The 461,373-nt window shown below is 52.9% G+C and carries 462 protein-coding genes, 8 tRNA genes, 5 pseudogenes, 5 riboswitches and 1 other annotated feature (2 of these 481 running past the window's edge); of the genes and pseudogenes, 100 read left to right on the top strand and 375 right to left on the bottom strand.

All coding sequences use genetic code 11. The features are described from left to right. The 4 genes from MKY74_RS10630 to MKY74_RS10615 all read right to left on the bottom strand — a co-directional run. A protein-coding gene (locus MKY74_RS10630) for a response regulator (protein WP_076170509.1) crosses the window boundary here: on the bottom strand, positions 1-302 show its 5' portion. 85 nt of this gene lie to the left of the window's left edge; only the first 302 of its 387 coding nucleotides appear in the window; it begins with the start codon at positions 300-302; its stop codon lies off the left edge, out of view. 114 nt (positions 303-416) lie between these two features. Then, on the bottom strand, positions 417-1,097 hold the full coding sequence (locus MKY74_RS10625) for a Na-translocating system protein MpsC family protein (RefSeq protein WP_076170510.1): 681 nt from the start codon (positions 1,095-1,097) through the stop codon (positions 417-419). 146 nt (positions 1,098-1,243) lie between these two features. Further along, positions 1,244-2,410, bottom strand: coding sequence for a DUF4349 domain-containing protein (locus MKY74_RS10620; RefSeq protein WP_076170511.1), 1,167 nt, complete (start codon positions 2,408-2,410; stop codon positions 1,244-1,246). A gap of 158 nt (positions 2,411-2,568) precedes the next feature. Then, positions 2,569-3,321 (bottom strand): SDR family NAD(P)-dependent oxidoreductase, encoded by a 753-nt coding sequence (locus MKY74_RS10615; RefSeq protein ID WP_076170512.1) that lies wholly within the window; start codon positions 3,319-3,321, stop codon positions 2,569-2,571. Between the two features lie 284 nt (positions 3,322-3,605). Between MKY74_RS10615 and MKY74_RS10610 the strand changes: the two genes are divergently transcribed. Further along, complete coding sequence (locus tag MKY74_RS10610; protein WP_076170513.1) at positions 3,606-4,280, top strand: TetR/AcrR family transcriptional regulator; 675 nt, start codon at positions 3,606-3,608, stop codon at positions 4,278-4,280. Positions 4,281-4,367: 87 nt separating this feature from the next. Here MKY74_RS10610 and fba read toward each other — a convergent pair whose 3' ends face one another. The 15 genes from fba to MKY74_RS10535 all read right to left on the bottom strand — a co-directional run bounded on the left by fba (position 4,368) and on the right by MKY74_RS10535 (position 21,191). Further along, positions 4,368-5,231 carry a class II fructose-1,6-bisphosphate aldolase gene (gene fba, locus MKY74_RS10605; RefSeq protein ID WP_076170514.1) on the bottom strand — a complete coding sequence of 288 codons (864 nt, stop codon included), beginning with the start codon at positions 5,229-5,231 and terminating at the stop codon, positions 4,368-4,370. Positions 5,232-5,253: 22 nt separating this feature from the next. Beyond that, positions 5,254-6,258: an ROK family protein gene (locus tag MKY74_RS10600; protein ID WP_076170515.1), complete on the bottom strand. Its 1,005-nt coding sequence runs from the start codon at positions 6,256-6,258 to the stop codon at positions 5,254-5,256. A gap of 30 nt (positions 6,259-6,288) precedes the next feature. After that, positions 6,289-7,074, bottom strand: coding sequence for a DeoR/GlpR family DNA-binding transcription regulator (locus MKY74_RS10595; protein ID WP_076170516.1), 786 nt, complete (start codon positions 7,072-7,074; stop codon positions 6,289-6,291). 20 nt (positions 7,075-7,094) lie between these two features. Beyond that, positions 7,095-8,156 carry an SIS domain-containing protein gene (locus MKY74_RS10590; RefSeq protein ID WP_076170517.1) on the bottom strand — a complete coding sequence of 354 codons (1,062 nt, stop codon included), beginning with the start codon at positions 8,154-8,156 and terminating at the stop codon, positions 7,095-7,097. Positions 8,157-8,436: 280 nt separating this feature from the next. After that, positions 8,437-9,393 (bottom strand): ROK family protein, encoded by a 957-nt coding sequence (locus MKY74_RS10585; RefSeq protein WP_432206606.1) that lies wholly within the window; start codon positions 9,391-9,393, stop codon positions 8,437-8,439. Between the two features lie 32 nt (positions 9,394-9,425). Next, positions 9,426-10,130 (bottom strand): copper homeostasis protein CutC, encoded by a 705-nt coding sequence (locus MKY74_RS10580; protein ID WP_076170519.1) that lies wholly within the window; start codon positions 10,128-10,130, stop codon positions 9,426-9,428. After that, a complete protein-coding gene (locus MKY74_RS10575; protein WP_076170520.1) occupies positions 10,127-11,584 on the bottom strand; it encodes a leucyl aminopeptidase family protein in 1,458 nt (485 codons plus the stop codon). The genes MKY74_RS10580 and MKY74_RS10575 overlap by 4 nt, the downstream gene beginning before the upstream one ends. Before the next feature lie 42 nt (positions 11,585-11,626). Beyond that, positions 11,627-13,060 (bottom strand): dipeptidase PepV, encoded by a 1,434-nt coding sequence (pepV, locus tag MKY74_RS10570; protein WP_076170521.1) that lies wholly within the window; start codon positions 13,058-13,060, stop codon positions 11,627-11,629. Beyond that, positions 13,057-14,076 (bottom strand): ABC transporter ATP-binding protein, encoded by a 1,020-nt coding sequence (locus MKY74_RS10565; protein WP_076170522.1) that lies wholly within the window; start codon positions 14,074-14,076, stop codon positions 13,057-13,059. The genes pepV and MKY74_RS10565 overlap by 4 nt, the downstream gene beginning before the upstream one ends. Next, entirely contained in the window at positions 14,073-15,083 is a 1,011-nt protein-coding gene (locus tag MKY74_RS10560; protein ID WP_076170523.1) for an ABC transporter ATP-binding protein, read from the bottom strand. The genes MKY74_RS10565 and MKY74_RS10560 overlap by 4 nt, the downstream gene beginning before the upstream one ends. Positions 15,084-15,095: 12 nt before the next feature. Beyond that, positions 15,096-16,010: an ABC transporter permease gene (locus tag MKY74_RS10555; protein WP_234489443.1), complete on the bottom strand. Its 915-nt coding sequence runs from the start codon at positions 16,008-16,010 to the stop codon at positions 15,096-15,098. A 13-nt stretch (positions 16,011-16,023) separates the two neighbouring features. Then, positions 16,024-16,959, bottom strand: a complete 936-nt coding sequence (locus tag MKY74_RS10550) for an ABC transporter permease (protein ID WP_076170525.1) — start codon at positions 16,957-16,959, stop codon at positions 16,024-16,026. A 124-nt stretch (positions 16,960-17,083) separates the two neighbouring features. After that, positions 17,084-18,733: a peptide ABC transporter substrate-binding protein gene (locus tag MKY74_RS10545; RefSeq protein WP_076170526.1), complete on the bottom strand. Its 1,650-nt coding sequence runs from the start codon at positions 18,731-18,733 to the stop codon at positions 17,084-17,086. A 247-nt stretch (positions 18,734-18,980) separates the two neighbouring features. Then, complete coding sequence (locus tag MKY74_RS10540) at positions 18,981-19,988, bottom strand: asparaginase (protein ID WP_076170527.1); 1,008 nt, start codon at positions 19,986-19,988, stop codon at positions 18,981-18,983. 24 nt (positions 19,989-20,012) lie between these two features. After that, complete coding sequence (locus tag MKY74_RS10535; protein WP_076170528.1) at positions 20,013-21,191, bottom strand: ROK family transcriptional regulator; 1,179 nt, start codon at positions 21,189-21,191, stop codon at positions 20,013-20,015. Positions 21,192-21,675: 484 nt separating this feature from the next. On the opposite strand from MKY74_RS10535, the gene MKY74_RS10530 reads away from it, so the two are divergent. Next, positions 21,676-22,911, top strand: a complete 1,236-nt coding sequence (locus MKY74_RS10530; protein ID WP_076170529.1) for an MFS transporter — start codon at positions 21,676-21,678, stop codon at positions 22,909-22,911. A gap of 155 nt (positions 22,912-23,066) precedes the next feature. On the opposite strand, the gene MKY74_RS10525 is transcribed toward MKY74_RS10530, so the two are convergent. The 8 genes from MKY74_RS10525 to MKY74_RS10490 form a co-directional block, all read right to left on the bottom strand. After that, positions 23,067-24,353 carry a glycoside hydrolase family 30 beta sandwich domain-containing protein gene (locus MKY74_RS10525; RefSeq protein ID WP_076170814.1) on the bottom strand — a complete coding sequence of 429 codons (1,287 nt, stop codon included), beginning with the start codon at positions 24,351-24,353 and terminating at the stop codon, positions 23,067-23,069. Positions 24,354-24,821: 468 nt separating this feature from the next. Next, a complete protein-coding gene (locus MKY74_RS10520; RefSeq protein WP_076170530.1) occupies positions 24,822-25,838 on the bottom strand; it encodes an endo-1,4-beta-xylanase in 1,017 nt (338 codons plus the stop codon). Positions 25,839-25,997: 159 nt separating this feature from the next. Continuing rightward, a complete protein-coding gene (locus tag MKY74_RS10515; protein ID WP_076170816.1) occupies positions 25,998-26,957 on the bottom strand; it encodes a carbohydrate ABC transporter permease in 960 nt (319 codons plus the stop codon). 2 nt (positions 26,958-26,959) lie between these two features. Beyond that, the gene (locus MKY74_RS10510) at positions 26,960-27,919 is read right to left on the bottom strand and encodes an ABC transporter permease (RefSeq protein WP_076170531.1); all 960 of its coding nucleotides are present in this window, start codon (positions 27,917-27,919) and stop codon (positions 26,960-26,962) included. Between the two features lie 90 nt (positions 27,920-28,009). Next, entirely contained in the window at positions 28,010-29,701 is a 1,692-nt protein-coding gene (locus MKY74_RS10505; RefSeq protein WP_076170532.1) for an ABC transporter substrate-binding protein, read from the bottom strand. A gap of 131 nt (positions 29,702-29,832) precedes the next feature. Then, positions 29,833-31,377: a response regulator transcription factor gene (locus MKY74_RS10500; protein ID WP_076170533.1), complete on the bottom strand. Its 1,545-nt coding sequence runs from the start codon at positions 31,375-31,377 to the stop codon at positions 29,833-29,835. Positions 31,378-31,403: 26 nt separating this feature from the next. Continuing rightward, a complete protein-coding gene (locus MKY74_RS10495) occupies positions 31,404-33,206 on the bottom strand; it encodes a sensor histidine kinase (protein WP_076170818.1) in 1,803 nt (600 codons plus the stop codon). A gap of 4 nt (positions 33,207-33,210) precedes the next feature. Further along, positions 33,211-34,773, bottom strand: coding sequence for a response regulator (locus tag MKY74_RS10490; RefSeq protein ID WP_076170534.1), 1,563 nt, complete (start codon positions 34,771-34,773; stop codon positions 33,211-33,213). A gap of 255 nt (positions 34,774-35,028) precedes the next feature. On the opposite strand from MKY74_RS10490, the gene MKY74_RS10485 reads away from it, so the two are divergent. The 5 genes from MKY74_RS10485 (at position 35,029) to MKY74_RS10465 (ending at position 41,032) form a co-directional block, all read left to right on the top strand. Then, positions 35,029-36,792: a sensor histidine kinase gene (locus MKY74_RS10485; protein WP_076170535.1), complete on the top strand. Its 1,764-nt coding sequence runs from the start codon at positions 35,029-35,031 to the stop codon at positions 36,790-36,792. A gap of 2 nt (positions 36,793-36,794) precedes the next feature. Then, positions 36,795-37,589: a response regulator transcription factor gene (locus MKY74_RS10480; RefSeq protein WP_076170536.1), complete on the top strand. Its 795-nt coding sequence runs from the start codon at positions 36,795-36,797 to the stop codon at positions 37,587-37,589. Positions 37,590-37,707: 118 nt separating this feature from the next. After that, positions 37,708-39,045, top strand: a complete 1,338-nt coding sequence (locus tag MKY74_RS10475; RefSeq protein ID WP_076170537.1) for an extracellular solute-binding protein — start codon at positions 37,708-37,710, stop codon at positions 39,043-39,045. 205 nt (positions 39,046-39,250) lie between these two features. Continuing rightward, positions 39,251-40,132, top strand: a complete 882-nt coding sequence (locus tag MKY74_RS10470; RefSeq protein WP_076170538.1) for a carbohydrate ABC transporter permease — start codon at positions 39,251-39,253, stop codon at positions 40,130-40,132. A 54-nt stretch (positions 40,133-40,186) separates the two neighbouring features. Next, positions 40,187-41,032: a carbohydrate ABC transporter permease gene (locus MKY74_RS10465; RefSeq protein WP_397344938.1), complete on the top strand. Its 846-nt coding sequence runs from the start codon at positions 40,187-40,189 to the stop codon at positions 41,030-41,032. A gap of 81 nt (positions 41,033-41,113) precedes the next feature. Here the strand turns inward: MKY74_RS10465 and MKY74_RS10460 are convergent, their stop codons facing one another. The 6 genes from MKY74_RS10460 to thiE form a co-directional block, all read right to left on the bottom strand. Then, positions 41,114-43,996 carry a DUF5704 domain-containing protein gene (locus MKY74_RS10460; RefSeq protein ID WP_144025428.1) on the bottom strand — a complete coding sequence of 961 codons (2,883 nt, stop codon included), beginning with the start codon at positions 43,994-43,996 and terminating at the stop codon, positions 41,114-41,116. A 530-nt stretch (positions 43,997-44,526) separates the two neighbouring features. Further along, the gene (locus tag MKY74_RS10455) at positions 44,527-45,750 is read right to left on the bottom strand and encodes an S-layer homology domain-containing protein (protein WP_076170541.1); all 1,224 of its coding nucleotides are present in this window, start codon (positions 45,748-45,750) and stop codon (positions 44,527-44,529) included. Positions 45,751-46,327: 577 nt separating this feature from the next. Beyond that, positions 46,328-47,473, bottom strand: coding sequence for a glycine oxidase ThiO (gene thiO / locus MKY74_RS10450; protein WP_076170542.1), 1,146 nt, complete (start codon positions 47,471-47,473; stop codon positions 46,328-46,330). A 26-nt stretch (positions 47,474-47,499) separates the two neighbouring features. Then, entirely contained in the window at positions 47,500-48,279 is a 780-nt protein-coding gene (locus tag MKY74_RS10445) for a thiazole synthase (protein WP_076170543.1), read from the bottom strand. An 8-nt stretch (positions 48,280-48,287) separates the two neighbouring features. After that, on the bottom strand, positions 48,288-48,485 hold the full coding sequence (thiS, locus tag MKY74_RS10440; RefSeq protein WP_076170544.1) for a sulfur carrier protein ThiS: 198 nt from the start codon (positions 48,483-48,485) through the stop codon (positions 48,288-48,290). Next, entirely contained in the window at positions 48,469-49,116 is a 648-nt protein-coding gene (gene thiE / locus MKY74_RS10435; RefSeq protein ID WP_076170545.1) for a thiamine phosphate synthase, read from the bottom strand. Before thiE ends, thiS begins: the two co-directional genes overlap by 17 nt. A gap of 143 nt (positions 49,117-49,259) precedes the next feature. Next, positions 49,260-49,369: riboswitch (TPP riboswitch) on the bottom strand. A gap of 238 nt (positions 49,370-49,607) precedes the next feature. Here thiE and yhbH point away from each other — a divergent pair. Then, positions 49,608-50,765, top strand: a complete 1,158-nt coding sequence (yhbH, locus tag MKY74_RS10430; protein WP_076170546.1) for a sporulation protein YhbH — start codon at positions 49,608-49,610, stop codon at positions 50,763-50,765. Between the two features lie 114 nt (positions 50,766-50,879). Here the strand turns inward: yhbH and MKY74_RS10425 are convergent, their stop codons facing one another. From MKY74_RS10425 to MKY74_RS10365, 13 genes are all read right to left on the bottom strand, one after another. Further along, positions 50,880-51,056, bottom strand: a complete 177-nt coding sequence (locus tag MKY74_RS10425; protein WP_167372875.1) for a hypothetical protein — start codon at positions 51,054-51,056, stop codon at positions 50,880-50,882. A 53-nt stretch (positions 51,057-51,109) separates the two neighbouring features. Continuing rightward, on the bottom strand, positions 51,110-51,664 hold the full coding sequence (locus MKY74_RS10420) for an NADAR family protein (RefSeq protein WP_076170547.1): 555 nt from the start codon (positions 51,662-51,664) through the stop codon (positions 51,110-51,112). Between the two features lie 86 nt (positions 51,665-51,750). Then, positions 51,751-52,470, bottom strand: coding sequence for a DUF1266 domain-containing protein (locus MKY74_RS10415; RefSeq protein ID WP_076170548.1), 720 nt, complete (start codon positions 52,468-52,470; stop codon positions 51,751-51,753). A 15-nt stretch (positions 52,471-52,485) separates the two neighbouring features. Then, positions 52,486-53,838 carry a tetratricopeptide repeat protein gene (locus MKY74_RS10410; protein ID WP_076170549.1) on the bottom strand — a complete coding sequence of 451 codons (1,353 nt, stop codon included), beginning with the start codon at positions 53,836-53,838 and terminating at the stop codon, positions 52,486-52,488. Next, the gene (locus tag MKY74_RS10405) at positions 53,835-55,538 is read right to left on the bottom strand and encodes a molecular chaperone HscC (RefSeq protein ID WP_144025422.1); all 1,704 of its coding nucleotides are present in this window, start codon (positions 55,536-55,538) and stop codon (positions 53,835-53,837) included. Before MKY74_RS10405 ends, MKY74_RS10410 begins: the two co-directional genes overlap by 4 nt. A gap of 131 nt (positions 55,539-55,669) precedes the next feature. Beyond that, on the bottom strand, positions 55,670-56,677 hold the full coding sequence (locus tag MKY74_RS10400; RefSeq protein WP_076170551.1) for an AAA family ATPase: 1,008 nt from the start codon (positions 56,675-56,677) through the stop codon (positions 55,670-55,672). Then, on the bottom strand, positions 56,674-57,351 hold the full coding sequence (gene pnuC / locus MKY74_RS10395; RefSeq protein WP_076170820.1) for a nicotinamide riboside transporter PnuC: 678 nt from the start codon (positions 57,349-57,351) through the stop codon (positions 56,674-56,676). Before pnuC ends, MKY74_RS10400 begins: the two co-directional genes overlap by 4 nt. Positions 57,352-57,562: 211 nt before the next feature. After that, positions 57,563-59,290: an ABC transporter substrate-binding protein gene (locus tag MKY74_RS10390; RefSeq protein ID WP_076170552.1), complete on the bottom strand. Its 1,728-nt coding sequence runs from the start codon at positions 59,288-59,290 to the stop codon at positions 57,563-57,565. Positions 59,291-59,790: 500 nt separating this feature from the next. Further along, entirely contained in the window at positions 59,791-61,488 is a 1,698-nt protein-coding gene (locus MKY74_RS10385; RefSeq protein WP_076170553.1) for an ABC transporter substrate-binding protein, read from the bottom strand. 108 nt (positions 61,489-61,596) lie between these two features. After that, positions 61,597-62,496, bottom strand: a complete 900-nt coding sequence (locus tag MKY74_RS10380) for a carbohydrate ABC transporter permease (RefSeq protein WP_076170554.1) — start codon at positions 62,494-62,496, stop codon at positions 61,597-61,599. A 16-nt stretch (positions 62,497-62,512) separates the two neighbouring features. Further along, entirely contained in the window at positions 62,513-63,496 is a 984-nt protein-coding gene (locus tag MKY74_RS10375; protein WP_076170555.1) for an ABC transporter permease, read from the bottom strand. A 243-nt stretch (positions 63,497-63,739) separates the two neighbouring features. Continuing rightward, entirely contained in the window at positions 63,740-65,284 is a 1,545-nt protein-coding gene (locus MKY74_RS10370) for a response regulator transcription factor (protein WP_076170556.1), read from the bottom strand. Then, positions 65,277-67,064, bottom strand: coding sequence for a sensor histidine kinase (locus tag MKY74_RS10365; RefSeq protein WP_076170557.1), 1,788 nt, complete (start codon positions 67,062-67,064; stop codon positions 65,277-65,279). Before MKY74_RS10365 ends, MKY74_RS10370 begins: the two co-directional genes overlap by 8 nt. 264 nt (positions 67,065-67,328) lie before the next feature. Between MKY74_RS10365 and MKY74_RS35710 the strand changes: the two genes are divergently transcribed. The 5 genes and pseudogenes from MKY74_RS35710 (at position 67,329) to MKY74_RS35690 (ending at position 68,628) form a co-directional block, all read left to right on the top strand. Beyond that, entirely contained in the window at positions 67,329-67,556 is a 228-nt protein-coding gene (locus MKY74_RS35710; protein ID WP_445671802.1) for a SpoVR family protein, read from the top strand. Next, the gene (locus MKY74_RS35705) at positions 67,522-67,824 is read left to right on the top strand and encodes a SpoVR family protein (protein WP_445671801.1); all 303 of its coding nucleotides are present in this window, start codon (positions 67,522-67,524) and stop codon (positions 67,822-67,824) included. The genes MKY74_RS35710 and MKY74_RS35705 overlap by 35 nt, the downstream gene beginning before the upstream one ends. Further along, positions 67,710-67,991, top strand: coding sequence for a hypothetical protein (locus MKY74_RS35700; protein WP_445671810.1), 282 nt, complete (start codon positions 67,710-67,712; stop codon positions 67,989-67,991). Before MKY74_RS35705 ends, MKY74_RS35700 begins: the two co-directional genes overlap by 115 nt. A gap of 43 nt (positions 67,992-68,034) precedes the next feature. Then, positions 68,035-68,244: a SpoVR family protein gene (locus MKY74_RS35695; RefSeq protein ID WP_445671800.1), complete on the top strand. Its 210-nt coding sequence runs from the start codon at positions 68,035-68,037 to the stop codon at positions 68,242-68,244. Then, a pseudogene (locus MKY74_RS35690) lies at positions 68,196-68,628 on the top strand (SpoVR family protein). Before MKY74_RS35695 ends, MKY74_RS35690 begins: the two are co-directional and overlap by 49 nt. A gap of 525 nt (positions 68,629-69,153) precedes the next feature. Here MKY74_RS35690 and MKY74_RS10355 read toward each other — a convergent pair. From MKY74_RS10355 to MKY74_RS10345, 3 genes and pseudogenes are all read right to left on the bottom strand, one after another. Then, a pseudogene (locus tag MKY74_RS10355) lies at positions 69,154-69,606 on the bottom strand (hypothetical protein). 2 nt (positions 69,607-69,608) lie between these two features. Continuing rightward, a complete protein-coding gene (locus MKY74_RS10350) occupies positions 69,609-69,875 on the bottom strand; it encodes a MerR family transcriptional regulator (protein ID WP_341012076.1) in 267 nt (88 codons plus the stop codon). After that, positions 69,863-70,105: a MerR family transcriptional regulator gene (locus MKY74_RS10345; protein WP_341012075.1), complete on the bottom strand. Its 243-nt coding sequence runs from the start codon at positions 70,103-70,105 to the stop codon at positions 69,863-69,865. Before MKY74_RS10345 ends, MKY74_RS10350 begins: the two co-directional genes overlap by 13 nt. A gap of 718 nt (positions 70,106-70,823) precedes the next feature. Between MKY74_RS10345 and MKY74_RS10340 the strand changes: the two genes are divergently transcribed. After that, on the top strand, positions 70,824-71,180 hold the full coding sequence (locus MKY74_RS10340) for a hypothetical protein (protein WP_341012074.1): 357 nt from the start codon (positions 70,824-70,826) through the stop codon (positions 71,178-71,180). Positions 71,181-71,336: 156 nt separating this feature from the next. On the opposite strand, the gene MKY74_RS10335 is transcribed toward MKY74_RS10340, so the two are convergent. From MKY74_RS10335 to MKY74_RS10300, 8 genes are all read right to left on the bottom strand, one after another. Continuing rightward, positions 71,337-72,443, bottom strand: a complete 1,107-nt coding sequence (locus MKY74_RS10335; protein ID WP_167372879.1) for a TolB family protein — start codon at positions 72,441-72,443, stop codon at positions 71,337-71,339. Positions 72,444-72,595: 152 nt separating this feature from the next. Next, a complete protein-coding gene (locus MKY74_RS10330) occupies positions 72,596-74,065 on the bottom strand; it encodes a sensor histidine kinase (RefSeq protein WP_076170621.1) in 1,470 nt (489 codons plus the stop codon). After that, positions 74,062-74,760, bottom strand: coding sequence for a response regulator transcription factor (locus MKY74_RS10325; RefSeq protein ID WP_076170622.1), 699 nt, complete (start codon positions 74,758-74,760; stop codon positions 74,062-74,064). The genes MKY74_RS10330 and MKY74_RS10325 overlap by 4 nt, the downstream gene beginning before the upstream one ends. Positions 74,761-74,958: 198 nt before the next feature. Continuing rightward, the gene (locus MKY74_RS10320; protein ID WP_076170623.1) at positions 74,959-75,981 is read right to left on the bottom strand and encodes a LacI family DNA-binding transcriptional regulator; all 1,023 of its coding nucleotides are present in this window, start codon (positions 75,979-75,981) and stop codon (positions 74,959-74,961) included. A gap of 148 nt (positions 75,982-76,129) precedes the next feature. Beyond that, positions 76,130-77,137, bottom strand: a complete 1,008-nt coding sequence (locus MKY74_RS10315) for a globin-coupled sensor protein (RefSeq protein WP_076170624.1) — start codon at positions 77,135-77,137, stop codon at positions 76,130-76,132. Between the two features lie 110 nt (positions 77,138-77,247). Next, the gene (locus MKY74_RS10310) at positions 77,248-77,970 is read right to left on the bottom strand and encodes a MerR family transcriptional regulator (RefSeq protein WP_076170625.1); all 723 of its coding nucleotides are present in this window, start codon (positions 77,968-77,970) and stop codon (positions 77,248-77,250) included. Positions 77,971-78,002: 32 nt separating this feature from the next. After that, positions 78,003-78,890: an Hsp33 family molecular chaperone HslO gene (locus tag MKY74_RS10305; protein WP_076170626.1), complete on the bottom strand. Its 888-nt coding sequence runs from the start codon at positions 78,888-78,890 to the stop codon at positions 78,003-78,005. A 156-nt stretch (positions 78,891-79,046) separates the two neighbouring features. Further along, on the bottom strand, positions 79,047-80,942 hold the full coding sequence (locus MKY74_RS10300; protein WP_076170627.1) for a PrkA family serine protein kinase: 1,896 nt from the start codon (positions 80,940-80,942) through the stop codon (positions 79,047-79,049). A 288-nt stretch (positions 80,943-81,230) separates the two neighbouring features. On the opposite strand from MKY74_RS10300, the gene MKY74_RS10295 reads away from it, so the two are divergent. Next, a complete protein-coding gene (locus MKY74_RS10295) occupies positions 81,231-82,007 on the top strand; it encodes a DUF2161 domain-containing phosphodiesterase (protein WP_076170628.1) in 777 nt (258 codons plus the stop codon). On the opposite strand, the gene MKY74_RS10290 is transcribed toward MKY74_RS10295, so the two are convergent. Further along, positions 82,004-83,227 carry an aminotransferase-like domain-containing protein gene (locus tag MKY74_RS10290; RefSeq protein WP_076170629.1) on the bottom strand — a complete coding sequence of 408 codons (1,224 nt, stop codon included), beginning with the start codon at positions 83,225-83,227 and terminating at the stop codon, positions 82,004-82,006. The two genes, MKY74_RS10295 and MKY74_RS10290, sit on opposite strands and share 4 nt — an antisense overlap. A gap of 97 nt (positions 83,228-83,324) precedes the next feature. After that, positions 83,325-83,981 carry a response regulator transcription factor gene (locus MKY74_RS10285; RefSeq protein ID WP_076170630.1) on the bottom strand — a complete coding sequence of 219 codons (657 nt, stop codon included), beginning with the start codon at positions 83,979-83,981 and terminating at the stop codon, positions 83,325-83,327. Between the two features lie 297 nt (positions 83,982-84,278). Between MKY74_RS10285 and MKY74_RS10280 the strand changes: the two genes are divergently transcribed. Both MKY74_RS10280 and MKY74_RS10275 read left to right on the top strand, forming a co-directional pair. Continuing rightward, the gene (locus MKY74_RS10280; RefSeq protein ID WP_179232120.1) at positions 84,279-84,686 is read left to right on the top strand and encodes a uroporphyrinogen-III C-methyltransferase; all 408 of its coding nucleotides are present in this window, start codon (positions 84,279-84,281) and stop codon (positions 84,684-84,686) included. Beyond that, positions 84,683-85,750, top strand: a complete 1,068-nt coding sequence (locus MKY74_RS10275) for a phosphodiester glycosidase family protein (RefSeq protein WP_076170631.1) — start codon at positions 84,683-84,685, stop codon at positions 85,748-85,750. The genes MKY74_RS10280 and MKY74_RS10275 overlap by 4 nt, the downstream gene beginning before the upstream one ends. Before the next feature lie 351 nt (positions 85,751-86,101). On the opposite strand, the gene MKY74_RS10270 is transcribed toward MKY74_RS10275, so the two are convergent. The 24 genes from MKY74_RS10270 to metA all read right to left on the bottom strand — a co-directional run bounded on the left by MKY74_RS10270 (position 86,102) and on the right by metA (position 115,022). Further along, positions 86,102-86,356: an AbrB/MazE/SpoVT family DNA-binding domain-containing protein gene (locus MKY74_RS10270; RefSeq protein ID WP_076170632.1), complete on the bottom strand. Its 255-nt coding sequence runs from the start codon at positions 86,354-86,356 to the stop codon at positions 86,102-86,104. Positions 86,357-86,559: 203 nt separating this feature from the next. Further along, the gene (gene trmL / locus MKY74_RS10265; RefSeq protein ID WP_076170633.1) at positions 86,560-87,024 is read right to left on the bottom strand and encodes a tRNA (uridine(34)/cytosine(34)/5-carboxymethylaminomethyluridine(34)-2'-O)-methyltransferase TrmL; all 465 of its coding nucleotides are present in this window, start codon (positions 87,022-87,024) and stop codon (positions 86,560-86,562) included. Positions 87,025-87,182: 158 nt separating this feature from the next. Beyond that, the gene (gene serC, locus MKY74_RS10260) at positions 87,183-88,271 is read right to left on the bottom strand and encodes a 3-phosphoserine/phosphohydroxythreonine transaminase (RefSeq protein ID WP_076170634.1); all 1,089 of its coding nucleotides are present in this window, start codon (positions 88,269-88,271) and stop codon (positions 87,183-87,185) included. Positions 88,272-89,439: 1,168 nt separating this feature from the next. Continuing rightward, positions 89,440-90,864 carry a type I glutamate--ammonia ligase gene (gene glnA, locus MKY74_RS10255; RefSeq protein WP_076170635.1) on the bottom strand — a complete coding sequence of 475 codons (1,425 nt, stop codon included), beginning with the start codon at positions 90,862-90,864 and terminating at the stop codon, positions 89,440-89,442. Positions 90,865-91,124: 260 nt separating this feature from the next. Then, entirely contained in the window at positions 91,125-92,183 is a 1,059-nt protein-coding gene (gene aroF, locus MKY74_RS10250) for a 3-deoxy-7-phosphoheptulonate synthase (RefSeq protein ID WP_076170636.1), read from the bottom strand. 338 nt (positions 92,184-92,521) lie between these two features. Next, positions 92,522-93,478, bottom strand: coding sequence for a 4-hydroxy-3-methylbut-2-enyl diphosphate reductase (locus tag MKY74_RS10245; protein WP_076170637.1), 957 nt, complete (start codon positions 93,476-93,478; stop codon positions 92,522-92,524). A 47-nt stretch (positions 93,479-93,525) separates the two neighbouring features. Beyond that, positions 93,526-94,983 (bottom strand): sensor histidine kinase, encoded by a 1,458-nt coding sequence (locus tag MKY74_RS10240; protein ID WP_076170638.1) that lies wholly within the window; start codon positions 94,981-94,983, stop codon positions 93,526-93,528. Positions 94,984-94,986: 3 nt separating this feature from the next. Further along, positions 94,987-95,676, bottom strand: a complete 690-nt coding sequence (locus tag MKY74_RS10235) for a response regulator transcription factor (RefSeq protein WP_076170639.1) — start codon at positions 95,674-95,676, stop codon at positions 94,987-94,989. Positions 95,677-95,820: 144 nt separating this feature from the next. Beyond that, a complete protein-coding gene (locus tag MKY74_RS10230; RefSeq protein ID WP_076170640.1) occupies positions 95,821-97,488 on the bottom strand; it encodes a S1C family serine protease in 1,668 nt (555 codons plus the stop codon). Between the two features lie 135 nt (positions 97,489-97,623). Further along, a complete protein-coding gene (locus tag MKY74_RS10225; protein WP_076170641.1) occupies positions 97,624-98,280 on the bottom strand; it encodes a response regulator in 657 nt (218 codons plus the stop codon). 44 nt (positions 98,281-98,324) lie between these two features. Next, positions 98,325-99,338, bottom strand: coding sequence for a sensor histidine kinase (locus MKY74_RS10220; RefSeq protein ID WP_084203914.1), 1,014 nt, complete (start codon positions 99,336-99,338; stop codon positions 98,325-98,327). 4 nt (positions 99,339-99,342) lie between these two features. Then, a complete protein-coding gene (gene liaF / locus MKY74_RS10215; protein ID WP_076170642.1) occupies positions 99,343-100,449 on the bottom strand; it encodes a cell wall-active antibiotics response protein LiaF in 1,107 nt (368 codons plus the stop codon). A 215-nt stretch (positions 100,450-100,664) separates the two neighbouring features. After that, positions 100,665-100,841 (bottom strand): hypothetical protein, encoded by a 177-nt coding sequence (locus tag MKY74_RS10210; RefSeq protein WP_163878701.1) that lies wholly within the window; start codon positions 100,839-100,841, stop codon positions 100,665-100,667. 197 nt (positions 100,842-101,038) lie between these two features. Beyond that, complete coding sequence (locus MKY74_RS10205) at positions 101,039-101,584, bottom strand: 3D domain-containing protein (protein ID WP_116232664.1); 546 nt, start codon at positions 101,582-101,584, stop codon at positions 101,039-101,041. Between the two features lie 395 nt (positions 101,585-101,979). After that, the gene (gene thrS, locus MKY74_RS10200; protein ID WP_076170643.1) at positions 101,980-103,920 is read right to left on the bottom strand and encodes a threonine--tRNA ligase; all 1,941 of its coding nucleotides are present in this window, start codon (positions 103,918-103,920) and stop codon (positions 101,980-101,982) included. Positions 103,921-104,330: 410 nt separating this feature from the next. Continuing rightward, positions 104,331-105,230, bottom strand: a complete 900-nt coding sequence (locus tag MKY74_RS10195) for a putative sporulation protein YtxC (RefSeq protein ID WP_076170644.1) — start codon at positions 105,228-105,230, stop codon at positions 104,331-104,333. Positions 105,231-105,467: 237 nt separating this feature from the next. Next, complete coding sequence (locus tag MKY74_RS10190) at positions 105,468-107,108, bottom strand: hydantoinase/oxoprolinase family protein (RefSeq protein WP_244169273.1); 1,641 nt, start codon at positions 107,106-107,108, stop codon at positions 105,468-105,470. Then, on the bottom strand, positions 107,101-108,219 hold the full coding sequence (locus MKY74_RS10185; protein WP_076170645.1) for a DUF917 domain-containing protein: 1,119 nt from the start codon (positions 108,217-108,219) through the stop codon (positions 107,101-107,103). The genes MKY74_RS10190 and MKY74_RS10185 overlap by 8 nt, the downstream gene beginning before the upstream one ends. Positions 108,220-108,228: 9 nt before the next feature. Then, the gene (locus MKY74_RS10180) at positions 108,229-109,539 is read right to left on the bottom strand and encodes a cytosine permease (protein WP_144025425.1); all 1,311 of its coding nucleotides are present in this window, start codon (positions 109,537-109,539) and stop codon (positions 108,229-108,231) included. Positions 109,540-109,587: 48 nt separating this feature from the next. Then, positions 109,588-110,169, bottom strand: a complete 582-nt coding sequence (locus MKY74_RS10175) for a TetR/AcrR family transcriptional regulator (protein ID WP_076170646.1) — start codon at positions 110,167-110,169, stop codon at positions 109,588-109,590. Between the two features lie 212 nt (positions 110,170-110,381). Next, positions 110,382-111,515, bottom strand: a complete 1,134-nt coding sequence (mqnC, locus tag MKY74_RS10170; RefSeq protein WP_076170647.1) for a cyclic dehypoxanthinyl futalosine synthase — start codon at positions 111,513-111,515, stop codon at positions 110,382-110,384. Between the two features lie 184 nt (positions 111,516-111,699). Then, positions 111,700-112,881, bottom strand: coding sequence for an aminotransferase class I/II-fold pyridoxal phosphate-dependent enzyme (locus MKY74_RS10165; RefSeq protein WP_076170648.1), 1,182 nt, complete (start codon positions 112,879-112,881; stop codon positions 111,700-111,702). Then, positions 112,878-114,062 carry a PLP-dependent transferase gene (locus MKY74_RS10160; protein WP_076170649.1) on the bottom strand — a complete coding sequence of 395 codons (1,185 nt, stop codon included), beginning with the start codon at positions 114,060-114,062 and terminating at the stop codon, positions 112,878-112,880. Before MKY74_RS10160 ends, MKY74_RS10165 begins: the two co-directional genes overlap by 4 nt. A 24-nt stretch (positions 114,063-114,086) precedes the next feature. After that, positions 114,087-115,022 (bottom strand): homoserine O-acetyltransferase MetA, encoded by a 936-nt coding sequence (metA, locus tag MKY74_RS10155; protein WP_076170650.1) that lies wholly within the window; start codon positions 115,020-115,022, stop codon positions 114,087-114,089. A 122-nt stretch (positions 115,023-115,144) separates the two neighbouring features. Continuing rightward, positions 115,145-115,271, bottom strand: a riboswitch (SAM riboswitch). 424 nt (positions 115,272-115,695) lie between these two features. Here metA and corA point away from each other — a divergent pair. Continuing rightward, positions 115,696-116,631: a magnesium/cobalt transporter CorA gene (gene corA, locus MKY74_RS10150; RefSeq protein ID WP_076170651.1), complete on the top strand. Its 936-nt coding sequence runs from the start codon at positions 115,696-115,698 to the stop codon at positions 116,629-116,631. A 124-nt stretch (positions 116,632-116,755) separates the two neighbouring features. Here corA and MKY74_RS10145 read toward each other — a convergent pair whose 3' ends face one another. From MKY74_RS10145 to MKY74_RS10120, 6 genes are all read right to left on the bottom strand, one after another. Further along, positions 116,756-117,763 (bottom strand): HRDC domain-containing protein, encoded by a 1,008-nt coding sequence (locus MKY74_RS10145; protein WP_076170652.1) that lies wholly within the window; start codon positions 117,761-117,763, stop codon positions 116,756-116,758. Positions 117,764-118,056: 293 nt separating this feature from the next. Further along, on the bottom strand, positions 118,057-119,223 hold the full coding sequence (locus MKY74_RS10140; RefSeq protein ID WP_084203915.1) for an ROK family transcriptional regulator: 1,167 nt from the start codon (positions 119,221-119,223) through the stop codon (positions 118,057-118,059). A gap of 118 nt (positions 119,224-119,341) precedes the next feature. Next, complete coding sequence (locus MKY74_RS10135; protein ID WP_076170654.1) at positions 119,342-120,967, bottom strand: glycoside hydrolase family 43 protein; 1,626 nt, start codon at positions 120,965-120,967, stop codon at positions 119,342-119,344. A 115-nt stretch (positions 120,968-121,082) separates the two neighbouring features. Then, a complete protein-coding gene (locus MKY74_RS10130) occupies positions 121,083-122,549 on the bottom strand; it encodes an MFS transporter (RefSeq protein ID WP_076170656.1) in 1,467 nt (488 codons plus the stop codon). A 722-nt stretch (positions 122,550-123,271) separates the two neighbouring features. Then, positions 123,272-124,153, bottom strand: a complete 882-nt coding sequence (locus MKY74_RS10125; protein WP_076170658.1) for an ROK family protein — start codon at positions 124,151-124,153, stop codon at positions 123,272-123,274. 171 nt (positions 124,154-124,324) lie between these two features. Next, complete coding sequence (locus tag MKY74_RS10120) at positions 124,325-125,185, bottom strand: 5'-3' exonuclease (protein WP_076170854.1); 861 nt, start codon at positions 125,183-125,185, stop codon at positions 124,325-124,327. Between the two features lie 314 nt (positions 125,186-125,499). On the opposite strand from MKY74_RS10120, the gene MKY74_RS10115 reads away from it, so the two are divergent. Both MKY74_RS10115 and MKY74_RS10110 read left to right on the top strand, forming a co-directional pair. Next, positions 125,500-126,561: a Gfo/Idh/MocA family protein gene (locus tag MKY74_RS10115; RefSeq protein ID WP_076170660.1), complete on the top strand. Its 1,062-nt coding sequence runs from the start codon at positions 125,500-125,502 to the stop codon at positions 126,559-126,561. A 24-nt stretch (positions 126,562-126,585) separates the two neighbouring features. Next, entirely contained in the window at positions 126,586-127,428 is an 843-nt protein-coding gene (locus MKY74_RS10110) for a hypothetical protein (RefSeq protein WP_076170662.1), read from the top strand. A gap of 95 nt (positions 127,429-127,523) precedes the next feature. On the opposite strand, the gene MKY74_RS10105 is transcribed toward MKY74_RS10110, so the two are convergent. The 9 genes from MKY74_RS10105 to MKY74_RS10065 all read right to left on the bottom strand — a co-directional run bounded on the left by MKY74_RS10105 (position 127,524) and on the right by MKY74_RS10065 (position 133,197). Continuing rightward, on the bottom strand, positions 127,524-127,883 hold the full coding sequence (locus MKY74_RS10105) for an arsenate reductase family protein (protein ID WP_076170664.1): 360 nt from the start codon (positions 127,881-127,883) through the stop codon (positions 127,524-127,526). A 15-nt stretch (positions 127,884-127,898) separates the two neighbouring features. Beyond that, the gene (locus tag MKY74_RS10100) at positions 127,899-128,915 is read right to left on the bottom strand and encodes an RluA family pseudouridine synthase (protein ID WP_076170666.1); all 1,017 of its coding nucleotides are present in this window, start codon (positions 128,913-128,915) and stop codon (positions 127,899-127,901) included. Then, entirely contained in the window at positions 128,912-129,481 is a 570-nt protein-coding gene (locus MKY74_RS10095; protein WP_076170668.1) for a cob(I)yrinic acid a,c-diamide adenosyltransferase, read from the bottom strand. Before MKY74_RS10095 ends, MKY74_RS10100 begins: the two co-directional genes overlap by 4 nt. A gap of 77 nt (positions 129,482-129,558) precedes the next feature. Further along, positions 129,559-130,101: a hypothetical protein gene (locus MKY74_RS10090; RefSeq protein WP_076170670.1), complete on the bottom strand. Its 543-nt coding sequence runs from the start codon at positions 130,099-130,101 to the stop codon at positions 129,559-129,561. 93 nt (positions 130,102-130,194) lie between these two features. Then, on the bottom strand, positions 130,195-130,458 hold the full coding sequence (locus tag MKY74_RS10085) for an aspartyl-phosphate phosphatase Spo0E family protein (RefSeq protein ID WP_076170672.1): 264 nt from the start codon (positions 130,456-130,458) through the stop codon (positions 130,195-130,197). 114 nt (positions 130,459-130,572) lie between these two features. Next, positions 130,573-131,784 carry an aminotransferase class I/II-fold pyridoxal phosphate-dependent enzyme gene (locus MKY74_RS10080; RefSeq protein WP_076170674.1) on the bottom strand — a complete coding sequence of 404 codons (1,212 nt, stop codon included), beginning with the start codon at positions 131,782-131,784 and terminating at the stop codon, positions 130,573-130,575. 13 nt (positions 131,785-131,797) lie between these two features. Further along, complete coding sequence (locus tag MKY74_RS10075; RefSeq protein WP_076170676.1) at positions 131,798-132,298, bottom strand: Lrp/AsnC family transcriptional regulator; 501 nt, start codon at positions 132,296-132,298, stop codon at positions 131,798-131,800. A 247-nt stretch (positions 132,299-132,545) separates the two neighbouring features. Continuing rightward, positions 132,546-132,938, bottom strand: coding sequence for a spore coat protein (locus tag MKY74_RS10070; RefSeq protein ID WP_076170678.1), 393 nt, complete (start codon positions 132,936-132,938; stop codon positions 132,546-132,548). A 22-nt stretch (positions 132,939-132,960) separates the two neighbouring features. Beyond that, on the bottom strand, positions 132,961-133,197 hold the full coding sequence (locus tag MKY74_RS10065; protein WP_076170680.1) for a hypothetical protein: 237 nt from the start codon (positions 133,195-133,197) through the stop codon (positions 132,961-132,963). Between the two features lie 171 nt (positions 133,198-133,368). Between MKY74_RS10065 and MKY74_RS10060 the strand changes: the two genes are divergently transcribed. Further along, on the top strand, positions 133,369-134,610 hold the full coding sequence (locus tag MKY74_RS10060; RefSeq protein WP_076170682.1) for an NAD(P)/FAD-dependent oxidoreductase: 1,242 nt from the start codon (positions 133,369-133,371) through the stop codon (positions 134,608-134,610). 124 nt (positions 134,611-134,734) lie between these two features. On the opposite strand, the gene MKY74_RS10055 is transcribed toward MKY74_RS10060, so the two are convergent. From MKY74_RS10055 to MKY74_RS10040, 4 genes are all read right to left on the bottom strand, one after another. Then, positions 134,735-135,955 carry an MFS transporter gene (locus MKY74_RS10055; RefSeq protein WP_076170684.1) on the bottom strand — a complete coding sequence of 407 codons (1,221 nt, stop codon included), beginning with the start codon at positions 135,953-135,955 and terminating at the stop codon, positions 134,735-134,737. Between the two features lie 78 nt (positions 135,956-136,033). Next, on the bottom strand, positions 136,034-136,612 hold the full coding sequence (locus tag MKY74_RS10050; RefSeq protein ID WP_084203916.1) for a hypothetical protein: 579 nt from the start codon (positions 136,610-136,612) through the stop codon (positions 136,034-136,036). 103 nt (positions 136,613-136,715) lie between these two features. After that, entirely contained in the window at positions 136,716-137,144 is a 429-nt protein-coding gene (locus MKY74_RS10045; RefSeq protein WP_076170688.1) for a DUF350 domain-containing protein, read from the bottom strand. A gap of 38 nt (positions 137,145-137,182) precedes the next feature. Next, entirely contained in the window at positions 137,183-139,549 is a 2,367-nt protein-coding gene (locus MKY74_RS10040; protein WP_076170690.1) for an endonuclease MutS2, read from the bottom strand. A 159-nt stretch (positions 139,550-139,708) separates the two neighbouring features. Between MKY74_RS10040 and MKY74_RS10035 the strand changes: the two genes are divergently transcribed. Next, positions 139,709-140,062: a phage holin family protein gene (locus MKY74_RS10035; RefSeq protein ID WP_076170692.1), complete on the top strand. Its 354-nt coding sequence runs from the start codon at positions 139,709-139,711 to the stop codon at positions 140,060-140,062. A 50-nt stretch (positions 140,063-140,112) separates the two neighbouring features. On the opposite strand, the gene MKY74_RS10030 is transcribed toward MKY74_RS10035, so the two are convergent. Then, positions 140,113-141,228, bottom strand: coding sequence for a GGDEF domain-containing protein (locus tag MKY74_RS10030; protein WP_076170694.1), 1,116 nt, complete (start codon positions 141,226-141,228; stop codon positions 140,113-140,115). A 254-nt stretch (positions 141,229-141,482) separates the two neighbouring features. Between MKY74_RS10030 and MKY74_RS10025 the strand changes: the two genes are divergently transcribed. Further along, positions 141,483-141,869 carry a cupredoxin domain-containing protein gene (locus tag MKY74_RS10025; RefSeq protein ID WP_076170696.1) on the top strand — a complete coding sequence of 129 codons (387 nt, stop codon included), beginning with the start codon at positions 141,483-141,485 and terminating at the stop codon, positions 141,867-141,869. A gap of 130 nt (positions 141,870-141,999) precedes the next feature. Here the strand turns inward: MKY74_RS10025 and zapA are convergent, their stop codons facing one another. From zapA to abc-f, 4 genes are all read right to left on the bottom strand, one after another. Beyond that, entirely contained in the window at positions 142,000-145,725 is a 3,726-nt protein-coding gene (gene zapA, locus MKY74_RS10020) for a cell division protein ZapA (protein ID WP_341012028.1), read from the bottom strand. 114 nt (positions 145,726-145,839) lie between these two features. After that, a complete protein-coding gene (pheT, locus tag MKY74_RS10015) occupies positions 145,840-148,290 on the bottom strand; it encodes a phenylalanine--tRNA ligase subunit beta (RefSeq protein ID WP_076170701.1) in 2,451 nt (816 codons plus the stop codon). A 41-nt stretch (positions 148,291-148,331) separates the two neighbouring features. After that, complete coding sequence (gene pheS / locus MKY74_RS10010) at positions 148,332-149,366, bottom strand: phenylalanine--tRNA ligase subunit alpha (protein ID WP_076170704.1); 1,035 nt, start codon at positions 149,364-149,366, stop codon at positions 148,332-148,334. 150 nt (positions 149,367-149,516) lie between these two features. Next, positions 149,517-149,806: a binding site (T-box leader), on the bottom strand. A gap of 189 nt (positions 149,807-149,995) precedes the next feature. Further along, positions 149,996-151,837: a ribosomal protection-like ABC-F family protein gene (gene abc-f, locus MKY74_RS10005; RefSeq protein ID WP_076170706.1), complete on the bottom strand. Its 1,842-nt coding sequence runs from the start codon at positions 151,835-151,837 to the stop codon at positions 149,996-149,998. A 600-nt stretch (positions 151,838-152,437) separates the two neighbouring features. Between abc-f and MKY74_RS10000 the strand changes: the two genes are divergently transcribed. The 3 genes from MKY74_RS10000 to MKY74_RS09990 are packed head-to-tail and all read left to right on the top strand — an operon-like array spanning position 152,438 to position 154,837. Beyond that, positions 152,438-152,890, top strand: a complete 453-nt coding sequence (locus tag MKY74_RS10000) for a CcdC protein domain-containing protein (protein ID WP_076170709.1) — start codon at positions 152,438-152,440, stop codon at positions 152,888-152,890. A gap of 46 nt (positions 152,891-152,936) precedes the next feature. Then, complete coding sequence (locus MKY74_RS09995) at positions 152,937-154,157, top strand: sensor histidine kinase (RefSeq protein WP_076170712.1); 1,221 nt, start codon at positions 152,937-152,939, stop codon at positions 154,155-154,157. 8 nt (positions 154,158-154,165) lie between these two features. After that, the gene (locus tag MKY74_RS09990; RefSeq protein ID WP_076170715.1) at positions 154,166-154,837 is read left to right on the top strand and encodes a response regulator; all 672 of its coding nucleotides are present in this window, start codon (positions 154,166-154,168) and stop codon (positions 154,835-154,837) included. Positions 154,838-154,929: 92 nt separating this feature from the next. On the opposite strand, the gene MKY74_RS09985 is transcribed toward MKY74_RS09990, so the two are convergent. From MKY74_RS09985 to xylA, 4 genes are all read right to left on the bottom strand, one after another. Next, positions 154,930-156,963, bottom strand: a complete 2,034-nt coding sequence (locus MKY74_RS09985; RefSeq protein WP_076170717.1) for a beta-galactosidase — start codon at positions 156,961-156,963, stop codon at positions 154,930-154,932. Positions 156,964-157,165: 202 nt separating this feature from the next. Beyond that, a complete protein-coding gene (locus tag MKY74_RS09980; RefSeq protein WP_076170720.1) occupies positions 157,166-159,574 on the bottom strand; it encodes a glycoside hydrolase family 95 protein in 2,409 nt (802 codons plus the stop codon). A 732-nt stretch (positions 159,575-160,306) separates the two neighbouring features. Then, entirely contained in the window at positions 160,307-161,803 is a 1,497-nt protein-coding gene (gene xylB / locus MKY74_RS09975; RefSeq protein ID WP_076170722.1) for a xylulokinase, read from the bottom strand. Between the two features lie 171 nt (positions 161,804-161,974). Beyond that, entirely contained in the window at positions 161,975-163,291 is a 1,317-nt protein-coding gene (gene xylA / locus MKY74_RS09970; RefSeq protein ID WP_076170725.1) for a xylose isomerase, read from the bottom strand. Positions 163,292-163,478: 187 nt separating this feature from the next. On the opposite strand from xylA, the gene MKY74_RS09965 reads away from it, so the two are divergent. Together MKY74_RS09965 and MKY74_RS09960 are read left to right on the top strand one after the other, a co-directional pair. Further along, complete coding sequence (locus MKY74_RS09965; protein ID WP_076170727.1) at positions 163,479-164,642, top strand: ROK family protein; 1,164 nt, start codon at positions 163,479-163,481, stop codon at positions 164,640-164,642. A 223-nt stretch (positions 164,643-164,865) separates the two neighbouring features. Continuing rightward, a complete protein-coding gene (locus MKY74_RS09960) occupies positions 164,866-165,090 on the top strand; it encodes a hypothetical protein (RefSeq protein ID WP_244169275.1) in 225 nt (74 codons plus the stop codon). 413 nt (positions 165,091-165,503) lie between these two features. On the opposite strand, the gene MKY74_RS09955 is transcribed toward MKY74_RS09960, so the two are convergent. From MKY74_RS09955 to MKY74_RS09945, 3 genes are all read right to left on the bottom strand, one after another. After that, positions 165,504-165,577: transfer RNA gene (locus MKY74_RS09955), tRNA-Gly, on the bottom strand. A 65-nt stretch (positions 165,578-165,642) separates the two neighbouring features. Beyond that, a tRNA-Pro gene (locus MKY74_RS09950) sits at positions 165,643-165,716 on the bottom strand. Between the two features lie 74 nt (positions 165,717-165,790). Then, the gene (locus MKY74_RS09945; RefSeq protein ID WP_244169347.1) at positions 165,791-167,848 is read right to left on the bottom strand and encodes a putative bifunctional diguanylate cyclase/phosphodiesterase; all 2,058 of its coding nucleotides are present in this window, start codon (positions 167,846-167,848) and stop codon (positions 165,791-165,793) included. Between the two features lie 255 nt (positions 167,849-168,103). Between MKY74_RS09945 and MKY74_RS09940 the strand changes: the two genes are divergently transcribed. Then, positions 168,104-168,427: a YbjQ family protein gene (locus tag MKY74_RS09940; protein WP_076173227.1), complete on the top strand. Its 324-nt coding sequence runs from the start codon at positions 168,104-168,106 to the stop codon at positions 168,425-168,427. Positions 168,428-168,435: 8 nt separating this feature from the next. After that, positions 168,436-168,678 carry a hypothetical protein gene (locus tag MKY74_RS09935; RefSeq protein WP_076173228.1) on the top strand — a complete coding sequence of 81 codons (243 nt, stop codon included), beginning with the start codon at positions 168,436-168,438 and terminating at the stop codon, positions 168,676-168,678. Between the two features lie 66 nt (positions 168,679-168,744). Here the strand turns inward: MKY74_RS09935 and MKY74_RS09930 are convergent, their stop codons facing one another. The 6 genes from MKY74_RS09930 to leuB all read right to left on the bottom strand — a co-directional run bounded on the left by MKY74_RS09930 (position 168,745) and on the right by leuB (position 175,665). Next, a complete protein-coding gene (locus MKY74_RS09930; protein WP_076173229.1) occupies positions 168,745-169,710 on the bottom strand; it encodes an aldolase catalytic domain-containing protein in 966 nt (321 codons plus the stop codon). A 159-nt stretch (positions 169,711-169,869) separates the two neighbouring features. Beyond that, positions 169,870-171,414 carry a leucyl aminopeptidase gene (locus MKY74_RS09925; protein WP_084204028.1) on the bottom strand — a complete coding sequence of 515 codons (1,545 nt, stop codon included), beginning with the start codon at positions 171,412-171,414 and terminating at the stop codon, positions 169,870-169,872. A 105-nt stretch (positions 171,415-171,519) separates the two neighbouring features. Next, positions 171,520-172,629: an ATP-binding protein gene (locus tag MKY74_RS09920; RefSeq protein ID WP_076173230.1), complete on the bottom strand. Its 1,110-nt coding sequence runs from the start codon at positions 172,627-172,629 to the stop codon at positions 171,520-171,522. Between the two features lie 387 nt (positions 172,630-173,016). After that, positions 173,017-173,424 (bottom strand): hypothetical protein, encoded by a 408-nt coding sequence (locus tag MKY74_RS09915; RefSeq protein ID WP_076173231.1) that lies wholly within the window; start codon positions 173,422-173,424, stop codon positions 173,017-173,019. Positions 173,425-173,742: 318 nt separating this feature from the next. Beyond that, a complete protein-coding gene (locus MKY74_RS09910; RefSeq protein ID WP_076173232.1) occupies positions 173,743-174,291 on the bottom strand; it encodes a peroxiredoxin in 549 nt (182 codons plus the stop codon). A gap of 294 nt (positions 174,292-174,585) precedes the next feature. Continuing rightward, the gene (leuB, locus tag MKY74_RS09905) at positions 174,586-175,665 is read right to left on the bottom strand and encodes a 3-isopropylmalate dehydrogenase (RefSeq protein ID WP_076173233.1); all 1,080 of its coding nucleotides are present in this window, start codon (positions 175,663-175,665) and stop codon (positions 174,586-174,588) included. 252 nt (positions 175,666-175,917) lie between these two features. Between leuB and MKY74_RS09900 the strand changes: the two genes are divergently transcribed. Continuing rightward, a complete protein-coding gene (locus MKY74_RS09900) occupies positions 175,918-176,898 on the top strand; it encodes an aldo/keto reductase (protein WP_076173234.1) in 981 nt (326 codons plus the stop codon). A 95-nt stretch (positions 176,899-176,993) separates the two neighbouring features. On the opposite strand, the gene ilvC is transcribed toward MKY74_RS09900, so the two are convergent. From ilvC to ilvB, 3 genes are all read right to left on the bottom strand, one after another. Next, complete coding sequence (gene ilvC / locus MKY74_RS09895; RefSeq protein WP_076173235.1) at positions 176,994-177,986, bottom strand: ketol-acid reductoisomerase; 993 nt, start codon at positions 177,984-177,986, stop codon at positions 176,994-176,996. A gap of 153 nt (positions 177,987-178,139) precedes the next feature. Then, positions 178,140-178,625 carry an acetolactate synthase small subunit gene (gene ilvN / locus MKY74_RS09890; RefSeq protein WP_076173236.1) on the bottom strand — a complete coding sequence of 162 codons (486 nt, stop codon included), beginning with the start codon at positions 178,623-178,625 and terminating at the stop codon, positions 178,140-178,142. Between the two features lie 2 nt (positions 178,626-178,627). Beyond that, on the bottom strand, positions 178,628-180,370 hold the full coding sequence (gene ilvB / locus MKY74_RS09885; protein WP_076173237.1) for a biosynthetic-type acetolactate synthase large subunit: 1,743 nt from the start codon (positions 180,368-180,370) through the stop codon (positions 178,628-178,630). 588 nt (positions 180,371-180,958) lie between these two features. Here ilvB and MKY74_RS09880 point away from each other — a divergent pair. Then, complete coding sequence (locus MKY74_RS09880) at positions 180,959-181,405, top strand: GNAT family N-acetyltransferase (RefSeq protein WP_076173238.1); 447 nt, start codon at positions 180,959-180,961, stop codon at positions 181,403-181,405. 54 nt (positions 181,406-181,459) lie between these two features. On the opposite strand, the gene MKY74_RS09875 is transcribed toward MKY74_RS09880, so the two are convergent. The 9 genes from MKY74_RS09875 to MKY74_RS09835 form a co-directional block, all read right to left on the bottom strand. Then, positions 181,460-181,783, bottom strand: a complete 324-nt coding sequence (locus MKY74_RS09875; RefSeq protein WP_076173239.1) for a hypothetical protein — start codon at positions 181,781-181,783, stop codon at positions 181,460-181,462. A gap of 245 nt (positions 181,784-182,028) precedes the next feature. Next, on the bottom strand, positions 182,029-182,991 hold the full coding sequence (locus tag MKY74_RS09870) for an ABC transporter permease (RefSeq protein WP_076173240.1): 963 nt from the start codon (positions 182,989-182,991) through the stop codon (positions 182,029-182,031). Position 182,992: 1 nt separating this feature from the next. Further along, a complete protein-coding gene (locus MKY74_RS09865; protein ID WP_076173241.1) occupies positions 182,993-184,072 on the bottom strand; it encodes an ABC transporter permease in 1,080 nt (359 codons plus the stop codon). After that, positions 184,072-185,607: an ABC transporter ATP-binding protein gene (locus MKY74_RS09860; RefSeq protein WP_076173242.1), complete on the bottom strand. Its 1,536-nt coding sequence runs from the start codon at positions 185,605-185,607 to the stop codon at positions 184,072-184,074. The genes MKY74_RS09865 and MKY74_RS09860 overlap by 1 nt, the downstream gene beginning before the upstream one ends. Before the next feature lie 127 nt (positions 185,608-185,734). Further along, complete coding sequence (locus MKY74_RS09855) at positions 185,735-186,772, bottom strand: BMP family ABC transporter substrate-binding protein (RefSeq protein ID WP_076173243.1); 1,038 nt, start codon at positions 186,770-186,772, stop codon at positions 185,735-185,737. 573 nt (positions 186,773-187,345) lie between these two features. Beyond that, on the bottom strand, positions 187,346-187,705 hold the full coding sequence (gene rplT / locus MKY74_RS09850; RefSeq protein ID WP_076173244.1) for a 50S ribosomal protein L20: 360 nt from the start codon (positions 187,703-187,705) through the stop codon (positions 187,346-187,348). A 30-nt stretch (positions 187,706-187,735) separates the two neighbouring features. Further along, positions 187,736-187,936 (bottom strand): 50S ribosomal protein L35, encoded by a 201-nt coding sequence (gene rpmI, locus MKY74_RS09845; protein WP_076173245.1) that lies wholly within the window; start codon positions 187,934-187,936, stop codon positions 187,736-187,738. Between the two features lie 18 nt (positions 187,937-187,954). Further along, positions 187,955-188,452 carry a translation initiation factor IF-3 gene (gene infC / locus MKY74_RS09840; protein WP_076173246.1) on the bottom strand — a complete coding sequence of 166 codons (498 nt, stop codon included), beginning with the start codon at positions 188,450-188,452 and terminating at the stop codon, positions 187,955-187,957. Between the two features lie 270 nt (positions 188,453-188,722). Then, positions 188,723-189,961 (bottom strand): glycosyltransferase family 2 protein, encoded by a 1,239-nt coding sequence (locus MKY74_RS09835; protein WP_076173247.1) that lies wholly within the window; start codon positions 189,959-189,961, stop codon positions 188,723-188,725. Between the two features lie 807 nt (positions 189,962-190,768). On the opposite strand from MKY74_RS09835, the gene MKY74_RS09830 reads away from it, so the two are divergent. Then, a complete protein-coding gene (locus MKY74_RS09830; protein WP_076173248.1) occupies positions 190,769-191,296 on the top strand; it encodes a phosphatase PAP2 family protein in 528 nt (175 codons plus the stop codon). A gap of 51 nt (positions 191,297-191,347) precedes the next feature. After that, positions 191,348-192,481, top strand: coding sequence for an MGDG synthase family glycosyltransferase (locus MKY74_RS09825; RefSeq protein ID WP_076173249.1), 1,134 nt, complete (start codon positions 191,348-191,350; stop codon positions 192,479-192,481). A gap of 22 nt (positions 192,482-192,503) precedes the next feature. Here the strand turns inward: MKY74_RS09825 and trmB are convergent, their stop codons facing one another. Together trmB and MKY74_RS09815 are read right to left on the bottom strand one after the other, a co-directional pair. After that, positions 192,504-193,265 carry a tRNA (guanosine(46)-N7)-methyltransferase TrmB gene (trmB, locus tag MKY74_RS09820; protein WP_076173250.1) on the bottom strand — a complete coding sequence of 254 codons (762 nt, stop codon included), beginning with the start codon at positions 193,263-193,265 and terminating at the stop codon, positions 192,504-192,506. Positions 193,266-193,463: 198 nt separating this feature from the next. Further along, on the bottom strand, positions 193,464-193,661 hold the full coding sequence (locus tag MKY74_RS09815; RefSeq protein WP_076173251.1) for a hypothetical protein: 198 nt from the start codon (positions 193,659-193,661) through the stop codon (positions 193,464-193,466). 380 nt (positions 193,662-194,041) lie between these two features. Here MKY74_RS09815 and MKY74_RS09810 point away from each other — a divergent pair, with 380 nt between their 5' ends. The 4 genes from MKY74_RS09810 to MKY74_RS09795 all read left to right on the top strand — a co-directional run bounded on the left by MKY74_RS09810 (position 194,042) and on the right by MKY74_RS09795 (position 197,759). After that, complete coding sequence (locus tag MKY74_RS09810; protein ID WP_076173252.1) at positions 194,042-194,995, top strand: TIGR01212 family radical SAM protein; 954 nt, start codon at positions 194,042-194,044, stop codon at positions 194,993-194,995. A 1-nt stretch (position 194,996) separates the two neighbouring features. Next, entirely contained in the window at positions 194,997-195,578 is a 582-nt protein-coding gene (locus tag MKY74_RS09805; protein ID WP_076173253.1) for a tRNA (mnm(5)s(2)U34)-methyltransferase, read from the top strand. Between the two features lie 219 nt (positions 195,579-195,797). After that, positions 195,798-196,766 (top strand): type I phosphomannose isomerase catalytic subunit, encoded by a 969-nt coding sequence (locus MKY74_RS09800; protein WP_076173254.1) that lies wholly within the window; start codon positions 195,798-195,800, stop codon positions 196,764-196,766. Between the two features lie 69 nt (positions 196,767-196,835). Then, positions 196,836-197,759, top strand: a complete 924-nt coding sequence (locus MKY74_RS09795; protein ID WP_208629367.1) for an alpha/beta fold hydrolase — start codon at positions 196,836-196,838, stop codon at positions 197,757-197,759. Positions 197,760-197,902: 143 nt separating this feature from the next. Here MKY74_RS09795 and MKY74_RS09790 read toward each other — a convergent pair whose 3' ends face one another. Continuing rightward, on the bottom strand, positions 197,903-199,672 hold the full coding sequence (locus MKY74_RS09790; protein ID WP_076173255.1) for a B12-binding domain-containing radical SAM protein: 1,770 nt from the start codon (positions 199,670-199,672) through the stop codon (positions 197,903-197,905). A gap of 18 nt (positions 199,673-199,690) precedes the next feature. After that, the gene (gene recQ, locus MKY74_RS09785) at positions 199,691-201,547 is read right to left on the bottom strand and encodes a DNA helicase RecQ (RefSeq protein ID WP_076173256.1); all 1,857 of its coding nucleotides are present in this window, start codon (positions 201,545-201,547) and stop codon (positions 199,691-199,693) included. A gap of 318 nt (positions 201,548-201,865) precedes the next feature. On the opposite strand from recQ, the gene MKY74_RS09780 reads away from it, so the two are divergent. Next, positions 201,866-202,117, top strand: a complete 252-nt coding sequence (locus MKY74_RS09780; RefSeq protein WP_076173257.1) for a hypothetical protein — start codon at positions 201,866-201,868, stop codon at positions 202,115-202,117. Between the two features lie 53 nt (positions 202,118-202,170). Here the strand turns inward: MKY74_RS09780 and MKY74_RS09775 are convergent, their stop codons facing one another. Together MKY74_RS09775 and MKY74_RS09770 are read right to left on the bottom strand one after the other, a co-directional pair. Next, positions 202,171-202,710, bottom strand: a complete 540-nt coding sequence (locus MKY74_RS09775; RefSeq protein ID WP_076173258.1) for a hypothetical protein — start codon at positions 202,708-202,710, stop codon at positions 202,171-202,173. Between the two features lie 90 nt (positions 202,711-202,800). Then, positions 202,801-203,097 carry a DUF6509 family protein gene (locus tag MKY74_RS09770; RefSeq protein WP_076173259.1) on the bottom strand — a complete coding sequence of 99 codons (297 nt, stop codon included), beginning with the start codon at positions 203,095-203,097 and terminating at the stop codon, positions 202,801-202,803. Between the two features lie 115 nt (positions 203,098-203,212). Between MKY74_RS09770 and MKY74_RS09765 the strand changes: the two genes are divergently transcribed. Next, entirely contained in the window at positions 203,213-203,485 is a 273-nt protein-coding gene (locus tag MKY74_RS09765) for a SemiSWEET family sugar transporter (protein WP_076173260.1), read from the top strand. 29 nt (positions 203,486-203,514) lie between these two features. On the opposite strand, the gene MKY74_RS09760 is transcribed toward MKY74_RS09765, so the two are convergent. Beyond that, positions 203,515-204,444, bottom strand: coding sequence for an AEC family transporter (locus tag MKY74_RS09760; protein WP_076173261.1), 930 nt, complete (start codon positions 204,442-204,444; stop codon positions 203,515-203,517). A gap of 30 nt (positions 204,445-204,474) precedes the next feature. Further along, positions 204,475-205,095, bottom strand: coding sequence for an NUDIX hydrolase (locus tag MKY74_RS09755; protein ID WP_076173262.1), 621 nt, complete (start codon positions 205,093-205,095; stop codon positions 204,475-204,477). A 137-nt stretch (positions 205,096-205,232) separates the two neighbouring features. On the opposite strand from MKY74_RS09755, the gene MKY74_RS09750 reads away from it, so the two are divergent. Continuing rightward, the gene (locus MKY74_RS09750; RefSeq protein WP_163878816.1) at positions 205,233-205,394 is read left to right on the top strand and encodes a hypothetical protein; all 162 of its coding nucleotides are present in this window, start codon (positions 205,233-205,235) and stop codon (positions 205,392-205,394) included. Between the two features lie 269 nt (positions 205,395-205,663). Here MKY74_RS09750 and odhB read toward each other — a convergent pair whose 3' ends face one another. The 3 genes from odhB to MKY74_RS09735 form a co-directional block, all read right to left on the bottom strand. Beyond that, complete coding sequence (gene odhB, locus MKY74_RS09745) at positions 205,664-206,935, bottom strand: 2-oxoglutarate dehydrogenase complex dihydrolipoyllysine-residue succinyltransferase (protein ID WP_076173263.1); 1,272 nt, start codon at positions 206,933-206,935, stop codon at positions 205,664-205,666. Positions 206,936-206,940: 5 nt separating this feature from the next. Further along, positions 206,941-209,811, bottom strand: a complete 2,871-nt coding sequence (locus tag MKY74_RS09740) for a 2-oxoglutarate dehydrogenase E1 component (RefSeq protein WP_076173264.1) — start codon at positions 209,809-209,811, stop codon at positions 206,941-206,943. A gap of 254 nt (positions 209,812-210,065) precedes the next feature. After that, positions 210,066-210,953 carry a DUF72 domain-containing protein gene (locus MKY74_RS09735; protein ID WP_144025473.1) on the bottom strand — a complete coding sequence of 296 codons (888 nt, stop codon included), beginning with the start codon at positions 210,951-210,953 and terminating at the stop codon, positions 210,066-210,068. A 178-nt stretch (positions 210,954-211,131) separates the two neighbouring features. Here MKY74_RS09735 and MKY74_RS09730 point away from each other — a divergent pair, with 178 nt between their 5' ends. The 3 genes from MKY74_RS09730 (at position 211,132) to MKY74_RS09720 (ending at position 213,882) form a co-directional block, all read left to right on the top strand. After that, entirely contained in the window at positions 211,132-211,869 is a 738-nt protein-coding gene (locus MKY74_RS09730; RefSeq protein ID WP_076173266.1) for a YwaF family protein, read from the top strand. A 144-nt stretch (positions 211,870-212,013) separates the two neighbouring features. Continuing rightward, on the top strand, positions 212,014-212,937 hold the full coding sequence (cysK, locus tag MKY74_RS09725; protein ID WP_076173267.1) for a cysteine synthase A: 924 nt from the start codon (positions 212,014-212,016) through the stop codon (positions 212,935-212,937). A gap of 180 nt (positions 212,938-213,117) precedes the next feature. Continuing rightward, positions 213,118-213,882, top strand: coding sequence for an SDR family oxidoreductase (locus MKY74_RS09720; protein ID WP_076173268.1), 765 nt, complete (start codon positions 213,118-213,120; stop codon positions 213,880-213,882). Between the two features lie 111 nt (positions 213,883-213,993). On the opposite strand, the gene MKY74_RS09715 is transcribed toward MKY74_RS09720, so the two are convergent. The 16 genes from MKY74_RS09715 to MKY74_RS09640 all read right to left on the bottom strand — a co-directional run bounded on the left by MKY74_RS09715 (position 213,994) and on the right by MKY74_RS09640 (position 225,624). Then, on the bottom strand, positions 213,994-214,521 hold the full coding sequence (locus MKY74_RS09715; protein WP_076173269.1) for a hypothetical protein: 528 nt from the start codon (positions 214,519-214,521) through the stop codon (positions 213,994-213,996). Positions 214,522-214,730: 209 nt separating this feature from the next. Further along, on the bottom strand, positions 214,731-215,429 hold the full coding sequence (locus tag MKY74_RS09710) for a YjjG family noncanonical pyrimidine nucleotidase (protein WP_076173270.1): 699 nt from the start codon (positions 215,427-215,429) through the stop codon (positions 214,731-214,733). A 180-nt stretch (positions 215,430-215,609) separates the two neighbouring features. Beyond that, positions 215,610-216,491, bottom strand: coding sequence for a serine/threonine protein kinase (locus MKY74_RS09705; protein ID WP_076173271.1), 882 nt, complete (start codon positions 216,489-216,491; stop codon positions 215,610-215,612). A gap of 15 nt (positions 216,492-216,506) precedes the next feature. Then, a complete protein-coding gene (locus tag MKY74_RS09700; protein WP_076173272.1) occupies positions 216,507-216,794 on the bottom strand; it encodes a hypothetical protein in 288 nt (95 codons plus the stop codon). A 5-nt stretch (positions 216,795-216,799) separates the two neighbouring features. Further along, complete coding sequence (locus MKY74_RS09695; protein WP_076173273.1) at positions 216,800-217,111, bottom strand: hypothetical protein; 312 nt, start codon at positions 217,109-217,111, stop codon at positions 216,800-216,802. Between the two features lie 70 nt (positions 217,112-217,181). Next, positions 217,182-217,988 carry an inositol monophosphatase family protein gene (locus tag MKY74_RS09690; protein ID WP_076173274.1) on the bottom strand — a complete coding sequence of 269 codons (807 nt, stop codon included), beginning with the start codon at positions 217,986-217,988 and terminating at the stop codon, positions 217,182-217,184. Positions 217,989-218,088: 100 nt separating this feature from the next. Next, positions 218,089-218,283 (bottom strand): DUF4177 domain-containing protein, encoded by a 195-nt coding sequence (locus MKY74_RS09685; RefSeq protein WP_076173494.1) that lies wholly within the window; start codon positions 218,281-218,283, stop codon positions 218,089-218,091. Positions 218,284-218,299: 16 nt separating this feature from the next. After that, positions 218,300-218,632, bottom strand: coding sequence for an HIT domain-containing protein (locus MKY74_RS09680; RefSeq protein ID WP_076173495.1), 333 nt, complete (start codon positions 218,630-218,632; stop codon positions 218,300-218,302). Positions 218,633-218,649: 17 nt separating this feature from the next. Continuing rightward, positions 218,650-219,246: an HAD family hydrolase gene (locus tag MKY74_RS09675; protein ID WP_076173275.1), complete on the bottom strand. Its 597-nt coding sequence runs from the start codon at positions 219,244-219,246 to the stop codon at positions 218,650-218,652. 31 nt (positions 219,247-219,277) lie between these two features. Beyond that, a complete protein-coding gene (locus MKY74_RS09670; protein ID WP_076173276.1) occupies positions 219,278-220,183 on the bottom strand; it encodes a sugar phosphate isomerase/epimerase in 906 nt (301 codons plus the stop codon). A gap of 176 nt (positions 220,184-220,359) precedes the next feature. Beyond that, positions 220,360-221,136, bottom strand: coding sequence for an aminoglycoside adenylyltransferase domain-containing protein (locus MKY74_RS09665; RefSeq protein ID WP_076173277.1), 777 nt, complete (start codon positions 221,134-221,136; stop codon positions 220,360-220,362). Positions 221,137-221,197: 61 nt separating this feature from the next. Continuing rightward, a complete protein-coding gene (locus MKY74_RS09660; RefSeq protein WP_076173278.1) occupies positions 221,198-221,593 on the bottom strand; it encodes a VOC family protein in 396 nt (131 codons plus the stop codon). 160 nt (positions 221,594-221,753) lie between these two features. Next, positions 221,754-222,344, bottom strand: coding sequence for a histidine phosphatase family protein (locus MKY74_RS09655; RefSeq protein ID WP_076173496.1), 591 nt, complete (start codon positions 222,342-222,344; stop codon positions 221,754-221,756). Between the two features lie 128 nt (positions 222,345-222,472). Continuing rightward, positions 222,473-223,327, bottom strand: coding sequence for an ABC transporter ATP-binding protein (locus MKY74_RS09650; RefSeq protein ID WP_084204029.1), 855 nt, complete (start codon positions 223,325-223,327; stop codon positions 222,473-222,475). A gap of 290 nt (positions 223,328-223,617) precedes the next feature. Beyond that, positions 223,618-225,099 carry a serine hydrolase domain-containing protein gene (locus MKY74_RS09645; protein ID WP_076173279.1) on the bottom strand — a complete coding sequence of 494 codons (1,482 nt, stop codon included), beginning with the start codon at positions 225,097-225,099 and terminating at the stop codon, positions 223,618-223,620. Positions 225,100-225,117: 18 nt separating this feature from the next. Then, entirely contained in the window at positions 225,118-225,624 is a 507-nt protein-coding gene (locus tag MKY74_RS09640; RefSeq protein WP_076173280.1) for a GNAT family N-acetyltransferase, read from the bottom strand. 157 nt (positions 225,625-225,781) lie between these two features. Between MKY74_RS09640 and MKY74_RS09635 the strand changes: the two genes are divergently transcribed. Further along, positions 225,782-227,242, top strand: coding sequence for a PAS domain-containing sensor histidine kinase (locus MKY74_RS09635; RefSeq protein ID WP_076173281.1), 1,461 nt, complete (start codon positions 225,782-225,784; stop codon positions 227,240-227,242). Between the two features lie 83 nt (positions 227,243-227,325). Here MKY74_RS09635 and MKY74_RS09630 read toward each other — a convergent pair whose 3' ends face one another. From MKY74_RS09630 to MKY74_RS09600, 7 genes are all read right to left on the bottom strand, one after another. Next, entirely contained in the window at positions 227,326-227,742 is a 417-nt protein-coding gene (locus tag MKY74_RS09630) for a GNAT family N-acetyltransferase (protein ID WP_076173282.1), read from the bottom strand. A gap of 209 nt (positions 227,743-227,951) precedes the next feature. Then, the gene (locus tag MKY74_RS09625) at positions 227,952-228,413 is read right to left on the bottom strand and encodes a DinB family protein (RefSeq protein WP_076173283.1); all 462 of its coding nucleotides are present in this window, start codon (positions 228,411-228,413) and stop codon (positions 227,952-227,954) included. Between the two features lies 1 nt (position 228,414). After that, the gene (locus tag MKY74_RS09620; protein ID WP_076173284.1) at positions 228,415-228,969 is read right to left on the bottom strand and encodes a GNAT family N-acetyltransferase; all 555 of its coding nucleotides are present in this window, start codon (positions 228,967-228,969) and stop codon (positions 228,415-228,417) included. A 48-nt stretch (positions 228,970-229,017) separates the two neighbouring features. Further along, positions 229,018-229,596 carry a CDP-diacylglycerol--glycerol-3-phosphate 3-phosphatidyltransferase gene (gene pgsA, locus MKY74_RS09615; protein ID WP_076173285.1) on the bottom strand — a complete coding sequence of 193 codons (579 nt, stop codon included), beginning with the start codon at positions 229,594-229,596 and terminating at the stop codon, positions 229,018-229,020. Then, the gene (locus tag MKY74_RS09610) at positions 229,593-229,940 is read right to left on the bottom strand and encodes a glyoxalase superfamily protein (RefSeq protein ID WP_076173286.1); all 348 of its coding nucleotides are present in this window, start codon (positions 229,938-229,940) and stop codon (positions 229,593-229,595) included. The genes pgsA and MKY74_RS09610 overlap by 4 nt, the downstream gene beginning before the upstream one ends. Before the next feature lie 21 nt (positions 229,941-229,961). After that, the gene (locus MKY74_RS09605) at positions 229,962-230,660 is read right to left on the bottom strand and encodes an HAD family hydrolase (protein ID WP_076173287.1); all 699 of its coding nucleotides are present in this window, start codon (positions 230,658-230,660) and stop codon (positions 229,962-229,964) included. Further along, positions 230,618-231,409, bottom strand: a complete 792-nt coding sequence (locus tag MKY74_RS09600) for a Type 1 glutamine amidotransferase-like domain-containing protein (RefSeq protein ID WP_084204058.1) — start codon at positions 231,407-231,409, stop codon at positions 230,618-230,620. The genes MKY74_RS09605 and MKY74_RS09600 overlap by 43 nt, the downstream gene beginning before the upstream one ends. Positions 231,410-232,347: 938 nt before the next feature. On the opposite strand from MKY74_RS09600, the gene erm reads away from it, so the two are divergent. Next, positions 232,348-233,208 carry a 23S ribosomal RNA methyltransferase Erm gene (gene erm, locus MKY74_RS09595; protein WP_076173289.1) on the top strand — a complete coding sequence of 287 codons (861 nt, stop codon included), beginning with the start codon at positions 232,348-232,350 and terminating at the stop codon, positions 233,206-233,208. 31 nt (positions 233,209-233,239) lie between these two features. Further along, positions 233,240-234,112, top strand: coding sequence for an alpha/beta fold hydrolase (locus MKY74_RS09590; RefSeq protein ID WP_076173290.1), 873 nt, complete (start codon positions 233,240-233,242; stop codon positions 234,110-234,112). A 52-nt stretch (positions 234,113-234,164) separates the two neighbouring features. Here MKY74_RS09590 and MKY74_RS09585 read toward each other — a convergent pair whose 3' ends face one another. The 13 genes from MKY74_RS09585 to MKY74_RS09525 all read right to left on the bottom strand — a co-directional run bounded on the left by MKY74_RS09585 (position 234,165) and on the right by MKY74_RS09525 (position 242,385). After that, the gene (locus tag MKY74_RS09585) at positions 234,165-234,644 is read right to left on the bottom strand and encodes an NUDIX hydrolase (protein WP_076173291.1); all 480 of its coding nucleotides are present in this window, start codon (positions 234,642-234,644) and stop codon (positions 234,165-234,167) included. Continuing rightward, complete coding sequence (locus tag MKY74_RS09580; protein ID WP_084204030.1) at positions 234,641-235,876, bottom strand: aminopeptidase; 1,236 nt, start codon at positions 235,874-235,876, stop codon at positions 234,641-234,643. Before MKY74_RS09580 ends, MKY74_RS09585 begins: the two co-directional genes overlap by 4 nt. A 40-nt stretch (positions 235,877-235,916) precedes the next feature. Next, positions 235,917-236,222 (bottom strand): hypothetical protein, encoded by a 306-nt coding sequence (locus tag MKY74_RS09575; RefSeq protein WP_076173293.1) that lies wholly within the window; start codon positions 236,220-236,222, stop codon positions 235,917-235,919. Positions 236,223-236,256: 34 nt separating this feature from the next. Next, the gene (locus MKY74_RS09570; protein ID WP_076173294.1) at positions 236,257-236,796 is read right to left on the bottom strand and encodes a DUF402 domain-containing protein; all 540 of its coding nucleotides are present in this window, start codon (positions 236,794-236,796) and stop codon (positions 236,257-236,259) included. An 11-nt stretch (positions 236,797-236,807) separates the two neighbouring features. Next, positions 236,808-237,245: a hypothetical protein gene (locus tag MKY74_RS09565; protein ID WP_089545667.1), complete on the bottom strand. Its 438-nt coding sequence runs from the start codon at positions 237,243-237,245 to the stop codon at positions 236,808-236,810. Between the two features lie 75 nt (positions 237,246-237,320). Next, positions 237,321-238,118 (bottom strand): GNAT family N-acetyltransferase, encoded by a 798-nt coding sequence (locus MKY74_RS09560; protein WP_076173296.1) that lies wholly within the window; start codon positions 238,116-238,118, stop codon positions 237,321-237,323. Positions 238,119-238,174: 56 nt separating this feature from the next. Then, entirely contained in the window at positions 238,175-238,618 is a 444-nt protein-coding gene (locus MKY74_RS09555; RefSeq protein ID WP_076173297.1) for a GNAT family N-acetyltransferase, read from the bottom strand. Positions 238,619-238,622: 4 nt separating this feature from the next. Beyond that, on the bottom strand, positions 238,623-239,081 hold the full coding sequence (locus tag MKY74_RS09550; protein WP_076173298.1) for an NUDIX domain-containing protein: 459 nt from the start codon (positions 239,079-239,081) through the stop codon (positions 238,623-238,625). A 27-nt stretch (positions 239,082-239,108) separates the two neighbouring features. After that, positions 239,109-239,627 (bottom strand): GrpB family protein, encoded by a 519-nt coding sequence (locus MKY74_RS09545; protein WP_076173299.1) that lies wholly within the window; start codon positions 239,625-239,627, stop codon positions 239,109-239,111. Positions 239,628-239,671: 44 nt separating this feature from the next. Further along, the gene (locus MKY74_RS09540; protein ID WP_076173300.1) at positions 239,672-239,884 is read right to left on the bottom strand and encodes a DNA-binding protein; all 213 of its coding nucleotides are present in this window, start codon (positions 239,882-239,884) and stop codon (positions 239,672-239,674) included. A gap of 3 nt (positions 239,885-239,887) precedes the next feature. After that, positions 239,888-240,442 carry a hypothetical protein gene (locus tag MKY74_RS09535; protein ID WP_076173301.1) on the bottom strand — a complete coding sequence of 185 codons (555 nt, stop codon included), beginning with the start codon at positions 240,440-240,442 and terminating at the stop codon, positions 239,888-239,890. Positions 240,443-240,638: 196 nt separating this feature from the next. After that, positions 240,639-241,244 (bottom strand): hypothetical protein, encoded by a 606-nt coding sequence (locus MKY74_RS09530; protein ID WP_076173302.1) that lies wholly within the window; start codon positions 241,242-241,244, stop codon positions 240,639-240,641. A gap of 58 nt (positions 241,245-241,302) precedes the next feature. Then, a complete protein-coding gene (locus MKY74_RS09525; protein ID WP_432206618.1) occupies positions 241,303-242,385 on the bottom strand; it encodes a M42 family metallopeptidase in 1,083 nt (360 codons plus the stop codon). A 275-nt stretch (positions 242,386-242,660) separates the two neighbouring features. Here MKY74_RS09525 and fabV point away from each other — a divergent pair, with 275 nt between their 5' ends. Then, positions 242,661-243,854, top strand: coding sequence for an enoyl-ACP reductase FabV (gene fabV / locus MKY74_RS09520; RefSeq protein WP_076173303.1), 1,194 nt, complete (start codon positions 242,661-242,663; stop codon positions 243,852-243,854). Between the two features lie 43 nt (positions 243,855-243,897). Here the strand turns inward: fabV and MKY74_RS09515 are convergent, their stop codons facing one another. Both MKY74_RS09515 and MKY74_RS09510 read right to left on the bottom strand, forming a co-directional pair. Then, positions 243,898-244,752, bottom strand: a complete 855-nt coding sequence (locus tag MKY74_RS09515; protein ID WP_084204032.1) for a GNAT family N-acetyltransferase — start codon at positions 244,750-244,752, stop codon at positions 243,898-243,900. 101 nt (positions 244,753-244,853) lie between these two features. Beyond that, positions 244,854-245,375 (bottom strand): PadR family transcriptional regulator, encoded by a 522-nt coding sequence (locus MKY74_RS09510; RefSeq protein ID WP_076173304.1) that lies wholly within the window; start codon positions 245,373-245,375, stop codon positions 244,854-244,856. 227 nt (positions 245,376-245,602) lie between these two features. Between MKY74_RS09510 and MKY74_RS09505 the strand changes: the two genes are divergently transcribed. Further along, complete coding sequence (locus MKY74_RS09505; RefSeq protein ID WP_076173305.1) at positions 245,603-246,835, top strand: cytochrome P450; 1,233 nt, start codon at positions 245,603-245,605, stop codon at positions 246,833-246,835. 51 nt (positions 246,836-246,886) lie between these two features. Here MKY74_RS09505 and MKY74_RS09500 read toward each other — a convergent pair whose 3' ends face one another. The 3 genes from MKY74_RS09500 to MKY74_RS09490 form a co-directional block, all read right to left on the bottom strand. Next, on the bottom strand, positions 246,887-247,651 hold the full coding sequence (locus MKY74_RS09500) for an AAA family ATPase (RefSeq protein WP_076173306.1): 765 nt from the start codon (positions 247,649-247,651) through the stop codon (positions 246,887-246,889). A 77-nt stretch (positions 247,652-247,728) separates the two neighbouring features. Next, positions 247,729-248,031 (bottom strand): hypothetical protein, encoded by a 303-nt coding sequence (locus MKY74_RS09495; protein WP_084204033.1) that lies wholly within the window; start codon positions 248,029-248,031, stop codon positions 247,729-247,731. Between the two features lie 18 nt (positions 248,032-248,049). Beyond that, a complete protein-coding gene (locus tag MKY74_RS09490; RefSeq protein WP_084204034.1) occupies positions 248,050-248,649 on the bottom strand; it encodes a phosphotransferase family protein in 600 nt (199 codons plus the stop codon). A 248-nt stretch (positions 248,650-248,897) separates the two neighbouring features. Here MKY74_RS09490 and MKY74_RS09485 point away from each other — a divergent pair, with 248 nt between their 5' ends. Together MKY74_RS09485 and MKY74_RS09480 are read left to right on the top strand one after the other, a co-directional pair. Next, positions 248,898-249,746, top strand: a complete 849-nt coding sequence (locus tag MKY74_RS09485; protein WP_244169348.1) for a helix-turn-helix transcriptional regulator — start codon at positions 248,898-248,900, stop codon at positions 249,744-249,746. A gap of 109 nt (positions 249,747-249,855) precedes the next feature. Beyond that, positions 249,856-250,515, top strand: coding sequence for a peroxiredoxin-like family protein (locus MKY74_RS09480; protein WP_076173308.1), 660 nt, complete (start codon positions 249,856-249,858; stop codon positions 250,513-250,515). Positions 250,516-250,599: 84 nt separating this feature from the next. Here MKY74_RS09480 and pdxR read toward each other — a convergent pair whose 3' ends face one another. Further along, positions 250,600-252,021: a MocR-like pyridoxine biosynthesis transcription factor PdxR gene (pdxR, locus tag MKY74_RS09475; protein ID WP_076173309.1), complete on the bottom strand. Its 1,422-nt coding sequence runs from the start codon at positions 252,019-252,021 to the stop codon at positions 250,600-250,602. Between the two features lie 97 nt (positions 252,022-252,118). Here pdxR and MKY74_RS09470 point away from each other — a divergent pair, with 97 nt between their 5' ends. Further along, on the top strand, positions 252,119-253,366 hold the full coding sequence (locus tag MKY74_RS09470; protein WP_244169349.1) for an MFS transporter: 1,248 nt from the start codon (positions 252,119-252,121) through the stop codon (positions 253,364-253,366). Positions 253,367-253,447: 81 nt separating this feature from the next. Here MKY74_RS09470 and MKY74_RS09465 read toward each other — a convergent pair whose 3' ends face one another. Beyond that, the gene (locus MKY74_RS09465; RefSeq protein ID WP_076173310.1) at positions 253,448-253,942 is read right to left on the bottom strand and encodes a cysteine hydrolase family protein; all 495 of its coding nucleotides are present in this window, start codon (positions 253,940-253,942) and stop codon (positions 253,448-253,450) included. Positions 253,943-254,142: 200 nt separating this feature from the next. On the opposite strand from MKY74_RS09465, the gene MKY74_RS09460 reads away from it, so the two are divergent. The 3 genes from MKY74_RS09460 (at position 254,143) to MKY74_RS09450 (ending at position 257,111) form a co-directional block, all read left to right on the top strand. Beyond that, positions 254,143-255,450, top strand: coding sequence for an SPFH domain-containing protein (locus MKY74_RS09460; protein ID WP_076173311.1), 1,308 nt, complete (start codon positions 254,143-254,145; stop codon positions 255,448-255,450). After that, positions 255,407-256,228, top strand: a complete 822-nt coding sequence (locus tag MKY74_RS09455) for a hypothetical protein (protein WP_144025474.1) — start codon at positions 255,407-255,409, stop codon at positions 256,226-256,228. The genes MKY74_RS09460 and MKY74_RS09455 overlap by 44 nt, the downstream gene beginning before the upstream one ends. Before the next feature lie 76 nt (positions 256,229-256,304). Further along, complete coding sequence (locus MKY74_RS09450) at positions 256,305-257,111, top strand: hypothetical protein (RefSeq protein WP_076173313.1); 807 nt, start codon at positions 256,305-256,307, stop codon at positions 257,109-257,111. A 22-nt stretch (positions 257,112-257,133) separates the two neighbouring features. Here MKY74_RS09450 and MKY74_RS09445 read toward each other — a convergent pair whose 3' ends face one another. Further along, on the bottom strand, positions 257,134-258,366 hold the full coding sequence (locus MKY74_RS09445) for an MFS transporter (RefSeq protein WP_076173501.1): 1,233 nt from the start codon (positions 258,364-258,366) through the stop codon (positions 257,134-257,136). 300 nt (positions 258,367-258,666) lie between these two features. Here MKY74_RS09445 and MKY74_RS09440 point away from each other — a divergent pair, with 300 nt between their 5' ends. Beyond that, on the top strand, positions 258,667-259,248 hold the full coding sequence (locus tag MKY74_RS09440) for a TetR/AcrR family transcriptional regulator (protein ID WP_076173314.1): 582 nt from the start codon (positions 258,667-258,669) through the stop codon (positions 259,246-259,248). A gap of 60 nt (positions 259,249-259,308) precedes the next feature. On the opposite strand, the gene MKY74_RS09435 is transcribed toward MKY74_RS09440, so the two are convergent. The 4 genes from MKY74_RS09435 to MKY74_RS09420 all read right to left on the bottom strand — a co-directional run bounded on the left by MKY74_RS09435 (position 259,309) and on the right by MKY74_RS09420 (position 262,650). Continuing rightward, positions 259,309-260,277: a phosphotransferase family protein gene (locus MKY74_RS09435; RefSeq protein WP_076173315.1), complete on the bottom strand. Its 969-nt coding sequence runs from the start codon at positions 260,275-260,277 to the stop codon at positions 259,309-259,311. A 134-nt stretch (positions 260,278-260,411) separates the two neighbouring features. Then, positions 260,412-260,975: a histidine phosphatase family protein gene (locus MKY74_RS09430; RefSeq protein WP_076173316.1), complete on the bottom strand. Its 564-nt coding sequence runs from the start codon at positions 260,973-260,975 to the stop codon at positions 260,412-260,414. A 221-nt stretch (positions 260,976-261,196) separates the two neighbouring features. Next, positions 261,197-261,712 (bottom strand): dihydrofolate reductase family protein, encoded by a 516-nt coding sequence (locus MKY74_RS09425; protein WP_076173317.1) that lies wholly within the window; start codon positions 261,710-261,712, stop codon positions 261,197-261,199. Next, complete coding sequence (locus MKY74_RS09420) at positions 261,709-262,650, bottom strand: alpha/beta fold hydrolase (RefSeq protein ID WP_244169350.1); 942 nt, start codon at positions 262,648-262,650, stop codon at positions 261,709-261,711. The genes MKY74_RS09425 and MKY74_RS09420 overlap by 4 nt, the downstream gene beginning before the upstream one ends. 189 nt (positions 262,651-262,839) lie before the next feature. Here MKY74_RS09420 and MKY74_RS09415 point away from each other — a divergent pair, with 189 nt between their 5' ends. Continuing rightward, positions 262,840-263,187, top strand: a complete 348-nt coding sequence (locus MKY74_RS09415) for a winged helix-turn-helix transcriptional regulator (protein ID WP_076173319.1) — start codon at positions 262,840-262,842, stop codon at positions 263,185-263,187. Between the two features lie 128 nt (positions 263,188-263,315). Here the strand turns inward: MKY74_RS09415 and MKY74_RS35685 are convergent. Next, positions 263,316-263,480: pseudogene (locus MKY74_RS35685) on the bottom strand (class I SAM-dependent methyltransferase); the annotation flags it as partial. A gap of 111 nt (positions 263,481-263,591) precedes the next feature. Continuing rightward, a complete protein-coding gene (locus tag MKY74_RS09410) occupies positions 263,592-264,956 on the bottom strand; it encodes a PD40 domain-containing protein (RefSeq protein WP_076173320.1) in 1,365 nt (454 codons plus the stop codon). A 341-nt stretch (positions 264,957-265,297) separates the two neighbouring features. On the opposite strand from MKY74_RS09410, the gene MKY74_RS09405 reads away from it, so the two are divergent. Then, positions 265,298-266,215 (top strand): aldo/keto reductase, encoded by a 918-nt coding sequence (locus tag MKY74_RS09405; RefSeq protein ID WP_076173321.1) that lies wholly within the window; start codon positions 265,298-265,300, stop codon positions 266,213-266,215. Positions 266,216-266,266: 51 nt separating this feature from the next. On the opposite strand, the gene MKY74_RS09400 is transcribed toward MKY74_RS09405, so the two are convergent. The 5 genes from MKY74_RS09400 to MKY74_RS09380 form a co-directional block, all read right to left on the bottom strand. Further along, positions 266,267-266,743 carry an SRPBCC family protein gene (locus MKY74_RS09400; RefSeq protein ID WP_076173322.1) on the bottom strand — a complete coding sequence of 159 codons (477 nt, stop codon included), beginning with the start codon at positions 266,741-266,743 and terminating at the stop codon, positions 266,267-266,269. A gap of 24 nt (positions 266,744-266,767) precedes the next feature. Then, complete coding sequence (locus tag MKY74_RS09395) at positions 266,768-267,778, bottom strand: serine hydrolase domain-containing protein (RefSeq protein ID WP_076173323.1); 1,011 nt, start codon at positions 267,776-267,778, stop codon at positions 266,768-266,770. A gap of 33 nt (positions 267,779-267,811) precedes the next feature. Beyond that, positions 267,812-268,252 carry a hypothetical protein gene (locus MKY74_RS09390; RefSeq protein ID WP_084204037.1) on the bottom strand — a complete coding sequence of 147 codons (441 nt, stop codon included), beginning with the start codon at positions 268,250-268,252 and terminating at the stop codon, positions 267,812-267,814. Between the two features lie 16 nt (positions 268,253-268,268). Next, positions 268,269-268,724 carry a hypothetical protein gene (locus MKY74_RS09385; protein ID WP_076173324.1) on the bottom strand — a complete coding sequence of 152 codons (456 nt, stop codon included), beginning with the start codon at positions 268,722-268,724 and terminating at the stop codon, positions 268,269-268,271. Positions 268,725-268,811: 87 nt separating this feature from the next. Further along, the gene (locus MKY74_RS09380) at positions 268,812-269,267 is read right to left on the bottom strand and encodes an NUDIX hydrolase (RefSeq protein WP_076173325.1); all 456 of its coding nucleotides are present in this window, start codon (positions 269,265-269,267) and stop codon (positions 268,812-268,814) included. Positions 269,268-269,374: 107 nt separating this feature from the next. Here MKY74_RS09380 and MKY74_RS09375 point away from each other — a divergent pair, with 107 nt between their 5' ends. Beyond that, positions 269,375-269,644, top strand: a complete 270-nt coding sequence (locus MKY74_RS09375) for an excalibur calcium-binding domain-containing protein (RefSeq protein WP_076173326.1) — start codon at positions 269,375-269,377, stop codon at positions 269,642-269,644. A gap of 100 nt (positions 269,645-269,744) precedes the next feature. On the opposite strand, the gene MKY74_RS09370 is transcribed toward MKY74_RS09375, so the two are convergent. The 6 genes and pseudogenes from MKY74_RS09370 to MKY74_RS09345 all read right to left on the bottom strand — a co-directional run bounded on the left by MKY74_RS09370 (position 269,745) and on the right by MKY74_RS09345 (position 272,800). After that, entirely contained in the window at positions 269,745-270,140 is a 396-nt protein-coding gene (locus MKY74_RS09370; protein WP_076173327.1) for a VOC family protein, read from the bottom strand. A gap of 135 nt (positions 270,141-270,275) precedes the next feature. Then, positions 270,276-270,878, bottom strand: coding sequence for a dienelactone hydrolase family protein (locus tag MKY74_RS09365; protein ID WP_076173328.1), 603 nt, complete (start codon positions 270,876-270,878; stop codon positions 270,276-270,278). 48 nt (positions 270,879-270,926) lie between these two features. Next, the gene (locus MKY74_RS09360) at positions 270,927-271,271 is read right to left on the bottom strand and encodes a nuclear transport factor 2 family protein (RefSeq protein ID WP_258875325.1); all 345 of its coding nucleotides are present in this window, start codon (positions 271,269-271,271) and stop codon (positions 270,927-270,929) included. A 24-nt stretch (positions 271,272-271,295) separates the two neighbouring features. After that, positions 271,296-271,838: pseudogene (locus tag MKY74_RS09355) on the bottom strand (O-acetyl-ADP-ribose deacetylase); the annotation flags it as partial. A gap of 97 nt (positions 271,839-271,935) precedes the next feature. Beyond that, entirely contained in the window at positions 271,936-272,373 is a 438-nt protein-coding gene (locus tag MKY74_RS09350) for a GNAT family N-acetyltransferase (protein ID WP_076173329.1), read from the bottom strand. A gap of 217 nt (positions 272,374-272,590) precedes the next feature. Further along, entirely contained in the window at positions 272,591-272,800 is a 210-nt protein-coding gene (locus tag MKY74_RS09345) for a KGG domain-containing protein (RefSeq protein WP_076173330.1), read from the bottom strand. Positions 272,801-273,151: 351 nt separating this feature from the next. Here MKY74_RS09345 and MKY74_RS09340 point away from each other — a divergent pair, with 351 nt between their 5' ends. The 3 genes from MKY74_RS09340 (at position 273,152) to MKY74_RS09330 (ending at position 276,700) form a co-directional block, all read left to right on the top strand. Continuing rightward, positions 273,152-274,327: an AGE family epimerase/isomerase gene (locus MKY74_RS09340; RefSeq protein ID WP_076173331.1), complete on the top strand. Its 1,176-nt coding sequence runs from the start codon at positions 273,152-273,154 to the stop codon at positions 274,325-274,327. Beyond that, on the top strand, positions 274,324-275,505 hold the full coding sequence (locus MKY74_RS09335; protein ID WP_076173332.1) for a glycoside hydrolase family 130 protein: 1,182 nt from the start codon (positions 274,324-274,326) through the stop codon (positions 275,503-275,505). Before MKY74_RS09340 ends, MKY74_RS09335 begins: the two co-directional genes overlap by 4 nt. Positions 275,506-275,683: 178 nt before the next feature. Further along, positions 275,684-276,700, top strand: coding sequence for a substrate-binding domain-containing protein (locus MKY74_RS09330; protein ID WP_076173333.1), 1,017 nt, complete (start codon positions 275,684-275,686; stop codon positions 276,698-276,700). A gap of 53 nt (positions 276,701-276,753) precedes the next feature. Here MKY74_RS09330 and MKY74_RS09325 read toward each other — a convergent pair whose 3' ends face one another. From MKY74_RS09325 to MKY74_RS09015, 65 genes and pseudogenes are all read right to left on the bottom strand, one after another. Beyond that, positions 276,754-277,299, bottom strand: a complete 546-nt coding sequence (locus MKY74_RS09325; protein WP_076173334.1) for a GrpB family protein — start codon at positions 277,297-277,299, stop codon at positions 276,754-276,756. 86 nt (positions 277,300-277,385) lie between these two features. Beyond that, positions 277,386-277,526: a hypothetical protein gene (locus MKY74_RS09320; RefSeq protein ID WP_167372900.1), complete on the bottom strand. Its 141-nt coding sequence runs from the start codon at positions 277,524-277,526 to the stop codon at positions 277,386-277,388. A gap of 18 nt (positions 277,527-277,544) precedes the next feature. Beyond that, on the bottom strand, positions 277,545-278,567 hold the full coding sequence (locus MKY74_RS09315) for a phosphotransferase family protein (protein WP_341011959.1): 1,023 nt from the start codon (positions 278,565-278,567) through the stop codon (positions 277,545-277,547). A 62-nt stretch (positions 278,568-278,629) separates the two neighbouring features. Continuing rightward, positions 278,630-279,202: a GNAT family N-acetyltransferase gene (locus MKY74_RS09310; protein ID WP_084204040.1), complete on the bottom strand. Its 573-nt coding sequence runs from the start codon at positions 279,200-279,202 to the stop codon at positions 278,630-278,632. A gap of 37 nt (positions 279,203-279,239) precedes the next feature. Next, positions 279,240-280,010 carry a nucleotidyltransferase domain-containing protein gene (locus tag MKY74_RS09305; RefSeq protein WP_076173335.1) on the bottom strand — a complete coding sequence of 257 codons (771 nt, stop codon included), beginning with the start codon at positions 280,008-280,010 and terminating at the stop codon, positions 279,240-279,242. A gap of 57 nt (positions 280,011-280,067) precedes the next feature. Beyond that, positions 280,068-280,478, bottom strand: coding sequence for a hypothetical protein (locus tag MKY74_RS09300; protein WP_076173336.1), 411 nt, complete (start codon positions 280,476-280,478; stop codon positions 280,068-280,070). Positions 280,479-280,494: 16 nt separating this feature from the next. Beyond that, a complete protein-coding gene (locus MKY74_RS09295; RefSeq protein ID WP_076173337.1) occupies positions 280,495-280,881 on the bottom strand; it encodes a tautomerase family protein in 387 nt (128 codons plus the stop codon). A 49-nt stretch (positions 280,882-280,930) separates the two neighbouring features. Next, on the bottom strand, positions 280,931-281,863 hold the full coding sequence (cysK, locus tag MKY74_RS09290; protein ID WP_076173338.1) for a cysteine synthase A: 933 nt from the start codon (positions 281,861-281,863) through the stop codon (positions 280,931-280,933). A 136-nt stretch (positions 281,864-281,999) separates the two neighbouring features. Further along, positions 282,000-282,581 (bottom strand): DJ-1/PfpI family protein, encoded by a 582-nt coding sequence (locus MKY74_RS09285; RefSeq protein WP_076173339.1) that lies wholly within the window; start codon positions 282,579-282,581, stop codon positions 282,000-282,002. Positions 282,582-282,647: 66 nt separating this feature from the next. Further along, on the bottom strand, positions 282,648-283,247 hold the full coding sequence (locus MKY74_RS09280; protein ID WP_076173340.1) for a GNAT family N-acetyltransferase: 600 nt from the start codon (positions 283,245-283,247) through the stop codon (positions 282,648-282,650). Between the two features lie 108 nt (positions 283,248-283,355). Further along, positions 283,356-283,922 carry an ATP-binding protein gene (locus tag MKY74_RS09275; protein WP_076173341.1) on the bottom strand — a complete coding sequence of 189 codons (567 nt, stop codon included), beginning with the start codon at positions 283,920-283,922 and terminating at the stop codon, positions 283,356-283,358. Continuing rightward, the gene (locus tag MKY74_RS09270; protein ID WP_076173342.1) at positions 283,919-284,305 is read right to left on the bottom strand and encodes a VOC family protein; all 387 of its coding nucleotides are present in this window, start codon (positions 284,303-284,305) and stop codon (positions 283,919-283,921) included. Before MKY74_RS09270 ends, MKY74_RS09275 begins: the two co-directional genes overlap by 4 nt. Before the next feature lie 43 nt (positions 284,306-284,348). Continuing rightward, positions 284,349-284,804 carry an NUDIX hydrolase gene (locus tag MKY74_RS09265; RefSeq protein ID WP_076173343.1) on the bottom strand — a complete coding sequence of 152 codons (456 nt, stop codon included), beginning with the start codon at positions 284,802-284,804 and terminating at the stop codon, positions 284,349-284,351. A 68-nt stretch (positions 284,805-284,872) separates the two neighbouring features. Beyond that, positions 284,873-285,361 (bottom strand): GNAT family N-acetyltransferase, encoded by a 489-nt coding sequence (locus MKY74_RS09260; protein WP_076173344.1) that lies wholly within the window; start codon positions 285,359-285,361, stop codon positions 284,873-284,875. A 4-nt stretch (positions 285,362-285,365) separates the two neighbouring features. Beyond that, positions 285,366-286,010 (bottom strand): HAD family hydrolase, encoded by a 645-nt coding sequence (locus MKY74_RS09255; protein WP_076173345.1) that lies wholly within the window; start codon positions 286,008-286,010, stop codon positions 285,366-285,368. Between the two features lie 44 nt (positions 286,011-286,054). Beyond that, a complete protein-coding gene (locus MKY74_RS09250) occupies positions 286,055-286,546 on the bottom strand; it encodes an NUDIX domain-containing protein (protein ID WP_076173346.1) in 492 nt (163 codons plus the stop codon). 303 nt (positions 286,547-286,849) lie between these two features. Beyond that, complete coding sequence (gene comI, locus MKY74_RS09245) at positions 286,850-286,945, bottom strand: competence inhibitor ComI (protein ID WP_019419116.1); 96 nt, start codon at positions 286,943-286,945, stop codon at positions 286,850-286,852. Positions 286,946-287,144: 199 nt separating this feature from the next. Further along, on the bottom strand, positions 287,145-287,534 hold the full coding sequence (locus MKY74_RS09240; RefSeq protein ID WP_076173347.1) for a hypothetical protein: 390 nt from the start codon (positions 287,532-287,534) through the stop codon (positions 287,145-287,147). Between the two features lie 103 nt (positions 287,535-287,637). Next, a complete protein-coding gene (locus MKY74_RS09235) occupies positions 287,638-288,156 on the bottom strand; it encodes a GNAT family N-acetyltransferase (protein WP_076173348.1) in 519 nt (172 codons plus the stop codon). Positions 288,157-288,216: 60 nt separating this feature from the next. Beyond that, a complete protein-coding gene (locus MKY74_RS09230) occupies positions 288,217-288,861 on the bottom strand; it encodes an HAD hydrolase-like protein (protein ID WP_076173349.1) in 645 nt (214 codons plus the stop codon). Positions 288,862-288,974: 113 nt separating this feature from the next. Further along, on the bottom strand, positions 288,975-289,775 hold the full coding sequence (locus tag MKY74_RS09225) for an HAD family hydrolase (RefSeq protein ID WP_076173350.1): 801 nt from the start codon (positions 289,773-289,775) through the stop codon (positions 288,975-288,977). A 75-nt stretch (positions 289,776-289,850) separates the two neighbouring features. After that, positions 289,851-290,357, bottom strand: a complete 507-nt coding sequence (locus tag MKY74_RS09220; protein ID WP_244169351.1) for a GNAT family N-acetyltransferase — start codon at positions 290,355-290,357, stop codon at positions 289,851-289,853. Between the two features lie 78 nt (positions 290,358-290,435). Next, complete coding sequence (locus MKY74_RS09215; RefSeq protein WP_076173351.1) at positions 290,436-290,870, bottom strand: GNAT family N-acetyltransferase; 435 nt, start codon at positions 290,868-290,870, stop codon at positions 290,436-290,438. 38 nt (positions 290,871-290,908) lie between these two features. Continuing rightward, positions 290,909-291,343: a VOC family protein gene (locus tag MKY74_RS09210; RefSeq protein WP_076173352.1), complete on the bottom strand. Its 435-nt coding sequence runs from the start codon at positions 291,341-291,343 to the stop codon at positions 290,909-290,911. Positions 291,344-291,440: 97 nt separating this feature from the next. Beyond that, complete coding sequence (locus MKY74_RS09205) at positions 291,441-292,481, bottom strand: NAD(P)-dependent alcohol dehydrogenase (RefSeq protein ID WP_244169352.1); 1,041 nt, start codon at positions 292,479-292,481, stop codon at positions 291,441-291,443. 74 nt (positions 292,482-292,555) lie between these two features. Next, positions 292,556-293,080 carry a DinB family protein gene (locus tag MKY74_RS09200; RefSeq protein ID WP_076173353.1) on the bottom strand — a complete coding sequence of 175 codons (525 nt, stop codon included), beginning with the start codon at positions 293,078-293,080 and terminating at the stop codon, positions 292,556-292,558. Positions 293,081-293,115: 35 nt separating this feature from the next. Further along, complete coding sequence (locus MKY74_RS09195; protein ID WP_076173354.1) at positions 293,116-293,805, bottom strand: class I SAM-dependent methyltransferase; 690 nt, start codon at positions 293,803-293,805, stop codon at positions 293,116-293,118. A 297-nt stretch (positions 293,806-294,102) separates the two neighbouring features. Further along, positions 294,103-294,471 carry a DUF2185 domain-containing protein gene (locus tag MKY74_RS09190; RefSeq protein WP_076173355.1) on the bottom strand — a complete coding sequence of 123 codons (369 nt, stop codon included), beginning with the start codon at positions 294,469-294,471 and terminating at the stop codon, positions 294,103-294,105. Between the two features lie 22 nt (positions 294,472-294,493). Continuing rightward, positions 294,494-294,841, bottom strand: coding sequence for a hypothetical protein (locus MKY74_RS09185; protein ID WP_144025477.1), 348 nt, complete (start codon positions 294,839-294,841; stop codon positions 294,494-294,496). Positions 294,842-294,867: 26 nt separating this feature from the next. After that, a complete protein-coding gene (locus tag MKY74_RS09180; RefSeq protein WP_076173357.1) occupies positions 294,868-295,236 on the bottom strand; it encodes a VOC family protein in 369 nt (122 codons plus the stop codon). Positions 295,237-295,265: 29 nt separating this feature from the next. Continuing rightward, complete coding sequence (locus MKY74_RS09175) at positions 295,266-295,709, bottom strand: VOC family protein (protein ID WP_076173358.1); 444 nt, start codon at positions 295,707-295,709, stop codon at positions 295,266-295,268. A gap of 35 nt (positions 295,710-295,744) precedes the next feature. Continuing rightward, a complete protein-coding gene (locus tag MKY74_RS09170; protein WP_076173359.1) occupies positions 295,745-296,059 on the bottom strand; it encodes a hypothetical protein in 315 nt (104 codons plus the stop codon). 45 nt (positions 296,060-296,104) lie between these two features. Beyond that, positions 296,105-296,233, bottom strand: a pseudogene (locus tag MKY74_RS35680) (DinB family protein); the annotation flags it as partial. Between the two features lie 176 nt (positions 296,234-296,409). After that, the gene (locus MKY74_RS09165; protein WP_076173360.1) at positions 296,410-296,916 is read right to left on the bottom strand and encodes a DUF6886 family protein; all 507 of its coding nucleotides are present in this window, start codon (positions 296,914-296,916) and stop codon (positions 296,410-296,412) included. 13 nt (positions 296,917-296,929) lie between these two features. Continuing rightward, entirely contained in the window at positions 296,930-297,775 is an 846-nt protein-coding gene (locus MKY74_RS09160; RefSeq protein WP_076173361.1) for a hypothetical protein, read from the bottom strand. Next, complete coding sequence (locus MKY74_RS09155; RefSeq protein WP_076173362.1) at positions 297,772-298,479, bottom strand: tetratricopeptide repeat protein; 708 nt, start codon at positions 298,477-298,479, stop codon at positions 297,772-297,774. The genes MKY74_RS09160 and MKY74_RS09155 overlap by 4 nt, the downstream gene beginning before the upstream one ends. Before the next feature lie 107 nt (positions 298,480-298,586). After that, positions 298,587-299,027: a GNAT family N-acetyltransferase gene (locus MKY74_RS09150; protein WP_076173363.1), complete on the bottom strand. Its 441-nt coding sequence runs from the start codon at positions 299,025-299,027 to the stop codon at positions 298,587-298,589. A 41-nt stretch (positions 299,028-299,068) separates the two neighbouring features. Next, on the bottom strand, positions 299,069-299,557 hold the full coding sequence (locus MKY74_RS09145) for a DUF4830 domain-containing protein (RefSeq protein WP_076173364.1): 489 nt from the start codon (positions 299,555-299,557) through the stop codon (positions 299,069-299,071). A gap of 74 nt (positions 299,558-299,631) precedes the next feature. Continuing rightward, positions 299,632-300,156 carry a DNA topology modulation protein gene (locus tag MKY74_RS09140; protein ID WP_076173365.1) on the bottom strand — a complete coding sequence of 175 codons (525 nt, stop codon included), beginning with the start codon at positions 300,154-300,156 and terminating at the stop codon, positions 299,632-299,634. Positions 300,157-300,369: 213 nt separating this feature from the next. After that, the gene (gene comI / locus MKY74_RS09135) at positions 300,370-300,465 is read right to left on the bottom strand and encodes a competence inhibitor ComI (RefSeq protein ID WP_219930283.1); all 96 of its coding nucleotides are present in this window, start codon (positions 300,463-300,465) and stop codon (positions 300,370-300,372) included. A gap of 135 nt (positions 300,466-300,600) precedes the next feature. Then, positions 300,601-301,782, bottom strand: a complete 1,182-nt coding sequence (locus MKY74_RS09130) for an alanyl-tRNA editing protein (protein WP_076173366.1) — start codon at positions 301,780-301,782, stop codon at positions 300,601-300,603. Positions 301,783-301,937: 155 nt separating this feature from the next. Continuing rightward, a complete protein-coding gene (locus tag MKY74_RS09125) occupies positions 301,938-302,477 on the bottom strand; it encodes a GNAT family N-acetyltransferase (RefSeq protein WP_076173367.1) in 540 nt (179 codons plus the stop codon). A gap of 143 nt (positions 302,478-302,620) precedes the next feature. Further along, positions 302,621-303,214, bottom strand: coding sequence for a YdeI/OmpD-associated family protein (locus MKY74_RS09120; protein ID WP_076173368.1), 594 nt, complete (start codon positions 303,212-303,214; stop codon positions 302,621-302,623). Between the two features lie 116 nt (positions 303,215-303,330). Then, on the bottom strand, positions 303,331-303,711 hold the full coding sequence (locus tag MKY74_RS09115) for a retropepsin-like aspartic protease (protein ID WP_076173369.1): 381 nt from the start codon (positions 303,709-303,711) through the stop codon (positions 303,331-303,333). Further along, a complete protein-coding gene (locus tag MKY74_RS09110; RefSeq protein ID WP_076173370.1) occupies positions 303,708-303,953 on the bottom strand; it encodes a hypothetical protein in 246 nt (81 codons plus the stop codon). The genes MKY74_RS09115 and MKY74_RS09110 overlap by 4 nt, the downstream gene beginning before the upstream one ends. A 193-nt stretch (positions 303,954-304,146) precedes the next feature. Next, positions 304,147-304,902: a DUF3600 domain-containing protein gene (locus MKY74_RS09105; RefSeq protein WP_076173371.1), complete on the bottom strand. Its 756-nt coding sequence runs from the start codon at positions 304,900-304,902 to the stop codon at positions 304,147-304,149. After that, on the bottom strand, positions 304,892-305,476 hold the full coding sequence (locus MKY74_RS09100) for a sigma-70 family RNA polymerase sigma factor (protein WP_076173372.1): 585 nt from the start codon (positions 305,474-305,476) through the stop codon (positions 304,892-304,894). The genes MKY74_RS09105 and MKY74_RS09100 overlap by 11 nt, the downstream gene beginning before the upstream one ends. A gap of 186 nt (positions 305,477-305,662) precedes the next feature. Then, positions 305,663-307,204 (bottom strand): hypothetical protein, encoded by a 1,542-nt coding sequence (locus MKY74_RS09095; protein WP_076173373.1) that lies wholly within the window; start codon positions 307,202-307,204, stop codon positions 305,663-305,665. Positions 307,205-307,313: 109 nt separating this feature from the next. Continuing rightward, positions 307,314-307,919 carry a rhomboid family intramembrane serine protease gene (locus MKY74_RS35675; protein ID WP_076173374.1) on the bottom strand — a complete coding sequence of 202 codons (606 nt, stop codon included), beginning with the start codon at positions 307,917-307,919 and terminating at the stop codon, positions 307,314-307,316. 33 nt (positions 307,920-307,952) lie between these two features. Next, positions 307,953-308,537, bottom strand: coding sequence for an NUDIX hydrolase (locus MKY74_RS09090; protein WP_076173375.1), 585 nt, complete (start codon positions 308,535-308,537; stop codon positions 307,953-307,955). A gap of 288 nt (positions 308,538-308,825) precedes the next feature. After that, complete coding sequence (locus MKY74_RS09085) at positions 308,826-309,374, bottom strand: GNAT family N-acetyltransferase (RefSeq protein WP_076173376.1); 549 nt, start codon at positions 309,372-309,374, stop codon at positions 308,826-308,828. Positions 309,375-309,407: 33 nt separating this feature from the next. After that, positions 309,408-309,782, bottom strand: a complete 375-nt coding sequence (locus MKY74_RS09080; protein ID WP_076173377.1) for a VOC family protein — start codon at positions 309,780-309,782, stop codon at positions 309,408-309,410. A 16-nt stretch (positions 309,783-309,798) separates the two neighbouring features. Further along, complete coding sequence (locus MKY74_RS09075; RefSeq protein WP_076173378.1) at positions 309,799-310,293, bottom strand: DinB family protein; 495 nt, start codon at positions 310,291-310,293, stop codon at positions 309,799-309,801. 49 nt (positions 310,294-310,342) lie between these two features. Further along, the gene (locus MKY74_RS09070) at positions 310,343-311,104 is read right to left on the bottom strand and encodes a hypothetical protein (protein ID WP_076173379.1); all 762 of its coding nucleotides are present in this window, start codon (positions 311,102-311,104) and stop codon (positions 310,343-310,345) included. A gap of 26 nt (positions 311,105-311,130) precedes the next feature. Next, on the bottom strand, positions 311,131-311,826 hold the full coding sequence (locus MKY74_RS09065) for a DinB family protein (RefSeq protein WP_076173380.1): 696 nt from the start codon (positions 311,824-311,826) through the stop codon (positions 311,131-311,133). A 78-nt stretch (positions 311,827-311,904) separates the two neighbouring features. Beyond that, positions 311,905-312,489, bottom strand: a complete 585-nt coding sequence (locus tag MKY74_RS09060; protein ID WP_076173381.1) for a DJ-1/PfpI family protein — start codon at positions 312,487-312,489, stop codon at positions 311,905-311,907. Further along, positions 312,489-313,106, bottom strand: coding sequence for a zinc dependent phospholipase C family protein (locus tag MKY74_RS09055; RefSeq protein WP_076173382.1), 618 nt, complete (start codon positions 313,104-313,106; stop codon positions 312,489-312,491). Before MKY74_RS09055 ends, MKY74_RS09060 begins: the two co-directional genes overlap by 1 nt. A 228-nt stretch (positions 313,107-313,334) precedes the next feature. After that, entirely contained in the window at positions 313,335-313,916 is a 582-nt protein-coding gene (locus MKY74_RS09050) for a GNAT family N-acetyltransferase (RefSeq protein WP_076173383.1), read from the bottom strand. A gap of 249 nt (positions 313,917-314,165) precedes the next feature. Beyond that, on the bottom strand, positions 314,166-314,621 hold the full coding sequence (locus tag MKY74_RS09045; RefSeq protein WP_076173384.1) for a GNAT family N-acetyltransferase: 456 nt from the start codon (positions 314,619-314,621) through the stop codon (positions 314,166-314,168). Positions 314,622-314,642: 21 nt separating this feature from the next. Next, positions 314,643-314,942, bottom strand: a complete 300-nt coding sequence (locus MKY74_RS09040; protein ID WP_244169354.1) for a hypothetical protein — start codon at positions 314,940-314,942, stop codon at positions 314,643-314,645. 17 nt (positions 314,943-314,959) lie between these two features. Further along, positions 314,960-315,286 (bottom strand): hypothetical protein, encoded by a 327-nt coding sequence (locus MKY74_RS09035; RefSeq protein WP_244169355.1) that lies wholly within the window; start codon positions 315,284-315,286, stop codon positions 314,960-314,962. A gap of 406 nt (positions 315,287-315,692) precedes the next feature. Beyond that, on the bottom strand, positions 315,693-316,250 hold the full coding sequence (locus tag MKY74_RS09030; RefSeq protein WP_076173385.1) for a GNAT family N-acetyltransferase: 558 nt from the start codon (positions 316,248-316,250) through the stop codon (positions 315,693-315,695). A gap of 82 nt (positions 316,251-316,332) precedes the next feature. After that, the gene (locus MKY74_RS09025; protein ID WP_076173386.1) at positions 316,333-316,836 is read right to left on the bottom strand and encodes a 2,4'-dihydroxyacetophenone dioxygenase family protein; all 504 of its coding nucleotides are present in this window, start codon (positions 316,834-316,836) and stop codon (positions 316,333-316,335) included. Between the two features lie 45 nt (positions 316,837-316,881). Then, the gene (locus tag MKY74_RS09020; RefSeq protein ID WP_076173387.1) at positions 316,882-317,337 is read right to left on the bottom strand and encodes an NUDIX hydrolase; all 456 of its coding nucleotides are present in this window, start codon (positions 317,335-317,337) and stop codon (positions 316,882-316,884) included. Positions 317,338-317,413: 76 nt separating this feature from the next. After that, entirely contained in the window at positions 317,414-318,289 is an 876-nt protein-coding gene (locus tag MKY74_RS09015; protein ID WP_076173388.1) for an alpha/beta fold hydrolase, read from the bottom strand. A gap of 378 nt (positions 318,290-318,667) precedes the next feature. Here MKY74_RS09015 and MKY74_RS09010 point away from each other — a divergent pair, with 378 nt between their 5' ends. Next, positions 318,668-319,132 (top strand): AraC family transcriptional regulator, encoded by a 465-nt coding sequence (locus MKY74_RS09010; protein ID WP_076173389.1) that lies wholly within the window; start codon positions 318,668-318,670, stop codon positions 319,130-319,132. A 42-nt stretch (positions 319,133-319,174) separates the two neighbouring features. Here the strand turns inward: MKY74_RS09010 and MKY74_RS09005 are convergent, their stop codons facing one another. From MKY74_RS09005 to MKY74_RS08990, 4 genes are all read right to left on the bottom strand, one after another. Then, positions 319,175-319,669, bottom strand: coding sequence for an NUDIX domain-containing protein (locus MKY74_RS09005; protein ID WP_076173390.1), 495 nt, complete (start codon positions 319,667-319,669; stop codon positions 319,175-319,177). A gap of 237 nt (positions 319,670-319,906) precedes the next feature. Continuing rightward, complete coding sequence (locus MKY74_RS09000) at positions 319,907-320,359, bottom strand: pentapeptide repeat-containing protein (RefSeq protein ID WP_244169356.1); 453 nt, start codon at positions 320,357-320,359, stop codon at positions 319,907-319,909. A 295-nt stretch (positions 320,360-320,654) separates the two neighbouring features. Continuing rightward, complete coding sequence (locus tag MKY74_RS08995; protein ID WP_076173391.1) at positions 320,655-321,074, bottom strand: GNAT family N-acetyltransferase; 420 nt, start codon at positions 321,072-321,074, stop codon at positions 320,655-320,657. A 231-nt stretch (positions 321,075-321,305) separates the two neighbouring features. Further along, on the bottom strand, positions 321,306-321,869 hold the full coding sequence (locus MKY74_RS08990; RefSeq protein WP_076173392.1) for a GNAT family N-acetyltransferase: 564 nt from the start codon (positions 321,867-321,869) through the stop codon (positions 321,306-321,308). Positions 321,870-322,439: 570 nt separating this feature from the next. Here MKY74_RS08990 and MKY74_RS08985 point away from each other — a divergent pair. Both MKY74_RS08985 and MKY74_RS08980 read left to right on the top strand, forming a co-directional pair. After that, on the top strand, positions 322,440-322,667 hold the full coding sequence (locus MKY74_RS08985; RefSeq protein WP_076173393.1) for a DUF6199 family natural product biosynthesis protein: 228 nt from the start codon (positions 322,440-322,442) through the stop codon (positions 322,665-322,667). Between the two features lie 212 nt (positions 322,668-322,879). Then, a complete protein-coding gene (locus MKY74_RS08980; RefSeq protein WP_076173394.1) occupies positions 322,880-323,080 on the top strand; it encodes a hypothetical protein in 201 nt (66 codons plus the stop codon). A gap of 359 nt (positions 323,081-323,439) precedes the next feature. On the opposite strand, the gene MKY74_RS08975 is transcribed toward MKY74_RS08980, so the two are convergent. The 11 genes from MKY74_RS08975 to MKY74_RS08925 form a co-directional block, all read right to left on the bottom strand. After that, positions 323,440-323,859 (bottom strand): GNAT family N-acetyltransferase, encoded by a 420-nt coding sequence (locus tag MKY74_RS08975; RefSeq protein ID WP_076173395.1) that lies wholly within the window; start codon positions 323,857-323,859, stop codon positions 323,440-323,442. A gap of 23 nt (positions 323,860-323,882) precedes the next feature. After that, positions 323,883-324,131: an alpha/beta hydrolase gene (locus MKY74_RS08970; RefSeq protein WP_341013923.1), complete on the bottom strand. Its 249-nt coding sequence runs from the start codon at positions 324,129-324,131 to the stop codon at positions 323,883-323,885. Next, positions 324,127-324,288, bottom strand: a complete 162-nt coding sequence (locus MKY74_RS08965) for a hypothetical protein (protein WP_163879033.1) — start codon at positions 324,286-324,288, stop codon at positions 324,127-324,129. The genes MKY74_RS08970 and MKY74_RS08965 overlap by 5 nt, the downstream gene beginning before the upstream one ends. A gap of 126 nt (positions 324,289-324,414) precedes the next feature. Beyond that, the gene (locus tag MKY74_RS08960; protein WP_076173396.1) at positions 324,415-324,777 is read right to left on the bottom strand and encodes a VOC family protein; all 363 of its coding nucleotides are present in this window, start codon (positions 324,775-324,777) and stop codon (positions 324,415-324,417) included. A 64-nt stretch (positions 324,778-324,841) separates the two neighbouring features. Beyond that, positions 324,842-325,219 carry a VOC family protein gene (locus tag MKY74_RS08955; protein WP_279628495.1) on the bottom strand — a complete coding sequence of 126 codons (378 nt, stop codon included), beginning with the start codon at positions 325,217-325,219 and terminating at the stop codon, positions 324,842-324,844. Positions 325,220-325,242: 23 nt separating this feature from the next. Then, positions 325,243-325,989 (bottom strand): class I SAM-dependent methyltransferase, encoded by a 747-nt coding sequence (locus MKY74_RS08950; RefSeq protein WP_084204046.1) that lies wholly within the window; start codon positions 325,987-325,989, stop codon positions 325,243-325,245. Between the two features lie 145 nt (positions 325,990-326,134). After that, entirely contained in the window at positions 326,135-326,599 is a 465-nt protein-coding gene (locus tag MKY74_RS08945; RefSeq protein ID WP_076173398.1) for a VOC family protein, read from the bottom strand. A gap of 604 nt (positions 326,600-327,203) precedes the next feature. Then, positions 327,204-328,754, bottom strand: coding sequence for a hydantoinase/oxoprolinase family protein (locus tag MKY74_RS08940; RefSeq protein ID WP_076173399.1), 1,551 nt, complete (start codon positions 328,752-328,754; stop codon positions 327,204-327,206). Next, complete coding sequence (locus tag MKY74_RS08935) at positions 328,747-329,850, bottom strand: DUF917 domain-containing protein (protein ID WP_076173400.1); 1,104 nt, start codon at positions 329,848-329,850, stop codon at positions 328,747-328,749. Before MKY74_RS08935 ends, MKY74_RS08940 begins: the two co-directional genes overlap by 8 nt. Continuing rightward, on the bottom strand, positions 329,851-331,116 hold the full coding sequence (locus MKY74_RS08930; RefSeq protein ID WP_076173401.1) for a cytosine permease: 1,266 nt from the start codon (positions 331,114-331,116) through the stop codon (positions 329,851-329,853). Positions 331,117-331,251: 135 nt separating this feature from the next. Beyond that, positions 331,252-332,781: a PucR family transcriptional regulator gene (locus MKY74_RS08925; protein ID WP_244169358.1), complete on the bottom strand. Its 1,530-nt coding sequence runs from the start codon at positions 332,779-332,781 to the stop codon at positions 331,252-331,254. A 651-nt stretch (positions 332,782-333,432) separates the two neighbouring features. Here MKY74_RS08925 and MKY74_RS08920 point away from each other — a divergent pair. Together MKY74_RS08920 and MKY74_RS08915 are read left to right on the top strand one after the other, a co-directional pair. Continuing rightward, entirely contained in the window at positions 333,433-333,693 is a 261-nt protein-coding gene (locus MKY74_RS08920; RefSeq protein ID WP_076173403.1) for a hypothetical protein, read from the top strand. Then, positions 333,690-334,070, top strand: coding sequence for an aspartyl protease family protein (locus MKY74_RS08915; RefSeq protein ID WP_076173404.1), 381 nt, complete (start codon positions 333,690-333,692; stop codon positions 334,068-334,070). The genes MKY74_RS08920 and MKY74_RS08915 overlap by 4 nt, the downstream gene beginning before the upstream one ends. A 141-nt stretch (positions 334,071-334,211) precedes the next feature. Here MKY74_RS08915 and MKY74_RS08910 read toward each other — a convergent pair whose 3' ends face one another. From MKY74_RS08910 to MKY74_RS08900, 3 genes are all read right to left on the bottom strand, one after another. Further along, a complete protein-coding gene (locus MKY74_RS08910; RefSeq protein ID WP_244169359.1) occupies positions 334,212-334,754 on the bottom strand; it encodes a DinB family protein in 543 nt (180 codons plus the stop codon). 129 nt (positions 334,755-334,883) lie between these two features. Then, the gene (locus MKY74_RS08905) at positions 334,884-335,537 is read right to left on the bottom strand and encodes a lysozyme inhibitor LprI family protein (RefSeq protein ID WP_076173406.1); all 654 of its coding nucleotides are present in this window, start codon (positions 335,535-335,537) and stop codon (positions 334,884-334,886) included. 391 nt (positions 335,538-335,928) lie between these two features. After that, on the bottom strand, positions 335,929-337,500 hold the full coding sequence (locus MKY74_RS08900) for a copper amine oxidase N-terminal domain-containing protein (RefSeq protein WP_076173407.1): 1,572 nt from the start codon (positions 337,498-337,500) through the stop codon (positions 335,929-335,931). A gap of 150 nt (positions 337,501-337,650) precedes the next feature. Here MKY74_RS08900 and MKY74_RS08895 point away from each other — a divergent pair, with 150 nt between their 5' ends. Beyond that, positions 337,651-338,034 carry a winged helix-turn-helix transcriptional regulator gene (locus tag MKY74_RS08895; protein WP_084204047.1) on the top strand — a complete coding sequence of 128 codons (384 nt, stop codon included), beginning with the start codon at positions 337,651-337,653 and terminating at the stop codon, positions 338,032-338,034. Positions 338,035-338,154: 120 nt separating this feature from the next. Here the strand turns inward: MKY74_RS08895 and MKY74_RS08890 are convergent, their stop codons facing one another. Beyond that, on the bottom strand, positions 338,155-338,661 hold the full coding sequence (locus MKY74_RS08890) for a GNAT family N-acetyltransferase (protein ID WP_076173408.1): 507 nt from the start codon (positions 338,659-338,661) through the stop codon (positions 338,155-338,157). Between the two features lie 98 nt (positions 338,662-338,759). Beyond that, positions 338,760-339,605 (bottom strand): SDR family oxidoreductase, encoded by an 846-nt coding sequence (locus MKY74_RS08885; RefSeq protein ID WP_076173509.1) that lies wholly within the window; start codon positions 339,603-339,605, stop codon positions 338,760-338,762. A 323-nt stretch (positions 339,606-339,928) separates the two neighbouring features. On the opposite strand from MKY74_RS08885, the gene MKY74_RS08880 reads away from it, so the two are divergent. Beyond that, positions 339,929-340,702, top strand: a complete 774-nt coding sequence (locus tag MKY74_RS08880) for an MBL fold metallo-hydrolase (RefSeq protein ID WP_084204048.1) — start codon at positions 339,929-339,931, stop codon at positions 340,700-340,702. A gap of 162 nt (positions 340,703-340,864) precedes the next feature. Continuing rightward, positions 340,865-341,956, top strand: a complete 1,092-nt coding sequence (locus MKY74_RS08875; protein ID WP_076173409.1) for a M24 family metallopeptidase — start codon at positions 340,865-340,867, stop codon at positions 341,954-341,956. Between the two features lie 123 nt (positions 341,957-342,079). Here the strand turns inward: MKY74_RS08875 and MKY74_RS08870 are convergent, their stop codons facing one another. The 14 genes from MKY74_RS08870 to cobD all read right to left on the bottom strand — a co-directional run bounded on the left by MKY74_RS08870 (position 342,080) and on the right by cobD (position 357,906). Beyond that, positions 342,080-342,763 (bottom strand): queuosine precursor transporter, encoded by a 684-nt coding sequence (locus MKY74_RS08870; RefSeq protein ID WP_076173410.1) that lies wholly within the window; start codon positions 342,761-342,763, stop codon positions 342,080-342,082. A gap of 298 nt (positions 342,764-343,061) precedes the next feature. Beyond that, positions 343,062-344,144, bottom strand: a complete 1,083-nt coding sequence (locus tag MKY74_RS08865) for a hypothetical protein (protein ID WP_076173411.1) — start codon at positions 344,142-344,144, stop codon at positions 343,062-343,064. A 424-nt stretch (positions 344,145-344,568) separates the two neighbouring features. Further along, positions 344,569-345,963, bottom strand: coding sequence for an L-cystine transporter (locus MKY74_RS08860; RefSeq protein WP_076173412.1), 1,395 nt, complete (start codon positions 345,961-345,963; stop codon positions 344,569-344,571). 241 nt (positions 345,964-346,204) lie between these two features. Then, complete coding sequence (locus MKY74_RS08855; protein WP_076173413.1) at positions 346,205-347,818, bottom strand: cobyric acid synthase; 1,614 nt, start codon at positions 347,816-347,818, stop codon at positions 346,205-346,207. Positions 347,819-347,834: 16 nt separating this feature from the next. Next, a complete protein-coding gene (gene cobS, locus MKY74_RS08850; RefSeq protein ID WP_076173414.1) occupies positions 347,835-348,668 on the bottom strand; it encodes an adenosylcobinamide-GDP ribazoletransferase in 834 nt (277 codons plus the stop codon). After that, the gene (gene cobU, locus MKY74_RS08845; RefSeq protein WP_076173415.1) at positions 348,665-349,258 is read right to left on the bottom strand and encodes a bifunctional adenosylcobinamide kinase/adenosylcobinamide-phosphate guanylyltransferase; all 594 of its coding nucleotides are present in this window, start codon (positions 349,256-349,258) and stop codon (positions 348,665-348,667) included. Before cobU ends, cobS begins: the two co-directional genes overlap by 4 nt. Beyond that, complete coding sequence (gene cobT, locus MKY74_RS08840) at positions 349,255-350,325, bottom strand: nicotinate-nucleotide--dimethylbenzimidazole phosphoribosyltransferase (RefSeq protein ID WP_076173416.1); 1,071 nt, start codon at positions 350,323-350,325, stop codon at positions 349,255-349,257. Before cobT ends, cobU begins: the two co-directional genes overlap by 4 nt. Positions 350,326-350,419: 94 nt before the next feature. Then, positions 350,420-351,199, bottom strand: coding sequence for an ABC transporter ATP-binding protein (locus MKY74_RS08835; protein ID WP_076173417.1), 780 nt, complete (start codon positions 351,197-351,199; stop codon positions 350,420-350,422). Next, entirely contained in the window at positions 351,196-352,242 is a 1,047-nt protein-coding gene (locus tag MKY74_RS08830; RefSeq protein ID WP_076173418.1) for a FecCD family ABC transporter permease, read from the bottom strand. Before MKY74_RS08830 ends, MKY74_RS08835 begins: the two co-directional genes overlap by 4 nt. Beyond that, positions 352,242-353,255, bottom strand: coding sequence for an ABC transporter substrate-binding protein (locus tag MKY74_RS08825; protein WP_076173419.1), 1,014 nt, complete (start codon positions 353,253-353,255; stop codon positions 352,242-352,244). Before MKY74_RS08825 ends, MKY74_RS08830 begins: the two co-directional genes overlap by 1 nt. Positions 353,256-353,607: 352 nt before the next feature. After that, positions 353,608-353,825, bottom strand: a riboswitch (cobalamin riboswitch). A gap of 284 nt (positions 353,826-354,109) precedes the next feature. Then, complete coding sequence (locus MKY74_RS08820) at positions 354,110-354,973, bottom strand: histidine phosphatase family protein (RefSeq protein ID WP_076173421.1); 864 nt, start codon at positions 354,971-354,973, stop codon at positions 354,110-354,112. Beyond that, complete coding sequence (cbiB, locus tag MKY74_RS08815; protein ID WP_076173422.1) at positions 354,961-355,932, bottom strand: adenosylcobinamide-phosphate synthase CbiB; 972 nt, start codon at positions 355,930-355,932, stop codon at positions 354,961-354,963. The genes MKY74_RS08820 and cbiB overlap by 13 nt, the downstream gene beginning before the upstream one ends. Then, entirely contained in the window at positions 355,929-356,651 is a 723-nt protein-coding gene (locus MKY74_RS08810) for an adenosylcobinamide amidohydrolase (RefSeq protein ID WP_076173423.1), read from the bottom strand. Before MKY74_RS08810 ends, cbiB begins: the two co-directional genes overlap by 4 nt. A gap of 151 nt (positions 356,652-356,802) precedes the next feature. Beyond that, positions 356,803-357,906: a threonine-phosphate decarboxylase CobD gene (cobD, locus tag MKY74_RS08805; protein ID WP_076173424.1), complete on the bottom strand. Its 1,104-nt coding sequence runs from the start codon at positions 357,904-357,906 to the stop codon at positions 356,803-356,805. 172 nt (positions 357,907-358,078) lie between these two features. On the opposite strand from cobD, the gene MKY74_RS08800 reads away from it, so the two are divergent. Next, a complete protein-coding gene (locus MKY74_RS08800; protein ID WP_076173425.1) occupies positions 358,079-359,080 on the top strand; it encodes a lipoate--protein ligase in 1,002 nt (333 codons plus the stop codon). Positions 359,081-359,268: 188 nt separating this feature from the next. Continuing rightward, positions 359,269-359,733, top strand: a complete 465-nt coding sequence (locus tag MKY74_RS08795) for a GNAT family N-acetyltransferase (protein ID WP_076173426.1) — start codon at positions 359,269-359,271, stop codon at positions 359,731-359,733. A gap of 52 nt (positions 359,734-359,785) precedes the next feature. Here the strand turns inward: MKY74_RS08795 and MKY74_RS08790 are convergent, their stop codons facing one another. Beyond that, on the bottom strand, positions 359,786-360,046 hold the full coding sequence (locus MKY74_RS08790) for a YqkE family protein (protein ID WP_076173427.1): 261 nt from the start codon (positions 360,044-360,046) through the stop codon (positions 359,786-359,788). 175 nt (positions 360,047-360,221) lie between these two features. On the opposite strand from MKY74_RS08790, the gene MKY74_RS08785 reads away from it, so the two are divergent. Together MKY74_RS08785 and MKY74_RS08780 are read left to right on the top strand one after the other, a co-directional pair. Then, positions 360,222-361,124, top strand: coding sequence for a DMT family transporter (locus MKY74_RS08785; RefSeq protein WP_076173428.1), 903 nt, complete (start codon positions 360,222-360,224; stop codon positions 361,122-361,124). Positions 361,125-361,796: 672 nt separating this feature from the next. Continuing rightward, positions 361,797-362,594 carry a Cof-type HAD-IIB family hydrolase gene (locus tag MKY74_RS08780; RefSeq protein WP_076173429.1) on the top strand — a complete coding sequence of 266 codons (798 nt, stop codon included), beginning with the start codon at positions 361,797-361,799 and terminating at the stop codon, positions 362,592-362,594. 126 nt (positions 362,595-362,720) lie between these two features. On the opposite strand, the gene MKY74_RS08775 is transcribed toward MKY74_RS08780, so the two are convergent. The 3 genes from MKY74_RS08775 to MKY74_RS08765 form a co-directional block, all read right to left on the bottom strand. Next, complete coding sequence (locus MKY74_RS08775) at positions 362,721-364,229, bottom strand: alpha-glucosidase/alpha-galactosidase (RefSeq protein WP_076173430.1); 1,509 nt, start codon at positions 364,227-364,229, stop codon at positions 362,721-362,723. A 141-nt stretch (positions 364,230-364,370) separates the two neighbouring features. Then, complete coding sequence (locus MKY74_RS08770) at positions 364,371-365,318, bottom strand: AraC family transcriptional regulator (protein WP_244169360.1); 948 nt, start codon at positions 365,316-365,318, stop codon at positions 364,371-364,373. A 29-nt stretch (positions 365,319-365,347) separates the two neighbouring features. Continuing rightward, the gene (locus MKY74_RS08765; protein ID WP_076173431.1) at positions 365,348-366,124 is read right to left on the bottom strand and encodes an MBL fold metallo-hydrolase; all 777 of its coding nucleotides are present in this window, start codon (positions 366,122-366,124) and stop codon (positions 365,348-365,350) included. A gap of 355 nt (positions 366,125-366,479) precedes the next feature. On the opposite strand from MKY74_RS08765, the gene MKY74_RS08760 reads away from it, so the two are divergent. Then, complete coding sequence (locus tag MKY74_RS08760; protein WP_076173432.1) at positions 366,480-367,742, top strand: MFS transporter; 1,263 nt, start codon at positions 366,480-366,482, stop codon at positions 367,740-367,742. A gap of 73 nt (positions 367,743-367,815) precedes the next feature. Here the strand turns inward: MKY74_RS08760 and MKY74_RS08755 are convergent, their stop codons facing one another. The 8 genes from MKY74_RS08755 to MKY74_RS08720 form a co-directional block, all read right to left on the bottom strand. Beyond that, positions 367,816-368,085 carry a hypothetical protein gene (locus MKY74_RS08755; RefSeq protein WP_076173433.1) on the bottom strand — a complete coding sequence of 90 codons (270 nt, stop codon included), beginning with the start codon at positions 368,083-368,085 and terminating at the stop codon, positions 367,816-367,818. Positions 368,086-368,390: 305 nt separating this feature from the next. Next, positions 368,391-369,458, bottom strand: a complete 1,068-nt coding sequence (locus tag MKY74_RS08750; protein ID WP_076173511.1) for a sulfate ABC transporter substrate-binding protein — start codon at positions 369,456-369,458, stop codon at positions 368,391-368,393. Positions 369,459-369,672: 214 nt separating this feature from the next. Continuing rightward, entirely contained in the window at positions 369,673-370,737 is a 1,065-nt protein-coding gene (locus MKY74_RS08745; RefSeq protein ID WP_076173434.1) for a sulfate/molybdate ABC transporter ATP-binding protein, read from the bottom strand. Position 370,738: 1 nt separating this feature from the next. Beyond that, positions 370,739-371,536 (bottom strand): sulfate ABC transporter permease subunit, encoded by a 798-nt coding sequence (locus tag MKY74_RS08740; protein ID WP_076173435.1) that lies wholly within the window; start codon positions 371,534-371,536, stop codon positions 370,739-370,741. Further along, positions 371,533-372,348 carry a sulfate ABC transporter permease subunit CysT gene (gene cysT / locus MKY74_RS08735; protein ID WP_076173436.1) on the bottom strand — a complete coding sequence of 272 codons (816 nt, stop codon included), beginning with the start codon at positions 372,346-372,348 and terminating at the stop codon, positions 371,533-371,535. The genes MKY74_RS08740 and cysT overlap by 4 nt, the downstream gene beginning before the upstream one ends. A 323-nt stretch (positions 372,349-372,671) precedes the next feature. After that, positions 372,672-373,583, bottom strand: coding sequence for a DMT family transporter (locus MKY74_RS08730; protein ID WP_076173437.1), 912 nt, complete (start codon positions 373,581-373,583; stop codon positions 372,672-372,674). A 101-nt stretch (positions 373,584-373,684) separates the two neighbouring features. Further along, positions 373,685-374,683, bottom strand: a complete 999-nt coding sequence (locus MKY74_RS08725) for an alpha/beta hydrolase (protein WP_076173438.1) — start codon at positions 374,681-374,683, stop codon at positions 373,685-373,687. Between the two features lie 36 nt (positions 374,684-374,719). Next, positions 374,720-375,604 carry an MBL fold metallo-hydrolase gene (locus tag MKY74_RS08720; RefSeq protein WP_076173439.1) on the bottom strand — a complete coding sequence of 295 codons (885 nt, stop codon included), beginning with the start codon at positions 375,602-375,604 and terminating at the stop codon, positions 374,720-374,722. A gap of 299 nt (positions 375,605-375,903) precedes the next feature. Here MKY74_RS08720 and MKY74_RS08715 point away from each other — a divergent pair, with 299 nt between their 5' ends. After that, positions 375,904-376,449, top strand: coding sequence for a helix-turn-helix domain-containing protein (locus MKY74_RS08715; RefSeq protein ID WP_076173440.1), 546 nt, complete (start codon positions 375,904-375,906; stop codon positions 376,447-376,449). A 126-nt stretch (positions 376,450-376,575) separates the two neighbouring features. Then, positions 376,576-376,977: a secondary thiamine-phosphate synthase enzyme YjbQ gene (locus tag MKY74_RS08710; protein ID WP_076173441.1), complete on the top strand. Its 402-nt coding sequence runs from the start codon at positions 376,576-376,578 to the stop codon at positions 376,975-376,977. A 173-nt stretch (positions 376,978-377,150) separates the two neighbouring features. Here the strand turns inward: MKY74_RS08710 and MKY74_RS08705 are convergent, their stop codons facing one another. From MKY74_RS08705 to MKY74_RS08695, 3 genes are all read right to left on the bottom strand, one after another. Continuing rightward, the gene (locus MKY74_RS08705; protein WP_076173442.1) at positions 377,151-377,735 is read right to left on the bottom strand and encodes a TetR/AcrR family transcriptional regulator; all 585 of its coding nucleotides are present in this window, start codon (positions 377,733-377,735) and stop codon (positions 377,151-377,153) included. A 5-nt stretch (positions 377,736-377,740) separates the two neighbouring features. Further along, on the bottom strand, positions 377,741-378,373 hold the full coding sequence (locus MKY74_RS08700; protein ID WP_076173443.1) for a YigZ family protein: 633 nt from the start codon (positions 378,371-378,373) through the stop codon (positions 377,741-377,743). A gap of 107 nt (positions 378,374-378,480) precedes the next feature. Continuing rightward, positions 378,481-379,836: a glucose-6-phosphate isomerase gene (locus MKY74_RS08695; protein WP_076173444.1), complete on the bottom strand. Its 1,356-nt coding sequence runs from the start codon at positions 379,834-379,836 to the stop codon at positions 378,481-378,483. A gap of 213 nt (positions 379,837-380,049) precedes the next feature. Here MKY74_RS08695 and MKY74_RS08690 point away from each other — a divergent pair, with 213 nt between their 5' ends. Further along, positions 380,050-380,949: an NAD(P)-dependent oxidoreductase gene (locus tag MKY74_RS08690; RefSeq protein ID WP_076173445.1), complete on the top strand. Its 900-nt coding sequence runs from the start codon at positions 380,050-380,052 to the stop codon at positions 380,947-380,949. 122 nt (positions 380,950-381,071) lie between these two features. Here MKY74_RS08690 and ppnP read toward each other — a convergent pair whose 3' ends face one another. Continuing rightward, on the bottom strand, positions 381,072-381,389 hold the full coding sequence (gene ppnP / locus MKY74_RS08685; RefSeq protein ID WP_076173446.1) for a pyrimidine/purine nucleoside phosphorylase: 318 nt from the start codon (positions 381,387-381,389) through the stop codon (positions 381,072-381,074). A 50-nt stretch (positions 381,390-381,439) separates the two neighbouring features. After that, a complete protein-coding gene (gene tkt, locus MKY74_RS08680; RefSeq protein WP_076173447.1) occupies positions 381,440-383,482 on the bottom strand; it encodes a transketolase in 2,043 nt (680 codons plus the stop codon). A gap of 437 nt (positions 383,483-383,919) precedes the next feature. Between tkt and MKY74_RS08675 the strand changes: the two genes are divergently transcribed. From MKY74_RS08675 to MKY74_RS08660, 4 genes are all read left to right on the top strand, one after another. Further along, a complete protein-coding gene (locus MKY74_RS08675) occupies positions 383,920-384,612 on the top strand; it encodes a response regulator transcription factor (RefSeq protein WP_076173448.1) in 693 nt (230 codons plus the stop codon). 201 nt (positions 384,613-384,813) lie between these two features. Then, on the top strand, positions 384,814-385,734 hold the full coding sequence (locus MKY74_RS08670; protein WP_076173449.1) for an ATP-binding cassette domain-containing protein: 921 nt from the start codon (positions 384,814-384,816) through the stop codon (positions 385,732-385,734). Then, positions 385,731-386,480 (top strand): ABC transporter permease, encoded by a 750-nt coding sequence (locus MKY74_RS08665; RefSeq protein WP_076173450.1) that lies wholly within the window; start codon positions 385,731-385,733, stop codon positions 386,478-386,480. The genes MKY74_RS08670 and MKY74_RS08665 overlap by 4 nt, the downstream gene beginning before the upstream one ends. An 85-nt stretch (positions 386,481-386,565) precedes the next feature. Next, entirely contained in the window at positions 386,566-387,498 is a 933-nt protein-coding gene (locus tag MKY74_RS08660; protein WP_076173451.1) for a sensor histidine kinase, read from the top strand. A gap of 331 nt (positions 387,499-387,829) precedes the next feature. On the opposite strand, the gene MKY74_RS08655 is transcribed toward MKY74_RS08660, so the two are convergent. From MKY74_RS08655 to MKY74_RS08610, 10 genes are all read right to left on the bottom strand, one after another. Next, entirely contained in the window at positions 387,830-390,805 is a 2,976-nt protein-coding gene (locus MKY74_RS08655) for a VWA domain-containing protein (protein WP_341011921.1), read from the bottom strand. After that, positions 390,789-392,789, bottom strand: a complete 2,001-nt coding sequence (locus MKY74_RS08650; protein WP_076173453.1) for a vWA domain-containing protein — start codon at positions 392,787-392,789, stop codon at positions 390,789-390,791. Before MKY74_RS08650 ends, MKY74_RS08655 begins: the two co-directional genes overlap by 17 nt. A gap of 33 nt (positions 392,790-392,822) precedes the next feature. Further along, positions 392,823-393,758: a DUF58 domain-containing protein gene (locus MKY74_RS08645; RefSeq protein WP_076173454.1), complete on the bottom strand. Its 936-nt coding sequence runs from the start codon at positions 393,756-393,758 to the stop codon at positions 392,823-392,825. Continuing rightward, entirely contained in the window at positions 393,755-394,744 is a 990-nt protein-coding gene (locus tag MKY74_RS08640) for an AAA family ATPase (protein ID WP_076173455.1), read from the bottom strand. The genes MKY74_RS08645 and MKY74_RS08640 overlap by 4 nt, the downstream gene beginning before the upstream one ends. A gap of 23 nt (positions 394,745-394,767) precedes the next feature. After that, on the bottom strand, positions 394,768-396,450 hold the full coding sequence (locus MKY74_RS08635) for a phage tail tape measure protein (protein ID WP_076173456.1): 1,683 nt from the start codon (positions 396,448-396,450) through the stop codon (positions 394,768-394,770). An 85-nt stretch (positions 396,451-396,535) separates the two neighbouring features. Next, the gene (locus tag MKY74_RS08630) at positions 396,536-397,471 is read right to left on the bottom strand and encodes an ABC transporter permease (protein WP_076173457.1); all 936 of its coding nucleotides are present in this window, start codon (positions 397,469-397,471) and stop codon (positions 396,536-396,538) included. Further along, positions 397,468-398,397 carry an ABC transporter ATP-binding protein gene (locus MKY74_RS08625; protein ID WP_076173458.1) on the bottom strand — a complete coding sequence of 310 codons (930 nt, stop codon included), beginning with the start codon at positions 398,395-398,397 and terminating at the stop codon, positions 397,468-397,470. The genes MKY74_RS08630 and MKY74_RS08625 overlap by 4 nt, the downstream gene beginning before the upstream one ends. Then, positions 398,394-400,766: a DUF7408 domain-containing protein gene (locus tag MKY74_RS08620; protein WP_076173459.1), complete on the bottom strand. Its 2,373-nt coding sequence runs from the start codon at positions 400,764-400,766 to the stop codon at positions 398,394-398,396. Before MKY74_RS08620 ends, MKY74_RS08625 begins: the two co-directional genes overlap by 4 nt. Positions 400,767-401,134: 368 nt before the next feature. Beyond that, the gene (purU, locus tag MKY74_RS08615) at positions 401,135-402,034 is read right to left on the bottom strand and encodes a formyltetrahydrofolate deformylase (RefSeq protein WP_076173460.1); all 900 of its coding nucleotides are present in this window, start codon (positions 402,032-402,034) and stop codon (positions 401,135-401,137) included. Positions 402,035-402,104: 70 nt separating this feature from the next. Beyond that, the gene (locus MKY74_RS08610) at positions 402,105-403,226 is read right to left on the bottom strand and encodes a deoxyribonuclease IV (RefSeq protein ID WP_076173461.1); all 1,122 of its coding nucleotides are present in this window, start codon (positions 403,224-403,226) and stop codon (positions 402,105-402,107) included. A gap of 123 nt (positions 403,227-403,349) precedes the next feature. Between MKY74_RS08610 and MKY74_RS08605 the strand changes: the two genes are divergently transcribed. Next, the gene (locus tag MKY74_RS08605; RefSeq protein WP_076173462.1) at positions 403,350-403,820 is read left to right on the top strand and encodes a DUF2621 family protein; all 471 of its coding nucleotides are present in this window, start codon (positions 403,350-403,352) and stop codon (positions 403,818-403,820) included. Between the two features lie 198 nt (positions 403,821-404,018). After that, on the top strand, positions 404,019-404,924 hold the full coding sequence (locus MKY74_RS08600; protein WP_076173463.1) for a TIGR01777 family oxidoreductase: 906 nt from the start codon (positions 404,019-404,021) through the stop codon (positions 404,922-404,924). A 17-nt stretch (positions 404,925-404,941) separates the two neighbouring features. On the opposite strand, the gene MKY74_RS08595 is transcribed toward MKY74_RS08600, so the two are convergent. The 14 genes from MKY74_RS08595 to MKY74_RS08530 all read right to left on the bottom strand — a co-directional run bounded on the left by MKY74_RS08595 (position 404,942) and on the right by MKY74_RS08530 (position 418,240). Then, positions 404,942-407,023: a DUF6382 domain-containing protein gene (locus MKY74_RS08595; protein ID WP_144025478.1), complete on the bottom strand. Its 2,082-nt coding sequence runs from the start codon at positions 407,021-407,023 to the stop codon at positions 404,942-404,944. Between the two features lie 46 nt (positions 407,024-407,069). Further along, positions 407,070-407,576 (bottom strand): A24 family peptidase, encoded by a 507-nt coding sequence (locus MKY74_RS08590; RefSeq protein ID WP_076173465.1) that lies wholly within the window; start codon positions 407,574-407,576, stop codon positions 407,070-407,072. Positions 407,577-407,747: 171 nt separating this feature from the next. Continuing rightward, a complete protein-coding gene (locus MKY74_RS08585; RefSeq protein ID WP_076173466.1) occupies positions 407,748-408,779 on the bottom strand; it encodes a TadE/TadG family type IV pilus assembly protein in 1,032 nt (343 codons plus the stop codon). Continuing rightward, positions 408,748-410,982 carry a TadE/TadG family type IV pilus assembly protein gene (locus MKY74_RS08580; RefSeq protein ID WP_076173467.1) on the bottom strand — a complete coding sequence of 745 codons (2,235 nt, stop codon included), beginning with the start codon at positions 410,980-410,982 and terminating at the stop codon, positions 408,748-408,750. Before MKY74_RS08580 ends, MKY74_RS08585 begins: the two co-directional genes overlap by 32 nt. Positions 410,983-411,005: 23 nt before the next feature. Then, on the bottom strand, positions 411,006-411,626 hold the full coding sequence (locus tag MKY74_RS08575) for a pilus assembly protein TadE (RefSeq protein WP_084204051.1): 621 nt from the start codon (positions 411,624-411,626) through the stop codon (positions 411,006-411,008). Between the two features lie 46 nt (positions 411,627-411,672). After that, positions 411,673-411,861 (bottom strand): Flp1 family type IVb pilin, encoded by a 189-nt coding sequence (locus MKY74_RS08570; protein ID WP_076173469.1) that lies wholly within the window; start codon positions 411,859-411,861, stop codon positions 411,673-411,675. Between the two features lie 11 nt (positions 411,862-411,872). Beyond that, complete coding sequence (locus MKY74_RS08565) at positions 411,873-412,745, bottom strand: type II secretion system F family protein (RefSeq protein ID WP_076173470.1); 873 nt, start codon at positions 412,743-412,745, stop codon at positions 411,873-411,875. A gap of 13 nt (positions 412,746-412,758) precedes the next feature. Further along, positions 412,759-413,538, bottom strand: coding sequence for a type II secretion system F family protein (locus tag MKY74_RS08560; RefSeq protein WP_076173471.1), 780 nt, complete (start codon positions 413,536-413,538; stop codon positions 412,759-412,761). A gap of 208 nt (positions 413,539-413,746) precedes the next feature. Further along, positions 413,747-414,973 carry a CpaF family protein gene (locus tag MKY74_RS08555; protein ID WP_076173472.1) on the bottom strand — a complete coding sequence of 409 codons (1,227 nt, stop codon included), beginning with the start codon at positions 414,971-414,973 and terminating at the stop codon, positions 413,747-413,749. Further along, on the bottom strand, positions 414,966-416,129 hold the full coding sequence (locus MKY74_RS08550; protein WP_144025479.1) for a hypothetical protein: 1,164 nt from the start codon (positions 416,127-416,129) through the stop codon (positions 414,966-414,968). The genes MKY74_RS08555 and MKY74_RS08550 overlap by 8 nt, the downstream gene beginning before the upstream one ends. Positions 416,130-416,306: 177 nt before the next feature. Then, a complete protein-coding gene (locus MKY74_RS08545) occupies positions 416,307-416,729 on the bottom strand; it encodes a thiol-disulfide oxidoreductase DCC family protein (RefSeq protein WP_076173474.1) in 423 nt (140 codons plus the stop codon). 125 nt (positions 416,730-416,854) lie between these two features. After that, positions 416,855-417,133: a hypothetical protein gene (locus MKY74_RS08540; RefSeq protein WP_076173475.1), complete on the bottom strand. Its 279-nt coding sequence runs from the start codon at positions 417,131-417,133 to the stop codon at positions 416,855-416,857. A gap of 180 nt (positions 417,134-417,313) precedes the next feature. After that, positions 417,314-417,559, bottom strand: coding sequence for a zinc ribbon domain-containing protein (locus MKY74_RS08535; protein ID WP_076173476.1), 246 nt, complete (start codon positions 417,557-417,559; stop codon positions 417,314-417,316). A gap of 261 nt (positions 417,560-417,820) precedes the next feature. Beyond that, positions 417,821-418,240, bottom strand: a complete 420-nt coding sequence (locus MKY74_RS08530) for an organic hydroperoxide resistance protein (protein WP_076173477.1) — start codon at positions 418,238-418,240, stop codon at positions 417,821-417,823. A gap of 241 nt (positions 418,241-418,481) precedes the next feature. On the opposite strand from MKY74_RS08530, the gene MKY74_RS08525 reads away from it, so the two are divergent. Further along, positions 418,482-419,831, top strand: a complete 1,350-nt coding sequence (locus MKY74_RS08525) for an Nramp family divalent metal transporter (RefSeq protein WP_076173478.1) — start codon at positions 418,482-418,484, stop codon at positions 419,829-419,831. A 67-nt stretch (positions 419,832-419,898) separates the two neighbouring features. On the opposite strand, the gene kdpC is transcribed toward MKY74_RS08525, so the two are convergent. The 5 genes from kdpC to MKY74_RS08505 all read right to left on the bottom strand — a co-directional run bounded on the left by kdpC (position 419,899) and on the right by MKY74_RS08505 (position 424,982). Continuing rightward, positions 419,899-420,516: a potassium-transporting ATPase subunit KdpC gene (gene kdpC / locus MKY74_RS08520; RefSeq protein WP_076173479.1), complete on the bottom strand. Its 618-nt coding sequence runs from the start codon at positions 420,514-420,516 to the stop codon at positions 419,899-419,901. Positions 420,517-420,577: 61 nt separating this feature from the next. Next, the gene (gene kdpB, locus MKY74_RS08515) at positions 420,578-422,608 is read right to left on the bottom strand and encodes a potassium-transporting ATPase subunit KdpB (RefSeq protein ID WP_076173480.1); all 2,031 of its coding nucleotides are present in this window, start codon (positions 422,606-422,608) and stop codon (positions 420,578-420,580) included. A gap of 16 nt (positions 422,609-422,624) precedes the next feature. Next, positions 422,625-424,304, bottom strand: a complete 1,680-nt coding sequence (gene kdpA, locus MKY74_RS08510; RefSeq protein WP_076173481.1) for a potassium-transporting ATPase subunit KdpA — start codon at positions 424,302-424,304, stop codon at positions 422,625-422,627. 69 nt (positions 424,305-424,373) lie between these two features. Next, positions 424,374-424,451 (bottom strand): K(+)-transporting ATPase subunit F, encoded by a 78-nt coding sequence (gene kdpF, locus MKY74_RS35670; RefSeq protein WP_354502751.1) that lies wholly within the window; start codon positions 424,449-424,451, stop codon positions 424,374-424,376. 141 nt (positions 424,452-424,592) lie between these two features. Then, on the bottom strand, positions 424,593-424,982 hold the full coding sequence (locus tag MKY74_RS08505; RefSeq protein WP_076173483.1) for a hypothetical protein: 390 nt from the start codon (positions 424,980-424,982) through the stop codon (positions 424,593-424,595). Positions 424,983-425,119: 137 nt separating this feature from the next. Then, a riboswitch (cyclic di-AMP (ydaO/yuaA leader) is annotated at positions 425,120-425,292 on the bottom strand. A 123-nt stretch (positions 425,293-425,415) separates the two neighbouring features. Further along, positions 425,416-425,626: riboswitch (cyclic di-AMP (ydaO/yuaA leader) on the bottom strand. 310 nt (positions 425,627-425,936) lie between these two features. Here MKY74_RS08505 and MKY74_RS08500 point away from each other — a divergent pair. After that, positions 425,937-426,431, top strand: a complete 495-nt coding sequence (locus MKY74_RS08500) for a glutathione peroxidase (RefSeq protein ID WP_076173484.1) — start codon at positions 425,937-425,939, stop codon at positions 426,429-426,431. 145 nt (positions 426,432-426,576) lie between these two features. Here MKY74_RS08500 and MKY74_RS08495 read toward each other — a convergent pair. Beyond that, a tRNA-Leu gene (locus MKY74_RS08495) sits at positions 426,577-426,659 on the bottom strand. 250 nt (positions 426,660-426,909) lie between these two features. On the opposite strand from MKY74_RS08495, the gene MKY74_RS08490 reads away from it, so the two are divergent. Continuing rightward, on the top strand, positions 426,910-427,569 hold the full coding sequence (locus tag MKY74_RS08490; RefSeq protein WP_076173485.1) for an urease accessory protein UreF: 660 nt from the start codon (positions 426,910-426,912) through the stop codon (positions 427,567-427,569). Between the two features lie 89 nt (positions 427,570-427,658). On the opposite strand, the gene MKY74_RS08485 is transcribed toward MKY74_RS08490, so the two are convergent. After that, positions 427,659-428,015 (bottom strand): helix-turn-helix domain-containing protein, encoded by a 357-nt coding sequence (locus MKY74_RS08485; protein ID WP_076173486.1) that lies wholly within the window; start codon positions 428,013-428,015, stop codon positions 427,659-427,661. 247 nt (positions 428,016-428,262) lie between these two features. Between MKY74_RS08485 and MKY74_RS08480 the strand changes: the two genes are divergently transcribed. The 5 genes from MKY74_RS08480 (at position 428,263) to MKY74_RS08460 (ending at position 434,013) form a co-directional block, all read left to right on the top strand. Further along, positions 428,263-428,880, top strand: a complete 618-nt coding sequence (locus tag MKY74_RS08480; protein WP_084204054.1) for a PAS domain-containing protein — start codon at positions 428,263-428,265, stop codon at positions 428,878-428,880. Between the two features lie 202 nt (positions 428,881-429,082). Further along, positions 429,083-429,466, top strand: coding sequence for a MarR family winged helix-turn-helix transcriptional regulator (locus tag MKY74_RS08475; protein ID WP_167372902.1), 384 nt, complete (start codon positions 429,083-429,085; stop codon positions 429,464-429,466). 9 nt (positions 429,467-429,475) lie between these two features. Further along, positions 429,476-430,693, top strand: a complete 1,218-nt coding sequence (locus MKY74_RS08470) for an MFS transporter (RefSeq protein WP_076173487.1) — start codon at positions 429,476-429,478, stop codon at positions 430,691-430,693. Between the two features lie 298 nt (positions 430,694-430,991). After that, complete coding sequence (locus tag MKY74_RS08465; RefSeq protein ID WP_076173488.1) at positions 430,992-431,831, top strand: AraC family transcriptional regulator; 840 nt, start codon at positions 430,992-430,994, stop codon at positions 431,829-431,831. Positions 431,832-432,060: 229 nt separating this feature from the next. Further along, positions 432,061-434,013, top strand: coding sequence for an amidase family protein (locus tag MKY74_RS08460; RefSeq protein ID WP_244169362.1), 1,953 nt, complete (start codon positions 432,061-432,063; stop codon positions 434,011-434,013). Between the two features lie 154 nt (positions 434,014-434,167). Here the strand turns inward: MKY74_RS08460 and MKY74_RS08455 are convergent, their stop codons facing one another. The 6 genes from MKY74_RS08455 to MKY74_RS08430 all read right to left on the bottom strand — a co-directional run bounded on the left by MKY74_RS08455 (position 434,168) and on the right by MKY74_RS08430 (position 436,883). Next, positions 434,168-434,908, bottom strand: coding sequence for an SDR family oxidoreductase (locus tag MKY74_RS08455; protein ID WP_076173489.1), 741 nt, complete (start codon positions 434,906-434,908; stop codon positions 434,168-434,170). A gap of 28 nt (positions 434,909-434,936) precedes the next feature. Next, positions 434,937-435,602 (bottom strand): SDR family NAD(P)-dependent oxidoreductase, encoded by a 666-nt coding sequence (locus tag MKY74_RS08450; protein WP_076173490.1) that lies wholly within the window; start codon positions 435,600-435,602, stop codon positions 434,937-434,939. Between the two features lie 3 nt (positions 435,603-435,605). Beyond that, positions 435,606-436,262 (bottom strand): ThuA domain-containing protein, encoded by a 657-nt coding sequence (locus MKY74_RS08445; RefSeq protein ID WP_076173491.1) that lies wholly within the window; start codon positions 436,260-436,262, stop codon positions 435,606-435,608. Between the two features lie 158 nt (positions 436,263-436,420). Next, positions 436,421-436,506, bottom strand: a tRNA-Leu gene (locus MKY74_RS08440). Between the two features lie 31 nt (positions 436,507-436,537). Beyond that, positions 436,538-436,613: transfer RNA gene (locus MKY74_RS08435), tRNA-Lys, on the bottom strand. A 195-nt stretch (positions 436,614-436,808) separates the two neighbouring features. After that, positions 436,809-436,883: transfer RNA gene (locus MKY74_RS08430), tRNA-Glu, on the bottom strand. A gap of 193 nt (positions 436,884-437,076) precedes the next feature. Between MKY74_RS08430 and tlp the strand changes: the two genes are divergently transcribed. Continuing rightward, on the top strand, positions 437,077-437,286 hold the full coding sequence (gene tlp / locus MKY74_RS08425) for a small acid-soluble spore protein Tlp (RefSeq protein ID WP_076174820.1): 210 nt from the start codon (positions 437,077-437,079) through the stop codon (positions 437,284-437,286). Positions 437,287-437,442: 156 nt separating this feature from the next. On the opposite strand, the gene MKY74_RS08420 is transcribed toward tlp, so the two are convergent. The 3 genes from MKY74_RS08420 to MKY74_RS08410 form a co-directional block, all read right to left on the bottom strand. Continuing rightward, positions 437,443-437,531: transfer RNA gene (locus MKY74_RS08420), tRNA-Ser, on the bottom strand. A 7-nt stretch (positions 437,532-437,538) separates the two neighbouring features. Continuing rightward, a tRNA-Asn gene (locus tag MKY74_RS08415) sits at positions 437,539-437,614 on the bottom strand. Positions 437,615-437,645: 31 nt separating this feature from the next. Continuing rightward, a complete protein-coding gene (locus tag MKY74_RS08410) occupies positions 437,646-438,125 on the bottom strand; it encodes a SprT family protein (RefSeq protein ID WP_084204161.1) in 480 nt (159 codons plus the stop codon). 139 nt (positions 438,126-438,264) lie between these two features. Here MKY74_RS08410 and MKY74_RS08405 point away from each other — a divergent pair, with 139 nt between their 5' ends. Both MKY74_RS08405 and cmpA read left to right on the top strand, forming a co-directional pair. Then, positions 438,265-438,618, top strand: coding sequence for a hydrolase/acyltransferase (locus MKY74_RS08405; RefSeq protein ID WP_076174826.1), 354 nt, complete (start codon positions 438,265-438,267; stop codon positions 438,616-438,618). Positions 438,619-438,826: 208 nt separating this feature from the next. Next, on the top strand, positions 438,827-438,955 hold the full coding sequence (gene cmpA / locus MKY74_RS08400) for a cortex morphogenetic protein CmpA (RefSeq protein WP_089549977.1): 129 nt from the start codon (positions 438,827-438,829) through the stop codon (positions 438,953-438,955). 107 nt (positions 438,956-439,062) lie between these two features. Here cmpA and MKY74_RS08395 read toward each other — a convergent pair whose 3' ends face one another. Continuing rightward, positions 439,063-439,551, bottom strand: coding sequence for a DinB family protein (locus MKY74_RS08395; RefSeq protein WP_076174829.1), 489 nt, complete (start codon positions 439,549-439,551; stop codon positions 439,063-439,065). Between the two features lie 150 nt (positions 439,552-439,701). On the opposite strand from MKY74_RS08395, the gene MKY74_RS08390 reads away from it, so the two are divergent. Continuing rightward, entirely contained in the window at positions 439,702-440,301 is a 600-nt protein-coding gene (locus MKY74_RS08390; protein ID WP_076174832.1) for a CGNR zinc finger domain-containing protein, read from the top strand. 203 nt (positions 440,302-440,504) lie between these two features. Here the strand turns inward: MKY74_RS08390 and MKY74_RS08385 are convergent, their stop codons facing one another. From MKY74_RS08385 to MKY74_RS08345, 9 genes are all read right to left on the bottom strand, one after another. Further along, positions 440,505-442,703 (bottom strand): Tex family protein, encoded by a 2,199-nt coding sequence (locus MKY74_RS08385; protein ID WP_076175195.1) that lies wholly within the window; start codon positions 442,701-442,703, stop codon positions 440,505-440,507. Positions 442,704-443,245: 542 nt separating this feature from the next. Next, complete coding sequence (locus MKY74_RS08380; protein WP_076174835.1) at positions 443,246-445,435, bottom strand: alpha-galactosidase; 2,190 nt, start codon at positions 445,433-445,435, stop codon at positions 443,246-443,248. A gap of 209 nt (positions 445,436-445,644) precedes the next feature. Next, positions 445,645-445,995 carry a type II toxin-antitoxin system PemK/MazF family toxin gene (locus tag MKY74_RS08375; protein ID WP_076174838.1) on the bottom strand — a complete coding sequence of 117 codons (351 nt, stop codon included), beginning with the start codon at positions 445,993-445,995 and terminating at the stop codon, positions 445,645-445,647. A gap of 3 nt (positions 445,996-445,998) precedes the next feature. After that, positions 445,999-446,280 carry a CopG family ribbon-helix-helix protein gene (locus MKY74_RS08370; RefSeq protein WP_036648438.1) on the bottom strand — a complete coding sequence of 94 codons (282 nt, stop codon included), beginning with the start codon at positions 446,278-446,280 and terminating at the stop codon, positions 445,999-446,001. Positions 446,281-446,510: 230 nt separating this feature from the next. Then, the gene (alr, locus tag MKY74_RS08365; RefSeq protein ID WP_076174841.1) at positions 446,511-447,695 is read right to left on the bottom strand and encodes an alanine racemase; all 1,185 of its coding nucleotides are present in this window, start codon (positions 447,693-447,695) and stop codon (positions 446,511-446,513) included. 306 nt (positions 447,696-448,001) lie between these two features. Then, positions 448,002-449,108 (bottom strand): outer membrane lipoprotein-sorting protein, encoded by a 1,107-nt coding sequence (locus tag MKY74_RS08360; protein WP_076174843.1) that lies wholly within the window; start codon positions 449,106-449,108, stop codon positions 448,002-448,004. 134 nt (positions 449,109-449,242) lie between these two features. Continuing rightward, entirely contained in the window at positions 449,243-449,851 is a 609-nt protein-coding gene (locus MKY74_RS08355) for a YkoP family protein (protein ID WP_076174846.1), read from the bottom strand. 308 nt (positions 449,852-450,159) lie between these two features. Then, a complete protein-coding gene (locus tag MKY74_RS08350; protein ID WP_076174851.1) occupies positions 450,160-451,455 on the bottom strand; it encodes an aminotransferase class I/II-fold pyridoxal phosphate-dependent enzyme in 1,296 nt (431 codons plus the stop codon). Between the two features lie 156 nt (positions 451,456-451,611). Then, positions 451,612-452,181 (bottom strand): GbsR/MarR family transcriptional regulator, encoded by a 570-nt coding sequence (locus tag MKY74_RS08345; RefSeq protein ID WP_076174853.1) that lies wholly within the window; start codon positions 452,179-452,181, stop codon positions 451,612-451,614. Between the two features lie 365 nt (positions 452,182-452,546). Here MKY74_RS08345 and MKY74_RS08340 point away from each other — a divergent pair, with 365 nt between their 5' ends. Genes MKY74_RS08340 through MKY74_RS08330 form a run of 3 tightly spaced genes read left to right on the top strand, consistent with a single transcriptional unit; the run spans position 452,547 to position 455,491 of the window. Beyond that, entirely contained in the window at positions 452,547-453,764 is a 1,218-nt protein-coding gene (locus tag MKY74_RS08340; RefSeq protein ID WP_076174856.1) for a quaternary amine ABC transporter ATP-binding protein, read from the top strand. Continuing rightward, positions 453,742-454,575 (top strand): ABC transporter permease, encoded by an 834-nt coding sequence (locus tag MKY74_RS08335; RefSeq protein WP_076174858.1) that lies wholly within the window; start codon positions 453,742-453,744, stop codon positions 454,573-454,575. Before MKY74_RS08340 ends, MKY74_RS08335 begins: the two co-directional genes overlap by 23 nt. Position 454,576: 1 nt before the next feature. After that, entirely contained in the window at positions 454,577-455,491 is a 915-nt protein-coding gene (locus MKY74_RS08330) for a glycine betaine ABC transporter substrate-binding protein (protein ID WP_076174861.1), read from the top strand. A gap of 180 nt (positions 455,492-455,671) precedes the next feature. Here MKY74_RS08330 and MKY74_RS08325 read toward each other — a convergent pair whose 3' ends face one another. The 5 genes from MKY74_RS08325 to MKY74_RS08305 form a co-directional block, all read right to left on the bottom strand. Further along, positions 455,672-456,433 carry a DUF6081 family protein gene (locus MKY74_RS08325; protein WP_076174863.1) on the bottom strand — a complete coding sequence of 254 codons (762 nt, stop codon included), beginning with the start codon at positions 456,431-456,433 and terminating at the stop codon, positions 455,672-455,674. A 46-nt stretch (positions 456,434-456,479) separates the two neighbouring features. Beyond that, complete coding sequence (locus MKY74_RS08320; RefSeq protein WP_076174866.1) at positions 456,480-457,391, bottom strand: prenyltransferase; 912 nt, start codon at positions 457,389-457,391, stop codon at positions 456,480-456,482. 403 nt (positions 457,392-457,794) lie between these two features. Next, positions 457,795-458,211, bottom strand: coding sequence for a VOC family protein (locus MKY74_RS08315; protein ID WP_076174869.1), 417 nt, complete (start codon positions 458,209-458,211; stop codon positions 457,795-457,797). A gap of 101 nt (positions 458,212-458,312) precedes the next feature. Then, a complete protein-coding gene (locus MKY74_RS08310) occupies positions 458,313-459,824 on the bottom strand; it encodes a YheC/YheD family protein (RefSeq protein WP_076174872.1) in 1,512 nt (503 codons plus the stop codon). Between the two features lie 194 nt (positions 459,825-460,018). After that, positions 460,019-460,849, bottom strand: a complete 831-nt coding sequence (locus MKY74_RS08305) for an alpha/beta hydrolase (protein WP_084204142.1) — start codon at positions 460,847-460,849, stop codon at positions 460,019-460,021. Positions 460,850-461,184: 335 nt separating this feature from the next. Here MKY74_RS08305 and MKY74_RS08300 point away from each other — a divergent pair, with 335 nt between their 5' ends. Then, positions 461,185-461,373 carry the 5' end (the start) of a DUF3231 family protein gene (locus tag MKY74_RS08300; protein ID WP_076174875.1) on the top strand. Its footprint extends 330 nt past the window's final position, so only the first 189 of its 519 coding nucleotides appear in the window; it begins with the start codon at positions 461,185-461,187; its stop codon lies off the right edge, out of view.

Here is a 461,373-nt window from a genome sequence, read left to right as displayed (position 1 = left end):
CCTGCCTGTCTCCCCTTGGCGATATCCGACGCCATCGCATAAGAGCTGACGGCCACCACCGGGATTGCCCTTGTCTTTTCATTGGCCTGGAGGCAGGCTAGAGCATCATATCCACTCATTCCGGGCAGCTGGATGTCCATGATGATCAGATCGGGGCATCTGGCCGTGGCGATCTCTACCGCTTCCTCCCCTGTACAGGCCTCCCACATGGTGGCGTTAGGAATTTTTTTGAAAATATGCCGCATGAGAGACATATTAATTCCGTCGTCCTCCACACATAAAATGTCATAATTGCTCTTCATCTTTAAACCTCCTACCATGAAAAAAAGCCAAAGAAAGAGCGCTCCAGCTCCTTCTTTGGCTTATGTTCAGCTCATGTTCCAATCATGTCTGACCCATTACCGCCTGGTGACCGCCTAATCCTGGAATGTGCAGGCAATCACGCTTTTATCTCTATCAAAATCCCAGTCCACGTAAAAATCGGCCAGGGTCCGGCCCAAAATCCCCCCCAGCTGGGTTTCTTCCTCAAAATACCGCTTCTCAAGCTTTCTCTTCGTTGTCCGCAAAACTTCATCAAAACCGGTATTGATTAATTCCTTCTCGATCAGAATCAGAAGTCCTTCCCGGACGATAATTAAAGTTTTGGAGTTCATCCACCAGGAGTACACCTTCCGGGGAACCTTCTGGACGATACCGGTGACCCGGTTAACTTCATTATGTAGCGCATCACGGCCCGCATAATCCTCGGCTTCGATGATCTGGTCTGCCTTAAGCCCGACAATGATCCCCGAAGCGTTATGTAATCCCCAGTCGTAGTAAACCTCTTCCAGGCGGATGTCCATTTCCTTCTCCAGATACGCCTTCAATTCAGGAAGCAGAGACTCCATCAGCAGCTCGCGGGTATATCGAAATGCTTTTTCTTCTTCCTTGTTCAAAAGAAACCGCTCGACAGGTCCAATAAAATTGCGGATATGGAGTGCGATCCCGTAGTTTCCGACGGATACATGCACCGACTCCGGACCTTTGCCAAACCTGTCCCTCAGCAGCTTGCCGGTAAATGCCGCGATTTGGTTGGTGTGATTGGCTGTATACAACATGACAGCTCTCTCCTTCTCATCATAGTGCAACGCATACGTTAAATCAATTGATTTCATCTTGCGTCATTATTAAGAGGTATATACCCAAAAAGATACCGGGCGCAATCAGGTGCGTCCGGCTCTTTTCTTCCATCCATGGGATGGCCTTATTTATGGGGGTCAGCATCGGGGTCAGCGTCGGGATCGGGTTGCTTGGGAGCTTGCTCGCTTCGTTCCGCCCGTGTAGGATCCGATTCTTCCTGCTGCTGTTCTATAGGACCGTCTGTAGGACCTGCAGGTCTATGGCGCTCCTCTTTCCATGTCTTCCTCCGCGCGGCGGCTTCAGCCCGCTGCTGCTTCCGGCCTTTGCGGACTATCCAGACGATCAGAAGCACGATCGCAGCAAGAATCAGAACAGGAACGGCTCCCGACAGGATGACGATGATCCACTGGACAATCTGCGTCAGCACGTCCATGCTTCCCTGCAGCGCATCGCCCGCACGCTTGCCAAGGGGGGTCTGCTGGCGATCGGGCTCGGCTTTGGGCAGCGTCTTCTCCGGCTGGTAAATGCGCAGCTCCACCGTGGAATAAGCCACATTCTGATCAATATAGCGCATGCGGCCCTTGATCTGCTCGATTTCTTCCTGAACCCTCTCCAGCTCTTTGGCAAACGCCACGAGGTCGCTAGTCTTTGTCGCCTTTTTCATAAAAGCGATATACTGCTCCTCCATCACCTGCTTAGCCTTCAATCTCGCCTGCAAATCCACGTATTCTTCGGACACGTCCTGGCCTTCAATGCTGCGCTGAAGGGAATCATGCTTGATCTGCTCAAGCCGATTCAAAAAGGACGAGAAGCCCGATGCAGGAACCTTGAGGATAAAGGTACCACCCCGCTCGCTGGCTGAATCCGTTTCGGAAAAATTGACGATATAGCCGCCCGACAGCGTTACCATATTTCTGACTTCGGTCTGTGCCTTGGCATAGTCCTGAATCTCCATTACCAGATTTGCCTTATAGATGAGCTTCTTGTTTAACCCGCCGGCCAGGTCATGGGCGGTGAACCCGGCTTCCGGCGCAGTGTCCGCCTCCAAAGCCTTTATCGTATCGGCCTGCTTCGGGTCGGCCGAATCCTCCGATGTCTGCACAGCCGTCGATGCTGCCGAGGATTTTTGTTCCTGAACCGCTGCGGTGTTCGCCGCATGGTCTGAAGCGGCGGAGCTTTCGACGGTCCCGCCGGCGCTGCTGGCGCTGTCCTTTGAACTCCCGGACGAGCAGCCGGTTACCAACAGAATGACTAACATGAATGCGGCAAGCCATGACCCCCAAGTGCGCATACTTCATTCCTCCTCAGAAATGGAAAATATTTTATATTTTCCTATCTAACGTCAAGAGGACTCTGAAGGTTGCGGGCAAAAAAAGAAAAAAAGCCCTCAGGTATACCCCGGAAGGCTATTTATGCTTCATCCAAGCGTATGGATTCGCCGAATAAAAATCAGGTCGCGGATACGCCGCCGTCGATGGCCAGCTCGGCTCCGGTAATAAAAGAGGATTCGTCGGATGCCAGGAACAGCACGCCGGCCGCAATGTTCTCCGGTTTGCCCAAGCGAGGCAGCGGCGTTTTGGAGCGGAACCAGCCCGTCATCTGGTCGTTGGCAAACAATCCTTCGGTCATCGGTGTTTCAATGTAACCCGGATGGATCGAATTACAGCGGATATTGTCCTTGCCGTAATCCACAGCCACCGCCTTCGTCAGCATCCGGACAGCGCCCTTGCTTGCGGTGTAAGGTCCTGCTCCGTTGCTTCCCGTGAGCCCGGCAATCGAAGAAATGTTGATGATGGAGCCTCCGCCCCCGCGCTGCATCACCGGTACCACGTATTTCAAACCGAGAAAGCTGCCTGTCAGGTTGATGGACATGACTTTGTCCCAATCCTGCATGGACGTGTCTACGAGCGATTTGGCCAGCGAGATGCCGGCATTATTGACGAGAACGTCGATCGTGCCGAACGCTTTGACCGTTTCGTCCACGATATGCTGCCACTCCTCCTCGGAGGTAACGTTATGACGGAAGCCAATAGCCTCTCCGCCCTGCTGTTTGATCTCATCCACAACAGCCTGGATTTTGTCCTCCTGAATGTCGGTGACGACCACCTTGGCGCCTTCCTGCGCCAACAGAACGGCGTCCGCCTTGCCCATGCCTCCGGCTGCGCCGGTGACGATCGCTACTTTCCCCTGTACTCTGCCCATATTGTTAAGACTCCCTTCCCCTATTTGCTCCAAGATGATTACGAACGAGGTAACATACAGCCCATATTGGGCGTGCATGACCTTGCAAAACCAGAGGTCGTGATAGCGTCACTATCATGACAAAACCAATTATATCATCGTTTGTTTTTCCCTTCAATCTTTCCAAAGGTCATCCCATGGATTCCCGGACCCTCCACCTGGACAGCGTTGACTTCTCCGGGTGGTTTTGATAGCATTTTTTACGATTTTATCTTTACATCCGGAAGGCGAGTTGACTCACAATTATGGATCCGAAGACTAGATGGGAACAGGAACGGTTGGAAGGTAAAAAAGCGCGCGAGAGCAGCATTATCGAGGCAGCGGAGCGGGTTTTTATCCGCAAAGGGATCGACAAGGCGACGATGCGGGATATCGCCGCGGAAGATAATGTGGGCATTGCTACGGTATTCCGGTATTTTCCCAAGAAAGACAAGCTGATCGTGGCGGTCGCCACGCATTTGATCAGCCTGGAGGAAGAGGCGTTCCGGGCAATTGCCGCCACACCGGTGACAGGCATCGAGAAGCTTGAAGCGCTGCTGGATCATTTCCTGAATCTCCAACTGCCGGAATTGAGCAGCAGGAGCCGGTACCTTGAGGCGTTTGAGAGCTATGCCGCCCAGCAGGCCGAGCCGCTGGAGGATATCCAGCAGTACAACGACGTCCACCGCAAGGTATCCGATGCGTTCGCCGAAATCATTGACAGCTGCACCCGGGACGGTTCAGTCCGCTCCGATCTCCCCATAGAGGAAACCCTGTCGACCGTGGTCAATGCATTCGGCATATTTTCGAAAAAGCTGTCACTGCAGCGCAGCATCGTCATGTTCGAGTCCATCGTCAGCGCGGACGTCCAGCTGGACCTGCTGAAACGGATGTTTCTCGACTATTTGCGGAACCCGGAATCCGCCGCTTCAGATTTATAACATCCCATGAATTTAAAAAGCCTGCTTTCCCGGCTCCCCGGGCCCTAAGCAGGCTTGTTTCATTTATTTTGTGAATGGCTTTGGCGTTTAAAAGTCCCCCGCCCGGCCGGCGCAGCCGCACAGCTGCATTTTCTCAATGACGGCTGCTTTCAGCGCCTTCTTGGCAGGAACCATGTATTTCCGCGGGTCGTTCTCATCCGGGTTCTCGGCAAAGACATGCTTGATGGCGTCGGAGAACAGGATGCGCAGTTCGGTAGCCACATTCATCTTGGCCATGCCGAGACTGACCGCCCGCTTCACCTGCTCCTCCGGAATGCCGGAGCCTCCATGCAGGACGAGCGGAACATCAACGGCTTCGGCGATGCGTCCGATCCGGTCGAAATCAATATTCGGCGTCCCTTTGTAGATGCCGTGGGCGGTGCCGATCGCAGGGGCAAGCGTATGCACGCCGGTGCGCTCCACGAATTCGGCGCATTCTTTCGGATCGGCGAGCAAGGCATCGCGTTCGTCGACGACGATGTCGTCCTCGACGCCGCCGACCTTGCCGAGCTCCGCCTCCACGTTGATGCCAACGGCGTTGGCGGCTTCGACTACCTTCTGGGTCATGGCCACATTTTCCTCAAATGGGGAATGAGACGCATCGATCATGACGGACGTATAACCCGCCCGGATACAGCTGATAATGACGGAAAATTCGTTGCAATGATCCAAATGAAGTGCGATGGGCACGCTGGCGCGGTCCGCAGCCACCCGGGCGGCAGCAGCGATATAATCGGCCCCCAGATGCTTGACGGTCCCCACCGTAGACTGGATAATGAGCGGCGACTGTGCTTCTTCGGCCGCCTCGACCACAGCCTGCAGCATTTCCAGTGTATGCACGTTAAAGGCCCCAATGGCGTAATGTTTGGCCCTTGCTTCTTGCAGTAAAGACGTAGACGAAACGAGTGACATGGTGTTTTCCCCTTCCCGTTTGTTATGCCTTGCTGTCCTGTATTGATCCGCTCAATGCGGTATATTTATGCTTTGCGTACATGGCGCTCCCGGTCACGCCCGCATCGTCGTTATGCATGGCGGGAACGATCTTGAGCCGATCACGGTAATCAGGCAGGATCCGGCTCATCAGCTCCTGCTCCAGCGGCTTCATAATACGGTTTCCCGCCAGCGCCCCGCCGCCACCGATAATGATCATCTCCGGGCTGTTCAGCGAAACGGCGTAGGACAGCGCCCGGCCGAGCAGCGAACCCGCCCGCTCCAGAATGGAAACGGCCAGCGCATCACCCTGATCGTACGCCCGCGACAAATCCGCCGCCGTCAGCTCCGCGAGGCGTTCGCCCGGAAACCAGCTGCGGAGCACCGTCGGCTCACCGGACTCTATCGCTTTCCGGGCCTGCCGCACCATACCGGAGGCGGAGGCGTAAGTCTCCAGGCAGCCCGTCAAGCCGCATGGACACGGATCGCTGAGCCCCTCCATGACGATATGCCCCAGCTCCCCGGACATATGGCGGAAGCCGTAGAACAGGCTCCCCTCATTCACCATGGCCGAGGCGATTCCTGTGCCGATCGTCACGCCGATGACGTGGCCGGTGCCTGCACCGGCTCCATACAGCGCTTCGCCAAACACATACGTTCTGACATCGTTATCGATAAATACCGGCAGCTGCAGCCTGGCCTTCAGACGGCTGGCGGCCGGAAGGTCACGCCAGCCGAGGTTGCCGGCAAACTTGGCGATGCCTTCCTCGGGATCGACCAGCCCCGGCAGTCCGATTCCCGCTGCCGCGAGCGTTACAGGCTGTCCGTCTTCCCCGCGGTACGAGGCGACCGCTTCCTCGATCATTGCGGCGATTCGCTCCAGTACCGCATCCGGACCGCGCCCGGCTTCCGTCGGCCGCTTCAGCTTATGAACCACTTGTCCGGCGGAAGATACCAGACCGCATACGATATTCGTTCCGCCGACATCGACTCCCGCAAACACTTCCATGCTGAGCACCTGCCCTTATTTCACAGAATGTTATTGCGCGACATGCACCTGCACCCCGGATTCTTTCAACCGGCTGCGGAGCTCCTCCCCGGGATCCGCATCCGTAATGATTCCGTGCAGGGCCGCCACGGGCGCCACCTGGAACAGGGAATTGCGGCCGTTCTTCGTATGGTCAAATACGGCGATGGTGCGGTTGGTGCGCTTCATCATGATCATCGCCGTATTCGCTTCAAGCTCGGAATAAGTGCTGGCCCCCTGTTCCGCCGAAAAACCGTCGATCCCCATAAACATCGTGTGAATGTTGATCGCCTCCAGCGTCCGCTCGGCAAGCGGTCCGCACAGCTCGAAGTTTTTGCTGCGCAGCATGCCGCCGGTCAGCACGACCTGAAGGTCTTCGTTCTCCGACAGCTCCATCGCAATATTGACGGCATTGGTCACCACCGTAATATTGCGGCGGTTCTTGAGTGCCCTCGCAATGAGATACGTCGTGGTCCCGCCCGTCAGGCCGACCACGTCCCCCTCTTGCACGAGGGAAGCCGCCATGGCGGCGATTTTTTCCTTTTCCTGGTACAGCTTGTTCTGCTTCTCGTGAAATGGAATTTCCCTTCCGGCGGTGATGCCCGCGGATTTGGCGCCTCCACCCATCGTGCGGATGACCCGTCCCGATTTCTCAAGCGCCTCCAGATCCCGGCGTGCCGTAGCCTCAGAGCATTTGAAGCGGGCCGTCACCTCCTGAAGGGAAATAGAGCCGTGCTGCAGGATGTAGTCCAATATCTGTTCCCGGCGTTCTTCTTTCGATCCATTTCGTTCACTCAAAGCGATTCTCTCCTTATGGTTTAAATTTTGACCACCTGGGTCAAATTCCGCGGGCTGTCCGGATTTCTCCCCTCCCGCAGTGCGGTGTAATACCCGATATATTGAACCAGCGGCATGTACAGCACCGCTCTCGCCTCATCGGACAGCGCCCGGCCTCCTGTCTCGAACACGAGATCGGCAAAGCCGGTGTCTCCGCCCTTGTCCGCGGTAATGATAACAACATGCGCGCCGTATTCTTTCATCTCCTGGGCTACCTTGATCTCATAGTCCCTTGCGGTTTCCGACAGCAGCAGGCAGACCATCGTTCCCGGCTCGACGACCGATTTCGGTCCGTGCCGGAATTCCATCGTGCCGAAGCTTTCCGTCCAGACGCAGGACATTTCCTTAATCTTCAGGCAGGCTTCCTGCGCCAGCCCGTAATAGGATCCCATGCCCAAATATATGAATTTGTTCAGCTCCGGATGGCCGGAAATCAGTTCTTTGGCGGCTTCGTCCGCCTTGGCTACCACACCTGCGCTGAGCTCCACGGCTTCCTGAAGCTCCTTCAGCTGCTCCGTCTTACCGGCAGCGCTAGCCATCGCCGCTTGGAGCATAAAAGTCATGCTGCTAAAAGACTTCGTCATGACGGTGCTTTTCTCCTTGCCGAGCGGTGACAGTAAGTATGGCGCGAGCTTCGCCATTGTGCTTTCCTCATCGCAGGTGATGCTGCAGATCGTCCAATCCGGCAAATCCTTCACCGATTCCAGTGCGAGAATAACCTCCGTCGATTCTCCCGAACGGGAAATCCCGACGAGCAGCACACGTTTTCCGGGCGGAACCGCCTGCTCCCGGAACAAAAAGATTTCGGATGACGGATAGGCCGCACCGCTGCGCCCCGTCCATTTGCGGAACGTGGATGCGGCGGTCTGCGCCAAATAATAGGAAGTCCCCGACCCGATAAAAATCACTTCATCAAACGAAGAATTGCCGATAAACTGGGAGATCCAATCCTGCTGCGCCTCTAGCTGCTTCCAGGCAGCCGCCAGCGCATCGGATTGTCCGCCGATCTCTGGATACGTCAGTACGCCTTGAGTCTGTGCCAATGAATATCCACCCCGATCTCATCATATTGGTAGTATTGCGGTTGTTTCTATTGGCATTATATTGCAATACATTGAAATATTCAATCATTAAATTGATATAAAATTGCAAAATAAGCTCCCGATTAGGATCGACGCACCCTCTTCAAAACTCAGCAGCTCCAACAAAAAAAGGGCAAATCCATAACATGTATGGATTTGCCCTTTCCTTTTAACTCATATCAATGCTGCCTCTTTAAAATGCACGCATAATGCATAAGATGGCGGCTAATTTTTCAGCCGTCTATTCCACAAACAGGGCTGCAGCCCCGATAATGCCCACATCGTCTTTGAGTTCAGCGGGTTTGATGGCGTAAGTGCCCCGATAAGGCTCCATGACCAGCTCCCCGGTCTTCCCGCGGAGCGGCTCGAAGAAGGCAGCCCCGGCGCGGCTGACGCCGCCGCCAATGACGATGCAATCTGGATTGAAGCTGTGAATGATGTTCATGAGTCCAAGGCCCGTGTAATGTATAACCTGCTCCAGCGTCTCTTGGGCCAGCTTGTCGTTCATCGCCGCGGCTTGAAACACATGCTTGGCGCTCAGCGGCACGCCTTCCGCTTCGGCCAGCACGGTCATCTGCGTCATGCCTTCCGCCGCCGCTGCAGCCGCCTCGGACGCCTGGCGGGCGATGGCCGTCCCCGAAGCGTAGGTCTCCCAGCAGCCCCGCTGGCCGCAGCCGCACAGCGCCCCGTTCGGGTCGACCACCGTATGGCCGAGCTCGCCCGCGAAGGAGCTTGTCCCCAGGTACAGCTTCCCGTCAAGAACCAGGCCCGAGCCGATACCGGTGCTCAGGGTGACGTAAACCATGCTCTGTGCCCCGCGTCCTGCACCGTACACGTATTCTCCCCATGCCGCCGCGTTCGCGTCATTGATCAGCTTGGCCGGCACCTGCAGCCGCTTCTCCAGCTCCCACTGCAGCGAAATGCCGTTCCATCCGGGCAGGTTCACCCCGTTGCGGATAATTCCCCGGCGGGTGTCGACCGCCCCCGGGGAAGCCAAGCCGACACCGGCGATTTCGTGTTCTCCACTCACTTCCGTTATCGTATCTACGATCGCCTGAATGACCTCTTCCGAGCTTTTCAGCCCTGCGGTCGCCTTCTGGCTCCGGGCCAGCATCCGTCCGCCGGCGTCCAAAAGCCCTGTTGCGATTTTCGTTCCGCCGAGATCAACCCCGACGATCATCTTAGGTTGTTTGTCCAATGATTTCACCACAGTAATCGATTATTTTGTTGTTACCCTGCTGACTTTGCAATGGATTTCACCGTCTGCGCCGCCGCCTTCACCCGCTCGGAATCGAGCGGCAGCAGGTAATTCCCTTCCGCTCTCAGCGCCGAGCCGAAATGGACCTCAGGCACGCCCGTCTTCTGGACGAACCCCGATAGCCCAGGTACGGTCAAACCGTATCCAGCCAAGATACGGATGCCGGTTCCGGCTGATGCCTCGACCAGTGCTTGGATGCGGTCCGTCGACTCCGGCGCGGGCCGCGGCCCTCCGGAAGTCAGAATCCGGTTAATCTGCGGATATGCCGATAACGTCCGGAGCGCGCCGAGCTGATCGTCGATTTCGTCGAAGGCCCGGTGGAACGTCACGTTCAGACCGTCGGCCTCCTTCAGCAGCATTTCCAGCGCTTCGGTATCCACCGTGCGGTCCGGTGTTAGCGTTCCAAGCACGATCCCCGCAGCTCCGCACTCTTTGATAAAAGCGATATCCTCACGCATCGTCAGCAAGTCGTATTGGTCGTAGACGAACGACTGGCTGTGCGGCCGGACCATGACATGGACCGGAATGCTCATCAAGCCGACAACCTTGCGGATCATGCCCGGACCCGGCGTCAATCCGCCTTCCATAATGCCCGTCACCAGCTCCAGGCGGTCCGCTCCCGCGTTCTCGGCGACGAGCGCGTCGTACAAATTGGTTGCGATCACTTCCAGCTTCACTCCGCAGTGCCTCCATTTCCAGAATTGGCCTGTTCCGTCACAAAATCGGCCAGCAGCCGGACTCCGTAACCGGTAGCCCCGGCAGCTTTATACCCCCGGTCCGCCGGGACCTGGGACGTATTGGCCATGTCGATATGGCACCACCGAGCCTTAGAGGGCACAAACCGCCGCAGGAACAAGGCCGCCATATTGGCTCCCCCATAAGGGCTGGAGGCCAGGTTGGCTAGGTCGGCGTACGGGCTGCCCAGGAGCTCCTCGTCCTCATCGACGAGCGGCAGGCGCCAGATCGGGTCGCCGTTCTTGCTGCCGATCCGCATCAGCTGCTCGGCGAACCCGGCGTCGCCCCAGATGCCGGCCACCCGCAGCCCCAGTGCGTGTCCCACCGCACCGGTCAATGTCGCAATGTCGATGATCCGCTCGGCCCCGTTCCGGGCGGCGTGCAGGATGGCATCAGCCAGGATCAGCCGTCCTTCGGCATCCGTGTTGACCACCTGCACGGACAATCCGTTCGGATAGCGGATCACATGCGACGGCAGGATGGCGTCCCCATCCGGCACATTTTCCGCGATCGGAATGAGCGCCGTGATTCTCGCCTTCATTTCCAGCCGGGTGAGCAGGTCCATCGCCCCGATGACAGCCGCGGCCCCACCCATGTCGAAGCGGGCGTCGCTCAGATCCCGGGCGACCTTCAGGTTCATGCCGCCCATGTCAAACGTGATCCCCTTGCCGATCAGCGCCAGATGCGGGGCGTTAGAATCGCTGAAATATTCGATCTCCACCATGGCCGGCGGATGCTTGCTTCCGCTGCCGACAGCCAGCAGGCCGTTCATCTGCCGCTGCTTCAGCTCCTCGCCCTGGTACACGTGAAGCTTCACGTTCCGGCCGGCAAAGACTGTCTTGATCCGCTGCACGAAGCTGGCCGGATGAAGATCATTCGGGGCCTCGTTGCACAAGTCCCGGGCCAAGGCGACCGCTTCGGCCCGCGCACGTCCGAGCCAGGCCGCCTCCGCATAGCTGCGCTCGGCATCGGACTCGATCCGAATCCAATCCACCTGCCCCTTCTTGTGGCGCGATGTATATTTATCGAACACATATGTGCCCAGAAGCCATCCTTCGACCCAGGCGACGGCCGCCTGCTCGGGCCATTCGCCTTCCCCGAAAATGTCACGGAGGGCCGTACCGTCGATCGACGCGGTTCTCAAGGACGCCTTGCGGATTTCGCGGCCCGCCCCGCCGGCGGCTTCCCGCAGCGCCTCCATGCCGAATTTGTCCCGGCTGCCCAGACCGACGACGAGAATATCCTGCTCCCCGTGCCGTCCGTAAAACCAATGGACGGCGCCGCGGCCGCCCATCCCTTCGCGAAGGGTGAGCCCGGCGGGTTCGCCTTCGCTGTCCTCAAACACCGGATAGATCGTTACATCCGCCGGTTGCCCTGTTCCTGATATCAATTCCATCAGCTGTACATTCCTTTACAAGAATTTTGGTTAAGCCGCAGATTATAGGTTCAGATTGGCCAGCTCATGCATCGCCCGGGCATAGATTGCCGTCGAGCGAATCAGTGCGTCGATGTCGATATGTTCATTCCTTTGATGTGCCGAATTGGCCATGCCCGGAAATACCGGGCCGAAAGCGACGCCGTTAGCGATATACGCCGCATAAGTTCCGCCGCCGGTGGACAGCAGCTCGGCCGGCTGCCCCGTCTCCGCCTCGTAGACCCGCTGCAGCGCTTCGATCATCGGATGATCGTCCGGCACACAGTGCGGATGTTTCAAGCTCGGCGGTTCGATCTCAAGGCCGCAGGCCGAGGCCCGGACCCCGATGTTCTCCAGAATATCCGTTTGATTGCCGCAAACCGGATATCTCAGGTTGATGTGAAAATACGATTCCCCTTTCGGATCATACTGCAGCAGTCCTGTGTTGACCGTCAGCGGTCCGGTGATCTGGTCTTCCATTGCAATACCGAAGGCACGCCCATGAATATCACCGTACATCAGCGCATCGACCGTATGGAGATAATGCTCCGCACCCGAAGGGAACGAGAACTCCTTCAGAAAATGGATCAGCTTGAGGCCCGCATTAATGCCGAGCTGCGGCTCCATGCCATGGGCCGTCTTACCAGTTAGCGACAGGCTCGCCGTCTGCCCGTCCGCATCGATCTCAAAGCTTCCCTTCAGCCCTTCCGACGCGCAGTAGTCCTCATAAGCCTTCTGCATCGCACCCAGGCTGCCTGCATCTCCCGCTACCTCGGCGCGCGCCCCTTCAGGCACGCTGTTGGCCACCTCGCCGGCCGTGAACAACTGCAGCCGGTACTCGGAGCCGGACGAATCGCTCTCCTCGATCGGCTTAAAGAGCAGCCGGGTATTGATCTGCCCCTTCTCGGCCCGAACGATCGGAAAATCGGCATCCGGCGTAAATCCGCAAACCGGTGCCGGCTCCAGCTCGTTATATTTCTGCATGCACTTCCCTGTCCGCTCCTCGTCCGTTCCAAAAATAAGGCGGATCCGGTGCTTCAGCGGAAGCCCCATGTCTTTGACAATTTTGAGTCCGTAAAACGCAGCCATTGCCGGGCCTTTATCGTCCTCAGCGCCGCGCGCAAAAATTTTGCCGCCCCGGACGGACGACTCGAACGGAGGGGTCGTCCACTTCCCGGATGCCGGAACGACGTCCAGATGGCTCAGAACGGCCACATAGTTCTCGGCCGATTCCGGGCCGAATTCGGCGTATCCAACATATCCGTCCAGGTTCCGGACCCGGAAGCCTTCGGCGGCACACAGGTCCAGCATATATTGCAGCGCCTCCGCAACACCTTGGCCCATCGGCTGCCCGGGGCCGCTGGTGTCCGGATCATAGACACTGTCAATTCTCAGAAGTCCGGACAGATCTTCAATCAAGGCCTCTTCCCGCTCTTCGGCCATTTCGTACCAGCTCATGCGCGGGCTCCCTCCTTATTTACAGTCATATTTTTACTTGGATCATACAGATGGCAGGCTACCCAGTGCCCTTTTTCCGCTTCCTGCCATACCGGCGTTTCCGCAGCGCACAGCTCCGTGGCAAACGGGCAGCGCGTCCGGAATCGGCATCCGCTCGGCGGGTTGATCGGGCTTGGCAGGTCTCCCTGCAGCACCATTCGTTCCCGGCCGCGCTCCAGCTTCGGATCGGGAATCGGAATCGCCGAAAGCAGCGTTTTCGTGTATGGATGCAGCGGATTCTCAAACAGCTCGTCGCTGCTCGTAAGCTCCACCATGCCCCCGAGGTACATCACCCCGATGCGGTCGCTGATATGCTTCACCATCGACAGGTCATGGGCGATGAACAAATACGTTAATCCCAGCTCCTGCTGCAGCTTCTTCATCAGGTTCACGACCTGTGCCTGGATCGATACGTCCAGCGCCGAAATCGGCTCATCGGCGATCACGAACCGCGGATGAACCGCAAGCGCCCGGGCGATGCCGATCCGCTGGCGCTGGCCGCCGGAGAATTCGTGCGGGAACCGCTCAGCGTGGCTGCGGTTAAGTCCGACCGTCTCCAGCAGGTCGTAGACCATCTGCTGGCGCTCCTTGCGGTTCTTGGCGATGCCGTGGGCGTCAATGCCTTCGGCGATGATGTCGGTCACCGTCATCCGCTGGTTCAGCGACGCATACGGATCCTGGAAGATCATCTGGATGCTCCGGCTCAGCTTCTTCCGCTCGGCATTCGATTTACGGCCGTGCACCGCCTCGCCGTCAAAGCTGACCGTCCCCTCCGTCGCTTCATAGAGACGGATCAGCGTGCGGCCCAGGGTTGATTTGCCGCAGCCCGACTCGCCGACAAGACCGAAAGTCTCCCCCGGATAAATGTCGAACGATACGTCGTCCACCGCTTTCAGAATCTGTCCGCGGCCCACGTCAAAATGCTTCTTCAAATGCTTGACCTCGACCAGCGGTTTTGTCCCCTTCTCATGCTTCATGGCCGATCACCTCCCGCAAGCGGACTCTGCACTTTCGGCGCCCGGCTGTCCTGCAGCCAGCAGGCCGCGCGGTGCGTCTCCGAGTGTTCTGTATATTCTGGCATATATTCGTGGCAAATTTCCATGGCGTACGGACAGCGTGCCGCAAACGGGCATCCCTTGGGCGGGTCGCTGAGGTCCGGCGGCGTGCCGGGAATGGCGGTCAGCTCCTCCGATTTCTCATGCAGCTTCGGCATGGAAGCGAGCAGCCCCCAAGTATACGGATGCTTGCCTTCGTAAAAGATCTCGTCTACCGTACCGGTTTCCACGATTTTACCGGCATACATGACCGCTACGCGCGACGCCATATTCGCGACTACGCCCAGATCGTGCGTGATCAGCACGATGGACGTGTCCAGCTCCTCCTGCAGCTTCTTCATCAGCTCCAAAATTTGCGCCTGGATCGTCACGTCGAGCGCGGTCGTCGGCTCGTCGGCGATCAGCACCTTCGGGTTGCACGCCAGTGCAATCGCAATGACCACGCGCTGGCGCATGCCCCCGGACAGCTGGTGCGGGTACTGCTTCAGCCGCTTGTCCGGATTCGGGATGCCGACCTGGTCAAGAAGCTCCACCGCCCGCCGATTGGCTTCCGCGCCGCCGAGCTTGCGGTGCTTCTTCAGCACCTCGGTGATCTGCTTGCCGATCGTCATCGTCGGGTTCAATGACGTCATCGGGTCCTGAAATATCATCGAGATGTCCCGGCCCCGAATATCCTGCATCTGCTTTTCCGGCAGCGACGCAATGTCCTTGCCTTCAAAACGGATCGAGCCGTGTTTAATTTTTGCGGACTTCGCCAGCAGCCTCATGATGCTTTTGGAAGTCACCGATTTGCCGGAGCCGGATTCTCCCACGATCGCCAGCGTCTCGCCCCGGCCCAGGGAAAAGCCAACGCCGCGCACGGCCTGCACTTCGCCCGCATATGTGAAAAAGCTGACCTGCAAATCCTGCACTTCGAGCAAGTTGTCCATTCTCTCTTCCCCCTATTTCCGCATTCTCGGATCCAGCGCATCCCGCAGCCCGTCACCCAGAATATTGAACGTTACCATAATGAGGACGATGACAATCGAAGGGTACAGCAGCAGGTATGCCTGCGTATTCAAGGATGCGAAGCCGTCGTTGATCAGCACTCCGAGCGAAGACATCGGTGATTGAAGTCCAAGGCCGATAAAGCTCAGGAACGCTTCGGTAAAGATTGCCGACGGAATCGTGAACATCGTGTTGATGACGATGATGCCGATCGTATTCGGAATCAAATGCTTTGTAATGATGCGCCCGGTGGACGTGCCCAGCGTACGGGCCGCCAGGACGAATTCCTGCGACTTCAGCTTCATAATGTGTGCCCGGACCAGCCGGGCCATGTTGACCCAGCCCGTAATGGACATCGCGACCATGATGGTCACAATCCCCGGCTTCATTACCATCATCAACAGGATGATAATGATCAGGCTCGGAATCCCGGTCAAAATTTCGACGATCCGCTGCATCACGTTATCGACTCTTCCGCCGAACAGGGCGGAAATGGCGCCGTAGGCAACCCCGATGACGAGGTCGAGCGCGGCGGCGAGCACGGCGATCAGGAGCGATACGCGCGTTCCCTGCCATACGCGGGCCCATTGGTCCCGGCCGAATTTATCGGTGCCGAACCAATGATCGGCGTTCGGTTTTTGATAGACGGCATTATAATCGGTAGAGTAATAGTCGTGATGTCCGATCCACGGACCAACGATCGCCAGCAGCAGCATGATGACCAGGATGACCAAGCTGACGATCGCCGCTTTGTTTTGTCTCAGCCGTCTCCAGCTGTCCTGGAAGGCCGTCAAAGATTTGCCCGCGATCTTCTCCCGTTCGTCCGGCTTTGCGGCGGCCGGCTTAAACAGCGCATCAACATTATCCATTTGCGTCATGTCCTCACTCCTTTCCCGATGCCAGACGGATCCGCGGATCCACCAGGCCGTACAGCAGATCCACGATCAGCATGACGAATACATAGAAGGCGCTGTAAAAAATCGTGATCCCCATAATCGTGGAATAATCGTTCATTTTGATCGAGTCGACGAACAGGCTCCCGATCCCCGGAATCCCAAAAATATTCTCAATGACGAGCGAACCTGTCAGCAAATTGACTACGATCGGACCAAGAATCGTAATGACCGAAATGAGCGAGTTGCGGATCACATGCTGGAACATGATGCGCGCGAACCCGAGCCCTTTTGCCTTAGCCGTCGTGACATAATCCTGCTCAAGCACCTCCAGCATCTCTGTCCGTACAAACCGGGCGATCAAGGCGATGACGCCGACGCAGAGCGCAATGGACGGCAGGATGGAGCTGGGATAGCTCTCCCAGAATGCGACCGGCAGAAGCCCCCATTTGAGCCCGACAAAATACTGCAGCAGCGCCGCAAGCACGAAATTCGGCACCGACACGCCGAGAACGGCGATAATCATGGTGGCGTAGTCCCATCCGGAATTATGGCGGTACGCGGCGATGATCCCGAGGATCATGCCGATGGCCAGTCCCAGCAGAACCGCTTGCAGACCGATCAAGGCCGAAGGTCCGATCCGGCTCATGATGATGTCCTTTACAGGTTGACCGGTGTAGAAAAACGACGTTCCCAAATCGCCTTTGACAATATTTTTTAAATAGTTCACGTACTGCACGCCAACGGGCTTGTCCAAGCCATAGCTGGCATAAATCATCTGTCTTTGTTCCTGCGGCAGCTGCTGAAGCTTCTCTTCATCGAACGGAGTGCCAGGCAGTGCTTTCATCAGGAAAAAGGTGGCGGTCGTAATAATAAACAACGTCAGCAGTAAGTATACGATCCGGATGCCGATATACCGTTTCAATGTTGCACCTCCCAATACGCGGGGCCTTCAAAATTTTCATTACATCCCGGAGCTTGATCCAGGAAAGGGAAAGAGAGAAGCCGCGCTTCTCTCCTCTCCCGATACATGCCCATGTGAAGCGGCATTACTTGATGCTTGCATATTTAAAGTCAACCGGGTTGCCGTATGGATGGTAGTCCAGTCCTTCGACTTTATCGCTCAGCAGGTAGGAGTATCCGCCGAAGTAGATCGGAACGACCACGACGTCTTCTGCCGTCAGAATTTTTTCGGCAGCCAGCAGCATGTCGATCCGTCTTGCTTCGTCCGTTTCTTTCTTGGCGTCAGTGATCAGCTTGTCGTACTTCGGATTTTCATAGTTACCGCGGTACGGCGTGTGGTTTGCCCACAGATCCAGATACGTCATGGCATCATCATAATCGGCGCCCCATGCGGTAATCGCCATTTGATACTGGCTGTTGTCCATCAGCTGTCCGCGGGCTTTCGCCGTTTTGGTGTCGATGGCCACGTCAATGCCGAGGTTTTTCTTGAACTCGCTCTGCATAAAGGTAGCGACGTCCTTCGTTTCGGAGGTGTCCGCTACGAGCATCGTAATTTTAGGCGCTTTACCCAGCTCTTTAACCCCTTGCTCCCAATAGGATTTGGCTTTGGCCGCATCCGGCGTGATCAGGTCGCCCTGCATTTCGCGGAAGCTTTTGCCTCCCGTTGCGCTCATTTGGTCCGGAATCAGTCCTGTAGCGGCCTTGGAACCGTTGTTCAGCACCTGGTCTGCCAGCAGCTTGGAGTCGAAGCCGTATTCCAGCGCTTTGCGGATGTTGATGTTGCTCACGCCGTCCGCCTTCAGGTTGAACTGCAGGTACGTCGTTCTGAAGTTGATGCCTGTTCCGAATCCAGGGTCGGACTTGGATGCATTGACATCGGAAGACTGCAGCAGCACGCGGTCAAGCTGTCCGGCTTTGTAAGCGTTCAGCGCCGTGCTCTTTTCCTTGATGACTTTCACGTCCACTTTGTCCACCTTGACGTTCGCAGCGTCCCAGTAGCCGGCATTCTTCTCGAGCACCGCACCGCTGGCGGCATCGACCGAAGTCAGCGTGTAAGGACCGTTGAACAGCATGTTTTGCGGGCTCAGCGCATAGCTTTCGCCCTGGGACTTCACGAATTCCTCTTTCATCGGGAAGTACGGAGCCAGCGAAGTCAGTCTCAGGAAGTAAGGCGTCGGCTGCTTCAAATGAACGACCAGCGTCTTGTCATCCTTGGCTTCGATGCCGACTTTGTCGGCTGAACCGCCTTCTGCGTACTCGGCTGCACCCACGATGTAGTCCGTCATAATAAAGGAATAGCCGTTGGTTCCGGTTTTCGGATCCATTTCACGCAGCCAGGCAAACTTGAAATCGGCTGCCGTTACCGGCGATCCGTCGCTCCATTTGGCGTCAGCGCGCAGCTTGAACGTATACGTCAGCTTGTCTTCGGACAGCTCCGAGCTCTCTGCCATGGCTGGCTGGGGCTCGTTCTTCGGATCGAGGCGGTACAGCCCTTCTCCGATATTGTTCAGCACCGTAAACGATACGTCGTCGGATGCCGCCCATTGATTCAGGTCTTTAATTTCGCTTTCTACGGACAGTCTCAGCTCTTTGGACGCCGTCTGTGCGGCATTGCCCGTGTCCCCCGTCGTGCCCGAGCTCGCGCCTTTACTGTCGCCGCCGGTGAACGAGCATCCTGTGAAAATGGCCGATACGACAAGCAGCGTCGCCAGCAAGCTTACCTTTTTCCTTTTCATTGCATGTCCCACTCCTTTATGTCCCCTTTGTGAATGTATGATTGCACCGCCGTTTCCGAAGGAAGCCGCGGGTGAATCCGAATCTCTTGTGCTCATTCATGCTGAAGAACTTCCGGTACTGCGTGTCAATGGCAATCAGGTGCTTGGTCTCTCCTGCTTCCTCTATTCGTTACTGCCGAAATGCTAGTTTCGTAGATCGAACAATTTTACGAAAAAGGAGAGTATTACTTTATTTAGAAGCTTGCGTTTACTTACCTGCCAGGGTAAAAGCGGCTCTGCGCTCGCCGACTACAATGTGGTTGTCGTTCTTGATTTCCTTTGGAACGACCGTATACAGACGGTCAATCGTCGCCTGGTTGCTGTATCCGATTTGCTCGAGGATCGAAGCAACGGCGATCGGCCACGGTGTCTCCGAGCCGTCGATCACTTTCAGCGCAAAAGCGACGCGTTCCCGAATTAAAGAGAAGCAGTAGACACCTTTGGCTCCACCCTTGGCGACGATGTTGTCGTCCCGCAGCAGCTCTGAGCAGATAAACTGATGGCTCGCGATACTGTCCGGCGCCGCGTGCATATAGCGGACCATACGCTGCACGGCTTCCCGCGTCCCGGCATCACGGATCAGCTCTGGGCAGGCCAGCTTCAGGTATGCCTTGGCGATCGATTTCAGCGGCAGTGCAAAGATCGGAAATCCGCATCCGTCAACGCCTACTTTAATCTGATCGACCGGATATTCGGCCATGTCCGCGAGTATGTGAAGGATGTCCTGCTGCAGCGGATGCGATGGCTGCCAGTAAGTCTCGGTCGGCAAGCCCATCTCCCTCGCCGCGGCCAGAATGCCGAGATGCTTGCCGGAGCAGTTATGATACAGCTTGCGCGGCGGTTTATTATCCCGCATGAGGGCGAACTTCGGCTCATCGTTCAGCGGATAGGTCGGGCAGCACAGCAGCTGCTCTTCTTTGAGGCCGGTTTTGGCCATAATGGATTCCAATGCTTCGATATGATACGTTTCGCCCCGGTGGGAGGCGGCGAACATGGCGGCTTCCGCATCCGTCAGCCCGTACTTTTCGGCGATGTTCTGCTTCATGACCGGGATCGCCTGGAACGGCTTGGCCGCCGAACGCAGGAAGGTCATATGCTCCGCATTGCCCACCTCATAGATGACTTCTCCTTGATCCGATACGCCGCACAGCACGCCGAGATGCACGTTCTCCAGCACGCCGCCGCGGTATTCCTCCACCAACGGTTCCAATTTCATACGTCAACACCCGCTTCGTTAAATTTAGTCTGCCTGCTCCATCTGTCTGTCGATGTCCAGGAACAGGTTTTGGGCCAGTATGCCCGATCCGATCACCACGCCGTCGCTCTCCAGAGCCGAGTAGACGATCTGGAACGTTCCGCGCAGCGGCTCCCACACAAATTGATCCATGCATTTGTCCGAAATGAAGTCCCGGACTTCAGGGAAGCTTTCCACCAGCTTGCCGGTCAGAATCACCGTATCCGGGTTGTATACGCAGGCGATGTTGCTGACCGTGACCGCTACGAAAGTCATAGCCCGGTCCACAATGCTCGCCGCCCAATACTCTCCGTCCTTCCTGGCCTGAAACAATTCCTCCAGCGATCCGATCGGTTTGATTTTGTTGGCCTGCTCAACAAGCGACGCTTCGGCGATATAGGTCTGCAGGCAGCCGACCTTGCCGCACTCGCACAGAAGGCCTCCCGGGTCTACTACCGTATGCCCGATTTCCCCGGCACTGTTCGTCTCCCCGCGATAGATTTCCCCATCGATGATCAGGGAGGAGCCGACCCCGCTGCCGAAGCCGATCAGCACCGAGCGGCTCGATCCTCTCGCCGAGCCATATTGGTGCTCGGCCAGCGCACGGACTTTCAGCTCGTTATCCACGGCGACCTCAAATCCGGTCAGCCGCCGGAGCTCCCCGGCGATGTCGGTCTGCTTCCAACCGAGCTGCGCGGACAGTACCACGCTGCCCCCGGCGTAATCGACAATGCCCGGCAGTCCGACGCCGATGCCGACCACCTTGCGGCGGTCGATGTCCTCCGCCTGGATCAGCTCCTCTATGGCCGAGGCGATACGCTCCAGCGTTGCTTCCGGCGTTTCGCGGGAATCGCGCGTCACCTGCGTACTGTGGACCACCTTGCCATCCAGGTCCACAATGCCGATCCGGATGCCGCTGCGGTCGATTTCAACGCCCACGGAGAGCACCGAGCCGGGATTCACGTGCAGCATCACAGCTTTCCGTCCGACGCCGGTCGTTGTCTGCTCGATCTCATGCATAAAGTCCTGCTGGTACAGCTCGGAAACGATCCGGCTGACTGTCGTGGGACTCATTCCTGTCAGTCTGGCGATCTCGGCACGGGACAGGGGCGAGTGTTTACGGATCAGTTCAAACACCGTACTTCTGTTTTTCCTCCGGATATAATCCTGATCGTGCTTCTGCATCGGAGACGGTCCTCCATTTTAATTAATTTCACCTATGGAGAAAATCTTGGTAGGAAAATGGAACACAGTGGATTCAAACTCGGCATTTAGGGATAATTACCCGAATTATCATCCGACTTTGGTCTTATAATTTCTCCAGTGATGTTATTAATTGAACTTTAATAGAATTGAGATTTCGTGTCAATATATATGTCATGTTTTTGTCGAAATTCGTCTGAATTTCCGTTTTTGAGGAAATCCCATCGAATGAAATGCAAATTTTCAGAATTGGGTTTTCAATGAAAACACCAATTAAACCGCTTACTATAACACTTCGTGTCAACTTTTTCTTTCAAAGATTAGTACGTTTCGGCCCTTTACAAGCCCCCTGTCTAACCAGTAACCATGAAACTTTTTCTGAAAATCCCCTGTTTTCCTGTTACTATGGAGGAAGAACATTTTCCGGACGGCGACCGTCTGGTTTCAGAAAGGTTGAAGCTGCAGCATGAATTCTACTTCTACTCCAGATTTGCATCCCCGTACGGCGGCAAAGGGCAAGGAACCCTTCCCTGTCTCCCTTCTGTCGCTGACGGTGGGCGCCTTTGCGATCGGCATGACCGAATTCGTGATCATGGGCATTCTGCCAAATGTAGCCGATGATCTGAACGTAAGCATCTCCACAGCCGGGCAGCTGATCACCAGCTACGCGCTGGGCGTGGCGGTCGGCGCCCCGATCCTGACCATCTTAACTCACCGGCTTCCGCAGAAGCTGCTGCTCTGCCTGTTGATGGCGTTGTTCATTCTCGGCAACGGCATTGCTGTCATCGCACCGAACTATACCGTGCTGATGGCAGCCCGCCTCATAACGGCGCTGTGCCACGGCACCTTCTTCGGCGTCGGCGCCGTCATCGCTTCCGGCCTCGTCAAGCCGCATAAGCGGGCCGGCGCAGTATCCATCATAATGGCGGGCCTGACAATCGCTAACATTATCGGCGTGCCGGTGGGCACCTTTGTCGGCCAGCACCTGGGCTGGCGCGCCTCTTTCGGCGCGATCATGGTGATGGGGATCGTGGCCCTGATCGGCATCGTCCTGTTCATCCCGAGGATCCGCCGCGATGAGTCGGCCAGCCTGGGCAAGCAGTTCAGGGCGGTAGCCCAGCCCAAGCTGCTGATCATCCTTCTGGCCTGCGCCGTCGGCAACTCAAGCTTGTTCGCCGTCTTTACGTATATCGCCCCGCTGCTGGAGCAGGTGACCGGATTCCATGAAAGCAGCGTCACCTGGATTCTCGTCCTGTTCGGCATCGGGGTCACGGTCGGCAACATGCTTGGCGGCAAGCTCGCCGACTGGAAGCTGATGCCCGCGATCCTGGGCATCTTCCTCTCCATCTGTGTGCTGCTGACGATTTTCACTTTTACCGTCAAAAGCCCCGTTGGCGCAGTCGTCACGATCTTCCTGTGGGGAGCCGCTTCGTTTGCGGTCATGCCGGGCATTCAGGTGAAAATCATGAACCTGGCGCAGGAGGCGCCCGCGCTCGCCTCGACCTCCAACCACTCGGCCGGCAACCTCGGCAACGCGTTCGGCGCCTTCTTCGGCGGATGGGTCATCGACGAGATGGGGCTCACCTCCCTGCCTTGGATCGGCGCCCTGCTCGTCGGGCTCGCCTTCCTGATCGTGCTGGCCGTCTATATGCAGGAGCGCAGACGGCAGACGGTTCCGGTGGCGGGGACGGTTAGCAAGTAAGACCGGACTTTGAGCATATACCGGAGATTACAGTGACAAGCCAAAAAACACCTCCCTTGGAAGGGAGGTGTTCTCTTTTTTGTTACATATCGTTCCCATTAAACGAGCCGGCAGGCCGAAATCATCATCCTGTCCCACCGTTTAGTTTGCACCGTTTAATGCGCCAATTCGCCTACGAAGGTTGTCACGCTTTGGGCAGGAAGCTGAGCCGTAAAAGAACCGCCCTTTACTTTAATCGAAGATCCGGCGGTCATATTTCTGCTGGCGTCCGTTACCCATGGGGTGACCTTCGACGCCTTGCCGTTTTGCAAGGTGAAGGTTTGGCTTACCGCTGAAGTGCCTTTGTTAATGGCCACAATCACGACCTTGTTGTTGCCTTTATAAGCAGAAGTGTAGACGTTGGTATCGGGGTTCTTCGTTGCATCGACCCTGACATAACCGGGGCGGACAAATTTGGAGAAATGAGCCATATTATACCCGCGCTTGCTTATCGTACCGTCCTCTTTCATAGGACCATACTGCCTGCGGATATACCACCATACGTAAGCCTCGAAATCTCCCTCTACCATCGCATTATGAATATGATAGGACACGTCAAGCGCCTCGGGCCACCGATCTGCAGAGTTAGCATCGCTGTTCGGATAGTATACTTCCGTCATCCACAGTTCTTTGCCCGCTCCCTTTTGCTTAAAGAGAGGATACGCGAAATCGCTGATCTGGGTTCCGTACAGGTGGGTACCCAAAATGTCCATATTGGCCAGGGCCTGCGGATCGTTCAGAATAGGGTCGGACATGTTTTTCAGGTATTGGAACGATTCCGGTGCGATAACCCGGCAGTTAATGGAGCCTGCATTTTCCTTCATAAAGCGAAGCATCTCTTCAGGGGTCCACCACGTCCAGGTATGGGCATAATCAGGCTCGTTCTGGACGGATATCGCATATAGGTCCACACCGTTGTTCTTCATGAAAGTAACGAAATCGTTAAGATACTGGGCGTAGTCGGCATACTTGTCATATCTTAGCCGTTTGGCCGAAGTATCTCCATTCCGGTCGAACGTCTCTGTCATATCGCTCGGCGGATTCCAAGGGGATGCAAACACAATGGCTCCGTGTGCAATCGCACTCTTGGCCGTTTCGACTTCCTTGCTCCAATTGTTCCGATCTTCATCCACATGAATTCTGAGGATGGAAAAGCCCAGCTGGTTGTCCCCATTGCCGAAGGCCGTTTCTCTTTGGGCTTCCGTCAAATCCCCAATCCAGACGGGGTGGTTGATTCCCCCAAAACCGCGAATCACCTGTTTTTCCGCCGATAAGTTGATAGTGGCGTTACTTGAAGCTGACACCTGAGCCGGCCCCGGCACGGCCAGTACGATCGAAAGGGCCGTTACACCGGCTAACAATCCGCAAACCGATTTTTTCAGACGTGACCACGTTGCGTGCATTTCCATTAATACCTCCATTATCTCGATAGAATCATTTCGCTATATAGATTGAACAAAAGTGTTGCTCTAAAACTTCCTGTTATAACGGCCCAATACGGCCTATAACATTCTTTTTTTGTTCATTCTATATTGCCGGAATAAAATTCGGTTTCCTCTCACCCCCCCTGTTTAAGTCTCGATTTCCCCTTCATTTCAGACTCGGATAACCATCGATGGGCGAGACCCCAATCCCTCGCTCAGCCAGCCGCTCTTTGATATTCAACGCTGCCCTGTAGGTAAGATTTATGACGTTTCTGCCCGAACCCCATCGAAGTTTCAATGCAACGAATGTATTCCGATTTAGAACATCCAATTGGTAAAGGAATGAGCCGTCCCCCGTAGATCATAGGGGAACGGCATCATCGAATACCAGGCGCTTGCTTGCTGCAAGCTGCAAGATTCCGCTTCTTCACTATTTTGCGTTTCCGCCTACTCCGCAAACAACGCGGCGATCCGGTCATAAGCCGGCTTCGGACGGTGCTGCGCATCGAACAGCATTGGCCAGTTTTTGCGGCCGCGCACCGGAAAATCATCCAGCCACGTATAGTCGTCGGCCGCCCCCCAGAACGTCACCCCGCTGATGACGTCGCGGTATTCCTTCAGCAGACCGAACACGCCCTCGTACAGCTCCGCCTGACGCTCGAGCATGCCTGGCTCCGGCGAAGTCAGATCGGCCCGCCTGTCATCGAAGCGGAAGACCGACACGTCCAGCTCGGTGAGCTGCAGCTGCAAGCCGAGCGAAGCATACTTCTCGATCGCCGCACGGATATCATCCAGGGACGGATCGAAGAGGTTCCAATGGGCTTGCAGGCCGATGCCGTGGATCGGCGCGCCTTGCTCCAGCAAGGACTTCACCAGCGCGTAAATTTTATCCCGCTTGGCGGGATGCGATTCGTTGTAGTCGTTGTAGAAGAGCAGGGCGTCCGGATCGGCGTCATGGGCGTATTCGAACGCCCTAGCGATAAACTCCGGCCCGGCGATGTCCAGCCACTTCGACGGACGCAGCAGTGCGTCGCCTTCGTCGGCGATAACCTCGTTGACCACATCCCAGGCATAAAGGCGGCCCTTGTACCGCCCCACCACCGTATCGATATGCGAGCGGAGCCGCTCGAGCAATAAGGCCTTGCCGGCCGGCTGTCCCTGGCTGTCCTCGAACAGCCAGTCCGGGGTCTGATTATGCCAGACAAGCGTGTGCCCGCGCATCGCCATTTGGTGCCTGCCGGCGAAATCGGCCAGCAGATCAGCATCCTCAAACGTATACACGCCTTCCTCCGGATGAACGCTGACGAACTTCATTTCGTTTTCCGCGGTAATGCTGTTAAAATGGTGTGCCAGCAGCTGCTCTTGCGACCGGATCGTCCGCGGATTGACCGCCGCTCCGATCCGGAAATGCTGCGCGAAAAGATCCTTCAGCGCCTGCTCGGTATGCGTACCCGTTGAATTCATGACAGACAGACTCCCTCCCGCCTATGGGTGTGAATTTGGACTTTAGTGAAATCCGGCGACCGCCACGCTGACCTCTTGGGAGGCCACTAAAAGGCCCTATGCGGTTCCCTTAGGGTTGAAAAATCGCCATCCACGGCGCTTTTTCGTTCTTTGACTCGGTTACTCTTTCACGCTGCCGACATTGAGCCCGACCACAAAATACTTTTGCAGGAACGGATAGACCACCAGAATCGGAACAGAGGCTACAATCGTTATGGCTGCGCGGATCGAGAGCGGCGTCACCATCGATACCGCGGTTTCCTGGTTCACGCCGACGCCTGCCGCCACGTTCGGATTGCTGTTGGAGTTCATACTCGACGAGAGCAGCTTCATCAGCTCATACTGCAGTGTACTGAGCTCCTGTCTGGAGGAGGTGTACAGGAATGCGTCAAACCAGGAGTTCCATGCGCCTACGGCCACAAACAGTGCGATGGTGGCAAGCACCGGTGTACACAGCGGGAAAATGATCCGCAGGAAAATTTTGAAATCCCCGGCGCCGTCAATCTTGGCCGATTCGACCAGGCTGTCCGGAATCGTTCCGATATAGGTGCGGATGACGATCATGTTGAACGCGCTGATCATGGACGGGAAAATATACACCCAGAAGCTGTTCAGCAGGTGCAGGTCCTTGATCAGGAAGTATCCCGGGATCAGGCCGGCGCTGAAGTACATCGTCAGCACGAAAATGACGGTGATCGGCTTGCGGAAGACGTATTCCTTCCGGCTCAGCGTATACGACAGCATCGTTGTCAGGAAGATGTTCAGCACTGTGGACAGCACGGTCCGAGCCACGGAAATCCAAAACGCGTCATAAATCGTGCCCGATGCGAACACCGCCTTGTAGTTCTGCAGCGTCCATTGCCGTGGCCATAAATAAATGCCTCCGCGGATCGTATCGTTGCCTGCATTCAGCGACACGGCGATCGTGTTCAAAAACGGATACAGCGTGACAACCACCAAAAAGATCATAAAAATCGCATTAATCGTATTGAACAGCACCGGCTCAACTTTGCTCGAGCGCATGCTTTTTCTTATCGTAACACCAGCCGCTCCCTGCGGGCTGATTTGATGATTTTCCATACTCATAACAGCCTCTCTTCCCCAAGCCGCTTTGCGGTCCAGTTGGCCACCAGTAACAGGGCGACGCTCACGACCGTTTTAAAGATCCCGCCGGCTGTGGCAAGTGAATAGTTTCCTTGAGCAATCCCGTATTTCAAGACAAAGATATCGATCGTTTCGGCCCAGTCCACGACAAGCCCGTTGCCGAGCAGGTACTGAACCTCAAAGCCAGCGTCCAAAATATGACCGATGGACATGATCAGCAAAATGACAATCGTGGATTTGATCCCCGGCAGAGTTACATGAAGCATCTTCCGGTAGCGGTTGGCTCCGTCCATCTCCGCTGCTTCGTACAGCGCGGGATCGATCGACGCCATGGCGGCCAGATAGATGATCGTGTTCCAGCCCACTTCTTTCCACACATGGGAAGCACCGACGATGCCCCAGAAATACTTTCCTTCGCTAAGCCATAAAATCGGTTCCTTGATCAAATGCAGCTTCATCAAAATATCGTTGACAATGCCGTCGGAAGCCAGCGAAGTGGCTACGATCCCGGTCACGATAACCCAGGACAAAAAGTGCGGCAGGTAAGAAATCGTTTGTACCGTCCTTTTCCAAATGACCTTTCGAATTTCGTTGAGCAGCAGCGCGAGCACGATTGCCGTTACGAAACCAAGCACGAGATTGATAATGCTCATCCCGAGCGTATTGCGCAGCACCCGCATAAAATCGTCATCGGTAAACAAAAATTTAAACTGCTTGAATCCGACCCAGTCCTGTTGGCTGAAGGAACGCGCCGGTTTGTAGTTCTGAAATGCCATCGTCCAGCCCCAGACCGGAACGTAGGCAAATAAAATGATATACAGCGTCAAGGGCACGGACATCCAGATCAACTGCTGCTGGCTCTTCAGCACAGCCCAGGTCAGCTTCCGTTTCTTCTCTGGTTTCCGGACAGCTTTCTTATTGGTTACAGTCACAGCCATACGTTTGCTCTCCTCACCATATTCAAATTCCGGAGCGGGTATCTATAAAGCGGAAGGCGCTCATTCGCGCCTCCCACTTTCTGTGAACCCTTATTTGCTCCAATTATCGATTCTCCACTTGATTTGCTCGTTGATCTTGTCTTCGTACGCCTTGACATCAACCTTGTGAATTTGTGACGTGTACTCATTCCATACCGAATCAAAATCGGACGGGTTCGCCAAAACGGCTTTCGGCAAATACTTGGTGGACAGATCGTTCAGCTTCGTGTTCGCTACTTTGGCTGGCGATCCTTCGACCAGATCGATGGACCAGGCCGGGTAGTAAATCGGATTCTCCGGCGGCTCGCTGAAGAAATCGACGTAGCTGTCATAGCCGTAGGCTTCCAGGAATTTTTTGTCGTAATCGTTCAGGCCCGCTTTGTATTCTTCCGGCTGTGCAGCGGCGTCGGTGGAGTTGCCGTCGCTGAAGCTTCCCTCGATTTTCGGCAGGTTTCCGAAAAGGGCGTCAGCTTTGTTCGCCAGCTTCCATGTTCCGTCCGACTGCTTATCGCGCTGCTCCTGGGTCCGCATAAACCGGCCCTGGTCGTTGACGATGTAGTCCTCACCTTCAATGCCCCATGAGAACACTTTTTGCCAATCTTCCGTGATCAAGGTGTCGAGCAGCTTGATGATCTTCACAGGATCCTTTGCATTGACGCTGATTCCGAAGCCGTTGTTCAGGTTAAGCACAGCCCGGTCGCGATAATAGTCCTTCGTGCTTGTGTCATATACGAGCGGAAGTCCCACATACGTCCGGTTAAACTTCTTCTGGGTGATCAGCGAGTTCTCGGCATTCTGGAAGTTCCAATGCTGGTCGAACATGCCGAGCACCGTGCCGCTGGACAGTTTTGCCAGGTACTGGTCAAAGTTCTGCACGAACGTCTCTTTGTCGATCAGCCCCTGCTCGTTCATTTGATTCAGCTTCTGGTAATATTTCTTGGCATAATCCTTATCGGCAAAAATTTCGGCTACGCCGTTGTTCACAACAACTCCGCCGTCGTTCGGATGACCAATCAGATGCTGAGGCGGGTTAAAGAGACCCCAGTTTTTCCAGTCATAGTTCAAAATCTCAAAACCGATCGTCGGGCTGCCGTCGATGGTCGGATGCTTCGCCTTATACTTGGCAATCAGGTCGAAGTACTCGTCCAGCGTCTTCACCTTCGGATAGCCGGCCTCAGCCAGCACGTCCTTCTGAACCCAGAAAGCCGGCCCGGAATACCAGGTGCTGTTCAGCTTGCCGTTGTATACTCCATAGTTCGGCAGAATATAAATGTGCCCGTCGTTCGGGTCCTTCATCATGTTCCAGTATTTTTCATAATGCTTCTTCAAATTTGGCGCGTACTTCTCGATCAAATCCTCGAGCGGAATATAGGCTCCAGCCGCTGTCAGCTTCGTGTTGCCGGTCATCAGATCCGGGTAGTCGGAGCCGGCAATCATGACGCCCAGCTTCTGGTTAATGTCGCCTGCCAAAAACTCGAAATTAAACGTGGCTCCCGTCTCATCCTTGATTTTTTTGTAAATCTTGTTGTCCGGAGTGGGCTGCTGCCCGGCTTCCCCGATGAAAACGCTCACGTTGAACGGCTCCACCTTTCCGTCGCTGCTGCCCGTCGCTGTCTGCCCTGTAGAGCTGCTGCCATTGTCTGCGCTGTTGTCTTTGCTGCCGCCGCAGCCGGACAGGACTACACTGAACGTCATCGCCATGAGTATGCCAAGACGAACCAGCGGTTTAAATCTTCCCCCCATGTAAAGCACCTCCGTCAAATTTTAGCCACACCAAGCTTTTTATTGTAAGCCTTTTCATGTAACTGCCTTTATTGTAAAAGCGCTGCCATAGCCGAAACTATATCGGAATTAAAGGAGTCACCTTCAAAACTTTAGAACTTCCTTTTTTTGTATTCATTGGGGGACATCGCATGCCTCGCTTCGAACTGCTTGAGGAATTGGCCGTAATGGCTGTATCCGACGCGCTCCGCAATTTCGCTGTTCTTCAAACTGCTGTTTTCCAGCAGGCGTACAGCCTCTTCAATCCGCAGATTATGCAGCATTTCGTTAAAGCCGATGCCGTTCTTCTTCAGCAGCAGCTGGCCGAGATAAACGGGATGCAGGTAGAAGACCTCGGCCAGCTTGCGGATCGTCAGCGGCTCCCGGTAGTGCTCGCGGACGTAGTCGATAATTTCCTGGGCAATGCCCTGGGACTGCCGCTGCTGTTCCCGTATAAAAAAGTCGATGCAGCCCTCGGCGCAGGACAGCAGATCGCCCATCACGTCGCCAAGCGTCATCACAGTGCCGGATATCCGGGGAATGTCGTACTTTTCGATCCAGGGCTCCGCTGCCTGGCCGGCTGCTTCGCGCATATGGCTCATGATTTGATACATGACATGGATGGCGAGTTTTTTGACGATGTCCGGATTCGACATGGACTCCCGCAGACTGGAATCCGCTAACTGTACCGCCTTTCGCATAGCCGGCTTGTCCAGCAGCGATACGGCCTGGAGCATTTCTTCAAACAGATCAAACCGCTCGAAATGATCCTCAAACTGGAGATGTTCCACCTGCTCGTAGAGGATCAAGCCCGGGGCATGATCAAGGTAAAAAGCATATTGTATGGCCTTCTTCGCCGCCTTGCAGCAGCAGCCGATCCGAAGCAGGCTGTTCTCAGCCTGCCCTGACGCCATAAACACCCGCTGTCCGTCCGCGCTTTCCGCCAGCAGCTCCTCCGCCATCGTGTAAGCTGCCTTATCGTTATCCTCTGCCGAGCTCCAACCGTACACGATCCCGAACCTGCTCGGCTCCAGATCGACCAGATATATGTATTCGCCCGCCTCTGCCATTGCAGCAGCCTTCGCCCGCAGCCTGGCAAGAGCATCCGGCGCCGCCTGCACCAGGCACATATTCCATACCGGCATGGCATCTGACAGGCGGGTGACCTCCTTCTCCCTGCCGTCCAAGGCGTCCGGGCCGCCGTTCAGCAGATCTTTAATCATCGAAACCGCCTCTTCGTAAGAAGCCATCCTTGTCAGGCTCTGTTCCTCCCGCTCCCGCACGAGCTCCCTCCGAATGTCCCGGATCTGCTCAGCCGCCTCCTCCGGAATGACCGGTTTGAGCAGGTACGCATTGACGCCGTATCGCAGCGCCTTCTGGGCGTATTTAAATTCGCCATATCCGCTGACAATGGCGAATTTGACCGGTTCTGTCCCCTCCCGGCTCCACGCCTCGATCATTTCCAGCCCGTCCATCAGCGGCATCCGCACGTCGGTGATGACCAGGTCCGGCGCCAGCTCCCGGATGAAATGCAGCCCTTCCTTTCCGTTGCTTGCGCGGCCGCACACCTCAAAGCCCAGCTCCTCCCAGTCGATCCACAGCTCCAGCCCCTCCAGGGCAGCGGGTTCGTCATCGATCAACAACACTTTAAATGTCATGGTTCCCCTCCTGTATTACGGATCGATCAGCCTGCCATACCGCTTAGAAACTTGATCGGAATTTCAAAAAATACGGTCGTGCCCTGCTGCGGGCTGCTTACGATATCAAAGCGCACCTGATCGTGATAGTACAGCTCTAGTCTCCGATACACGTTGCGGATGCCGATATTGGCGCCGGACTCGTATTCGGTCTGTACCGCCTTTTTAATTTCCTTGAGCCGCTCCAGCTCCATGCCTTTGCCATTATCCGCAATAACGATGCGCAGACGCTCTTCGGTAACGTACGCGCTGACCGTTACGATGCCCTGTCCGTCGATCGCCTGAAGCCCGTGTTTACAGGCATTTTCCACGAGCGGCTGAATGCTCATTTTCGGGATTTTGTACTGCAGCGCGTCCGGATCGATATCGAAGCGGTATTCGAATTTGTCACGGAACCGGAACTTCTCGATTTTGAGATACATGTCGATAAACATCATTTCTTCCTCCAGCGTCACGATGTCTTCCTTCCAGCTGAGGAGCCGCCGCAGCAGCTTGGACAGGCTTTTGATGATGTCGGTTACGTCCGTGTAGTGGTTTTTCGTACAGACGACGAGGATCGCATTCAGCGTATTGAACAGAAAATGGGGATTCATCTGGCTCTGCAAAAAGTTCAGTTCGGCCCGCACCCGCTCCATCTCCAGGTTTTTCTGCTGGATTTCCAGCTTGTACACGTTGTTGATCAGGAACTTGATCCGGCCGGTCATCTTGTTGAAATTGCGGATGAGTCCGCCGATTTCATCCCGCCCCTCGTCGATCTGGATCAGGTCGAACTTCTCATTCGTCACCTTCTGCATATGCCGTGCCAGCCGCTTCACGCGGTAATTGTAGGATCTCAGCATAATGAAAATAAATCCCGTCGTGAACAGGGTAATCCCCGCTGCGACGATACCGACATACAGTCTCATTTCGTTCATTGCCTTAGTGATGCGCACACCCTTGGTGATCCCGATCAGCCGCCATCCCTTGACGTATTTGGCGGTGCCGATATTGACCGAATGAACGTCCTGTTCCTTGTCCTCAGCAGACAGTTTGAACACCGGGTACGCGTCCGTCGTGCCGGTCTGGTATCCGCTCTGGGCCGACATAATGATTTGGTTCCGCTCATTGACCAGGTAAAGATCCAGGTAATCTTTTTCCCGGACAATCACGTCATAAATTTTGTTCAGGTCGATGTCGATTCGCAGCAGCTTCTGATAGTGGTCGTAGTTATCAAAATAATCCATCCGCTCGATCACGCTCAAATAAGGAGCCGTAAACACGCTGCTGTTGGCTTGGTTGGCCCGGTACGCCGCGACGAACACCGGATTCTGCGAGTCCTTCCACAATTTATACCAGTCGCTCGCCCGGACCTCGTCATCGATGACGTGGTAGTTCCCTCCGTCGACGATCGTCGGATTATCCGTGAAAATACTGATGCGCTCGATTTGGTTGTTCACCGGAATGTAGCTGGTCACCCGGTTGCGCAGCTGCTCGTCAAAGGCGTCATAAAAATCGATCTGGCTCGCATATTTCCGGTCGAGTATTTCATACAGCGTCTTATCGCTGCTTAAGGCATGGCTGACCGCTACCCCGCCGTCGATGAAATCGTGAATATCCTTTCTCGCCCGCTCGATCGAGATATCAAGGTTCTGCTCCTCCCGCGCTTTGATCAAGTCCGACAGGCGGTCCGTCACCACCAGGTTGATGACGATCACCGGGAGCAGCACGCCGACGATAAAGATGAGCAGAAATTTATAATTCAGCGGAATATCGTTGACGATCTTCCGGAGCTTGAATTTGCGCGTGGACATCATTTCATCGCTCCCCCATCGGTCCATCCGGCGAATTTCCGGCATCCTGCTTGTAGGCCGAAGGCAGCATGCCGGTTTTCAGCTTGAATTTGTTAATAAAATAGTCCGTGTTCGGGTAGCCCACCTGAAGCGCCACGTCGGAGATTTTTAGCGGGGAGCGCTTGAGCAGTCTTTTCGCCTCTTCGATCCGCTTGTCACCCAGGTATTCGTTAAACGGCTTCCCCGTCGTTTTCTTGAACAGCTGGCCCAAGTAAGTCGCGTTCATATGAAAATGCCGGGCCAAATCCTGCAGCTGCAGCCTTCCGCGGAATTCGCGGTCGACGTATTGCACGACCTGGTAAATGGTGTTGCTCTCGCTGCTCAGCTTCAGCTCGGACAGAAGGGTCCCCGCCTGAAGGCAAAAACGTTCCACATAGGCCTGAAGCGCCCGGTAATCCCTGATTTCACCAAGCGTGCCAAGCTGCCTTTCCTGCGCCTTCATCAAAGCGGCCGGGTCGCCGTTCAGGTCCTTGATCAGGCCGCAGACGGACCATTCCATATCCGCCACATGGGTCTTCACCCATTCCATCTCCACGGGACCCGCGGCAATCCACGCGAAAGATTCCTTGACACAAGCGGTGATGCCTTCCGGATCCCCTTCCTGCACCGTTTCCAGAAGCGTTTTGAATGTTTGCAGGAGCCGCTCCCGGTTTACCGGACGGATGCACTCCTGATAGAAAAACACTCCGCTTTTCCCCAGACAGCGCTTCCGCTCCACGACCTCCACCGTTTGGGCATACAACTCCCGGATCGAGCGCAGACTGCGTTTCGGCTCGCTGACGGCGATAATGACCGGCTCGTCCAGCCGTTCAGTCAGCTCCCGGTGAATCTGGATCGCGGCGTCCTGCAGACGGCCCGAAACTGAGGCGCCGGACTGCGCGACAAATCCCATTCTTCCGCATCCGTCCTGAAAAAGACAGCCTGTTTCTCCCTCAAATCCTCGAGTCAGCAGCGGACTTACCTCAGCGGGATCGAATACGTTTTCTATCCATACCAGCAAGCATTGCAATTCTGAATTGCCCTCCAGCTTCAGGGAGCGCTTGATCTGCTCCTCCATGGCTTCGCCGTACTCTCCCTGTATCAGCCTGTTCATCATATGGCTGACGGCCAACAGCTCCTTTTTCGCCTGATGATGCTCTGCTTGAATTTCATCGCCGATCTTCCGGCTGAGCTTGACGAGCAGTTCGCCGATCTCCTCGTCATCCACCGGTTTAAGCAGGTATTCAGCCACCCGCTGCCGCATCGCCGCCTGGGCGTACGAAAAGTCGTCATAGCCGCTCAGCACAACGAATTTGGGTGGTTTGGCCAGCAGCCGATTCGACTGCTCGATCAATTCGATGCCGCTCAGCACCGGCATGTTGATGTCGGTGACCACCAGCTCCGGACGATGCTCCTGAATGAACCGCAGCGCATCCGGTCCGCTCTGTGCCTCCCCGCAAACCTGAAAACCGTATTTGTTCCAGTCGATCATCGTCCGGAGCCCCTCAAGAACCCACGGCTCATCGTCCACCAAAAGTACGTTTAACATGATCCTCGCTCCTTACTCATTGACCCACCCGTTGTAAGCGCATTCATTAAGACGTGTATGGCAGGTTTCCCTCTATTACCTTCTAAGTTAGCCTGATTTTAGCAAAAGAGTTGTAAAAAAGAAACCGTTCTCTTTCTGCATCTTTACGCCATACCCGCCTGAAAAAGGATAATGACAGAAACCGCTGACTTAGGTTACATTTCAACTATGTCATTCCTCTTCCATACCACTTTCCGTTCAGAAAGGTTGACCCTGATGCGAACGAAACTGAACCGGTTCAACACGCTCCGGAACCAAATGCTCTTCGGCTTTCTGTTTGTGATGCTCATTATTTTGTCGGTCGTGGGGATCGTGAACTTCGATACAGTCTCCAGGCTGCTGAAAAACAACGCAGAGAAGCACATTCAACAAACGGCCATCCAGGCGAGCGGAAGGCTTGAGGCCGTTCTGAACCAAATCGATTCCCTGACCACTCAGGTCGCCACCAATACCTACGTTCAACAGGTGCTGCTGAACGAGTCGGCAGGCAGGCACGCGACGTTCTCGGAACGCCAGTCCTTGCTGAACAGCATCAAAATCGTTCAGACCTATGCCGACGGCGTCAACTCGGTCGAGCTGTACAGCGGCAGCAAACGCAGGCTGTTCCCGCTGGATGAAGGCCATCTGAACAGCAGAATCAGCCAGAAATGGATCGACAACGCCCGCGAGGAAAAAGGGCGCATCGTCTGGATCGGGATCGATCCGCTGGATCCGAATTCCGTGCTGGCGATCCGCAGCGTCAGTCTGATGGACCAATGGTTCAGGCCGGGCGGGTATCTCCTCATCCGGATGAACCGTGAGATTTTTCAAATCAACGAGGCGCTGAACGAGGATGGCGGCCGCGAAACGATGCTGCTTGCCGACCGGAACTACAGCCTCATCGCCGTGAACGACGATCAGGTCACGCCCTGGCGCATCAAGTCCCTGGTGGATACGAACGACGCAGTCGTCGCCATCGACGGACAAAAGTACATGCTCGTCAAGCAGCAGTCCGCCTTGACCGGATGGACACTGCTGATCCTGACGCCAATCAGCGCGATCACAAGCGGCATTTCCGTACTGCGCACCGCGATCCTGGTCTCCGCGGGCATCGGCAGCATCCTGTTCATTCTGCTGTCCTTCCTGCTGTCGACCCTGATCACGCGGCCGGTCTTCCGCCTGATCAAGACGATGCGCAGCGCCCGGCTCAGCGGCCTCAAGCCGACGGTGCAAATTTCGTCCACCATCGAAATCAACGAGCTGAATCACTCCTACAACCAAATGGTTGAGCATATGAACGAGTTGATTGAGCTCGTTTACGAGAAGGAGATTTTGCAGAGCCGCACGGAATTGAAAGCGCTGCAGGCCCAAATCCATCCCCATTTTCTATTTAACACGCTTGAAGCGCTGTACTGGTCTCTCATGGAAAAAGACGAAGACGAGCTGGCCGAATATGTCGTGGCGATGGCCGATCTGTTCCGCTATACGATCACCGGGCCGGGCAAGGAGGAATGGGTCCGGCTCGAAGATGAGCTCGAGCATATCGAGCGCTACCTGCTTATCATGAAGATGCGGCTCGGCGACCGGCTGTCCTGGTCGATCTCGTCGCCGCCGGCCTTGGCATCGGTGCCGATGCCAAAGCTCCTGATCCAGCCCCTGGTGGAGAACGCCATCCTGCACGGCATTGAGGGCCGGATCGGCCCCGGCAAGGTGTCGGTCGGCGTCTCCCTGTCCGCGGATCAGATGCATCTGGTCGTCACGGTGACCGACGACGGAAAAGGCATCGACGAGGACAGCCTCCGCCGGATCGTCACGGCGCTCCAGACCGGAATGACGCCGCCCTTCAAAGGCTCCGGCATGGGGATTTTTAACGTCCAGCAGCGGATCAAGCTCTACTACGGCGGGGACCGGCCGGATGAATCCGGGCTGGCGATCGACAGCCAAATCCACCGGGGCACCCGGGTAAGCTTAACCATTCCGATCCAGACAGGAGAGATGTAACGATGGTTAAATCGAAAACGATTTTAGTCGTAGATGACGAACCCCGAACGAGACAAGGATTGACCCGCATGCTGGAAACCTGGGGGAACGGCGCATGCAGCGTCATTTCGGCGGACAACGGCCGCGACGCCCTGGACCTGCTGGAGCGCGAGGCGGTCGATCTGCTTATTACCGATATCCGCATGCCGGAGATCAGCGGACTGAATCTGGTGCAGCAGCTGGAATCCGGATCACCGGCCGCCCAGCCGGCCATTATTCTGATTTCCGGCTACGCCGAATTCGAGTATGCGCAGCAGGCGATCCAGCTGGGCGTCGTCAATTATTTGCTCAAGCCGATCCGCAAGGACAAGCTGTTCGATGCTGTAGAGAAGGCGCTCCAGGTTCAGGAGGAACGCTCGCGGATGAGCAAAATCCAGCGCATGGTCGACAGCAAGCTCCTTGACGCCACCGGGGACGTGAATACGCTGGCAGAGCCGGTCCAAGAAGCGCTTCAATACGTGTCGCAGCATTTGGATCAAGGCTTCGGTCTGCGGGAAGTGGCCGATCATGTCCATTTAAACCCCAGCTATTTCAGCGTCCTTTTTAAGGAGCAGATGGATATGACCTTTATCGAATACGTCACCAGGCTCCGAATCCAGAAGGCCAAGGAGCTTCTCCTGCAGACCAAGCTGCCGGTCTCGGAAATCGCCGAACGCGTCGGCTATCAGACAACCAAGTATTTTAACAAGGTCTTCAAGGACTACGAAGGCGCAAGCCCTGGCGCCTACCGCAAAGGCGGTCAGGCAGCACCCAAATAAAGTGGAACTATACCCAAACGCTGTGCCCTTATGTCCTCCTAATACGGGATGCTACACTTGGCTTCAGAGGGAAAGCGCATACATCTCTCGCGATGATACGAAGGGGGAAAGGGCATTTATGAAAAAGAAATGGTTATCCGCATCCATGCTGCTGCTGGCATTGACACTCGTGCTGTCGGCCTGCGGCGGAAGTAAAAACAGTTCGGACGACGGCAAGACGGCCGCTGGCGGCGGGAGTTCATCCGGTGGGTCCGGTGATAAAGTCACGATCAAAATGATGCACCTGTGGCCGGACGGCAGCAATTCCGCCCAGAACAAGCTGGCGAAGCAAATCATCAGCGAATACGAGCAGGCCAACCCGAACGTCAAAGTCGAAACGGAAGTGCTTGAGAACGAGCAGTATAAAAATAAACTGAAGGTCCTCTCCGCCTCCAACAGCCTGCCGGACGTTGGCTTTACATGGGCTGCCGGATTTTTGGAGCCGTACGTTAAAGGCAACATGTTCGCTCCGCTGGACGACCTGCTTCAAGGCGACCTGAAAGACAAATTTGTAGCGGGAACGACCGAAGCCTACGCCGTGGACGGTAAAACATACGCGCTGCCCGTCGAGCTGAACATCGTGCCTGTTTATTACAACAAAGAGATTTTTGCCAAATACAATCTGCAGCCGCCGAAAACCTATGAAGAATTCAAAAATATCATCAAAACGCTGAACGACAACAAAGTCACCCCGATCGCGCTAGGATCGAAAGACGCCTGGACCGGCTCCTTCTGGTACATGTACCTGGCTGAGCGGCTCGGTGGTCCAGACGTGCAGGATCAGGCAGTAGCCAGCAGCACATTCAGCGATCCAAGCCTGATCCAGGCCGCCAAGGAAGCCCAGGATTTGGTGAAAAGCAATGCCTTTGTAAAAGGCTTTAACGGACTGTCCAACGACGAGGCCAAATCCGAATTCATGAACGAGAAAGCGGCCATGTACGCTATGGGAACGTGGGAAGTGCCAAACTATACGACCAATCCGGATATCCCGCAGGAATTCAAGGACAAGATCGGCTTCTTCAAATTCCCGACGATCGAAGGCGGCAAGGGGAACATTAATGACTGGGTCGGCGGCGTCGGCGTCGGTATGTTCGTCTCCGAAAACTCCAAGGTCAAAGAGGATGCCAAGAAGTTCGTCAACTACTTCGTCAAAAGATGGGGTGAGCTGTCCGTGGTTGACGCTGGCATTATCCCGGGAACAAAAGTCGACACCTCCAGTGTCAAGCTGCCGCAAATGTTCATTGACGTCTTGAACGAACTGAATAACGCCAGCAAAGTCATTCTCTATCTGGACGTACAAATGAAACCGGGTGCCGCAGAAGAACATTACAACCTGATCCAGGCACTGCTCGGCAATGCCATCACACCGGAGGAATTCGCCAAAAAGCAGGAAGAGGCGCTAAAGACCGGCAAGTAACCGTCATGGTAGGGGATGAAAGGACGAACCGGCGAGCTCCGACGGGGCGTCCTTTTCTCTAAGATATAAGATAGTATAAGCTTCGAAGACTCGGGCTTCCTTATATCGCAAGAAAAACTTCCTCTAATCGCGGTCTGTCTACTGTGAATGTACGTCGGTAGACGTTTTTCTTCTCCGACTAGCATCGTAAGGAGGCTTCTTAGTTATGGACAAAGTGATGTCGAACAAAAAGATCATCGCCCTATACGTGCTGCCGTCCCTGCTTCTGATTATGGCCATCATTTATATTCCCATCGTTCTTACCGGATACTACGGCCTGATGAAATGGGATGGCGTCAGCAGCATGAGTTTTATCGGGATGGAGAACTACGCCAACCTGATGAAGGACAGCGCATTTTGGAACAGCGTGTACCATTCATTATTATTCGCGGTCCTATCGACGGTGAGCCTTGCCGTTTATATGATCGTTGCACTGATCCTGGCTGGGAACATTAAAGGGGCAGGACTTCTCCGGAAAATCTATTTGATTCCGATGCTGCTCTCTTCGGTAGCCATTGCCCAGCTGTGGCTGAAAATCTACCATCCGACAAACGGCATCCTCAATACGTTTCTCGTATCGCTGGGCGTGGAGGATCCCCCAGCGTGGCTGTCGGATCCGAAGCTCGTGCTGTACGCCCTATTCATTCCGATTCTATGGCAGTACGCCGGTTTCTACATCCTGATCTACTACGCCGCCCTGAAAAACATTCCGGCATCGCTCATTGAAGCAGCCCGCATCGACGGAGCCAATCCGTGGCAAATTGCCCTCCGAATCAAGCTGCCGCTCGTTTCCGAGGTCGTCAAAGTCACGATTGTGCTGGCCGTCGTCGGCTCGCTGAAATACTTCGATTTGATCTACGTCATGACAGACGGCGGGCCGAACGGGGCCAGCGAAGTGATGGCGTCCTATATGTATCAAAAGGCGTTCCGCGGATTCGATTTCGGCTACGGCAGTGCGATCGGCTTCTTCCTGCTGATCATCTGCATGGTCGCCACCTGGGCGATCCGCAAGGCAACCGCCTCCAAAGACACGATTCAATATTCCTGATAAGAGGAGGTGCTTATGATGAGAACCGCAAGTCCGGCCGTATCCGTTCCCGTGATGCGGTCTTCCCGGCCTGTCGGCGCCAGAATCGGCTCCGGCCTGCTCTATGTCGTGCTGATTGCGGGAGCGGTCCTGCAAATTTTGCCGCTGGTATGGCTGCTTTTGTTTTCCTTGAAGAATAACCAGGAGGTATTCAATCTTCCTCCTTTCGCCCTCCCCAGCCATCCCAAATGGGAGAACTATGAAAACGTATGGCAGCAGGGAAATATCGGCCGTTATTTTATTAACAGCGTCCTGATCACCGTCATCGCCGTCGTGCTGACGATTCTGCTCGCCAGCTTCGTGACCTTTGCGATCACCCGGATGCGCTGGAAGCTCAGCTCCCTCGTCCTCGGCCTGTTCATGGTGGGCATGATGATCCCAGTGCATTCGACCCTGATTCCTTTGTTCATCCTGTTTCAAAAAGTGGGGCTGACGGACAACCAGCTCAGCATCATCCTGTCCTACACCGCCTTTAACCTGCCGATTACGATCATGATCCTGCTCGGCTTCTATTACGCGCTGCCGCGGGAAGTGGAAGAGGCCGCCATTATGGATGGCTGCTCCGTGAACCGCATGTTCTTCCGGATCGTCATGCCGATGACGTTCTCCGTTATTGCCACGGCTGCGATCATCAACATGATTTATAACTGGAACGAGTTTATTTTCGTCAACACCTTCATCAGCTCGGACAACCTGAAGACCTTGACGGTCGGCGTCCAGAACTTCGTCGGACAGTACACGACCGACTGGGGCGCCATCGGGGCGACGCTGATGATCAGCATCCTGCCAATCCTCGTCATCTTCCTGGTGCTCAGCAATCGGATCGTGGAGGGCATTGCCGCCGGATCGGTCAAAGGCTGATACATTTAGCGCACAAAAAAAAGGGCTGTCCCCAAAGGTCACAAACGGACCTAAGGGCAGCCCTTTTATACTGATTTCCCGTTAATGCGGCACCTGGCTGCTGAAGTCATCCCTGCTGGATTGATCGGTCTGGTAAAAGACGACGTCGCCGTCTTTTAGCGCAAACCGGTTCCCGTAGGCATCCTGGATGTTCCGGTTAAAGCCTTCCATCTGCCACTGATTCATCAGCGGGGCGTAAATGTACTGCAAATGCGGATTTTTCAAGTCGCCTGCCTGAATGGACTCGATATTGAAGTTCACGACGATGTAGCCGTTCTTCAGAAAAATCGGGGACTTGTCGTCCAGCCCGCCGTGCGTGCGCCCGTATTCCGCCACATTCGTGCCCGCTTCGACCACATAGGGATCGGCCGGCAGGCTGTACTCGCCGTACCATTTCTGGATCGATACGTCCGCCCGTTCGCGGTTCACCGATTCAGGTACGGGGTCCTTCAGGCTGAGAAACGTCCGCAGCTGCTCAGGCAGAATCAGCAGGCTGTAGCTTCCGACCGGCGTCTTTTGCTTCGTATACTTGTTTACATAGCTGTTGATGTATTCGTTCCGGTTCATCCCCCCGGCTGCGCCGCCATGATTAAACTTGTAGCCTGCCGTATCCCGCAGCTCCTGCGCGGGCACGTTCCGGAGCCGGTCATTTAAGATGACGTAACGCTGGACCTGATCCGCGGACGAGCCGATTTTCACAAAATGCTTCGAGCTGGTGCTGTAGTACAGATCCACCGGAATCCGCGTATCCCCGCGGCCGTTGACGGCCTTCCCGTCTTTTCTGACATAATAGAAGGTTGGCGTGATGCGGATGCCGTCCAGCGGGCCGAACATATTCCCTTTCGTTTTAAAATCAAACTTGAAGTGGTACCCGGTCTTGACGGACACGTTCTTGAACCCCTGCAGCGGGCTGCTTCCCGGACGGATCGGCAGCGTAAAGACGGCTGCATTGCCCCGCGGATCGCCATCGATCCCTTTCTGACCAACCCAATAGGAGACGCCCGTCTGGAACGTGCTGCCCTTCTGGGACCGGAACACGGTCTCCCAATTGTAATCGGCGATATCGGTCACGTGAAAATCGTACAGCCGTCCAATGACATCAACCGCCACCTCATCGTATGCGGCATGATGCACCAGGCTTGTATTGGCGTCATTTTGCTGCGTATAATCGGCCGGGGCATTTTCGGCAATATTGCGAAACGCGATCTGGTATGGACCTTCGTCCACCCATACCGGCAAATAGAAGGTCGTGTCCAGCTGGCCGACCGGAATGTCCACCCATGTATTTTTCGGAATAAAGGTGGTCCGGTTCCCATCGTAGACGTCAAAAGGGAACTTCACCTGCTTGGTGCGGAAATACTTGGCGTAATCCCGGTTGCCGTAACCTGGATAGCTGACATGCTGCCCGCTCGTCGGAATTCGGACCGTGAACGGGCGTTCCAGAATCAGGGCGGACCGGCCGGCGTCCGGATTCGTTTTCTGGTTGTGGGCCGCGTCGTCCGACACGGAGGAATAGTTGACCACCGGCGTATGGACCGTCACGGTGTTGATGCCGTATATCGGAAACTCCTGGTTTTGCCCGCCGTTTATATTTCCCGGCATCAGGTCATATTCGATTTTGCCCGCGCTCGGCGTATCCTTTTTATTGGTTTTGCTGCGATCGATCAGATTTCCCGGGCTGTACAGCACGTTATCGCCAATCTGGGGCGGCTCGGGAATCTGTGACGGTGTCGGGCCGGATTCCTCAACCTTCTGGTTGTTCATTATCGTCTGTCCGTTAAAGACCAGCGAGTCATTCGTCACCTGGATTTTGCCGACGGCTTTCTCCGCTTCCCCTTTTAGGGCGCCTTCGTCATTCGGCACCGACGGCTTGGACTTGCCCCCGGTCAGCGTCTGTCCGGCAGCCGTAAGCTCTCCGGGCGGAGCAGGCGGATCGTAATTTCCACTCGTCGCAGCGGCATAATACGGTGGACTGTAACCACTCGGCTGGATGGCAATCCGGCCGCCCGGCAGGACGTAATTGTCTAGAATCGCCTCGCGGATCTGGTAGACTTCCAGGTTATCTATTTTCCAGAAAGCATACCGCCGCTCAATCTGGTAGGTATACGTTTTGCTTTCGGTCTCGCTCTGCGGGTCCGGCTCGATATGCGTTCCTTTGCCATCGGCGTTTGGCACTTCCTTGCCCGGATCCCACTTCAGCGTGTACTCCTTGGTTACGTTAACCGTATATGTGCACGTCCCGGTCATCTGTACGAACTTGTCCTGGTACAGGTGATTCCGGGCGAGCACATTGCCGTATAGGCTCTCGGAGGTCGGAATGCCCTGAAGCACGTCAAACCGCTCGCTGCCGCGGGCATCAGCCTTGATTTTGCCTGTCACGACGGGGTCCATGTATTTGCCGGTCATCGATTGACCCGGCGCCGGCTCGGTGCAGCTTACCCCGGGATCCGGGGGATCGACCGGCGGCGGTCCGTCCCCGCCCCCATCGCCGACGGTCACGGTGGCTGTGCCGTACAGGTAGTAGAGGCCGCTTTTCCATACGGCCGTTATTTTGGCCGTGCCTTTACTTACGGCATGTACTTTACCATTGCTGTCTACTGTAGCAACTGCCTTGTTATCCGAACTCCATGCAGTTTCCGACCTCGTTGAAACATCCACATAATCACCAAAGTTTGTGTTCCCCTTAACTTCAAAGGGTTTAGTACGAACTTCTGCCTTAAATGTCTTATCTTCTCCTTCTTTCATTGATGCACTTACCGGGGTAACACGCATCTCTTTGATTTCTCTGGCCGTACCGGTCCATGAAAGATTTACTGTGACATCATATCTGACTTGAAATTTTGGATAGCCATTCGGTCTATGTTTAATATCAAGCTCCTTTCGTTCTGTGAAAGGTATGCTCCCGCCCGTCTTCACCCAAAGCATCAAACTTATATTATCGCTTAATGTTTCTATGTTGGGATTATGGCTTGTCCCCGCCTTAAAGTTTCTGAAATAAGTAAACTCTGTCTCTTCTTTCACTATTTTTATATCCTCTATTGCGGCCTTGGGTACCTTTGAATTATCTGCATCAAAAAAATTACCAGGAGAATAATCTAGTGAATTTATTTTTACACCAGTTTCCTTTTCAGCCGGATAAGGAGCGGCATCTGTACCAGCCATTGGTGAGTCATCAGTTATTCCATTGTCATTTCGATCAGCCCTAAAAGAGCCATCGTCTAATTGATACCAATACACTCCTGGATTACCTGGTGCGGTTGCTGAAACTTTTTTAGTAACGACTTGTCGATTTGTTGGTCCCAAAGGGGTGACAGTGCTATCGGATGGATAACTCGCATCACTAGCTGCTCTTACTTCGTTAGGTTTGGAAGGGTACCCACCGATAAGTAGTAAAAAAATTAGGAACAAAAGAAGTGTTGTCTTCAACCGGGTCCTCACTCTATTTCCTCCCTAGCCTACTTCCGTAGGATAATGCCTCCGTACGATCCATCATCAGCAACAATATTTCTGAGGACACTATCCCCGTGGGTTACATATCTTGGAACTACAGAATAGCTCCAAAACCTTGTCTCCTTGCCTTTCACAAAGAACTTTGATCCATCATTAGGTAATGTTTTATAGCCAAACTTTGTTGGGCCTTGTCCATAAACCCTAATTCCACCTTGTAGAAAGGACGTCATTCCGTTCGAGTAATGTGCCAAACTAAAGGAGTCGGTTAATGGAGAAACTGATGAATCTATAAATACAAGATAAGAGTCATCTAAGAATAAAGTTTCCTTATCGGCAAACATACGCCCATAGATACTGCCTGGTTGTTTTGCACTTGTTCCTCCCAAAAAGATATAGTGATGGACTTTAATCTTACCCGCCCCATTACGCAAGCTAGTGTTTTTATTTAAAATTGATTGTAGAGTGTGTTCATTTGGCGGATCAACATATGAAGTTACACTCAAATGATTCGTCCCCGTCGTCCCCACTTCCCGCAGCTCGTTCAATCCTTTGAACGCTTTTGGCGCCTTCGTCTGCGTCGTCTCGTACCGCTGAATGATCACCGCGACCTCCGCGCGCGTGGTCGTTTTGCCGCCGCCGAAGCTGTCGTCCGGGTACCCGGACATCAGTCCCGTTCCCAGCATGACCGACACATACGGATAGTCGGCCTTGTTCAAGCCGCCCTTGTAATACTCCGTCACCGGAACGATGGTGTCCTTCGTGTCCTCGATCGCCTGCTTGTACTCTCCGTCGCGGGCCGCCAGTCCCGAGGCCATCCACTTCGCCATTTCCACCCGCGTCAGTGGAGTGCCCGGCTTAAAGCCGTTTGCATAATCGGCCGGACTGAAAAAGCCCTTCCCCGCTGCCTCGCTCACTTCCTCTTCGCTCCAGTGCCCGGTCAAATCGGAAAATGCCGCAGCTCCGCCAGCGTTTTCGTTCGTCGACACCCTGGCCAAAATAGCCGCAAATTCAGCCCGAGTAACCGGGTCGTTTGGTCTGAATTTTCCGCTGCCGTCACCTTTGAGATAACCTTTGGATACCGCATCGTTAATGGCCTGATACGCCCAGTGGGACACAGACACGTCCTTAAAAGCTGACGCCGCGGCGGCCGGCACGGGCTGCTCGATTGCTCCTGCCGTTCCAAGAATCATCGCCCCGGCCAAAAGGGTCATCAACATCGCTTTGAACATACTTCTTCCGCTCCTGTTCTCCTAAAATCTCCTAAAATATGATGCTTTGCATTTACTAAATCTCTTAACTTCCCTGATCCCTTCTAACTTTCTGACTGTTTCCGATACCCAGGTACCATCTAACTTACTGACTACCAGGTAACCTCCTGACTTCCCGGCTGTTCCAGACAACCTGATACCAACTGAATTCCTGCTTCTTTTGTTGCTCTAAACTCTCTTGCTAAAAAATATGTTTTCTTAACCGACGGGACTGCTTGCCCACGCGTGGCCCTAAGCAGCCACACCTCCTTATGTATTCCTGTGAAACTTCTTACCTATTTAGCATAGGACTACTTGCAGTATACTACAGGATTTTCGCAAAATTTGTCATTAATTGTCACGATACATCATCACTTCAATTATATGGGTTTAATGGATATATAAGATGCACCTGCTGCAAATAGCTTTTGCGACGCCCGAAAAAAAACAAAGCAGGAATGCATTCCTGCTTTGCCATGTGCTTCATGCCAAACGAATAACTTTATATTGTCCGTACTTTTATCAGCTAGAACAATCAATATTTAACGACGCCAATCCTTTATTTGCCCGAAAAAGCGCCCGCCTGCACCTCACCGAACCGGTTCGGCCGGAACGCTCCACACCACTCCGGCAGCGGCTTGCCCTCCACGCTATCGGCGATCAGCGCGGCGGTGACCGGGCTGAGCAGGATGCCGTTGCGATAATGACCCGCGGCCACAAAAATATGGCCGGCATTGTTCAGCCGCCCGATCAGCGGCCGGCCGTCCAGCACCGCCGGGCGCAGTCCCGCCCAGCGGTGAAACGGCTGCACCTCACCAAGAACAGGCAGCACTTGCTTGTTCCACTCCGTCAGCCGCCGGATCCCTTTGTCCGTGACGGAAGTATCGAACCCGGCGATATCCTCCGAGGCGCCGCACACGAGCGTCCCGTTCGCTTTTTGGACCAGGTACCCCTGGCTGGTGAACACCAGATGCCGAAGCGGCTCGCGCTCCTCGTTCCAAGTGTAGGCGCAAATTTGCCCCCGGATCGGATGTACAGGAATCCGGATACCGAGGGGTTCCGACATCTCCTGTACCCACGCACCGGTGCTGATCAGCAGCCGGTCCGCTTCAAACCGCTCGCTATTCTGCGCCCTCAGCGCAACCCGCTCTCGCCATTCAGCCAGCTCGATCCGGCCAAGATGCTCTTGAATCTGCACTCCTGAGGCCAGGCAGGCCCGCTTGACCGCTTCCGTCAAATCCGGGGCATACACATGGCTCTCCACCGGTGTCCGCAGGGCGGCTACTGCTTCGCGGGTCAGCCCCGGCTCGGCATCGAACAGCGCGCTCCCCGTTAATATTTCGCCACCGGAGCCCCAGCTCCGCTGCCATTCCAACCGGCTCTCCAGCGCCAGCAAATCCGCCTCGTGCCTCGCGACGTACAAGCTGCCGGTTTCGGCATATTCGAAGGAGACGCCGGAGATGTCCTTCACCGCCTGCTGCCACTGCGGATACAAAGACAAGCTCTCGCGGCACAACCGGAAGAACTCGTCCGGGGACTCTATGTTCTCCGAATACGGAGCGAGCATTCCTGCCGCCGCACCGGAGGCCTGCCCGCCGCAGGGTCCCTTTTCGAGCAGCGTGACGTGCAGGCCGCGGCGGCGCAGCTCCAGCGCGCAGGATAATCCGATGATGCCGCCGCCCATGACGATGATGTCTCCGCTCATTGTTACAGCCCCCTGTCCATCTTTCATTATTCGATGACGAGCGATTCCAGGCCGCTGCTGGCCGAAGCATATTTCTTCTTCGGAATCCGCCCGGACAAGTAAGCCAAACGCCCCGCCTCAACCGCCAGCCTCATCGACCGGGCCATCATCACGGGATCTTTGGCTTTGGCCACCGGGGTATTCATCAGAATGCCGGAGACTCCCAGCTCCATCGCGAGCGCCACGTCGCTGGCTGTCCCCAGCCCCGCATCCACGATGACAGGGACCGACAGCTCCTCCACGATCAATCCGAGATGGTACGGATTCAGAATGCCGAGGCCGGTCCCAATGGGCGCTGCGCCAGGCATAACCGCGGCTGCCCCGGCTTCCTCCAGCTTTTTGCAGATCACCGGATCGTCGGAAATATACGGCAGTACCGTAAAACCTTCCTTGACCAATATTTCCGTCGCTTTTAACGTTTCAATCGGATCGGGCAGGAGCGTGCGCTTATTGGCGCTAATCTCCACTTTGATCCAGTCGCTGAGTCCCGAAGCCCGCGCCAGGCGGGCAATCCGGACCGCCTCATCAGCCGTTGTCGCTCCGGAGGTGTTGGGAAGATAGATGTATTTCTGGGGCTCCACATGCTGCAGAATCGAGTCATCCTCCACCGAATCGAGATGGATCCGGCGGATAGCGAACGTCAGCACCTCGGTTCCCGAAGCTTTGATCGCCTCCATCTGCACATAAGGATCGGGGAACAGCCCGGTCCCCAAAAACAACCGCGACGACAGTTCCTGTCCGCCAACCTGCCAAGTATCTCTGCTCATTTTTCCCCTCAACCTCCCGCTACGAAATGGACCAGCTCCAGCTTCATTCCAGGCACAACCGGAGTCGTCTCCCACTGCTCGATCTTCAGCACCTGTCCGTCCGCTTCCACCATGACCGGCCTGCCGGACAGCCCCAGCAAGCGGAGGACATCGGCTACCGTCTCGGCCGCCAGCTCCCGCTTTGTTCCGTTAACGACCAGTTCCATCCGCCGCTCCTCCTCTACCTTCAAGCTTGTGAATGAACGCCCGGCATACCGCTTCCGGGTCAGGGCTGCCGACGATTTCGCTCACCGCGCAGACGCGGCTCGCACCGGCCCGGATCACTTCCTCCACGTTGCCCAGCTTGATGCCGCCAATCGCCACAAACGGGATTTTAATGACCCCGGCGACTTCCCGAATGTACGAAAGACCGACCGGATCCACCACATCCGCTTTCGTAGCCGTCGCATAGATCGGCCCGACGCCGATATAATCCGCCCCTTCCGCTTCGGCGAGCTGCGCTTCCGAAATCGCATGGGTGGATATGCCGATGATCTTGGAACCGACAAGCTTTCTGGCTTCCGAGATCGGCATATCGCCCTGACCGAGGTGAATCCCGTCCGCATCCACCTCCATCGCGATATCAACGTGATCGTTCACGATAAAAGGGATACCGTAGCGGCGGGTCAGCTCCCGCAGCTCCGCCGCCTTGCGCAGCAGCTCTTCCCTGCCGCTTGTTTTGTCGCGGAATTGAACGATGTCCGCACCTCCCCGAATAGCTTGCTCCATCACGTCCACCAGCCGGCGTCCCGGATGGAACGTCTCGCCAGTAATCGCATACAGACGAAAATCGACCATGACTGCTTCTCCTCTCTTCCCTTTGCCTTTCCCTCCATTTCATGCCGGCTTCTATCATCGCGAAGGGTAAGCCCTCGTCTTGCGAAAGCGCCCTCTTACCCGGTTAACACAAAAAAACCATTCGAGAAATACACGAATGGCACCGCAATTCGAATGATATTCTCTACGCCAGCATTACCTGGATCAGATTAACGGTCCGCAGCAAAAGGCTGCCATCTCAGCCGGACTTCATCCAGCACCCGCATTCCTATTTAATTTCACAACCACTATAGCCCAAACTGCTGACTTTTGGCAATAGCCAGCGTGAGATCACCGGCATCGGAACGCTTATCTCATCCATAGCAGCGATTCTCGCAAAATTTCATATATTTGGGTGCGGCAAACTTCTTATTTTATCTCTTGCGTCATCACATATCGTCCCCGCCCGTGAATATAAATGTTTAACAAGCCAAAGTTTGTGCTGAGTATGGGAACATGGGAGGTGCCTGAACATGCCATCAGACGATCATTCGCTGTTTGTGGTGTCCAAGGAGGACTGGTCACTGCACCGGAAAGGGTACCAGGATCAGGTCCGCCATCAGGAGAAGGTTAAGGAAATTATCAAGCAGAACCTGCCCGACCTGATCACAGAAGAAAACATCGTGATGTCGGACGGTAAGCAAATCATCAAGGTACCCATCCGGAGCCTCGATGAATACCGTTTCATTTATAACTACCAGAAGCAAAAGCATGTCGGCCAGGGAGACGGTGACAGCCAGGTGGGAGACGTGCTGGGCAGGGATCCGGTGCAAAAGCCGGGTCAAGGCGAAAAAGCCGGCGACCAGCCCGGCCAGGACATTATGGAAGCCGAGATCAGCCTCGAGGATTTGGAGAACATGCTGTTCGATCAGCTGGAGCTGCCGAATATGAAGCCGAAAGAGCAGCAGGAAGTCGAAACCGAATCGATCACGTTCAACGACATCCGCAAAAAAGGCATGCAGTCCAACATCGACAAGAAGCGGACGATCCTGGAAAATCTGCGGCGCAACGCCACCAGCGGCAAGCCGGGAATTCATCATATCAGCCCCGACGATCTGCGCTACAAAACGTGGGAGGACATCGTCGTTCCCCATTCCAGCGCGGTCATCATTGCGATGATGGATACGTCCGGGTCGATGGGCACGTTTGAAAAATACTGTGCGCGCAGCTTCTTCTTCTGGATGACCCGCTTCCTGCGCCGCCAATACGAAAAGGTCGACATCGTCTTTGTGGCCCACCATACGGAGGCCAAAGAAGTCACCGAAGAAGATTTCTTTACCCGGGGCGAAAGCGGGGGCACGATCTGCTCGTCCGCCTACCAGAAAGCGCTGGAAATCATCGACCGGCGCTACCCGCCCGCCAAGTACAATATTTATCCATTCCATTTCTCGGACGGCGACAACTTGACTTCCGATAACGAACGCTGCGTGCGGCTGATTGGCGAGCTGCTTAAAGTCAGCAACATGTTCGGTTACGGAGAGGTCAACCAGTACAACCGGAGCAGCACGCTGATGTCCGCGTACCGTAATATCAAGCTCGACCAGTTTATGTATTACGTCATCAAGGAAAAGGGCGAGGTCTACCAGGCGCTGCGTACGTTCTTTAAAAAGCAGGAAGGCGCACTGACCTAAGCCGAAACACCGCCTCCTCGAACGTAAAATTATGGCATATAAAAAGGTCGTTGTCCCGTTACGCGAGTAACCGACAACGACCTTTTTGCATGGCCGGGTGACCTCTATATAGCATTACCCTTGATTCGCAGCCTTTTTCCCACAATCTAGCATGACCCTCGATTTGCAGCCTTTTTCCACAATCGACTGATCCTGACTCCTGCCAGGCTCCTCACTGACGGCATGCTCATCCAATGTGCTCCTCATTGCCAGCGTGCTCCCCATTGCCAGCGTGCTCATTACTGCTGCCAAGTTTTTCACTCCCGCTAGGCCCCGCACGCACGACACGCATGTTTCGTATGCCGCTAGGCTTCTTCCGCCTGCAGACGGTCCCGAACCTCCATCAAGGCAAAGCCAAGCAGGTTCTTCCCTCTCCACAGAAGCGGGTTCAGGACCGCTTCGTCGTCCGCGGCCAACCCAACGCCCCAGATCGAATCCACGGGACTTGCCTCTACCAGCACCCGCTGCCCGGTGCCCAGCAGAAATTGCTTCAAATCGTCGTTTTGGGAAAACTTCGCTTCGTTTCCCCGGACCACAATGGAGTACCCTTCCCGGTCCCATACGGCCGGATCGAATCCTCTCACCTTCCGCCCCAAATCTTTGGCCTGCTTCGGGTGCCTGGCTGCGAGAATCTGTTCCCTGATCTCTTCGTCACCGAACAGCCTGGCTTTCTCCGCCATCATATAATGCTCGGCACTTGCATATTCCACACCGTCCACGGTAAACTTCGCTTCCCACCACTGGCTGAAGCAGCTCTTCGTAATAGATCCGTCCGCCGCGGGTTGGTGCCCCCAGAAAAATACATACTTCAGCTTGGACCCTTTCCGGAATGCCTTCCGGAGTTCTTCCAAGGTATACATCCAATTTCCCCCCTATAAGAGCTTCCCACGTACTTAAGCCCTACAATTTAAAGGCCCTGGTACCCGCATGCCCGTTGATCACCGCCTCAGGCATCCAGGCTGGCTGATCCCTTGCGGTACGCTGCTCGTTCGCCTCCCGGTTCAAGCGGAATATCCCATGGCGCCTTCCGGGAAGCGAAGGTACCCATCCCCAGAAGCGTCTGCCCGCGGGTCATGATGTGGACCATATTCCCAAACTGCTCCTCCGGTTTCCAAAAGCGGCTGGCGGCCATAAATGCGATCAAATACTCTTCCCAGCTGCGGTAATGCTGCTGCACGTACCCGGCCGCCTCCAATTTAATGGCCCAGGCCTCTTCCTTCGTCAAATATCCGTAAGCGAGTCCGATCCGGCTCAAGAAAATCGCCCATCCACCCCCGAAGGCAGCTATTTCTCCGGCAGGCAGCTGCGGCAGAAACGTCTGAATCACGCTCATCCGCGCATATTCCGGATCATCTTTGGACGCCTCCATCCAGTTTTGCCGTGCCTGTTCCGGCAGCGCCGACAGTTCGGCGTTCAAGGCCTTATAATCGTCACGGTTCCCGTCCTCCAGCAGCCAGCGAATCCGGGTCTTTAAGGACTCGGCGTCCTTGATGTCCCAGAGCCGCAGCCCCTTTTTCAAAACCCGGTTCCCGAGGTAACGCTCAAATTTCAAAAACTCGTAAGGCACATAATAATAAGCCAGCACGCTGTCGATGCATACGCTGGAGAGACAGCGGAAGTACAGCTCCAGCTGTTTGATTTGCTTCTTCTTGTAATCGCTGCGCATGTCGTCCTCCATTATCTAGGTTGATAGCACCCGGTGTGCTCTTAACGTTCTGTATAAATACCACAGCAGAATGGCCACGAACACCCCCGTGACGATAACGGGCACGTCAAAAAACAACTGCAGCACGATATACACAAAAATATAAAGCCAAGTTAACCGAAGAAATAAAAAACCGTCGAATATAATATTGTTTTTGACCACTTTGCGGTGCTCGGCCGGGTCGATCTTCCCCTGATCGTAGTGATGCTTATTTGCCGTAGACGACCAGTACATCAGGGTGCTCATATGCTGATTGTTTGTGTCAAAAGAACGCTTCATCCGTTCCTTGGCCTCCGGTATCCGTCCCATCGCGGTGAGGCACCGTCCCGCCAAACAGAGCGCATCCTGATCGTCCGGATGGGCAGCCAAAATGCGCTCGCAATCCGAAAGCGCCTCTTCATACCGCTGATCATCGTATCGAAGCTGTGCCGCGTACCGGTAAGCCTCCAGATCATCCGGCTGCAGCAGGATCGCATGGCCGAAACATTTCAGCGCTTCCTGCCGGTTGCCCGCGGCCAGGTTATATTTTCCCCAAAGCAGCTGCAGATCCAGATCGTCCGCAAACCACACCGAAGCTTCGGACAAGCATGCTTCCGCTTCTTCCAGCTCGCCTTCCATCAGCATATCCAGCGCAGACTCCCGCAGATCCAAAAATCTCTCAATGTCCGCGGCATCCCCTACGGGAGCGTTAGCGAGCGAGTCATAACGCAGCTCCCGTGATCCGTCCAGCTGCTGTAGGATGTATTCGGCAAAATACGTCGGATACCGCTCCCGCAGTTCTTCGGGATCGTCCGTAAAGTAAAACGTGCCGTCCAGCAGCTGCCAAACGTCTCGCGGGAGATGCCTGCAGGACATCAGAAAGAACACGAACGCATGCTGTAGCTCCGGCCCGCGTTCGACGTCCCATACGATATCCTCGTTCAGCAGCCGCTCCCACGACTCCACCCGAATCCGGGCCGGAAAGTCGTCGTACAGCTCCTCGGCCTGATGAATCCACAGGCTTACCGGATCTGCGCTCGCCTTGGCTTGGAATATTCCATTTGAGTATGTGGTTTGTGCATTAGGCGCACCAGGTTGATCAACTTCGCCTTTGGTATCCTCCGGCGGGTAGATCGGCATGGAAAGCTCATCCTCAGCCTCAGCCGGCTCACGTACCGTTGTATTGGCCTCCTTGGCGAACTTGGATGCAGCCTCATAAGCTTCCCTAAGCTGCTGATAGCCCTCGGGATCGTCCTCGGGATGATGCTGCTTCAGCTTGGCGGCATAAGCCTTCTTGATGATGCGCAGCTCCGTGGTCCGCTCGATCCCCAACCTTTCCCAGATGTTCATGTGAAGCTCATCCACCTTTCCAGCTCTTCCAGTCGATCCTTGAAGACCTCCGCAGCTTTTTTGATTTCGCGGTCGTCCTGGGTGTGCAGTGCCTTTTCGAACTGTCCGATATAGGCAGCGATCACTTCCCGACTCTCGCCCAGCGCCTCTTCGTACAGCCGCTCGCCCCTGGCCAACAGCAGCCGGTTTTCCGCCCGGTCTCTCGGGTGAATTTTGATATCCTGAAGCTCCAGCAGACGCGCCTCGATCTCTTCCTTCGTCATGCTGCCGGCATTCTTCTCGATGACGGCGCGCTTCTTCTCGCCGGTTGCAATGCTGGTCACCTCGACCTCCAAAATCCCGTTAATGTCATAGGTATAACGGACGTCAATCTTCTGTTCGCCGGCAGGGGCCGGCGGCACCTTAATGTGGATCTCGCCGAGCTTGATGTTGTTTTCGACGCGCCGGCTCTCGCCCTGATAAATATCAACGGTTAACCGCCGCTGATTGTCAGACACCGTGCAGAGCCGCTCAATCCGGCTGACCGGGATCGGCGTGTTGCGCTCGATGATCGGGAAGAAATGCCCCGATGAGAATCCTCCGTTACCCAGTTCCTGTACGATGCTGGTCCCCAGGGTATAAGGGCACACGTCGGTAAGGATCATCTCGTTCAGCGCCTCATTCCGCTCTTTCAGAGCCGACTGGATGGCCGCGCCGACGGCAACCGTCTCATCCGGATTGATGTCGCTGTACGGCATGCGGCCGAACATGCGGCCGATGACGCTTTTAATAAGCGTCATTCGGGTGGCTCCCCCGATCAGGATCACCGCATCCAGATCGGATGGGGACAAGGACGCGTCTCGCAGCGCCCGCTCGATCGGCTGGCGCAGCCTCAGGAGCAGCGGATGGGCCAGCTTTTCAAATTCGTTACGGTCAAGCCGCACTTCATACCGGGTTCCATCGATCGCCAAAGCCATTTCAGCCGACGCCTCCCGTCCCAAGGCAAGCTTGCAGCTCTCCGCCTGTTTATGTATAGCCGATCTTGTTTTCGGGTCCAGCGCCTCCCACTCCATTTGGTGCGTCTCCAGAAAATACGTCACAAGCAGCTCCGTAAAGTCTTCACCGCCCAGGAAATTGTCCCCCGCGATAGACTTCACCTCCATGACTCCCTCGAACAGCTCCAGGATGGAGACGTCGAACGTTCCTCCGCCGAGGTCGAACACGAGAAACTGGGTTTCCGGCTGCTCCTGGTGCAGGCCGTAAGCCACTGCCGCCGCGGTCGGCTCGCTGATCAGCCGCTCGACACGCAGTCCGGCGATTTCGGCTGCATGCTTCGTCGCTTTGCGCTGGGCATCGTTGAAGTATGCCGGGACGCTGATCACCGCCTCCGTCACAGGTTCGCCCAGGTAACTCTCGGCGTCCTCTTTCAAGGCCTTCAATACAAAGGACGACAGTTCCTCCGGAGTAAAGGAATGAGGGCCAAGCTCGTACTTTTTCTCTGTTCCCATAAATCGTTTAAAAGTGGCAGCCGTCCGCTCCGGATGGGTAATCAAGCGCTCCTGGGCAATCCGGCCGACCACAATTTCGCCGTTTTCGTCCACGCTGACGATGGACGGTGTCAAATGTTCTCCAAGCACGTTGGGAATGACCACCGCACGGTCCTGGGCCCAGCAGGCCACCAGGCTGTTGGTCGTTCCCAGATCGATTCCGATCACAGCCAATGAAATCCCCCTCTTTCCTGTTGAATGTTCCCTATTCATTAGCCGGCCCGAGCCTTAGGCTCCAGGCCAATCTAGCAATCCGTTCTCTATTCTACCAGCAGCCCCCTCTTTAATCCAATAATTGGACCGACTTAAACAAGGCTTCCAAAATAGTTGCTGTACGGAACAAACGCCTTCAGTACCTCCTCGACTTGCTTGATCCGCTCCTCCAGCGATCCCCTTAATGGGATGTAAGGAATCCGTCGTTCCTTCAAATCGGCGATAATCTGCTTGTGGAATACATGCCGCTTCTGGTCACCGCTTCGGTCCCACGTATCGTCATATGGGATATCGTCCTCACACAGGAAAAAGAGATCGTATCTGCCGGCGTTCTCCAGCGCCAGCCGGGTCAGCAGCTCCGGAGCCCGGCCGTGATAATCCAGCGCGAACATATACGTCGTGATGGCGTTCGTGTCCACGAACAGATACCGGTTCGCCTCCAGCAACGCCTTCTCTTCTCGCTCGATATGCCCCGCCGCAATCTCGTCAAAAGCCTCGAAGCTGATCCGCCGGTCCACCTGATGCTCCGTCCAATAATCCCGGCCGTATTCGCTGGCATAAGTTGTGTTGTATTTGCCGGCCAGCGCCTCCGTCAGCGTTGACTTGCCCGTCGACATTGCTCCGACGAAGACCACCTTCGTTATAAGATCACGGTATACGATGTCACTTACAAATTGCCGGTGCTTATACGGGTCCTCCCGGATCATCGTCGCCGAAATCGGCACCACGCCCCTCGCCTCATCGACGCGGCGGTCCACGGCGCCAAGCGCCTTGCTCATGTGCTCGCCGTAAAACTCGCTCGAGTAGAAATGCGTAACCTGCTCGCCGTCAAGCAGCCCCAAAATATACTGCTCCTCCCGAATTTCATGCTCCCGGTCATTCGAATAGCCGTCCGGACCGTCCCACGCTTCGATCACCCTGACGCCCGGATACAGCTTCCGGATCCAGCCTGCGCGGATATGCAGCGGAATGGTCGTGACCGTCGTATCGTAAATGACCACGATCAGTTCATCCACTTCCTTCAACGCCGTCTCCACCATGTATTGATGCCCTTTATGAAAAGGGGCGAATTTCCCCAACGTCAGTCCCAGCTTTTTCATCGGTAAGCCTCCTTTGCCCCTTTGGTCCAAGTGTAATAACCGTATGCCGCATTGATGAGATACGCGCTCCACATGACGATCATGAGCAGCCCGTCAGGACTGCCGTCCAGAGTACGCAGCACCCACAGCAGCACGGTAAAAGCATTCAGCACGATATACACCAGCCATTGTTCCTTATAACGCCATACCATCAGGAAGGTTGCGACAACCGACAGCACGTTGGTGATCGCATCGATGTACGGCGAATTTTGCGTTGGTATCAGCGACAGGAAAAAACCGATCATCACGCTGCCCAGCACGCAGGCCGCTCCGGTCCACAGAATCCCTCGAAGGTTCATGCGGCGCATCTCAAGCTTGCCGCCGTCCTGATGCTTCCGCCACAGGAAGAAGCCGACCACGTTCATCGGAACGAAGAACAGCAGATTCAGCAGCATCTCCCCGTAAATCCCGTTCGTATAAGCCAGGTACGCATACCCGAACGTGTTGTACATCCCGAATACATAACTCATCAGGTTGCCCTTCGCTGCCAGCACCACGCACAGCACGCCGGTCAGAAACACGGTAAACCCGAACAGGCTATCCTTCATGATCACCGTAAGTCCGACCGCAATTCCGCAAAATACGCCGAGCCATACCAGCTCGTAGGCGCTCCATCCTTTAAACCATTTTCCCATGTCCGTTCCCTCCAGCTGCTCCATTACGCCTTCACAGATCACCGTGACCGATGAGGGTAATGATGAGATATCAATAACATCAATTTGATATTATCAATTTGTTGTTTACATCTTAGCAGGATGTTCTCCCGGAAGCAATGGTTTTTTGGAAAAAAACAAAAAAGGGCCCCGGGATACATCCCGGGACCCTCGTTCCTCTGATCAGGCCGGCTTATTGAGCGCTTCCGCTCCAGAGCTCGACTCTTTCCTTGATCAGTTCCGTATATTGTTTTTCAATTTCCTTAGCCCCTGCAGCATCCAGCTCTTTCAGCATGTTGTCATAAATGCTGTCGAACTGTTCCGGTTTCGCCAAGATGGCTTCCGGAATCCGCTTGCGGATAATATCCTGCGTTTTTTGGTAGATAACATTATAATTGCCGTCCTGAGGAGTGGCCATGTTGTAGGCTGCGCCCCAAGGTTTGACCGGGAAGTCCTTTTCAGACGGGAACAGGTCTTTCCAGGTTGTTGCGCCGTATGCTTTCAAAGTATCTTTCTCCGGCTGCGTATAGGAAGCTACGATTTGATCCGGGAAGTTCGTTGTGTAGTAGTTGCCGGATGGATCTTTCACACCGTCGCCGTAGTGAGCGGAGAAGGTGGTGTACAGTCCGATGCCGGACGTTTTCGTAAAGTTGGCGTTATCGTTGACCTTCTTGTCCTGTACATCATCAGGAATAACGCGCTTGCCGTCCACTATGTTGTAGTGTTTGCCTTCGATACCCCAGTTGCGCAGCACTTGGCCTTCGTCGGATGCAAGGAAGTCCAGGAACTTGATCAAGCGGACCGGATCCTTACATGCCGTAGTAATGCCTACGCCCCAACCAGCTACAAATCCGGTATCCTGGAAGGAATGGTCTTTGTATTCATCCGACAGCGTTACAGGGAAGTGAGCATAAGTGCGCTCCGCTTTGCCGGCGGTCTTGAGCGCATTCTCGGCGTCGGAATAGCCCCACTCTTGGTCAATCAGACCCAGGACGCGGCCGCTGGCGATCTTGGATTTATATTGGTCACTCTTTTGCACGAACGTATCCTTATCCAGCAGACCCACATTGTACATATGATTCAGCCAGCGGAAGTATTCTTTCTCTTCCGGACGCTTGTAGTGCAGCTGAGCTTCGTTGGTTTCAGGGTTAATGAAGTATTCTCCGTCATCCGGAGCGCCTGTCGTCAAGAAGGCCGGGTTCGTTACGGTGATCATGATTCTCCAGTCATCCGCGTCCAGTGTCAGCGGAATCGTCGGCTTGCCGTCGATCGTCGGATGTTTGTCTTTATATTGCTGGAGAACGTTTTCAAAATCCTTAACGGTTTTTACTTCCGGATAGCCAAGCTCTTTCAGGACGGCATTCTGGATTTCAAATCCGCCGCCGGCGTCAAAGTACTGCTGATCCACCGCCCCGTTCGTCGGAAGCACATAGATGGCTTTATCATCGTTGCTGTACGGCAGACGGTTCATGTACTTGCCGTATACCTTCTTGAGGTTCGGGCCGTACTTGTCGATCAAATCGGTCAGGTCGATCATCGCGCCGGCTTCCACCAGCTTGTCGACATCGCCTTTGGCAAAGATAAAATCAGGATATTCTCCGCTCGCAGCCATCAGGGATATTTTATCGGTGCCTGCGCCGGATACGGCATACTCCGCATTGATGGTCACGCCAGTTCTCTTCGTAATTTCTTTACCGATCTCATCCTGCATCTTGTTCCAGTTCGGGCTGGCGTCAGCGCCAAAGAACGAGAACGTGATCGGGCTCGTATCGTCAGCCTTCGCATCCTGCGCCGCATTGGAAGACGAGCTGCCGGAACCGGCGGATTTGCTGTCGCCCCCTGAGCTGCTGCAGCCTGCGGAAACGAGCAGCACACTGGCGAGGAGCAGCATTCCAAACTTCTTCTTTGTGTTTCCCTTCATGTGAATCATATCCCCCTTCATTACTAATGGAATTACTTCGTGCTGCATTCAAGAGCCGGCATTGCATCAACGTCGTACGGACGCTGGGCACTGCCGCATGTTGTGCCGAAACCCAGATGAATTGAATACGTTTACAAAACTCAGATAACTAAACTTCCTCACTTCACATCTCTGGTTTCTTGTTCGACTCCACCTCTTTGTTTAAAACGTTTTCGAAAACAGCCTGCAGGGAAAATGTGTAATGAAAGTGCTTTCATATTTGAATCATAAAAGATTTAAAAACGACTGTCAAGTCATTTTAATACATATTTTCAAATTTAATTTTTGATGCGTTTACGATCAATAATTCTAATAAAACGTTGATGCAACAGTAAATTTACACCTTTATATTATATAAGGTATAGAGATGAATTAAGTAACAAAAGTCCATCACAAATAGGACCTACTGCTATGAGCAGGCCCTACCTGATGAACTTATTGCTCTTTTTTAAAAATTCGGATTACTTCGCTTCGGTCGTTCCACCCCACAACTCGACACGGTCCTTCACCAGCTCGGTGTATTGCTGTTCCATTTTTTCCGCACCGGCGGCATTCAGTTCCTTGATCATGTTGTCATAGACTGCGTCGAATTTGTCCGGCGTCGTCAGGATTGCTTCCGGAATACGCTTGCGGATAATGTCCTGCGTTTTCTGGTACGTTACCGTGTAATCGGAGCCTTCTTCAACCGAAATGTTGTATGCTGCTCCCCAAGGCTTAACAGGGAAATCCTTTTCCGAAGGGAACAGGTCTTTCCAGGTCTTAGCGCCGTAAGCTTTCAGTGTTTCTTTCTCGGCTGGTGTGTAGCTGGCTACGATTTGATCCGGGAAGTTCGTCGTATAGTAGTTGCCGGATGGATCTTTCACACCGTCACCATAGTGGGCGGAGAAGATCGTGTACAGGCCGATGCCCGATGTTTTCGTAAAGTTGGAAGCGTCGTTGATTTTCTTTTCCTGAATTTCTTGAGGAATGACGCGCTTGCCGTCCTCGACATTGTAGTGCTTGCCTTCGATGCCCCAGTTGATCAATACTTGCCCTTCGTCGGAAGCGAGCCAATCCATGAATTTAATCGCCCGGACCGGATCTTTACAGTTGTTCGTGATGCCGATGCCCCAAACGGATGTAAAGCCTGTATCCTGGAAGGAGTGATCCTTATATTCTTCCGACAAGGTTACCGGCAGGTGAGCGTAAGTTCTCTCGTCCTTACCTGCAGCTTTCAGCGCGTTCTCCGCGTCAGAATAACCCCACTCCTGGTCGATCAGGCCAAGCACGCGTCCGCTCGAGATTTTGGACTTGTACTGGTCGCTCTTCTGTACAAACGTTTCCTTATCCAGCAGGCCTTCGTTGTACATATGGTTCAGCCAGCGGAAGTACTCTTTTTCCTCCGGACGCTTGTAGTGCAGCTGAGCCTCATAGGTTTTCGGATTGATAAAATATTCGCCGTCGTCCGGTGCCCCTGTTGCGAGGAACGCCGGGTTGGTAACGGTGATCATGATTCTCCAGTCGTCCGCATCCAGCGTCAACGGAATGGTTGGCTGGCCGTCAATCGTCGGATGCTTCTCTTTATAAGCCTTCAGTACGTTCTCAAAATCCTTGACGGTTTTTACTTCCGGATAGCCCAGCTCTTTCAGCACGGCATTCTGGATTTCAAATCCGCCGCCGGCGTCAAAATACTGCTGGTTCACCGCCGCATTGGTCGGCAGCACATAGATGGCTTGGTCATCGTTGCTGTACTTCAGACGGTCCATGTAGTCGCCATATACCTTCTTCAGGTTCGGCGCGTACTTGTCAATCAGATCGGTCAGGTCGAGCATTGCGCCGGCATCCACCAGCTTGTTAACGTCACCTTTAGCGAAAATAAGATCCGGATAGTCGCCGCTTGCGGCCATCAGGGAAATCTTATCCTGCCCTCCGCCGGATACAGCGAACTCCGCATTGATCGTAACGCCTGTCTTCGCAGTGATTTCCTTGCCGACTTCATCCTGCATTTTGTTCCAGTTTGGACTCGCATCCGCACCGAAAAAACTGAAGGTGATCGGCGATGTCGTATCGCCTGTATCTTTGGCAGCGGTATCCTCCTTGCCTCCGCCGCAGCCCGCAACCGCTAGCATTGATGCGATGATCAGAGAAATCGCGGTTACCTTGAACGCTTTCTTTGGCATTGCGTAAACCCTCCCCATGATGTCTAATCTTTTTCTTTATCTATTTTGTATAACAGGCTAGCCTGCTGATACCTCTATATAAGAATGTAACTTCTCAAAAAGCGTTGTTTACGATTTGACCGCGCCCAGCGTCATGCCGCTCACAAAATATTTCTGCAGGAACGGATAGACGATCAGGATCGGCACGGTCACGACGATGGTAATGGCCATCTTGATCGATTCCGGTGAAATCTGGGCCATTTGTTTGGCCATGTCGTTGGCGTTGATCGCTCCGCCGCCCTGCTGCGTGCTCTGCAGCACCTTCATCAGCTCGTACTGCAGGGTGGTCCAGGTGGCGTTGCTGCCGTTGTACAGGTACGTATCGAACCAGGAGTTCCACTGACCTACGGCAAGGAACAGCGCAATCGTCGCAAGCACCGGTTTACAGAGCGGCAGGATAATGCGCCAGTATACCGTAAAATCGTTGGCTCCGTCCAGCTTGGCCGATTCCTGAAGGGCATAAGGCAAGCCGTCGATAAAGGAACGGACGATAAATACGTTGAATGCACTGACGAGACCCGGCAAAACATATACCCAGAACGTGCCGATCAGGTTCAGGTCGCGCATCAGGATGTATCCCGGGATCAGGCCGCCGGAGAAGTACATCGTCATCGCCAGGAATGTCGATACGAACTTCCGGGCCTGAAAGTCAGGCCGGCTGAGCGTATAGGCCAGCATCGATGCGCTGAGCAGCCCCAGAACAGCACCGACGATCGTACGCAAAATGGAAATTTTCAAGCCTTGAAGCAAAGTGTCATAAGCAAATATCGTCTTATAGTTTTCAAATGTGAACGCACGCGGCCAGATGGTGATGCCACCACGCACCGTATCGATGGAATCGTTCAGCGATATGGCGAGCACGTTCAGAAACGGATACAGCGTAACGATCAGCACGATCGCCATGAAGATGATATTGCATATATCGAAGATCTTATCGGATCGGGTCGCATTAAACGCTTTGTTTGGCATCTCGACTTCTCGCCTCCTACATAATGCTTTCTTTCGTAACCTTTTTGAAAATGCCGTTAGCCGTAAACAACAGGATGATGCTGACTACGGAGTTGAATATGCCGATGGCGGTACCGTATGAGAACCTGCCCATATTCAGACCATAATTCAGTGCGTACAGATCGAGAACCTCCGAGTAATCCGTCACCAGGTTGTTGCCGAGCAGGAACTGTTTCTCGAATCCGATACTGATCAAGTGGCCAATCGACATAATCAGGAGTACCGAGATCGTCGAGCGGATGCCCGGCAGCGTAATGTGCCACATCTGTCTCCAGCGGCTCGCGCCGTCGACGCGGGATGCTTCGTACAGCTCCGGGTCAATCCCTGTAATCGCTGCCAAATAGATGATCGTATTCCAGCCTGTTTCCTTCCAGACATCGGAACCGGTTACAATGTACCAGAACCAGCTTCCCTTCGCCATGAACTGTATTGGTTCGTCCGTGAGGTGGAGCGCCATCAGAATCTGGTTGACCGCACCGCCGTCGATTGAAAGCATTTTCGTAATAATGCCTGCCACAACGACCCAGGATACAAAGTGCGGCAGATAAGAAACCGTCTGCACGAACCGCTTAAAGAACATGCCACGCAGCTCATTAAGGAGAATCGCGAAGAAGATCGGAACCACGAATCCCAGAATGAGGCCCATGAAGCTCATCGCCAGCGTGTTCCGCAGCACCAGATAAAACCGGTCGTCTTGGAACAGCTCTTGGAAATATTTAAATCCTACCCATTTTTGCTCGGAAAATGACCTTGCCGGTTTATAGTTTTGAAAGGCCATCGTCCAGCCCCAAAGCGGCAGGTAACTGAACACGAACACCCAAATAACAAAAGGGAGCGACATTAAATATAAATATTTTTGCTGGAGCACCGTACTCCAGAAGCCGCGCTTTCGTTTACGCTTTGGTGCTTTAGCAGTATCTTGACCGCTGCGGGGAATGGTGTTAGGTGTGAGCGCTTCCATTCAATAACCCCTCCTCTAATTGATAACTCAATCTTACTAAATGAAGCGCTTATAAAAATACCCATCGGATTTCACCTAAAATCATATAAAAATTAGATATAACGCTTTCAAAGTCGAAATTTGACATGACTTTACACAAAAATCCCCCCAAAAATCTAATTTTCAGGGGGGAATTCGCCTCGAAAACGTTTTTGAAAGACGGTATAGCCAAAATCATACCGCAGGATCTTGAAAGCTAAGAGACTACTCGGAAGGCTCCTTTTTCCGGAATGACGACGGGGACGCCCCGACGTATTTCTTGAATTTGCTGTGAAAATAGTCCACGTTCGCATATCCGACACATACCGCCACTTGATGCACCTTGAGTCCCTGGGATAACAGCTCCTTCGCGTGCTCAATCCGCACGTTGTCGAGGAACGCGTTGAAATTCTCGCCTGTATAGTTTTTGAACATTTTCCCCAAATAAGCGCTGTTGTAATTAAACACCTGGGCCAGAAGCTCCAGCTTCAGGTTCTCCTTGTAGTTCCGGTGAATAAAATCGATCATCTGCTTCAGCACCGCATCCTTGCTCCCGCCGCCGATTCTCTCGATAAGACTGCTCAAATGGGCGGCCGCTACTGCTTTCAGCCGCTCCCATGTCGGCTGGCGGAACGCTTCCGTAATGAACAGCGGCGCATCCTGCAGCAGCGGATACAATGCCTGGTTCTGTCCCGACAGCTTGTTGATGGCCATGGTCAAAATATGGGTCACCGCCGACTTCACGGCCTGCTCGGCCTGCCCGAAACCGACAATCCGCTCCTCCAGCTCGTCAAAAAAGCGGCTGACCGCTTCCATGCTCCGGATGTCCAGCGCATAATACAGCATATCCGACAGTTCGATTTCTCCCGTTGGATCGAGCGGCGCCTTCTCCGGGTATGACTCTGCCATTAAGGTCAAATCCCCGGGCAGCATCAAACGCTCTTCATGGAACAAAAAACGATGGTGCAGCAGCTCGGCGGCCTCCGCATACGATTGTCCAATGAGCGAAATATCGGTGACCGCTCCCCCAGCGGCGGCAAACCATCCCTTGTTATCCGGCAGCAGCGCACCCCATTCCGCGTAACAGCGGGCAGCATCGTCTTCCCGGGACATCCCCCGGTCCCACAGCACAGCCGCATACGGCCCCGCCGAAAACACAATGACACGCTCCGCTCCGTCAAAATGGCCCGACAGCTTTCTTCTTAAGGAGGCTAAAGGTGCATCGTCCGCCGATCCATGAATTTCGAACAGGACGATCTGATATCTCGGCCAGTCCAGCCCCAGCTGCATGACCGTCGCCGGATCCCGAAGCGCTTCTTCCTGCAGCAGGAAGGATTCAAGCAGGTGCTCGCGGAAGACATGGTCCTCTTCCGCGGAACGATGCGATTGTTTCTCCCGGGTCAGAATCGCGCCGATCCGCTGCAGCTCCTCCCCGAGCTCCTCCTCATCCAGCGGCTTCAGCAGGTATCCGTTCACGCCGTAACCGATCGCCCGCTTGGCATAATCAAAATCGGCATATCCGCTCAAAATTAGAAAATGCGTCGAGATCATGGCGGCCCGGGCCTCTTCAATGACGTCGAGACCGGTCATGCCCGGCATGCGGATATCGATGATAGTCAGATCGGGCTTCAGCTCTTTGATTTTATCCAGCCCATCCCGGCCGTTGGCCGCCGTATCCACCACCGTAAACCCGAAGCTCTCCCAGTCGATGATCGTCTTGAGGCCTTCGCGGATCATCGGTTCGTCATCCACAATCAAAACGTTAAACATGCATTTCTCCCCCTGTTGGTATCATGAATTCCATCTTGGTTCCCTGTCCCGGGATACTCGTAATATGCAGGCCGAAGTCGTCTCCATATGTCAGCTTAATTCGCTGATGGATGTTCCGCAAGCCGATGCGGTTGCCTTCCTCCTCTTCCGCATCCAGCGTCGCCAGAACGAATTGCCTGCGTTCCTCCGACATGCCGGCCCCGTTGTCGATAACCTCGACATGCAGCATATCTTCCTTCATCGAGCAGCGGACGCGCAGCATCCCGTCCACTTCTTTGCCTTCCAGGCCATGGATAATCGCATTCTCCACCAGCGGCTGAATGATCAGCGGCGGCAGCAGCACCCGTTCGGTCTCCGGCTCGACAATCAGCTCGTAGTTCAAGCGATCCTCATACCGGAATTTCTGGATTTCCAAGTACGCGCGGACAATGTCCATTTCCTCTTTCAGCGTTTTTTTCACACTGCCGACTTCGAGGTTTTTGCGCATCAGCTTGCCCAGCAGCCGCACGATGTTGGCGATTTCCTTTTCCCCGTTCAGATGAGCCTTCATCCGGATCGATTCCAGGGCATTGAACAAAAAGTGTGGATTGATCTGGCTGGCCATCATTTTGAGCTTGATTTCTTTTTGCGCAACCTCAAGCTTGGTGTTCTTCTCATTGCTCTCATACACCTGGTTCAGCAGGTCGTTGATGCTTCGGACCATATAATTGAACTGGCGGGAGAGCTGCCCAATTTCGTCATTGCCATCCAAGAAGGAAATCGTATCGAAGTTCCCCCGGGCCACCTTGTTCAGCTGTCTGCTCAAATGCAGAAGCCGGTTGGTCGTCAGCTTGGATACGACGAATATCAGCGTAAGTGCCAGGATCAGCACGCCGATCACCAGCGCCATGCCGATCCATCCGACCTTTTTGGCGTCCTGGACAATGCCCTGGGTCGAAAAGACCGACACGACGCTGAGGCCGTTCAAGCTCGTCTGCGGCGTCAGCTTGTCCACGATAATGTTGGAGGAGACCCCGTTGACGCGCCGGCTGATCGTCTGTTCCTGTCCTTGATGCATATCGATGTTCAAATCCAGCTGTTTCAGGGTTTTGCCGACGTTCTGCGGATTTTTGGCGGCCACAATGTATCCGCTGTCATCCGCAATGAGCGTGTTGAACGTTTCCTTGCTCAGGATCGAGTTCAGCATGCTCTGGTTGAGCGTAATGACCAGCACTCCCGGGGTTCGGTAATCCTTGAACTTGATCCGGCGCACCAGGCTCAGCTTCTTTTCGGTGCCGATGTCGCTGCCCTCCATAAAAAACCAACCGATCCGCGGGTTGTTCATGGCCGTTTGGAACCATTCTTCCCCCTCAATCTTGGCGGTAACGTTAATAAACTGGGTGTTGTTGATCATCGTCCTGTTGTAATGGTAGAAGCGGACGTTGCTGATTTCGTTATAGAGCCGCGGAAGCTCTTCAAAATCGTTGTATTTCGAATAGGCCTGCACCATTTGCAGAATGGTCGTGTAATTTGTATTGACCAGGTCTTTCAGGTTATCGTCCAAGTACAGCTTGTTGGAAATCGAGATCGGCACGGACAGCATGGTGGACAGTTGGCTTTTGATTTTATCCACATCGTTGGCTGTCTGCTCTATCGCATTGTCCAATGCATCCTGTCTGAAATAGGCGGTAATGATGCCCCCCACGATCAGCACGGGGATCATGACGACGAACAGGTAGGAAAAGATCAATTTATTCCGGATCCTCATGTTGTTGGTTGCTTGCACAAAGTACTTCCACATGGTAACGCAGTCACCGCCCGCAAAAATATAAAACGCTTTCGTAAATAGGAAACCTTAGACTCATGCTTTTATATTCTAACATAAATCGACATGAAGACTGCATTAATTTCCGGGCTGCTGGGATTTGCCAACAACCTGATCCGGGACAGAATCCGGACTTTCGGCCGGCCATGTCAGTTCATACTTGAGGTGCTGCTGAATATATTGAAATATAGTCCCGATATCATATTTTATTCTTCCGCAGAAGGAAGGAGCAATGAACGAATGAGCGACGAGATCAAACAGCTGGAATACGCCATTAGTGAAATTATGGAGATCGCTGACGGCTTCGGCCTGGATTATTATCCGATGCGTTACGAAATTTGTCCGGCGGACATTATTTACACCTTCGGTGCTTACGGGATGCCTACCCGTTTTTCACACTGGAGCTTCGGCAAGACGTTCAACAAAATGAAAAATGCAGTACGACTTCGGCCTGAGCAAAATCTATGAGCTGGTCATCAACTCCAATCCGTGCTACGCCTTTCTGCTCGACGGCAACTCCCTGATCCAGAACAAGCTCATCGTGGCCCACGTCCTGGCGCACTGCGACTTTTTCAAAAACAACTACCGCTTTCCGCCACCAACCGCAACATGGTCGAGAGCATGTCGGCCACTGCGAGCGGATCAGCGCCGAATACGAACTCGAGCACGGCACCGAAGTCGTGGAGCGCTTCATCGATGCCGCTGGCCGTCCAGGAGCATGTCGACCCGCAGCTGATCAAGCCGCAGCACCTGGATAAGCAGCGCTATATGGAAATGAAGCTGAAAGCGCAAAAGAGTTCGGCAAAATCCAGACCCAGCCCGGCGAATACGACGACTTGTGGAACCTCGATCACAAGCCGGAGCCTGAGTCCAGGAGTGCGGCCAACCGCAATTCCCGCCTGAACCGGAAAAGGACATCGTCTGGTTCATCCAGGAATTTTCCGAAGTGTTGGAGGACTGGCAGCGCGACATTATGACGATGCTCCGCGACGAAATGCTCTATTTCTGGCCTCAGATGGAGACCAAAATCATGAACGAAGGCTGGGCTTCGTATTGGCATCAGCGGATCATCCGCGAGCTGGACCTGACGAGCGACGAGACGATCGAATTCGCCAAGCTCAACTTCTTCCGTCGCAGCCGTCCCGGCACAGCCTGAATCCATATTATTTAGGGCTGAAAATCTTCGAGGACATCGAGCGCCGCTGGGACCATCCGACCAAGGAGGAAATCGAATCTGGCGGTCGCAAACCCGGTCAAGGCCGAGAAAATCTTCGAGGTGCGCGAATTCGATTCGGACATTTCCTTTATCCGCAATTATATGACGAAGCAGCTGACCGAGGATCTGGACCTGTACGTCTTCGAGAAAAAGGGTCCCGAGTGGAAAATCACCGATAAAAGCTGGGAAAACATCCGCGACCAGCTCGTCTTCGCCCGAGTCAACGGCGGCAGCTCCTTGCCTCGTCGTCGAGGACGGCGATTACCCGCGGACCGGCGAGATGGTGATCAAGCATATGTACGAGGGCATCGGAGCTCGACCTGAAGCACATGGAGCGCACGCTGAAGCATGTACCAGCTGTGGGGCCGCCGTGCATCTGGAAACCATCGTCGAGGACAAAAAGGTAATGTTCTCCTACGACGGCAAGAAGCTGCATCGGCGGTTCGTGAGGGAATTCTAAGCCCTCATTGAGCAGATCTTGTAAATGTTGAGCTGTTGACTGCTCCGATGCCGGATCGTTCTTCCGATCGCTGTTGCCCCCAGATTTCCTTATCGGTAACATGCCTAGGTGGAAATCCGGGGACAAAGGCGACCGCTGACCGCTTCTCCAGAACGATTCGTCCTCTCCGCTGGTGCGTGCAAATCCGATACGTGTAATTAACATCAAATACCTCTGGACCAAAAGAAATCTCTACGCCAAAAAACCCCCCGAGCTGCATGGTGAACCCTATGCACGCTTGAGAGGTTTTTGGTTTGCAAGGAAAGCCCGAACAACCGACAACTCAATCACTATATCGTCCGCTACATAAAATCCATGCTTCCTAGATGAGCTATGCAACATGCAGACGCCTAGCTCTCTGCCACCAAGTATAACCCCTCCCACTGATGACCTTCATTCCTCCTTTCAAAATGTAGCTCCTGACTTTCAGCTTTTTTAGGCTTCATCCTTATACCCAAAATGATAAAGGCCACATAAATGACGATTGCAACCGAGTCAATTAACGTATCCGTAAGGGACGAAGCGTCTTGAAATGCGGTTACGCTAAGAACGACCACCCGTACGCACGCTCAGAAGCGACACGATCATCCAAGCAGCAAACCGGACCTTTGATCGATCGCTTTGGAATGACATCCAAATAAACATGACCCCGAAAACCAGATTTTCCGCCGTGATGATGTGCCAAACATACATGAATACCGTCCGTGTCCCCATCATGATCGCACCTACCTGAGCTCCGGAAGAACAGCGGATTGCCCGTTCCATGCGTGCGTAGCGGCAAACAGTACTGCAAAAATGCTCATGATCAGGTAATAAAAATTAAGTAACCTTGATGATCACAAGCATCCCTCCCTGAAAATTTCCGTTTCCTTCTACGGATACCCTGATAAATTTCGCGCACAATCTCCGCCAGCCGCTGGTCTTTTTCTGGATTGAAGTCTCTTAATGTATCGGCAGCTACGTCGAGCAGCTGACTGACCTTCTGAAGATGATCAATCTTGCGTGTCTCGGCATTCTTGGCATCGAGGAAAGCAGCAACCTCATGGCAGTAAGCAGGGTCTACCTTCTCCATCCTGTGGAACCCCAAAATCTCCCCTTGATTTCGTCAAGAGAAAAGTCCGCATACTGCATAATTTGAATGTTCATCAAGTCGATGAGGTCGTTCCTCGAGTACCTGCGGTACCGATTGTTTTCCCGCGTCGGCGAGACAATTCCGAGACGGTCATAATAGCGAAGCGTATCCTTAGGAATCCCCAGTATCCGTGAAGCTTCTTGTAGAATAAAGTTTTTCCATGAATTCACAATAACATTGGAGCAGACTCAAGGTCAAGTCGGTTTTTACATTTTTTTGACTGAAACCTGGGGCTCGCTAACTATACAAAAAAGCCACCTACATTGAGGGTGACTTATTTTCTAAATATGACCGCCATCGCCTCGCACGTTCCAAGTTTCCCCTGCTAACATGCCCGGTACAAAGCACTGTCCCTTGCCTGCCCCCGTCCTTGCGGTGCTGCACAGTCACCGCAAGGACCTTACTCCCCCACTCGCCGCTGGCAGCAGCGGAGCGGGCGGAATCATGCCGTAGAAGCGGTAGCGGTCGCCTTTGTCCCCGAATTTTTACCTTCGATTCCATTCCCAAAAAATTCGGGGGCAACAGCGATCGGAGGCATGATCCGCACGCGGAGCGGGCTTCCCCGCACACATGCGCTCATCCGTCGAACGCTCTATTCGCGCAACCTGCAGCGCAAACGCTCTGCATCGAAGCACAGCCCGCACGAAGCCTGCCTAGCAGCACGCATAGCACGCGCCAGCCGAACGCTTTGCATCAAAGCACAGCACGCACCCATTCCCGTCCTTGCGGTGCTGCACAGCCACCGCAAGGACCTTACTACCCCACTCGCCGCTGGCAGCAGCGGAGCGGGCGGAATCATGCCGGAGAAGCGGCAGCGGTCGCCTTTGTCCCCGAATTTTTACCTTCGATTCCATTCCCAAAAATTCGGGGGCAACAGCGATCGGAGGCATGATCCGCACGCGGAGCGGGCTTCCCCGCACACATGCGCTCATCCGTCGACCGCTCTATCCTCGCAACCTGCAGCGCCAACGCTCTGCATCGAAGCACAGCCCGCACGAAGCCTGCACAGCAGCACGCAGAGCACGCGCCAGCCGAACGCTTTGCATCGAAGCACAGCCCGCTCCCACTCCCGTCCTTGCGGTGCTGCACAGCCACCGCAAGGACCTTACTCCCCCACTCGCCGCAGGCAGCAGCGGAGCGGGCGGAATCATGCCGGAGAAGCGGCAGCGGTCGCCTTTGTCCCCGAATTTTTACCTTCGATTCCATTCCTCAAAAATTCGGGGGCAACAGCGATCGGAGGCATGATCCGCACGCGGAGCGGGCTTCCCCGCACACATGCGCTCATCCGTCGAGCGCTCAGAACGCGCAACCTGCAGCGCCAACGCTCTGCTTCGAAGCACAGCCCGCACGAAGCCTGCCTAGCAGCACGCACAGCACACGCTCCGCCGCTGACCGCGGCGATCACTTCAGATGGACCACATACGTCACATTGTTCGACTTCTCGCCTTCGTACACGGTCTGGTACACCATCAGCGACTTGCTGTCAGGGCTCCAGACGGCCGGGGAGTCATAGGCCTGGATCTCCGTGGACAACGGCGTCGTTTTGCCGCTCGCCTTGTCGAACACGTACATGCCTTTCATGCCCTGCTCGCCCTCGGTATACACCGAGAAGGCGATTTTGCTGCCGTCCGGCGACCAGCTCGGCCGGCCGAGGAGCGTTCCTTTGGCCACGGTTCCCAGCTTCTTGCCGCTGGCATCGATGAGCTGCAGCTCGGCGTCCTTGGTCGTGTTCCACTCGCGTTTCTCCAGGGCGATCGCGCTGCCGTCCGGCGACAGGCTGAATGTGACGACGCCTTCCTGGATCGTCTTGGCCTCAGGCGCCGATGCCGTAAACGACTTCAGCACGGTGTAGCCTTCGTGGACGCCCAAATAGTAATAACGGTCGCCCGCTTTGCTCGCCATGCGCGGCACGTTGTCGGACAGCTCCGGATCCGAGAATTGGACCGGGGTCCGTTTGCCCTGCAGGTCGATCAATTGAAGCTTGCTGTCATCCGTGCTCACGAGGATATGCTGCGGATCGGCCCAGAACATATCGGACAGCATGGAGAATGCGCCCGTTTTCGTTACGGTTCCGGAAGCCGCATCCAGGAGATAACCCCCGATATCATACTTGTCTTTCGGGTTGCCCCCCGTAAAAAAGACATGCTCCCCGTCCGGCGACGCGGCGGCCAGATATTGACCGGCCGTGGCCGGATTTTCCGTCAACTTGCGTTCGATATTGGAGGCAAAATCATGGATCATCAGCACATGATTTCGTTCCACGATGGCTTCGTGGTCCGACAGCCAGGTCCGGCCGTACACGTCTTTAAGCTTTTCGATTTGCTCCACCTGGATTTCTCCGGTATTTCTCCGGCCTTCGGCGGCCGTATCTATAACGGTGATCTGCTTGCCCGGCTTGTCGATGACCTCCCGGCTTGCATTGCTCTGCGGCGAACCGCAGCCCGCCAAAAGCGCACCTGCCATCATCACGCCGATCACTGGAGGAAGTAGTTTATGTCGTTTCATCATGAGCTTCATCCCTTCCTGATTTCTTACCCCCATCCTACACGCCAATGATATCCGGCATACGTCGAAATGTTTCCAAGTTGTAAACTTTTATTGAAAAAAGCATCAGCTAAAGCACAGTTCATTCCCTTTGGAAAAACATAGGCTATACCTTCCTAATTCTCCCGGCTGGCGTGCCGCGGAAACGAAACGGTAAATTCGGTCTCCTCCGCATCCGAACGGACGAGTTCAAGCCGGCCCCCCTGCTTCTCCGCGAGCTGGGACGCCAGCGGCAGGCCAAGGCCGGTTCCGCCGGTAGAGCGGGCGCGGTCTTGGTGCAGCGTGGAGAACGGCTCGAACAGATGCGCCCACCATTCCCGCGGGATGGTCCGCCCCGTGTTGCGGACCGATACGCTCACTTCGTCTTCCGAAGCCCGGCTTTGAATGACAATCCGGCCGCCGGGCCGATTGTATTTGATCGCATTATCCAGCAGATTCATAAAAATATGAATGAAATGGTCCCGGTCCCCCCACACCCGGGCAGGTACGAGGTCGGTCTGTATCGTTAAATCGTATTTGGTGGCCTTGGCGCTGATCCGGGATACGACATCCTGCAGCAAATCCGCAAGCTCCACTTCTTCCGCCTGGGATTCAAAATCGTACTTCTCCAGCAGCGACAAGCGCAGCACGTCCTCGACCAATTGATACAACCGCTCGGACTCTTTGGCAATCGCACTGCGCGCTTCCTCGATCAGCTGCGGATCGTCACCATACATGCCCAGCAAATCCGTATAGGCCTGGATCGACGTCAACGGTGTTTTAAACTCGTGGCTCACGTTATTGATAAACTGCTTCTGCTGCTGCTCGAGCGCTTGCAGCTTCTCCACGGCCAATTGCAGATGGTGCTTTTCCTCCTGGAGCGCAGCCATATGCCCTTTGATGTCACGGCTCATATGCAGAATGCCGGTTCCGAGCTGCCCGAGCTCGTCTTTCCGCCGCAGCGGGGACCGCTCCGGATACTCCCCGCGGGAGATTCGGTCCGCCTCCGCCTTCAGCTTCACGATATCCCTGACCTGACGGTATACATAAATAAATCCCAGAATAAAGCTCAGCAGCAATACGATGCCGCCTGTCCAAACTAGCCGATACGCCATCCGGTTATAAAATTCATGCTGCGCCTTCAGCGACGTATGGAGCTGGACAACTCCCAGCATGCCGTCAGGCCCCTGCATCGGCGCAAGATAGATCAGGGAATCCGCTTCGGTAATGTAGGCGATTTTACCTTTCAGCGCATAAGACAGGGCATCTCCGACATCCGGTTTTTCGGCCAGCGGCAGGGAATTGCCCACCTCTTGGCCCTTCGCGTCGTACAGGATCACTCGCATGTTGGTGGAAATACCAAGGTCCACGGCCAGCTCCTGCCCCTGTTTTCCCATAAAATCCACCGGTTTCAGCCGTTCGCCCGTCAAATAATCCTGCTTGACCCTCATTTCGGCTACGTCGGCCTGCCGCTGCAGGCTCTCTTCCATCTGCTCGCGCTGATTGGTCCTGATTCCGCTGAGTACAAGCCAGCTGAGCACGCCGGTCGTAAACACCAGCAGCACTGCCAGGAACAGCGGAAACTTCCATTTCAGGCCGAGGCTCATGTGCCCTCCTCCAGCGCCTTATAGCCGATCCCGTATACCGTCTGCAGCATATAGTGGGCGTCGCCCAGCTTTTTCCGCAGCCGCTGGATATGAATGTCCACCGTTCGGGTGCCCCCTGCATACTCCATGCCCCATACGAGATCCAGCAGATCCTCGCGGGTGTACACCCGCCCGGGGTGAAACACGAGCAGCGACAGCAGATCGAATTCCTTCGGCGTCAGCTCCAGCAGCCGGCCGCTGAGTTCTGCTGTGCGTTTGGCGGCATGAACGGTCAGCTGTCCAAGCACGGCTTTTTTCCCTTCCGGCGCAGGCGCGGGTTCTTCCACTTTATCCAGCCGGCGGACGATCGATTTCACCCGTGCGACCAGCTCGCGGATATCGAACGGTTTGGTCATAAAATCGTCGGCCCCAAGCTCCAGTCCCAAAACCTTGTCGACGATATCGTTTTTAACGGTCAGCATCAATATGCCGAGTCCTTTGCGGTTTTCCAGCCGGCGCAGCACCTCATAGCCGTTTGCCTTGGGCATCATGACGTCCAGCACCAGCATATCCGGGCGGAAGGCATCCGCCTGCTGCAGCGCCTCCTCACCGTCCGCGGCCGTTTCAACGACGAACCCCTCCCGTTTGAGCGCATAGGAAATCGCACTGCGGATGCTCGGCTCATCGTCGGCCACCAGCACTCTTTTTTCCTCCATCGACTATCACGTCACTTTCATCCATTGATTATAAGCGGTGCCTGATTTTCTATCATTATAAGATATTGTGCACCATTCACAACATTTCTTGACCTAAGCACCTGTCCTTTGTAACACACGGAAATGAAACGCAATCTTAAATGACCAGACAGGACGCAAAAAGGGACATGCCTGCCCGGCACATCCCTTCCCCCTATTTTAACGCAATTGATCTTCAGAAACCTTCACTTTGCCGGTCGATTGGCGGATAACCAGGCTGGCTGGCTCCATAATTTCCGGCGGCGAGTATTCCGGATTTTCGATCATGGAGATCAGATGCTCAATCGACCTTGCACCGATATTGTGTATGTTCTGGTTCACGGTCGTCAGGCTCGGCTTAAACACCTTGGCCTCAAAAATGTTGTCAAACCCGACAACCGAAACATCCCCGGGAACGGAAAATCCCCATGCTTCAATTTCATGAATCGCCCCCATCGCAGCCATATCCGAAGTACACACGACAGCCGTCGGGGGAGACTGAAGATGAAGGAGCTTCCTCATGGCGACCATGCCGCCTTCAAAAGAATAATCACACACTTCCAGATACTTGTCCCTGTATTCGATGGAACAGTCGGCAAGGCCCTGCTTGTATCCCTGAAGCCGTCGTTCGGCTACCGTATGGCCGAGAGTACCGGCGATATAGGCGATATCCCGGTGACCTAGCCCGTACAGATGGGAGACGGCCATACGAACGCCGTTCACGTTATCCGATGTAATATTTCCGACCCGGTTTCCCATGACGTCCGTATCCACAAACATGGTAGGAATATCGGAACGGATCAACTCGCCGATAATCCGGTGGTCCCGCTCCACGCCGAAAATGACGACCCCATCCAGGTTTCTGCTCTCGCAGTGGTCGATAAAAGAATAACTTTCGTCGTTCAGCCGGGCCGAGAGGCGCATGAGATCATAGCCGCTGTTCTCCAGCGCCGTTTTGATGCCTTCCAGCAGTTCAGCCACATATGGGTTCGTAAAGGGAATGTTGATCAGCACACCCACGGTCCACGATCTCCCGGTGACGAGTCCGCGTGCAATGGCATTGGGCCGGTAACGAAGAAGCTCAATCGCCGATTTTACTTTTTTCCTTGTTTTATCGCTGACGTCCGGATAATGGTTAATGACTTTGGAAACGGTTGCGACAGATACTCCAGCCTCTTTCGCCACATCATGAATGGAAGCCACTATACAATCACCTCAAATACAAATCAGTTGCCGATCAATTCAAAAATTTACGATTTCGAATATTCATGATGACGAATCTATTATACCTGAATGGCGAATGATGAGGTACTGGAACAAATGAAGCTTCCTTGACGCTCCTCGTCGGCGTTTACTGGTGATTCTGAATCTCCGCCAGATCCAGCGTCAGCTTCTCGATCGTCTTCACGAAAGCGGCCAGCTCCTGGGAGCTCTCCGCCTGTGCCCTGGCATGGACTGATGTCTGCCGGGTTTCCTGCTGCACGCTCTCCAGCCGGACCATGATGCCCGACACTTTATCCTGGATCGTCTCCAGCGCTTCCCGCGAATGGGCTGCGAGCTTGCGAACCTCGCCGGCCACGACGGCAAAGCCTCTGCCGGAATCCCCGGCATGCGCCGCCTCGATCGCCGCGTTCAGTCCGAGCAGATGCGTCTGGTCGGCGATGCCCTTGATCAAGCCGCCCATGTTCTCGATTTGGGTGACATCCTCCTGCAGCTCGTCCATCAGCGAATGGGCCAGGTCCTGGGAAGCCGCGGTCACTTTCGCGGTCTCGGCGATTTGGCCGGCACTCTCGTTCAGCTCGGCAATCATGCCGGTCAGCTGCTGAACGACTTCGGTTACCGCCCGGAGCACCTGCTCCCGCTCGTCGGCAAGCTCTTGGATCTTTTCCTTTTCCTTCATATCATAAGCTTCCAGAACCAATTGCGAATCGAGGTTGAACATCTTGGTCAGGGGATGGATCACCTCGATCCAGCGGTCCGGAATGGCCTTCTTGAACAGCTCAACAGCGATGTCCAAATAAACCATATAGCTGCCGAGATAATAATCCGTATTTAAGCCAACGCGTGAATGTACCAGTCCGATGGCGATTCTTTTCTCCAGAAACGGCTCGTCAATGACACCCTCGGCCAGCGACATCCAGTATTCCCGCTGGGTCGTCTTCAGCCTGTCGATCGTCGTTTTCCGTTCAATGATGCGCATGAGCTCCGGCTCCGAAGTGATATGCCGATAAAAATGGTCCACGACTTCATCGACCACCTTGCTGAATACGGGCTGGTGCATCCGCAGAATCTCTAAATCCGTTTCCGTCAGTCCAATAAATTTCAGCTGCTTATGCCGCGCTTCCGATACTTGAATCATGTAAAATGGCTCCTTTAGAATTTCCCTGATTATACCAATTTTAAACAATCTAACTTTGTCTATTATAGTCTATATCGACGACTAAACAACTAAAATATAGTGCATCCGACTTATATTTTTAGTACGGCTTTACGAATGAATTGGTATAGCTCGCGGTCCATTCCAAAACGGAGAGCCTGATCGGAGTGTTCCCGGTAATAGCTTTCCGCCGACCGGCTTAACAGATCATAATCACCCGCTGCATCCTGAAAACAGCTCTTCCATCGTCTTGCTAGGGCTAATACGGTGGGATGGTGCTCCGGCGTTCCTTTCTCCATTTCGGAGCGGAACCCGGAAATCAGCCTCCGGAATTCCTCCTCCTTCTCCCTCATTTGTTCTAAATTCATAGAAGTATAATTCTGCTGGATGTTTCTTGCCATCTCCCGGCTAAAATGCTGGCTCCTGCTCATATTGATCAATTGCACGACTTCGATGAACCGGATGGAGTCAACCGGCTGTCCGAGCTGCATTAAGCTGTAAATATTGTTTAGACGATCCCTTACATCCAGCTGCATTTGAATATGTTCATTGATGCGCGCAAGCTGGTGTTCCAGCAAATGTAACGGATTAAATTCCGGATCAGTGACCGACCGCTTCACTTCTTCCAGCGAAATTCCCAATTGTTTAAGTAAAATGATATGGTGAAGCCGCTGCAGATCGTCCTCTACGTACAAGCGGTGCCCTTTTTCCGACGTGAGTGTTGGATGCAATAAGCCGATCTCGTCATAATGATGGAGCGTCCTGACGGTTAGGCCGGTTAATTTGGCGATTTCTCCAACTTTCCAGGTTTTCATCGTTCTGTTCCTTTCTGTTGGCTTGATAAGGGTTATGGGATCGTTCTTCTCCCTTGAAATATGTCGAGCAAGCTCTGAATCTCGATGGGACTAAATCCATATTTCTCCCCACAGTGGCTGCAGACCACTTCTGCCGGCTCCGCCTGCAGGACGAGGCTGGCCAGCTCCTCCCGCTCAAGGCCCAGCAGCAGATTGCTAAGCATTTCCTTTGAACATTCACAATACCACTGCAGCGGCTTGGTTTCCAGAATCGCCCAACCTCCCGGCGGGCACAGAAGCAGCTCATGATGTGCCTGATCTTTTTGATGGCGGCTCAGCATAAAATCGCTCCCATCCACCATTTCCTTTACTTGCTGCATCAAACCCGGATTTCCACCTGGGAGCAGTTGGGCCAATATTCCTCTGGATGACGATACCCGCTGCTTCTCATGGTCGATACAAAGGTTTAAGGTAACCCACGTCAATGTTTGTTCGCTTTGGCCATAATAATGAGAAATATCATCCGTGATATTGGCGTAAGGCATATCCGTAATTCCTGTAAACATCCGATTCGCTCCCGTTTCCTGCACCACTTGGATGTTGCCCCTGCTCCCAATGATCTGCCCGAGCGATAAGCCCTCCGATGGCAGTTGAAACCACTCTTCACTGAGATATCCCCGAACATTACCGGAAGCGTCCGCATCCGCAAATATGTTTACGCCGGGGCTGCTTGTCTTGATTTTCAGGCTCATCTGCTGTGGTTCTTTTAAAATACCCGCAATCAGCCCTGCCACCGATACCGTTCTGCCTAATGCCTCTTTCAACACCGGGCCCATTGTTCTTCTATTAAAGATTTGTTGGAGCAAATGGGTATTATCCATAAAAATGATACGGACTTTTCCGTCAAACGCAATCGATTTTGCAATCCAACTGCTCTTCATTTTCTACATTCCTTTCCGCGATTCTAGTATCCCCACATTTTACTTCCTAACGTTACGTGAGGTTCAAGACCCGAAAAAGAAAAAAGCAGAAAAAAATGGCCCCCGATATGAATCAGGAGCCATGTTGGACACTGGAATTTATACGGTTTCTGCTGATTACCGGTTCAGCAAGCTTCCCACATAGCGCAGCAGCTCGTTCGCGCATACCGGGCAGTAGCCGTGCTCGTCAATCAGCCGTTTGCTTACTTCGTTAATCCGCTTAAGCTGGGCGGCATCCGGCGTTTTGGTCGACGTCGTTATTTTTACGATATCCTTGAGGTCTGTAAACAGCTTCTTCTCGATCGCTTCGCGCAGACGGTCATGATTATGGTATTCGAACTTTTTGCCCTTGCGGGAATAAGACGAAATCCGGATGAGGATTTCTTCGCGGAACGCTTTTTTGGCATTTTCGGAAACGCCGATCTGCTCCTCGATGGAACGCATCAGCCTTTCGTCCGGATTCATCTCTTCGTCGGTGAGCGGATCGCGGATTTTCGTCCAGTTGCAGAACGCCTCGATGTTGTCGAGGTAATTCTCAAACAACGTTTTGGCCGACTCCTCAAAGGAATAAACAAAGGCCTTCTGCACTTCTTTTTTCGCCAGCTCGTCGTATTCTTTCCGGGCCACCGCGATGAAATTCAGATAACGCTCCCGTTCGTCCTTCGTAATGGAGGCGTGCTGGTCCAGCCCGTCTTTGATGGCCCGCAGCACATCCAGCGCATTAATGCATTGAAGGTCCTGCTTAATCAAAGCACTGGAAATCCGGTTGATGACATACCGCGGATCGACGCCGGACATGCCTTCTTCCAAATATTCAGACTGCATTTCCTTCAAATCGGCTTCTTTATAGCCTTCAATCTCTTCGCCATCGTACATTCTCATCTTTTTGACCAGGTCCATTCCCTGCTTCTTCGTCTCCTTGAGACGGGTCAGAATGGAGAAAATCGCGGCGGAACGCAGCGCATGCGGCGCAATATGGATATGCTTCATGTCGCTTTGCGAAATGAGCTTGCCGTAAATCTTTTCTTCATCCGATACCTTCAGGTTATAAGGAATCGGCATGACGATCATCCGGGACTGCAGCGCTTCGTTTTTCTTGTTGGCGATAAAGGCCTTGTACTCCGATTCGTTCGTGTGGGCAACGATGAGCTCGTCGGCGGAAATAAGCGCGAACCGCCCTGCCTTGAAATTGCCTTCCTGCGTGAGTGAGAGCAGGTTCCACAGAAACTTCTCGTCGCATTTGAGCATTTCCTGAAATTCCATCAGGCCGCGGTTGGCCTTGTTCAGCTCTCCATCGAAACGGTAGGCGCGGGGGTCCGATTCCGAACCGTATTCCGTAATGGTAGAAAAGTCGATGCTGCCGGTCAGGTCGGCGATGTCCTGGGATTTCGGATCTGAAGGGCTGAATGTACCGATACCGACACGGCTGTCTTCCGAGATCAGCACCCGGGTGACGGGCATTTTCTCGATATCGCCGTCGTATTCGGTCTTCAGGCGCATTTGGCAGGAAGGGCAGAGATTGCCTTCGATCCGCACGCCAAGTTCTTTTTCCACTTCAGGCCTCAGGTCCAGCGGAATGAGATGAAGCGGTTCTTCATGCATCGGGCACCCGTCAATAGCGAATACCGCGCCTTGCGGTGTTCTTGAAAATTTCTCAAGGCCCCGCTTCAGCAGGGTCACAATCGTCGATTTCCCGCCGCTGACCGGCCCCATCAGCAGCAGAATCCGTTTACGGACGTCGAGCCTGCGGGCCGAGGAGTGGAAGTACTCCTCCACCAGCTTTTCAATGGCACGATCCAGGCCGAAAATTTCCTGCTCAAAAAATTTATAACGTTTATGGCCGTTGACCTCTTCCACGCCGTATGATTTGATCATGTCATAGACGCGGGCATGCGCCGTCATCGCCGGTGATGGGTCCTGACGAAGAAGGTCGATGTATTCTTTAAAGGTGCCATTCCATGCCAGTTGATCGCTCTCTGCCCGATATGCCGCTACGCGTTCGAAAATATCCATGCAAGTACCTCCTATGACTCGGTTATGAAATCGCAAGCTACTCCTACAAAATGCGTCAAGGGTCAACTGCTCCCATCGATTCTTAAAAAGTGTATTACATACCTATGCGGGACCGTGGGATTAGTTGACCTCTTTTTTCGCCCATGTCAGATTGTCTTTTTCTATAAAAGCAAGGGTGCTGCGACTTTCCCGGCGGGATATCTGCCCTTAGGATTCGGGTTCTTCATTTGAAATGATATAATGAACAAAGAATTCAGAAGCGGATCACCGCAGAAGGAGAGCCTGAACATGTCCGTCCAGCATGAAACCGAACTTTACGAGCCATTGAAGGCTTTTTTTGAGCGGCAGGGCTACGAGGTCAAAGGCGAAGTTCGCCACTGCGACCTGGTGGGCTTGCATCCGGACGAGGAAGAGCCGCTGATCGTGGAAATGAAAAAGACGTTCAACCTCTCCCTGCTGCTGCAGGGAGTCGAACGTCTCAAGCTGAGCCCTCATGTATATTTGGCGGTGGAGCGCAACCGCAGCAAGCGGGGTGCCGTGAACCAGCGCTGGGATGACATCACCGGTTTATGCCGCAGGCTGGGCGTCGGTCTGATCACCGTCACCTTCTATAAAACAAAGAAGCCGCTGGTGGAAGTGCTCTGCGAGCCGGGAACGCCTTACGTGCCAACCCGCAGGATGAAAGTCCGCAAGTCCCGGCTGCTCTACGAATTCCGCGAGCGCAGCGGCGATTATAACGTCGGCGGCACCACCCGGGCGAAGCTGATGACGGCTTACCGGGAAAAAGCGCTTCGCGTCGCAGGCGCCCTCGCAGGCGCACCGGAAGGCGGCCTGTCGCCCGCGCATTTGCGGGAGAAAAGCGGCGTGCCGAATGCAGCGGCCATCCTGCAGAACAACTATTACGGCTGGTTCCAGCGGATCTCCCGCGGCCGCTACCTCCTGACGCCGGCAGGCACCGCCGATCTGGAGCGCTATGCCGGCATCCTGGAGACGGGGGCGTCCAGTTTGCCCGCTCTTGTGGAAACGGCCACGCCGGCGCGCGCCTCACGCCGCAAAAAGACTTAGCTGCGCGCCGTAAATTCGCCGATCGCTTCGCCGATCAGACTCATGCCCAGCAGCAGCTCGTCACGGCCGGGGTGAGTGAAATTCAGCCGAATCCAGCCGCTTCCCCGCCCGTCCGGGTAGCACAGCGTGCCTGGGAGAAAAGCTGCGCCCTTACCCAAGGCGCATTTCAAGAGGGCCAGACTGTCCAGCCCATCCGGCAGCTGAAGCCAGATAAACATGCCCCCCTTGGGGATGACGTAGCTGGCATCCTGCCAAGCCGGCCGCTGCAGCAGCCCGTTCATCAGCTTCAGGCGGGTGTCGTATTCGCGGTTCAGCATTTTGATATGCTCATGAATATCGAAAGCGGAGGATTCCAGCATGTTGTGCAGGAAGCGCTGGTTCAGCGTGCTGGACTGCCAATCGGCCAGCTGCTTGGCGGCGGCCAGCATATCGATCAGCGGCCGGCTTCCGGCGGCCCAGCCCGTACGCAGCGCCGGGGCGATCGTTTTGCTGAACGAACCGATGTAGAGCACCCCCTGTCCGCTGCCCGAGCCGTCCATCGCAAACAGGGAGGGGTACAGACTGGTGAATTCCCGCTGCGATAACTTTTCAAAATAAAGATCCCCGTAAGAATTGTCTTCTATAATGAGGATACTGTGCTCCCTGCACAGGTCAAGCACTTCCTTGCGCCGCTCTAAGCTCCAAAGGACCCCCGTCGGATTGGAGAAATTCGGTGAGGCTACCAGCAGCTTCGGCTGCGTCCGCTCAATCTGTTCCAGCAAACGTTCGGGAATCAGGCCATTCTGGTCGCTGTCCACCGGAATGACGACAGCCCCCTGCATCTTGAACACCTGCAAGTATCCCGGCGAAGCCGGACTTTCCACAAGCACGCGGTCCCCTGGCTCCACATAGACGCGGGCCAGCAGATCCATTGCCTGCTGCACGCCGGTCGTCAGCAGAATTTGATCCGGACCTACATCGATGCGCTTGGTGCGCTTCCAGTCCTCCGACAACCACTCGCGCAACGGCAAAAAGCCCTGCGGCTCCCCATACTGAAGTGCCGTAGGACTATTCGAAATCACTGCTGCCGCTGCTGCCTCCAGGGAAGATACGGGAAATAACTCTTCGGCCGGAAGCTCCTCTGCAAAAGAAATGAAGGATTCCCGATTTGCCAAGGACCGGATGAGATGAAGCGGTGACGACAGCATGACCTCCGTACGGGCCGCAAAGGAATACTGCATGGTCTCTCCTCCCATTTATCTCTTATTGGGTTCGGTCTCTCTATATAATTTGCAACCCTAAAGTATGTATTCAGAGACGCATGGAATTATGCCGTATTCAAATGTACATCGCTCGCTTCTGGCGTGAATGAAGCGCAAATTTTTCGATGGCCTGGGCCCGTGTGGACACCCCTAGCTTGACGTAAATTTTGCGCAGGTAGTTATCGATGGATCTTCGGCTGACGGTAATTTCCGTTGCGATCTTATCGTAGGTAATCCCCTGTACGATCCGTTCCATAATAAAAATCTCCGTCTCGGTCAGATCAAACATCCCTTCCGCCGAGGGAGCCGCCTGCATCTGCCAGATCCCCTGCTTCAGCCATTCAATCGGCAGGGCGGCAAAGCCTTCGCGCAGCCCGTCGATCATCAGCATGAGCTGGGAGGCCGAGGCCTGTTTCGACAAAATCCCACTTCCCCCGTGATGAATGATCGGATGCAGCAGCTTCAAACCGTCATGATCCGTCAAGATGAGGACATGGCTCTCCGGAGAACTGCTTTTCAGCTTCTCCAGCAGCGGTTCCGCTGTTCCCTCGGGCATCTGGTAGTCCAACAGAACCAGATCGGGCTGGTGCTCGATCACCAGCACCAATCCTTCGTCCCAGGTTGAGGCCATCCCCGTTACCTTCAGATTCTCCCGTTCCTCCAGTATCAATTTGGTGCCCAGCATACTTGTGGGGTGGCTATCGATAATCACAACCCGCCAAACTCTCGTCATTTCAATGGTAACCTCCTGGTACTGATCGTATTGAATATAAAGTACAGCAGCGTTTCTCCTCCGCTCACAAGCGCGTTAAACGCTTGTTTTAAGACGTTTCTATTTTCATATCAAGGCTCGCTAAACGGTTATGTATAATATAAATCTATCAGTCTTAAACAGATTGTATCGCACCCCTATTATTTCGTGCAATCTATTTTTAGGTATTTTTATGACTTGTATTCATTTTTGCGAAAATAATAGGGTAATGATAGAATGGGGACTGGAAAAAATTCAACGAAAACCGAGGTGATGACATTGCAAACTTCGACAGGGCCTTCCGCACCATTCGGAAACCAGCCCAAGAGGGAGAAGCCACCCTCCGTCAAGTTCGTGCTCCTGATATGGATACTGCTGATTGTACTGGGCATCGGCGCTGCCTATTTATATAGCAATCATGTGAAACAGGAAATGATAAAGCAGCTTCAGGCAAGTACGGAAAACCAGATGAACGATTTAAAAAAGAGTTACGAGGCTCAGTTTAACGAACTGGCGGGGCAAGTTAAGGAGCTGGAGAGCAAGGTGCAGTCCTTTAACGAACTGCTGACGTTCACCAAGGATAACGCCACGAGCAAAACCGATAACAGCAACAAGCTGTACACCCAGCTGAACGAAGTGAAGAAACAGCTGGACACGCTGCAGAAAAAGATGGATCTGCTCAAATGAATGTAAGCATCAAACAGATCAACCGCTTTTTTCTGCTCGTGACCGCTCCGTTCGTTGGATTGTTCATCTATTTGCTGTTCAGCCTAGGTCCCCTACATATCCAGGTCGATACCGCAGCGTACGTTCCGGCAGATACGCTCAAGCCGCATACCGACTCGCTGCTGAAGGAGCTGGACAAGGCCGACAAAACTGTGAAACTAACCATTTCGTCCATCAGCAAAACGTCCAGATTGTACAAGCAGACGACTTCAGCGATGAATGCGATCGAAGCGACGGCCAAGTCACAAGCCGGACGTCCCGAGTTCATCTACAATAAACGGATTACGTCCAAGCTCGGCGCCCCTATTGAACGCGTCGATAGCGAACGAATCCGGATCGAGCTCTACAAGGTCAACCCGGGTGTGTACAATGGATATGCCATGAAGGTGAAGCTCAAGGATCCCTCTGCCATGGGCATGAGCCTTGCCAAGGACAAGCTGGGAAGCTCCGAAACGACGATGCAGGCCGTAAGCCGGCACGGGGCCGTGGCCGGGATCAATGCCGGAGGATTTGCCGACACCAGCGGCAAGCGTTATCCGCTCAGCACCACCGTCATGAATGGAGAGTATCTTACGGGATTCCAGTCCAGCTTCAAGGATCTCTTCTTCGTGGGGCTGAACAAATCCGGCAAGCTTATCGGCGGCAAGTTCCAGAATCAATCCGAACTGGACCGCCTGCAGCCCAAATTCGGGGCGACCTTCGTGCCGATGCTGCTAAAAAACGGCCAGCCCGTTGAAATCCCGCTCAAATGGAAGCAGTCTCCCAACCGTGCGCCGCGGACCGTGATCGGCAAATACAAAGACGACCAGCTGCTGATCATCGTCGTGGACGGGCGCAACGAAAACGGCAGCTCGGGAGCCACCCTCCAAGAGCTGCAGAGTAAAATGTTCCATCTCGGCGTCATCGATGCCTATAATCTAGATGGCGGGGGCTCTTCGACCCTGGTGCTGAACGGCAGGGTGGTCAACCACCCGTCGGACGGCAGCATGCGCCCGGTCCCGACCAACTTTTTATTTTATAAATAATGTATCCTTAAGCTGCAAAAAAATTATGAACAAAATGACGAATTCATTTATTTTTCCAGCAAGTGTGGGTATAATAGGCTTATTGAGCAATGGTAGTTCAGCGGGAGGTGGCCTTAAATGTCGTTCTCATTAACTTTTTGGATTTGTATGGTGGTGCTGCTAATGTTCCTGGTCGGCATCCTAACCGCAGCTTATAACGATGATAAAACTAAAGGACTGTAAGGCCGAAGAGGCTTCCTGTATAGGAAGCCTTTTTTCATGGAAACCTGATCCATTTAAGCGAACCAGGTTATTAACAGATCTGGCTATAAAAGAAAAACACCACGAAAACTCGTGATGCCCAAATGAATGTTATGCATGCTTTTGCAATTGCAGCATGTCGGATTGACACTGGCCGCAAATATACCGCTCTTTGAATTCCGTCACTTCGTCCATCGAACCGCAAAACACGCATTTCGGACGGTAACGTTCCAGAATGATGTGGTCCCCCTGCACCAGAATCTCGACAGGATCTCCTTCGTTCATCTGATAACGTTTTCTAAGTGACTTCGGCAGGACGATTCTTCCGAGCTGATCTACCTTGCGTACAACACCGGCAGGTTTCATGTTCAACACCTCTCCCTATGACTAATCGAATGTAAAGTGATTAGAAAGTACCCCCTGTGATCATTATTCATACTTTCCAATCCAGAAATATGGGTCTTTTCTAATAGTTCGATGTGACGATGTCGAATCCTGCTCCGGATTAAAATTTTATTACTTTATTTTAGAAGCTGAATTTTTCCGTGTATTGTATCCAAATGCAGTCCTTATTCCATCCCCGGATAATCGAGCTGCCGCAGCGCCTCGTACACGATGATCGCCGCCGAATTGGACAGGTTCAACGATCGGACCTTATCCGTCATCGGCATGCGCATACACGTATCAGGGTTGGCAGCAAGCAGTTCCTCCGGAAGTCCCTTCGTTTCCTTGCCGAACACGAGAAAATCCTCATCCTGGAACTGAAAGTCCGTGTATCGTTTGTCGGCTTTTGTCGTCGCATAGAAGAAGCGCCGGCCGGCGTACATCTCCTGCACCTCTGCAAAAGATTCATGGTATTCAATATGAACCGCATACCAGTAATCCAGACCCGCACGCTTCAACGTCGCGTCATCAGTGCGAAAACCAAGCGGCTTCACGAGATGCAGGTGAGCTCCCGTCGCTGCGCAGGTTCTGGCGATATTGCCGGTATTAGCGGGAATTTCAGGTTCAACAAGTACGATGTGCAATGCCATAGATCGTTTTCCACTCCATTCATTTTCTATACAAAATGAACTAAAGGCTACTCATGCTTCACCTTTTTAGTTCAAGTGATATTGTTAAAGTTTAAAAAGCCTCTCGCCGAAAAACGGCGAAAGGCGCTCACTCATGGATGTTCTGGCTTCAGGCTTCATTACCCATGATTCTTTTGAAAATGGTTCATAAAATCAGCCAGTGCTTTAACATTCTCGTAAGGAACGGCGTTGTAAATCGAAGCGCGCAGACCGCCGACGCTGCGGTGTCCCTTCAGACCTACAAAACCTTCCTGTTCCGATTCCTTAATAAACTGCTTCTCCAGCTCTTCGGAAGGAAGACGGAATGTAATATTCATAATCGAACGGCTGCCCGCCTCTACCGGTCCGCGGTAGAAGCCTTCGCTGCTGTCTATTGTATCATAAATCAAGCCGGCTTTCTCCCGGTTGATCTTCTCAACGCCGGCTAGAGAGCCTTGTTCTTCGATCCACTTCAACACTTCGTTGACCATGTATACCGAAAAGGATGGTGGGGTGTTGTAAAGAGAGTTGTTCGCCGCATGCGTGCTGAAGCGCAGCATCGTCGGAATATGCTTCGGCGATTCGGCCAGCAGCTCTTCCCGGGCAATGACGACCGTTACGCCAGAGGGTCCCAGGTTCTTTTGCGCTCCCGCATAGATAAAGTCGAACTGATTCACGTCGAACTCGCGGCACAGGATGTCGCTGGACATGTCCGCAATCAGCGGTACGCTGCCTGTATCCGGGTACTGCTGGTACTGGCTGCCTTCGATCGTTTCATTGGACGTTACGTGCAGGTATGCGGCATTATCCGGAATTTCGATGCTTCTCAGATCCGGAATCGACATAAACTTATTGTTCTCCGAAGAAGCGGCAATATGCGTCTCTCCGATCAAGCGTGCTTCCTTCTCCGCTTTGCTGGCCCAGCTTCCTGTCAAGACATAGCTTCCGGTCTTGCCGGCTGTCAGAAAGTTCATCGGCACCATCGCAAACTGGGTGCTGGCACCCCCCTGCAGAAACAGCACCTTGTATCCCGAAGGATTGCCTAGGAGGGACAGTAGACGGCTTTGCGCTTCGTTATGGACTTCCTCATAGACCTTGCCGCGGTGCGACATCTCCATGATGGACATCCCTGTCCCCCGGAAATCCACGAATTCAGCTTGTGCGCGTTCCAGCACTTCCAGCGGCAATGCGGCAGGGCCGGCGTTAAAATTGTATGCTCTCTTTGTCAAAACAACTCCCCATCCTCTCTCTTATAGCGAATGATAATATGGCAATGATAGCAGTATTCCCAAGGGCCATCAAGTACAAAAAAGCACATAGTATGACGCCTTGCGGACGTTTGTTTTTATCTATTACTTTAACACAGTTTATTTAACGGAGTAAAGCACTGCAGGAAATGGCACATCAAAAGTCGACAGTTTTCGGCAGAGCCAGCCCGGGGACCTCGATAACCGTCATCACCGGAGTTTTCCCAACAGTCCTACTCCTGCTCGCTGCCCCCGAACAACCCGCACTTACTTCCATGCCCAGCGGAGCGGACACCGCAATTCCGGAACAGCGCAGCGGTCGCCTTTGTCTTCCCGTTTCTACCGCGGACAGCGGCTAAATTCGGGAAACGGGAAAACAACACGCGAGTGGAGGAATGCGGTGGACGCGGAGCGCTCCCAGAATGCGATGGACGCGAACGCTGGCCCGGCATGGCATATGCTGCCGCATGGAGGCTTGGCTCTCTTTGCCAGACAAATCACCTCATCGTGAAGGCACCAGCACAACTGCTTCTCTGAACCGCCCACACTTACTCCCCTGCTTAGCGGAGCGGACACCGCAATTCCGGAACAGCGCAGCGGTCGCCTTTGTTTTCCCGTTTCTGCCGCAAACAGCGGCTAGTTCAAGAAACGGGAAAACAACACGCGAGTGGAGGAATGCGGTGGACGCGGAGCGCCCCCAACACGCGAGTGGAGGAATGCGGTGGCTGCGGAGCGCCCCGCAGAATGTACACGAACGCTGGCCCGGCATGGCATATGCTGCCGCATGGAGGCTTGGCTCTCCTTGGCAGACACATCACCCTCTTCGTAGAGGCTGCTAACGTGTTGTCTCTCTGAGCACCACACAACTACTTCCCCGAACTGCCCACACATACTCCCCTGCTTAGCGGAGCGGACACCGCAATTCCGGAACAGCGCAGCGGTCGCCTTTGTTTTCCCGTTTCTACCGCAAACAGCGGCTAGTTCAAGAAACGGGAAAACAACACGCGAGTGGAGGAATGCGGTGGCTGCGGAGCGCCCCCAACACGCGAGTGGAGGAATGCGGAGTACGCGCAGCGTCCCCTCCCCCAAACAAAGAGGCTGCCCCTCCAGTCATCCCTGACCGGAGAGGGCAGCCATTTCTTGATACGAATTAGCAGTCGAAGTACAGACCGTACTCGTGCGGATGCACGCGGATCGAAACGGCTTTCGCTTCAGCACGCTTCAGGCTAACGAAGTTATCAATGAATTCTTTGGTGAATACGCCGCCTTCCAGAAGGAAGTCGTAATCAGCTTCCAGAGCGTCCAATGCTTCGTCCAGGGTGCCTGGTACGCTGCGGATTTCCGCTTTTTGATCGTCGGAGAGCTCATAGATGTTTTTGTCCATCGGTCCGTATCCGAGCTCAACCGGATTGATTTTGCGCTTGATACCGTCCAGACCGGCCATCAGCATAGCCGAGAAGGCCAGGTAAGGGTTCGCCGTGGAGTCCGGCGTACGGAACTCGATGCGGCAGCCTTTAGGCGTTACAGCGGCGACTGGAATACGGATCGCTGCGGAACGGTTACCTTTCGAGAACACGAGGTTAACCGGTGCTTCGTAGCCAGGAACCAGACGCTTGAAGGAGTTTGTCGACGGGTTCGTGATGGCAATCAAGGCCGGAGCATGGTACAGGATACCGCCGATGTAGTTCAGCGCCATTTCGCTCAGGTTCGCATATGCGCCTTTTTCATAGAACAAAGGCTCGTCGCCATTGAAGATGGACTGGTGAACGTGCATGCCGCTTCCGTTGTCGCCAAAGATCGGTTTTGGCATGAAAGTAGCCACTTTACCGTATTGACGTGCTGTGTTGTGAACGATGTATTTGTACAGCAAGAGGTTATCCGCTGTTTTCTTCAGGGTATCGAAACGGAAATTGATTTCCGCTTGGCCTGCAGTGGCCACTTCATGGTGATGACGCTCGATGCGGAGGCCGGCTTCTTCCAGCAAACGACACATTTCGCTGCGGATGTCTTGTTGGGTGTCGACCGGTGCAACAGGAACGTATCCGCCTTTTACGCGTACTTTGAAGCCAAGGTTGCCGCCTTCTTCTTTACGGTTCGTGTTCCACGAAGCTTCTTCGGAATCCACGAAGTAAGAAGAACTGTTCATGCCGCTTTCGTAACGGACGTCGTCAAAAATAAAGAATTCGGATTCAGGTGCAAAGAAGGCTGCCGTACCAACGCCGCACTGTTGCAGATACTCTTCGGCTTTGGCTGCAATGCTGCGCGGATCGCGCTCATAGCGCTCGCCGTCCGGCGTGTTGATGTTACACATGATGTTCAGTGTCGGATGAGCGGTGAATGGATCGACAAAAATCGATTCCGGATCTGGCATCATAACCATGTCCGATTCTTCGATTCCCCGGAAACCGGCGATGGAAGAGCCGTCGAACGCAACCCCGTTCACGAACGTTTCTTCATCCACTTCAGAGGCAGGCAAAGAAATGTGATGCGCACGGCCAGCCAAATCTACGAAACGGAAATCCACCCACTCAATTGCTTTCTCCTGAATTGTTTTTAATACGTTTTCAACCGACATGCTCTCTTCCTCCCAATTTCCGAACATTTCCCCGCATTTAAAACGTAAACGTTCAGTATCTAATGATTTATGTCGTCATTATAAAACTTCAAACCTGACATCGTCAATATGTATGTAAGGTATTTTTAAAAATGGTGTGAGGTATCCTTACACTTTTCAACACTTTATTTGCACTAATTGCAAATAGCCTGCACGGACCGATTTTCTGGGGAAAATCAGCCGGCAGGCTTCGATGTCTATACGGTATTACCGGGGAAATATTATACTCCTACTTTAAAGGCTTCAGCAGGCGCCTTGGACGTACTGAATGTACGCCCGACGAGCGGAGCCAGCTTTTCCAAGTCTTTAAGAAGCGCAGCGAACTGGTCCGGGAACAGCGACTGCACGCCGTCTCCGGTCATCGAGTTGTCCGGGTCTGTATGCATCTCGATAATCAGTCCGTTAGCCCCAGCTGCAACCGAGGCTTTGGACATAGGCTCAACCAGTTCTCTGCGGCCCGTGCCGTGGCTCGGATCGGAAATGACCGGCAGATGGCTCAGCTGCTGCAGGACAGGGATAGCCGACAAATCCAGCGTATTTCTAGTATAGCTTTCGAATGTACGGATTCCGCGCTCACAGAGCATGACGTCCGGGTTGCCGCCCGCAAGGATGTACTCAGCCGCATTCAACAGCTCATCGTAGGTGGCGCTGAAACCGCGCTTGAGCAGTACCGGCTTACCGCAGGTCCCCAGCTTGCGCAGCAGGTCAAAGTTCTGCATATTCCGCGTACCCACCTGCAAAATATCGGCATATTCGGCGCAGATATCCACGTATTCCGGTGTCATGACTTCCGTAATAGTCAGCAGGCCGTGCTTTTGTCCTGCTTCAGCCATCATAATAAGACCTTCGACACCGATCCCTTGGAAGCTGTATGGTCCTGTCCGTGGCTTGAAAGCCCCGCCTCTCAGCACCTGTCCGCCGGCAGCCTTCACCAGGCCCGCAATTTCATCAATCTGCTCAGGGGATTCAACCGCACAGGGTCCTCCCATGACGACGAGCTCGTCGCCCCCGATTTCCACACCTTTTATCTTGATCACCGTGTTCTCCGGATGAAAATCACGGCTTGCCAATTTGTATGATTTGGTAATCTTCACTACATTCTCTACTCCCTTCATTTGACGCAGGTGCTCAGCAAGCTGCGGGTTGACCTGACCGATCAGCCCAATGACCGTCCGGTCTGCGCCTTTGGAAACAGAAGCCTGCAGTCCTTCCTTTTCAATCACACGCACAATATCCGCAATTTGTTCTTCCGGAGTTGTATTGGATGTAATTACGATCATGGCTATCATTCCTCCTGTGAAGCGCCTCGCTTCAGCGTACGCTTCTCGTATATTTTCAAATGATTCGGTATCTTTATCTGGTCTACCGTTCTCGCCTCTCACTTCACTAATACGCTTAAACGCGTTTTCGCTTTTAAGCTTTTATCCGCTAAAGCAACTATATCGGAAATCCACCTATCCGTCAACCCTAAATCTAAAATGGGCATCCTCCCCCTACCGATCTGGTCTATTTTCTTCTGTAGGGCCAGATCATATCAGGGACAGCAAATCATCATGGTCTAGAAAAAAAAGAAGCGGGGCTCCCATTAAATGGAAGCCCCGCTTCATCTTATTCGTAATTACGCCTTGGTGCTACCTGCCGCTTTTACGGGCGGAAGCAGTTTCTTCATATTGACCGTGCGCTTGATTTCCCACGTATCCGGATTCTCCGGATCGTATTGTTCCAAATATGCGATCACTTCCTTGGTGATCGGGGTCGGCGTGGAGGCGCCGGAAGTGACAGCTACTTTAGATATGCCTTCAAGCCATTCGCGTTTCAGCTCGGTAATGTCGGCAATTCGGTAAGCCTTGACGTTGGCAATTTCTTCGGAGACCTGAGCCAGCCGGTTGGAGTTGTTGCTCCGCGGGTCGCCGACAACGATCACCAGATCCGCTTGTCCAGCCTGCTCCGCGACCGCTTCCTGCCGCACCTGGGTGGCCAGGCAGATCTCATTGTGGACCTCGGCGGACGGATACAGCTCCAGCAGCTTTTTCATAATGGTCTTAATGTCCCATTGGCTCATCGTCGTCTGGTTCGTAATAATGATGCGGGAGGCGGATATGCGCAGATTGGCAATCTCGTCTTCCTTCTCGATCAGATGAACGTGATCCGGCGCAATGCCGATGGCGCCTTCGGGTTCGGGATGGCCCTTCTTGCCAATATAAATCACCTCATACCCTTCCGCCACTTTCTCGCGGATCAGGTCATGAGTCTTGGTGACGTCCGGACAAGTCGCGTCAACGGTCGTAAGACCTTTGTCCCGGGCCAGCTTCCGCACTTCCGGCGAAACGCCGTGGGCGGTAAAGATAACCGTGCCTCTGTCCACCTGGTTCAGGATCTCCATCCGGTTTGGTCCGTCGAGCGTGATGATCCCTTCGTCTTCAAAAGAATTCGTGACATGACTGTTGTGCACGATCATGCCCAATATATAAATCGGCCGGGGGAGGTCCAGGTTCTGGGCTGCCTGGCGCGCCAGCACCATGGCATCGACCACGCCGTAGCAGTACCCCCGGGGCGAAATTTTAATCACTTCCATGACTTTCACCTGCTTTCTCTGGCATGCCTTAACCTAACCATTATACCCTATTCCAAAGGGACGGGAAAGACGACCGGCAGCCAGATAATGAAGGTAGTACCTTCTCCTTGACGAGTAACGACCTCGACCGAGCCGTTCAGCTCGTCGATAATCCATTTGGCGATGGACAAGCCCAGCCCGATGCCCTCCGTCATGCCGCGGGACTGATCCGCACGGTAGAACCGGTCAAAGATATACGGCACCTCGTCCTTGTCCATGCCGATGCCCGTATCGGCAATTCGGATGCCCACCTGATCTTCATACAGCAATGCGTCAAACGTCACTTGGCCTTCAGGTGTATACTTAAATGCGTTTTCAATAAAAATGAACAGCATCTGCTGCATATAGTCCTTATTGCCGTTGACATAGACGCCGTTCAGGATCGAAAAGTCACCGGTGATCCAATCAGCCTGCCGCGGCAGGAATTGGGCCCTTCTGGCCACTTCCTCCACGAGAATTTCGAGCGGAATCGGCTGCTTGTCAAACGTCCGTCCCGTGTCGGCCCGGGCCAGAGAGAGCATGTCGCCGACGAGCCGGCTCATCCGCTTGGATTCGTCGGCAATGTCGCTGATGGCCTCCCGGGTCATCTGCTTCAGTGTCGCTTCGTCCAGCTTCGGACGGTCTCCTTCCTCGTCTGACCACATTTTCTCCAGAAGATCCACGTTGCCGCGGATTGTCGTCAGCGGTGTCCGCAGCTCATGCGAAGCGTCGGACACGAACCGGCGCTGCGTCGCGTAAGATTCCTCGAGGTTTTTATAAAAGCCCTCCATCCGTCCCAGCATGCTGTTGACCGTGTCGATCAGCTGTCCGACTTCATCCTGGGGCCCGTCGTAATCGATGCGGACGCTGAGGTCCTGGCCGTTCTGGATCTGGCTCGCCGCTTCGATGACGTTGCCGATCGGGCTCATAGATTTGCGGGCCAGGAACAGACCGAGCGAGGAGGCCACGATGATCATGATCGTTGCGCTGATGACCAGAATATTCCGCAGCAAGGTCAGCAGTTCCACTTCATGCCCCGTATAAATGGCTAGCTGAAGCATTGCAACCACCTGGCCGGTAGTGCTTTCCGTAATGGTACCCTGGTATAGGTAAAAAGGGTTTCCCTGGATATACACGGTTTTAAAACCCTGCTGTTTCACCGCATGATTGTAATCGGGATAAGGGAATTTAATGTTTAAAGCCCCCAAGTTTTCGGAAACGGATAATTTATTATTTACGTAATCAATCATCTGCACGAAAGTCTGCGAGGTTAAATCGGAAGGCGCCTCAAAACTAAAATAATTACTTCTGCGGTTCCAGTTCAAAACCACGGTCGGCTCGATTTTATTATACTGCTGAGCCAGCCGCTCTCTCACGGAATTATACGTATTAAAGTGGACGACCCCATACACCGCCGAACCGAAGACGATCAGCGTTACGGCCAGAATGGCGGTATACCAAGCGGTCAAGCGCAATCTTATGGACATCTCTTATGAATCCCCTCTCAGGATATAACCTGCGCCGCGGATCGTTTGAATGACACGCTTCCCTCCGTGTTCTTCCGTCTTCTGACGGAGCATCGCAATGTACACTTCCAGCACGTTGGACTCACCGCTGTAATCGTAACCCCAGATTTTATCCATAATTAAGTCGCGGGACAGCACCCGTTTCGGATTTTGCATAAACAAATGAAGAAGCTCAAATTCCTTGGCCGTCAGCTCGAGGCGCTTGCCGCCCCGCAGCACTTCCCGGGAGTCGACGTCCAGCACGATGTCCTCATAGGTCAACCGGTGGTCGCCGGCCTCCTCCTGCCCCGGCTTCCGCCGCAGCAGCGCGCGCACCCGGGCCAACAGCTCTTCCAGCGCGAACGGCTTGACGAGGTAATCATCCGCCCCAAGGTCAAGCCCTTTGACCCGGTGCTCGATTTCATCCTTGGCGGTGAGCATCAGGATCGGCACCTGACTGCCGCCTTCCCGAAGCCTGCGGCACACTTCAAATCCGTCCACCTGCGGCATCATGACGTCCAGCACGACGATATCGGGCTCCCCGTTCAAAATGACCTTCAGTCCCTCTGCCCCATTGTTAGCGGTAATGACGTCGTACCCTTCAAATGCCAGCCCCCTGCGCAGCATGGAAATGATCTTTTCATCGTCGTCAATAATCAAAATTTTCGATCGCATTAACGGACTACTCCTTTATCTCTTTATCTTGTATCATGGCACAAGCCTCTGCTTCTTATTGTAGCAGTGAACATTTTCCTTTGCACCATGGTACGACAACAGCGGAAGGGAGTTCCCTTCCGCTGTCATCTCGTAGCGTATGGTTTACTGGCCGCTGACCGCGCTGTTGTCCGTGAATTTATTTTTGTCGCCGATGGTGACCTGCAGGTCCATCTTCTTGTTGTTGCGGACGATGTTCAGCGTCACTTTCGTGCCGACCTTCTGTTTCTGGATAAACGCGGTCAGATCGGAATTGGTTTTATAAGACGTACCGTTCACGCCGGTAATAATGTCGTAAGGGCGGAGGTCCGCTTCGTATGCCGGGGATTTGTAGACAACCTCGGCGACAACGGAGCCTTCTTTTACATCGGTGTCCATTTGTTTAGCCACTTCTTCGGTCAACGTCATCAAAGAGGCGCCAATAAACGGAACCGGATCCTTCGGAATTTCCTGGTTTTTCTCCAGCTTGTCGACGACATTCTTGATCGTGCTCGTCGGAATCGCGAAACCGATGCCTTGGGAATCGGCGCTGACGGCTACGTTCATGCCGATGACTTGGCCGCTCAGGTTGAGCAGCGGTCCGCCGGAGTTACCCGGGTTGATCGAAGCGTCGGTTTGCAGCAGATGCTGATATTTGCGTGTGCCGCTGCCCGATTCCTCGCTGATATCGATGGAACGTTCGCGGGCGCTCAGTACACCTGTCGTTACCGTATGGTCAAAGCCCTGCGGGTTACCGATCGCTACAACCGGCTCACCGACTTTCAGGCTCGAAGAATCGCCGAGCGGTACTGTCGGGAAGTTGTTGTTGCCTTCGATTTTCAGAACGGCAAGGTCGAGATCTTTGCTGCTGCCCAGAAGCTTCGCTTCGTAGGTCTTCTCGTCGTTCTCGATGGTTACCTGAATGACGTCGGCGTTCTCGACCACGTGCTGATTGGTCAGGATATAACCTTCCTTGTTGTAGATAAAGCCGGAACCGATACCGTAAGGAACGAGCTGCGAAGGATTCGAACCCGAACCCGAGCCTTGGGATTGGGAATCCGATCCCGATCCGCCGTAACCCGAATCGCCGCCGAACTGGTCTCCGAAGAAGTAGGAGAACGGATCGTTCAGGTAAGGATTACTTTGAGAATTGGTGCGGCTGCTCTGTTTAACGAGCGTTTCAATTTTAACGACCGCCGGGCCCGCTTCCTGCACTACCCCGGATACATCCGTCGGCTTCGAAAGCGGCAGCGAGGTCGTATTCGCCTTCCCGGTAGGCTCGTTGTTGTCGGCTGCAGCCGACACCGTCGTGGCTGTTTCTGACGTGAGCGATGTGTTAGGCGTAAAAAGATTCATGCGATCCGCCGTAAACATCAGCCCGGTGATGACAACCATGCCGGCGAGGAAAGAAATCAGCACCGTTTTTACCGAGGTTTTCGGACGCTGGTTAAACTGCCAGTTACCGCCGTTGCTGCCGCCATTGTTACCGCCACTGCCACCCGAACCCCCGCTGCGTCCGGGGCTGCCGGACTCGCCGGAGCTGTGGTACTGGCTGGAGGTTACCGGAAGCTGTCTGACCGGATTCGGAGGAGTGATCTCCACCTCCTCCGAGTGCGGCCTGTCGGAGGGCTCACTGCCTGGATGCTCTGTATTGTTGTCTTTTCCAAGGGACTTAAACGGCCCGTAGGAATAGTAATAAGATGAATTATTCGAATCGGAAGACGGCTGCTCACGCTTTGTTGGCTCTTGATCAAACGAATCTTCCGGCTGGCCAAATCTGTTTCTTTCGTCCATGTGATTCATGCCTCCTGCTTTCCCTGATTTATCGCGTTCCGTAAGGGATATTGTTTAACTGTTTATATCATGTACTATAAACCTTAATGACAGATTAAAAACAATTAAAAAGCAGATAAAACATGTCGGGAAAGGCTATGACTGCACCCATCCTTTGCGGTGGGCGTAGATGGCCAGCTGCGTCCGGTCTTCCAGCTCGCATTTCATCAGCAGGTTGCTCACATGGGTCTTAACTGTTTTGATGCTGATATGCAGCTCCTCAGCGATATCCTTGTTGCTTTTGCCTTCGGCGACGAGCAGCAGCACTTCCTTCTCGCGTTCGGTCATCCCGGTGGAATCCCCCTGAACGGTCCGCTGGCGGATGCCTCTAGTCAGCGCCTGGGACACATCCCCCGTCATGACCGGCATACCCCGGTTGGCCCCTTGCAGCGCGTAGATCAGTTCGTCGGCCGATACGGTCTTCAGCACGTAGCTGACAGCTCCGGCTTCCACCGCGTCCACCACCAGGTCGTCTTCGAGAAAGCTCGTCAAAATGACGATTTTGATCGAAGGGTATTTCGCCAGAACGGCCCGCGTCGTTTCAGCACCGTTCATTACCGGCATCATCAGATCCATCAGCACCAGATCGGGATGCTCCTCCTGCGGCCGCTGGTCCAGCCAGTCCAGCAGCTCTTTGCCATTGCCTGCTTCCCCGATCACTTCAAAGGAAGGCTCCAGCATCAAATATGTTTTCAGTCCCATTCTGACCATATCGTGATCATCCACGATGACCACCTTCACGCTCTCTGCCATTTCGATTTCCCCCTGCCTGTATTGATGAACCGTTCAAGATAAGCTTATGTAAACTTCGGTATATGTACACGGATGGTCGTACCCGCGCCTTGGCGGCTCATAATTTCGACCTGTCCGCCCAGCTTCTCGGCCCGCTCCCGCATCGTTGAAAGTCCGTACGATCCCGGTCTGTGCGGAATCGAGTCAAAACCCTGGCCGTCGTCACTGATGCTGAGCACCACCTGCCGGCTCTCTTCGCGAAGCGACATGCTGACCAGTCTGGCGTGGGCATGCTTCACTATATTCGCCACCGCTTCCTGAATGATCAGAAACAGCTGATGCTCGATTGCTTCCGACAGGCTGCCCTTCAGTTCGACCTCCTTCATGCCTTTGAGGCCGTTCTGGCGGCAGTAGTCCGGGAACCAGACTTCCAGCGCTTCAGCCAGACTCTTGCCTTCCAGCTCGACGGGACGAAGCTGCGCAATCAGAGCCCGCATCTGCTTCTGGGCCATCTGGGACATCGTAATGAGCTGCTCCATAACGACTTTGCCCTGCTCCTCGTTCCGTTCAAGCACCCTCGGCAGCGACGACGCCGACATATGAATGGCGAACAGCTGCTGGCTGACGGTATCGTGCAGATCCCGGGCCATCCGCCGTCGCTCCTCGATAACAGCCGATTCCGCGGCTTTTTCCTTTTCGATGACTTCCTGCTCGCCCATCCGCTGCAGCAGCTCCATTTTCTTTTCAATGGAATCCATCACATTGTTGAACTCATGATAGAGCCGGGCAAACGTCGGGTCATCGGTTTCGCCGATCCGCACCGACAGATTTCCTTTGGAAACCTGAAGCATGTTAAACTCCAGCACATCGATGCGCCTCTGGATCCGCTGTCCGGCCATGTATCCGATGATGATCGACAACAGCAGAAACCCCAGGCAGGAATAAATCCATACCCAGGTTCCTTTAATAACGAGATATCCGCTGTCGCTGCCGATATAGAAAATCGCCGTCATCAGAAGGCCGGTCAGCAGAAAGTAAAACAACAGCATCCATTTGGTATTTTTCATGAACCTTTTCATACGATCAACCTACTTTGTTTACTTTAATATCACCGATAAACGCGCTGACGTTAATTTTGATTTTCTTGCGCGCTTCCTTGTAATACGGCGTACGGGTCGAAATGTTCCCCGCAAATCCGCTCCGCGATTCGTTCAGCACCGACATATCCCCGATAAAGGAGCTCGAGTTCACCGTGACGCCCAGATCGGTATCGTCCGGGATGTACACCTTGATATCGCCGATAAACGCGGAGATGTTGATTTTGGTCTCCCCATAAGGAATATGCGCCCGGGTCAGATCCAGTACCGTGTCTCCGATAAATTGGGACAGGTTGGTCGGCTTCAGCTGAAAGGAATCGTGTCCGAGATAAATATCCCCGATAAAAGAGGACTTGTTGATTTTCCCGTCGTGGTCGGATTCGCTGAAAGGGCCGTGGTGGTCCCAATCATGATCCTCCGGCTCACGGAACGGTCCGCCCCGGCGGGCTTCCTCTCTGGCGTAATGCTTGTAGTATCTTTTGTAGTGCCGCTTGTACTTGTTCTTGTAGTGCTTCTTCATCCGGTCCATTTCGTCGTCATCGTCCGAATCCAAATCGTCCATATCAACCTCTTCCTCATAGGAGGATTTCGGCGGAACGCCCTGCGGTCCCTTCTCCTTGCTGTACGGAATGCCAAATTTTTCCTCGAACTGCCGGTCCAGGGACGAACCGTCAAGCTCTACCGGCTCCGGCGGTACCGGAGGTTCCGGCGTAAACGCAGGCTCCTCGGGACGGCGCTTGTCGGCTGGCGGAGGGGTCCGGTCATTCGGTTTGAAAATGACATACAGCCCGCCGATAATCAGCAGCGCAGGAATGATGATTTTAAACAGATTGCCTGGCGAGATCCAGAGCCATCCCAGATTACGGCCCAGGAAATAAGCCCCGATCAGGAGCAGGATCGCCCCGCCAAAGAATGAGCGCCGGCCCTTAGCCAGCTCTTTGAGCCCCAAAACAACCAGAATCACCGGCCAGTAATCTCCGACCAGTCCCCAGAAGCTGACGTCGATATATCCGAGCTGATTCAACAAAAATACAACTCCGATCGCGATCAGCACCAGGCCTCCAAAAAGGCGGTCCACCCATTTTTTTTGCATAACCGTATCTCCTTTAACTCCATTGTTCATATCCTATAAAGTTCGCATCGCTTGCGAATCTGATATCAGTGTACAATAATGGCGGCCAGGCCGACAGCGGCGGCGGAATGATCCTGTTCTCAGTCCCCAGACCGAGACGCATTACTTTTTTTTCCATATAAAAATAAAGCACCCGCTTTTCAGCGGGTGCTTTAGAAAAATTGACGAAAGAATGATTATTGTTGATCGTTTTGTTTAAATTCTTCGTCAAACTTTTGGTTAGGTGTTTTGAAATTGCTGCTTTGTACTTTTTGCTTTTGCGTGGAAGTTGCGCTCTCGTTTCCGATTTCTGCAAACTCCTCGTCAAACTTTTCGTTTGGCGTTTTGAAGTTGCTGCTTTGTTTCTTTTGCATTTGGTTTCACCTCCCTGTAGCTTGTCTGGCCGGGGATCCAAGCATCGCTTTACCCCTGTCGTAGTATGTGAAGCCTCCTGGAATTTATACCGTTCTACGGCAAATTTGAAGAATGGAAAACGATACATGTATGGCACCGAAAAAACAATAAAAGCCCTGCAGCACCGCGTTCCGGGCCCAGGGCTTCTTTATTAAGTTCACACCGCTTCATCCAGCAGCGAAGCCGGGACGGTCTTATACGTCTGGATCGCTTTTCCCAACGTCTGCAGCATTTCCTCGCTGCATTTGCCGTTCCCCCGTTTGATCACAAACACGTCTACCTCTTTTTTCCCCCACTCCTTATACACCTGCTTGGTCGTGGAGAAATACAGGTCGATCTTACGGCCCTTGATGGCCGAACCGGTATCCGCAACAACACCATAACCGTAGCCTGGTACATAAAGGATCGTTCCGAGCGGGAACCATTTCGGATCGGCCGCGATCGTCGAAATCGTATTTTTGTCCCTGCGCACCTTTACGCCGGAATACGTAATGCCGTATGACGGATGGCTCGGATGTTTGCCCGTAGATTCATAACCCGCGGTGTATCCAGTGGCTGTGACTTTGACCTTGCGGATAACCTGCTCCTGTCGCGGCATCAAGACCGGCATGGACGGCTCCTTAACGGCACCCGCCTCCTGCTGCGGCTTAACCTCGGCTTTGCCGATCGCGGGAACAGCCGCCTTGGCCGTATACTTGGGCATGAACTCATTTTGCTTAAATACGTTCTGTGCCGCCCTTTTTTTCAAATCAACCACCTGAAACATTTCCGGCTTCGTTGCATATTTTAACGGCTTTTGATAATAGTCATTGGCCGCCAGCATCGGACTCTTTGCACTTTCATTCCCCGTAACTCCGTCACTCTCCAGCAGCGAGAAGGATGCCGCATACATCTTGGGCGCCCCTGCAAGCATGCCAAACAGAAACATACAACACAAAATCCTCTGCCATGTTTTCACCTTGTTCATATGAAATCCTCCCCCTTTACTTGCGAGGATGTCCATATGTTCCGGCGTTTATACATGTAAAAGTGAAGTCGTCTCACTTTGCAGAGGATTGTGCAAGCTTATCAAGTTATCGTTTTACACGAGTTTGTGTCTTAGAAAATTTCGCGTTTCGCGATTTGTTCACGGAGCAGCGAAATCGCCTCATCCACGGTTTTGGCCCCGATGTCGCCTTCGCCGCGTTTGCGGATCGACACGGTTCCCGCGTTCATTTCGTTATCGCCGACAATGAACATGTACGGTACTTTCTCAAGCTGGCCTTCGCGGATTTTGTAGCCGAGCTTCTCATTGCGCACGTCCGCTTCCACGGATACGCCCTGAAGCTTCAGCTTCTCGGCCACTTCCTTGGCATAGCCTTCGAATGCGATGGACACCGGAATGACCTTGACCTGCACCGGAGACAGCCACAGCGGAAGGTTGCCCGCGAAATTCTCCAGCAGGAAGGCCGTAAAGCGTTCCATCGTGCCCAGAATGCCGCGGTGGATGACCACCGGACGGTGCTTCTGCCCGTCGTCGCCTACGTATTCCAGTTCGAAGCGCTCAGGCAGCAGGAAGTCCAGCTGTACAGTGGACAGCGTTTCTTCCTTGCCAAGGGCGGTGCGGATCTGCACGTCGAGCTTCGGACCGTAGAAAGCGGCTTCGCCTTCGGCCTCGAAGAACGGGATGCCTGTTTCTTCCACAACCTCGCGCAGCATGCGCTGGGACATTTCCCACATGGCATCGTTCGGGAAGTACTTCTCGGTATCCTCCGGATCGCGATAGGACAGGCGGAAACGGAAATCGTGGATGCCAAAGTCTTCATACACCTTCGTGATCAGCTGAATAACACGCAGGAATTCTTCCTTGATCTGATCCGGACGGCAGAAAATGTGGGAATCGTTCAGCGTCATCGCGCGTACGCGGTGCAATCCTGTCAGTGCCCCGGACATCTCGTAACGATGCTGCATACCGAGCTCGGCGATCCGGATCGGCAGATCGCGGTAGCTGTGCATTTCGCTCTTGTACACCATCATATGGTGCGGACAGTTCATCGGACGGAGCACCAGCTCTTCGTTGTCGAGCTCCATCTTAGGGAACATGTCCTCTTGGTAATGCTCCCAGTGGCCAGAGGTCTTGTACAGTTCTACGTTACCGAGAACCGGCGTGTAGACATGCTGGTACCCCAGGCTTTCTTCAAGGTCCACGATGTAGCGCTCGAGGGTGCGGCGCAGCTTGGCGCCTTTCGGCAGCCACATCGGCAGGCCTTGTCCCACCAGCTGGGAGAAAGTGAAGATGTCGAGCTCTTTACCGAGCTTGCGGTGGTCGCGCTTCTTGGCTTCCTCAAGGAAGTGAAGATGCTCATCCAGCTGCGCTTTCTTGACAAAAGCGGTTCCGTAGACCCGCTGCAGCATTTTGTTCTTGCTGTCACCGCGCCAGTAGGCACCGGCTACGCTCATCAGCTTGAACACCTTGATTTTGCCGGTGGAAGGCAAATGCGGTCCGCGGCACAGGTCGAAAAATTCGCCCTGCTCATAGATAGTGATGATACTGTCCTCAGGCAGCGCGTTGATCAGTTCGAGCTTGTAGGGATCCCCGAGCTCGCCGAAAATGTCCAGCGCCTCCTGGCGGCTGACTTCCTTGCGGACGATCGGCAGGTTTTCGCCTACGATACGCTCCATTTCTTTTTCGATCTTCTGCAGATCTTCCGGATTGAGCGGATGCTCCAAATCCATGTCGTAGTAGTATCCGTCCTCGATGACAGGTCCGACGCCGAGCTTGACCTCTTTGGCCCCGAACAGGCGCTTCACGGCTTGGGCCGTCAAGTGCGCTGTACTGTGGCGCATCACTTCGAGGCCTTCCGGCGAATCGAGCGTAACGATTTCCACCGCGGCTCCTTCCACGAGCGGGGTGGACAAATCGACCACGATGCCGTTCAATTTCCCTGCGGCCGCATTTTTCTTCAGGCCGCTGCTGATCGAAGCGGCGACGTCTTCAATGGTGCTTCCGTCCGCATATTCGCGAACCGAGCCGTCTGGCAGTTTGATGCTTACTGACACGTTGTATTCCTCCTTGGTATTTCGGCGGACAGCCGCCCTTTTCAAAATCATACAGGCAACGCAAAAAAACACCCATCCCTATACAAGGGACGAGTGTTTGTACCCGTGGTTCCACCCAACTTCGACAGACCTCCATATTCCCTGTTGCCAGTAAATACGAGATGGCTGTCCTTCAGCATCAGATAACGGAATGACCCGGCGGCTTATACTGAGCTTCCCCGACTGATCAAGAATCCGGGTAAACAGGTTCCAAACCGCAGCTGTAGAGGGGTAGACCGAAGCCGGAATTCGTGAGGAAATTTCAGCCAAGTTCCCTCTCTCTGACCGTCCGTATCTTCAGGTCCATGTCTCTGTCGACGCTTTTATCGAATTATGTGTAATTATAAATCCCTGTCCAGCGGCGAGTCAAGCTATATCTTCCCTGTTTCGCGGAAATAGGCGTGGCAGTCCGGGCAGTAACGGCAAATTTCCACCCGCTCATCGAAAATCTGCATCAGCGTGCGAACGACGGTCATATGCGGTTCCCGCGTATGAATGACGATTTTGGCAGGAGACACGGAAATCAGCGTCGTGACGACCGTATCCTCCATTTGCAGGTCCTGCTGGTCCAGACGCTCCACCACGACCCCTTCGTCATGACGGTACTCCAACGGTCTTAAGTCACCGTCCAGCACGAGCAAATCCTGGCCTCCCTTATGAATGACATGGGCGATCGGCACCTGCGGCTGCTGGAAATAGACGAAGTATTTCAGAATGCTGACAAACTCCTCATACTGCCGGTCCATCAAAAACTCATCCACCGCGTACTCCACGACTTCCTTCAGCTCTTTAATGTAAGCAGCGGCACGAAAGGTCAGAAAACCGTCGACATGGAGCAGCGGCCGTTCGCTCAGGCACTGCTTGATGCCGCGAACAAGCATATCGTAACGGCGGGACCATGCGCCCCCTTCGGAGCTTTTTTCCAGGCTCATCCGGCAGTGCTTCAAAATTTGCTCTTTTTCCTCCGGATCGGGAAAATCAAAATCATCGGCCAGAATCTTCTCGATCAGCCGCTGCTCTTTTTCCTGCAAAATATAATGGGCCACCGTCTTGGCGGCAGCGGCGTACACCTGCTGCAGATGATGCTCCTTAAAGAACCGCGGATCGTCCTCCCGGCAGCTCCACAGCATCATATCCTCATGGACCGTACAGCTGATTGCGAGTGATTTGTACTTGTTATGTAAAACCTGGTTCGCTTCCGAAACCATGCGCTTATATTCCTCCGCTTCCCGCGGACTAAAGGTTCGGGCTGCTATGCTGAACAGTTCCATGGAGAACACTCCTTTCAAATTCCTTCTTACAAAGTATATGTTTTAGCCGGGGGGATATACGGGAGGGATCGATGGAAAACAGGCTAACATTTCTCAGTTAAAATCGACATGAAATGCTTGGTAAATGGGGGTTTCCGCTGAATAAAAAAGGTACCTTTTGCCGGGAAATAATAAAGGGCCTCCCCCTTTGAACACCAAAGGAAGAGGCCCCTATTCATATCTGAAATCGATGGGTTGTCAAGCCAGCCGGCCCGCAGCCTTGACCTTTACGAGCAGTGCGTTGCCCGGCAGGTATGCAAGCGGAATATCCTCGGAAAATACGACCTGAACCGTATCCCGCTCCGCCCCGGCTAGGACGGCCTGCTGAACGGCATGGTTCTTCGCATCAAGCATCGCTTCGTCATACGTCATCTCGTCCAGCGCGTAGATCCGCTCGGTCTCGCCGCTGACTTCCCCGAGCGCGGCGCCGATGGCGTTGGCGGCGTCGTAATGGTCGGGTCTGACAATCCGCGCGACGCCTTCAAGACGGTCTGCCACAAGGATGCTGCCGCCGCCGACAAGCACGACGTCAACCGGATCGGAGCTCGTCTTCATGCGGTCGATCGCGTCCTCGATGTCGCTCGTGATGATGCCGTCCGCCTGGCGGCACACCGTCTCGTCCAGCCCGGCTGTGTCTGCGCCGTTCCAGGCGTGCCGTCCGAGCTTCACGGCCACGTCGGTAGCCGTCAGCGTGTCGCCGCCGAAGATCCGGCCGCGCTGCAGCAGCTCGTAGCCGACGCTGTCCGGCCCGACGGTGACGCCGCCGGCTGCGTCCTGCCGCACGATCGTGCCGCCGCCGATGCCGATGGACAGAATGTCCGGCATCCGGAAGTTCGTGCGCACGCCGCCGATCTCGACCGCGGCCGAGGATTGGCGCGGGAAGCCGTGGGCGAGCACACCGATGTCTGTCGTCGTGCCGCCGATGTCCACGACGAGCGCGTCGCTGAGGCCCGACAGATGGGCCGCGCCCCGGATCGAGTTGGTCGGACCGCAGGCGATGGTCAGGATCGGGTAGCGCAGGGCGTAATCGCTGCGCATCAGCGTACCGTCATTTTGGCAAATGTAGACACCGGCATGGATGCCAAAGCTCTCCAGCGCCTGCTCAAAGCCTCGGACGACGCCGGCAATGACGTTCAGCAGCGCAGCGTTCAGAAGCGAGGCGTTCTCGCGCTCCAGCAGTCCAATGCTGCCGATCTCATGGGAGAGCGTTACCGGCGTGTTATCGCCGAGCACCGCTTTGACGATCTGCATCGCCCGCTTCTCCTGCTCGCCGTTGACCGGGGAGAACACGCCGCAGACCGCGACCGCGTCCACTTCTCCCCGCATCCGGCCCGCCACTTCGGCAATTTGTGCCTCATCCAAGCCGACGATCGCCCGGCCGTCATATTCATAACCGCCGCTCACCACATACGCATGCGGGCCGACCGCCGCCTTCAGCGCATCGTCCCAATCCGCAAGCGGCGGCACCGAGGTCGTTGCCGGGGCGCCGATGCGAATCAGACCGACCTTCCCCAGGTGCTTCCGCTCGACGATGGCGTTGGTGCAGTGCGTCGTTCCAAGCATCGCATAGCGGATCCGGGCCGGATTCACGCCGCTCTCTGCGAGCAGGCGGCGGATCGACTCCACGATTCCCTCGTTGACGTCGCGAGTCGTATGAACCTTGACCGTGTGCACCGGTCTCAGGCTGGAATCGAGGAGAGCCGCGTCCGTATTCGTACCGCCGACGTCGATGCCGATCCTGTAGAGGTCTTCGCCGCCGCCAAGTTTCTCCCTACCGGATGGAATCACGATATCGTTCAACGGACTGCTCATATTACTCACGTTCATCGGATTACTCATGAGCCGCGCCTCCTTTCCCTTCGGCCAGCACTTCAATCGGCACGTATGACGTGTCGTAACCGAAGTATTGCGGCCCCACCGTCTCCAGTCCCTTCGGCGTACGCCATTTCGGGTCGCATGGGAAGCCGACGGCCGTCACGCGGGCGCCGTATTTCAGATTTTCCGTCGTAATCGGCATGCCCGTGTCCTGATCCAGCAGCGCAATGAGGTCCGGCGTCACCGCCAGTGATTTTCCGTCCTCTGTTGCCAGCAGGAACTCGTTCTGGAAGTAGAGCTTCATCGTCCGGCCCTTCTGTGCATCCGTGCCATCGAATACCGCCTCGCCCCGCGTAAATCCGCCCTCCGTGCGGCGGCGGATATCCACGGCTTTGCCATGGAACAGCGCATAACCGCTCAACTGCTTGAGCAGCGCTTCGATAGGGTTCTGCTTCCGCTCTTTGGACAGATACAGTGTCCGTCCGATTTCATAGGCTTGTGTCAGCGTATTGCGTACCACGCTGCGCTTCGCTTGGGCCCCTGTGACCGGATAGTCGCAGATCGACGCCGATCCGCCCATCTGAATCGTCACAGCCCGCGCCATCCGTTCCTCCCAAATGCCGTCGACGGCATGCATCAGCACAGCGTTTCCGCGTTCGTCCGCCATCGTAATCGGGCTGCAGTCGTACCCGTCGAGGTAGAACGTCACCATTTGCGACTCCGGAAAAGCGCGGCCCATGGCGTCGGCGTCCAGCATCGGAATGCCGCGCTCCGCCGCCGCGATGACCGGTACGAGCGAGTTGCCGCCGCCTACCTCGATCGGCATGATGGCCGTCACTTTACGGCCGAGCTCCCGCTCGAGGAGATCGAGCGGCTTCGTCATCTGCTCGGCGGACGGAATTTTCTCGTTCATGACGGTCGGCGCACCGATCATCGACAGCGGCACGACCAGGTCGTCATCCGCCAGCTCGTCCGGCTGCAGGAGCCGAACCGGACCGTATTTGCGGATGGCCTCGATGGCCATCAATTTACCGATATGGGGATCGCCGCCCCCTCCGGTCCCGAGCACCGCCGCACCGACGGCAATATAATGGACGGCTTGCTCGTCCAGTTCCGTTAACACGTTGTTGTTCATGATGTAGATTTATCCTTTCTTACTTGCAATTTTTCCAATGATCCACTGTACGATAAAGGCAAAAACAAAGGCATCCAGCGCAGGAACGCGCGTCAATTGGAAGAGGCCGAACCCGTCCGGTGACGGTGTGGTCATATAAGCGAACAGCGTAGCCAAAATCCAGACAACCAGGGAACGGAAAATCCAGTTCCGGTTGCGGTCCAGCCCTTCAAACGTAAATTTCTTCCGGTCCACCAGCAGATACTCGGCAGTATACAGCCCTCCGATCGGCGACACGAAGCTCGTAATGACATTCAGAAACGACAGGAATTTGTCGTAAATGCCAAAGACGGCAAGCGAGGTGGCGATCAGTCCCGCAATGACGGTGATCCATTTTTTCGGGAACTTCTGAAATACGACCGAGAAGCCGAGCGACGCCGAATACAGGTTGTTCGTATTGGTCGTCCATTGCGCCAGTGTCAGAACGATGATGGCCGGCAGTCCGAGCCCGAGGGCGATAAAAATGTTCGTCAAATCGTCGGTGTCCATCAGCCGCGAGAGGAAAATCGCGATAATCGTCATCAAGCTGTTGCCGACGAAAAATCCGATAAATGCGGCCGTCACGGCATGCATCGGCGTGCGCGCCCAGCGCCCGATGTCCGGCGAGAGCACCGTACCGACGATAAAGATGCCGATGACAAGCGAAATGGCGATGCCCATCGGAATCGGCGCCCCGGCAATCGGTTCCCATATCGCCGACGTTCCTTTCGTCTTAAACGCCGCTACGATGGCGACGCCGATAAAAATGACCAGCAGCGGCACGGACCATACGCTGAGGCGCTCGATCGAGCGATAGCCCCAGATGGCTGTCGACATCATCAGCAAACCGCCGACAAAGGACAGCACGCCGAGCGGCAGGTCAATCCCCAGCAGCTTGTCAAAAGCGGTATGCATGTTCGACGAGAAAAATCCGACCTGCACGCCGAACCAGCCGAGCGAGAAAATTCCGAGCACGATCGATACGATGCGCGCACCAACGTTCCCGAACAGAAACCGGCTGATCATCGCGGTGGACAATCCCGTTTTCGCCCCGACATAAGCGCAAAGCGCGCCGATCAGACCGAGGATGACCGAGCCGACGATGGTTGCGGTCAGCGAGTCCGCCAAATTCATGCCGTTGCCAAGCTCTGCGCCGAGAAACATGGCTGACAGGTCGATCCCGATCGCGATCCAGACGAGCGACATGGACAACCATTTTTTGCGCAAATGCTGGGGAACGGGTTCCCTTTCAAAATCCTGTGTACTGCCTTCACTGCCGATAACTTGACTCGCTTCACTCATGTAAACCCATCCCCCTGTTGTACAATCTTCTCGGTGAGGTGACCCGCCTTACGAACGCACGCCGCTCCAGAAGGTCTCGAAGGCGTTGTTCACTTTGCGGGTGTACACCTCTTTGGAGGTGTAGTAGAAATATTGCATGCTCAAACCGTCCATCAAGTTCAAAAAAGCGTCCACGAGCTGCTGCACTGGCTGCTCCCGGACTGCCCCTTCCTCAATCCCCTGCACGATCCACCGTTCGACCGCCTGTGTCAGCAGCTCATCGGCCTGCAGAAATGCCTTCTCGATCGTCTCCTTCAGAAAGTCCGGCGGGAACAGCACGTACCGCAGCACGAACATGCTCGCCTCCGGATGCTGCCGGTAAAACTCCGATTGTCTGGACACCGCGCCGTACAGGCAGTCCCGGGCGCTCATCGCCTGCTTCTCCTCCGACAGCTCCTGAATAAAAGCGTTGTACGAGAGCATCGCTTCGCGAAAGACCGTCATAAACAGATCCTCTTTGTTTTCGAAAAAGGCGTAGATCGCCGGGGTTTTGACCCCGACTTCCTTGGCGATTTCGGAAAGGGCCGTTCCGTCGTACCCTTTTTCCCCGAACAGCCGCAGCGCGGCTTCCTTCAGCTTGTTTCTGGTCATGAAATATCCTCACACTTCCTGTTTAATTAACGTTAATTAAGTAAACTATACAAAATAACGCATAAAAATACAATGGCTATTTTTAAGAATTCAGAGGAAGAATAAATAGGAAACCTGCACCGGGTACGTACCCTTGGCCTTTTGTACAACACAAAAAACCGCCTCGCATAAGCAAGGCGGCCGGTCGTATCAAAAAATATTTAAAATCAGTTCTAGTTCTGCATGACGAAGTCGCGTTCCACCTGGGAACCTTCTTCAAAGACGCGAAGCGTCTCGTATCTCGTGTTCCGCTGCGCCGGGATTTTACCTGCTTCGCGGATCAGCTGCAGGATAGAAGTGATGTTAACCTTATGCACCGCACCCGCAGAGGACACGACGTTCTCTTCCATCATGGTGCTGCCGAAGTCGTTGCAGCCGTAGCTGAGGGACAATTTGCCCACTTCCGGTCCCATTGTGACCCAGGAGGACTGCAAATTCGGCACGTTGTCCAGCACCAGGCGGCCGATCGCCACCGTCTTCAAATACGCTTCCGGCGTTTCGCGTTCCCGCTTCAAGCCCGTATTGTCCGGCTGGAATGTGAACGGAATAAAGGCGAGGAAACCTTTCGAGTCGTAGCCGTTCGCGATGCATTCGTCCTGCGCGTCGCGGATGCGCAGCATATGCAGGGCGCGCTCTTCCATCGATTCACCGAAACCGATGACCATCGTGGCCGTCGTGTTCATGCCGATTTTGTGCGCCATCTGCATGACGTCCATCCAGTCGCGCCAGGTTCCTTTATGCCGGCTGATCTTGGAGCGGATCCGGTCGTCGAGGATTTCGGCGCCGCCGCCCGGCAGGGAATCCAGTCCCGCCGCTTTCAGCTCGCGCATGACTTGTTCCAGAGACAGCCCCGACACTTCCACCATTTTGCGGATTTCCGCCGGCGAGAAGGAGTGCATCGTGATGTTCGGGAACCGCTGCTTGATGCCCTTCAGCAGGTTCGTGTAGTAATCGAACGGCAGGTACGGGTTCGTTCCGCCCTGCATCAAAATTTCCGTGCCGCCCACGTCTTCGGTTTCCTTGATTTTTTGGAAAATCACATCGTCCGGCAAGGTATACCCTTCTTTGTGCCCAGGAACACGGTAAAATGCGCAAAATGTGCAGTATGTATCGCACACGTTTGTATAATTGACGTTCCGTCCGATGACGAAAGTCGTAATTGGATCGGGATGAACCCTCTTCATCATGATATCGGCAGCATGACCCATTTTCTCCACTTCATTGCTTTCGAACAATGTCACGCTGTCTTCCAAATTCAGGCGTTCGCCCCGCAGTGCTTTATCCAGAATACGGTCAACCGCACTCATATTTGGCAGCCTCCTATCATATGTGAATTTTGTAACATAAATTAAAACATGACCAATACCATCTTAACACAATTGGCGCACAGGGCAAACGAAATTCATAGAACCCGTTGACCGAACGCGGGCTGGCGAGCGTCGCGGGCTGGACGAAGGAAAGGCACCGCCGAAGCGGTGCCTGCTTGATGATTTAACCTTGAAGCGCCTGATCCAGATCAGCGATCAGATCGTCGACGTCTTCGAGGCCGACTGAGAAGCGGAGCAGCCCGTCGGTAATGCCGCGCTCCAGCCGAACCTCTGCCGGCATTGCCGCATGGGACATCATCGCCGGATAGGACAAAATGCTCTCCACCGCGCCCAGGCTGACGGCCACGAGCGGGATCTGCGCGCGGTTCAGCACCTGTTTGGCCCGCTCGCCGGAGCCCACGTCAAACGAGACGACGGCCCCGTAGCCGGTGGACTGCTTCTCGTGAATTTCTCTGCCGGGATGATCGATGAGCCCCGGGTAAAAGACCTGCGTAATATCCTGACGCCCTTTGAGCCAAGCGGCCAGTACGGCCGCGCTCTCTTCGCTGTGCTTCATGCGTGCCTGCAATGTTTTCATGCCCCGCATCAGCAGCCAGCTCTCCTGTACGCCCAGCACCGTTCCCAGGCCGTTCTGCAGCTGCTTCAGCTGGCCGCCGATTTCCTCGGTACGGGCGACGGCCAGACCGGCCAGCACATCGCTGTGTCCGCCAAGGAACTTCGTGGCGCTGTGCAGTACGATATCCACACCAACCTCGATGGGACGCTGGTAATACGGTGTCATAAACGTGTTATCGACCATGGTGAGCAGATCATGCTCCTTGGCCCACTTGGTGACGGCTTCGATATCGGTAATTTTCAGCGTCGGGTTCGATGGGGTTTCCATATATACGGCCTTGGTGTTCGGCTTCAGCGCAGCCTTCACCTGATCCAGGTCGGTCATGTCGACGAAAGTGCTCTCAATGCCGTGGCGATTCAAAATGCTTGTAAGCAGGCGGTACGTTCCGCCGTATACGTCCTCGGTCACGATCATGTGGTCGCCGGCCGACAGAAGCATAAACGTGCTCGAAATGGCCGCCATGCCCGACGAATAGGCGAACCCGCGCACCCCGCCTTCAAGCAGGGCGATATAGTCTTCCAGTGCCTGGCGCGTCGGATTGCCCGAACGGCTGTAATCATGCACCGGCGGATTGAAGATATCTGCATGGTGGAACGTAGATGCCTGATAGATCGGCACGCTGGAGGCTCCCGTTGCAACATCGATTTCCGAGCCGAAATGGAGCAGCTTGGTCGCGAATTTCCGCTCCTGCTTGCCTTTGTCTTGATGTCCTTTGCCCAAATCACTCATCCTTGGCTGCTCCCTTCCACTTCCTTGATCGCGGCATCCAATGCGCCGCCCAGATCCGCAATCAGGTCATCGATATGCTCGATGCCCACCGAGAAACGGAGCAGGCGGTCGTCGACGCCGACGGCTTTGCGGATTTCTTCCGGTATATCGGCATGCGTCTGCACGGCCGGATAGGTCATCAGCGACTCCACGCCGCCAAGGCTTTCCGCAAAGGCGATCAGCTGGATGTGGCGAAGCACGGGCTCTACGTAACGGGCATCCTTCACTTTAAAGGAGAAGATCCCCGTATTCCCCCGGGACTGCCGGCTTTGGATGTCATGTCCCGGATGGTCCGGAAGCGCCGGATAGAATACTTCGGCAACCGCCGGATGTGTCTGAAGGTACTTGGCCATCGCTGTGGCGTTGCTTTCATGGCGCTCCATCCGCAGGGCCAGCGTTTTCATTCCTTTCATGAGCTGATAGGAATCCGTCGGCCCGAGCACCGCACCGATGGAATTGTGCAGAAACGCTATTTCCTCGGACAGCTCTTTGCCCTTGGTCACGATCAGGCCTGCAAGGACATCGTTATGTCCGCCCAAATACTTGGTCGCGCTGTGCACGACGATATCCGCGCCGAGCTCGATCGGACGCTGGAAGAACGGCGTGAGGAGCGTATTGTCCACGATGGACAGCAAGCCGTGGCGGTGCGCCCAATTGGAGACGGCCTCGATGTCCGTAATCATCATGAGCGGATTCGTCGGCGTCTCGATAAACACCGCTTTCGTGTTCGGGCGTCTGGACTGTTCCAGCTCGTCCAGATTGTTGGTGTCGACATACGTCGCGGTAACCCCGTATTTGGAAAGGATTCTTTCCAGCAGGCGGTATGTACCACCGTACAGGTCCAGCGAAACGATCAGATGATCGCCCTGGCTGAACAGGGTGAAGATGGTTTGCAGCGCAGCCATGCCTGAGCTGCAGGCAAAGCCGGCGTCGCCGGATTCCAGCTTCGCTGCCGCGGCTTCGAGCACTTTGCGGGTCGGGCTGGCGGTTCGTGCGTAATCAAAACCGGTGCTTTGCCCAAGCTTCGGATGGCGGAAGGCGGTTGCCTGATAAATCGGGAAGTTTACCGCTCCGGTCACGGGTTCTTCAACGGAGCCGATTTGGGCCAATCTGCTTTCAATTTTCCATGGTTCCTTTTCCATATGCGTATCCTCCTGTAGGGTCAACTAAATTTGCGGCCAGACTTCAAGACTCTCCCCGATATCATAAGGAGTCTCCTGATATACATAGTAATTCAGCCAATTTGAGAATAATAAGTTGGCATGCGAGCGCCAGATGGCAAGCGGAGCCTGATTCGGATCGTCGTTCGGGTAGTAGTTGACCGGAATTTTCATGTCCATGCCCTTAGCGATATCGCGCTCGTACTCCCATTTCAGCGAATCCGGATCGTATTCGGAGTGGCCTGCTACAAAGATCTGCTTGCCGTCCTTGCTTGCTACCATATGAATGCCGGCTTCCTCTGACTCCGAGAGAATTTCCAGCTCCTCCACATGCTCGATATCCTCGCGCCGCACCTCGGTGTGGCGGGAGTGCGGTACATAGAATACATCGTCGAAGCCGCGGAGAAGCTTCACGTTGTTCTTCATCACCCGGTGCGGGAATACGCCGAAGCATTTCTCCTTCAGGTCCCACTTGGGAATGCCGTAGTGGTGGAACAATCCGGCCTGGGAGGCCCAACAGATATGCATCGTCGAAGTGACGTTCGTTTTGGTCCAGTCCATAATTTCGCGGAGCTCATCCCAATAGTTCACGTCTTCAAAATCCATTTTTTCGACCGGCGCCCCGGTGATGATCATCCCGTCAAAACGGCGGTGCTTCACTTCCTCGAACGTTTTGTAGAACGACTTCAGGTGCTCCGAAGGCGTGTTCTTGGAAATATGGGAGCCCGGATGAAGCAGCACAATGTCGACCTGCAGCGGCGAGTTCCCAAGCAGGCGGAGAAGCTGGGTTTCTGTCGTTTCCTTGGTCGGCATCAGATTGAGAATCGCGATGCGCAGCGGACGGATGTCCTGGTGATACGCTTTGGTATCGTCCATGACGAAAATATTTTCCCGGGTAAGAACTTCTTTCGCCGGTAAAGTGTCGGGAATCTTGATCGGCATCGTTATCATCTCTCCTTTTTTCTGAAAACCGCGAAAATCGTAGCTTGAGAAGAAGCCGAGTATACAAAAATGACCTTTCCCATACAAAAGAGAAAGGTCATTACACGCTCATTACCGCGCCTCTCTCATCTGTCAGGAGACAACGCCCAAAGGCCGCTGCCATGCTCCTGCAAGAATTAGCACCGTGCGTAAATACCGCCGGTTGCCGGGTTTCATCGGGCTAGTCCCTCCACCTGCTCTTGATAAGATTTCGCTGTATTCAATTTTTCATTGTCTTGTTCCTTACTTTAAATCATAAGCCCACCCTTCGTCAAGACGCGGATTTGTCATTTTCGGCAGCATTTCGTGCACCGATCGAAGGTCGCTTCCATACCCTGTTATCGGGACCTGCCGGCCGCCATTTTGTTCTTGAAAGGAATAAAACCCGGCGTTATACTAGACAAGTGTTTCATACCCCGATATGACTGAGGTGACATGAAAGATGGAAGGCGACCCGAGCCCGAAGCTGAATGCATGGAAAACACAACTGCATAGACCTGAGATCAGCTTGCCGGCAGAGGGAAGTTTTCGTTTTCATGCCCGTACGTTTATTCAGTACTCCCCCAAATCCCGCTGACCGGCAGCGCTGATTTCTTTTCTATGCTCAAACATCTTGAGCAAGGAGTGAAGTCATATGAAAATCCGGTTGGTAAACGAAGGAGTATTTACTCCGATCGATGACCTGCAAACTGTACTAACCCCACCTTTGGCCGGCTTTTATTGGATCGACGCCGACGTCGACGACCTCGCGGAGCTGCAGCCGCTGTTTTCGCTGCATGATCTGGCGGTTGAAGACTGTCTCAGCGAAGAGGAGCAGCGCCCGAAGATCGAAATTTACGAAAACCACTATTTTATCGTGGTCAACAGCATCCGGTTTGACGATGAGGAGATTTTTCTGCGCGCACTGAACGTTTTCCTCGGAAGACACTTCATCATTACGGTGACGAAACAGAAAATCAACGAGCTGCGGACGCTGAAGCCGATCCTGTGGGAACAGGAAGTCAGCGGACCGGACCGTTTTCTGTACCTGCTGATCGACCTCGTGGTTGACAACTACTTTGTGGTCGGCGACCGGATCGAAGCCAAAATCGAGAAGCTCGAAGAAGACATTCTCATGCACACGAAAAAGTCCCATTTGAACGAAATTATCGGTCTGCGAAGCGAGATTCTGTGGCTGAAAAAAGTGCTGGGTCCGCAGAAGGATGTCATCAATACGTTAAATAAAAAAGACCTCCGGCTGATTGACGATCAGCTGCAAAAATATTTCAGCGACATTTACGAAAATGCGGTCAAAATTTCCGAAACATTCGATACGTACCGCGATCTGATGAGCAACTTGCGCGAGGCCTACCAGTCAAGTATCGCCAACCGCGCGAACGAGATCATGAGAGTGTTTACGGCCATGACCGTGATCTTCATGCCATTGACGATCATTACAGGAATCTATGGCATGAACTTCGATAACATTCCGGAAATTCATTGGAAATACGGTTATTTCATGATCCTCGGCATCATGCTCGTCCTTGGTCTCGGCATGGTTGTCATTTTCAAGAAAAAAGACTGGATTTGAAAGTCAGCGCATCACCCCATCATCATGCAATGGAAAACAGGACGAAGGAGACGGCCGCATGCGGTTAGAGCCTTCGTCCTTTTTGCATGGTCACCATCCGTAACTCCGCGGGGAAGCATACCGTTCACCCCACGCTTCTGCGGCTACCGGGCTGCCGGCGGAACCGGATGCGGATCAGCCGGATCCGCTCATAACGCTGCTCCATGCCGCTTCCCGAGGCGGCATCCTCTCCGTATACTTGCAGCAGCACCGGCTTCAAGAGCGCGTCGCCCAGCTCCTCCAACGCGGCCCACACCCGCTCCTGCTCCTCATTCGGCACCTCCTCCAGCTCGCTTTGGATCAGCCGCTCGGTATCATACCCTTCCTTCTCCAGCTGCTCCAGCGCCTCCACCAGGTCTCTGCGCGGCAGGCCGCATTCCTGTTCCAGCTGCTGCAGGTTCATCCCCTCATAAATTCCCTTCAGCATGGTGCGCCGGGTACGGTATTTATCCAGGTCCTGCTTGTACTTGTGCTCTTTCTGCTTGTAGGTCCACGATAGATATGACTGGTCGTCCAGTGCATCATTCACCCAATCCAGCGGAAATTCGTGGCTGCGCTGCACCGTTCCCGCAATCTCGATCAGGTCGGCTCCGTACTCCGACGCCTTGCTCTCCCCGACGCCTGGAAGCTGCAGCAGCTCTTCGATGGTATGCGGCACGAAGGCGCTGATCAGACGGAGCACCCGGTTGCTGGCGATAAAATAAGGAGCCTTGCGTTCACTGGCCGCCTTCCTTCTCCGCCAGGCGGTGAGTTCGGCGTACAGCTCCTCGTTGTTGTGCAGTTCACTGTAGCAGTACAGCTTCTGTACAGCATGGCTGCGGCCCTTCAGCTCCTCTTCCTCATGGAACGTGCCGTCGATCAACGGGCGGAATCCTTCGCCGAGCTTGACCGCCAGGCCGTGCCTGTAAATGTACAGCATCTCATTCCAGGATCCGCCTTCATACCAAGCGGTATCCATGGCTTCCCCGGTCATCTCCAGATCTCTCCATCCGAGATGCCAGGTTCCCTCCTCTTCGCCGATCCATACCTGCGCGAGCTTTTCTCCCTCGCTTCCCGCATCCTTCACAAGCCGGTTCATAAAAACGATTTGCATATTCACCAATTCCTCCATCCACGTAGGGTAATCAGCACAACGCAAAAAAGCACCTCTCTTAAATTAAGAGAGGTGCTTCCCCATTCGTGCAGATGTGCTGTTATAGTTGATCATACCATATTATGTAAAATGGTCAATGGGTTTTTCGCCAAATCTCCGAAATAACCGGCTCCTAAGAAGCTTTCAATTCAACTGAATTAGAACTTAGCCATTTGGATTTGGACAAAATACAAGCCGTTGTCCCTTCACAAGCCGTCGCTGAATTTCATTCCGGTTCATCGTAAATGCCCGGATTACTTGGTAAAAAGTAAATCATGCGATTCCAATCCGAGAATTTTCCTGGAAACCAAGGCAACTCCGCCAAAGAGCGTTAATTCATGAATATGGTGGTCAAGCGAAATAATTTGTGTGGAGCCAAGCGGATCAAGTGAAGAATATTCTTTAATAATCCCGTCTAATAGGTATGGGAAAAAGGCGATAAATCGTGAGGAAAGGAACACAGCATCCGGAGCGCTGTATTGGATTAAATTATAAGAGATTTGTGCAATGGCTATGACCCATTCCTCCATGATAGCCGCAATTTGTTCATCCTTGATCTCCATTAAAAGAATAAAATCCTCTAACGTAAATCCTGGTTTGTTTTTCAATTTGCCGATCCGGTCAAGCACCGCTTTTTCGGAATAAATTTCTTCTAAACGCCGATTTTTTTTATTTTCCGACATGATAATGGATCGTCCGATTTCGCCGGACAATCCGTTTAAGCCTTTATACAGGCGTCTCTCGATAATCGTTCCTACGCCTATTCCGTTATGAATGTTTAAGGCTAGAATGTTATCGAATTGAATATCCTCGGTATGGCGGTAAAAATCCCGGATATAAATCGCCGTAAGATTGGCTTCATTTTCGATGATAACGGGAACGTCGATCAGCTCCTTCAACGCATCGATCAAATCAAAGGACTGAAAGTCCAAGAACGGACTATACAGGATCTGATTGTCCAGTACCGGCGCGTGAAGCGAAATGGAGATTCCAACCAATCCGTTAATCGTATCGTACTTTTCCAAATTCAAAATCACGTTTTTCATCAATGCAAAAATATCTCTTACTTTGTTCGTATATAATTTAATGGAAACATGGTGAATAAGCTCGCCATTAATGTAGTTGACGGAATATCTTAAATGATGAATGCCCATATCGAAAGCCAGTACAAACCCATACTTACGATTAAAACGTATTAAATTGGGCCGACGCCCCCCAATGTTGGATGCTTCCCCTGTTCCCAGCTCTTCAATCAAGCCTTGGTCTTGAAGCTCGCGTACGATGGAAGAAACCGTGGACTTTTGAAGATTGATTTGGTCGGCTATTGAACTTCTAGACGTCTGATCAGTATTAAATAGAGTTTTTAATACCAATTTTTTGTTATTTTCTCTCATAACATCCTGATCAGTTTTCATAATCATTTGTTGTAATCCCTTTCAAATGTTATCGTACTTAGAAGTATAGCATATTAATTAACATTACTACTAAGAAAGAGCTGGAAGTCATATTCTTCCAGCTCTTTCTCGGGATCATGATTAATTATTTATCAAGCTCTTTATACGTAAAATAATCGAAATCTGCCGGCAATTCATAACCGGAATAATCAACATTAGCCATCCCGACAAACGCTCCCGTAAAAAATCCGCCGTAGGACTGTACCACGTAATCGTCGGACAAAATCGCAGCATCCAGCGTTACGTCGATATCCGTCCACTGTTCGCCGTCAAAGGAATAGGCGTAGGTGTACGTTTCTTTCCGGACCTTCGCTTTGAAATGCACGTATTCCGCATGTTCGGGAACTTTAACGGCTTTATCCTTCAGAAAGCTCGTGAGAACGCCACGGTCATTTTGCGTCACTTCAATGACGCGTCCATTGATTTCGTTCCATGTCACATGGATCATCGACCAGTGTCCCGTATTGTAATAATTAACGAGGCCGGCCATCTGCTGGAAGGTGTAAGGCGAATACGCGACTGCCGTCTGTGCGTCGAAATAAAAGGACTGCCAGCGTCTTGCGACAAGCGATTGCTCGTGCTCATTGGTTAAGGAGCCTTTGCCGAACAAGCGCAAGTTCCCCGGCTTTTCCGTCAGAGAACCCATTCGCTCGTCAAACGGAACGCGCAGCGTGCTAAAATTGATATTCAATGCCGCGGAATCAAAATGATCCGTTTCCGGATAGGTCGGCGCATATTTCGTTTCCGTGCAGCCTTTAGGAGCTTCGACAAACCGGCTTCCCTGCTTGCCGCCTACGATATAAGGCCATTTTTCCTCGTTCCACTCCACTTTTTGAATCGCCGTTTCTCTTCCCAGCGTGCACCAGCCGCGCGGATCGCGGATCGATTCGGTCTCGCGGTGCCAGGGGCGTCCCGTCAAATGCGCGAAATACCATTCGCCCGACGGCGTATCCACCAGTGAGCCATGGCCGCATTTTTGCAGCTCCCCGTCAGGCGAATCGAACGCGGTCAGGAATACGTCGCCAGGCTGCGTTTCGTAGGAGCCGAACAGTTCTGCCGAACGGGCAACCACCTCTTGGTGGGTATAAACCGTTCCGCCTTCCGCGCAAAATAAATAATAATAACCAAATAGTTTATAAATATGAGGGCCTTCCACCAGCTTAACGTCGGTCCCTTTATAAATGATCTTTGCCGTCTCCGGAAGCAATCTTTGCTGCTCAACCGAGTATTCCGTCAGCTTTATGCCGTTAAACGGATGGCGATACTCGCGATGATCCCACTCCATCTGGACAAGATATTTTTTCCCGTTGTCGTCATGGAACAGCGAAGCGTCAAACCCCACTCCGTTCAGCTTAATCGGATCGCTCCAAGGGCCTTCGATGCTTTCGGCGGTAGTCAAGTAATTGGTCATGTCCTTAAAGGCGCCTTCGGTTACTTTCACGTCGGTATAAACCAGCCAAAATTTCCCGTCAGCATAGGACAGATCTGGTGCCCAAATGCCTGCCGAATCCTTATTCCCTTTCATATCCAACAGCGTTCTCGTGGAGAGCGGGTGCGTAATCAGCCGCCAGTTGACCAAATCCTTTGATTCGTGGATTTGCACGCCCGGAAACCATTCGAAGGTTGAGGTTGCAATATAATACGTATCGTCAACCCTTACGATGGACGGATCTGGATTGAACCCCTTTAATACCGGATTTTCGATTTGCATAAAAGTATCCCCCTGATCTATTCAATCTTTCATTTCGTGAAATCGTGTTCAAAATCACCTATAGATGCTGCAATTCTTTTAGTGAACCTCTGGTTGGCCGTGAATAGTGTTACCTTTACGCTTTCATTTCAGCGCGTTTTGCGTCAAGTTGTTTGTTAATGCTGTCAACGTCTTTATCAGACAATGGATAGAATCTCATCACAATCATAGCAACAACAGCAAGAGCAGCAGGTATCCAAATAGCAGTCGTATTAATTCCTGAGACGGCGAGAGCTGTTTGGTGATCGGCATGTTCGTCAAATCCGTAAGCGGCAAGGAACCACAGTGGAACGGCACCGCCAATCGTGAAGCCAATCTTGAAGAACAGCCCCATAATCGCGTTGATAATAGCCGCATTACGTTTCCCCGACTTCAACTCGCCATATGAAACCACTTCAGGAACAAGGGCCCACATGAAACCAGTCGCTGAAGTTAACCCCCACTGCTTGATGAATGTTGAAACATACGCTAACCAAAGTTGATCGTGCATACCGTCAAGACTCCAAACCCAAGTCAGGATTTCGCCGGCCACAAACATACCGAGGAAGAAATAGAAGAAGCCCTTTTTACCCAATACTTTCTTAAGTTTTGGCCAGAATGCTGCAAAAGCGATACCAGGTATGGAGGCAATCAGCCCCACAGCCCCCATCCACTCCGAGTGATCGACAGTGTATTGGTTAAAATATCCGTTAACCGTATTCATGAAGAACATAAATGTAAATGCCAACATGAAGAACATTCCCAGGATAACCAATGGCTTATTATTCTTAAATTCAACAAAGAAATCAGAGACTTTAACATGTGCCGATTGTTCAGCATTGGCGACAACGCGTTCTTTCGTCAGCTTGTAGCAGAAGAACAGCGCAATGGCTCCAATAACCATATAAACGGCATAAACGCCAAACCAAGCATGACCTGCAGAAGGGTCAGTGTAAGTTCCCATATGAAGTTTTAGTCCAAATAAGCCAGTGTCTTTGAGTTCACGATCTTTAGGGGCAGCCATTTGAACAAACATTGGGAACAATGTATAGACAAGAAGATTGGCACCGTTTGCAAGCATCATACGCGTCGTTGTGATTTGGTCTACAGATTTAGGATCGCGGGTTAATGAAGCGTTCAACGAGCCGTAAGGAATATTGACGACGGAATAAACCAAGTCAAGCAAGAGATAAGTGATGAAGGCATAGGGCACAGAGTCGCGAATCGCAGGAATCGGCGCAAACAGCAGCGCAGCCAAAATAACGAGCGGAATGCCTGCACGAAGTAGCCAAGGACGATATTTACCGGCTTTTGATGAGCGTTTATCGACATAGGTTCCGACCATTGGATCCCAGATAACATTGATGATCCGGACTATGGCGAAAATAAAACCTGCTGTTGCTGTACCGATAGCATTAACAGTCGTCATGTAGAGGGCAAGGAAGCCTCCAACTGTTCCAAAGACAAGGTTTTGAGCAAAGTCTCCAAAACCATAGCCAAGACGTTCAGCAAGACTGAGCTTGTGATACTCATTTTGCTGAACTTTATTTGTGTTATCGCTCATGATGAAAACTCCTTCTAAGATGTAAATTTTACCACCATATTAGATTTACTTTTCACTTCACTAAACTTCTAAACCTCGTTAATCCTCTCACTTCGTTAGGGGAAAGATGGGAATACGAAACCAAATAAAAGCCCTTACATTTTTACAAACTCACATAAAACTTTTATTTTTAAATAAAAAACAGCTCAATTTCTTATTCATCTTCCCACTCATTATTTTTCCCCTGATAAATTACAACCTTGAACTTACATTAGTTCGTTCATCAAACCAACTAATAATAAATTTAACACAATCATTATCAATTTTCAACTTCATGATTTAGACATTTATAATATTCACTACTTTTGGCACGATTTATTAATCATCTCGGAGCAGCTCAATCGGAAGAGAAACTCCAAACGAAAAATGTTAATACCCTGAAATCATCCCTCTAGACAATCGTTGAATACGCGACCCAATATAACATTGTATTTGTGTCCAGTTTCACCCATCTGTATCAGTCCAGAAAACATAAAAAACCCGTAATTATTTATAAATACGGGCTCAAACTTATAATTTCTGTTATTTTTCCTGTCACGTGTTAAAAAATTCTACCGAAATGATTCAGGGATGCGTCTAAACTTCATTCGGCATAAATGCAAAAAGAGGGCTCTTCAGCCCTCTTTCCTTTTTTTCGGTGCAAGCCATCTCATGAAAGCCCGTCAGTCGATCAAACCTTAGGCTTAACCCGCAGCCAGCGCCTTCTTGGCGAGCGCGAGCGCGCCGCACAGGCCGGCGTTGTCGCCAAGCTGAGGCGGAACGATGTAATTCTCGATATCGTCCATGATGGCTGGAACCTGTACGTAGCCGTTCAGCTGTTTGCGCAGCTCGGCATGAATCAGCGGGAACAGCTGCAGCTGTTTCATGACGCCGCCGCCCATGACGATTTTTTGCGGAGACAGAATCAAAATGTAGTTCATCAGCGCCTGAGCGAGATAGTAAGCTTCCATAGCCCAAGCCGGATGGTCCGGCGTCAATTCCGCACCCGGAATGCCCCAGCGTTTGGACAAGGATGGTCCGGCTGCCAGCCCCTCCAGGCAATCGCCATGATATGGGCAGAAGCCTTCGAATTTGTCCTCCGGATGACGGCGGACCAGAATATGTCCCATTTCCGGATGGGACAGGCCATGGATCAGCTCGCCGCCCACAACCGCACCAGCTCCGATGCCCGTGCCAACGGTAATGTACAGGCAGCTTTCGAGCCCCTGGGCTGCTCCCCAAGTCGCTTCGCCCAAGGCGGCCCCGTTCACATCGGTATCAAATTCGATCGGCAGATCGAAGTGAGAGCGCAAATGTCCGACCATATCGAAATTGCTCCAATAAGGTTTCGGCGTCGTCGTAATCCGTCCGTATGTAGGACTTCCCTTCACGGGGTCAATCGGCCCGAATGAACCTGCTCCGATCGCCGCGATGTCTTTGCCCTTAAAAAAATCGACCACCTGGGCCATCGTTTCCTCCGGCGTCGTAGTCGGGAAGCTGATCCGTTCCACAACGGTACCGTCCTCTTGGCCGATTCCGCATACGAATTTCGTTCCCCCTGCTTCAATTGCTCCTAATAAACTCATCGTAGTCGTTCCCTCCTGCAGCGGGCCTCCCAAGCCCTGTATAAATGCCATATACCTTCTATCTTTATATCAAAACAATCACGGGCATTATAGCCCAGTTAATCCTTGAAAGTCAATCGACTAGAGCACAAAAGAGCCGGCGCTCCAAAAACGCCAGCACTCTGTACCCGTTTAGCTGATGGCCAGTCCCATAAGAGAACACAGGCTCTTCATTTCCAGTTCTTCAAACTTGCTGATCACCTGATGGTGATCGAGCGACAACTGGCACACATCCAGCGAGCAGGCGACGGGCACGCAGCAGTGAATCTCGGCCAGCTTGCGCGACAGGTGCAGCATATCGAGGTCAGCCTCAATCTTGGCGCGGACACTTTTGGACAGCTGGTCCAGATTTTCGAGAATCCCTTCAACGGATTCGTATTCCTGCACAAGCTTGATCGCCGTTTTCTCGCCGATGCCCTTCACGCCGGGGTAATTGTCGCTCGTATCGCCCATGAGCGCCTTCACGTCGATAATCTGCCGCGGGCGCAGCTGCTTCTCTTCATACAGGGATTCCGGTGTATACACCTTATAATTGCCGTGCCCTTTTTTCATAATAATGACCGACGTCCGATCGCTGACGAGCTGCAGCAAATCGTTATCGCCGGACAGGACCATCACGTCCATCTCCCGTCCGAACTGGTCGGCCAGCGTCCCGATGCAGTCGTCCGCTTCATACCCTTCCGCGCTGATATTCGGAACGCCGAGGCTGTCCATCACGTCGCGGATCATCGAAAACTGCGGAATCAGATCGTCCGGGGCGTCCGGACGGTTGCCCTTGTAAGCGGCAAACTGCTGTCCGCGGAACGTGCCGCCGCCGAGGTCCCAGCAGCAGACCACATGGGTCGGATTAAACGTTTGCACTGCATCCCAAAAATAACGAATAAAGCCATAGATCGCGTTTGTCGGAACCCCCGCCTTCGTGCGGCGAATGTAGCCGCTGGACGCGGTCGCGAAATAAGCTCTGAATAATAAGGCCATGCCATCCACGAGCATCACGGATTGGCGTTGTTCATTTGCTGTCACTTCTTGTTTCTCCCCTTGTCTGCCTGTTTCCCCTGGATTCCAAGGTTCGGCACTGCTTCCTCTAGTATAGCATATCCGCCAGGGCATAAGGCCCTTCCTGTTATCACCATTCCCGGCTTATTCCTGCCTTTTTGTCCCACCCGTTCAAGTCATAAACCAGACAGCCTGTAACATAAAATTTGTGAAGAAGATCTCCCTTCATCCTGAATCATCCGGCAGGAGTTATTCTCCAAATATCGAATCTTGAAAAGGATAAACCCACCTAACAAGCAGGAGGAATGAATATGGGAAAAACGATCAAGGTTGCTGTCATCGGCTGCGGGACCATTGCCAGAGCGGCGCATATCCCCAACTATTTGAAACATCCGGACGCCGAAATCAAATATTTTTGCGACTCGGACAAGAAGAAGGCGGAGCAGGCGGTCAAGGATTATGAATGCGGCACCGCCGTGGAAAATTACCGTGACATTCTGGACGATCCCGAGATCGATGCCGTCTCCGTATGTACCCCTAACGATGCTCATGCCGCCATCTCCATCGATTTTTTGCGGGCGGGCAAGCATGTCCTGTGCGAAAAACCTGCGGCCCGCACCTACGCGGAAGCGCTGGAGATGCAGAAAGTGCAGCACGAAACGGGCAAAGTGCTGAATATCGGGGTCGTGAACCGATTCAACAAAAGCGTGAACATGATCAAAAACCTGATCGAAAGCGGCGAGCTTGGCGAACTGTACCATATCTATGCAAGCTTCCGCGCTCACCGCTCCATTCCGGGACTTGGCGGCGCATTTACCACCAAATCAATTGCCGGCGGAGGCGTCCTTATCGATTGGGGCGTCCATTATCTGGACATCGTCATGTACTGCGCCGGCGATCCGCGCCCGTTGACGGTATCCGGCCAGGCTTACTCCAAGCTGGGGCGGGACCTGCCGAATTACGCCTACCTGAACATGTGGGCAGGGCCCCCGAATTACGCCGGTACGTATGATGTCGATGACTTCGTCACGGCCATGATCCGCACCGAAGGGCCGGGCATTACGATTAACGGCGCCTGGGCGCAGAACATCGGCACGCCCGAAACCTACATCGATTTTCTGGGCGACAAAGCAGGGATCCGCCTACAATACGGAGGCGACTTCACCATTTACGGGGCCAAGGACGGAGCTTTGCTGGAAACGAAGCCCAAGTATTCAACGAGCGACCATTTCGAAAACGAAATCAACGGCTTTCTCGAATGCATCCAAACCGGCGTAAAGCTGCCATCCCATATCGATACCGTCATCGTCACCTCCAAGATGATTCAGGCGATCTACGACTCTTCCGAGCAGCGCAGGGAGATCGAGCTGTAATAAGCGACTGAGGGGGATTGCTGCTTGAAAACGATCGGTTTTATCGATTATTACCTCGATGAATGGCATGCCGAGCATTATCCGAAATGGATTGAACAGGCATCGGGCGGCACCATGAAGGTGGCCTATGCCTATGGAATGGCCGATTCGCCTTCCGGGCGCACCAACGTGCAGTGGAGTGAAGACAAAGGGATCGAGCTGCTCCCTTCGATTGCCGAGGTCGTGGATCGAAGCGATTACATCATTGTCCTTTCGCCCGACCATCCGCAGTACCACGAGCCACTCGCCCAGCTTCCGCTTCAATCCGGCAAGCCTACCTATATTGACAAAACCTTTGCCCCGGACCGCCAGACCGCTCGGCGCCTGTTCAATCTAGCTGAGCAGCACGGCACGCCGCTGTTCTCCAGCTCGGCGCTTCGCTTCGCCGCGGAGTACGCCGGGGCCGAGCGCGCCGGCATCGAAAACATCATCAGCTTCGGGCCGGGGCGGTACGACAACTATTCGATCCACCAGATCGAACCGATCGTCTCGCTGCTGGGTCCCGGCGTCCGCCGGATGATGTATACCGGAACGCCTCACGCCCCGTCGTGGCTGATAGGATTCAGCGGGGGCCGCCAGGCCGAGATCCATCATCTCGGCGGGGGATGTCCCTTTTCGCTGACGGTCAGCTATACATCCGGTGAGACGAACATGCTGAAAGCGGACTCCGATTATTTCGGGCTGTTCGCTGGGGCACTCGTCCGCTTCTTTGAAACCGGCGTTCCGCCTGTCGATCCGGCCGAGACGGTAGCAGTCATCACGATCATAGAACAGGGCTTTAAGGCGAAGGAAACGCCCTATCAATGGGTAGAGCTCCCTTCGGAATAGATCCTCGAACAACAAACAAAACGGTGGCAAAGCCTCAGGGAAATGCTAGGACCCTCCCCTGTCGGTCATGCCACCGTTTTTTACGGAATCCCAGGCTACGCCCAGTTCTCCTCGTACATGTCCTCTTTAAAGCCGACCATCACCTTGCTGCCGTCGGTTACGATCGGACGTTTGATCAACCGGCCGTTACTGGACAGCAGCTTGATCTGCTCGTCCCGGCTCATGGCCGGCAGCTTGTCCTTCAAACCCAGCTCCTTGTACACCTCTCCGCTGGTATTAAAAAACTTCTTCAAATCCAGCCCGCTCTTCTCGACCAAGCGGGACAGCTCGTCCGGAGCCGGCGGCTCCTCCCATAAATGCTGGAGCTCCAGCTCGTGGCCGTGCGCTTCCAGCCATTTAACCGCACTGCGGCACGTACCGCATTTGGGATAATGGTATACTTTCAATTTGCTCATCGTTACTCACTCTTTTCATTGATCAAGTTCATGTTGCTTCGCCTCGCCAATAAGGCGGGTCATGTCGGGCGGCAGCGGTGCCTGAAAGGTCATCCGCTCCCGGGTGACGGGATGCTGGAAGGACAGCTCCCAGGCGTGGAGCGCCTGCCGCGAAATGCTGTGATCCAGCAGCACCACGGTCCGCTCGGATGGGGTTAATCCCTGCGGCAGAACGGTCTCCGGGGCCCCCTCTTCCTCAGGCGGAAGCATCCGGTAGACCGGATGCCGGTACAGCTTATCGCCGATCAGCGGGCAGCCGATGCTGGTCATATGGACGCGGATCTGGTGGGTTCTGCCTGTTTCCAGCTTCAGCTGAACGAGCGAAGAAGACGAGCCGTACGCCTCAACGACCTGATACCGCGTCAGCGATGGATACCCGTCAGGCGTGACGATACGCCGATGCGGCTCTTCCGGGTCGCGGTCGATCGGTCCGTCCACCTCCCCTTCTTCCGGAGACGGAACGCCATGAACGAGGGCCAGGTACCTTTTGTCCACCTCGTTTGCGATCATTTGCTCCGAAATATGCTGGTGGACATACGGATTTTTGGCGATAGCGATCACGCCCGAAGTTTCCTGGTCCAGCCGGTGCACGGCTCGGAAGCGGAACGCCTCGCCCTTGTCCCGCCAATAGTGAACCACGCCGTTCGCCAAGGTTCCCGTATAGTGTCCGTGCGTCGGATGCACGATGATGCCGGCTTCCTTGTTCACGATCAGCAGGTGCTCATCCTCGTACAAAATGCGAAAAGGAATGGGCTCTGGCAGAATATCATCCGAAATTTCTTTCTCCATCCGGATTTCCACCACATCCCCATCCCTGACCGGAACGCTGATGTACACTCTTTGGCCATTCACGGTAATCCCCTGTTCCGTCAGCTTCAGGCGGGACTGCAGCTTGCGGGATACGTGGAGTCTCTTCTGCAGAATCGTCTTCAGCAGCCACCCGTCTTCCGAAGGCGGGACGGTATATGAAATCGGGGGATAGTATTCGCTCATTTTTTCCGTCCGAATACCTTTTTGCTGCGCACGTATTCGATATCCGCCACGCCGCTGCGGGCGTTGGCCGTCCGGGCCACAACGAAGAAGTAGTCCGACAGACGGTTCAAATACCTGCGTACGTCGGGATTAATTTCTTTCTCCCGCCCCAGCGTCACGACTCGGCGCTCTGCGCGGCGGCAGACCGTTCGGCATACATGCAGCGTGGATGCCAGCAGGGTGCCTCCAGGCAGAATAAAGCGCTCCAGCTCCGGCGTCTCCTCCATATAAGCATCCATCCACTGCTCAAGACGTGTCACTTTGTCGGGACCGACCTTGTATTTGCTCTCGCTCAGCTTCACAAATGCCAGGTCGGAGCCGCAGTCAAACAGCTCATGCTGAATCTCGATCATATTTTCTTTCAGGTCCTGCAATGACTCCGCTTCCATCAGGCTGATCGCCTGGCCCACAAAGCAGTTCAGCTCATCAATCGTGCCGTAAGCCTCCACCTGCAGGTCATCCTTCAAAACGCGCCCGCCAATGACGGATGTTTCGCCTTCATCGCCTGTGCGTGTGTAGATTCTCACCAGCTTCTTCTCCCCTTTATCGCGTTATATCATACATCAAAGGAATCGCGGAAGCCGCGTCCCTTGTGCTGGCTTCTTTACTCCGTCAATGCCTTAAGCGCCTTTACCGCATTGTCGACCGACTTGGCCGAGATCGGGATTGTGGCGTACAGCTTCTCCGGAACGTATTTCTGGTCTTTGAAAAATTTCATTTCACGAACGGGGATACCGTACAGATGCTCGGTCGTATCCGTCGTGCCGTCTTCTTTTTCCTCGTTGCTCGCGAACACGCCATCCGGATATTTTTTCGGGTCAAAATACGAATCCAGCACGGTATGACCGCCCATTTTGGCATAATTCTTCATATCGTCCTCCGGCAGAAAAATGATGTCATGCCCGCCGGCAGCATATTCAACCATCAGCTTCTCCGGGTTATAAATCGGACTTGCCGATACTTTGACCTTCAGGTCGGGTCCCATCACTTCCTGAAGCTTGTCCTGCACCTTCTCATATACCTGAGACGGATCGGATTGATTGTCAATCATAAAGACCGATAACGCGTTTTTATCTCCCTTGCCGCAGCCCGTCAGCAATAAGACGGCAAAGACAACCAGCAGCGCCAGCTTCCCGTATACCTTCAACTCCTGCTCCCCCTTTTCTCCGATAGGTTCAATATATCACAACCTGATGAGAGAAAAAAAGAAGACCCCGTTCCGGGGTCTTCCTACTGCCGATTAAGACTTCTTCTTCGGGCAGCTTTTCATATATTCGTTTATTTTCAAATCCAGCAAACTGCTGATTTCGATTACGATTTCCGATGTAAAAGACTGTTCCTGCATAAAGATCTGTTCCATTTTTTTGCGGAGCATCATGATTTCGTCTTCCAAGGATAAAGTTTTCGTCTGATCTGTCGTTTTGGTTGACCATTTTACATTATTGCTGCCTTCAGCTGCGTAATGTCCGCGGAATGCAGGCAAATCGTATTCAGCGCAAAACAAGGTCATCCCTCCTTGGCAAGTCAATTTTTGCTCCCAAAATAGAATTATAACATACAAATAAATAAATAAAAGTGAAATTTATGTTAAATTCTACTAGAAACAGGGAATTATTGTTCAGCTGGTTTTCAGTTTGTGGACAAATTCTCCAATGCGCTCCAGTGCCTCGGTCAGCTGGGCGACGGAGGTGGCGTACGAGCAGCGGAGAAAGCCTTCCCCCCCTTGCCCGAAAGCCGTTCCAGGCACAGCAGCGACCTTTGCTTCCATCAGCAGGCGCTGGGCGAACTCATCCGAGGACAGCCCGGTCTCAGCGATGCTAGGGAAGGCATAAAAGGCACCTTGCGGCTCATGACACGGCAGTCCGATATCGACGAAGCCCTGCACGATCAAACGGCGCCGCTGGTTGTAGGACTCGATCATCCGGTCCTTTTCTTCCAGCCCGTTGGTCAGCGCCTCCAGCGCGGCCACCTGACCCATCACCGGTGCGCACATGACTGTGTACTGGTGAATCTTCAGCATGGCGGCGATCAGGTCGGGATGGGCACAGGCATAGCCCATACGCCAGCCGGTCATGGCGAACGCCTTGGAAAAGCCGCTGACCAGAACCGTCCGGTCCATCATACCCGGAATCGAGGCAAAGCTGACATGCTTTTGCGTATACGTCAGTTCGGCATAGATCTCGTCAGAAATGACGATCAAATCATGCTTCTCCACCACTTTGGCGATCGGCAGCCAGTCCTCATACGTCATGATGGCGCCGGTCGGATTGCTCGGGTAGCACAAAATCAGCACCTTGGACTTCGGCGTGATTTTGGCCTCAAGCGCCTCAGCCGTCAGCTTGAAGTCGTTCTCTGCGAACGTCTCGATGCCAACCGGAACCCCGCCGCCGATCGAGGTGATCGGGGAATAGGATACGTAGCAGGGCTCGGGGATGAGAATTTCGTCCCCAGGCACGATCAGAGCCCGCAGCGCCAGATCGATCGCCTCGCTGCCGCCGACGGTCACTAGAATCTGATTGGACGGCTGGTAGGAGACCTGAAAGCTGTCATACAAATACTGGGCGATAGCTTCCCGGAGTTCGATCATCCCGGCGTTGGAGGTGTAGGCCGTGCGCCCCCGCTCAAGGGAATATACGCAGGCTTCTCTCACATGCCATGGAGTCGTGAAGTCCGGTTCCCCTACGCCCAGTGTAATAATGTCCTTGCTTCCTTCAGCCAGGTCAAAAAATCGGCGGATTCCGGATGGCGGAATATCGCGGACCAAAGGAGCCAAATACGATTGCATCGATTTCGAATTCTGCTGTTTCTTCGTTTCTTCATTCACGATCATGACACATCTTCCTTTACGGTGAGATCATGAGACGGTTATCTTCTTCACGGTCTTCAAAAATAATTCCGTCCTGCTTATATTTCTTCAAAATGAAATTTGTCTTCGTCGACAATACCGAATCAATTGGCGACAGCTTCTCGGAAACGAAGTTGGCCACTTCCCGCAGGTTGCGCCCTTCCACTTCCACAAGAAGGTCGTAGGCTCCCGACATGAGATACACGGATTTGACCTGCGGATACAAATAGATCCGCTCCGCGATCCCTTCAAAGCCCCGCCCGCGCTCGGGCGTAATCTGCACTTCGATCAAGGCGGTTACCGTCTCGTCTTCAATCTTGCTCCAGTTCACGACCGCCGCATATTTTACGATGACATGGTCTTGTTCCAGCTCCGCGATCGCTTCCTTGACCGCTTCCTCTTCAACGCCGATAAGCGTTGCCAGCAGGGCCGGGGACCGTCTCGCGTCTTCGTTCAACAGGTCGAGGACCTTCAGTTTCAAATCCGTCAGTTGTTTCATACAGCATCCTCCAGCGCTTGTTCCACGGGCCTTCTTCACTATTACGACAAGGACCCGGGTTCGAGATTAATACTAATATTACATGAAATTATCATGCATGCAAAGCAAAACCGTCTCCCCGGCGTGGGCCGAAATGGAGACGGCAAAATGGGTCCATGCTTCATAGAAGCAGGATTTTGGGTACTTATTGTTATCCGCTTGGTGACGCCGCACATGAGAACTAAACGGCGCCTGCAACATACCCAAATTACATGTAATACGGGTTTTGGGAGCTTTGCTGCTGCTGGTACGGATTGGATGCCTGGGCATATTGGCCCATGCTGCTTGTTTTTTGCTGCACGAACTGACGGTTCTTTTGCTGCAAATTGCGCGCATCCTGAATCGACTTGTCCACATCTTGGCGAAGCGCCTTAGATGACGTGGAGTACATATTCAGCTGCTTCATCAGATTGTATAATTCTCCCTGCATGCGGAGCGTATCGTTCGTCAGCTGCGTAAACAATTGCCGCACGGTCGGACAGGAGGATTCCGTCGTTGCCGTGGTGTATTCGCGGACCGTTCTTTTCAGATCGGCCAGGATTGTGTACAAGAGGTCCTCGTCCTGCATGAACTGCGAGTTATTGGAAGTTTGATAATACATTGCGCTAATGCCTCCTAAGCTATCATTGTTGGGGACTCGTCGGCGCCAGCGGCTGGTGCTGCTGAATGGCCTGAACGAGCAAATCGATATGGTGGTCCAGCGACCGGATGTATTGCTGGCACGCCTGCTGAATCGTCGGGTTCTGCGTAGCAGCGGCCGTTGCCGCACACTGCTTGATCAACAGATCCTCATTGGAAATCGAATCGACGATATATTCCAGCTCCTTGCCGGTAATCGCCTGCATTTGATTGGACTGCATCGGTATTCCTCCTCTGGATATCTCTAACTCCATCCGTATTATGTCCCGGGGAAGGTTTTCTATGTATTGTCAGGCATGGCCTCTTCCACCGGCCGATCTGCCGGAACAGCTATAAATTGTGCATGCAGAGCAAATACTTTGAATACTACCGATAAGGGGCGAAACACACATATGATTCTGAATAAAGGGAATTTGGCATGGCCTTCTACATTGAAGCCGGCACCCGCTTATCCGGAACTTGATGAAGATCTCTCCTGCGACGTGCTGATCATTGGCGGCGGGATGGGTGGAGCCCTTCTCGCCCACAAGCTGTCCGGGACCAATCTTCAGGTGGTTCTGCTGGAAAAGGGACGGATCGCTGAAGGAAGCTCTTCAGCCAATACCGGACTGCTTCAAAGCTTCAACGATAAATCATTGACCTCCATCATCCATACGTTTGGCGAGCAGGCCGGCATCACCTTTTATCAAATGTGCAGGGACGCGATGAGCAAGCTCAAGGAAGCAGCCAGCGGTCTCAAACTGGAACCCGAGTTTATTTCCCGCAGCAGCCTGTATTACGCAAGCAGCGAAGAGGATGTGCCTTACCTCAAAGAGGAATATGAAACCCTTCACAGGCACGGCTTTGCAGCGTCTTATTGGAATCAGGCCGATATCGCTTCGCGGTTCCCCTTCTCCAAGCCCGCGGCGTTGTATACGACCGGCGATGCCGAAGTCAACCCTTTCCGGTTTGTGCACGCCCTCGTCCAGTATGCAGTGGATCATGGGATACGGGTGTACGAAAACAGCCCGGTGATTCATTTGGAGTATGGAGAAGACGGCGTTGTTTGTTATACGCGGAACCGCCGTATTTTTGCCCGGAAAGTCGTCCATGCGGGCGGCTATGAAACGCAGGAGGAGAAACCGGACCGAAACGCGCTGCTCCAGACCACCTATGCGATCGTCACGAGCCCCGTACCCGATTTTACCGGTTGGCACGAGCGCTGCCTCATCTGGGAGACGGCACGGCCGTACCTTTATATGCGGACCACCCCGGACAACCGCATCGTAGCAGGGGGCCTGGACGAGCATCCGGTCGATCCGGAGGAGAGGGAAGGACGAATCCGGCATAAAAGCGAAATGCTGCTGAACGAGATCAAAGCCCTTTTCCCCCGTTATGCCGGCATCCAAGCCGACTATGCATGGGCTTCGCTGTTCGGGCTCACCCACGACGGACTGCCCATGATCGGTCCGCATTCCCGGTATCCTCACAGTTATTTTATTGAGGCCTATGGCGGCAACGGGACGGTCTACTGCATGATTGCGGCGGAACTGTTAAGTGATGTTCTTTGCGGGAAAACGCGCCCCGAGCTGGACATTTTCTCATTGGAGCGGACCTCCAAACCGTCCCCCAATGCTCAGGTTCCCGGCTCCTGATTGGCAGATAAACCTTGCAGCCAGTATGTTCTTCCAGAAGTTAGAACTCTTCCCTACAGAAAATCCCCTGACTCCGAATGAAGGAATCAGGGGATTTGCTGTGTAAGCTGTGTAACACGATTGTTCAAGTGCGTGCCGATTTCCCCGGCTTGAGCAGTCGTCTCACGCAGATCCAGCTGAGGATCGGTGATGCGCCGAGCACGAGCATCAGCACGGTAATGGTGCTCTGGTCTTTGCTGAAGGACAGCACGATGATGAATATTATCGTACCGAGAAGGCGGCCGACCATCAGACTGAGCTCACGCAGAACGACCAGCTCGACCCGCTTTTCCACGTTTTCGTCGCTGGTCCCCATCAAGTCGAAGCCGGATGAGACCATCGGCAGGATGTACAGCGGCATAAAGATAGCCGTACCTATGCCGAGCAGCAGCAGGGTGAAATAATTGACCTTCCAGATCAGCGGTACCATGACTACCCACAGCAGCAGGGCGCCCACCAGCATGCCCGCGCTCCGGTAGGCCGGTTTAAACCATTTGCCCGCCAGCCAGTACGTTGCCAGGGAGACCGCGGACGTAATGAGCGAGAACTGCCCCAGCTTCGACTCCTGTTTCGTGGCAACAAACACAAGGAGATTGATCAGAAAGGCGAACACCCCTTCCCGAATCCCCTGTGCCGCCAGACCGGGGGCCATAAGCCGCCAGGGGCTGCCTTTGTCCTTCAGCTGCTTCACAGGCTCGAGCCAGGCATAGGTTCCGCCCTTTTTCCTCTTTTTCAAAAAGAAGCTCAGCACCACGCCGAGCGCATAAATGATCAGGGACGTCGTAAAAATAATCCGATACCCCCGGTCGCCCTTCAGCATGGAAATCAGCAGGCCGGAAAACCAGGGCCCGACAATGCCCGTAATGGAGCCGAGCAGGCCGACCCACCCGTTAAACAGGTCCCGGTTCTCAGGATCGGTGACTTCGAAATACACCACGTTAAAAGCAATCCAGAACAGCCCGATCGCAATCCCGAGCAGTATCCCAAGCGGCCAAATATAATAAATGGCCTTTTCCCCAACCCACAGAACCAGCAAATAAAAAAGGCCCGTCAGCCCGATCCCCAGCCTGAGGGCGTTCATTTTGTTATACTCCTTCACCCATTTGCCTGCCAGCCAAAAGGTGAGCCCGACGGCCAGCTGCTGGGCGACGGTAAACCATCCGATCATCGCGTAATCCTGTTTGCTTTTCCATAGATATACGTTGAGAAACGTGCCCGACAAGGCGCCGGATAAAACGATCAGCCCGTTAACGGCAAGCAGCAGTATCGTTTGCCGGTTCAGCCGCGCAGATGATTTTGATTTCATAATTACCCCCTTCATATCCGGGTCTACCTCATTAGTAGTTCCCTAAAAGGGGGCAAATCATCGGTCGGTTTGCTTTTTTTACGAATTCTTCTTCTCTTGGCTCAAGTGGTCGACCATCCGCAGCCGGTCTTCCTCGGCCAGATTGTATTCGACATGGAAGCATCCCGTGCAAATATACATTTGAACTTGAAAAGGCGGAGTCAATACCGGACCTTGGAGCACGCCGAAAGCCGCGGGCTTAAATTGTTCTCCCACCTGATGCGTGCCGGCAAGCACCATATAATCCCGGCATTTCGGGCATTCCGGCACTTCCTCCTGCTCATCCAGAATTTGCTCCACTGTCTCCTCGTAGTTCATGAGGTCATGGCTGTCTTCATACTTATCGAGCGTCCGGATCGACGGAGGCAGCTGCTGCATGTCTTCCTGATTCCAAAAAGGAACGGCTTTATCGTCATCCTCAGGAAGCTCCCAATCCGTACCTTCGATTCCCTCATGCTCCTCGTCTACGTCCGCTTCCTCTTCATCCGCACCCAGCTGGATGCTCAGCGTCCGGTAACCTTTCAGCTCATTGTGGCAGTAAGGGCATTCATCCTCGGGGCCCAGTTCCTCGTCCCATACGATTTCCGTCTGGCACCAAGGGCAAACCGTGGTTTCCATATGATCCATCTCCTTAATGTTTCATCAAATATACGACGCCCACAACAAAGAAGGCGACCGCAGCGACGAACAAAATCCTCGCCAAATTTTTCATGTGTTCCTCCTACATTAAACAGGCTCCAATCACATATGAAAGGGACACCGGGATCAGCATAGAGATCAGGCCGACCGACCGGTTATCCCGTTTAATTTCTTCGTCCACGGAAAACACCGGGGTTAAAAATTCGTACAGCAGGTAGGCGATAAACAGCAGCAGAAAGCCGTAGAAGGCCCACTTCATCATGTCATAGATCGACGTTTTGGACTCGATGCTGTACCTCAGCACATTGCAAAGGCCGAATATTTTGCCTCCGGTAGCCAAAGCGGCGGCAATATTGCCTCGTCCGATTTCATCCCAGCACTTGTACTTCGCCACGATTTCAAAACAGTACAGAAAGACGATCAAGCCCAGAATCGCTACCGAAAAATAACCAATCAGCGTACCGATCGGATAGGCCAACAGCAGATCAGCCCCGTTCTTCACTCCCAACATCCCCCTGTTCCCGGCCGAAATTCAGGCTCACACCCATATTATTTAAGCTCAACCACCGTCACGCCGGTTCCGCCTTCGCCGTAATTTCCCAGACGGTAACTTTTAATATGCTTGTGCTTGCGGAGATATTCCGAGATTCCCTGTCTCAAAATTCCCGTGCCTTTCCCGTGAATCAGGTATACTTGGCCGAGGTTGCCCAAAAACGCTTCGTCGATAAAACGGTCGACTTCGATGAGCGCCTCTTCCAGATTCGCGCCCCGCAGATCCAGCTCGCTGCGTATGTTGTCATCCCGCGTGCGCTTGACCGTAGTCGCATGCCGCTGCACCTGCTTCTCGGCCGGTTTGTTCGCATTCACCAGCTCGAGGTCGTCCAGGCTGACCTTCATCTTCATGATGCCGAGCTGCACCACGGCCTCCTTCGCGCCGGACAGCTCCACGACATGGCCCTTCTGGTTCAGGCTGTAGACCATGACTTCATCGCCGGGCTCGATTTGGCGCGGGGCCTTGGCCTTCGGTTTGGCCGCTCCCTTCTTGCGCTGCTGCGGCTCAGCCTCATCCAGCTGCCGGCGGGCGGCGATCAGCTTATGCTCCTTGACCGAAGCCCCTTCCTCTTTGGCCAGCTGCCGCAGATCGGCGATGATCTGCTCCGCTTCGCGGCGGGCTTTGGCAATGACTTCCTTGGCCTCGCCCCGGGCCTTCTCGATCAACCGGTCGCGCTGCTCCTCGAGCTTCTCGAGCTCCTGCTGGTGCCGGCTTCGGAGCTGCTCCATTTCCTGGCGCAGTTTCTCGGCCTTCTCACGTTCGTTTTCGGCGCCCAGCCGGTTTTCCTCGAGGGAGGCGATCATATGCTCGACGCGCTGATCTTCTTCTTTCACTTCCCCGCGGGCATAATCCAGGATCACCTGCGGAAGTCCGAGCCGCTCCGCAATCGCAAACGCGTTGCTTCGTCCCGGAACGCCGACGAGGAGCCGGTAAGTCGGACTCAGCGTGTTGACGTCAAATTCCATGCTGGCGTTGATGACGCCTTTGCGTTCATAAGCATAAGCCTTGAGTTCGCTGTAGTGGGTCGTAGCCACCATCCGGCAGCCCAGGCTGTGGATATGCTCCAGAATGGAAATAGCGAGCGCCGAGCCTTCCGCCGGGTCGGTCCCGGCCCCCACTTCGTCAAGCAGCACCAGGCTCTTCGGCGTCATATGGTTCAAAATACGGATAATATTGGTCATATGGCTGGAGAACGTACTCAAGCTCTGTTCGATGCTCTGCTCGTCCCCGATATCGGCGTAAATGGCGTCGAACACGCAAAGCTGGCTTCCTTCCTCCGCGGGAACGAACAGGCCGGACATCGCCATCAGGCTCAGCAATCCGATCGTCTTCAGCGTGACGGTCTTACCGCCGGTATTCGGCCCGGTCACGATAATGGAAGTGTACGAGTTGCCCAATTCAACGTCGATCGGCACAACCTTCTCCATGTCGATCAGCGGATGGCGTCCTTTCTTCAGCTTCAAGTATCCACGGTCGTTCATTCTCGGCTGGCTGGCCTTCATGACATGCGCCAGACGTCCCTTGGCAAAAATAAAGTCGAGCTGTCCCAGCAGATCGATATCGAGCAGAAGAAGATCCGCTTGTTCACCGACGAGCGCCGTCAGTTTTTGCAAAATAATTTCAATTTCGCGTTCTTCCTTCATCCGGGTTTCGCGCAGCTTGTTGTTCATCGCCACGATCGATTCCGGCTCAATAAAGAGCGTCGCCCCCGAACCGGACTGATCATGCACGATCCCGCCGAAATACGAACGGTATTCCGCTTTAACCGGAATGACAAAGCGGTCCCCCCGGATCGTAATGAGCTGGTCCTGCAGCATTTTGGCCACGCTGGAGGAACGGATCATCGAATCGAGCTTCTCCCGGATCCGCACCTCGCCGGATCTCAGCTCCCTCCGAACCTGGGCAAGCCCGGGACTGGCGGAATCGAGCACTTCGGCGCTTTCGTCGATGCATGCTTTAATAGCATCTTCCAGCGGCTTCTGCTCGGATAAATTTTCACTGATCCCCTCAAGCAGGGGAATCGGCTCGTCCTCGTGAACATTCGCGATGAACCGCTTGATCCGTCTCGAACCGTTCACGGTGTTGCCGATGGCCAGCAGCTCGTGCGGGCTTAAGGTGCCGCCGATTCTGGCGCGCTTCAGCGGAGCGGCGATGTCTGTGATGCCGCCGAAGGACGGATTTCCCTTCAGACGGTCCACGGTATACGCTTCGTCGGTTGCCTGAAGCAAACGCTTTACCGATTCCAGATCGGTATCGGGCTTCAAGGACTCGGCCGCTTCCCTTCCCATTGAGGTTTGGGTATAGGCAGCGCATTTATCTAAAATCTTGCGGTATTCGAGCGTATGCAAAATCTTGTCGTCCAACAGTATTCACTACTCCTCTCGTGCAATGCCTTTATTATATACGAAATGTTTGCCGCTTCGCCATTTGCAGCGCTAAATCATTCCATACATAACATGGCGAAAATTGAATACAATAAGGTTTGCATAACACAGTATCCATGTGTAAAGGAGGCCAGTTGCATGCATTTTCTGGGTCATGTCGTTCGATTTATCGTGTCTGCCATCGTCCTGCTGATCGTAGGATGGATCGTTCCCCAGTTTTCCGTCGGAGGGTTCTGGAGCGCTCTGCTGCTCGCTTTGGTTATCGCACTGCTGGGGTGGATTATTGAAGGAATCTTCGGCAAAAGGGTTACTCCCTTTGGACGCGGGATCGTCGGTTTCATCGTCAGTGCCCTCGTCATATACATCGCCCAATTTATTGTCAGCGGCGTTGAAGTTACCATTCTTGGCGCCATTCTCGCCGCCCTCGTCATCGGTATTATCGACCTGTTTATCCCGGTATCCGCATTTAATGCCGGAAGGGACAAGCGGTAAACCGTTTCAAGAATGAAAACCCCTGCCTAAGGACAGGGGTCTTTCCTTTTTTATCCGGCATAATCGGCTGCGTCTTCACCCGCGGTCACCACTTTATTTTTTCCCGTCCGTTTGGCCTGGTACAGCGCCATGTCCGCTTTTCGAAATAATGATTCCTTGTCGTCCCCCTGCTGGAAATTGCAAAGTCCGATGCTCACCGTAACCGGCTTCACCGTATGCGGCAGCTCGGTTCTGGCGATCCGTTCGCGCAGCTGCTCAGCCATCCGTTCTGCTTCTTCCAATGTCTTATCCGCCATTATGATGGCAAATTCCTCTCCGCCATAACGGGCGGCAAAATCATTCGGCGTCATCGTCGACATCACCTTCGAAGCAACCTCTTTCAGCACGACATCGCCCACCCGATGCCCGTAATTATCGTTGACCTTTTTAAAATTATCGATATCGATAATTGCCAGCTGCAGCGGAAGCTGATACTTCTCGCATTGCTCCAGCAGAGCCTCCAGGTATTCGTGAAACGCCTTGTGATTGTATAGCCCGGTCAGTGCATCGATTTTGAGCAGCTTGTCCGATATCGTTCTTTCCACCAGGAGCTGCTGCTCCGACTTCATGACCGATTCCAGATGGCGCATAAATTCCTTGACTCGGACCAAAATCGTATGACCAATCATGATGCTGACAATAAACACGCTTTGGATTTGGATGAATTCCTGAATGGGTTTCTGATAAAGGGAGCGTTCGGTGAGATAGATGAGACAGTACAGGAGGATCGTTAACGAGCCAAAGCCATATAGAAGTTTGCGGTCAAAATAAACGACGGAAATCAGAACGGGCAGAAGGAGCGCCATCTGTGCCCCGTCCACGATCGGCTGAATGATGAAATAGAACAGGTAGGAGAGCAAAAATCCGCAGCCGACCACAACCTGCTTCCGGTATTTAGGTTCGAATCGCAGCCAGGTCTGTGCCGCCAGCATGAGCAGCAGGATGCAGCCGTCCGGGATGCCCAGACGCAGCCAGTCCTCCGGCCCGTCCCCGGCGGTCACGGAAGGAATGCAGCCCAGCAGCAGCAGAACCGCCTCCGCCGCGAAAAACATCAGTGTCACGATCCAATAGGCGTTCAATATTTTGCGATGCCATAAATCTTCCAAAATCAACCCCGTGCGATTCATTGGAATGTCATTCCCCTAATCTTCTAAACAAGAATATTTGCGGGCTTCGTACATCGTCAATGCTCATTATATCTTAAATCCAAGATAAGCACTATCTTTTTTCCAGCTGATCCTTTTCCTGGGGGCGGCAAAATCAATGGGTGCTGCGTTCACCAATTTTTCAAATGAGCCTCGCCCAGACATATCCAACTTAAGGTATGATAAGGCATGGAACCAATTAAAATGATGAAGGTATACATAAAGGAGGATCACAAGTGAAGAAGACCCTGGCTGTCGTCCTTTCCTGCGTGCTGCTTCTGGTGCTGGCTGCTTGCGGGCAATCCAAGAGCGGCGATTCCGCATCGGGCAGCGGAGTCACCGAAACCGGTGTAGCCCCGAGCGAGGAATTGGTGATCAAGGCGACAAACTATGCATTCGATCAAAAAGAATATCATCTCAAAAAGGGCGTACCTGTCAAAATTACGCTTGAAAACGATGAGGGAAACCACGGCGTTCTCATTCCGGGTCTCGAGCTTCAGCTTGACGGTAAAAACAAGTCCGCGGTCGTCACACCGGAAAAAGCCGGCACTTTCGAAATGGCCTGCTCAGTGTTCTGCGGAGCGGGACATTCCGGCATGATTGCCAAAGTCATTGTGGAATAAAAGTTAGGCAGACTTGAACCCAAAAGTTAAAATCCCCTCGAAGTATGCTTCAGGATGATGCATGATCCGTCCTGCCGCTTACTCCGAGGGGATTTTCATTTAAGTGTGAAATGTGGGTGGTCTATAGAAGTCAACTCTGATCCTGTTCGATCAGCTCGATCCACTCGTTATATTCGGTCTGCAGCTTGGAATACTCGTCCTTGAGCAAGCGGTACTCTTCCTCCAGCTTGCCGGTCTTCTCCAGCTGAATCTCATGTTCTGCCTGCAGCAGACGGTATTGATGCGTCACCAGCTCAAAGCTTTCCCCCACCTGGCGAAGTTCATCCGCGACCGACTCCTTCTCGCTTTGGATCCGGGTAAGCTGCTGCTCGCCGGCAGCGATCTGCTGCTGCCAAGCCTCAAGCTCCTCTTGCAGCTCCAGCTCCCGGCTGCCCCACGCTTCCTGCTGGTCCATCATATCCTTCAGCTTATCCTGATAAGACTGCATGGATTGCTCGGCACTGCGCAGCAATCCGCGCAGCTCGGTCTCCCGGTCAGCCGCTTCATCCAGCTGCAGCGACGCTTCCTCCAGCTTCTTCACCGCGGCCTCTTTCTCCTCCAGCAGAAGCAGGTATTCGATTTCGGTATCCTCCTGGCGGCTCTGCGCCTCCTTCACCTGGCGCTGCAATTCCTCATACTGCCGCTGCAAGCCCTGATACTGCTGGTTCAAGCTGTTGTACTGTTCGCGCTGCGCTTCGGTTTGGCTCCGCAGCTGTTCATTTTGCTCCTGAGCTGCCCGGTTCACCCGCTGCAGCTCTTCGTACTGAGCCTGAACGTCCTTGGCTTGAAGATCCAGCTCTTCAAACCGTGCTTCAGCTTGCTCCTGCTGCTGGCGCAATGTGCCGTTGTCGCGGGCATATTCCTCGGACTGCAGCCGCAGGCGCCCGATCATTTCCCGGCTGTCCTCCAGCTGCTGCTCCAAATCCGCCAGCTGCTCTGCTCTGGCGTCATGCGCCTGCTGCAGTTCCTGATACAGCTCCTGGTGGTCATCATATTCCATCTGAAGCTCGTGATACTGCTCCTGCCGTTCTTCCAGCCGCAGCTGCAGCGCACGATACTGCTCTTGATGACCTTCGCTTTGCTGCTGCAAGGTTAAATATTGCTCTTCGAGATCTTCCAGCGCCCGGCGGGCCGTCCGATGCTCCGCCTGCTGTTCCTCGAGCTGCTCCTGAACCTCCAGATACTGATTCTCGAGGTCTTCCAGCGCCTGGCGGGTCGTTTGGTGCTCCTGCCGCTGCTCCTCCAGCTGCCGTTGTACGGCTCGATACTGCTCTTCGCGTTCCTTCAGCGCCTGGGCGGCCGTCTGCTGCTGCTCACGCTGCTCTTCCAGCTCCTGCTGCAGCAATGCGTACTCCTCTTCGCGTTCCTTCAGCGCCCGAGCGGCCGTCTGCTGCTGCTCACGCTGCTCTTCCAGCTCCTGCTGCAGCGCCGCATACTGCTCTTCGCGCTCCTTCAGCGCCCGAGCGGCCGTCTGCTGCTGCTCACGCTGCTCTTCCAGCTCCTGCTGCAGCAATGCGTACTGCTCCTCGCGCTCCTTCAGCGCCCGAGCGGCCGTCTGCTGCTGCTCACGCTGCTCTTCCAGCTCCTGCTGCAGCAATGCGTACTCCTCTTCGCGTTCCTTCAGCGCCCGAGCGGCCGTCTGCTGCTGCTTCCGCTGCTCTTCCAGCTCCTGCTGCAGCGCTGCGTACTGCTCCTCGCGTTCCATCAGCGCCCGAGCGGCCGTTTGCTGCTGCTCACGCTGCTCTTCCAGCTCCTGCTGCAGCAATGCGTACTCCTCTTCGCGTTCCTTCAGCGCCCGAGCGGCCGTCTGCTGCTGCTTCCGCTGCTCTTCCAGCTCCTGCTGCAGCGCCGCATTCTGCTCCTGCTGCTCTTCGAGCAGAAGCTGGGCGAGCTCGTACTGCTCCTCATGCTCAGCTACCTGCTTCCGCAGCTCGCCGCACTGCTGCTCGTATTCGCCTGAACGGCTCTGCAGCTCGGTATACCTTGCCTGCTGCTCTTCCCACTGCTCTTTCAAGCCGGCATAACGTTTCCGTTCCTCTTCCGCCTGAAGCTCCAGCTCCGCGTGTACTTCCCGTCTTCTCTCCAGCTCCTGCTGCAGGTTTTGTACGTTCTCCTGCTGCTCCTCCGATTGGATTTCGAGCTCGAGATACAATTCCTGCTGTTCCTCCAATTGAAGCCGAAGGTCCTTGAGCTGCTGCGCATATTGGCTCGACTGCCGCTCCAGGCCTGCAATCTGCTCCTCTTTGGCCTCGATCTGCCGGCCGTAATCCTGCAGATCCTGCTCCCGCCCTTGCAGCGCCTGCTTCAGCGATTCCAGCTCTTGCTCCTTCGCGGCCAGCACCTTCTGCTGGGCTTCCAGCCGCTCCTCCAAACGCTGAAGTTCCTCTCCCTGTTCCGAGGAAGAACGCTCCTGCGCCTGCAGCTTCTGCACCTGGGCTACGAGCTGCTGCTGCTTATCTGCCAGCTCCTGAGCAAGCTGCTGCAGCCGCTCCTCTTTCGCGGCCAGCTCCTGCCGGAGTCCTTCCCGCTGCTGCTCAGCTTCCTGGCGGAGCTTACTCTCGCCGTCGGCCTGCTCTTTCAGCACGCTCAGCTCGTCATGCAGCGAAGCCATGCCCGTCTCAAGCGTCTCGTTCTGCTCGCCGGCTTCCAGCACCTGCAGCTCCAATTCGCCGATCTCTTCCTTCTGCTTCTCGATCGTGCCTTGAAGGGTTTCGGCTTCGGCCGTAAGCTGGGCGATTTCGCCAGTCATTTTCTTGGAAGCCTCGCTGTAATCCTCAAGCAGCTTCTGCATGCGGCGGTGTTCCTCTTCCGAAGCGGCCGCCTCGTCCTTCAGCTTGCTGATCTGTCCGTTCAGCGCTTCCTCCTGTTCGGTCAAAGCCTGCACCTGCGCTTTGGCCTCCTCCTCGCGCACCAGCACGACTTGATGCTGCTGCCGCAGTCTGGAATAGGCCTCCTTGGCGTTCTTCAGCTCCTGCTCCATGTTCTGCAGCTTCTCCTGAAGCTCGCCGCTGCTGCCGCGAAGCTCGGTCAGCTGCTCCTGCAGCTCCTGAATAGAGGCTGCATGCTTCTCTTCGAGCTCCTTAACGGCTCCCTGATGCTTCTGCTCCAGCTCGGTGATCTTCGCGCGGTTGTTCTCCTCCGCCTCTTTCAACGCTCCGACCCGCTTCTGTTCGGCGGATTGCAGCGCTGCCGCATGCTTCCGCTCCAGCTCCAGCACGGCAGCTTTATGCCGTTCCTCCACAGCCTGCTTGTCCTTCTGCATTTGCTCCGCGGCCTGTTTCTCCTTGCGGAGCAAGGATTCCTTCTGTTCCGTCTCCCGCTTCAGCGAAGCGCGGAGCTGATCCAGCTCCTTCGTCAAAGAATTCCGGGTCTGCTCCAGACGCGCCGTAAGCTCGGACTTGGACTGCTCCAGCTCTTTTGCAAGCGCAGCCTTCTCCTGCTCCAGCCGCTTTTGCAGCTCTTCCTTCTCCTTCTTGATCTGCTGCGCTTCTTCCTTCTGCTTGTTGACTTCCGCCAGCTGCTCGTCCCGCTCGGACTGCAGCCTGGTGAGCTCCGAGCGCAGTTCGCTGCGCTCGCCGGTCAGCATCTTCACTTCGTTGCGGAGATCCTGCATCTGCACGGCTTCCTCCGCCATATGAACCGCGGCAAGAACGGCAATCCTAGGGGTGTCCAGCCGGGAATTGCTTTTGGAAATGGCATTCATCCGTTCATCGACATAACTGGCAATCTTTCGCATATAATCGGCACTGCTGCCGACCAGTTTATAAGAAGTCCCGTAGATCTCCACGGAGACGCGTGTACGATCAGGTGTAGTCACAGTTGTGCCCTCCTTCATATGTGTGTTGACTCTAAGATGTCTTGTTCTCTCCAATAAAAAAATCACATCGAATCTCTGTGTCTAAGGATTCGATGTGATTGGATTCAATTCCTGCTATTTTCTTAATTCCGCTTGAAACTTTTGCTCAAGGGCGCTGACGACTCCGGCATGCGCCGCGGTGACTTCCTCATCCGTCAGCGTGCGCTCATTGTGGCGGTAGACGAGCGAAATCGCGACGCTCTTCTTGCCTTCGCCGAGCTTGCTTCCGGTAAACACATCGAATACCTGTACGTTCTGCAGGAGCTCGCCCGCGGCTTCGCGGATCGTCTCAAGCAGGGAGCCCGCTTCCACGGCGCTGTCCACCACGACTGCAATATCCCGCTCCGAAGCCGGGAAGCGCGGAAGCTCCTGATATCGGATATCGAAATCGGCGTGATCGTACAGCGGCTGCAGCAGAATTTCGGCAACGTACACATCGCCGAGTCCGCGCTCCTGCTGCAATTCGGGATGCACCTGACCGAGCGTGCCGATCAGCACCTGCTCTCCGCCGCCATTGATCAGGTAGACGGAAGCCGAACGTCCGGGATGATATCCGGCCGGCTGGTTCGCCACGTACCGGATCGCTCCCTCCAGACCCAAATCCCCGAACAGCGTCTCCAGGGCACCCTTCAGGTCGAAGAAATCGACTTTCTCCGGCGCATGGTTCCACTGCTTCTGCCCGCGGCTGCCGCACAGCAGCAAGGACAGCACGTTCAGCTCTTTTGGCTGAACCGTCAGCGTCTCCTCCTGCGAGAAGAACACGTTGCCCACTTCGAACAGCGCCAGATCGTACTGCTTCCGGTTCGCGTTGTGCACCGCGATATCGAGCAGCTGCGGCAGAATGCTCGTACGCAGCACGCTGCGCTCCTCGCTCATCGGCATCGACAGCTTCACCGGCACGCTTCCTTCCGTCAAGGCCGGGAACAGCGCGGCCAGCTCCGGATGGGTGAAGGAGTAGCTGATCACTTCCTGCCATCCGCCATGGGTGAACAGTCTGCGGATTTCGCGGCGGATCGCCTGAGGCTTCGTATAGCCCCCCGGCGTTGTAGGCCCTTCGATCGCCGTCGTCGGGATATTGTCGTATCCATACAGGCGGGCAATTTCTTCGATCAGGTCGACGTCTTTCGTAATGTCTCCGCGGCGCGTCGGCACCTGCACTTCCAAAATGCCCTGGGCGGTATCCGCAGCGTGGAAATGGAGACGGCCAAAAATCGTCTTCACTTCCAGCATCGACAGCTCCGTTCCAAGGAACCGGTTCAGCTTGTCGAAGGACAGAACAATCACCTTTTCTTCCGCCTGCGCGGCACCGGCTTCGACGATGCCCTTATGAACCGTTCCTGCGCAATAACGGGCAATCAGCGATGCAGCCCGGTTCAGCGCCGGAATGACCGCACCCGGATCGACTTCCTTCTCGAAACGCTGGCTCGCTTCGGAGCGCAGTCCGAGCTGGCGGGAAGTCTTGCGGATGGTGCCTCCGTCGAACTTGGCCGATTCGAGCAAAATGTTCACGGTGCTGTCCGTAACCTCGGAATCCAATCCGCCCATGACGCCGGCTAATCCAACCGGCTTCACGCCGTCGGTAATGAGCAGCATGTGTGGCTCCAGCTTGCGTTCCTGGCCGTCCAGCGTCACGAGCGTCTCGCCTTCACGAGCCAGGCGAACATCTACGGCCCCGCCTGTCAAGTGGTCCGCATCGAACGCGTGCAGCGGCTGACCGTATTCAAGCATGACATAGTTGGTGATATCCACGATGTTGTTGATCGGACGGACACCTGCAGCCATAAGGCGGTTCTGCATCCACTGCGGCGACGGAGCGATCTTCACGCCCGTAATATAACGCGCGGTGTAATGGCTGCAGTGCTCAGGCGAGCTGATTTTGACCGAGATATGGCTGCTTGCCGCGTCAGCTACCTCAACCAGTTCCCTTTCCGGATCAGGCAGCTTGACGTCGCGGCCCAGAATAGCCGCCACTTCGTAAGCCGCTCCGCGCATACTGAGGCAGTCGGAACGGTTCGGCGTCAGGTCAAAGTCGAGTACTTTGTCGTCCAGGCCGAGCACGGAGGTGATCGGCGTTCCGATCTGCGCGTTCTCCTCAAGGACGAGTATGCCTTCCTGCTGCTCCTTCGGCAGCAGCTTGTCGTTCATGCCCAGCTCTTTGGCGGAGCAGATCATGCCTTGAGAAGCGACGCCGCGCAGCTTGGCTTTTTTGATCTCCAGACCGCCGGGCAGCAGAGCGCCGACCAGGGCAACGGGTACTTTTTGTCCGGCATCCACGTTTTTCGCGCCGCAGACGATCTGCAGGTCTTCGCCCTGTCCCGCGTCAACGATGCAGACGTTCAGTTTATCCGCATCGGGATGCTTCTCCTTGCTTTTTACATAACCCACGACGACTTTCGAAATACCGTGATTGCGGTGCTCAACCTCGTCGATCTCGATGCCCGCGCGCGTAATCTGCTCGGCCAGCTCTTCGGCCGTTACATTTTCCAGTGATACATAATCGGATAACCATTCAGTTGATACTTTCACTTGCGTTCCCTTCCTTCTTCCCGTATTCGCTAACCTTACGCTTACATGCGGGCAAACTGCTTCAAGAATGCCACATCGCCGCCATAGAAATGACGGATATCGTCGATTCCGTACTTCAGCATCGCAATCCGGTCCGGCCCCATGCCAAACGCGAAGCCGCTGTGCACTTCCGGATCGTAGCCGCCCTTGCGCAGCACTTCCGGATGCACCATGCCGCAGCCCAGAATTTCCAGCCATCCCGTATGCTTGCACACCCGGCATCCGCTGCCGCCGCATCTGGCACAGGTTACGTCGACCTCTGCGCTCGGCTCTGTGAACGGAAAGAAACTTGGACGAAGGCGGATCTGCGTGTTCGGTCCGAACATTTCGCGGACGAATTGCAGCAGCGTGCCTTTCAAATCGCTCATACGGATGTTTTCGCCGATCACCAGGCCTTCAATTTGGTAGAACTGGTACGAGTGCGTCGCATCGTCGTCGTCTCTGCGGTATACTTTGCCCGGGCAGATGATCTTCACCGGCACCTTGCCCTGCATGCTCTCCATCGTCCGGATCTGCACCGGTGACGTCTGCGTTCTCATCAGGAGCTCCTCGGTAATGTAGAACGTATCCTGCATGTCACGAGCCGGGTGGTTCTTCGGCAGGTTCAGCGCTTCAAAGTTATAATAGTCGGTCTCCACTTCCGGTCCTTCCGCAATGTGGTAGCCCATGCCGATGAAAATCTCCTCGATTTCCTGGATGACTTTGTTGAGCGGATGGGTGCCGCCTTGGGTCATTTTGCGGCCGGGAAGCGTAACGTCCACCTTCTCCGCCTGCAGGCGCTGCTCCGTTTCGGCCTTTTGGAAAGCCTGCTGCTTGGACTCGATCAGTCCTTCGATCGCTCCGCGCACATCATTGGCCACCTGGCCGATCAGCGGACGTTCCTCCGCGCTAAGCGCGCCCATGCCCCGCAAAATCTCGGTCAGCGCCCCCTTTTTCCCCAGATACTTCACGCGCAAATCGTTCAGCGTCTGTACGTCAGCGACGTCATTCAGCTGCGCGATCGCTTCCTGCCGCAATGCTTCCAGCTTTTCTTTCATGAACTTCCTGCCTCCTTCTTGAAATCGCCAATACATTTTTGACCAACAACGCCCCACAAAGCAGGGCTTTTGCCCCGGGTGACTGCTCAGATACTTGGCGGGGATCCTCATAAAAAATTCCCAAGAAATACAAAAAGGCCTTTTCTCCCCAAAAGGGACGAAAAGACCGTGGTACCACCCTTGTTAGACAAGCGAAAAGCCGTTTGATACGCACACGCGCACCTCTGGCCAGCTTGATCTCACTCTCATTCGATGTAACGGATCGAAAACCGTTATCCCCTACGCGGAATCCTGTCAGCAAACATGCTGGCGCGTGGATTCGTTCAGGGAACTGCTCCGGAGGGAATTTCAGCAGCCTGTTTCTGTAGAGACGCTCTCAATCTCCGGCGTCCCCTCCCTGTAAAGAGGCACTGCTTACTTATCTCCATCAACGCATTTGTCTTGACACATAAATTGGATTGCAATGGCTGATCCATACAGGTCATTCATTCACCGGAACCAGTCCGTTGACTATAGTCAATAATTATAGGCAAAAAAAGCTGTATTGACAAGTCCGAATCGCCTAAATCTATAGGCGTTCCCCTTCTCAGCATGCCCATTTTTTGCGGAACCAGACTTCATTCCTCAAATTAGAGCTGTTCCAGCTCGCTCCGGAGCCTACGGATATTCGTAATCCGTGCCGCAGCCTCCTCGTCGCTCCCACCGTCTTCGTTCAGCAGCCGGGTCAGCTCCCATTCCAGCGCCAGCCGGGCGTTTTCCCGGTCGGTATCCTCCTTCAGTGCTCCGTTATGTCTGGCCAGCTGCTCTTCCTCTTCTTGAACCGTGCCCTCAAACAGATGCGGTTCTTCCGTATGAGAGACGGTCAGCAGCCGGTCCGCGAGCTTGCGGATCAGCATCCGGTCATGGGACACGACGACCAGAGCACCCGGATATGCGGATAACGCCTCCTCGATCACTTCCCGCGTCGAGATGTCCAAATAGTTCGTCGGCTCATCCAGCACGAGCAGATTGGCCCCGGAGAAATACAGCTGCACGAAAGCCGCGCGGCATTTCTCCCCCATGCTCAAATCCCCGATTCGCTTGAACACGTCCTCCCGCTTGAACAAGAAGCAGCCCAGAAGCGTCCGCGCATGCGTCTCGGTCATCGAAGGCAGGCGGAGCAGGCTGTCCAGCAGCGTCTCCTCTTCGTTCAGCACCTCCAGCTCCTGCGAGAAGTAACCGATCTTCAGGGCCGGATGCTGCCATACCGTTCCTTCGCTTGGCACAAGCTCGCCCATAATCAGCTTGAGTAGGGTTGACTTGCCCGCTCCGTTCGGCCCCCGCACGGCCAGCCGGTCGCCGCGGGAGAGGATGAGGCTGAACTTGTCGAACAGCTTCTTCGTCCCGTAGCCGAAGGACAGCTGCTCAAGCCGCACCAGCACACGTGCGGAGAAACCACCCTCGCCCAGCTGCAGGTTGACCTTCGGTCCGCTTTTCGGCTTTTCCACGCTTTCGCTCTCGAGCCGCTCCAGCTCTTTTTGCTTGGCGTGATACCTGGAAATGTTTTTCTTGGCTTTCGCTTTGTAGTAAGGCAGCGCCGCCTTCGTTTCCGTATTTTTATCCGCCGATTTCTCGGCCTGGTGGAACCATTCCTGGTATTTGCGGATCGATTCCTCCAACGCTTCCCGGGCCTGCTTCTGCTTCTTATAGAGCGCCTCCTGCTCCCGAAGTTCGCGGTCCTTTTCCCGCCGGTAATCGGAGTAGCCGCCCTTATATTTTTTCAGCCCGCTCTCGGTCAATTCGCAGACTCCTGTCACTACCCGGTCCAAAAAGGTCCGGTCATGGGACACGACAATGACGGTGCCTTCGTAATGACGGAGCCAATCCTCCAGCCAGTTCATACTCTCCTCGTCCAGATGGTTGGTCGGTTCGTCAAGGAGCAGCACCTCCGGCCTTTTGACCAGCAGAGCTGCCAGCCTGACCCTGGTTTTCTGGCCGCCGCTCAGATCGGCAAAAGGGACCTGCCACAGCTCGGGACCGATGTGCAGCATGGTCAAATGCTTCTCCAGCCCGGTCTCCCAGTCAAAACCGCCGCTGAGCTCATACTGCTCAAGCCGCTGTCCGTATTCCTCCAGGAGATCAGAATCGACTTCGCCCGTCGCCATCGCCTGCTCCAGCTCCTTCAGCCGGCGCTTGATCTGCCACAGCTCGCCGCTTTCGCGCCCCGCCGCATCCAGTGCGGTCAGATACATCAACTCTTCCGACGTCTGCGTCATATATCCCCACTGCTCCAGCGGGACTCCGCGTTCCACGTTGCCCCGGTCCGGTTCCAGCTGCCCGGTCAGAATCTGCAGCAGCGTCGTCTTCCCCGCACCGTTGACGCCGAACAGCGCCAGCCTCTCGCCTTCATAGATTTCCAGGTCAATATTTTCAAAAACGGTCTTCCCTTTAAATTCTTTGGCTATATGTTTCGTTTTTACGATATTCAACATTAAGCATCACCCTTTAAAACATAAATTTGAATTTCCGTCGTTTCAGATAAACCAGCCGTTTCAGTCCAGCCCGGCCTCTGATCCATTTTCACGAATCAAAAAAGCCGCAGGCAGCATCGCCTACGGCAGGAAATTCGTTATCATTGTCTATGTCAAAAAGGGGGTTACCCGTCCGAAATACCGCCCCGAACATGATGATCCAGGCACGACATTACCCCATGAACACGTCAAAAACGCACAAAAAAGCATTATTCGTATCCATCGGTGAGGTATCCAGTCTCTGAAAATAGACATAACGATTCTCTTCCCTGCGGCAGGCGCAGAAACTGCATGGTTTCAACATTAAGTTGGTTTGCAGATTAGAGAAATCAGTCATGTTTATCCATCGGCTGTGTGGTTACCTCGTTTTCTTCAGGATGAAATGCTTGCTGCCATTTTAACAAAATTATCGGAAAAAGAAAAGCCCAATCCTGTTCGTCCACAGTCATGTACATCTCCGGATGTACATCGGCCGAAAGAAAATCACCACACGGTTCGATTACGCGGCCGGTCCTCCTTGGTATGCTGTACTCATCACGAAAAATGAATGAGGTGTTAACGATGGATCAATACTCAACTGATATTATTATCATCCTGCTTGTCATTTGGCTTACCGCAAGGGAAAGAACCTTTCGCCCTTCCAGCATGTGGATCGTTCCTGTGTTATGGGGGGCAATGACCCTTTCCTCCATCCCATGGGCGTCGGTAGGTCCGGTCGAAGTGGTGCTGTTCGTCGTGTTTGCCGCGGCAGGTTTGGCAACGGGGATCATCCGGGGTAAAATGGAAAAAATGCGCATGGGAACGGACGGCCAGGTAACCGTGCAGGGTTCCATTGCCAGCATTGTGCTGTTTCTCGCCGTGCTTGTTCTTCGGGTCCTTGCGCAGTCCTGGGAGCAGACACACGCCTTCTATCACATCGCAAATGCGCTGATGTTCATGCCGCTCGGTTCCATCTGCGCACGCCGGTACGTCATTTACCGGAGATATCAGGCGATGATGGGACAACGGGCATAAAGACCTGAATCACCGGCTTCAATGTGCCAGCTAAAGGAGACCTGCTATGGAAACAGGCAACGATGAACGAACAATACTGTCTTCCAATCCGGCCAGAAGGGCGCTGCTCAGTTTGTTGATCGTGTATTCCGCGATTCAGAACGGAATGTACGGTGAGCCTCGCGCGTTTGTTCCGGGCGTGCTGTTGACGTTGGCCGCGCTATGCCTGCAATGGCGTCCCCGGTGGTTTACCCGCCAGGGGCCGGCCCCCGCTTTTGCCGTGTGCGCCTTGCTTGGCATCTCTTCCATTGGGGTCATGCTGGGGCTTGGCGGCAGCTTGTATATCATCGTCTTTTTTCTGCTGGGATGGGTGAGTTACCGGCTGCCGGCATCGTACTCGGCTTCATACACCGTTCTAAATATAGCTGCCGCAGCGTGGATCCTGCTGGCTCAGCATCGGACTTTGGAAGCTGTGATGACCCAATGCCTGATTCTCGCGGCGGTTTATCTTCTATTTTTGGCCGGCAGGCTGCGCAGAACGACCCGAACGATGAAAGAAACGCATCTGCAGGAGCTGACGTCCGCTCATCAGGAGCTGGAGGCGGCTTACCGCAGCCTGCGCCAAGCTCACGAGGAGCTGGAGGAGACTTCCGAGCAGGCGCTGCGCTATGCGGTACTGGAGGAGCGCAGCCGGATCGCAGCCGACATCCATGACAGCATCGGTCACGGCCTGACCTCCGTGATCGTGCAGCTGCAGGCGCTGCCGTATATGATCGAAGCGGCGCCGGACGAAGCCCGCTCAACGCTCAGGCAAGTGACGGATGTGGCCCGCGGATGCCTTCAGGACGTCAGAACGGTCGTCCACGAAATGGGGCTTGTCCGGCCTGGCGAAGGGCAGAAGGAGCTCAGGAAGCTGACGGACACCTTCAGCGAGCGAAGCGGGATTCCGGTGGCCTTTACCATGGATATCCCCGGCACCATCGCCCCGGAGCAGCTGTACGTCCTTTACCGCATCCTTCAGGAGGCACTGACCAACATGATGCGCCATGCCCAGGCCACCCAAGCTGAGGTCCGGCTTATAGGTAACAAGGAAAGCCTGGTCTTGACCATCCGGGATAACGGCGTGGCGCAAGGTCCAATCCAGCCGGGATTCGGACTGACCACCATGCGGGAGCGATGTGCAAAAGCCGGCGGACGCCTGACGTTCACCCCCCTCGCTCCCCATGGCCTGGAGATTACCGCAAGCCTGCCGTTTTCCGCAGCGACACCCAATAACAGAGGGGAATGAATGCTAATATGGACCCAGAACGTATCCGCATCATCATCGCGGATGACCAGCCCCTGATCCGGCACGGCATCGGGTTTATCATTAAGGCGCAGCAGGACATGGAATGGTGCGGGGAGGCGGGCGACGGCCGCGAAGCCGTAAACCTTGCGCTCCGAACGCGGCCGCTTATCGCCCTCATGGACGTGCAGATGCCCGGCATGAACGGGATCGAGGCGACACGGGAGCTCCGGCGGCAGTTGCCGGAGTGCAAAGTCATCATCCTCACCACCTTCGATCTCGAGGAATACGTGTACGAAGGCATCCGGGCCGGAGCCGTCGGCTATATGCTGAAGGATGCGGCGCCGGAGGAGCTGCTCCATTCCATCAGGGCGGCGAGCCGCGGCGAAGCCATCTACCGGACGGGAGCCGCAGCCCGGATGATTTCGGAGGCGCTGCGCCAGACGGAATCGTTCCAGGACCGGCAGGACATGCGGCTGTCCCTGCCGGACCCGCTGACCGACCGCGAGCTGGAAGTGCTGCAGGAAATGGCTTACGGCCTGAAAAACGAAGATATCGCCGCCAAGCTCCACATCAGCGAAAGCACAGTCAAAACCCACGTGCACCGCGTCCTGCAAAAAATCGGCGCCGAGGACCGCACCCAGGCCGTCGTGCTGGCCATACGCAATCAATGGGTGCAATAAATTGCCTTTACAAAAAAGCAGGCTTTGCCGGGAAATCCCGCAAAGCCTGCTTGTATTGGAATGGAACGTATTTTAGCCGCGATACCTTGTCTTTACTCTGCTTCCTCCAGAATCAGGACGCCGCGTCCCGGCACCTCGGCCGCTCCGTCTACGGTTACGCCGCTGAGAAGGTCCCGGCGTTTGACGTCCCCCGTGCGAACTGTCGCGCTCTCCGCGTTATGGTTCAGCACGAACAGGAACGAGCGTCCATCTTTCACGCGGCGGGCAACCTCTACGCCGGCCGGAAGCTCCGGCACCAGCGGCTGAACGCCTTTCTCGGCGCAGACGGCCCCGAGAAAACCTTCCATGAAGTCGCTGTCCGCGCTGGTCGCTACATAGTACGCTTTGCCTTCACCAAAGCGGTTCACCGTGAGCGCAGGCATGCCTTTGTAGAAGTCCGAGCCATACTCGGCCAGCACTTCCGCGCCTTCGGCATGGATGAGATCAAACAGCATCTCGCATTTATAGCTGCCCGTAAGCTTGCCGTACGGCTGCTTCATGACGATTTCATTGTACTGTCCGAGCGGCAGTGCGTCGATTTCCTCCGCCCAGATGCCGAGCAGCTTGCGGAGCTCGCCCGGATATCCGCCGAGGGTCACGAGATCGGTCTCGTTCACGATGCCGCTGAAGAACGTCGTAATAAACGTGCCGCCGGCAGCGGTGAACGCCTCCGACTTCTCGGCAAAGCCCGGCTTGACCATATACATAACCGGCGCGATCACGATGTCGTACTTGCTGAAGTCGGCTTGGGCGCTGATCATGTCCGCCTCGATGCCCTGCTTGAAGAGGGCGTCGTAAAACTTATGCACCTCGCGCACATAATTCAGCTCAACGGTCGGTCCGCTCGAGAGCTCCATGGCCCACCGGTTTTCCCAGTCGTACACGATGCCAACCTTAGCTTCCGTCACCGCATCCAGCAGCGTGTCCCCAAGACGGCCCAGCTCCTCCCCGAGCTGCGCCACCTCACGGAATACCCGCGTATTCTCATGTCCGACGTGCTCAATGACGGCGCCGTGGAACTTCTCGCAGGCGCCCTTGGAGCGCCGCATTTGGAAGAACATCACCGTATCCGCCCCGCGGGCAACGGCCTGATAGCTCCACAGGCGCATCACGCCGGGACGCTTGAGCGAGTTGTACGCCTGCCAGTTCTGCTGGCTCGGCGTCTGCTCCATCAGCATGAACGGCGCCCCGTGCTTCAGGCCGCGCATCAAGTCATGCGTCATGGCGGTTTCACTGACCGGCGTCGTCAGAGACGGATAGTTATCCCACGAGACGATATCCATATGCTTCGCCCAGTCGAAGTAGTTGAGCAGCGGGAACGTCCCCATCAGGTTGGTCGTGATCGGCACGTCCTTCGAATGCTCGCGGATCGCTTCCGCCTCAATGTTGTAGCATTCCAGCAAACTATCGGACATAAACCGGCGATAATCCAGGGAAATGCCCTGGAACGCGCTGACGTTGCCTTCGCCCTCCTCACTCAGTCCGTCCGGAAGCACGATTTCGTCCCAGTCGTAGAAAGTGTGGCCCCAGAAGCGGGTATTCCATGCTTCGTTGACGGCATCCAGGGTGCCGTAACGCTTTTGCAGCCAAACGCGGAATTCGGCGGCACAGTTGTCGCAGTAACAGAAACCGCCGTATTCATTGGATACGTGCCAAAGCAGCAGCGCCGGATGATCCTTGTAGCGCTCGGCGAGCTTGCCCGCCATCAAGCGGGAGTATTTGCGGTAAGTCGGGCTGTTCGGGCAGGAGTTATGTCTTCCGCCAAACTTTCTTTTCCGTCCGTAAAAATCGACACGGGTCACATCCGGATGCCGCTTGGCCATCCAGGCCGGATGCGCCCCGGTGCTCGTCGCCAGTACGACGCCAACGCCGTCCTTGTGCAGACGGTCCATCGTTTCGTCGAGCCACCCGAAATCGTATGTGTCCTCGTCAGGCTGGTTCAGCGCCCAGGAAAAGACGTTGATCGTCGCCACGTCGATCCCGGCCAGCTTGAACATCCGCTGGTCCTCTTTCCATTCTTCCGGTCCCCACTGTTCAGGGTTATAATCTCCGCCGTACCAAATTTTAGGCAGTTTATCGTTAATCACGTACCCACTTCCTTTCTCTTGTTGAATCGCCGATAGCCCGTAATCTTGGCCCGTGACGTGACTTAGCCTGTAACAAATAAAATGTCTTCTCAGGCTTCTTGTACCGTAAAAGGTTTCCCACGGTTTTTTCGGCATTCTTCTGTTTTCTTCGGCTATCTTCGGCTATCTTCGGCTTCCTTGGGCTTTCATTTCAGCCTCAGCTTCAACTCACCGATACCTTTTCCTTGTCCCGTGGTGTAATTCGGTACATTTCGCCTGCTGTCGTAATAAATCCATCAGCCGGTAGCTCCTGCCCATCTGGTCCCTGCACCCGGTACAGGGAATGGTCCGCGATCCGGCAGGTCCCACCGTGCGTGGAGGTTATTCCCGCTTCCTTGATCGTTCCGGCGCTCCACTTCATGTCCACCACAAAGCCGCCTCGCGCCCGCAGACCTTTGGTTTCCCCTTCGTTCCAGGCTTCCGGCAGAGCCGGCAGCATCAGGATCTCGCCATGGTGGCTTTGCAGCAGCGCTTCCGCAACGCCGGCCGCATAACCGAAATTGCCGTCAATCTGAAAAGGCGGGTGGTTGCCGAACAGGTTCGGCAGGCTGGAGTCGCTGAGAATCCGCCGGATGGAGCGGTACACGTTTGCCGGCTCCTTAAGCCGCGCGTACAGGTTAAAGATCCAGGCCGCACTCCAGCCCGTGTGCCCGCTTCCCGCCTCAATCCGCTTCTTCAGCGACAAGGAGGCGGCTTGCATCAGCTCCGGCGTATTCTCGTTTACGGCGTCTCCCGGGTACACTCCGTACAGATGGGATACATGCCGATGCCCCGGCTCATTCTCGCCGAAATCGCGCTCCCATTCCCGCATCCGCCCGTCCGGACTCATGCCGGGATGTGCCAGCCGCTCCCGTTTCGAAGACAGCTCCTGCCGGAAATCCTCATCAATCCCAAGCACTTCAGCTGCATTGATGCAGTGTCCGAACAGCTCGTCAATGAGCGCCATGTCCATCGCCGATCCGGCAGCCGTACTGCAAGGCTCTCCCGATTCGGTCAGGAAGACGTTCTCCGGTGAAGTCGAGAGACCCGTCGTCCATCGTCCGTCTGGAAGCTGGACAAGCCAGTCCAGGCAGAACAAGGCGGCTCCTTTCATCAGCGGATACGCCACCTCCTGCAGGTAGGCCGCATCCGGCCGGAACGCATACCGTTCCCACAGATGTCTGGACAGCCACACGCCGCCCATCGGCCAGAACGCCCACATGGCCCGCCCATCCGAAGGCGTCGACATCCGCCACAAATCGGTGTTGTGATGAGCCGTCCAGCCTCTTGCACCGTAATGGATCGCCGCGGTCCGGCTGCCGGTGACGCTCAGTTCCCGGATCAGGTCGAAGAGCGGCTCATGGCATTCTCCCAGACCGCATACCTCGGCCGGCCAATAGTTCATTTCGGCATTAATGTTCGTCGTATAATTGCTGTTCCAAGGCGGCTGCTTGTGCGGATTCCAAATACCCTGCAGGTTCAGCGCCTGCGTACCCGGACGCGAACCGGCAATCATTAAATAGCGTCCATAATGGAACAGCAGCGTTTCGAGGGCCAGATCGACTCCTCCTTGGCGATACAGCTGCAGGCGCTCGTCCGTCGGCATTTCCGCTTCAGCCTGCGGCCGCTGTGGGCTCAGCCCCACCTGCAGGTCCACCCGGTCAAACAGCGCGCGGTAATCATCCAAATGCCGCTGTTTCAGATGCAGGTAATCACTGTCCGCCGCGTCGGCATGTTCCCGGCACAAGCGTACCGGATCGATGCCGGATGCGCCCGGCATGACGTCAAAGCCTGCGAAATCGGTCGCCGCAGCCATCACAAAGGTGACCGTGCTCGCTTTTTCGATCCGCAGCCGCCCTTCTTCCGTCTGCACCTCTCCGTCGGTCCACACCGTCAGTACAGCCGCAAACCGGAGTCCCAGTCCTTCTTCATAGAGAACAGACTGAGGATGATCCCCCAAGTAATTGTCCGCGACATGCGACGGCGCTTGCCCTGTCAGGATCAAAGACGCCGGCTCCGCGCTCACATTGCTAAGATGCGGAGAGGTGAGCCATGCCGTCAACGCCGGCAGCTCAGCCTTCCCAGCCGAACCCCCGCCCTCTGCGGGTTCCGCCCGGAAATGGACGACGATCACCTCATCCGGCCGGCTGGCAAAAGCTTCGCGAATGACGCGCACCCCGCCGGTTTGAAAAGAAACCGACGCGACCGCATGCTCCAAATCCAGCTCACGCTCGTAATCGGTAATCTGATCCATGCGGCCAAAAGCAAAATGCAAATCGCCGAGCGGCTGGTAGGATTCCGTGCGTCGTCCCAGCATCCCGGCTTCGATCAGTGCCTCCGCTTCGGCATACCGACCCTCGGCGACCAATGCCTTGGCCGGCTCCAAATGCCGCAGGGCGTTATAATTAACCGTGTCCCGGGGAAATCCAGACCACAGCGTGTCCTCGTTCAATTGAATTTTCTCTTCTTCCGCCCCGCCGAACACCATGCCTCCCAGCCGTCCGTTTCCGATCGGCAGCGCTTCCTCCCACACGGAGGCCGGCTTGCGGTACCACAGCCTTTTATTGACGGCGCGTTTGCTGCTTTGCTCCACGCTTATCTCTCCCTTTATCCGCGATGAACGGTTGCTTCGAGCACCTTGCCGGACCGGCGGCCGAAGCGTGTGCTTTTATGTCAGGCTGCTTAAGAAAAACGTCTATCGACGTACCTTCAAAGAAGACAGACCGCTTCTAGAGGAGGTTTTTCTTGCGAGATCAGGAAGCAGAAGCTCCGAAACTTATACGTTCTGATCTCTGAAGAAAAACGTCTATCGACTTACCTTCAAAGAAGACAGACCGCTTCTAGAAGGGGTTTTTCTTGCGAGATCAGAAAGCAGAAGCTCCGAAACTTATACGTTCTGATCTCTGAAGAAAAACGTCTATCGACGTACCTTCAAAGGAGACAGACCGCTTCTAGAGGAGGTTTTTCTTGCGAGATCAGGAAGCAATGGCTCTGGAGTCTATACTTTCTGATCTCTTAAGAAATTACGGGAAGCCTGATGTATTGGATCAGACTTCCCGCCCTGTTTGCTTTTCAGCATTTTAAATGAATGATCTTCAAAACGTTATGGCAGCACACGCCAAGCCGAACAGAGCCTTAAGTTCCGCAGTCTCGGGTATTCCCCGCTATTTTTACCGCCAAATAGGCAAGGTACGAATGATCTAACCTTATTCTAAAGTTCTGAAAGCGATTGCAGTACCCCGAAAATTCGATAAAAAATCATGTCTAAATTAGACATTAAGCAGGGCTTTCCGCATCTCATCCGCGCAAGGGAGGCACCGGCTTCCTAGTTCCGGTAAGGAACCAGCTTGCGGTTCAACTCGCGGGTTTGGCTGTATACTTCCTGATACAGGCTGAACAAGCCGCTGTACAATTCGGCCCGCTCCGCATTCGGCGCGTACGTTTTGGCCGGGCGGATGAACGCTTTCGCACAATCCGTCAGCGACGGGAACCAGCCGCAGCCGTATGCAGCGAGCATCGCCGCTCCCATAGCCGGGCCCTGCTCGCTTTCGAGCTTGATGATCGTCGCGTTAAAAATATCGGCCTGCATCTGCAGCCACGTTTCGTTCCGTGCACCGCCCCCAATGGCCACGACCTCATGGATCTCTTTGCCGGATTCGCGTACGATGTCGATCGATTCCCGAAGCGAGAACGTAATGCCTTCAAGCACTGCTCTGGCAAAATGGGAAAGCGTGTGGCCGGAGTCCATGCCGATAAAGCTTCCACGGATATCCGCGTCCGGATGCGGGGTTCGTTCCCCGGAAATGTACGGTGTGAAGAGCAAGCCGCTGCTGCCCGCAGGGATGGACCCGATGCCTTCAAGCAGCTCGTCGAAGCTTTTTTCCTTGGCGAACGTTTCCTTAAACCAGGTCAGGCTGTGACCGGCCGCAAGCGTAACGCCCATAACATAGTACGCGTCCTTTTCGCTGTGATTAAAGAAATGCAGCTTGCCGTCGACCTCCAGTTCCTTACGGCTTTCAAAAGAGAGGACGACGCCTGATGTGCCGATACTGCACATCGTTTGCCCTTCCTGCAAAATGCCCGCTCCGATGGCGCCGCAAGCATTGTCCGCTCCGCCCGCGAAGACCTTGGTCGACGGCAGCAGGCCAGACGCCTCGGCGATGTCAGGCAGCAGCGTGCCCGTTTGATCGAAGGATTCCACGAGCGGAGGACAAAGCGACAGCGGCAGATCAAATGCTGCGGCAATGTCCTGGCTCCACGTTTTGCCCGAGACATCCAGCAGCAGCGTGCCCGCAGCGTCGGAGTAATCCATCGCGTATTCGCCGGAGAGCCGGTATCTCACGTAATCCTTCGGCAGCAGGAATAAGCTGGCTTGGGATAGAATGTCCGGTTCGTTCTCCTGAACCCACAAAATTTTAGGCAGCGTAAAGCCTTCCAAAGCACGGTTTTTGGCAATACTGAGCAGCTTCGATTCCAGCGTGTTCTCGATCTTCCGGCACTGTGCCGTCGTACGCGTGTCGTTCCACAGAATGGCCGGACGCAGCACCTTGCCTTCCGCATCAACCAGCACGAGGCCGTGCATTTGGCCGGAGAAGCTAAGGCCCTCCACTTCCTGCGGGTCGGCACTCGACTTTTCCATCAGTCTGCGGAGACTGACCAGCGTCTTGTCCACCCAGTCTTCCGGATTCTGCTCGCTCCAGCCCGGCTCAGGTCTGCTCAGCGGGTAAGCTTCAGAGTGCTCGTGCACGACTTCTCCCTGGGGATTCACCAGTACCGTCTTGACGGCGCTTGTTCCCAAATCAACACCAATAACGTATTTCATACTTTTTCCTCCTGTATGGATCGAATGGACATCAACGACGAACCAAGGATGTTCCGCATGGAAATCCGGTTCAAAAAAAGGCTGCCCGAAGAAGCTTTCTTCAGGCAACCTTCGTTGCATTTCAAAGAGATTTCAAGATCGGTTTTGAACAGCTATGCCTGATGCTTGCTTCTACTCAGCCAGGATGTACTGGTTCAACTGAGCTTTCAGCAGCTCTTGGCGGCTGGACTCGTTGCGGCGCGGATTTTCATTGTTCAGCGCATACTCGGCCAGGGAAGCCAAGGTGGCTTTGCCAGATACAACGTCTGCGCCGATGCCTTCCTTGAAGCTGGCGTAGCGCTTGTCGATGAAGTCGTCGAACACGCGATCTTCGATCAGCTTAGCGGCTACCTTCAAGCCTTTTGCGTAAGTATCCATACCTGCGATATGCGCCAGGAACAGATCTTCCGGCTCAAACGACTGACGGCGTACTTTGGCGTCGAAGTTAATGCCGCCTTTGCCAAGACCGTCGTTCTTCAGCACTTCATACAGCGTAAGCGTGGAATCGTAAATGTTCAGCGGGAACTCGTCGGTATCCCAGCCGAGCAGCATGTCGCCTTGGTTGGCGTCCAGGGATCCGAGCATACCGTTGATACGGGCTACACGAAGCTCGTGCTCGAACGTGTGTCCGGCCAGCGTTGCATGGTTGGCTTCCAGGTTCAGCTTGAAGTGCTTGTCGAGATCGTATTTTTGCAGGAACGAAATCGTCGTCGCCGCATCAAAGTCGTACTGATGCTTTGTCGGCTCCTTCGGTTTTGGTTCGATCAGGAACTGAGCGTCAAAGCCGATTTCCTTCGCATAATCCACAGCCATGTGGAACAGGCGGGCCATGTTGTCCATTTCAAGCTTGAGGTCCGTATTCAGCAGGGTTTCATACCCTTCGCGTCCGCCCCAGAATACGTAGTTTTCCGCACCGAGCTGTTTGCCGACTTCGAGGCCTTTTTTGACTTGGGCTGCAGCATGGGCATACACGTCCGCGTTGCAAGTAGAACCGGCACCGTGCATGTAGCGTGGATTTGTGAACATGTTGGCTGTGTTCCATAGCAGCTTCTTGCCGGAGGTCTTCATACCTTGGCCGATCAGGTCGACGATCGTGTCGATGTTGCTGTAGAACTCACGCAGGCTGCTTCCTTCCGGTGCGATGTCGATATCATGGAAGCAGAAGAACTGCAGATTCATTTTGTCCAAAAATTCAAAAGCGGCTTCCACACGGGCTTTGGCCTTGTCCATGCCGTCGTATTTGTCCCAGCTGCGGACAGCGGTCTCTACGCCGAACGGATCGGAACCACCGGCAGTCAGCGTATGCCAGTAAGCCATCGCAAAGCGAAGATGCTCTTCCATCGTTTTGCCTGCTACCACTTCTTGCGGGTTATAAAATTTGAACGCGTACGGATTGGTCGAACGGCTTCCTTCATAAGCGATCTTCCCAACGTTCTCAAAGTATGCCATGTATAATCCTCCTCAAAATTTGCTTGTCGCAAACGTTTACAGGAATATAGTAACACATCAGACCGACTTTGTATATTGGTTAAACAAAGTTTTTTTTAAAGTTGATTTCGGGTTGCTTTTTGCCGCGGATGGCTCTAGACTAATTGATTATGTGCTAATGGGATAACTTGAAGGATGTGCGATATACATGAAAGTCACCGGCGACCAGGCTCTGGTCAAAAAAATAAACCGCTCGCTTGTGCTTCACACGATCCGCAAGCATTCCTCCACCCTCTCCAGAGCCCGGGTATCGGAAATGACCGGTCTGAACAAGGCGACCGTCTCCAATTTGGTAGCCGAGCTGTGCGAACAGCAGCTGGTCACCGAGGTCGGGCCGGGCAAGTCCAGCGGTGGGCGTAAGCCGCTGCTGCTGCATTTTAACGCGATGGCCGGCACCGTCATCGGCATTGAGCTGCGGGTGAAGCAGCTGACGGCCGTGCTGTGCGACCTGGGAGGCAACGTACTGGAGGAGCGCGATCATACGCTTGCGCGTCACGATTTGTCTTATGTGCTTGAAGCAATGAAGAAGGTGATCTCGAGTCTTATGGAAGCGGCTCCGGACACGCCATACGGCACCGTCGGGATCGGGGTCGGCGTGCCCGGCATGGTGGATGAGAATGGGATCGTTTTATTTGCTCCCAACCTCGGCTGGGAAATGGTTCATTTGCGTCAGCTGCTGGAGGAAGCCTTTTCGGTGCCCGTCACCATTGATAACGAAGCTAACGCCGGGGCGCAGGGCGAGCTGAATTTCGGCGCGGCAAAGGATGTGCGCCACCTGCTCTATATCAGTGCTGGCTCGGGTATCGGTTCGGGTATTATCATCGGCGGGGAGCTGTACAAGGGTGCACGGGGGTACGCAGGGGAGACCGGCCATATGTGCATCGAAGCCGACGGAAGGCCTTGCACCTGCGGAAGCCGGGGCTGCTGGGAGCTCTACGCCTCGGAGAAAACGTACGATACGGCCGGCACTGCCTTGCCAGCCCACAATACGCCTGAGCTGGTGCGCCTGGCTTCCGAGGGAAACGAGGCTGCCCGGGAACAATTCGCCCAGATGGGCAAATATTTGGGCATCGGCGTAACCAACCTCATCAACAGCTTCAATCCCGAGCTCATCGTGATCGGCGGGGCGCTGTCCGAAGCCCGGGATTGGCTGGCCGGGCCGATGCAGGCGGTCGTCGCGGAGCGGACGCTGCCTTATCATAAGCAGCAGCTCGAGATCACCTTCTCCCGGCTTGGCAGCCGGGGAACGATGATCGGCGCAGGCTTCGCCGCCGTCATGCATTTTCTTGGCCACGCGCGCGTCACGCTGTAATCGAGGGGTATACAAAAGGCCGGAGATCCATGGATCTCCGGCCTTTTTCATCTATGGTGCGGGGTCATCGCCCGCACGGACGGTAATCGACATCCCGATCCAACAGCGAGCCTTTGGCTCGCCCTAGAAGTTGTCGCGCGTCCTGTAAAAGCATATAAAAAGCTAATTTTACAATAACCAGATTATTCAAAAGCTAGTAAGATAGTGTCATATGGAGGTGGAGATGTTGAACGACAAAAACATTAAACTCAGGATTGGCTGGATTATTCCAAACGTTTTTATGTATCTTCTTTTTATAGGTGTTGGAACCTTTGTACTTATTAATGCAGATGGTTTAAGAGAGATCAATCGACTTGGCATTTGGGTATTCATGCTGCTTCTTATACTATTTGCGGCCTTGTTTGGTTCATATCGAATTTGGACTTGGATAAAGCAGGGAAAAATATAGCATAAAGAAAGGGAGCCTGCACGGACGGTACTCAACATCCTGATCCAATAGCGAGCCTCCGGCTCGCCACTAAGGTAGATGTTGACGCGCGTCCTGATTAGTCCCTCCATAGATGCCTGCACGGACGGTCGCACCCACGCGCGTGGGTTCTCTCCCACACAACCACTCCAAAATAAAAAAACGCCATCGGCGTTGTTTGTTTTAATCAATATGGAGCGGGTGATGGGAATACTCAACATCCCGATCTAACAGCGAGCCATCCACCTCGCCACTAAGGTAGATGTTGACGCGCGTCCTGATCAGTCTCTTCATAGATGCCTGCACGGACGGTCGCACCCACGCGCGTGGGTTCTCTCCTACACAACCACTCCAAAATAAAAAAACGCCATCGGCGTTGTTTGTTTTAATCAATATGGAGCGGGTGATGGGAATCGAACCCACGCTATCAGCTTGGAAGGCTGAAGTTCTACCATTGAACTACACCCGCATATCACCTGTAAAAGCAAAGCCGCCAAGGCGAATCTCGTACTTTCTCAGGGTGAATGTCTAGTATCGGGATGACACGATTCGAACATGCGACCCCCTGGTCCCAAACCAGGTGCTCTACCAAGCTGAGCTACATCCCGTTGCATTCAAGATATATCATCTTGTGAAGACAAGAAATAATATACCACGGATGCCGCGGGATTGCAATACTTTTTTAATTCAGCAGAAAGGCCCGTTCGAAATCCTCAGGCGAAATCGGCTTGCTGAAATAGTAGCCTTGTCCCTCGTGGCAGCGCTGCTCTTTCAAGAAATGGAGCTGCTCCTCATTCTCTACGCCTTCGGCCGTTACCTTGAGCTGCAGATGATGCGCCATCGATGCAATCGTGGAGACGATCGCCGCATCGTTATGGTCGCTCATCACTTCGTGGACGAAGGAACGGTCGATTTTCAGCCGGTCGATCGGCATGTTTTTCAAGTAATGCAGCGAGCTGTACCCCGTCCCGAAGTCATCGATACTGATGAAGACGCCGAGCTGCTTCAAGCGCCGAAGCTGGTCAAAGGCCGTCTCCTTGTCAAACGTCATGCTTTCCGTAATTTCCAGCTCGACATACTTCGGATCCAAGCCGATTTCCTCCAGGATGGACCCGATGCGTTCAGCCAGCTGGGGCTGGAGAAACTGGCGCATGGATAGATTAATCGATACGCAGATCGGCTTATACCCCGCCTGCTGCCATTTTTTATTCTGCATGCACGCCGTACGGAGAACCCATTCGCCAAGAGGAACAATCAGACCGCTTTCCTCTGCCAGCGGAATGAATTCGGCCGGCGAAACGAATCCCCGTTTCGGATGCCGCCAGCGCAGCAGCGCCTCCATGCCAACGATCTCGCTGCTCTCCAAATGAACGAGCGGCTGGTACTCCAAATAAAACTCTTCCCGCTCGATCGCTTTACGCAGGTCGTTCTCCAAGCGGAGCCGCTCCTTCGCCTTCATCTGCATGGATGGGACAAAGTGACGGACGTCGACCCCATAGTCTTTGGCATGATGAACGGCGGTGTCCGCATGCTGAATCAGCTCTTCGGCCGTGTCTCCATCCTGCGGAAAGACCGCCATCCCTGCGCAGAGCGTGATATGATAATCGTTTTCCTCGATGACGACGGGCTTTTCAAAGAGCTTCAGCAAATAGCGGATTCGCTCCATCCCCTCTTCCACGCCGGCAAGCGCAGGCAGAATGATGGCGAACTCATCAGCGCCCATACTGAACACTTCCTCCCTGGACCGGGTATTCCGTTTGAGGCGGTCGCCGACAAGCTGCAGAATCCGGTCCCCCGCCTGATGCCCAAGGGAGTCATTGATATTTTTGAAGCGGTTGACGTTAAAAACGACGACCCCTGTCATTTCATGTCCCGCATTTTTGATCTTACTGGAAATGCGCTGAGTCAACCGGCGTTTGTTCGGAAGTCCCGTCAGGTCATCATGGAACGCCAGATAGTTCATCCGCGCCTCCACCCGCTGTTGTTCCCGGAATGGATCCTCGATCGTCAGGCGGTAAACCCCTTTGAGCATCAGATAGTAAGCCACACCTCCGGAAAGGGTGCCAAGCAGGTAATCCCACTGGTACGTATGATTCGCCGTCATCATCAGCCCCTGTCCGAGAGCGGAGTAAATCAGCGCCCGGATAATAATAAGCAGCGATGGGGCCCGGTCCTTTCTGCCCCGGTACATGATCGATCCGATGCCAATCAGGCATACCGCAATGATCACCAGGTCTAAATATTTCTTCAGCCAATTGATGCTGCCATAGTTCATCAGCAAAGGAAGTTTCTGATGCCACAGGAAGAAGGCAAGCACACCAAATACGATCACGGCCGACGTGATCATAAATGCGAAGCGTTTATGGGTAATCGACACCATCGTGTCTTTCAGATTATAAATCGACAGAAGCCCGAGGGCGCACGCCCCCTTGGAGATGATAAGCAGCCACATGGCATCGTCCTGGTTTAATGCAAAGCCGAATAGAGGAATTCCGAGCAAGCTGACCGTCTGCAAAAAGTCAAACACAGCCAGAGACAAAAACAGCGCAGCCGTATACAGCCTATGCCGCGACAGTTTGTGCGAAAATAACAGCCATCCCTGGGCGAACACGGCAAAGCTGACAGCTACGCTGCTCCAGCCGGCGAGGACATAAACCGTCTTGAACCAGCCGGCGCCATCATTACTGTATAAAAATGCAGTTTGAACGACCTGAACCGCAACAAAAAACAAGATTCCCACCAAGGCCGTCCTGATTGTTCGTCTTTTCTCTACTCTGGTATGCATGCAGTCCTCTGACCCCCGGGCTTTTTCTGAAATATTTATATATGAATTTCATGCTAAATAATTCCACGTTTATGCCGACATTCCTGCTAACATTAGACAATAATTTTGCATTGGGGCCATCGTTCGACATGAGTCGTTTTGCAAAAAAATGAATCCTCATCCTCCTTCATCCGTATTGTAGATTATAATACCTAAGGGGTGTGGCATTGTATGATCATTACAACAACCGAAAATGTAGCCAATCATGAAATTATCGAGGTACTCGGCACCACGTTTGGAGTCGTCGTTAGAGCCAGAGGCATCGGCGGGGACATTATGGCTTCCCTCAAGGGCCTTGTCGGCGGCGAGGTGAAGCAGTACACCCAGATGATTGAGGATGCGCGGCGGCAGGCGGTGGACCGGATGGTGCAGAACGCGCATGCCATGGGCGGTGACGCCATCGTGATGATGCGCTTTGACAGCGGGGATATCGGCAATAACATGAGCGAAATTGTTGCCTACGGCACGGTCGTTAGAACCCGTCCTGCTAGCTGATGGGAGGTATGGTCATTATTCTGCTCATATACGCCTTGGAGCTGGTCGCTTTTCTGCTGCTGTTATGGGTAAGCTGGCGCTTCTTCGACAAGAGATACCGCCGCAGGGACGATAGCGGGGGCAGCAGGGACATCATGAACGGATCGTTTACGCCGACTTCGGAAGTATTTATTGACCCGAAAGACGGTCATAAATACCAGGTCTATTATAATCACCGTACCGGTGAACGCGAATATATCAGACTCGATTGAAGCCAAAAAAGGGCTGCCCGTACTTGCGACGGGCAGCCCTTTTTCTAATGAACCAAATGAAGCGGTTTATTTGTGTTTCGGATCAAAGTTGACTTCCGGAGTCGTCAGCTTGTCGTAGAAATCCACGTACTTGTCCTTATCCTCCGATGCCCTAAGCGCCATGGCGGAACGTGGATGCTCCCCCAGCGTTCCCGTAACCATGTAAGGAATCAGGTAGCCCCATTCCTCCTTCTCACGAAGCGGAATCATCAGGCGTTCGATCAAATCCAGCACCGGACGAAGGTTGTAATGGGTATTTTTCAGATGAGTGACGAGCAGCTCGGTCGGGCAGTTGCCAGCCGCGCGGCCCATTCCGTATACAGACGCATCCAGCAGCTCCACGCCCAGCTCCGCAGCGGTCAGCGTGTTGGAGAAGGCCAGCTGCATATTGTTATGCGTATGAACGCCAAGGCGCTTGTTCGGCAGGTGCTTCTTGAACTTCTCGACCAAATACTCCATGTCCTTGTGGTCAAGGCTTCCATAGGAGTCGACGATATAGACGACATCGACCACGCTCTCCCGGATCATTTCGAAGGCTTCCAGCAGCTCGTTCTCCATGACGTTGGACAAAGCCATAATATTCAGTGTCGTTTCGTAACCGCGTTCATGGAACGTCTGCACCAGCTCCAGCGCTTTATCCACGTCCTTGATGTAGCAAGCAACACGGATCAAATCCAGCATGCTCTCTTCGCGCGGCAAAATATCATTCTCATCGACACGGCCGATATCCACGAGGGCGGACAGCTTGGTTTTGCCCTTCTGGGGGATCACTTCACGCAGGAAGGAATCGTCCAAAAAGCGCCAAGGTCCGGCAGAATCGGCGCCCTTCAGCAGTTTGGGTGAATTTTTGTAGCCGATTTCCATATAGTCAACACCGGCCTCATTCAGTCCGGCGTATAAAGTTTGTACAAATTCGACGCTGAAGTCCCAGTTATTAACCAGTCCCCCATCGCGAATCGTGCAATCGACAATTTTACAAGGGTTTGTTTTCATCCAACAAGCTTCTCCTTCCGGCATAAAATTTATTCCTTCATCATACTTGAAGGTGACCAGAAAAGTAAAGGTTAATTGTCCGGACGGTTATGACCGCGAAATGACGGCATACGAAATAAAGCGGCTATCCGCTCAGGATTCCGCTTTACGTTCATGGTCTTATGAGGATGCCGCTTGCGACAAAATCCACTCCAGCAGGGTCCGGACCATCACTCCGGTGCCTCCCTTCGGATTCACACCCCGCTCTTTTTGGGCGTAGGCCGTTCCGGCGATATCGAGATGAACCCACGGCAGCCCTTCGGCAAAGGTGCCGATAAACAGGCCTGCCGTAATCGCAGCCCCCCTGCCTCCGGTGCTGTTGCGAATGTCCGCCACGTCGCTTTTGAGCATATCCCAAAATTCCTTGTAAGCAGGAAGCGGCCATACTTTTTCACCGGATCTTTTCGAAGCGAGGATCAGCTCCTGGAGAAAAGTGTCATCATTCGTTACCGCTCCAGTCGCCACATCCCCTAAAGCCGTCACGACGGCGCCTGTGAGCGTCGCCACATCGATGAGACGGACCGCTCCGAGCTGTCTGGCATAAGTCATGCCATCGGCGAGCACCACTCTGCCTTCCGCATCGGTGTTCAGCACCTCGATCGTCCGCCCGCTGAACGACCGGATCAAGTCCCCCGGCTTAAAGGCACCGCCTCCAGGCATGTTCTCGGCACTCGGAATGACAGCCACAACGTTCACCTTCGGCTTCAGCGTTCCAAGTGCGTTCATGACACCCAGCACCGCAGCGGCTCCGGCCATATCGCTGATCATCTCTTCCATACCGAGCCGCTTCTTCAGAGAGATGCCCCCGGTATCGAACGTAATGCCTTTGCCGACAAGCCCTATAACGTCATCCCAGCTGTCCCTTCCTTGATACTTCATCACGATCATCCGCGGAGGTTGAATGCTCCCCTGGCCAACCGAGAGCAATCCACCCATGCCGAGCGCCTTTTGCTCTTCGACATCCAGCGTGTGTGATTCCATGCCATGCTTCCGGGCAATCCGCTGCGCATGCTTCGCCAGATCTTCTGGAACCAGCATATTCCCAGGGAGATTCGTTAAATCCCGCGCCAAACAGGTAGCTTCGGCCGCCGCTTTCCCACGGACAATGCCTTGACGCCATTCTTCAGCTTCCCGGGGATCCGCGTTTCCTTTTCGAAAAAGCACCAGCTCTTTAATTCCATGGTACGTCGGATGGTTTCGTTTGTACTGCTTGATCCGGTATGCTCCCAGAATGAACCCTTCGGTTAGGGCCTGGGCCGCAGTTATCGTGTTCTGTTCCGCAGTAAATCGCATCATGGTGATCGGCACTTCCCATGCCAGGCTTTGGGCTTGGATTTTGAGCGCGGTTTTAGCCGCCTGGGCGGCAGCAAGCCTGAGTTCTTCGGAGGTCAGCGGACGTTCGCCGATCCCGACTAGAATAACGGCGCGATGGCCGCTTGAATCAGGCACTGGCAGTGCGTGGATTTGATTGAAGGCAGCACCGAACAGGCGGCTGTCCCTGAGCTGCTGCACAATGGGTGCAAGACTGGGAGAAAGTGCGTTATCCTCAAAGTCCTTTTGGGAAACCATAACAACAAGCGCATCCATACTGAGCTGAGCAGCTTCCGTATGATCCTTCCATGTGACCGTAATATCTTGTCCTTCGGAAAACGGATGTCCATTCATCGGCGTCATCTTCCTTTGTCTTCAAGTTTTCGGACGATAGTCATATATATTATTCCACCGTTGTCCAAAGCAACTCCAAAGACAAAATGTTCCTGCTGTGCCGAATCAGGACATTTCAACGATCGGAAGCGAGATCACAAACTCTGTTCCCTTCCCTACTTTGCTGTCCACAGAAATATATCCCCGGTGATTTTTGATGATCCGGTAACTGACGGACAGACCAAGGCCTGTCCCGCTTTCCTTGGTCGTAAAGAAGGGATCGAACAAATGGCTCAGCGTGATATGATCCATACCCTTTCCGTTATCCGAAATACATATATTCACGTTTTTCTGGTCCTTGCGCGTGCGGATTTCAATCCTCCCGGTATGCTCATGTCCCTGATCAGCAATCGCATCCATTGCGTTTTTAATGATGTTGAGAATGACCTGCTTAATCTGCTTTACATCGACGGAAATATGAAGGGGTGTAGACTCATCGAGCAAAACAACCTCGCAGCCATTCATCAGCGCTTCGCTCTCCGTAAGGAGAACAACTTCCTTTAGCAAAGACGAAACCGGGATGACGGTCGTTTGCGGTGCAGATGGCTTGGAAGAATTCAGAAATTCATAAATAATGTCGTTCGCCCGGTCGATCTCGGTCAATATAATGCGCGCATACTCGTCTTTTCCGAGCTTGGTCAAATGAGGTCTCAGCAGCTGAATGAATCCACGGATGGCCGTGAGCGGGTTGCGGATTTCGTGGGCGATCGATGCCGAAATTTTGCCGAGCATCGCCAGCTTGTCGTTTCGGTAGGCGGTTTGTTCGATCTGCTTGAAATCGGATACATCCTTGACACTAAATAAAAAATCACCGTCCATTTGATCGCCGTAGGTGACCGTAAGAAGCCACTGGCGTCCGGTTTCATCACTTAGCTCATGGTATCTTTTTCGGTGAAAAATGGTTTCACGGTAAATACGCAATATTTTCTTCTTCTTATACCGGCTTAACTGGGGATGACGCAAAATTTGAAGCAAGGTTAGGCCAGTCAACGACTTACGGGAAATTTCCAACAACCTCGCCATTTGCACATTGATAAATGTCAAAACGCCCTCACTGTCGAAAAGAATTACCCCACTGTCCAAGTGCTCCAAAATGTTCTCGTACTTGTTCTTCACAAGCTGCGTAGATTGAAACGCCTCCAGGGACTGCAATAACGTCTCTTGGATTTCGCTCACACGATGCCCCCCCTTTATAAGGAAATGACGGAATTGGCAAATCGTTAGCAGGCAGATATTCCATCTTTTGGCCAGTAATAAAGATTAGTTTAATCATAGACAAGCTCGCCGGAAAACTCAACAAGAGATACTGTCGAAAAAAGAAAAAATGGTCCCAGCCTGAAAATGATGGCCGTCAATCGGTGTTCTTTCTTAGCCGAAAGTCCCCGCTTATGCTGACGTTTCTCCTGTAAAAATAAGGATGTCGTCTCTTGCGAAAGCGAATCTTAAAACAAAAGCATCAGACACAAAAAATTTATTTTTGTACCTGATGCTATGTCATGACCGGGCGCTCAGCCGGGACGATTTCCGCCGATTCGACGGCAGGCCCGGGTATCCGATGAAATTTTATGATTTATGCTGAAGACGCAGCCGGCGCTGGCTCATGACCGCGAGTCTTTTCTTCAGCTCGCTCTGCCATTTCTCGTCTTGAATTTGCTTGGCGACCGTCAACAAATCAAGGGCCATGTCAATCTGGCTCTGAATGATGTCTTTCGGGTCTTCCTTCTCACAGTTGACCACATTTTCAAAAATGGTCTCTTCGTCCTCGATCACATAATCCTGAAAGTCAATTTCTGCCGCCCCGTCACCATGCGCATATTCGGCCAAAATTTCGTATTCATTCTCAACCTTGTAATGAACCTCAACCCGGTGGCACACGGGACAGAACAACAGGGGAACATTATGGACTTGAGTGCGATAATGTTTAAGTGTACCTTTCGTTCCAACCATACTTGCTCCGCAGCAATAACTCATTCCAGTTCACCCTCCTCTGGATTCCACCGTATTTCTTCATAATGTATTCGATTCCAAGCTCGACAATTCCTTTTTTTCAACCCTGACGGGACCCAAGTTTTATCATGTATGCCTGCTCTTTGGTTTTCTATATCGCCCTGTTCAAATCCTGCTAAAGAGATCACTTCATTCTATATTAATGCCAAAACAAGACGTTATGCCGCTCCTAGCCATATTTCAACTTCTCCGAGGCATGCTAAACCCAAAACCACAGTTGATGAAAAACCCCCTTGGCCTGCATCAAGCAAGGCAAAGGGGGCTTGTCCGAATATTTAAAAATTAGTTGGTTACCAGATTTTTGTCGCCTGGTTTCCAGTTCATTGCGCACAATCCGCCGGATTGCAGCGCTTGGAGGACGCGAAGGGTTTCTTCAACGCTGCGGCCGATATCGTTGTGGTTAACCACTTGATATTTCAGCTCGCCTTCAGGGTTGATGATGAACAGCCCGCGAAGAGCAACGCCTTCTTCTTCGATGTACACGCCGTAGTCTTTTGCAACGGATCTCGTGATGTCGGAAGCCAGCGGGAAGTTGATTTTTCCAAGACCGTTCGAGTCGCGCGGTGTGTTGATCCAAGCCTTGTGGCTGTGGATGGAGTCCGTGCTCACACCCAGAATTTCAGCGTCAAGCGCTTTGAACTGCTCGTAAGCATCGCTCAGCGCAGTGATTTCCGTAGGGCATACGAAAGTGAAATCGAGTGGATAGAAGAAAAATACGAGCCATTTACCGCGATAGTCAGTCAGGCTTGCTTTACTGAAATCCGTGCCGTCACCTGTTACAGTTTCCATCGTAAATTCAGGAGCCGGTTTACCTACTAAACGTTCTGCCATGTCAAAAATTCCTCCTTTAATATAAAGAACAACTGCTCTGTTCTAGATTAAGTATCGTATTGCATCCCAAGTGGAATCTACATTTCAAATGGTATCATTCGACGAAATCAAAGTCAAGATTATATAGGTTATTTATTTATAATAATTATAAATAAGAAAATATCGTGAACTTTTCAACGAATCTTCAGCAGACGGATGTAAAAAAAAGGGGCCGCCGATCACCCGGCAGCACCCTTTCCAAAAAAATCCCTTCATTTATATAGCGCTAAAACGACCTCAATATCACGTTGAAAATTACTTCTTCATCGCAGCCACGATCAGGTCGCCCATCTCCCGTGTGCCGATCGCCTTGCTCTTATCCACTGCGATGTCGCCTGTGCGATGTCCGGCATTCAGCACGTCAGCCACAGCTGCTTCAATCGCGTCTGCCGCATCGCCGTATCCAAACGTGAGGCGGAACATCAGCGCCAGTGACAGAATCGTGGCGATCGGATTCGCCAGGTTCTGACCCGCGATATCCGGTGCGGAGCCGTGAACCGGCTCATACAAGCCGAACGCGCCTTCTCCCATCGAAGCGGACGACAGCATGCCGATCGACCCGGTCAGCATAGCGGCTTCGTCGCTCAAAATATCGCCAAACATGTTCTCCGTCACGATGACGTCGAAGCTGGCTGGCCGGCGCAGCAGCTGCATGGCGCAGTTGTCGACAAGCACATGCTCCAGCTCCACGTCCGGATAATCCGGAGCGACCCGATTCACCACTTCACGCCACAGGCGGGAAGTTTCGAGCACGTTTGCCTTATCGACGGAAGCGAGCTTCTTCCGGCGCTTCTGGGCGATTTCAAAGGCTTGGCGCACGATCCGTTCCACTTCCGCCACATTGTACACGCAAGTGTCCACCGCTTCTTCGCCATGCTCGCCTTGACGTCTCAGCTTGTCACCGAAGTAAATGCCGCCGGTCAGCTCCCGTACAACCATCAGGTCCGTGCCTTCCAGCACCTCAGGCTTCAGCGTCGAGGCGTCCTTCAAGCAGTCGAACACCACGGCCGGACGCAGGTTGGAGAACAATCCGAGCGCCTTGCGGATACCGAGCAGGCCAGTCTCCGGACGGAGTTCCTTCGGATTGTTGTCCCATTTCGGTCCGCCTACCGCGCCAAGCAGCACCGCGTCTGCATTTTTGCATACCGCCAGCGTCTCTTCCGGAAGCGGGGTTCCCTTCTCGTCGATTGCGATTCCCCCGAACAGCGCATGCTCCGTTTCAAACGAATAGCCGAACAGCTCCTCCGTGCGCTTGAGCACTTTCTCCGCTTCTGCGACAACCTCCGGCCCGATGCCGTCCCCTGCGATTACTGCAATCTTTTTAACCTCTGCCATAATATCAGTCACTCCTTCAGATACCTCGTTTTCACTGTCCTAATTCTCTATATACTGTTGTAACACATGAAGGAGAGCATTGACCAAGATATAGAATCTATGACCTTAATAGTATTTTCCTATAAGCTGACAGAATGGATTAAATTATTCTATACCTGCCTTAACAAGGCACATTTCTTTTCCTGATTAATCCGGGTACAATGATATTGTTTGGACTTATACTCTTCAATCGCAAAGGAGTTGAACGGATTCATGCAGTATACGTATTTGGGAAAATCCGGTTTAAAAGTGAGCCGCTTGTGCCTGGGAACGATGAACTTCGGACCGGCGACGGACGAGAAGGAAGCGTTCCGCATCATGGACGCGGCGCTTGACGCCGGCGTTCAATTTTTTGATACCGCTAACATTTACGGCTGGGGCGAAAATTCCGGCTTGACCGAAACCATTATCGGCCGCTGGTTCGCCCAGGACGGCGGCCGCCGCGAAAAGGTGGTCCTCGCCACCAAGGTTCATGGCGACATGAGCGATCCGGCGGACGGTCCGAACGGGCCGCGGGGCCTGTCCGCGTACAAAATCCGCAGACACCTGGAAGGCTCGCTCCGGCGCCTGCAGACCGACCATATCGAGCTGTACCAAATGCACCATGTCGACCCGAACGTCACTTGGGACGAGCTGTGGGGCGCTTTTGAAATCGCGGCGAACCAGGGCAAAATCGGCTACGTCGGCTCCAGCAACTTTGCTGCCTGGCAGCTGGCCATCGCCCAAAGCGAAGCGAAGAACCGCCATTTCCTCGGCCTGGTGTCCGAGCAGCATAAATACAGCCTGAACTGCCGCCTTCCGGAGCTGGAAGTGCTGCCGGCTGCGCAAAGCCTCGGCCTCGGCGTGATCCCGTGGAGCCCGCTCGACGGCGGATTGCTCGGACGCAACGCGCTGAAGAAGCTGGAAGGCACGCGCAGCGGCGGAAGCGCGGAGCGCATCGAGAAGCATCGCGACAAGCTCGAGGCGTTTGCCGAATTGTGCAATGAGCTCGGCGAGCCGCAGGATAACGTCGCGCTTGCCTGGCTGCTGAGCAATCCGGCGGTGACGGCGCCGATTATCGGGCCGCGCACGTTGGAGCAGTTCGAAAGCTCCCTCGGCGCGCTCGAAATCAAGCTGGATGAAGCCGTGCTGAAGCGGCTGGACGAAATCTTCCCGGGACCGGGCGGCGCCGCTCCCGAGGCGTATGCCTGGTAAGCGGGCATAACGGCCGCTGCTCCCGAAATGCAAAAGGCGGATCCCCTCTATATCCGGGGATCCGCCTTTTTATATTGATGGATGAGTGCCGTATGTTATTTCTTGATCCAATGCATCATTTCGCGCAGCTGACCGCCGACAACTTCGATCGGATGGTTAGCTTCGTTACGGCGCGTTGCATTCAGGAATGCACGGTTGGATTGGTTCTCAAGGATAAAGTCGCGGGCGAATTTACCTTGTTGGATGTCGGACAGCACTTCCTTCATCGCTTTCTTCGTTTCTTCCGTTACGATGCGAGGTCCAGTTACATAGTCACCGTACTCAGCCGTATTGGAGATGGAGTCACGCATGTTAGCCATGCCTCCTTCATAGATCAGGTCAACGATCAGCTTCATTTCGTGGAGGCACTCGAAGTAAGCCATTTCCGGAGCGTATCCAGCTTCAACCAGCGTTTCGAATCCGGCTTTGATCAGCGCAGTTACGCCGCCGCAAAGTACGGCTTGCTCACCGAACAAATCGGTTTCGGTTTCTTCGCGGAAGGAAGTCTCGATAACCCCTGCGCGGGTACAGCCGATACCTTTTGCATAGGCCAGTCCGATTTGCTTCGCATTGCCAGTAGCGTCCTGCTCAATGGCGATCAGGCCAGGAACCCCGAAGCCTTCGACATACGTACGGCGAACCATGTGACCTGGGGATTTTGGAGCAACCAAGAGCACGTCGGAATCTTTAGGAGCGACGATTTGTCCAAAATGAACGTTGAAGCCGTGGGAGAACATGAGCGCTGCGCCTTTTTTCAGGTTAGGCTCGATTTCGTTTTTGTACACGGATGCTTGAGTTTCGTCCGGCATCAGGATTTGTACTACGTCCGCTTGGCTTGTTGCTTCGGCAACGGACAGAACTTCGAAACCGTCGTTTTTAGCTTTATCGAAAGATTTGCCTTCGCGAAGACCGATAACGACCTTGACACCGCTGTCACGCAGGTTTTGCGCCTGTGCGTGGCCTTGGCTTCCGTATCCGATAACGGCAACGGTTTTTCCTTTTAAAGCGCTGAGTTCTGCGTCTTGCTCGTAATAAGTTGTAACTGGCATGTGAATAAATCCTCCTTTGTTTTTAAAAAGAACCCTTCATAAAGAGCGGGTGTTTCAAAGGACCCTGCACCCGGTTTGTCCCGCTTTCGGGATACGATCCTCTCAAACCCCCGCTCTTTAGCGGGAATTTAATGAATATGTTGTTGTGTATGATTATGCATTTCCGCGAATCATGGCGGTAACTCCGGTGCGAGACAGCTCCCGGATTCCGTACGGCTTCAAGAGCTCTATCATGGCGTCGATTTTCGAGGAATCCCCGACAACCTGAACCATAATGCTGCCGCTTCCGATGTCGACGACCGAAGCGCGGAACGTTTCCACGACGCCGAGGATTTCCGGACGTTCCGCCGGCTCCGCGCTGACTTTGATCAGCGCCAGCTCCCGCGCTACCATTGGCTTGGAGCTAAGGTTGATCACCTTGATAACATCGATCAATTTGTACAGCTGCTTCTCGATTTGCTCCAGCGTCATGTCGTCACCGATCGTGACGATGACCATGCGGGAGAGCCCCGCTTCTTCCGACTGCCCGACCGTAATGCTCTCAATGTTGAAGCCGCGGCGTCCAAACAGTCCGGATACCCGCTGCAGCACGCCCGGCTGGTCATTCACTAGAACGGCAATGGTATGTCTCATGCTCATAATTATGCATCCCCCATCAACATTTGATCAATGGTCGAGCCTTGAGTTACCATCGGATACACGTTCTCACCCTTGCTGACCACAAATTCCACAACGACAGGTCCCGGTGTTTCGAGCGCTTCTTTCCAGGCCGTTCTGGCCTCTTCCTTGTTCGTCGCCCGAAGTCCCTTCACTCCGTAAGCCTCGGCCAGTTTGACGAAATCCGGGCTTCCTTCCAGATCGATATGGCTGTAACGGTTATCGTAAATCAGTTCCTGCCACTGACGAACCATACCGAGCACCTGGTTGTTGATGATGACAACCTTCACCGGTATGTTATTGATGGCACAGATGGCAAGCTCCTGAGAGCACATCTGCATGCCGCCGTCACCATTCACCGAAATGACGAGCCTTTCCGGATTGGCCATTTGGGCACCGATGGCGGACGGAAGTCCAAATCCCATCGTTCCGAGGCCGCCTGAGGTCACCCAGGAGCGCGGCTGATTGAACTTATAGTACTGTGCAGCCCACATTTGATGCTGCCCTACGTCAGTAGTGACGATCGCTTCGCCCTTCGTCGTATCGTTCAACAGCTCGATAACCCATTGCGGCTTGAGCTCTGTATCCGAATCAGCGTAGCGGAGCGGATGTTCCAGCTTCCACTGCTGAACCCGGGTTCTCCAAGCCTCTGCCTTGCCGGCCCGCTTCACATCGTTGTTCAGCATTTCTAGCACCGTCTTGCAGTCGCCTACGATCGGAATGTCTGTCGGCACGTTTTTGCCGATTTCCGCCGGATCGATGTCGATGTGCACGATTTTCGCTTTCGGGGCAAATCCGTTCAGTTTGCCTGTTACCCGGTCATCGAACCGTGCGCCGATGTTGATCAGCAGATCCGACTCCTGAATCGCCATGTTGGAGGCGTAAGTTCCGTGCATCCCCGGCATGCCCGTCCAGAGCTCGTGCCCGCTCGGGAATGCGCCCAGACCGAGAAGCGTCGTCGTGATCGGAATTTCGGTCCGCTTCACGAATTCGTACAGCGCTTCATGTCCGCCGGAGTAGATCACGCCGCCGCCGGCAATGATCATCGGCCGCTCGCTCTCCTCGATCGCTGCAACCAGCTTGTCGAGCTGAAGCTTGTTAGGCACCAGGCGCGGGTTGTATCCGCGAAGGTTAATGCTGTTTCCAGGTTCGAACAGCGTAAGTGCCGCCGATACGTCCTTCGGAATGTCGATCAGCACCGGACCTTTGCGGCCGGTCGAAGCGATGTGGAATGCTTCGTGAATGATTCTCGGCAGATCCTTGACATCTCTGACGAGATAGCTGTGCTTCGTAATCGGCATCGTGATGCCGGTAATGTCGGCCTCCTGAAAAGCATCCGTTCCGATCAGGCTCGTTGCGACGTTACCCGTGATAACAACCAGAGGGACGGAATCCATATAAGCGGTGGCAATTCCTGTGACCAGGTTGGTCGCCCCCGGTCCCGATGTTGCTATACACACGCCGACTTTGCCGCTTGCCCTTGCGTAACCGTCTGCCGCATGGATTGCTCCCTGCTCGTGACGAGTCAGCACATGTTTGAAATCCTTAAATCCATACATCGCATCGTAAATGTAAAGCACTGCCCCGCCCGGATACCCGAAAACACACTCGACACCTTCCAGCAGAAGGCTGCGAAGCAGTATTTCCGAGCCGGAAATGACTTCCGGCTTCATCCATTTCTCACGTAATTGTTCTGTAGACCGCACTTCAGGAATTTGCGCGCTCATCAGTCATCCTCCTCTCAAGAATACGTTCATTTTTTTGTGATGGTAAACAAAAAAACCTTCCATCCCTCATCACACAATGTTCTTGTGTGAGGGACGAAAGGTTGTTCTTCCGTGGTACCACCCATATTTGCTCCGCACTTCACAGTGCACAGCCTCAGCAGGTATAGAAAATCAGGAACGGTGCCTCATCATCGATGGCTCATCCGTTTCCATACCTTGAGTCCGTAACGTGGACCTGACGATTCTCCCTAATAGGCTTTAGCGCTTTTCAGGAGAACAGCTCCGAGGTGAGCTCGTATAAAAGGGATTTTGGCGGAGGTTGCAGCAGATCCTCTCACTCTCTGTTCAAAAGAGCCCTTTAAACTTCGTCCTCTTCATTGCCGATGACTGTATACTCGATAAAATGTTTAGACACATTATATGACCCATCGATTCTATAGTCAATACCCAGATTCGGATAAAAAAATACATGTCCGCTTTTGTCCTCCATTTTCCCGGGAACTTTCGGCACACCGCCCACCCCTATTTTCATATGATGACGTATGTCGCTCATGGATGAATTGGGCAGCAGAACGGAGGACAGACTCTATGATTAGATACCGCAGACCCAAGCAGGACGATGCTGTCATCATGCATTTAATCGAGACCCAGCTTGTCCCGCTGTCCCATATGACCAAAAGCCAGCTGGAGCAGGTGCGTAAGGATCTTCCCGGGCGTATGAACCGCGGCGTGACGCTCATCGCTTCCCCCTACTACGAAGGGGATCCAGTCGGATTTGTCCACTTTATGCTTCACGGCGATCTGCTCTATATCGATATGTTGGCCGTCGCACCCGAATCACAACGCAAAAGATGGGGAAACCTCTTGATGGCCCATGCGGAAAGATTTGCGTTGTCACGCGGGTGCAAACGGTCGAAAGTCATGGTTGATTCCGGGAATGCGAATGGGATGACATTCTACCAAAAGTTAGGATATTTCAACATCAAGTACCACGCCAAAAACCAGTGCTACGAATTGGAAAAGCGGCTTTCCTAGCCGTGCCGAGAACCTCCTGCACTCCCTCTAACAAGTGAGCCGGTAATTAAAAGATTACCAGAATCCACCGCCGTAAGGATAAGCTCCCGGATATCCGACGGGGCCGTAGCCAGGGCCGTAGCCGCCGTAAGGTACTCCGCCGTATCCCCCGTAAGGGCCGTAGGCGTAAGGGGCCGTTCCGATCGCCAGCAGGTCAAACAAGACGAGCGGAATGATTGCTTTGGTGTGAACCTTTTTCCCTTTATCCCGCTGCAGAATCAGGCGGTTGCCCGAGATGCGCAGCAATTTTCCGGTCACCAGGCTTCCGTCCTTTTTGGCAGCTACAATATGTTTACCAACAAACTTCTGGGCGTGTTTACGAGTCACAGACTGTTGCATGTAATCCCTCCTCCAATGGTCTTCACACCAATCTATTCGAATGCCCCGCACGGCGCTTGTTCCATAGCCCGGTTCCCGGGAAGATGGGTGAAGCAGGCATCACGGGCGCCAGCATCGGTAGCATGTACACCTGTCCGGAAAAATCCGCTGCTGTTTCAATGTCATGCCGCCCTGCCTTGCTGGATGCTAATCAAAAAAAGCTGCACTCCAGTTGAATGGAATGCAGCCTTTTTGCGGTTCGATTATTATCTTTTACCCGGATCGTATGGTTCCCCCAACGCAGCCGGCGCAGACGAGCGTCCCACGGCCGCCACCAGAACGATAACGGTGAGTACGTACGGAAGCATGTAAATAAATTCCTGCGGAATGTCATGCGCCCAATCGAAGAGCTGGAAGTAGTTGCCGATGGCCTGGGAGAAGCCGAAAAATACAGCTGCCCCGAACGCACCGAGCGGATTCCATTTCCCGAAAATCATCGCAGCGATCGCGATAAAACCTTGGCCTGAAATCGTATTATGCGAAAACGTGCTCGTCGTCGTGAGCGTAACCGTGGCTCCACCAAGCGCAGCCAAAGCACCGCTGATCATCACCCCGATATACCGCATCCGGCGTACTTTGACCCCGACCGTATCGGCGGCGCTTGGATGCTCTCCGACCGCGCGCAGACGAAGGCCAAAGGAGGTTTTGTACAGGATATACGAAGCGACGATAACGACAATAATAGCCAGATATGTTGTCGGGTAATTGCTGAATATGCCTTCCCCGATAATTGGAATTTTGGAAAGGAGAGGAATCTTCCACTTTTGGAGACTCTCCATCAGCAGTGGAGTTTCTCCCGCACCTTCAAACATCAGCTTGACCATATACAGCGTGCTTCCTGTTGCCAGGAAGTTGATCACGACGCCGCTGATCACCTGATCCGCCTTAAAGGTGATCGAGGCGACGGCGTGAATCAGCGAAGCGACTAGCCCGATCACGATCGCAGCGAGCATGCCGATATAAGGGGAAGCCGCCCCCATGCCTGCATCTTCCGCGTAATAGGATGCGACGCCGGCCGCAAACGCACCGAAGGTCATCAAGCCCTCAATCCCGATGTTTGTTACTCCGGAGCGTTCAGAGAAGATGCCGCCCATGGCAGCAAAGATAAGCGCTGTCGAAAAAACGAGCGTCGTATTCAGCAGCTGGCCAATTGTTGTGATCCAATCCATTTTACAACACCTTCTCTTTCTTGCGCTTCAGATAGAAGGGCTTCAGAACCCAGCGCACAATGCCTTGTGCAGCAATAAAGAATATGATGGATCCGATAACGATCCGGATGATTTCCGGCGGCACATCCGCACCAAAGCTCATACCCGCGGAGCCGTAAGTCAGCGTACCGAACAAGGCGGCGGACAGCAGAATGCCGAACGGATGGTTCATGCCGATCAGCGCCACCGCGATTCCGTCAAAGCCGACGCCCGGAGACCCCGTGAAGATCGCCTGGTAATGGAATACGCCAAGCACCTGAAAGGCACCGCCCAATCCGGCGAAAATACCGCTGATGAACATGGCTTTCACGATGTTGCTCTTTACGTTCATTCCCGCATATTTCGCGGCATCCCCGTTATGTCCTACGGCCCGCAGCTCATACCCCTGCTTGCTCTTCCACATGAACACATAGAAAAACACAGCTGCTAGAATCGCAATGACGGTTCCCCAGTGCATACGCGCATCGCTGAACATGTCGGACAACCAGCCGATCGAAATCGACGCTGTATCTTGGATGTCCTCAGAGCGCTGCTGGCCCTTGAGAAGCAGGAAGTTTCTCACGATATAGTTACTCAAATACAGGCCGGTCCAGTTCAACATGATCGAAATAATAACTTCGTTTACGCCCCGCTTAGCTTTGAGATAGCCGGTAATGCCCGCCCAGATCCCTCCGGCCAATCCGCCGGCGATGATCGCGACAATGGCATGCAGAACGATCGGCAGCCCGGTCAGCTTGATCCCGACCGCTGTCGCGGCCGTCATGCCGACGATGTATTGACCTTCCGCCCCGATGTTGAACAGGCCTGCCCGAAACGCAAAGGCGACGGCAAGACCGGTCATGATCAGGGGTGTAATTTCACGGATCGTTTCCCCGAAATCGTACAGGTTTCCAAATACGGTGCTGAACAGGGAACTGTACGCCAGAATCGGATCGTACCCCCCGATCAGCATAATGATGGCCCCTACGATGAGTCCAAGCACGATCGATACGAGAGGCGTCAACAGGCTGTTGACGGTAAAAATTTTAAATAATTTATTCATTAGGCCTTACCTCCCGCAACCTTGCTGCCCGCCATCATCAGACCCAGCTCCTGGTCATTCGTGTCCTCCGGCCGCACTTCGCCGACGATCTGTCCTTCGTAAATGACCGCAATCCGGTCGGACACGTTAATGATCTCGTCGAGCTCAAAGGAGATCAGCAGCACGGCTTTCCCCTTGTCCCGCTGCGCAACAAGCTGCTTCTGCACAAACTCGATCGCACCGACGTCAAGTCCCCGCGTCGGCTGTGCCGCGATGAGCAGATCCGGATCTTTATCTATTTCCCGGGCTATAATCGCCTTCTGCTGATTACCGCCGGATAAAGCACGAGCCTTCGTCTCAATGCTCGGCGTTCTGACGTCAAATTGCTCGATCAGGCGTTTCGCCTGGTCGTCAATGGCGCTTTTGTTCAGGAAGCCGCCTTTGTTGTAAGGGGCTTTATAATACGTTTCCAGCACCATATTTTCACTCATGGAAAAATCAAGGACAAGCCCGTGTTTATGGCGGTCCTCCGGAATATGCGACACTCCGCTTTCCGAAATGAAACGCGGTGGTTTGTTGGTAATATCCTTGCCGTTGATTTCGATCAGTCCGCTGTCGACCTTGCTCAGGCCCGTCAGCGCTTCGATCAGCTCGCTCTGCCCGTTCCCGTCAACGCCGGCGATGCCGAGAATTTCCCCTGCACGCACCTGGAGATCAAGCCCGTTCAGAACGGGGATTCCCTCTTTGTTTTTGGACACCAGATTTTTCACATTAAGCACGGTTTGCTTCGGTACGGACGGCTGCTTGTCCACCTTAAAGGAGACGCTGCGGCCCACCATTTTCTCGGCAAGCTCGTTCGGATTCGTCAGGGACGTCTTCAAGGTGTCGATGACTTTCCCCCGTCGAATAATCGTCACCGTGTCGGAAATTTGCATAATTTCCTTGAGCTTGTGCGTAATTAAAATAATCGATTTACCTTCGGCAACCAGCCGCTTCATAATTCCCATAAGTTCGCCGATCTCCTGCGGTGTAAGCACGGCTGTAGGCTCGTCGAAAATAAGAATGTCAGCACCGCGGTAAAGCGTCTTCAAGATCTCGACGCGCTGCTGCATCCCGACGGATATGTCGTGAATCTTAGCATTCGGATTAACCCTCAAACCATACTGGTCGGACAGGGCCTTGATCTTGGCAACCGATGCTCTGTAATTCAGATGGACCCCGGCAATTTTGGGCTCCATCCCCAGAACGATATTTTCGGTTACCGTAAACGGCTGAACCAATTTAAAATGCTGATGCACCATGCCGATGCCCAGCTCGATCGCTTTATTAGGACTGTCAATGATGACGGGTTTGCCGTTCACTTCGATACTGCCCTCATCAGGCTGGTACAAGCCAAACACGATATTCATCAAGGTCGACTTCCCCGCACCATTCTCACCGAGCAGTGCATGAATTTCGCCCTTGTGCAGCTTCAAGCTGATCGAGTCGTTGGCAACGATGCCGGGAAAGCGTTTGGTAATTTGCTTCAACTCAACGACAGGGGTCGCTGCATCCATGAGATCACCCTTATCACATATTTTGCGGCCTCTGTTTGGGCCATAACGTAAGACAAGGCTAGTCATAATAACCAGCCTTGCCGTTTGGTACACATGAATTATATCCGTTCAAATTATCGTTATGGAATTATTCTTCAGGAACTTTGATCTCGCCGTCGATGATTTTTTGCTTGAACTCATCCACTTTTTTCAGGACATCTGCAGGAACGTTTTTGCTCGAAGTATCGGCCAGACCTACGCCGTTTTCTTTCAGGCCCAGTGTCTCATGACCGCCTTTAAACGTGCCGTCGATGACTTCTCTTGTTACTTTGTCTACAGCTGTCGTTACACCTTTAACCATAGATGTCAGCGTTACTTCGTCGCCAAATTCCAGGGATTGGTCTTTGTCTACACCGATAACCCATACTTTTTGGCCTGCTTTGTTGCGGGCAATGGCTTCGTTAAACACGCCAGTACCTGTTGCACCGGAAGCATGGAAAATAATGTCCACGCCGTCGTTGTACATCGTGGCTGCAGCCGCTTTACCTTGGTCAGGCTTGTCAAATGCGCCGGTGTAGTTGATGATCACTTTCGCATCCGGATTCGCTGCGGCAACGCCAGCTTTAAAGCCGGCTTCAAAGCGTTTGATAACCGGAATTTCGGAACCGCCGACAAAACCGATTTTGTTCGTTTTTGTCATGGAGCCTGCTACTACACCAACGAGGAATGCCCCTTCGTTCTCCGCAAACGTAACGGAATGAACGTTAGGCGCATCGACTTCAGCATCGATAATCGCCATTTTGGCATCCGGGTTTTGATCGGCTACCGTTTTCATATCAACGCCAAGGTCAAAACCGATCCCCCAAGTGAGGTCGTATTTGCCTTTGACATATTTGTTCAGGTTCGGAACATAATCTTCTTTGGACTTACTTTGCAGATACTGGGCTTCGATCCCTTTGTCCTTCTTCAATGCTTCCAATGCTTCCCAAGCGGATTGGTTAAAGGATTTGTCGTTAACCCCGCCCACGTCAGTCACGAGACCGACCTTCACGCTAGATTTTGCTGCGCCGCCTTCTTCGCTGCCGCCGGACGAGCTGCTCGTATCTTCGTTCTTTTTACCGCAGCCGGCCAGTACAACTGAAAATGCAAGCAGCATAATCAGCGACAATTTGAACATTTTCTTCATTAACTTATAGTCCCCCTAGAATGAATTATATCCTTTCACCTGTCTTCGCCCTTCAGCAATTGATCTATGGTCAATTAATTGCTTGTGAAGGCTTGTTCAAATGTCGGACATTCCACAGAACAGATTATACATTTTACCTACGCCAAAATCCAGCAAATTTACGTCAGAAAATAAAACTTTTTTAGTGAAAAATCAAGGGAAAACGCTTTATTTTGCCATAAATCACACAGCCTGTTATTTCCATGGAAGAGTAGCTGTCTATAAGCTCACCTGATGTCGATTCTCGAATGAAAAGATGCGTGAAATTAACATTCATACCCATTCATAAGTGGGGCACCCGGTACCTGCGACTCTAGGTTCTGATTTATGTTAGCTAGCGGGGCTTTTTCTTGTTGGGGATATAATTCTTATATCTAAAGAAACACGTCTATCGGTGTACGTTCTATGAAGCCAGACCGCTTTTAGCGGAGGTCTTTCTTGCGATATAAGGTAGTTTAGTCTCTGATGTATTTTCTTTCTTATATCTTAAAAAAACCGCCGGTTAGGGCGGTTTTAATATGCATTACAAGTATATTACGCGTTGACTTTCTCTTTGGCAACCGATGCGATCGAGTTGAACGCGTTGATGTCGTTAACGGCCAGGTCAGCCAGCATTTTGCGGTTGATGTCCACGCCAGCCAGTTTCAGACCATGCATCAGCTTGTTGTAAGACAATCCGTTCATGCGGGCTGCAGCGTTGATACGCACGATCCACAATTTGCGGAAGTTCCGTTTCGTCTGACGACGGTCACGGTATGCGTACACGAGGGATTTCATAACCTGCTCGTTAGCTGTTTTAAAAATGCGGTGTTTGGAACCGAAATAACCTTTTGCAAGTTTCAATACTTTTTTATGTCTACGACGAACGACGAATCCGCCTTTTACTCTTGCCATAATATAAACCTCCCAAAAATGTGTGATTAACTATTTCAAGTTCGCCAAGCCTTGCTTCAAGCGTCTTACGTCCCCCGGCGCCATTTCTGGGTTGCCTGCCAATACGCGTTTAGCGCGCTTGGACTTGTGGGAAAGCAAATGGTTTCTGTAAGCTTTGTAGCGAGTCACTTTACCGGAACCGGTAACTTTGAAGCGGCCTTTAAGGCTGCTGTGTGTTTTCATTTTAGGCATTGTACTTCCTCCTCAGGATCATTGGGCTTTTGGAGCCAAAATCATAATCATGCTGCGTCCTTCCAGCTTCGGCTGACGCTCAACGCTGGAGTGCTCGGCAACTTCTTCCCTTACACGCTCCAGAATCTTCTGGCCGATGCTCGCATGCGCGATTTCGCGTCCGCGGAAACGAACGGAGCATTTGACCTTGTCGCCTTCCTTCAGGAACTTGACGACATTGCGGAGCTTAGTCTGGTAGTCGTGCTCATCAATGTTTGCTCGGAACCATACTTCTTTAATATCAACGATTTTCTGATTCTTCCGGGCTTCCTTCTCTTTCTTCTGCTGCTCATAGCGGAACTTGCCGTAATCCATGATGCGGCACACCGGCGGCTTCGCCTGCGGCGCCACGTTCACCAAATCCAGATTCAAATCCGCTGCCATCTGCAGAGCCTCACGAAGGGGCTTGATGCCAATCTGTTCGCCTTCAGCGCCTACCAAGCGAACTTCCTTCGCCCGGATCTCCTCATTGATCATATGTTCCTTACTGATAACCGTCCACCTCCAGATCTAATAGGTATTTCTGTGTGCAGAAGCAAAATAAAAAGGGATGCGGGTATCATCACCCAGCATCCCTATGATCAACTCTTCATGAAATATCGCATTCACAAATCATTGGATCAGTAACCCGCCAACCTTCGTCGGTCAGGTGAGAAGCTGGAGCTTCTGCTTTGAATCCATTTCGTATTTAAAGCACTCAAATAATTTAACACAGGGCCCGGACAATGTCAACCCGCTTCCAGGCGTTTACCCCTGCTTGCTCTGAACCTCTTCCAGTCTTACCACGCGGGTATGCTGGGTATGGCTCCACTGCTTGTTGTTCTGCGTGAAGAACGCATAGAACGTGATTGGATACCAGGAGATCAGATAGATCGGGAAGAGCACCAGGTACAAATAGACCTTCTTGAAGGTGACCTTCTCCAAAATCATCGCAGCCAGGAACGTAAAGACGTTGGCACCGATCGCCACAAAGCTCAGCCACAACGGCAGATAGCCGTAGAGGTTGGCGATGTTCGGACCGTCGAAGAACGTATTGTCCACCCAGATCGTGGCCGTCATCAGGAATGTCAAGAGAACGATGTATACGTTCGCCCCGTACAGCGCCAAGTCCAGCTTGACGATGCTGCGTTCCTTGATACTTTGCCAGATCAGCGGGAAGAAATAGCGGCGCGCCACCGTAAAGTGTCCCTGCATCCAGCGCAGGCGCTGTCTTGCGGAAGCTTTGAACGTCAGCGGCTTCTCGTCGAACACCTTGGCGTCGTAGTTGAATTTTGGATAGACGCCGCGCTTCACGCTGCGCATCGTAAACTCCAAGTCTTCAACCAAGCTGGTGGCCCCCCAGCCCATTTCCTTCAGCAGGTTGGTTTCAAAGCACATCCCCGTACCGCCGAGGAAGTTGGCCATGTTCATGTTATGGCGCGACAGCTGCCACAGACGGTTGATGTACCAATATGAAATCCCGTAAGCAGCCGTAATCCAGGAATCCTCGGGATTCTTGGTGTCGATGTATCCTTGAATGACGCGTGCGCCGGAGCACAAATCGTCGTTCATTTCTCTCAAGAAATTCGTATCTGCCAGGTTGTCGGCGTCAAACATGACAACCGCATCATACTGGCGGGGCATGGCCCACAATTCCTTCAGCATCCACTCGATGGCGTAGCCTTTGCCGCGAAGGTTGTTGTTGGTGCGTACGCAGGCGTTCATGCCATGCTCGCGCACGATGCGTGCCGTACCGTCTGTGCAGTTGTCACAGATGACAAACACGTCGTACAGCTCCTTCGGATAATTCAGCTGCTTCAAGTTCTCCATCAGAGCCCCGACGACCTGCTCTTCATTGTGCGCTGCAACGAGCACAGCGAAGGACTTGGTCGGTTCAAAATGCTGTTTCCTCTTTTTCCTGTACAGTCCCAAAATGGAAAATACAAACTGGTACACACCGATCGCGGCCAGCAAAACCTGGAGCGCGATAAAAATGGCGTCTAACATGACTCTCAGAACCCCCCTTTTTTACCCCTCATAATCATGTTTCTCTCTGTAGTATAGATTGAACTAAAGTTTGTTGAACTTCCTGTTATAACGGTCCAATGCGGTCCTGTAACGTTCATTTCTTTAGTTCATTCTATATAGATTACGGTAAAGCCGTTACCCTTTTCTAATTCTTTATGACCCTTTTGACCTTTTACATTCTTTTACGTTTTGTTAACGCTTCGGATGACCCTATCGATTTTCCACACTTTTCAGTCATTTGTCAAAACCGTAAAACCTCGTATTCGTCTAAAAAAACGGTAATGAGGCGGTTTCCTGACGGTTCAGCCCCTTACGGGCTCCTATTCATGACTGTTAGTTCTTATTTTCATCTCTTTTCCGGGTTTTTATTTCTCAGGTCCCCCCTTTTTTTAGTCATCAGTTTCCATGATTATCGGCATACTTTATAAATAAACGAGATGAAGCCAAGAAAAGTTATACTTTAAACATCAATTCTTAATAAACGGATTGCACCCGTTTGAATCATTGTAAAGGTTCCTCCAGGGGAAGTCAAAATTGGCCAATTGCTTACCGGGCCCCATTTTTTCGCGAAAAATGGCTTTGGACAAGATCGGCCGATTCCCGACAAAGTTCACGGGTGGTGTCAAATAACGACCTTGAATTGGGTTATATATTATAAGAAGGGGACTTACGAAGTTATAGTTTCTGCTCCCTTCGGAAATATGATAAAATTTAGAAAAACATCGCATGAGTTGTCCATGATCTGCCATTATTTCATAGAAGATTGGCTGTACACGGAGGGATGGAATGAGACGTTTGTTCAAGAAACTTCAATTATGGGACCGGCGTCTTTTCCAATGGATCAACGGACGTCTTCATAATCGTTTTTTCAATTTTTGGCTGTATTATTTGACGCATCTCGGAGGGGCTACGTTTACGATCTGTGCCTGCCTCCTGTGCTGGGGCCTGGCCCCGCCGTCATGGAGCACCCAAGGCGCCCAGGCCGCCGTCGCTCTGGCCGTCAGCCACATTCCGGTGGCGGCAGCCAAGAAAATGTATCCCCGGGTCAGGCCGCATCTCGCCCTGCCGGGAACCCGCACCTTTCGCAAGCCGCTGGTGGACCATTCGTTTCCATCCGGGCATACGACGGCAGCATTTTCCTTGGCAGTTCCTATGATGATCGGGCATCCTGAGTGGACCGCACTTTTTTTGGCTTTAAGCCTCGTGGTCGGATTTTCCCGGATGTATTTGGGACTTCATTACCCATCCGATGTGCTCGCGGGAGCAGTAATTGGTACTTCCGTAGCTACAGCAACAGTTGCATTGTGGCCCTAAAGTCGATATGGTGGGTATAAGGAAAAACATGCAGGAACAGGTGAATTGAGAGTGATGAAAAAAAGAGTATTGTTATTATCTGAAGGCTTCGGTGCGGGACATACTCGAGCTGCTTACGCACTCTCAAGCAGTCTGCGCAAGCTGTCGCCGAGTGTGCAAACCAAAGTGCTTGAGCTCGGAAGCTTCCTGAATCCCAAGGTCGCACCGCTCATTATTACCGCCTACAAGAAGACCGTTCTTTCGCAGCCGAGGCTGGTTGGAATGATGTACAGGCACCAGTATAAAAAGTCACTGAATCGGTTTACGACATTAGCGCTTCACCGCATTTTTTATACACATACCAAAAATATCGTCAATCAGCTGCGGCCCGACATCGTCGTCTGCACGCATCCGATTCCAAGCGCGGTCATTTCCCGCTTGAAACGGCTCGGTTCGAACATTCCGCTGTGCACGGTTATTACGGATTACGATGCCCACGGCACCTGGATCAGCCCGGAAGTGGACCGCTACCTGGTCTCTACCCAGGAAGTGAAATCGAAGATGCTGGAGCAGGGCGTCGCCGCATCCAAAATCGAGGTCACCGGTATTCCGGTGCATCCGAACTTCTGGGAGCATCCGGTCAAGGAAGAGATCCGGGAGAAGTTCGGGCTGAAGAACATGCCCACGGTGATGGTCATGGGCGGCGGATGGGGCATTATGAATGACGAAGTCATCAACAATTACCTGACCCGCTGGAGGGACGAGATTCAAATCGTGTTCTGCCTCGGCAACAACGAGAAGGTCCTTCGCAAGCTCGAACAGGATCCGAGCTACAACCATCCCAACATCCGGCTGATCGGGTTTACCCCCGAGGTCGATAAGCTGATGGAGGTCTCCGATCTGCTCGTGACGAAGCCTGGCGGCATGACCTGTACGGAAGGTTTGGCCAAGGGCATCCCGATGCTCTTCCATCACCCGCTTCCCGGACAGGAAGAAGAGAACTGCCAGTACTTCACCGCCCAGGGCCTTGGAGAGCCGATCTCCTCTCTGGAGGTCATCACGAAGTGGATGAACAAATTGATTCACGAATACGATTCGATCCAGCAGCGCCGCGAAGAGCAGCTGAAGAGCATTGACCGCTACCGGCCGATGCAAAGCGCCCAGAGCATTATCGACATGCTGGAATCAAATAAGGTGCCTTCCTGAGGGAAGGCACCTTATTTTGTATTTATGGTTGCTCGCTGGAGGCCTCTTCCGGCTGCCCCGGCTTGTCCGGCCGCAGTCCGTATTTGTCCAGCCGCTGTTGCTGATACCGGCTCAGCGCTTCCTTGCCCACAATCACCTCACAGCGGTGAATGTTGATGCCCTGACCTACAAATTTAGTCTCATACTCGGTCATGACATGCTCTTCGTTCGGTCCTTCGCGGTGCAGATTCAGCGAGATATTCGTCATCTGCAGACCGTAATCCGCAAAGGAATTCAGCGAAAATTCAAACAGCGTCTGCGAGTCGGTCTTCAGATGAATTTCGCCGTTATCGTTGAGCAGACCGCAGTATTTGTCGAGGAAACGGGGATGTGTCAAACGGCGGCGGGCATGTCTCGCCTTCGGCCAAGGATCGCTGAAATTCAGGAAAATCCGCTCAAGTTCTCCCGGCGCAAACACTTCCTCCGCATATTCGACATTGGCCAGCGCCAGCCGCAGATTCGGCGGATATTCGACCTCCCGCTCGGCCCAGGCGATCTTAGCTTTCTCGCTGGCCCGGCGTATCAGTTCATCATACATATCGATGCCTATAAAATTAATGTCCGGGTTGCGATAGCTCATCTGGCTGATAAACTGTCCTTTGCCCATGCCAAACTCCACGTAGATCGGACGGTCGTTGCCAAAGAGCGATGACCATTTTCCTTTATACGACCGGGGGTCCAGAACGACGAAGCCCTGCTGTTCTTCCAGACTTTCCCGGATTCCTTTTCTTCCGCGTAAACGCATCTCATACCTCCGCTAGTTATACTTCCGTCCTGCCGCGGCACTTGCGGCTACTGCAATATTGTGCCGAACTTAAGCCGAAATGTAAAGAGGGAAAGCTTGACTCGCCCCAAAAGAAAAAGAATCCCGGTCTCTCTCATGCGAACACGAGGAATTCGGAATTCTTTTCCATTATCTATTTGGAATTGGGGTCCAACGGTTTCATTGTTGATAGTCTACCGCATCTTGATGCTGAAAATCAAATGTCTTTTCGAAAGCGTTGCGAATTTTGCGGCGGGCAGCCGCTTTCACTTCCGGATTGCCGTTAAATTCTACGCCTGTCAGGGCAAGCGCCTCATCAGGAGTCAGCTCTACAGAAATCTTGCCTTTACCTTGTGTCTCAGCAGTTGAAGAATTCATCATTATCACCTCACGGTTAATATGTTGGCCATGACGTCACGCTTTTATGAATTCTATAAAATATTTACCCCGAAACCGGGGTGCTGACGCTAATTAAAATATAACACTTCATGTAAGTTTTATCAATGGAATATTCGCCTGATTAGCGGCATAGCGGCGCTGTTTTTGAAACATTTTTTTGCAGTCTATGAACCTGAAATATCCTGGTATTTCGCCCCGATTCATGGAGAACCTCTATATGAAATAACGGCTCAAAATCCAAGGGGAGAAAAGCCCGTAAATCTCAGCGTTTCCCACGGGCCTCCTCATACCCTTTAAGCCTGATTTTTGTTACAATAGAGCAAGCGTAAGCCGCAATGCACAATAAAGGAGTACCATCCATGAACAGCCCAACCCTTTCTTCTCCCCTGCTGTGGGGCGATAAAAGATTCCATACGTGGAATTACGAGATGCGGGAACAGTTTAACGATAAAGTGTTCAAGGTCATGCTGGATGCCGGATTCACCTGCCCCAACCGCGACGGTTCAATCGCAAGGGGCGGCTGCACCTTCTGCAGCGCCCGAGGCTCGGGCGACTTTGCCGGCAGCCGGCGCGACGACCTGATCACCCAGTTTAACAGCATCCGGGACAAACAGCATGAGAAGTGGCCGCACGCCCGATATATCGGTTATTTCCAGGCCTATACCAACACGTACGCCCCCGTCGATGTGCTTCGAGAGTACTATGAAGTCATTTTGGAACAGCCGGGCGTTGTCGGCTTGTCCATCGCCACGCGGCCAGACTGCCTGCCTGACGATGTGATCGAGTATTTGGCCGAGCTGAACGAGCGGACCTATCTGTGGGTCGAAATGGGGCTGCAGACCATTCACCAGGAGACATCCGATCTGATCAACCGCGCGCATGACACCCAGTGCTTCATCGACGCCGTGGAGAAGCTGCGGAGGCATGGCATCCGGGTATGCGCGCATATCATTTACGGCCTGCCGCAGGAAACCCACGAAATGATGCTGGAGACCGGGCGCGCCGTGGCGAACATGGACGTTCAAGGCATCAAAATCCATCTGCTTCACCTGATGAAGGGTACGCCGATGGTCAGGCAGTACGAAGCGGATCTGCTCCGCTTCCTGGAACAAGATGAATATATTAAGCTGGTCGCGGACACGCTTGAATTTCTGCCGCCCGAAATGATCGTTCACCGCCTGACGGGTGACGCCCCGCGGAAGCTGCTGATCGGCCCAATGTGGTCTCAGGAGAAATGGGAAGTGCTGAACGGCATCGACGCCGAGCTCGAGGCACGGGACAGCTGGCAGGGTAAGTATTGGAGGAAAGTATAGCATGGGGTTTCTTTCCGTTCTTAGCTTTGCCCACAAACAAATCGCCGAGCGTCTGAGTCCCGGGGATATTGCCGTGGATGCCACGATGGGTACAGGGGCCGATACGCTCTTTCTGGCCAAGACGGCCGGTCCCAAGGGGCACGTCTACGGCTTTGACGTGCAGGAGCAGGCGTTGACCCTGACCCGGCAACGGCTGGCGCAGGAAGCACCGGAGCAGATCGCTCCGGTGACGCTGTACCTGCAGAGCCATGCCGCGATGCGGGAGGCGCTGCCGGAGGGCGTGCACGGCCGGGTCGGGGCGGTGATGTTCAACCTCGGCTACCTGCCTGCCGAGGAGGCGGACAAAGCCGTCATCACCACGCCGGACAGCACGATTGAAGCGCTGGAAGCCGGCTTGTCCCTGCTGAGACGGCGGGGCATTATGACGGCCGTGCTGTATCCGGGTCATGCCGGCGGCGATCTGGAGGCCCAGGCGGTAACCGCTTGGGCCACCGCCCTGCCCCAGTCATCGGCCCAAGCCGTCATATACAGGCAGCTGCAGCGCGCGGATGCCCCTTATGTCATTGCGCTGGAGAAAAAATAGCGCGCTGGCCGCTCAAGCGGCTCGTGCCGCGAACTTCCGCCCCACCAGGCGGTGCGGCATGCTGAAACACTTTGAAACCGTTGTGCCCAGGGCCCCTGCCGCCCTCTTCATCCGGATAGATTCCGGTCCAAGGGGATCGGCCCGGCCCAAGGTATTGTTTTACATAGTAGCGGTTTATCCCAACCGATCACACGAACCCAAGAAAGGAACGATGAAGACATGACACAACCTTATCCATTATTATTTCAGCCGGAGTTTAAAGAACGCGTATGGGGAGGCCGGGCGCTCGAACAGTTCGGGCTGCAGATTCCAGAGGGACATATCGGCGAGGGCTGGATGATCGCCGATCATCCGAACGGCACGACTTCCGTGATTAACGGGGAGCTGAAAGGCCAAGGCCTGGATCAGGTCCGCGAACAATTCGGCAAGGAATGGTTCGGCGCCAAGGGATTTTCCGAGAAAAACGGCCGATTCCCGCTCCTGATCAAGCTGCTGGACTGCAATGACGACCTGTCGGTCCAAGTGCATCCGACCGACGACTATGAGGGGCTGCCGAAAGGCGAGCTCGGCAAGACGGAAATGTGGTACGTGCTGGACGCCAAGCCGGACGCCAAAATCATCTACGGCCTTAAGGAAGGCGTTACACGCGAGGCAATGAAAGAAGCGCTCGAGAACGGAACCGTCATGGACAGCCTGCAGGAAGTTTCCGTCGAAGCCGGAGACACGTTCTATATCCCTGCCGGCACGGTGCATGCGTTGTGCGCCGGTGTAGTCGTGGCTGAAATCCAGCAGAACTCCGATACGACATATCGCCTCTACGACTACAACCGTCCGGGATTGGACGGCAAGCCGCGCGAGCTGCACATTGAAGATTCGCTGAACGTCATCGCCTACGAAGGATCCGGGGCCACCACGATGAAGACCGCCGGCAGTGCTGCGGGCGAATGGCTGCAGCTGGCGAAGTCCCCTTATTTCATCGTGGAAAAAGGAATCGTGGACGGATCCTGGAGCCTCTCCACCACGCCGGACAGCTTCACCATCTTGGTCGTATGTGACGGCAGCGGCTCCATCGCCTGGGACGGCGGCTCGCAGGACTACAAAGCCGGCCAGTGCTTCCTGCTTCCGGCTAATCTCGGTCAATATGAGCTAAAAGGAAATGCTACCGTTCTCCGTTCCTACCTGCCTTAAGCCTATAAGGCACGGGGCATTTCTTCTGATTCATCTGTCATTCACGAAAGAATGAAGGAGTGACCTCCATTGCGGGAACAAACGTTTACGATGACGGATCCGCTGGGTACGCAGATCCATGTCTATGCCTGGCTTCCCGACGAGCCGGCTGGAGTGAAGGCCGTCCTGCAGATCACCCACGGCATGTGCGAAACGGCCGAACGCTACAAACGGCTCGCCGCGCTGCTGACGCGGTTCCGCTATGCCGTATATGCCCACGACCAGCGCGGGCACGGCTTGACCGCCGGCAATGTGGAGCGGCTCGGCCATACCGGCAAGGACGGCTTCCGGCATATGCTCCAGGACATTCAGCAGCTCGGCGGCATCGTTCGTGACCGGCACCCGGATATTCCCCATTTTTTGATGGGGCACAGCATGGGGTCGTTCCTCGTGCAGCGGGTGATGGAGACGGACGGCGGACCGTATACCGGCTTTGTTCTGTCCGGCACGAACGGCCCGCGGAGCATGCTGAACGCCGGCAAAGCGGTCGCCAGGCTGCAGGGCGCACTCCAAGGGGAGTCGCACCGCAGCGTCCTGCTGAACGCAATGGTCTTCGGCAGCTACAACCGCAGCTTTGCCCCGACCCGGACGCGGTTTGACTGGCTCTCCCGGGATCCGAAGGAAGTCGATAAATACATTGAAGATCCGTACTGCGGAGCCATTTGCACGACCTCATTCTTCTACGACTTCTTCAGCCTGCTGCAGGATATTCAAAATCCCGGCAGCTATGACGGCATTCCCCGAGATAAGCCGGTGTACCTCTTCAGCGGGGAACTCGATCCGGTCGGGGAACAAGGCAAGGGCGTCCGGCGGCTGGAGGACATTTATCGCAGCATCGGCATCAAGGACGTGGAATGCAGGCTGTACCCGAACGGACGCCATGAAATGCTGAACGAGATGAACCGGGACGAGGTCATGACCGAGCTGCTCGATTGGCTGGAGCGGCATGTGTAGTGCCCTTCCCCTGCTTCGAAGAAATACCCGCAGGTCCAAGGCCTGAATGAACAAAAGCCGCTGCACGGTGGTCATAACCCCGTGCAGCGGCTTTTCTTTGCATATTATCGACGCTCATAATTTGCCGATCTTAACATGTTCAGTTACAGCAACTCCGCCGGCTGCAGCTTCATCGTATAGAACGACGGCAGTTCGCTCTCGTCCTGCTGGTACAGCACGATCAGCACCGTCCCCCCGGAAGCCTCCGCTCCGTCCTCTCTGCCGGCCAGCAAGTCATCCAGCGCAAATGGCAGCACTTCAAGCACTGCATGCTTTTGCAGTTCCCGTTCGGACAAGCCCAAGGAAGCGAAGTTCCCCGAGACGAGCTCCGGATGTTCTGTGACCTTTCTCATCAGGCTGCTCCAATCGTCCTTGGCGAGCGGCTGCTCCCACCATATTTTACGCGGCTTGTACTTATGGTTGAGGAAGTAATCCAGCTTCATCAGCCCCAGAATCACATCCATGCGCTTCGTCTCCCGCTGCTTCAGGAAAGCGGCCAGACGCGTGAACAGGTCCTCGAGCTGATGGCCGATCTTCTGCCAGCCCTGTCCTTCCCAATAGTCGCCGAATTCCTGGAAGAAGTCGAACGGTGACGGAAATTCATGGGTCATGAGATAGTTCAGCGTATGATCCATCCGGTGCGCGTTCCAGTATTTCTCCAGCACATCCTCCAGCCGCTTAAGGCGGACGATGTCGGCAAATGGCAGCTTATGGCTGCCGAGAATTTCGTAAGGCGCCTGATCCATGTACGTGTAATCGTACTTACCGGCATCGCGGCGCAGGCCGGTGCCCCGCAGCATTTTCAGAAAACCGAGCTGCAGCTCTTCCGGTCCCAGGGCAAACACGTCGTTAAACGTCTTGCGGAACGTTTCATAATCCTCTTCCGGCAGACCGGCGATCAGATCCAAATGCTGGTCGATTTTGCCGCTGTTTTTAATAATGCTGACGGTCCGGGACAGCTTCTCGAAATTTTGCCGTCGCTTGACGATGACGTTGGTCGGATCGTTCGTCGACTGTACGCCGATTTCGAACCGGAAAATCCCCGGGGGCGCGTTGTCAGCAAGATATTGCAGCACTTCGGGACGCATGATGTCTGCCGTAATTTCGAACTGGAACACGCAGCCGCGGTTATTTTTAATGAGAAAATCAAACATCTCCAGCGCATATTGATGGTTAATGTTAAACGTACGGTCCAGAAACTTGATGATCTTCGCGCCGTGGGCGATCAAATACGTAATATCGGACTTCACCCGCTCGATGTCGTAATACCGGACGCCGTTCTCGATGCTGGACAGGCAGAACTGACACTGGAACGGACAGCCGCGGCTCGTCTCGAAGTAGACGATTCGCTTCCCCAAATTCGGGATATCCTCGGGAAAACGGTGCGGCGTGGGCAGCGTATTGAGGTCGCTCTTCGGCCGCGGCGGGTTGATGATCACTTCATCGCCTTTCCGGTAAGCAACGCCATAGACAAAATGGAACTTGCGGTCTCCTTCGATCACCTGCAGCAAATGGTGGAAGGTCTCTTCGCCGTCGCCCATGACGATGAAATCGACCGCCGGCATCCGCTCCATCCAATACTGGGTGTCATAGGAAACTTCCGGTCCGCCGAGCACGATCGTGACTTCCGGCATGACCTTCTTCACGATCTCGATCACTTTCAGCGTCTCTTCGATATTCCAAATATAGCAGGAGAACCCGATGACGTCGGGTTTCCGTTGAAACAGGTCGGACACGATGTTCATGACCGGATCTTTGATCGTATACTCGGCCAGCTCGATATCAAACTCATGCTGGCTGTATGCCTTGAGCAGGCGGATTGCCAGGCAGGTATGGATGTATTTGGCATTCAGGGTGGATAACAGGACTTTCATCGGTTCACGACCTTCTTCTTATTCATCATATCCGCCGGCGTAGGCATCATCGCTCTGATTTTGGAAAAAATCAAGAAACGGTCTGCCGTACTTCCGGAACTTCACCTCGCCGACGCCTTTAATATTCAGCATTTCATCTTCGGTCTGCGGGCATACCACGCTCATCTCGCGCAGCGTCGCATCGTTGAAAATAATATACGACGGCACATGCTCCTTGCCCGCGAGCTCGCGCCGGATCAGGCGCAGCTGCTCGAACACGGTCTCGTTGACCGCCGACGGCGAGACGTCGCGGCTGCGGGAGCTTCGGCCGCCCGTTTGCGCCGCTGCCGGGCGCGCAGTGCGCTGCAGCACCTGCCGCTGGCCCTTCAGCACTTCGGCCGCCAGCGGCTGCAGCCGCAGCACCGGATACTGGCCTTCCGAAAGCGCCAGATACCCCTCTGAGGCGAGCACGTTAATGATCTCGGAAATTTCCTTCTCCGTCCGGTTCGCCATCGTCCCGTAAGTGGACAGGCTGTCAAAGCCGTACTGCAGCACCTTTTTATTCTTCGAGCCCTTCAGCACTGCCGCCACCAGCGATACGCCAAAGCGTTCGCGCATCCGGTGGACGCAGGAGAAAATTTTCTGCGCATCGACCGTCATATCGACCAGCTCGCGGTCATCCGTACAGGAGCTGCAGATCCCGCAGGGCTTGTCCTCGTGAGACTCACCGAAATAGTCCAGCATCGCGCTGCGCAGGCAGCGGGTCGTATAACAGTAATCGATCATTTGCTGAAGCTTGCGGTACTCGTTCGATTTGCGGTCCGTTTCCTGCGGGTTCTGCTCAATCAGAAACTTCTGCGTAATAATATCCTGCGGACTGAACAGCAGAATACATTGGCTCGGCTCGCCGTCCCGGCCGGCGCGTCCGGCCTCCTGGACGTAAGCCTCCATGTTTTTCGGCATGTTGTAGTGAATGACGTACCGGACGTTGGATTTGTCAATGCCCATTCCGAACGCGTTGGTGGCAACCATCACCCGGATGTCGTCGTACAGAAATGCCTCCTGGCTGGCGGCGCGCTCTTCATCGCTCATCCCCGCATGATAGCGGCCTGCGGCCAAGCCCACGCTGCTCAGACGCTGATACAAATCGTCCACGTCCTTGCGCGTCGCCGCGTAAATAATCCCCGGCTGGCTGTTATGGGCCTCGGCGTAGCTCATGACAAAATCGCGCTTGTTCTCCCCGCGCAGCACCGACATGGCCAGATTGTCCCGGCCGAGCCCGGTGACGAACACTTCCGGCTCCTGGAGCCTCAGCAGGCGGACCATATCTTCGGTCACTTCCGGGGTAGCCGTCGCGGTGAACGCTGCCAGGATAGGCCGCTCAGGCAGACCTTCCACGAACGGAGCTACCGACAGGTAGCTCGTCCGGAAGTCATGCCCCCACTGCGACACGCAGTGAGCTTCGTCGACGGCCACGCAGGAAATTTCCAGCTGCGCCATTTCGTCGCGGAACCAATCGAGCTCAAGCCGCTCCGGCGCCACGTACAGGAGCTTCAGTTCCCCCCGCTTGGCCGCGCGGATCCGCTCGTTCACTTCCTTGCCGCTCAGCGTGCTGTTGATGTATGCAGCGGCGATGCCCATCGCCGTCAGCGCATCGACCTGATCCTTCATCAGGGAGATCAGCGGCGATACGACCAAGGTCAGGCCCGGCAGCATCAGCGCCGGAATCTGGTAACAGATCGACTTGCCCCCGCCCGTCGGCATAATGCCCAGCGTATCCTGATGCTTCAGGAGGCTGGATACGATATGTTTCTGGCCCTCCCGGAAGTCGGGATAGCCGTAATATTTTTGCAGCATTTCCTGTGCCCGTTCCAAAGAAGGGGTCTCCACACTCATAAATAAGAACTCCTAACGATGCAAATTCAGCGGCGGGCCATGCAGCTTTCAAGGCTGCGCCACATTTTTAAACTCAACCTTTGACTTTAGGTGATAGATACATGATGACTTTCGAGAATGACTTGATTCAGTCCAATTCTAAGTTTACCGGGGTTTCCGGGAATGAGCAACCGTGGTGAAGGGATTCTGCCGTGCTGGGAGTGCACTTCTTGTTGGTAAAAAAGAATATGCCAGCGATGGTTGCAGCCTAAGCGGAACATGGGATGCAACTCTTGCTGATCGGTTCTCGTCATAAAAGATACATGGGGAGGGAGTGCAATGAAAAGAGGATTGATATCTCTGCTTATCGCTATGACGTTCCTGGCCGGGTGCTCTCCGGATTCTGATTTGGATAAAACGCCAAAGAAGCCTATCAGGCCTTGCCGGCAGCTGAAGGCGGTTATGACTAAGGGACGCTTGTTCATGGCCGAAAAAAAGTCGGCAGCCCGCCAGGCGCCTCCCATGATCGATGGGTCCATATGCACCGGCGGACTGCCGCTTAGCGGCGGTATTCAGCTTTTGTGGAGCTAACGCCTCGTGGAAAGTTCGTTAAACATCGAACCGATCCGGCGCGGCTTACCAGGTCAGCGCTGCTTCGAGACTGCTCCTTGAGCGGTATCCCAGCGGTGGCTGTACTGCTCAAGCTTCGGATGCACCGCCTCCGGCTCTTCCGTCAGCAGCAGTCTCAGCTTGACGATCCACTCCCCAAAGGTGCTGTAACTGGCAAACCGATTCGCCATATCCGGCGTCAACAGCAGAAAATGCGGCGCAGGATATTTCTCCGTCAGATGGCGAAGGGCGGCTTCCACCGGCGTGTATTTTTTCCGGCGCCCCTCCCAGTTCTCGATGACCGTCTTCCCGTGTCCATCAGACCTCCAGGCTTCCAGCCGTTTCTCCCGTTTGTAATACGGGCTGACCGGTTCCTTGGTCATTCTCCGCACCGTCTCCTCATGCAGCGGATACAGCACCAGCTTGGAAAAGGACAGCACGCCGGCCAGTGACTCCGCTTCATTCAGACCTTCTTCATCGGTCTCTTCAAACGTATCGTAATAAATGAGCGTGCCCTTACGCTTCTGCACCGGAGGCTCGTACCCGTAGGGAACCGTCTGTACCGTATGCTTCATCCTCATCACTCCCCAGATTCATCCTATATGTAATGTACCCGGCAGCGGATGATGTGATCACTCCACTCCAAGTTGCGGAGGTTCGCAGAGCTATTCGTCGACCTCCTCCAGGTGGTCCCGGCAGAAGTTTTCGAGCAGCTCCACTTCGTCCTCCTCCAGGTCAAAATCGAGGTACTGCCCCGTCGTTTTTTCATAAATTTCGTATTTCACGATCGCGGATTGGTCTTCGTCGACCTTGTAAATGACCCGGACATATAGCCCATTCTCCGTATAAAGCTCATCGTCATCAGGCACCTCGATGTCGAGCTTGAATTCATAGCGGGTTCCCTGCAAAATGCGGAACGGGTCCTTGATCTTCTCCGCTTCGTATTCCGTTATCGTCAGCATGTTGTCATCCTTTCATTCATCCATCCTATTCTTTATTGTACCAGACCTGTCCCGGTCCATTCACGGACACGAGCCCGCCAGGCATATAATAGCCTCATAAAGGGAGGCGTTGGCCATGATTTATGCAGTCATGCAGCTCATCGGCGGATTTATTTTGGCGTTCGGCTGGATTCCGCAAATTATTCAGGTCATCCGGACCAAATCGGTCGCGGATCTCAGCCTGAAAACGTTCGGCTCGCTCGTAGCCGGCATCGGCCTGATGGAGGTCTATGCCGTTCATATCGCGCAGGGCGGTGTCGGCATTCCGTTTCTGATCACCAATACGCTGTCGCTGGTACTGATGCTGATTATGATCGGCTGCATTTTAAAATACCGCAAGCGGCCGTAGCGCAATACGAACGCATACTTTCTGCCCTATCAACCCAGCCATCCGATCATCAGCGGCAGCAGCACAAAGGAAGCGAGCGTCGTCCATAATATGCACCGGGTCACAACTTTGGGTGCCGCATCAAACTGCTCGGCCAATATGACCGCGTTAACTGCAGCCGGCATGGAACTAAGCACCAGCATAACGTTAAACAATACGCCCTGAATACCGAGCAGGTATAAGAGCAGCGCGGACGCCACCGGCGAGATCACCAGGCGCATCGCCAAACCGGCGTAGAAGGCTTTGTTCATCGCTGCCGTATAAGCTGTCTTCCCGCTCCTGACACTGACCATCTGCGCCCCCAAAATAAACAGCGCAACCGAGGAATACGCGCCCGAAATCATCGATATTCCTTGATTCAGCTCCTGCGGCAGCTCCACATGCGCTGTCCGGCAAATCACGGCAAGCACAGCCGCGTAGATCGACGGCAATTTGAAGATCGAGAGCGCCGCCTGCTTTACGGAAAACTGCGAACGTGCGGCAAAATACACGCCCAGCGTATTGACGATGATGATCTGCAGAATAACGTACACGGATGCCTTATCCAGCCCCGCTTGCCCAAAGGCCAGCAGCACCAGCGGCAGACCATAATTGACGCAGTTCGTAAACAGCGCCGTCAGCGTGAGACCTGACCGTTCGGCGGCCGGGAGCGACCCCGCTTTTCCAATCCCTACAGCAATCCCCCACAGCAGCAGCATATTAAGGACCGTGAACAGAACCGTATCCGTAATCTCACCGTAGCTGATGTCAGCCCCAATCAGCGTTTCGAAAATAAGAGCCGGACTCAGCAGGTACAGGGACAGCGTGGAGATCGGCTTGGTATCGATCGGCTTAAAATGTTTGATCAGCGCCCCTCCGATTACCGGCAGCGATATCGGGAGGAACACCTGGTACACTGTAGTCACAAACGTCTGCAGCATATGTAATCCTTTCCTGTCTTTGTGCTATGTTTAATCCCAGACGGGGGCCTTCTCCGGATGCCGCTTCAATTCAAACATCAGCCTGATCTGCTCATCCGTATTACGGATTTGCGAAAGGGCGGGAAGGTCATCCTCTGCAAAAAACTGAACGCCGCTCGTCTCTACCCCCTCAGCCGCTTCGCCGCCGGTGATTTCGCAGGCGATGAATATTTTATACACATGATACGGGCCCGGCGGATTATGCTTCAGGTTGTCGAGCACGGCCAGGAGCCGGGTCGGTGTAACCACAAATCCGGATTCCTCCCGTACTTCCTTCACGGCAATTTCGGAAGGCGACAGCCCGATATCCGCCCAACCGCCTGGCAGCGACCATTCCCCTTCGGCCTTTTCGCGGACAAGCAAAATTTGATTTTCCTGAAAAATCACCCCTCGCACATCCACCTTCGGTGTGGCGTATCCGTCTTCCCCGGCAAAAAGTGCCGTCAGCAGTTCGGTCTCAACATTGGTGTACTCCCGCATAATCTCTACGCTCAGCGCCCGAAGCTGTTCAAAGCGTTCCAGGTCATATACGTCCCGCGAGTATGCCAATCCTGTCTGGGCAACGGCTTGAATCTGTTTGGCCCACTCCAGCCATTTCAACGGTTTGTTCATCGGCAGGTCTCCTCCTCTGAATCGAATTCAACAATTTTTTCATAAAAATTAGTGAGAAAGATTATCATTGAGAATGAATGTGTGATACAATGATCTCGAGTCATCATTCATTAACATATCATAAGGAGTCGACGACCATGGTGAAAGCCCCTGATCAAAAATACGCTTCCTTGCGGGTTGACGATTATCTTGACCTTTTAAACCTGGCGAAGCAGCTGCAAGACACCCGGTGGCAGAAGGAAATTATCCGCAAGCTCGAACGCCTCAACAATACATCGATCCATCCATTGTCCTGTTAACATAGAAGACCGCGGGCGCGTATTTTGATAGTACCATGCCTTCGGGGGAATCTGAACATATTTTCCAAAAGTATACCTTGAGCGTATTGGATATTACAGCAGGGGTGCCCAGAGGGTGCTTCTGCTTTATTTGTGTTGGTCACCCTGCGTCTTCAGCCAATTTTTCCACCGGCGGGTCATGGACAGGCGTGCCTCTCCTCACACGCAAGAAAAAACGGACTGCCTGCAGGCAGTCCGTTTCGTTGTATACGTTCTGGTAAAATATAAGATTAACCTTCGAGCAGCAGAGATTCCGGATCTTCCAGCATCTCTTTGATCGTCACCAGGAAGCGTACGGCATCAGCGCCGTCGACGATCCGGTGGTCATAGGACAGAGCGATATACATCATTGGACGGTTCTCCATCCGCTCGGCGTCGATGGCCACAGGGCGAAGCTGGATGTTGTGCATGCCCAGGATACCAACCTGTGGTGCGTTCAGGATCGGCGTGGACAGCAGGGAACCGAAGGTTCCGCCGTTCGTGATCGTGAACGTTCCGCCTTGGAGCTCGGACAGCGCCAGCGTATTGCTGCGCGCCTTGCCGGCCAGCGTGGCGATCTCTCTTTCGATGTCGGCAAAACTGAGGCGGTCGGCATCACGGACGACAGGCACGACGAGGCCTTCTTTGGCCGATACGGCGATACCGATATCGTAGTATTTCTTCACGATAATGTCTTCCCCGTCAATCTCCGCGTTCAGGTGAGGGAACTTCTTCAGCGCACCCACCACCGCTTTGGTGAAGAAGGACATGAAGCCGAGGCCAATCTCATGCTTCTCTTTGAAAGCATCTTTGCGGCGCTTGCGGATGTCCATGATCGCCGTCATGTCCACCTCGTTGAAGGTTGTCAGCATGGCGGCCGTTCTTTGTGCTTCTACCAGGCGTTTGGCGATCGTCGCGCGGCGGCGGGACATGCGTGTGCGTTCCGCCGGTTTGCCCGGCTGGGATACTGCTGCTGGAGCGGCTGCCTGCGGCGCCGGTGCAGCAGCCTTAGGCGCTGCCGGAGCTTCTGAATGGTTCTTCACGTTGTCCGGATAAATGCGGCCTTTCGGATCACGGCTCGATACCTGATCCAGGTCGATGCCCTGCTCGCGGGCCAGCTTGCGTGCGGCCGGCGACGCGGCAAGGTAACCTTCGCCTTCGCCGGAACGTGCAGGCTCGGCTGCTGCTGGCGCTGCCGGTTGGGCTGGTGCCGCTGCTGGTGCAGAAGGCTGCTGAGCCTGCGGCGCCTCTTCCTTCGCTGCCGGTGCGGATGCCGGTTTGGCGTCGCCGCCGGTGCCCATACGTCCGATCACTTCACCGATTTGAACCGTATCCCCGTCTTTTCTCAGAATTTTCTCCACCACGCCGTCTTCCTCGGCACTGATTTCCAAATTGACCTTATCCGTTTCAAGTTCGAGGAGGACGTCGCCTTGGCTAACTGCCTGGCCTTCCTCCACATGCCATTTAAAAATCGTTCCTTCTGTGATGGATTCTCCCATTGCCGGTACTGTAATATCGCTCACTGCCGCTACCTCCCCAGAGTGATGTTATGCTTAATGGATTTTTGATTCAATGCTGCCGCAACGATTTGCTGCTGCTCGAAGGCGTGTACTTGTTGGAAGCCGCTCGCCGTACTGGAGCGTTCCGGACGGCCGTTGTAGTTCACCGGCGTATCCTTCGGCGCCACCTTGCGGAGCTTGGACTCGATGTAGCGCCATGCTCCCATGTTCTCAGGCTCTTCCTGTACCCACAAAATTTCCTTCACGTTCGTAAAGCGGGCCAGAATGCCGGCGACTTCCTTCTCAGGGAACGGATACAGCTGCTCCACACGGAGGATGTGCAGCCATTCGTTCGCCTCGCCGCTCTTCTCCAGCGCCTCCTCCAGTTCAACGGCAATCTTCCCGCTGCACAGGATGATGCGCTCTACGCGCTCCGGACGTCCGCCCAGACCTGGCTGTTCCAGCACAGGCTTGAAGGAGCCTTCGGCGAATTCAGCCGGGCTGGAAGCCACGCGGGCATTCCGGATCAGGCTCTTCGGCGACATCAAGATCAGCGGACGCGCATCTTCGCTTTCGGTCATTGCCGCTTGACGGCGCAGCAAGTGGAAGTACTGGGCTGCCGTCGTAACGTTCGCTACAGTAAAGTTCTCTTCCCCGCCGAGCTGCAGGAACCGTTCCAGACGGGCACTAGAGTGTTCCGGTCCGGCGCCTTCGTAGCCGTGAGGCAGGAGCATTACAAGGCTCGATTTCTGTCCCCATTTCGAGCGGCCGGCCGAAATGAACTGGTCGGTGATCACCTGTGCCACGTTGGAGAAGTCACCGTACTGGGCTTCCCAAATGACCAAGGTCTCCGGCGAGTACACGTTGTAGCCGTATTCGAATCCGAGCACCGCTGCTTCGGACAGTGGGCTGTTGTAAATGGCAAAGGATGCCTTGGCGTCCGGCAGATGATGAATCGGGCAGTAAGTCGAGCCGTTCTTCGTATCATGCAGCACCAAGTTACGGTGTGCAAAAGTAGCCCGCTCGGCGTCCTGACCGGTCAGCCGAATCGGCTTGCCGTCTGCGACGATCGAGGCGAAAGCCAGCGTCTCTGCAAGACCCCAATCCACCTTTTCCCCTTCGTTCAGTGCAGTTTCCCGGCGCTCCAGAATACGCTGCAGCTTAGGATAGACGTTGAAGTCATCAGGACGGCTCAGCAGATCCTTATTGATCTTGCGCAGCTTGCCAATCGGCACGGCCGTCTTGATCTTGGCGATCCGCTCTTCGGCTGGCGTCTGGTGATGCGAGTTGGCCGGATCCTGTTCCTTGTCCTTAATCCGGTCGTATGCCGCCTTCAAGCGCTCCTGAACCTGCTGGATGATCTGCGCGGATTCTTCCTTGCTGATCACGCCTTCCTTGATCAGGATATCCGCATAAATGGCGGCAACCCGCGGATGAGTCTTCACTTTCTGGTATACGAGCGGCTGGGTCGTATCCGGATCGTCCGTTTCGTTGTGGCCGTAGCGGCGGTAGCCGACCAAGTCAATCAGGAAGTCCTTCTTGAACTTGTTGCGGTATTCGCTGGCCAGGCGCATCGCGTTGATGCACGCTTCGGGATCGTCGGCGTTCACGTGAACGATCGGAATTTCATAACCTTTCGCCAGGTCGCTTGCGTAATGCGTCGAACGGGAGTCTTTACTCTCCGTCGTAAAGCCGATGTTGTTGTTCGCAATAATATGAATCGTTCCGCCGTTCTGGAAGCCCGGCAGCTTGTTGAAGTTCAAGGTCTCGGCCACGATGCCTTCGCCCGGGAATGCGGAATCCCCATGAATGATCACCGTCGCGGCTTTGTTTACGTCCTGCTGCGGATATCCCGGCTCGGTGCGGTCCTCCTGGGCGGCGCGGGCAAAGCCCTCGACCACCGGATTAACGTACTCGAGATGGCTCGGATTGTTCGCGAGCGTGATCTTCGCTTTGACGTCGCTCGCTCCCTCAACGGTTCGGTTCGCGCCAAGATGGTATTTCACGTCTCCGGTCCAGCCGAAATTGATGCCCATCGATCCTTCTGAAGGGAACAGCTTCTTGTTCGGAGAGTGATGGAATTCCGCGAAAATTTTATCGTAGGGCTTGCCGAGCACGTGAGCCAGCACGTTCAGACGGCCCCTGTGGGCCATGCCCATCAAAATATGCTCTGCGCCTTCGTCCACCATGTGGCGGACAAGCTCATCCAGCATCGGAACCATCGTGTCGGTGCCTTCGATGGAGAAGCGCTTCTGCCCGACAAAAGTTTTGTGAAGGAACTCCTCGAATTGATCTACTTCCACCAGTCTTTCCAGCAGCGCCTTTTTCTGCTCTGCGTTCAAAGGAACCACAGACTGGTTCTCGACCTGGCGGTTAAGCCATACGCGCTCCTCCACTTCATGGACGTGGCTGAATTCATAAGCAATTGTGCCTGTATATGTTTGACGCAGTTTCTGGATGGCTTCCCAGCCAGTTCTCACGTTATCGGGAGCTCCGTCCCAGATCAATGAAGCCGGAAATGCTTCCAGGTCGGATTGGCTCAGCCCGTACTGCTCTGGCTCAAGCACCCGTGTGTCGGCTTTGGTGAGAATGCCCAGCGGATCAATGTCTGCCGCCAGGTGTCCATAAGTGCGGATGTTCCACACCAGCTTGCCTGCGTCAACGCCCTTCTTCAGCAGGTTGCCATCCAAAGCGACGGATTTCGGTGCCGCAGCCGGCTCCAGCTCGGCAGACGCCATCGGCGGCGCTCCCCACAGCTGGAACACTTTACGGTACGTTTCGTCCACCGATTCCGGATCATTTACATAACGTTCGTACTGTTCCTGGACGTACCCCAGATTGGGCCCGTAATACGATTCCCAAGCCCCCTGCGCTTGCTCGTCTCTCTTATTGGTTATCATCGTTAACGTGATACCTCCGCCTTGATTTTTTAATAGTCATATAGAATGAATAAACCGCTTCATTGTTCAATCTATATTTGGACGGAAATCTGAACAATCAATGCAATGTAATGTAAGCCATTTCACGAAAATGTAAGCGGCTCAATTTCTATTATAAACAATTCGGAGCCAGACCTGAAATAACCATTTAATATAGTTATCATCTAAAAAACAGATGGATTAAGTTTGTCACCCATTCTCGTATATGACAATATTTACAGCTCTCCTTCGCCAAAAAGCGACAGCTGTCCCGGAGGCTTCTCCGGGGTCTTCATGCCGAGCTTGTCCATCAGCTGAATTGCATTGTCCGCCGCATCCCCGCCCGAATTGTTGTTAAAAATGACCCAGCATTCCCGGGTTTTCTCCAGCAGCTTCCCGATATGCTCCTTCCATTCCTCAAGCTCCTCGTCGCTGTACCTGTACAAATACCGGACCTCCCGCCAATTGGGCTGACCGCTGGAATGCCATCCTGCCTCATTACGGCCATGCAGCCGCACAAGCGACACGTCTTCACGGGTCGCTTCCAGAACGAGCGGCACCGATCCCTCTCCGGCCTGAGGCTCGTCGCAGACGGTATGAATCCATCCTTCTTCCTTCATAAAGGCCAGCGTCTTCTCCCTCATCTCCCCGGCAAACCAGCTCTGATGACGGAATTCCAGCGCCAGCGGAAATCCGTCCATCCACTCGCGGGTCCGGCGCAGAATGTCCACATGCTTGCGCTCACAGTCAAACCACGGCGGATACTGAAACAGCACGGCGCTCAGCTTGCCGGCCTGGCGCAGCACCTCCGCCGACTCCCGGAACGCTTGAAACATCGTCCTGGAATCAGGATAAGGGCTTTTGCCCCGGGCGTGTCCGGTCATTCCCTGATAAGCTTTCACCACAAAACCGAAGGAATCCGGCGTTTGGGCAGTCCATTTCTCCATACGCTCCGGCGAGGGAGTCGCATAGAAGGAGTTGTCCATCTCCACGATGGGGAACACGTTGCCGTACATCCCCAGCTTCTCCCCCGCCTTGGTTCCCTTTTCGTAAATGTCGTCATGATCCCCCCAGCCGGAAAGTCCGATTCGAACCCGCTCGGCGGGGGTTATCGTCTCATCCATAGCCATCGACTCCATCCATAGTATTGACCAACAATAATTTTCCAAGTATAAATCCGCTTATCATACCTATACCCGATTGAAGGAGGCGTCCTTCAGATCTTGCGATATTCCAGAAAGTGGATATGATAAGAGATATGCGTCAGCTTTACGATCTTTAGTAGCAAAGGAGCATGAATGTATGAGCCATTCGTTCGTCATGTTTTCCGGCCCGCACCTTGCTGCGCTGACGGTCTTCGTGCTCGCCTGCATCCTGATGTTCCTGGGCAGAATCCGCCTTCAGGACAGCATGCCGGCCAGGCAGATGGTCCGTTACTTGATCATCGCCTGTCTGATCGCCTCCGAAATCGCACTCGACATATGGAACATAACAGAAGGCTACTGGAACATCAAGTCCACGCTGCCGCTCGAGCTGTGCAGCATTACGCTGCTGCTCTCGGTCGTCATGCTGGCCGTCCGCAGCCGCTTCCTCTATCAAATCCTGTTCTTCGCCGGGATCGGCGGCGCCCTTCAGGCCCTCATCACCCCAAGCCTGGATTTTGCCTACCCTCATTTCCGGTTCTTTCAATTTTTCGCTGCCCATATGCTTATCATTTTGGCATCCCTGTACATGACCTGGGTCGAAAAGCTTCAGCCCACCTGGAGATCTATCGGCTGGACAATGATTTTTCTGAACGTTCTTGCACTTGGAGTTGGCGTCATCAACTGGATGCTGGGGTCCAACTACATGTTTCTCATGCACAAGCCGCCGACCGCTTCGATTCTAGACTTTCTCGGTCCGCATCCCTTATATTTGCTGGCGGAGGAAGGAATCGCCCTGCTGATTTTCGCATTGATGCAGCTGTTGTTCTTTGTCCTGCCCGCGAAAATATCCAAAGCGTCCGCGGCAGCCAAAGCCAGGGACAAAAGCGTTCTTTAAGCCGGCCATAAAGCCTTTCACGCTGCCCTCGCCGGTATCTCCTTCCGCTGCCTCTACGTTGTGATCTCCCTGCCAAAGTTCTATAATGAACGGAAAGCTTAGAAGCTGTGAACCGGCTGATGAACTGACAAGGAGATGGACCCCATGACTGGACCGAAAGTTGTGCAAAATATTACCGAGCTCATCGGCGATACCCCGGCGGTCAAGCTCCGCCGTTTGACGGGAGAACAGGATGCCGACGTGTACGTGAAGCTCGAATACTTCAACCCTAGCGGAAGCGTCAAGGACCGGGCCGCCTATAATTTGATCGCGCAGGCGGAGCAGGACGGCCTGCTGAAGCCGGGCTCGACTATTATCGAGCCGACGAGCGGCAACACCGGCATCGGGCTGGCGATGAACGCGGCGGCCAAAGGATACCGCGCCATTATGGTGATGCCCGACAACATGACCAAGGAGCGGATCAATCTGCTGAAGGCGTATGGAGCCGAAGTGGTGCTGACGCCGGCAGCGGAGCGGATGCCTGGTGCTATCCGCAAGGCGCAGGAGCTGCAACGGGAAATTGTAGGCAGCTTCATTCCCCAGCAGTTCGAGAACCGGGCCAACCCGGATATCCACCGCCGCACGACGGCGCTGGAAATTTTGGAGCAGATGGAAGGGCGGCTGGATGCCTTCGTCGCAACGGCGGGCACCGGCGGAACCATTACCGGCACGGGCGAAGTGCTGAAGGAGAGACTCCCCGGCATCGGCATCTATGTCGCCGAGCCGAAAGGCTCGCCCGTGCTATCCGGCGGCCAGCCGGGACCGCATAAGCTGGTGGGCACCAGCCCCGGATTCATCCCGCCGATCCTGAACACGGACGTCTACGACGAAATTTTTCAGGTCAGCGACGAAGACGCCATCGGAACGACGCGCAGGCTTGCCGCCGAAGAAGGCATCCTGGTCGGCCCCTCCTCAGGCGCTTCCGTCTGGACAGCGCTGCAGGTAGCCCGTCGTCTGGGACCCGGCAAACGGGTGTTGTGCATTGCGCCAGATACCGGAGAACGGTATCTGAGTATGGGGATTTTTTAGTCGTGCGCAAATCATCGAAAGGCATCAACCGGTTTGTATACCCGGCTGATGCCTTATTTATGTTCATCGGTTGAGACGGGCATATGCCCGAATGGGAGAGCAACATCTCAAAATCCGTCTCATGCTATAAATGTCTCAAGCAGGCCACAGCCTGTTAAACCGATGAGGAGTTGACAATACATGAATAGATTGACTGGAAAAACAGCACTGATTACCGGAGCGAGCCGCGGCATCGGCCGGGCCATCGCGCTGCGCCTGGCCGCTGAAGGTGCGCTGGTGGTTCTCCACTATGGACAAAACCGCTCCGCCGCCGAGGCGGTTGCCCGCGAGATCGAGCAGCAGGGCGGAACGGCGCTGCTCCTCGGGGCGGACTTCAGATCCGTTCGCGGCATCCCGGAGATGTATGAAGCCCTGGACGGCCTTTTGCAGAATCAAACAGGCGGCCCCGGCCTGGACATTCTTGTGAACAATGCGGGCATCGGACTTTCCCTTCCCATTGAGGCGACAACGGAGGAAGCCTTCGATGAGGTGATGAACGTGAACGTCAAGGCACCGTTTTTCGTCATTCAGCAAGCACTGCCGCGGCTGCGGGACGGCGGGCGGATCATTAACATCTCCTCCGCAACGACCCGGATCTCGCTGCCGGTGATTCCCGCCTACAGCATGTCCAAAGGGGCGATCAATACGCTGACCCTGAACCTCTCGACTCAGCTTGGCTCCCGCGGCATTACGATCAACGCGATCATGCCGGGATTCGTGGAGACCGAGATGAATGCCGAGACGCTGCAGACGCCGGAAGGCCGCGAGTTTGGCGCGAACTTCTCGATCTTCAAGCGGTGGGGACAGCCGGAAGATGTCGCCGATATCGCCGCCTTCCTGGCATCGGATGACAGCCGCTGGATCACGGGCCAGCTGCTGGACGCCAGCGGCGGAACGCATCTGTAAGTGAGCCCTGTCGCTCACTCGTGCCTAGATGCGCGCCAACCTGCCCTTTTTATAAAGCAAAAAATCCAGTGCCGTCGAGGGCACTGGATTTTCTTTTTATCACACAAATTATTATGGAACATACTGCTGCACCACTTTGACGACTTTGCCGTCCTTCACCGTCAAATGAAACGGAAAAGAGCGGATGTCCAGCAGCTTGTCGTTATGGTAAATCGCCAAAAACTTGTTCAAGCTGACCGGTTCGTTCCACTGAATGTTCATTCCTTCATAGGTTCCGTCATGATCATACAGCTGCATCAGCACTTCAGCATCCGGAGCGATTTCGTACGTCTCCAGCGTCTCATCGTCGTTGACGATGTAATACCCGTCAGGAGCGCCGCCCAGCTCTTCGGCATCCGGCTCCCGTTCAAGGAACTTCTTGTCTGCCGCCGCGCCCTCGTACCATTCGATCGGATCCACCGTCACGTAGAGGTGGCCGTTCTTGTTCCCGATGGTGGACAGCATCGCCGTCACCGTGTCCTCGGTTTGCGGAACCGGCTTATATTCGTTATCAGACCCGACTGCACTCGTTGACGTCACAACCAGCCCCAGCAGAAAAACGATCATCAGGGAAGCGAATACGGTCATCTTTTTTTTCATTTGAAAATATCTCCTTTATGGAATCATGATTTCTATCCATATCAACCATTACCCTGCGGGATTGTTTTCAAACGCTGCGAGAGGGCTCTGTGATGTAACTTTATTGTAAGCCACAGCGGGGGCCAAATCGTCACAAATTCGTTACAGCCGAGTCAAATTGTTGTAAATTCTTCAAGCGCTTTCGTGAATGAAGGAGCCGGTAAGCCCGGTCAACCCTTCTTCTCCAAAATGTCCTTGATCTCCGCCAGATCGTGGATCTCATAAGTCGGGACGATGGCGGTTTCGTTGGGCAGGCGGTTCGGGTTGTACCAGCACGTGTCGATGCCGATATTGTTGCCGCCCTGAATGTCCGAGGTGAGGGAATCGCCGACCATCAGCATTTTATCCTTGCGTTCCTCCTGAATCACCCGGAAGGCATGCTCGAAAATGCCCGCCTGCGGCTTCTGGAATCCCGTATCCTCGGAAACGATGACCGCCTCGAAAAAGTCCTTCAGGTCGGAGCGGCCGATCCGTCCGAACTGCACCTCTTTAATGCCGTTCGTGATGATGGCCATTTTGTAACCGTGCTCCTTAAGATAGAGGCAGATATCCAGCGCACCCGCCAAAATAAACGCCCCTTCGGCGAGCGATCCCAGGTAACGTCTGCTCAATTCCTCGGCGTCGTCGCTCAGCCCCTGCTCGCGGCCGAATCGGCGAAAGCGCTCGACCCGGAGCTCCGCCGAGCTGATCTGTCCCTGTTCAAATTCGCGCCAGAGCTCCTCATTGATCCTTTTATAGCAGCCCGTTATTTCCGTATCATTCGCGTCCAGGCTGCAGCTGGTGAGCAGCTGGTTCAGCGCGTGGCTCTCCGACATTTTAAAATCGAACAGCGTTTCATCCGCATCAAACAAAATCCATTCGTACGACAAGATGTACCCTTCTTTCAGTAAAGTGATATAAACGGCGTCAGTGTGCCTTCAATTTTCAAACTTCATGCAAGGTATCACTCGGCAGGTTTGTCTTTCCTATTGTACCATGCCGCCAAAAACGCCTGCTTGCGTCCATGTCCGTGACCCAAACCAAAACGAATGGGCGATTCACTCCGGGACTCATCTGCCATCTAGCTCTTGGAGAGCCTTATCCCAGGCAGACGCGAAGTCGGCCACAGAAGCATACCGCCCGGCCCGATCGGCATGAACCGCCTTCAGCGCAATGTCATACAGAGACCTGCCGGCATCCCATTGGTCATAGGAGCGGTCCATCTCCCCGCCAAAGATGAAAAAGGCTGTCGCCCCCATATTATACACATTAGTGATGCCGTCAATCGCAGCGCCGTATTCAAACTCCTCGGGGGACATAAAGCGGGACGATCCCCACAGCCTGCCCATCCGGTTCTCAAAAGGGCCTTTCTGGTACAGGTCGATATCGCAGATTTTCGTCGTGTCAGTGGCAAAATCGTAAAGAACGCTTCCGTCATAGAAATCAACCGCTATGTACCCTTTTTCCTCAACGTGGACATGAAAATCAAGAATAGCTCTGTAGGACGCCAGCCGCTTCTCCAGCGGCAGCCTGCGGTATCGATAAAACGGGGACCTCGGGTCTTCATATTTGGCTGGAGGCGGAAATGCCCAATGAGGATGCAGCGACTCCCCGTCAAACCATTCGAATACGGCGGCATAGCCGGGTCCGGCTTCAAAATGGCTCAGCATCCGCACCAAGCTGGGGTGATCCAAATCCTCGTAAATTTGCACAGCCTGCTTCAAACGCAGGATGGCGTCCGCCGGTTCGCCCTCGAACTCCGTGGTAGCCGCTCCGGCGTACTTGATGAACCGTCTGACTCCGTCCTTTTCCACGCCAAACGAAAGGTTGCCGGAGTCCTGCTTGTCAAACACCGCAAACACCTTGCCCCAGGCGGGCAGCCATTCCAGCGGATGCGGCTGTTTCAATTGAAATGTTACGTCGTCGATCTTGATCGTAAGCGGTTGGTCCATCCGTTCAACTCCTTTTTATGGTTGGTCTCGTCTTATTCTATCTTCAAATTCCTGATTTTGCTGCTGAATGTCAGAGGCAATCCGTCTATACAAAAACAGGAATAAACCCAGGACGGCAATCACGATACCGCCAACCAGCGTAATATTGGTGATATTCCAAATATAATCCGGCGTTAAATCCTTTAGTGTATGCACATCGTTAATATTTTGGGCGTGCGCTGCATAAATCAATACTTTTTCAAAACCGCCGAGCCCGACAAGCAGCAATCCTGCTCCGAGCAGCATCATTCCCATCAGTCGCATGCCCGTTATTCCTCTCTCTTAGTAGGATTGCGCCCCTTTTCCGCTTCTTCCGCACGGCCGGGTTCCGTATCCAGCTCCCGTTCGAGTTCTGCTTCAATGTCCTCGTCGCTCATCTGGTAATCATCCTCTTCCGACACGCCCAGCTTCCTCTCCAAAAAGCTTACCCTTGCCCTCAAGTCTTCCACCATGCCGTACAAATAGCTCAGCAGGCCGACCATAATCAGAAGGGTCAGAACGGTCCCCCAGGGGCCAAACACCCAGGTTGCGATCAGCCCCCCGGCAAGAAACACGACGATTCCCATGATAAAATAAACCATTGCCCACTCCCTTCTGCCGCCGGTTCAGTATGCGTCACCTAGGGCTGCTAACTGCCGCTGCGGCAAGCTATTATCGGGCGCCTAATCCTTCCGCTACCATATTCAAAAAGTAATCCCGGAGCTCCGGATGACAAGCGATCAGGTAAGGCTCTTCCGTCATGGCGTCAAATGGTTTTCCTTCAAAGTCCATGACCAGCATCCCCGCTTCCTTCGCGATCAGAACGCCGGAGTAGAGGTCCTCCCCTTCGGAGTTATACAGAATGATGGCATCGATGTTCCCTCTCGCCAGCATGCACCACTGCAAAGTCGGCGCCCACAGCCGCATCATCCGCTTCGTATGCAGGTCAACGTGGTTTCTAAGCCGAATGGCTCGGTCATCGCTGCCTACCACATGCCCCTGGATCCAGGCGACCGTTGCTTTATTGAACGCCGGTGCAGGCCCGTTCGTTACGGGCTGCCCATTGCAGGTAGTTCCACCGTTTCGGGTGGACACGAACAGCCGGTCAATCATCGGTTCGTAAACCACGGCCACGACCGGCTGCCCTTGGTGCATCAGCGTAATCGAGCAGGAGAACGCAGGCAGGCCGATCGCATAGTTGTTCGTTCCGTCCAAAGGGTCTACCAGCCACAGCCAGTCGCTGCGCCGACCATGATCCCCCGATTCCTCGGCCCGGATCCGGTGATCCGGGAATTTGCTGCGGATATGCTCAAGGATCCGCTCCTCGGCCAAATGGTCCACCACCGTGACGAAGTCGCCGTTATCCCCTTTTTGGTCAACCTTTTCCAGCTTGTCAAAATAGTCCTTCGCGATGGCTCCCGCTTCCTTGGCTGCGGCGACCGCCAGCTGCTTTGCCTCTTCAATGATCCGTTGATCCATATGTACTCTCCGCTCCTTGTGCCTAGTGTTCATATTGCTACGCCAGCCTTCGCTCCTTCAAGAAAGAAAAAACCCTGTGCGTCAGGGTTTAATTCAAGCATTATACTTTCCGTTTGAAAATGGCGATGACGTCCCTTGACTGTCCCTGGGATACGCTCGTGTCAAAGCACGATACCAGCTCCCAGCCCTCGTAGCCATAGCTGTTCAGCAAATCCTCAAATTCCTCCTCGTCCACCTTGCCGCCCAAAAAGCCGCCTGTTTTATACTTCACCGTCTTGTAAGACCATTGTTCCATCATTTTACGCTTCCTTTCATCGTATCGTTTGGCCGCTCACAACATGCCAATGCATATGTTTGGATTCCTGGTAGTCTCCTAAGTTAGTGACGACCTTGGCTGCTCCCGTCTGCAACACCATGTCTGAGGCGACCTTCTTAATTACCCTTAAAACTTCGATCAGCAGTTGCTCGGTATTCTCCGCTTCCGCGGATATCAGCGATCCTATATGAAGCTTCGGGATCACCACAACATGATGCTCATAATAAGGGCGCGTATGATGATAAGCGAGCACCCGATCCGTCTCATACACGCGGTTAACCTGCGTTTTGCCGTTTAGCACCTCGTCGCAATAAAAATCGTTCGACACGCCGCTCAACCCTTTCCTTATCGCTGCTGCTTCAGCAGCTGCGAAACTTCCTCCATCCAGCGGCCTTCGGGATCCGCGATCACCGTATGCCAGCCCAATGCCCTGGCGGGGATCAAATTTTTCTCCTGATCGTCCACATAAATGCAGGGTCCTCCCCCATCGCCGAGCTGCTCGCCTACGAGCTGATAAATGCGGGGATCCGGCTTACAGTACCCTGCTCTACTGGATATGGTAAGGCTCTTCACCTGCTCCTTGACGGGTGCCAGCAGCCCGCTCAGCCATTCCTCCCGGTGGTTGCTCAGCAGGTGGATATCCGCGTCCCTGCTCCATGTGGCAATACGCCCCAAAGCGGGGAGGGGTTGCAAATACTTCATCGCCAGCGCGCTAAGCCGTTCCATGCTCAGATCTGGTCCATGCCCGGCAAGCCAGTCCCTAAACTGCTCAATGGTGATGCCGCCTGTCCAGAACGACTCGCGAATTTCCCGTGTGAAGCTGTCTTTTAACTGACGATAGGTCGTGCTTCCGGCCATGGCAACAGCCTCTTCCCAAAATCCAGGCGAGAGGTTCGTTACAATGACACCGGCGACATCCAAAATAAGCTGGGGTCTGTTCATCGGCTTTCCCCTTTCAAGCTTCCAGTCATCATCAGCTGGGATTGGTGCTGCGCAAACATTCGTCTACCCATTCATAACAGCGCTGCAGATCCTCATGGCTGACCAGGTCTGAGCGGTGCTCGAACTGAATTTTGACCTGCGGGTTTTCCTCGCGGATAACAGTTAAATAATCTCCGATCGGGGCCCAGCCGTCCTCCGGGCGCTGTTCCGGCAGCACCGGGTAGCGCAGCTTGACGGACGATTTCGTGTACTGAAGATTCCACAGGTGGATAACCTCCGCATACTTCGCATATTTGCGGATGACCGGCAGGGCCTGAAAGAAAGGGTCCACGTTCTGCTGCAAAAACAGCCTTCCCGTATCCAGGCACAGCCGGATGTCCGGGTACTTCTTCAGCAGCGCTTCCAGCACGTCATGCTCATAAATATAAGAATTCAGCGCATCGAATTCCAAAACCGGCGTGAAGCCGTAATCTCGGGAAGCGGCGCTAAGCCAGGCAAAAAGCTGATCGCTGCGCTCCGCAAACAATTCAACCGAATAATCGCTATCATAGACATACTCCGTTCTGTCGGAAAAATGCCATTTGTCCCAGTTCACCCGGTCATTCAGGATGACGGGCTTCGGATAATGGAACAACACGTAATCCGGCCGTACGTTTCTTAAATAGTCGAGCTCATCCCGGATCAGCCGGAGCGCTTCATCACGGGTAAGCTCGTTCGCATCCAGAAACAGGGCGTCCCGAAGCAGCGCCTTCCCCGCACGAAGGGGAAAATGTACACCGATGCGAAAGTCCCGCGCTCTGGAGGCGCTCAGTAGCTTCTGCGTGTCCGCTTCATTTTCAAACAGACAGGCCTCGATTCCGTAAAATTCGTCTCTGAAATCGCGCTCCATCTTTTGCTCGTCAAACGAGCCGTATTGCCCGATCAAAAATCGCTTCATCGTCATTCCTCCGGCAGCGGGGTGTGAACTATCCATATGAAAATTTAACCATTACTTCCACGTTCCGTCCAGTATTCATTGAACCCGGCCCCCTGCACGAAAGCCTATGAATCTATCAAAACGAATTGAAACGGATGATGGGAGCAAGTGTGTAAAATATGCCCACGATCGGATCATCAGGGACGAATCCCCTCCTCCGTCATCCGCTGCTTAATCTCGTTCAGCATATCCCGGGCAAAAGCCTGAAGCATCCGAGGTTCCACGCTCACTTCATCCGTCTGTCCTCCATACTGAAGAAGACACTGGCGCAGGAGCGGCTCATACGCAGGCGGAAGGGACTCGAGCCCCCATTCGCCGCCTTCCTTTTTGGAGGACACTTCGCCTTCCCGCAAAAATCGCAAAATTCTGCACAGATTTAGCGTGTAATATACCGGCGCCTCGGCGATCTGCTCCACGGCATGCTCCACATCGGACCAGATCGACCGGATGTACATCTCTTTCTCCGGCCTGAACACGGACGGTGAGGGCTCCCCATACAGCGTTATCCCACGGTGGTAAATGACCATCATATGGGCCGCAAGATCAGGGTCTTCATAACCGCCGCACACATATTGCGCATCAGATTCATACCGCTCCCGGTGAGCCTCCGAATAATGGAATTCAAACGGTGTTGGGTGCAGCGGCTCCCCGGCGTACTGCCTGAGGATGACGCTGACTTCCATCCCGCGGTGCCCCGGCATCAGACCGTGAAGCTCAAGAAGGCCTCGGGCAAGCCGAGTCCAAACCTCCGGCCCCGGCTTCTCTTCAATGACCGCCAGGAGATCAATATCGCTCCGGTCTTCACGGTAACACCCCATCGCCAGTGAACCGTGCAGATATAAGCCGGTCAACGGTGCTCCAAGCTCGGTAATAAAAAGCTGTGTCAAACGGTGCAGCACCTGCTGCGTATTCATAATTTTCCTCCAATATAGAAAAATGGCTGCCCCCTTACCGGGAACAGCTGTCATTTCGGCACTATGACCCCTTTTTGCCTGATCCGAAAGCAATCGCATACCGATCCGGATCGATCAGCACGAAGTCTTTCCAGTCCCCCCAATCCTGATGTTCCAGCACAGGCTCCTGAATGAACTGCGCTCCTCTAGCTTTGAAATGCTCATACAATTGATCCAGTTCTTCATGCGTTTCGACATATGCGTAAGTGTCCCATGGAACCATCTTGTTGTCCCCGGAAGGGTTGGGACGGACATCCTCTGCCTTTGCCGCCTGAATCAATTTGAAGCCGAGGGCAAAATCATCCCTTACCGCCCAAACGTCCGACACGTCACAGCCGAGCACATCCGCATAAAAACGCTTGGACCTCTCTAAATCCGAAACCAATCGAACCTGAACCGAAAAGTGAACTTTACTCAATGAACATCATCCTCCGAATGGTTGATTCTCCTTCGTGCGCTCAACCTCTTCCTGGATTGACCGCAAGGCCAATGGATGAGCTCGAAGGGTTGCTCTATGAAACTGTCAGATACAGCGCTTTCAGTCTATCACAAATTTTAACAATGATACATATGATTTCCTACTCCTTCCACATTCTCGTCACCTGCCGCAGGGTCTCTCCCTCCCACTCCGTCTTGTAAATATCCGGCATGGAAGTGGATTCCCAGAAGGCGTAATCGAACCGCGGGTCAAATTCGCCCAGCATCAACGTCATAATATCGCCGTGAGTCCCAATGACAATCCGCTTTCCGGCATGCTCATCCAGCAGTTTCCGGATCACCTGGGCTGCTCTATGCCGCGCCTTCAGGCTCGACTCTCCCCCCGGAAAAGCAAAAGCGGCATCGCCGTATACCTTTTGCTTCGCTTCTTGAAACGATAGGCGCCCGATCTGCCCGATTTCCCGTTCCCTCAAATCTTCTTCTATGATGATTTCCCTGCCCGCGGAGTCGGCCGCATCCCGGATCGTTCGCACGGCTCGCTCGTAGGGACTGGAAATGTACAGGTCAATGCCTTCACCCAGCAGTCTGTCCTTGACCGCAAGCGCGTCTGCCAGCCCCTGACGGGACAGTCCCCGTGTTCGTTCCCTGCCTTCCTCATAAGGCGATTCGGCATGCCGGACAAAATACAGAATCGTGTTCCGCTTCAGGTGATGTACTGAATTAGCAGTCATGAACCAGCAACCTTTCCATTTTATTGGGTTAAAAAAGAAAAAGACCCGTTTCAACTTCATCATACCAGCGATCCTGCCGCTGACATATCTGAAATTTTCACGGGTGCTTATATGAAGATAATAACGGTTCAAGCTCTTCTCGCCAGCTCGTAAGGCAGACACAGCGGGACTCCCGTCCGGGGGTCGACGAGGATGTCGGCTTCTATAGCGAAGACCTCCCGCAGCACTTCCCGGGTCATGACTTCGCCGGGTGTTCCCTCCGCCACGACTGTGCCTGATTTGATCGCCACCATATGCTGCGCATACCGTGTGGCATGGTTCAGGTCGTGAACGACCATAACGATTGTGCGGCCCTCTTCCTCATTCAGCTTCTGCAGCAGCTGCAGCACTTCCAGCTGATGCGCCATATCCAGGAAGGTCGTAGGCTCGTCGAGGAACAGAATATCCGTCTGCTGAGCCAGCGCCATGGCAATCCATGCCCGTTGGCGCTGGCCGCCGGACAACTGGTCGATCGCCCGGTCCCTAAAGGCCCCAAGCCCCGTAACGTTAATGGCCCACTCGATAACCTCACGGTCCTGCGTGCTGATGCTGCCAAATCCCCGCTGATGCGGCGAACGGCCGAAGCCGATCAGCTCGGTTACGGTCAGCCCATCCGGGGCCGTGGGGGTTTGCGGCAGGATCGCGAGCTGCTTCGCCACATCCTTGGTCGGCTGGCTGTGGATCGATTTGCCGTCGAGCAGCACCGCTCCGGAGGATGGCTTCATCAAGCGGGCCATCGTTTTGAGAATCGTCGATTTGCCGGAGCCGTTGGAGCCGACCAAAGCGGTAATTTTACCCGCCGGAATGCTCAGGTTCAAATTGTTGACAATGAGCGTATCGGCGTATCCGATGTTCAGCTGCTCGGTGCCGAGCCTCGACTGGAGCTGCGGTTTATCCTCCGTGGCGATCTCTTGCTCCGGCCAAGCCAATGTGTTTTGTACCATACCGTATCATCCTTTTTTAGGGATTGTATTTCGCGGCGGATTCGCCGCTCCGCATGCAGGGTGCCTTATGCTATGTTCAACGTTGTCGAATATACCGTATCGTCTAACGCATAATTGCCTTTGTTGACACATTATGCGTGGAAAAGTGCAATTTATGTGTATGTATACACACTTATTATGATAATGATTCTCAATTTCATTGTAAAGAGTTTTTTCCCTCTTCTCCGTCTTATCTCGCGAAAAAAGGACAATGGAACTCATGGTCCCATTGTCCAAATATTGTTTCCGGCTTAATTACTCAAAATGTCCTTCAGCTGTTCCTGCTTTACGGCCGTGACCCGGGTCGTCTTCTTGTCAAAAGAGACGTTGACCTCCTCCACCAGCTCAACCTGCCCCTCCGCGAACGTTAGGGTGAGCGTGACTCTATAGGGTGTCTCGATGTACACCACGGTTAGCTCCAGCTGCAGATCCTCGGTCAACCGGGCCGAAATGACGGCTTCCTGCCGATGCATGGCCAGATCCTTCCGGAAGATGTCCTTGGTGCTTACCTTCTTCGTCAAATCAAAGGGAAGTTCGCGCCGGCTGCCATTGGCATAACGGATCCGAAGCTCGGACCGCTCATCCAGGCTGCACACCGTAATCTCGGCAACGCCGCCTGGCTCTGGAGCTTGGACACGGTATTGCCCTGCCCAATCATCCGGCATAGCGGACGAAGCAGAAGGTACCCGGTGCTCAGCGTCTTCCTGCATTCGCGCGATCCGCTGTAGAAGCAGCGGGTACGCTTCGGAGCTGACTTGTTGCGATCGGTCTACCCGGTCCACAATATGCTCATAGATGAGGTCCAGCAGCTGCGGCAGCTGCTTTTTCATATGGCTCATGCCGGAAGAGGCTGCAATGACAATGCCGTGCTTCGGAGCAACAAAGCAGAGCTGCCCGAACCCGCCGTTTCCCATATAACACCCCTGCCGGCACCGGAAAAATTGGTAGCCATACCCTTCCGAAAAATCGGCCCTCGTCTCATTGCGGCGGTTATCGCTCTGCTCCGCGGTGGCTAACCGGATGTATTCCGTCGATACGATTCTCCGGCCGCCATACCCGCCCTCGTTCAGCAGCATCTGACCGAACTTCGCCACGCCGTCGATGGGAATGCTCAGCCCCATGCCGCCTGCGGTCACTCCCATCGGGCAGGTTTCCCAATCCACCGAGTCAATTCCAAGGGGCTCGAACAATCTCGGTTTTACATATTCGACGAGGCTCATGCCGGTCGCTCTTTCCAGAATGGCGGCAACCATGTAGGTCGCATGGGTGTTGTACACGTAATGGCTTCCCGGCGGATGCTCCGGCGCCAAGGATAAGAACGTTTGGGCCCAGTCTGGCCCGGATTCCATCACCCGGCCGTAAATGTTGTCATGATGTCCTGTATTCATCGAAAGCAGATGGTGGATGGTCATCTGGGATAAGTAGGGCGGGACGTTACCGGCAAGCTTATCGGGAAAATACGAAACGACCGGATCCGTCAGCCGGATATATCCTTCGTCCCTGGCAATTCCCGCCGCAATGGAAGTGAAGCTCTTGCTGAGCGAAAATAATAACGTAGGTGCCTCTTCCCGATACGGCTGACGGTTGAAACGGGCCGTAACTTTTCCATTCTGAAGCAGCATCAAACGGTTGACCTGAAGCTCCAGTTCCTCGATCCGTTCTAAGAACCGAAGTACATCGCCGGACGACAGGCCGTGGCTTTCCGGCTGTGCGGTTTCCAGTTCCAATCCCAATCGTACACCTCCCTTTTATTAAAGTTCCTTAATGAAAAAGAGATTCAAATCATCGTCCACCCGGACCATCTCGCCCGGCACGACCGGCTGGTTCTTATACACGATGCCGTTGCCATCGGGAATGTAACCTCTGCGGCAGTAAATGCGCTGTGCCTTACCGTAGTCCTTGAATAAGCCCACACCGATGCCGATCCGTTTGCCCTTGCGGCTTACGATCGATTCAAACTCCTCCAGGATCCGGTTGCCGATTCCTTGGCGCTGGAAGACGGGGAATACGTTCAGATCGTTCACTTCCGGAATGCCCTGCTCTTGGAAAGGGGGGTAGTCCGATTCGTATTTCAGGTGACATACCCCGGCGACCTGGTCATCTGCATAGGCGATGATCGTTTCACGGACACCCGCTGCGTTTTCAGCGAGACATTTGTCGTAGTACTCATCGGGGCGGAAGATGTCATGTTCGGTAAAAGCCTGCTTCCACTGCTGCTTTAATTCCTCTGAAGTGAGCAAAGTCAGCGTGATTTTCATTTACAGCACCTCCATATCGATTGTATTTTTGTTCCCACGTTTCGCGGCTCTCTTTTAAAAGTTAATGTTCACTTACTTTAGCATTGATGATTAAAGAGATTCGCGATTATAATATGTATAAATATACCACGGCTTGATAGTAGAGAGGGGAACTGCCATGCGATCCGCTGAAGTCCATAATTACGACTTTGCCTTTAGGCAGGCCGCGATCGGCATGGCCCTTATCGCGCCTGACGGAGCCTTCCTAAAGGTCAACCCCGCTTTATGCACCCTCCTCGGTTATACACCTGACCATTTCACTGTGCCGGATCTTCTTCCCGCGATTCAGGAACTGTCCCGCGACATCGTTAAGTGCGGGGAGTGGCTGCAGTCCATGAAACGGGATCAGCACCGGATCGACCAGCATTACTATCATCCTTCAGGACAACGGTTGTCCCTTGATATCCGCATCTCCTTGATTCGAAATGAGGCCGGGAAACCTGAGATTTACTTCACCCAATTCGAGAACAGGACCCAGATGATGCAAATGGAAACTAGGCTGCATTATACCGAAACCCATCTGCACGAGCGGGAGGATTCCTTCATGCAGCTGCTGGATGGCCTCCCCCTGTCCGTGCTGATTACGAACCACGGCCAGATTCAGTATGCCAATCCTGCCGGACTCAGGCTCATTCATGCAGACAGCCTGGAAGCCGTAATCGGCATGTCAACGGACGATTTGGTCGACGCCGCCGACCACGAAATTCTGGCCGAGCGCAAGCAGCGGCACTACAACAACAGGCCCATCGGCTCCGTACGCTATCGCATCCGCTGTTTCAATGGACAGCTGAGGCATGTGGAAGGATTTTCACTGAAGATTACCTATCAAAAAAAGCGGTGCGTCATCGGGATCTTTAAAGATATCTCCGACCAGAAGCTTGAGGAAGACCGGCTCATGCAGTCCGAGAAGCTATCGACAGCAGGGCAGCTTGCCGCAGGCATCGCTCACGAAATCCGCAATCCGCTGACCGCCATTTTCGGCTTTTTGAAGCTCCTCCGCACTTCCAGCCAAAACAACGACCAGTACTTTGCGATCATGGAATCCGAGCTGAAGCGGATCGAATTTATCGTCAATGAGCTGCTGGTGCTGTCCAAACCCCAAGTTTCGCATGCGAGCAAGCCAATGGACATTTTGCCGCTGCTGGACCAGGTGATTACACTGATGAACGGCCAGGCTGCATTAAAAAATATCGAGATCGTTTCCGCCTTCTCCGAACCTTCCATCTGGATTGCCGGCGAGGCCAACCAGTTGAAACAGGTCTTCATCAACCTGCTCAAAAATGCGATGGAAGCCATGCCTCAAGGCGGCATCATCCGGATCCACGCTCTCTCCCGGAACAACGAGGCCTTCATCAGCGTTCAGGACGAAGGCTGCGGCATGACGGCGGAGCAGATCCAGGCGCTGGGCAAGCCCTTTTTCACGACCAAGGAATCAGGCACCGGTCTTGGGTTTATGATCACACACAACATCATCCATAATCATGGCGGGAACATATCGGTCCAGAGCGTGCCCCAGGAGGGCACCACGTTTACCGTGACGCTCCCTGTTATTTCCGAGCCGGAGGCAGCCTCATCATAACAAGCCTAATCCGGTGATCAGCCGATAATTTTAAGTTTCACATCCTGGGACCAAAAAAAGGACGGTACTCCCGCGTTATGCTCCTATGTATTGGAGGAATACAGCAGAATGCCGTCCCTCCGGCTCCAGCCTGATTTGGCCCAAAAATAATTGCCGATCTCATTCTCCTCGATCACCATGATATGGCACTTGGCGATGCCCTCTTCCCGGAGCTTATCCAGCCCGGCTTTCGCCAGTTTTTGCCCGATGGCTCGGCCCCTGCAGGCCGGATCGACCGCAACGTGGTAGATATACCCCCTTCGGCCGTCATGGCCGCACAGAATGGTGCCGATCACCCGATCACCATCGGTGGCGACAAAGCTCATGCCCGGGTTCCGAACCAGGTACCGGTGAATCGATTCTTTCGAATCGGCGTCGCTGAGCGCCATCCCTTCCGTTTTGCCCCACAGCTCCATGCATTGTTCGTAATCCTCAATCAACAGCTCTCGCAGTGTTTCCATGATGTTAGTTTCCTCCAGTCATTGATAAGAACAAACGTATATCGATGTATATCAATGAAGCCAGACCGCATTTAGCGGGGCTTTTTCTTGCGATATATCGAAGCTCGATTCCCCGAAGCTTATTCTTTTCCTATATCTTAAGAACAACGTATATCGATGTATATTCAATGAAGCCAGCCGCGCCAAGACTATGTCCCGGCCTCCGCCCGCTATACCGACTCCGGACCGAGAATCTGTCTAAAGTGGTGCCGCATATGCTCCAGGTAATCGTTCACCAGCCAATCCAGCGTCGCTTCACCGCCGCCGGGAAGAATGCAGGTTTTGCCGTAATCCTCCGCGGTCAAACGCTCGAGAACATGGACAATTTGCCTGTTCAGCATAACCCACAGCGTAATGATATCCGTCTGGTTGTATTGCTCCTGATACCCGTGCAGGTCCACCCACCGGTCCTGATCGTATCCCTCAAGGGATACCGGATGCGCCGACTGTTTTATTTTGACAAAACGAAGATGGTTGTTCGCTGCCGAATCGCATAAGTGACCCACGATCTCCTGCTTTGACCACTTGGCGGGTCCTTGCTTGTGTCTGAACACCTCTTCGGGCACTGCTTTCAGTTCGCTCTCAAAATATCCGACTAAACGGTTCAAGGTTTGACTATAACTATGATTCATCCTACTTCTCCTCTCCATTTGCTGCACTGTATTCGATCAGCCAGCAGTCGCGGTACTCTCCTTCATGCCATTCGCGTTTTTCCAGCAGTTTGATCTTGCGGAAGCCGCATTTTTCGTATACGCGCAGAGCCCTGGCGTTCCAGGTTTGCGGGTCCATGACAATTTTATCGGCTTGAAGCGTGTTGGTCAGATAAGAAACCATGCCTTGAATCAGCCTTGTGCCGATTCCCCGGTTCCAGCAGTCGGGCTCCCCAATAAACTGATCCATGCCGAAAATTCGCCCGTCCCCTTCGCCATAGCCATATACCTCGCGTTCCTCCGGATCGACCGGATAATATTGAATATATCCGATATCGCGGTCGTCCAGTTGAATGATGCAGGCTTCGATTTGATCATCTCGGTAAAAGTGCTCCTGCACCATGGCCATATCATGCGGACGGTCCCGGCCTTCATAATATTCGAGGACGCGTGGATCGCTGAGCCAACGGACCAAATGGTCCGCATCGCCCGCCTCCAGTTTCCTTACGCTGACCCCCTGCTTGCTCCAAAGAACCAAAATTGCGCCTCCTCCCTCATAACTCAAGCACGAAGCGTTTGAGCCTTTTTATATGAGAAGCTTAACGTTTTTGACCACGTAGTGGTACCCTGACATGACGGTCATCATCACGGCGATCACCATCAAGAAGGAATCGACGCGAAGGCTAGTCAGCCATTGAAAAGGATAGTTATTCAGCAGCACGGCCGTAATGGCGACGACCTGGGACACCATTTTCCACTTGCCGTACCGATCTGCCGCCAGAGCGATTCCCTGGGCCGACGCCGCCATTCGCAAAGCTGTAATTATGAATTCACGGCCAATCATCACGAAGGCCATCCAGGCCGGAATCATCCCGGCTTCGACCATCATTATCAGCGCTACCGAAACAAGCAGCTTATCGGCAAGCGGGTCCAATAGCTTCCCGAGATTGGTAACCAGGTGGTATTTGCGGGCAATATACCCGTCCAGCTTGTCCGTAGCGGAAGCAAGAACAAATACGCCCACCGCCATATAGGTCCCGTACTGGTTCAGAAATTGAATGAACGCGTTGGAATCCGCCAGCCGTACGGGGTACTCTGCAAAAAAAACGATAAACACGGGGATCAGCATGATTCTGGCCAGCGTCAGCTTGTTCGCCGGGTTCATGCATCCTTCCTCTCAAAAAACGTGATCCGGTTACCGAAAGGATCGATCACGCTCACCTCCATATCCTCAAGCCCAGGGCGCGCATGCTTGTACTTCTTCGCTATCAGTTTGGCATGGAGGCTCTGGATGTCTTCGACTTCAACACGGATCGCCGAGCCGGGGGTGCAGTCGCCGTGATGCCCGCTCAAATGGATCTCACAGTCCCCGCTGGACACCTGCATGTATAAGGGAAGATCGTCTTCATAGCGATGCTCCCAGTCCATCCGGAATTCCAGGAAATCCACGTAAAACTCCTTGGCTTTGTCCTCATCGAAAATCCGAAAGATCGGTGTGATCTTCTTCATCACTTATCCTCCTCTAAAAGTTCATCCAGACTTATGCTCGGTCCGGCTATCTACAGGCAATGCGGCGGCAAGCTGCATAGGCGCCGACAGTTGAGCATACCGGCTCTCCACATAGGGATTGAACCAGACCGCATGGATGACCTTCATCCCTGCCTGGTGCGCCCCATCCAGCTCTCCGGAGCCTCCGTCACCTACAAACACGCAATCCTCCGGGAGTATTTGCAGCCGTCGGCATGCGAGTTCATAGATAGCAGGGTCGGGCTTACAGCATTGTACCTCGTATGAAAAAATAACGTCGTCAAAATACCCGGCCAGCGGGGAATCTTCCCAGCCCCGGACTTCCTCCTCCGAACAGTTGCTGATCAGTCCCAGCTTCCAGCCATGGGTACGGAGGTTTGCGAGCATTTCCAAAATGTCAGGGCGAACGGCTTCAAAAGGAATCCGCTTCTCCTGGATCCTTGCCTGGTAGAGCGACTGAACGGACTGTTCGTCCGCATCCAGGCCCCTGCTCCGGCAAATATCCCGGATGACATCCGGAAAACTTGCCAGCTCCCCGCGCATCCGCCGCTCCACCCGGCTTCTCCATTCCAGCTTGAACTCTTCCTGGCTCAGACCAAGCAGACCCGGGTAATCGTAGCGGCGCCCCGATATCCGCCGGCCATCCGCATATTCGGTGATTAAGGTCTCGAACAAATCGAACAAAACGGCTTTCGTGCCCAAGCGGCATCCTCCTTATCGGTATTCGGGATTCCGGTTATATCATAGCCCGGCCCGCTTCCCCCATATACGGTTGGAATGACCGTCTCCACCACATGCCCTTCCACGGCTTGCACCTCGTAGGCTTTGGCCTCAGGACGAGAGCTTACCGCCCGGTGAAAAACACCATCTACATAATGCAGTGCCGCTCCGTCATCTGCGGCTATTCCCCCACCGATTTGTCCGCTTTGGATCAGCCGGTGATAACTGGGCCTTCGGTCCGCTTCCCCGTCATAATGGGGACAGTGGCTTCCTGAAAGCAGGCCGAGGCCCTCCAGCCGGGTCAGGTCGCCAGGGATGGAATCCGTCACGCCTTCCTCAAACCAGCAAATGGAACCGGCGCTTAGCCCGGATAGAATCACCCCATTTTCCCAGGCCGTCTTTAAATATCGATCCACACTACGTTCCTTCCATACCGCAAGCATCGATTTCGTATTGCCGCCCCCGACATAAATGATATCTTTGTCAAGAATAAAATCCTCCAAATCGAAGGTTGGGGGGGAGACCAGGGAAAGATGAGAGGGAGTGCATTCCAGACGCTGAAATGCATCATAAAATCGATCGATATACCCTTGTGCGTCACTGCTCGCCGTTGGTACAAAGCAAACTTTGGGGCGGCCGGTACCTGCCTGCTGAAGAATGTACAGATCCAGCAAGGGGTTATCCGGTTCCATTGAGAATCCTCCGCCACCCATAGCGATAATTTGTTTGATGCTATGCCCTCCTTTCCGTAACGTGTCATCAATTCCAAGTAAAACTGCCCCAAGCGACGTTAATTTACCTATTCGACGGGAAAACGCCATCCCCTTTCTTCGCCGGGTACTTGCTAAAAATGGATCGATATGGTAGCCTGTTAGTAATTTAGGAAGAACGGAGGGTTACGTGTGGTAGATCAGTTTATCCGGGTTCGCACGTTTTGCAACTAACATATTGCAAAATTCTCTGCTTGTACGCGGAGGACTCAGGATTGGTCTGCCATTTTTTAAAGGTAACCCAGGTTTATAACGACTATGGCTGAAGCATCGTCTGTAGGAACACGCATGATCATGTCCAGCCTGCCTTTAAAAATTCATCTCACATGAACGCATTGCGGGATCGTACCCTTAAGGGATAGGAATGATAGTCTCTCCCTGCCCTAGGGCCTCTTCCGTCTTTCATGTAAGACCTCATATCCTGCGGCCGAGGAACGGTTGTTCCTTGGACCGGGCGGTCCTTTCGCGAAACGCTGACACAGGCAGACAGCCTGTGTTTTTTTGTGCTTATTTTTAGATTAACGATGATTCCGGCAAGGAGGGTTACGTGTGGTAGATCAGTTTATCCGGGTTCGCATGGTGTACAGCTGCTAAGAAAAAAAGCCGTTGGCTTTGCTGTGTACAGAGAAACTCAGGATAGGTCTGCCCTTTTGCCAGGTAACCTCCTTTTTGCTCAGGACAAAATGTCGCTTGGTCGATGCATAATGTGCCGCCACCTGCCGCTTCAATGCCGGGCTTATATGCCGATGAACTGCTCTTTCATGCAGTGCGTCCGTCCCGCACGGTTGCCCTTCATTCGGTGAAATCGTCCGGATTCCGCGGCGTTATCCTGAGTCTCTCCACTTCACAGCACAGCCGATGGGCAAGAAACCATCGCTGGATAACGGAGGGATTCATGGATGCATAAACATCGACAACGTCATATAAAGACGCACTTGAACATAGAGAAACCCGCAGCAAAAGGACAGCACCTGCTGCACCACGAGCCGGTCATTCACGACATGATCGGAATGGCCGGTGTCACAAACGCCGACACGGTGCTCGATCTGGGCGCCGGGCGGGGAGCCATCACGTTCCCGCTTGCGAAGAAGGCAGGCAGAGTGCTGGCCATTGAGAACGATGCCGCATTCGCCGCCTCCCTTCGGCAAAAGGCGGTTCCCGGCTCCAATGTGGCCGTTATTGAAAGGGACATTCGCGAGGCTTACCTTCCGAATGAGCCGTTTCATGTTGTAGCCAACATTCCATTTTTCATGACGACATTCATTCTCGAGAAGTTGCTCGACCCGCCGGGTTCTCCGTTCCAGGGGGCGGTGTTGATCGTGCAGCACGGAGCAGCCAAGGGATTTACGGCAAGGCAGATTCGCAGCCCGCGTCTGCTCAAGTGGCGGATGTGGTTTGACTTCGAGCTGGTGAAGGTTGTGCCCCGGCGGCATTTCTCACCCCCACCTCAGGTGGACGCAGCCGTACTCCGTATTCGGAGACGGAAAACGCCTTGGCTTCAGACGCAGCATCATCATGCATTCGGCGGATTGGCCGAATACGCGCTGAACGAGCCGGCACTGCCGGTGTGCGAGGCACTGGCGGGGATTTTTACACCGGTGCAAATCAGGCACCTGCTGCAGCAAATCCGGGTAGAACGGAATACGCCCGTATGCTTACTGCGCGAGCGGGATTGGGCAGCCGTATTTGATACGATGCGGGAGAAGGTCCCCTCTTATCGCTGGCCGAAAGCAACAACAAAGAAAAGGAGCGCCAGGTAGGCGTGAATTGAAATCTAAGGAGGAAACACAAATGACAGAACAACTCATTAAAGTAGATGGTATTGAACTGTGCACCGAAAGCTTTGGACGAAAGGAAGATCCGGCAATCCTGCTCATTATGGGCGCCACCGCCTCGATGATCTGGTGGGAGGATGAATTTTGCCAGCGCCTTGCTGACGCGGGGCGGTTTGTCATCCGTTACGACAACCGCGACGTCGGCCAATCGATGAACGATGAGCCCGGTAACCCGCAGTACGGTTTAGAGGACATGGCCGATGACGCTATCCGCGTGCTGGACGCCTACGGAATTAGCCGAGCCCATGTGGCAGGGATGTCTCTCGGCGGCCTGCTGACGCTGATGGCTACGGTCAAGTATCCCGAGCGGGTGCTGAGCAATACGCTGATCATGACCTCTTCGTTCCGTGACCCGAGTCTGCCGGAAATGGAAGAAAAGGTCGCTGCCTTTTTCGCTTCGGCCGATCAGGTCAATTGGGAGAACGAGCAGGCGATCCTGGACTTTAGCGTTCAAAAATGGAACCTGCTCCGCGGGTCAAAGCACGCTCCGGACGAGGATAAAGTCCGCCGGCTGGCCGCACGGGAGCTGCATCGGACCCGCAATTGGGCGGCGAGCATGTTCAATCATGGCCTGCTGGCCGGCGGAGAGGAACTGATTGCTGGGGTACCGGACATCCGGGTGCCGGCCCTCGTCATCCATGGCACGGAGGATCCGATCATCCCTTATGCCCACGGTGAGTCGTTGGCCCGGGAGATCCCGGGCGCCCGGCTGCTGACCCTGGAAGGGACCGGCCATGAGCTGCATGAGGACGATTGGGATGCCATTCTGGATGCGATTATCCGGCATACCGATGGCGTCCAGAAGAGCGAATCGAGATCAGTTAAGTAATTAGCAAAACAGCGGGCAGGGATGAGTCCCTGCCCGCTGTCTGTATGTAACCCTACGGTTGATGAATCCGATGCTTCAAGTCAGCGCTGCCGTCAATCACTGACATGATGTCTGTCTTCAGCTCAACCGGATATACCGACAAGCCCTGTAATTCCTCAATTGTAAACCATTTGAAGATCAGTCTGCCGCCATCCTCAATGCCTGGGAACTCGCCCTCCCGATCCAGAATTTCATGGCCCTCGGGAAAAGAAAACGTGTAATAAAATCCGGTTTCATGGTATTTCATTCGGTCGTATTCGAAAAAATCCTCATTGACATACAACAGCTTGTCTATCTGTATATCGATGCCCAGCTCTTCCCGGATCTCCCGGATGAGAGCCTGGTCCGTCGATTCCTGAAACTCTACCCGCCCGCCGGGCAGATTCCAGAAATCGTCTTGCAGCGTCGTGTGCAGCAATATCCGATCGCGGTGAACGGCGATTCCCGCAACCCGAAAATTAAATTTGTTCTGCCCTTCTGTAAAGGTAATCACCGAATCACCCAGCTTCCATTCCGCAGCAGCGGCTCGATCGTGCCGTCCTCATGCTCCGCATCGATGCTCAGTTCCGCCGAACCGACCATAAAATCTTCATGCTGCATGCTGACGTTGGCTCCGCGGGCAAGCAGCTCCTCATCGCTGAGTCCCGCCCCGCCCTGCAAATTCGTCGGATACGCATTCCCGAGCGCAAAATGGCAGGACGCATTTTCGTCGATGCCCACGTTATAGAAAACCCGGTTCAGACGGGAGATCGGCGAATCATGCGGTACGATCGCGATCTCCCCCAAATATCGCGTTCCCTCATCGGCATCCAAAAACTGCTTCAACGCCTCATATCCGGTCTCCGCCGTAAAATCCACCACACGTCCCTCACGAAACGTCAGAGTGAAGCGGTCCACCAGCTGCCCGTTCAGCACAAACGGCCGGGTGCTCGATACCGTTCCGTTTGTCCCGGCGCGGTGCGGCATCGTATACACTTCCTCGGTCGGCATATTCGCCACGAACGGAATCCCGCTCTGATTAACCTGGCCGCCGCCAAGCCAGATATGGCCGGGAGCGAGTTCGACCATCAGATCCGTGCCGGGTGCCTTGTAATGCAGCCTGCGGTACTGCTTCGCGTTCAGCTTATCGGTGACGGCTCGTAAATGCTGCGAATGCCTCCGCCAGGCAGCCACCGGATCCTCTTCATCGATATGGTTCATGCGGAAAATCGATTCCCATAATGCGTTCACCCGCTCTTCCTGCGGGCGGTCGGCAAACACTTGATCCGCCCACGCCTGGCTCGGCACGTTGACGATGCACCAGCTGATCCGATTAGTGCGCACGTATCCGAGATAGTTCCGGCGAGCGGCGGCGGCGGCTTTCCGGGAAGCCGATATTTTCGCCGGATCCACGCCCTCATACAAATTCGGATTCTCCCCGTCCAGCAGGAGAACCGCTCCCCCGGACTCCGCAATGCTCTCCATCATGTGCGCCATCCAAGGGGGATAGAACGCAAACGATTCCGGCCCCGCCAGGTCATAGCGCATGCGCTCTACCGTTTCATCACGCCAGTTCAACTGTACATACTTGGCCCCTGCCTGGTAGGCTTTAGCCGTAACCAGCCGCGCAAAATCAGCCGACTCTATAGGCGATTCCACATAGAGCACTTGATCCGGCTGCACATTCACGCCCACTTGGACGAGCAGTTCCGCATATTTTTCCATTTGCTTCTGAAACTCCGTCAATAACATCCCCTGCCTTATCTATTTATATATTGTATGATCTTCATAACGAGCCGATTAGCCGGGTGACCAGAGGAAACGCATAAATGATCCCGATGCAGGCTAGCAAAATCCAGCTGAGAATCCGCGGATACTTGGCACGGTATAGTCTCACGGTACCAAATATACCCGCCACGAGCAATGCCAAACCGGCGATAACCGGCAGATGATACCGGGTCGAACCCCCTGTCCACGGATCCAAACCTAAGCTTGAAAAAATCATGTCCCCCACGGATACATCCTGATGATTTTGCACCAAAAGGACCAGCGCGGCCAGAATCATCAGGAAATAGGGTATGCCCTTTTTCACGCTAAATCACCTCCTCGGAATCTGCTCCGCTTCACTAATTCCTTTCCAGCATCCAATCCAAATGTTTCTTACTATGGCTCCATATCCAATGGGTCCCCGTATGGATCTGGGGCAGCAGCCCATTCAGGGTTCGGTGCGCGAGCACGAAGTCCTCCTCCGTAATAGCCGAACTGCGAAGCGCTTCGCTCAACTCGTCTTCATCTTTGATCACATCGCTGCCGTCAGGAAAGACGACCAAGTCCAGATACAAGTCATCCCAGTAAGGAATGCCCTCCCCGCTCAGGCCGTTCCGAGTCGTCATATCTACGTACCATTGGATGATCTCTAGCTCCGCATTAAACATGGTGGTGACCGCGTAGTGCTCCCCTTCCGGAAACTGCTGCATCCAAACGTATCCCTGATCAGCCAGGCACAAGTCCCGGTTCTGCATCTGTACCACAAGAGGCTCGCTGATTTGATGAATCGAGATGAGTGTCACATGCCCGTTAAATTCTTCGGATCGGAGCGGCCTGCAGGCAAAATCTCTTTCCAGCACCCGCCGCCAATCCTGCCGGTCGGCATATTTTCGCTTCACTTGCTCTCCTCCTAAGCTCTCCGCTTCTGCATAACTTTGGCCGCCCACGCAAAGCATGCGACAGCGACGATACCAATTCCAGTGTACAACCACCATATCGTTCGCATCTCCGGCCCTCCGGAATAAGCACCCTGCTGAATCGCCAAAATGTACGTATCTTCGCCCGTTCGAACTGCGATAGCCTCTTGGCGGCTCCGCCCCTCAATGGCGTAGTAACCTGTTCCTTTGGGATACATATTGGAGAAATTCCCCCGATACGTTCCTTCCCGGTCCGAATACTTCGTGACTTTGCCGATTTTTTGGCCGACGTCCTCGGGCTGAACGGCTTGTGTTGTGACCTGGTAGATATGGCCGGAGTAAACGACAAATGGATAGGCCCAGCTTGCCGAGGCAATAGATAGCGGTAAAAGTAGGATGAAACCAAGGAATAGAGGCAGCACTCTTTTCAAATGACATTCCTCCTCCGAAAAAATAGCCATCAGCAAAAACGCTAGTCCGTGACTTTTTACACGACAACCGTCAGCTTATGCCTGAACCCATGTTCCCCGGGTATAGCCCAGCTTCAGACCTGCCCGCTCCATGTTGCGGTGGCTGGTCGAGGCATAGGCCGCCTGGCCGACCACGATCCGGCAGCCGCTTTGATGCGCTTCGGTGATCCTTTTTTCCAATAGCGCCTGCTGAACCCCCTGGTTGCGGTATTCCGCAAGTGTAGTGGCAAACGTCAGCGAAGCCTTGTCATCCTGGATATACATCACGCCTACACCGGCCGGCTTGCCGTTGACCCACGCAGCAAAGAACTTCCATCCATCCCTGTCATAAAGAACGATGTTGTTGTCGGCGATGTGATGTTTGCCGGATATCGGCAGACCGGTGCCCAGGCAGTGAATTTCGGCATACAAGTCCATTTCGTCTGCGGTGAGTTCCCGGATCGTAATAGGCTCTCTTCCTGTCTCACAAGCGCGCGGTTCGCCGTATAAAGTCGCATGATACCCGGTCTGGTAATAGCCCTGATCAAAAAGCGCCTTCATCAGCTTGGGATGAGTTTTGGAAGGAACCACCTCAAATTGGCATCGGCCCTGCCGCTTCCGATAAAATTCCAGAATTTCATCCAGGCGCTCAGCCTCTTGCTCTCCAATTCCCTTAACCGTATTAAACTGCGGCCACGGCATCGCTTGACTATAGAACGCGGCAGCACCGCCAAAAGTTTGAATGTCGATCCCCATCGGATTGCCGGGCCGCTCCTGAATCGCTTTCATCCGGTCGATCATGTAATCGATTTCGGATTGCTCCATCAGATCGGCCAGTTCTTTGCTTATGTACATATTATGACGTCCTTTCGGGCTTGATCGTTAAAAGACCTATCGGAAAACGCAAAGCATCAAGCGCGCTCATCCTTCTTTTCCCCTTTTGTCACCTTCGCTGCCTCGTGACTCTTGTGCATGACGACCTGCCGGGTCGGTTTGTAGCCGGTCTGCTGATAAAAATCCACCAGGCCGCTCTCGCAAAATAAGCTGACCACGTGGATATTTTTCAGTTCTGCGGTGATCCGGCCGATGATTTCCCGTCCCAAGCCGCGTTTTCTGTAATCCGCATGCACGCCCATATCCTCGATATAGGCACGGAACAAGCCGTCCGAAACCGCTCTCACAAACCCGACCAGCCTGTCCTCGTCCCAGGCGCCGACAGCAATGGATGAGCCGAGCATGGATTCGATATCGGCCAACGTTCTTTCCGGCCACCAGCCCAGGTGATCATACAGCTGTTTCACTTGAGCGGCGGGGATATTTTTCTCCTGATACGTCCGTACAGTGATTGGCCTCATAATTTCAGCTCCTTAATATGGAAATCTTCTTTTGCATTAAATCCTCAAACACAGGCCGCTGAACGGAACTGATCGGCAGCTGTTCGATTTCATCCATGGACTTGAATTCAAGCTGAAGCGACTCCTGCTGAATGTCCTGAAAAAGAAGTGCCCTTCCGTTATCGGAAAGGCTTCCCTGCAAACTTGCTTCCGCCTTGAAGATGAACATGACAAACACAACCTCGTTCCCGTCAGGGTAGGTGTACTGCATTCTCGGCCCGCTATAGACTCCCATCAGTTCATGTTTCAGGACGACCAGTCCGGTCTCTTCCATCACTTCCCGCCGCATCGTCTCCTCAATCGTTTCTCCGGGCTCCATCGCACCTCCGGGCAATCCCCAATCCCCATAATCGGACCTGCGCTGCATGAGGATGCGGCCGGCTTGATCCTGAATAACAGCGCCGCCTGTCACGATAATGCGCATAGCTGCTTCCTCCCTCCTTGTGCAAAATCAACTTTTTGCCCACGCCCGCGCTTTTTCTAATAGCTCAGCAATCGTTCCAGACTTTTCTTCCGAGTATTTCAGCAGCGTGTTGATGCCGCTGGCCAGCGTGTTCCGTTTGGCCTGTGCATAGGCAATCGCTTGTTCCCGATGGGTACGCAAATAATCCCTGAACAGCAGGTTATCCCGCCAAATGGCGGAGTCCCACTCGGTTATTTGCAGATTGATCTTCTGCCCGGCACGTTTACGGTAATGTATCCGCCCCGGCACTCCCGCCTCACCCATGCTCTCATACTGTGAAGCGACCAGCTGCCGGTCTGTACACTCGTCAATGTGAAGCTCCTTGAGGCCGATCAGGATATCGATAATCGGTTTGGCCATCATTCCCTCGATAGACGTGCTACCGATATGGGCAAACTCCACCGCTTGTTCCGCAAACACAGGCTCCAGCTTCCTTTTCTCTTGCTCGTAGATGACCTTCCATTCAGCTTGATAAGGGGACAGCTCGATGATCTCATCAATACCCATCAGTTCCCTCCGATCCGATCATTGCTCCTTTTTGGGACAGCTCCTTATTTAGAAAAATCCAGTCCCATGTCGGCCATTGCCCGCCGAAGCTGTTCTACCGCTGTGGGGCCGATGCCGTGAAGCTGCTTCAGCTCCGATTCGGTGAGTTTCGCGACTTCTTCTAGCCGGGTAATACCCGCATTCCGGAGCGCGCGTACCGCCGGCTGGGCCAGCTTGGGCAAATCACTTTCCGTCAGATCCTGCTTATCCTTTGGCATGGTTTATAAACCTCCATAAATAGATGGGTAATACCTTCCAATCACGTTTTCATCCCAAATCTGTGCCTCAATGTATCGCTCTGGCCCCCGGTCCCCGTGCTTGTTCCATTCCTGCGGGAGCCCATACCTGGCAATGACTTCCCGGATTTCACCCTTCGTATACACCTGCTTGCGGTAGGGCTTGCCATCTTCGTAGCGCATTGTCGGAAACAGATCGCCGTACGTAAAACTGATCGAACGATCATCGAATTCGTCCCAATCGATTTGAACCACATTTGGTTCCGTATACCAGGAACACAGCCAATTGCACGGTCCGAGGGTCATATAATGCGGATACAGATTTGCGGGCTGGCCGCCTTTGGCTATAAACGCCTCTCTGGCCCGGCTCTCCAATATAAGCCTCGTTTCCATATAATCGCCTGCTCTCTGACTGGCAAACGTCTTCCCTTCCTGCACGATCATCCCCAAAATTTCACGGGCTTCTTCCAGAGGCAGACTCGACAGATTTCGAAAAGGCCCCTGTGCTGCCTCATAGTAGTGATACAACACCAGCGTCATGGCCATCGTCCCTTTCGGCAGCTTGGTTACACTTAGCCCCACTCAAAAAATAAAGCATCAGAACATACCGATGATGTCTGACGCTTTACGTTTTATTCCATTTTAGTCAAAAGGAACATCCTTCTCAACGAAAACCGTTGTTTTCATTGTAAAAGGAGTCCTCTTCAGAGAAGGCGCTTTGAAACACAGTGATCCGTCATTGGAAAATTGAATTAAAACCCAGCCACTCCTCGTTGATTTTCTTCGCATAACGATACACATTAAAATCGCTGTACTCCACATAAAATCCGTCACGGATCAAATGGTAGTCTTCCGGATTTATTCCAAAGGAAAACGAAATCCGGGGGCCTTCTCCACATTGCCCAACGGGGATTTCATGTCCGCTCTTGTCGGTTAACCTCAGGTTTGGGCCTTGTAGAGAGACGGAACCGTCCGGATTTAATTTGCCATTATACATAAATTCACCCGATCGGTGTTCCCATCCGGGAAACGCCTCAAAGCTGAAATAAATGTCATTGCCCCTATTCCACACATCGTTAAGCAGGATACGCGTATGGTTCAGCTCCAGGACTTCGACATTTAAATCTTTCTGTTCATCCTGCCCGAATGCAATCCATTCCGGTTTGACGAAAATTTTGACGGGGACCTGCTCCTTTACGAGATTCACGTCATACCCCTTATGGGCGATGACATGATCCATAATGCCTTCATCTGTATAGTTCAATGCATAGATCCGGTATCCGCCCAAAATGACGATGATCACCGCAATGATCATTACTGTCCGTTTTCTTTCTGTGCCCATTAAAAGGACTCTTTTCAGCCACCCATGAAAATAATAGTATATAACGCGTTCCACCGCCCTACCCGATCAGCTTATCCACCGTTTCGCGGTCCAGCTTCTTGATCACCGCCGTCAGCAGGTCGGCTGCCTGGCTGAAATCGGATTTGGACATCACGGAATTATGGCTGTGAATGTATCGCGTGGCAAATCCCACGGACAGCGTCGGGCAGCCGATGCCGCTCGTATGAATCCGGCCGCCGTCGGTCGTGCCGCCGGTGATGGCGTCAAACTGCACGGAAATGCCCGACTCCTCCGCCGTGTCGATTACAAGGTCCCGCAGGGCGGTATTCGGAATCATCGAAGCGTCAAAAATGAGCACCAGCGGTCCGCCGCCCATATTGCATTTCATCGGGTTCGACTCGCTGCCCGGTGTGTCATGCGCAATACCGACGTCCAGCGCAAAGGCCACGTCCGGCTGGATGAGGTTGGCGGCCGTTCCCGCACCGCGGAGACCTACTTCCTCCTGCACTGTCGCTCCCGCATAAATGACGTTCGGATGCTGTTCATTCTGCAGACGGGACAGAATTTCGACCGCCAGCGAGCAGCCGGAGCGGTTGTCGAGCGCTTTACCCGCCCACAGCTCGCCATCGCGCATCGTAAAGAAATCGCTCACCGGTACGACCCAGTCGCCCGGACGAACCCCCATCTCCTTGGCGTCCGCTTCATCTTTGGCCCCGATATCGATATACAAATCCTTCAGCTTCATGACCTTGGTCCGCTCCTCGGCCTCCAGCACATGAGGCGGCTTGGAGCCGATGATGCCGATGTATTCGCCTTTACGCGTCTTTACTTTCACCCGGTGGGACAGAACGTTATGCGCCCACCAGCCGCCCAGCTGGTTAAAACGCAGAAATCCCTTCGGCGTAATCTGGGTGACCATAAACCCGATCTCGTCCAGATGGCCGGCAAGCATGACTTTAGGTCCCCCGGCAAGGCCGGTTTTCACCCCAAACACGCTGCCGAGCCGGTCCATAACCAGCTCCTCGCTGAGCGGTTCAAGATAGCTTTTCATTTGGGCGCGGACGGCGCCTTCATGTCCGGGCACACCGTCGCACTCGGTCAATACCTTCATTCGCTGCGTCATTTCATCCATCATGGTTATTCAACCTCCAAATCTGCGTTTTAAAAAGGATAGAACTCGGACGAACTTATCCATATTTCTTCGTATATTGCTTCGCCCTCACCAGTCAATTACCTCCCTTGGCGTGGGAAATTGCTTTTTGGGCATTCCCTTTGCACTCTTCGGCTCGAGTCTACGCGTCTACGATGACTGTTCATACACTTCCACGCTTACCGGATGACACCCGTTTTTCTTTTCAAAACAAGAGAGGTACAATATTTCTAGACTTATCTTCGCAAAGAAAGGACGCACTCCCTATGATCATTACACCCAGAACACGCGGTTTCATCTGCACGACGGCGCATCCGGAGGGCTGCACCAAGCAGGTGAAGGAGCAGATCGATTACATACAGCAGCAGCCTAAATTGAACGGCCCGAAACGGGTCTTGGTTATCGGAGCCTCCACAGGGTACGGCCTGTCGGCCCGGATCGCTGCCGCTTTTGGGGCGGGAGCCGCCACCATCGGCGTCTTCCGACCCAGCTCCGGCAGGGATAAACGGACCGCATCGGCGGGCTGGTACAATTCGGCGGCTTTTGAGCGGCGGGCCGCTGAAGCCGGTTTGACATCCGTCAGCATTACAGGCGATGCCTTTGCGGATGAGACGAAGGACCGCGTCATGGACACGATTGCCAATGAGTTCGGCCAAGTGGACCTCGTCGTGTACAGCGTAGCTTCGTCCCGACGTACCGACCCGGACAGCGGCAAGACGTATAACTCGGTTTTGAAGCCGATCGGAGCGCCCTTCACCGGCAAGGCCGTGAACTTTCATACCGGCGAAGTGACCGACGAAGTCACGACCGAACCGGCGGAAGGTGACGACATCGCCCAGACGATTGCCGTAATGGGCGGCGCCGATTGGCAGCGCTGGATCGATCGGCTTCGGCAGGCGAACCTCCTGGCCGACGGAGCGATGACCATCGCCTACTCCTATATCGGCTCGGAGCTTACCCGGGCCATCTACCGGGAAGGCACCATCGGCAAAGCCAAGGAGGATCTGGAGGCAACCGCGCAGCGGCTGACCCGTGAGCTGTCCGCTTTAGGCGGAAAAGCTTTCGTCGTCGTCAGCAAAGCCCTGGTCACCCAGTCCGCTGCTGCCGTTCCGGTCTTCCCTCTGTACATCGCCGCGCTCTACAAAGTGATGAAGGAAAAGGGCATCCACGAAAATACGATCCAGCAGTCGTACCGGCTGTTCGCCGACAAGCTGTACCACGAGGGTGGAACGCCTGTAGACGAGGCGGGCCGAATCCGCATCGACGATTGGGAACTGCGTCCGGATGTCCAGCAGGAAGTGGCCTGGATCTGGGATCAGGTCACAACGAATAATGTATATGAGCTGACGGATCTGAAAGAGTACCGTCGCGAGTTTTTCCAGCTGTTCGGATTTGAGACGGACGGCATCGACTACGGCAAGGACACAAATCCGGACGTACCCCTTTTAAACGTAAGGTAATACAGAAAAGGCAGCCGGTGAGAACCGGGCTGCCTTTGGATTTTTATACGCTATCCTTTTTTGTTGCTCTCCAGGTATGTTCCGCAAAGCTAGACACTACTTTAAATTGATGCCTCTCATACAGCCTTTTGGCACCCTGATTGGTTTTGGCGATACGCAGATAGATTTTTGGGATCTGCTTACCCATCATATGCCGGATGCAGTGAGTAAGGATGGCACTGCCATATCCGCGGTTCTGCTGATCCGGTGCTACAACGATGTCCTGGATATATCCACCAGAAATAATATAAGCCCCAATCAGAGTTCCCTCTTTCCAAAACGAACGAAACTCATCGTTTCGGACCTTATCCTCCAATCTCTCATGAAACAAACTTATATTCATGCGGTGTTCGTCCAGTGGCCAGCCGTTTTCTGCATTCAATGCGGCGTATGCCCTGTCAAATAAGTCGGCCAAAGGAGTCAGCATACTCGCTTCATATGTATTTACGATGAGATCCGTATGGGATAGATCCGGTTCATGAGGCCCGTCATAATACAAATGATAGCCCTCCATATCCGTTTGAAAACCCAACTGGCGGACGAAATGAATCGCCCTTACGTTCTCTCCGTATAAATTGAAACACAGCTCCTTGGTGCCAGTCTGCTGAAGGTAGGGAGTCATGGTATTCGAAATGAGATCAAGGAGGGCATCAGAATAAGCTTCCTGTATGAATGAAAAATATGCAATAACTGATTGATCATCCTCGGCGATACAAAAAACACCATGTTCCCGCTCTGTTGCTTTATGATAGATAACATCAAGCTTTTCATTCCGGACAGCCAGCTCCACATAATCCCTTGCTTGTGGCGAGATATAAGCAATCAACCCGAGAATGTCCGCTATGGTTTCGGTATTCACACGCCCCCACCTTTTTTACCAAATAATCTAAAGTTATCAGGATATCTGCCCTGCCCCAATTGTGGCCTCTGATCTTCCTGAAGGTATGTCCTTTAATTTCTTCATTCACCACTTATCGTCTTACGAATCAGCTCGTCGATCCAGCGGATCTCCCCTACAACCCGCGATATCGTTTGCTGAAGAACCTCATTCAGGAACATGTCATGAGCCACGCTTCCTTCCTGGCGCTGCTGAATGCCAGCCAAGAGGGATTCGAGGTCCTTTTTGCGCATATCCAGAATTCTGAGCCGATTCTCACGGGAAATACGGTCAAAAAGGGATACTCGGATCATGAACTCAATTTCATGCTTGGCGTCCTTTTCGGTAAAAGCGTTGATCAGCTCGGCGATTTTCGCCCTGCCCGCATCGGTAATTTCGTACACGTACTGGCTGGGCCGGCCTTCCTGCTCATTACGCTTTCGGATAATGGCCCCTTCCGACGTAAATCGGCGCAGCGCCGGGTACAGCAGGTTATGATTCACATCCATCAAATAGCCGAGGTCTTTTTGGATCTCTTTTTTGATTTCGTACCCGTGTTTGGGGGATTTTTCAATCTGGATTAAAATGAGTAAGTCGATATACATAGATCCTGCCCTCTCGTCTGATTTGACTGCTGTCCGGGTTTATGTATTTAATAGCATACCAATTCGGATATGGTTCTTCAACGAATTCCGACAAACTCCGCATTTCCTACTGCACCCAAAGTCATGGGGCGTTGGGCAGTGGCTCCCCTTCGGCCAATATGTTAAATTAACATATGATATTTTAAGCATGAATTCACCTACTATTCTTCAACACGGGAGGGAATGGAATGCAAGAAATCATTGCTTTAGCGGATATCACCCAGTTCCGATCACGATCCGAAGAATTCAATCCGTACGATTGGTACCGGGACAAGCTGCAGAACGAGCCGATCAGTTACAATGAAGCCACAAATACCTGGAACGTATTCCGCTACGACGATGTCAAACGGGTGCTCAGCGACTATGAGTATTTCTCCAGCGTGAGAACGCGGACGACGATCAGCGTCGGCGCCGACAATGACGAAGGCCGGGGAAACGACAAAATCAACACGATCAATGCCGATCCGCCGGAGCACCGGAAACGCCGTTCCCTGCTGTCCGCCGCTTTTACGCCGCGAAGCCTGAAGCTGTGGGAGCCGCGGATTCACGAAGTCGTCCGTCAACTGCTAGATGAGATGGGAGATGCTCCGGTCATCGACGTGGTCAAGGATTTTACCGGCGCATTGCCCGTCATTGTGATGGCGGATCTGCTCGGGGTGCCCTCCAAAGACCGCCTGCTGTTCAAAGAGTGGGTAGACACCTTGTTTCTTCCGTATAACAAAGACAAGGCAGCCGAAATCGGCGAATTGAAGCGCAAGGCTGCCACAGAGTACTATACTTACCTTTTTCCTTATATTGTTCAGAAAAGATCCCAGCTCGGCGATGACATTATTTCCGATCTGATCCAGGCTGATGTGGAAGGAGAACGGTTCACGGATGACGAGATCGTCCGCACCACGATGTTCCTGCTCGGCGCTGGCGTAGAAACGACAAGCCATCTGCTCGCCAACTCGTTCTATTCGTTCCTGTATGATAACGACCAGGTTTACGGTGAGGTCCGGGCCAACCGGGAGCTGGTGCCAAACACCGTGGAGGAAATGCTGCGTTACCGCTTCAATATTTCCAAAATGGACCGTACCGTTAAGCAGGATAACAACGTGCTCGGCGTCGATTTGAAAAAGGGCGATGTCGTCGTCGCCTGGATGAGCGCCGCCAACATGGATGAACAGGTGTTTGAGGACCCTTTCACCCTGAACATCCACCGTCCGAACGCCAAAAGGCATCTGACCTTCGGGAATGGGCCGCATTTCTGCATGGGCGCACCGCTGGCACGCCTCGAGGCGAATATCGGGCTGGAGCTGTTTATGGATTACTTTGAGATGATCGAGCCGGTTCCCGGCTTCCAGCTGGAAGAGAATTTAACGCCTTCCGCCGCCGGCCAAGGGCTGGTAAGCCTGCCTGTACGGGTCAAGCGGGCCTAAGATTGATATGTGAAAAGCCGCTTCCGGTAATCGGGGCGGCTTTGTTATCTTCTATTCCGGATCCTCCTCCAGCAAAATGTCCAGCATCTGCCCCGGGCTCTCCATCATTTTCCGGGTGATCACGTAATGGTCCGTATCCTCCAGCTTCACCGGGCGCATGCCTTGATCGTCGAGCAGCCAAATTTCCGCATGGGGGTACGACATCAAGATCGGGGAATGCGTGGCGATAATGAATTGCGACCGCTTTTTCACTAACTGGTGGATCCGCGACAGCATGGACAGCTGCTTCAAGGGAGAGAGTGCGGCCTCCGGCTCGTCCATCAGGTACAGGCCCCTTCCCCCAAACCGATTCATAAACGTCGCAAAGAAGCTCTCCCCATGGGACTGCTCATGCAGCGACTTGCCTCCATAGGAATCCCGGATCGGAGGACCATAGCTCATCTCCGCATCCAACTGGTCGATATTCGTCGCCACATTATAATAGCTTTCCGCCCGAAAGAAAAAGCCGTCCTTCGGCCGGACGACGCCGCGCACGAGCCGCATGTACCGGTGCAGCTCCGAGTGGGAGGACATCGTTTCAAAGGAAAAATTAATGGTGCCTCCTTCGGGATTAAATCCCCAGGCGACCGCCATCCCTTCCAGCAGGGTGGACTTGCCCGATCCGTTTTCGCCGACGATAAACGTCACCGGCTGCTGAAACGACAAGCTGTGAAAGTCATGGACAGCCGGCAGGCTGAAGGGATACGCACGAAAGGACGGCACTTCCTCTCTCCTCAGCATCACGCTCCGCAAATATAATGAACGTGCATCCAGCATGAATCGATCTGCTCCTTTCCATCAGAACATAAATATGTTTAAATCCTTCCTCGACGTAGAGGCCCGCCCCGTCCTCCTTATTGCAGGCGGTACCACGCCGGCGGCCCCCCGTTTTGAAAGTCATGCGTGTTGATCGTCCGCTCGATCTTTTCCAGCGTTTCCTGAACTCTATCATGTTGGATGCCCCCGATCAAGGTTGCGTGCTGGTTCAGCGCCACAAACAGGTTGTATTTCGGCCAAAAGTCCTCCGGAATGCCATCTTGGAAATATCCGTAGACCTGGCCCTTGGCAAAATACGGGCTGACTTGGCAGGTATACTTCGGCAGTTTGAAAAATTCCTCCCACGGGTCTCCCCAGTCAAACCGGCCAAAGTCGATCACACCGGCAAGGCATCCATGTTAAAAGATCAAGTTGGAGGGGTGAAAATCGTCATGCTGGAAGGTTACCGGACTCTTTTCAAGCAAGCCCAGGTTGTCGTCTATGTATTTCTCCAAATCGTTCTGCTGATAAAAGCGAAGGCCCAATTCCCGAACCTTCTCCCTTTTCTGCCTGTATTTTTCTGCACGCTGTGCCGCCCAGTTTATAGGGACCTCAGGGGTGACCTGATGGATCTTTCTTAATTCTCTTCCGGCCGCCGTCCCCTGCTGAAGTTGAGCTTCCGGCGTTAATCCGGGCAAAACTTCATCTCCGCTAACGCCAGGGATGTAGGACAGCAGCAAATAGCAGAGGTCAAGATGCCCAACCAGCTCCGCCACCAGCGGTTTGGAGCAGCGGACCTGATTTGCTTCGTGCTTTCGGAGCAGCTCAAACTCCATCCGCTGTCTGGCATACATTCTTCCTTCATGTATCCTGAGCAGGTACACCGGGGTATCCGCCTGATACAACACAAATTTCCGCGCGTCCGAAAATCCCTTCTCAAGCGGCTCAGCCCGGTCATGCTCAACTTGCTCCCTGATTTCGGTGAGTAACTTCCGAATCCGCTCCTCGATCGGTTCCATCCCTCTCCCCCTCTGTCCATCCGTTATCACGTTGTTCTCCTCTTCTCCGCACCATCCACCATATAGAGATCCCAACGCTATAGCCGTATAATGGTATCACAAATATACAGGAAATGGGTGCAAAGGAAATGGCTTTGCCTGACGTTCACCACAATTTTAGGCAGTTCTTTGATGGTTTGCAGATGCATGGTTCATCAGGACGCCGGTACGAACGCATGAGCCTTCATTCATGGATGGGAGAAGGAACGGTGCAGCGACTGGCTCCCCGGCAGGATCTAGGGGTGGCGGCAGTCGATTTTCGTTTGAACGATGACTATACTGTAGCCCTGCACACAAGGGTGCCGATGGTCGAGCTGAGCTGCTGTGTTCAAGGCTACCGGAGGGTTGAGGTGTCCGGCAGGGAGTTCGAGATGAAGCCGGGCAGCTGGAGCCTCCAGTTTGCCAACCCGGCGGAAGCCCGCATGCCTTTTTCCAAAAATCAGCCGTTTCAAATGATGAGCATCGCCATTCCCGTCACCGCCTTCCATCATTTCATGGAAAATGGCGAGGACACCCGGGCCATGGATTTTCATCAGATTATCGGAACGCTGCCATATCGGGTATTCCAGGAAGCCTATGATCCCGCTTCGGCCTACCTCTTGCAGCAGATGATGGAAGCCTCTGCCCGGCCGGATTCCCTGAGCTTAGAAATGGAGTGCCGAATTTTGGAGCTGCTGTCCCACGCGTTCCGTTCGATGCTTTTGGGCAAGGAAAAGAGGCCCTCCGGTCTGTCCAGAACGGATCTGTCCAAGCTGGAACGGGCGAGGGAAATCATATTGGATCGAATGAGCCACCCGCCATCCTTATCGGAGCTCTCCCTCCTCATCGGCCTGAACGAATTCAAGCTGAAGACCGGCTTTAAGGACCGGTACGGCAGCACCGTGTTCGGCTATTTGAGGGAGGCACGGCTGGAAACGGCATACCACCTGCTTCAAGAGCCTGATGCCATCGTCATCGACGTATCCTTATCGGTCGGTTATTCCAATCCCAGTTATTTTGCCGAGGCGTTCCGCGGGAAGTACGGTATGAACCCGGGTACGCTGATCAGGAAATCGTAACCCCTCACAAAAAAATCCCGCCAACCAGCACCCTGCTCCTTCTACTGGTAGTGCTTCATTCCCCGGTCACGATATGATGAGCGCATATCCGACAAGGGAGAGTGAAGATATGTCCGATTCACCCCAATGGAAGCTGAATGACGAACTGGCGGCAACAACCCGGCACGGCCTGGAAGTGCTGCCCGCAGCCGTTACCGAAGCGTTCGAGCGCTCCGTCGAGGACTTACGCACATCCGGTGCCGCACGCGGCCTGATGGTTGGAGATGACGCACCCGATTTTACGTTAAGCAATCAGACAGGTGACCCCGTTACGTTATCTGAAGAATTCGCACACGGTCCGGTCATTCTGACCTTTTACCGCGGAGAATGGTGCCCGTTCTGCAATTTGGAATTAAGGGCCTACCAGCGGCTTCTGGACCGCATTCATGACGCAGGAGTCCGGCTGCTGGCCATTAGTCCCCAAACACCGGATCACTCCTTGTCCATGCAGGAAAAAAACGGACTCGGTTATCATGTTCTAAGCGACCTGCATAACAAGGTGGCGGGGAAATACCGGTTGACCTTCCGTCTGGCGGAAGACGTGCAGCAGGTGTACCGGTCACTCGGTTTTCCCCTGGACCAATTCAACGGTGACGATTCGTGGGAGCTTCCCGTGCCCGCCACTTACGTCATCGATCCGCAGGGCGTAATCCGTTATGCCAGCGTGGATCCGGATTATCGGACGCGGGCTGAGCCGGAAGAAGTGGTGCAATTCGCGGAAAGCATCTAACGGAAGCTTTTCCAGCGATTTAGAGACGCTCACGCCTTACAAAAAAACAGCCCGGAACGACCTTATAGTCATTCCCGGGCTTTTTCATTGTTCTCCCTGTTCCCTCAGCACCCCTGCAATTCGCCGGGCCCCCTCTGGAATCTGCGACTCGGCAACATCGCCGAATCCCATAATCAGCTTGTCCTCGAACCTCCCTTTCACAATGGCGTACTTTTCGGCCGGATAAACTCGGACGCCCTTTTCCGCCAATGCTTGGACCCGTTCCTCGTCAAAAATATGCCCTGAAAATTCTGCGATCAAATGAAGGCCCGCGGCGTCGCCGCTCACCTGAATCCAGTTCCCGAACGTTTCGCTCAGACTGCGGATCAGCAGCTTCCTTCTCCGGCTGTATACCCGCTTCATGCGGGTGACATGGCGCTGCAAATGCTGATCCGCGATAAACCTCGCCAGGACGGCCTGATCTAGCGTAGGCGTATGCATATCCATAAGACGTTTGATCCCTTCCATAGGCGCTACCAAATCCCGCGGCAGAACCATATAGCCGATGCGAAGCGCCGGGAACAGATTTTTGCTGAAGGTGCCGATGTAGATCACCCGCTCCGCATCCAGCTCCCTTAACGCATGGACTGGCATACCCGCGTACCGAAACTCGCTGTCATAATCATCCTCAATAATGAAGCAGCCGGTATTACGCGCATACTCCAGCAGTTCCATCCGCCGCCCGATGGATAAGATGCTGCCGAACGGAAACTGATGCGACGGCGTGACAAAAACAAGACGGGGCCTGGCCTGGCCGGGAATATCCTGAACCCGCAGCCCTTGGGTATCCACCGGAACCGGCACAATGTCCGCGCCGGCCGTCTGAAAAATCCCATGGATGAACGTAGACGTCGGGTCCTCCGAGATGACCGTCTCTCCCGGCTGCAGCAGCAGCTTGCACACCAGCGTGATCGCCTGCGTCGCACCGGCCGTAACGACGACCTGCTCGGGATCGCATAGGATGCCCTTCGTATTCAGCAGCATGTCGCATATTTGCAGGCGCAGCCCCCAGTGCCCCGCGGGACCGGCATATCCGTATTCCCAGTCGTCCAGCTGGTCGTATACCTTGTAGGCGACCTCGCGCCACTTTTTGCGCGGAACATGCTGCATCGACGGAAAGCTCGGCCGGAAATCGACTCCGTCGAAACCATAACCGTCATCAGGCTGTTTCCGGGAAGAATGAAAGCTCTGATCCGACTTCTCGAATCTTGCTGGCTTCCTGTTTTCCAAATCGACCACATACGTTCCCGATCCGAGCCGTCCTTCCAAATATCCCTCCGCTACCAGCTGTTCGTATACGCTGACGACCAGCGTGCGTGACACGCCGAGCTCCTGCGCCAGCTCCCGGCTCGACGGCAGGCGCATACCCGCGAAATATTGTCCCTGGAAGATCCGCTCCCTGAGCAAGGAGTAGACTTGTCTCGTTTTGGTGTCTGCTGCCTGCGCGCCTGTAGGGTCCTGTGCCAATACGGCTCACTCCCTTCCTTTGCAAATTGGTATGTTCAAAATCGCTCTAGAGTGGTGCTTATTACAGCCAATCTAGCATGGTAGGATGGATTTTGCAATGAATGGAAGGAAGGTGTCGCCTATGTATCGGTCTCCAAAACCAACCCATGGCGGCCTCATGACCGCCGCTCTCTTTTTGGCCGCTTTGAACTTGCGCCCTGCCATCAGCTCGGTATCCCCGCTGCTCGCGCTCATCCGGGACGACCTGGGCATGTCGTCCGCAGCGGCAAGCCTGCTGACATCCATCCCTGTGCTGTGCATGGGATTGTTATCCCCCGTATCGGCCAAGCTGGCCGGTCGGGTGGGGACTGAACGCGTGATTCGCTGGTCCCTCGTGCTCATCGGATTCGGAACGATTCTGCGGCTGTTCGTGCACTCGGCCGGCGTATTGCTGCTGACCGCCCTGATTGCCGGGCTTGGCATTGCAGCGATGGGTCCCCTGCTGTCAGGATTTATTAAGCAGCATTTTCCCAGCAGCGTCCCTGCGATGATCGCCGTCTACTCGGCCGGCTTGTCTCTTGGGGCTGCGCTCGCTTCGAGCTTGTCCCTCCCCTTGCAGGCGGACTCCCAATCGTGGCAAGCCGCCTTAGCCGTATGGTCGGCACTCGGGGCGGCCGGAGCTGCCGTCTGGCGGACCCTGCACCGGGGAAGCCGTTCCGGTCCGCGAAAGGTAAGCGAAGTCCCATCCGCCAGCCTGCCTTGGCGGAATCCCAAAGCATGGCTGCTCACCCTGCACTTCGGCCTTATGGCAGCCTGCTTCTATTCCCTCCTCGCCTGGCTGCCGCCCGTGATGCAAAGCCTGGGATACACCTCGTCGGAAGCAGCCGTCATGCTCACCATCTTTGCCATCACGCAGATTCCGGCCGGTACGATCTTGCAGCGGCTGCTGCGGCGCTACCCTTCCCGCCTGCTGTGGCTATGGGTATCATCGGTGACGCAGCTGGCCGGCCTGATCCTGCTGTTCTCGCCTCTGCCCTGGCTGGCCGCGGCCGTAATCGGCCTGGCCAGCGGAACTTTATTTGCGCTGGGCCTGCTCCTCCCGATGGACGCAGCCGCAACCAGCCATGAAGCCGCATCATGGGCCGCCATGACGCAATCGGCCGGTTATTTGATCGGGGCCGCCGGACCTTTTCTCATCGGCCTCATCCATGATGCCGCAGGTCCGTTTTCGTTTGCCATTTACGGCTTGATGGGAGTAACGGTGGCGCTCATCGTCGTTCAATGGTTCGTGGCTCCTTTTCAAGCACAGAATAGGGCCTCTTCAAAGGCAGCCCCTCCTGCAAAGAGGGTGGATCTATCCGAATAGGAAACCGCCTGAATGGAAACCAAAAGACCCGCAGCGGGGATCGCCTCCCTCGATGCGGGTCTTCGTTTGATTTTTTTCGATCTAGCCCAGTTCCACCAGTGCCTCGATGACAGGATACGAAATGAGATGCCGGTCACGGTAAATGTCCTGCACCGCGCCCTGCTTCGTGCTCACAATCCCCCTTTGCAGGATGGCTGCCTTGAACCCTCGTTCCAGCGCACCGTTATAGGTGAACAGGACGCAGTATTCCGCGGCAAAACCGGACACCACCAGCAGATCGACGCCCTTTTCCGATAGGATAGATTCCAATTCCGTTTGCCAGAACGCATTGGAGAAGGTTTTATGAACCACCGTATCGCCGGGCTCCATCTGGATCCCAGGAATAAATCCGATTCCGTCGTCATTGACGTCCTCCGTGCCCTCCACATCTTTGATATGGATGACGGGATGGCCCTTCGAGCGCAGCAGACCGGCGGTATAATTGATATACTCGCAGGCCCCGTCAATCGTTTGTTGATCCACGTACCCGTTCAGCAGATGCTTCTGCATATCGATGACCAGCAGACCCAGTTTCAAATGGATTCCTCCTCAACTTGTTTACCTCATATAAAATACAATTCGAATTTCTATGCAAAATTTCCTTGTTCGAACATGTTTTTTCCAAATTTTGACCCCCAAATAGGGCTAATATCGTATACAATAGTAGTCAATTAGTACCTTTTTCCATGGAATGTTATGGGATGAAGGCGAACCGTGTCAGTAAAGGAGTGCAGCAAATGGCTATCATTGAAGTAGTGGAATACGAAGGACCACCAGGGGTGTTCGCCTGGCGCTACCCGAACCAGGAGCTCGGGACCTGGACCCAGTTGATCGTTCATGAAACGCAGGAAGCAATATTATTTAAAGGCGGCCGGGCTCTCGATTCCTTCGTGGCAGGACGCCACACCTTGAGCACGGCGAATATTCCGATCCTCTCCAACCTCATTAATCTGCCATTCGGCGGCAAATCGCCGTTTACTGCAGAGGTATGGTTTGTGAATAAGCTCCGGTCGCTGGATGTGAAGTGGGGAACCGCATCTCCCATCCAACTGCAGGATCCGAAGTTTAACATTATTGTATCACTCAGGGCCTTCGGCCAATTCGGGGTGGAGATTGAAGATGCACGCAAGTTTCTGCTGAAATTGGTCGGCACACTTCCATCGTTCGATCAAGATACACTCGTGAAATACTACCGCGGGGTTCTGACCTCGAACATTAACGAAATGATTTCCTCTTACATTATCCACAAAAAAATCAGCGTGGTTGAAATTAACGCCTACGCCGCCGAAATTTCCAAGCATGTCCGGGACACGATCGCACCGTCTTTTGAGGAAATGGGCATATCCCTTGTGAATTTCTTTATCGATTCGATTAATTTTCCGGAAAATGATCCGTCTACGCAGCGCATTAAGGAAGCACTGGCCAAAAAAGCGGAAATGGACATTATCGGCTTCACCTATCAACAAGAACGTTCCTACGATACGCTCGAAAGCGCCGCCAAAAATCCGGGCAGCACCGCCGGTATCGTCGGCAGCGGACTCGGCATGGGATTAGGCATGGCAGGATCGATGTACGACGCCGTCCAGCAAATGGCCGGCAATGTGAAGGTTCAAACCACTAGCGATATGGACGTGAAGCAAAAAGCCTGTGTGACATGCGGGCAGCTGAACGCAGCCGATTCGAAATTTTGCTCTGCCTGCGGTCAGAGTTTGACGTTAGGAGCAGCCGGCATCCCCGCGAAAAAAATCGTCTGCAGCGATTGCGGACAACCGCTTCCGCCGAACGCCAAGTTTTGTCTGAACTGCGGCGATCCGTACAACGCCTGCCCTGCGTGCGGCTATGACTTCAAGATCGGATCGGTGAACTGCAACAGCTGCGGAACCCTGCTGCCGAAGCTGTGCCGCGAGTGCGGGGAATGGATGGACCCGAAGGCCCGTTTCTGCCCGGGCTGCGGAACCAGCAGCATCCTGAAATGCTCGAACTGTCAGGCGGAGGTACAGCATGGACAGAAATTCTGCATGGAATGCGGCCATGCCCAAACCTGATAACGAGGCCAAAGGAAGGGGAACCACACTGATGCATAAAAGCTGGTTTTTTACCGCTGTCATCCTCATTCCCTTGATTGTCTTCATCGGGTTTGGGTGGAGCGGCGGCTGGGCCGAGAGCCGGTCCTGGATATCCGGTGCCGGCGCGGGATGCGCGGCAGCAGCCGTTCTTCGGTTTGTATATCGCATGCTTAACCGCCGTCAGGGTTCAGGCATGCCTGCTCCCTTTTACATTGGCTCCGGTATAGCAGCTGGACTGTACGCCGGGGCGGTGCTGCTGGAGATGTTGTTGTTCAGTCTTTGGACCACGCTCTCCGTCACCTCTTATGTATGGAGCCAGATTCTCACCCTGCTCGGATTCATCATCCTCACGGGGACGGTGGAACTGTCCGGAACCTATGCTGCCAGGCAGGAGCGGCGGGATCACCGCAGCTGGAGCAAGGGGCGGGATACGGCAAATCGGCTGGAAACTATCCGTCAGAAGCTTCAATCGCTGCCGGAGCAGTCCCGGCACGGTCATGTTCAAGAGCAAATCCGCCGCCTGGAGGATACGCTCCGGTACAGCGACCCCAATTCGGTTCCGGCCTTATACGAAGTGGAGCAGCTGCTTCTGCAGAAAATATCGCTGCTGGAGGATCAGGTGAGCCTGATCGCTACCGCTGTGCCGGACCAGCGTGAACAATTAGCCAATGAAGCTTTACTCCTGATCCAAGATATCGAGCGTACAGCACGAGAAAGAAATTCGCAGTTACTTCAAGCAAAAGCTGGTTCTACATAGATTGAACTAAAGTTTAACCATTTCTTTAGTTCATTCTGTATACATAAACATCATCATGCATAAAGGAGACCATCATATGGAGATCCCGGTTCCATATAAAGTTAGATTTTCGACATTTGACACGTGGATTATCATCCTCACCCTGCTCGTATTTCCCGTCGGCGGACTGCTCGCCTTCATCCGCTTGGCATCGACCCACCATCATAACAAAGCCAAAGGCAGAAACTTACGGCTATTGGGATGGGCTATGGTCTTTTCCTATATCTCCATCATGATCATTCTCTATTTGACCTATGATACGTTTGGAGAAGAGGAACAGATTGATTATTTGACCTCAGGGATTGTTCTGGCGATATATTGGTTTCTTCCTACCCTGATCTTTTTCCTGGTCGGCCATAGGCTTGATAAAAAATTCGGCTCCCTGCTTCAAGTCTATCAGGAAGCCGTTGTAAGCATGCGCCTGACCTCCGTTGAGCAGATTCGCAGCCTTTCACAGACATCCCCCGCCGATGTCACCCGGGATTTGACGTTTATGTTTGAAGAAGGGCTTCTCCCGGAAGGCAGAATCATCAACGGAACCGTCTACATTCAACAACAGGCCCTTGAGGATTACCTTAGCGGAGAGTATGAAGAAGAATACGATGACGAGTATGATGAAGAAAATGATGAAGAGTACGACGATGAGTACGATGACGAGTATGATGAAGAGGAGTCTGCCTCTGATGAAAACGGTCATGGACGACCTTCGGGGTTTCAATCCCCCGTTTCCGGTCAGTCCTCCTCTCCGAAAACCGTTGAATGCCCCGGCTGCGGAGCAAGGGTATTTCTGGGCGCGGAGCGGGAAAAAGAATGCGAGTACTGTGGCAATGTCGTTTGTGCCTAACCGCTTGGTGCTTAGCAGGACCTCACCCTTCCTTTTCCCCGCTTCGCCGGGTCCATGCCCAGAATAAAAGCGCAAACGCACTGACGCCTGCCCCGAGCATGCACACCCCGTCCCAGCCGAATCGGGCATAAATGCTTGTCGAGGCGATGGAACCTGTGGCGCTGCCGATCGAGTAAAACGTCATGTAAGCCGCAGTCAATCGGCTGCGCGCTTCCGGGCGTACGCTCAGAATCATGCTCTGGTTCGTCACATGGACGGCCTGTACCGCCATATCGAGCAAAAGGATGCCCAGGATCAAGGACAGCAGCGAGTGCTCCGTATATCGGATCGGAAGCCATGAAACGAGCAGCAGCGCCAAGGCGACACCTGTGGTACGCTGTCCCATCCCCCGGTCGGCCAGCCGACCGGCTCTTGCCGCTGCAACCGCTCCGGCGGCCCCGGCGAGTCCGAACGCTCCGATGGCGCTGTGCGACAGGGAAAGCGGCGGGCTGCTGAGCGGAAGCACCAGCGAGGTCCACAATATGCTGAACGCCATAAAAATCAGCAGCGCCAGCATGGCGCGAACACGCAGGATCCGCTCCTGCACGAACAGGCCCAGCACCGACCGAAGCAGCTGAGGATACTTCAGCGAAGTCTTCTCCGGATCCTTCCCCGGCAGTACCTTAAGCAGAATGCAGGCCACGATCAGCATCAGACCCGCAGACGCCAGGTAGACGGAGCGCCAGCCGGCGGCATCCGTTAGCAGACCGGCGAATGTTCGGGCCAGCAGAATCCCGATCACCACCCCACTCGTTACTACGCCGACGACCCGCCCCCGTGATTCGGGGGCCGCCAGCGTCGCGGCATAAGCAACCAGTACCTGCGTGACCACGGCCAAAAGTCCGACGACCGCCATCCCTCCAAGCAGAATGCCCCGGTTAGCTGCCGTACCTACGACGACCAATGCAGCCACGGATATCAGCATCATGCCCGGAATCAGCCTGCGGCGGTTCAACAAATCTCCCAGCGGAACGAGCAGAATCAAACCTATGGCATAGCAAATCTGCGTAACGGTAATGACCACCCCGACCGACGAATGCGAAATCCCGAACTGCGCCGCCAATGAATCCAGCAGCGGCTGGGCGTAATAGACGTTGGCGACCGCCAAGCCGCACGCCGCAGCAAACAGCAGCGCGGTCCAGCGGGTTATCGGCTGCACGGATGCAGCCGTTGCGGTGGTTGGAACGGCGGCCCTTTGTTCCTTTTCCTCCCCCATCCTTTCTCCGGTTACCATCGATTTGGTTTCCTGCAGATTGTTCACAACGAACCCCTCCCGAGCTTTCAATTATCATAACATACCAATCGGTACATAATGATTTGTGCTTACCTTACCTTCCCGAACAAAGTGCTGTCAAGAGGTTCGTGGATCGAATTTGTTCATGGGCCTGAATTTAACGGATTACGAAAAATATTTATAGGCTGGTCCGATCACTGATCTTGGCTGACCGAATTGACAGGAGGGGATGAATCTCCTACAATCTAAACATACCGATCGATATGAAATGAGGTGCCAAAAATGGTTAGGCAGCGTGAATTCGATGTGGATCAGGCGCTGGAAGACGCCATGCATATTTTTTGGAGTAAAGGCTATGAGGCAACGTCCTTAAGCGATTTGACGGCGGGAATGGGCATTCAGCGCCCAAGCATCTACTCCGCGTTCGGGGATAAGAAGGAGCTGTTTGAAGCGGCTCTGCGTAAATATACTGCCGCGCATGCGGCGCAGGCCAGATCCGTGCTTCTGCACGGCGAATCCGTTAAGGAAGCCTTCAGACGTTATTTTGCGGGGATTGTCGAGGAGTCGTATGCTGACCCGCTGAACCGCGGATGCTTCTGTATTAATACGATGGTGGAAATGGCTCCGCATGACGAAAAATTTGAGGTTTTGACACGGGAGCATGAGATGTATTTGGCGGCGATTTTTCAGGAGGCGATCGAACGCGGGCTCCGTTCAGGCGAGCTGCACACCGGTGTGGACGCCAAGTCCCTGGCACAGACCCTGGTCGTCTCCTTGATCGGTCTGACGGTGATGATGAAAGCCCGCCCGGAGCGTTCCTTTGTCGATCATTCGGTTGAGGTCATTCTCACGTTGATTCAATAAGATGCATGAACGGAACCGGCAGTTGTGTTGTGCTCAGGGGGAAAGCCTTGGAGCAGCAGATTAAGCCGAGTCCCGCTCGAGCGACAGGCTCGTCAGGCATCCTTTTAAGCCGGCGATCGCTTCTTCCTTTTGTGCCAACAGCCGGTCCTGCGGCCAGACGCTGTCTCCCCGTTTCAAGTCACCTGAAATCAGGAGCAGCATCCAAATGGAGAACACGGTCGCGAAGCGGCAGTAATCGCGGATAAAATCGCCAAGATCCCACTCCGCGCCATACAGCGCCGACTGAGCTACATAATAAGTCAGGAGCTTTTCCCGATCTTCAGCGGTCACCTGTTTCGGAAACAAGGGATGCGACATGTCAATGAGATGATACAGGTCCCAGAACGGGGTATTCAGGTGGGCATGCTCCCAATCCATGATGTACAAGCGGCCGTCAGCCGCAACGGCATAGTTGCCCAGATGCAGATCCCCGTGGGATACCACCTTTATTTTCGGGAGTGCATGACCCTCCGCAAAGCTGAGTATCATGCCGTCCAGCTCCCACGGCTCGCCGATTTCGTTCATGACTGTCACGGCCTCATCCCGTCTGTTCATGAGATCGGCGGCGATCTGCTCGATCTGCGGCTTAGGCCCCGACCCGCTCAGACCCTCCCGGCGCTCCTCCGGCAGCGCATGCCACCAGGCGATCTGCTGTACCACTTTCATGGCGGTTTCTACATCGTACTCATGTCGAAGGGGGCCAAGGTCTTCAAAAATCGACCATCCCTCCTCCCCGGCTCCTTCCTCCGAAGAAGCGAGCAGCGCCGGGTAAATGTCCGGAAAGCCGGACAGCACATGCCGGTAAATCCAGGCTTCCCGGTCCACGCTTTCCCCGTTGGTCAGCGGCTTGAAAATGTAGCTGTGCTGCCGATCCGGGTAGAACCGTTCCACGAATTTTCCGTTCATGCCTTGGTACAGGGCTTCCCGCTTCCACAGCCCCTCTCCGCTCAGCGTTCCGTTCGGCAGAACGAATTGGCTCAGGTTGTACATTAAAAACTCCCCTTTCGGCTTGTTTACAAACCGATATATTCGAAGTCTCATGCGTCAAAGCTCACTTGGTCCGTCCAATTATTTTTTCGGTTCGGATTCCGACGAGCCCTGATTTGTAAACGATCGATGTCTTATTAATACTTCGCCTGGTATACGCCCGCTTCTCCCAGAAAGTCCTTCCGGGTCAGCCCCTGTTCGCCAAGGAGCATGCGATAATTCGTAATCGTCCCGTCATGGGAAACGATGATAACACGATCCACCTGTGCCTCGCACCAATCCAGCAGCTGTCTCCCATAGGTCTCGAAGGCTTCCTGTCCGATGCGGTTGATCCCTTCTTCCCAAAGGTCCAAGCCAAAATCCACGATCACGGCATCTGGAACCGCCTCGCGAATCTCGTCCTTCGAATAGATTTGATCGCAGACGAAGGGCGAATACGAAGGATCTTGCGGGAACATACGCGGCCCTGCCAGCGGAGAGATCACAAAAGGACCGTCTGACAGCAAGATCCTCGCTGTTTCGATGGTACGTTTAGTCGGGCTGACGACAACCTGCTCATTACCGTTCAGCAATAAACGCCCCCGCAGCTCATTCACCTGTGACTCTCCATACAGCGTTAACCCGGGATGCAGCATGTTCAGCTGGTTAGGATAATCCAGCAAATGCTCCCCGTGCCCATGACGGACAAATACGACTTCCACTCTGATTCCCCCGATTCTAAAAAAAGGATATGAGCTTACATTTATATTTCGTTCTCCGATGTCCGTTGTGATGTGGATCTATTTTATCATGGATTTTAGGGCGCAGACTCACCATTTTTAAACAAAAACTGCTTGTATAAGTTGAATAATTGAAAGCTTCCTCCTGATGCATCAGGAAGAAGCTTTCCTTATCGTCCACTTATTTTACACTTACACTGCACCTATAACGAACCCTTGACCGCATAATGCAGCTGCACCACACCGGATCCCAGCGGTTTACAATCCAGCAGCTCCACATCTTTAAATTGATATTCATGTTGGTCCGTGACCAAGTTCAGCCCTTTTCCTTCCAGCACCGGAGCTACATTGAACACCAGCTCGTCGACAAGACCGCTTCCCAGAAAAGCATTATGCAACTCGGCCCCTCCCGCCAAAAGCGCGGTGGAATGCCCCCGGCTCGCGAGATACTGCAGTGCCTCTTCGGGAGAGCTCACGACCGTCACGCCTGCGATCTCCTTGACACGCTTGGTGACAACCACGATATCTAGCCCTTCAAAGGCCGCTCCACCGCCGCTGGCCTGCATCCCCTCAAAGGTTCTGCGTCCCACGATAAAGTTCCCCGATCGTCCGGCATGGGCCGTAAAATCGGCCAGAGCTTCCGGCTTCGGCGGGTTGTCAGGCCCCGACTGCGCATAGTTTCCGTTGGCGGACAGCGCTGCCCAAAGAATCGTTTTCATATGGATATCCTCCTCGATTTCGTCTCTGTAAATTTAATCGTGTTCGGCTGCTTCGCTGCGCCATTTGTTCTTTCCAGTACTCTGCGGATGGACGCCGCCACCCGGTCCGGGCGGTCCTCCTGCACATAATGGGATGCATCGCTCAAAGCTTCCGTTTCGTGCATTCGTAAAATGCCCTGCCAGCGCTGCATTTCCTCTACCGGAAAACCGGCACTGTCCTTCAGTCCCCACAAAATTTGCGCAGGAATCTCCGTCAGCAGAGGCAGTCTGGATTCAATTTCAGCCAGCCACGGTCCGGCTTTGCGAATGCTTCTGGGGAACACCCAGGTCGGTTTGCGAAGCGCCGGGGTAGGAAAAGGATCGGTATACGCCTTCCGCAAGGCTGCCGTGACCTTCTCCTTATGGTGAATGCCGCCGGGCACAATCGTATGGGCAAAAAAGTTCCGCCGGGTCTGAAGCCAGTATCCGAGCGGCCAGCCTCCCATGGTCATCGAAAACAGCTTCATCGGCAAGATTTTGGCCGGCCATGCCCACGTATTCATGAGGACGATGCCGCGTACGTTGTCAGGGTGGTGTACCGCATAATGGAGCCCAACCGGTCCGCCCCAATCCTGAACGACGAGGACTACATGTTGCAGATCCAGCTGTTTGATCAATGCCGTCACTGCTTCCGCATGCTCCTGGGGTGTATAGCCATAGCCCGTAGGGGCCTTCGACATCCCGAAGCCGGGATAATCCGGCGCGATCAGCCGGCACTGGCCGCTCAGCTCTTTGATCACATTCCGGTACAAATAGGACCATGTGGGGTTGCCATGCAGGAGCACGACAACCGGCCCCTCGCCTTCATCGATATAATGAATCATACCGTCCCGGTAAGGCAGCCAATGATCCTGAAACGGATATTCCGAATTGTCTACCTCAAAGGGTCTTTGCATCATATTTCTCCTATCTTCTCAATGGGTATATTCCAAGACTTGGATCCAGCAAGCCCGATAATCGATTATGGGTCGGGACCGGAATTTAATGGAATCCGTTCCCTTTCCTAAGATTAGTCGACTGTGGTACATTTGAAAAGTAGTTACATTTAAGTGCACTAGTTTCAAAAAATGAACTAGGAGGGTTTCATCATGATCGATCCCAAATGTCCGGATACGATTACCCCGGTCATCGAATTGCTGGAGGGAAAATGGACGCTCCTGATTCTGCGCGACCTGTTTAACGGGTTACATCGTTTCGGGGAGCTGCGACGGTCCCTGCATCCCATCAGCCCGAAAACGCTGACCGACCGGCTGCGCCTCCTGGAGGAGAATCACATCGTCACGCGGACCATTTTTTCAGAAGTGCCGCTGCATGTGGAATATGAGCTTACGGATAAAGGCCGGCGCCTTCAGCCGATCTTTGCCGCCATGCGGGAGTGGGCCGAGCAGCCCTGTCCAACGGCGCATACAGCGGAATTGCAGGAAGCCCAGGCCTAAATACAAGAACCCCCTTCCAAATGGAAGGGGGTTTTTAGATCTTACAGTTGGTATCTGCAAACGCAAAAACTCAAGCCGATTTGGACCAGTAAACTGCGCGATTCAGTTCCCAAGAAAGTGCTGCTACTTCAAGGCTTAACTGCTTGGTACATCAATTTCTGATTATTGCTGGTCGGCTTAGTTCCATCCTTAAAATCTGCATAGACGGTTACATTTGAAAAACCAATGTCTTCAAGAATATAAATGAACTCCTCAACCCCATACCAGCGTAGTGCAAAACGCTGCAGCTCCGTTAGGAAAATATTAGGCGAAGGAATGTTTGTGTATAGTTAAAAATTACCTGACTTTTTAGGTAATCTGCACGGAGGCTGCTGCGGTCGATTGTTCATTTAATCCTCCACTGGCTAAAGGAATGACAGCTGCCCGCCAATTTGACGGATGTGGTTGACATCGGCCCACAGGATAAAATAATTGTAGAACGTTTCCCCGATTTGGACAGGACGGGGATACCTCACAATGAGGGCGGCCTGTTTATTCATTTCCGCTGGTTGGTCGACCGAGGGAAAAATAAAGCAGGCCTCTCTGGTTTGTATTGTCTGCATGACAATCCGAGGAGAAGAGCCGTAAGGCATCAATGGATGAAAAGCTTCGGAGCTGCATACATCGGCAATCCTGTCGCCGGCTGAAATCGCAGATACCTGAAAAAAACCGTCTGTCCCTTCGGCTCTCTCTTCGCTGACCCGGCGCCAGGTTGCGGGATATGGAAAGGATACCCTGAACACGGAGCTTGTGAAGATGTTTTCCGGAACCCTTCTGACGCGAGGAGACCACTGCAAGGCAGTAATCCGGCCGCCGCTGAGGACCTTCACTGGCATCATCCCGCCAATATCGACTATCCAGATTTGACTTGCGCTTGTTGCACCTGCACAACCAGATAAATACGCGATTTTGCCGCCGTCCGGCGACCAGGCAACAGGAGTGGCAAAACAGTCGGAAGCTGCCAACGTCCTTTGATTCTGACCGGTACGGCTATCGATTTGAATGAGAGAATAATAGTTTGGCTCCTTATAAGCGGTTGCGCTATAAGCGATGCTCCGGGAGTCCGGAGACCATGTCGGTAGAAAGTTTTTGGCAAGCGGTCCGCCCTTCAGCCTGTAGATGGTGCCGCTGGCCAGATCCACCGTCGAAATGATGGAGATACTGACACCGGGGAACGTATAAAGAGCAACGGCTCCGTCCGGAGAAAGCCGAACGTCATGTAGCGGTCCGTCCGTATTTTGCGTGATTTGTCTCCGATTTGTCCCATCAGTCCGGATACGGAAGAGCTGGGTAATGCCGGTGGTATCCGGAGCCGCGAACAGAAGCTCCGTACCTGAAGGAAACCACTGGGCATCGCTGGCTCCCTCCTCAGGGATGGCATAGCTTCGATGTGAGAATGTATCATAGATGAGGATCCGCCCGTTTTTGACATACGCGAGAAAACGGCCGTCCGGGGACCAGTCCAGCAGCGTGTATGGTTCGATTTGGTCGATCCTTGCGACAGCAAGCGTCACCGTATCCAGCAGGTGAACCACGTTGCCAATGCCGATGAAAGCGATACTCCTGCTATCCGGAGACCAATAGGGAACCGAAAATTCCGCACCAAGCCCTATCGTAAGTTGAAAATGAAGACCGTCCTGCGGTCGGTAAAGCCAAATGTCGAACGTTCCACCGCGGTCCGACGTGTAAGCAATCCTTCCTTGAAGGGGATCGTGAGAAACAGCTTGCAAGCGCCAACATCCTCTCCTGAATCATCTTATACTTCAGTTGTATTCAGTGAAAGGTGGTTAGGCAACTGTCCCATAGTTAATTTCGCGTCATTCAAGGCTTCTCCCGATTACTCAGTGAAACTCATCTTCTTGATAACCAAGTCTCCCCAACTCATAATCTGCTATTTTCATCATAAAAAGACTTGAATCCTGCCACATGCGGTGTCATTATAAACAAGGGACTGTCTGCAAAACTATTCATCACTAGATCACGCTTACTAGAGGAAACTTCAGCAGGAAGCCGGAACTTTCGTGTTGGAGTCGAAACATCCAAACCCATATGAATACGGAGGACAGGATTCATGAAAACGATTAAGCTTGGCAGCAGCAGCTTGGAAGTACCTGTAGTTGCAGTAGGCTGCATGCGCATCAACTCCCTGGACAAAAACGAAGCGGAGCGTTTCGTACAAACGGCACTGGAGCAAGGGGCTAATTTCTTTGACCATGCCGATATCTATGGCGGCGGTACATGCGAGGAAATTTTCGCAGACGCCATCCATATGAACAGCGACGTCCGTGAGCAAATTATTCTTCAATCCAAATGCGGAATCCGTCAGGGCATGTTCGACTTTTCCAAGGAGCATATCCTGAATTCGGTAGACGGAATTCTGAAAAGACTGAAAACCGATTACCTGGATGTTCTGCTGCTGCACCGCCCGGATGCATTGGTTGAACCGGAAGAGGTTGCTGAAGCGTTCGAGCAGCTGGAATCCTCCGGCAAAGTGCGCCATTTCGGCGTATCCAACCAGAACCCGATGCAAATCCAACTGCTGAAAAAATTCGTGAAGCAGCCGATTGTAGCCAACCAGCTGCAGCTCAGCATCACGAACGCCACGATGATTTCCGCCGGCATTAACGTGAACATGGAAAATGAATCGGCCGTAAATCGTGACGGCAGCGTCCTGGATTTCTGCAGACTGAACGACATTACGGTTCAGCCTTGGTCGCCTTTCCAATACGGCTTCTTCGAAGGCGTGTTCCTTGGAAACGACAAATTCCCGGAATTGAACAAGAAGATCGACGAAATTGCCGGTAAATACGGCGTAACCAATACGACCATCGCTATTGCGTGGCTCCTCCGCCATCCGGCCAATATGCAGCCGGTCATCGGCACGATGAACCTTGAGCGTCTTCAGGACTGCATCAAAGCAAGCGATGTGACCTTGACCCGCGAAGAATGGTACGAAATTTACCGCGCAGCCGGTAACATTTTGCCATAAATCAATTGCATAAGGCCGCTCGTATGTACAGACGGCAAAACAGAAGCAGCCTCAAGTCGACGACTTGGGGCTGTTTTCGTTTTCGATGAGTGCCTTGAGTGTTCGTTGACGGTAGCGGATAAAGGCCCTCATGTATTTTTCCAACACGAGCGCATCAAACATCCGCCCAACCCATCCGAACGGAGCGCTGAAATCGAGAATGTCCCTGACCAGCGTTCCTCCGGCAGCCTCCTCAAATTCATGGCGGTGAGTCAAATGGCGAAAGGCCCCCTTCTGCATCTCGTCGGTAAAAGAATAGGGCTTATCCATCTCGGTCACCTTCGAGGTCAGCCGCTGCCGAATCCCAAAGTGCCTTGCTTCGAACACCACCGTGTCCCCGGCTTCGAGCAAACCGCTCATCCTTCCCCCGACGACCCGCTCATGGGTGTGAGGCCAGACCGTTCGGGAGTGGTCATCCACATTTCGGGAGACGTCAAAGCAGACTTCGATCGGGGCATATATCATCATTTCTTCTCGTATCGTCGACATACCGTTTCATCCTGTCTTGATGGTTTAAAATGTCCTAAGCAAATCGCCCGCCATATTTCCGAACTGCCGGATATCCGCTAAATAATCGTAACCTCCCGGATTGCTGAGCTGGTTATACATCCGAACGACCACCGCATCATACTCCGGAATGACGAGACAGGCACATCCAGTAATTCCAAGCACCTGGTAGGCTCCGCCAGGCAGCCGTTCGCCTAGCTGGTTCAAGGGAGTGTCCCGCTGCAGCCACCAGATGAATCCGTTGAGCGGTTCATGATCCGGCAAGGATTTCGGGGTTTGCGGAGAAACGATACGATCAAATACGCTTTCGGGAATCAGCTGGTCCCCTCCAATGTTCCCTTTGTTCATATGAATTGCACCCCAGTGTGCCAAATCCCTTGTGCTGGCAAATAAATTGCTTTGGTCCCCGGCCGTGCTATCATTAGGTCCAACCCAGGTGTCCGGATCCTCATAATAGTTATAAATCATTTCTTCCCGCGCTTCCGTTCTCCAGCCCGTTTCGTGAAGCCCGTAAAGATCGAAAACGTTTCTTTGCATATATGTACTGAGTGGATGTCCCGCTAATTGATGGACTAATTCGGTGAGCAGAGCGATGCCTGTATTTCGATAGGCCCAATCGCCGCCAGCAGGAAATTCACAAACGAGCTTGCCCTGCATTTCCATCAACCCGTGGGTATGGGTAAGGAGGTGCCTCAGCGTCACTTCTTCAGCTTGTGGGATGTCCTTATCTAAATAACGACAGATCGCATCGTCAATGCTGTGAATTTCCCCCTGTTCGATCAGCAGGCTGATGGCAAGGCCCAAATACGTTTTGCGAATGGAGGCTACGTTGAACTGAGTTTTCTCGTCTACAGATCGGGAATCCGGTTCGGATCCATGCCTTCCACCGTACCATTCATTCACCACTGTATCTTTATGAATAATGTAGACTGCCGCCGCCGTAGCTCCGATCCTGCGTTGCACCTGATGGACATAATCATTCAGGGGTTGAAAGTGGCTGCTTTGAGTATGCTTCAATGGAATTCCCCTTTATCTTTGATAATTCTAGGGCTAGTACACCATCAATCCTTCGATCCCTCTAAATTGCAAAATTTCCTCCCGGTCATCCGTCTTGATCCACGCCTCATGCTCATGGGCGATATTAACGAGCCAAGGCTGACTGCCTTTAAAAAAACATAAATCCTCCAATAAATTGGGCCACACCCAGTCATACAGGCCATCAGCGGACTCCAAAATCAGCTTCTCCAATGGGGGCTGGCAATCAAAATAATATACGTCAGCATAATGCCCAAACAGTTGGGTTCCCGGCCAAGCGTCCTGCTTCTTGACCGTTTTGACGTAAGGCTTTAATTGTTCGGACAGCGCCTCCATTGCAGGAGTTAGCGTTAGTTGATCCTTTTTGACCAGAATGAATTCATCGCACACACGGAATGCCATCGAAATCAAACCCTCATAAGCTCTGCCGCGGGGTTCCTCTAAAATGTATATCAAAAGCTCCCTCCCTTGCTTACCGTTGTGGCATCGTATTAAAAAAGTTCTTCCCCTGGATCATCCAATACCGCTCCGCTTCCGGCACCAGTTCCAGAAAATCACGATATTCCCCAGTCCATCCCTCGGGGACATAATGCTCGAAGGACATCGGTTCCGGGAACAGCGAATACAGCACGCGATCATCGAAATGGACGTAAAGCGCTGGAACAAACTCGAGAACCTCGTCTTGATGCTGAAAAGAGTCCCGCAAATCCACGAGCATTTGAGAGAGCTCCGTTGAAGGCACCCGAAAGTCCTCGATAAGACGAAAAAATTCAGCTGCCGTGGTTTCATCCAGCACTTCAATACCGAAGCGGTCTTCCATTTCCACATTCAAAAACCAGTATTCTCTCTCCGTTATGTACCAGCTCCACTGGTTTCGAAAAACTACACCAACGATAATATTGTGGGCGTATTCAGGCATTAGCTTCATGCTGCTCTCCTAACGGTTACAAGATGGTTCTGCCAAAAGACAGCCTCTTTCGTTCATTACTACTATGCTACTCTATTTCCATGATACTCACCGAATCATTCCATGAAATACGTCAAGCGGGTAGAACTCTTTCCGTAACAACCGCCTGGTGATCTGCTTGATGACCTTCGCTTCCCGCAGCTGTTCATCCGGCTGATGGAGCAGCGTATCGATGGCAACCCACCGGCCATCCATAATTTCATCATTCTGTATTCTTAAAGCGTCACCCGCTGCTTCGCCGACAAAATGAAACAAGATCACCTGCTGACCAGTGGCGCTTCGAAACGGGTATACCCCAGTAACAGCCTTCAGCCGTACGTCCAGTCCAGTCTCCTCCTTAACTTCCCTAACAGCGGTCTCGGCCAAATCTTCCCCCGTCTCCCGCCGCCCTGAAGGAAAGTTCCACAGACCATACGCGGAGGCCTTCTTCTCCTGGATCATGAACACCTCTCCGTTCCGCAGAACGGAAACGCTGGCGACAATGATGTTTTCTTCTGGGTTCATTCTATCTCTCCGTTTATGTTCAATTTTCCCTCCAAATTCCCGATACCGCATGCTATGATAGCGATGGGCCTATGAACCATAATAGACGAACAGGGGTGATTTGGAGAATGAAAAAAAGCATTTTACTTTCTCTAAGTGTGATTCTATGTACAGGGATCAGCCTGGGCACCATCAGTCATGCTCAAGCGGCAGGTCAAGTGAAGAAGTACCAGAACTGCGCTGAATTAAACAAAGATTACAAGGGGGGCGTCGCCCGCTCGGCTTCCGTCAAAAACAAAGGCGGCAAGACCAAATTTAAGCCTTATGTTTCTAAGGAGCTCTATGACGCCAACAAAAGCAAGGACCGGGACAAAGATTTGATCGCGTGTGAAAGATAACGAACAGATGATGAACAGTGTTCTAGCAGCATGATCCCTTAACTATGAGGTCGTGCTTGTTTTCGTTTTGACCCGTTCGAAGATGGCCGCATGACCGGCTCTAGTAAACCAGCTCGCAATCCCGATGCTCCCATACGTCAAACAGGTTGCCGTCCAAATCCTCGAGTACGAAAAACTTTCCGTACTTTCCTTCGTCGCTTAGGTTGCCTACCTTGACATCCCCGGCCTGTAACCGGCTGTGCAGCGACACGATATCGTCCGAAAAAAAGGTGATGACCCAGCGCTTTCTACCGTTCACTTCGAACACCGCTCTCGAATCGTGCTCACTTTGGATCAGATCAAGAATCGGCCGGTTCTCTCTGAACAAGCTCAGATAACCGTCGCGCTTATTGCGAATGTTAAATCCGAAATGCTTCACAAACCATTCCGCCGATTTCTCCACGTCTTTCACCGGGATAACATTATAAGCAATCCCCAGGATTCGCCCAGATTCCATATCCGAACCTCCCATTTGGAATTTATACCCAAATACATTTTACAAGAATGTATGTTCGCATGTAAAGCAAAAATATTAGATATCAATCTGTGGTCCCGATCATACTCGGCTCGCTGTCATCTGCCGAAGCCTCGACTACATTTTCCCCTTCGCTATCCACTGCAAAAAGTCAAAGCTTCTCTCCAGACATGCCTGATAGGCTTGGGGAAGGTAGCTTTTGGAGTAAGGGTTCATGAAACCATGCGCCCCTTCGATGACGTGGACGTGCGTGTTCTGACGATGCTCCAATTTTACAACGAGCTCTGATACGTTAAAGGATTTTTCGTTCCTTGCAAAAAACAATAAAGCCGGGCACTTCGGCTCCGTTTCGGCGTAATTGCGAATTCTTGATCCGTAAAATCCGACGATCCCGTCGATTTCGGATGCACTGCACAGCCAGGCAATGGTTGCTCCAATGCTGAAGCCGACGATCATGATGCAGTCGTATTGATCCCGGTGATCTCGTACCATTTGCCTCACTTCATCAGCGGCTCGGTCAAAGCCGATCCGGCTCACAAAATAGGAGTAGGCCTCTTCTTCTTGTTCATATGGAAAAGGCTCCCGTTTCAGCAGGTTCGGGGTCAGCACCTTGTAACCCGCCTGGGAGACCTTATCGCGAAAAGCGAGAATATGCTCGTTAAGCCCATAGATTTCATGGAGTATGATGACCAGTGCCTTTCTGGATGTTTGAAAATTCATGTTTGCCATCTCTTTCTATAGTAAATAATTAGAGCTCTGCTATCGTGACTAGCTGTAGTCCTCGATAAGAGACAGCTTTCCATCCCTGACCGTAAAGACCGACCTTCCCTGTAACCGAATGGTATCCCCAGCCTTTACACCGTCAGGAAGATCTGACGCCAGCACACCCGTGTAATCAATGTCCGCCTCAAACCGGCCGCCTATCTCCCGAAGCTCCAAGATCGTTTGATGTCGGATCGAAAACAGGGCTGCCGCCTTTTCCGCCAAAGCCCGAAATGGCTGCAGTCCATTCGTTTCCACCGAAACCTCGTTACCGACGATATTTCTGAAAATGACATCCGGATGAAGCACACTTAACATCCCCTCGATGTCAAATGTGTTATAAGCTTCGATATAATGGCGAATGAGCAGCTCGGCATCCTGTTCTAACAGTTTCCGGTAAATCTTTTCATTTTCCTTGTCAAAGCAAACAAACTGCACCTTCTTGATGGAGGTCTGCGGATGAGCCGATAGAAACTCCTTTACCGCACGGATGGCGATCGGCGCTGCCAACGTCTTGGGAAAACCATAGATTCCCGTGCTAATGTTGGGAAAAGCTACGCTTTCCAGCTCGTACTGATCAGCCAGTTCCAGCGATTTGATATAGCAACTGTGCAGCTTGGCCTCTTCCTCATGCTGTCCGCCGTTCCACACGGGCCCCACAGTATGAATAACATATTTGGCCGGCAGCCGGCCAGCCGTCGTGATCACGGCTTCGCCTACGGGGCAGCCTCCCTGTCTAGCCCGGATTTTCTTGCATTCCTCAAGAATTTCGCTCCCGCCGGCACGATGAATGGCCCCGTCGACGCCGCCTCCGCCCAGCAGGCTCGTATTCGCAGCATTCACGATGCCATCCACTTCAGCGCGGGTAATGTCTCCTTGGATTAATTCAATCACGGTAGATTGAAAGTTTCGTTCCATGCATCGTTCTCCCTTCCGCCTGAATCTTCCAGCACGGGGAGGTCGTGGTAGACGTTTTCCCCATTCCCCTCACCCTCTCTGATCGATACGGACCGTTTTATACGGAGCCGCCCTTATCCATATTTCTGATGTAATCCGCCATGCGCCGCATCATTTCCATTCTTGTAAAATGGTATTGTTCGTATAAACCGTGCGCATCTTTGGTAGCAAGCAGGCCGTTCAAATCTTTGAACTCATCGGCATTGGTAATCGTGCCGACCAGCTTTTTCCCGATGCCGTGCCCCCTATACTCCTCATCCACAAACACGTCGCACAACCAATACATCGTGGCCCCGTCAGTCACGACCCGCGCAAAACCGACCAGCCTGTCTCCGATATAAGCCCCGTAGCAAATGGAATTTTCGATCGACTTCAGGATTGTTTCCCTGGGCCGTTTATTCGCCCAATAGCTCCGCGACAGAAAATCGCAAACCTTATCCAAGTCCAGTTTCGACTTATCGGTGCTGATCACCAAATCTCCGTCAATATTTTCCATATATATCCACCCTTTATGTATTTAAGGGCAATAGTATCAAGTCTGATTCCAAAGTTCAATCGTTTTTTTGCAAAACAAAAAGAATAAGGCCCGAGATTTCTCGGGCTTTATTCTTAGGCTTGGGTTCTACGGATCGCCGGGTCCGGTTTTCCTTTCGAAAAGCCGGCTTTAAGCGCCGTGTACCCTCATGTCATTTTTAATTTAGGGGGTCATCGTATTAATCGTTGTCACGCTGACGCGCACGGGCTTCGCCGCCTTTTTCACCGATTTTACGGTAAAAGTCCTTGTCATGCGACTCGGCTGTAGCCTCTCCGCCTTTGCGGCCGATTTCCTGATAAAATTCTTTGTCATGATTTTTCGCCGTGGCTTCTCCACCCATACGGCCTCGTTCTTCCGGACTCATTTTGCCATTTTGGTTATTTGCCATGATCAATCACTCCTCTGAATTTTTGGGAATTTCCTTCACGACATGTATTTAACCGCATGAAAAAATATTAAACAGGTTCTCTTCCCGTTTATCGGCATGAAATTTTTACCTTTTTCCCGAGCGACTTAATCTATTATCCATTACCTAAACGTTTAAGTTATTTAACGCCATACTAGGCACCTTTTTCTGTATCACCCTATATTCACAAAAAGGGAGCGTCCCCACTCTATCTGCTGCGGTTTCTTGTATAACGTCGTCATTTCTCTTTTCCCATTGACAATATCGTTACACGATTATTAATATTAATTTGTAAAGTTAACGATAACTTAATAAAAGGAAGTGTGTTGTGCGTTGAAATCCATTGAACAGGAAATCCGCAGGGAATGGACCGAGCATATCCTCCCCTTTTGGGCGGGATTGCGGGATGACCGGCATGGGGGATATTACGGTGAAGTGAGCGTAGACCTACAAACAGACACCCAAGCTCCCAAGGGCGGCATCGCCACCGCGCGCCAGCTGTGGTCTTTTTCCGCAGCTTACCGGGTAACCGGCGATGAGATATGGGCATCCCATGCAAAGCATGCCTATTCGTTTTTGAAGGACCGGCTCATTGACCGGGACCACGGCGGCATGTACTGGATGGTCGATCATGAGGGACAGCCGCTGGACACGCGCAAGCATGTGTATGCCCAGTCTTTCGCCGTCTACTCGCTCAGCGAATACAGCCGGGCCACCGGCGATGCGGAGGCGCTTGAGCTGGCACGCGAGCTTTTCGGGCTGATTGAAGAGAAGGGATACGACACCGGCATTCAGGCTTATAAAGAAGAGTTTGACCGCGAGTGGCATGAGCGCACAAACGAAATGCTCAGCGAAAATGGAATTAACGCGGACATCACGATGAACACCACCATCCATGTGCTTGAGGCGTATACGACACTGTATCGCGCATGGCCGGATCCCCGGGTCCGCTCCGCACTGGAGAATTTGCTGTCCATGCTCTACAACCGGATTTATGATCCAGAGAAAAAGCGTCTGAACGTATTTTTTGACCGCAGCTGGAACTCCCTGCTGGACCTGACCTCGTTCGGTCATGACATCGAAGCCAGCTGGCTCATTGACGATGCGATGAAAGTCATCGGTTCCGACCATGCCGATTACGCGAAGATGGTGGTAGACATCGCTTATCAGATCGCCGATACCGCAGTTTCGGAAGACGGCTCCCTGATGAACGAGCAGGATGGGGACCGTATCGACGATACCCGCATTTGGTGGGTTCAGGCCGAGTCTATGGTCGGTTTCTACAATGCCTATCAGCGGACGGGCGATACCCGTTTTCTGGACATGATCGACCGGATGTGGACGTATACGAAGACCCATATCATTGACTCTAGAGGCGGCGGCGAATGGTATTGGTCGGTTCAGGCGGACGGGCAGCCGGACCGCCGCGAAATAGCCGGACCTTGGAAGTGCCCTTATCATAACAGCCGATTTTGTATCGAAATGATTGAAAGGATGAATGAAGCATGATCCATGAAAAATACGCCGAGCTGGCTTCCCGCCAGGAGGAACTGTTGTCCCGGCCCAATGAGCGGAATACGGAGTTTTACAACGGAGTCTATGACCGATACAAGTACCCTGTGGTCACCCGCCACCACGTACCGATCCATTGGAGGTTTGACCTGGATGCGGAGCGCAATCCGTTCTTTATGGAGCGGCTGGGCATTAACGCCACGCTGAACCCGGGAGCTATTTATCACGATGGTAAATATATTTTGGTCGTACGGACCGAAGGTCTGGACCGCAAGTCGATATTCACCCTAGCTGAGAGCGAGACCGGAATCGATAACTTCCGTTTCGTGGATCAGCCGCTGGTCTGGGACGATATCGACCCGAACGAAACAAATATGTACGACATGCGCCTCGTCAAGCATGAGGACGGCTGGATTTACGGGATCTACTGCTCCGAGCAAAAGGACCCGGACGCACCGGCTTATGATACGTCGAGCGCTGTAGCGCAGGCCGGACTTGTCCGCACCCGGGACCTCAAAACCTGGGAGCGTCTGCCGAACATTCAGACCGGTTCACCGCAGCAGCGGAACGTGGTGCTTCATCCGGAATTCGTGGACGGCAAATATGCGTTCTACACGCGTCCACAGGACGGCTTCATTTCCACCGGTTCGGGCGGCGGGATTGCTTTCGGGTTGTGCGATAACATCCTGAATCCGGTCATTGACCAGGAGACGGTGATCGATGAGCGCCGGTATCATACGGTGTACGAAGTGAAGAACGGTCAAGGGCCGGCTCCCATCAAAACCGACCGCGGCTGGATCCACATCGCCCACGGCGTCCGCAACACGGCGGCGGGTCTCCGCTATGTCCTGTATACCTTTGCAACCAGCTTAGACGATCCTGCCAAAGTTATTGCGAAGCCAGGCGGCCACTTCATCGCACCGTACGATGACGAACGCGTCGGAGACGTCTCGAACGTGATTTTCTGCAACGGAGCCGTCGTCAACGAGAAGAATGAGGTCTTTATTTATTATGCTTCAAGCGATACCCGCATCCATGTGGCCACAACGACGGTAGACCGGCTGGTCGACTACACGTTCAACACGCCGGCGGATGAGTTCCGTTCGCTGGATAATGCGGCCCAGCGCGCCAAGCTGATCGCACAGAACGAACAGCTGCTGGGCGAGCGCGCTTAAGTTATAACCAACACTGTACAACCCGGCCTTATTTAGATACATCTTTCTTTATTCGTTTGCCAAAGCAGGATATACTTGTACTATATGATGTATGGAGCGTCCGGCTGCCGCAAAGGCAGCCGGCGTTCAATGTAACGGACCTTTTTCGAATAACCAATTGTTGTAAGGAGATGGTGGAATGAACAAGCATATCACCTTGCGGGACATCGCCGAGCGAATGGGCGTCAGCAGCGTCACCGTCTCAAAGGCTTTGAATGACAAGGAAGGCGTCAGCGACGAATTAAAGGAGCGGATCAAGCAGCTCGCGGACGAAATGGGGTACCGCATCAACAAAGTCGCCAAATCGATGAAAGAAGGCTTAACCTATAACATCGGCGTCGTCATTCCCGAGCGTTTTACCGGACAGACGCAGTCTTTTTACCTGAAAGTGTATCAGCAGATTTCGATGGCCCTTGAGCCATACGGCTACGACGGCATTCTGCATATTTTGTCCGCCGAAGACGAGAAGCTGCTCCACCTGCCGCGCATCTACTATGACCGCAAAGTGGACGGATTCATCCTCCTTGGTCAGATCAGTAAGCCTTATATCGAAGCGCTGGAGCATATGGAACAGCCGAAGCTGTTTCTCGACTTTTATGACGAGCATTCCGACATCGACTCGGTGACGACCGACAATTTCTACTGCGCCTATGAAATCACGAACTATCTGGTCCAGCAGGGACACCGGAAGATCGGCTACGTCGGCAATCTGTATTCGACCAGCAGCATCCAGGACCGATACCTGGGTTACTATAAATCTTTGCTCGAGCACCGAATCCCGTTGAACAACCACTGGATCGTCAATGACCGTGATGAGGAAGGAACGCTGATCGATATGGAACTGCCGGAGGATATGCCTACCGCCTTCGTCTGCAACTGCGACCGTGTTGCCCATTTGCTCGTCCTCAAACTCAAATCGCAGGGTTACCGTGTACCCGAGGACTGCTCGGTGGTCGGGTTTGATAATGATGTGTTCGCTACCCTGACTGAACCGCACCTGACGACGGTAGAGGTCGATACGCCGCAAATGGCCCAGACCGCCGTTCATTCCCTGCTGAAGAAGATCAGCTCGCCGGAAATGCGCTTCGGCCGCGTTCTTGTTCAAGGCAAAATCATTTACAGAAACTCCGTCAAGAAAGCAGGCTCTACAGATTGAGTCGGACCGTGATCCCACCTTACGATGCTGCGGCATGCTGATCTTCCGCTTCGCTATGCATCCGATTTCGGCGGCGTCCAGCCGGCCGCTTGCGACCAATTATGCGCTCTCTGCAGAATCTCCCATACGACAGGACCCTTTCCCTCCACATATTTCTCACGTTCGTGCTGAAACCGCTGCATCAGGCGATACTTCTCGGCCGCATAACGCTGGCAGTCTTGGGGATGCTCGGGCAGATAGTCCCGGAACAATAGGGTCAGCTGCTCGGACCAGCTCCCTGCCTGCCGTACATGGATATGCGTTCTGCGAGTGCCGGGAACTTCACGAAAGTATTTTTTCGTCAGGTCGGGATTATCCTCCCTGTGCACAAAACCGACAGACTCCATCTTGTCCCGGAAACGCGCAACATCCTGCAATGCCGCTACCGACACCTGAACATCGATGATCGGCTTCGCATCCATCCCGGGAATAGAGGTCGAACCCACATGGTCGATTCTCACGGCAACCTCCCCCAAGGCTCCTCTTAGTTTCATCCCCAATTCAGAAAAGAGATGTCTCCACGCCGGATCATACGGCTCAATTCTCCACTGGTTTTCCATATCTGGCTCCTTTCCTGGCGACACAAAAGAGAGGAATCCACACAGGACGCCTCTCTGTCTTCATTGGGATCGGATGCGCGCCGGCGTTACTCCCTGCTGCGGTCGCTTAATTTTTCGCTGATCTCCCGCAGGGTTTGCTGCAGCGCATCCATCTTCTTCAGGCTTGCATATTGGTTGTTGATGATGGCAACCAGAGCGATCAGCAGGATGACAAACAGAAATAACATGTGATCGTCCTCCAATCGTTATAACTGCTGCTCCAGTAGTTCCTGTAAGGAATCCGTGTATTTTTCAACCCATTGGTAAAATGGGAGCACAGGGTCCCATGTCACCTGACGGGTTGCGTAGGCGCATCCCCAGTCTAAAATCCGTTGGTGCAGCATGTGTATTTTTAACCGCTCCACAAATAACTCTTTCTCCGCAGTGAGACGATAATATTGGTTCAACATGGACTTTGCCAACTCCATTTCCCCGTCATCCAGGAAGCTGGATAGCATTGGCGGGAGATCCGCCAGTCCATCAGCGAAATACCCCATGGTGAAGTCAAAAATACCGCTAACCCTGGGAGCACCCGTATCCATTTGAACCAAAATATTGTTTGGATTAAAATCTCCCATGACGAATGAGGGGACAATGGAACAATTCGTAAATGCCTTCAGCGAGTTGAACAACATGTCATCGACCCATTGAATATCCATGGACGAAACATCTGAATACTTTTTGGCATCTTCCAGCCAATATTTTATACGACCATATAGCCACGCTTGATAACCCTCTGCAAACGGACGTATATTCCGCGCGGCGGCATCGTATTCACCGTACCGATCTGTTTTCCACTGATGTAATTCGTGAAGTGTCCTCGCCAAAAGAATGCCTATTTGCTGTTTCTCTTCGTCCTGCAGTCCTTCCAAATCATTGATGTGGCAGCCTGTAAGGCGGGGCATGATGGCATAACTCCAGCCAAAGATATCTGTTGATTCGTCTACGATATAAGGAACGGGGACTGGCAGTTGGGTTCGCTTGGATAATTGGTCCACGAAGTATTTCTCTTCCATGAATTGCCCTGTGTAGAGCGGGTTGCCTTTCAGCACATATTTGCCGGTTGTGGATTGTATAAGTAACGTTTGTTTTCCTACGCCGTTTGGCGTCATTTCAGAAGATATCAGACTGCCTAATGCAAAGCGGTCCAGCATCAACTGGAGCTGATGGTTTGAAATGTCCCCCAGTGTTCTGGACGAAAAAAAGATTTCGGTTGTCAGTCCACCCACCTCCAGCTAGTTCCAAGCTATAACCGCGGGAATCCATGCTGTCCAAAGTTATTCTCAAACACTTAGACACTCCATTCCGTATCCCGCCGTAAAATGGAGTACATTCGTTGATCCACAAACTTCCCCTTAATCTTCAGCTGTTCCCTCAGCACTCCCTCGAAGCTCATCCCGAGCTTCTCCATCACCCGGTAAGACCCCGGATTGCTGGCGTTGCATCTGGCTTCCAGCCGATGGAATCCTGCTTGGACGAAAGCGTACCGCATGATTTCCCTCGTCGCTTCCGTGACGATCCCCTGACTCCAATAAGCTCTGGCCAACGCATAACCAATCTCGGCTTTTTCATGCACCGGATCAACATGGATGAGGCCAGTTCTGCCTATCAGTTTGCCACTGGCCTTCTCGACAATCCCCCAATGAATCGCCTGCTTCATGTCAAACCTTTGATTGACTCTGGTTAGGTAATCGATGGACTCCTCTATGGAATGATGCCGGTCCCATACGGTTTCAGCCGACACATCCGGATCGCTTGCGAGCTCAAAGTAATCTGCGGCATCAGAGAGTTCCAATCTTCGAATCCAAAGCCTCGCCGTTTCAAATGTTGGGGGACTCGAAAATAATTTTCCTGCATCCATCATCCATGGGCCTCCCCATTTAAAGCGCTTCTCTTAGGCACTAGCTCCAAACGACCTTCAAATACTTTCGAAACAGCTCATCCAGCAGCGGCGTCGGATCTTGGAGTTCTGACTTAAAGTCCTTCAAAAAATCGATAACGTGCTCAACTTCGGCTTCGATAAAGTCATTAATGCGATCAATCCGCTTTTCATAATCCAGTTCCTCCCCAGCCATCTTGCGGCTTAAGAGCGAATGAACTTCTTCTAAAAGGGACTCATCTGAAATTAAATCCGCAACGAGATCCTGAAAGAGAATCGGAGGACTCGTGTTATACTTTTCGATCCATTTGCATGCCAGAATGGGCCGAAGTACATAGAAGTATTTTTTAATCTTCACATGCTCACCGCGCAAATACTCACGGAAATTCCCTTGCGCCATACTTAGATAATGATGCATGGATGCTTTGGGAGAAAACACCTTCTCTTTGATGTCTAACAATTCGTCTTTAAATCCATAGTTTTCATCATAAACGATGTCAGAAACGAGCCATTCGAGCAGCGGAGGATTGGACTTTCTAAACAGCTTCAGCGCTTTTCGGATGTCCCATCCGTTGATATCCAGCATATCGTTTATGGGCAGTTCGATAACGTCCCGTTTATCATCGATAGACAGGTACCATTCGGGTCTGTTCACATAGACAAAACGAACATCGTAGTCGCTGTCTTTGGAAGGAAAACCCCATGCACGGCTTCCTGATTCCACAGCGAAAAGAATCTTCACCTGATGCTTCTGTTCAATTTCTACTAGACTCTGCTTTATGATCTCTTTCACTGCTTGCCTCCTTCCGTTACATATGAAAGGAATACTCTACATTTTTGATGATAAGTTTCAATCGCCCTCTAAAAGAAACCTTCGCGGAGGTCCTGCTTCCTGCTCTGCTTCAAAATAAGATAGCCCCTCCCCGCAAATAAGGATGGACGGTTGCCCATATCCAACAGCAGCCTGGAGCGCTTCAAGCAGGGGCAGCTTTTTCCCATCAATTTCAACATTCCACGAAATGCAGTAGGAAACATTGTCTGCCTTATGATTCAGCAATATTTCGTAAATATGCTGAACATCCGAATTGGGTTTAGGAATTTCGATCATACGCCGAAGAATGAAGAGGTCTTCATACCGATGCGAAAATCGGCTTAATGCATGCTTTCGTTTCTTTTCCGAACTAAGCTCGTAGATCAGTCTCTCTCGAACTTCTTTCCAGCAAAATCGCTTGATAAAGTCTGCCTCAATTTCCCTGTCCATTGCCGCTCCCCTTGCTCTATACGTCCACCCGATAATTGAGATGCAGCTCGTCCCCCGGAAGGCCGCGAATTCCCCAATTCGCTTTCGGTGTTTCAAAAATCGTGATTTCCAGATCGGAAACGCCGATCCCCAAGGCGGGAATTTTTTCGAAAAGAAGCTGGATCAGCTGCTTTTTCGCGGCAGCGGATCGTCCTTCGAACATGCTGATTTCAATAATCGTATATTGGTCGGTGCGGTCACCGGGGTAGATGAAGTCTTCTTGATCCATGAAAAAGAACCGGTGAAACCTTTTATCCTGAGGCAGCTGCAGCGCCTCCACGGCACAGGCATGGAGCACATCCGAAAAAGCGCCCTGGATCGGTTTCAGCGTGGAACGCAGACCGAAAATTTTAATTTGAGCCATCCGTCTCTCCCCTTCCATGAAATAGAATCATCCCGGGATGCTGATTGGGCTACACGTTAGGAAAAAGTGGCGTCGAGAGATATCTTTCCCCTGTATCGGGCAGCAGGACGACGATCCGTTTATTGTGATACTCCGGTCTTTTGGCCAATTGAATGGCCGCGTACACGGCAGCCCCGGACGAAATGCCCACCAGCAGTCCTTCCCATCTGGATAGCGAACGGGCCGTTTCCAGCGCGTCTTCGTCCTTGACCTGGATGATCTCATCGACGATGGACGGGTTGAAGTTATCCGGTATGAAGCCCGCTCCGATGCCTTGAATCTGGTGTGCACCCTTCTTTCCTCCGGACAGAACCGCCGAGGTAAAAGGCTCCACCGCCACGATCCGCACGGACGGATTTCTTTCCTTCAGCACTTCACCAACGCCAGTGATCGTGCCGCCTGTCCCGACGCCGCTGACAAAAATGTCCACATCTCCGCCGGTATCTCTCCAAATCTCTTCTGCTGTCGTCATCCGGTGAATCGCCGGATTGGCCGGGTTGTTAAATTGCTGCGGAATAAAAGAGTTCGGGGTGGATGCCGCGATTTCTTCGGCTTTGCGGATGGCACCGCCCATCCCTTCATTCGCCGGTGTCAGCACCAGTTCGGCTCCAAGCGCAAGCAGCAGCTTGCGGCGCTCCAGGCTAAAGCTCTCCGGCAGGGTAATAATCAGCTTGTAACCGAGAGCCGCTGCCGCAAAAGCCAAGCCTACCCCGGTATTTCCGCTCGTCGGCTCGATGATCACCGAGTCCTTGTTCAGCAGTCCGCGTTCCTCGGCATCCTTGATCATGGCATAACCGATGCGGTCCTTTACGCTGCCTGCCGGGTTAAAATACTCCAATTTCGCAATGAGGGTCGCCTGAAGCTCGTGCTTCTCCATCACATGGCCCAGCTCCAGCAGCGGCGTATTTCCTATAAGATCAGTCAAGTTCTTGGCGATTGTCATTTCCGTTAACACTCCTGAGTATAAAATCCAACTTCCTCCGTTGGTCATTACTTCAAGTTATCATTTCCGGAAAATAAAAACAATCCATGCGACCCGTGAAGCACCTAAGACAGGCTGCTTACCCGCGCTGCCCTGGTCATACCTCTACAATACCGGCGGCTTGGTAAGGGTAGTCGATCTGCTTTTTCACGAGCTGCGCCGCTTCTGCTCCTGCGAATCGTTCAATGACGTATACGCCCAGGTCAATGGAGGTGGCCACCCCGCCAGCCGTGATGAAATGGCCATCTTTTACAATCCGGGCTTGAACCACCTCTTCGCAGTAAGGCTGCAGCAAGTCGTAGACGTTGGGATGGGTCGTCGCTTTCCGTCCTTTTAAAAACCCCGCAGCTCCCCACAGCAGCGAACCCGTGCATACGGACACTTTGAATTCCGCCGATTCAGCTGTTCGAATCCAGTTGATAAAATCCGCATCCTCCCGCAGCTTTCGCGTTCCCATTCCCCCAGGGATGAACACCAGGTCATACGCCGATAAATCCGGCCGGATTACATTTACGCTGACCCGCATTCCCAGCTCATCCGTCACTTCTTCCGTTAAGCCGCAAATGTCCCATGTCGTATCTTTCGTTGGCTCAAACTGCCGCAGGCGGTAGATGACATCATAAAAGCCAACAAAATCCAGAAACGTAACGCCATCGAACAATACGAGCGCAATTTTCAAACCGAATCATCCTCTCAGAAAGGGCAGCCTAGGATTATAGCTATCTGAAACGAACCCCGGGCTCTTCTAAATTTTTGAACTGCTCAACGCCGTATGGGAGGCAGCATATTCTTCTTTCAGCAAGCCGTAGATCTCCAAATCGACAACGCCTTTACCCGACCAGACGGTTGCCTGCCTTAACGTGCCTTCCAGCATAAAACCGTTCTTCTGTAGCACGCGCTTGGAAGCATCGTTCGCCGGCATCACTTCGGCCTGCAGCCGATTGACCCCCACCTGTTCGAATAAATAGCCGGTCAGCAGCTGCACCGCTTTCGTGGCGATGCCCTGCCCCCAATAATCTTCATTTAAAAAGTAGCCGATGGACATCATATTCACTTTGGAGTTGATATCATACACTTCGGCAATACCGGCCAGTTTTCGGGAGGAGTCCGGGATAAAGATGCCCCACTTCACTCTCGATTTTTTGTTATAGTCGCGTTCGAAATGCCCGATCAACTTTTTCACCGTATCTTTATTGTGCTTGGGGATGATCCCGCAGTAGTCAAACACGCGGTCGTTGGAATAAATTTCGTATAGGTCATCTAGATGGGCCGGTTCGATTTTACCCAGCTCAATGCTGTCGTTGTGTAAGGTAGGAAAGGTGTCGAATAGCGTGTCTGTATTCAAATTCGTGGTCCTCCTTGTGAGGATAACTAAAGTGGAAATGATGATCGTAGACTGCCGAGAAAACGATAGATTGCAGCAAGGTCTTTCTCATCGAAACGCTGTCCCTTTTCAGTCGAAGTTGGGTGCTGCCAATTCAGCAACCTGACGAATCACGTCACCGGCATCATCACCGTTCCGGATGACAAAGAAATGGTCCGCTTCTCCTACCGTGGGCTCTATGACGCCGCTGTCCGGAGACTCCGCCTGCTGCCGATCCAAAACGGCTTTAAAGGAAGAAGCTTTGCTGAAGATGGAAGTGCTGCGCTGGCTGTGAGCTACCCGTTCTTGAAGGACCGCATCCGGAAGGTCAAAATAAACGATAACTGTTGTAAACCCGTGATTTCGGTAATAATCAATCAGTTTGAGGCGGGCATGGCGATGGCGGTTGGAATTGCACAGGATGAGATGATAAGAGGTCTGGTTTACCGCATAATCCACAATGGTCTGAGTCACGGCATATTTGATCCGATTAGGTCCTTGTTTTGGCAGCAGAGCCCGGTAATGGGTATTGATAAAGTCCGCATGGTTGTCCTGATCAATGACCAGGGAGTTCGGCATTTGTCCTTCCAAGGCTTGGGCAAACGTCGATTTACCGCTATGGGTTACCCCAACGGTCAGAACGACGAGCCTGCTCATGACGGTTGATCCTTCGGCTGGTAGGCACCCAGCTCATTTCCGAACGGATCGACGAATTTGATGACCCAGCCGAATCCGTGATCTTCGTACTGCCTGATATGTACTTCGTTGTCCTGCAGGGTATCGTGCAGGCGTTCGATCTGCCGGGTGATAAACATGAATGACGGCATTGGAAATCCATCTTCCGCCAGCCAAAATGTCCGCTCATTTTTTGTGCTGCGATGCAGCATCAGAACCGGACCAGAGTTAAATTTTAACCAAGCCGCATGATCGTACACCGTCATCACTTCAAGACCAAGCACTTTGTTATACCACTCAACCGCTTGCGGAATATCCTGCACCGGCAATTGCACGTGATCGACGTTCTCTACGAGATGATTCAAAATACTTCCTCCCTTCACTATTCACGGATCAACCAGGTTTGGCTTAATAATATTTCAATAATTCCTTGTCGATCTCATCAATATAACCGATGTCTTGTTGACCATCCCAGAATACAATTCTGCTCGCTTCATTATTGATGACAAAAGGCCTCTCCTGGTCAATATCCGCGCAAAACAATCCACCGTATTCGATCCTGCCGTCCTTTAACCGGAACTTCATCATTCCTCTAAATGTAACATGATCCGAGGTTTGATTGGTCTCCTCAGCCATCTCGCGAATAGCGCATTCCCGAAGAGATTCGCCAGGCTCCAATATTCCGCCGGGTAATTCCCAGTGATTTTTCCATGTATTATGGAGCAGCAAAAATCCGTCCTTATTTCTGGCAACGACCAAGGCGTGAGTAATCGGAAAATCCAGGTTCATTTGGGCTGCTTCCTCTTCGGACACGGGCAGAAATTCGTCAAACACATCCCCATTCTGATTGATACAAATTGGCATCCTAATCCCCCCTTTCATGAGATATAACGAAATATTCACCTGGGAGCCATACTCATTAGCGCATGAGTTTATCCCATTTTCACAATAAAATTTTGATACCTTCTGCCCTCCTCTATCCTTACGCTGACCTTGCCCTCAACGCCTACTTTATCTATGACCTTATCCCAAAACGCCTGAGCTGGAATATTGCTGCTAAGTTGGCTTAGTTCCCATTCCCCCGAACTACTTTTCAAAAAGTCTACAGCAGCCCTTGTACCGGCTCCCAGCCTCCTAAATTTGCGAAGAATAAAGAAATGGCACAATCGGCTGTACTTTCTGGGATGTTCTATTTCTTTTGTTAAAATAAACCCGCCTATTTCACCGTTCACTTTAATCAAATAGGGATGATGCCCACTGGCAGGGTCCCAGTAAGCATCCAGTTCAGGCAGTTTTGGATAACTCCCGTCTTCGCCAATAGCGATATTAGTGAATTCGGTAAAATCATATACATAGAACTGTAGTAAGTTTGCTAATAATTCTTTTTGCGACTCGGCTGCTCTAGTAACCAGAACCTCCATCTGCTTAAAAAATCTCCCCAAGCTTGATCTCATCATAAGAATGTACCGTGATATCCGCTTGGTCCAGGTTCTGGTTCCCCGAGTTCAGATTCAGATATCCGATGCACTTCATGCCGGCCTTCTTCGCAGCGATTACCCCGTTTCTTGAATCTTCAAGAACGACGCAATTTTGCGGATCGACTCCAAGCTGCTTTGCTGTCTCGAGGTAAATGTCGGGTGCGGGTTTTCCTTTTGGAACCTCTTCACCGCTGACCACGGTCTTGAAAAAATGGCTCAGCCCGAATTTTCCAAGAACACCTTCAATAAAAATCCTCGGAGAAGACGAAGCGACCGCCATCGGAATATTCCGCTGCTTAAGTTGAGCAATCAGCTCCCGAATGCCTTCTATAGGCTCTATTTCGAGATTATTGAGAATATTCATTTTCATATTCAGTTGATACTCAATCATTTCCTGAATCGTATGCACCAAGTTGTGCTCCTGCCTGAAAATGCCCAGCATCTCGGGATTCGTCATCCCGACAAACCGCTCCAGCTCCTGTTCTGTCGTTTTCACACCAAAGTAATCCAATGTCTTAATATCCACGTCAAAATGAATCGGTTCGCTGTCAATAATGACGCCATCCATATCGAAAATAAATGCGCGGTTCATGAAGTTCCTCCCTTTCGCCCAACCTGCAGTTATATGGCTTTACTTTACTGTAACAACCCAAACTTATGCTTCAAATAATACATGATTCCAGCCCGGTCCACATCGGAAAACTGTCTTGGTTCCTCTTTCATCATCCTCTGGATTTCATCGACCGGTCTCCAACTGGCATTCGCCGTTTCGTCGCCATTTCGAAGCAAGGTCCCTTCCGCTCTGCATAAAAAGTACATGCCAACGGAATCAACCGGACCTTTGATGGTCTGGTATACACAATAGGGTTCGACGCACTCCACCTCAAACCCTGGGTTGATCCCGCGCGTATCAATCCTTTTTTCGCTCCCTTCGACTTCGACGATGGTGAGCCCTGTTTCCTCGCGCACTTCGCGCCTTAATCCATCCAGGATGGGTTCAAATAGCTCTAATCTGCCTCCCGGCAATTCCAACGATTCTTCACCCGGCTTTTTACGGGTCTGAAGAATGATTTCCGTTTGGTTACGGTGAACGCGTTCAATGATGGCCCTAACATTAACGAAAAACATAACGCTCTCCTCCTCGTTGATCCGTCTCGCTACTTCAAAATGATTCGGACCATTTCCTTTAATGTCTTTACGGATCTTTATAATTGTTCGCGTTCCTTACAATCCTTCAAATGCGCACCTACAAAAAGATCAAATCCTAAATTGCATCATCTTTGATACATATTTTTTTTGTGTTATTATATATGTAATAAAGACCAAGTGCTGGTAACACTTGGTCCATACAATTGGCTTGGATGGGATCCCCCTTCTTAGTCAGTATAAAGGAAAAAACCCACCTTTTGCTTCCAACCTTTGGGTGGGTTTTTACTTTTTCTTGTTGTTATTATTGATGTATGTTAAAAGAGCAAGAATGAACGTCCCAAATAGGAACATGATCGTTAATGCGTCTTTTACTTCCATGGCTTCACCTCCTTTCGAAGGGAAACCATGCCCACCCAAGATTCAATTGTAGTTATATTTTACCTTTTAATACATATACGCACAAGTGTTCCCGTCACTTTCTCCAGGATTGTGAATCCTTAAGAATCTTATGAAGATTCCCCAAACAGCTGCTCCTTGAGCCTCTCTCTTACATCCACATCCGCCTGATCTAACATAGTTACCCCACCGCAACAATCACACTCGTCACAAGCAATAACACAGAGACGGGCGCCCAGATCCTTCTTTCCCATTTACTTCGAGTAATCAGGTTCAGCACGGTTGAAATCGTTGAAAAAGCAACCACAAACCAGATCGCTTTGTTGGCAAACCAATCCCACGACGGAACGAATAAGCCCGATCTGCTCAGCACGATCGCCGCGATGGCGAGAAGAACGATAGCCTGGACAATCGCCCCCACTCGCATACCCGGCGGGTATTTCCCCGGGAACTTTCCACCCATCGCATAACTTCCCCATGGCATTCCTAGTGCCAAAGCCAGTTGAAAAAGCACCACAATAACAATCAAAATAGTGAATACCATCGCCGATATGGATACCAACACTGTCATCCCACTCCCTCTCACTGAAGTCTACTGGGTGAAAATCCGCTTCTTCCTCTGGCGGTCCGTGAGCCATGTCATCGGAAGTATTCTTTTCCGGTCTGTGCTGCCCTTAGACCTCGAACCAAAAACGGTTCAAGACATTTCCGTCTTCCTCAATAAAGTCCTGGTCTGGAATCCCGCCATTGTTGAGGATCGTCTTCTTGGAGCCTATATTATAGGCATCGCAGACCACCAACACTTTATGTATTCCAAGCTTCTTGGCTTCTTGAAGGGATAAGGAGAGCAATTGGGTGGCGTAGCCTTTTTGCCTTTCCGAAGGACGGATCCCATATCCGATATGTCCGCTGCTTTCCAATAATTTTTCATTAAGCTCATGTCGTATATTTACGGCTCCAACGATCCGATTCGTCTCCGTCACCAGCCACAACGTGGAGTTCCTTACATATCCATCCGGCAGGTCCTTGCCTTGTTCATTGTCCTCTAAAAACCGGATCATTCCTGCAAAATCCGCAGGATCCTTCGAAACGACCCAAGGCACAATCGGTTCGTTGCTTTCCTTCCAGTCCAGATAAAAAGAGAGGTACTCCTCTTGCAGTTCTGCCGTAGGTTTGATTAATCGTACATTCATCTCGGTTGCTCTCCTCATTCACATTTGTTTTGTCGTCTGACCGTCCGTGCCGCACCATTCCTAATAGACTATACCCAGGATGTCCTCGATCTTCTTGATGTAATAAGTGCAATTTTCACGGAGCAGCTCTCCGTCGCTTCCATATCCATACTCAGCTCCAATAGAGTCAATCCCGTTGTTTTTGGCCCCGATCATATCGTGCTGTCGGTCGCCGATCATAACCACTTCGCTTTTCACAAGGTTTCTGTTCTGGAGAATGTATGTAATGATTTCGGTTTTGTCGGACAGCGTCCCGTCCAGATGACTGCCAACGACCCATTCAAAGAAAAGGTCAACTTCAAAATACTTGAGGATCTCATCCGCAAACACTTTCGGTTTAGAGGTGGCGACATACAGCGTAAATCCGTCGTCCTGCAGCTGCTTCAGCACGCTCTGCATTTCGGGATACAGCTCATTTTCAAACATTCCGCGCTCCCTAAAATACTCCCTATAATATTCAACGCCTTGCAGCGCCTGGTCTTCTGAAAAAGAATAGATTTCCATAAACGAGTTTTTCAACGGGGGACCGATAAACGGCTCCAGCTTATCTAAGTCATCCTCTTGGATCCCGAATTTGTTCAGTGCATATTGTACCGACTTGGTAATCCCTATCTTAGGGTCCGTAATCGTGCCGTCCAGATCAAATAAAAGATGGTTGTATCTCATGAGCTAGTTTCTACCTGCTTTCTAATTGCTGTTTTTGCAATGGTGTATTCTTCATCTGAACTATGAATGATTTTCATCGAACCACCCTTATTTGATTTCCAATGAAGTAATGCCTACAGAATATTTTCCAGTATCTTCGCAACTCCATCGTTATCATTCGTATCCGTGACCTCTTTTGCCAACGCCTTTAGTTCTTCCACTGCATTTCCCATTGCCACGGGCCAACCACAAACTCTAAATAATCCAAGATCATTTCGATCGTCACCAAAGGCGATCACATTTTCCAGAGGAACTTTCAAGCTTTTGCATAGTAGATCTACAGCCTTCTCCTTTGAGGCCATTTTAGAAGTAATCTGAACAAGTTCTCCATGATCTGTAACGATCACATTCAATTGGTCTGCAAGCTGGTCTGCAAGCTGGTCTGCAAGCTTCTCATTAAATGAGCTGGTATCCATATTGCCGTAAAAAAGAATTTTTGTTGCATCCAGTTTTTTTAGTTCTTCCAACGATTTCGCGGTGGGATTTTCCTGAACCTTCATATAGGCTGTATAATCATACTCCTCAAGGCTCAGCCATTCATCCATGACTTCCAGACTTATTTTCAAATCCATGTCGCAGCTTAACCCATGTTCCAAAACCTCAGCGGTCATTCGAGCTTCAATGGGTTCATGATGATGAATTCCTGTTTGTTCGCATTTAATATAGGCTCCGTTGTAAAAAATAGTTGAACCCATCCTCAGTAGTTCTTCCGGTAATAACCATCTCACAGCTCTTGGTGGCCGTGCGGTCGCAAAGATGATTTTCATTCCTTTCTCGTAACAATCCTGAATAGCCTTATAGTTCCGGTCAGTAATTTGTTTATCGGAGTTGAGGAGAGTTCCGTCTAAATCCAAAACAACTGCTGCAAAATTCATTGAAATTCTCCCTTCAATGAAATACAAATGAACACATGGGTTACCTCATGCCGATCCCATTATTTCGAACTTCCATTAAAGCTGTATCCAGTACTTGCAAATCCCTTTATTAATTCCCTCAAGAGTTCCGCTGTTACTTTCAATGACCTTCCTGGACTTTATATTTACTTCGTCACAGGTGAGTAGCAATTTTTCAATTCCTAAATCCTTTGCCTTCTTTACAAGCTCCGACAAGAAAAGCTTCCCGTAGCCCTTGCCACGTTCACTAGGCCGTACGATATAACCGATATGTCCGCCATATTCCGCTAAACGTTCATTCAATCGATGTCTCAATTTTCCATAGGCAACGGGATAATCATTGATGTACATCCAATAAATCGTCTGTGGAACATAGCCCTCAGGTAAGTTAATCCCCACTGAAATTTCAACCAATCTAGGTAAACTGGCTTTAAACTGATCGAAATCATGTTCCGGAAAATTGGTGGTAAACCCGTTCTCTCCAAGTCCAATTTCATCGATCATCTCAAAAATGTTTCTGTCGTCGGTTTCTGATAAAGCTTTCAGTTCAATCTTCAATGACATCACCCGCTCACCAATAAATACTTGTATAAAAAACAAGCCCTTACGTTGCCTGAGCTTGTTGTCATTCCAATCATGCTCCTAAACTTGATGATGATCTGTTAACTCTTTTATGAAGTAGTAATGCTTACTTCCTAGAGGCGCGTTCTCGATCACGGCCATTTCTTTATATCCATATTTCCTATAAAACTCAGGAGCCTGAAAGCTGAAGGTATTTAATTTAATGAAAGTACACTGCTTTGAGCGTGCAATTTCTTCCGCTTCCTCCAGTAACCTTTTCCCATGCCCGCTTCCACGATGCTCATCATCCACCCACAAAATATCAATTTCCATCCAGTTCCAGCATATCACACTGTTTAAGCCGGCTATGATGTGTTCCTCTTCATCCATTACGCAAAGGTTCACTTCTTCATAAATGCCATTGGGAACTTGCTTGGAGTTAAATTCAATCAATTTATTTCTTACGTAATTCGCTTCATCGGCTGTTCCTCTTCGTATGTTGGGGATTTCGGGCATCGTATCCTCCTGTTGGGTTCAATATCGTACTCCTTCTCTTAGGAATGACCTGCTTTCATTCGCTCCATGATCGGATGGCCTTCTTTCAATTGAAGCAAGTCCCACAGGTTCCCATACAGGTCTTTAAAGACGGCGACCATTCCATAGGACTGCTCTTTCGGCTCCCTCACAAATTTGATCCCTTTGGCGATCATATCGTTGTAATCTCTCCAGAAATCATCCGTATTCAGAAACAAAAACACTCTTCCGCCGGACTGATTGCCAATGAATGGTTCCTGTTCGGGTTTCGATGCCCTTGCGAGCAAAATGGTCGTACCTGCCGAACCCGGAGGAGCAACGACAACCCAGCGCTTATCCTGTTCCGGCTGATACGTATCCTCAACTAACGTAAAATGTAGCTTCTTCGTATAAAAATCGATAGCCTCATCGTAATCCTTAACGACTAGCGCGATGTGCACGATGGATTGAATCATATCCTCTTCTCCTCCGATATTTTGTAACGTCCCATGAAACATTGAATTCATTTTATACGGATTCCTAAAATTTACAAGGTTTTTCCTTAAAACATCCTTATTTCTCCGGAACGCCTCTGTCTATTCGAACGACCACCTTGCCTATCGCCCGACCTTGGCCGAAATACTCAAAAGCCTTGGCCGCGTCCCCCAACGAATAAACCCGATCAATGACAGGTTTGACTTGACCCGTTTCCACCAAAGACCTCCAGATCAACTGGTCCTCATGATTCGGCTTATGGATCAGCAATCCCAAGGTCTTTTTTTGAAGCTTGGCTGTCCATGGTGCAGTCAATAATGTCTGAAAAATACGCGGAAAGGGACCACCCACCATGACATAGGTGCCGCCCTGTTGGAGTGCGCGCTGGATCGAAAATACGGATCGGTTTCCGACCACATCGAGAATCAGATCATACCGCTTATCACCTGCAGTAAAATCTTCATTCATATAATCCACAACATGATCCGCCCCCACGGAAAGCAGCGTTTCCAGCTTCTCGGCCCGATCTACGCCGGTTACCACTGCCCCATGCAGCTTGGCGTATTGAATCCCGAACGTGCCTACACCACCGCCGGCTCCATTGATGAGAACGTGACAGCCTTTCGATAGCTTTCCTTTATCGCGTAGCCCTTGCAAGGCCAGAACCGCTGCTTGAGGAATGGCTGCTGCCTGCTCAAAGCTCGCTCCTTCCGGCTTCAGCGTCAGTGCTTTTTCGTCAGCGCAGACGTACTCTGCAAACCCTCCCCAGCCGCAGCCGGAAATATCCCCGAACACTTCGTCGCCGGGACGAAACCGCTTGGCGGCCGCCCCCACAGCGATAACCCTTCCTGCAATGTCTGCACCTAAAATGCGGTAACGGGGCTTCCGCAATCCTCCAATACGGTTCACAAACGGTTTTCCGCGCAGGAGATCCCAGTCCCAGGAGTTTACAGATGCGGCGTGGACCGCGATCAACACTTCATGTTCCTTGGGCTTAGGGATTTCCACCTCTTCGATCCGAAGAACATCCGGCTGTCCGTAAGTTTCATAGACAAGCGCCCTCATCGTACCTGTTCCTAAACTTGCTTGATGCTCTTTCGTCTCGATCTCGTTCTTCATGGCCGACACCATCCTACCTTCAAATTAGGGTTAACGCTAAGGCGAGCTAGGCAGCTCTTCGAAAGCAGAAGAGATCAGCTCCTTTTTAAAATGCCTAAATATGCACTCCACGGCCCAACATCAGCCCGGTATCTCTCCGCCATCACCCGGACCATTTGCGCCATATGCGTAAAATCATGAACAACCCATGCAGAGAGCAGCTCCCTTAACTTCACAACGCCGAATTCCGGATGCAGACCGGTCTTTTCCAGATCATGAGGATTGACGACCGCCCTCAGTTTGGATATGTTCGCCATTCTGAGGGTATGGAACTCTGATAATGCCTCTTCAATGGTTCTCTCAGACGTGCCTTTCAAATGGGCATAGCGGTCGAATACGGGAAACGGATTGTTTTCCCCTTCCGCAAGAATGGATTCCATCCGCGGGATCCAGTTATGCTTCTCCGCTTCTACGAGGTGCTCAACGACTTCAAGCGGGTTCCAGGTTCCTTCCCCTTCATTGCTATGCAGCCATCCCTCGGATAGACCGGATAAGAAGCGTTCCAAGGTTTGCGGCGTGCGCTCCAATATTTCGAGAGCTTCATTCAAATGGAAGTTCATATCAACACTCCTTTTGGCTATTTAATAGCTCATCTTCAAAAATGCTTCCACCAGATTCCCGCACATTCCGGAACCGATGCCCACTGATTCTGAAGGATCCGATCAACGAGTTCTGGTCCGAAGAAAAACTCCGTATGATGAATGGCTTCTTCGATACTCCCAAAGTCATAATCGGTTCTGATCCATTGATGGTCAAATCCGTATTTGTCTTGAAGTAATGCATAATACGGCTGTAAAAATCCAGGGGGATGCGGCGTCTCATATCCCGTTCCCATCGTTTCAAAAATGATGATCGTTCCATTCGGCCTTAACACCCGCTGCAGCTCGGCCATGATTTGTTCCAGATTCTGTTCCCAGCGATGATCTGATGCATCGGCCAGGTAACAAATACTCCATCCCGAGACAACCAGGTCAATGCTCTGATCGGGTAGGGGCAGCTGCCTATGGTCCGACACCACGGTTTTCCAATTCAGCGGACCGTTCATCCCCTGCAGCTTGCTCTCCAAGATGTCCAACATCGGACGAGAGATATCCGTGCAGATTAGAGATTTCGCCTCAGACGCAATCACCGTCGATAATCGCCCCGCCCCTGCGCCTAAATCTAGCACGTCCAAATTTTTGAAAACTCTGATTGTATTGATGATGTCATATAAATCAGGTTGACGGCTGACCATGGCGTCATACATGTTCGAGTGATTCGTATAGATAGGATCCTGGGTTGACATTTAATAACTCCTTAAAAGTAATGGATGATGGGGCAAGTACGTAAATGTTCCTACGATCGCTCTTGTTCTCGGATTTCTTGATGGTACAGGGCCCACTTAAGGTAGAAATCCGAAAGCCAAAGCATATGCTTCCGATGTTAGCTTTCCTTTGGAAAGCTTTTACGACCGCTTCTTCTTCGGAATCCTTTTACTCCCTTGCCTGCATCCTATTCTTTAGTTCAATTTATTTAGATTTGTGACCCATGATGATTTCAACATAAAATCTCGATCAGAACTTGAAAAGTTTCGCTGCGCCCCTTACTCATCCGGCTCCTCCCACTCCTTATCCAGCACCAAAGCGCCACGTTCATTCCGTATGAATGCCGTCCCTGGCGGCGAGTGAAGAAAAGGGATGATGTCTGGATCGTAATTACATATGGTGTTCACCAGATAGATGGCATGGTTATCGGCATTGTCCATGTATTCTTCGTTTTCGTCACCGGCCATGAACCGCCATCCGCTGTCCGGATATGGGCTACCCGAAACTTCTTCCCGATACATAAATCCGACCTTGCAGCCATCCACCGTGATTCGGTCGCTGGCAATACACCCTTCATTCGAGTCGATGAACTGTACGATCTGATCCGCTGACAAAAAATACTTCTTTTTATTCTGATAGTTCAACATCGTCACTCCTGTTGCTAAATCATCATTTCCAATCTCTAAAATACGCTAGGATTTGAAAAGATTGATGCATCGCTTTCGAATTGATCTTTTCAAAATAAATGGGCTTTAATACAGGGTCAAAATACATCAAAACCAGGGTTAATGTAATGATGAAGACGGAACTTCCCCAAGCAAGCTGAGCCCTTCGTATCCAAAAAACATTACCGTAAATCCACACCAGAGCGAGGAACAAGCAGCTTCCAATGATGAGATAGGCAGGCACATATCCCTCCATACACCAATAAAAAAGGCTGTACCAGTACATCCACACGAGCAGCATCAGCATATTATATGGAACTAGCGCTAACCTCTTTATCATTTTTGCAATCACCCTTTTGCAATCCTTTCAGGCATGGGTTATGCCTTCGGATAGTCACTCCACAATTCGATGATGTTCCCATCCGGATCATAAAATCCAAAAGACTTCCCCTGGTAATTCGAAATCCGTCTGACTTCAATCCCATGATCCATCAGCCACTGCCTGGCTTGATCAATAGCAGGAACGACAAAACCATACGCAGCCTGCGGACCACTTGAATACGTCATCTGTGAGTTTACCGCTTCTTCACTTACGATCAGCATGATCCGGATTCCCGTTGTTGACCTCATTTCCACGTACAAAGGATCTTCAAACGCAGTTTCAAAATGAAGATATTTGGCATACCATTCTACGGAGCGTTCCAGATTCGTTACAGGGATATAAATGTATCCGCTCAACAATTCCATTAAACAACGCCCTCCTCTCTTGATATGGGTTACCTCCTTACAAAATCCTCTTTCAATTCGTCCTGTGGATCCCATATGGACCAAGCAGCCTCCAGCAGATTCCCCTCATGATCTCTAAAATAAAAATATTTAGCTTCTCCAGATCCGAGAGTCTGCAAATCTTCGACCATCAGCCCCTTGTCCCTCATGAATTGATGTGTGTACTCAATGTCCGGACAGTTTATCGACATGATCGGAAAAGGCTTGCCGTTCCTCATAATTTCAAGCGGCTGCTTGTCTTCTGTTTCAATGAGCAGCAAAGCGATCGAATGTTGATGAGGATGATGCAGCACGGCGATATAAGACCCTCGGTCCTGAAACTTATTCATTAACTTAAAATCCAAGTTTTCCGTGTACCACGCAATAGATTCATCAATACGGGTTGTCGGAACATATACGTAGCCAATACGGGAGAAAGCAAATGTTGGACTCATGGGATACACTCCTTCGTTTGGATGGGTTTTTAGTCTTATTTTGGGTTTGAAGAATAATCAAAAAAGTGATTAAAAAGCCCGAAGGCCTTTATTTCATAATCCATATTTCCTTCAGAATACTTATCCCTCACCTGTATAAAAATCCCCGCGTGCATAATATATCTCGATTTCCACTTAACCTCGGCTTCTTGTCTCTTGCACCCCATGTCCGGTCCGGTATTCACACATACGATGCCGTGTTCCGAGGAAAGCCATTTTGTGTAATCTTCCTCATTTGGACAGGTCATCACTAAAACTAGCAATACAGCGCCAACCAGGACAAGGGCCCACTTCAAAACGTTATTCATCATACCTCCTTAGACTCTTAGAACATTTCCAGCTACTTTGCCTTGAATTCACTTTTCTTTATACCACTTTCGAAGCAGATTGATATGCGCCTGATGATAGCGGTTATGGTCGGCCATATGCCATATCCCCCAGCGTATCGTTGCCTGCTCCTCATTTTCATGTCCAAAAGAGACGGTTTTCTCAAGATCTGCATTCGAAATCCTTCCTCTTCCGCTCTTCTTTATGAAATAACCCAGCCATAGAACACTTTTATTCTAGGCTGGGTCGTTTGTTGTCTGGAGCTTTTTCCATGATTATACATGTAGATGACCAATAGGAGAAAGCCCCCTGGCGACTGAAATCTTTTAACTTATTATTCTTGTCTTGCATTTCTCATACGGATCATGGAAAAGTTGACGGTGGACTTCAATACTTGTTCTCGCAGGGGCTGTAACGATGGAGTGATCCTTAGCTCTATACCCTCATTCAGAATCGCAGTGATCAAATCGTCGATTCTCTCTACTTCCATTGGTACAACCGGACGTCTTGATACATAGTATCCCGCATTCTCTTCTTCCAACTCGAAATCAGCTGGATCAAAGATGTAACGATAGATAGAACCCTTTTTTACCCGTTCACACCACCCGTTCTCAATGGCTATTATCCGGCTAGTTTTCGACATTCCAAAAAAACGTTCATTATCCATATTACTTGTATCATCCTTTGGCCAAATGCAGACTCTGGGGCATGCTCGTGGAAAATAATAATGCGGCGCATGGTACTCATCGATCGTCCAGACTTTTGCATCGGTTTGATCGTATATGGTCCGAGGTTCAAAGACTTGGATGCCAGGTTCTTCGCTAAAATGAAACAGCTTCATATGTATTTCCCCTTCATCGCACTACTTCCAAAAACCCCCTTACCTCCTGTAACACAGGTTCCCAATCAAATTCCGTATTATTTATCGTTAATTTATCGATTTTCAAATGATCCATGATGTCTAATTCATATTCCTTTCGTACCTTCAGCACCTCACAAAGACCATCCACACCGTGATATCCCTTTGCCTTACCGAATCCCTGCTCTGTGAAATACCAGGTAATATGGCGCAGCCAATCATCCGATCGTTCCTGAGTGACTCTGCTGATGGTTGACCTTATATCGTCTTGATAAAAGTAAATGATTTTAGGATGTAAAAGTTGAATAATCATTTCTATTCTCTTTATAAAATCAGTAATCACTTGCTTTGGCTGATTGAACCGCCCGAACATCATAGTCAGCGGATTCTGCAAAAAACAGCATTCTAATATGACGGTTCCTTCCGCCTTTTGAGCATGGCTAACGAACTCTTCCCATCTTTCAATGACGAGCTCTTGATATCGATCCAACGATCCATTGTATATATCAAATCCAGCTAGCTTATCGATGAGGGTTTTATATTGGTCGATAGGTATTTGTTGCTGTAATTTGCCATAGTAAATTAGCCGGTATTGCCCTATCGTCTGAGTGAATTGATTTATTATATCGCCCAATTCAGGGTACTTATTTTTCAACACTTCATACTCTTTAAAGTCCAAACAAGCCACGGACTCATAATCCGCCGGATGATTCAAATCCCCTTCAAGAAACATCTGGTTGCTTATACCCTGTGTATCCAGCAGCCCCTTAATATATCGAGCTGTAGAGGTTTTACCCGATCCGGGTATACCTTCCACTAGAATTAATTTGGTTTGTGTCAAGATGATGTCTCCCTTTTGCTGATGTCTTTTGTAATTGGGGTCCTCGAATCTGTCATTTCCCGCTCCAATGTTACTCTTAATTCTTGAGCTTCCTCATCATCCTTGTTTAAAAACATATATTTATCCAAATACAATAATGCCTGGTTATAGTCTTTTGTCGATACATAGATCTGAGTAATATTCCAGTAAGCATCACTTTCATTCGGATCAAGCGCAATGACCTTCTGAAAATACCCGATTGCCTCAACATATTTACCTTGGCGAGAGACTACAATTCCTTGATTTAATAAGGTTTCCGGTTGATTCGCATCGATACCCAAGGATTTGTTATATGCTTCTTCTGCTTTGAATAGGTCGTCGCATTTTTCATAGTAAATCCCAAGATAGTAATAAACATCTTCATGTTCAGGATTTATTTGTAGTGCATCATCTAAGCACTTCTTTGCTTCAATTAGGTTTCCCTGCTTTATGAAAACTCTGCTCTTATTCATGTGAGGTCTTTCCCAATGTGGGGCTCTGCCTATCACTTCATCAAACCAACCTAATGCTTGCTCAAAGTTCCCCAATTGCAATTCACAGCAGCCCAGGTAGTTGATACTTGAGTTCAATTCAAGCTGTTTATCGATACACTCTCTAAAAATGTCAGCTGCCTCTTGATATCTACCTTCAAAATATAATTGATCACCAATATCGTATAGGGACATTTAAGGATTGATCCCTCCAAATTTTATATCAAGTGCTGATTTAGCTCCTCGTATTCTCTTTTCAAAATACTCATATAAATGGTATCTGAGTAACGTCCATCCCTTCTTCAAGACAAATGCTTCCGATACCCCTCGACCTTCTCATCTTTAAATCCTAATTTCTCATAAAAGGCATGGGCTTCCTTTCTCTGTCCACCGGACACAAAAATAACATAATTACAGTTTCTCTCCCGTGCTATGGCCTCGATATTCATCATTAACTGCTTCCCTATGCCAAGCCTGCGAAAACGATTTGAAACCACCACGTTCTCAATGACCATGAAGGGTTTGCACTCTCCGACAAGATCCTGGCACACAATTCCCATAACGGACCCTGCCAGCTCCCCATCCTTAAACGCTCCCAGAATATGATAGTCCCCCTTGGCTTGGATGATATCAAATACTTTGACCATCTTTTCGTAATTGTTAGGCTGATGATCCATGAGCTCCTCGTACAGACGGCATAGGTCATTCAAGTCGGCTTTCGTTATTTCTCTTATAGTAATCATTGAACAGTTTCTCCCTGCTTTCAAAAGTAAAAGGCCATTACTTATTTACTGTCTGGTTTTATAATACGTCCTATTACAAATTGCTTGTTGGAATCATTGGCATCGAACATCGGTGTAGTTTGGCCAGGGTGAACTTCGATCACTCCATCCGGTTGCAGCACCTCATGATTAAATTCTAGATAGCCTCCGATGACCTTTCCTTCGGATTCTAAAATATAGGCAACAATCTGATTATATAGATCCGTTTTTTCCTTAAGAACATAACCCGTCTCTACAACCTCCTTGTTAAAAAACGGTGCCAAATCAATGTTCCCTTCCGTTCGGATAGTATCGACATGATCCTTATAACTCTGCAAAGTTTTTGCTTCATATTTTGTTTCCGATGCAAAGCGCTCCGCCTGCCAGCCAAATTTTTGCAAATAGTCTGTGTGCATTGGCTTATAAAACGGCATATATTCTTTCTTTTCTTCTTTGCACCCTGTAAGTACGAGGACAATCAGTATAACTAAAATAATCGTCTTCGATCGCAAGGAATGACCTGCCTCCTTACATTTGGTTTCCCACATATATATTGATGATACCGCATATATAACACAAAATTCACCTAAATTTTCCCATTATACTTCACCTGATCCAAAAACTCCTGTACCTCTTTCCTCGACTTTAATATGACGACTTGTTTTCGACCCTTTACCTGTTCGAGTGCTTCCATGACCTTGGATCGGCTTCTTTTCCTATAATTCCAGACCCAAATAAAAAAAGCCCAATCCAGTTTTTCGGGGCATTCCTCGTTCAGATCGGGTCGTGTTTTTCCATGATATTGGATTCGTCTTTTCATGATCCTATAAATGCATAAGAGTCTGGGCATATCTAAAAATATGACGGCATCCGCTTCACTCAAACGAATACCTAAGGTTCTGGTGTAGTTTCCATCGATAATCCATTGATCTTCGCTTACAGCATCCTTCACAAATTCATCCCATTCGTCATTTACGGTTGGAGTCCAGTTCGGTTTCCAATAAAATCGGTCCAGATGAACAACAGGCAATGATAGAATCTCACCTAACCTTCGAGATAAGGTAGATTTACCGGAGCCAGCTGAGCCGATGATCGCGATTCGATTCGTCAAGGGTTATCCTCCTTTCGTTGAAGGTCATTTTTATTCAACATCCACTTATATAAGACTCTTTTGGGTTCACTTCTTTTTCCAATTATGTTATCATACTGTATAAAGAAGCCGAGTGCGGGAACACTCGGCTGAACAATTGGCTTGGATGGTTTTATTCCCTTCTAAGCGATTAGAATAAAGACCCACCTTTGGCGCTAACCTTGGGGTGGGTTTTTACTTTCTCTTGTTGTTCGAATTGATGTATGTTAAGAGTGCAAGGATAAACGATCCAAATAGAAACATGATCGTCAACGCATCTTTAACCTCCATGGCTTCACCTCCTTTCGAAGGGAAACCATGCCCACCCAAGATTCAATTGTCTTTCCCTATTATACCATCATCTACCAATAGTATGAAGAACAATTGTTCGGTATTTAAAAGTGGTTTGGGCCCCTGTTAATTTCCTCAATCCACCGACTCTAATAACTCCCCCGCAAAATGGTAAAACGCCATGGCATCCTCCCCGTTGGCAAAACCGGCCTGCGCCATTTTATCGCTGCCTCCGCCTTTACCACGATAGTCGGCCAGATGCTGCTTGAATAGCGCGCCGCAGGCGAGTTCACTTTCCCCTCCCCGGGCGAGAAGCACCTTATGGTCCGCACCTGATACGAAAAGCACGATCACATCCGCTTGCTCGGTAAGTTTGGCCGCCAGGTTCTGCATATCTTTCAGCGGCTTGTCCGCAAAAGCATGCATGATCAGGCTGCCCTGACGGTCGGCTAGCAGCTTCTCAGCCAGGTAAGCGTCATTCTTAGCTTTTACAGCGGTTAATTCAGCCTGGAGCTGCTTCTGCTCCTGATCCCATTTTGCAATCCGGTCCATAATTTCTTCCTTGGAGGTATTAAACCGGGCCGACAAGCTGCCGAGAATCTCCATGCCGGCATTAAATTCTCTGAGCGCCCGATAGCCGCATTTAAAATAAACACGCGTATGCCCCTTCTGCTTCTCCGCTCGCAGCAGTTTGATCATCCCAATCTCACCCGTTGCGGAGACATGCGTACCGCCGCAGGCGTTATACTCGATGCCTTCAATCTCAACGATCCGAATATTATCGGTCACCTTCGGCTGCTTTACCAGAGGCAGGGCCGCTGCCTGCTCCTGACTCACAAAATAACTCGTTACTTTTCGATTCAAGTAAATCTGATCGTTTACTTCCAGCTCCAGCATCATCAGCTCGTGCGGAGGCAGATCGGACCGTGCGATATCAATGGTGGCGTAATCCTCACCTAAGTGGAAGCTGAGCGTCTCCGCTTTACACACCTCCAGACACATCGCCGACAGCAAGTGCTGGCCGCTGTGATGCTGCATATGGTCGAACCTTCTGTCCCAATCCAATCGGCAGCGGACGTCTTCTTTTTCAGGAAAACGCTCGACTTTATGCAGGATTTCTCCTTCCTCAAGAACGACATCCAGCACCGGGATCGTATCGATCCATCCGAGATCACAGGGCTGCCCACCGCCGTGAGGATAAAAGGCCGTCTCTTCCAGGACCACATAGGTTTTTCCGTCTTCCCGCTCCACTTTGCGGGTGATACGCGTCTCCCACTCCCGGGTATATGCAGATTCGTAATATAGCTTTTTCGTCATGTTCTTGTCCTCACTGTCATAGTTAAATTTGCTTTAAATCCAGCTTACTATAAAACGGTCCCCCTGCGCCAAATCTTCAGAAAAAGAAAAAACCGTCTGCAATCATCCCAACAGAACGGTCTTCATGATATGTTAGAACATTTTTGCACGATCGGTTATGTCGCAACCCCATGCTGTATGCCTCTACTGCTTTCCAAAAAATCAGACCGCTCCACACCATACAAATCATAGCGCTGCTGCGAGCGATTAATCGATTGATAGACCTGCTCGTACCGCTCGTTGGCTAATTTGACGTATGGCAGCTTTTCCACTGCTCTCTTCGACCGGATGTTTTGGGTGCGGATCTTCAAAAAGATCGTTTCAATATCCTGTCCAAGAAACAATTCAGCCAAAAACGCCTCCTTTGCCCGTTGGTTATACCCTTTTCCAAAATAAGGGGCCCCAATCCAAGTCGCCAGGAAGCCTGTTCGATGATGGATATGATATAGATCAATGGTGCCGATGGGATGGCCGATCTCGTCAAGAATCGTTCTGGAGATGCACGTCCCCTGCTCTTCATCAATGATCAACTGCTTGGTGATGAATAAGTATTCCTCATACGATTGGCATGGATAACGGACATAGGGAAAAACGGCCGGATCCGTCATCAGGTTGTACAGTGCATGGCATTCGTGCAAATCACGTTGTTTTAACATGTCATCGCCACCCTAGTCCTTGTGATTAGCTATACTCAGATTTAAGTATATAAAAGGACTTGGAGGATTGGATGAATGCTGCATTTTCCAGATGTAAAATCCGTCTTAAAAACTGAATTTGGCTATGCCCTTTCTGCTGGGTTTTACCGATCGTTCAATCCCTTGCCATCGAGGATTTGCTGTGTACACTTTTCGACCCGGGACTCCCGGGTTTTGGATTGCTTGGGCGCCGAAAAATAATACACGTACGCTCTTTGCCGCCCCGGCGTCAATGCTTCAAAAGCAGCTTTCAAGGCAGGGTTTTCATCTAGTTTATATTGAAACTCTTCGGGAATATCAAGTTGTGTTTCTTTGATGATATCCTCTTTCACACCGGATTGTTCGACTTCAATGGCTTCCGCAATATAAGCTCTCAAAATGGGTTCCAGCTCTACGATTTCTTGGGTATCGTTAAACCGGATCTGACGCCCTACTTTCGTATTCTCCCCGGTTTTAACCAGAATGCCATGGGGATCTTGCAGCATGTAGCCTTTAAAAAACAGGAGCGCCAAGTAGGCTTTAAATCCCTGGATGATCACGATATTTCGCCCCTGTGACGTGTAACAAGGTTTGCCCCACTTTAATTCTTCGGTAAGCCCGCAATCAAGCAAAATCTCTCTCAATTTCTCCGTTTCTTCAAGCCACATCGTGGCTCTGCCTACATATGCATCTACTTTGGGATTCATTTTATTTTCCATGGTTATGCTATTCCTTTTCTCGCAGCGGTTTTGGTATATATCCATATTTGTTTACAGAAAGTTGGTGTCTGATACGGGGTTTTATCCTTTGAAAATAAACAAAAAATCCGCAATCTTCATTGCAGACGCAGTAGTTCGAGTTTGTCTAGATCTATATTGAATTTGCCATTTATTAAGATATCCAATCCTAGTAATCCGTTAATCGTATGATATCTGAATGAAGTAAAGTCCAATTGGATATTCCTTAAGGTGTATTCTCCTACCTGGAATGCTTCAATTTCCTTGGTGAATGCATGCTCTTTTCCGCCGATTCCATAACTGGTTATGATATCATCTTCTAGGGTGACCCGAATACCGATATCATCTACTTCATCCTGTGAAATCAAGGTGTGGCTTGCTCCTGTATCTATAACTATATTATTTATAGTTTTCTTTTGCCCATTGAAATGCACAGTCACCTCTGTAAATAATAACCCATCTCTATATTCAATTTTCATTTAAGGTATCTCCTCAGGCCAACGTTCTTCCGAATTTTCACAATAACCTGATCCTTTGATGTGTGATAAACCAAGGTTTTACCTTTACTATTTAATAACTCCTCTGTCGCTTCTTCATCTCTAATAGGCCCAATTACAGCCACATCATCAATAATTTCTTGGCAATCTTTCTCTTCGGAATGAAGAATTTCAAACTTTACAAATTGGTTTGGGAAGATTTGCTGTACTTCTTGCCACTTCACGTTAGATCCCTCCAAACGTTTTAAATATATTGTATCATCTATTAATAAACCTTAAACAGAATTGTTATCAGGTGCTGATATTTTTTCAAAAAGTGTCCCCTCATCGAACCATCCTTTAACAATGGATTACGAACCGGGCACACCAAGGGGCCGTCAATCGGCCCCCCAGTGATGATGCTGTTCAAAATCAAGATCATGGCTTTACTGTAATGCCCAATTTTTTAAAATACGGCTGCAGCTTCTCTGTCACCCGATCTATATTCGATTCATCTTCCTCTGAAATTCGTTCTAGATGGACGCTCCCATCTGGATCAAGCGTCTTGGCGTCGTAGACCTTCAATTCATTAATCAATGTTTGGAACTCATCGAATTCCTCTTTGCTGAATGCCTGTCTGGCTTGGTCTACGATTTCTCCCCAGAAAGCAGCGTTATCTGCCATTTTAACTTCCCTTTTTGGAGATGATTGAATTTCGTTTAATTTATTAAAGATAGGCTCTAGCTCAGATATTAAGCTATTATAATGTTTTTGTTCATCTGCGCTCAATCGATCAGGATGAGCATCCCCATTAACATCGGCAATTTTCATATTAATGGTTCCCAACTCTTTAAGTAAAGACATCCATTTTGTAAAATCCTCTTCACTGAGGTTTTGTTTGGCGCTCTGCAGCTTTGCCTCTAGCTCTTCGTACTGATTTTGACCCACCCCATACTTGGCGATATTCTCCTGTGAACCATAGATGGAGTCCGCTAGGTAACTGTACCCGGCATATGCGCCTGTCGGGATTAACAAGACCGCGGCCAAAATACCTGCAGCAACCCATTTCTTCATTCGCCGTCCAGGTTGATGAGTTACGACCCGGCCCAGTATTTTTCCCTTAAGATTAGCGGGTAAGTTCCAATCTTTGGTTTCTTCCTTAAAGGCAGTTTTTAATCTTTCATCAAGACTCATTTAGTTTCTCCACCCTTCCCCTTGCCAGAATGTTCATATTTTGTTTTTTACGAATCTTTTGCAGAGCAGCATGGATCCTTGATTTTACGGTACCAAGAGGTATCTCTAGGATGGATGCAATCTCTTCTTGCGTGTAATCGTTTAAATAATGTAAGGTAATTACGATCTTTAGCTTAAAAGGAAGCCGATCTACGCATGCAAGCAGCGAACGGTTCGATACCTTGTTCACCACTTCATTGGAGAAATCGTAGACCACCGCTTGTTCAATCTGTTCCACTCTTTTGATGATTCTTACATGTGTCCAACGCTTTCTTCGATGTGCTTGAATTTGCCGCATCACGATTCCCATTAACCAAGGCCGAAACGGCCTGTTTGCATCAAACTTTTCGAGAGAGCGATATACCTGAATATAAATCTCCTGAATAACATCCTCGGCATCAGACTGTTCTTTTACCAGAAAATAAACGGTTTTGTAAATGTCCTTGATGGTTGCTTCATATAACTCACCAAACGCATCACGGCTTCCTGCTAATGTAAGTGCAACGAGCTTCGCATATTCAGTTGGATGATTCATTTGCCACCTCCTTTTATGCCTACACTATTTATTGGTAAAAACGAATGATATCGTTCGAATTATTTTCTAAATGATTCTGTGTAAGGGTCAAAGAAATGGTAAAAGCCCTCCGGATAACAATCGAAGGACTTTCTTGGGGGTGTCTTGAAACTCAATTTAGATGAGATTGGCTTTTCATTAACTCAGCTATCTCAGATAACCTTTTTGTTCCCAATACTCAATGGCGAACGTTTCCGCCTCGTAGGGAGCTCTCCCTTCAAGCAAGCTCCGATTGAGCGAAAGCAGCGTTCTCTCGGCCATACGAAAGAGCCAGAAGGCGGTCTTCAGCTTGTCCGGATCCCAGAGGGGAAAAGCCCTATGTTCATATCCATTTTCAGCCTGGTAAAGGATATGGACGTATTCCGTTCCATCCGTATCTTTTTCAAGTACAAAATGGTAGATATCCATCTCCTCTCCTTTTTCTCTTGCGACAAGAAAGCAGGGCGACTTTTCCTCCCCATCGCGAACCACGCCAGGCTGCCGAAATGCAGTGTATATGCTGCCGCTCCAGAATCCGCTTTTATCATCGTCATAAAAGTCATCATACGGTTCAGCAAGAGGCAAAGAAAGGAGCGCTCTGACTCGTTCCGGACGGATGAATCGGCGATAGTATTCGAACCCGGACACTTGCGTCAGCAATGTGCGCCAACCGTTTTGCAGAAGGAGATGGATATCGTTCGGAGAATGAGCGTCCAGTGCGTGCCATTCCGTGTCTTCCCCCTCAATGTAGCGCCACCTGATGTTCAGGCTCAAATCCTGGTTTTTCGCACGCCGGACCCATCTGCTTAGTCGTCGATCCCCCTGCTCGTTCTCTTTTATATCAACGATGACGGCCAAAGGATCTTGCTGCAAATAAACCGCCCGATATGGCGACGGCGCCTGCGAACGAATAACACGATAAAAATCGTCCTGCAACCAAAACTCATATTTCCGGTTTCCGTTTGCGTTAGCTTCGGACGGCATCAAGATCGAGTCTGTCAGCCGACACAGGTTCACGATGCTGATTTCAGCATTTTCAAACAGGAAAGGGATGTCGATTTCGCTTGCGGTAGTGACTTTAGCTGGCACAATGACCGAACATCCGCTTTCGAAATGTTCCAGCATTCTCTCCCTGTACAGCATGACTTCTTCATCGGTCTGGATCAGGCAGTCCTGTATAAATACCTCTTGGAGCAAGTCTTCGTCAAGGTCATACCCGTTCCCGAATTCGTCCCACTCGTTGATTCGAAGCTTAAAATTCTTCTCCCCATGAATCGATACATGATACTCTTCAGTGTCCATGAAAAGAAGGGCAGCAGCATTTCCTGCTACCGTCAAATCGCCGTGATTATAATCCCCCCAGAACAACTCCGATACCTGCAAATCGCCTGTCACATAAATCTCCTGGCCACCAACCACCATATTTCTCGCTTGGAGATCGCCCAATACGGTCAGTCCCGTCGCACCGTCGGTGTCTTCATTGTAAATATAGGAATCAACGACGAGGTTGCCGTCCACCAGGACGATAAAGACAGATTCCTCGCCGAAGGGCTTATCCAGATTCAAGTTTGCAAGTCGAGTATCCCCCTCGAATAAAATGACGGATTCGTTTTCGAATTCGCCGTCGTTTCGTTCATTGCGAACATAGGCCCAACTGTCCACTGGCAGCAAATGTTTGATTTGTGAAAAAGGCAGGATTTTATAGTTCATCGTTCATCCACTCCCTGATGGATTTAGTTTCGTACCTTTCTATCTGCATTCTCCTATCGATAACTGTTCACTCCTTTGGAATGCAGATAGCTCTTACAGGCTATAAAGCCTAGTTCATATGAGATTTAGAATGATGTATACTCTCGTTCTTGCGGAAAACCATAAGTGAAAATAAAATCCCCCAAACAAAACCGGTGATATGACCACTAATACTTATATGTTCCATAAGAAACGTACTTCCCCAACCAAGGAATGACCAAATCACTAATATAATGACTGTTTGTTTTGAGAGAACAACACGTTTGGAAATCATGAGGTAATAATATATAGCCATGATCCCAAAACAAATCCCCGAGGACCCAACCAGACTATCCGTTGACCAAAATAAAAAGTCACCCATTGGAGTTACTACGATATTAATCAATATGAAGATCAGAAATTTTCTTCGTCCCAGTATGTATTCAATGGGAGGAGTCATGATATATAGAAATAAATTGTTACCTAGATAGTGTTGAATTCCATTATGCAAAAAAGCATAGGTAATAAACCTCCAAGGCTCATACCTTCCAGAGGTAATTCCAAACGATGTTTGAACATAGCCATCACCATAGATCCAATTGAAAATGACTGTAATGATAAATGCGCATGTATTAATAGCGATGATATAAAATGTAACAGGATATAGCGTTCTAAATTCACTTAAGTGTATTCCCATATTTAATGTTCATTCATTTTATCCTTTTCGGCGTCAGTCGGGCTGCAGCGCGAATACCATGTTATCTGATGTATGACCTTTTCTGAACTGCTCACGAAAATACCAATCATGTATCATTTCTTTATCTGTCATTTGATCCATGTCCTTGTCCAATTCAATCAATATATCGTGTGTCCATTTGTCATTTTCATAAAAACAACGGTGTTCATAGCAGTTTGCGTCGTCTATAAAACGATGTATGCTTTTCGGAATGATATCCGCGATCCCGTTATTCTCCGGGTGCATAATCCACTCCAAGCTCTTCCAGTCCAGGATTCCTTCTGGTGTCTTTATGGGAGTCTCATAGATGAAATCGGACGGTAACTCAGCGAAATAAGCATACATCCCGCCGGTTAACTTACCATCTGCAATCCAAGTTACAATACCTTTAAAATCAATGGAATCCAGGGAAATTCCTGTCTCTTCCTCGACCTCTCTCAGCGCAGACTCTCTTGGCGATTCGTTCTCTTCGATTTTTCCGCCCACGCCATTCCACCTTCCCATCCAACTCGGCTTTTCCCGGTTAAGGAGCAGGATTTGATCGTTTTGTTTAAGGAAGCAAATGTTGTATTTAAACATGGATAACCGCCTTTCATGACAACGTATAAAGAGAGCTCGCAAACCAAGGGTGACGCACGCAAATTGAAACTACATTATGTGATGAAGTTCGTATATCTTTCAATCCAACTTTCTGTTCCTAAAATGAATCCAACACTATGATACTTTTTTCATTATGTTATTATATAAGTAATAAAGACCAAGTGCAGCAACACTTGGTCATTACAATTGGCTTGGATGGTTTATTCCTTTCTGAATCGAATATGAACAAAACCTACCTTCGGTCTTTTTAGTAAACCTACCTACTACTTAACCTACTTGATAATCTTTCTTAAGCAATGCAAATATGGCAGTATCAACAAACTGATTTCTCCAATAAAAATGTTCCTTCAATACCCCTTCTTCGCTAAATCCGGCTTTCTCAAGCACCTTCCTTGAATTCACATTCCCCGGTTCAACGAATGCTTCGATTCGGTTTAATCCAAATTCGCGAAACCCGAATTCAATCACGTTCTGAATGGCCTCGGTCATAAAGCCCTTTCCCCAGCAATCTGGTCTCAGTTCGTATCCAATTTCAGCTTTAAAGTGATGTTTCATCCAACCATGATATCCACATGTGCCAATGACACGGTCTTCAGATTTTAAAGTAATCCCCCAGCGAATGCCTAGATTTTTCTCAAATCTTTGCTGCCACCTATCAATTAATTCCTCGGCTTGTTGTACATTCGTAAAGCTCTCCACATCATAAAATTTTGTTACTTCATCCAAGGAGAAATAATGAAACAGGTCGCCTGAATCCTCTGGTGTAATCTGTCTTAGAACCAATCTTTCCGTTTCCAATATGGGAAATGGGGTCATCCCGTCTTCTCCCTTCAGTTTGAGTAACGCAACTTATCCCCCGAATGCAATTCTATATCCATCAATGTCTTGAATCGTAAATTCACTAAAAAAATCATTCAAATCCGGACCTTGCACAATAGGGATTTCTTTATCCTTGATCTCTTCTAGCAATTGTCGAACATTTGTATAACAAAAAGCATCAAAATAGAGTCCGCCTTTAACAGATGAAAATGGTTTGACATCTTCCGGATCGGCTGCTTGATGAAGAATAAAGGTTACTTTATCTCTTGTCATATGTACATGTTGGACAACCGGACCACCAACGAGTTCATAACTGAAACCGAGTTTCTTGTAAAAATCGATTGATTTTTCAATATCCCTCACAAGTAAGACCATAGATGGTCCGGAAAATGCAGCCTGATTCATCTTTGAATACCTCCACTTATAAATTGGGATTGTTAATATCGAATAATCCTCTGCCAATCAAGTTGGCTGTAACAGGCTTCTTTCCGATCTCTCGTGCCCATACAGACAACTGACCGATGTGGTGGATTTCGTGGGCGATCAAGTGCCGCATGACTTCGCCGTATGTATGGGCTTCTCGCTCCCCTTCATCCGTAATATCGATCATAATACGGTCTTCCAGGCTGTCGTTCCAATCATAGACAAATGGAGCCAGTTCCTCGTGGCAGCGTACAGAAAAATCTTTGATCTGCTGCACACTGGCCACTTTCTCAAACGGAGGGATTTCAACTGTTTTTTCCTGGATTCCACCGCATATCCAGCCATACTCGACCGCCACAATGTGATACAGCGTGGGAAGGAAGTAGCCTAACCCGCCGGTGCGTTTCTTCAGCAGCTCTTCTTCACTCACCGTATCGCACCAGTCTAACCAATCTTTACGAACCTGCCAGTTATACTCGAACAATTTCAGCATGCTGTGGCCTCCTTATTTGGTTGGTATCTCCACAATATCAAATTCAACTTTATTCATTAAGATTATTTTGAACATCTTTCAGTACTTCGTAAAACCATTGATATGCCTGCTGTGTATGCTTACTAATATCTTCTATAGAAGTCACTTTATATAAATCTTCTAATTGTTGAGCAATTTCTCTAGGCAGATGTTTAGATATACAGACAATGTAATAATCATGGTTAATTGGCTTGTATTTTATTCTTAATACTTCTACTAAAGGCGAGATGATAAATTTATGATAATATCCTATAGCTTCAATAAATTTATTTCTCTCTATATATTTTTCTACTCTTGCTTTCTGCTTGATTGTGTTTTCTAGATGATACAATCGATTCCGCAAAGTTTGTTGTAATTCCGACTCGTTATGTTCTCTGATTTGAATGACTTGCTTTTTGTCAAATAAAACAATAGGAACCTCACTATCATTGAACCTGTCAAATTCGATAAAAGGCCTATGACTATAAACATTCACATCAATAAATAAGTAGGATGGTGTGTTTTCTAAGTGAAAAACTTTGTATCTCATATTTGAATGTTGACGTGGTTCTTCGTAGGATATATCAAGTGCTGCAATCTCTTCCAATAAGTTTTCACATATTGAAAGTGCCTTTGTTTCAAATCCACTATTAACATGTATGACTACATCAATGTCAGATAAATGATCAGATGTGCTTGTTCCATCTGACCCCTCTAACCATAATGCATTAATTTCAGGATAATTGATCATTCCCTCGCTTAAATGTGAAATAATACGAGATCGTATCCCCATTTTTAGCTTCCTCGCTTTTTTGGGCGCTAGTCTCCCTTTTTTTGAATCCTTTGTTTTATTCGAATTGATTTATTTAAATGCAAAAAGATATGTCTTGTGGCCGGCATCAATATTAATCCTGCAATCGTCTTTCCCCCCCAATATTCAAGCAACCAGGAAGCTTCTTTCTTGACAGCTTTTTGCTCTTCAAGTACTTTCATTCTCTCGGCTTCCACCTTTTGATTAAAAGCGTTGGGCAATAGACGAGATACAACTTCACGAGTTTTTCTCCCTACATCATTTCGATAGGCCATTAGTGCTTGAATATCAATATTTTCACTAAGATCGGTAACTTCAGCTTCTGTCATTTCGTTTCCAGAATGGGGATAATTCACATTAAGCTTCTTGTTCCATTGACCTGAATGCAGCACTTGTTCATCGTTATTTACAAGTACGTTCATGGTCATATCTTCAATGCGAGTAATGTGCCAAATATGCCATACTATGGAGTTCTTCGTATCCGGTGTTGTAACAGGATATTTGCGGAGTGTTCCTTCACACAGATTTATAAATAATTCGTCTTCAAGAGTAGGAATAGGTGAATTGCTCATTCTTGTTGAATGTAACAACCTGTGCTGATCCAAAAATAGTTCAATGGAAGTTTGATGTTCATTGGGTTTAAGAATGATATGGGTTAGTTTTTTATGATTTTCATTCCATTGTTTTCTTTGCTTCAAATCCACAATGAACCGTCCTTTGCTTAATTGATTTTGGGGGTGTGTTATACAATGAATATAGTAAGACTCTCATCCATCTTTTAGTTACGATACCTCAATAATTCCTTCAGCAGTGTATGGATAGTCCATTTGTTTCTTTATATTTTCAATTTGTTCTTTCCCTATAAATTGTTCGATGACAAACAGCCCCAAGTCTATTGATGTAGAAACTCCTCCCCCGGTTATTACATCTCCATCGCGGACGATTCTTGTTTTAATGACTTCCTTACAGTAAGGTTCCAACAATTCATATGAAAAAGGATGTGTTGTTGCCTTTTTATTGTGTAAAAACCCCGCTGCCCCAAGCAGTAAAGAGCCTGTACAAACTGAAATCTTATATTTAACATCTTGTGCTGTTTTCAACCAACGAATAAACTCCACATCATACCTTAGTGCCCTAGTCCCTAATCCTCCTGGAACAAACAACATATCGTATTCAGATAAATAAGGGTTGACTCGATTTACTTTTAGTGTGACTCCTAGTTCATCCGTAATTTCTTCTTTTAATCCGCACATATTCCAAGAGGTATCCTTTGTAGCTTCGAAATGCTTAAGCCGGGTAATGACATCATAAAATCCGACCAAATCCAGAAAAGTAATGCCATCAAACAGAATAAATGCTATTTTCATCAAACAACCCCCCAATCTAAAGCTTGTAATTTCATTACTCCTATATTCACCGATGTTTCAATATATCCTTCGATCTGAATCAAGCTAAAGACATTTAAAGGTTCATCGATGACTCGTTTCTCATAATCCATGTCCCCCAGAACATGCGGAACAATGTCAATGGCTTCTTTGGCCTTAACCTCCTCCAGGTCAATGACCTTAGGTGAACCACTGATCGCTTGCCTCATTTCTTCTGTACAACTATAGTGTTCTAACAATTTCCCATTCAGTAATCTAAAATCATTGTGATACAGCGGATATAACCCTGCGTCCGCCTCCATACGATTTCTCAACCAGGGCATATAAAAACCCTTCAACCACTGATCGTCAGCAATTAGATGAATGAAATACCCAAGTACATATGGGTTATCCGAATATTTTTTATATTTATCGAGGAATCCATGATAGTCTATGTATCGCGTAAAATTCTGATGTTCACCCCTAAAGAAATGGGACTCATCCTTTGCTTGAACAGCATCAGGAGCAACGCTTCCAAGTAAGAACGAAGTTCGATCTTGGATATTTAATTTTTCAGCAATTCTATGGCCGATAATGATGTGCATGATTCTGGATCCCATAAATTAGTCCCCCCAAGGATCTATACTGTTCTCCTAATCGCAACTTACGTTCTGCTATCAAGAACTCTCGCCACCTCAAGGAAAAGAAGTCCCTCGTCGCGATGGCGGTTAAACCATTCCGTTTGCCCGACTGGATCCTCTTCCTCTCTGCGAATGCTAGATTCAAACTACATCTTTCTTCTTCTGTTTTTCAGAAGCGCAAAGTAACCCCAATGCATGAATATGTTGTTATCTGACGTACTTAGCTTCATCAAGAAAGCCTTCAAGTCTGTTCTTAACTTCGTTCCATTCAGTATCTATAATGCTGTAAATCACATAATCAAGTCCGTTATACTTCTTTCTGAGAATTCCTTCTCGGACAGCTCCAAGTCGTTCAATGGCTTTCTGTGATCTTATATTCGTTATTGTCGTTATGATTTCAACCCGATTTACTCGTAAATTCTCAAAGGCATAATTCAATAATAAGGATTTGGATTCTGTGTTTACTCTAGTTCTCCATACCTTCGATGAATACCAAGTTGAGCCTATATTTAAATTGTTATTTTCTTCTGATATCCTAAGATATCTCGTTGTTCCTACAATTTCATTTGTCTCTTTATCATAAATAACAAATGGAAACTGCTCTTTCCGCTCACGCCCATCCAATGCTTTTTGGACGAATTTCTCCATCTCATTCAACGTCCGAATATGGATTGGATAGCTTGCCCAAATTTCTGGGTCCCTAGAGCATTCATATAGATGTATACTGTGTTCCAATTCTAATGGAATTAACTTTACTCGTTTTCCATCCAGTTCTGAAAAAACAAACATCTCATGCCCTGCCTGGTACGTAATGTTCTGGCCTCCCAACACGCTGAAGGATTTTGTAGCAGGAATGCGCTTGTAATCTAAACATTAATTAGATGATGTCATATCTCAGGAAGTGAACACGGGTTGCTGCGGACCTAGAGAAAGTGGATCGGTGCTAAGCATCCGAAAAATAAAAAAAGGGGGAACCGAATTCTCCCTGTAGGATGTGTGACTATCCCCTACGATTACAATTCGCAAGGGCTTTTTTCGTTATGATTTTACAGTAAATGTAAACTGATAAACACTGGATATCTCTCCACCAAGTTTTTTATAAAATTCAACCGCGTGTTGATCAATAGCATCTGCTTGAACAAAAATTTCATGGATTTGCTTTGATTTACAGTACTCGACTAATTCCTTGACCAGACGGCTTCCTATTCCCTTACGCTGGTTATTTTCTTCTACCGCTATGTCATATAAATACAAGCTGGAACCCATTCGATCATACATGGGCAGCTCATATCCGGTTAATCCGCCAATAACCTCGTTACCTTTTATTCCAACGATACAAATAAATAAAGGATTTGATAAAAGCTCCGCAATATTAACATGATTGACGAAGTCCGTATTAGGTGATTCAAACTCCTCATTAAACAGCAATACTAAATCAAAAAAAATTGATTCATCCCCTACTTGCAGCTTCCTATATGTAACATTTTTATCCATGTTAACCTCCAACTCATTGAGTTATCTTAATGGATATTTCAGCTCGATGTCTTGCCGTATTAATTCATCAATAAATATATAGTTATGATCAGCACCTATAATGCAAAGAATTTTCTTACCTTGACTAGAATTGACGGTATTTCTTACACGCTCTATCATGATTTGATTCCGGATCTTCCATCGAAAATTATATGATCTTGGGTTCAATTGTTCTAACCACTCGTATTTCGCTCTTGTGATGGTATCAAATTCTAATGAATTAAAGGGGATCCTTCCAAACGAATGCGTGGCCATTTGTTTGTCAAACCACTCATCATCCATTCGCATGATGTTCTCCCTTACTCCCTCAGGAGCTCGGCAAAGGGATCGAAGTTATTCCATACATCGAGTTCAAACCAATCGATTGGAACAAACTTGATCTTGTTATTTTCGCATAAAGGAAAGATCAGCTCCCAGTACTCACTTGCCGGCTCCCCCCAATATCCCCTCTCGCTCTTATTTTTACAATATTTATCCCAAGCATTAGGATGAACTTCACCACAAATGATATCTGGACTGAACTCTTCAATAATTTCTTTATACAGATCGAGCGAACAGTTATATTTCTGTCTTAGCTCTTCATTATGTATTGTTCCTAGAACACCAACAACAGTCAGTGAATTCACCTCATTTCATTGTTTTCGTGTTACGCCTTCACCGTCGTCTGCAATGCGTTTGGAAAACCTGCCTTTGCCCTGTTGCAGCTCGTCCCGATCCAAGTAACGAATGTAAAGCTGTCGTTAAGTAGCAAAAAGGTGTGTCTCAATAGTCATTGATTCATGACCTTGAGCCTCCCGTTGTCGCATCAAAATGGATCTGTCCACAATCGCTTCGATCCTTTAAGCACCCCTTCATCAAATTCCATCTTGTAAATTTCGGGTTTTGAGTTCTTTCGCTTCCTTCGAGCTTAGGTGATTCGCCATGCCTCACCATTTAGATATAGGTTTTCATAAGCACTCCCCTGGAACACTTCAAATCGGTACTGCTCTTTACTCTAGCAATCCCATACGGCCCAGCCGCATGAATAAGGCGTTATTTAATCCCTTCCTTTTTTCGGAATTCATTCTCTAAAATACTCATTGTAATGGAGTCATGATACTCATGGTTATAATAGAGAACCTCTCGCTGGATTCCTTCTTGTATAAATCCTAACTTTTCATATGCTTTTATGGCTCTTGCATTATACGAGTACACGTTAAGTTCAATTCTATGTAGATTCAGCACACCAAAGCCATAATTCAGTAATAATTTTAGAGCCTCTGTTCCAAATCCCTTGCTAAAATCCGCTTCATTAAACAAAGCTACCCGTATATTGGAATTGCGATTTACATAATCTATATCCTGTAGTGCAACTTCTCCAATAATACGATCTTCCTCTTTAAGAACGATCAATAAATGAATACGATCCGTTTCATTCTGTATTTCTTCAATATAATTTTCGATCATCTGTTTTGAAAATACTCTTTGGGTTCCCGTCAATCTCCTCACTTCTTCGTTCAACATGTTCGGGTAATACATATCGGAATCTTCACTTACAAGCGGCCGAAGATAAAGCCTGTCACTTTCCAATGCTCTGTTTAATTGCTGCATAGCAATTTCCCTCCTGTTATTTATATAAAAAATATCCCCAGCTTCATTTGAAATTGGTTCATTGTCTTAAGCACCTCAACTCCTAATAAACAAGATCTTCACGTGCTTCGATTCCATTCTCATGACAATAATCTCTATATTTCTTCAGTACTGTAAAAATATCATCTTGGCCAATAACTTGATTGTCATGATCGAAATATTGCAAGGATCCGCCCAAAATGAATAAAGTAATGACCTCTTCATCTTCAGTAATAAGCGTATGAATATCTCCAGGCGGTTCAAAAATGAAGGTTCCTGGTTTCGCCATCCAATGACGTCCTTCATATCTCCATTGCCCTTGAATGTTGTATCCTATCACAGATCCTCCAGTATGCCGGTGGCGTGTCAGCACTTGATTGCTCTTTATTTTAAAGAGGTATATCCAGGTGCCGGTGGCAAGGTCAAATCGAAGAGGTTTAAAATAACAATTTGCTTCTTTCCCCTCATCAAAAGGAACCCACGGTAAATCTTCAATATCAAAGACCTTTTCAGGTAATTGAAGATCCTCAGCTAATTTTACTACAGCATCTTTAATCAATGGATTCATGGTATAGGTCTCCTTTTATGATAACGGTCTGAATCACCGCAAGAATTATCTGCTGCTGCTTTCTTGATCGAGATGACCCGCCAATATACCTGCTCTTCTGATGATTTCAATTCGTTCTCCTCTTCCTTCGATGTTCATTATCATGTCTATAGCCGTTTCAAAATTTGTTATGATGTAACCTGTCTTTTCAAATCCTGCAGGTATACTCACGAATTTATTAACTTGAGTTAGAAAATATACGGTATACGAATTGGTTTCCTTCCAAAACCAGCTGGCAAACGGTATTCTTACCTCAGCTAGTTCTATCCCTGCTTCTTCTAAAGCTTCTCGCTCTAAACCCTCTTGTGTGGATTCATTCTCTTCGAGTCTTCCACCAATGGTAGTAAGTACTTTCTCTTCTCGATCCCAAACCATCATCAGATTGCCGTTATCAAATACGGGTACGCAGTGGACTCCAGCAATTGGGAAATCTGTCGGAAGTTCATTAATCAATTTTAGCATGCTTATCCCTCCCTGGATTCATTACCGTGGTTTTGGGTAAGGGTGTCTCCAACATCTTCAAATATACTAATGATCTTTATGCCAAAAATTCAATAATCTCATTGTTAATTACATCAGCTTGCTCATGGTTAATTGCATGTCCTGCATTGTTAATGATTTTGTAATTTAGTTTGTTATCTTCTAATCTCTTTATTGCTTTTGGATAATTGGTTAACCTGTCATATTGACCAATCAAAAACACAGCTTTGTCTTTCAGAACTGATAATTCTGTATCCGCATTAATTTCAATCTTGTGCTGCATCATGGATTTATTGTTAAAATGCTTCAACAAATAATACCAGTGCTTCATCAACACATCGTTATCTTCAAATGTCGAGAAATTGATTCCGCTCAGTTTTCTCAGTAATTTTTTGCAATTACGTTCAGATGGAAATAATGCCTCAGGAAAAAACGCTGCCATCATCTTAGTAATGACCTCAAATTGGCTGGAAGGAATTCTACCCGCTAAACAAACGGCCTTATCGACGTTCATTGGCCTTTTCATCGTATAGTGGTAAGCCAAGTAAGCACCATATGACACTCCGCAGATGTTTACAGCATGTATTTGTAAGTTACTTAAAAGGTCATCAATCCAAGTGACTTGGTTGAAGCTTTTATAATAATGAGTATTAGGTTCGCTTTTCCCTGAACCACCTATCGCATCAACAGCAATGATATAGAATTTCTCTGACAGCACTTTGACGTTATAAATCCACATCATGGCTGAATTATCTGCTGTTCCATGGAAAAGCAACAAAGGCGGACTTTGCGGATCCCCCGCAGTAATGACATGGGTTAGACCATATGCAGTATCCACGTCTCTTTCTTCATATTTCGTTCCCCATGAATCCAGCAATAATTCGTACGAATCATAAATCAGTTGTTTACCTAATGGATGCTTATATCGCTCCAATATTTCAGCTCCCTTACACAAATAATTGTGAGGCAATTTCCAATAACATTTTGTGAATTTAAGACGAACGCCCACCTTAGATAGCTTTATCTCAGGTAGGCGTCTGTGATGATGAGCGATTTCACTGCACTTCCACATTCTCCCAATTTAAGGAAAATGAACGTAGCATGAATCTTATGTTAGGTGAAGTCACTGGTTTATATGACCTGTGATCTTATTGCGCATCCTTTCAATACCTTCACTATATTCGATTGAATGCCTGATTTTCCTCCCGCTTGCGCTTAAACCTAATGGGTACTCGAAAAAACTAATGAATATATTTTTATATCATGTTAGCATGCGTTGTGTATCCAATATCATCCAGGGAGGAATGAAATCATGATTATTAAATTTGAAATGATGCCAAAAACCCGCATTGCTTTTGTGCGCCAAGTAGGTCCATACGGTCCTCAGAACATCCAAGCAATGGAAGCGTTAAAGAAATGGGCTGTAGAAAAAAATTTACTCAACGGATCATCCATACTGCTTGGAATTGCCCAAGATAATCCGGAAACTACACCTCCTGAGAACTGTCGGTATGATGCTTGTATTGTTATTCCAGAAGATTATCGGGAAGATGACACGGATCATAACATTTTCGAAACTGAACTCGCTGGTGGTCATTATGTAACCTATGAGGTGAAGCATACAGCTGAGGACATTCAAAAAGCGTGGACTGATATTTTTCCTGCGTTAAATAATAGCGGATATCAAATAGACAACAAGCCCATTTTCGAAAGATACATTGGTGATATGTTGTATAACCATTATTGCGAAATATGTATACCTGTAAAAGCGTTATAGTCCAGCGTATGATAACAAACTCCACTGCCTTGATGGTTATGATTAACTTTCATAATTCTTACTTCGATATAGTTCTAAGCCTTGATCTCTAAAGTATTCTCTAAAAAAGTCCCTTGTTGTTTCAGGGAATTGATAAGTTTTTGATGATTGGTCTGACGCGGATACAGATTGTTTTATACTTTCAGTGGGTATCCACTCCATTCCGATTTGCCCAATATCAGCCTGTGAGCTGACAAAAGTATCAGTCGCTTTGATCCTGCATTCATAAATAAACTCTACTGCATGTACTTCCTTCATGATAAAAGAGTACTCATGATTTTTTGATATGTATTCTCTAATACAAATAAACTTGTGTTCTGCAACATCAATTCCTAGTTCTTCTAAGCATTCACGTTGTAATGTCTGCTCTATCGTTTCGCCTATCTCCTGAGCCCCTCCTGGCAAAGTATAATACACTCCAACTTCAGGACGTTCTTTTTTTATCGCAAGTAACAGTCCGTCTTGAATAATCAGTGCCCGGGCAGTATTTCTAATCATCTATGACACCTCATTAAGTTATTGGTGAATATTTGTTACTTTTACCTGAGGCTCTCGTATTCACGAAGTCGATCCTCCTTAGAATGCTCCTATCTAAGGAAGATCGATGCGTCCGCTGATTCAGCTCCCCTACAAGTCTCCCCGGGCGAACCAAAGATCGGCGTAAGCCGATCCGCAGCGAGAACACTACGTTATCTGTGTGCCAGTGCCGTCTTCGAGTTACTCACAAAAAATTTATCATTTGTTCTTAAGCAGCTCTTCTATTAGTATCCCGTTGATCTTTAGGCCGGTAATGTCACAGTTATTTATCTCCATATTGCTCAGATTACAATTATGAAACACTATAGGCTTATAATCTCCGTTTGGATCATAATTTCTGTCACCTTCCTGAGGCAAAACAATATTTACAAACTCAGTCCCGAATAGGTGTACATGATCTACCTTCATATGACTCATATTTGCATGCTGAACTGAAGTGGCGGATAGGTTAGCATTTCTAATTTCAACCTCACTAGCATTAACGTCATTTAAAGTCATTCCACTCATATTTGCATTATTAATCTTAGATTTTGATAAATTAACATTATCAAAATCTAAACCCTCCGCATTAACTTCCTTGAACTTAGATCCTGAAATGTCTTTCATCTCCAATTCCATCTTTGCAACTTCTAATCCCATGCTCATGCTCATGCTCATTCTCCTTTTCAATTTAGGTTTGTATGTGAATTTCAATGATGTTTAATAGTAGGAATCATACTTGTTTCAATGTAACGTTTACCGAATGAACGACACGACCCGGCCTTAGATAACTCCTATCTTAGGCCGGGTCGTGTGTTGTCTGAACCATCTTTCATCTTCCATGATTATACATCTGACAACCAAGGGGCGTCAGCCCCGAAGTGTGATGTAATGGGCCGCTTCTTCGAATAAAGACAAGACGTCAGCCCGCTAAACGATCTTCTTACTAAAGATCTCCATATTTTTATTATTCATATATTAAAACCCAATACTTCTCTCCGGGTTTTCCTTCTTCAACAACCTTCTTCCATCCACTTTTTTCATAGAAACCTAATGCTTTATGATTTTCTGATACACACTTTAATCTTGCGGGCTTACCCATTTTTTCTATAGCATGGTTAACTAATTGAGTACCAACCCCTTTACCGCTAAAATCGGGGTGTACAAATAAATTATGAATAAAGTTCTCAGGTAAATATAAAGATGCGAAACCAAGGATTCGGGAATGTTCTTCAGCTAATAGTATATATTCCTCAGTTGTATCTCTATCAAAATCATCTAAATTCATTTCTTCTGCATTTGCCCAGTGAAAGCTCTTGCGGCGCGATTCAAGATATATTTGTCTTAACTGAGGGTAGTCTATTTTACTTGCTTCTCTGATAATTATAAGATCAATCTCCTATCTACAAAAAATTTTGAGTGATATAAACTAATAAAGGATATGATGAAACCCATTCAAGCAGCAGAATGTCGCGGATGAAATACACACATGGGCTGAATAAGTGCGAGTTGGCCGGCAGCAGAGCGGTTAGTTGGTGCAGGGTTGTCTGTTGAGTTGCTCCCCTTGAAGTTGATCATTTTCTGCAAACGATATATGTTCTAAACTAAAAAACCGCAGCTACGCAGCTGTAATAGAATCTTTCTTCAGCATGGAGAATATCAATGTATCCGTGATGAACTCACCAAATATATAGTCCCGAAGCAAACCCTCCTGTACAAAACCCAACTTTGTTAAAAGATTTACAGATGAATGGTTTTCCGGCATGACTTTAGCTTGTATTCGGTTTATATCCAGCTCATTAAATCCAAACGGAATAATCGTTTTGAGCACTTCGGTCATGATCCCTTTTCCCCAATAATCTCTTGATAAGTTGTAGGATAAGTTAACCATGGATCCTCTCACAAAATCGTTCAAAATGCATGTCCCAATAATTTGCTCCTCATCTTTGGAAGCTATTCCCCAAGTGATCATTTCTTTTCTAGTAAATGCGTTTTGAAACCGCGTAAATGTCTTGGAGGCTGTCTCGATATTTTTGGGCCCTGGATACCCCCAGTATTTTGTTACTTCATGATCTGAGAAATAAGTGTAATATGCCTCGGCATCTTCCGAACGTAATTCTCTCAATATAAATCTGTCAGTTTCAAGCTTAGGGAAAGAAGTAAATGCATCTTTAAAAGGCATATTGGATCCTCCGGTTTATGGGTTTTTATAGCTTTTTGTGTCATCCGGGACATCTTCCATGATTATACATTGGAAGACTGAGGGGCGTCAGTCCCAAATGTTAATAAGAAGTCTTTTGCATTTGATGATTGATTGTTAGTGGTTATTGATGGAATAATCCCCCTACTATGTGCTAAGGTCTACAGTGAGGTGCATCCATGAATGGTAAAAAACTTGTGCTCTTGATCGTGCTTATCTGTGTATTTGGATTAATCGCCATCTATGGGTTAGTTTATTTGATCATATGGTTTGCTTTTAATTCATAAATTTCGGCCCCGGCATCTTGGACAATCTAACTTCTGCTTCGGGAGGTAATAACATGAGTGGTAAAAAAATTTTCCTGCTGGTAGTGCTCATTTTTGTAATTATCGAAATCGGGTTAATTGGATCCTACTTTTTGGCGACCGCGGAACCCCCAACTCATTAAACATTAAGTTGCGTTCTCCCATCGGTCCGTTAGTTAGTCAATATTTGTTAAGCGGAACTTCAAGTAGCTCCTAAGCGTCTTATATAAAAAGGAGCTGATTTAACATGGTTCAAGCAACCTTCATTATTTTCGGTGCTATATTTATTGCACTCGGTATCCTTAGTCGCATTAAACCCACGTTTGGTTGGAGTATGAATGAAGCGTGGAAAGTGAAAGGTGACTCCGAGCCAAGTGACGCCTACATTGAAGCCCGAAAATTTGGTGGGTTTATAGCGATCGTGATCGGTTCATTTTTCTTTGCAATTGGAATTCTATTAATATTTATATATTAAGCTCTCAGTAAGCCAAGTTATTTATACGAGCAGTGTCCGATCTCTTTGTCCCTCTTATTTATATATGTATGGTTTGCCAAAAGCAATCGTACAAAAAAAGCAAAGGGTATCGGTACGACAAGGTTGCTCGTCTCTTATGTACTCGACCGCCGGCATGACGAATGGCCCGCCGAGACATGAAATGATGTTCGGCCTGGAGGTGAAAAACAGCTATGAAAAACAGAAACTTGACAGGTGTTGTGTTGGCCATTATTTATTGTTTTGTCCTTTATGGGATATTAATCGAAGCACCACCTGGTGAAGTTCCAGATCATCCGCCATGGGCATACTTAATGATTCCACTTGGAGCAATTGCAATTACGGCTCTCTTTGATTTTGTGATCAAGTACGATTTCATCAAAAAAAAGGAATGAGTGAATTAATAGTGGATCATAATTTGACCTGTAGGAGATATCAAGACTTTGTCGCCCGGTCAGACTGGACTAATCATAGCTATTCTTTATATTCGCCCATTAATATTCTTTCTTTAGCTATGCTCCTAATTTCTTCGTCATCGTCATTTATTAATAATTCTAAGACACTTAGTTTAACTTTTTTGTTTCTAACTATTGATCCTCGAACTAGTGCTTCTTTATCATCTACGAACCCGAAAACCTAAAGGTCTGTAATGGTCGTCGCAACTCTGATAGGTTCTCTGGGTTGCCTGCTGCTTACTGTTAGCGATGCAACATGGATACATTGTTATGGAATGTTCATATCTTTCCACGAGCCCCTACAATGAGTTGTTACTATACTCGCATTTAAATCGTTCTACCCCTGGATATTTTTCTCCTAAACTTATAATTTTAAAGCCCTTCTTTTTATAAAAATTCACAGCATCCTTATCAGTTTCCGCCACTAATTTATTGATTTCTGTTGATTTAATTACGAATTCTATTAACTTACTTCCCAACCCCTGCAATCTAAATTCAGGATGTATTGCAATATGTTTTAACTCAGTTTCTGATTCGCCTTGAATTAATCCAATAATCCCTCTTAATGTGTTATTTAAATATATTCCATACAGTTCTCTGTTCGTTCTTGTCTTGTAATTACTACATTCGGTCTCGATCCTTTCAGCAACCGGGCTCATACAATAGGATAGAAATTCATAGAGAACTTGATCTGATAAATCACTAACCTTACAGATCATATAGATGCCCCTTCTGATATGATTTAATATTTACTTTGCGTGAATTTCATAGTTGAACCACAAACCGTCCCGTCCATATCGATTCCCGCCTTGAGCCGGTCGTCCGTGTAGGACGCATCAAACGCCGTAGCCCCACCAAAGGAATGTCCCATAATGCCGATCCGCTCCATGTCCATCATCCACTCCAAACCGGCTGCATTTACCCTCGAGTTGACTGCTGCAGTGTTATCAGATGAATCGGCTTTCTCGATATTCCCTACAAAGCTATTAATCTTTCCTATCCCATACCACGATGAATAGCGTTGCTAATGGTCCAATTAATAATGATATTAGAAACCAATGAAGTCCGCTTCTGTTCTTTCCTTGTGCTAATCCTGCATTAATTAATGCAAGTGTTCCCCAGCCAACAGTGAACTCACTATTATTCATAAATTAACTCCTTATTTTTGTTAAATCGACGCTGCAGCACTTTGTTAAACGAAGGAAATTTGTAACACCTCAGATCATGTACTTCTTATTTTCACCTTTAAAATGCCTATTGAAATTACATGTTTTTTAAATTGGTTTAATAAACTCAACTCGATTGCCAAATGGATCCCTGAATTCAAATCTTTCATATCCTGGTATCGCTACAGATTCCAGTATTTCAATACCATTATTGTTAAGCAGCTTTTCCATTTCTATTAAGTTTTCCACCTCATACGCTAGATGGGCTTTCGTTTGTAAACGATCCACTCCCTCTTCAGTTCCAATATGTAGTTGTTGATCTCCTACCTGAACCCAAAAGCCGCCTCGACCAACTAATGATTCCGGTTTTGAGATTTCTTCCAGTTTGAGAATTCCACAATAGAAGTTCCTGGCCTCTTCTTCTTTTCCCTTCGGAATTGTGATTTGGGCATGATGAAATCGTTTTATCATATCAATGCTCCTTTTGAAAAATTTTTAATATATCACTTCGTTCATACATGTAACGTTCTCATATTCACGAATCGTACTTAGAGATTTCGATTAAATTCCCATCTGGATCTCTTAGATAAACGGACGTGATCGATCCTAATGCCCCTGTTCTCAATACAGGACCTTCCTCAATCATTACATTGCAATATTCTAAATGGCGAATGACATCGGGTATAGGATCGTCTGTTATAAAACATAAATCAGCAGTGCCTGGCATAGGCGTTTTCGCTTTTGGTTCAAACTCTTTGCCTGCTTCATGTAGGTTTATTTTCTGCTGCCCAAAATGCAATGCCTTTCGTCCTTCTCCAAATGTTACAGTTCGCATTCCTAAGACCCGAGAATAAAATTCACAGGTTTGATCAATATTCGAAACAGTCAGCACTAAATGGTCTAAACGATTGATGTTTATTTTAATCAGCCCCCATTTTAAAGTTTTCTTGCTTTGATCACGAAGGTGACCGGAAACATCTTCGCTCTTTTTACCAAATCATCATTTGCATCGTGCAATTGTATGATTTCATTGTCAGTTTCTTCAATCATTTGTTCAATAACAAACCCTGCTTTCGCTAAAGCATTGATGTAGGTTGATAGTTTACGATCAGATAAGGTTAGTTCGCCTTGACAAAAATCTGGAGATACCGAATACCAGGATTCATCGAAATAAGGCTTGTTAATAGCAAATCTATTATTTTCTTGAACAACACATCGGTGTATAGGATGAGACCAGCTGAAAATAAATATGCCGTCTTTTTTTAAATAAGAAGCGATCCGGCAAAAAGTGCCTTCAAGGTCGGTTGTCCAGCCTATGGCGTAAATTGAATAAACAACGTCAAAATAATCTGCGGGTATGCCACACTCTTCTTCCATGGGAGAACAGATCAATTTTGCTGACAGGCCGCACGCCGTCAAATGCTGCTTTGCCTTTTCAATTTGTTTTTCTGATATATCGATCCCCCATAGCTCAGATGCATTGCGATCCCCGTGATATTGCAAGGATTGACCGTTTCCACAACCAATCTCTAACATCTTTTTTCCGGAAACATCGCCAAAAAGTTGGCATTTTTCTTCTGAAACAAAGGCTCCATAATAAGGAAGCACGATGGCTCTTAAGAAGTCATTTCCTTTCGTATCCCAATAGAAGCTGTTTGTTTCATGAACATGATGCTTATTCAACCTATTGACCTCCTCTTCATCGATACCCTCGGCCAAACCGAAGGGCGAATGCCCACAGCGCAATGATGCTGTTATACGAGATCTCCTTCTTCAACGAAAAATTTGCTGTCATTCGCGGAGCAGCTCTCTTATACTCGTTCTCCAATTAGGGCTGCCACACTTCCCATATGTTACCGTCAGGATCTGCGAACGTTATGTTCGGTCCGCTTGTCACTCGTTCACCTAAAATGTTCACTCCGTTTTCCTTGAATCGTTTAGAGAGTTCTTGAATTCTCGGAGTAATAAAGCATGCCATTGCATGGGGTTTGCCGTTGTCCAATGACCATGAAAAACGTAATCGACCGCCTTCTTCGTCCGATTGGTGAAGGAACAATGCAGGTACGACTTGCCTTAAACCAGGGGAAGGCAGGTTTCCATTACGATCGGGAAGATTCAATACAGCCATCTTCATTCCGGGCTCAACAAGGTCGTTGTTTGCGGGCTGGTACCCTAAATTCTTTTGGTACCATTGAATAGACTCGTAAACATCATTTACTGGCACGTAAATACAAGTGATACCCGTAATGTCTTCCAGGCTTTCTTCTACTTCGTTTCCCTCATTTGCGTTCATATTCAATTCCTCCCTCTCATCATCGGTTAATCAACTTTGATATATATGTAATAAAGACCAAGTGCTGCGAACACTTGGCCAGTACAATTGGCTTGGATGGTTTATTCCATTCTAAGTCGTACAGGAAGAAAACCCACCTTCGGCATCAACCTTTGGGTGGGTTTTTACTTTCTCTAGTTGTTTATTGATGTTTGTTAATAGAGCAAGAATGAAGACCCTGCCCACCTAAGATTCGATTAGTTATATTTTACCTTTTATCATATTTACGCTCAAGGTTCTTATAGAATGCGTGAGATCTCTTTTTTGCTCATCTCGTTGCACCTTATGGATAAGAAAAACGTCTATCGACGTACCTTCAAAGAAGACAGACCGCGTTTAGTGGAAGTTTTTCTTGCGAGATCAGGAAGCAGAAGCTCTGAAACTTATACTTTCTGATCTCTTAACAAAAACGTCTATCGACATACCTTCAAAGAAGACAGACCGCGTTTAGCGAAAGTTTTTCTTGCGAGATCAGGAAGCAAAAGCTCTGGAACTTATACTTTCTGATCTCTTAACAAAAAAAGAGCCTCACACAAGTCGTATGAACTCGTGTGAAGCCTCTCATCTACTTCATGTTTCCTACGACTTTCACTCTCAGTCTCGTCGCATTGCCCGGATGATAAGCCAGCGGGGTTTCTTCCACTTCCACAAGCTCAACCGTTGCCGGATCAGCGCCAGCCAGCACCGCCTGCTTCACGGCTTTTTCTTGCGCATCTCTTAATGAATCCTCACGGGGCTCTGTAGAATAAATATAAATTTGTTCATATTGTCCGCTGATTTGAGCGATACACGCGCCAATGGCGTTGGCTACGCCCCCGTTCTCAGGCTTAATCATATGGGATACCCCGCGAATCGTGTCCGGGATAACGACACTGCCGCCGCCTACCAAAACAAGCTCAACGTCTCCCGAGGATGTCTTCATTTTATCAATGGCCTGCTCAATAATGGCTGCAATTTCAGCTTGCACATTTTTTGCAAAGTCTTCATCCAGATGCGCTACCAAGCTCTTATCCCCGACATCCGCGAGGCCCAGCCGAACGGCAATGTCGGTTGTCGTCAGCGTATGCCCGCCAAAAACCAGCGCTTCCTGTCCAATCTTGTATCCTACGCTGTCAGGGCCAACTGTAATTTTGCCGTTCTCCGAACGCACAATGCTTCCGCCGCCCAACCCGACGGAGATAATATCCGGCATGCGGAAATTCGTGCGGATATCGCCAACCTCGACCGCAACCGAGGATTCTCTCGGGAAGCCGTCCTGCAACACCCCGATGTCCGATGTCGTCCCTCCCACATCGAGAACCATCGTATCTTTGATCTTCGCCAAATAAGAGGCACCGCGTATGCTGTTCGTCGGCCCGCATGCAATGGTTAGGATCGGAAATTGCTTTGCGTAATCTATCGACATCAGGGTACCGTCATTCTGGCATAAAAACACCGCTGCGTCTGTGATGCCCTCTTCTTCTAACGCCTGCACAAAACCTTGGGTCGTCGTTTCAATCACCTTGCATAAGGCTGCGTTCAGTATGGTCGCATTTTCCCGTTCAATTAAGCCGACAGAACCAATCAATGAAGAACAGGAAACAGGGAATTCAGGTCCGTATACTTGATGGATGAGATCGCGAATCTGGAGCTCCTGATCATTTTTAATGGATGAAAATACACCAATGACTGCGATGGACTCGACGCTGCTCCCCCATTCCTCTAAAAGAGCTGTAATTTCAGCTTCATCGACTTCTCCAAGCACTTGGCCGTCATATTCATATCCGCCATGAACGAGAGCATATTTACCCGACAGCTTCTGAACCATATCCTCAGGCCAGGACGTGTACGGAGCAACGGAAGCCGTTGCCGGATAACCCAGACGAATGACGCCGACTTGCGCCAGCTTTTTACGCTCAACAATGGCATTAGTACACTGCGTCGTGCCTAGCATGGCATGCGTGATTTGGGTTTTATCAATATTCGATTCCTGCAGCAAATTCCGGAGCGAGGTTTCAATTCCTGTTTTAATATCTAAACTTGTTGGGGATTTAACCGCATGAATCAAATGATGATTCTCATCCAATATGATGGCATCTGTGTTGGTGCCGCCTACATCAATCCCAATTCTATACATTCTCAGCCACCGCCTTTTTCACCAGTTCCTCAATCGCAACATAATCGTAATCATATCCGAAGTATCTTGGTCCTACCGTCTGAACTCCCTTTTCCGTTCTCCACTTTTCATGAGCGGGCAGTCCAACCACCCGTACGCGTTTACCGTATTTCAGGCTCTCCGTAGTTACCGGCGACAAGGTTTCGTAATCAACCAGACAGATCAAATCAGGGGTCATCGCTACCACTTGACCATTCTTTTCAGCAATCAGGTTTTCATTTTGAAAATGAACCTTCATCTCGCCGCCTTTAAACGCCTCGATTCCTTCAAGATGCATCTGGCCGAGGTTAAATCCTCCCTTGGTTTCCCGGATGACATCCACAATTTTGCCTTGGAAAAGTTCATAGCCGGACACCAGGTTCAGCAGTTCTTGAAGCTTGTCGCCCGCGTCCCGATTCTTCGATGTAATGATGGCTCCGATCTGTTCGGACAGGGTCACGATATGATGAACGCCGCTCTGCTTGATTTGCGCACCCGTTGCCGGGTATAGGCTGACTAAAGCACTGGCCCCCATTTCGACCGTGGCCACTCTGGCGAGCCGTTCTGTCCATTTATTATCAATGGTCTCAAAGATGCCGATGTTCCCTTTTTCATCCGTAATCGCCATCGGTGTCGCCGGAATGCCATCCAGGTTAAACGTGACCATTTGCAGCTCCGGGAATGCCCGTCCCATACCATCACAGTCGATCAGAGGCAATCCCAGCTGCGCCGCAACGACGATGGGGATCATGGAATTAACGCCTCCCGCTTCCATCGGAAACGTGCCGGCGATCCGTTCTTTTCCCAAGTAATTCGCTAATTTTTGAAAAACCTTAACAAACTCGTCCCCTTTAGGGAATTTCTCCACTAATACGGAAGGCGCCCCCATCATCGCGGCCGGGATAAAAAAGTCCTCATCCTGAATCTCATCGACGGAGAACAGTTTTACTGGTCCAAACTTCTCAATGGCCGAGAGAGCCATCAATTTTCCGATGTAAGGGTCTCCCCCTCCGCCGGTTCCTAAGAATGCTGCGCCGACGGCGATGTTTTCAACAGCTGCTTGATCTAAATATCTCATTTACGTTTCCTCCAATATGACTGTTTTCCGAGTCGATAAACGATAGACTACATAATAGATGACAAAAGAAATGACAATCCCGATCAACGGCTGATTCGGTACCTGCGGCAGGCTTGGGAACAGGGATAACACAACAGGGGTACAAGCGATGACCGCGCCCACTAGCCAGGAAATGACGCCCAGTATATTCACGCCTTCGACCTCATGCCAGCGGCTCTTATCCCCTTTGCCAAGCACCCAGTAAGATGCGATCATCACGCCTGCCACCGGCGGAATCATGGCCGACAGGATGGACATAATCGGCGTAAAATAGTTGAGTATGCCGACGACAGCCAGTACCGTCCCGATCGTTCCGGCGATGCCGACGGCCCATTTTTCTTTTTCCTTTGATACGTTGAACACGTTTATTAAGGCAAAACCGCCTGAAATGGCATTCACGAGGTTCGTTTTCCAGGTAGCGAGGATCAAAACCATACCGCCAATAAACGGAGTCGTGATGCTCAAAAAGGTTGCTGTAATATCGCTGGCCTGGTAAGCAATCGTCAGGACCGCTCCTGCACCGATCATCAACAAGCCTGCTGGGATAATTCCGAAAAGGGCGGCTTTCAGGACATCGGACCGTTTTCTCGAAAATTGGGAGTAATCTCCCGCGATAACCGCTCCCAAGGCAAACGAACCCAGGGTTACCGCCAGTCCGTCCGTAAAGCTCATAGCTCCATGTGGCTTAAAATTCTGAATGATCTGCAGGGATTCACCGGTCAATGCTTTGATAAGACCAAATACGCTGATCCCAATCAATAAAGGAACGGCAATATAGCTGATGACGCGCAGCACTTTAACGCCATAGATCGCCGAGACCACCATCACAAGACCGCAGATGAGAGAAGCCAGCGGAACCGGGACACTCATTCCACCTACGGCTAACAAATTGGCCAAGGCCGCACCGCACACATTCGCCTGAATTCCGAACCATCCGAGGCACGCAATGGCGAGGATGATCGAAAGAATTGTCCGGGATCCTTGTTTGCCGAACACCTGCCCTGCAACCTGAACCGTCGGCCTTCCTAAATCCGTGCTTTGAATCCCCTGCAAAATCATGAGCAATACAATGATGGAGTAACCCACCAACGTGACGAGCAGCGCTTTCGACAATCCCATGCCTGCCACCAGCGTGTTTCCCACCAATAAACTGGGGATGCTGATGACCGCGCCGGCCCAGATGATCCCGAGACTGAACCAGGATTGATGCTCTTTAACGGCTTTCATATGATCTCCCCTCCTCAACCTTGTACGTTCGAATTGTTTTTTCTTATTGTAAAAGATGAAGCCGGGCAGCGTCTTTTTCAGAAAACAAAAAAAAATCCGATGTTTTTGTCTGATTGGACAAAACATCGGAACTTTTTAGTTATGGATGAGACGGTAGACCATGCAGGCGGTATAAACATCGTACGATTCCGAATTGATGGTCACATCATATCCGATGAGCTCGCAAATTTTTTTAATGCGATATTTCACCGTATTTTTGTGGACGAACAACAGCTTGCTGCAGTCATCCATATTTCCCTTCGCATCCAGAAGAAACGTCATCAGGGTTGTCAATGCATCAAGGTCATCCAACAACGGCTCCAGGACAGACAAGCATTCTTCCGTGATTTCTTCCCCTTGTTTGCTGAGGTCGATCGCCCGTTTCATGGAACGGACTTCAGCCGCGGTGTATAGTTTGCGGTGATGGTAGATGCGGTGAACCTCTTTAGAGGCTTCGTTGACGAGCTGGTACATTCGGCGTACGTCCTGCGTGTTCCGCATCCTCGGAGAATATACGATGCTCGATATTTCATCGATGAGACTCGTGGTTTCGATATATTCCGCTGCGATTTCAAACTCATTGTATTTATAGGAACAATTCCCTAGCAAAACGACAATGCAGTGATCGATCATTTGAATGACCGCGGTTTTATAATATTGCGAGAGATGCGCTTTTAAGTCTTCCCTTATCTTTCTTTCCTCCGACAAATCCTGAATGTACACGAGCCACATCATTTGGATGGCGGAAACGTCGATATACAGTAAACTGGCCAATCTGCGCATTTTTTCGCTTTCATCATTTACGATGGCTTTAACCAGAGCGTATTCGCTGACCTCGTTATGCTTATCTCCCCACAAATTGATGGCCACCTGCACCACCTCGCTGATTTGATCCATCGTCTTCGGAGGCAGCTTCGTATTTTCTTTAATGATAAACAGGTAAAGGGACTCGCCGTTTTTTTGCTGAACACGTTTATATTCAACAAAGCAGGACGAATCCAGCTCCCCTTCTCCCGTTCTGCCGTTCAAAATGGAAGGCGCCATGGACCGGATCAGATTCGCAACAGGGAGCGATGAATTGCGCGGCCACATGACACGATTGATGATATCCAGGTTGCTGTTTGTCAGAACGATGTTCGCTTTCATCCGGTCCGACAGCAGTTTAAGGGTAATTTCCACGCTCCGCAAATGTTCCGGCAGCAGCGATACCTTTTCCAGTGATTCATTCACGAAATGCTCATTCACATTCTGATTGCTGACGATCGCCTCCATGACTTCATAAATGACTTCATTATATCGAAGAGAGTAATCGTTTCTCGGCATGCAAATGATAATAAAATTCAAAGATTCAGCCAGCTTGAGCACTTCATCGGCAATATCTGGCATTACAATGCCAACATAGTACAGAATCAGCCCCACTTCACCCAGGTCATGCAGGTACTGAACGGTTTTGCACTGCTGCTCTACGCTGTCTTTTATGGAATAAAAAGAGCTGATGACCAACTCTTCAGCATACCACTCTTCTTGAACGGTTTGAATAATTTGCGAGAAGAAATTGACATCCGCCACCTCTAAAACAGATAAAGAGGAAACGGTCTGATGAAGCCTGCTTGTTCCAGTGACCACCTGAGCTCCTCTAAATGAAGGCAGCTGCAGTAAATCTTTAACGGTTACCCCAATTCAACCACCACTTTTTTGTCGATTCAAGCTGCTCCTATACTTCAATCTGTGCGATAGCTTGATCATATACTTCTCTACATCTGATATAGATAATATTAGTATAACCCTCGTTATGATAAGCAACCAAGTAAGTTCCTTTGCCAACTATGAAATTTATTGCATATTCGGCTTGGTCCATTAAGATACTGCATCAAAAATCGGTTCGTACAAATATCATCCCCTGTTGAGGACTTCTTATTAAACAACCGCATTCACGAAGCGACCCGGCCTTAGATTGCACTTATTTTAGGCGGGATCGTGTGTTGTCAGAATCATTAACCTTCATTAAACTAAGTTTCCATATATATTCTTAGTCGAATTTATATAACGTTTATTGTATCAACGCTGCGGGCTGCGCCCTAGGTTCGCAAGATTAGCTTCGCAGGGCTATCTGCCTGATTATCTTCTTTTAAAATCTCGGGCAGACCAAGGGTCGAACGCGACTCAGCAGGATAGCAGTGTTATGCCCTGGTTCGTTCTTCCTTGAACTCACTATCATTGCTTGTTTGTAAATAGGGTTGTACAATTAATCTATAAGTCTTTCGGGGGTGTTCTTGTATGAAGTGGAGTAATGTTCGTGATATCTACCCTAATCGATGGGTACTAGTTGAAGCTCTTGCCACTCATTCTAACAATCACCAAAGAACTATTGAAGAAATGTCGGTTGTTTCTGAATATGACGACCCTAAGGATGCATGGGCTTCATATAAAAAACTTCATTTGTCAGAGCCTACTAGGGAACTCTATATATTCTACACCGGAAATGAGTATATTGAAGTCATTGAACAGCCCTTTACCGGAATCAGAGGTCTACGATGAAAATCCATCTTGTAAATGGTCTGCCTATTGTTTCTCTCCCTCTATCTTACAAGAATAAATCAACTCTTCTCGATAATGTCCTACTCGATACCGGATGCTCCACAACTATCTTTGATACTGATCTTGTTGAACCTATCGGCTTAGATATAGACTTTATCAATGGAAAATCGGTTCGGATGTTTGGAGTTGGTGGCTCAAGCGAGTTGTGTTATCAGCAGATGGTCTCTGATCTCTTTATTGATAGCATCCTGCTCAAAGAATTTACTATCCAACTAGGACTTACCAAAGAACCATATGGTTTCGATGCAATATTGGGTGTCGACTTTCTTTATAAATATGGGTTGAAAATCGATTTTGAGAAATTAGTTATTTCATAAAGGTTTAACGAACTTGCGTATAACGTTGTTGTATCTATGAACCCGAGTACCTTAAGGCAGTATCAGTTGCCGGCCGCAATGCGGTTAGGTCCGCAGGGATGTCAGCTGCTGAGTCTGCATCTGACTCCTCTGAAATATTACCTAACCTACACTTATCAATTGTTTTTTGAGCAGCATGATCTGACCAATATGATATGCATTATGAATACATAAATTTGATACTACTCCCCACCAAGGAGCATTGCAATAGGAGGGGATTTCTTTTATAAGTTTAAGATCTTCGCTTTCCTCAAGTGCCCTATTCCAACTTTCAAAGACTGTTTCAAGTCTCTGTAAGGTCTTCTTCCACTCAAAATCATTTATTGTATGTGGATTCACATAAAAAGTATCATCATTGTTTATTGAACTCTCTAATTCAAATTGTTCAACGTTATATCTCTCAAGCCACTTCTCATTCCAAAATATGAGATGATTCACGATCGACCAAATGGATTGTTTACTTTCATTCTCCCATGCAGCTTGTGTAGCATTTAAATCTTTTAAAATTTCATGGAGTGGAATGAACCAACTCTTATCGTTATAACAGGCGTTTAACTGGTCTATGAGAATAGATCTATAACTCATCCTTCTACCCCACTTTTCTATTAATCTTTCATTTATTTCGGGTAACGTTTGGGTATTCACGAAACGACCCAGCCTTAGATAGCTCTTATCTTAAGCCGGGTCGTTTGTTGTCTGCAGCGTGAATACAGTGTTATGCTCCGTTACTACCTTCGAAGCATCACCTAAAAACCATTGATCAAGATTCCAACTCTATTTTTTACTTTGGTATAAAAACTCAGCTTCACCATCTAGCAAATATCGATATTCATATAATTGCATTGTTCTTTCCCTTATTCTCTCCTTTATAACCGTGGCTAGGCTTACCGATCCTTGTGATCCAAGGTAACCATGATTAATAAATGTCTTCTCTACAAATGTTGTTTCCTTTAAATGATACTGTAACCATTCTTTCTGCGATTCAATGAGTGCTTCTCTTGGTTCTCGATCCAACTTCGAAAGAAGCTTTTTATATATTTGATTCAACTCTTTATCCCAAATCTCTGTATATTTGCCTTCCAACGCACCCCATCGCAATGTTGTGATATCCTCTTTGGAATTTACTAATTCATTTAATTCAACTTCATAATCATGATCTATAGGATTTCGAAGCATTTCATCATAAAATTCTCCTTTCAAATCATAGTTCCCAATGCTCATGGAAAACACTTCATTGTTAGAAGGATCTGATCGACCTTCAGTTATTCCTTCCGATTCTGCTCCATTACCTGTACTCACTACATCAGGAGGCAGTTCAGAATTCATTATTGATTTAGTTTCGTTGTTTAAAGTAGTCGACTGACTATTACTTTGACAAGCTGATAACACTATCGTTATAAAAAATAATAAGAGTATCTTACCTTTCATAAATGATCTCCTTAAATATCATCTTTAATATTTACCGGTAATGGTGCATAACTCCCATTCTACGACTATCGCATACTCTTTCCTTTCCCACCGAGTATGCGATAGTCGTATTACATTTGTATCTCCCATGGTATGCGAAATTACCAAATTATTCAATTCAATAATCGATCCAGCTGACTCAGTATACGGCGGACGTCTTTGATACTGACATGGGTGTAGATTCCGGTGGTTTTAGAGCTTCCGTGCCCTAATAATTCTTGAATGTACCGGAGATCTTATCCCCACTAAAAAAAGGCAGCCCCTCAGGGCTGCCTTCAGTTCTTCTTATACGTTCCGCATTCTTCATCCGAGTTTTTCAAGCTCTCCAGCTTTCAAACCCATTAATATAAATCTACTCCCGATCAATCGTCACCAACTGCTCGTTCTTATCCCAGTTCACCTTCGTGCCGAAAGCGTCGGCCACAAAACGCAGCGGAACGTACAGTGTGCTGTCGCGGTTGATCACCGGCTGGGTCAAGGTAACGGCTTTGCCGTCGATCGTCGCTTGCTTGGAGCCTTCCTTGATAACGATCTGGGTGCCTTTCAGGTCATCCACCATCGTCAGCTGCTTCGTGGCCCCGTTCCATTTCAGTTGGGCATCTAGCTGATCCGCAACGTATTTGATCGGCACCATCGTCGTGTTGTTCACGATAATAGCTTCCGGGTAGTACCAGTAGTCTTCGTCGTCCTCAGCATTTTGGCGCGTTGTCAGCGAAATCTGCTTTTGCGTAATCTTCGCGTCTTCCGTCAAGAGACGGTACAGATCGGATTTCGCATCGAGATGACGGATCACTTCGCCTGGCGTCACGCCGATCAAGCTTGGTTCCCACACGCCTTTGGACGTGTCGACCTTATTCACGGTCACCGGCTGGTTGACGTTCCACGTCTCCGACTGCGAGTGAACTTTCACCTGCTTCACAGGCACGCCTTCGCCCTGCGGAATTTGGATCGTCAGGTCCATGTTCTGCTTGCGGATCTGCAGCTTGCTGTCCAGGAAGAAGTCCAGGGACAGCACGGTATCCTTGCCAAGGATCACCGACATATCGGGTTCAGCCATCATTTCTTTGACGGTGTCGTCGTATTGAGGCAGGAACTCGTTCAGCGCCTTCAGCGCTTCATCGGTAAAATAAGTCACCGCCGCGTCTTTATCCTTCAGCACGCTTTCCGGCGTGCCGAACGCTGCAGCCATATCTCCCATGTCCTCACCGGACTGGCTAAACGTAGATTCAAAGATCGGATAGTAGACGTCGTAGACGGCCGCGATCATTTCTTTCAATCCTTCTTTGTCCTGGGATACGCTGGTCAGGAAGCCTTTAACCAGGCCTGCCAGCTCATCACCGCGAATGTCGATGTGCAGCTTCTGCAGCGACAGCGATTCGCCGTTCACTTTGTCAGTCACGGAGGACAGTGCGATCGAGGACGGGTTCGGCGCGTGCTTGATCAGGAAGCCGCCGACATCCTTCACCATTTTCAACGCGCTTTCGTTGGACATTTGAAGTCCAGTCATCGTGAGCCCTTCCATGCCTTCCATGCCGTTCAGCGGAATCACGACAGGTTGAGTCATGCCTTCAAGAGACAAGGCCAGGTTGTCCTTATCTACGGACAGATGGAACGGAATTTGCTTGCCGTTAACTTTCACGGCGCCTTCAATTGATCCGGTGTTTGGATCCTGCGTACGAGCCGAGTCAATCGTGAGCGAGATCGAGTTGATCAGGTCGATCATCTGCTTATCTTCTGCCGTCAGCCCGCTATCCGCAGGCACCAGTTCAAGCGACATCGAGGACTTCGCTTCGGACGATTTGACATCCAGGGTACTGAGCACCGCTTTGTTGACGTCCAGGCCGCCAACGGCCTGACAGCCTGCCAGCACAATCAGCATGATGGCCAGTCCAAGCGCCAATCCCCATTTGAAACGCTTCTTCATCAGTTTACCTCCCCATTATGTATGCATGGAAAAAATTCCATTTTATATAGTATGCCAGCAGGTAACACCGAATGTAAAGAACATTTCAAACCGTATATATTTAACGCTCCATTTGCGATATAATGAACATCATAAACGAGGTGAAGAAGCATGCAATCAAGTCCTTTGTGCCCCAAATTGGAAAAAGGGATGGAAATTATCAACCGGCGCTGGACCAGCCTGATCATCCATCAGCTGCTGAGCGGCCCGAAGCGTTTTTGCACCATTGAATCCTCCCTGCCGATCAGCGGCCGGTTATTGTCGGAGCGGCTTAAGGATTTAGAGCAGGACGGTGTCGTCCGGAGAGAGGTTTTTCCGGAAACGCCGGTGCGAATCGAATATTCCCTGACCGAGAAGGGCATGGCACTCGAACCGGTCATCCGGGGAATCGAGCTCTGGTCCGAGCAATGGGTCACGATTGATAATGCGGACTCCACGCCCGCCGAAGCTGCCAAGTGCTGCGAAGCGAAGCCTGCCTGCGACGAGGACCTTTAATACGTACGATTGGATCCACCCCTCCTCACCAACAACAAAAGGCGCCTGCTGCATGCAGAGCGCCTTTTCGATATTTCTGCCTTTATTATGGAAAATGAGCCGTCATTGCCTCCGGGCTTACTATACTTTGCGCCCAACGATGACCAAATCCCGTTCCACGCCATCCAGCTCGGCCACGCCCGGCAGCACGCCCCAATCCTCAAAGCCATAGCGGTGCAGCAGCTTCAGACTCGGTTCGTTATGCCCGAATACAAAGCCCACCAGCCGGTTCAGTCCGAAGCGTGGAGCTTCGGCCAGCGCCTTTTCCAGCAAAATCCGGCCGACGCCCGCCCCGCGGCACTCTTCCGCCACATAAATGCTGATCTCCGCCGTCGCGTTGTAGGCTGCCCGCCCATAAAAAGACTGGAAGCTGAGCCAGGCCACAACCTTCCCTTCGGAACGCATGACCCACAGCGGACGGTGATGGCTGTTATGCTCATGGAACCAGGCCAGCCGGCTCTCTACCGTCACAGGCTCCAGATCCGCGGTCACCATTCTTCCCGCCACCGTCGTGTTGTAAATATCGACCACCGCCTGCAAATCCTCCAGCGCGGCGTCTTCAATGATGTAATGTTGTTGCGTCGTCATTTGCCCTGTTCAGCCTCCTACCGCTTGTCTACGAATCGTTATTTTCTATTGTAAAAGAATCCGGGAATCTGTGCTATAGGAAGCTTTTGACGCTTCACTCACCCGTCCAGTCCCACCATCTGCTCGCTCCAAGCCCACAAGCGTTTTGCACTCTCCCGGTCGGCTGCTTTGGACTTCAGCGCCTGCTGCTTTTTCCGGTAAAAATATTTCCCGCTCACGCCCGCAACCTCCGGCGAAGCTGCCAGGTAAATGGCGGTGTCCGCCCCCTGCTCCGGCGTCAAAAACATGGGCTTCAGCGCGGCCAGCACCCGCTTGCCAAAGCCCGTATCGCGGTTCACCCCGATTTGCGTCGCGACAGCGCCGGGATGGACGGAGTTCACGGTGACCCGGGTGTCTTTCAGCCGCTCGGCCAGCTCCACTGTGAACAAAATGTTCGCGAGCTTCGACTGGGCGTACGCCTTGATCGGATTAAAGCTGCGAGACAAAAACGGATCGTCAAAATGGATGCTGCCGGCCTTATACGCTCCGGATGCAACGACCACGATTCTTCCCTGCTCCGCCGCGGTCAGCCGATCCAGCAGCAAGTTGGTCAGCAGAAAATGGCCCAGGTGGTTCACGCCAATGTCCATTTCGAAGCCGTCGCGGGTTAGCTGCCTTTTCAGCATGACTACCCCCGCATTGTTGACCAGCACATCCAGCACCGGATAACGCGCCTTGAACGCCTCCGCAAAGCGGCGGATACTCGCCAGATCGCCTAAATCGCACAGCATCAGCTCAATCGCCTGCGAGCCGCTCCGGCGGATAGCCTCCTGCAGCGCAGCTTGGCCGCGCGACTCGCTCCGGCACACCATAATAACGTGCGCTCCCTGCTTCGCCAGTTCGACCGTCGTCGCCAGTCCCATGCCGGAGTTGGCGCCAGTCACGACTACCGTTTTTTGCTCCATGCTCACCCTGATCCCTCCCTTTACGCGTACTGCTTTTTCTAAAATACTAGCACACAGGCAAGGGAAAGCGTAGATGGTTCTGCTGAATTCCTCCCCTCTTCTTTCCGCATAGGCAGCGCCATGATATACGGCTTTTCCGCAGGCTCATACTAAAGTGGCATCCTGCAGGACCTGGCCATAACGGACAGCATTTTGCAGTACCAAGACTCGAGGCACTTTCAAGAACTGCTTTTTCTTTTTGCAGATGAGAGGTTTATAATAGAAGCAATCCATGCTTTCACATTAAAAAACATAGGAGGTGTACCGGATTTATCCGGGAAATCATGCAAATCGGACATCAGATCGTATCCATTGAGCTGTTTGCCCAGCCGACGGCCGAGCAGCCTGCTTACCAGCCGGTCCTGCTGTGGGATGAAACCGGAGCCACGCTCGTCGACACCGGCAATGTCGGCCAGTTCGACCAGGTCCAGAAAGCAATCGCCGAAGCCGGTCTCACCCTGAACGATATCAAACGCGTCATTCTCACGCACCAGGACATCGACCATATCGGCAACGTATCCCGCCTGCTTGAAGCCAATCCCGGCATCGAGATTTGGGCCCATGAAGACGATATTCCCGTCATCACCGGACAAGAGCCGCTGATCAAGGTCACGCCGGAGCGTCTCGCCCAAATGCCCGAAGCGGCCCGGGAGGCGGTTCAAAACGTTCTCGACGAGCGTTCCTCCATTTCCATCAGCCGGGTGCTGCATGACGGGGATCATCTGGAGCTGCACGGCGGCATTCAAGTAATCCATACACCAGGGCATACACCGGGGCATATTTGTCTGTACCTTCCCAAAGAAAAGCTGCTGCTCGCAGCCGATGAGCTGACCATTCGCGAGGGTGAACTGCAGGGACCGGTACCCGGTTTCACGCCGAATATGGCACAAGCCATCGAAAGCATGGGCAAGCTGGCCGATCTCCGCTGGATGGAGTGTTCTGCTACCACGGCGGCTTGTACGACAAGTCTCCGAACGAACGTATCCGGGAGATCATTCAAAGTCACCGGTAACCTATACGTCTATCGGCGTTATTGCGTTAAAAATGACCGCGTTTAACGGAAGTTTTCGGACCGCGTAACCATAGAATTGAAGTGACACGGGGAGCCTGGATCGGGCAGTTCGATCAACGAGCCATCGAGCCATCGGGCAATCGGACAACAACATTGACGTACACGGCCTGCCCACCAGCCCCTTCTACATAAGAAAGGATGAATAATCATGAGCAACCGAATCACCGCCTTGGAAAAGGCCATGAACGAACACGGCCTCGACAGCCTGCTCGTCACCGACCCTAAGCATGTTTATTACCTGACCGGTTTTGCCAGCAACCCGCATGAACGGTTTCTCGGCCTGCTGCTGACTCGCGGCGAACAGCCGCTCCTGATCGTACCCGCCCTCGATGCCGAGGCCGCCCAGGCCGCATCCTCGGTAAAAAACATCATCACGCATGCCGACACGGACAATCCGTACGACCTGCTTCGGCAGCAGTTCAAGAACACGATCGGCACGCTCGGCATCGAAAAGGAACAGATCAGCGTGGCGCGCTACGAACAGCTGCAGCAGTCGGTTGGCGCCGGGCAATACGAAGATATCGGTCCGCTGCTGCGCGCGATGCGCGTCAGCAAGACACCGGAGGAAATCCAGCGCATGAAGCATGCGATTGACCTGATTGAAGAAGTGCTGCGGCAGGGCCTCTCCCGCGTGAAGCCGGGTGTGACCGAGATCGAAATCGTCGCCGAGCTTGAATATTTAATGAAGAAACTCGGTGCGGACGGTCCTTCGTTCGACACGATGGTGCTGACCGGACCGAAGACGGCGCTCCCTCACGGCACGCCAGGTCAGACCAAGATCCAGTCCGGCGACCTGCTCATGTTTGACATGGGCGTCTACGCCAACGGCTACGCTTCCGACATCACCCGAACGTTTGCGGTCGGCGACATTTCGCCGGAGCTGACGAAGATTTACAACACCGTGCTGGAAGCCAACCTGCAGGGCATTCAGGCGATCAAGCCGGGCGTGACGCTGGCTTCTATCGACCAAGCGGCCCGCCAAGTAACGGAGGACGCAGGCTACGGCCAGTACTTCATGCACCGTCTCGGTCACGGCCTCGGCATGGATGTCCACGAGTATCCGTCCGTGCACGGCGGCAATACCGACTTGGCACAGCCGGGAATGGTTTTCACCGTGGAGCCGGGCATTTATGTGCCGGGACTTGGCGGGGTGCGGATCGAAGACGATATCGTCGTCACTGACAACGGCGTTGAAGTCCTGACCTCGTATCCGAAAGAATTAACGGTTATCGGCGGCTAATGCCCTATGAAACGGCAAAACCGGAAGACCTCATCGACAGATGGATCTTCCGGTTTTTTTGTGCTGCAACCATTCAGCTTATCTATTGAACAGCGGCAATCATACAGTGGCCGTCTGCTCTGCTTAATCCTCGTCCTTGAATTTGAAATCGCGGGCGATATATAGAAACGGCGTTCCCACCGCGGTCAGCACGAACTTGATCAGATACGTCGTCAGGAAGATTTCAATCCAGACCGACAGCTCGTAACGTCCGGCAAAAGCAATCGTGCAGAAAATAAGCGTGTCCACCAGCGAGCTGATCATCGTGCTGCCGTTGTTGCGGATCCAGAACTGGTTCCGCTCGCCGAACAGCTTCCGCAGCCAGGCATACAGGCGCACGTCCAGGAACTGGCTGACGAAGTAAGCCGTCAAGCTTCCCAGCGCCAGGCGCGGCATCAGGCCGAAGATGTTCTGCAGCGATTCCTGCGCGAGGTCGCTCTCGTCCGGCGTAAAGAACAGCGCCATCTGCATCAGCAGCGTCGTCATCAGCAGCGTGAAAAAGCCGAACCACACCGCCTTCTGCGCTTCCTTCCGGCCGTATTTTTCGTTCAGCAGGTCACTGGTCATATACAAACTGACATACATCGTGTTGCCAAGCGTCAGGACGATGCCGAAAATATCGATCGTCTTCGTCACCTGAATGTTCGCGATCACCGTCGCGACCCCGATCCAGGCGTACAGCCCCTTTTTGCCGAATAAACGGTAGCACAGCAGGTACAGCGAAAAATTAACAAGTACGAACAAAATACCCCACAACAAATTGTACACTCGTGTTCCTCCTAGTTTTGATTACGCGGGATGGTTGCGAACCGCGGTTTTGGGGTCTTTGTCTATTCTATCAAACCCAAAACATGTACTACTCTATCACACGGAAACCGAAGTTGCCATGTTTTTTTCTGGGACCTGAAAATGTCTTGGGCAGGCTCCGGAACCACCGGGAGACACAGCTGCAAACAAAGACTGCCCACGTTCCGGCGTTCGCAGCCGGCATGGGCAGTCTTTTCAATATCGCATATAACATGGATCACACTCGTTCATCGTCCTGAACAAGGCACAAGACACCGCTTTACTGCACGTCCGAATTGGTAAAATACAGCGTCTGCGGTCCGGCCGCTCCACCGGTCAGGCTCAGCTCGGCCGCGATTGTTTTGCCCTTTTTGTTCACCGTAAATTCGGTAAACTTCCAGGCGTTCTGATAGTTTACGAACGGCGATTGCAGCAGATCCCTGCCCCAGCCGATCACATAGTGGCCCGCGCCGCCGGAGGGGTTATCGTACACGGAAATGGTCCGTTTGACGTCCAAATCGTTGTTGATGGCCACGCTGAGGTTGTACATGACCCCATAGTTGCCGTTGTTGATGACGGTTCCGCCGTCCACCGCGTTCCAGCCTTCCTCATACTCACCCGGCATGCTGTCGCTCCACGGACCGCTCGCCGCTGAGGAAATGCGGATCAATGAATTGCCGCTCGACGTATTGTAGTCCAATGTGCCGGTACGGTCCGCATGAGGGAATGTCCCGCGCACGTGCACATCCTTCGGCAGAATCGGTACGTCCAATGGGTTGGCCGGCTGCTCTTTATAGCCCAGCGTCGTGACCGTGACGGTCGCGTCCCCATGCCCTTGCTGCGTATACGCGGCAAAATTGGCGATGCCGCTGGCGGTGTGCGTATTTTCCGCAAGGGCGGTCAAATAATAGCTCTCTCCCGGCTGCAGGATTGCTTCCTTCTTCTGGGCCGCACGATTGCTCATAAAATCAGCCAAGGCCATCTGACCGGCGACATCCGGATAATAATCCGTCGCAAGCCCGATCCCCTCCGAGAACAGCATGACAGGCTCGGCGGACGTGTTGGTCACAGCCACGGCCACGGTCAGCGGCTCACCGGTCATATTTTGATGATGCCAAAATACGCGGAATGATCCGGTCACCGCATCCCTGTAGTAAGCGCCTTCAACTTTAGGGGATTCCGGGGAGTCGCTCAGGATCAGGGATCCGCCCGTTCCCGCCAGCACCGGTTTCACCATGGGGACCGCCGGTTTTAGCGTCTCAATCGGTACCAGCTCCGCGTCATCCGCAAAAGCCGCAGCCGATCCGGACAGCAGAAGCGTGCCCAGCAGGCCGATGTTCAGCAGCCATTTCGTCTTTTTCATGCTCATTCCCTCCTGAATTTGTAAGAGTATCCTTCCAGGTGGCGATCGTGGGATGTCATTTCGGATGGTTAACATGTTCGCGAAGGCGAAGTGTTTTCCTTTTTTTAGGGACTGCGGCCAAAGACCCATTTCTTGGGATTGTTTCGTGACGAATCTATTTTACCCGATGGTGCGGGGCTCTCAAACATCTCAGCGCTGTTAAGGCTTGCTGCGGCACGTATCCTTTCTCCGCGGCCCCTCCCCGTCCTGAGGACAGTTCGCTTGGGTTCGTCAGCCAGTCCTTTGGTCGCAGAAAATAACGTCGAATGGTCTAGATTTTTATTGCAATCTAAAAATGCCGATCCTCTCAAGCTATACTTTCTCATATCAAAAAAAGAAACCAAAGCCCGCCAAGGCTTTGGTTTCTTCGGACGCGTCCGCAAGCTTACGCATGCGCCGAGTCAAGCTCAACATGATTGTTGTTAAACGTATCCTGGTCGTTCTCTTTCAAAATTTTACTCGAGATCAGACCGGCCGTGATCGAGTCGTTGACGTTCAGCGCCGTGCGTCCCATGTCGATCAGCGGTTCAACCGAGATCAGGAGACCGGCGAGCGCCACCGGCAGGTTCATCGTGGACAGCACGATCAGGGATGCGAAGGTGGCACCACCGCCGACGCCGGCAACCCCGAAGGAGCTGATGGTTACGATCAGAATCAGTTTAATAATGAAATCCCAGCTTGTCGGATCGATGCCGACCGTCGGTGCGATCATTACCGCCAGCATCGCCGGATAAATACCGGCGCAGCCGTTCTGGCCGATTGTGGCACCGAAGGTTGCCGACAGGTTGGCAATCCCTTCCGATACTCCAAGCTTCTTCGTTTGGGTTTCCACGTTCAGCGGGATGGTTGCCGCACTGGAACGGGAAGTGAATGCGAAGACGAGCGTCGGAAATACTTTGCGTACGTATTGGATCGGGTTGAACCCGAACAGCGTAATCAGAATCAGATGAATGATGAACATGACGATCAGGGCCACATACGAAGCGCCGACAAACTTGGCCAGCTTCAGAATCTCATCGATATTCGTGGTAGCGGTCGTCTTCGTGATCAAGGCCAGGATGCCGTATGGCGTCAGCCTGAGCACCAGTGTAACGATTCGCAGGACCACCGCATAGACCGCTTCGACCATTTTGCGGAAGGTAGCCGCCTGCTCCGGTTTTTTACGGTCAATGCCGAGAACGGCAACTCCGATAAAGGCCGAGAAAATAACGACAGCCAGCGTCGAGGAGCGGCGTGCTCCGGTCATATCCGCGAACGGATTGGTTGGAATGAATTCCAGCACCTGCTGTGGGATCGATTTATCCTTCACGTCTCCCACTTTTTCTTCCAGCTTCTGACCTTGCGCTTGTTCGCGGTCTCCCGCTTGGATCTCAATCGCCTTCAGGTTAAAGGACAAGCTGGTTACGATACTTACCGAAGCTGCAATCGCTACGGTGATGAGCAGAACAGCGATGATCGAGCCGCTCATTTTGCCGAGGTTCTGTCTGCCCTTCAGGTTCATGATCGCCGAAATGATCGAAACCATGATCAGCGGGATGACGACCATTTGTAACAAGCCAACATAACCGCTGCCGACAAGGCTGAACCAGTCGGTAGACTTGCTGACGACCTCCGATTGCGTGCCGAAGGCCCATTGAAGGATAAATCCGAAAATAATACCGAGCGCAAGGCCGGTAAATACGCGTTTCGTGAACGATACGTGCTTCTTCTGCATCCAGATCAACAGGCCGATCAGGATGAGCATCACAACGACGTTCACCACAGTCCAAAGTGTGTCCATCTCTCTTTCGTTCTCCCCTCTTATAACAATAATGTTAACGCCTGTCCCTGCGGCTTGCCCGCGGGCAGGTCGCTTGCTTTTTTGGGCAATCTGTGAAACTGGACTTTAGTGTAGCATAATTCATACTATTTGGGTAGGGTTAATTTCATGTTAGAATTTGCTGTAAAAAAAGAAAAAAGAAGCCATTCGCCAAAGTGTACTTCGGAATGACTTCTATTTATTACCCGCATCCTGCTCAAAACTATACCGTCTTGGCGGATATTCCCATGATTTGATACACCTGCTCCAGATCGAGATGCTCTCTGACGAGCGACGCAACCCGGTCAAACTCCTGCTCCTTCAGCCCCGATGCGGAGAAAGTCTCCTTCACCGGGCGGAGCCCTTTGCTCTCCCGGATCCGGTCAAGCCATAAACGCCGAAGCCGGTCGTTATGAAACACCCCGTGCAGATAGGTGCCCCAGATCCGCCCGTCCAGCGTCCCCCAGCCTTCAGCGGCCGGCTGCTCTCCGTCCGGCCCCAGCTTAAACACCGGGGCCATCTGCTCCCCTTTCAGGCTGCGGCTCTGCCCCATATGGATTTCGTATCCTTCGACGAAAATCGGTTCGCCGGCGGCCAGCAGGCATCGGCTCTCCGCGGACAGCAGCAGAGGGGAATGGTCCGCAACCCGGCCGGTCACCCGGACCGTACGCTTCTCTTTGGCAAACGTCGTTGCGACCGGCAAATAGCCGAGTCCTTCCTCCTCGCGGGCGACGCCACCATCGGCGGCGAACGGATCATGCAGCATTTTGCCGAGCATCTGGTACCCTCCGCAGATGCCGGCCAGCTGCGCATCGCCCGATTCGACGGCTGCGGCGATCGCCAGTTCGAAGCCCTGGCTGCGGAGATACTGAAGGTCCCCGATCGTATCCTTCGTCCCCGGCAGGATGATCACATCCGGATGACCGAGATCGGCGGCCTTGGTAACAAAGCGGACCCGGACATCCCTTTCCTCCTGCAGCGGGTCAAAGTCGGTGAAGTTGGAAATGCGCGGATAGCGGATGACGGCAATGTCGATGTCCGCTTCCGGGCTTGACTGCCCTTTAGCGGTCCGCTCATCCAGCACGACGGAATCCTCGGCCTCGATGCGGATGTCCGGGATATACGGAAGCACGCCCAGCACCGGAATGCCGGTCCGCTCCTCCAGCCAGTCCAGCCCCGGCTGCAGCAGGGACAAGTCCCCCCGGAACTTGTTGATGATAAAACCTTTCACCCGCTGCCGTTCGTGGGGCTCCAGCAGTTCTAAGGTACCCACCAGGAACGCGAACACCCCGCCCCGGTCGATGTCCGCAACGAGCAGCACGGGCGCATCGGCCCAGCCGGCCAGGTTCATATTGACGATGTCCCGGTCCTTCAGATTAATCTCGGCCGGGCTGCCCGCACCTTCCATCACGACGATGTCGTACTGCCCGCGAAGCCTGTCGAGGGCTTCCAGCACCGTGTCCTTCGCTTCCGGCAGAAAGCGGCTGCGGTAATCGGTCGCGCTCATGTGTGCCAGCGGGCGCCCGTGAACGACGATCTGCGAATGCATATCGCCCGTCGGCTTGATCAGGATCGGGTTCATATCGGTGGTCGCCTCGATCCCGCAAGCTTCGGCCTGCATCCCCTGCGCCCGTCCGATTTCCTTGCCGTCCGCGGTCACATAGGAATTCAGCGCCATATTTTGCGACTTGAACGGTGCCGTGCGGTATCCGTCCTGCACGAAGATGCGGCAGAGCGCCGCGGTCACGACGCTTTTGCCGACGTCCGAAGCCGTTCCCTGCAGCATCAGCACGGCTCCCGGTGAGCCGTCCTTCCGTGTTGTATCGGTTAATTCCATCGCGTCTGCCTCCTAGTCAAAAACGGTAGATGAGTATGGTCAGCACGAGCAGAAGCACAGTCTCAATGCCCTCGTTCAGCGCGCCGTAAGTATCGCCGGTTAAACCGCCGAGCTTGGCGTTCATCCGCCGCCCTGCCCACCATCCGGCAGCCCATGCCGCCAAAGGAAGCAGCAGCCAGGCTAATCCGGCATGAAGCCAGGTGATGCCTCTATAATTCCAGATCCCGGCAGGTCCGTAGGGAAGCAGCGGAGACAGCAGCGCCGCGATCAGGGTGAGCCCTGCCGCCAGCAGGAAGGACTCCATGCTCTGCTCCCGGGTCATGCCGTTGAAATAGCTGCCCGCCAGTCCCTCTTTGCCCCGCGCCATCGGCCAGGAAGCCATCGCATGGACCATGAACCAGCGGCTCCATACCGGCGGCAGCAGCAGAAGCAGCGGCGGGAGGCCGCCGAGCAGCAGCGAGTAAATCAGCGATGCCTTCAGCAGCAGGAGCAGCACGCAGGCCATGACGCCCATGGCCCCGACCCGGCTGTCCTTCATGATCTCCAGCATCCGCTCCCGCGAGCGGTAGCTGAGCAGGCCGTCCGCCGTGTCCATCCAGCCGTCGAGATGCAGGCCTCCGGTCAGGCCGACCCACAGAATCAGCATGAGCACGGCGGCAGGAAGCGGCGGAAGCAGATACGAAGCGGCCGCTCCGCCGATCCAGACGGTCAAGCCGACCGCCAGCCCGACCAGCGGATAGAAGCGCGTACTCCGGCGAAACAGCTCTGGCGTATAATCCAGGGTCATCTTGACCGGAAAACGGGTCAGAAATTGAAAAGCGGCCGCAGCCGCCTGAACGTTCATTTTCATAGGTGATACTCCCTGCTCTTGAGCTCGATCGGAATGCCGGCCGTCACCAGAAAGACCTGGTCGCTGACGGCCGCTACCTTGCGGTTCAAGATGCCCGCGTAATCGCGAAACACCCGGCCCAGCCGGTATTCCGGCACGATGCCGTCGCCGACCTCATTGGTGACGAGCACCAGCGGAGCGGGATACGCCTGAATCTGATCCACGAGCTGGTTGATGGCTTCCATGAGGCGCGGTTCCATATCCTCCTCGCCCTCATGCGCCAGAAGCGTATTGGACAGCCACAAGGTCAGGCAGTCCACCAGCACGGCCGGCGCGCGATCTTCCGCGGATGAAGCTGCGCCAGCAGGATCAGCCTGCCCTGTGCGCAGCACCTGCAGCAGCTCCGCCAGCCGCAGCGGCTCCTCCCGGGTCTCCCAGGGATACGCCGCTTCGGTGCGCTGCTGCCGATGGAGGGCGATCCGCTCCTCCATCTCCCGGTCAAAGGCTTGCGCCGTCGCCACGTACACCGCCTGCCCGGCGTGGGCCATCATCCAGCGCTCTGCAAAGGAACTTTTGCCGCTGCGGGCGCCGCCTGTTACGAGTACGCTCACTCGGACGTCACCGCCTCGCCGCCGGAGATGCCGGCGCTTTCGAAGGTGGCCATCTCGCGCACGATGCGGCATGCGGCATCCACCAGCGTCAGGCCGAGCACGCCGCCAGTGCCTTCGCCGATGCGCATGTCCAAGTCAAGCATCGGCGCCAGCCCGAGCTCCTGCAGCAGCAGGCGGTGCCCCTGCTCATGCGAGGCGTGGGACGCGATCATGTATTCCGCGGCCAGCGGACAGATTGCCCGCGCCAGCAGAGCGGCGGCGCTGGAAATAAATCCATCGATGACCACGGGACATCGATGGGCGGCGGCGCCGAGGATGACGCCGGCCAGGCCGCCGATTTCGAGCCCGCCGACCTTGGCGAGCACATCGATCGGGTCGGCCGCGTCCGGCGCGTTGACGGCGAGCGCCTTCTCGATGACACCGATCTTATGAAGCAGGCGCTCGTCGGTCAGGCCTGTCCCGCGTCCGGCCGCTTCCTTGACCGGCGTGCCGGTCAGCGCGCACATGACGGCCGAGCTGGCCGTCGTGTTGCCGATGCCCATTTCGCCGGTAACGAAAATGCGGACGCCTTGCGCCACCGCTTCCTCGACGACGGCGATGCCGATCAGGATCGACTGCTCTGCTTCCTCGCGGGTCATCGCCGGCCCCTTGGCCATATTGGCCGTCCCGTACTGCACCTTGCGGGACACCAGCTGCGGATGGGCAAGGTCGCTCTTCACCCCGATGTCGACGCAGACGATGTCCGCGCCGGCCAGCCGGGACAGCACGTTGACCGCCGCGCCTCCGGCGAGAAAATTGAGGATCATCTGCGGCGTCACTTCCTGTGGGAAGGCGCTGACGCCTTCCTCGCACACCCCATGGTCTGCGGCCATGATGATAACCTCTTTGCGCTCGAACAGCGGCTTCGTCTCGCCGGTTATGCCGGCCAGCTGGATTGCCAGCGACTCCAGCTTGCCGAGGCTGCCCGGCGGCACCGTCAGGTTGGCGATATGGGCTGCCGCCTCCTGCGACGCGGCCTCATCCAGGGGCTGAATCCGCTCCACGTACTGCTTCACAAGTTCGTTCATCTTGCATCTACTCCCTCTCTTGTAAAACTGCCTTCAAACCGATCAACTCACAGCACGCCTACTTTCCGCACTCGTTCTCCGCGCTGCTTTAATCCTACCGCTGCCTGGTCACCAGCACCTGCGGAATACCGCTGACCGGATGGGGAACAATGACCGGCTCAATACCGTATACCAGACGGATCGTTTCCTCGGTAAGCATGTCTTCCGGCGTTCCCATTCCGACCGCCTGCCCGTCCCTTAATACCAGCAGTTTATCACAAAACTGCGCCGCCAGGTTCAAATCATGCAGGACGGCGACGACCGTGATGCCCTCTTCCTTCCGCCACTGTGCCACCAGCTCCATGAACTGGTGCTGGTAGCGGATGTCCAGGTACGTCGTCGGCTCGTCAAGCAGCAGAATCTGCGGCTCCTGCGCCATCACTTTGCCTAGGGCGACGCGCTGGCGCTGCCCGCCGCTCAGCTCATCCAGCGGGCGGTCCGCAAGCGCGTGCAGCTGCAGCTTCTCCATAATGTTCTCGATCAAGGCGTCAGGATCGCCGCCCTCGTCCCGGCCGAGCCAATCCTGGTACGGGTAACGTCCCATCTCCAGTACTTCCCTGACCGGATAATGGACAGGAGGAAGGCCGTCCTGCTGGAGAACGGCCATCATGCGGGAGAGAATTTTCCGGTTATAGGCAGAGGCTGGTTTGCCGTGAATCAGCACCTCGCCGCTGCTGACCTTCTCCACGCCGGAGATCAGCTGCAGCAGCGTTGACTTGCCGCTGCCGTTCGGCCCGATAATCCCCCACCATTCGCCTTCCTGAACCGACCAGTTGAGGCCATGGAGAGCTGTGATGCCGCCATACTGTTTCCCTGCTTCCCTGATCTCGATCATGTCCATCTCCCCTTCCGCTGCTTTTTGTTCCGGTACAGCAAATAGGCAAAAAACGGAGCGCCTACGAAGGCCGTCACCACGCCGAGCGGAATCTCCGTCGGCGCCAGCAGGGAGCGGGCGATCGTGTCAGCCCAGACCATGAAGACAGCTCCGCCGATGGCCGACAGCGGAACGATCAGCCGGTAATCGGGACCGGTGATCAGTCGGATCACATGCGGAATGACGAGTCCGACGAACCCTATAATGCCCGCAACCGACACCGCGGCAGCCGTGAGCAGCGTGCTGACGAGCAGCACCCCCAGCTTCACACGATCCACATTCATTCCCATATGGGCCGCCTGCCGCTCACCTAAGGACAATAGATTCAGCGCGCGGGCCCGGCTCCAGACCACCGCAAATCCCACTAGAAAATACGGCAAAAGGATGGCCGTATACGACCATCCACGCAGGCTGAGGCTGCCCATTGTCCAATATATAATTTCATTGATCGTCCGGTTCGACATCGCCGAAAGGAAGGATACGACCGCTCCGAGAAAGGACTGCATCACCACGCCTGACAGAATCAGGCTGTTCGTCGGAATTTTTCCGCTCTCCCTGGCCAACGCGATGACCATCCACAGCGTCAGCATTCCGGTCACGAAAGCGACCGCAGGCAGCGTCCAGCCGCCGAAAAACGAATACTGCAGCCCGAAAAAGATCAGGAACGACGCGCCTACCGCCGACCCCGAGGAAACCCCGAGCGTAAACGGATCGGCGAGCGGGTTGCGAAGCACGCCCTGAAATCCCGAGCCGGCCACGGCCAGAGCCGCGCCGACCAGCATGCCCAGCAGAATCCGCGGCAGCCGCACCTTCACAATAATCTGCTCAAACGATGCGTTCCACGTCGGGTCGATATGGCTTCCGATCCATGGAATCCGGTGCAGCAGAATGAGGGCGATGTCCCGGATCGGCAGCGCGACCGAGCCGATCCCCAGACAGATCAGCAGGGTCAGGACGAGCAGGACGATGCCGATTCCTCCATAGCCTGCCAGCTTTTTGCTCATTATTTAAACAGGTCCGGATAGATGGCCTTCGCCACTTCCTTCAGGCCCTGCGTGACGCGCGGGCCCGGACGGCTCAGCAGATTGTCGTCAAGACCGATGACCGCATCGTTCTTCACGGCTGTAATCTGGTCCCAGCCGCTGCGGCCTTTAATGATGTCGCCAAGGCTTTTCTTCGTCTTCTCGTCGATGACGCTTTTGGCATACAAAATCACGTCCGGATTGTCCTTGATGATTTTCTCTTCGCTGATTTCGCTCCAGCCCTCGGTATCCGCCGCCACATTTACGCCGCCGGCCAGGGTGATCAGCTCATCCATGAACTCACCCTTGCCGACCGTCCAGCCCGGCGAAAATTCGATGTATACCTTTTTCTTCTGCTCCGGCGTCAGCGATTTGACTGCTTCGGTAACCTCATTTTCCTCCTGCTTCATCTTGTCGACCACCGCTTTGGCTTCCGCCTGATGGTCAGTGATGAGGCCGTAGGTTTCGATATTTTTGATCACGTCATCGACTGTCTTCGGATCGGTCTTGAAAATTTGAATGCCAAGGTCGCGCAGCTTCTTCACCGCTTCCTCGCTCATCGAAATGCCCGTGAATACGATGTCCGGCTGGGCCGCAATGATCGCTTCCTCGTTCGGTTTAGTAATGCCGCCCATTTTCGCCTTGGACTTGGCTGCTTCCGGATAATCGTCATAATCGGATACCCCGACGATCTCGCTGTCCAGACCAATCGCGAAGAGCGCCTCCGTCTCTGCAGGAGATACCGAGATAATATGCTTCGGCGCTTCCTTGAAAGTAAAGGACTCTCCCGTCGCATCCTGAATGGTCAGCGGATAGGTTGTTTTCAGTTCGTCTGTCTTTGTCTGCGACGCACTGTTATCCGTGTTTTGCTCCGTCTGGGCAGCAGGCTGCTGCGAGGCGGAGCTGCCTTCGTTCTTGGCGCCGCAGGCGCTCAATGATAAGGCAAGCAGCAGCGCCGCGAGGCCTGTGGACCAGCGTTTCAACGTTACGTTCATGATTTCGTTCTCTCCCTCTTTGTCTATCGAATAATTTGCACAAAAGAGGCCTGACCGGTATACGAAAACGGAATAAACCTGACGGAAATGCTAGAGTTGCAGCGCCGCTGCTCACCATGAGCAGGTGTATGGCGTCTGCCGCTCCATTCTTTGTCAACTAAAAAACCCTGACTCTTGTTCGATCAAGAATCAGGGATTACGTCTGCACGGAACATCCCGCGGCATCGCCGCGATGGACCGGTGTGCCTTGTGGCATGGTGCGAGGCCAAGAGTTCAAGCCAATGCTTGCTTGAGCCGCGGCGAACATGCGTTATGAAGGGCACGTGAAACGTAATCCTTTCCTCGAAGGACCGTCATTTCCTCTCGTGAGGCAGGTCTCCTGACTTACAGGCTGGGTAAAATCGTCCCCGCCTTCCCATCCCGTGTTGCTGCGGGACAGTGGCTTCCTGGGGACATACCTGTTTACAGTGGCGGGACCGTGCCGGAGTTGCACCGGCTTCCCTTTTCACCCGGATCAACGCTCGCCTTATACGGCAGACAGCTTCCGGGACCTCACAAGCACTCCTATTCAATTATCCTGGCCATGCTTCTTTTGTCCTGATTATAGGGGAAAAGCCTGCGGGTGACAATGGAATTTTTGTGTCCAGCGACGCGCCGGGGTGCATGTCCGGTCACGTGCCCGGGAGCATGTCCGGACGCGGGCCCGAGAGCATGGCCAAACCCGGGGGAACGGCCGATTCGGGAAGCAAGTCCTTGTATGCCGGCGGCCTGAGCCCTTTCGCCGTTTCCCATTGCCGGAGTGCAGAAAAGCTCGGACCGGTCGATGACGACCATTACCTCGTTCGCATCCTCTCTCAAGCTTCATTCACCAGCATGCCGTCCCAACCGCCGGTTTCTCCAGTGAAGCTCAGCCGGATCCGCAGCAAACTCCCGGGCTGAACGTAAACGTCCCAGAAGGACAGCCCCGGGACGAGGCGGACCGCGAGCTGCCGCAAGACACCGCCATGAGCGACGATCAGCATTTTCGGCGGAACCGGCGATTCGGGGCCGGTGTCTTCCGGTCCTTGCGATCGGGAAAGAGCCGCCTTCCTGTCACCGATTCCTTTCGATCCGGGCAGTGCCGCCTCACCAGTCTCGTTCTCTTGCGATCCGGGCAGTACCGCCTTACCGGTCTCGATCCTTTGCAATCGGGAAAGTTCCGACCCGCCAATCTTCATCCCTTTCGACCGGGAAAGGACCGCCCCGCCGCCGGTCTGGGCCTCTGCCGGTCTTCTGCATACCCCTTCCACGTCCTTCAACAAGCTGCCGATAAACCCGTCGATCCTCCCGGCAAAATCCGCCCATGACTCCCCGCCCGGCGGGGTCACCTGCTGCGGCGAATCGATCCACTGCCGGTATAGGGGCTTATGCTGCAGCTGCTCATAGGTATGCCCTTCCCAGGCGCCAAAGTCCATTTCCCGCAGCCGCGGGTCATAAATCGCAGTATCTGCGTGCGCCGGACTGATGATCGCCAGTGTCTCCCGGCATCGGGCCAGGTCGCTGCAGTATATGCGGTGGAACGCCTTCCCGGCCAGCTCCCGGGCCAGCGGCGCAAGCTCGCCCCTGCCGCCCGGATCCAGCGGGATATCCGTATGCCCGAGGTAACGCTTCTCCCGGTTCCACCGCGTCGTGCCGTGCCGGACCAGCAGCAGATCGACCCGTTTCACTAGGACGTCCATAAGCTGCCCTCTGCCGCCCACAGCACGGCGATGCCCAGCAGAATAAAGATGACCGATACCGAGATGAGCAGCCGAATCGTCATCGTGATGTCGCGCGCCTCCATCGGGCGCAGCGCCTCGCCCATGTAAGCCCGGAACGAGGCGACGCCGTGGTAGACGTTTTCGCCGCCGAGCCGGATGCCGAGCGCCCCCGCCACTGCGGATTCGGGAAAGCCGCTGTTCGGGCTCGGATGCCGTCGCGCGTCCCGGCGCACGGTGCGCCAGGCTCTGGCGGCGTCCAGCCGCAGCAGCCAGGCGGACAGCACCAGGATGCCTGCGGTGATCCGGGCGGGAATGAAGTTCGCAATGTCATCCAGCCTCGCCGACGCCCAGCCAAGCTGCAAATATTTGTCGTTCTTGTAGCCGACCATGGAATCGAGCGTGTTCACCGCCCGGTAGGCCATCGCCAGCGGCGCGCCGCCGATGATGGCGTAGAACAGCGGCGAGACGACGGCGTCGACGATATTTTCCGCCACCGTTTCGACCGTGCCGCGGACGATCTCCGGCTCGTCCAAGTGGGCCGTGTCCCGGCCGACGATCATGCCGAGCGACTTGCGCGCCTCCGGCAGATCGCCGCACCGCAGATGGCCAAGCACTTCCTTGCCGGCATCCTTCAGGCCCTTGACGGCGATCGTCGTGGCGATCAGCAGCGCCTCCACCGCCCAGGCCAGCCACGGATGCACCTGATGCAGCCCCCAGAGCACAAGCCATGTCAGCAGCAGGGAGCCGCCCGCCACGATGACCGGGAGCAGTATCCCCGCCCTCTTGAGTCCTGACGGGCGGGTGACCCTTGCCCGAATGGCATTCTCCACCTTTTTGATCGCCTTGCCCATGCCGATGACCGGATGGGGAATCCACCTCGGATCCCCGATGATCCAATCGATGATAAAAGCGGCGGTAAGGATCCATATTGCGGTCATTTCCGCTCACTCCAGGCCGCCAGCAGGCCTTCCTTCACCGTGCTGTACACCGCGCGTCCGACCATCGCGCCGAGGTCGGTCGCGGTGCCCGCATAGCGGTGAAGCCCGGCGTAAGCGGCGCTTTGGCTGACGCCGAGAACGACGGCGTCCGTCGTCGTCCCCGTGGCGATCAGCCCATTGTCCGGGTCGCGCACGTCCAGATCGGCCAGCGCCGCGGCCTTGGCCTCCACCGCCGTCATGACGGCATTCAGCATGGCCGCCTTCGTCAACTGGCCGTCGATGGCCAGCATGATGTTGATCGTTCCCGGCGTATAGGCCGCGAACGTCCGCCGCTCCGAGCCGGCACGGGCCGCATTGGATACGCCGGCCGTCGTACAGCAGAACACTGCAGCCTGCTCGTTCTTCTCCTCATGCACCGCCGCATGGCGCAGCTGGACCGCCGTCAGCAGCCCCGCCGTCGTCTCCAGCGGGTATCCCCACGCCGTGAGCCATTCCTCTGTATCGCGGACCGGGTCGCTGCAGTCGTACGTCCGGTCTACATACATATTTGTCACCCGCTGCAGTCTGCTCATGCCGCCTCCGTGAATAGAGCTTCCGAGGCAGTCCAACAGCTCCGGCGCCTCAAGCAGCAAATGCCGCTCTTTCCGCGTCAACACGAGCCCCGGCCACACGGTGGAACGGTACGTATCCTGCAATCCGTCCATAAATGGTGTCGTCATCGCTTCTTATCCCCCATATCGATCTTGTGTTTATGCGGACTCCAAAATCCGGTCCGCAAAGGCTGTGCACATCGTCGCGTCAGCGGCTACCGGCATAGCAGCCGTACCAGCCCTGCGTCTTGGGCTTGCACAGCCTGTCCTTTCGTGCAGATCAGTGCAGATCATTCCGCCCGGCTGCGAGCACGTCGCCCAGCACCGCAAGCAGCCGCGCGTTGGCGTCCGCTCCCTTCACCGCAAACCGGACATGTCCCGGCCCCAGACCCGGGTACATGGCGCAGCTGCGGATCAGGACGCCGCGAAGCCCGAGCTCGCGCTGCAGCTCCCCGGCACTCCACGGTGCCGGCAGCTCCGCGAGCAGGAAATTGGCTTCGCCGCCGCTCACGCGGCAGCCCAGCCCCCGCAGGCCAGCCCTCAGCCGGGCGCGCTCTGCGGCGATCAGCTCCAGCGTCTCGCGCTCATGCGCCTCGCCGCCCTCGAGGCAAAATTCCCCGGCGAGCAGGGCCAAGCCGTTGACGCTCCACGTCACCTGCTTGCCCGTCATCGCCCGGATCACATCCGGATGCGCGGCCGCATAGCCCAGCCGCAGCCCCGGAATGGCATAAAACTTCGTCATCGAGCGGACCAGAATCGTCCGCGGAAACCGCTCCAGCTCCGGCAGCAGCGTCATCCGCTGCCCTTCCGGGATGAAGTCGATGAACGCCTCATCGACGACAAAATAGGTCCGGGTCCGCTCCGCCTCGGCCGCCAATTCCCGAATCTCTTCGAGCGGATACTGCACACCGTTCGGATTGTTCGGCTGCCCCAGAAAGAGCAGGTCCACCTTTTTCATCAGTCCGGCAATGTCCGGAACCTCAGCTCTCCAGTCGCGCTCCCGGCTGCCGAAGACGGCATGCACCTCGGCGCCGAACTGCTCCGACAGCTGCCGGTACTCCGAAAAGCAGGGCTGCACGATCCCGACCCTCGACGGCGCCAGCCCGAGCAGCAGGAGCGCCATCGATTCCGCCGCCCCGTTGCCGATGCTTAAATGTTCCGGTGCCACGCCCAGTTTGCGGGACAGCAGCGCTTTCAAACGGCGGTGTCCCGGATCCGGATAACGAAGGATAGAAGGCAGCGCCTGTCCCAGCTTCGCCATGACGCCTTCCGGCGGACCCAGCGGATTGATGTTGGCGCTGAAATCCAGAAAGGACGCCGGATCGCCGCCGTACAGTTCCGACGCGCTCTCCAGATCCCCGCCATGTCCGTATCGTTCCAGCATATGTATTTTCCCCCCAGCAGTTCACTGTCTTAAATCGCTTACGAATGACCCCATTATGGCGCCAAATTTCGCTGCGCGTCAATTCGGTTTTCGCTTTTGTTTCTTGTCCGCAATTGGTTTACAATAGACAAGGAACCGAATTAATTAAGGCCTTTTAACGGAGGAATCAAATATGCTGTTTATCGATAACCAGGGAATTACCGACCCTGCCGTCAATCTGGCGATTGAAGAATTCGCCCTCAAACATCTGCCCATGGACGACAGCTACCTGCTGTTTTACATTAACCGTCCTTCGATCATCATCGGTAAACATCAGAACACGATCGAGGAGATCAACCAGGAATACGTGAAGGACAACAATATCAAGGTCGTTCGCCGGCTCTCCGGCGGCGGTGCGGTGTACCACGACCTCGGCAACCTCAACTTCAGCTTCATTACCAAAGACGACGGGGAATCGTTCCACAATTTCCTGAAGTTTACCCAGCCGGTCATCGACGCGCTGCACCATATGGGTGTCAACGCGGAGCTGAGCGGACGCAATGACCTGCAGGTCGGCGAGCAAAAGATTTCCGGTAACGCCCAATTCTCAACCCGGGGCCGGATGTTCAGCCATGGCACGCTCATGTTTAACCTGAATCTGGACGATGTTCAGGCTTCCCTGAACGCCAATCCGGAGAAATTCAAGTCGAAGAGCACCAAGTCCGTGCGCAGCCGCGTTGCTAACATCAGTGAGCTGATGAACCAAAAGATGACGATCGAGGAATTCCGTTCCGAGCTGCTCCGCTACATTTTCGGCATGGAACCAAACGAAGTGCCGCAGTACAAGCTGACGGAAGCCGATTGGGAGATCATCAACCAAATTTCCAAGGACCGGTACCAGAACTGGGAATGGAATTACGGGCAGTCTCCGCAGTCCAACGTCAAGCATACGAAGCGGTTCCCGGTCGGCATCATCGACATCCGGATGGATATCAAGGACGCGCGGATTCAGGATATTAAAATATACGGCGACTTTTTCGGTGTCGGCGATGTGGCGGATATTGAGGACCGTCTGCGCGGCAAGCGTTACGAAGAGTCCGAAGTCCGGGAAGCCCTCGCGGACATCGACGTGAAGCACTATTTTGGCAACATCGTGATGGACGACCTGATCGGTCTGATCTTTTTGGAAGAATAGTCAGCTCCGGAAATCGTCCTTATTGTAGTAGTGACATACAGCAAAGAGAGGCCCCATGAATTCCATGGACCTCTCTTTTTTATCGCTCCAACCCTCTCATCCTATGATATAATCGGCTGCAAAAGCTTGCAGAAGGTTGGCGTTTCGCTCACCGCTCAGGCTGCTATGAACGGAGGTAAGGTTTTTCCATGGAAATCAGGCCGATCCTTGAAACCGACTATGAACGCGTGATCCCGGTCGTCAACGACTGGTGGGGCGGACGCCAAATGACGCATCTGCTGCCGAAGCTGTTTTTCGAGCATTTTCAAAATACCAGTTTTGTGATGGAGGAAAAAGAGAGTGGAAAGCTGGTCGCCTTCCTGATCGGTTTCCAGTCCCAGACGCATCCGAACGAGGCGTATATCCATTTTGTCGGCGTCCATCCCGATTATCGCAAGCAGGGTACGGCCCGGACGCTGTATGAGCTGTTTTTCGAAAAAGTTCTTCAGCTCGGCTGCAATACGGTGCGCTGCATTACCTCAGCTGTGAACGAAACGTCCATGAAATTTCACGCCCGCATGGGCTTTAAGCTGACGATGGCCAAAGACTATGCAGGTCCCGGGCAAGATTACATCTTATTCGAAAAGAAGCTGAATATGGACAGTGAAAAATAAGCATACAAAAAGCTGCCGCTAACCGGCAGCTTTTCTAATAGAGATCATTTTCTCATTTATATTTACGCCAGTCCATGCTGCTGTTCTCCAGCAGATGTTCAAAATCGTTATCAAGGCGCTTCTGTTCTGCTTTGCGCGCTTCGGCCGCTTGTCTCTCCTGCTCTTCCTTCTGCTTCTGCTGCTCCGCCTTCAGCTCACTGGACTGCTGCTTCAGCTTATCCAGCACCTCGCTGCTCAGGAGATCCTTCAGCGTCGCCGGTTTATCCGAGACTTGCGGCTTGCTTGGGGCTTGGTTTCGGTTCTTCTTAGCCATCGTATCATCTCCGTTTCCACCCACATTATAGCAGGTTTCCCAGGCTCCGTCATGCCCTGAAGCCGCCCTTAGCGCCTTTTTGATCCTTGTTCTCCCTCGGGTTTTACGATACAATTTGGTCGCTTGCCTGTTTTGCACAGGCCGATCGTACGAACCGTGAAAGGAATGACTTCATTTGAACCGCTCCCGTATTGCCGACCTCAGCCTGCTCATCGTGGCGATGATGTGGGGATGTACCTTTTTGATCGTGCAGCATGCGGTCCGGGTCCTGCCTCCCCTTGCCTTCAACGGCATCCGCTTCTTGGGTGCGGCGGTGCTGCTGGCTCTGATCATTACGTTTTTCTACCGCAGCCAGTGGCGGGATATTTCCGGCAAAATGCTGCTCCACTCGTGCCTGCTGGGCCTTTTTTTGTTTCTGGGCTATGCCTTTCAAACGGTGGGACTGCTGTACACGACCACTTCGAACGCCGGTTTTATTACCGGCTTGTCCGTCGTGTTTGTTCCGTTTTTGGCGCTCCTGCTGCTAAAAAGCCCCATTTCCCGCTATACGTGGATCAGTGCACTGCTGGCCGCCGCCGGCTTGTACCTGCTGGCTTTCGCCGGCACCGCCCTTACGCTGAACAAAGGCGACTTTCTCATCTTCCTGTGTGCGGTGGCGTTCGCTCTGCATGTGGCGTATACGGGCGTGTTTGCGCCGCGCTATTCCGCGCTGCCCCTGGCTGCGATGCAGATGGCGGTTGTCGGGCTGCTCAGCCTCCTCTCCTCGTTGTTATTTGAGGATGTGGGCCCGCTGACGCAGGTGGCGGATCGTCTGCTGAAGCCGGAAGTGATCTGGGCGCTCCTGGTGTCGATCGGTCCGACCAGCGCGTTCGCCTTTTGGATCCAGACCGTGTGCCAGAAATATACGAACCCGTCGCGGGTGGCCGTCATTTTTGCCATGGAACCGGTCTTTGCAGCATTGACGGGCGTCACCTTCGGCGGAGAGGTGCTGGGCGCTGCGGCGGGACTGGGATGTATTTGTATTTTTGCCGGAATGATCCTCGCGGAATTGAAATCTGCCCCGCGTGAGGTACAATAAGAAAAGTATGATCGATGTAATCCACAGAAGACAGACCGCTTTTAGTGGAATCTTTTCTTGCGAGATCAAGATGCTTTTCCCAATAGAGGTTGGACTTTCTGATCTCTAAAGAAAAGTATGATCGATGTAATCCACAGAAGACAGACCGCTTTTAGTGGAATCTTTTCTTGCGAGATCAAGATGCTTTTCCCAATAGAGGTTGGACTTTCTGATCTCTAAAGAAAAGTATGATCGATGTAATCCACAGAAGACAGACCGCTTTTAGTGGAATCTTTTCTTGCGAGATCAAGGCGCTTTCCCCATAGAGGTTGGACTTTCTGATCTCTAAAGAAAAGTATGATCGATGCAATCCACAGAAGACAGACCGCTTTTAGTGGAATCTTTTCTTGCGAGATCAAGGCGCTTTCCCCATAGAGGTTGGACTTTCTGATCTCTAAAGAAAAGTATGATCGATGTAATCCACAGAAGACAGACCGCTTTTAGTGGAAACTTTTCTTGCGATAATAGAATGCTTCAGCTTCGCTGAAAACGATAGATTCTATTATCTAGATAAGAGCCATACTGTGCAGGAATGTTTAGAGAAATACCCATCCTGTGGTAGAGAGAACATGGACGAGCATTTCAGCGCCCTTATAGGCGGAGAGGTTCGCCATGATTAAAGGAGAGAGAATCATGTACAAATTGATCGCGATCGACATCGACGATACTCTGATTAACGACGATAAAGAGGTGACCCCGGGCACCCAGCAGGCGCTGGAGCAGGCGGTCGCCAAAGACGTAGTCGTCACGCTGGCCACGGGCCGGGCCTATGCCTCTGCCCAAGCCATTGCCCGCCAAACCGGGCTGAACGTGCCGATCATTACGTACCAAGGGGCACTGGTCAAAAACCTGATGGACGAAAAAGTCCTTTACGAGCGCTACGTGCCAAAGGATGCGGGCTACAAGCTGTTCCAATACTGCATCGAGCATAACCTTCACCTGCAGGTTTATATCGACGACAAGCTGTACGCCCGTGAAGAGAACCAGAAGCTGAAGGATTACAGCGAGCTGAACCGCACACCTTACTATATCGAGCCGGATTTTGAAAAGCTGATTGCCCAGAAGACGCCGAAAATGCTCATCATCGACGATCCGGCCTACCTGGATCAGCTGATCCCGATTCTGCGCGACCTGCTGGGAGACGAAGTGCACATCACCAAATCGAAGCCGCACTTCCTCGAAATCATGCACCGCGAAGGCACCAAAGGCCATGCCCTCACCTTCCTCGCCAGCCACTTTGGCTGCGACATGTCCGAGACGATCGCCATCGGCGATTCCTGGAACGACCATGAGATGCTGGAAGCGGCTGGCCTGGGCATTGCGATGGGCAACGCCATACCGGCGCTGAAGGACATTGCGAACTACGTAACGTTAAGCAACAACGACGAAGGCGTGAAGGCCGCAATCGAGAAGTTTGTGCTGAACGTTTAATTCGCCAGGAGAGATCCACCTTAAAGTTCAACCCAAAAAGACAGCCGCGAACCAGGATCACCGCTCCTAGTTCGCTAGCTGTCTTTTTGTTTGACGACTAATATTTCCCGGCTGCTGGTTTACCGTTTACTGAACCGCTTTGGCCCGGTCCTTGCCTTTATCCGATTCGCCGGCGTTTTTGTTGGCGGCTTCCCGGTCCTGCTGCATTTCCTCCACGGTCTTCACCTTGAGGCGTGCCGCACCGCGGTATCCTTCCCGGGTCGGAATCAGGTTGCCGGAAGCCAGCCGTACCGCTGCCTCGGCGATGGCATCCCCATATTGCGGCAGCCACTGCTCCTGTGCCACGAGCATTTCGTCGACCATCTGCCAAATTTCGTTCGGGTTGCACACCGCGCCGACCAGCGGGTCCATCATGAACGCCTGGCGAAGCAGCTTGTCGTCGCCGTGTACGGCCGCTTCCACCGCCAGCCGCTGCACAGAAATGCTCGCATTGCAGACCGCCGCCGGTCCGAGCGGCAGATCCCCAACTACCGGCATGGAGATGCCGTTGCGGTCGACGTATCCCGGAGCCTCGATGATCGCGTCATCCGGCAGATTGGTGATCACTCCGTTGTTGACCACGTTGAAATGCCCCCGGTACACCCGCCCCGTCTCCAAGCCTTCGATGATGTAGGATCCGTGCTCATGGCTGCGCTGGTCCTGCTTGTATTCGAACGGCTTCTCCTTCATCCAGTTGGGAAAATCGGTCTCAAACCAGTTGCGCCCTTCCGTGCAGACGCGAAGGTATCCTCCGGTCTCCCCGTTGATCCAGCTGCCGAGGTCGATCCAGTCGTTGATTTCGTCCGCCCGCTTGCGGTACCACGGAACATACTCGCTGAGATGCCCGTTCGATTCCGTACTGTAATAGCCGAAGCGGCGCAGCATGTCGATCCGTACCTTTTCCGTCCGGCTGAAATCCGGATGCTTCTCGAACGCTTCCAGCAGCTTGCCGGTCAGGTCCTCCCCATTATGGCGGATCTGGATATACCATGTCTGATGGTTGATGCCCGCGCAGATGATATCCACTTCCTCCTGCTTCAGGCCAAAAGCTTCCGCAATTTGCCAGTGACCGCCCTGCACCCCATGGCACAGTCCGACCGTGCGGACCCCGCCGTACTTGTTGCAGGCCCACGTGAGCATCGCCATCGGATTGGCGTAGTTCAGCAGCAGCACGTCCTTGGACGCCATTTCGCGGATGTCCTTGCAGATGTTCAGCATCTCGGCGATGCCGCGCTGTCCGTACATGATGCCACCTGCGCACAGCGTGTCGCCCACGCATTGATCGACGCCGTATTTCAGCGGAATGTCCACATCCGTCGCGAACGCCTCCAAGCCGCCAACGCGGATCGTACAGATGACGTATTTGGCATCCTTCAGCGCCTCGCGGCGGTTCGTTGTCGCGTGAATGTTAATGTCCAGCCCGTTCTCCCGAATGTCCCGCTGGCACAGCTCGGTTACCATGTCCAGGTTGTGCGGATTGATGTCCGTAAAAGCAACTTCCACGTTATGAAATTCCGGAACGGACAACAGGTCGCGCAGCAGTCCACGGGTAAAGCCAATGCTTCCCGCCCCGATAAAAGTAATTTTAAATGACACGGCAAAAACCGCCTCCCTCAAGAATAGTCGCCAGGTTCACCCTGATACAGGTATTGTAGCAACCCTTCCTGGGAAAACGTTATCAAATTCATGACCTCTTTGCCGGAAAAGTGTCAACAATTCTCACTTTTTGGATTCGGATTAATGCACGTCACGGGAATCCACGTACCCTGCGATCCGGGAAGCCTTCCGGTATTCGACCGGTGTCTGGCCGGTATGCTTTTTGAACATCAGATGCAAATACTGACGGCTGCCGATCCCTACATAATCCGCGATATCCGCCACAGGAATTTCCGTCTGCCGCAGGAGCATCGCCGTTTTATCCATCCGGTAGGTGTTCAGGTATTCCATGATCGACATGCCTGTCTTCTGCTTGAATACCCGCTGCAAATACCCGGGGTGAAGCCGGACATGCTCGGCGGCGTCTTTAACCTGGATGCTGCGATCGTAGTTCTGATACAGGTACTCGATGCACTGCCGCACGTACATGCTCTGCGTATCGGGACCGGCCTCCACGTATTCCTGATGCAGCCGGGCAATCCGGATCAGCAGTTCGGCGAGCATCAGCTGCGGCATCAGCTCCTGTCCGGATTCGGCGGCGTCCAGCTCCAGAACAAGATTTTTCAGCAGCTGATGCACGTCATGAAACTCCCTAAGCACGACATAGGGAGCCGGGTTCTGGAACAGCGCCGCCAGTGCCTCCTCTCCCTCGGCAAGCTGTTTCGTCGACGGCAGCACCCCATCCCGCTCAACAAAGCGGAATTCGATGTTGAGCATCCGGCAGCACCCCGTCACCAGCAGACGATGGGGAACGGTTCCGTCCAGCAGGATAAAGCCGCCCTTGGTCAAATGCACGACCGCTTCGTTTTCGCCAAACGGCTTCACCCCGACTGAGCAGTTCCCGTCTATGACATACATGATTTCGGAGGAGCCATGGGTATGCAGCGCCATGTCAAACCCGTTCCACTCTTTAAAATAGTAGGCGCTCACCTCCGGACGGCAGTCCGCCAGCATCAGCTGTTCGGGAAATAATCCGCCGGGTTCCCATCCGTCCAATTCGCTGTCATTCCATCGGCTGACGTTTGCCATGGATACGAACCTCCTTTTTCCCTTAACGGTCAGCCCAGCTCAAGCTTCATTCCGGCCACGGCTAGCGTCACCTGCGGAGGGAGCGGATAAGACCGGTTCAGGTCGATATCATGCGACATATGGGTGTAGACCGTTCTCAGCGGCTTCACCTCCTGCAGCAGCTCTGCCGCTTCCTTCATATCGTACACGGACCGGGTGGGATAAGGCGCCGTCTCATGGAAAAAGCTCGTCCCGAGCACCAGCAGATCCAGGCCGTGCAGCGGCCGTTTCTCCTCCTCGTTCAGACCGATCGAGTCCGAGCAGTACACCCAGCGGAAGCCCGGCTTCTCCAGCCGGTATGCATAGGCATAACCGTTCGCCCCATGCGTCACCTTCCACGTGGTAATGTTCCAGCCGCCAAGCTCGATTCCAGCATCAGCGGGAATCATTTGAAGCTGCCTGTGGATCCACGGAAACTGCCGCTGAATTTGGTCCAGCACCTCCTGCGGGGCATACAGCTCCCCTTTGGCCTGCCGCCAGCGGCATTCATCCGCCCACTCCGGCAGCCCGCCGATATGGTCAAAATGCGCGTGCGTCACCAGCATCCGCGCCGTCGCCCGCTGCCCGATCGCTTCCATCTGGCTGCGCCAATCCGGGCCGCAATCGATAAGAAAGCTGTCGGTCTCCCCCTGCCCCTGGACGAGCACGGAAGAACGCAAGCGCTGGTTCATCCCCGTCATCCGGGCCTCCTCGCACACCTCGCAGCTGCAGTACACGCGCGGGACGCCCATCGCGTCCCCGGTTCCTAAAAAGATCAATGCGTCCATTGCGTCGGTCATCTCCTTATTTTTCCTATGTATGTAGGGTGGTGGTTATATTCCTGGTTCGTTACAGCTATCTTACCATATTCGCCTTTCCGAGAGTTCTCGGTCCAGAGACCGACTACAAAATCATACCAGCGGCGATTTAAGCCGGCCGCTTATTCGAGTACACTGAGATCAAAGCTGCGAACGACGGACGCATCAGGCACCGCTGTTAAAACTGCCCCTGACCGGCGCAAGCCGGACAAAGATGATCGGATGAACCGCATGATGCGGGTGCCCGGTGCCTGGGAGAAGTCCATCAACCACTCAAGTTCGCCATATTTGTACCGTAAAATTTAGAAGAAACGAGGTCACCCGCATGGAGCTTTTCCGCAATGCCACATTTGTTAAAATGTTTTTGGCCAACTTCGCGTCCCAGCTTGGGTCAATGGTTGGCAGCATGGCTTTCGCCTTTTATCTCGTCGACCGCTTCAGCAGCCAGCCCGCTTACGCCACGTTAGCCGAGCTGATGTATTCTCTGCCGACGCTGGTCGTGTTCCTGTTCGTCGGCGTGCTTGCCGACCGACTCGACCGCAAACGCATCGCCGTCAACAGCGACTGGATCCGCGCGGTCCTCTCCCTGGTCCTGCTGCTCGCGATTTATGAAAACTGGATCGTCGGGGCGTTTGCCCTTCTATTTCTGCGCAGCGCCATCTCGAAGTTTTTTGCACCCGCCGAAATGAGCCTGCTCCAGGGGGTCATGAAACCTGAACAGTACGTGCAGGCGTCCAGCCTGAACATGTCCATCTCGGGCGTATTCATGCTCTTCGGCATGAGCCTCGGATCGGCAGCTTACTATTACCTCGGCATTGAAGGCGCCATTCTGATCGACATGGCCAGCTTCGTCATCTCCGCCCTGCTTCTCATGTCATGCCGTTTCCCGCAGCATGTCTCCCAGCCTAACGGCAAAGTACGCTTGAAAGACCTGAATCTGAAAAGCATCGCCGCCGACTTCGGCATGGGCTTTCAATACATCGTCCGTTCGCGCCTGCTGCTGGCGATAATTCTCGGCTTTTTCTTCTTCGGCATCGTCAACGGCGTGTTTTCGATCCTGCCCCTCTTTACAATGAAATACAAGCTTAGTCCGGAGCACTACGAGGTGTACACACCTTTAGTAATGGTATTCCTCGGGATCGGCTACCTGGTCGGCAGCGCAATCAGCACCCTGCTTATCAAAAAGATCGGTAAAGTCGGCGTGCTGATCACCGGATTGTTCCTCATCGGCATCATTACGCTGGTCGCCGGCGGTTTCCACCACATTCAGCTGTACCTGGGCACGATGGTGCTGCTCGGTGTGATCCTCGCTCCGATCAACGTTGTGCTGGGCGGATGGCTGCCGGAGCTCGTCGAGCCCCAAAGCATGGGCCGCGTCAGCGCCTGGATCGAGCCGCTCAACACGACCGGCCAGGCGATCGCGCTCGGATTTCTGGCCGTCGCCTTCCCCGGCCTGGTATCCGTCACCGCACTGTACTGGATTCTGGCGGCCAGCATCTTTATCGTCAGCGTCTATTACCTCGCCGTCCTGCCTTCGCTCAGCCGCAGGCACCAGCAGCAGGAGATGAACGTTGAAATGCCCGGCTGATGGCCGGGCTTTACTTAAAAAAGAAGAAAGCCCCTTCCCATAAAGGAAGGGGCCAGTATGTAACTGGTTCTTACTAATAAATCGTCAACGCCGCAGCCACGGTAACCCCAATAAAGCATATGTTCCCGATCGTATTGATCATTTTATCGCTGCCGAAGCTGATTTTGACTCGGCGCACCACACTGAAGAAAAGCATCACGCCCACAATATGAATTACAAACCGCATCGGCGAATCCGATTCATTCACATAACCGACCAGCATTTTGCTACAGAATATCCACAGTACGGCCAAAAACGTAAACAGTGCTGCACTGTACAGGTACCGCGAAACACCTTTTACCAAGGAATAACCGCTCCTTCCGTCTGGTTTATAGGACAGTTCCAACTGACTATTGTCTAACCCTATTTTCCGACTGGTCTTTATCATTAATCCAACTTTACTTTTAACTTTAACATAGAACTATATTTCCAACAATTCCCTTATTCATAAAAATGTCAGACTCTAGTTTTCGGATCAACTTGTCCGGGATCAGCCCACATAACGGTTACTCCCACATTACTATTCTGCCAGCCAATCCCCTTGGCACACAAAAAAGCAGGCCCCCGCCAAGCGGTCGCCTGCTAAAACCCTGCTCCGATTTCTGCCACTCAAATCCCCGCCAGCACCTGGTACCACACACCCCGCTTGGAGTAGAGCGTGCTGCGCACCTCATCCCAGCCGCCGAGGTAGTTGATATCAAACAGCCCTTTCGGCACCGGGTACTTGGCCGCATTGACCTTCAGCACCTCATCGTCGACGGGCCGGAAGCCGTGTGCGGCGAAGATTTCCTGTGCTTCCTTGCTCCACAGGTACTTCACGAACGCTTCGGCCACCTTGGTGGTGCCGTGCTTCTTGGCAAAAGCGTCCACGACGGCGGCCGGATTCTCGATCAGAATCGTGTTCTCCGGGATGACGACGTCGTATTTGACGCCTTGCTGAATTCGCGCCAGAAGCTCATTCTCGTACGTGACGATGACATCGCCCACGCCGTACTCGAACGCCGCCATAGACGCCCGGCCGCTCTTGTCGAGCGACTCCACGTTCTTGTGGACCTGCTCCAGGAAGGCTTTGGCCGCGGCCGGATCCTTGTGACCCTGCTGCTCCGAAGCTTTCAGACCTGCGCCGTAAATCGCATTGATGTCCCACTGCGCCCCGCCCGAAGTCTTCGGGTTGGGGTACAGCACTTTGACCCCCGGCTTGGTCAGGTCCTGAAAATCCTTGATCCCCAGCGGATTCCCTTCCCGCGTGCCCAGCACGACGATGGACCGGGTGACCATGCCTTGATCCGGATGTTTTGTCTTCCAGTCCTTATCGATGAGCCCCGCGCTGACGAGCTTATCGACGTCTCCCTCCATCGCGAGCAGCGTGACGTCGGCCTCAAAGCCGCCGGCAATCGCCCGCGCCTGGGTTCCCGACGCCTCATAGGACTCTTGGAATTTGACCGTCTGCCCGGTCTTCTCCTTCCACTCCTGCTGAAACTTCGGCAGGATGTCGGCCATCGCATCCTTCGCCACGCTGTACGCGCCGATCACCAGGGTGACGTCGCCGCCCGCTGCTGATACGGTGCCATTCACCGGAGCATCCTTGCTGCAGCCGGTAAAGACGAGAATGCAGGCCAGCAGCAGAGCGCCGAGAAGACCCGGGCGGAGTGCCGGCTTTCTATCGTGATTTTGCATCGTCTGCTTTCGCATCGTCTGCCACTCCTTTAGGCTGAAACTTGCCGTGTTTGCCGCATCAGCCTGCCGGAGGGCAGGCTGGAATCGTAATACCGATGATCTTCACAGAAGCGGTATGGCTGTGTCATCTCTAAATTACGGAAGTATCCGTGCTAAAAGTAAGTATTTTCAGAGGACCAATATAAGGTTTCAAATAAGCGATACTCCGATCCCTTTAAATAATGACCGGCATCGGGTCCACCTTAAGCCGGTTTTCTTCGATCCAGCTGCGCTCATCGTTGAACAGGTAGGCGCGGTGCACCAGCACCCGTACCGGCTGTCCCGGCTGCAGCGTATCCTTCTCCAGCGATCGGTACGTCATCAGCTTGTGGCTGCCGACTTCGACCTCCACCATCCACTCGCTGCCGCGGAAATGCAGATGGCGCACGATGCCTTCCTCCGTCGCGGACAGCACCCGGAATTCGTCGGGCCCGCCGACTTCGATGTACTCCGGCCGGATGAGCGCCCGGGTACCGCTGCCCCCGGCAGCTTCCTCGAAGCCTTTCAGCTCACGCGCATTCTCCACCACGGTGGACTCCCCGATAAAGGTCGCGACGAACGGCGTCTTCGGCTCCTTGTAAATATCCCACGGGGTGCCCTTTTGCTCCAGGCGTCCCTGATTAATGATCATAATTTCGTCAGCTACCTCGATCGCCTCGTCCTGGTCATGCGTCACGAAGATCGACGTGATGCCCACCCGCTCGATCAGCTCCCTGAGCCAGGAACGGAGCTCCTGCCGGATCTTGGCGTCGATCGCCGCAAACGGCTCATCCAGCAGCAGCAGCTGCGGCTCCGGCGCGAGCGCCCGGGCAAAGGCGACCCGCTGACGCTGCCCGCCGGAGAGCTGCTGCGGATAACGCTTCTCAAAACCCGCCAGCCCGGTCAGCTCGACCAGCTCCATGACCCGGTCCTTGATCTGCGACTTCGGCGTTTTCTTCACTTTCAGTCCAAAAGCAATATTGTCGAACACCGTCATATGCTTAAACAGCGCGTAGTTCTGAAACACAAAGCCGATGCCCCGCTCCTGCGGCGGAAGCGCGTTGACCAGCTCTCCGTGGAAGCGGATTTCCCCGCTGTCCGGCGTCTCCAGCCCCGCAAGCATCCGCAGAATCGACGTTTTGCCGCCGCCGCTCGGCCCGAGCAGACCGATCAGGTGGCCCTTTTCAATCCCAAAATGCACATCCTTTACGGCATGAAAATCACCAAAATGCTTGTTCAATCCGCGAACTTCCACATGCATATCAGCGCACTTCCCTTCTTTTTTTGGCCCATTCCATCAGGAGGAGCAGACTTACCGAAAAAGCAGCCAGAACCAGCGCAACGCTGTTGGCCGAAATGACATTGAAATTTTCCACGTCCTGGTATACCAGTGTCGTCGCCGTTTGGGTCCTGTTAATGATATTACCCGATACGACGAGTACCGCTCCGAACTCGCCCAGCGAGCGCGCCACCGTCAGCACGATGCCGTAAATAACCGCCCAGCGGATCGACGGCCAGGTTACTTTCCAGAACGTCGTCCAACCATAAGCTCCCAGCGTCGAGGCGGCTTCTTCCTGCTGAGCCCCGATCTCCTGCAGCACCGGCATCACCTCGCGCACCATGAGCGGAAAAGTGACGAACAGCGTAGCAATGACCATCCCCGGAAAGGCGTACACGATTTTAAAGCCAATATCTTCGAAAAAGGTCCCCACCGCGCTTCCCGGCCCCAGCAGGAGCACGATCATCAGCCCCCCAATCACGGGGGACACCGCATACGGCAGGTCGACGATGCTGTTCAGAAACCGCCGGAGCCCGCCGCTCATCCAGCTGCCGCGAACGAGATAGATAGCCATCATCATGCCAAGCAGCGTGTTCAGCACCGTCACAGTGACGACGATGAGCCCGGTCATCATCAGGGCGTGCAGCGCCTCAGGCCTTGCCAGGGCATCGCCCAGACCGCCCAAACCACCTTCGAAGGCACCCATGACCATTTTGCCGAGGGGAGCGATCAGCAGCAGGAAAAAGACCAGGTATGTCAGCGTAATCCACAGTTTCTTCATGCTCTCTTCCCCTTCGTCTGCACAAAATTCACGACCCAGAGTATGACAAAAGACAGCGTCAGCAGCAGAATCGACACGGCGGCGGCCCCGGCAGTATTGTCGCTCTCAACCTCCCCGTAAATAAACACGGAGGCGATCAGCGTCCGGCCCGGGATGTTGCCGGCCACGAGCACGACAGCCCCAAACTCCGCCAACGCCCGGGAGAAGGCCAGCATTCCTCCGCTGAGCATACCCGGCAGCATGGATGGCAGCACGACTTGGAAAAAGATTTTGGTGCCCGAAGCCCCCAGTGTCCGCGCCGCCTCCTCCTCGGAAGGATCGATCTCCTCCAGCAGCGGCTGCACCGCGCGGATGACGAAAGGAAACGTGACGAACACCATGGCGATGACGATCGCCGGCTGATGGAACACGATTTCAAAGCCGAGCGCCTCGGCGGCTCCGCCGATCAGGCTGCCCGGTCCGAGCAGAAGCAGAATCATGAGGCCCCCGACCGCGGTCGGCAGGGCAAACGGGAGATCCACCAGACTGTTCAGCAGCGATCTGCCCGGAAAACGGTAGCGGACGATCACCCAGCCGATCATCGTACCGATCAGAACGTTAATCATCGTGGCCACGAGGGCCAATTTCAGCGTAAGGAGCACGGATTTCCACGCGATCGGGTCTTTCACGCTTTCGGCAAAAGCGCTCCATCCCAGCGAGAACGAATGATAATACACTCCCAGCAAAGGGAGCACGACCAGCAGTACAAAATAAAGAAGAACGGTGCTTCGAAAACCCCAGGTCCAGCCTTTATGTCGCAGCAGTGTATTCACTTGACCCCTCCCTGCCTCCGGGAATCGGCCCGGTCGGCGCTTGACGATTGATGATTTCCATTATAGATTAAATTATTCCTATTTGACTACTTGGTTTTTGCTTATCAGTACTTTACCAAAAACTGTCTCACACCGTCAATACAAAAATAGATTTATTTCCAGTCTCCGTTTACGCCGCAAAGAAAAGAGCCTGCACGAGTGCAGGCTCTGCATTTTTCAGTCCAGAACATTCGGCCCGTTTCGGGGCAAAGCCAAGGTCTAACCGTGATGATCCTTTGCCTCATCGAGACCGTCGGCGATGGAACTCCCAGCACTCCACTCTGTTATCGCTTCACCACGGACATATGGAGTTGATCGGCATGCGCAGTTCTTTTCGAACGTCTTTGGAAGGTTGCCAGGATGACGCCGCAAATAATCAACACCGATCCCGCAACTTGTATGTAGCTGATCGGCGTACCTAGAATGAAGTAGCCTGACACCATCGCAACAAATGGCTGCAAATTCAGAAACAGGGACGCGGTCGCGGCACCTACCTGGTGAATTTGAGCGTTCCAGACGACGGCGCATAATCCTTGGATAAGCAGCGCGGACCCAATTAAGACAAGCCACCATACATAGTGTGGACGAATCTCAGCATGCGGTTCGATCCAGATCGATACCGGGAGTACCGCAATAAAGCCCAGCATCGTAGAGTAAGCCGTTGCCACAAGCGGTTCGATGCGCTCTGTCAGCTTTTTCATGAGAACGACAGACCCTGAAAATGCCAGCATGCAAATCAGCATCCATCCAATCCCGGACGAGATGCGAAGCATAAAACCTGCGCCATTTACTACAACGAAAAAGACACCGGCAAAGGCGACGACCGACCCCATCGTCATCCGAAGCGTAAACGGTTCCTTCAGAAACAAGCGGGCAAACAGCGCGGTACAAATCGGTGATAATGATAATATCAATGAAGCCGTCGTCGCATCGACCGTGCGCAGCCCCGTAAAGAAGGTGACTTGATGCAGCAGCATCCCCACTAGAGCATACGGTATGAAGTACACGGCATCCCGCAGCGAAACCCGCACCCATCGGCGGGTCACAATCAAATAAACGAGCAGGAACACCGAGGAGACGGCAAGCCGATAGGCCGATAGATGCAGCGCTGGAAATGCTTGCAGTAAAAGCGAGCCCAGTACAAAGTTGCTACCGTAGAGTGATGCGCAAAACAATAGAAGCAGATAGGATCGCAAACGATTCGCCTTCTTTCAAAAAAGTGGGTACGAAAAAAGCCTGCGGCAGCATGCCGCAGGCCTCGTTTTAGGCATATGAAACTTCGGGCACTGTACCCGGGTTATTTCGACGGGATGTACGATTCGTCCAGGAAGCTGCGGATCGCTTGGAAAGCCTGCATCCTGTTCTTCTCCAGCAGCACCATGTGCGTTCCTTCCCCAATCTCTACCCAGCGGCGATAAACGGCGCCGGTCAGTGACGTGAAAAAGTTTTGCGCCAAATCAAGAGGCACATCGATGTCCCATTCCGCGTGAACAAGAAGGACAGGCACCGTGATCTCCTTGGGCTCATAAAAAGCTCTGTTAGCCGTCCAGTATTCACGGATGTCCAGAATCGGCCCATTGGTCGCCCGGATATGTCCCGGATGGACGCTTTGGCTTCCCGGATCGGAAGCTAACGTTGCTTCGGTCCATTGTTCGAACCAGCCTTCCGGAATCAAATCGTTGCGTTTATCTTCAGGGGCAGCGCTTAGCCAGCGTTCCTTCGTGCTTCCGACCGGAACGAGACGATAGGAGCCGAGGGGACCTCCGTTATCGATAGGGACCGGTTTCGTGCTCAGCCACTGAGGTGCGACCAGAATAAGCTTGTTTACTTTATCGTTGTTTCGGCTCGTATACGCCCCGGCAACCGTTCCGCCCCAGGACATTCCCAGAACGTTGACCTTCGATAAATTTCGATGTTTTAAAACGAAGTTTACCGCCGAGCCTAAGTCCCGAACTCCCGTTTCCGTGCGAACCAGCGGAGGGTTGGAGTCAGCGGGCTGCTCCATCTCCGGGGGTCTCGTCGAGCCTCCATAGCCGCGTACATCCACGGCATACACGTCGTAACCATGGCTTGCCAAATAGTCCAAGAACGTGAAACCATCCAATTCAACGTCATACAAACTGCCAATCGGATATGTGGCACCGTGAACCATGACAATCGTTTTCTCGTTCGTGAACGTGTTCATGGAAGCCGGACGTTTGTTGCGTACATAAAGTTCGATTCCGGACGTATCGCTGGGGATACGGTGGTCTTCGGTCAAAATCGGTGTATCGTGCCTAAAATCGTTTGTCGTCATGGTGTCAGCACCTTTCAATGTGATTAGGTAAATTTATTAGATGAATTCCCATTTGAATCCGTTGCCGTCACGAGTCACGTACCCCGCAGAACTCCCCGGAAAATGGGTACTGAAATAAATGATGGGCCGATCCGCGACATACTCCAATACCCTGCGCCGGGAAACGCGTGCTTGTTCCGTGAATTCGCAATACATGGAATTCCACTCGGGATGATATACCTGAAACGGATGGTGCATCACGTCAGCACCGAACAAAGCTTCTTCTCCGCCGGACGTGAGGCTGATCGACATTTGACCGATGCTATGGCCGGGAGTCGGAATAAATTTGAACATATCGAGGAACTCTCCCCCCTCTGGAGGAATTGTCTTCACCAGTCCAGCTTCGACGACAGGCAAAACGCTCTCTTCGTATACGTTAAAGTTAGGTTCGTTTTCTTTATTATGGCTGGCCGGGCTGGAGTAATATTGTTGTTCCGAAAGCGGAAATACATAGGTGGCGTTCGGGAACGTCGGTACCCAATTACCGCCTGCAAGCCTTGTATTCCAGCCGACATGATCCACATGCAAATGCGTCAACAGGACATAGTCCACGTCTTCCGGCGTAACCCCCGCCTCCAGGAGACGATCAAGATACGGCAGCTTTAGATTGGACAATTCCGGATTATACGGAAGATTTTTATCATTTCCCGTGGCTGTATCGATAAGGATCGTATGGTCCGGAGTCTTCACGACCCAAGTTCCAATACTAACGACAAGCTGAGAATCCCCGTCGATTAGGCCGGCGGGAAGGGTATCCCGATTCTTTTCCAGAAACGCCGGGTCCCACGAGCCCGCAAAATAAATTTCCGGCGGGACGCCGCTCAGCGTCATTTCCGTGACACGGGTTACGGTTGCGTCGCCTACTTGATAGACTTTGTTCATTTGAAATCCTCCGGTTTTCTTTCTAAATCGTAGATCGTTCGAGACAACTATTATAATGGGATCTGAAAGCATCCCGAAAATTTCGCTCAATATGGAAATGGTTGAAGGAATTCGTAAATACCCGGGTATGATACTGCACATCAACCTTGATATAATAGTAGTTCTTAACCCCTGATATTTCAACGGTTTTACAGCGTAATTCGCTCTGCTTCAAAGTGCTTGATACCACTGCAAATATCCGATATGATACACGTAAAAATTACGTTCACAGCGAAATTTTCAGTTGAGGGGGACTTCAGATGAATTCAATCGGCGATACTATTCGAAATACGAGAAAAAAACAAAAATTGACGCTCAAAGAGGTTTCCACCATGGCCTCCATCTCTTTGTCTTTTCTCAGTGAAATCGAACGCGACAAAGTGAATCCATCCCTAAGCGTTCTCAAGCGTATAGCAAACGCTCTGGGTGTGAATTTTACCGATCTGTTTGGCGAGGAGAAACGAAGCATCGTCATCAGAAAAAACGAACGAAAACCTCTCGTTCACTCCGAGGGTTCCAGAATAACTTGGTATGCTCTCAGTCATGGAAGCGGCAATAAGATGGGACCGATTTGGGGAGTTCTCGAAAAAGGCGCAACATCAGGGGACGTCAGCGTTGGCCATCCCGAAGGGGAAGAGTTTCTTTTTATCCATACCGGACGATTGGAGTTCATCCTTGGAAATGAACGGTTCACGCTCGAAGAAGGCGACAGCATTTATTACGATGCCCGAACGCCGCATAGTTACAAAAATATCGCCGAGGGGGAGACGCTGCTGATTGCCGTTCCCTCTCCAGCTTCTTTCTAGATTAACTTTATCCTGTGGAGGAATAGGCCCGCCCGTTCATTGTGATTAGGGCGCAGCAGCTGTATCATAGGCTTATAACATGTCCAATATTAGGTAAAATACACTTTAGGAAAGGAGACATACGACATGCTGCATACCCTTGAATTAAGTACTGCGTCACGGGACGAAATGAGGGATATTACCCGCGAGATTATCTCGCTGGTTCATCAAAGCGGGGTCAAGGAGGGGACGGTGCTGATTTACTGCCCGCACACGACCGCCGGCATCGCCATTAATGAAAACGCCGATCCGGACGTGAGGCATGATGTGCTGCTGCGTTTGGATGAGGTGTATCCGTGGGAGCATCCAAAATACCGCCACGCTGAAGGCAACACGGCTTCCCATTTGAAGTCGATCACCTGCGGACCTTCGCAGACCGTGATCATTACGGAAGGTGAGCTGCTGCTCGGACGCTGGCAGGGGATTTATTTTTGCGAGTTCGACGGGCCGCGCCGCAGACAATACCATGTAAAAATTATGGAGGGATAAGGATGCCCGCCGTATCCCAAAAAGCACGCATGACAAAACAGGTGTCGGGGTGTGAGGCATTTCTGCATGCCCTCCCCTTCACCTTATTTTTTTCAGCTGCGCTCACACTCACCACAGCATTTATACGTTGGCGCAATACCAATTCACCGTTATAAAGTAAGTATCTAAAAAAATTACCGCAGACTGCGGCAGCATATCTTCACATGCGTGATGGCCGCGGGTTTGATCTCCTCAAAAGTCACGCGATCCTGGATGTAATACGATATGAATCCGTGCATGGACAAAAATAACGTTAACGGCAGATTGCGGCAATGATCGGGGCCGTGCTCCTCCTCGTTCATGTAACGGCGCACCATGGAGGCAAACAATTCGAAGCAGCGCCCCTGCTCAGAACGGCAGTAGGACAGCAGTTCTTCGTCCCGGATCATGAACATGATCTCGTACTGATAAGGATGGTCCAGGCCGAAACGGATGAACTCCAGCATGAGCTGTTCCACCTTGGTCAAGTCCTGGGTCGGAGCGACCTTGAGCACCTTATTCAGCTGTACAGCGAGATTGTTGAAATCCTCAACCACGATGGCGTAAAACAATTCTGCCTTTTCCTTGAAATGATAGTATAAGGAACCATGACTGTAACCTAAATGCTGACCAATACTGCGCATAGAAATGGCCCGGTATCCCTTGGTCACAAACAAATGCCTGGCCGCTTCCAGAATCCTCTCCCTCGACAACTCCTGTTCCACTGCTCTTCTTGCCATAGACCTTATTCCCCTTCAATAAAATAAAGCTTTTCGCCCTCCGTAATCAGGGATTGCCCCTGCGTCAAATCCACCATCCACGACATAAACGTCTCCGCTTCCCGGTCTTCCGGCAGGCACGTCAGCCGCACCTTATCCGTAAACACCGTTTCCCCCATTCGGACCTCACGGCCCCGGAGCTCGTTCTCGACCTTCCCCAGCCAGGTATAGTCGATTTCCACAAAAATCTCGCGGTGAAGCACGCGCGTAATCGCTTCCCCCGCTTCAATCGCCGCCACAGCACCGTCCGTGTATGCCCGGATCAGTCCTCCCGCCCCCAGCATGATGCCGCCGAAGTACCGGGTCACGACGATCGCCACATTTTTCAACCCTTGATTGCGGATCACCTCGAGAATCGGCTTGCCGGCCGTTCCGCTCGGCTCCCCGTCATCCGACTGCTTCTGGATTTCATCCCTCTCCCCGATCATGTAGGCGGAGCAGTTATGCGTGGCATTCCAGTGCAGCTTCTTGATCTCTTCAATAAAAGCGTTTGCATCATCTTCGCTGTCCACCGGTTTCACATGGCCGATAAAACGGGACTTCTTAATGACAATTTCCTTGGATCCCGCCCCCCGGACGGTTCGATAGCGATCAATCATGTTCATGCCCTTTCTTATTTGCCAAGAAAGCAGTCCCCCGCTGTTGATTAACCGGTGAACTGCTTCCCTAGCTTTGTATGTCTATTCAAAAGTTGCTGATGTTATTCTTATTCGGACAGTCTTGCTTCCAGCTTCGCTTTTTCTTCCTCATAGCCCGGTTTGCCGAGCAAAGCGAACATGTTCTTCTTATAGGCTTCCACGCCAGGCTGGTCAAACGGATTGACGCCAAGCAGATAGCCGCTGATACCGCACGCCTTTTCAAAGAAGTACACCAGATATCCGAAGGAATACGGAGTCATATCCGGTACAGTTACGATCAAGTTAGGAACCTGTCCGTCTGTATGTGCCAACATCGTGCCTTGGAAGGCCTTTTTGTTGACGAAATCCATCGTTTTGCCAGCCAGGAAGTTCAGGCCGTCCAAATCGTCCGGATCGCTTTCGATCGTAATTTGCTTCGCTACATTGTCCACCTGGATGACGGTTTCGAAAATGTTGCGGCTGCCTTCCTGAACGAATTGTCCCATGGAGTGCAGATCGGTCGAGAAGTCGACGGATGCCGGATAAATGCCTTTGTAGTCCTTGCCTTCACTTTCGCCGTACAGCTGTTTCCACCACTCGGATACGAAGTGAAGAGAAGGCTCGTAGTTCACGAGAATCTCGATAGCTTTGCCTTTGCGGTACAGTGCGTTACGCACGGCAGCGTATTGGTAGCTGAGGTTCTCATGCACGTTCGGGTTGCTGAATTCCTTGGAAGCGTCAGCGGCACCCTGCATCATCTCTTCGATGTTGATTCCGGCAGTAGCAATTGGCAGCAGGCCAACTGCAGTCAGTACGGAATATCTTCCGCCCACGTCGTCCGGAATGATAAAGGACTCATAGCCTTCTTCATTCGCAAGCTTCTTGAGGGCTCCTCTTTCCTTGTCGGTTGTTGCATAGATACGCTTGCGGGCTTCTTCCTTGCCGTATTTCTTCTCCAGCTCGGCTTTGAAAATACGGAATGCAATCGCAGGCTCCGTCGTTGTGCCGGACTTGGAAATGACGTTCACGGAGAAGTCCTTGCCTTCGATCAGATCGAGCAAATGCGCCACGTAAGTGGAGCTGATGTTGTTGCCGGCGAAATAGACTTCAGGCGTCTTGCGCTTGTCCTTTGGTAAAACATTATAGAAGGAATGGGACAGAGCTTCAATCGCGGCGCGTGCGCCGAGGTAAGATCCGCCGATTCCGATGACGATCAGAACGTCAGAATCGCTTTGGATTTTCGCTGCTGCTTTCTGGATGCGTGCAAATTCTTCCTTGTCGTATTGGGTAGGAAGATCGATCCATCCCAAGAAGTCAGAACCTACGCCTGTCTTGTTATGAAGCTGCTCGTGAGCGAGTCGGATCGGCTCTGCCAGATAATCCACTTCGTGCTGACCGATAAAGGAGAGCGCCTTACTGTAATCGAAATTTAATTTGGTAGACATATCTAATGTAAACCTCCTAGTTTGGCTTCATCTCTATTCTATTTACGCTCCGAAAAAAACAGCTTTAGAATAGGATACTGTAATTTCACTGCATTTGGCAAGGACAATATGAAGCTTATCCACCCACAATTTCACTTCTCCCCCCATGGATTGTCGCATGGCCTCATGGTAAACTTAATGAATGCTTATATCTCACAGGAAAAGGTGATTCTCATGAAAAAAATAGGCTTCATCGGACTGGGCACCATGGGAGCGCCCATGGCTTCCAATTTGTTAAAACAAGGTTACGAGGTAACCGTCTATAACCGCACGGCTTCCAAGGCCGAAGCGCTTGTCCGGGAAGGCGCGTCCCAAGCCGCCACTCCTGCCGAAGCGGCCTCAGGACAGGATGCGGTCATCACAATGGTCAGCAATGACGATTCCATCCGCGAGGTGTTTTACGGCGAGGACGGCATTCTGAAAACGCTGGCTCAAGGTACCACCATCATTGACAGCAGCACCATTTCCCCGGGGCTCGTCAAAGAGCTGGCCGCCGAGGTTCACAAGCTTGGAGCCCATTTCCTCGACGCACCGGTGACCGGCAGCAAGCCGGCGGCCATCGACGGCACACTCGTTTTTATGGTCGGCGGAGAAGCTTCCGTGCTTGAAGCCGCATCCGGCCTGTTTGATACGCTGGGCAAGAAGGTCATCCATATGGGACCAAGCGGCAGCGGTTCCGTTGCCAAGCTCGCCCATAACACGATGGTCGGCATCAACAACCTGGCCTTGGCGGAAGGCTTCGCCATCGCCGCCAAATCCGGCATTCCTGCCGACAGCTTCCTCGAGCTGGTGCAGCTCGGTTCGGCCGGCAGCAAGGCCGCGGACCTGAAAGGCCGGAAGATCATCGACCACGACTTCAGCAACCAGTTCTCCCTTGCGCTGATGCTCAAAGACTTGAAGCTTGCCTCCTCCCTCACCGACGCCACCGGCGTACCGTCCCCGATGCTGAATTTGGCAAAAAGCCTATTTCAAGCCGGGCAGACGCAGGGCTTCGGAGATGAGGACCTGTCCGCTGTCGTCAAATGCTATGAAGCATGGATCGGACAGACGATCGGCGGCAAGCCGCTGCAATAATGGACAGGCTCCTTCCATATACAGCCATAGGTTGAATGGAACGGCTCCAAATTATGCAGAAAAAATGAGTTTACCGGAGAGAAAAGGGTAAGTCCGCCAGATGACGGACTTACCCTTTTTCGTTACTCCGCCGGGTAGGAGCAGCAGTAATCGGTTACGCTGAACACTTCCAGAGCGAATTTGGAATGGGCAGGCACGTGAAACGTGTGTGCTCCCTGAATTTCTTGCCAGGATTCTTCACCGGGAAGAAGGACCTTCAGGTGGCCGGACAGGATTTCCATAATTTCAGGACCGTCCGTCCCAAATTCATACGTGCCCGGAAGCATGATTCCGAGCGTAACCTTGCTACCATCTTCCAGAATGACGGTGCGGCTGGTCACCTGGCCGTCATAATAGACGTTGGCTGCTTTGACGATGGTGGCATTGCTGAACTGCGACATGTGCTCACTGCTCCTTTTGAACTCAAAATATGAATTAAACGGCTATGACCTTACAGCAGCCCTTTGACACGGCTGACTACATTGTCCACCGTAAATCCGTATTCTTCGATGACGCGGTTGCCAGGAGCGGATGCGCCAAAGATGGAGATGCCGAGAATGTCGCCTTTGTCGCCGACATAGCGTTCCCAACCGAATGGAGAAGCCATTTCGATGGCAAGACGTGCTTTGACGTCAGGCAGCAGGACGGAATCTTTGTAAGCTTGATCTTGTTTTTCGAACAGATCCCAGCTTGGCATGCTGATGACGCGAACCTCGATGCCCTCTTTGGACAGCGCTTCGGCGGCTTTCACAGCCAGCTGTACTTCGGAACCCGTTGCGATGATTTGCGCTTGAGGTTTGCCGTTCTTCGCGTCAGCTACTACATAAGCACCGCGCTTGATGCCTTCGCGTGCGCCCTCAGCCGTAGCGGCCAGGATTGGGAGGTTTTGGCGCGTCAATACGAGCGCTACCGGGTTCTCTTTATTTTCAACGGTGTAAGCCCAGGCAGCCGATGTTTCGTTGGCGTCAGCCGGACGGATCACAGTCAATCCAGGAATAATGCGCAGCGATGCCAGCTGTTCGATCGGTTCATGGGTAGGACCGTCTTCACCAACCGCAATACTGTCATGAGTCAGAACATAAGTGACAGGCAGCTTCATGATGGAAGCCAGACGAACCGCCGGACGCAGGTAGTCGGTAAATACGAAGAACGTACCGCCGAATACTTTCACTCCGCCATGCAGCATCATACCGTTCATCACGGCAGCCATCGCGAATTCGCGTACGCCGAAGTAGATGTTGCGGCCTTCGCGGCTGTCAGGCGTGAAGTTGGCCAGGTTGTTCAGGTGAGTCATCGTGGAGCTTTCCAGGTCGGCGGATCCGCCCAGCAGCTGTGGTACGCCGCCTGTAAGACCGTTCAGGGCGTTACCGGAAGCAACGCGTGTCGATACGGCTTTGTCTTCCACGGAATACTTCGGAAGGTCTTTATCCCATCCTTCAGCAAGGTCGCCGGCAACAGCCTTTTCGAATTGAACGGCCAGTTCAGGATAAGCTTTCTTGTAAGCTTCGAACTGCTCATTCCATTCTTTGTTGACTTTCACGCCGTGTTCTTTCACTTTCGCGAAATGAGCGCGAACTTCTTCAGGCACGTAGAAGTCTTCTTCGTATACCCATTTGTAGAATTCTTTGGTCAGCTTGGCTTCTTCCGCACCCAGCGGGGATCCGTGAGTACCGCCATGGCCGCCTTTACCTTGTTTGTTCGGGCTTCCGTAACCGATGATGGTTTTCACTTCGATCAGGGTCGGTTTGCTCGTTTCGGCTTGTGCTTCCGCAATGGCTTTCTCGATGGCCGGAAGATCGTTGCCGTCTTCCACGCGCAGCACTTGCCATCCGTAGGCTTCGAAACGCTTCTGTACGTTTTCGGAGAAGGACAGGTTAAGTTTACCGTCGAGGGAAATGTCATTGGAATCGTACAGCATGATCAGCTTGCCGAGCTGTTGATGGCCCGCCAAAGAAGCAGCCTCATGCGAGATACCTTCCATCAGGTCGCCGTCGCCGCAGATCGCGTACGTATAGTGGTCAACCACTTTGTAGTTGTCTTTGTTGTAAGTTGCAGCCAGCTGTGCTTCAGCCATTGCCATACCAACGGCCATAGCCACGCCTTGTCCAAGAGGACCTGTCGTTGCGTCAACGCCAGCGGTGTGACCGAACTCTGGGTGACCTGGAGTCAGGCTTCCCCATTGACGGAATTGTTTCAGTTCTTCCATTGGAAGATCGTATCCGCTCAGGTGAAGCAGGCTGTACAGCAGCATAGAGCCGTGCCCAGCGGAGAGAACAAAACGGTCGCGGTTAATCCAAGTCGGATTCTCCGGATTGTGGTTCATCGTCTTTGCGAACAGCTGGTATCCCATTGGTGCAGAGCCCATCGGCATACCCGGATGTCCGGAGTTGGCTTTCTCGATCGCATCGATCGCGAGGGTACGGATCGTCGTAATCGACAGATTATCGATGGTCGCGTTCTCGGCCTTGTCAATCGCTTGATTCTTGTCAGTCATGGTTATCCTCCTCAGTATTTCTGGGAAATTAACATGAAGCGGGCACACTTGAAAGCACGGAAAAACCCGGCGGCTTAGAAGAACATCCGCTTGAATGTTTCATTTTGACTTATTATAACACTTGCCTTTCTTCTTTTCCATAACCTTTATCACCATTCCCCATGAAGAAGGTCATTATGCGGAGCAAATCAGATCGGATAAAGGGGCAGCGGATCCCGCCCGAAGCCAAGAGCCGGGCGGAATTGAGCGAAGTCTCGCCCTCCCTCCGTCTGGCAATAGTTTCAAACTTTTTTCATGTACCCCTGGGGGTTGACGCGCCCTTCCATCTATGACCCGCACGGTCCGGTCCTGAAACAGCAAAAACCATTGGAAACAGCCGTTTCTTCGAGTATGATAGTTCGTAACTCAACTGCATGTAACCGAGGTGAAAACGTCAAATGAACGGAAATACGCACATTCTGGTCGTGGAAGACGACAACGACATCAGCCGCCTGCTCTGCAGCATCGTCCGCCGCAGCGGATATACCGCACAGCCCGCTTTTTCCGGAACCGAGGCCCTCATTTATTTGAAGCAGCAGCCCTGGGACATGGTCCTTCTGGATTTGATGCTTCCCGGCTTATCCGGCGAAGAAGTACTGAACGAAGTTCGGGAACACGGCGCTCCGCCGGTGATGATCATTTCCGCCAAGGGCGACCAGTCCGGAAAGATTGCCGCCCTCCGCGGCGGTGCCGACGACTATATCACGAAGCCGTTCGACATCGAGGAAGTATCTGCACGCATCGACTCGCATCTTAGACGGGTCCATCGTGCCGCGAACTCCGCCAAGCCGGTTATCTATTCGCATAAAAATTTGCTGCTCGACCCGGAAGCCAAAACCGTACACGCCGACGGCGAGCCGATTTCCCTGACCGCCCGCGAATTCGATATCCTTCATCTGCTCATGGCATCGCCCAAAAAGGTATTTTCCAAATCCAATCTGTATGAAAGCATCTGGGGCGAGGAGTTTCTCGGGGATGACAATACCGTCAACGTACATATGAGCAATCTGCGCAGCAAACTGGCCAAGGCTTGCCCCGGCGAGGAATGGATCGAAACCGTCTGGGGGATCGGCTACCGGCTAAAGCCGTGAGAAGCAGGTGGAGCTTAGGTCCGCTGCCTTTTAGGGCTGTACAGCCAAATCCTTCAACAGCATAGCGTTATCCGCTACATTCTTGTACCGGCCGCAGTCGGCTCTTCAGACTTAAGCCTTTCTTAAGAATTGCCTTAAACTTCTCTTACGCTTTCCGGAATACACTGAGCCTATCACTGGAGGGAGGCTGATGAGAAAACCATGAGCGAATATGTTCTTCGCACCACCAATCTCACCAAAACGTTCAAAAACGGCATCGCTTTGGATAAGGTGAATCTCTCGATCAAACGGGGGTCCATTTACGGATTCATCGGGCAAAACGGAGCCGGCAAATCCACGCTCATCCGCATCGCCGCGGGGCTGGCCTTTCCGACGGAAGGCTCAGTGGAGCTGTTCGGATACAGCGGTCCTGCGGAAACAAACGAGGCGCGCAAACGCATCGGGTCCATCATTGAAAGTCCGGCGCTGTTCCCGCAAATGACGGCGGAGGAGAACGTCGAAGCCAACCGGCTTCTGCGGGGCATTCCCGGAAAAGATATCGTCAAGCGATCGCTCGAACTGGTGGGCCTGGAAGGGACCGGTCGGAAAAAGGCGAAAAACTTCTCGCTGGGCATGAAGCAGCGTCTGGGCCTGGCGATCGCCCTGCTGGGTGATCCGGAATTTCTCATTCTGGACGAGCCCACCAATGGGCTTGACCCCATGGGCGTCGTCGAAATGCGCGAGCTGCTCAAGCGGCTGAACCAGGAACGGCGGATCACCATCCTGATTTCCAGCCATATTTTAAGCGAGCTGCATCTGCTGGCCACCCATTACGGCATCATTCACCGCGGCGTCCTGCTCGAGGAGCTGACGGCCAAGGAACTGCAGGAGAAATGCCGGCAGTTCATTCATATCAAAGTCAACGACCCCGCCGCGGCGGCATCGGTCCTGCAGAACCGTCTGGACACCACGGAATTCGAGATCATGCCGGACGGGTCCATCCAGCTCTACGATCATTTGGAGCATCCCGGGCGCGTATCGACCGCATTAGCCGCGTCCGGCCTGGAGATCGAGCAGTTTATGCCGAAAGGCGAAGACCTGGAGACGTTTTTCACGAAACGGATCGGAGGTGTGCAGCCATGAGCAACGTCATCAAAGCGGAATGGTTCAAGCTGCGCAAGGACCTCTCGTTCCGGACCCTGCTCCTATGCATTGCGGCGGCCGCCATCGTGTATCCCCTGCTCGTCATCATGGACCATACCGCCGGCGAGCCGGAAGTCACGAGCCTGGAGTTTATGCAAAATGTGCTGGCCGGCAACGCCTATGTGCTGAAGTTTTCCGCCGCCCTGCTGGCCGGTTTCTTTATTTCCAGCGAATATTCGACCGGCGTCATGAAATGCATCGCCTCTTCCGGCAACAGCCGGATCCGGCTGTTCGCCGCAAAGCTGCTGGTCTTCACCGTTGGTACGGCCTTGCTTGCGCTCACCCTGCCTGTGGTAGCGACAGCCGTGATGGTGATCGCAAATGGGGACGCGGGATCGTTACCGCTTCCTTTTGTACTGCGAGCCCTGGGATTTACCGTACTCTATGCGGCCGGATTCGCCGGCATTGCCGCCTTGTTTTCAACCTTGCTGACCGACAGCGGCAAATCGATCGGCTTCCTGTTTATCCTGTTCCTGCTGGCTGATTCCCTGTTCGCCGGAGCCGGAGGATTCATTCCCTTCATCGGCACGCTGTACGACTACTCCATCTTCAAACTGGTCAACAACGTGCCGATCATGGAACGAAGCGGTGGACAACTCAGCGCCATGGTCGTGGTTCCGGTCGTTTGGTTCCTGATGTTTGGAGCTTTGGGCATTCTGGCCTTCCGGAAGAAGGAGATTAAGTAAGAAGCAGCCCCATACCAACAATGAGCTGCAAGGTAGTGAAACTATTTTCGCGGGAAACCATCTAACCAAAGGAGGCGGACAAACGATGCTCTACATCACCATTGTCGCTGTCGCCGTAATTGCTCTGCTCGTCGCCCGCCTCCTGCGGATGCGCAGGGAACTTCGGCGGATAACCGCCCAGCTGAAGAGCTACAACGAAGGCAAATCGGGCAAAAAAACCGATTTGTCTTATTACGAAAAAGATCTTGAATCGCTTGCGGTTGAAATCAACCGTCTGATCGACCGGGTGACCGAAAGCGGCGCCCTGCAGCGCCGAACGGAAAACGAGCTGAAGCAGGCGATCGCCAACATGTCCCACGATATCCGCACGCCGCTGACGTCGATCTTCGGCTATATTCAGCTGCTTGAGGCCGAGGACCTCAGTCCCGAAGAAAAGCATGCCTACTTAAGTGTGATCAAACACCGTTCGCAGCGTCTGCAGGCGCTGCTGAACGATTTCTTCGAGCTGTCCGTGATCGAGTCCACCGATTACGAGCTAAAGCCGGCACGCATTCGTTTCGTCCCGGTGCTGCAGGACGTCATCATGAGCCTGTACGACCAGTTCACCGACTGCAGTATCACCCCTCTGCTGGAGTTTCCTGAAGAGGAGGTCATCGGGTTCGCGGATGAGTCGGCCGTCAAACGGGTCATCGAAAACCTGCTGCTCAATACGATCAAGCACACGCGCGGCGAAGTCGGCATCGGGCTGAAGCGGCAAAATAACGAGGCGGTATTGGTCATCCGCAATGATGCCCCGCATCTCGCTGGCACCGATCCCTCCCTGCTGTTTGACCGGTTCTATACAGCCGACCAAACGCGCTCCGGTAAAGGGACCGGCCTCGGCCTGTCCATCGCCCGCAGCCTGATGGAGAAGATGGGCGGCCGGCTGTCCGCCGAGCTAAGCGGGGACGTGCTGACGATGACATGCCGCTGGGAGCTTACCACCGGCGGGATTTCGCAGGGAACGTCGGTTACCTGAGAGAAGATGTTATAATTGAAAATTCACATATTGTAATTGAAAATTCACATATTGTAATTGAAAATTCATATGAAAAAGAACCCCTTGGAATAGCATTCACTGGCGGGCCTCAGCCCTCCTGCCTCCAAGGGGTTCTTTGGTTTGAGTAAATTTGGCGTGGATCCGCGCCAGAGGATGGCGCCCGTATCGATGCTGGCCGCCCCGGCGCGAAATTTGCTCGTATGAGCGGACCGCGGGCAGACTGTCGAAGCAGGCCCCCATAGCGAAAATTCCGTTTGCAGATGCACAGCGGTCGTGCCTGCTGTCCCGATTGTCAGGGCGAGTTCTGCTGTTAAGCTTCCGGCGGACAGTCATAGAAGCTGCGAGCCCTAGCGCGAGTTCCGCTTACGGGCGGCCAGCAGGCGGTCCATCGCTGCGGACCGCTCTTCCTCCGGCTGCGGCGGGCTTTGCGCCACAGCTTCCTTGCCCGGCCCGGCCTCCGGCTGCCGGGCTGTTGGCGCCCGCGCGGCGGCGAAGGTGAAGCCGCCGGGCGGGACGCCCCCGAAGCCGGACGCTCCGCTCCGGCTTCCTGCGGGCTGCGCCCGCTGGCGCCGGCCGCGCCGCGCTCCGCGCGCGCCTGCGGCGCCGGTGCCGGCGGCCCGGCAGAGCGGCCGCCGTAGAAGGCGGTGGTGCGCTGCTTGCGCGCCGCCAGCCGGCCCAGGCCGGCGTCCGGGGCCTCCGCCCCGCCGGCCGGTGCTTGCCGCCGCCGCAGGATGGCGGCGGCCCGCGCAGCGATGGCGCCCCATGGGAGCGCCAGGCGGCGGACGGCAATGTCCGCCACCCACAGCACCAGGGCCGCGGCCAGCAGCGCATAGCTCCAATCATGGAGCTGGCGGCTCGGCTTGGCTTTGGCGGCAAATACCTGCTCCGGATGGTCCTTCGACAGCATCCGGCCGCCGGTCAGCTCAGCCAATCGCTGAAGCCCCTGATCCGCATTCCCGTCCGCAATCCGGTATTCCGGGGAGTAAGGGACGACCAGCCCGGTGCCGGGCGCAGCCGGCTTGCCGCTGCCGCCGAGCAGCGTCATCAGATACGAACCGGACTGGTCCACCGGCAGCTCTCCGGTATAGCTTCCCGGCGCCTCCTGAACGAGATCCACCTTATGCTCCTGCAGATCATCCCCGGTAATGACCGCCTGCAGTTGATCCGTGCCCGCCGTATCCGCTTTGACTTCAAAACGGACCCGGTTCCCCTCGATCTGCGTGCTTACCTCATACGGGGAAGCCGTAAACTGAGGGAAGGTCCACTTCACCATCTGGGTCACGACATTGGAGAAGGCGGGCCAAGCTACCCAGTCCTTCGACCATTTGCCCATCAGGTCGCTTGTCCAGGCGACGGTTCGGCCGGATCCGTACTGCCACCTCGCCAGCAGCGGGTCGGGCTCCGGACTGGTCAGCACCGTCTGCGCCCCCTGCTTCGGCGTCGTGGCGACATAGCCGTAAACTTGCGGCACGCCATTTTCGAACAAAGACGTCCAGTCCCCGCCGTTTTGCAGTGCCGGCACAAACGGCTTGTCCACAATGTAGGACTTGGACATCATCGCGGCTTCGCGGCTGAAAATCGACGGTATCGACGAAGCGTCATCCACAAAGTAGTATCGGCCCTTGGCCTCATCCGCCAGCGACTGCAGCAGATTGACGTCCGCATCCATTCCGACCGCAACCGTGGACATCGTGATTTTGCCGCCCTTCATTTGCTCGATCAAATCGCTGTATCCGCCGTTTCCGGCCGACTGTCCGTCGGTCATCAGAATGATATGCTTCCGCTGGGCCTTGACCTTCAGCATTTCATCTACAGCGGACGCCGCAGCCGGGTAAATATCGGTCCCGCCATCGCTTTGGATGGATTGGATCTGTGAGATGACATCCTCCTTGCCGTTCGCCAGGGGCTGAGGGGTCACGACCCACCACGGCTGGGAATCAAAGGCGAGCACGCCGACCGTATCCTTGGATCGCAGCATTTCCACCGTACGGATCGCCGCTTCCTTGGCGAGCTCCATTTTGTCCCCGCTCATGCTGCCCGAACGGTCAATGACCAGGATCAGACCGAGGGACGGGATCTCCCGCTTGCCCTCCAGCTCCATGGAGACGGGGAGCAGCTTTTCAATCGGCGTCTTGAAATAACCGCCCATGCCGTAACTGTCCTCGCCACCGGCCATCATAAAGCCGACCCCATAGGTGCGGACAGCCTGTTCGATCATGGCCATCCGCCGCTCGCCAACCTGGTCGCCGGATACGTTGTTAAAAATAATGGAATCATACGCTGCATATTTCGCCGGCTCCAGCGGCAGAACACTCGGATCGATCCGCTCATACTGAACCAGGCCCGATGAGAGAGCCGACGCAAGATTGGCTGCGTTCCCCTTCTCGCCTTCCACGATCAGCACCTTGGGCGGACCTTCCACCCGGGTAAAGGCATATCCCGCATTGTTGGCCGACTGGCGGTCGCCGTCCATGAAAATTTCGGCACGGTAGCGGTGAAGTCCCGTTTTTTTCGCCAGCCCTTTCACGGCGTACCGGTTGTCTCCCGGGGTCACGTCCACCGACTCGCGTCCGATCTCGGCGTTGTCTTCATACAGCCGGAGCTCACCCTTGCCTTTATAGGTGCTCCGCACCAGTACTTCAATATAATAGGACTCTGCTTGGTAGAGCTTCTCCGGGACGTTGACTTCCTCCACGGAGACGTCCTGCTGTTCGGACGAAGGCATCTCCAACACGTCAACCGGGATGTCCTGGTCCTTCAACAGCCGTCCAGCCGACAGCATGCTGCCGACATTCTCCTCCCCGTCGGTGATCAGGACGATCCGGGAATCCGAGCGGCTGTCCAGCATGCTCCCGGAGAGCATCATGCCGGCTTCCAGATTCGTGTATTCCCGCTTCAGGTCCGCATTCAGCCGAAGGGAGCCCGGGAGCTCACGGGTCTCTTTTTGCTCAACAGCCGCGTCCAGACCTGTGGATACCACCGCGATGGCGTCCTTCGCTTCCTTGCCTTTGGCCGATTGTCCAATAAACGCTTCGGCGCTTTCCGTGTCCGTCATGCTCATCGAGCGGTCAACGACATATACGACCTTCTTTTGGTGCAATACAGTATAAGACTGCAATCCGGACAGCATCAGCACGAGCAGCAGCAGGATCACGGAACGGATGGCGATCGCCCAGGTTTTGCGGCGGCCGGCCAGGCGAAAGTCCGATTTGTACGCATACACCATCAGAAGCGCCAGCGGAAGGAGCAAGAGCAGCAGCCAAGGGTGATTAAATTGAACGCCCACGCTGGTACACCCCCCATTCAGTCACGATCATCAGCAGTACGACGGCGGCGGCCAGCCACATGAGCGAGTAGCGGCTTTGACCGATTTTCCCATCCGTTCCCGGATTCCCTGCCTGTTCTCCGGCACCTGTCTCAGCCCTGCCTGTATCGTCTTGGCCCGATTTCAAAACAACCGGCTTAGAAGAGGCAAAGGTTCCCTCAAAAGGATCGGCAGCCGTCTCCACCAGATAGCTGGTGGTGTTCCCCTGACTGTTTCGCTCTTCAAAAGCATACAATCCGGGTATTTGCGGCGCCGTCTGCAGGGAGGATATCGCCCGCTCCCGTTTTTGCACCTCCGGAACCGGCGCTCCCGCACCAGGTACCCCGGTATGCTGCACCTTCCATTCCGCTTGCTCCGCATCCGCTGCGATCGGCACCTCCAATCCCGATCCGGCTGTTACCCTGCCTAGACCCGTACCTTCGCCTTCGTTCAGCCAAGAAACCGCGTTATGGACGAGGATCGGAAATTCCGCCGACAGCGGCAGATCCGTGTCCTGCAGCCGGAACAGAAACGACAGCCGCGGATGTCCCGCTTCCTTGCCTGCATATATTGCCGGCGTACCGCCGATCGTCACCAGCTGCTCGGCCCAGGCCGGCAGCGGTTCCTTGTGCAGCTCGCCCACGTAGAGGCCTTTCAGCGTGATGTACCGGTTCACCGGATGATCGGATACTTTAGGCTCCTGACCGTTCACCTTGACTTCCGGACCGCTGCCGCCGATCGACCACAGCGGGGTCTCTTCAAGCAGCTGCTTCCAGGAACCTTCCTTCGTAAATGCAGGCGCCTGCCCGTCCACAACGATCAAATCCGGCGGATCCTTGGGAACCTGTGGAACAGACGCAGCGTTCCCTGAATCCGCCGTTTTCGCGGAATTGCTGGGCTCTTCCGTTGTCATCCGGGTCACCTGCGCTCCGGTCAGCTGCAGCGCCTTTTCCAGAAACAGATTGCCCGGCGTCAGCAGCAGAATGCTCGGCTCCCGGCTGCTTTTCCCAAAAGCGTAAGCTGCGTTGTCGGCGGCATATCCGTCATCGCCATCCAGCTCAATCCGGTACACGTCAGCCGGCGGCAGAGACTGCAGAACCAGCGTGGCGCTGTGCCGGGTAAGATCGGCCGATTCGGTACGCAGCAGCTTGTTGTCCCCATAAATGCGTACATCGACCGGCGCATCCCATGTCCCGCTCGAGCCGAGCACAGCCACCGCATCATTACCTTCCTTGCCCTGCTGAATGCCAAACTGCTGGATGGCGGCATTTTTCACCGGACCGTTTCCAACCAGGACTGTATGTGCAGGAACTTCAAACGTCACCTGGTCGCTGGCGCCCTTCCATTCGCCGTCCGTAAAAAGAACAACCTCCGCGTTCTGCTCCTCCCGCGTAAGCGCAGAGGCCAGCGACAGCGTCTCATTATACGCCGCCTGACCGTAGTAAGGCGTGAGACCGTCGATCGCATCCTGAACGCGCTTCGCATCCTTTTCCCGGGAAATGATCACGTCGGGCTCGGATTTCATGCTGAGCAGGGTGACCTCGCTGCCGCGGGCATGCTTCTTCACGTACTGCTTCATCTCGGATTTCATTCGTTCGATCCGCGTCTCCTGCGGCTCCTGGGAAGACTGTTCTGCATTGCCGGCTGGCGGCGGCGCTATTGCACCCATGCTCCCGGATGTATCAGCAACGAAGACGATGTGCCCCCCGCTATTTCCGGATACCCACAGATAAGGCTGCAGCAGGGCAAAAACGAGCAGCGCGGCGGCAAGCAGCTGCAGCCACAGCAGCAGACGGTTTTGCAGCTTCTGCCACGGGCGGTTGGCTTCGATATTTTTCAGCACCCGGTCCCACAGCAGGTGGCTGGGCACGGTGGTGTCTATAAACTTGCGTTTGAGCAAATACATCAGCAGGATCGCCGGTATGCTGAGCGCAAACCACAGCCCTGCCCATGAACCGATTCCCACAATGCTTCCCCCTTTCTCTGTAAGCCAAGCTCGTCAAGCGATGACGAGACCTGCTTCCGCCATTACGCCAAACACCGCCTTTTGCAGGCTCATATCTGTCGAAACCCGGATGAAGGTCATGCCGCGATCTGCAGCCAGCTTCATCAGGTATTCCTGATACCGTTCAAGCTCGTCCTGGTAGGCCCGTAACACTTTGCCGGTAAAGGCGATATCCTTCCCGGTGCCCAGCTCGCTGTCGATCAGCCTTAGGTCGCCGCTGTAGGCCGGGGCGATTTCCTCCGGGGCCAGCACCTGAACGAGTACGACCTCCTGCCCCGCCCCTCTTAGCCGGCTCAGCATCAGCCCGAGATCCTCCTCCCGTTCATCCAGCCAAAAGTCCGAGAAGATCCAGGTCATCCCCGGCAGTCTGGGCATCGCTCCCGGTGCGCCGAAGGCGGCCGCCAGGCTTCCTTCTTCTCCGGGGGCCGCGTCCTGAAAAAACCGAAACAGCCGATGGGCCGCCCCGCGTCCGCGGAGCACCGGCAGGCGGGCGTCGATCTGGCTGCTGAAGCAGCAGGCCTGCAGCCGTTCGTAAGAGCACAGCGCAACATATCCGATGCTGGCGGCCAGCTGCTTCGCATACCGCAGCTTGGAGGGAATCGCTTCATTTCCATTCCCCTCCCGTCCCCGGGTCCCGCCTGCAAAATCCATCGATGCCGAGCAATCCACGTACAGGCTGACCATCAGCTCCTGCTCGTCCATAAACTGCCGGACGAACGGTTTGCCTGTCCGCGCATACACGCCCCAGTCGAACCTGCGGATGTCATCCCCGGGAGCGTAAGGCCGGTAATCGGCGAATTCGAGCGAAGAGCCGAGCCGGCTGGAGCGCCGCTTGCCCTGCAGGGTACCGGCCACACGCTTTGCAGAGCCAAGGCTCATCCGCTCCAGCTGGACCATCCAGTCCGGGGGCAGCAGGTATTCCGCGCTCATCCCTGCGCCTCCGTCCGCTCGAGCATCTCGCGGATCACCTGGTCCGTCGTAATGCCCATGGCCTGGCCTTCAAAGTTCAAAAATATCCGGTGCCGCAGTGCCGGCACCGCGACGGCATGGATATCGCCGGTGGACAGGTGCATCCTGCCTTGGCAGACCGCCCGGACCTTCCCCGCCGAAATGATCGACTGGATGCCGCGCGGCCCCGAACCAAAGCGAACGTACTTCTTGATTCCCTCAGGCGCCGTCGCCTCTTCCGGATGGGTCATCATCAGCAGCCTGGCCGCATAATCCAGCACTTCATCGGCGACCAGCACTTCCCTGGCTCCCTGCTGGATTTCCAGCAGCTCAGCGGCACCGGCCTGCTTCCGCACCTCCGGCTGGCGGTTCGTCGTTGTCCGCCGGACGATTTCCTTCAGCTCCTCGCTTCCCGGATATGGCACGAGAATTTTGAGCAGGAACCGATCCAGCTGGGCTTCCGGCAGCGGATAGGTCCCTTCGTTTTCAAGCGGGTTTTGCGTCGCCAGGACGAAGAACGGCTTCGGCAGAACGTGCGTCTCGCTGCCAACCGTCACCGTTTTCTCCTGCATCGCCTCGAGCAAAGCGCTCTGCGTTTTCGGGGTCGCCCGGTTGATCTCGTCCGCCAGCACGATGCTGCTGAAGAGCGGCCCGCGCTGAAAAGACATCGAGGTTTCCCCCTGACGGCCGAAAGAAATGACCTGCGTCCCCGTAATGTCGCTTGGCATTAAATCCGGCGTAAACTGGATGCGCGAGAACGACAGGTCGAGCGTGTCGGCAATCGTACGGACCAGCATCGTCTTGCCTAGGCCGGGAATGCCTTCCAGAAGGGCATGGCCTCCCGCAAAGATGCACCACAGCATCTGCTCGACGACCTCCTGCTGGCCAACGATCACCTCGGCGATCTGCTCCCGTACCCGGGATATCGTCTCTTTCCAAGCTTCCGGTTGAATTTGCGTATCCAGCATTAGCCTTCCTCCTCAATTGTAGATCAGGGATTCGGATTGATTCCCGTAAAATATTCCTCGACCAGGCCCTGCATCTGCTGCGGCAGGTCGCTGCGCCCCAGCGACTTTTTAGCCTCGGCCTCATATTCTTTGTATACTTCCTCGTAAGGACGGCTCGCTCCCTCGACTCCCGGAGCCACGCCGCCTTTCTGGACCGTTCCGCCGCCGCCTTGAATCGGACCTTTGTCCGCCTGCACGTTCCCTTTGCCGGCGAATTCGCGCGGCGTCGTGACGAGCTCGCGTCCGCCTTGGCCGAGGCCTGCGCCGGAACCTCCCGGCCCCTGGCCCGAGCCGCCGCGTCCGGATCCGCCCTGGCCGGCGCCGGAACCGGATCCGCTTCCGGATCCATTGCCGGATCCCTGGCCGGGACTATTACCTCGGCCCGCCCCGTCAATCGGCTCCGATGGATCGCCTCCGCCGCTGTCCGAAGGTTCGCCCATCCCGGCCGAATCCGCCAGGGCCAGCTGTTCCGCCGCGCCGCCGGTGGCCCAGGCATCCGATACGGGCATGCCGGCCGCCGTCATCTGCGAAGCCAGGCCGAGCCCCTGAGATGCCAGGCTTGCGGCCAATGCCGCAGCGGCGTCGGATTGGCTGGAAGACGCCTGGCTCGCGGCAATCGCTTTGGCCAGCTCATCCTCCAGCCCCTTCAGCGCTTCGTCCAGCTTGGAAGGGTCCGTGCCGGCCAGCGCCTGCTCCGCCTTGTTGAGCGCTTCTTGAAGAGCCTTGGTGTCCTGTTTCTTCCCGGCCTCTTCGGCCATCTTCTTCAGAGCCTCCCGCAGCTGCTCCTTCTCTTCCGGCGACAGCTTCTGGATCTGCTGCTTCAGCTGGTCCAGCGCTTTTTTCATCGCAGCCTGATCCTTCTGCTCCAGGCTCTTCCCGATGGAAGACAGCTGGGGCGTCTGCTGCATCTTCCGGCCCAGCTCCGACAGGTTCTGCGCCTTCTCTTCCTGCTGTTTGGCCGTCTGCTCCATCGCCTTCATCGTTTTCTCCAGCTGCTCCAAGGCACGGTCCGGATCTTTGGTCCCGTCCAGTTCCTTTTGCAGCGTCTTGAGGTGGTCGTCCAGCGGTTTTTTCGCCGTCAGATCCAGCTTCTTCGTTTCGAGCTCTTTCACCAGATCCTCCGTTTTCTTTCGCTGCTCCTGAACCCACTGCTTCTGCTCCGCCGCTTGGGCAAGCTTATCATCCATCGGACTTGGCAGCAGCGCCAGAGCAAGGCATACGGCAAGCCCCCCGCCGCAGCCAGCCCACCACTTCGTCAGCTTCGGCATTCTCAGCCTTGTCTTCATCTGCGCCGCAAACAGGCGTCCGTATTCGGCCGCCTGGGTCCGCTGCCATCGAGCCGCCGCCGAATCGTTCCCGGCAAAAGACAACGCGGTCACCATCATGTCGCTTCGCTCCGCACTGCCGCTGGCGAGATCCATCGCTTCAGCCGCTTCCTTCACACGGATGCGGTGCAGCAGCCCGGCAGCCAGACCGGCGGCCGCTCCTGCTACCGCAAGCCCGGCAGCCGCCAGCTGGTAGAAAGGAATCGGCCACAGCCTGGCGGCGAGCAGGAGAAGCAGCGCTGCGATCAGTCCGCAGGACAACCCATATGCCAAATACCTCAGCATTCTGAAGACCTGCAGACGGGCGCGGGCCCGGTGGATCGCCTGCATGATCGGGTCCATAGTTTCCACCTCCTTTTTAATGGATAAAATACTCGGCCAGTGTCCTTATCATCCCGTCCTGCTTTCTTTAAATCCCGTCCAGTACTTACTTCACGGGCTCCATCGTTGCTCCGCCATCCGTGCCGTCTGTCTCTGCCTGCTTCCTTCTACGGCGAACCGGGCGAATCCGGCGGATGCTGATCCAGAGCGACACGATGATGACCACGCTGTACACCACCACAAATTCCTGCCACAGCTGAATCGGCGCATCCGCGTTGAGCGTCGTTCCCCGGACGAGGAAAGCCTGTTTGGAAAAGCTCGGTTCGAATAAGCTGATCAGCGCCGCCGCCGGATTCAGGCCAAGGATATAACCAACCCAGGAGTAATCCGGCTGCAGCACGGATTGTGCATTTTGTCTCTGAACCAAGCTCAGGGCGAACAGATACAGCAGTCCCGTCAGCAAAAAGATGCACAATCCCACGCCATAAGTCACGATCACGGAGATCATCGTCCGCTTCAGCAGCGTGGAGAAAAGAACCCCCAGCGATCCCAGCATCAGCATAATGAACAGATAGAACAGGAACAGTGAGACCAGCTGATTCAGGGAGATGCCGCCATACATAAATACGATGCTGTATACCGGCAGCGTCGCTACCACGATCAAGGCCATAAAGCTGAGCGAAGATACCAGCTTGCTCAAAATGATCGTCGACGAGCTCTGTTGGGTGGTTAACAGCATGCTGAGCGTCTGCTTTTCCCGTTCGCTGCTGATGACGCCCGCCGTCAGGGCCGGTGCCATGAATGCGATCAGCACCAGCTGGGCAAAGCTCAGCACATAGAACATGATCTGGCCCATGCCCGAGTTGAATCGGGTCTGCCCGCCGCCGTTCCCGAGGTACATGCTGACATAGATAAAGCCCAGGGCGATCAGCCCGAGAACTAAAATATACACCATCAGGGAAATCGCCGACCGGGGGGTCCGCATCCGCAGACGGAATTCCTTATCCAGCACGGGATTGATCCATTTGCGCGTCCAATTCATGTCGCGGGCCCTCCTTTCGTAATTTCGAGGAATACGTCTTCCAGATTGGTCTGCGCCTCGTGAAACGACAGTACGGGGTAACCCCATGTGACGATTCTCTGAAGCAGGGCTCCTTGATCCTCATCCCCACCGCCGAAATGAACATGGATGCCGGTGTTGTCGGCAAGCACGCCGCTGACGTAAGGTTCATCCCGCAGCCGTGCCGCAAGCTCCTCTTCCTTATCCAGCGAACGGATGTGAAGCACTTTTTTGACGCGAAGACGATTCTGGATATCGGCCACCCGGCCTTGGGCGACCATTTGCCCGTGCTCGATGACGCCGATTTCATCGACCATTTCCGCCAGCTCGGGCAGGATGTGCGAGGAGATGATGATCGTTTTGCCCATCAGCTTCAGTTCCTTCAAAATTTCGCGCATTTCGATGCGCGCCCGCGGGTCAAGCCCGGATGCCGGTTCGTCGAGAATGAGCACCTTAGGGTCATGCACCAGGCATCTGGCCAAGCACAGCCGCTGCTTCATCCCCCGGGAAAGACTGTCGACGTAAGTGTCCGCTTTGTCGCTCAAGTTGACGAGCTCCAGCAGCTGGGGAATCAATTTGTCCCGCTCCCCGCGCGGGATGTTGTAGCTGGCTCCGTAAAAATGCAGGTACTCCGTCGTTTTCAGCTGGTCATAGACCCCGAAGAAATCCGGCATGTAGCCGATTCTTTTGCGGACCTCCTTGGGGTTTTCGGTTACTTCAAAGCCGTCTACCCGCGCGGTGCCCGAAGTGGGCAGCATAAGCGTGGCCAGGATCGACATCGTCGTCGATTTGCCGGCCCCGTTCGGACCGACGAATCCAAAAACGGTTCCCTGCGGAATGTACATATTAATATCTTTTAACGCTTGAAAGCTCCCATAAGTTTTCGTTAAATGTTCGATTTCGATCATGGCTTCTCCGCCCCCTTCAGACTGATCTCCGGAAGTTTCAACTGGACGTGCTCCTGGGCTGTCAGCATCAGGCGAATCCGGCCGCCCGCCAAGTATTGTTGGACGTTCTTTTCAGCCTTCCACTGCTTGGTGGCATCCCAGGTTACCGGGTCCCACGTCTGTTTGTCATTGTTGAAAATCCGGTATTCCGTTTTCTTCCCGGGGTTGTTCGCACGGAGAGTCAGCACGGCAGAGGCACCCTGCTTCAGCGCAGGCACCGTGTACTCGAAGGTGATGCTGCCTTGGTCCATTTCGGTGGTTCCGCTTGGATCTTCATACCATCCCGGCGACGATATCTGCGTAACCTTCGGCTGAATAAACCCGAAAGGAATGTTGAGCTTTCCGTTCTGCGCCCAGTCAATGGAAACGGGCTGTGCCCACAGGTTCAGCTGATTGCCTTCCAGCTTCTTGCCCTCCATGGTGTAGCTGACCAGCGGATCCTTACTCCAGGCCATCACGTAGGAGCCTGACTGATACCATGCCGTGTTCGGAACCGTGGTCATCAGAATTTCGCGTTCCCGTGTAAATTCGTCCGCCTGGCCTCCGGTAAGGTTGCCAAAGATTTGGTTGGCCATATTGTACGGATTAACGGCGGTCGGTTTACTGGCACCCGATAGAGGCTTGGTTTCCCCTTTGCCGAAGTCGCCGAGTTCAAACAGGCTTCCGCCTAACGCCAGCACCGCATGATTCAGATTATAGGATGTGTTGTTCGTCACCTGCCCTCCGATATTCCCCTTGGCATCCAGCTGGATCTTCACATCGAACTGGCCGACCTTCCGGTTCTCCCGGCGATTGGACCATACCTTCGCGAGGGACCACTGCGGCATATCACTCAAGGTCAATCGGGTCGACTGATCACCGACCTCCACAAAGCTGTTCGAACGGTTCGAGCTGCTGAAAGCCCCGTTGGTCCGATCAACCGTCAGATAGGTATGTGCCGGAAAATCAATCGTGAACTCCCCGCTCCGGGGCGTAAAGAACGCCGAAGCGCTGACCTCCGAGGCATTGCCCTTGCCGTCCAGCTCCAGCATGTTGATGGTATGGGCGAGCTGTTTGGTTTTATCTGCCGCTCCGATCATGTAGACAGTGCCGCTGGCGATAACCGCGATGAGCGGAATGATCCACCAGGCCCATTCGCGCTTGTCGGCCCTTTTCAGAATCCAGTACAGCACCGGCGCCACAATCACGGCATAAACGATGAGCAGCCAGGCCATGACTGGAAAAGACGGCATTTTGAGCGAAGGAAAATAATCCAGTACGTTGATGAGATTGTACATCTGGTTCTGCATCATGTTGAATTTGTTGTTCGGCTGATTGGACAGCGCCAGGTGATCGCGCAGCAGATACGACCACACCGACGGATGACCGCTCCAGGAAGCCAGCGGTTCCATCGACAAATCGTAGGCTGCATACAGCACGGTGCCCTGCTCGACTTGGCGGGAGGCGATCAGCGGCTTGCCGCCGGCCTGATACATGACCTCTCCTCCTTCCACTGGGGAAGCGTCGGAGAGCGTGAGCTCACCGCCCAGCTCCAGCGGCTTGCCGCCCAGCTTGGCGAGCTCTGGAAGGGATGATGCCGTGTAAGTGCCCGTATACTGAACCGGGGCAATCTGCTCGAAAGCGGCGGCCGACTTCGGATATGCCGCACCGCCGGCAAGGACCAGCTCGCCGCCGGAACGCACCCACTGCTCTACGGCTGCGGCCTGCCCTTTGGACAAGGTGTCCGAGGCAAAACGGTTCAGCACGATGACGTCAAGGCTGTCCAGCAGCATCGGATCCTCGGGCAAATCCGTGCCTTTCAGCGGCAGAACGTTCAGGTCATACCCGCTGCTCCGCAGCACGTTTAGAAAATTCATCGTGTCGGGGTCCTCCGACAGAACAGCCACATTGGAGGCCGTCACAGGCATGCCTTTCAAATAAGGCGTACCGGAGCTGAAGCTGACCCGCTTGCCCTTTTGGAAAGAATTTTTATAAAAGCGGATTTCATTCGTATCCTTGGTGAAGTTGTCCCCCGGAACGCCCATGATGACGACCTTGGCCGTACCCTTCGGCAGTTCGACGTGCTGGACGTAAGTGGCGGGAGCCAGTCCGGTGTCGATCTGGATAACCAAATCTCCGGAAATATCCTGGCTGCTGGTGAGGGTGAATTTGACGGGATTCCAGCTGCCCATTTTCATTTTGCCGCTGTAGCCGATTTCGGTTTTCAGCGAAATGGAAGGGTCATCCTCCGCATGCGCGGTGGCGCCCCATCCAGGCAGGAGCAGCAGCACCCATATGGTAAGCAGCACTGGAAGTACGATCCGCCTTATGTAACGTCGAAATGATTGCATGATTGTCTCCTCTCTCTTCTCTCAGGCTTCTTTGGTCATTCTACTATAGGGATGCGGCGAAATTGGTAAAATATTTTCATAATTTTGGATAAATTGTCCGAACTGGGCTAAATCGACAAAAAAATCCCGCTCCATGAAGAGCGGGACGGACATACCTACAGCTTGATGCGCACGGTGATCCCCATAGCTCTATGTCATTCATCCTATTGACGAACGCGATGGGGTCAAACCCTGCATCCTCGTCACATCTCCTGAAAACTAGCGAGCCGCTTCTCGTACGCAAAAAGCCTTTATTCATTTTTTCAATAATTCATAGACACTGGCTGCCTGCGCTATAGTTCGCGCCAAGGGTGCCTGTCTATTGTGGGTTACCCGTTAAAAACGACCGTCTTGTTCTCGTGCACCAGAATGCGGTCCTCGATATGCCATTTCACCGCACGCGCCAGCACGACACGCTCGATCGTCCGGCCGATCCGCTTCAGCTCGCTGACATCGTCACGGTGGCTGACCCGCTGAACGTCCTGCTCGATGATCGGTCCCCCATCCAGTTCCTCCGTCACGTAGTGCGCGGTCGCCCCGATGATCTTCACCCCGCGCTGATAGGCTTGGGCATACGGTTTACCGCCGACGAAGGCCGGCAGGAACGAATGGTGGATGTTGATGATCCGGTTGCGGTAATGCTCGATAAAGAACGGTGAAACGATCTGCATATACCGGGCGAGGATGATCACGTCGATGTCACCGCCCACGACTTCAAGCTGGCGCTGCTCCGCTTCCTTCTTCGTATCCGCCGTCACCGGAATGTGATGGTACGGAATGCCGAACGATTCCACATATTCCTTCATATCCGGATGGTTGCTGACCACCATGGCGATTTCGGCATCCAGGTCGCCGGCCTGCCACTGCCACAGCAGCTCGACCAGACAATGGTCTTCCTTGGATACGAAAATGGCCAGCTTCTTCTTACGGCTGACGTTCTGCATTTTCCAATCCATCCGGAAGGTCGATGCCACTTCGCTGAATTGGCTTTCCAGCTCCGGCAGCCTCTTCTCCAGCTCCGGCAGGTCGAATTCAACGCGCATAAAGAACATGCCGCCTTCCGGATCCATCGTATATTGGTCCGATTGGACGATATTCGCGCCGTGTTGATGCAGAAAATGCGATACCGCCGCCACAATCCCCGGTCCGTCCGGACATGAAATCAGCATTCTTGCGCGGTTGGCGTGCGCACTTCCCGTGTTGTTTTCTTTTTTGACGTGCAATTCCATGTGTAAATCCATTCCTCTCTCTCGTGTTCTCTCTCTTGAACCGTATGGCCCCTCTGTGATTCCGCTCGGCTTACGCCAAAATCCCTTTACCCGCAAACCAGGCGGTCAGGCGCAGATTGATCTGCTCCTCGCTGAGCTCAGGGAACAGTCCCGCTTCCATAATCATGTCGTACAGACGCTCCATCGGCTCGCGCGGATCGGCCTTCTTCGCCTTGGCGTCGGTTTTCAGCACATTCCACACGTCCAGCACATATTGGCGTGGATCGACTTCCTGTTTGCCAAAGAAGGAATGCAGCTGTTCAACCTGGCCGAGGAACTCAGAGCCGAAACGTTCGCCGACATTGCCGCGAAGCAGCGCAATCTCCACCTCGTACATCGGCCGCTGCGTCTTCGCATCCTTGCCGATCCACGGCGTTTCCAGAATGAACGGGAGCCCTTGCAGCTTCTCGTGGTGGACAACGCGGTTGATGGCGTCAAAGCCGATCCAGCCGGATCCGATGGGCGTATGACGGTCTTTGGCGGCGCCGCGCGGATTTTTGCTGTCATTGATATGAACAACGCCGATCCGGTTCAGACCGATGATCCGGTCGAACTCTTCCAGCACGCCATCAAGGTCGTCCACGATATCATAACCGGCGTCATGAATATGGCAGGTGTCCATGCAGATCGTCAGGCGTTCGTTGTGCTTCACCTTGTCGATCATGCGGGCGATTTCGTCGAACGTGCGTCCCATCTCCGTGCCTTTGCCGGCCATCGTCTCCAGCGCGATATGAACCTCCGTCTCGTTGGTTCCGTCGAGCACTTCATTTAAGCCGTCGGCGATGCGCTGAATGCCGTATTCGGCATCCATGTCGGTGTAGGCGCCGGGATGCAGCACGATGTTTTTGACCCCGATAGCATGGGTCCGGCGGATTTCCTCTTGTAAAAAGTTTACGGCGAGCTCAAACGTATTCGACTTATAAGAGCCGAGGTTAATAATGTAGGGCGCGTGAACGACGATTTCGTCGATACCGCTCTCCTTCATTTGGGCTTTGCCTTCTTCGATGTACATCGATTCAATGGGCTTACGCCGCGTATTCTGCGGTGCGCCCGTATATATCATAAACGAACTCGATCCATAGGTGTCCGCTTCTTTGGTTGCAGTTAACAGGCCCTTGTCCGAAAAGGACACGTGAGAACCAATTTTGAGCATGGTTTATCCCCCTTAAACGAATTATCCCTTATTTTATCGTGGATAATGAAATAAATCTATAAATGCGTTATAATTCTAAAGAATGGAATATAACTGCGATAAACGATTTATAGAGGTGAAAATATGCATAGTTCACTGGGCACAAAGTTGCTGACTGCAACGGCGCCGTCCAACACGTTTATGAATTCCATATTTGTGTGGGCCATCATTTTGCTTGTGTGCATGGTGATCGGCGGATATTTTATGATCCGCAAATTTCTGAAGGTGCTGCCGAAGAATGACGGCAAGTCCAAGCTGGACTGGCAGAATTACTGGGTCGAAACCAGCCGGCATCTGTGGACGGACGAATCCAAGGCGTTTCTGGACAAACTGGTGAAGCCGGTACCGGGTCCCTTCCGGGATATCGCCAAGCATTCGATTGCAGCCGAAATCGGAAAAATTGCGGTGGAGAGCGGAGCCAAGGAAGTAACGCAGGATCACTGCATCCAAGGATATATCAAAGCAACGCCAAAACGGGATAATAAATTCCTGGTGGCCTTTCTGAACAAGAACCAAATTGACTATACGCCTTACAAGCATCTGATGGACAAATAATCCGCAGCTGGGACCGGGTTTTCAGGACCTTTTCCGAAGACCCGGGAACGGGAAATAGAATAGCGCTTTATAGAAGGAACACCCCCGTGCAGGAGTGCTCACATTGAAGAAATGGGTTCATTTCGACAGTCTGATCTCTGCCGGGGGTTATTTATATACATATCATAAAATGAAATCAACTTCGGAGGAGAGGATCGGATGAGAGTCGCCATTTGCGGAGGTACCGGCTTTATCGGCAGCGCGCTGACGGAGCATTTACTTAAAAACGGACATGAGGTGACCGTCGTCACCCGCAGGCTTCCGCCCGATCATAAACGCGACCCTAGGCTGGTGTTGTATACGTGGGATGAGATTGCGAGCCATCCCGAATTGATGGAGGGCATCGATGCGCTGGTCAACTTGGCCGGTTCTTCATTAAGCCAACGGTGGACCGCCAAGGCAAAGGACAGCATTATCCACTCCCGCCTCACTACCGTGGCTGCCGTCGCCAAGCTTGTGGAGGCGCTGCACAGCAAGCCCGGGGTCGTCATCCAGGCCTCTGCTATTGCCGTCTACGGCACCTCATGGACCAACACCTTTGACGAAAACAGTCCGAAACGGGTCATGGATTTTCCTTCGGATGTCGTCAGCCGGTGGGAAGACGCCGCCGATAGCATCCAGGGTGTGCGGCTCGTCAAGCTGCGCATCGGTGTCGTGCTTGGAAATCAGGGCGGAGCCTTCCCGATCATGCGCCTCCCCTACAGGCTAGGGGTCGGCGGCAAAATCGGCAGCGGCCGGCAGTGGCTGTCCTGGATTCATCTGGAAGACATCGTCCGGCTGATCGAGTTTTGCATGACGCATCCGGAGGCCGAGGGGCCGGTAAACGCCACGGCACCTGAGCCGGTTACTAATGATCAATTCGGGCAAGCCGTTGGCCGTGCGTATCATCGGCCTCATTGGTTTCCGGTACCCGCCGTGATGATGAAGGCCGTTCTTGGCGAACAATCCTTAATCATCTTGGAAGGCCAGCGCATTCTTCCGGCCAAGGCGCTCGAGCTGGGCTTTAAATTCCGGTATCCCCGCCTTCAGGAGGCTCTGAACGGCCTTGCCAACGAGCAGGGATAAACGTTCTACGAGGGATCTCAGGATACCTTGAACGTATAGACTCCACTGATGATGGTGAAGGTGTCCCCATCTTTCAGCGGATACTCCTTGTAGGGCACCATAGGCTCTCCATGCAGCTTGCTTCCGTTGCGGGAGCCCAGATCCTTGATCAGGTATCCGCCGTCCTTGCCTCTGGCCAGCTCGACATGCGCACGTGAGGTGCCTGTTGAGACTTCTACATACTGGGCAACCTCTTCCGACCTTCCGATCACGAAGTGCGGCAGCGTCAGCTCGATCCGTTCGGAGGGGCGCCCCTCCCCTTCGCGAATCAAATAATAGCCGGGACTGCCGGAGCGTCGGCTTTTCCCTCCAGCAGCACCATCCACAGGCGCAGATAGAAGTACAGTCGCATTACTTCGTCCGGCACCGGACATAGCCTGTCCTTCCTTCAAACGGAAATCGTGTCCGGCGCTTCCATCCGATCCAGCATGCTCGTTGGCCGCACATTCAACCCCGGGTGCATGGATAGCCTCAGCCTCAAGGTGGCTCCACAGACGCTGCCGGATGTCCGAATAATGTTCCCGGTCGGCCGAAGTTTCCCGACCATCCCGATCTTCCCTACCATCCCGTCCTTCCTGTCCGATTCCAACTCCAGTCCCCAGCCCGAGCCCCTTTTTGTTAGAGCCCACCGCCGAGTAGCTGGGTCCGCTTGTCTCGCTTGTCCTCTGCCCTCCTCCCCTCAGCTCAATACCTGTTGATGCTGCAAGTAAATCCTGCGAAAACTTCCACTTCCAATCCGGTTCCGCATCCTCTGTTCCGTGATCGTCATCATCGCGATCCTTTCGCCTGCTGCCTTTGCCGAACCAGCCGGTCAGCTGCTCCACCTGAAACCGTGGGATTTTCTTTCGTGAAGCCGCATGGCGATCATCGTCGATTTCACCCGATCCGAAATCCGGGATTTCTCCTTCCATCGCTTGCTGCACAGAACGGCCCAGCTTTAGCTTTCCAGACCAGCTAAGCCAAGCCGCCACACCAAGCAGAATCGTCAATAGGACACTGATCATCAGCGAGCTTGCCGTAGGTTTCGGCATATAAATCATCCGCCAGATCACGGCGGCACACAATAGACAGCCCAAAGCAATATAAATCTTTCCACCAGACTTTCCGTTTGCTTCCCGCTCATCCTTTGCGTCTAAGGCATCGTCACGGTCTGGATTCCGGTTCCAATGGTCAAACGCTTCCTGAAGCCCGCCCACTCCCGGAAAGGAGTCCCTTTCGGGACTCTGTCGGTCTGCCTGCCGCATCGGCATGAACCGCAGCCGATCCCCTTCGGCTGCCCGGGCATTTGTTCTTGCCGTCTGAAAAGGAACCCCGCTGCCCGCTGCAGAATCTTCTACTTCTCTTATTCCTTTTCCCGAAACACGACTGCCACCTGGCAACCCTTGTCTGTCAGCCTGCTGAATATGATCCTGATACCCTTCTAACGGCTGGCCGCCTCCCGGATGGTCAGCATATCCATGTCCATCATCCTCCTCGGCGGTTAACAGTTCGAGCAGGAGCTTTTTAAAGCCGGAGACCGAAAAGTCCTCGCCTCCGGTGAATTGAAGCAGTCTTTGAACACCGTTTCCCTTCAGCTCCTGGACCGTGGCCATCAGCCGCGTGACTAATTCCTTCAATCGGATTCGCAGCGGCTTGTCCTGAAACGGCTCCTCTAGTGGAACATATGTAAAATAAAGCGTTCCCGAGTGCAGGGATCCGTCAACGAAGATGTAATCCTCGTCCAGCACATACTTATCCAGCTGCAGCATGTAAGACTTGCTCTCTTCCAGCGTCCCGGCCACCTGGCACAAAAGCCCGTAATAATCCGGCATGCTGAGCTTCTCTCCCCTCAGCATATGGGACAGCATCTTCTTGCCTGTAATGTCATACTGGAGTGTTACCCGGAGATCCATCTCCTTCAGGCGCAGCGGAAGAAATCTGGCAATTCGGGATGCCGAAATCATAGATAACTCTATGTTGTTTAACTCATCGGGACGGTACCCTTCAGCAGGGCCAATGACCATAAAGGTTCCGTCATGTTGAATAAAGTCACGCATCAGCGACTCCAAACCGGTGTTCACCTCCAAAAACCATCTCTAGAAACTTATCACTTCGTAAACTCGAGAATCACAAATACATGCACACGCATATAAAGCCAGGCAGCACGGCAAGCATAAACGGAAAATGAAGCTGCTCTTTCCGATTTCCCCTCAAGCTGGTCAGGCTCCTTAATACAATAAATCCGGACAGGCTTCCCGCGGCTTGGCGCAGTCGCTTCATTGCGTCCCTCCTCCACAAGGAGATCAACAGCCCGATAATTCCCGCAAAGATGACCGAATAAACCACGCACTGAACCGCAAACAGAGCGCCCATCCAGGCACCGATCCCGGCAAACAGCTTCACATCTCCGGCTCCGACCGCGCCCATCCAGTACATGACGAGCAGCACCAGGAATCCGGCAGCCATCCCTTTCCCTGCAAACGCGAGACCGGACCAGCCGGCCCAAATTCCGTGGAAGGTTATCCCCGCGATAATTGCGCTGAAATTTAGCTTATTCGGGATTTTCATCGTCCGGATATCGGTCACAAAAGCAGCGGCAATCAGCACTGCACAACCATATATAGCTGGATTCACGGTACAACCGCCTCCTTTCCCCTTCTTTATGTAGTTGAACTCAACGAACTGTTACCGTAATTACGGTAAGGTATCGGACACATGAGGTTAACAGGCCAAAAAGAGGTTTTTCACGACCCAAACGAGGCTAGTACAACAATTGAGGTAAAACCACACCATTTGAGGTATGAGCTATCCCTTTACGACGGTAAACATAACCTCCAGCCGCTGGCCGTCCGAAGTCGTAATGACGAAGGGCCAGGTTCCGGGTGTCGTGTTAGGTCCTACCCACCATTCCCACTCGATGGTTCCATCCGCGTCCGCCTGCTTTTCCCCCAAGTATTTGGCGGTGCTTTGACCGCTTTTATAAAACACGGATAAATTAGCCGATCCGTTTGGAGCGATCTTGGCGCGCACTTTGGCTTTTTTGCCGACATACGCAGGATCTGGTTTGGATAAAATGCTGATAGATGTGCGTCCATCAACATCCCCTCCACCCTCTCCTGAGCCTTCTTCATCAGTGGCGCCGATCCACAGGCGTTCCTGTGCTTTGGCCTGAATCACGATTTTTCTATTGATAAAAGGGACCTTTATCGGCAGCTCGTAGCTCACTTCAATCCCAAAATACGGATCCGTCCTGTTCTTGAGGTCAGGGATTTGAATATTGGAAACATGAATTCGCTCGTAACTTAGAAAATGGCTTTGCATTTGTGGCTTCAATATCGGTTTGACCACCGGATCGAGCACCGCCTCTGCCGTCTGATTTTTTAAATCCTGGAGCGGGGCTTCGGCACGCCCCACTGCCTCATTCGTCCATTCCTTCAGGGGAGACGAAAGAGCCCCCGTATATTGGGAAGCCCAATCGCTTAGCGACAGCTCGGGAACCGACCAGCTCCCGGAGTCACGCTCCTTGGATTCGTCTCCCGTCCCTGCGGATGCTTCCGGCTGGATGGCCAAAGCCACCGGATATATGTGGGAAGATACCAGCTTGACGGTATCCGAAACGGTGCTCTGCAGCGCCGTAGAAATGAGTGTCATCTGAACGATATAAATCAGAAAAATGACGAAGAACAAAAAGACGGGCAGCACCAATGAGGCTTCCAGGACGATGCTGCCCAGCTCCCGCTTCTCCCGCTTCGGAAACGCCTTGGCAAAAGCAGAAGCTCTCCCCCAATTCATGCGGTGAAGCCGATCAATAAGCAAAATCCGCTTTTTTCGTAACATAGTAACGGTTTCCTTCCACGTTATCCGGACTGCCTCCGGCATAACCCGCCATTTGGATCACGCCGGGCAGAAACCACAGCCTCATTCCGATCCGGACTTCTCCTGACGCATACGTGGCGCGTTCTGCGGGATTAATTCCCGTATTCAGACGAATCAGCGCCAGCATTCTGGACATTTTCTTCTCATTGTCGCTGTGGATCAGCAGGAACAATCTCAAGTAGTCGCGGTATGTCATTTGAATCTTGACGTAACTGGACAGCTCTACGGATCCTTCCCTGCAGAGCTTCACCATGTCGGCCATGGCCATCTCTACTCCGTACAGCAGAGCTGCAGCTAGAACGAGCAGCGGGTTTCCCAGTTTGCTGTTCTTCACGAGCCCCTCCATGGTCCGAACCGCCAGCCGTGCTGCAAAAATTTCGGCATAGGCCGCTGACACATTACCCACCGGGTTATGGAAGCCGTACACGATATACTCCAGCTCTTGATGGCTTACGCTCATCTCATCGGCAACCGCATCCCCAAGCCGGCTTCCCGGGCTTGCCGCCGCATCTTTCAGCAGTCCAAGATCAAAATGGGTAAAATACAGCGCTGCATATTCGTTCTGGAACAGTTCATCCTTGATGCCCGACATCATCCCCGCCATGGATCCATACACCGAATCCGTCTGCTTCATGGCCGATTTGCCCGCATCATAGGGGTCATGGTCAAGATCGGTCCCCTTGTACTCGCTGCCTGCGTCTTCCTTATTAAAGGTCAAGCTATCGTCGTAATACTGCTGAAGCTCCTGGTATTCCTCATTGTGCTGCTTCACTTTCTGGTCCAGCTTATTAATGCTTTCCAAAATGCCCGCCGCTTCGGACAGCTTGGCCTTGCTCTGCTTTTCTTTTTCTTTCCTTTCCTTATCGGATCCCCGATGCTCCTGCAGCTGACCCGCCACCCGGTCGAGCTTATTCCCGCTGCCTGACACGGCGTAATCATGGACATAACGGTCAGCGGCGCTTACTCCCTGAATCACCTCATTTTTCATGCGCCCACTGCTTCCCTGAACTCCGGAAGACTCGGCAAGGGAAGATAAAAGAGTAGATAACTGGTTGTTAAATGCACTATAATCCTGTTTTTGGGTCTGAATTACATCATTCAGTTCCTGAAGCAGACTATCGGACAGCAGCAGTTGGTCTATGCCGTCCCGGATGCCATGAATCGCCGCTGGATCGCTTCCGGATGCTTCCGGTGCCGCCCCCGGGATTATGGCGCTCCCGACCTGATCGTAGCCTTCGGTCCCGCCGCGGTTTCCGGCTTCTGCAATCACTTCCTTCATCTTATCGTTGCTGCTCCGGGCCTCCTCCCAGTACTCCAGGGCATTCTGGAGTTCCTTCGCATGGCTCTTGGCCGCCGAGGACTGGATGCCCTGCAGGCGGGAAATGACCTTTCCTGAGCTGCGGTTATGCTCCTGTATTTCCGAGCTGTACTGTTCCTCTTCGTCTTCGCCACGGTTTGCATCCTGAATGACCTTGTCTACGTAGTCCTCATATTGTGCGGCGATGTCGGCCGCGGTGACCACTTCCGAAGAACCGAGCGATTGGTCCGGAATCGCCCCTCCGGCAGGCTTCATGATCAAATCCGGAGCCTCCTTCAGGCTTTGACCGGCCTTTCTCTGGGCCGCCAGCATCTGATCTAGGGCCTCCTCGCGCTTGTCATACAGCTTCTGCAGCTTGCCCAGGACATCCACCGTATCCGAGGCTTCCTTCATGGATTCGGACAGCGGCTTGAACCTGCTGACGAGTTCCAGGGAAAAGTCGATGGGCGCTTTATACTTCATCTCCTCGCTGACTTCCCTATTAAAAATGTCATACTCCCCCAGCATCCGTTCCATCTTGAGCGACGAGGTGTCCAGCTGAAGCGGAAGCAGATCAAACCGATCGCTGCGGTCTCCCTTATCCATCGTGCTGTTAAGCACGCCAGCCATAATCTGATCGCCGCTCGTGCTGCCATGTGCAAAAAGTCCATACCTTTCCTGCAGTTCAGGGTCGTACGACGACATGACCGACCGGACCGCCGCACGGACCAACCGCTCGCTCTGCGCCTTCATCGCCGCGATCCGGGCGTAGTCGATAAATAATGCGACAAACGCAAAAATCATGGCCAAAACCCCAATAAGAAAGATGGATACCGATCCACTTTCCGAGCGTCTCTTACCGAACAACCGCCAATCCTCCTCTCCGGGTCCTAAGGCTGGCTTCCGGAAGTTTGAAGCTGCTTCAGCACCCCAGCCGCGCTGCCTCGATCCATCCCTTCACCAGCATCATTCTTCTTGAACTTCGAGCCGTAGTATCTCATCAGATGGATGCTGCGGATAAATTCGACCGGATCCACGACCAATGAACTCCCAGAGGTTCGAAGCTCGCTCCCTCCGTCCAGCATGGCATCGAGCGGCCGAAGAGAGATCATTTGGTTCAAGCTGGCAGTTACTTTCCGCTGCAGCAAAGCATTTTTATAGGTCATATCCCCCTGCATGCCTGCCGGAATCGCCGAGCCGGTTTTGTTCAGCTTGATCGCCGTCAGCGCCCCTTGCGTAGAAGAGGTACTTGGAACAGGTACCGTCTGTGAGTTTTCGGCTCCTGCCCAGCCAAACAACGCACCAAGCCATTGATCGTCTGTCATTCGCCAATACAGCGAATCATATTGATTGACCGGAACCGAGCCGTCAAGCGCTTCTTTATGGCTGTTATCCCAGCTGTAGGCCGTGCGCTCCGCGGCTGCGGACGCCGCTTGATGCAGCATGCTCTGCTGATACATATATAGGGACAGAAACAGCAGAATCATCGTCGTGAACAGAACGACCGGCATGACGAGGGAGGCTTCCAGCGTAAAGCTTCCCTCGCATTCTTTTAACCTAGCTCGTAAATTCTTCACTTTTTTTGTTGACGTTAGCCAGCAGTTTGTTGATAAGCTCCATGATTTGCTTCTTAAACAGAAGCGCGATAATGAGGATCACGACGATAATCAGCAGCATTTCGAGCGTTCCGAGTCCCTCCTCGTCCCTCCATAATTTCTTGCCGCTTCGTCTTATCATTGTCAGCATTTATACCCCTCCTACATGTTCATCATCATAAAAGCCGGTGTGCCCACCAGCACAATCACGATCATAAAAATGACCATCATTGGAAAAACGAGCTTTGACGAAGCTTGCTCTCCTCGTGTCCGGGTAATGGCCTTGCGCTTCTCCCATAATCCCCGGGACAAGTCGTTCAGCGCCATGGCAAAGTCGCTGCCCCCTCGCCGTAAATTGAGCAGCACGGCTGTCGTAAACGCGGATACCTCCTGTACGGCACAGCGTTTGCTAAAATTTTCAAACGACTGCTGAAAGGAATATCCGCCTTCCAGATCATCGATCATCCGGATTAGTTCCTTATAAAGCGGATGATCCCTTTGGGCTTCCTTCTGACGTGCGCATCGCGTGATGGCCTTCTGCACCGTCTCGCCGGCTCCGACAAGCAGTACGATCTTGTTCAGCAGCTCAGCCAGCTCGATCGTAATATCCTGGTCCCGCTTATCGACCTTCGTATGCAGGTCCTTAATAATCGCGGCCGGCAGAAGGATGGCCAGCAGCCCTCCAATAATAAGCCCCGTGTTCCCCCCGGCGGCAAGCGTCAGCAGGCAGCCCAGCATCAGCATCAGCCAGCTGTAACACAGCATCTCTCCGGCATACAGGAGCGTCATCTCCACGCTGTGCCGCTGCCCGTGAATCTTCTGGATCGAGCGCTGAAGCCTGAAGAAGAAGAGCGGAAAACGAGCAGTCAGCTTGTACTGGTCGATGATGTACAGCATGGGCCGCATCACCGCTCTCAGCCGAATCCCTTCCATCGGCAATGTCATCAACCGCTTATACTTGTCGCCGCAGCGCTGGTTCTGCACCACCCAACCTCCCGCCAGCAGAACCAGCATCACGGTAGCCAATAATTTCATGTCTTCACCCCGTTCACACCTTGATATTCATCATTTTCATAATCCATAGCAGGCAGCCGCCCAGCCCCGCCAATGCACCTGTCGAAATCACGATGCCCATCCCGCTGTACAGCGGCTGCATATAGTCTCCAGCCGTAAAATTCATAAACATCAGCATCAGGATAGGCGCAGCCAACAAGGCTCTGGATTCAAACTTTTTCTGGGCGATCATGACCGAGATCTCCTGTTTGATATCCAGCTTCTCGCCGATCACCGTTGAGGTGTGCCGTACAACCTCGACAAGGTCTCCTCCCGTGCGCTTACACGTCGTGAACACATCCGCAAAATTCGTGATATCCTCCATTGCGGCACGGCGGCTGAAGTCATTCAGCGCATCCTCGACCGGTTCGCCGTATTCCATTCTTGCGCAGATAATGCCCAGCTCGGTAATCAGGTCATTCTCCGCATCCGGGTCGAGCATCCGCAGGTCCTGAATAGCCTCCCTAAATCCGTTCTCCACCGATTTGCCCGCAGACAGGGAGGAAGACAGCGAATACAGCGCCTGCTTAAAGTGAAGATTCATCGCGGTCCTCCGGCGCTCCAGAAGATGAGCCTTCCAAAACCGCGGAACGATCCATCCGCCGGATGCCATGATCATAGCTACGAGCCATTGATGATAGAACAAATACCCGATTCCGAAGCATAACAAGCCCCCAATAGCAATGCATGCCATACGCTGGAGCCCGTTCAGCTCATAAGTCTGGTAATTCGGAAGCTTCTTCCCTATCCCCTCTGGAGGGGGAGATCCCTCCATGCTTTGCCTCCTGAGCGCCCTGCCTGGCTTCTTGGGAGGAGCGGCCTTCCGCCGGTTACCGCTGCTCCCTGTTCCCTGCTGTTCGTGTAACATCGCTTCACCTCCCTGGTGACAGTACCCAACTGGTTTATTAAGGCCTTTTCATTTGATGCTGAATCAAGCAGCCCGCGATCCCAACCTCTTCATATTTGGATTAAAAATGTCCGCTTCACTTCTTAGCGGCAGCGATTCCCGCAGCCTGAAGCTTTGCGACATGAATCAATCCGTTTCCCGTCGGCTCCAACTCCCCTTCAACCTTTCCATCCTTCTCCCCCGTCTCCCGAAAACGGAACAACGGATTAAGGACCACCTCACCGTTCTCCAGCCCGGCCACCTCGCTGATTTCAGTGACCTTCCGCGTGCGGTCGCGCATCCTGGACAGATGGACAAAAATATCGATCGCCGAGCTGATCTGCTGGCGGACGACAGGCACAGGCAGATCAGCTCCGCTCAGCACCATCGTCTCCAGCCGGCTGATCATATCGCGCGTGTTGTTCGCATGGCCGGTCGATAAGCTTCCATCATGGCCGGTGTTCATCGCCTGCAGCATATCGAGCGCCTCGCTCCCCCGGACCTCGCCGACCACGATCCGATTGGGACGCATCCGAAGGGAGGAGCGGATCAGATCCCGGATGGCGATTTCCCCTCTCCCCTCCGTGTTGGCGTTACGGGTCTCCAGAGCGACCAGATTGGGGACCGTGACAATCTGAAGCTCAGCCGAATCTTCAATCGTGATCACCCGTTCGTCCGGCGGGATGAATTGTGACAGTGCATTGAGGAACGTCGTTTTGCCTGAGCCCGTCCCGCCGCTGATAAAGATGTTGTATTTCCCCACCACCAGCTGCTGCAGAAACTCAGCCGCCTCCGGACTCAGCGCTCTCCGGACGATCAAGTCCTGCATCGTCATCGGCGATTCGGGGAACTTCCGGATCGTCATCGTCGGCCCCTTCAGCGCAACCGGCGGCAGGACGATGTTGACCCGTGAGCCGTCCTTCAGCCTGGCGTCCACGATCGGCGAAGACTCGTTGACGACGCGGTTCACGCCGGCAACGATCGACTGGATAATGTCTTCAAGCCTCGACCTCGATTCGAACTTCAGCGGCAGCCGGGACACCACGCCGTCCTGCTCGATAAAAATATCCTCGTGGCTGTTGATCATAATTTCGGTAATCGCGGGATTGTCCACTAAAGGCTGCAAAATGTCGAGCCCGCGGAACGAATCGAAGATCCGCCGGATCAGGCTGCGCTTCTCCTGCGCGGTCAGCTCGCGAAGCTCAGGTCTCCTGAACACCGTCCGCTCGATATACTGCATCAGCTCCCGGTTGCCAAGCGCAGAAGTCACGTCCAGTCCGGACCGGATTTCTTGACGAAGCTCGCGGAACAGCTCTTCATCCATATCCCCTCACCCCTGAACCACTGACGAATGAGTCCCCCAAGAGGGACTTGCACAGCTTGAGGATATCCCGCTGGTAGATCGGCGAGCTGAGCAGCAGCTCTTCGTTGCTGTTCTGCTTCCAGGAAGGGGTATAAGGCAGAACGCCGTCCACCTCCGGAATGCACGCGGGCAGCGGATTGGCCAGCTGCCCGGTGAACCGGTTGACCACGTACCGGCTCTTTCCGGCAAGCTCGGCGAACAGTTCCGGCTGGCTCCGCTCCATAAACGCAAACCACTGGCCGTTTTTGTACAGATTGGTGATGTCGTCCAGCATCAGCCAGACCAGGTGGCGGCATCCTTCCAGGACGGCGGCCAGGCGTTCGTTCGGCCCGGAATCTGTGTCGGCGATCACCACGTCGTACCGGCCGCTTGCCGCGATGCTCTGCAGCAGCTTCCGTGTATCGGCTTTCCCCAATTGAACCAGCTCTTTCAAATTGGTGACGGGTTTGAACCAATCCGCACGAATTCCCGGATGATGGACGGTGTACGGCTCCGGAGATACCATCGTCTGCACACGCTTCTCCTCCTGGGCCGCTTTCAACTCGTACAGCATCCCGGGCAGCCCCTCGGCACTCTCCGCACCGCCCCCCTGTCTGGGAAAAATTCCGCTGCTGTTCACGGTTTCAAGGTTCAAATAAAATACCGACAGTCCGGCCGCCCCCAGCTGTTTGGCCATATTAACGGCGGCGGTCGTCTTCCCACTCCCGCCTACAATGGAGACGAAGCCGATCGTCACGGCCTCTCCGTCCGCCACCGGCAGCGTACGCCGCTGACCTTCCCTCCGGCATAAGCCGAGGATAGAAGCTATCAACTCTGGAAGGGGCTGATATTTGGGGAGCACCGGTCCTTGTATAGAGGCTGCCTCCCCATGTCCGAGCAAAACCCAGTTCGGTATATCGCCGTTCTTCCCGGCAAGCCAGGGTTCCAGGAAAGCGGCCTCCCCAACGACGGCGTCGGGCAGCTCCTCGCCGTCCATATACTTCATAAAAGCGTCCAATTTAGTGAATCCGGATATGTGCAGCTTGTCCCCAAACTCGCTGCTGTGAACATAGTGCAGGATACCCTCCAGATACTGCGCCTCCTTGACCGCAAGCGTAATTCGGTATGGTACCATCACGAATGATCCCTCCTCGTTTCAGACAGCAAAAAAGCACCGTCCAACAACCCGCCTGGCGGGTGTTAAACGGTGCTTCCGTTATTGGTAAGTATTTACTTAATTTAGAATTTATCACATCCGGACCGGAAACACAATACACTTTGACATGAAAAAATCGATCCGGTAACGGTTCATTTTTCACAGAAAACGGTTCCTAATCTCTGGCGTGGGCAGCAGGCAGGCTTCCTCCTTGCCAAACCAGCGGTACCGGTTGCGCGCGACCCAGCGATAGATCACGTTCCGGAGCGGCGCAGGCACAGCGATGAAAGCATACAGAAGCGGCCAAGGCTGCTTTAAACGCCGCACAATCCGCAAAGCCGCAGCAGATTCCGTATAATAGCGTCCGTTATCAATCAGAACGACGGTATTTAGGGTTCCGACTGGCAAGCCGCCCTCCCGGAGCAGCTTCTCTCCGATCTCGGACTGGAGAGAGGCAAAATGGAATATTCCTGCCGGATCCCGTTGGAGAATGAACTTGGTCAGCCCCTGGCATAAATGACAGACGCCGTCAATCAGAACAATGGCATTTGGCTTACCTGCGCTTCCTTGCTGCATGGTCATCGGCGAGCCCTCCCTTACCTCCAGTATCTTCCTTATTGCCTCGTAAATCAAGCCACCTCATAACTCCCCGAAAATAGAAAAAAGCACGGGATTCATAATCCCGCACCTGTATCTCCTGGATGATATTAATGGGCAAGCGCCTTATCAATCCATTGGTTCTCAACGATTTGCTGTTCCAGCTCGCCTGTAAAGCTCTCCATGCACTTGCAAATAAAGTCTTTGCGGCATACAGGACAAGGAGTTTTCTGCAATCGGCTGATGTTAGTCATTTTCCATTCCTGAAAACGGTTATAGAACGCACGGCACTCTGTTCCGTCAGCCAGGTTGATAATGAATTCGTACAATCCGCTTTTTTCATTGCTGCTGGCTTCTCTGACGTTCGTAATGATCGGTCTGTAAGACATATGCATCACCCGTTTATTTAGTTTTCTTGCCTCGGACAAATAGTACGTAACAAGTACTTAGACATATTAAATGAATTTTATATATCATGTCAACAAAGAAGGGTATGTAATTCATGTATTTGGCCCCAATATGTCTCTACAGTACCGATCTCTTTTGCTTCCCTTCAATATAAAGGATGCCTAACTCCCAAAGAAAATATCCAGAATCGTGCCAAGCTGATCTTTCTTTTTCCCTTCCAAAATATCGGGATTAAGCACCTCGACATTCCCGCAATGCTTGCAGGAAACAAATAAATAATGGATATGCTGGATATCAAACATCTTGCTGAGGCCGGCTCCCGTCATGGAAACCTCACGGATGTCGCAGATCCGCCCCTTGCACTTAACGCATACAAAACGATCCTCAATGATGTCCTTAATGCTCAAGCTGATCTCCCCTTTCCTTTGGTGCCTAACTATTTTACGCCAGGGCGGTGGAAATCGTTCCAGGGATATAGTTATGCCGTAAAAGGATACGACAAAAAGCCGGAAGCAGCCGCCACCGCGTGGTGAGCCCCCGGCTTTTGTTACGATGATAAAGTTCAGTGGAACTGAATCATTCCATCATCGCACGGAAAACCTCCGCGAAACGCGGCCAGTTTTCTATGAAGGTACGTCGATAGACGTTCGGATACATCCTGGCGTAATTTAAATAACGTTCAGCTCAACATCGATATTCCCCCGCGTGGCTTTGGAATACGGGCAGAATTCATGCGCCTTTTTCGCAAGCTCTTCCGCTTGTTCGCGTTCGATCCCGGGCAGCTTGATATCGAGACGGGCCGCAAGGCGGAAACCGCCGTCGCTTTCGTCTTTGCCGATCATGACGTTGGAAGTGACTTCCACATCATTCAGCTTGACGCCGGCCTGGCGGGCCACATTGGCCAGTGCGCTTTCGTAGCAGGCACCGTACCCGGCTGCAAACAGCTGCTCGGGGTTGGTTCCATTGCTGCCGGCTCCCCCTAATTCTTTGGGCATACTGAGTTCATGCTTCAGGACACCATCGGAGGATGCGACCGAACCCTCCCGGCCGCCATGGACCGTTGCCGTTGCCGTATATAGAGCTTTCATCTTCATCGACTCCTTTTCCTGAAATTTGACCCTACCCTCATTAATTAAAGCGATCCTTCCAAATTGAAACGGGATCCTTCGGGTAATGGCTATTCAGAAGAGGTGCGCATCCCATTCTTGTGTGTCCCAAAAATAATTGTACAACCACACAAAAGTTTCCCTAGACAAACAAATTTGTATGAGTACAATGAATAGTAGAACATTTATTACATTACAATAATTTTAATAAGGTGTGATGCATATGAAAGACACCGAAATTATACATCCTTCCAAGTCCAATACGTGGGAGAAACCGAAGGAACGAACTTCGCTGTCTGACGTAAACCAATCTATGAAGGTCCCGGTGAACGCCTCGACTTTTCGCAAATTTCTGGCCTTTGTCGGCCCCGGATATCTGGTTGCTGTAGGCTATATGGATCCCGGAAACTGGGCGACGGACATCGCCGGGGGATCCCGGTTCGGCTATTCCCTGCTGGCCGTGATCCTGCTGTCGAACCTGATGGCCGTCCTGCTCCAGTCGCTGTGCAGCAAGCTCGGCATCGTTACAGGCCACGACCTGGCGCAGGCGTGCCGCAGCCATTACAGCAAGCCGGTCAGCATCGGTCTGTGGGTGCTGTGTGAACTGGCCATCGCAGCCTGCGATCTGGCCGAAGTCATCGGTTCGGCGATCGCCCTGAAGCTGCTGTTCGGGATCCCGATCCTGTACGGCGTGCTGATCACCGCCCTCGACGTCCTGCTTGTGCTGCTGCTGCAGCACAAGGGCTTTCGGGCGATCGAGACGCTCGTCATCGTGCTGATCGTGACGATCGGACTGTGCTTCGGGATCGATCTGTGGCTCTCCAAGCCGGATGCCGCCAGCATCCTCACCGGGTTCATCCCGACGGCCGATCTGGTGACCGATCATCAGAAGCTCTATATCGCCATCGGCATCCTTGGCGCGACCGTTATGCCGCATAACCTGTACCTTCACTCATCGATCGTGCAGACCCGGCAGTACGAAAACACCGACAAGGGCAAGCGGGAAGCCATCAAATTTTCCGTGTGGGATTCGACGATTGCGCTGACGCTTGCCCTGTTCATCAACGCGGCGATCCTGATCGTCTCGGCGGCGACATTCCACAAGGCGGGGATGACTACCGTCGCCGACATCAGCGATGCGTACCATCTGCTGACGCCGCTGCTCGGAACGACGCTCGGAAGCATTTTGTTCGCCGTCGCCCTGCTGGCATCGGGCCAGAACTCGACGCTGACCGGCACGCTCGCCGGACAGATCGTCATGGAGGGCTTCCTGAACCTGCGGCTGCCGTCCTGGCTGCGCCGGCTGATCACCCGGATGATTGCCATCATCCCGGCGGTCATCGTAACGGCCATCTACGGCGAGAGCGGCACCGAGGATCTGCTTATTCTGAGCCAGGTCATCCTGTCCCTCCAGCTGCCGTTTGCAGTGGTTCCGCTGGTCAAGTTTACTAGCGACAAGAAACTTATGGGCAAATTCGTCAATCCGGTTTGGGTCAAAATATTGGCCTGGGTCGTGGCGGCATTTATCATTGTCCTGAACGTGTACCTTCTGGTTCAGACCATTTTCGGTTAATAGCACCGGACACAAAATAAAAGCCCCGTATCTCATGGATTCCATGGATACGGGGCTTTTTAAAATATCAGGACTTGCCAAGCTCGCTCAGGACCAGGTTCAGCTTCAGCACATTGACCCGCTTCTCGCCGAATACGCCGAGGTCCCGGCCCTCTGTGTTCCGCTCAACGAGACGGTCCAGCTCATCGGCCGAAACGCCGCGCAGTTTGCTGATCCGCGGTACCTGAGCTTTCGCTGATTCGGGTGTAATATGGGGATCCAGCCCGGAGCCCGAGTTGGTGATCAGGTCCACCGGAAGCTCGCTGACCGGCACATCAGGGTTGTTCTTTTGCCAATCCGCGACCGAGGCTTGAACCCGCTTCAGCAGCTCGGGATTGGACGGGGCATAGTTGTTCGATCCCGAACCCTCTGCCTTGTAATCAATGCTGGAAACCCGCCCCTGGAAGAAGGAAGGGTCCGTAAAGGACTGGCCAATCAGCTCGGAACCCACGACCTTTCCCGTGCTGTCCTTTAGCATGCTGCCGCTCGCCTGGTTTGGAAAGATCAGCTGGGCCAGGCCGGTGCTCACCAGCGGATACGCAATCCCGCATAGGACGATCAGCACCAGACTCGTGCGAAGGGCGACACCCCACAAGGAACCGTTCCACTTTTCTTCGCCGATCGCCGTCGTCACCGTCGTTTTCATATCGTATCATCCCTTTTTCATAATCTATCTATCGCCTATCCATTTCTTTAGTTCATTCTATCTAAATCCACAAATGGACCACTAGATCAATCAGCTTGATGCCGATAAAGGGCGCAATCACGCCGCCAAGACCAAAGATCAGCAGGTTGCGGCTGAGCAGGCGCGACGAGCTTATCGGCTTGTAGGCCACCCCTTTCATCGCCAGCGGGATGAGCAGCGGGATAATGACCGCATTGAAAATCAGGGCGCTTAAGATCGCCGAAAGCGGCGAGCCGAGCTTCATGACGTTCAGCACGTTCATTTCCGGGATGGCGGCCATGAACATGGCGGGAATGATGGCAAAATATTTGGCCACGTCATTCGCGATGCTGAACGTGGTAAGCGCGCCGCGGGTCATCAGCAGCTGCTTGCCGATGGCCACGACCTCGATGATCTTCGTCGGATCGGAATCGAGGTCGACCATGTTGGCCGCTTCCTTCGCGGCCGCCGTGCCGCTGTTCATCGCGAGCCCGACGTCGGCCTGGGCCAGCGCCGGCGCGTCGTTCGTGCCGTCGCCGGTCATGGCGACCAGCTTCCCTTCGGCCTGCTCGCGGCGGATGACCGCGATTTTGTCCTCCGGCTTGCTCTCGGCGATAAAGTCATCGACGCCCGCCTCCTGGGCGATCGTAGCCGCAGTCAGCGGGTTGTCGCCGGTACACATGATCGTCTTGATCCCCATCTGCCGGAGCTGGTCAAAGCGTTCCTTCATGCCGGGTTTGACCGTATCCTTCAGGTGAATCAACCCGTAAATACGGCTGTCCACAGCGACAGCCAGCGGCGTACCGCCTTCCGACGCGATTTTATCGGATTCCATATCCAGATCCGCCGGAATACTTCCGCCTTGGGCCTGCACCCAGCGCTTAACCGCGTCCACCGCCCCTTTACGGACATGCCGCCCATCCACCAGGTCGATGCCGCTCATCCGCGTCTCCGCCTTGAACTCGATAAACTCTCCAGCGGCGGCCGCTTCCGGATGAACCTCTATCGACTGCTTCTTCACCAGTTCCAGCACGGAGCGGCCTTCCGGCGTCTCGTCTTTAACCGAGCTGACGGCCGCCCAATAGGCGGTTTCCGCATAATCCGCGTCCCCCACCGGAATGAACTGGCTCGCCATCCGGTTACCGAAGGTAATCGTACCCGTTTTATCCAAAATGATCGTGTTGATGTCGCCGGATGCCTCGACGGCTTTCCCCGACATGGCCAGCACGTTGAACTGCGTAACCCGGTCCATGCCCGCGATGCCGATGGCGGACAGCAGCCCGCCGATCGTCGTCGGAATGAGGCACACGAGCAGGGAGATCAGCACCGGGATATCCAGCGAAATGCCGAAATACTTGGCAATTGGCGCTAACGTGACGACCACAATCAGAAATATCAACGTTAATGTTGTAAGCAGCGTGTTAAGAGCAATTTCGTTAGGTGTTTTCTGGCGCGCCGCCCCTTCGACCAGGGATATCATCCGGTCCAGGAACGATTCGCCTGGATCGCTTTTGATCATCACCTTGATCTGGTCGCTGACGACGCGAGTTCCCCCGGTGACCGAGCTGAAATCGCCGCCGGCTTCTTTGATCACCGGTGCCGATTCGCCGGTAATCGCCGATTCATCCACCGATGCAAGACCTTCGATGACTTCCCCGTCACCCGGGATCATCTCTCCCTGGGAGACGATGACGACATCGCCTTTGCGCAGCTCGGCCGAACTCACGACCTTGATCTCGCCGCCCACCATTTTGTTCGCCGTCGTGTCTTTTTTGCTCTTCTTGAGCGTATCGGCCTGGGCCTTGCCCCTGCCTTCCGCCAGCGCCTCCGCGAAATTCGCGAACAGGACGGTGAAGAGCAATATCAGAAACACGGTCAGATTAAACCCTATCCGTCCCTCGGTATGAAAATAAGAGGGAAAAAGAACCATCAGCAGCACAACGAAGGTGCCGACCTCCACAACGAACATGACCGGATTTTTCATCATTACGGCCGGGTTCAGTTTCATAAAGCTGTCTTTCAGCGCCTGTTTGGCAATGCCGCCAGACAGCATACTTTTGCGTTGTCCGCTCATGACTTGCTCCACCTCTTTAGTTAAGTGTTAAAAATTCGGCGACCGGCCCCAAAACGAGGACCGGAAGGAACGTCAGCGCTCCGATCAGCAGCACGGTTCCGGTCAAAATGCCGGCGAACAGCTTGTTGTCGGTCCGGAAGGTGCCCTGAGTCTCGGCGACCTTCTGCTTCACCGCCAGCGAACCTGCAACGGCGAGCAGCGCAATAATCGAAATATATCGGCCGAGGAGCATCACCAGACCGGTGCTGACGTTCCAGAATACGGTATTGTCTGCCAATCCCTCGAACCCGGAGCCGTTATTCGCCGCCGAGGAGGTGAACTCATAGAGCGACTGGCTCAAGCTGTGATACGAAGGATTGGAGAAGGCGTCGGTACCCAGGTGCGTCATAAACGAAATCGCCGTCGGAGCAAGAATAATGAAGGGATGCATCAGAATCGCCACCGCGATCAGCTTCATCTCCCGGGCTTCGATCTTCCGGCCCAGAAATTCCGGCGTCCGGCCAACCATCAGGCCGCAGATAAATACGCCGAGGATTGCATACATGATCATATTGACGAAACCGACCCCCTTGCCGCCGAACACGACGTTCAGCATCATTTCGGCCAAGGGCGCAAGTCCTCCCAGCGGCGTCAGCGTATCATGCATGTTGTTGACCGACCCCGTCGTTGCGGCGGTGGTGACGGTTGTGAACAACGCGGACTGCGCGATGCCAAAGCGCACCTCCTTGCCTTCCATGCTGCCGGCCGAGCTGTTGATTCCCAATTGGTTGATCAGCGGGTTGCCGGCTTTTTCCGAGAAATACGTCAGGCACAGGAACGCTACGAACAGCGTCATCATGACGCTGAAAATCATCCAGCCCTGCTTCTTGTTCCGGGCGAACCGTCCGAACGTGTAAGGCAGTGACGCCGAAATTGTCCACATGCTGAGAATTTCGATCACGTTGGTCAGCGGGCTTGGGTTCTCGAACGGATGGGCCGAGTTGACACCGAAGAAGCCTCCCCCGTTCGTTCCGAGGTGCTTGATCGATTCCAGCGAGGCTACAGGACCCAGCGGAATCTGCTGCACGCCGCCTCCCAGCGTTTGCACGGCCCGCATCGGCTCCAGCGTCTGCGGCACTTTGAGCCCGACCAGCACCAGGGTTACGATGAGGGCAAGCGGCACGAACAGGCGGACATGCGCCTTGATAAAATCCTCGAAGAAGTTCCCGAGCCCCTCACCCCTGCGGGTGATGCCGCGCATAAAAGCAATCGCGATAGCCAGGCCCGAGGCTGCCGAGGTAAACATCATCATCGTGATGACGATCATTTGGCCAAAATAAGACATGCCGCTCTCTCCGCTGTAATGCTGGAGGTTCGTGTTCGTCATAAAGCTGATGACCGTGTTGAAGGACAGGCTCGCCTCCATATTGCCGATGCCGTTCGGGTTGCCCGGAAGGGCGCCCATCGTTCGCAGCAATATATAGCTGATCGCTACCAGAAAGATATTGGTTGCGATCATGCTGAGCGCGTACTTTTTCCAATTCATGCTGCCCCGCTGCTTCAGCCCGATGATCCGGTATAAAACTCTTTCCACGCCGCCGAAAATCCGGTCCGTCCGGTTCGGTTCATTGGAGAATATATGATATACGTAAGTGCCTACCGGCTTCACGAGCAGCAGGAGCACGAAAATGACGATACAAATTTGCAAAATATCCAAGGCTGGCTTCCCCCTCTTACGAGCATGTTCTGCTTTGGCCCCTTGAGGCTTACAGATTTAAAATACCGGTCAAAATTTTTCCGGATGGATCAAGGCGTAAACCAAATAGATAAAGACAAGCACGGCGAATGCCCCAACGACAATCATTGGTCTTTGCCCCCTTCTTCCACCACTTGGCCGCACCAATGAAAAAATAACAAGAACACGCCAAAGGTGGCAGCGAGCGCAAGTATCATATATACATCCATCATCGTTTCCGGTCTCTCCTTTGCATGGTTAGAATCATCTTTATTTCAGTAAAAATCCGACTTCGCCGTTTAAGGTATAAATGATGTGATCTGCACCAAGCCCCCGGTAAATGCCGGGTGAGCTGCCCCTCTGCGTAATGACATATACCGGTTCCGACGTCCAGGGACGGCAGATCTGCAAATAGCGGCAGGTCAGGTTGAGGCTGCTTTCAAAAAGAAAGATTTTGCCGACCTCCATTTCGGGCACCACCCAATCCTCCGCGTGATTCGTATTCAGCCGGATGATCCGCTGCACCCCCATTTTTCTCAAGAGGCGTTCCTCCCGGGCACTGTTGGTCAGAACGGCAAAGGGCCTCTTCCAATACATCAGCAGCTTGATAAAATTGCGTCCCGCCTCGTTCGGCGCGGTCACGATGACGACGTTGTCCATTTCAAAGGCTCCTCCTGTGCGGCAGCCGCGAATACGCAAAAGAAGCCGCAGGGAAAGAAGGACCTTTCCCGCGGCTTCTTGAATGTGGACGAATATGAAGGATCGTCCTATATTCAAAATGCGCACGACAAGTGCTGTCTCTCTCCCGTTACGCTGACGAGGTTAGCTGTCGGATTCGGGCGTGAGAGTCGCCCTACCTTCCGGTACTTACCGTACCGGAAAGATTCACCCCGGCGGCTTCCATTCCAGGCGGCCGCTGTGGTTCCCCCGCTCCCGGCCGTTTCCGGCCGAAATTAAGCGTTATTGATAAGTGTATGTGATTGTGATGAATGCTCTCTTTTGTTCCAGTAAGCTAAAAAAGGGTAAAAAAAAACACAGAGGCCAGCTGATCCCCCTGTGATCCGAAAGTTTATTCGGGTCGCAAGTTTCATCATTCCTCTCTCAAACGACGCTTACGAGGTTAGCTGACGGATTCGAGCGGTGAGAGTCGCTCTACCCGGCCGGATCCATGGCATCCGTAGCCGGGATTCACCCCTGCGGCTGGCAGCAGACCCCCGACTCTCACACCGGTTCGCTGCTCCATGGCACGCGTTTGGTTCCCCCGATTTCCGCGCTTTTTTGCGGAAACTCAGCGATTAGTAATGGAAACTGTATTGAATACGCTCTGAATCATACACCCGCTCCTTCCAAGCTGTAAAGGCAGTCTAAAAATCATGAACCGCGAATTTTGGAACATTCAGGACCTTATTAGCGCTTACATTTTGGCTTTTTGACTTCTACCTCTTCCATGCTCCCGATTTGGCGCATTTATGGAATCCAGGTCATTAAGGGACACTGGCTCGCAGGAATATCCGCATTGACATTACAGTTCAATCGTTTAAAATTAAATTGTGTGCTTGGTAAATGATTCGGCTGGATGATGATTCATAGCAGCACAAAAGGAGGAGGATGGCAGTGAGCGTCTATGATTTTCAAGTGAACACGCTGCGCGGTAAAGAGGTATCGTTAAAGGAATATGAAGGTGACGTGCTGCTGATCGTGAACACGGCCAGCAAATGCGGATTTACGCCGCAGTTTCGCGGGCTGCAGGAGCTGTACGACGAGTTCGGCGACCATCATTTTCAAATTCTCGGTTTTCCGAGCAACCAGTTTGCCAATCAGGAGCCCGGTACCAGCGAGGAGATCGGCGAATTCTGCCAGATGAATTACGGGGTCACGTTCCCGATGTTTGAGAAGATCGACGTCAAGGGCAGCAACGCCCACCCACTGTTTCAATACCTGACCCGGGAAGCGCCGGGCGTGCTCGGATCGAAAGCGGTCAAGTGGAACTTTACCAAGTTCCTGGTCGACTCCAAGGGCAGGGTCATCAAGCGTTACGCGCCCAAAACGACACCGGACAAAATCGAAAACGACATTCGCAAGCTGCTTGCATCCGGAAAAAGCGAATAGGCAAATCAGCTCTACAAAATAACGCTACTTGCTGCGATCCGAAATTCACTTGCTTTGCGGGAACCCAAAATATACGAAAATGCATTAAGCAACAAAAAAAGCTTCCCTGGATTTCTCCAAGGAAGCTTCTTTCTGTGTTCATAGATGCGGTAGAGAGGACTCGAACCTCCACGGGCGTACGCCCACTACCCCCTCAAGATAGCGTGTCTGCCATTCCACCACTACCGCATATCCAAAGTTCATTTAGCGAACTTTTTTATTATACACAAAATCATCCGAATTGTAAAGGGAAATGCATTATAACACCAATCATGTAATATTATATAACACAAAAAACGAAAAAAACAGTGATTTAGTCGCCCTAACATTGACAAATCATTATATTTATGTAATATTAACTTACAAATAATAGTGATCGATGATTTAACTTCGCAATTCATGTAATATTTATTACCACAACAAAATGGAGGTGACCGCGTTGAACGACAAAAGCACCAAACTGCTCGATTACGTGCAAACGCTGGATAACGACTTGTCGGTCGGAGGCTTCAGCCATGTGTTCGACCTCCAAACCCGGATTGCAGAAGGGCGCATCCAGAGCCAGGAAGAGCTGGAAGGGTTCATCCTTCATCCGATGATGAATCGTTTGGTCCGCCAAGACGGCGCGGCCATTCTGGCGATTTACGCAGCTGCCGACCAACGGGATATCCGTCAGATCGCCCGGATTGACCGGTACATCCTCGGAAGAATCGCTGCCCATGAAAATGATGAAGCGGTGCGCCAACGGGGCAGAAGACTTTTGAAACTGGCCCAGGCCCTGTACCCCTGGCTCAATCTGAAGGCTCTTGACGAACTCGCGCAGAAAGAACTGTCTCCCGTCTGCCTGGCCACGGCGCATGCCTATGTCAACTATCAGCTCGGGTCCAGCCGCGACCACACCGTTTATGGCTATATGCAATCTGCGGTCTGCACATGCATCCAGCTCGCTGCCCGCTCGCTGAGCATTCCGCCTCACGACGCCAAAGCGTTGGCCGGCAAATGGACGGCTGAAATGGAGCGCGCATGGACAGCGGAGAAAGACTCCCTGCCCACAGACCTTTTCAATATCCAGGAGAACGACTCCCATATCGCCTCGTGATCTCTTTAACAACACCACAAAGGCACTCCGCTCTGCCCTGCCGCAGCGAAGTGCCTTTTCTGTTCCCATGTATGTACTTGACCTTCATCTTACTGATCGCGGGACTGGTTCTTCCGGTATTCCACAAACTTGATGTACTCCTTGATAAACTCCTTCTCGTGATCGGATAGCGGCATTTCGTTTAACTGCCTTCCGTTTTCCCACAAATAAGGATCCTGCTGCTCTTTCACCATATACGGCCCCGGTTCCTTGCCCAGAATCAGCCAGTCAAGGCTGACGCCGAAAAAGCTCGAGATTTCGATCAATTTATTGGTGCTCGGGGTGGACTTCCCCCTTTTCCAATCTCCGAAATTCCCCGTGCTGATATTAAGCTGCTCGCAAAACGACTTTTTGGTCATCCCCTTCTGCTTAATCAATGCCTCAATACGTCCGTAAATGGATTGCATAAAAAACCGCCTTCCAGTCATGTCGCAAAAAAACGACGCATTTAAGTAATTTCATGCTTGCAATATGACGCAAAAACGTGTATAGTATTCTTTATATTAGGAATTTCCATACCTATGGCTCTTATTGTATCATTAGTCCCTTTTCTAATCCAACCGCCCTGCAATCATTCACTTCATATCTGACATTACCTTTCCAACGCGATTCGGGCCCGCTTATGACCAATACCAAGACAGGGAGCGACCGCTTTTGCACACACTCGACATTTCTTATCATGAATTGATCCATGCCATGAGGCAAAGTATTGCCGTCGTGGATGCCGGAGGAGTTATCATTTCAGTGAACCACGCCTGGATTCAAAGCGCATATGACGAAGGCGTCCCCCAATCCTTTAACTGGGTTGGTATTAATTTTATGCAAATCGCCGACGCCCTTTCGGGAGAAGACGAACAAGACATGGACAGACTCCAGGCGGTTTTGCAGGGTATTTCTACATACTACAGGAACGAATTCCGGTCGAGCTGCATCCAGCCCTCCCGCTGGTTTCAAATCGAGGCTTTCCCGCTCCGGAACGGCGCCAGGGAGGAACCCCGGGGAATGATCGTCTGCCTGTCGGATATCAGCCGAAGCAAGCAGCTCGAGAACGACTTGATGACCGCCTTATCCCAGATCCGCACCCTACGCGGATTGCTGCCCATCTGCGCTGTCTGCAAACGAATTCGCGATGACGATGACTTGTGGAATTCCATCGAGAGTTTTTTGCAAAAGCATGCCCACACCGAATTCACGCACGATATTTGCCCGGACTGCATACGGCGGCTGTATCCCAAGTACTCGTCCATATTGGACACACCTACTCACCAGTAGCTGCAACATCTTCAGTCTCTTCCCCAATCAAACACTTCTTCAAAATCATCGTCAACGCACTGCAGCTTTTTTTCGTTGACGTTCTTTGTTCATATCCATATAATTGTTATGACAATTATATTTTGAAGGAGTGTTTTCCCTGACCCGCTTCTCATCTTCGTCCCAAACGATCGGTTTCCGATACGGAAATATGTCCCGCAGAATGTCTTCTATTTTTGCAGGCCTGCTTAAACCTTACGGCATCACACCCGAGCAATGGTCCGTACTGTACCAGGTTCACCTCCAGGAAGGGATTAACCAGAAGGAACTCGCGCTTCGTTCCGGCAAAGACCAGCCCTCCATCACCCGCATTCTCGATGTGCTGGACAAGAAAGAACTGATTCAGCGCAAGCCGGATCCGGCCGACCGCCGGGCTTATTTAATCTACGCCACGCCAGCCGTGCAGGAGCTGATGAAAGAAACGATCCCGATGGAGCTGAAGCTTAATGACGAGCTGATCGCCGGCATTACGGACGAGCAATTGGAGTCACTGAACCGCATCATGGATCAAATCAATAAAAATATAGATCGAATTTTAATGGAGTAGGAGTCACCTATGAACGACACCCGAGAGAAACTGTGGACACGTGAGTTTATTATGCTTACGCTGTGCAACCTGCTGTTATTTTTAAATTTGCAAATGATCGTATCCCCTCTGTCCGGCTATGTAAAAGAACATTTTCACGCCAGCGCCTTCATGGTCAGCATGTTTACGACCCTGTTCTCGCTGGCAGCGATCGTGGCGCGCCTGTATTCCGCGAAAGCTTTGGAGAGAGGCATCCGTAATCAAATCTTATATATCGGCCTTGCCTTAGCGCTGCTCGCCACCTTCGGTTACCTGTGGAGCGGCACGATGGCGCTGCTGCTGCTGATGCGGATCGTGTTCGGCGTGGGCTTCGGCATGGGCAGCACGACGCTGCCTACGATGGCATCCGGTATTATACCGGTCCGCAGGCTGGGCGAGGGCATGGGCTATTTCGGACTGTCGACAAGCATCGCGCTTTCGCTTGGACCTGTTATCGGGACGGCGCTTCTGGAGAACAAAGGGTTCGACACGCTGGTATACGCTACGCTAATCGTTATTGCCCTGATCTTCCCACTGGTCATTCCGCTGACCAAAAAGGTAAAGCCGGCCGCCCCGGCCATTCCAAAAGAATTTACGGCGGTGCCCCAGAAGCAGGGCTTTCCGAAAGCGCTCCTTCTGCCCAGCCTGATGAACCTGCTGATGTCCATTACCTATGGCGGACTGCTCAGTTTTATTAATTTGTTCGGAAAAGAGGCCAGCCTCGCGAACGCATCGCTGTTCTTTCTGTTCAATGCGGTCGCCGTCGTGCTGATTCGGCCCATCTCGGGCAAAATCTACGACCGCAAGGGACATATCGCCCTGCTCATTCCGTCGGCGGTGCTGCTCATTGGAGGGCTATGGCTGCTGTCTTATGCCCATACCACCGGATTTTTAGCCCTGGCTGCCTTGTGTTACGGCCTCGGATTCGGTACGGTTCAGCCGACCCTTCAATCCTGGATGCTGCAGCAGGTTCCTCCGCAAAAGCAGGGGCTCGCCAACAGTATGTATTTCAACTCGCTGGACCTTGGCATCGCCGTTGGAGCCATGATTTTGGGCCAGATCGCCCAATACTCGACTTACGGGGCAATGTACCGTTACGCATCCTTGTTCCTCGTCCTGTTCATCATGGTATACGCGTTCTATCTTGCGAAACGGGCCAAGAACAACAACATGCCAAACCGCGATACCGGAACGTCCACAACCGTATAAAGCCCCTTGGGCTTGATCGATTCAGCACCTTTCTGCACCTGGCAGAAGGGTGCTTTTTATTTCTTTTACAATCACAGCCATATGCCCCCAGCCCACAGATCACTCTACTCCCTGTAGTTCCCCTAGGTTCCTCTAGAGCCTCTCCCAATGCATCATTAAAAATCACTTCATAATTCAATGTAATATTTTATGACTTTAAATGTTAAATATACTTTCAAATCTATCAATCAAGGAGTAAAATAGTCATATTATCTACCATAAGCCATAGTTCTATTCCAATTCCGGGGGAGAGATTACGATGAACATGCCGGCCACATCCACTGCCTTCGAGACGTTTATACCCGTTCAGCCGGGCTTTGCCAAGCATTTTACCGATTACACAGAGCATCGCGACTTGTTACCAGACACTCCGCTGCCTGTTCTGTTCTACCAATTCTCGGTCCCATGCGGCCACTCAGGACGCTGCCCCGTACTGCCCGGGGGACATGTCGATATGTTGTTCCCGGTCGGAGGCTCCCCTGCCGATCCCTTGCTTCTCGGCAGCGTTCTTTGCCGCCGGGAGGTGCCGTTCCGTCCAGGCACGTTATACTTCGGTGTCCGGCTGCTTCCCGTCCCCCTCGCTCCTGCTTTTAAAATTCCGCTAAAAGAATTGGTGGACCGATCCACGCCGCTGGATCGCGCCTTATCCATTCCAGCCGCCGCCATACAGCAAATCCAGCAGGAAGACGCCTCTTTCCATCGCAGAATATCCAGTTTCCACAGCGGCCTCCGTAAGCTGCTTCATTCCGGGTCATGCACTGCCGCTTCTGTACCATCGCACTTTTATCAGGCCATCCGGCTTATTTTTCAGTCCTGCGGCAATATCAGCATAACCGAGCTCTCTACAGCTATGGACTGTTCAACACGGAGTTTTCGCTCCCTGTTCGAGGCGTATATAGGCCTCTCTCCCAAGCTGTTCTGCCAAATCATCCGGTATCAATCGGCCGTGGGCAGACTGCTGCATCCGTCGCGGGCGGCTTTTAACGACATTATTTCAGAGTACGGCTATTACGACCAGGCCCACTTTATCCACGAGTTCAAAAAATTCAGCAGCGAATGCCCAACCCGCTGGATGGTGCAGCTCCTGCGGAAATCGTAATCTAGTTATTATTGCGTAAACTTTCCTGACACGACTTCCGTTTTATACAATTCATGTTAACTCTTCTTCAATATAATAGACTCCAATGACGGAGTGAAGGCATTCGTTTATCCCCAGTTTCTGCGGGTTCGTCCTCCATCCTGCGAAGTTTCTCCCGCGGAAATTTCAAACGATGCCTTCCTTCCGCCACAAAGTCAGAATACATAACGCTGTATTGGAGGAGAACGACTTGAAGAGTTTTAAGAGCAATCTATTCACGGTTTTAATCGTTTCAGCTTTATCGCTGACCCCGACGCTGGCCTTTGCCTCACCAGCCGCTTCCGCAGCAGCTCTAAGCGGTGAGACGGCCGATGCACTGTCCCAGAGCTGGATGCCCAAATCTCTGACCTCCCTAACCGCCAGCAGCAAACCGATTACCGCCGCAGAGTTTGCCGAAGCAATGAAGCTCGCTGCAGAAGAAGCCGGGACGACGGTAAGCCCATCCGGTTCCAATATTAGCGGTGCATTGACACGCGAAAAGGCCGCCGCACTTCTGGATTCCGTCATCCATGTCCCTTACGCCGCTTCCGCAGGCTACCAAGACATTGCCGGAGGCAGCCCTTACAGCAAAGCCATCGCCAATGTCTATACCGCCGGCCTCATGCAGGGCAGCTCCTCCCAAACTTTTGGATACGGCAAGCCGCTAACGCACCGGGAAGCCGCCACGATCATCTACCGTCTGTATCAATATTTGCAGCCATTCAAGCTGACGGAAGCGACTATTGCGGAGATGCAAAAGGCGATGGAAACCGGCCGGCTGACCTCAGAGGAACTTGTCCAGCAGTATTTGGACCGGATCGCAAAGTACGATGACCAGGGCCCGAAGCTGAACAGCATCATTACCTTGAACGATAAGGCGTTGGAAACGGCGAAGCAGCTGGACGCCGAGCGTGCAGCCAAAGGGGAACGCAGCCCGCTGCACGGGATTCCGGTGATCGTCAAAGACAACTACAACACTTCCGACATGCCGACCTCTTCCGGGAATATCGGCTTAAAGGATGTCATCCCTCCGGAGGATGCCACACAAGTCAAGGAGCTGCGCGATGCCGGGGCAATCATTATCGGCAAAGCTAACCTGCATGAGTTCGCTTTTGGCTATACAACCGTCAGCTCATTGGGCGGGCAGACGCTGAACCCTTATGACCCGACCCGCGTGCCCGGCGGATCCAGCGGCGGAACCGCAGCCGCGGTAGCCGCCAATCTGGCAGCCGTAGGCATGGGTACCGACACCGGCGGATCGATCCGGATTCCTTCCTCGTTCAACAGCCTGGTCGGCATTCGTCCGACGGTCGGCTTGTCGAGCCGCTACGGCATCGCTCCGCTTGCCTTGACGCAGGATACCGGAGGTCCGATCGCCCGTACCGTGGAAGACGCCGCCTTCATATTGAACGCGACGGCCGGCTATGACCCGAAGGACATCGCCACCGCGAAGAGCGTCGGCTTCGTGCCGAAGGATTATACGGATTATCTCGATAAGGACGGTCTCAAAGGAGCACGGATCGGCATCGTCCGCGAAGTATTCGGAGACGACGCCCAGGTCAACGCAGTCGTGTCCCAGGCTATCGAAGAAATGAAAACAGCCGGGGCTACGATGGTGGACAACGTCAAAATTCCGAACTTCGATCTCATCAATAAATACGGAAGCCTAAGCGCCTGGGAGTTCAAGTTCCAATTCAACGACTACCTGAAGTCCCTCGGCGACGCTACGCCTTACAAGTCTTTGGACGAGCTGATCGCTTCGGGCAAATACGACCCGTCCATTGAAAAAGCCCTGATCGACCGCAACAAACGTGAATCGCTGGATGCCCAGGAGTACAAGGACATCGTCCTGTTCCGCACCAAATACGTACAGGAAGCGGTCCTCAAAATGATGGCGGACAACCATCTGGATGCCCTTATCTTCCCGACCTCCTCCAAAACAGCCGTGAAAATCGGCCAGGAGCAGGTGGCGGGCGACGCCTTCAAACTAAGCTCCTTCACCGGCTGGCCAACGGTCACTGTACCGGCTGGCTTCACCAGCGACCATCTGCCGGTCGGCATCGATTTTTTCGGCAGAGCCTTCAGCGAGCCGGAGCTGATCAAGCTGGCGTACAGCTTTGAGCAGCACACTCACCACCGCGTGACACCGCAGACAACGCCTTAAGAACACTCAAGAAAATCGTCTATCCGGCGTACCTTCTAAAAATCACTTTCAAAAAGCGCACCCCCGGCTGCCTGTCCGGGCGGCCCCCCCCAATCAGGTCCGACCCTTTCAGCGTGCCGCAAGGTGCGCTTTTTCCTTTTTTCATATCAGCTTCCTACCACGGCCACTCCCGGCCCAGCCAGTCCCTCATGACCAGCCGGTCCTCCTCCTGAATCCCTGGTCCTTCATAGCGGTCCCGCAGAAAATAGGCCACCGCCATGCGCGCCGCATCATCGGCATCCAGGTCACCTTCGGTATTCAGCTCACCCGACATATAGGATCTGACCCAGCCCGGATGGTACAAGCGAAAAGTAAAGCCTTCGGGACGGAGTTCGTCAAACAGGCATTGAACTCCCCGGTTCAGCGCAGTTTTGGACATACAGTACCCGTACCAGTTATCGCGAAAGCTGCGGTTGATGCTCCCCGCTTCCGAGGACACGAAGCACATGCGCTTTCCGGACCCCGCTCTCAGCAGCGGCACAAACGCCTGCGCCATCCGCATGGGCCCCACCGCGTTAACGTTGTAAATTCGCAGCAGTTCCTCTTCGACCTGCTCTTCATGAATCGTTCTGGGGTAACGCGTGGCGATCCCCGCATTATTGATCAGCACATCCACCCGATCAGTCTTGCGCTCAACCGCCCGGCTGGCCGCCTGAACGCTCTCATCGCTGGCTACGTCCAGCGGAATGACATACAGCCGCTCCGGCTCTTTCTGTCTAAGCTCCGTCAGTTCCGGCCAATCCGCCAGGTAACTCCCGGCAAAAACGTCCCAGCCCAGCTCCAGCAGCCTTTTTGTTATGCCAAGTCCCAACCCCCGGTCCGCGCCTGTAACAACGGCAACTCTGCTCCTGCTCATCCGTAAGCACCTCCTTTTTTAAAGCCCGTTATAAAGGAATCTCCTGTCCCCGCCAATCCAGCATAACTACCCGCTCTTCATCTTCCCTGGCCCCGGTAAAATAAGCAGCAGCCGCTTCAGCCGAAGCCCCCGTTTCATGCTCCGATCCAGGCTCAAACAGCCGGAACGTGAACCCCTTGCCGCTCAGATCCCCATGCAGCATGGTGTACGCCATATGCAGCGCAGCTTTGGACATCGCATATCCTGTCCCTGCCCCCGAAAGGCCAAGCCCCAAACTGCCCTGGACATCGGACAGCAGCGCGATTCTTCGCAGCCCGTTATCCATAAGAGGCAGGCACGCCTCGATGACACGAATCGGACCTAGCGTATTCGCCTGGTAATCTTCCAATACGAGATCCGCCGACATATTGGCAATTCCGGCCGCCTCCCTCCCCTGGCTGGATGCCGTTCCGCAAACGAGCAGATCCACCCGGCTGGTATGCTCCTGAATCCGCCGGACTGCCTGCCGCACCGATTCTCTGGACCTTGTATCCATCGTGAAGATATGTATTTTATCCGTATCCAAGGCGTCCTGAAATTCCTCTTCGGGAACGGGACTGCACCCCATGACGTGCCATCCCTTTTTGGCGAATTCCTGAACTAGTGCGCATTCCCACGGACGGTGAACTTCTGTAATCAAAACAACCTGGTCCATGATTCATTCTCCTTTCGGTGCTGATGCGGTCCACGTCAGTGCTTGCCGCAGCAGCTGCTGGTAGCCCGGATGCAGCCAAACCGCCAAATTGTGGCCGGGTGTCAGCACGCAAACCCTTCCCTCGCCTTCCGTTCGGGTCCATCCGCCCGGCTGCTCCCCATGTTCCGACCGGGTCACCATAAATATATTCACGTCACTCTGGTCAGTCATATCCATGAAATAGTGCTCGTCTTGCATCGTGAAGGCTTGGACTCCCCGGGTAATCTCCGTTTCTTGTACAGGCTCGACCGTGACCGGACACTGCTCCGGATGGTGATGAAAGACTCCTCCGACCAGCCCGCGCACGTCCTCTATGTCCCGGTAACCCACCGTACCGGAGTGCAGGATGAGCAGACCGCCACCCGCGCTGACGTAACGCTGCAGCAGACCACCGGTTTGGGCTGTGAGCCACGGTTGCTCTTTTACCGCGGAGACCCGATTGGATTTCGCCAAGATCAGCAAGTCATATTCCGTAAGCAGCCTTTCCAGCGAGTCCTGCCATTCGGCGTCGGTTTCCAAAATGTAGTGAAAATTGAACCCACCTGCCCGAAGCGGCTCCAAGCCTCCCTTCACTACATCGGCCGGATGCCATTGATCGTCGCATAATACGAGTATGTTCAAGAATGTTCCCCTCCTTTGACAGCGTTTGCAAAGCGTATTACTCCCAGTATTCCAGAAACCCGCTTGCCACGCAACCCGGTTCCAGGTCCGATCATGCAAAATGCGGATATAACAAAAAAATCCTTGCCCATTCGCAAGGATTGTCATTTATCAAATTATGGTGCGGTAGAGAGGACTCGAACCTCCACGGGCGTACGCCCACTACCCCCTCAAGATAGCGTGTCTGCCATTCCACCACTACCGCACGTTTAAAGGGAACTGCTATTTTAAAAAACTGGTGAGCCATGAAGGACTCGAACCTTCGACACCCTGATTAAAAGTCAGGTGCTCTACCAACTGAGCTAATGGCTCTCGATGATCCACAACCTGTGCGCCCATAAGCATAGATGGTACAGATATTGGAATTCTTATTCTGCTGCAAGCAATGAAAGTGGTGACCCGTATGGGATACTCTCACTTCGTTCGAGACTGCGAAGCTGATCCTAACGATGCAGCGCTTCGACGAACCCGTCTTGGGTTCTCATCCCCTGTTGCAAGCAATGAAAGTGGTGACCCGTATGGGATTCGAACCCATGTTACCTCCGTGAAAGGGAGGTGTCTTAACCCCTTGACCAACGGGCCATATCGTAACATCACTTTCTTGACGACAAGACTGAGTATAGCATAGAACAAAAAAGGTTGGCAAGCCCTTTTTGTAATATTTTTAAAAAAAGTGTCGCTGCCACTTCTCTCCTATTCCCGGGCATAAAATCATCCCTTATTTGGCATCCTATACACGTCAATGACATCAACACACGACAAGGAGACAAAATCAATGGCTAAACCAGACGACCGTTCTGATAACGCGGAAAAGATCAAAACCGCCATTATCAACACGCAGGACAACATTAACGAAACCAACGATTATTTGGCCGAACACGCCGAGGAAATTTCCGGTCAGGAAGTTCACAACCTTCAGCACAAAAACGCCAAGCGCGAAAGAGCGATTGAAGGCATGCGGGAAGAGTACGAAGACGAAAAATAAAGCTTTGAGGATTCGCCCAAACAGCCCCCTGTCCAATGATGGATGGGGGTTGTTTTGTTGCTCCGACGAACCCTCCCCCGAGGGTTCTCATCCCTTTACACCAAAAAGCCCCCAGCCGCAAAGGCGGTGGGAGCTTTCTTACGAAGTATTTCAAAACGGAGAGAGAGGGATTCGAACCCTCGCACCGCTTACGCAGTCTAACCCCTTAGCAGAGGGTCCCCTTATAGCCACTTGGGTATCTCTCCAAGAAACTGGCTCCCCGAACAGGACTCGAACCTGTGACAACTCGATTAACAGTCGAGTGCTCTACCAACTGAGCTATCAGGGAACGTTGTTATATGGTAACACCAAATAATTTATCATGATTTTGTAGCGGAGTCAAGCTTGTTCAAACGAAGATTTCCAGCGCATTTCCCGCACCGGTAACGGCGGGGATCGACCTTGCGTTTACGCAGGTACACCATCCCGCACTGGCGGCACACCAGCTGGTACCGGTAAGGCTGCACCTTACGCTCGCGCGCCGAAGGCAGCGACTGGCAGTAACGGCTTCCCCCGACCTGCTGCAGCAGCATTTTAAAATCCGGATCCCGGTGTTTGTATCCCCTTCCCGTCAAGTGCAAATGGTAATGGCACAGCTCATGCTTGATGATCTTTTCCACTTCCTCCCGCCCGTTCGCTTCGAGCTGATGAGGATTAATTTCGATATGATGGCTTTTCATAAAATAGCGCCCGCCCGTTGTGGATAATCTCCGGTTGAACGTGGCCCGGTGCCTGAAAGGCAGGCCGAAGCTTTCCTCCGAAATCCGCTCCACCCAAGCTTGCAGCTCTTCATTGCTCATGACGTCCATGAGGTCCTCCTCTGACTGAATTTGACGGTCTTCGGGGCGGTTGTCCCTAAAGAAACATTCTCTTGAATTATAACTTCCCCATACGCTACACTGACAAGTAGAATGTTATGGAGGGAGATTTTTGCGCCTTATGCCGAAGATGAGATATGTAATTTTACAGAAAAATGCCGACCTCTTTTTTGTGGAAATGCCCGCCGATTACGCTTACCAGCTCAGCGCGCTGAACCTGCGCCTCAATAAGGAAATAGACAAATTGACGGCCTCCGTCGTCCCCGAGCTGCCGCTCGCCGTGGCGGAATGCGATCAGCTGGATCTGCTGCAGGAACATCTGCAAATTCAGGATGGACTTGCCTACATCAACGCACTGGAACAATCCTTTGCTTCCATCGATGAACAGAGCTATCCCCTCATCGCCCTGCTGACCGAAATCCGTGCCCTTCAAGCCCAACTGGAACAGTGGTATGAGGAGGAAGCGGAGGGCTAGGCGGCCGCAGCGTTATTACGGAAATAGCCATGAACTGAACCGGGATCACAGCGAGGAGAAACGTGAAGGAATGCATAATGGGATGCGTTTATAAAATACAATCCCGTCCCCTTGCAGAACCCGGGAAATTCAAATGAGACCTGCACGCTTTGGGCGTTCTCCCCATATGCTGACCGTAGAGACGGAATGCAAGAGGAGGAGATCACCCTTGCCGCAATGGCTCTGTAATCAGCTGAGGAAGGCGTTTCACAAAAAAGACAGACGCCAGATCAAACTGCTCAACGAATGCTGGTTCTTCTACCGAAACGCCCCGGAAGAAAACTCGGACGCCCGATAAATATTTAAAAATGAAGCCCGCTCCATGCAAACAGGCCGGTACCGTGTACCCGCCTGTTTTTTGCGTTTGGTTTTGTCGGATTCTATAGTCAGCATGCTCCTTGTTACCTACTCAAAGCTTCTCGAAGCCGGCCAGCTCCCTCTCAGCTTGCGAAGCAGAATAATCTGCCCCGTATGATAGGCGTCATGCATCATCAGGCTGTGAATGAGGCTGGCGAGCGGTCGGGTCGGAAACGGCGCGTTCAGCTCACTGTCGCTCAAACCGGACAGGAAGCTTCGGATCTCGCCATGGACCTTTTTGAGACGATCGACCGTCTTCTGCCAAGCTTCGTCTCCATCCTCGACGTTGCCGAACGTCTCATCGTTGCTGGACGCCTTGAAGTCAGGGTTTTCGCCGCGCATCCGCTGCAGGTGATATTCTTTGTAATAAAGCAGGTGGTTTACGTTCTCCCAGATCGAGTTGACAACTTCCCCTTCCGGCTTCCATGCCGCTTCCTCAGCGGTCACACCTTCCAAAGCCGGTACAAGCGGCGGATACCAGTCCTCCTGACCAAAGCATTCATCCCATCTTTGCAGCAGCACCTGAGTTTGGCTCATGTATAAATCCTCCCTGTCCGGTTTTTTGTAACGAACTAAAATCAATTTATTAGTTACATCCATAAATTAACACAGTCTATTTCTGCCGGTCAAGTAACTAGCAAAATAATTTTTTAGTTGTTACAATGAACCTGAAAGGAAGGATAACGTATGCTTTGGGATGATTTTTTGAACAGCGACTGGCATGATTGGCGGGGCAGCGGCAAGTCCGAGGACCGGTTGGACCGGCCCGGATGGCTGCGGGCATGGCTGCAGGAACAGCAGTTGCCGTTACTCGATGAACCAAAACCCCACGAGCTGCAGCAGCTTAAAGAGCTCCGCTCCTTGATCCATGGCATGGTCACCTCCATCGTCGAGGGTGTTTCCCTTGATGCCGAGGCGATCGGCAGGCTAAATGCGGTCATGTCCGCCGGCCCCGTCATTCGGGAGCTGCGCTACCGCGAAGACAGCTTGTCTACTGGGAACAAACCGGTCCGCTGGGACTGGCAGCAGGTCATGTCGGAGATCGCCGCTTCTTTTGCCGAGACGATCGCCAATGGCGAACCGGCAAGAATCCGGATCTGTGACAATCCGGACTGCCTCTGGGTCTATTATGACGATACCCGTAACCGCTCCAAACGCTACTGCGATGACAAAATGTGCGGGAATTTGATGAAAGTTCGACGATTCCGGGCACGTAAGAAAGCGACCCAGCACGACCACGGCCACGACCACGACCACGACCACGACCACGACCATAACCAAACCTAAACCCGAACACACCAAAATCCCGAAGACTGGAAACATTTTTTTCCATTCTTCGGGTGGGCTATGGGAAGGAGTCCGGCAGCGATCATGAACCAGCTAAAGAACGCCATGTTGGCCGGAACTCCACATATACCTATCTTATAAAATCCTTTAAATCCTGATCTGGTTATAATCCGATCTTGTTTACTTACAGTCTTGAGATAAGATTATTCTCCCTGATGCGGGTTGCGCATCGTCAGGCCGACACGGCCTTTTTTCAAATCGACGTTCAGCACCCATACTGTCACGTTATCGCCGACGGACACCACGTCCATCGGATGCTTGACATAGCCGCTGCTGAGCTGCGAAATGTGGACGAGACCGTCGCTTTTGATCCCGATGTCCACGAAAGCCCCGAAGTCGATGACGTTGCGCACGGTGCCCTGCAGCTCCATGCCTGGGGTCAAATCCTCGATCTTCAGCACGTCCGTCCGGAAAATAGGCAGCGGCAGCTCTTCCCGCGGGTCGCGGCCCGGGCGCTGAAGGCTCTCCAGAATGTCGCGCAGCGTAGGCACGCCAACTTCCAGCACCTCCGCCAGCTTCTCCACGTCCTGACGCCCCAGCAGCTCGGACAGCTCAGGCGTTCCCAGCTTCTCCATGCCGACACCAAGCTCGCGGAACAGACGGTCCACCACCTTGTACGATTCCGGATGGATTGGCGTGCGGTCGAGGGGGTTATCGCCCTCGGAGATGCGCATAAATCCGATGCACTGCTCGTAGGTTTTGGCTCCCAGCCGCGGCACATTCTGCAGTTCTTTACGGCTCAAAAACTTACCGTTGGAATCGCGGTATTTCACGATGTTTTTGGCGGTCGTCGCGTTGACGCCGGACACATAGGACAGCAGCGACGGCGAAGCGGTATTCACGTCGACACCGACATGGTTGACGGCCGATTCGACGACGGTCTTCAGACTCTCGTCCAAATGCTTCTGGGAGACGTCATGCTGGTATTGGCCGACACCGATCGCCTTCGGCTCGATCTTTACAAGCTCAGCCAGCGGGTCCTGTACGCGGCGGGCGATGGACACGGCGCTGCGCTCGGCAACGTCAAGATCCGGGAATTCCTCCTGGGCCAGCTTGGACGCCGAATACACGCTTGCTCCAGCCTCGTTGACGATCAGGTAAGCCAGGTCCGGCACGCCGATGTCGCTGATCACTTCTGCCACGAACTGTTCCGTCTCGCGTGAAGCTGTCCCGTTGCCGATCACGATCAGCTGGATGCTGTACTTCTTAATCAGCTCGTTGAACTTCGCGGCGGCTTCTTTCTTTTTGTTGTTCGGTGGTGTCGGGTACGTCACCGCCACCTCAAGCAGCTTGCCGGTATCGTCCACGACGGCGAGCTTGCAGCCTGTCCGGTAGGCCGGATCCACCCCGAGGACGCAGCGGCCCTTGACCGGCGGCTGCAGCAGCAGGCTGCGCAGGTTGCCGGAGAAGATCGAAATCGCCTGATTCTCCCCCTTCTCGGTCAGCTCAGCGCGGATTTCGCGTTCGATGGAAGGGGCGATCAGCCGTTTGTAAGCATCTTCAATAACGGCCGTGAGGATCGGCTGCACCGTCGAGCTGCCCTTGATGACCTGACGCGCCATAAAATTGTGGATCGACTCAGGCTGTACGTCGAGGCCGACTTTAAGAATATTTTCGCGTTCTCCGCGGTTAATGGCCAAAATGCGGTGAGGCGGCATCTTTTTCGCCAGCTCCCGGTAGTTGTAATAGTTCTCGTACACGGACTCCTGCTCGGGATCCTTCGCTTCCGAGGTCAGCATCCCATGGTCCATCGTATAACGCCGCACCCAGGCCCGGATGGTCGCATCGTCGGCCAGATTCTCCGCCAGTATGTCCATCGCGCCGGAAATCGCATCGTCCGCCGTTTCCACGCCCTTTTCCGCATCGACGTATTTGGCGGCTTCCTTGTGCACATCCCCCTGCTTCGGCTGAGCCATGATCCACTCGGAGAGCGGCTCAAGTCCCTTCTCTTTGGCGACGCTGGCACGGGTTTTACGCTTCTGCCGGTACGGACGGTACAAGTCTTCCACTTCCTGGAGCTTGGCCGCCTTCTCGATTGCCGTCTTTAGCTCCCCGGTCAATTTCCCCTGCTCGTCGATAATCCGGATGACCTCGCGCTTGCGCTCTTCCAAATTCCGCAGATAAGTCACGCGCTCTTCGATTCCGCGCAGCTGGTTCTCATCCAATTCCCCGGTCATTTCCTTACGGTAACGGGCGATAAACGGAATCGTGTTGCCCTCATCCAGCAGTCCCACCGTCGTCCGAATCTGCTTCAGGGACAGCTGCAGCTCCTTGGCAATCTGCTGCACGATCCGCTCCTTTTCCTGTGCCTTCAGTACTTCACCATTCTGTTCGATAACCATTTCCTTTTCCGTCAAAAGAAATCCCTCTTTCCCATTCGTACTTGCGTTTCCATGTATTCAAACGTTCTCTCATCATCGTCGTCATTAAAACATTCATTCGTCATCATGTGATTGGTCACAGACTTGTCCGAGTCGAAAAATCGGGTTGGTCTGGTTTATAAACGCCTGCTGCCGCAAACCGTCGTACCGAAAATTTTATATCAGCAGGGTGGCTTCCTGCGGCGTTATAGGTATCAGTGTCAGCTTGCCTGGCGGCCAGTCCGATTAACGGGCGGACAGCCTCTATGGAAAACTGTGAGATCAAACCAAAACTTTAGGCAAATCTACAAAGTTTTCATATCTTATTATCACAAACTTTTAACCATTTTTCCAGCGGTCATGTTTGGCAGGAGAAAGCTTCCATACCACGGTAGATTTCCCCTGAAAAAGCAAAAAGAACCTTACCCCATAAACAGGGCAAGGTTCATCATACTGCTGCGGCTTCCATCTGTATAGACCTTTACGCAGGCCGGAGGCCGGTTAATTCTGGAAAGGGCCCGGGCTTATACGAGCCGGAAGCGGAAAAACTCGCTGTGGTAATCCCCGCGCTCAGCGCCTACCGCGATGCCCGCGTACATCAGGGCGTCGCCAGTGTACACCCCGCTTGTGCCCACCAGCGCATAATCTGCAGCCGGATCGAGCCCCTTCAGCTTGAGGCGGTTCAGCGGCGCGTTGGATTCGGCCAGCACCCGGAAATAGAAGACCGCGGCCTCGCTGCCGTCTTCCGCCACGAACATCCAGGCGGTCTCATTGCCTTCAAACGGGCTGAGGAGCCGGTACATCTCGCCGGTCTGGACGAGCCCGCGGATTTCCTTATACAGCGCCACCTGCCGCTTGACGACTTCCTTCTCTTTTTCGGTGAACTTCGTCAAGTCGAGCTCGTAGCCAAAGTTGCCTGACATGGCGACGTAGCCGCGCATGTCGAGCGGCGTAGACCGTCCCACCTGGTGGTTCGGAACGGCGGAAATATGCGAGCCCATGGCGCTTACCGGGTAAACAATGCTCGTGCCGTACTGGATGCGCAGGCGGGACACCGCATCGGTGTTATCGCTCGTCCACGTCTGCGGCATGTAATAGAGCAGGCCGGGATCGAAGCGACCGCCTCCACCGGAGCAGCTCTCGAACAGGATGTGCGGGAACGCCGATGTGATCCGTTCCATCACTTCGTAGAGGCCGAGCATGTAGCGGTGGGCCGTCTCCCGCTGACGCTCCGGCGGCAGCAGCGCCGAACCGATTTCCGTCATGTTGCGGTTCATGTCCCACTTCACGTACGTAATCGGCGCGCTGCTCAGCACCTCCGTCAGCATCCGTACAATTTCCTCGCGCACATCCTGCCGCGAGAAGTCGAGGATCAGCTGCTGGCGGCCTTCCGTACGGCGCCGGTCCGGTACATGCAGGCACCAGTCCGGGTGCTTGCGGTACAGGTCGCTGTCCGGGGAAACCATCTCCGGCTCGAACCACAGGCCAAACTGCATTCCCATGCCCGTCACGCGGTTCACCAGGTCTTCCAGTCCGCCAGGCAGCTTGTTCTTATCCACCACCCAGTCGCCAAGCGAGGAATTGTCGCTGTCGCGATGGCCGAACCAGCCGTCGTCCAGGACGAACAGCTCGATCCCAAGCTCTTTGCCGGCCTTGGCGATGTCGACGATTTTATCCGCATTGAACTGGAAGTAAGTCGCCTCCCAGTTGTTGACGAGGATCGGGCGCTCCTTGTCCCGGAACTGGCCGCGGGCCAGGCGCTCGCGGTACAGCCGGTGATAGGTCCGCGACATGCCTCCCAGGCCTTCGGAGGAATAGACCATGACGGCCTCCGGCGTCTGGAACGCGGCTCCCGGCTCTAGCAGCCAGGTGAAATCGAACGGATTGATCCCGATCGACAGACGGGTCGTCCGGAACTGGTCCACCTCGGCTTGGGCGATAAAGCTTCCGCTGTATACCAAGCTGAAGCCGTAGACCTCGCCGTGGTCTTCATCCGCCCCCGGAGACAGCAGCGCCGCAAACGGGTTCTGCTGGTGGCTGCTGGCCCCGCGGCGGCTCTCCACCGCCTGCATGCCATAGGCGACCGGACGGCGAACAACGTCGCGTTCCCGGGTCCAGGCGCCGGACAGCTGCAGCCACTCGTAGTCGGCGCGCGGGAAGTCCACGCTTGCGCTGAGGGCTCTCAGCAGTTCCACCGGCTCGGTGCTGTCGTTCACGATTTTTAACGAGCGGGTCAGCGCGTCATAAGCTTCCATCACCGTGTACTGCAGCTCCACATGCAGCCCCGACACGGGATCCTGCATATTCACAAACAGCGTTTCGGCTTCGGACTCGCTCTCCACATATGTCGAAGGAAGTCCCTCCATCCGCGGCTTGCCCTGCTCTACCCGATGCGACACGTACTTGAATTCGGTGACGGTTGAGCCGTCAGGCAGCCGGAACTGTACCAGCGGGTGACGGAAATCGCTCGTTCCGTACACTGGAAGCTCCTGCGGCAGCGTGTCCAGGGAGATCGTACGATCCTCCGGCACCGGATTCGGGCTGAAGGAAGCCCGCTCGGTCGTCACGAGCAGCCAGCTCAGGTCAGCGTCGCGCAGCCTTTTCCCGTAATAGAGATGGGCGGCATAGCCGGACGGAAGAATCTGAAATACGTAGCTTGAACTGCGGGTCTGAAGATGAAATAATTGCTGCTTGGTATCGATATGAATCGCCATAATTCCCTCCCTGATATCACAAGCGGATAGACGCAGATGCAGTACTCACCTGCCCGCTCATACGTTGGATACAATTCATTATAGCGGATGCGTAACCCCTTACAATGGACTTATGTGACTTAAAAACAAGTTCAAAAACAAGAAAAAGGCGCCCCTTCCGGGTACGCCTTATCCTTCACAACCATATCATCAACCTTATGGTTCAACGCTTAAAAATCGATCAGGCTGAGACTGATTTGCAGCGAATCATCCACCTTTTTCATCGTTTCTTCATCCAGGTGGGTAATTTTGTCCGTCAGCCTCTGCTTATCAATGGTCCGGATTTGCTCCAGCAAAATGACCGAATCCCTGTCAAAACCATGCGAAACCGCATCGATTTCCACATGGGTCGGCAGCTTTGCCTTTTGAATCTGGGCGGTAATGGCCGCCACGATGACCGTAGGACTAAAACGGTTGCCGATATCGTTCTGAATGATCAGAACGGGCCTGACTCCACCTTGCTCAGAACCGACTACGGGTGAAAGATCCGCAAAAAAAACGTCGCCGCGTTTTACGATCAATGTCTACACCCCGCTCACTAAGCGGCCTAGAGTGCTGTCTGCATCTTCTTCCGCGTGAAAGGCCTCCGATGCCATCGTCAAATTGATCTTGGCCATTTCCATATAGCCGCGCTGCATTGACTCCCGTATATAACGTTTCTTCCGCTCCGTTAAATACAGTTTCATGGCTTGCCTGATGAGTTCACTGCGGTTCGAATTCTCCATCGCAACGATGCCATCCACTTCCTGCAAAAGATGATCCGGCAAGCTGATCATAATTCGTTTGGTATTCTGCATATTAGCCACCTTCTGTTCCACCCCCACAATACCTTCTCACCCTTGTGCCCAGTATAACTTGAATCAAGGAAATTTATACAAAGGAATATATATGCCGAAGATATACCAGGTATGCTGCATACATTATAAACTAGACTCGGCATTTACGTACAGTCATTCCGTCATTACCTTTATTCGGGATGCTTGTGCCGTATTCCTTCATTTCCAGCAAAAAGGCTGAAATTCCGCCTTTCTTCGCATTAGGTGAGCAGTGGGTTGACCCGGTTGTACAGCGCCCCGTGCTTCGTGTAAACACGAGGTACCCGGTGGGAAATCATACAGATGACCTCATAGTGGATGGTACCCAGCTGAGAAGCCAGCTCATCCGCCGTAATACACTGGCCAGACTGCTGACCGATGAGCACAACCTCCTCGCCCGCATGAATTTCTTCTGCCTCTTCGGCAAAAGATTGAAGTGTTACCATACACTGGTCCATACAGATCGTTCCGACAACGGGAACGCGGCGGCCGCGGATCAGGACTTCCGCTTTACCGCTCAGCATCCGCGAGTACCCGTCGGCATAGCCGATCGGCAGCGTTCCAATGACTTCATCTTGATCCGTCACATATTTGGCGCCGTAGCTGACGCCCCAATGCGGCGGAAGGGTTTTGACATATACTAGCTCTGTCTTCAGCGTCAATACCGGGGAAAGTGCGACAGTCTGATGATTCACCTCATCCGATGGATACAATCCGTACAGGCTGATGCCGACGCGGACCATATTGTAGGATAGCTGAGGGGTATCAATCGCTGTGGCGCTGTTGCCCGTATGTATAAGAGGAGGGCTGAATCCTTTCTCCCCGAGCGAGGCCACCACGCTCTCGAAACGCCGGTACTGCTCCAGTGTATAGCTTTTATCTTCTTCGTCCGCTTTGGAAAAATGGGTAAACAAGCCTTCAACCTCAGCCTGCGAAAGGGCATAGAGCGACTCGATAAACGAAATGGCGTCCGGGCCGGGAAGAAGTCCCAGTCTGCCCATTCCGCTGTCGATCTTAATGTGCACCTTCAGCGGTCTGGACTCGGCGTCCGCCGGGAGCTGCCGGATCGCTTCCCGTACCTCCGGGCTGAACACCGTCACTGTTATGTTATTCTCCCACGCCGTTCTTATGCCTTCCGGAGGCGTGTAGCCAAGCACCAGGATGGGCAGCGTCAAGCCGGCATGCCGCAGTTCGATCGCTTCATCCAGGAAAGCGACGCTTAAATAGTCCACCCCGATGCTCGCAAGCTCCCGCGCCACCTGCACGGCACCATGACCGTACGCATCCGCCTTGACGCAGGCCAGAAATTTCATGCCTTCGGGCAGAGCCCGGCGAAATGCCGTAACGTTCGCTTGAAGATGGTCCAGATTGATTTCCGCTCTAGTTGCTCTATATTGTTGCTGCATTCATTCGTCACCTTCTCTAAGAATTAACACACTCATTACATACAGTCATTGAAAGGAGAGTTGTCATTTTCGTTCGATCAGTCTATGGACATAGATGGATCGGATCGAAAATCAATTGTTATTTACCTTTCGTTTATCCTATGTAATCGTAATGTTCAGGAAGGTGACTGTCAATGAACCACGCCCCGGCTGAATCCGGCTGGTTTACCGTACCACAGCGGTTTTCGAAGATGGATAGGCGAAAGCCCCTTCGTTGCGCCGGTGGAATCATGCCCCGCCGGCCCGAAGGGTCCGCCTGTCTGCGTATTATTTACCCGATTGTTCCTGTAAAGACGCTGCAATCTGTATCATTTCGTCCACCGGCAGGTTTGCGCTTGTAATGCGGAATTCCACGCCGTCCCCATTCATCCAGGTCAGCGTTTGCTGCTCATCGCCAGCCAGGAGGCCCGCCGTAAATCCAAGATCCACCACTTCACCCGACATCAGGGACACGGCACGGTCCTGCGGACGGGATTCCATGATCGTGAACTGGTATGTACCGTCATACCGAAGCAGCAGCGCATGGTTGTCACTGTTGTCCAACTTGTTGCTGTCCTTGAGCGTAACGCCTTCAGGCAGGTAATCCGGAATAATCATGCCAAAGTCGCCAAGTTCCTTGGTGACTTCCTGCGCCGCTTCCCCGTTATCGCCCTGCGGCTGGTCCTGGGATGCGACCGGATTGCCGTTCTCGTCGACTTCGGCCACCGTTCCGACCGATGGATCGCTTTGCACGGTCATGTTGCGCTTCATGTCAAAAGAGTCCTTGTCGAATTTCGCATCGAACTGGAACTGGTCGAATTTGACCTCAACGACGACATGGGCGTCGGAGTCGGAGACTTGTACTTGTTTTGGCGCGTAATTGTCCTTGCTGAGCCAAATTTTCTGACGGACGAGAGACTGGCTGTGATAGTTGGCCGCAACATCGAAGACATAGCTGTCCTTGTCTGCGGCAAACTGCCGGGTGTTATCGCTTAAGATGCCCCGGACGAGCGTTTGGTATAAATAGACTTGCCCCTGGTTGTCCGGCCAGTCGCTTTTAAACCGGAAGCTTTTGTTCAGGCTCGGCGTCAGCACGAATACGCCATCATCGTTGCGGAGAACGATTTGCGTGACGTCCTTCTGGGCGTTCGTCAGGCTGATGCGGTAGTAGTTTGGATTCTGGTACCATACCTCCACCTGGTATTCCTGCGGCTTTTCCCCGGTATACAGCGTCATTTTTCCCGTTCCTTTGTAAGAGCCATCCTTGCTTTGCAGTGTATCGACCACGTTGTTCAAGTCTTTGACAACGGAAGCGGCATCCTTTTTGCCACCACAGCCTGCCAACACAACCGTAACGCACAAGATCATGGCGAGCATCCATGAAATCCGGCGCATGACATCATCCCCCTTAGCACTTGGTTTGAACTGATTGATACATGTCTATGAGGGACTTGGTCACATTATGCAGACTAGCATGACAAGCCTGATACCGAATCCGTGTTGCTGAATTTAATGTTAATAGTTCGTTGTTATACGACGTTATATAAAGGTGACTCGCGGCGGTACCGCTCCATGAACGCTTGCCTTGTCATGAGCAGCATCTGCGGAACCAGCTTGGGAGCGCTGTGCTTCACGCGTTTTTGCCCGGCGGGATGAAGCATTCGCAGCAGAAACCTTAAATAGATCGTCGTCAGCAGCCGGAACCACCCGGCCTTCAGCTGGTGCTGCTCGAAGCCCAGCCCGTGGGTCAGCCCCCGGTGAAGCAGCGTAATTCCGGTCAGCGCTTTGACCTCGGCCAGTTCGGGAACCTGGTCCATCGCTTCACGGATCTGTCTGAGCGATTGCTTCAGGAGCCTGGCGGTTTTCAGCGCCGCCCTGTCCGGCCCAAGGCTCCGCGACAGCTCCAGCACCTGCCCGTTATCCAAATGAAGCTCCCCGATCCAGTCGCCGGCATGAAGCCACTGCCCGCTGTCACTGCGGATGCTTTGCCCGTGAAAAGGCCGAACCACCAGCTTGCAAATTCCGTAACTCAGCACCCGCTTGCTCCGCAGCCGCGTGATCCGGTCGAACAAGCCCTCCCATTTCATCCATGCCGTCTGGACTCCCGTCTTCAAAGCCGTCGTTTTGATCAATATCATCACATCTCTTCTCTATTAAGTTCGTTCTATTCAGTTTGACGGTTCAAATGAGGGAATCCATGCAAATCATCCAAAAAAAGATATTTGCATGATTGGCACTGACCACGAAACGTTCCTCGTGGAACAAGACGTTTCCGCGGTGCCGCCTGGCAACATGCCCGGATTCCGTTATCGGGGGAAGGCCGCTTATGTTCCAGTCATTCGGCAAAAAGAAACAGCAGGCCGGAGGCTGGGCTGGGATACCGCCCCTGCGGTACCGTTTCCGACCCATCCCTCCTGACCTGCCTGTCTTAAAAAATGCTGCTGCTCTATTGATCCGCCAAAATGCGGTCGATCGATACCAGCTGCACGCATACGCACAAAATATCGATGGCCTGCGCAAGCTCTTCGAGCGATGGATAGGTTGGCGCAATACGGATATTGCGGTCCCGTGGATCGCGCCCGTACGGATAAGTGGCTCCGGCAGGCGTTAGTGTCACCCCGGCCTCGGCTGCACGCTGCACGACTTCCCGTGCGCAGCCGTCTATCGTATCCAGGCTGATAAAATAACCACCGCTGGGCTTACTCCATGAAGCGATATCTTTAGAGCCGGGCCCGGATTCCAGCTTGCTCAGTACCAAGTCGAATTTCGGCTTGATGATCGCGGCATGCTTTTCCATGTGGCGGCCCAGGTGCTCCATATCCTTCAGAAAGCGGATGTGCCGCAGCTGGTTCACTTTATCCGGGCCGATCGTCTGCACGGACAACTGTTTTTTCAAATGGCTGAGGTTGTCCCTGCTCGCCGCCAAGGCCGCTACGCCGGAACCCGGAAAAGTCACCTTGGAAGTGGATGCAAAGATGAATACACGGTCAGGATGGCCGGCGTTCGAGCAGGCTTCCAGCATATTTTTCAGCTCGTCATGCCTTGAAGTCAGATGATGAACCGTATAAGCGTCATCCCAGAAAATGCGGAAATCGCCTGCCCTCGTCTTCATCCGGGCCAGCCGTTCCACCGTTGCGTCGGAATACGTGATACCCCCGGGGTTGCTGTACTTCGGCACACACCAAATCCCCTTGATGGAGTCATCTTCAGCGACAAGCCTCTCTACTGCGTCCATATCCGGCCCTTCCGGCGTCATATCTACGGTGATCATTTCGATATTCAGCTGCTCGCAGATCGCAAAATGGCGGTCATACCCAGGGCTTGGACACAGGAATTTGACGGACGGGAGCCTGCTCCACGGCTGCTCACTGCCAAGCACCCCGAACAGCATCGCCCGTGCCAGCGCATCATACATCAAGTTTAGGCTGGAGTTGCCTTGAACAATCACTTCGGAAGACTGAACCCCAAGCATCTCGGCAAAAAAACGCTTCGCCTCCGGGAGCCCGTCAAGGCCGCCGTAATTGCGGCAGTCCGTCCCATTCTCCGCCCGAAGCTCTTCCCCGGACGGCAGAATGTCCAGCATTTCGTTCGAAAGCTGCAGCTGCTCCGGGCACGGCTTGCCCCGGGACATATCCAGCTTCAAATTAAGACTCCGGTATGCCTCATATTCAGCTTGCAGCCGGGCTTGCTCCCGCCTTAACTCATCTTCCTGCCATCCGGCATAACCCGTAACCATCTTCATCTCTCCTCGCTCAGCTCTTCGTCTAACTTTTACTAAATTACACCATATGACCGAAAGCAGGCAGATGTCAACTACAAAAATCACCACACCTGGCGTCATGAAAATCCAAAAAAACCGGACTGCTGTAACGCAGCCCGGTTCCGGTGCCTTTTATGTTTAGCTGTGTGGGGTTGGAGGCTCCTTCGGGACCAGCTTGAAGATCTCTCCGCTCTCAAACGTATCGATGAGCCGGTCCAGCCAGCCGTAATAGGCAACCGCCTCATGCAGCTTGGCGATATCCATGCGCAGCAGCTCGGTGAACTCGGGATCATGCTCGTACGCCGCCAGCAGCCTGCCCATCTCGTCGATGGACTTGCTCAGAATCTGGATATTGCTCTCTACCGATTTTCTCCACTTGATATCGAAAAAGTCGGTAAACGTCTGATACCAGTCGTATTCCACTTCATATAAGTCCTTGCGGGAGCCCTTCTCCCATACTTTATTGACCATCTTCAAGTCCAGCAGGGTCCGGACGCCCGTGCTCATGCTGGTCTTGCTCATTTTCATTTCCCGTCCCATTTCATCCAGGGTCATCGGCTTGTCTGCAAAAAAAAGCAGCCCGTATAAATGTCCGGTGGACTGGGAGATTCCATATAAGTCCATGTTTCTTCCGATCGTTTCAATGACGCGCTTGCGTACCTTGTGGATTGCTGCGTCGCGTTCATCTTCGAATTGGTCCAAGCTCATGCTTGCAACCTCCTTATTTGTTCAACCATTCTCCGCAGAATCCCCGGCCCATAAGCCTGAACAAGGTCCGGAATCCGCTTGTGTTGCCCGTGTTTGTAAGTGAAAAAGTATGGAGAAGACCAAACCTTCATCGTCTATTGTATGTAAACGTATTTTAATTGTAAAGAAACCGATCCGTCAGGAAAACGGCGGATATGGGAGCATTCGGCAGTAAATTTCGTACAGTTTTTTCTGTACGTTCTTTACGTACGGTTAAAACGTTTGATACTATATATATTAATTGTTACACTGTTACCCGTTGGTTATTTACGCAGCATCGTGTTCGCACTTATCAACGATAGAGAAGCAATAAGGGGGTATCACAGTTGTCTATTTTGCAGCTTAAACAAGTCAGCAAATTGTTCGGAGCCCAGGCGGAGCAAAGCGTCGGGCTGCTCGAACAAGGCTGGAACAAGGAGAAGCTGGCGAAGGAAAAATCCGTGACCGTCGGGGTGAACCGGGTCAACCTCAGTATTGAAGCTGGCGAAATTTTCGTCATTATGGGGCTGTCCGGCAGCGGCAAATCCACCCTCGTCCGGATGCTGAACCGGCTGATTGAGCCTACGGCGGGGGAAATCCTCGTTCACGGGCAGGATTTAAGAAAAATGAATAAGGAGCAGCTCCGTAAGGTACGGCGCCAGACGATCAGTATGGTCTTTCAGAAGTTCGCGCTGTTTCCGCACCGGACCGTACTGGAAAACGTGGAATACGGGCTTGAGATTCAAAAGGTCAAAAAGCCGGAGCGCACGGAGAAAGCGATGAAGTCGCTCGAGCTGGTCGGCCTCAAGGGCTGGGAAAACAAATCTCCCGACGAGCTGAGCGGCGGCATGCAGCAGCGCGTCGGTCTGGCCCGGGCGCTCGCGAATGACCCGGAAATTCTGCTGATGGACGAAGCCTTCAGCGCGCTGGATCCGCTGATCCGCCGTGACATGCAGGATGAGCTGCTCGAACTGCAAGAGACGATGAAGAAAACAATTATCTTCATCACGCACGATCTGGACGAAGCGCTGCGGATCGGCGACCGGATTGCGCTCATGAAGGATGGCGCCGTCGTGCAGGTGGGCACGCCGGAAGAAATTCTGACGCAGCCGGCCAACGCCTATGTGGAGCGGTTCGTCGAGGACGTCGACCTGTCCAAGGTGCTGACCGCCGCCCATGTCATGCGCCGTCCGGAGACGATTATGCCGGACCGGGGGCCGCGTGTGGCGCTCGAGCTGATGCGCGAGCGCGGCATCTCCAACCTGTTCGTCATCGACCGCGGCAAGCGGCTGCTCGGCGTCATCACGGCGGAGGATGCCTCGGAAGCGATGCGCAGCGGCAAAACGCTTGCGGACATTCTGATCACGGATGGTCCAAGAGTGCATCCAGACGTCCTGATCAACGAGCTGTTTGAAATCACCAGCATGTCCAAGGTGCCGCTGGCCGTCGTCGACGACAACGACCGTCTTGCTGGCGTGATCGTCCGGGGTGCCCTGCTTGGTGCGCTCGCCGGGGAGAACAGTTCGAAGGAGGTGAGCCCAAATGCCGAAAATACCGCTGGATGAGTGGATTGAAGCGTTGGTCGGCTGGATGGGAGACCATCTGACGGTCCTGTTTGACTTCATTTCGAGCGTCATCGAAGGCATCGTTAACGGATTTACCTGGCTGTTCATGCTGCCGCATCCGTTCCTGTTTATCGTCATACTCGGTATTCTTGCCTTCCTGGTCGGGCGGATATCCCTGACGCTGTTCTCGGTGATCGGATTTCTGCTGATCTATAACCTGGGGTACTGGCCGCAGACGATGGACACTCTCAGTCTCGTCATTACCTCCGCCCTGATCTCGGTCGTCTTAGGCGTTCCAATCGGCATCTGGTGTGCTTACAGCAGAGGAGCTTCCCGTATCATTACGCCGATACTCGATTTCATGCAGACGATGCCGGCCTTCGTCTATCTGCTGCCGGCCGTTACCTTCTTCAGCCTGGGCGTCGTGCCGGGGGTCATCGCTTCGGTTATCTTCGCGATTCCGCCGACGATCCGCCTGACCCTGCTCGGCATTCAGCAGGTATCGGGCGAGCTCACGGAAGCAGCCGATGCCTTCGGGTCCACCGGACCGCAGAAGCTCTTCAAGGTGCAGCTGCCGTTGGCCATGCCGACGCTGATGGCCGGCATCAACCAGACCATCATGCTGTCGCTGTCCATGGTCGTCATCGCTTCGATGATCGGCGCCCAAGGCATCGGAGCCGAGGTATACCGTGCGGTAACCCAGCTCCAAATCGGGAAAGGCTTCGAAGCCGGTCTTGCGGTGGTTATTCTCGCCATCGTGCTCGACCGCTTTACGCAAAACCTATTTAAATCCAAAAAAAGGGGTGCATAACATGAAAAAACAGAAAAGATGGACGATCCTGGCCAGCCTCGGTCTGGCCGGCGCACTGATGCTGTCCGCCTGCGGCCAAAACGGCTCCGGCGGGTCGGCAAGCGGAGAAGGCAGCGCCGATTCCTTCGGTAAACAGGTCAACTACGAAATTATCGGTATCGACCCCGGTGCCGGAATCATGAAGGCGACCAACAAAGCCATCGAAGAATACGGCCTGTCCGACTGGAAACTGATTGAAGGCTCCGGCGCGGCGATGACTGCGACGCTGGCCAAAGACATTAAGGCCAAAAAGCCGATCGTCATTACCGGATGGACACCACACTGGATGTTCTCCAAATATGACCTGAAGTATCTGGATGATCCGAAGAAAGTATACGGCGAAGCCGAGGAAATCCATACGATTGCCCGCAAGGGTCTGGAGCAGGATGAGCCGACCGCTTACGCATTCCTGGACCGGTTTGAATGGTCCTCCGATGAAATGGGCGAGATCATGACGGCGATCCAGGATGGCAAGAAGCCGGAAGAAGCCGCCAAGGCATGGGCTGACAGCCACGCCGACCGGGTCAATGAATGGATCAAGGACCTGAAGCCTGTTAACGGCAACCCGCTGAAGCTGAGCTATGTTGCCTGGGATTCGGAAATCGCCAGCACCAACCTGCTGCAGTACATCCTTCAGGAGAAACTGGGCTACAAGGTAACCGCCCTGCAGGTTGAGGCAGGACCGATGTGGACCGGTGTCGCCAACGGGGACGTGGACGCATCGGCCGCAGCCTGGCTGCCGCTGACCCACGCCGATTACCTCGCCAAATTCAAGGATCAGATCGATGATCTGGGCGCTAATATGACCGGCGTCAAAACCGGCCTGGTCGTACCGTCCTACGTTGACGTTAAGTCCATCGAAGACCTGAAGAAATAATTCAATTCATTCTCTATAGGTTCATATGAAAAGGAAAAAGGGCTGGGCCCGGTAGATTGTTCTACCTGGGGACCCAGCCCTTTTTTTTGCTGGAAGAGGAATCGGGTCCGTCATCCAGACACCGAACCGGTGCAGCCATTCTATAGAATGGCTCTGTTGCGCGCCTCTTCACTTTGACGTTTACTCTTCTTCAACAGCCCGTTTATTCTCCGAACGATCGTCGATCGTCACGGTCACCGGCGAATACTCAGCCGTCACGACCTGCCCATGAACGGACACGCTGCCTTCCGGCGAGATGTCCTTCTCAGTCATGATGCCGAGCGCGATCGTAAACTCGTTGAACTTGATCGGGATGTTCTTCTCCCGGCGGATTTCCGTGCCGTTCAAATAGAACACAGCTTCGTCGTTTCCGCGGTCATACGTAATTTTGTAGGTGTTGAATTCACGTGGCTTAAAGTTGGTGTCTTCTTTAAAAATGCAGAAATACCGGGTCTTGTCCGATGGCGGAACCTCTACCCCCGGGAAAGGAAGAACAGCGTATACGCTGGCATATTTGTCGTTGCCGGCAAAGAAATCCAGCGCCGCTCCGGTCGTGAAATCCAGCAGGTTAAGCGATACGTAGCCGTCGTACAGATCGTTCGGCACGGTATTGACCGAGCGGGCACGGATCTGCAGTTCGAAGTCGACCACTCCGTGATCCGGTACTTTGACCTTTTCCACTGAATAATACATATGCTTCGCGTTGTCCAAAATTTGAATCTGGTCGTTTTGCCGGCTCAGCGGAGCACGGACGTACAGAATGCCGTTGCGGACAATGATTACCGCGTCAGGCTCCCGGTATTCCCAGAACGTACCGTCCGGCAGCGGAAAGCCGCCGATTTTCCAGACCTCGCCCTCCGACAGAATCGTATGAAAATCCCCAAAAACGCGTTGTTGTACCATGTAGCATCGAACTTCCTTTCTCGCTTAAGTCAATATGGCCGTAAGGTCAGATCAAGCCTTGTATCAGTAAACATATAATCATAATGATCCCGCTCCGCTGGGTCGATTTCACCGAAGCTCCCATCAGCGGAATATAGGCATGGCTGTTATTATGAGACTTCAGCTTGCCGTACACCTGGTACAGCGGAATCATGCCCGGCAGGGCCAGCAGTCCGTACACCGGAAGCGCCCCGGCAATGACGCTGACCACGAGCATCAGCGCGGACAGAAACAGCAGGAACCGGGAGAAGCCAAGCGCTCTTTGCTCGCCCCACACGACGACCAGCGTGCGTTTGCCGGCCTGGCGGTCCGCCTGCCAGTGTAAAAAGTGATGGTTGAACAGAATCAGCGTAGTTAACAGGCCGATCGGCAGGGACAGGAGCAGCGCCCGCAGATCCAAATGCGAGGTTTGCACATAATAGGCCCCCATGACCGGGAGAACGCCGAACGAGAGCAGGATTGCGACTTCCGAGTAGCCTTTGCCCCGGTATCCGAACTTCAGTGGCGGCGCCACATAGAAGTATGCGATCAAGCCGCCGAGTGCGCCGAAAATGAAAGCCCACGGCCCTGAGAATACGGCCAATATAATTCCGCAAGCCGCGGCAACGCCAAACAGCGCCCAAGTGACCGCCGCAAACTTGCGAATGCTCCATACGCCGCCCGTCAAAAAGCCCGAGTTCGTGGATACCGCATCCACGGCCTCTTTGGCAGCCGTATCGGTCCCGCTCTTGTAATCCCACAGGTCGTTCACCATGTTGGAGAACAGGTGGGCCGACGCCGCGCCGACGAGCGTAATCAGAAACAGCCAGACGTTAAAAACGCCGTTCCATACAAAAGCCCCCAACGCTCCCAGCGCGACCGGAATCAGCATGACCGGTACAACTCCGAAGCGTGAGGCTTTCATGAACTGTTTGAGCATGCACCATGCTCCCTTCCTTATAATGTGCCCATGAAAAATGGGTTCGTATAATTTTCGGGCGAAAACGCCGTATTGCCAAACAAATGATATTTTTCACAAACTTTCCCATGATGGATATCGTTAACGACATACAGGAAAGCAGGTTTGTATCATCCTTCACAAGGATATCACACTTTCGCGGATGTTGTCATCGGAATGTATAAATCAGGAAGATTCCACGCGATGTCAGGTTTCAGACCAAGCCAAAAAAGCCACGGCCCTCTTTCCCGCTGCCCTTCGAATGAAGAAGGGAGCGTTCCGGTTGTGCCGTGGCTTGTTTCTGATTGACGAGAATCAACTGGCAGATTGTCTTAGAAGCGCCTGCCTGGATCCGCAGTCCGTACCGACCTGCCTGACCTAATTCCTATTGCTCTGTGCTGACCTGCCACGTGATGCCGAACTTGTCCCGGACCATGCCGAAGGCCGGGCTCCAGAACGTCTTCTGCAATTCCATCAGCACCTGTCCCCCATCCGACAATCCGGCGAAGACCGATTGGAGACGCTCGCTGTCATTTGATGTAATGGCGATGCTCAACTGATCCCCAAGCTGATAAGGATTTCCCGGGAACGTATCGGAGAAGAGCAGCGTGTTGCCGTCAAATTCAAGTGCGGCGTGCAGTACGCGATCTTTGGCTTCATCCGGCAGCGGATGATCCGGATTCGGCATATCGCTGAAGCGGGACAGTCCCAGGTTTTTGGCCTGCAGCACTTTTTCATAAAACGCAACGGCCTCGGCACAATTGCCATTCATTACAATGTAAGGCGATATCTTTACACTCATTCGGGTAGTCCTCCTTTATCATATGGGACATGCACAATCCATTATATCCCACGCCTCTGCGATTGATAAGGACATGCCGAAAAATGATGCTCTAACACCGCCTACGAGCAGCTATACTCTTCAATCACCCGGCGGCCCTTAATATACAGCCGATTCCAATACGGATCCGAAAGCTCCGTGACCACGACGCCGCCCGCTTTGCAGGAATGAAGGAACCGGCCGCCGCCAAGATAAATGCCGACATGGCCGATTCGTTCCAGCCCTTTTTTATGCGTCCGGGAGTGGACGGAAAAGAACAGCAGATCGCCCCGCTGCAGGTTCTTTCTGGCCACGTCATATCCCAGAAGGCTTTGCTGTCTGGACGTACGCGGCAGCAGCAGACCGTTTCTGGCAAAAATAAATTGCATGAACGAGCTGCAATCGAACGCGTCGATGGACCAGGGCACCGCTCCGAACCGGTATGGAGTCCGGTAGAATGCCATGCCGTCCTGGATGATCTGTTCGATGAGCTCCGCTCTGGAGCATCCGGACGTATCCCGTGACCATGGAGGTGCCGCCGGAATAACCACAGCTTGCGTGTGAGCCAGATAAGCCGCGTATTGGAACGGCACCCGGATGCTTTTCAAATAGAGTTCGAGGTCACGCTCCGTTCGCATGAACGGCTTGCCCGGCTTATGGTTCACTTCCAGAATATAGAGGGACCGATCTTCGCCTATGGCCAAGTCGACGCCCAATTCGGCAAAGCTCCGGTTGTAGTATAGCTCCAGCTGCTCCGCTACCCGCCGTGACAGGTCCCTTATCTGTTCGTACAGCCTCTTCGCTTCCTCCTCCCCAAATCTTTTGGCTAAAAAGGGATACCCCTCCAACGTTTGCCCGCCGTGCTCCGGATGCGTCGTCAGACGGCTTGTCTGTCCTACATGGACGACGAGCCCGGTAAAGCTCCAGCTGCCCAGCCCATCTTTCTGAATCAGCGCACGGCAGTCCCAGGGGCTTCGGCTGTTCACGCGCAAATCGAGCGCAGGCTGCATCATATAACCTTTAGCGGCCAGCTGATCTAAATATCTCCCTGCCGATTCCACCTTGATGCCGCGGCACACGCCCCCGTCTTCCTCAATAATCAGCATGTCCTTGCGAAGACTGATCCGTTTGATCCCGGTACCCGATTCTCCGCTGACCGGTTTCAGCATGAGCGCTTTGTGCTGCTCCAGCATGGAAATCCCGTCGGCCGCCCGAATCAGCAGCTCCGTCTCCACCAAATGCTCCGCGATTTCCGGAGACGCCTTCAGTCCCTGATAGACGACCCACTTATTGCCAAGCCAGTCCCCAAGAAAGGGCAGCCGGCTGAAGGATTTGATTTCTTCCGCTTGCTGGTAACCGCGGATCGTCCTGTAATGGCCTATATCATAAATGAGATCCGGAAATCCCTGTACCGTACGCACCCATTTATGCTTTTGATAAGTGTAACCGGTAATTTTTCGCCTGGCCAGGTTCACATCTTCAGGCGCAAAAAGAATCAACCGTTTGAAACCTGCCTCATTCGCTGCCTCAACGTAAGGAAGAAAATGGGACCTTCCGGCCGTCTTGGCAGACATTAGGCCGAGCGTGGTGTTCATACCCATCCCCTGCCTGGGTTTCCGATGCCAAAAGTACGGGTCATCACTTCTGTATCATCCTCCTGGGGGTTTTCAATTCAACTCGTTCGTAACCAGCGTATGCCTTGGAGGGGATGGAAGTGCTTATCCCCTCCTTAACGGCAAGAAGGGACGTCCGCTCCATAAGCGTCGTCCCTTTCTTTCAGGTGATAGCATTATTGTATGAATTGCCGTTCTCTCAGCCAGGTCGCGCACAGGTCCGGCCATGCCTTGACGGCCTCTTCTTCCTCCGCGAGCCCAAGTCCGTGGCGTCCGGCCTCGAACACGTGCAGCGCATAAGGAATCTTCTCGCGGCTTAAAGCAAGGGCGAAGAGCAGGCTGTTCTCCGCAGGAACGGCCCCGTCATCGGCCGTATGCCAAATAAAGGCCGGCGGCGTATCCGGCGTGACCCGCGTCTCGTTGGACAAATACTGGACCAGTTCCGCGTCCGGCTTTTCTCCGAGCAGCGAATACTTGCTGCCTTCGTGGGTATATGGCCCGAAGCTGATGACCGGATAGCACAGCACCTGCAGGTCGGGACGGCTGCTCTCGCGCTCGACCGGATCTTCCGCATCCGCCTGGCCTGCATCAAAATGGGTACCAGCGGTGGACGCCAAGTGCCCACCGGCGGAAAAGCCCAAAATGCCTACCCGCGCCGGATCGATGTTCCAATCCCCCGCGAGGCTCCGCACTGTGCGGATCGCCCGCTGGGCGTCTCCCAGCGGAACCGGGTGGCGGTTCGGCGACACGCGGTAGTTCAGGACCACCGCCGACACCCCAATGCTGTTCAGCCACAAGGCGATCGGTTCGCCTTCATGGTCTGCGCGCATGACATATCCGCCTCCCGGGCATACCACCATCATCGGGAAAGGGCCCTCTCCTTCAAGCAGGTAAGGCGTAATGCTGGGGCAGCCCTCGTTCTCCGGCCCGCTTTGTCCCAGCGGAACATCCTCCCATAGTGGTATGCGCTGCTTGCTGTCAGGCAGTCTGCTTGCTGCTGTGCTCATGCGATCGTCCCCTTGTCATATGGTTTTGTCCACCATTTTACAATGGGAGCATACATAATTAAAGGGCTTACACTCAATTTAGCCGAAAAGTTAGCGCGAACCCCCCTGATCCTTCAGCTGCTTGATATACAATCTGCCAACGACGCTCCATGCTGAAAATTCATCTGCCGGTCGGTTCGGTATCGTGCCAGTCGGTCATCGGAACGCGGTCCGGCAACTCGTGATATGCAATCTATAGCGGAGCTGCAAGCTTCGGCTGCGTACATGAAACCGAAGGGAATTGCTCATAATGTAACGGTACTGCCCTACCTAAAACTAAGGAGAGAATGAAATCGATGGGTATTCTCGACGGAAATCCGAAACACCAGCCGATGCATTATGGCGAAGTCTTCAATTTATGGGAAGTTTCCATGATGGCCAAAGGACTCGTTTCCTGCTATCAGGTATATCTGAACCATGCCGGAGACAAAGACCTCAAACAAATTCTTGAGGACCTGATCGACCAAGCCAAGACCGAAATCAAG

The sequence above is a fragment of the Paenibacillus sp. FSL R5-0378 genome (assembly GCF_038009285.1).
Classification (GTDB): Bacteria; Bacillota; Bacilli; order Paenibacillales; family Paenibacillaceae; genus Paenibacillus_AQ; species Paenibacillus_AQ favisporus.
This window is presented reverse-complemented; position numbering and strand designations above follow the sequence as displayed.

What these genes read in the sequence shown, in the direction of transcription:
- MKY74_RS09405 (WP_076173321.1), top strand. Translation starts at nt 265,298, where the DNA reads ATGAAAACGATTAAGCTTGGCAGCAGCAGCTTGGAAGTACCTGTAGTT.
- MKY74_RS08740 (WP_076173435.1), bottom strand. Translation starts at nt 371,536, where the DNA reads ATGAAGAAACTGTGGATTACGCTGACATACCTGGTCTTTTTCCTGCTG.
- MKY74_RS08770 (WP_244169360.1), bottom strand. Translation starts at nt 365,318, where the DNA reads ATGGCAAACGTCAGCCGATGGAATGACAGCGAATTGGACGGATGGGAA.
- MKY74_RS10050 (WP_084203916.1), bottom strand. Translation starts at nt 136,612, where the DNA reads ATGGAAACCACGGTTTGCCCTTGGTGCCAGACGGAAATCGTATGGGAC.
- MKY74_RS09420 (WP_244169350.1), bottom strand. Translation starts at nt 262,650, where the DNA reads ATGATGCAAAGACCCTTTGAGGTAGACAATTCGGAATATCCGTTTCAG.
- MKY74_RS08975 (WP_076173395.1), bottom strand. Translation starts at nt 323,859, where the DNA reads ATGATCTGTAAGGTTAGTGATTTATCAGATCAAGTTCTCTATGAATTT.
- pnuC (WP_076170820.1), bottom strand. Translation starts at nt 57,351, where the DNA reads ATGGGAAAATGGTTTAAAGGATGGAGCGCCTACGAGCTGGTATGGCTC.
- MKY74_RS10295 (WP_076170628.1), top strand. Translation starts at nt 81,231, where the DNA reads ATGTCCGTCCAGCATGAAACCGAACTTTACGAGCCATTGAAGGCTTTT.
- MKY74_RS10055 (WP_076170684.1), bottom strand. Translation starts at nt 135,955, where the DNA reads ATGAAATCAAAATCATCTGCGCGGCTGAACCGGCAAACGATACTGCTG.
- MKY74_RS35705 (WP_445671801.1), top strand. Translation starts at nt 67,522, where the DNA reads ATGCAGTACGACTTCGGCCTGAGCAAAATCTATGAGCTGGTCATCAAC.
- MKY74_RS09480 (WP_076173308.1), top strand. Translation starts at nt 249,856, where the DNA reads ATGTCCGATTCACCCCAATGGAAGCTGAATGACGAACTGGCGGCAACA.
- MKY74_RS08390 (WP_076174832.1), top strand. Translation starts at nt 439,702, where the DNA reads ATGCTTTGGGATGATTTTTTGAACAGCGACTGGCATGATTGGCGGGGC.
- MKY74_RS09295 (WP_076173337.1), bottom strand. Translation starts at nt 280,881, where the DNA reads ATGGCTCAAATTAAAATTTTCGGTCTGCGTTCCACGCTGAAACCGATC.
- MKY74_RS10375 (WP_076170555.1), bottom strand. Translation starts at nt 63,496, where the DNA reads ATGGAAGCGCTCACACCTAACACCATTCCCCGCAGCGGTCAAGATACT.
- ilvC (WP_076173235.1), bottom strand. Translation starts at nt 177,986, where the DNA reads ATGCCAGTTACAACTTATTACGAGCAAGACGCAGAACTCAGCGCTTTA.
- MKY74_RS09100 (WP_076173372.1), bottom strand. Translation starts at nt 305,476, where the DNA reads ATGAATCATCCAACTGAATATGCGAAGCTCGTTGCACTTACATTAGCA.
- MKY74_RS10045 (WP_076170688.1), bottom strand. Translation starts at nt 137,144, where the DNA reads ATGTTGGGAGTGAAGAACGGGGCTGATCTGCTGTTGGCCTATCCGATC.
- MKY74_RS08505 (WP_076173483.1), bottom strand. Translation starts at nt 424,982, where the DNA reads ATGGACAACGTCGTCATCGTGACCGCGCCGAACGAGGCGGGACGCAAT.
- MKY74_RS08630 (WP_076173457.1), bottom strand. Translation starts at nt 397,471, where the DNA reads ATGAATTGGACGCGCAAATGGATCAATCCCGTGCTGGATAAGGAATTC.
- MKY74_RS10165 (WP_076170648.1), bottom strand. Translation starts at nt 112,881, where the DNA reads ATGAGTGATTTGGGCAAAGGACATCAAGACAAAGGCAAGCAGGAGCGG.
- tkt (WP_076173447.1), bottom strand. Translation starts at nt 383,482, where the DNA reads ATGACTGACAAGAATCAAGCGATTGACAAGGCCGAGAACGCGACCATC.
- MKY74_RS08865 (WP_076173411.1), bottom strand. Translation starts at nt 344,144, where the DNA reads ATGAAAAAGACGAAATGGCTGCTGAACATCGGCCTGCTGGGCACGCTT.
- MKY74_RS09695 (WP_076173273.1), bottom strand. Translation starts at nt 217,111, where the DNA reads ATGGTTTATTTTATCATGGGAATCGTCGTGTTTCTTGCCGGGGGGCTG.
- MKY74_RS10000 (WP_076170709.1), top strand. Translation starts at nt 152,438, where the DNA reads ATGGATCAATACTCAACTGATATTATTATCATCCTGCTTGTCATTTGG.
- MKY74_RS10125 (WP_076170658.1), bottom strand. Translation starts at nt 124,153, where the DNA reads ATGAGTTTATTAGGAGCAATTGAAGCAGGGGGAACGAAATTCGTATGC.
- MKY74_RS08635 (WP_076173456.1), bottom strand. Translation starts at nt 396,450, where the DNA reads ATGGACCCGATCATGCAGGCGATCCACCGGGCCCGCGCCCGTCTGCAG.
- MKY74_RS08800 (WP_076173425.1), top strand. Translation starts at nt 358,079, where the DNA reads ATGCTGTTTATCGATAACCAGGGAATTACCGACCCTGCCGTCAATCTG.
- fabV (WP_076173303.1), top strand. Translation starts at nt 242,661, where the DNA reads ATGATCATTACACCCAGAACACGCGGTTTCATCTGCACGACGGCGCAT.
- MKY74_RS09330 (WP_076173333.1), top strand. Translation starts at nt 275,684, where the DNA reads ATGAACAAGCATATCACCTTGCGGGACATCGCCGAGCGAATGGGCGTC.
- abc-f (WP_076170706.1), bottom strand. Translation starts at nt 151,837, where the DNA reads ATGTTGAATATCGTAAAAACGAAACATATAGCCAAAGAATTTAAAGGG.
- MKY74_RS09505 (WP_076173305.1), top strand. Translation starts at nt 245,603, where the DNA reads ATGCAAGAAATCATTGCTTTAGCGGATATCACCCAGTTCCGATCACGA.
- MKY74_RS08780 (WP_076173429.1), top strand. Translation starts at nt 361,797, where the DNA reads ATGTACAAATTGATCGCGATCGACATCGACGATACTCTGATTAACGAC.
- MKY74_RS08835 (WP_076173417.1), bottom strand. Translation starts at nt 351,199, where the DNA reads ATGATCGAGATCAGGGAAGCAGGGAAACAGTATGGCGGCATCACAGCT.
- kdpC (WP_076173479.1), bottom strand. Translation starts at nt 420,516, where the DNA reads ATGAAAACGACGGTGACGACGGCGATCGGCGAAGAAAAGTGGAACGGT.
- MKY74_RS09075 (WP_076173378.1), bottom strand. Translation starts at nt 310,293, where the DNA reads ATGCTGAAATTGTTCGAGTATAACTGGCAGGTTCGTAAAGATTGGTTA.
- MKY74_RS09780 (WP_076173257.1), top strand. Translation starts at nt 201,866, where the DNA reads ATGAAAAGAGGATTGATATCTCTGCTTATCGCTATGACGTTCCTGGCC.
- MKY74_RS09165 (WP_076173360.1), bottom strand. Translation starts at nt 296,916, where the DNA reads ATGAAGCTGTTTCATTTTAGCGAAGAACCTGGCATCCAAGTCTTTGAA.
- MKY74_RS09180 (WP_076173357.1), bottom strand. Translation starts at nt 295,236, where the DNA reads ATGGAATTGTTGAGCGGATACATTTATATCCCTGTAACGAATCTGGAA.
- MKY74_RS09915 (WP_076173231.1), bottom strand. Translation starts at nt 173,424, where the DNA reads ATGAGTTATTGCTGCGGAGCAAGTATGGTTGGAACGAAAGGTACACTT.
- MKY74_RS09345 (WP_076173330.1), bottom strand. Translation starts at nt 272,800, where the DNA reads ATGGCAAATAACCAAAATGGCAAAATGAGTCCGGAAGAACGAGGCCGT.
- MKY74_RS09700 (WP_076173272.1), bottom strand. Translation starts at nt 216,794, where the DNA reads ATGCGACTGATGGGAATGATGCTGCTCGGAGCAGGATTGCTGCTTGTC.
- MKY74_RS09705 (WP_076173271.1), bottom strand. Translation starts at nt 216,491, where the DNA reads ATGGACCAACCGCTTACGATCAAGATCGACGACGTAACATTTCAATTG.
- MKY74_RS08315 (WP_076174869.1), bottom strand. Translation starts at nt 458,211, where the DNA reads ATGAGTGTAAAGATATCGCCTTACATTGTAATGAATGGCAATTGTGCC.
- MKY74_RS09665 (WP_076173277.1), bottom strand. Translation starts at nt 221,136, where the DNA reads ATGAATACGCAGCAGGTGCTGCACCGTTTGACACAGCTTTTTATTACC.
- MKY74_RS08360 (WP_076174843.1), bottom strand. Translation starts at nt 449,108, where the DNA reads ATGCGCCGGATTTCATGGATGCTCGCCATGATCTTGTGCGTTACGGTT.
- cbiB (WP_076173422.1), bottom strand. Translation starts at nt 355,932, where the DNA reads ATGACCGCAATATGGATCCTTACCGCCGCTTTTATCATCGATTGGATC.
- MKY74_RS09715 (WP_076173269.1), bottom strand. Translation starts at nt 214,521, where the DNA reads ATGAAAAAAAAGATGACCGTATTCGCTTCCCTGATGATCGTTTTTCTG.
- MKY74_RS10420 (WP_076170547.1), bottom strand. Translation starts at nt 51,664, where the DNA reads ATGTATACCTTGGAAGAACTCCGGAAGGCATTCCGGAAAGGGTCCAAG.
- MKY74_RS09870 (WP_076173240.1), bottom strand. Translation starts at nt 182,991, where the DNA reads ATGGATTGGATCACAACAATTGGCCAGCTGCTGAATACGACGCTCGTT.
- MKY74_RS08335 (WP_076174858.1), top strand. Translation starts at nt 453,742, where the DNA reads ATGCCGAAAATACCGCTGGATGAGTGGATTGAAGCGTTGGTCGGCTGG.
- MKY74_RS10410 (WP_076170549.1), bottom strand. Translation starts at nt 53,838, where the DNA reads ATGAACATCTGGGAAAGGTTGGGGATCGAGCGGACCACGGAGCTGCGC.
- MKY74_RS08405 (WP_076174826.1), top strand. Translation starts at nt 438,265, where the DNA reads ATGCCGAAGATGAGATATGTAATTTTACAGAAAAATGCCGACCTCTTT.
- thiS (WP_076170544.1), bottom strand. Translation starts at nt 48,485, where the DNA reads ATGGAACTGGTCGTTAACGGAACAAAGCGGGAGCTGGCGGCCGAGACG.
- MKY74_RS09215 (WP_076173351.1), bottom strand. Translation starts at nt 290,870, where the DNA reads ATGCCCGAAATCCCCAACATACGAAGAGGAACAGCCGATGAAGCGAAT.
- MKY74_RS08605 (WP_076173462.1), top strand. Translation starts at nt 403,350, where the DNA reads ATGCATAGTTCACTGGGCACAAAGTTGCTGACTGCAACGGCGCCGTCC.
- MKY74_RS09125 (WP_076173367.1), bottom strand. Translation starts at nt 302,477, where the DNA reads ATGTTAAAACAACGTGATTTGCACGAATGCCATGCACTGTACAACCTG.
- MKY74_RS08620 (WP_076173459.1), bottom strand. Translation starts at nt 400,766, where the DNA reads ATGCAATCATTTCGACGTTACATAAGGCGGATCGTACTTCCAGTGCTG.
- MKY74_RS09300 (WP_076173336.1), bottom strand. Translation starts at nt 280,478, where the DNA reads ATGGACAGGGAAATTGAGGCAGACTTTATCAAGCGATTTTGCTGGAAA.
- MKY74_RS08695 (WP_076173444.1), bottom strand. Translation starts at nt 379,836, where the DNA reads ATGTCTACCAAATTAAATTTCGATTACAGTAAGGCGCTCTCCTTTATC.
- MKY74_RS09555 (WP_076173297.1), bottom strand. Translation starts at nt 238,618, where the DNA reads ATGAGGCCAATCACTGTACGGACGTATCAGGAGAAAAATATCCCCGCC.
- MKY74_RS35710 (WP_445671802.1), top strand. Translation starts at nt 67,329, where the DNA reads ATGAGCGACGAGATCAAACAGCTGGAATACGCCATTAGTGAAATTATG.
- MKY74_RS09275 (WP_076173341.1), bottom strand. Translation starts at nt 283,922, where the DNA reads ATGAGCAGGCTCGTCGTTCTGACCGTTGGGGTAACCCATAGCGGTAAA.
- comI (WP_219930283.1), bottom strand. Translation starts at nt 300,465, where the DNA reads ATGGAGGTTAAAGATGCGTTGACGATCATGTTTCTATTTGGATCGTTT.
- MKY74_RS09370 (WP_076173327.1), bottom strand. Translation starts at nt 270,140, where the DNA reads ATGGAATCTGGGCGAATCCTGGGGATTGCTTATAATGTTATCCCGGTG.
- MKY74_RS10620 (WP_076170511.1), bottom strand. Translation starts at nt 2,410, where the DNA reads ATGCGCACTTGGGGGTCATGGCTTGCCGCATTCATGTTAGTCATTCTG.
- MKY74_RS09635 (WP_076173281.1), top strand. Translation starts at nt 225,782, where the DNA reads ATGCGATCCGCTGAAGTCCATAATTACGACTTTGCCTTTAGGCAGGCC.
- MKY74_RS09005 (WP_076173390.1), bottom strand. Translation starts at nt 319,669, where the DNA reads ATGATTAGAAATACTGCCCGGGCACTGATTATTCAAGACGGACTGTTA.
- MKY74_RS09530 (WP_076173302.1), bottom strand. Translation starts at nt 241,244, where the DNA reads ATGGGCACAGAAAGAAAACGGACAGTAATGATCATTGCGGTGATCATC.
- MKY74_RS09240 (WP_076173347.1), bottom strand. Translation starts at nt 287,534, where the DNA reads ATGACAGTGTTGGTATCCATATCGGCGATGGTATTCACTATTTTGATT.
- MKY74_RS09640 (WP_076173280.1), bottom strand. Translation starts at nt 225,624, where the DNA reads ATGAAAATCACGCTGACTTTGCTCACTTCAGAGGAATTAAAGCAGCAG.
- MKY74_RS08985 (WP_076173393.1), top strand. Translation starts at nt 322,440, where the DNA reads ATGGTTCAAGCAACCTTCATTATTTTCGGTGCTATATTTATTGCACTC.
- MKY74_RS08600 (WP_076173463.1), top strand. Translation starts at nt 404,019, where the DNA reads ATGAGAGTCGCCATTTGCGGAGGTACCGGCTTTATCGGCAGCGCGCTG.
- MKY74_RS10475 (WP_076170537.1), top strand. Translation starts at nt 37,708, where the DNA reads ATGAAAAAGAAATGGTTATCCGCATCCATGCTGCTGCTGGCATTGACA.
- MKY74_RS08410 (WP_084204161.1), bottom strand. Translation starts at nt 438,125, where the DNA reads ATGAGCAATGAAGAGCTGCAAGCTTGGGTGGAGCGGATTTCGGAGGAA.
- MKY74_RS10075 (WP_076170676.1), bottom strand. Translation starts at nt 132,298, where the DNA reads ATGAAACAACTGACGGATTTGAAACTGAAGGTCCTCGACCTGTTGAAC.
- xylA (WP_076170725.1), bottom strand. Translation starts at nt 163,291, where the DNA reads ATGGCATACTTTGAGAACGTTGGGAAGATCGCTTATGAAGGAAGCCGT.
- MKY74_RS09385 (WP_076173324.1), bottom strand. Translation starts at nt 268,724, where the DNA reads ATGAAGCTAATGCCTGAATACGCCCACAATATTATCGTTGGTGTAGTT.
- MKY74_RS09940 (WP_076173227.1), top strand. Translation starts at nt 168,104, where the DNA reads ATGATCATTACAACAACCGAAAATGTAGCCAATCATGAAATTATCGAG.
- thiE (WP_076170545.1), bottom strand. Translation starts at nt 49,116, where the DNA reads ATGGTCGATTTTCGTCTGTATGCGATTACTGGCGAGACGTTCCATCCG.
- MKY74_RS10505 (WP_076170532.1), bottom strand. Translation starts at nt 29,701, where the DNA reads ATGGGGGGAAGATTTAAACCGCTGGTTCGTCTTGGCATACTCATGGCG.
- MKY74_RS09380 (WP_076173325.1), bottom strand. Translation starts at nt 269,267, where the DNA reads ATGAACCCAGAAGAAAACATCATTGTCGCCAGCGTTTCCGTTCTGCGG.
- MKY74_RS09990 (WP_076170715.1), top strand. Translation starts at nt 154,166, where the DNA reads ATGGACCCAGAACGTATCCGCATCATCATCGCGGATGACCAGCCCCTG.
- MKY74_RS09750 (WP_163878816.1), top strand. Translation starts at nt 205,233, where the DNA reads ATGGTGAAAGCCCCTGATCAAAAATACGCTTCCTTGCGGGTTGACGAT.
- MKY74_RS10350 (WP_341012076.1), bottom strand. Translation starts at nt 69,875, where the DNA reads ATGGAGAAGGTAGACCCTGCTTACTGCCATGAGGTTGCTGCTTTCCTC.
- MKY74_RS10080 (WP_076170674.1), bottom strand. Translation starts at nt 131,784, where the DNA reads ATGATCGTGAATGAAGAAACGAAGAAACAGCAGAATTCGAAATCGATG.
- MKY74_RS08345 (WP_076174853.1), bottom strand. Translation starts at nt 452,181, where the DNA reads ATGAGCTTGGACCAATTCGAAGATGAACGCGACGCAGCAATCCACAAG.
- MKY74_RS09545 (WP_076173299.1), bottom strand. Translation starts at nt 239,627, where the DNA reads ATGGGTATTGATGAGATCATCGAGCTGTCCCCTTATCAAGCTGAATGG.
- MKY74_RS09115 (WP_076173369.1), bottom strand. Translation starts at nt 303,711, where the DNA reads ATGAAAATTGAATATAGAGATGGGTTATTATTTACAGAGGTGACTGTG.
- MKY74_RS10160 (WP_076170649.1), bottom strand. Translation starts at nt 114,062, where the DNA reads ATGGAAAAGGAACCATGGAAAATTGAAAGCAGATTGGCCCAAATCGGC.
- MKY74_RS09755 (WP_076173262.1), bottom strand. Translation starts at nt 205,095, where the DNA reads ATGAACAAACCGTTGAAATGGCTGGAGTGGGCCAAACAGATTCAAGCC.
- MKY74_RS09880 (WP_076173238.1), top strand. Translation starts at nt 180,959, where the DNA reads ATGATTAGATACCGCAGACCCAAGCAGGACGATGCTGTCATCATGCAT.
- MKY74_RS08875 (WP_076173409.1), top strand. Translation starts at nt 340,865, where the DNA reads ATGAGCAACCGAATCACCGCCTTGGAAAAGGCCATGAACGAACACGGC.
- metA (WP_076170650.1), bottom strand. Translation starts at nt 115,022, where the DNA reads ATGCCGATCAAGATTCCCGACACTTTACCGGCGAAAGAAGTTCTTACC.
- MKY74_RS08570 (WP_076173469.1), bottom strand. Translation starts at nt 411,861, where the DNA reads ATGCTGACAATGATAAGACGAAGCGGCAAGAAATTATGGAGGGACGAG.
- MKY74_RS09810 (WP_076173252.1), top strand. Translation starts at nt 194,042, where the DNA reads ATGAACAGCCCAACCCTTTCTTCTCCCCTGCTGTGGGGCGATAAAAGA.
- MKY74_RS10510 (WP_076170531.1), bottom strand. Translation starts at nt 27,919, where the DNA reads ATGGCTGTGACTGTAACCAATAAGAAAGCTGTCCGGAAACCAGAGAAG.
- MKY74_RS09800 (WP_076173254.1), top strand. Translation starts at nt 195,798, where the DNA reads ATGACACAACCTTATCCATTATTATTTCAGCCGGAGTTTAAAGAACGC.
- MKY74_RS09460 (WP_076173311.1), top strand. Translation starts at nt 254,143, where the DNA reads ATGGCTATCATTGAAGTAGTGGAATACGAAGGACCACCAGGGGTGTTC.
- MKY74_RS09740 (WP_076173264.1), bottom strand. Translation starts at nt 209,811, where the DNA reads ATGATAACCAATAAGAGAGACGAGCAAGCGCAGGGGGCTTGGGAATCG.
- MKY74_RS10380 (WP_076170554.1), bottom strand. Translation starts at nt 62,496, where the DNA reads ATGCCAAACAAAGCGTTTAATGCGACCCGATCCGATAAGATCTTCGAT.
- MKY74_RS09175 (WP_076173358.1), bottom strand. Translation starts at nt 295,709, where the DNA reads ATGAGTCCAACATTTGCTTTCTCCCGTATTGGCTACGTATATGTTCCG.
- MKY74_RS09770 (WP_076173259.1), bottom strand. Translation starts at nt 203,097, where the DNA reads ATGCTGACGATAACGGAATACGAAGCGGAGAAGATCAAGGACCCGTTC.
- MKY74_RS10525 (WP_076170814.1), bottom strand. Translation starts at nt 24,353, where the DNA reads ATGCACGCAACGTGGTCACGTCTGAAAAAATCGGTTTGCGGATTGTTA.
- MKY74_RS08385 (WP_076175195.1), bottom strand. Translation starts at nt 442,703, where the DNA reads ATGGTTATCGAACAGAATGGTGAAGTACTGAAGGCACAGGAAAAGGAG.
- MKY74_RS10175 (WP_076170646.1), bottom strand. Translation starts at nt 110,169, where the DNA reads ATGACCAGAAACAAGCTGAAGGAAGCCGCGCTGCGGCTGTTCGGGGAA.
- MKY74_RS10290 (WP_076170629.1), bottom strand. Translation starts at nt 83,227, where the DNA reads ATGCAGTATTCCTTTGCGGCCCGTACGGAGGTCATGCTGTCGTCACCG.
- MKY74_RS09805 (WP_076173253.1), top strand. Translation starts at nt 194,997, where the DNA reads ATGGGGTTTCTTTCCGTTCTTAGCTTTGCCCACAAACAAATCGCCGAG.
- MKY74_RS09230 (WP_076173349.1), bottom strand. Translation starts at nt 288,861, where the DNA reads ATGAGATACAACCATCTTTTATTTGATCTGGACGGCACGATTACGGAC.
- MKY74_RS09735 (WP_144025473.1), bottom strand. Translation starts at nt 210,953, where the DNA reads ATGGATGAGACGATAACCCCCGCCGAGCGGGTTCGAATCGGACTTTCC.
- MKY74_RS10205 (WP_116232664.1), bottom strand. Translation starts at nt 101,584, where the DNA reads ATGCCCAAGTATACGGCCAAGGCGGCTGTTCCCGCGATCGGCAAAGCC.
- MKY74_RS10625 (WP_076170510.1), bottom strand. Translation starts at nt 1,097, where the DNA reads ATGTTGTATACAGCCAATCACACCAACCAAATCGCGGCATTTACCGGC.
- MKY74_RS10120 (WP_076170854.1), bottom strand. Translation starts at nt 125,185, where the DNA reads ATGCTCGTGGATGGCATGGCCTTATTATTCAGAGCTTATTTCGCGACC.
- MKY74_RS10400 (WP_076170551.1), bottom strand. Translation starts at nt 56,677, where the DNA reads ATGAAAAAGCTGGGACTGACGTTGGGGAAATTCGCCCCTTTTCATAAA.
- ilvN (WP_076173236.1), bottom strand. Translation starts at nt 178,625, where the DNA reads ATGAGCATGAGACATACCATTGCCGTTCTAGTGAATGACCAGCCGGGC.
- MKY74_RS08660 (WP_076173451.1), top strand. Translation starts at nt 386,566, where the DNA reads ATGCTCTACATCACCATTGTCGCTGTCGCCGTAATTGCTCTGCTCGTC.
- MKY74_RS09320 (WP_167372900.1), bottom strand. Translation starts at nt 277,526, where the DNA reads ATGTTATTTCTGTTTGTCATCCTGCTGATCGCTCTGGTTGCCATCATC.
- MKY74_RS10105 (WP_076170664.1), bottom strand. Translation starts at nt 127,883, where the DNA reads ATGAGCAAATTGAAAGTATACCATTATCCCAAATGCGGTACGTGCCGC.
- MKY74_RS10455 (WP_076170541.1), bottom strand. Translation starts at nt 45,750, where the DNA reads ATGTTCAAAGCGATGTTGATGACCCTTTTGGCCGGGGCGATGATTCTT.
- MKY74_RS08900 (WP_076173407.1), bottom strand. Translation starts at nt 337,500, where the DNA reads ATGAAGAAGCGTTTCAAATGGGGATTGGCGCTTGGACTGGCCATCATG.
- MKY74_RS10330 (WP_076170621.1), bottom strand. Translation starts at nt 74,065, where the DNA reads ATGAGCCTCGGCCTGAAATGGAAGTTTCCGCTGTTCCTGGCAGTGCTG.
- pgsA (WP_076173285.1), bottom strand. Translation starts at nt 229,596, where the DNA reads ATGAACCCGGCGAACAAGCTGACGCTGGCCAGAATCATGCTGATCCCC.
- MKY74_RS08880 (WP_084204048.1), top strand. Translation starts at nt 339,929, where the DNA reads ATGCAAATCGGACATCAGATCGTATCCATTGAGCTGTTTGCCCAGCCG.
- MKY74_RS09685 (WP_076173494.1), bottom strand. Translation starts at nt 218,283, where the DNA reads ATGGAACAATGGTCTTACAAGACGGTGAAGTATAAAACAGGCGGCTTT.
- MKY74_RS08915 (WP_076173404.1), top strand. Translation starts at nt 333,690, where the DNA reads ATGAAAATCCATCTTGTAAATGGTCTGCCTATTGTTTCTCTCCCTCTA.
- MKY74_RS08330 (WP_076174861.1), top strand. Translation starts at nt 454,577, where the DNA reads ATGAAAAAACAGAAAAGATGGACGATCCTGGCCAGCCTCGGTCTGGCC.
- MKY74_RS10480 (WP_076170536.1), top strand. Translation starts at nt 36,795, where the DNA reads ATGGTTAAATCGAAAACGATTTTAGTCGTAGATGACGAACCCCGAACG.
- MKY74_RS10335 (WP_167372879.1), bottom strand. Translation starts at nt 72,443, where the DNA reads ATGATGAAACGACATAAACTACTTCCTCCAGTGATCGGCGTGATGATG.
- MKY74_RS08610 (WP_076173461.1), bottom strand. Translation starts at nt 403,226, where the DNA reads ATGCTCAAAATTGGTTCTCACGTGTCCTTTTCGGACAAGGGCCTGTTA.
- MKY74_RS09875 (WP_076173239.1), bottom strand. Translation starts at nt 181,783, where the DNA reads ATGCAACAGTCTGTGACTCGTAAACACGCCCAGAAGTTTGTTGGTAAA.
- MKY74_RS10385 (WP_076170553.1), bottom strand. Translation starts at nt 61,488, where the DNA reads ATGCCAAAGAAAGCGTTCAAGGTAACCGCGATTTCTCTGATCATCGCA.
- MKY74_RS08830 (WP_076173418.1), bottom strand. Translation starts at nt 352,242, where the DNA reads ATGAGCAAAAAGCTGGCAGGCTATGGAGGAATCGGCATCGTCCTGCTC.
- MKY74_RS09650 (WP_084204029.1), bottom strand. Translation starts at nt 223,327, where the DNA reads ATGGTACAAAACACATTGGCTTGGCCGGAGCAAGAGATCGCCACGGAG.
- MKY74_RS08715 (WP_076173440.1), top strand. Translation starts at nt 375,904, where the DNA reads ATGAATTCAATCGGCGATACTATTCGAAATACGAGAAAAAAACAAAAA.
- MKY74_RS08585 (WP_076173466.1), bottom strand. Translation starts at nt 408,779, where the DNA reads ATGTTACGAAAAAAGCGGATTTTGCTTATTGATCGGCTTCACCGCATG.
- MKY74_RS08675 (WP_076173448.1), top strand. Translation starts at nt 383,920, where the DNA reads ATGAACGGAAATACGCACATTCTGGTCGTGGAAGACGACAACGACATC.
- MKY74_RS08325 (WP_076174863.1), bottom strand. Translation starts at nt 456,433, where the DNA reads ATGGTACAACAACGCGTTTTTGGGGATTTTCATACGATTCTGTCGGAG.
- MKY74_RS10390 (WP_076170552.1), bottom strand. Translation starts at nt 59,290, where the DNA reads ATGAAGGGAAACACAAAGAAGAAGTTTGGAATGCTGCTCCTCGCCAGT.
- MKY74_RS10495 (WP_076170818.1), bottom strand. Translation starts at nt 33,206, where the DNA reads ATGTCCACGCGCAAATTCAAGCTCCGGAAGATCGTCAACGATATTCCG.
- MKY74_RS10185 (WP_076170645.1), bottom strand. Translation starts at nt 108,219, where the DNA reads ATGAACAACAACGTGTTAACGGAACTGGACGAGCAAGCCGTCCATTAT.
- MKY74_RS09155 (WP_076173362.1), bottom strand. Translation starts at nt 298,479, where the DNA reads ATGTCCCTATACGATATTGGTGATCAATTATATTTTGAAGGTAGATAT.
- MKY74_RS08760 (WP_076173432.1), top strand. Translation starts at nt 366,480, where the DNA reads ATGGAGCTTTTCCGCAATGCCACATTTGTTAAAATGTTTTTGGCCAAC.
- MKY74_RS09090 (WP_076173375.1), bottom strand. Translation starts at nt 308,537, where the DNA reads ATGTTTAAATACAACATTTGCTTCCTTAAACAAAACGATCAAATCCTG.
- MKY74_RS10275 (WP_076170631.1), top strand. Translation starts at nt 84,683, where the DNA reads ATGAATGTAAGCATCAAACAGATCAACCGCTTTTTTCTGCTCGTGACC.
- MKY74_RS08690 (WP_076173445.1), top strand. Translation starts at nt 380,050, where the DNA reads ATGAAAAAAATAGGCTTCATCGGACTGGGCACCATGGGAGCGCCCATG.
- MKY74_RS08920 (WP_076173403.1), top strand. Translation starts at nt 333,433, where the DNA reads ATGAAGTGGAGTAATGTTCGTGATATCTACCCTAATCGATGGGTACTA.
- MKY74_RS08575 (WP_084204051.1), bottom strand. Translation starts at nt 411,626, where the DNA reads ATGCCGGTCGTTCTGTTCACGACGATGATTCTGCTGTTTCTGTCCCTA.
- MKY74_RS09455 (WP_144025474.1), top strand. Translation starts at nt 255,407, where the DNA reads ATGGACAGAAATTCTGCATGGAATGCGGCCATGCCCAAACCTGATAAC.
- rpmI (WP_076173245.1), bottom strand. Translation starts at nt 187,936, where the DNA reads ATGCCTAAAATGAAAACACACAGCAGCCTTAAAGGCCGCTTCAAAGTT.
- glnA (WP_076170635.1), bottom strand. Translation starts at nt 90,864, where the DNA reads ATGTCGGTTGAAAACGTATTAAAAACAATTCAGGAGAAAGCAATTGAG.
- MKY74_RS08860 (WP_076173412.1), bottom strand. Translation starts at nt 345,963, where the DNA reads ATGGACACACTTTGGACTGTGGTGAACGTCGTTGTGATGCTCATCCTG.
- trmB (WP_076173250.1), bottom strand. Translation starts at nt 193,265, where the DNA reads ATGCGTTTACGCGGAAGAAAAGGAATCCGGGAAAGTCTGGAAGAACAG.
- MKY74_RS09400 (WP_076173322.1), bottom strand. Translation starts at nt 266,743, where the DNA reads ATGTCGACGATACGAGAAGAAATGATGATATATGCCCCGATCGAAGTC.
- MKY74_RS09040 (WP_244169354.1), bottom strand. Translation starts at nt 314,942, where the DNA reads ATGGATGATGAGTGGTTTGACAAACAAATGGCCACGCATTCGTTTGGA.
- MKY74_RS09120 (WP_076173368.1), bottom strand. Translation starts at nt 303,214, where the DNA reads ATGGAAAATAAAATGAATCCCAAAGTAGATGCATATGTAGGCAGAGCC.
- MKY74_RS09335 (WP_076173332.1), top strand. Translation starts at nt 274,324, where the DNA reads ATGATCCATGAAAAATACGCCGAGCTGGCTTCCCGCCAGGAGGAACTG.
- MKY74_RS10485 (WP_076170535.1), top strand. Translation starts at nt 35,029, where the DNA reads ATGCGAACGAAACTGAACCGGTTCAACACGCTCCGGAACCAAATGCTC.
- MKY74_RS10565 (WP_076170522.1), bottom strand. Translation starts at nt 14,076, where the DNA reads ATGAAGCATGAGAAGGGGACAAAACCGCTGGTCGAGGTCAAGCATTTG.
- MKY74_RS10230 (WP_076170640.1), bottom strand. Translation starts at nt 97,488, where the DNA reads ATGGACGAAAGAAACAGATTTGGCCAGCCGGAAGATTCGTTTGATCAA.
- MKY74_RS08825 (WP_076173419.1), bottom strand. Translation starts at nt 353,255, where the DNA reads ATGAACGTAACGTTGAAACGCTGGTCCACAGGCCTCGCGGCGCTGCTG.
- MKY74_RS10500 (WP_076170533.1), bottom strand. Translation starts at nt 31,377, where the DNA reads ATGACATTTAAAGTGTTGTTGATCGATGACGAACCCGCTGCCCTGGAG.
- MKY74_RS09775 (WP_076173258.1), bottom strand. Translation starts at nt 202,710, where the DNA reads ATGAAGCATACGGTACAGACGGTTCCCTACGGGTACGAGCCTCCGGTG.
- MKY74_RS09445 (WP_076173501.1), bottom strand. Translation starts at nt 258,366, where the DNA reads ATGGGGGAGGAAAAGGAACAAAGGGCCGCCGTTCCAACCACCGCAACG.
- liaF (WP_076170642.1), bottom strand. Translation starts at nt 100,449, where the DNA reads ATGCAAAAAAAATGGGTGGACCGCCTTTTTGGAGGCCTGGTGCTGATC.
- MKY74_RS08555 (WP_076173472.1), bottom strand. Translation starts at nt 414,973, where the DNA reads ATGGATGAAGAGCTGTTCCGCGAGCTTCGTCAAGAAATCCGGTCCGGA.
- MKY74_RS09835 (WP_076173247.1), bottom strand. Translation starts at nt 189,961, where the DNA reads ATGTTAGACGCCATTTTTATCGCGCTCCAGGTTTTGCTGGCCGCGATC.
- MKY74_RS10465 (WP_397344938.1), top strand. Translation starts at nt 40,187, where the DNA reads ATGCGGTCTTCCCGGCCTGTCGGCGCCAGAATCGGCTCCGGCCTGCTC.
- thiO (WP_076170542.1), bottom strand. Translation starts at nt 47,473, where the DNA reads ATGAGCGGAGACATCATCGTCATGGGCGGCGGCATCATCGGATTATCC.
- MKY74_RS09060 (WP_076173381.1), bottom strand. Translation starts at nt 312,489, where the DNA reads ATGAAAATAGCATTTATTCTGTTTGATGGCATTACTTTTCTGGATTTG.
- MKY74_RS09030 (WP_076173385.1), bottom strand. Translation starts at nt 316,250, where the DNA reads ATGCAGCAATTAAACAGAGCATTGGAAAGTGACAGGCTTTATCTTCGG.
- MKY74_RS08890 (WP_076173408.1), bottom strand. Translation starts at nt 338,661, where the DNA reads ATGACGACGCAACAACATTACATCATTGAAGACGCCGCGCTGGAGGAT.
- MKY74_RS10540 (WP_076170527.1), bottom strand. Translation starts at nt 19,988, where the DNA reads ATGAAATTGGAACCGTTGGTGGAGGAATACCGCGGCGGCGTGCTGGAG.
- MKY74_RS09655 (WP_076173496.1), bottom strand. Translation starts at nt 222,344, where the DNA reads ATGACTGCTAATTCAGTACATCACCTGAAGCGGAACACGATTCTGTAT.
- MKY74_RS10070 (WP_076170678.1), bottom strand. Translation starts at nt 132,938, where the DNA reads ATGTATTATCAAACTTCCAATAACTCGCAGTTCATGCAGGACGAGGAC.
- MKY74_RS09995 (WP_076170712.1), top strand. Translation starts at nt 152,937, where the DNA reads ATGGAAACAGGCAACGATGAACGAACAATACTGTCTTCCAATCCGGCC.
- infC (WP_076173246.1), bottom strand. Translation starts at nt 188,452, where the DNA reads ATGATCAATGAGGAGATCCGGGCGAAGGAAGTTCGCTTGGTAGGCGCT.
- cobT (WP_076173416.1), bottom strand. Translation starts at nt 350,325, where the DNA reads ATGAACGAACTTGTGAAGCAGTACGTGGAGCGGATTCAGCCCCTGGAT.
- MKY74_RS09470 (WP_244169349.1), top strand. Translation starts at nt 252,119, where the DNA reads ATGAATGGAAGGAAGGTGTCGCCTATGTATCGGTCTCCAAAACCAACC.
- MKY74_RS08820 (WP_076173421.1), bottom strand. Translation starts at nt 354,973, where the DNA reads ATGGACGTCCTAGTGAAACGGGTCGATCTGCTGCTGGTCCGGCACGGC.
- MKY74_RS09350 (WP_076173329.1), bottom strand. Translation starts at nt 272,373, where the DNA reads ATGGAAAATATTGACGGAGATTTGGTGATCAGCACCGATAAGTCGAAA.
- MKY74_RS08355 (WP_076174846.1), bottom strand. Translation starts at nt 449,851, where the DNA reads ATGATATTGATCAAAACGACGGCTTTGAAGACGGGAGTCCAGACGGCA.
- MKY74_RS08745 (WP_076173434.1), bottom strand. Translation starts at nt 370,737, where the DNA reads ATGCATGTGGAAGTTCGCGGATTGAACAAGCATTTTGGTGATTTTCAT.
- MKY74_RS09925 (WP_084204028.1), bottom strand. Translation starts at nt 171,414, where the DNA reads ATGAATGGACATCCGTTTTCCGAAGGACAAGATATTACGGTCACATGG.
- MKY74_RS09610 (WP_076173286.1), bottom strand. Translation starts at nt 229,940, where the DNA reads ATGAAGAAGATCACACCGATCTTTCGGATTTTCGATGAGGACAAAGCC.
- MKY74_RS10145 (WP_076170652.1), bottom strand. Translation starts at nt 117,763, where the DNA reads ATGCAAATCGTTTTTATGAACCGGCTTGTGAAGGATGCGGGAAGCGAG.
- MKY74_RS09935 (WP_076173228.1), top strand. Translation starts at nt 168,436, where the DNA reads ATGGTCATTATTCTGCTCATATACGCCTTGGAGCTGGTCGCTTTTCTG.
- MKY74_RS10490 (WP_076170534.1), bottom strand. Translation starts at nt 34,773, where the DNA reads ATGTTAAACGTACTTTTGGTGGACGATGAGCCGTGGGTTCTTGAGGGG.
- MKY74_RS08470 (WP_076173487.1), top strand. Translation starts at nt 429,476, where the DNA reads ATGAACGACACCCGAGAGAAACTGTGGACACGTGAGTTTATTATGCTT.
- MKY74_RS10470 (WP_076170538.1), top strand. Translation starts at nt 39,251, where the DNA reads ATGGACAAAGTGATGTCGAACAAAAAGATCATCGCCCTATACGTGCTG.
- MKY74_RS10600 (WP_076170515.1), bottom strand. Translation starts at nt 6,258, where the DNA reads ATGGAAGTGTTTGCGGGAGTCGATGTCGGCGGAACGAATATCGTATGC.
- MKY74_RS10520 (WP_076170530.1), bottom strand. Translation starts at nt 25,838, where the DNA reads ATGAATTCAACGGGTACGCATACCGAGCAGGCGCTGAAGGATCTTTTC.
- MKY74_RS10300 (WP_076170627.1), bottom strand. Translation starts at nt 80,942, where the DNA reads ATGGATATTTTCGAACGCGTAGCGGCATATCGGGCAGAGAGCGATCAA.
- MKY74_RS08965 (WP_163879033.1), bottom strand. Translation starts at nt 324,288, where the DNA reads ATGAATAATAGTGAGTTCACTGTTGGCTGGGGAACACTTGCATTAATT.
- MKY74_RS09815 (WP_076173251.1), bottom strand. Translation starts at nt 193,661, where the DNA reads ATGAATTCTTCAACTGCTGAGACACAAGGTAAAGGCAAGATTTCTGTA.
- MKY74_RS09960 (WP_244169275.1), top strand. Translation starts at nt 164,866, where the DNA reads ATGTTGAACGACAAAAACATTAAACTCAGGATTGGCTGGATTATTCCA.
- MKY74_RS09025 (WP_076173386.1), bottom strand. Translation starts at nt 316,836, where the DNA reads ATGAATCCATTGATTAAAGATGCTGTAGTAAAATTAGCTGAGGATCTT.
- MKY74_RS08930 (WP_076173401.1), bottom strand. Translation starts at nt 331,116, where the DNA reads ATGAAAGCCGTTAAAGAGCATCAATCCTGGTTCAGTCTCGGGATCATC.
- comI (WP_019419116.1), bottom strand. Translation starts at nt 286,945, where the DNA reads ATGGAAGTAAAAGACGCATTAACGATCATGTTCCTATTTGGGACGTTC.
- corA (WP_076170651.1), top strand. Translation starts at nt 115,696, where the DNA reads ATGAAAATCCGGTTGGTAAACGAAGGAGTATTTACTCCGATCGATGAC.
- MKY74_RS09440 (WP_076173314.1), top strand. Translation starts at nt 258,667, where the DNA reads ATGGTTAGGCAGCGTGAATTCGATGTGGATCAGGCGCTGGAAGACGCC.
- MKY74_RS10370 (WP_076170556.1), bottom strand. Translation starts at nt 65,284, where the DNA reads ATGTTTAACGTTTTGATTGTGGATGACGAACCGATGATCCGCGAAGGC.
- MKY74_RS08885 (WP_076173509.1), bottom strand. Translation starts at nt 339,605, where the DNA reads ATGGAGCAAAAAACGGTAGTCGTGACTGGCGCCAACTCCGGCATGGGA.
- trmL (WP_076170633.1), bottom strand. Translation starts at nt 87,024, where the DNA reads ATGGCATTGCACATCGTACTTGTTGAACCTGAAATTCCCGCTAATACC.
- leuB (WP_076173233.1), bottom strand. Translation starts at nt 175,665, where the DNA reads ATGGCAGAGGTTAAAAAGATTGCAGTAATCGCAGGGGACGGCATCGGG.
- MKY74_RS08945 (WP_076173398.1), bottom strand. Translation starts at nt 326,599, where the DNA reads ATGAACGCAAATGAGGGAAACGAAGTAGAAGAAAGCCTGGAAGACATT.
- pepV (WP_076170521.1), bottom strand. Translation starts at nt 13,060, where the DNA reads ATGAGCTGGTACGAAATGGCCGAAGAGCGGGAAGAGGCCTTGATTGAA.
- MKY74_RS08700 (WP_076173443.1), bottom strand. Translation starts at nt 378,373, where the DNA reads ATGATTGATCGCTATCGAACCGTCCGGGGGGCGGGATCCAAGGAAATT.
- MKY74_RS10610 (WP_076170513.1), top strand. Translation starts at nt 3,606, where the DNA reads ATGGATCCGAAGACTAGATGGGAACAGGAACGGTTGGAAGGTAAAAAA.
- MKY74_RS09550 (WP_076173298.1), bottom strand. Translation starts at nt 239,081, where the DNA reads ATGCGCATTATCGTGACAGGCGGCGCTGTTATTCAGGATCAAGCCGGC.
- ilvB (WP_076173237.1), bottom strand. Translation starts at nt 180,370, where the DNA reads ATGAGCGCGCAAATTCCTGAAGTGCGGTCTACAGAACAATTACGTGAG.
- MKY74_RS10065 (WP_076170680.1), bottom strand. Translation starts at nt 133,197, where the DNA reads ATGCAGTCCAATCAAATGCAGGCGATTACCGGCAAGGAGCTGGAATAT.
- MKY74_RS08725 (WP_076173438.1), bottom strand. Translation starts at nt 374,683, where the DNA reads ATGACGACAAACGATTTTAGGCACGATACACCGATTTTGACCGAAGAC.
- MKY74_RS10315 (WP_076170624.1), bottom strand. Translation starts at nt 77,137, where the DNA reads ATGATTCAAGTATCGGAAGCGCGGCATAAGCAGCTGAAATTTATTGGA.
- MKY74_RS10545 (WP_076170526.1), bottom strand. Translation starts at nt 18,733, where the DNA reads ATGAAAAGGAAAAAGGTAAGCTTGCTGGCGACGCTGCTTGTCGTATCG.
- MKY74_RS09365 (WP_076173328.1), bottom strand. Translation starts at nt 270,878, where the DNA reads ATGAATTTTCAAACATCCAGAAAGGCACTGGTCATCATACTCCATGAA.
- fba (WP_076170514.1), bottom strand. Translation starts at nt 5,231, where the DNA reads ATGTCACTCGTTTCGTCTACGTCTTTACTGCAAGAAGCAAGGGCCAAA.
- MKY74_RS08895 (WP_084204047.1), top strand. Translation starts at nt 337,651, where the DNA reads ATGCAATCAAGTCCTTTGTGCCCCAAATTGGAAAAAGGGATGGAAATT.
- erm (WP_076173289.1), top strand. Translation starts at nt 232,348, where the DNA reads ATGCATAAACATCGACAACGTCATATAAAGACGCACTTGAACATAGAG.
- MKY74_RS09000 (WP_244169356.1), bottom strand. Translation starts at nt 320,359, where the DNA reads ATGAGCATGAGCATGGGATTAGAAGTTGCAAAGATGGAATTGGAGATG.
- MKY74_RS08350 (WP_076174851.1), bottom strand. Translation starts at nt 451,455, where the DNA reads ATGAAGATGGTTACGGGTTATGCCGGATGGCAGGAAGATGAGTTAAGG.
- MKY74_RS08395 (WP_076174829.1), bottom strand. Translation starts at nt 439,551, where the DNA reads ATGAGCCAAACTCAGGTGCTGCTGCAAAGATGGGATGAATGCTTTGGT.
- MKY74_RS08810 (WP_076173423.1), bottom strand. Translation starts at nt 356,651, where the DNA reads ATGACGACACCATTTATGGACGGATTGCAGGATACGTACCGTTCCACC.
- MKY74_RS09010 (WP_076173389.1), top strand. Translation starts at nt 318,668, where the DNA reads ATGATTATTAAATTTGAAATGATGCCAAAAACCCGCATTGCTTTTGTG.
- MKY74_RS08525 (WP_076173478.1), top strand. Translation starts at nt 418,482, where the DNA reads ATGAAAGACACCGAAATTATACATCCTTCCAAGTCCAATACGTGGGAG.
- MKY74_RS09190 (WP_076173355.1), bottom strand. Translation starts at nt 294,471, where the DNA reads ATGTTGAACTATCAGAATAAAAAGAAGTATTTTTTGTCAGCGGATCAG.
- MKY74_RS10575 (WP_076170520.1), bottom strand. Translation starts at nt 11,584, where the DNA reads ATGGAATTGATATCAGGAACAGGGCAACCGGCGGATGTAACGATCTAT.
- MKY74_RS10285 (WP_076170630.1), bottom strand. Translation starts at nt 83,981, where the DNA reads ATGACGAGAGTTTGGCGGGTTGTGATTATCGATAGCCACCCCACAAGT.
- MKY74_RS10100 (WP_076170666.1), bottom strand. Translation starts at nt 128,915, where the DNA reads ATGAGCGAATACTATCCCCCGATTTCATATACCGTCCCGCCTTCGGAA.
- alr (WP_076174841.1), bottom strand. Translation starts at nt 447,695, where the DNA reads ATGCAGCAACAATATAGAGCAACTAGAGCGGAAATCAATCTGGACCAT.
- cobS (WP_076173414.1), bottom strand. Translation starts at nt 348,668, where the DNA reads ATGAAAATGAACGTTCAGGCGGCTGCGGCCGCTTTTCAATTTCTGACC.
- kdpF (WP_354502751.1), bottom strand. Translation starts at nt 424,451, where the DNA reads ATGATTGTCGTTGGGGCATTCGCCGTGCTTGTCTTTATCTATTTGGTT.
- MKY74_RS10535 (WP_076170528.1), bottom strand. Translation starts at nt 21,191, where the DNA reads ATGCAGAAGCACGATCAGGATTATATCCGGAGGAAAAACAGAAGTACG.
- MKY74_RS09070 (WP_076173379.1), bottom strand. Translation starts at nt 311,104, where the DNA reads ATGGGGATACGATCTCGTATTATTTCACATTTAAGCGAGGGAATGATC.
- kdpB (WP_076173480.1), bottom strand. Translation starts at nt 422,608, where the DNA reads ATGAGCGGACAACGCAAAAGTATGCTGTCTGGCGGCATTGCCAAACAG.
- MKY74_RS10245 (WP_076170637.1), bottom strand. Translation starts at nt 93,478, where the DNA reads ATGGAAGTGATTAAAATTTCGCCCCGGGGGTACTGCTACGGCGTGGTC.
- MKY74_RS10115 (WP_076170660.1), top strand. Translation starts at nt 125,500, where the DNA reads ATGGGAAAAACGATCAAGGTTGCTGTCATCGGCTGCGGGACCATTGCC.
- MKY74_RS09910 (WP_076173232.1), bottom strand. Translation starts at nt 174,291, where the DNA reads ATGGCAGAACGTTTAGTAGGTAAACCGGCTCCTGAATTTACGATGGAA.
- MKY74_RS09860 (WP_076173242.1), bottom strand. Translation starts at nt 185,607, where the DNA reads ATGGATGCAGCGACCCCTGTCGTTGAGTTGAAGCAAATTACCAAACGC.
- MKY74_RS09730 (WP_076173266.1), top strand. Translation starts at nt 211,132, where the DNA reads ATGAGCCATTCGTTCGTCATGTTTTCCGGCCCGCACCTTGCTGCGCTG.
- MKY74_RS09055 (WP_076173382.1), bottom strand. Translation starts at nt 313,106, where the DNA reads ATGGGATCCAGAATCATGCACATCATTATCGGCCATAGAATTGCTGAA.
- MKY74_RS09690 (WP_076173274.1), bottom strand. Translation starts at nt 217,988, where the DNA reads ATGGATCAACGGATCATTGAAGAGGCAAAGCAGCTGGCGGTCGCCGCA.
- xylB (WP_076170722.1), bottom strand. Translation starts at nt 161,803, where the DNA reads ATGAAATACGTTATTGGTGTTGATTTGGGAACAAGCGCCGTCAAGACG.
- MKY74_RS09085 (WP_076173376.1), bottom strand. Translation starts at nt 309,374, where the DNA reads ATGACCCCATTTCCCATATTGGAAACGGAAAGATTGGTTCTAAGACAG.
- MKY74_RS09235 (WP_076173348.1), bottom strand. Translation starts at nt 288,156, where the DNA reads ATGAATGTACGATTAATCAAACCTACGGCAGAACTGCAAGAGGAGTAC.
- MKY74_RS08790 (WP_076173427.1), bottom strand. Translation starts at nt 360,046, where the DNA reads ATGGCTAAGAAGAACCGAAACCAAGCCCCAAGCAAGCCGCAAGTCTCG.
- MKY74_RS09675 (WP_076173275.1), bottom strand. Translation starts at nt 219,246, where the DNA reads ATGAACAGACCCCAGCTTATTTTGGATGTCGCCGGTGTCATTGTAACG.
- MKY74_RS09560 (WP_076173296.1), bottom strand. Translation starts at nt 238,118, where the DNA reads ATGTACATAAGCAAAGAACTGGCCGATCTGATGGAGCAATCCGAAATC.
- MKY74_RS09435 (WP_076173315.1), bottom strand. Translation starts at nt 260,277, where the DNA reads ATGTACAACCTGAGCCAATTCGTTCTGCCGAACGGAACGCTGAGCGGA.
- MKY74_RS35675 (WP_076173374.1), bottom strand. Translation starts at nt 307,919, where the DNA reads ATGGGAATACACTTAAGTGAATTTAGAACGCTATATCCTGTTACATTT.
- MKY74_RS09425 (WP_076173317.1), bottom strand. Translation starts at nt 261,712, where the DNA reads ATGAAAACGATTCTTTGGGCAGCGCTGTCCGCCAACGGAAACTATGCG.
- MKY74_RS10195 (WP_076170644.1), bottom strand. Translation starts at nt 105,230, where the DNA reads ATGGAACTGTTCAGCATAGCAGCCCGAACCTTTAGTCCGCGGGAAGCG.
- MKY74_RS10460 (WP_144025428.1), bottom strand. Translation starts at nt 43,996, where the DNA reads ATGCTTTGGGTGAAGACGGGCGGGAGCATACCTTTCACAGAACGAAAG.
- MKY74_RS08765 (WP_076173431.1), bottom strand. Translation starts at nt 366,124, where the DNA reads ATGGACGCATTGATCTTTTTAGGAACCGGGGACGCGATGGGCGTCCCG.
- aroF (WP_076170636.1), bottom strand. Translation starts at nt 92,183, where the DNA reads ATGATCGTAATTACATCCAATACAACTCCGGAAGAACAAATTGCGGAT.
- MKY74_RS08750 (WP_076173511.1), bottom strand. Translation starts at nt 369,458, where the DNA reads ATGCAAAATCACGATAGAAAGCCGGCACTCCGCCCGGGTCTTCTCGGC.
- tlp (WP_076174820.1), top strand. Translation starts at nt 437,077, where the DNA reads ATGGCTAAACCAGACGACCGTTCTGATAACGCGGAAAAGATCAAAACC.
- MKY74_RS35700 (WP_445671810.1), top strand. Translation starts at nt 67,710, where the DNA reads ATGTCGGCCACTGCGAGCGGATCAGCGCCGAATACGAACTCGAGCACG.
- MKY74_RS08940 (WP_076173399.1), bottom strand. Translation starts at nt 328,754, where the DNA reads ATGTATAGAATTGGGATTGATGTAGGCGGCACCAACACAGATGCCATC.
- MKY74_RS10415 (WP_076170548.1), bottom strand. Translation starts at nt 52,470, where the DNA reads ATGCGCAGCGATTACAAGAAGAAGCAAATCAAACAGCTGGAGCTGTAC.
- MKY74_RS09265 (WP_076173343.1), bottom strand. Translation starts at nt 284,804, where the DNA reads ATGCCAATTTGTATCAATCAGAATGGGGATGTGTTTGACGAATTTCTG.
- mqnC (WP_076170647.1), bottom strand. Translation starts at nt 111,515, where the DNA reads ATGAGTGCGGTTGACCGTATTCTGGATAAAGCACTGCGGGGCGAACGC.
- MKY74_RS09095 (WP_076173373.1), bottom strand. Translation starts at nt 307,204, where the DNA reads ATGAACTATAAAATCCTGCCTTTTTCACAAATCAAACATTTGCTGCCA.
- MKY74_RS09790 (WP_076173255.1), bottom strand. Translation starts at nt 199,672, where the DNA reads ATGAAAGTCCTGTTATCCACCCTGAATGCCAAATACATCCATACCTGC.
- MKY74_RS10515 (WP_076170816.1), bottom strand. Translation starts at nt 26,957, where the DNA reads ATGGAAAATCATCAAATCAGCCCGCAGGGAGCGGCTGGTGTTACGATA.
- MKY74_RS09045 (WP_076173384.1), bottom strand. Translation starts at nt 314,621, where the DNA reads ATGGATAAAAATGTTACATATAGGAAGCTGCAAGTAGGGGATGAATCA.
- MKY74_RS09450 (WP_076173313.1), top strand. Translation starts at nt 256,305, where the DNA reads ATGGAGATCCCGGTTCCATATAAAGTTAGATTTTCGACATTTGACACG.
- MKY74_RS09255 (WP_076173345.1), bottom strand. Translation starts at nt 286,010, where the DNA reads ATGAACCGCGCATTTATTTTCGATATGGATGGCGTCATTATTGACAGC.
- yhbH (WP_076170546.1), top strand. Translation starts at nt 49,608, where the DNA reads ATGCCATCAGACGATCATTCGCTGTTTGTGGTGTCCAAGGAGGACTGG.
- MKY74_RS09500 (WP_076173306.1), bottom strand. Translation starts at nt 247,651, where the DNA reads ATGCTGGATGCACGTTCATTATATTTGCGGAGCGTGATGCTGAGGAGA.
- MKY74_RS08665 (WP_076173450.1), top strand. Translation starts at nt 385,731, where the DNA reads ATGAGCAACGTCATCAAAGCGGAATGGTTCAAGCTGCGCAAGGACCTC.
- MKY74_RS08305 (WP_084204142.1), bottom strand. Translation starts at nt 460,849, where the DNA reads ATGAGCACAGCAGCAAGCAGACTGCCTGACAGCAAGCAGCGCATACCA.
- MKY74_RS10615 (WP_076170512.1), bottom strand. Translation starts at nt 3,321, where the DNA reads ATGGGCAGAGTACAGGGGAAAGTAGCGATCGTCACCGGCGCAGCCGGA.
- MKY74_RS10220 (WP_084203914.1), bottom strand. Translation starts at nt 99,338, where the DNA reads ATGAAAAGGTTCATGAAAAATACCAAATGGATGCTGTTGTTTTACTTT.
- MKY74_RS08310 (WP_076174872.1), bottom strand. Translation starts at nt 459,824, where the DNA reads ATGAACACCACGCTCGGCCTAATGTCTGCCAAGACGGCCGGAAGGTCC.
- cysK (WP_076173267.1), top strand. Translation starts at nt 212,014, where the DNA reads ATGACTGGACCGAAAGTTGTGCAAAATATTACCGAGCTCATCGGCGAT.
- MKY74_RS09050 (WP_076173383.1), bottom strand. Translation starts at nt 313,916, where the DNA reads ATGTTTGTTTTTTCAGAACTGGATGGAAAACGAGTAAAGTTAATTCCA.
- MKY74_RS08645 (WP_076173454.1), bottom strand. Translation starts at nt 393,758, where the DNA reads ATGAGCGCGGAATACCTGCTGCCCCCGGACTGGATGGTCCAGCTGGAG.
- MKY74_RS10030 (WP_076170694.1), bottom strand. Translation starts at nt 141,228, where the DNA reads ATGAATCGCACGGGGTTGATTTTGGAAGATTTATGGCATCGCAAAATA.
- MKY74_RS10235 (WP_076170639.1), bottom strand. Translation starts at nt 95,676, where the DNA reads ATGCGATCGAAAATTTTGATTATTGACGACGATGAAAAGATCATTTCC.
- MKY74_RS08530 (WP_076173477.1), bottom strand. Translation starts at nt 418,240, where the DNA reads ATGAAAGCTCTATATACGGCAACGGCAACGGTCCATGGCGGCCGGGAG.
- MKY74_RS08855 (WP_076173413.1), bottom strand. Translation starts at nt 347,818, where the DNA reads ATGGAATTAACCGATACAACACGGAAGGACGGCTCACCGGGAGCCGTG.
- MKY74_RS10060 (WP_076170682.1), top strand. Translation starts at nt 133,369, where the DNA reads ATGATTCTGAATAAAGGGAATTTGGCATGGCCTTCTACATTGAAGCCG.
- MKY74_RS08540 (WP_076173475.1), bottom strand. Translation starts at nt 417,133, where the DNA reads ATGTCTTACAGACCGATCATTACGAACGTCAGAGAAGCCAGCAGCAAT.
- MKY74_RS08380 (WP_076174835.1), bottom strand. Translation starts at nt 445,435, where the DNA reads ATGGCGATTCATATCGATACCAAGCAGCAATTATTTCATCTTCAGACC.
- MKY74_RS09540 (WP_076173300.1), bottom strand. Translation starts at nt 239,884, where the DNA reads ATGCCAAAGGATAAGCAGGATCTGACGGAAAGTGATTTGCCCAAGCTG.
- MKY74_RS09170 (WP_076173359.1), bottom strand. Translation starts at nt 296,059, where the DNA reads ATGATGAATAACGTTTTGAAGTGGGCCCTTGTCCTGGTTGGCGCTGTA.
- MKY74_RS08475 (WP_167372902.1), top strand. Translation starts at nt 429,083, where the DNA reads ATGTCTTCTATTTTTGCAGGCCTGCTTAAACCTTACGGCATCACACCC.
- MKY74_RS08640 (WP_076173455.1), bottom strand. Translation starts at nt 394,744, where the DNA reads ATGCTGGATACGCAAATTCAACCGGAAGCTTGGAAAGAGACGATATCC.
- MKY74_RS09020 (WP_076173387.1), bottom strand. Translation starts at nt 317,337, where the DNA reads ATGCTAAAATTGATTAATGAACTTCCGACAGATTTCCCAATTGCTGGA.
- MKY74_RS10270 (WP_076170632.1), bottom strand. Translation starts at nt 86,356, where the DNA reads ATGAAACCTGCCGGTGTTGTACGCAAGGTAGATCAGCTCGGAAGAATC.
- MKY74_RS08960 (WP_076173396.1), bottom strand. Translation starts at nt 324,777, where the DNA reads ATGATAAAACGATTTCATCATGCCCAAATCACAATTCCGAAGGGAAAA.
- ppnP (WP_076173446.1), bottom strand. Translation starts at nt 381,389, where the DNA reads ATGTCGCAGTTCAGCAATGCCACCATCGTCAAAGCAGCCAACGTCTAT.
- MKY74_RS10310 (WP_076170625.1), bottom strand. Translation starts at nt 77,970, where the DNA reads ATGAAAACCTGGAAAGTTGGAGAAATCGCCAAATTAACCGGCCTAACC.
- MKY74_RS10180 (WP_144025425.1), bottom strand. Translation starts at nt 109,539, where the DNA reads ATGAGTGAAGCGAGTCAAGTTATCGGCAGTGAAGGCAGTACACAGGAT.
- MKY74_RS08980 (WP_076173394.1), top strand. Translation starts at nt 322,880, where the DNA reads ATGAAAAACAGAAACTTGACAGGTGTTGTGTTGGCCATTATTTATTGT.
- MKY74_RS08450 (WP_076173490.1), bottom strand. Translation starts at nt 435,602, where the DNA reads ATGGACCAGGTTGTTTTGATTACAGAAGTTCACCGTCCGTGGGAATGC.
- MKY74_RS09310 (WP_084204040.1), bottom strand. Translation starts at nt 279,202, where the DNA reads ATGATGGATGCAGGAAAATTATTTTCGAGTCCCCCAACATTTGAAACG.
- pheS (WP_076170704.1), bottom strand. Translation starts at nt 149,366, where the DNA reads ATGAAAGAAAAGCTGGAAGCATTGCGGCAGGAAGCGATCGCGCAGCTG.
- MKY74_RS08485 (WP_076173486.1), bottom strand. Translation starts at nt 428,015, where the DNA reads ATGCAATCCATTTACGGACGTATTGAGGCATTGATTAAGCAGAAGGGG.
- MKY74_RS09490 (WP_084204034.1), bottom strand. Translation starts at nt 248,649, where the DNA reads ATGGAACCGATCGAGGAGCGGATTCGGAAGTTACTCACCGAAATCAGG.
- MKY74_RS10035 (WP_076170692.1), top strand. Translation starts at nt 139,709, where the DNA reads ATGCATTTTCTGGGTCATGTCGTTCGATTTATCGTGTCTGCCATCGTC.
- MKY74_RS10365 (WP_076170557.1), bottom strand. Translation starts at nt 67,064, where the DNA reads ATGTGGAAGTACTTTGTGCAAGCAACCAACAACATGAGGATCCGGAAT.
- MKY74_RS09260 (WP_076173344.1), bottom strand. Translation starts at nt 285,361, where the DNA reads ATGGAGGTTCTGGTTACTAGAGCAGCCGAGTCGCAAAAAGAATTATTA.
- MKY74_RS10305 (WP_076170626.1), bottom strand. Translation starts at nt 78,890, where the DNA reads ATGAAGAGCAGTTGGATTGCAAAATCGATTGCGTTTGACGGAAAAGTC.
- MKY74_RS10190 (WP_244169273.1), bottom strand. Translation starts at nt 107,108, where the DNA reads ATGAGTAATCCGATGAACGTGAGTAATATGAGCAGTCCGTTGAACGAT.
- MKY74_RS09930 (WP_076173229.1), bottom strand. Translation starts at nt 169,710, where the DNA reads ATGAAAACAAACCCTTGTAAAATTGTCGATTGCACGATTCGCGATGGG.
- MKY74_RS09375 (WP_076173326.1), top strand. Translation starts at nt 269,375, where the DNA reads ATGAAAAAAAGCATTTTACTTTCTCTAAGTGTGATTCTATGTACAGGG.
- purU (WP_076173460.1), bottom strand. Translation starts at nt 402,034, where the DNA reads ATGGAATTGCACGTCAAAAAAGAAAACAACACGGGAAGTGCGCACGCC.
- MKY74_RS09210 (WP_076173352.1), bottom strand. Translation starts at nt 291,343, where the DNA reads ATGATTCAATCCATCGTGCACATCGCGCTAGTCGTTAAGGATTACGAT.
- MKY74_RS08465 (WP_076173488.1), top strand. Translation starts at nt 430,992, where the DNA reads ATGAACATGCCGGCCACATCCACTGCCTTCGAGACGTTTATACCCGTT.
- MKY74_RS08320 (WP_076174866.1), bottom strand. Translation starts at nt 457,391, where the DNA reads ATGCTCAAACAGTTCATGAAAGCCTCACGCTTCGGAGTTGTACCGGTC.
- MKY74_RS08545 (WP_076173474.1), bottom strand. Translation starts at nt 416,729, where the DNA reads ATGACCATGCAGCAAGGAAGCGCAGGTAAGCCAAATGCCATTGTTCTG.
- MKY74_RS09250 (WP_076173346.1), bottom strand. Translation starts at nt 286,546, where the DNA reads ATGTTTTTCGTTAATGTTAGGGCCATCATTGAACGCGTTCACCGTAAC.
- MKY74_RS10325 (WP_076170622.1), bottom strand. Translation starts at nt 74,760, where the DNA reads ATGGAGGAAAAAAGAGTGCTGGTGGCCGACGATGAGCCGAGCATCCGC.
- MKY74_RS09205 (WP_244169352.1), bottom strand. Translation starts at nt 292,481, where the DNA reads ATGAAGAACGAGATCGAGACGAAAGAGCATCAAGCAAGTTTAGGAACA.
- MKY74_RS09080 (WP_076173377.1), bottom strand. Translation starts at nt 309,782, where the DNA reads ATGAATCAGGCTGCATTTTCCGGACCATCTATGGTCTTACTTGTGAGG.
- MKY74_RS08710 (WP_076173441.1), top strand. Translation starts at nt 376,576, where the DNA reads ATGCTGCATACCCTTGAATTAAGTACTGCGTCACGGGACGAAATGAGG.
- MKY74_RS10530 (WP_076170529.1), top strand. Translation starts at nt 21,676, where the DNA reads ATGAATTCTACTTCTACTCCAGATTTGCATCCCCGTACGGCGGCAAAG.
- MKY74_RS10340 (WP_341012074.1), top strand. Translation starts at nt 70,824, where the DNA reads ATGATCCGCACGCGGAGCGGGCTTCCCCGCACACATGCGCTCATCCGT.
- MKY74_RS09535 (WP_076173301.1), bottom strand. Translation starts at nt 240,442, where the DNA reads ATGACGCTGGTGTTGTATCACTACTATGAGGCAGCACAGGGGCCTTTT.
- MKY74_RS09865 (WP_076173241.1), bottom strand. Translation starts at nt 184,072, where the DNA reads ATGAATAAATTATTTAAAATTTTTACCGTCAACAGCCTGTTGACGCCT.
- MKY74_RS09510 (WP_076173304.1), bottom strand. Translation starts at nt 245,375, where the DNA reads ATGTATATCGACTTACTCATTTTAATCCAGATTGAAAAATCCCCCAAA.
- MKY74_RS09130 (WP_076173366.1), bottom strand. Translation starts at nt 301,782, where the DNA reads ATGACGAAAAAGCTATATTACGAATCTGCATATACCCGGGAGTGGGAG.
- MKY74_RS09590 (WP_076173290.1), top strand. Translation starts at nt 233,240, where the DNA reads ATGACAGAACAACTCATTAAAGTAGATGGTATTGAACTGTGCACCGAA.
- MKY74_RS09630 (WP_076173282.1), bottom strand. Translation starts at nt 227,742, where the DNA reads ATGGAAACACTGCGAGAGCTGTTGATTGAGGATTACGAACAATGCATG.
- MKY74_RS08905 (WP_076173406.1), bottom strand. Translation starts at nt 335,537, where the DNA reads ATGAAAGGTAAGATACTCTTATTATTTTTTATAACGATAGTGTTATCA.
- MKY74_RS10140 (WP_084203915.1), bottom strand. Translation starts at nt 119,223, where the DNA reads ATGATTATGAAAACTGATCAGGATGTTATGAGAGAAAATAACAAAAAA.
- MKY74_RS10555 (WP_234489443.1), bottom strand. Translation starts at nt 16,010, where the DNA reads ATGGATAATGTTGATGCGCTGTTTAAGCCGGCCGCCGCAAAGCCGGAC.
- MKY74_RS08720 (WP_076173439.1), bottom strand. Translation starts at nt 375,604, where the DNA reads ATGAACAAAGTCTATCAAGTAGGCGACGCAACCGTAACCCGTGTCACG.
- MKY74_RS09150 (WP_076173363.1), bottom strand. Translation starts at nt 299,027, where the DNA reads ATGATTACTATAAGAGAAATAACGAAAGCCGACTTGAATGACCTATGC.
- MKY74_RS09900 (WP_076173234.1), top strand. Translation starts at nt 175,918, where the DNA reads ATGCAGTATACGTATTTGGGAAAATCCGGTTTAAAAGTGAGCCGCTTG.
- MKY74_RS10135 (WP_076170654.1), bottom strand. Translation starts at nt 120,967, where the DNA reads ATGCAAATCGAAAATCCGGTATTAAAGGGGTTCAATCCAGATCCGTCC.
- MKY74_RS09965 (WP_076170727.1), top strand. Translation starts at nt 163,479, where the DNA reads ATGAAAGTCACCGGCGACCAGGCTCTGGTCAAAAAAATAAACCGCTCG.
- MKY74_RS10225 (WP_076170641.1), bottom strand. Translation starts at nt 98,280, where the DNA reads ATGGCAGAGAGCGTGAAGGTGGTCATCGTGGATGATCACGATATGGTC.
- MKY74_RS09760 (WP_076173261.1), bottom strand. Translation starts at nt 204,444, where the DNA reads ATGCTGCAGACGTTTGTGACTACAGTGTACCAGGTGTTCCTCCCGATA.
- cobD (WP_076173424.1), bottom strand. Translation starts at nt 357,906, where the DNA reads ATGCTGGAACGATACGGACATGGCGGGGATCTGGAGAGCGCGTCGGAA.
- MKY74_RS09625 (WP_076173283.1), bottom strand. Translation starts at nt 228,413, where the DNA reads ATGAATCATAGTTATAGTCAAACCTTGAACCGTTTAGTCGGATATTTT.
- MKY74_RS08705 (WP_076173442.1), bottom strand. Translation starts at nt 377,735, where the DNA reads ATGGCAAGAAGAGCAGTGGAACAGGAGTTGTCGAGGGAGAGGATTCTG.
- MKY74_RS09855 (WP_076173243.1), bottom strand. Translation starts at nt 186,772, where the DNA reads ATGAAGAAAATGTTCAAATTGTCGCTGATTATGCTGCTTGCATTTTCA.
- MKY74_RS09415 (WP_076173319.1), top strand. Translation starts at nt 262,840, where the DNA reads ATGATCGATCCCAAATGTCCGGATACGATTACCCCGGTCATCGAATTG.
- rplT (WP_076173244.1), bottom strand. Translation starts at nt 187,705, where the DNA reads ATGGCAAGAGTAAAAGGCGGATTCGTCGTTCGTCGTAGACATAAAAAA.
- MKY74_RS08670 (WP_076173449.1), top strand. Translation starts at nt 384,814, where the DNA reads ATGAGCGAATATGTTCTTCGCACCACCAATCTCACCAAAACGTTCAAA.
- MKY74_RS08935 (WP_076173400.1), bottom strand. Translation starts at nt 329,850, where the DNA reads ATGAGATATTTAGATCAAGCAGCTGTTGAAAACATCGCCGTCGGCGCA.
- MKY74_RS09720 (WP_076173268.1), top strand. Translation starts at nt 213,118, where the DNA reads ATGAATAGATTGACTGGAAAAACAGCACTGATTACCGGAGCGAGCCGC.
- MKY74_RS09765 (WP_076173260.1), top strand. Translation starts at nt 203,213, where the DNA reads ATGATTTATGCAGTCATGCAGCTCATCGGCGGATTTATTTTGGCGTTC.
- MKY74_RS09220 (WP_244169351.1), bottom strand. Translation starts at nt 290,357, where the DNA reads ATGTCATTGAAGATTGAACTGAAAGCTTTATCAGAAACCGACGACAGA.
- MKY74_RS09830 (WP_076173248.1), top strand. Translation starts at nt 190,769, where the DNA reads ATGAGACGTTTGTTCAAGAAACTTCAATTATGGGACCGGCGTCTTTTC.
- MKY74_RS08625 (WP_076173458.1), bottom strand. Translation starts at nt 398,397, where the DNA reads ATGATCGAAATCGAACATTTAACGAAAACTTATGGGAGCTTTCAAGCG.
- MKY74_RS08795 (WP_076173426.1), top strand. Translation starts at nt 359,269, where the DNA reads ATGGAAATCAGGCCGATCCTTGAAACCGACTATGAACGCGTGATCCCG.
- MKY74_RS09670 (WP_076173276.1), bottom strand. Translation starts at nt 220,183, where the DNA reads ATGAAGCGATTTTTGATCGGGCAATACGGCTCGTTTGACGAGCAAAAG.
- MKY74_RS08560 (WP_076173471.1), bottom strand. Translation starts at nt 413,538, where the DNA reads ATGGAGGGATCTCCCCCTCCAGAGGGGATAGGGAAGAAGCTTCCGAAT.
- MKY74_RS08565 (WP_076173470.1), bottom strand. Translation starts at nt 412,745, where the DNA reads ATGAAATTATTGGCTACCGTGATGCTGGTTCTGCTGGCGGGAGGTTGG.
- recQ (WP_076173256.1), bottom strand. Translation starts at nt 201,547, where the DNA reads ATGAGTGTGGAGACCCCTTCTTTGGAACGGGCACAGGAAATGCTGCAA.
- MKY74_RS10240 (WP_076170638.1), bottom strand. Translation starts at nt 94,983, where the DNA reads ATGTCCATAAGATTGCGCTTGACCGCTTGGTATACCGCCATTCTGGCC.
- MKY74_RS09325 (WP_076173334.1), bottom strand. Translation starts at nt 277,299, where the DNA reads ATGGAAAACCAGTGGAGAATTGAGCCGTATGATCCGGCGTGGAGACAT.
- MKY74_RS09195 (WP_076173354.1), bottom strand. Translation starts at nt 293,805, where the DNA reads ATGTCAACCCAGGATCCTATCTATACGAATCACTCGAACATGTATGAC.
- MKY74_RS09105 (WP_076173371.1), bottom strand. Translation starts at nt 304,902, where the DNA reads ATGAGTCTTGATGAAAGATTAAAAACTGCCTTTAAGGAAGAAACCAAA.
- MKY74_RS10130 (WP_076170656.1), bottom strand. Translation starts at nt 122,549, where the DNA reads ATGAGCGATAACACAAATAAAGTTCAGCAAAATGAGTATCACAAGCTC.
- MKY74_RS09225 (WP_076173350.1), bottom strand. Translation starts at nt 289,775, where the DNA reads ATGAATTTTGCAGCAGTTGTTTTGGATTTAGACGGAACTCTCCTCAAC.
- MKY74_RS08990 (WP_076173392.1), bottom strand. Translation starts at nt 321,869, where the DNA reads ATGCCTTTTAAAGATGCATTTACTTCTTTCCCTAAGCTTGAAACTGAC.
- MKY74_RS10560 (WP_076170523.1), bottom strand. Translation starts at nt 15,083, where the DNA reads ATGGACAACTTGCTCGAAGTGCAGGATTTGCAGGTCAGCTTTTTCACA.
- cysK (WP_076173338.1), bottom strand. Translation starts at nt 281,863, where the DNA reads ATGACAATCGCCAAGAACTTGACTGATCTTATAGGAAATACGCCGCTG.
- MKY74_RS08455 (WP_076173489.1), bottom strand. Translation starts at nt 434,908, where the DNA reads ATGAGCAGGAGCAGAGTTGCCGTTGTTACAGGCGCGGACCGGGGGTTG.
- MKY74_RS10210 (WP_163878701.1), bottom strand. Translation starts at nt 100,841, where the DNA reads ATGCAAAAGAAACAAAGCAGCAACTTCAAAACGCCAAACGAAAAGTTT.
- MKY74_RS10445 (WP_076170543.1), bottom strand. Translation starts at nt 48,279, where the DNA reads ATGAGCAGAGATACTTGGCAGGTTGGCGGACAGGAACTGTCGTCGCGG.
- MKY74_RS09200 (WP_076173353.1), bottom strand. Translation starts at nt 293,080, where the DNA reads ATGAACTTCCATTTGAATGAAGCTCTCGAAATATTGGAGCGCACGCCG.